We start from the raw sequence: 455,446 nt of genomic DNA on the forward strand, positions 1-455,446 counted from the left end.
TGGGCGCGTTGGGGTAGGGGTGGTTGGCGCCCATGTGGACGAATTTCGGCTTGCCCGGCTTGCCCTTCGCCTTCCAGTCCTCGGCCGCCCAGGTCAGCTCGGCGCGCAGCGCGTCCGAGTAGCTCGGGCCGTAGAAGAAGTTGTAGGGCGCGGGCTTGGCCTTGCCGCTGGTGCCTTCCGGGTCGGTCAGCGCGGCGGCGTAGGAGCCGGACATGTCCGGGATCTTGTCGTTAGCGAGGAAGCCGGTCAACGCCTCGGTGTCGGCGGTGCCCCAGCCCATGATCGCGGCGACCTTGTTGTCCGGCGCCGACCACTTCTTGTACAGCGCGATCGCCTTCGGCACCTGGTAGCCGTAGTCGTTGCTGTCGACCGCGAGCTGCTTGCCGCCGATGCCGCCGTTCTTGTTGACCCAGGCAAAGGTGTCGACCACGGCCTGGCCATAGGGCGTGCCGACGTCCGACGTGCCGCCCGAGAGATCCTGCAGATGGCCGATCGCGATCTGCTGCGCTTGCGCCGAGCTGGCGAAGGTGCCTGCCAGCAGCGCGAGCGCCGCCGAGCCGAGCCATGATTTGATCGTCATAGTGCTTCCTCCTGTGGTGGTCCGGGCCGGATTGTCGCCGGTCCCTGTTGGTTGGAATCAATGCGAGAACGGGTAGAGCTTCCAATATGTCTTGATCTGCCGCCAGCGATGCGCGAGCCCGTCCGGCTCGAACATCAGGAAGCCGATGATGATCAGGCCGATCGCGATCTCGCGCAGGAACGTGATGTTGTTGTTGAGCGCGAGCGCCTTGTCGATCGCGCCGCCCTTGAGGTGATGGCTGAGCCATTCCATCGATTCCGGCAGCAGCACCACGAAGGCCGTCCCCATCAAGGTGCCCATGATCGAGCCGGTGCCGCCGATGATGATCATGGCCAGGAACAGGATCGAGCGCTCGATGCCGAATCCTTCCTGCGAGACCACCAGCTGGTAGTGCGCATACAGCGCGCCTGCGATGCCCGCGAAGAAGGCGGCGAGGCCGAACGACAGCGTCCGGTATTTGGTCAGGTTGATGCCCATGATCTCGGCCGAGAGATAATGGTCGCGGATCGCGATCAGCGCCCGGCCGTCGCGGGTGCGCATCAGATTGGTGACCAGGATGTAGCAGACCAGCACATAGGCGAGAACGACGTAGAAATATTGCCGGTCGCCGCGCAGCGTGTAGCCGAAAATCGAGAACGGATTGGCGGAGGCGGGCACCGAGCCGCCGGAGAACCACTCGGCGCGGGAGAAGAAGTCGAGCAGGATGTACTGCGCGGCCAGCGTGGCGATGACGAGATAGAGCCCCTTCAGCCGCGCGGCGGGAATGCCGAACACGAGCCCGACCAGCGCGGTGACCACGCCGGCCAGCGGGATCGCGAAGAACACGGGAATGGCGTAGGCATTGTTGAGATAGGCCGAGGTGAAGGCGCCGAGCAGGAAGAAGCCGGCCTGGCCGATCGAGATCTGGCCGGTGAAGCCGACCAGGATGTTCAGCCCGAGCGCTGCGATCGAGAAGATGCCGATCTGGATCGCGATCGACAGCCAGAACTCCGAGAATACCTGCGGCGCGAAGCACAGCAGGATCACGCCCGCGATCGCGAAATTGCGGCTCGTCTTGGTCGGGAAGATCGTGGTGTCGGCCGCATAGGAGGTGCGGAAGTCACCGGCGGGAATGGTGGAACGTGCGACCATGATGGGCTTCTATCTCGCCTCAGGCTTGAGTTGCGTCATGGGCTCGCCGTTCTTCTTTGTTTGAGCATGATCGTTACCGAAAGCCGGTGCCCACTTTTCGGCGATCATGCTCATATCCGCTCGATGTCTCGGGTGCCAAACAGGCCGTAGGGCTTGATCATCAGGATGATGATCAGGACGTAGAACGGCGCGATCTCGTAGAGATTGCCCCAGTGCAGGTACTGGCTGTCGACATATTGCGCGATGTTCTCCAAGAGGCCGATGATGATGCCGCCGAGCACCGCGCCACCGACGGAGTCGAGGCCGCCGAGGATCGCCGCCGGAAACACCTTGATGCCGTAGGCGGACAGGCCCGAGGAGACGCCGTTGACGACCGCGACGACGACGCCGGCCACGGCGGAGACGGTCGCCGAGATCGCCCAGGCCATCGCGAACACGCTCTTGACGGAGATGCCGAGCGACTGCGCGACCTGCTGGTTGAAGGCGGTGGCGCGCATGGCAAGGCCGTATTTCGAGGCTTTGAAGAACCACGCCATGCCGAGCATCATCAGCACGGACACGACCAGGCTCATCACGTAGACGGTCTGGATCTGCAGCCCGAAGAGGTCGACGGCCTTGCTGGAAAACACCGGCGGGAACGGCTGCGGGTTGACGCCGTAGATCCATTTCAGCGCGGCCTGGAACACGGTCGAGAGGCCGATGGTCACCATGATGACCGAGATGATGGGCTCGCCGATCATCGGCCGGAGGATCACGACCTGGATCGCGATGCCGAACGCGAACATGAAGATCAGCGACAGCGGCATGCCGGCCCAGAACGGCACCTGGAATTTGGTGAGCAGCGTCCAGCACACCCAGGCGCCGATCAGCAGCAGCTCGCCTTGCGCGAAATTGACGACTTGCGTCGCCTTGTAGATCAGCACGAACGACATCGCGACCACGCCATAGAGCGTGCCGACCACGAGGCCGTTGACCAGGAGCTGGATGAGGAAGGCGGTGTTCATGATGATGCAAGAGGTGCTAGCCTCTCCCCGCTTGCGGGGAGAGGCCGGATTGCATCGAAGATGCAATCCGGGTGAGGGGGACTATCCACATGCGTCCTGGCAACAATGCGAAGACGGAGCGTGCGAGAAGGCTGCGGGGCAACTCGACTGATGCGGAGACGGCCCTTTGGTACTATCTCCGGAGCAGAAGGCTCGACGGGCACAAATTTGTTCGACAAGAACCGATCGGCCTCTACACCGTCGACTTTGTTTGCCGGGAGCGGCGCCTGATCATCGAAGTTGACGGCGGGCAGCACGCTGACAGCCAGACGGATGCTGCCCGCGATGCCTGGCTGAGGGCGCGCAACTATAGGATTTTGCGGTTCTGGAACAACGATGTGCTTGGCAACGTGGAGGGAGTTCTCCAAACGATTGCCACCGCGCTTGCGGATGCCCCCCCTCACCCGGAGCGCTGACGCGCTCCGACCTCTCCCCGCACGCGGGGAGAGGTGAACCCAGCGGCCGACACTTACCCCAGACAGCAACGCCACAGCCAATGGTGCAGACGGTTGTCGTGCTAACCTCTCCCCGCGTGCGGGGAGAGGTCGGATTGCATCGAAGATGCAATCCGGGTGAGGGGGGCTCTCCGCGCAGGAGGTCTTCGGCACCGGGCCACCCCTGATAGCGTCGGCATAAGCGAGACTGATGCGAACGCCCATCATCATTCCGCCGCCTCCGCCATCGGTCCATGGCCACCCAGATCCACCACCTTCAGCGTCGTGCGGATGCGCTGCGTCGTGCCGTCCTGGAAGCGGATGACGGTGTCGACCGGGATCGCCGGCTTGCCGCCATAGATGCCGTCGATGATGTCGGCATATTTCTCGTTGATGACGCTGCGTCGCACCTTGCGGGTGCGGGTCAGCTCGCCGTCGTCGGCGTCGAGCTCCTTGTAGAGCAGCAGGAAGCGGGTGATGCGCTGAGCAGGGGGCAGGTGCGCGTTGACGGTCTCGACCTCCTTCTGCAAGAGCGCATAGACCTCGTTGCGCGAGGCGAGGTCGGAATAGGTCGTGAAGGCGATGCGGTTCTTTTCCGCCCATTTCGAGATGATCGAGTAGCGGATGCAGATCATCGCCGCGAGATGCTCGCGGCCAGCGCCGAGCACGACGGCCTCGGCGATGTAGGGCGAGAATTTCAGCTTGTTCTCGATATATTGCGGCGAGAAGCGCTCGCCGCGCGACGTCTCGGCCAGGTCCTTGATGCGGTCGATGACGACCAGCTGCCTGGCGTCGTTGAAATAGCCGGCATCGCCGGAATGCATCCAGCCGTCCTTGATATCGGCAGCCGAGGCCTCGGGGTTCTTGTAATAGCCGAGGAACATGTTGGGATGGCGCACCAGGATCTCGCCGATGCCCTGGCTGTCCGGCTGGTCGATATTGATCTCGATGTCCGCGGCCATCGGCACGCCGGTCGTGTCGGGATCGACCTTGTCGTCCGGGTGCAGGGTGTAGGCCCCGAGCAACTCGGTCTGGCCGTAGAGCGTGCGGAGCGGCACGCCCATGGCGCGGAAGAACTTGAAGGTGTCCGGCCCGAGCGCGGCCCCGCCGGTGGCGGCCGAGCGCAGTCGGGTGAAGCCGAGCCGGTCGCGCAAGGCGCGGAACAGCAGCATGTCGGCGAAGCCCGAATGCTGGCCCTTCTCCAGCGCCGCAAGGCCAGCCGACATGCCTACGTGGTACAGCCGCTGCTTCAGCGGCGAGGCATCCATCACGGCGGCGCGGACATCGGCGGCGATCTGCTCCCACACGCGCGGCGCGAACAGCACGAACGTCGGCGCGATCTCGCGGAAGTCGTTCATCAGCGTGTCCGGCTCCTCGACGAAGTTGACCTTCATCCGGCAGAGCAGGCCTTTGCCGAGCACGTAGACCTGTTCCATGATCCAGGGCAGCGGCAGCACCGAGACGTATTCATCCTCCGGCCCCTTGGGGTCGAAGGCGAGATAGGTCGCGCAATGCTTGAGCACGCGCGCGGCCGAGAGCATCGCGAGCTTGGGATGAGAGGTCGTGCCCGAGGTGGTGCAGAGGATGGCGACGTCGTCGCCGACCGTGGCATCGACCATGCGGTCGTAGAGATCGGGCTCGCGCGCAGCCCGGGCGCGGCCGAGCTCGGCCAGCTTGTCGGCCGGCATCAATCGCGGATCGTCATACTTTCGCATGCCGCGCGGGTCGGAATAGATGATGTGCTTCAGTGCCGGCACGCGTTCGGCGAGGTTGAGCAGCTTGTCGACCTGCTCCTCGTCCTCGGCGAACACCAGCCGCGCCTCGCCATAGTTCAGGAGATAGGCGGCCTCGTCGTCGAGCACGTCGCGATAGAGGCCGAGGCTGTGGCCGCGGATCGCATGGGTGGCGATCTCGGCTGAGACCCAGTCCGGCCGGTTGTCGCCGATCACGCCGACGACGTCGTCCTTGCCGAGACCCAGCTCGACCATCCCCAGCGCAAAGTCGCGCACGCGCGCCTGGTAGTCGGCCCAGGTGAACGTCCGCCACAGACCGAGGTCTTTCTCGCGTAGCGCGATGTCCTTGCCGTGCTCCCTGGCATTCAGGCGCAGCAGCTTCGGATAGGTATCGGCCTGCTTCACGCGATCAGCATAGTCCATCATGCCGCGTCCTCCGCGATGGACGGCGCCTCATCGGGATCGACCAGCAGCTCGTCCTCCTCGCCGAGATAGGCGCGCTTGACGTGGGGATCGGCGAGAACCGCGGCGGGATCGCCCTCGGCAATCTTGCGGCCGAAATCGAGCACCATGACACGGTGGGAGATGTCCATCACCACGCCCATGTCGTGCTCGATCATCACGACCGTCATGCCGTATTCCTCGTTGAGGTCGACGATGTAGCGGGCCATGTCCTCCTTCTCCTCGAAGTTCATGCCGGCCATCGGCTCGTCGAGGAGGATGAGATGCGGCTCCAGCGCCATGGCGCGGGCCAGCTCGACGCGCTTGCGCAGGCCGTAGGAGAGGGTACCGGCCGGCGCCTTGCGCACCGACTGCAGGTCGAGAAAGTCGATGATCTGCTCGACCTTTTCGCGGTGCTTCAGCTCCTCGCGCCGTGCGCCGGTGAGCCAGTACAGTGATCCCGTCAGGAAGTTGTTCTTCAAGAGGTGGTGGCGCCCGACCATGATGTTGTCGAGCACGCTCATGTGGTGGAACAGCGCGAGGTTCTGGAAGGTGCGGCCGATGCCGATATTGGCGCGCGCGTTCGGCGGCAGGCCGGTGATGTCGCGCCCGCGGTGGAACAGGCGGCCCTCGGTCGGCTTGTAGCGGCCGGACATACAGTTGACGATCGAGGTCTTGCCGGCGCCGTTCGGGCCGATGATCGAGAACAGCTCGCCCTCGCGCACGCCGAAGCTGACGTCGGTCAGGGCTTTCACCCCGCCGAAACGCAGCGAGACTCCGCGCGCTTCCAACGTATAGTCCAAGTCGTCCTCCCGAACGGTCTGCGGCGCTTTGCGCGCTCTTCAGGAATCGTGTGGCGCGACGTTGAGCTCGTCGCTTGAGGCAATCCTATCCCGCGGGCCGGTTCCGCGCCATCCGACGAATGACGGGCCGCCCCGGATGGGTGCACTTTGCCGCATCTCGATGCGCCCGGCGTGGGCTTCGGCGAGTCGAATGCGGTGGTCCTGGATAGGAGAAAGCGCTATCAGGAACTGTCTTGTGCCTGACAATTCCCAGGCAAAATTCATCCGGGCGTTGTTGCGATGCAATATGATCGCCGTGGGATTCGACACGACGAGATGACGGCTTGATCTCTTCCGACACCCTGCTGCGCATTGCGCCCTGGTCGCGCCATCTGAAGCCCGAGGAGATCGACGTGGCCGCAGCCGGCATCGTCGAGCGTTCCTTCGCGGCCAACGAGCACATCTTTCTGCGGGGCGACCAGTTCGAATATTGGACGGGGATCGTCACGGGCCTCGCGCGCATGAGCACGGTATCGCGGGGTGGGAAGGCCACGACCTTTGCCGGCATGTCGGCGGGCGCCTGGTTCGGCGAGGGCAGCGTGCTCAAGAACGAGCCGCGCCGCTATGACGTGGTGGCGCTGCGCGACAGCCGCGCAGCGCTGATGGAGCGGCCGACCTTCATGTGGCTGTTCGAGAACAGCGTCGGCTTCAACCGCTTCCTGGTCACCCAGCTCAACGAGCGGCTCGGCCAGTTCATCGGTCTCGTCGAGGTCGGCCGCACGCTGGATGCGACGGCGCGGCTGGCGCGCAGCATCGCCTCGCTATTCAATCCGATCCTCTACCCGAACACGACCCGCCACCTGGAGATCACCCAGGAGGAGATCGGCGCGCTGTCCGGCCTGTCGCGGCAGAACGCCAATCAATGCCTCAAGTCGCTGGAGCGCGAGGGCCTGCTGCGCGTCGAATATGGCGGGGTGACGGTGCTCGATCTCGACCGGCTACGCTGCTACGGGGATTAAATCCAGCCTTGAATCGGCTGATCTCGCGCGGCTTTGCCTGCGGGGCTTGACCGCTGGTCCCGGCTATGGACTCGTCAGGGAACCTGCGGCCCTGGCGGCCGGAGTCAGTGTGTGGAGACGGTATGGTGGGGCAGAATTGCAGCGGCCGCGTGGCCCTCATCACGGGCGTCACGGGCCAGGACGGGGCTTATCTGGCCGAATATCTGCTCGGGCTCGGCTATACCGTGCATGGCATCAAGCGGCGTTCATCGTCCTTCAATACCGCGCGGGTCGATCATCTCTATCGCGACCCTCACGAAGGCAACGTGCCGTTCCTGCTGCATTATGGCGACATGACCGACTCCACCAACCTGATCCGGCTGGTGCAGCAGATCCGCCCCGACGAGATCTACAATCTGGCCGCGCAGAGCCATGTCGGCGTCAGTTTCGAGAGCCCGGAATACACCGCCAATGCCGACGGGCTCGGCGTGCTCAGGCTGTTGGAAGCCATTCGCATTCTCGGCATGGAGAAGCAGACGCGCTTCTACCAGGCCTCCACCTCGGAGCTGTACGGCCTGGTCCAGGAGATCCCGCAGCGCGAGACCACGCCGTTCTACCCGCGTTCACCCTATGGCTGCGCCAAGCTCTACGGCTACTGGATCACCGTGAACTACCGCGAAGCCTACGGCATGTTTGCCTGCAACGGCATCCTGTTCAATCATGAAAGTCCGATCCGCGGCGAGACCTTCGTCACGCGCAAGATCACCCGCGGCGTCGCGCGGATCGAGGCCGGCCTGGAAGAGACGATCTATCTCGGCAATCTCGAGGCCAAGCGCGACTGGGGCCATGCCCGCGACTATGTCGAGGGCATGCATCGCATTCTCCAGGCCGAGACGCCGGACGATTACGTGCTGGCCACCGGCGAGACGCATTCGGTGCGCGAGCTGGTCGAGCTCGCCTTCGCCGAGGTTGACCGCCGCATCGAATGGCGCGGCGAGGGGGTCGAGGAGACCGGCATCGATTGCAGATCCGGCAAGGCGGTGGTGCGCATCGACCCGACCTATTTCCGGCCGACCGAGGTCGATCTTCTGGTCGGCGACTGCAGCAAGGCGCGCGACAGGCTCGGCTGGGCGCCGAAGACCAGCTTCGCGCAGCTGGTCAAGGAGATGGTTGCGAGCGATCTCAGCGCGGCGCGGCAGGAGACGGTGCGTGGCCACGCCTTCTGATCTCCAGCCTTTTGATCTCCGTGGCAAGCGGGTCTTCGTCGCCGGCCATCGCGGCATGGTCGGCAGTGCGCTGGCGCGGCGCTTGGCGAGCGAAGGCGTCACGCTGCAGACGGTGTCACGCAGCGAGGTCGACTTGCGCGACCAGGCCGCGGTGTTCTCGTGGTTCGCGCGGATGCAGCCTCAGGCCGTGTTCCTCGCGGCCGCCAAGGTCGGCGGCATCGTCGCCAACAACACGCTGCGCGCCGAGTTCATCTACGACAACATCGCGATCGCCACCAACGTCATTCACGCCGCGCATGTGAACGGCGCCGAGAAGCTGATGTTTCTGGGCTCGTCCTGCATCTATCCGAAGCTCGCGCCGCAGCCGCTGCGCGAGGATGCCATGCTGACGGGGCTGCTCGAGCCCACCAACGAGCCCTATGCCATCGCCAAGATCGCCGGCATCAAGATGGTCGAGGCGTATCGCAGCCAATATGGCGCCGACTTCATCAACGTGATGCCGACAAATCTCTACGGCCCCGGCGATAATTATCATCCCGAATACAGCCATGTCGTCGCGGCGCTGATCCGCCGCTTCCATGAGGCGAAGCTTAGCGAGGCGCCGGAGGTCGTGGTGTGGGGCACCGGCACGCCGCGGCGCGAATTCCTCTATGTCGACGACATGGCCGATGCCTGCGTGCACCTGATGAAGAGCTATTCGGACGTCGAGCTGGTGAATATCGGCACCGGGGAGGACATTACGATCGCGGACTTCGCCCGCGTTGTGGCCGCCACGGTGGGCTATCAGGGCCGCCTCAGCTTCGATCCCTCGCGCCCCGACGGCACCCCGCGCAAGCTGCTCGACGTCTCGCGCTTGGCGAAGCTCGGCTGGCGCGCGACGACCTCGCTGGAGGAGGGAATCGCGCGCGCCTATCAGGCGTTCCTGCAGGAGACTGGGCAGGCTCTTGCGTAATTCTCCGCCGTCGTACCGGCCTCCAGCCGGGACCCATAGCCACCGAACGCTATTAGGGAACCGGGCTGGCGGTGGCCTGCCTCATCACGGCCGGTGGCTATGGGTCCCGGGTCAAGCCCGGGACGACATCTTTAATGAGGTGCCGTTGGCTGTGCCTTCACACCCAGCGCCGTGGCCATCGCCGAGATCAACGGCTTCATGAAGTAGGCCTCGCCCACCGGCGTGATCGATGGCGACAGCCCATGCGCGGCGAGCTCATCGGTCACGACCGGCCCCACGGATGCGATCTGCGTCCGTGCCAGCCCCTGCCGCAGCCGGTCCTCCACGCCGTGCGCCTTGGCGACGTCGAACAGCCGCCGCGGCTGGCCCGAGCTGGTCAGCGCGATCGCATCGACATGACCCGCGATCATCTCGTCGATGGCGGTGAGGATATTCGAATCCGCCGCTTTCGCGTCGTAGACATAGGGCAGCACCGGGTCCACCGCGGCGCCCCCGGCCGTGATCGCGCCGATCAGCGCGGAATGGTCCTTGTCGGGATAGAGCTGCAGGCCGAGACGATGACCCTTCAGGTCGTAGCGTCCGAGCAACTCGGCGACGCCTTCGGAGGTCGGCTTCTCGGTCGTCGCCTGCGACTCGAGGCCGAGCTCGCGCAAGGCGCGCCCTGGCTTGGGGCCGCGGGTGAACTTGCGGGCCTTGCCCAGCGCTGCGACGAACTCGGCCTCGACGCCGATCCGGCGCACCACCGTCATCAACCGCCGCAATCCCTCGCCGGTCATCAGCACCAGATCATCGAACGGCTGCGCAATGGCGCGGCGGATCCAGGCCTCGACCGGCGCCGGGTCGGGCGCATCCTCGATCGTGAACATCGGACATTGCAGCACGTCGGCGCCCTGCTCGGCGAGCAGCCGGGAGAACTGCGCCTCCTCGCGGGTCTCCAGAATGAGGATGCGGTTGCCGGTCAGCCTGTCAGCCATGGTTGGTCTCGCCGGTGAGAGGTGATCTTTTGTTCATCCTGCCTCCGCGTCGAGCGTTGGCGCAAGCGTGCGGAGGGTGGTAGAGCAGGGCCGAACGGGCGCCAAGCCCGCCGCATCATTCATCTTCATCTCCCCGCCGGTGACGCCATCGCCATGTCCGACCACCAGTACGTCCTGACCCTGTCCTGCCCGGATCGTCCCGGGATCGTCTCGGCCGTGTCCACGTTCCTTGCCCATAATGGCCAGAACATTCTCGACGCCCAGCAGTTCGGCGACTTCGAGACGGGCCACTTCTTCATGCGCGTGGTGTTCACGGCGGCCGATCTCGCCGTCAACCTGCCGGCGCTGCAGACCGGCTTCGCCGCGATCGCCGAGCGCTTTGCAATGGACTGGCAGATGCGCGACCGCGCCGGGCAGCGCCGGGTGATGCTGCTGGTGTCGAAGTTCGACCATTGCCTGGTCGACATCCTCTACCGCTGGCGGACCCGCGACCTGTCGATGATCCCGACCGCGATCGTCTCCAACCATCCGCGCGAGACCTATGCCGGGCTCGATTTCGGCGACATTCCGTTCCACCACATGCCGGTGACCAAGGATACCAAGCGCGACCAGGAGCAGGCGATCCTGAAGCTGGTCGACGACACCCAGACCGATCTGGTCGTGCTGGCGCGCTACATGCAGATCCTGTCGGACGAGATGTCGGCGAGCCTGTCCGGCCGCTGCATCAACATCCACCACTCGTTCCTGCCGGGCTTCAAGGGCGCCAAGCCCTACCACCAGGCCTATGAGCGCGGCGTCAAGCTGATCGGCGCCACCGCGCACTACGTGACCCGCGACCTCGACGAAGGCCCGATCATCGACCAGGACGTCGAGCGTATCAGCCACCGCGACACGCCCGAGGACCTCGTGCGCAAGGGCCGCGACATCGAGCGGCGCGTGCTGGCGCGGGCGATCCGCTATCACCTCGAGGACCGCGTCATCCTCAACGGCCGCAAGACGGTCGTGTTCATGGACTAGTCGAACCGCTGGCGGAAGTCGCGGGCGGTCCAGCCGGCATCGCGGCTCGCGGGCGTGGCGTCGAACGCCATGTCCTGGATCATGCGCAGGCCCATCGCGACATTGGCGCCGGGGTGGAACGGCGCGAACAGGGGCGACCTCAGCGTTGGGACGCCGGCGCCTGGGCCTTGGCGTCGGACTGCGTCTCCTTGTCGCGCTCGCTCGCCGGCATCTGCCGCCGCCGCTCCCGCTCCTGCATGAAGCGGTCGTATTCGACGGTGCCCGGGCGGGGCGGGGCGTCCGCGGGCAGACCGCCGGCCCATTGCGGGATCGCGTCGCCCATGCCCGCACCGACCTTCGCGTTGATCGACGAGCAGCCGGCCAGGGGCAGCACGGCAAAGACGGCCAATAGCGGGATCAGAAGGCGGAAACTGCGTGGCATGTCTCGGCAACACCATGTGGAACGGGGCATTTGGGACCAGGGCAGGCGAGTTGAGTGGCCCGGGTCTGTCGTCACCCAGCGACGCGCTGGCTCCAAATAAAGGTATCATATTACATCAAACGTTCTCGATCCCCTGCACTTTCTCCCACGGCCACGCGGGGGCTAAACCCTCTCAGAAATTACGCAGTTGCATGGCTGGCATACAGAATCTATTCCGAATTGCTATAGCTGTTAGAGCGTGCGGCAGATGTTCGGAGATCACAAATCGCTCTAGCGTCGCCGCAAAACTGGGCATTTGGTCTTAAGCACCGTCCTTTAGAGGCGGCGCAAAGGGAGGATGGCACGTGAACAATCGAATTGCGGGGCTGATGGTGCTCGGCGCGGCCGCGGTTGCCGCTGGTCCGGTTTACGCCGAGGATACGTTCAAAATTGGCCTGATCGTGCCGATGACCGGCGGCCAGGCGTCGACCGGCAAGCAGATCGACAACGCGATCAAGCTCTACATGCAGCAGAACGGCGACACCGTCGCCGGCAAGAAGATCCAGGTCATCCTCAAGGACGACGCTGCGCTGCCCGACAACACCAAGCGACTGGCGCAGGAGCTGATCGTCAACGACAAGGTCAATGTCATCGCCGGCTTCGGCGTGACGCCGGCGGCGTTCGCGGCCGCGCCGCTCGCGACGCAAGGCAAGATCCCGCAGGTCGTGATGGCGGCCGGCACCTCCATCATCACCGAGAAGTCGCCCTACATCGTCCGCACCAGCTTCACCTTGCCGCAGTCCTCCACGATCATCGGCGACTGGGCGGTCAAGAACGGCATCAAGAAGGTCGCGACGCTGACCTCGGACTACGCGCCGGGCAACGACGCGCTGGCCTCGTTCAAGGAGCGCTTCACCGCCGGTGGCGGCGAGATCGTCGAGGAAGTCAAGGTCCCGCTGCAGAACCCGGACTTCGCGCCGTTTCTGCAGCGCATGAAGGACTCCAAGCCGGATGCGATGTTCGTGTTCGTGCCGGCCGGGCAGGGCGGCAACTTCATGAAGCAATATGCCGAGCGCGGCCTCGACAAGAGCGGCATCAAGGTGATCGGACCGGGCGACGTCACCGACGACGACTTGCTGAACGACATGGGCGACGCCGTGCTCGGCGCGGTCACCGCCCACATGTATTCGGCGGCGCATCCCTCGGCCAAGAACAAGGAGTTCGTCGCGGCCTACAAGAAGGCCTTCAACAGCCGTCCCGGCTTCATGGCCGTCGGCGGCTATGACGGCATCAACCTGATCTATCAGGCGCTGAAGAAGACCGAGGGCAAGACCGACGGCGATTCCCTGATCGCGGCGATGAAGGGGATGGCCTGGGAGAGCCCGCGCGGCCCGATCTCGATCGATCCGGAAACCCGCGACATCGTCCAGAACATCTACATCCGCAAGGTCGAGAAGGTCGACGGCGAACTCTACAATGTGGAGTTCCAGACCTTCGAAGCCGTCAAGGATCCGGGCAAGGCGAAGAAGTGACGCCTTAGCGGCGTCATCGAAGGGCGCACCGCACGGGTGGTGCGCTCCCTCTCCCGCTTGCGGGGGAGGGCCGGGGTGGGGGCGCCCCACGGCGTACTGCTCGTGTGGAGAGAGTTTCCCCCACCCGGATCGCATCTGATGATGCGATCCGACCTCCCCCGCAAGCGGGGGAGGCGCTGACCGAGCAAGCGTTTGATGTGTGCCCTTCCCTGGAAGGGATGAGACCAGGGGCCGACGTACACCTCAATGACCTCCATCCTCACCAATCTGTTCGACGGCGTCGCCTACGGCATGCTGCTGTTCGTGCTGGCCTGCGGGCTCGCCGTGACGCTCGGCCTGATGAACTTCGTCAATCTGGCGCACGGCGCCTTCGCGATGGCCGGCGGCTATGTCTGCGCGGTGCTCGTCAACCGCATCGGCTGGCCGTTCTTCGCCGCGCTGCCGATGGCCTTCGTCGCCAGCGCGCTGATCGGAGCTTTGCTGGAGCGGACGCTCTACCAGCATCTCTACGCGCGCAGCCATCTCGACCAGGTGCTGTTCTCGATCGGGCTGGTGTTCATGACGGTCGCCACCGTCGACTACATCATGGGGTCCTCGCGCATCTTCATCAAACTGCCCGCGGTGCTGCAGGGCCAGTTCGACATCTTCGGGGTCGGCATCGGCCGCTATCGCCTGATGATCATCGTGATCTGCGGCCTGCTCACAGTCGGGCTGCAACTCGTCCTGTCCAAGACTCGCTTCGGCAGCCGGCTGCGCGCCGCGGTGGATGACCCCCGTGCCGCGAGCGGCCTCGGCATCAACGTGCCTCAGGTGTTCGCCTTCACTTTCGCCTTCGGCTGCGGCCTTGCCGGCCTCGGCGGCGCACTGAGCGCCGAGATCCTCGGCCTCGATCCGTACTTCCCGCTGAAGTTCATGATCTACTTTTTGATCGTGGTCACCGTCGGCGGCTCGTCCTCGATCACCGGTCCGTTCCTGGCCTCGCTGCTGCTCGGCATCGGCGACGTCGCCGGCAAATACTACGTGCCGAAGCTCGGACCCTTCGTCATCTACACCATCATGATCGTGATCCTGATCTGGCGCCCGAACGGCCTGTTCGGTCGCACGGCGACGCGGTGAGGATCGCATGACCACGAACGCACAAACCGAGGTCGGCTTTCACGCAAGGCAGCACGGCCGCTGGCACTGGAGCGAGTTCGCCTTCTGGATCGTCGTCCTGGCGGTCGGGCTGGCGTTTCCCTCGCGCTATCTGATCATGACCGAGATCCTGCGCCTGGCGCTGTTCGCGCTGTCGCTCGATCTGATCCTCGGCTATGCCGGCATCGTCTCGCTCGGCCACGCCGCGTTCTTCGGCGTCGGCGCCTATTGCGCCGGTCTGTTGTCGGTCCACGGCATCATCAACGAGCCGGTGCTGGCGCTGATCGTCGCCGGCCTTGCCGCCACCGTGCTCGGCTTCGCCACCAGCTTCCTCGTCATTCGCGGCGTCGATCTGACAAGGCTGATGGTGACGCTCGGCATCGCGCTCCTGATGGAGGCGCTCGCCGAGCGCTTCTCCAACGTCACCGGCGGCACCGACGGCCTGCAGGGCATCGACATCCAGCCGATCTTCGGCCTGTTCGCGTTCGACATGTTCGGCAAGACCGGCTTCTTCTATGCGCTCGCGGTGCTGTTCGTGCTGTTCCTGCTGGCGCGGATCATCGTGCATTCGCCGTTCGGCCTGTCGCTGCGCGCCATCAAGAACAATCCGCTGCGCGCCGCCGCCGTCGGCATTCCCGTCAACAAGCGCCTGATCGCGATCTACACCGTCGCGGCGTTCTACGCGGGCGTCGCCGGCGCGCTGTTCACGCAGACCACGGCGCTTGCCTCGCTCGACGTGTTCTCGTTCGAGCGCTCCGCCGACCTCGTGCTGATGCTGGTCATCGGCGGCTCCGGCTATCTCTATGGCGGTCTGATCGGCGCCGCGGTGTTCCGGATGCTGCAGGAGCTGTTTCAGTGGATCACGCCGCAATATTGGATGTTCTGGATCGGCCTCGTACTCGTGATCATCGTGCTCGTCGGCCGCCACCGCATCCACGGCTATGCGCTGTGGCTGCCCAATCTCATTCTCCGGCAGATCGCCGGCCGCAAGGCCGCGGTGGCCCTCACCGACAACGAGGCGCCATGACCTTCGCCCTGGAAACCCGCGGCCTCGACAAGCATTTCGGGGGCCTCCACGTCACCCGCAATCTCTCCCTTCAGATCGTTCCAGGCGCCCGGCATGCGCTGATCGGCCCGAACGGCGCCGGTAAGACCACCGTGATCAATCAGCTCACCGGCGTGCTGGAGCCGAGCTCGGGACGCATCCTGCTCGAAGGCCAGGACATCACCGATCTGCCCGTGCACAAGCGCGTGCTGCGCGGCCTGTCGCGCACCTTCCAGATCAACCAGCTGTATCCGGACCTGACGCCGCTCGAGACGATCGGCCTCGCCGTCTCCGAGCGGCTCGGCGGCGGCGGCAATTGGTGGCGCCGCATGGGCACGCGCGACGACATCAATGCCGAGATCGCCGAGACCCTGGAGCGCTTCCGGCTGCTCGACGTCATGAACGACCGCACCTCGACCTTGCCTTACGGCAAGCAGCGCCTGCTCGAGATCGCGGTCGCGATCGCCGCCAAGCCGCGCGTGCTGCTGCTCGACGAGCCCGCAGCTGGCGTGCCCGAGGGCGAGCGCAAGGACATTCTCGCCGCCGTCGCCGCGCTGCCGCGCGACGTCACGGTGCTGCTGATCGAGCACGACATGGATCTCGTCTTCTCCTTCGCCGACCGCATCTCCGTCCTGGTCTCCGGCGCGCTTCTGGTCGAGGGCACGCCTGAGGAGGTCGCGCGCGATCCGCAGGTCAAGGCCGTCTATCTCGGCGAGGCCGCGTGATGACCGATCTGCTCGCCATCGAGAACCTCCGCGCCGGCTACGGCCAGGCCGTCGTGCTGCCGAACATGTCGCTGTCGCTGCCGGAAGGCCAGGTGCTGGCGCTGCTCGGCCGCAACGGCACCGGCAAGACCACGCTGATCAACTCCATCGTCGGCGTCACCCGCCGCTTTTCCGGCAAGCTCGCGCTCGGCGGCACCGACATCACGTCCCTGCGCGCCGACCAGCGCGCCCGCGCCGGCATCGGCTGGGTGCCGCAGGAGCGCAACATCTTCCGCTCGCTGACGGTGGAGGAGAACATGACCGCGGTGGCGCAGCCGGGCCCGTGGACGGTCGAGCGCGTCTACCAGATGTTTCCGCGGCTCAAGGAGCGCCGCAACAATTTCGGCAACCAGCTCTCCGGCGGAGAGCAGCAGATGCTGGCGATCGGCCGCGCGCTGACGCTGAACCCGAAGGTGCTGCTGCTGGACGAGCCGACCGAAGGATTGGCGCCCATCATCGTCGAGGAGCTCCTGGCCGCGATCGGCACGATCAGCCGCGCCGGCGGGCTGTGCTCGATCATCGTCGAGCAGCATGCGCAGAAGCTGCTCGCGCTGGCCGACCGTGTCGTGATCCTGGAGCGCGGCACCATCGTGCACGATGCGCCGTCAAGCGACCTGAAGGCTGACCCTGCGCCGCTGGAGCGGCACCTCGGAGTCGCCAGCGCTGCGGCGCACTGATGCTCGGGTTCGCTGGACGGGCCTGGCCGGCGAGGCAAGCTGTCTCGAACAGGAGCGGGGGTGTTATTCTGTATACCGGAACATCGACCGCAGGGAGCGCAGTCAAGAGCGCCTATGACCGGAATCGTGAAATCGGCCTAGACTCCAAAGCCAGACCGGCGCACGGGTGGGACTTTCCACGCCCCGCACACAATCCTGACCGAACGGAATTGTATACTGATCGGAGACGCGCTAGGGCTTGCCCCGGCTTTTGAGAACGCGCGGGCGCCGGCCACGGGGCCGCACGTCAAGGTAGATCATTCAACCGGTCCAACGACCCAATCGAAGACGTCGACCATTCCAAGGAGTGAACAGATGCAACGCACCAAGCCTCCCTTCCGCGCCGACGAAGTCGGCAGCCTCTTGCGCCCGCAGAAGATCAAGGACGCCCGCGCCAAGCTCGAGAAGGGCGAGATCTCCGCGGCCGACCTGGCCAAGATCGAGGACATGGAGATCGAGAAGGTCGTGCACCGCCAGGCCTCGACCGGCCTGAAGCTCGCGACCGACGGCGAGTTTCGCCGCTCCTGGTGGCATTTCGACTTTCTCGCCAAGCTGACCGGCTGTGAGCTCTTTCATCCCGACGCCGGCATCCAGTTCACGGGCGTGCAGACCCGTCATGACGCCGTGCGCGTGATCGGCAAGCTCGACTTCCCCGACGACCATCCGATGCTCGACCACTTCCGCTTCCTAAAGAAGCACGCCGATACGGCGCATGTGACGGCGAAGATGACGATCCCGTCGCCGGCCGTGCTGCACTTCCGCGGCGGCCGCAAGTCGATCTCGAAGGACGTCTATCCCGATCTCGACGCGTTCTACGAGGATCTCGGCAAGACCTACCGCAAGGCCGTGAAGGCGTTCTATGATGCCGGCTGCCGCTATCTGCAGTTCGACGACACCGTCTGGGCCTATCTGTGCTCGCAGGACGAATTGCAGAAGGCGCGGGAGCGTGGCGACAATCCCGATGGCCTGCAGCAGATCTATTCGCGCATCATCAACTACGCGATCGCCGACCGTCCCGCCGACATGACCATCACCACCCATGTCTGCCGCGGCAATTTCCGCTCGACCTGGATCTCCTCGGGCGGCTACGAGCCGGTCGCCGAGACCATGCTCGCCAACACCAACTATGACGGCTACTTCCTGGAGTATGACAGCGAGCGCGCCGGCGGCTTCGAGCCGCTGCGCTTCCTGCCCAAGGGCAACAAGGTTGTCGTCGTCGGCCTCGTCACCTCGAAGGTCGGCGAGCTCGAGAAGAAGGACGACATCAAGCGCCGCATGGAAGAGGCCTCGAAGTTCGCTCCGCTCGACCAGCTCGCGCTGTCGCCGCAATGCGGCTTCGCCTCGACCGAGGAAGGCAACATCCTGAGCGAGGAAGAGCAGTGGGCCAAGCTGCGCCTCTGCGTCGAGCTCGCCGAGGAGATCTGGGGCAAGTAAGCTCTTAGGAGCGGACCCCTGAGCGGTGGCTGATCCTAGCGCTGCTCACGTGACCTTATCGAAGCGGGGCGGACTCGATGTCCGCCCCGTTTTGCGTTAGTGCAGCATCCTTCACTCGGGAACGTCGCAACACGCGGGACGACAGCCACGCGCAAAGTCGTTGCGATCTATTCCGCGGGACTTCCGACGGTCACCGCCTGCCTGACGTCGTCGCGGGCGAGGATCATCAGGAGGCCGACGATGATGAACTCGACCGCGGCAAAGGCAATGAAGGCCCCGGTGAACGAGCCGGCCGAGGCGCTGATGATCGCGCCCATCATCCACGGTGCCACGAAGGCCGACAGGATGCCGAACACCTCGGCATAGCCGATCGCCGCCGGCGCGAGCGCATCGGAGTATTTTTCGCTCAACAGGGCAAAGATGGCGCCGCCGCCCAGCAGCGCGATTCCACTGAGCGCCGCAAACAGCACCAGCATGCCGAAGGGCATCGGCGTTACGACGCTCCACAGGAACATCAGGGCGGTGAGCAGGGCCAGGAACGCGGTGAGCTTGATCATGAGCGGCTTGCCCAATCGGTCCGACATGTAGCCGCCGATCACCAGGAACAGCACCTGAGACAGTCCCATCACGGTGCCGATCACCGCGCCGGAGTCCGGCGCCATGTGCTGCACGGCGATGAACGCTGGCACGACCCAGGTGGCGGTGCCTGCGATCGCGAAGGTGCAGGCCACAATGCCGAAGCCACCGACCGCGATCCATTTCGAACGGAAGATCTCGCCGAGCGGCAGATGCTGCTGCTGGGCTTCGTTGCCCCAGGTGAAGGCGTCGATGCCGATCTCGCGCGGATGATTGCGGACGACGAGCGCGTCGACCGCCGCGACGATCAGCGTCCCCACCGCCAGACGGCGAAGAAGGTCCGCCAGCTGGTCGCGATCGTCAGCGGAATGCCGAGCGCGAAATCCAGGGTGATGGCGAGGCTGTAGGCGGCGAGAATGATGCCGACCACCGAGCCGCGCCGGCTCTGCGGAAACCAGCCGAAGATTAGCTTCATGTTGCCGATGAAGATGGCCGCGTCGAAGAAGCCGATCACGAGCCGCAGCAGGATGAGTTGGACATAGCTCTGGACGAACACCTGGAGCACCATGCCGAGGCCGGTGCCGGCAAGCCCGATCAGCAGCAGATTGCGCGCGGTCATCGAGCGGCTGACCGGCGACCACACCACCATTCCGATGCCGTAGGTGAGCGCGAAGATTCCTTGCGCCAACCCTGCCTCGGCGGCCTCGAGTTTGAGGCTTTCGGAGACGAAGGGCAGGACCGCCGCGAAGGCGTACCAGTCCGCCGCAAGAAAGATCTCACAGAGCACCGCCAGCGCCAGCATTCCCTTTTGCCAGCGTGCAATCCGGCGGCGGTCGCTTTCGGAAATTGTCGTCCAGTTGGTCGTCAGCACGGTCATGGTCGATCCTCGCAGGCTGGATATCGTCTGGCACGGGCCGGGGGTCAGGCGGGCGGCGGCAGGAAATTGACCTCGTGCTCGGCGGCGCGGCGCACGACTTCCTCGGGATCGGCGAGGTCATGGATCCGCTCGAACAGCTCTTTCAGCGAGCGCGTCGGCGCCACCCAGAACAGGCTCGTCGCGGTCTCACCCGACTTGTTGAAGATGCCGTGGGGGATCCCCTTGGGCATGCGCACGAGATCGCCGGTCTTGGCCACGAAGTCCTTGCCGTCGAGCCACAGGTCGTAACGCCCGGTCAGCACGTAGACGAATTCGTCCTGGGTCGGATGCACATGCGGCGGCACGAACGTCCCGCTTGGAAACACCGCGTGCCAGGCCATCGAGGCTTCGGAGTGCTGCTTGAGCGTGTAGGTCTGGCCCAGAATGTTCCAGACGATGTTGCCGAAGCCTTGTTCGGACGGGGTCACGCCCGGGGGCATCTCGATCATGCTTGTGTCCTCTGTTGCGGTGTTCAATCGGCGAGAAAATCGAGGACGTGCTGCGCGGCAGCGGGAGTTTCCTCGAAGACGAGATGGCCCGTCGCGGGCACCAGCGTGACGCGGGCTTTGGGCAGGCCGGACTTCCAGGCCTCGGCTTGGGCCGTCGGACGCAGCCGGTCGGCCGCGCCCCACAGCACCAGGGTCGGCATCGCAATCCGGTGCAGCCAGTTCGCAAGCTTCGGATTGCCCTGGGGTTCGTCGCGGATCAGCTTGGCGAAGCCTGTGACCTCGCGTCCCAGGCGCTGGTCGAAGTCGGGGTCTGGAGCGGTTGGAAAGTAACGCAGCGCCGCGGCTGGATCATGCGCGAGATAGGCCGGCAATTCCTGCGGCGGGATATCGAACAGTCCCGGTGCTGGCGCGCTCGGCACCACGAGACCTGCGGGGGCGACCAGGACCAGCTTGCGCACCCGATACGGCTGGCGGATCGCGAACTCCGCGGCGAGCCATCCGCCCAGCGAGAAGCCGGCGAGGTCGAATTGCGCAAGCCCGAGTCGATCGAACAGATCCATGTAGTGGAGCGTGTGATCCTCGATCGTGTCGATCGCATCGGCATCACCGGACTCGCCGAAGCCGGCGTGATAGGGAATGATCACGGTGTGCCGCTTCGCCCAGTCCCGCGCTATCTCGAAGCCGGTGAAGGTGCCGGTGCCGTGCAGGAACACCAGCGGCGGACCGCTTCCGATCTGCAGGACCACCGTCTGCACGCCGTTGATGTCGTATTCGCTCCGAATGAAGCCGGTGAGATCGGGGGAGAGTTTGAGTGTGTCGTGCAAGGCGCCAACTCCGGCTGATGTCTGTGGTCGTGTGTCGGGAGGCAAGTTCACGCGGCGTTCGCCCGGCGGCCGTCGAGCATCATGGCGAACTGCTCGACCGCATTGGCGATGCGCTCCGTGATCGCCGGCGCGAACGGTTGATCGATCTGGACGTCGCCGCTGCTGGCGTAGATCGCGGTCGAGACCGTGCAGGCCTCGAAGAAGCCGAACAGCGGACGGAGCTGATGTTCGACCACCAGGGAGTGGCGCAGACCGCCGCCGACGGCCGTGAGCAGCACCGGCCGATTGCGCAAGCTGCGCGGTTCGATCAGGTCGAAGACGTGCTTGAACAGACCGGGATAGGAGCCCTGGAACACCGGGCATCCGATCACGAGGCCATCGGCCTGCTCGATGGCGTCGACGACGGCGCTGGCGGGACCGTCGAGCCCGATGCGGGTGAAGGCGGCGAGGCCCGTGCCGGCATCGACGAGGTCGAGCACGTCGGTCTCGAGGCCGTGCTTGTCGCGCAGATCAGCAGCGACCGCTTCCACCAGAACGCGCGATTTGGCCGGCCGCCAGCTATTGCCGCAGAAACCGACGATCCGAGCTGTCCTCACGTCCACGCCCTCATGCCTGGCCGCATGTTCAGCCCGCCACGCCGAACACGGTCCATTGCGCATTCGGCCCGGGCAGACCGAGCAGCGCGCGGCCGCATTCCTCCACGATCTGGTCGGCCATCAGGATGTGCTGAGTGCCGGCGTGGATGTCGCGATAAAAGCGCTGCATCGGCGTGTTGTGCAGCGAAGCGCCGCGAGCCGCGCGATGCGCGAACGTCCCGACGTCGGACAGCACGTCGTGGATGTGGCGCAGCGACAGCTTGATCATCGTCAACTGGTCCAGCGACAGCTTCTTGCCGTTGGCGCAGGTCTCGGAGACGTCTTGCCAGGTTTCATGCACCAGCGCCCGCGCCGCGCGGAAGCGGGCTTCGGCCTGCGCGTATTGAAACTTGAAGCTCGCGCTCTCGCGCGATTTGCCGAACGGGTCCTGGCGCTGCACGATGACCTTCACGAGTTCGTCGAGCATGCGGCGTCCGACGCCGACCGCCCAGCCCGAATGCGCCCAGGCGCTGTAGCCGGCGAGTCCGAGTCCGCCTTGCGCGCCGCCGCGGCGCGGCGCCTCGATGTCGAAATCGTAGGTCATGTGAGCAGGCACGAACAGCTCGTCGCCCTCGCTCAGCGTGTAGTCGAAGCTGCCGGTCGCGCGCAGGCCGAGCACGTCCCAATTGCCCATCAGCTTGATCGTCGCGCGCGGATGATGGGCGACGACGATCTTGGGTTGGCCGTTCGGGCCCAACACCATGTCCTTGCCGGATGCGTCCGTCACGAAGCAGCCGGAATGCACCCACTCCGCATGCTGGATGCCGCTGCCATAGGCCCAATTGCCGCGGATCATGTAGCCGCCGTCGACCGGGCGAGCGTAGCCTCGCGGCACGCCGTTGCCGGCAATGGTGATATCCGGGCCACCAGCAAACACTTGTTTCACGCCTTCATCCTCGAGGTAGATGGCGAGCGTCGTGCCTTCCATGTTGCATCCGATCGCGCACCAGCCAGCGGATGCGTGGGTGTAGGCGAGGCGCTCGATCACGGTCATGGCGTCGTAGGGGAGAAGCTCGGCGCCGCCGACCTCCCTGGGAAACAGCATGTTGTAGATGCCGGCCTTGCGCAGCGCGGCCACGACGTCATCGGTGAGATAGCCTTGCGCCTCAGCCTCGGCGGCTTTGGTCTCCACCAGCGGAAGCAGAGCGTCCAGCCGGGCGTGAAAGTCGGCCACCGTCGGCGTTGCGGTGGATTTGGCCGCGCGCTGTGCAAGAAGGCTCATGGTCGATGTCTCCACGTCAGGCTGTTTGGCCGCCCGCGCGCATCGGCGGCGGAAGGCTCGGGTCGGTGCGAACACAGGGCGGCGCTGTGCAAAACGAGTCCGTCGCGTGCCAAGCCGGTTGGCACGAGTGATGGACGGCTCGCGATGGTGTCGACGTTCCCCGTCGGAACCGCACAATCGTTGTTGCGCGATCACGATGCTTGAATGCTAGGGATGAGGTCGGCGAACCGGCAATCCCCCATCATGGGGGGGACGACAGCGGTGCACTGCCGCAAAGCTGAGCCGTTGGAACGGCGCTTTGCTGCTTCTTTTCGCTTGACCAGACAACAAGCAGCGACGAAGCTTTAAGCCTATAATAATTGCCAATTCCGCGTCGCTGCTCTCGGGCGCGACACGATCTCGCGAGGAACGTTGGTGAGAGCCGAACAGGAGCATGGGGGTGGTCTGCCCGAGAGGCAGCTCGCAGATCAGCTGCTCTCGATCGCCGAGAGCCGGTCCGTTCGGTCACTCGGAATTGCCTGCTGTTCTGCGATTGCGCGCATGACAGGGTCGCCGACAGTCGGTCTCTATCTTCTCGATGGCCTCGCGCCTGAGTTGGTCTACAGCGATCATGTCGCTGAAGGCCTGCTGGAGAACTACAAGGCCGGCTTCTGGAAATGTGATCCCGTGCTCGACTGCATCATGACCAGGGGCTGCGCGGCCGATGGCGAATCCGTGATCGGTCCTCAGCAATGGCGGCACAGTGCATCGTTCGAGATGCTGCACGAATGGGGCTTTGCCTACAACATGGGCGGACCGCTGTGGAGCAGCGACAAGATCGTCGGCGTGCTGTTCACGGCGACGACTAACAAGGACGCACCCTACACGTCACAGACGCGGCAGCGCATGGAGCTGCTGTGCCGTGCCGGCTCGCTCGCCTTGACGAACATGAAAGCCGGCGAGATCGAAGCGCATCTGAGCGTCACTCCGGTCCATGAGCCGGCACCGTTGCTGTCTGCATCGCTTCCGCCACGCTCGGCCGAAGTCGCCGTTCGTGTTTGTCGCGGCCAGACCAACAAGGAAATCGCGCGGGAGATGGGGATCTCGGATCAGACCGTGAAGGAGCATGTCGCAAACCTGTGTCGCCGCTTCGGAGCCCATAATCGCACCGAGCTCGCGGCCTTGTTGCTGAACATGCCTGGCCGGCAATCCGTGACCAAAGCAGAAGTCGCGCCGCGCGCACTTGCCTGTCGCCCTCTCTCCTCTTGATCGATCGTTAACGCCAGCTGCGCCTGTGGGGGCGAGCTCGCCGCGAGAATCCGGGGAAGTCATCGGCGTCTGAGATCAGAGATGATCGAACCGGATCAGGCCATACCGGATCCGGCTTTCCTGATCTCAGTTCGCCCGCGTCCAGGTCGATGACCTGCAGATCATCCCGCCGAGGGCACAGCCCGAGGTCGTCAGGGTGTTGCCCGAGAGGGTCATCTTGGCATCGTAGGTCTTGCCGTCGTCGGGATTGCTGTAGCTGCCGGCCCACGCGTTGGGACCCGTCGACTTCATCCCGGAGAACAATCGCTGGCCGACCTTGGCCGGCGTATCCGTGCCTTCCTTGATCCAGACCAGCGTGCCGCAGACGGCGCCGCCGCAGGGCGCGAACTTCACCTTCGAGGCGCCGCTCTCCCGCAGCCAGACGCCGGTGACGTCATCGGCACGCGCAGCGTTGCCCAAAAGCGCAAGCGCCAAGCCCAGTCCAACGACGAGACTCTGTCGATTGATCATGTACGCCTCTCCCCGGCATGCGAGACGAACGTTTACCTGCGGTCGCGGCGTAGGGCTGCGATCCGTGTCGTCTCTGTCGGTCGTGAGGATAGCAGGATTCGACCGCGCTGCATCTGGTCCGGCGCAGGCCGTGATGTTCGCAGCCGCGGCTCATTTCGCCGCGAGATAGACCTCACCGAGCAGCGACGAGTTCGACCACGGCACCTGCTTGTTCTGGGTGGCGGCGACGACCTCGGCGCGGACGCGCGTCAGCATCTGCTGCACCTCGAGGCCGGGCGTGCCGATGTGTCGCGACAAGGCCGCCGAGAACGGGCTGTTGTCGCCCTGGCCGTCGAGCGCGACCTTGCCGGGCGCCGTGGCGAAGGCGATCAGCGTGCCGGCACCCGACGTCGCGCCGGCCCCGAGCGACGTCGGCGCGGCAAGACCGCTGGCGCTCAGGCTTCGGCTCGCGCCGGCATTGGCTGTCATGGGAGCAGCAAACGGATTGTTGCGGCAGGCGTCGAGGATCAGGATGTTGGTGCGGATCTGGTCATCGAGACCGGCCAGGATCTGGTCCATGTCGATCATCGCGGTGACCACGTCGCTGCCTGCGGAGGGTGCGATGTCCGTCGGCACCAGATAGTTGCGGCCGTCGATCTGCACGCCGTGGCCGGCGTAGAACACCACGGCCATCTGCGCTTGCGCCTGCGCAGCCTCGCGCAGGAAGTCGCGTGTCCTGGCCTGCATCGCCGCGCGATCGAGATCGATGCCCTCGACGACGGTGAAGCCGATGTCGCGCAGGCTCTTGGCAACAATGCGCGCGTCGCGCGGCGGATTGGGCAGCGGCTGCACATGCGCATAGGCGCCGTTGCCGATCACCAGCGCCATGCGCGGCAAGGTCTGAGCCGCTGCCAGTTCGGAGGAGGGCGAGACTGCCGCCGGCTCGGCGCGTTGCGCCTGTGGAGCAGGGGGCTCGGACAACAGCGACAGCCGCACCTTCGCGGTGGCCTGGTTGGCCTTGCTGCCGGCATCGGAGGCGGTGGGCTTCAGCGCCGCGGCATAATCGGCCTTGGCGGCATCGCGCTCGCCCTTCGCCTCATAGGCCAGCGCGCGATGCACATGCGCCGAGATGACCACACTGCCGGGTGGGGTCATCACATTGACGGGTGGATTCTGCGCCAGCCGGACCGCCTCGGAGGCATCGGCGATGGCGCGGTCGACATTGCCCTTGGCGCGCCAGATCACGCTGCGATTGACCAGCGGCGAGGCCAAGGCCGGATCGAGCCGGATGGCCTCGTTGATGTCGGTGAGCGCACTGTCGAGATCGCCGGTCGCCGCCTTGGAGATGCCGCGGTTCTGCCAGGACAGCGCGGATTTCGGCGTCAGCCTGATCGCCTGGTCATAGTCGGCGATCGCCTTGGCGTAGTCGCCCGTGCCGCGATAGGCATTGCCGCGGTTGTGGAAGATCGTGCCGCTCGGCGGGCCGCCCTTGAGCGCGTCGTTGAAATCGGCGATCGCGATCTCATACTCGCCCTTGTCGTAATAGGCCGAGCCGCGGAGATTGTAGATCGCCTGCGCCGGCTGCAGCCGCAGCGCTTCGGTCGCATCGGCGATCACATGGGCGTAGTCGCCTTTCTTGTTCCAGCCGACAGCGCGCCAGAAGTAGATCGTCCCTAACTGAGCGCCGGAGAACACTTTCAGCGCGATGATCTTGTTGCAGGCCGCGATCATCTGGTCGGCCGGCGTGGTCTCGGTGGTGCAGAGCGGGCCGAGCTGGGACTTCGACTGGGCCAAGCTGGGAGGTGCCCAGAGGGCCGTCAGCAGCGGTATCAGCAGCAGGAAAGAGCGGCGCATCGGCAGGGACCGGGGGAAAGCGAGGGCGGGAACCACTCCGGTTTGTTGCGTCCGGGCAGTTCCGGGTTCAGCCCCTTTCCATTGGTGGGCAGAAGGTGCTAGGACGTTGGGCCAACGGGCATCTGCCCACCCTCGCTTCCCACCCCTCCGGCCGCATGAAGAACGACCAGCTGCTCGCCCAGATCACGGAGTTCTGCCGCCAGTCGGACATGGCGGAATCGACGTTCGGCCGCCGCGCCGTCAACGACGGCAAGCTCGTGCAGCGGCTGCGCGAGGGCAAGCGCATCACCATCGACACGCTGGACCGCATCCAGGCCTATATCGCGGCGTCCACCGGCACGCTGCCGCCGCCGCGGCTCGACGTGGTGCCGGAGAAGCGCGACCCCAAGAGCAATTTCCGCTTCTTCGAGAACCGGCAGAAATATCTGCTGTTCGTGCACACCTGCAGCGAGAAGCGGGTGGTCGCCGAGCGCGTCGGCCTGGAGCTCGCTAGCATCCACCCGCGTCCGCCCGCGTTGCGGCTGTTCGACGCGGGCGTCGGCGACGGCACCGTGCTGTCGAAGGTGCTGCGCACGATGCACGGCCGTTTTCCACACATTCCGTTCTATGTCGCCGGCAAGGAGCTGAGCCTCGAGGACGTCCGGCTGACCCTCGAAAAAGTGCCGGACCGGCTGTTCGAGCATCCGGCCTCGGTGTTCGTGTTCACCAACATGAACTATGCCGAGGCGCCATGGCTGACGCCGGCCTCGCCCTCGGTGGCGGCCTCGATGATCTGGCACGAGGTCGTGCTGCAGGGCGATTCCTCGGGGGATTTCGAGGCCCAGATCACGGCGCTGAAGCCGTTCCTGGAGCAGAACTGGCGCGCCAATGTCTCCCAGCGGACGGGCATGCCGGTCTATGAGCGGCCGATCGCGCTGGTGCTGTACCGCGAGGATCACCGCTTCCTGCTCGACAACATCATCCCCAGGGCAGGGCGGGTCGAGGCCAATTTCGACCTGATCATCGCCTCGCAGCCCTACCGGGCGCGGTCCTCGGTGAATTTCCGCGCCAAGCGCATCATTGCACCGCTGGCCCGGGCGCTGAAGCCCGGCGGCCGGCTGATCGGAATCCACTCCCACGGCCAGGATCCGGGCCTGGAAATCATCCAGGCGGTGTGGCCCGGAGAAAATCCTTTCTCGGTCAGCCGCCATGAGCTATTGCGCGCCGTCAAGTACGAGCTGGGCTCCAGTGGGCGGGACTTAAATTTTAACGCCTATGCGGACAATCGCTCGATTTTCAGGTATGAGATGGAGGCTCTGCCCAACGAGGTCACCGGTGCGATCGGAACCTCGACGGCCTTTGCAGCCTGGAACGCGGCGGTGTATGTCGCGCAGATCGAGGAAGACCGCCTGACCGAGGTGGCCCACTCGTCCCGCGCGCTCGACGCCGCCAGAGAGGTCCTGCGAAAGCACAACGGGCTGTGGTTCTACGACGAGTCCTACGTCATCTCGCGGCGTCGCGACTGACATCCTGGGGATCAATCGAGGTCACCTTGAGATCAATACAAACGACCGCCGTGGGCGGCAAAGAAGGGGTTGCTTGATGCGCGCGTCATATCTGTTCACGTCGGAATCGGTGTCCGAAGGCCATCCGGACAAGGTCTGCGACCGCATTTCGGACGAGATCGTCGACCTGTTCTACCGCGAAGGACCGAAGGCCGGCATCGATCCGTGGGCTATCCGCGCCGCCTGCGAGACGCTGGCCACCACCAACAAGGTCGTGATCGCCGGTGAGACCCGCGGCCCGTCCTCGGTCACCAACGAGCACATCGAGCACGTCGTCCGCGAGGCCATCAAGGACATCGGCTACGAGCAGAAGGGTTTCCACTGGAAGACCTGCGACATCGAGATCCTGCTGCACCCGCAGTCCGCCGACATCGCGCAGGGCGTCGACGCGCTGCAGCCGGGCGAAGTCAAGGAAGAGGGCGCCGGCGACCAGGGCATCATGTTCGGCTACGCCACCAATGAGACGCCGGATCTGATGCCGGCGCCGATCTTCTACGCCCACAAGATCCTGCGCCTGATCTCGGAAGCCCGTCACTCCGGCGTCGAAAAGGTGCTCGGCCCGGACTCCAAGAGCCAGGTCACCGTGCAATATGAGAACGGCAAGCCGGTCGGCGTGCGGGAGATCGTGGTCTCGCATCAGCATCTGGTCGAGGACATGACCTCGGCGCAGGTGCGTGAGCGCGTCGAGCCCTACGTGCGCAAGGCGCTGCCGGAAGGCTGGATCACTCCGAAGACGATCTGGCACATCAATCCGACCGGCAAGTTCTTCATCGGCGGTCCCGACGGCGATGCCGGCCTCACGGGCCGCAAGATCATCGTCGATACCTACGGTGGCGCGGCTCCGCATGGCGGCGGCGCGTTCTCCGGCAAGGACCCGACCAAGGTCGACCGCTCGGCCGCCTATGCGGCGCGCTATGTCGCCAAGAACATTGTCGCCGCCGGTCTCGCCGACCGTTGCACCCTGCAGCTTGCCTACGCCATCGGCGTGGCGCGGCCGCTGTCGATCTATATCGACACGCACGGGACCGGCAAGGTGTCGGAGGATGCGCTGGAGAAGGCCGTGGCCAAGGCCATGGACCTGACGCCGCGCGGCATCCGTACCCACCTCGACCTCAACCGCCCGATCTACGCGCGCACGTCGTCCTACGGCCATTTCGGCCGCACGCCGGACAATGAGGGCGGCTTCTCCTGGGAGAAGACCGACCTCGTCGAGCCGCTCAAGCGCGCGGTGTGATGCATACGTCATCTCTCTCCGCGCGCGGGGAGAGATGACAGCCGATGCTTCGCATCGGTGTCGTCAGACTGAAGACGGCGGCAGAAGGCCGCCGTTGCCTCTCCCCGTGAGGAACGGGGGGAGTGATCTGGACTGCGCCTCGACGCGTCTCTCTTCGTTCGTCACGACCAGTTTCGAATTCATCCGACCAGGAAACCCGACATGACCGCCAAGCCAGGCTTTACCGACTACATCGTCAAGGACATTTCGCTCGCCGAGTTCGGCCGCAAGGAGATCTCGCTCGCTGAGACCGAGATGCCCGGCCTGATGGCGACGCGCGAGGAGTATGGCCCGAAGCAGCCGCTGAAGGGCGCGCGCATCGCAGGCTCCCTGCACATGACCATCCAGACCGCGGTGCTGATCGAGACGCTGGCCGCGCTCGGCGCCGACATCCGCTGGGTCTCCTGCAACATCTACTCGACCCAGGACCACGCCGCCGCCGCGATCGCCGCCGCCGGCATTCCGGTGTTCGCCGTCAAGGGCGAGACCCTGGTCGACTATTGGGACTACACCGCCAAGCTGTTCGACTGGCACGGCGGCGGCCACCCGAACATGATCCTCGATGACGGCGGCGACGCCACCATGTACGTCCATCTCGGCCTGCGCGCGGAGAACGGCGACACCGCGTTCCTCGACAAGCCGGCCTCCGAGGAGGAGGAGGTGTTCTTCGCGCTTCTGAAGAAGCAGCTCAAGGAGAAGCCGAAGGGCTACTTCGCCGAGATCGCCAAGTCGATCAAGGGCGTGTCGGAAGAGACCACCACGGGCGTGCATCGCCTCTACGACATGCAGAAGGCCGGCACGCTGCTGTGGCCCGCGATCAACGTCAACGACAGCGTCACCAAGTCGAAGTTCGACAACCTCTATGGCTGCCGCGAGTCGCTGGTCGACGGCATCCGCCGCGGCACCGACGTGATGATGTCGGGCAAGGTCGCGATGGTCGCCGGCTTCGGCGACGTCGGCAAGGGCTCGGCCGCCTCGCTGCGCCAGGCCGGCTGCCGCGTCATGGTCTCCGAGATCGATCCGATCTGCGCGCTGCAGGCGGCGATGGAGGGCTATGAGGTCGTCACGATGGAAGACGCCGCGCCGCGTGCCGACATCTTCGTGACCGCCACCGGCAACAAGGACATCATCACCATCGAGCACATGCGCGCGATGAAGGATCGCGCCATCGTCTGCAACATCGGCCACTTCGACAACGAGATCCAGGTCGCCTCGCTGAAGAACCTGAAGTGGACGAACGTCAAGCCGCAGGTCGACGAGATCACCTTCCCCGACGGCAAGCGCATGATCCTGCTGTCCGAAGGCCGCCTCGTGAACCTCGGCAATGCGATGGGCCACCCGTCCTTCGTGATGTCGGCGTCGTTCACCAACCAGACCCTGGCGCAGATCGAGCTCTACGCCAACAACAAGGACGGCAAGTACAAGAAGGAAGTCTACGTGCTGCCGAAGTCGCTCGACGAGAAGGTCGCGCGCCTGCACCTGTCCAAGATCGGCGTCAAGCTCACCGAGCTGCGTCCCGACCAGGCCGCCTATATCGGCGTCAAGCAGGAAGGCCCGTTCAAGTCGGACCACTACCGCTACTGATCGCAGCGCTCACGCGCGGCGGAGACGACGAAGGCCGGGGCATCGCCCCGGCCTTTTGTTTGTCCAGCTCCGTTCAGCCGCCCGCGCGCGCCGCGCCGTGGCCGCGATGATAGTCGTTCGGCTGCGGCCACGGCCAGCCGGCCAGCCGCGTCCGGTCGGGCTCGTAGATCTCGACGCGCAGCGGATGGCAGGCCGCCGCATCGCTCGAATGCGTCGCGCCGCAGTCGCCGCCCGGGCAGGCCGAGAGCGCGCCAATGAGGTCGATCTCGGCCAGGAACTCGATGAAGTCGCCGGGACGCACCGGGCTCGCCTTCATGAAGTACTGATGCGTATCGCGGGTGAAGCCGGTGCACATGAAGACGTTGAGGACGTCGTGCACGTGATGCTCGACGGCTCGCGGCTCTGCTTTCAGCTCGGCGGCCAGCGCACGCGACAGGTTCGAATGGCAGCAGAAGTCATAGCTGCCGCCGCTGAGCAGGCGGTTGGTGTAGGGATCGCAGCGCGTGCCGATCACGTCGTGGATGCCGGCGCCGTCGGCGTCGAAGCCGTACCAGCCGAGCGTGTCGTAGCTGATCGTGGCCATCGGCCGCAGGTTCGGCATGGTGCTCCACAGCCGGTCGCCGGTGGAGACGTGCGTGGCATGCAGCGCCCGCGTCTTGCCGCTGAAGAAGCGCTCGGACAGATCATGCGCATGCCACAGATTGAGGTCTCCGACCTGCGGGCCCTCGATGCTGACGATGCGGAAGAACTGCCCGCGCGCCACCCGAAAGCTGCGCGCATCGCGCGGCGGCACGATCACCTCGTCGACCTTGCTCAGCGTCTGCCGCGCCGCCTCGAGCATCGTCATGTCCGGCCGCGGCAGCGTGCCGGCGGGATAGACAATGGCGGGGCGGACTGCGCGCCGTGCGGCGGCATCGGCGGGCTCGGGCGGCGATTGTGATGGCATGATCGTCTCATGAGGCGGCAGGTGGGAGACCGTCACCATAGCGCCTCTCGGCCGCTTCTGTCCCGGGCGGCCGATTGCCGTCCGGACGGCCGATCGACTGGCCTGCGTCAGCCGGTCCGTCGCGAGCCCAGCGCCGAGGCGCGCACGGCCTTCGCGCGCTTGGCGGGATGATGCTCCGACCGCGCTGCGATCCGCTTATGCTTCTTCGTCTCCGCCGCCGCGAGCTTCACGGCCGGCGTGCGGTGCTTGGTGTATTCCTCGCCGTCGACCGGGCCGACATGCGGCGGGTCGCGATCGAGATAGGGCCGGCCGATGCCATAGCTCTTGCCATTGGCGTCGACCCACTTCCAGAGCTGCTCGGTCGCGACCCAGCGCTGCGCGCGGGTGGCGCCGTTGACGCTGACGATGTCGGCCGCGAGCCCATGGCCGTAGCCGCCGCGCAGGCTGCCGCCGTGATAGGAGCGGTTGCTGGCGGCCTTCAGCCCGCTGGCGATCTCCTGGCGATAATCGTCGCGGAAGCCGCTGGTGATGCCCGGCGCGAGCCCTGCGGCCTCGGCGGCGTGCAGCGTGTGAAACAGCTTCAGCTTGAAGCCGCGGTCCATGCCGCCGATGACGTATTCCGCCATGCTGCGGCCGACGCGCTCGGCGGCCTTCGGATCCTTCCAGGTGAAATCATTGTCCACGAGCCTGGTGAAGCTGCGCGTCACCTTGACCAAGCGACCCTTGCGCTTGATGGTGACCACGCGGCGCTCGGTCTCCCTGATCTTGTCCAGCTTCGGCGCGCGCTCATACAGCGCGAACAGATAGCGGTCGACGCAGGCGTCGATATCGGGGCACTCGTCGAGGATTTCGATACGATCGGCGCTGGCGACGGTGGGCTTCGGGATGTCGCCTGACGGTGCCGGCGATTCGTCGGCAGGGAGAGCCGCCGACGGCGTGATCGATGCCGTCGTCAGCGCCGTTTCCGACGAGAGCGGCTGCGCAGCCGCGGCCTCGGTCGTGGTCACCGCCGTGACCTCTGCAACGACTGGCGTCGCCGCCTCCGGCTCGGCAGCGCCGGCAGGCCAGGCCATGACGCAGCCGGCGAGGACAAAAGATCGGCACAACGCACGCGTGGTGAACTGCTGCGAGCTCATCATCCGGCCTCCGAGATCCAGGCCCCTGCGAGCAGGAGCGGTCAGGCATCCGATACCTGCGATTGTTCGGTGCCGGGCGGCCGGGCGCAATATCACAGCGTGTGCCGCCGGCAGCTTTTGCGTGACCTGTGACATCAGCGCAACGGCCGCGGATTGCGAGTTCCGTGTGTCGCTTATGAGTTGAGTCTTGGGCGGTCGCGGTGCGCGCGAGGCATCGTCCGCCGCAGCAGCTTGCGCCCGGTCAGCATGGCGCGCGCGAGATTCTCGCCCTGCATCCGGCTCACCAGCACGACGCCGGCGACATGCAGCACGACGAGCGGGATCAAGAGATACGACGTCACCTCGTGGGTGTCCTCGACCCACCAGAGGCCGAAGAAGCGCACGGTGACCTGCATCGCGCCGGTGACCGCGGAGACGATCAGCACGAGCAGCAGCACAAGCTGCATCGCCGTGCCCGCGGGATTGAGGCCGAGATAGCGGCCGGTCTTGCCGCGCCGCAGGCTCCACAAATAAGAGGGCGTCGCGCGCAGCCGCGCCTTGAGGCTGCGAAAGCGCGAATGGCGCGTGCCGATCAGGCCCCAGATCAGTCGGAACGCGAGCAGCCCGAGGATTGCGTAGCCCGCCACCCGGTGCAGCCCATCATAAACGTTCGGCGTCACCCAGGCGATCAGCACCAGCACGGCCAGCAGCCAGTGCCACAGGCGCAAGGGAAGGTCCCAGACCTGCACCGTCTCGGCCGGGTCCGGGGTCTTCACGCTGGCGCTGGGAGCTGTGCCGTGCATCGGTATCATGTCACGTCATCCAGCCGCGCCGGATGACGCCTCTGCCGACTACGTCTCTGCCGCTTACTTGGCGACGGTGTGCTTCAGGCTGAGGTCCTCCGGGCTGTAGAACAGCTCGTACAGCTTGCCTTCCTTGACGCCATACACCTCGTAGCAGCTGCCCTCGATCTTGGAGCGGCGCACCTCGTAGCCCAGCGCCTTGGCCTTCGCCTCGGCCTCGGCGGCCGGCTTCCACTGCGCCTTGTCGAGCTTGGTGCAGTCCTTGTAGCCGTCGGCCAGGGCCGGCGAGATGGCGAAGCCGGCGAGTGCGGCGCCGAGCAGGGCGGCGGTGGTCAGTCTCATCAATCCCTCCAATGAGCAAATTCAAACACGATGCATCGTGGGATCAGGGAAGACGGCAATGGCATGAATGTGTCAACGGAGCGGCAGCTGGAATCGCTCTTAGAGGACTTCCAAATTCGTCCCGAAGCTGCAAAACAAGGGGTGCCGCGCTTGCCCCCGCATCCGCGACGTTAGGTCTCGCTCATCACTTGAAGCCCAGTGCCTTCCGCCACACCGCCTCGAAGTCGGACGCCGAGATCTCTCGCGCGGAAAATCCGCTGAGGGCATTGATCTCGGAAAGCGACGGAATCGTGCCTTCCGGCATGACGTCGCGCCAATTCGCCTGAGCGAAACTGCAGGTCTCGAGCCGGCCGTCGGGATACATCCTGATCCACCGGATCGGACAACGATCGCGGTCGAGCTCGCCATAGCACTCGATTTCGGTATCGCCGTCCGGGGGATTGATCGTGTGCATGTAGCTGTGCGGCGGTCCGACCGACGGCGGCGGAGGCCGGGAGCGAAGATGGTTGATCAAGTCCAGCGCGGCTCGTTGGCTTTCGGGCGGCGCGATCCAGCTCGTCTCCTGCTCGCTCAATCCCAGCGCGGCAAGGAGCTCGGCGACCAGGAGCGCGACGCCATCTGTGGCGAGTTCGGCGCCATCGATGAAGGCGGTCGGCCCCGTCGCGCCGAAATGCTCGATCTGGTGACGCAGCTCCATCAGCAGAACAATGCGACCCGACCCGAGTCTGAGGAGCACGCCTGACGCGTCGCCGAGCCCGCCCTCCTGCCATGCCTCGACCGTCCAGCCGTGGCTTGCCGCGAGCTCCGTCAGTCGCCGTTTCACCGTCACAATGGCCATGTCCACGTTCGGAAAGCGATAGTCGAAGATCTGTTCGGCGTGAGTCATGGAAGGCTCGTCATTGAATGGGCCGGAGGTGCCGATGCTGCGCACATCGAACGCAAAGGGACGATGGTGATCGGTGCAGCACGCCATTGTAACGGGACGGGCCCGCGGATCGTCAACGCCGGCAAGGTGCTCCCTGGACGACGTCTCCGATCTCTGACAAGATCACCGGCATGATCTCACACGTCCACCTCGCAGGCGCGGCCCTCGGGCGCCGAATTATCGACCCGGCCTGATCCGTCGGGCCGGGCGATGCTGCCTGCGAACTATCTGTGAACGTGTCGAGTGCCCGAGCTGGCGCCGGAGGTCTTTCATCATGTCTTCGAACCCACCCACGCTGCACCTGGTGTGCGGCAAGATCGCTGCCGGCAAGTCGACGCTCGTGGCTGAGCTCGGCCGGCGCCCGGCCACCATCGTGGTCGCCGAGGACGACTGGCTGGCGCAGCTCTATCCAGGCGAGCAGACCAGCCTTGCCGACTATGTCCGGAATTCGTCGCGGCTGCGGGCCGTCATGGGGCCGCATGTCGTGGCTCTGCTGTGTGCCGGCGTCTCGGTCGTGCTCGATTTCCCCGCCAACACGCTGGCGAGCCGCGCCTGGATGCGCGGCCTGTGCGAGGCGGCCCGCGTGCCGCATCAGCTGCATCATCTCGACGTCCCCGACGAGATCTGCAAGGCGCGGCTGCGGGCGCGAAACGAAGCGGGTGGGCATGCCTTCACGGTGACGGACGAGGAGTTCGACCTGTTCACGTCGTACTTCGTGGCGCCGACGCCCGAGGAAGGGTTCGACGTGATCGTGCATCGGCCCTGACGTCGCTGGCCGCGCAAGGGCCAGCTCCATCCGCCCGTCATTCCGGGGCATTCGCACGTTCGCGCGAGCGGACGTGCGAATGAGCCCGGAATCCATAGCCACAGGCCGGCATGAGCGGTCAGATCCTCGTGGAGAAATCAACCCACGCTCTAGGGGAGGCGTGGCTATGGATTCCGGGCTCGCGCTGCGCGCGCCCCGGAATGACGCCGGAGAGAGTTTGGCCTTCATCGATGACGACGTGGCGGCGACGCGTTGAACGGCGCGTCTATGCCGCACCCGAGCCGATCCGAAATCTTCGGTTCTGCCGGCCCTTGTTGTCGACCTTCAGAATCCGTATCCGCCGCGCCTTTGCCGTCGAGACCAGATGCGTGCCGCCGCAGGCCTGGCGGTCGAGGCCGTCGATGTCGACGATGCGGATCATGCCGTCGGCCTGGCGCGGCGGGGCGACGGACTTGGCGCGGAAAAGTCCGGCGGTGGCCTGCGCCGCGTCGTACTCCATGTCGAAGGTGAGCACCGGGCGGTCGTCGGCGATCGCGGCGTTGACCGCGTTCTCCACCGCGCGCAGCTGTTCCGGCGCCACCTTCGGCAGATCGAAGTCCACGCTGAACTCGTCGGTGTCGGTCATGCGGACGCCGGTCAGCAGCGCGCCATCCAACAGCGTGTACACCGCGCTGTTGACGAGGTGCGCCACCGTGTGCTGCTCGCACATCCGCTGCCGGAAGGCAGGGTCGACGCGCAACTCGATCGTCCCGTCGGGAATGGCCTCGTCCCCGATCAGGTGCCAGAGGCCCTCGGCGGTCGCCTCGAAGCCCACGACCTCACGCACGATGCCGTTCCAGGCGATCGTGCCTCGGTCCGGCAACTGGCCGCCGCCGCCCGGATAGAACGGTGAGCGCGCCAGCAGCACCGCGCCCGGGCGCGCGTCCAGCGTGGCGATGTCGAGGCTCAGCACCTCGGGATGTTCGACGGCGAAGGGACGAGGAAGAAAGTCGGTCATGCGAATGGGATCGCTGCGTAGCCTGGATGAGCGCAGCGACATCCGGGTTCACCGAGAATGCGCATGAGACCCCGCATGTCGCTGCGCTCATGCGGGCTACGAAGTCTACGCAGCGTCGTTGATCCGTGCAATGTGCCTGCCGTCCTTCACCGGCACGCCGCCACGCTGAACCACGCCATGCGAAACGCGCCGTCGCGCAGGCGCAGGCACACGGTGTCGCCCGGCTGCAGCCGCTCGTGCAGTGCCTGTGGCACATGCGCCTGCGTCGGCGTTGCGAACGGTCCCCAGGCCTCCAGCGTCACCTGGTGGCCCGCGAGCCGGCTGTGGCCGAGGTGTTTTGACAGCACCCGGCTGCGCAGCAGGGCCGGGGCCGAGCGATCGAGTGCGGTGTTGAACTGGCCGAGCGTCCCGAAGGCATAGGCGCCGACGAAGACAGACGCGAGCAGCAGCCGCCAGCCGCGCCGGCGCAACTGGGTTTCGAACCGCATGGCGACGACGAGGAAGATGATGGCGACGGCGATGGCGAACGCCGTGAGCGGCAGCCAACTGACGAGGTTGACATCCGAGAGCGTGCGCGCAGCGAGCGTCCCGGCGGCCACGATGCAGCCGGTGCCGAGATTGGCGCCGTAGCCGGAGCCGAGTCCGATCCTGAACAGGCCGGGGAAGCGCAGCGTGAGGATCAGCGCCAGCAGCGGAATGACGGTGACCACCGCGATCAGTTGCCCGGCCGGAAAACTGGGGAACAGCGACCAGGCTCCCAGCCCGATCGCGGTCAGCGAAAAGCCCAGGGCGATGCGCTTGGCCCGCACGCTGTCGCGTTCCCGGCTGCTGCCGTCGCCGGGCGTCTGCTGAAGCGGGTCGGGGGCGTTCATCGCGAGGTCCGTCTCATCGGGGTCATCTTGATAGAGCAGGAGAGTTGATCGAATGCCAATGCACGGCCGATTTGACAGCGGCGAGCAGGGTTGCAACTGTCGGTGACGAGACGCAAGACGCTCGCTTCAGGGAACGCCAGGACCGCCTCATGTCAACAGAACATGTCGACGTGCTGATCGTCGGCGCCGGACTGTCCGGCATCGCCGCCGCCTATCATCTGCAGCACAAATGTCCGGGCAAGCGGTTCGCGATCCTGGAGGGGCGGGGCGCCATCGGCGGCACCTGGGACCTGTTCCGCTATCCCGGCATCCGCTCCGACAGCGACATGTATACGCTCGGCTATTCGTTCAAGCCGTGGACCGATCCCAAGGCGATCGCCGACGGGCCGCAGATCCTGAAATACGTTCGCGACACCGCGACCGAGAACGGCATCGACCGCCACATCCGTTTCAACCATCGCGTCATCCGTGCGTCCTGGTCGAGCGCGGACGCGCGCTGGACGGTGGAAGCCGAGCGGACGACGGAGCAGGGCACGGACACCGTGCAGATCACCTGCGGCTTCCTGTTCATGTGCTCGGGCTACTATCGCTACGAAAAAGGCTTTCTGCCGGACTTCAAGGGCATGGCGAATTTCAAGGGCCGTATCGTGCATCCGCAGGCCTGGCCTGAGGATCTCGACTATGCCGGCAAGCGCGTGGTGGTGATCGGCTCCGGGGCCACCGCCGTCACGCTGGTTCCGGCCATGGCCAAGACCGCGGCGCATGTCACGATGCTGCAGCGCTCGCCGACCTATGTGGTGTCGCGTCCGGCGCAGGATGCGCTCGCCAACAAATTGCGCCGGCATCTGCCCGCGAGCCTCGCCTATCACCTGATCCGCTGGCGCAACGTGCTGTTCGGGATGTATTTCTTCCAGCTCAGCCGGCGCAAGCCGGAGCGCGTCAAGCAGCTCATCCTCGGCGGCGTGCGCGCCGCGCTCGGCCCGGGCTACGACGTCGCCACCCATTTCACGCCGCGCTACAACCCATGGGATCAGCGGCTGTGCCTGGTGCCGGACGGCGACCTGTTCAAGACCATCCGCGAGCAGCGGGCGTCAGTGGTGACGGCGGGGATCGAGACCTTCACCGAGCGCGGCCTGCGCCTGTCCGATGGAAGCGAGCTCGAGGCCGACGTGGTCGTCACCGCGACAGGACTCGTGCTACAGGTCCTCGGCGGCATCGAAGTGGTGGTCGACGGCCGCAAGATCGATTTCGCCAAGACCCTGAACTACAAGGGCATGATGTATTCCGACGTGCCGAACCTTGCGGCCACGCTCGGCTACACCAACGCCTCCTGGACGCTGAAATGCGACCTGACCTGCGAATATGTCTGCCGCCTGCTCAACTACATGGACCGGCACGGCTACCGCCAATGCGTGCCGCACAATGACGACGCGAGCGTCACGCCGCTGCCGTCGCTGAGCTTCAGCTCCGGCTACGTGCAGCGCTCGATCGCCGAGTTGCCCAAGCAGGGCTCGAAGCGGCCCTGGCGGCTGTACCAGAACTATGCGCTGGACATCGTCTCGTTGCGTTTCGGCAAGGTCGATGACGGGGTGATGCGGTATTCGTGATCTAACATCTGCCTCGGCAGGCCGACTGAGCTTCACCGCGAACTATCTCTCCTCACCCTGAGGAGCCCGCCTATAGGCGGGCGTCTCGAAGGGCGAGGCCCGAGCAGTGGCCTCATGGTTCGAGACGCGCCGCAACGAACACTGCGCGTTGTCTCCACCAGTCCCGCGGCGCTCCTCACCATGAGGTTCTGGCACCCAAGCGGTCCTTGCACACCGACCATGAACACGCCAAGAGGCGTGTTCATGGAGAGGATCGGCACCCGGGGGGGCTTGCGCACCGATCCTGGAACACGCCAGCGGGCGTGTTCAGGCAGAGGTTTTGTCACTGAGACCGGTGCTGCACAGGCAGGACGAACGTCGCCGCCGCGATGACGGTGCGCTCCCTCTCCCCGTGAAGAACGGGGAGAGGGAGCGCGGCGGCGCTCGGGGCGAATGAGCGGGTCACATCCTCGGCTGTCAACACTCACCGCTCCGCCGCGCCCTCGCGCAGCGGGGCGCGGCTGAGGTCGTTGCCGGCGGCAATCGCCTTCTGCATCAGACGCACCAGCTCCTTCGCCTCGGCCCCCGTCAGGCCGCGCACCATCAGCCGCTGCGCAGCCTCGACCGCCGGCGTGATCGCCTCCAGTGTCCGTCGCCCCTCCGCCGTGATCGAAAGCTCCCGCGCGCGCCGGTCGCGCAGGCTCGCTTGGCGCACCACCAGACCCTTCTGTGCAAGGCGGTCGATCACCCCGGTTATGGTGGTTCGATCATAGGCGATCAGGCCGGCCAGCGTGATCTGGTCGATCGCCGGATTGGCCGCGATCGCCGCCAGCGCCGCGTATTGCACCGGCGTTAGGTCGAAGCCGACCGCCTCGACCTCTGCCAGGAACACCGCCACCGCGATCTGCTGAAACCGCCGTGCCAGGTGCCCCGGCATGTCCTGCATCTCGGCCAATCCCGTCTCCTCTGCTTGCTTGACAAGCATACTGATGATCAGCATACTGATCAATAAGGAACAACGCGGGAGGGCGCCACATGCAATTCCATCTCAACGGATTCCAGCCGGGCGACCCTGACATTGCCGATGCCGCCGAGCGCGTGGCGAGCTCGGGCGCGACCGGCGCGCTGCCGGCCGACGTCGACGTCCTGATCGTCGGCTGCGGCCCTGCCGGCCTCAACCTCGCCGCTCAGCTCTCCGCCTTTCCCGAGATCAAGACCTGCATCGTCGAGCAGAAACCCGGGCGGCTGCTGCTCGGACAGGCCGACGGCATCGCCTGCCGCACCATGGAGATGTTCAACGCCTACGGCTTCGCCGAGAAGGTGCTGAGGGAAGCCTGCTGGATCAACGAAACGACGTTCTGGAAGCCCGATGCCGCCGACAGCGCGAAGATCACGCGCAGCGGCCGCGTGCAGGACGTCGAGGACGGTCTGTCGGAGATGCCGCATGTCGTGCTCAACCAGGCCCGCGTGCACGATTTCTTTCTCGACATCATGCGCCGCTCGGCGAGCCGGCTCGAACCGCATTACTCGCGGCGGCTGCGCGACCTCGCGATCGACCCGGCCGCGCCAGCCGGCGCGCACGGCGTGACCGTCAGCTTCGACCGCATCGATCCCGCGCATGAAGGGCAGGTCGAGACGATCAAGGCACGCTATGTCGTCGGCTGCGACGGCGCGCGCAGCGTGGTGCGCAAGGCGATCGGCCGCGAGCTGCATGGCGATTCCGCCAATCATGCCTGGGGCGTGATGGACGTGCTCGCCGTGACCGACTTCCCGGACATCCGCTTCAAGTCGCTGATCCAATCATCGAGGGACGGCAGCCTGCTGGTGATCCCGCGCGAGGGTGGCTATCTCGTGCGGCTCTATGTCGAGCTCGCCAAGCTGGAGGTCGGTGAGCGTGTCGCCGGGCGCAACATCACCGTCGACGAGGTGATCGCCAAGGCGCAGCGCATCCTCGCGCCCTATACGCTGGAGGTGAAGGAAGTGGCGTGGTGGTCGGTCTACGAGATCGGCCAGCGTATCACCGACAAGTTCGACGACGTGCCGGAGGCGGAGGTCGCCTCGCGGCTGCCGCGCGTGTTCATCGCCGGCGATGCCTGCCACACCCACAGCCCGAAGGCGGGGCAGGGCATGAACGTGTCGATGCAGGACACCTTCAATCTCGGCTGGAAGCTCGCCGCCGTGTTGCGCGGCCGCAGCAAGCCGGAGCTGCTGCACAGCTACTCGGCCGAGCGCAAGGCGATCGCGCAGGAGCTGATCGATTTCGATCGCGAATGGTCGGGCATTCTCGCCTCCGCCGCCAAGCAGGGCGGCGCGGATGCGGCGAAGACGCAGGATTATTTCGTGCGCCACGGCCGCTACACCGCGGGCACCGCGACCCGTTACCGGCCTTCGGTCCTCACCGGCGACGCCACCTTCCAGCAACTGGCCGCGGGCCTTGTGATCGGCAAGCGCTTCCATTCTGCGCCGGTGATCCGGCTTGGTGACGCCAAGCCGCTGCAGCTCGGCCATGTCGTGCAGGCGGACGGCCGCTTCCGGCTGTTCGCCTTCGCCGGCACCGAGGACCCGAGCGCGCCGAACGCCGCCATCCACCGCTTGTGCAGGTTCCTCGCCGACGACGCGGCGTCACCCGTGCGGCGCTACACGCCTGATGGTGCCGACATCGATGCCGTCATCGATCTCAGGGCGGTGTTCCAGCAGGGTCATCGCGAGCTTGCGATCCAGGCCATGCCGGCGTTGCTGCTGCCGAAGAAGGGGCGCTACGGCCTGATCGACTACGAAAAGATGTACTGTCCCGACCTCAAGAGCGGCCATGACATCTTCGCCATGCGCGGCATCGATCGCGCAAGCGGCTGCCTCGTGATCGTCCGGCCCGACCAGTATGTGGCCGACGTGATGCCGGTCGACGATTTCGGCAGGCTGGCCGCTTATTTCGCCGGCTTCATGCGGCCCGCCGCCGGAAGGTAAACGAAATGCAAATCACATCGCCGGATTCCCGGCCTTCGCGATAGCCAGATCCAAATCTTTCCGCGCTACAGATTCGATCTCAGGATGGACGATTGAGTGGGCGAGTGGCGAGATGTTGATGTTGGCGAACCGTCGCAAGAGCGAACGTCGGCTGTGCAGGAGGATCGCGAAGATCCATTACGGCAACGGCAGCCTGCCGCGTGACTGCACCGTGACGGATATTTCCGACGGCGGCGTCAAGGTGGTCGCCGAATTCGTCGAGATCCCGCCGCAGTTCACCATCGTGTTCGCGCCCGACCACCAGCGCAAATGCCGGCTGGCCTGGCGCATCGGCTGCGAGTTCGGCGCCGAATTCATCGATTGATTGTTGGATTGAGCCGCGGCCGCCGCGCTCGCTTAACGGGACCTTAGGGTTAATCTGCCAGCGTGCAGATCATCGGTCCCGAAGTAGTTCAGTTGCATGCGTACGCGGCCCTCTCGATCTCTCCCTCTGCGCCGGCCGGCGGCGTTCGCGCTGTGCTTCGGCGTCGTCCTGCTCGGGCTCGGCGCATGCCAGACCACCGACCTCGGCGACATCACCGGCGCGCTCGGCGGCAAGGCTGAAAAGCCGGCCGCGCCGGCGTCCGACCCGCGCGCCGAGCTCGATCAACTCCGCGAGCGTTTCCGCGCCACGCCGAACGATCCCGACATCGCGCTGCGCTATGGCGTCGCCCTGCGTGCCACCGGCCAGCGCGCGCAGGCCGTGGCCGTGCTGGAGCAGGCGACCATCGCCAATCCCGGCCACAAGGGGCTGCTCGCCGCCTACGGCCGGGCGCTCGCCGACAACGGCAATTTCCAGCAGGCCTTCGACGTGCTGAGCCGGGCGCATTCGCCCGAGGATCCCGACTGGCGCATCCTGTCGGCGCAAGGCGCCGTGCTCGACCAGATGGGGCGCAACGAGGAGGCGCGGCAATACTACATCAGCGCGCTGAAGATCGCGCACGATGATCCCTCCGTGCTGTCCAATCTCGGCCTGTCCTACGCGCTGTCCAGCGAGCTGCCGAAGGCCGAGGAGCAGTTGCGCAAGGCCGTTGCACATCCCGATGCGAGCCCGCGCGTCCGCACCAATCTCGCCGTCATCGTTGGCCTTCAGGGCCGCATGAGCGAGGCCGAGACCATCGCGCGCTCCGGCCTGCCGCCGGAGCAGGCGAGCGCCAATGTCGCCTATGTGAAGAAGATCCTGGTGCGCCGCCAGGTCGCGCAGCGCGAGCTCTCGCCGCGCCACGACCGTCCCGTCGCGGGGCAGCCGGACAAGGCGCTGGCGAAGGCGCTCAGCCGCACCGACGACTGAGCGTTATTTCGCGCCGAGCAGCTTTGCGATCGGCGCCAGCAGCGAGCGCTGCGGCTTCGGCTCGACGCGTCCGGTCAGCCGGTTGGCGATCTCCTTGAACAGCTTCGGCGTGCGGCTCAGCGCTCCGACTTCCGCGATCATCTGGCCGTTGTTGGCGGCGGTGCCGAACAGCTTGCAGTCGAACGGGATGATCGCGACCGGCTCGGCCTCGACCGTCTTGGCGAAGCGCTTCAGATCGATCTCCGGCCGCTTCGGCATGCCGACCTGGTTCAGGCAGTACAGCGGCGGCCGATCGTTCGGCCGCGACGATTTGAGCACGCTGAGGAGATTCTTGGCGTTGCGCAAATTGGCGAGATCAGGCTCGGCGACCACCAGGATGTCGTCGGCATTGATCAGCGCATGGCGCGTCCAGGCCGACCATTGGTGCGGCACGTCGAGCACGATGCATTGCTGGGTCAGCCGCAGCGTATCGAAGATCGCGTCGAAGGCGTCGGCGCCGAAATCATAGACGCGGTCGAGCGTCGCGGGCGCCGCGAGCAGGTTGAGATGCTCGGTGCATTTGGCGAGCAGGCGCTCCATCAGCGCGGTGTCCGGCCGATCGGGCTGGAAAATCGCGTTGGCGATGCCCTGCAGCGGATCCTGGTTGTAGTCGAGGCCGGCGGTGCCGAACGCCATGTCGAGGTCGATCACCACGGAATCGAGCGTCAGGTCGCGCGCCATGCTCCAGGCGACGTTGTGCGCCACCGTGGAGGCGCCGACGCCGCCCTTGGCGCCGACCACCGCGATGATGCGGCCGGTGATGACGTCCTCGGAGGCCGAGAACAGGCTGCAGATGCAGCGGATGATGTCGATCGTTTCGACCGGCCCGACCACGTAGTCGTTGACGCCGCGGCGCACCAGCTCGCGATAGGCGACGCCGTCGCTCATGCTGCCGATCAGGACCACGCGGGTGCCGGGATCGCAGACGCTGGCGAGCTCGTCGAGGCCGCCGATGATGTCGCCGCCGGGCTTGGTCTCGATCACGATGACGTTCGGCGTCGGCTGCGAATGATAGGTCTCGATCGCCCGCGCCATGCCGCCGGCCTTGATCGTGATGTGCGCCTTGCCGAGCCTGCGGTCCTGGCTGGCGGCGAGCACCGCCGCCGAGGTCTGGTCGGTCTCGGTGAATGCCTGCACGGAGACGCGCGGCACCGGCGCGATGTGATCGTCGAGCATCGGGCCGCTCGGGCCCGGCTGCTCCTCCTGGCTCTGACGGGACGCGTTGATCATTTGCCTGTTTCGCTGAGCTTGGCCTTGTCGGTCTCGGGATAGGTCACCGCCGTCGACTCACCCTTGCGGTATTTCTCGAATAAAGCGGAGCGGCGCGGCGTGTAGGAGGCGGTCTCCGCGCGCGGCTGCTCGAGATCGGCCGGGTTGTCGATCATCGCGGCGAGATTGCGCTGCGTGGCGCAGCCGAAATTCTGGTAGTGCTGATTGGCGCTGTAGCCGGGGTTGTTGATGTTCGGCCCGAGATCGTCGGGCCACAACCCGCAGGGACCGGCGACAGCGGCGATCTTTGGATAGGTCAGCCGGATGACGGCGAGCTGGCGCGGATCGTCGGGCATGGTGTTGCGCAAGCTGATCGCGTGGCCGGGCACGCCGCCCGCGGTCAGCGTGGCGCGGATCTCGCGATAGGCGTCCGCCGCGGCGCGCGCATTCGAGGTGCCCGTCGGCACCTCCGCGACGATGCCGCCGGTGCCCTCGCGCAGCCAGTTGCGGGCAAGCCCGGCGACATCGGCGCGCTGCTGCGACGTCAGGCCGCCGCGGCCGCTGCCGATGAAGACGACGGTCGACTGCCGGCCTTCCTCGATCGCGATCGGATGGCGCATCTTGTAGTCATCCGGAATGGTCGCGACGACCTCGCCGGTGGTGTAGTTGCAGGCGCCGAGCGTCAGCGCCAATCCGGCGATGGCCGAAAGCCTTTGCAGCGCGCGCCGTCCGTCCCGTGCAGATGATTTCGCCATGATCGTTCCCCGTGCCCCGAAATCCCGCGCCGTCTCAGTCGATGATGAAGCCGAAGCCGGCCGGCTGCCCCGTCGCCGTATCGACCTTGGCGGCGATGCCGTAGAGCCGGTTCATGCGGCCGAGCAGAGCGGACTCCGCGTCGGTGGCCGGCGCGAAGCCGTCATCCGGGCGCGACAGCTCCTTCTGGGCCACGGCGCGCACCACATAGGGCGTCACCATCACCATCAGCTCGGTTTCGTTGTTGACGTAGTCCTGGCTGCGGAACAGCTGGCCGAGCACCGGCAGCTGGTTGAGCCCGGGCAGGCCGTTGATCGCCTGCTTGGTCTGGTTCTGGATCAGGCCGGCCATCGCCATCGAGCCGCCGGAGGGAATCTCCAAGGTGGTCTCGGCGCGGCGGGTGCGGATCGCGGGGATGGTGACCGACGACGTCGAGGCCGAGGTCAGCGCGTAGGACACCGTGATCGCGTTGTCGTTCGACAGCTCCGAGACCTCCGTCATCACCCGCAGGCTGATGCGGCCCTCGCTGAGCACGACCGGCGTGAAGTTCAGCGAGATGCCGAACTTCTTGTAGGTGATCGAGGTGCTGCAGACCCGCGTGGTCGGATCGCAGGAATAGCCGCCGGGGATCGGGAATTCGCCGCCGGCGATGAAGGTCGCGGATTCGCCGGAGATCGCCGTGAGATTCGGCTCGGCCAGCGTCTTCACCACGCCCGCGGTCTCCATCGCGCGCATCGTCGCCGACACCGACGACAGGCCGCCGCCGGTGGCCGACAGGCCGTTGGTGCCGACCAGCGACTTGCCATAGGCGGTGAACGGGTTGGTCTGGTTGAAGTTCACGACCGCGGTGCCGTAGGTCATGCTGGCGCTGAGATCGATGCCGAGCTGCTTGACGACCTCGCGGCGGACCTCGGAGACGTTGACCTTCAGCATCACCTGGTCGCGGCCGCGCACGACGATCGAGTTGACGACCTTCTCGTTGCCGCCGACCAGCCGTGCCGCGATCTCGCCGGCCTGCTGCGCCTCGACCGGGCTCGACACCGAGCCGGTGAGGATCACGCCGTCGCCGACGCCGTCGATCTTGACGCCGGGAATGCTCTGGCTCAGCGCCTGGCGCACGCCGTTGAGATCGCGCTTGATCGCGATGTCATAGGCCGCGACCTGCTGGCCCTCGCCGTCGAAGAACACGACGTTGGTCTGGCCGACGGTGGCGCCGATGATGTAGGCGCGCCGCGCCGATCGCACGACCGCGTTGGCGATCTTGGGATCGGCCACCAGCACGTCCTTGACGTCCTGCGGGAAGTCGACGACGACGGACTTGCCGATGCCGAGCGACAGATAGCGAACCTTCGACGACCCGACCGACACCATCGGCGTGTCCAGCCTGTCCTCGGCCGCCTTCACCGGCGCGAACGCCGGATTGAGCACGAGGCCGAGCGCGGCCGTCACTGAGAGTGCGCGGACGGCCCATGCTCCGAGCGCTGCGCGTTGATGCCCACCCATCATTGTCCCCGTCCTTCTCATCACTTCGCCGCCGACAGCTGGCTCGTGATCCCATAGCGAATGATCTCGATGGCGCTTCCCCGTCGCGCCATCTGCTGCTGCGTGTCGGTCTTGCCGGCGTCGGCCGCATTCACGTCGGCGATGGAGCGCAGCGCCAGCGCCAGCGATCCGGTCTGCCGCGCACGCTGCAGCGTCTCGGCCTGCTCGGGCTTGAGCTCGAGCGTCACGGTCTTGCCGACCACCGTGTTCTGGCCTTCCTTCTCCTTCGGCGCCTGGTCGATCGCCAGCACGCGCACGTTGGAGAGGATGATTTCGGAGGTGACGTTGTCGGGCGCGCCCGGCCGGTCCGGATTCTTGTCGCGCTTCGACAGGATGACGTCGACGCGATCGTTCGGCAGGATGAAGCCGCCGGCGCCGGTCTCCGGCGAGATCTCGGTGGAGATCGCGCGCATGCCCGAGGGCAGGATCGCGGCCATGAAGCCGGAGCCGTCCGCCTTCACCAGCTTCTGCTCGCGGATCGGCTCGCCGATCACGAACGGCGAGCGCGCGATCGAGCCGATCAACTGAGTGGCGGCCTCGGGGCGGTCGCCGCGGCGGATGAAGATGTTGCTCGCCGCTTCAGGCCAGGTCTGCCAGATCAGGTCGCCTTGCTTGATCGGCTGTCCGAGGCCGATGTCGTTCTTGGCCACCAGCACCTCGACGGTCGGCAATTGCGCGACCGGCGCGACCGGGGCCTGCGGCTGGCTTTCGGAGGTGCTGACGAGATACGCCGCAACGCCGCCCGCGCCGAGAGCGATGGTTAATACCACGATGCGTGCGGTCATCATCTGCGTGACTACTCTACTCACTCACAACAGGGGCGACATGCGAGCCGAGTGACAGCTGTCCCCCTCACTAACGACTAAGCGCCAATGGTATAGACAGACTTGAACGCGGCGGACCGCAGCCCCTGCCTCAAGCAACGATTGTGCAAGTGGTGAACAGGTTGTTAGCGTGCAAATAATGAAACGCCGCGAATGTGTTAGCACTTTGCGCGCAGCGCGCCTGCACGCATCCGTCGGCGCTCACTCGGCAGAATGAGATCGTGAGTTGCAGCGGCGCCTCAGTGCCGATTCCGTTAAGCTTGATCGTTTGCTAACAACTCGCGCGAGGAACGTCGCCGACGCCGAATGGTTGTGCGGTGGCGCGGATCGGCCGCGCGCCATTTGCATCCGCGCCGCGCGAGCCACGTACGCAGCGCCTTCGATGGGAGACGAGATGTCGCCACGTCATTCCGCGCTGCACCGTAGTCAGACGGAGCGGCATCTTCAGAAAGCCGAAACGGGTTGGACCTACGATTCCGTTGGGCGGGATTTCCGTCCTGATTTTCAGAGTTCCTTAGGATTTTGCGCGCACCGTCCGGCCATGATGGCTGGGTTCATGCGCGGCGTATTTTGCTCGAAAATACACGCAGAGATTGCATTGCCTGCGCCGTGCCGCGAGCCGCGGCCGGCGGTCGGGAGTCACGGGGATGGATGGGGGGTGAGGGGAGGCGTGCAATGTCGGTTGCTCGATTCCTGAAGCAGCGTGCGGTCCGGATCCAGACGGTCGGCACCTACACGCTGCCCAACTGGTATGATCCGCAGGGGAAGCTGCGCTCCTTCGCCTGCCGCACCACGCGCGTGTCGCCGTTTCGCGCGCTGCTCGACGTGCCCGTGGTCGGCAAGGTCGGTGACCGCCTGACGTCGTACTTCCGCGACTTCGGCAAGTTCGAGGGCGAGATCAGCGACACCGTGCATGGCGGCTTCCTGCTCGAGCTGGAGATGACGAGCGCCGAGCGCGCCAAGCTCGCCGAGAAGCTGGTGTGGCTCGAAAAGAAGCAGAAGGACCCGTCGATCCGCGATTCCCGCCGCGACGCGCGCTTCGTGCCGAACTCGCCGCATTCCGAGCTGACGCTCGCCGACGGCAGCTGCATCCCGTGCCTGGTGATCGATGCCTCGATGTCGGGCGCGGCCGTCTCGGCAGCCGTCCAGCCGGAAATCGGCACGCCGCTCGCGGTCGGCAGCTGCATCGGCCGCGTCGTCCGGCATTTTCCCGACGGCTTTGCCGTGAGGTTCGTCGACACGATCCCGGCGTCCTCGGAGCTCGAGCGTCGCGTGATCACGCCGCCATCCCGCCCGACGCGGCACAAGCTCGCTACGGAGCATGACGACCACCGCGTCGAGGCGCCCGAGGATTTCTTCATGGTGTGAAGGCCGGCGGCCCGATGGAAGGCGTTCTCACCGCGCAGACGGTTTTTCACCCTCCCCTCGAGGGGGAGGGTCGCCTCACGGAGCGCGAAGCGAACCGTGAGGCGGGGTGGGGTGATCTCTCCACTCGCGCCAGCGTCTGCGGAAAGATCACCCCACCCCGCTCGCCCGCGACCGACCCTCCCCCTCCAGGGGAGGGTGGGCATCCCGGCGCGATCGGCGTCGCCCTCCACGGGCCGCCGCGCGTCACCGATTGCGTCCGCCGAGCAACATCCGCAGTTTCGCGTATTGGGTGAAGGCACGAATCCGGGCAAGGGGAACTGGCAGGCGTCCGCACGGTTAACGCGCTGTTAAGCGGCGTCGTGAATGCTTTGCGGCGCCGGGTGCAATGCCAGGAGGACCAGTCCCATGGAGGCCCAGAAGACCGCGGTGGACGCCATCGTCGTCCTGACCGGGTGCGAGCGTGAGGCGGTCGCCGCCTTCATCCGCCGGATGTATCTCGCCGGCGTGCGCGATCCCAAGCGGCTGACCTTCAAGGGGCTGCAGGAGATGGCGCGGGGCTGACCGCGCCAGGCCGACGGCGGGCGCCGCGACCGCTCCGGCTGTTGCCGCCAGGGCACGCCGGGCGATTATTGCGGTGCGTTTCCAATCACAACTCGTCCCCCGGGGGATGCAGCCTGCCGCGCTTCCGGCTAAATTAAGGCTTTGCGGCTGGCATCAGATTACCGTTTTTCCTCGCCCACAAGGCGACACGGTTGTGCGCAACACGCTCTGAGCGGCCGGATCATGGGGACCGGGCATGCTCAGTCAGATCTTCGCGCCACAACTCGTCGGCCTCTACATCCTGATCGGGGCCACCTTCTACGTCCATTTCCGCGGCAAGGAGCGGCTGCGCTTCGCGCGCCAGCTCGGCGATCACTCGACCTATCTCGCCCCCTACAACGTGCTGATGTATGCCGGCTCGGCCGTGCCGAACACGCCGGTGATCCCGGTCGAGCAGTTTCCGGAATTGCAGAAGCTCACCGACAATTGGCAGGAGATCCGCGAGGAGGCGGTGCGCCTGTTCGACGAAGGCTTCATCCGCGCGGCCGCCAAGAACAACGATTGGGGCTTCTATTCCTTCTTCAAGAGCGGCTGGAAGCGCTTCTATCTGAAATGGTACGACGACTTCCTGCCATCGGCGCGCACGCTGTGCCCGAAGACGGTGGAGCTGCTTAACTCCATCCCGAACGTCCACGGCGCGATGTTCGCGATGCTGCCGCCCGGCGGCAAGCTCGGCGCCCACCGCGACCCCTTCGCCGGCTCGCTGCGCTATCACTTGGGGCTCGTCACCCCGAACTCCGACAAGTGCCGCATCCTGGTCGACGGCGTGCCCTGCGTCTGGCGCGACGGCGAGGCCTTCATGTTCGACGAGACCTTCATCCACAGCGCCGAGAACGCCACCGACGTCAACCGCATCATTCTGTTCTGCGACGTCGAGCGCCCGATGAAATACGGCGTCTTCACCGCCATGAACCGCTGGGTCAGCCACCACATCGTCAAGGCCTCGGCGACGCAGAACGTCGAGGGCGAGCAGGTCGGCGTGCTCAACAAGGTGTTCGGCAAGCTGTACGAGTTTCACCTCGCCACGCGCAAGGTGAAGGCGTGGAACCGGACGGTGTACTACGCGGCGAAGTACACGCTGACGGTGGCGATCGTCGGCGCGATCGTAGTGTCGGCGTTCCGGTGAGGGGGCGATAGAGTAGAACGAATGGCGAGTAGCGATGCCACTTGCGGAAAGTCGGCGTCGACATTATCGAGAACACCGCGCGGGCTGCCACTCACCGGCCGGCGGCCTAAGGAACTCTAAGTGCGCGTCGGGCACTTTAAGCCCCCGTTCTCATTCAAAGAACCAGAAGAGCCTCGACTTCCACTGCACTGCGGCTGTCGAAAACGCCATTCCCGACGCAGCTATTAGGACCCGCATCCGGTTTCGCCTTCCTCTTTGACCATGTCCAAAAGGTCACGTTCCTGCTCCTCAATTGGAAACTTAGACAGCATGTAGCTCTGTTTAAGTGCGAGGTCGGTAAGCATCGTCTTGTATTCGGGCGCCAAATCCAAAAACTGAGCTCTTGACCATTCACTCTGCTGAACAACGAACACGCTCGCTACAAAATCGCATCGCGCCCAAAGGTACTCAAAAAAGGCTCTCTTTAGGTTCTCAAGAGACTTATGCTGACGGACGTCACATCGAGTTTTGATGTGATCAAATGCGGCTTCAATCTCGGTAGAAACTCGTTGAACCGCGTCGTCCATGCCTTCACCGTCCTTAAGCGAGGCATACTTCGGGCTCTCCAGAATGGAAAGATACTGTTCTTCAAACTGAGACGTCAACCAAAGCGCGTCTTCCACGCACTGAAGCGTGTCATCTTCGCTACCATCGACTAAATCAAGAACGTCGTTCTCGTGAATAAGTCTATGGCGCGCATCAAAGATGCGCTCCAGGCGGTCAAGCTTGCATACATACTCTTTTCTTAGTGCAATGTCGCCGCCTATTCGGACGTTCATGAAGTCCCAAGGAAAATCGTGTTGTTTGCCGGTGAGGACAGAAAAGAAGTGACAAGCTCTTTCGCGATAGGCCGCCAAGCTCGATACTGAAATACTCGCCGCGACGATGTCGGCCAGACCAAAAGTCTTGGTTGTTGCCGAGATCAAAGTATCTGTGTCTACCTGAATGTCTTTATAGAGCTCTCGTAGGATGTCTGGAAAGTCATCGAATGCTTCTGCGGCAGCGGCGTAAAGATACTTGATGTGGCTCTCCAAGCACGTGCAAATTCCGACACGAAGGTACTTTTGGTACGACGCTGGAGCATTTGCATAGTCGACTTTAAGCTGCCAAAGACGTTCCTCAGCCACTCCCGCTGCATCAAGATAGCTGGCGCCACCTCTGCGTTTCGAAAATTCGGCTATCTTTAGTTGAGAGGCGAGTCGTCTCGAATTCTTCGACATCGGCATCTTTCAAGCAGTTGGTTCGCGTTGTCGAGTTAGTCTCGATCAACAATATGCACTGATCGAAGTTAGATTGGGTCGATGATCAAAAAGAGGTGTATTGTTTGCGCAGACGGTTAGCCCACGTTCGAGTAATGCGTAATCTAGATTGTCTCGTCTCCTTGCCGGTTATAGGACGGATCTACCGATTGTCGACGAGGTTCAGCTTGTCAAAGAAAATTCTATTCCGCTTTGTCGCGTCGCTTAGCATTTTGGTGTAATCCATCACCTCGTAATACACTTTGTGGTTTGCGTGGTAGCCGTAAAACCCTTGCTGGTCTGGAGTTGGTGTTGCGTTAAAGTCAATCAGTATCTGCCTAAGACGCGGGGTGAGGTCCGCTACAACAAACACCATTGCAGGGATTTCGGCGCTTGCTATAGGGATTTTTCGTCCCTTGTGTTTATACTTTCCACTACGAATGGCATTGATCACCTTTGCTGCTTGCAGCACTGGGTTTTCGTCGCCGTTGTATTTCGTCCGGCCGGGCTGCTTAAATTCGATAACGATTATTGAGTTTAGCGGGTGGCCCTGATCGGGCCGCTCATCGCTGAAGATGATCTTTTCGTCGAATATTACTATATCTCCCCGTTGGTTGTCGTCGGCTTCGATTACGCTTATTGCCTTGTTCCGTTTATCCGAAGAAATGAACGAGTGGAATGTAAGTCTCTCGTCTATGATCCAGAGGTTTTGTTCGCTGGAGGGAATGTCGTCAGAGGTGTACTGCATTGGGAAGACTAAATGATGTACAACTTTTTCCAGCGGATAGTTTTTCTTGTCGTCTGGTAACTTGATCGCGCGCTCTAGAAAATCCAAAATAATGCGACGGTGTTGAACGTATTGGGCGAGCGCTGATACTCCGAGCTCGTTGTATCGATCGAGAAAGTCGGTGAATTCCTTGTGGTATGTCTCGTAATCGGTGATTTTGCCTGCTTCGCGTATGATGCGCGTACTCTCTTTTTTCAATTCGCTCTCGCGAAGATAGAGTTCTCGATGAAGTGCGGCCTCCATGTCGGATCTAGACGGAGTGGGCGGTAGTTTGTCGATAAAGGAATCGGCATGTTTCAGAAGTATGCGATACTGAGGAGCTTCCTCGCGGACATATTTTCTGATCCGCTCAAGCTTCAGAGAATTGATTGAGCTAATTACGTCTCTAAGGTCGTCCTGTACGAGGGGGATAGCTTTGTTTCGAATGTCGGCTCTTGGTATTAGCTGTTGAGCTTCCAAGGGCAGTTCGAGCTCTGCGTCCTCGGAGTCGCCAAAATCAAAATCCGTTCGGTTGTTGTTGACGTGGTCCGTCAGGTACTGCCCTTGGATAATGCCGAGGTAGAAAAATGGGGTCCCGTTTTCGTCTTCGAGGCGAGAGCTTAGATTCGGGAGGTGGTCTGCCAGTCGATCGCTTAAAACGGACCTTTGATCTGCCGCGTATACGAGCTTGTGCTTGGTTGCGCGGGATGTTGGTAGGCGAAAGCCGTGTAGAGTAAACGTATGTGAAGCAATTTCGAATGAATGGAAGGAGGCCGACGACTTGTAATCATCACGAAATATTGCATTTAGGTCATGAGACTGACCTAGATCAATCAAGCTTATCGAGGGGCATTCGCTGTCCATAAAGACGAGAATGAAGTGCTCAATCAGCTTTTGTATCAGGCCCTCGGTAGTTCTCGGGCATTGATCCCGGTACGGACGCTTGAGGCCAATTAATTCTACAGACGTTCCCGATTGCTGCTGGTCTGCCTTCTTTGGCAATCCTCGTTCATCATCGTCGTCGTAGTTCTCATCGAATATGAACTCGCGTGTGTGCGCGCCGGTTGCGTCGCAAAATGTGCTCCGGATCTTTGCGTGACCAAATGCTTTCAGCCACGTAAAACGCCCCAGCCCCTTTCCACCTCTAGAGAGCTTGTGGGACGAGTAGGCTGTGTTGAACGAGTCGTAGTTGTCGTCGTCTAATCCGATCCCGTTGTCTATGATCTGAAATCCAACAATAGTTGGAGTATCGATTCCAAGCTCGTCGTGGTTCCGGCTTACCTCTATCCTAACTCGCCCCGGGGTATTCGCAGGTAGCTTCGCCTCTTTGATCGCTTGGAGCGAATTCATAATCGCTTCGAATAAGGGGAGAAGCGGTCGCCAGGCGTGAACGGTTGTCTGTCGGACTTGATTCGCTAAATTGACACGTATCGACATCGGTTTGCTTGCCAAATGGTTTTATCGTTGATCGTCTTTTAGTAGAATTCTGACCAACTTTCCATTAGGGTTGTGTGGTTGTCTAGGCGTTCTGCAATGTTTGAAGGCCCGACGGTTCGCCCTTGGTTTTGCTGTAGTGCTTTCGGGAACATAAGTGCCTGTCGGGCAAATCACAGAAACCGACAACATGCTGTCAAGTGATTCCGAAAAACATAAATCGCTTTCTTTGCTCCCCAAATCAGGATTACAGTTCGCCCATCCCGTTGCACGGTAGGGGACGGTTCGCGGTCGTCACGGACGTTGGCAGCGGGAAGCGGTGGACGCGGGCGGCGGCGTGTGATGAGCACGGACGAACGTTTGTCTCGTGGACGGTGAAGGCGTGTGGTTCTGATACTCCGATGCTAGTGTCAACCCGGCGGCGATGCCTAGCGGCGTCGCGTTGGGGATGGTGGCCAGAAAGCCCGGTGCACCAGGAAGAGCGCGCTATAGCCTGTTAAAACCATCGCGCGGGGAAGGCCGGGTGTGTTCGGCCAGACCTGTGGTGACTGCCGCCTGCTTTTTTGTTTGCAGGCGGGCCACGGGCGCGGCCAGCGCCCGGCCTTCCCTGCGCCCTCCATTTTGGAAGAGGGCGGGAGTTGGAGCATCACTCGGGCGCGGGATGCGTCGCGAGAAGGTGGATGCTTGTTTCCCTGATAGCCCGATGCTGTTTGAGATTGTGGATCAGTGTTGCCGCTTGCGTCATTGCGAGCGGAGCGACGTGTCCGCCGAAGCCCGGAGGGCGCAGGCGGAAGCCAGAGTCCTCGTGACGCCCTGGATTGCTTCGCTGCGCTCGCCATGACGGAAGGACGAAGTGCGCCGCGCGGACGGTGAGCTCCCCTCCCCCTTGCGGGGAGGGGTCGGGGGTGGGGGTCTCCGGGCGATGAATTTTCTTGGGGTGCGTGGAGTTTTTTCTTTGCAGGCGCTGTGAGGACATTGCGCCAGTTGGTCGTGGGCCGATCGAGAGAGCGGAGTTCGGGGACCCCCACCCCCGACCCCTCCCCGCAAGGGGGAGGGGAGTGGACCGGCCGTGGTGTGAGAGTGTGGCCGTTGCGGGACGGCGCGAACGAAAAAGGCCGCGCTGGGCGCGGCCTTTTGGAAGGTCTGCGGCGCTGAGGCCGCCTTGCGAGGCGCGTCGGCTTACTTCGCCGCCGGCCCGATGCTCACCTTCAGCGTGCCGACGCCATCGACGCCGCATTCGATCTTGTCGCCGGCGACCACGGCCGCCACGCCAGCCGGCGTGCCGGTCATGATGATGTCCCCGGCCGCCAGCTCGACCTGCTGGGAGAGCTTCCAGATGATCTCCGGCACGTTCCAGATCAGCTCGGAGAGGTCGCCGGTCTGGCGCTCGGTGCCGTTGACGGACAGCCAGATTTTGCCTTTCGCGGGATGGCCGATCTTGGACGCGGGCACCACGGCGGAGCAGGGCGCGGAATGGTCGAACGACTTTCCGACTTCCCAGGGGCGCTGCATCTTGCGGGAGGCGAGCTGCAGGTCGCGGCGGGTGAGGTCGATGCCGACGGCGTAGCCGTAGACATGGTCGAGCGCCTTGTCGGTCGGAATGTTGAGGCCGCCGCTCTTGAGCGCGACCACCAGCTCGACCTCGTGATGCATGTCCTGCGTCAGCGGCGGGTAGGGGATCACGGCGCCCTCGGGCGCCAGCATGTCGGCGTGCTTGGCGAAGAAGAACGGCGGGTCGCGCTCGTCATTGCCCATCTCGCGGATGTGCTCGAGATAGTTGCGGCCGACGCACCAGATGCGGCGGACCGGGAAGACACCGGCTTCGCCTGTGACGGGAAGGGAAGGCTGCGGGAAGGCCGGGATGACGGTGGAGCTCATGAAAGGTCTCGATGCGGTGAAATGGGCTTGTCAGGACGTTGCAGTCATGGGGATGACGTTCGGCCCCATGTCGCGCTGTTGCAGGCGGAAGAACGAAGCATAGCGGCCGCCACGGCGCAACAGATCGTCATGCCGGCCCCGTTCGACGATCTCGCCGGCCTCGACCACGAGGATGGCGTCGGCGTTCATGATGGTGTGCAGGCGATGCGCGATCACGATCGTGGTGCGGTTCTGGCAGAGATGCTCGATCGCCTCCTGCACCTGGCGCTCGGATTCCGAGTCCAGCGCCGCGGTGGCCTCGTCGAGCAGGATGATCGGCGCATTGCGGACCAGCGCGCGGGCGACCGCGATGCGCTGGCGCTGGCCGCCGGAGAGCTGCGTGCCGTGCTCGCCGACCGGGGTGTCGTAGCCGAGCGGAAAGCCCATGATGAAGTCGTGCGCGCAGGCCGCCTTCGCCGCCTCGATGATCTCGGCCTCCGTCGCGCCGGGCTTGCCGAAGGCGATGTTGGCGCGGATGGAGTCGCGGAACAGATAGACGTCCTGGCCGACATAGGCAGTCTGCTCGCGCAGGCTTCGCCGCGACACCTGCGCGATCGACTGGCCGTCGATCAGGATGTCGCCTTGGGTCGCCTCGTAGAAACGCAGCAGCAGCGCCAGCACGGTCGACTTGCCGCCGCCGGACGGGCCGACCAGCGCGGTGACCTTGCCGGGCTCGGCGACAAAACTCATCCGGTTGAGCACCGGCTCGTTGTCGCGATAGGCGAAGGAGACGTCGCGCAGCTCGATCTTGGCTTGGCTGAGCTTCAGCGCCGGCTTGTCGTCATCGGGCTTTTCGCTGGCCGGGCTGTCGACGACTTCGAGCAGCATGCGGGCGCCGACGAGCTGGCTGTTGAGATCGATGTTGAGCCGGGCGAGGCGCTTGGCCGGCTCGGTCGCCATCAGGAAGGCGATCATGAAGGAGAAGAACTGGCCCGGCGTGGCGTCGAGCGCGACCACGGAATAGCCGGCATACATCAGGCAGCCGGCGACGGCGAAGCCGCCGAGCATCTCCATCAGCGGGTTGGAGCGGTTGGAGACGCGGGCCATCTTGTTGGCGTTCTGCTCGACCGCGGCGATGTTGGCATCGATGCGCGCGCGCATCGTGTCCTCGAGCGTGAACGCCTTGACGGTGCGGATGCCCTGCAGCGATTCCTGCATCGTCTCCAGGATGTCGGCATTGCCGGTGAACTGGCTGTAGGCGAGGCCCTTGATGCGCTTCACGAGCTTGCGCAGCACCAGCATCGCCGGCGGCACCACGAGCAGGCCGAGCAGCGACATCCAGGGATCCTGCAGCACCATCACGGCGATCATGCTGATCAGCGTGATGAGATCGCGCCCGATGGCGTTGATCAGCATGCTCAGGATGTCGGTGATCGACTTGGCGCCGGACGTGAGGCGGGCCAGGAACTCCGAGGAATGGCGCTCGGAGAAGAAGCCGACGCTCTCGTTCATCAGCTTGGCGAACAGCTGCCGCTGGTTGTTGGCGAGGATGGCGTTGGAGATCTTCGACAGGATGACGGCGTAGCTGTAGGTGGTGATGCCCTTGACGAACAGCAGCAGCACGGTGACGCCGGAGAGCGCGACGATGCCGGGGATGCTCTTCTCGACATAGGCCTTGTTGATGACCTGGCCGAGCACGTAGGTCGCCGCGGCGCTCGCTCCGGCGGCGACCGCCATCAGCGCGAAGGCGGTGAGATAGCGGCGCCAGTAGACGAGGCCCTGTTCCATCACGAGGCGGCGGATCAGGATCGCGGCGCCATAGGGATCGTCGGTGATCTTCTTGGGAAATTCGGCCATTCTGGTCCCTGGCCGCCCCTCGGCAAATCGCCGGAGCGGACAGGTGTGCTTGCCCGCTCGGGGCGGCTTTTTCAAGCCCCCCGTTCTCCGGCTAAGTGCTTGATTCTACGCCGAGGCCCGCTGCAAGGCGCCGCTGTGGCGTTCCAGGAACAGTTTCTCCTCCCAGGCCAGCGCATGGGCGGCGATGGTTTCCAGATTGTCGAAAGCCGGCGTCCAGTCCAGCAGCGCCTTCATGCGGCTGGTATCGGCGACCATGCTGACGATGTCGCCGGCGCGGCGCGGCATCGACTGGGTCGGGATGGCGCGGCCGGAGACGCGGCGGACGGCCTCGATGGTCTCGAGCACCGAATAGCCGCGGCCATAGCCGCAATTCAGCGTCACCGAGGCGCCGCCGGTGCGCAAATAGGCCAGCGCGGCGCGATGCGCCTGGGCGAGGTCGCTGACATGGATGAAGTCGCGGATCGCCGTGCCGTCCGGGGTCGGATAGTCGGTGCCGAAGATGTCGATCTTGGCGCGCTGGCCGGTGGCGACCTCCATCGCGATCTTCATCAGATGCGTGGCGCCGACGGTGGCGAGGCCGATGCGCCCCTGCGGATCGGCGCCGGCGACGTTGAAATAGCGCAGCACGACATAGTTGAGGTCATGCGCCGCGGCCGCATCATGCAGCATGATCTCCGCCATCAGCTTCGAGGTGCCGTAGGGCGAGGTCGGCCGCGTCGGTGCGGTCTCGAGAACCGGAACCTGCTCGGGCTCGCCATAGACGGCGGCGGTCGAGGAGAAGATGAAGCGGCTGATGCCGCGCTTGACCGCCGCATTCAAAAGGCTGCGCGTGGTCATGGTATTGTTGCGGTAATACAGCAAGGGATCCCGCACCGACTCCGGGACCACGACCGAGCCGGCGAAATGGATGATGCTGTCGACGCCGTGCTGGCTGATGACGCCATCGATGAGGTTCTCGTCGCCGGCATCGCCGATGAACAGCGGCACGCCCTCGGGCACGAAAGCGGAAAAGCCGGTGGAGAGGTTGTCGATCACCACGACGTTCTCGCCGGCTTCGGCCAAAGCGAGCACCATGTGGCTGCCGATATAACCGGCGCCGCCCGTCACCAATACAGTCATCGTTCGCCGCAATCCCTGTTATTTTCAGGCACGGTAACGCCAATGAAATGAAGGACTTCTTGAACGGGGATGCGAACTGGCGGCGGTGCTCAATGTCCCGTATAGGGAACCGCTAAAATTGGAGTGATTGGGTGGGTTCCGAGCCGTTTTCCGCCGCCGATCTCGACGTGATCGTGCCGAACCTGCACCGGCGCTATTCCGGCGTGACGGCCACCAACCGCATGGTGGCGCCGAAGCTGGCGAAGCTGGTGCGCGCGGCGTGGTTCGGGTCGTATGCGCCGGAGGGGATCGCGCGGATCGGCATGGCCGACGTGATGAAGTTGTGGGGGAGGCGGCGGCCTTTGATCTGGCACGCGCGCCGCAATGACGAGATGATCGTCGGGGTGATGATGCGCGCGCTGGGCTGGCCCTTTAAGCTGGTGTTCACGTCCGCCGCGCAACGCCATCACAGCTGGATCACGCGCTGGCTGATCCGCCGCATGGACGCGATCATCGCGACGAGTGACATCTCGGCGTCCTATCTGAAGCGCGAGGCCGTTGTGATCACCCATGGCGTCGACACCGAGGTGTATCAGCCGCCCGTCGATCGCGCGGCTGCCTTCGCCGAGAGCGGACTTCCCGGCAAATACGCGATCGGCTGCTTCGGCCGCGTGCGCGCGCAGAAGGGCAGCGACGTGTTCGTCGCCGCGATGTGCCGGCTGCTGCCGCGCTATCCGGATTTCTCCGCCGTCCTGGTCGGCGCCGTCACGCCCGAACAGATGCCGTTCGCGAGCGAGCTGAGGAAGCAGATCGCCGCCGCAGGCCTGGAGCAGCGCATCGTCATCACCGGCGAGCTCGACATCGCCGAGGTGCAGCGCTGGTACCAGCGGCTGACGATCTACGCCTTCACCTCACGCAACGAAGGTTTTGGCCTGACCCTGATCGAAGCCATGGCCGCCGGCGCCGCGCTGGTGGCGGCACGCGCGGGCGCCGCCGAGATCGTGGTGGAGGACGGCATCACGGGCAGGCTGGTGCCGCCGGGCGACGTCGATGCGCTGGTCACAGCACTGGAGCCGCTGATGCGGGATCCGGAAGCGGCGCACGCGCTGGGCGAGAAGGCGCGAACGCGCGTGATCGAAAAATTCAGCCTCGAAGCTGAGGCCGAGAAGATCGCTGCGGTCTATCGCGGCCTGGTCTGAGCGATGACGTCAGCGACGAACGCATCGAGGTCGCCGCCGGCGAACAGGAAGCCGGGCAGGCCGGCTGCCTCGGCGGCGGCGATATCGGAGGCGCGATCGCCGATCACGAAGCTGCCCTCACGCTGCACGGGCCAGTGCTGCATCAGGTCGAGGATCATGCCCGGCTGCGGCTTGCGCCAGGGATGCTCGCGCAGATATCGCGCGACGGAGCCCTCGGTATGGTACGGGCAATAACGGATGTCGTCGATCACGGCGCCCTGCGCTGCAAGCTCCGCGCGCATCCAGTCATGCAGGCTGAGCACGTCGTCCTCGCTGAACAGCCCGCGCGCCACGCCGGACTGGTTGGTGAACAGGAAGACGTGATAGCCGGCCTCATTGAGCCGCCGGATCGCAGGCCCCACATTCGGCATCCAGCGGATGCGGTCGGGCGAGCCGATGTAGTTGTCGTCGTGATTGAGGACGCCGTCGCGATCGAGAAACGCCGCGGGCTTGAGCTGCACTGTGGTCATTCAGGTCTGGTCTCGCATCAAGGCCACCTCGATGGTCTCGCAAATGCCGTGCGCGGTGGCGAGGTGGATCTGCTGGACCAAGGGCGTGTCGTCGCTCGGCGCGACCAGCAACTCGTCGCACAGCTCGCCCATCGCGAGGCCCTTCGCGCCGGTGAAGCCGATCGTGACCAGCCCACGCTCGCGCGCCTTGCGCAGCGCGTTGAGGATGCTCGGCGAGCGGCCCGAGGTCGAGATCGCCAGCAGCACGTCGCCTCGTGCGCCGAGGCCTTCGACCTGGCGGGCGAAGACGTGATCGAAGCCGTAGTCGTTGCCGATCGCCGTCAGCGCCGAGGTGTCGGTGGTCAGTGCGATCGCGGCATAGGCCGGCCGCTCCTGCTTGTAGCGGCCGACGATCTCGGCGGCGATATGCTGCGCATCCGCCGCGCTACCGCCATTGCCGACGATCAGCAGCTTATGGCCGCCGCACAGCGCCGCGATGATCTCAGCCGCGATCCGCTCGGCGCTCGCGAGCAACGCGGCATCGCCAGCGGCGCGCGCCATCGCGGCTTGCGAGCGGGCGAGATGGCTGGCGATCAGGCTGTCCGGTACGGAGGTCACGGTGCTGGCTCGGATGGCAACAGGGCCGGTGTAGGGGGCGCGGCGTTGCCGCGCAAGCTAGGGTCCCACCGGGATCGCGGCCTTGGCCAGGATCTGCTGCGCAAGCGTCGCCACGTCGGTGGCCGGGATGTCGCGCATGCAGCGGTGGTCGTTCATGCGGCAGACCGGACGATGGCAGGGCTGGCAGGGCACCTGGGTCTTGGTCTGCACCGTCGCGGCGAGACCATTCAGGGGGGCCCAGTGGTACGGGCTGGTGGGGCCGAAGATGCCCATGGTCGGCGTGCCCAGCGCCGCCGCGATGTGCATCAGGCCCGAATCATTGGAAATGGCGACACCGGCCGCCGCCATCGCCAGGATGCCGTTGCGCAGATCGGTTCCCGTGAGGTCGCGGACGTCAGGCCCTCCCTGAGACACGATCTCCGCGGCGAGCGCCTTCTCACCGGGACCGCCGACCACCCAAACGTCGAGGCCGGCGGCGATCAGCAGCCGCGCTGCCTCACCGTAAAACGGCCAACGCTTACCGGAGCCGACCGAGCCCGGCGCCAGCGCGACCGCAGGGCGATTGCCGAGGCCATTGGCCTCGCGCCAGCGTGCGAAATCCTCCGACGGCACCCTCAGTTGCGGCACGGGCCATTCCTGAGGCAGCGGCGCGCCGTCCGGACGGGCCAGCGCGGCATTCTTGTCGATGAAGCGCGGCAGCTTCTTCTCGCCCCACCGCCAGCGGTTCAGCAGCCCGAACCTCAATTCGCCGACGAAGCCGACCCGCTCGGGAATCGCGGCCAGCGCGGGCGCGAGCGCCGACTTCCAGGTCCGCGGCATCACCAAAGCGGTGCGATAGTGACGCTCGCGCAACAGGCTGGCGAGGTGCCACTGCTTGGCCAAAGCCAGCCGGCTGCGCGGCAGGTCCCAGACGATACCGGAACGCACGCCGGGCATGTAATCGACCAGCGGAGCGCAGAGCGAGGTCACCAGCAGGTCGACGGGGCGATTCGGCCAGCGCTCCTTGAGCACCCGCACCACGGTGTGGCCACGGACGAAATCGCCGATCCACATGTAGGGGATGATCAGGATCGGGCTGGTGTCGTCAGCGTCCACCTCGACCTTGGCCGAATTCACGTTCATTCTTTATCCGCTTGCCTGTGCGCGGCGCTGGTAGCCGCTCGGCCGCCGCAGGTAAAGTGGCCGAGACCTGCCGTTACCAAACCGCTTACACTTTGGCCCCGCATGCGCTACGCGAGGGCCGGGTTTTCGGGATCAGGACGGGTTGCGAAATGTTGCTGGTGACTGGCGGCGCCGGGTTTATCGGATCGAATCTGGTGGCGGCACTCAACGATGCCGGCCGGACCGACGTCGTGGTCTGCGACACGCTCGGCAGCGAGGGCAAGTGGCGCAATCTGGCCAAGCGGCAGCTCGCTGACGTCGTGCCGCCGGCGGAACTCGGCGAGTGGCTCAACGGCCGCCGCCTGGACGCCGTCCTGCATCTCGGCGCCATCTCCGAGACCACCGCGGTCGATGGCGATCTCGTCATCGAGACCAACTTCCGCACCTCGCTGCGCCTGCTCGACTGGTGCACGGGGAGCGCCACGCCGTTCATCTATGCCTCCTCGGCCGCTACTTATGGCGACGGCGCGCAAGGCTTCGTCGATGATCCCTCGCTCGCTGCGCTCAAGACGCTGCGGCCGATGAACCTCTATGGCTGGAGCAAGCATCTGTTCGACATGGCGGTTGCGGCGCGCGTCGAGCGCGGCGACAAGCTGCCGCCGCAATATGTAGGCTTGAAGTTCTTCAACGTGTTCGGGCCCAACGAGTACCACAAAGGACCGATGGTCGGCGTGCTCGCCCGCCGCTTCGACGACATCAAGGCCGGCCGCACCATCCAGCTGTTCAAGTCGCATCGCGAGGGCATTGCGGACGGCGACCAGCGCCGCGACTTTATCTACGTCGACGACATCGTGCGCGTGATGATGTGGCTGTTGGCCTCGCCGTCCGTGTCCGGGCTGTTCAACGTCGGCACGGGCGAGGCGCGCAGCTTCAAGGAGATGATGCTGGCGGCCTATGCTGCGCTCGGAGCCACGCCGCGGATCGAGTACGTCGACATGCCCGAGGCGATTCGCGACAGCTACCAATATTACACGAAGAGCGACGTCCGCCGGCTGCAGGCCGCCGGCTATAATGGCGGCTTCACCTCGCTCGAGGACGCCGTCGCCGACTATGTCCGCGGCTATCTCGATTCGGCCGATCGATTCCGCTAGAGCATGATCACGCTGACCCCCATCCAGACGTATCGAGACTGCCGCTGATGTTCGACTTCGACGATCTCTCGCAAGCGATCGCCCGCCAGACGGTGCTGTGCGTCGGCGACCTGATGCTGGACGAGTTCGTCTATGGCGAGGTGTCACGGATTTCGCCGGAGGCGCCTGCGCCCGTCATCGCCGTCCGGCGCAGCGAGACCAACATCGGCGGCGCCGGAAATGTCGCGCGCAACATCGCCGCCCTCGGCGCGCGCTGCGTGTTCGTCGGCCTCATCGGGCAGGACGCGGCCGGTGATCAGCTCGAGGCCGAACTCGCCAAGGAGGCCGGCATCGAGAGCGTGCTGGTGCGCGATCCCGCGCGGCCGACGACCCGCAAGGTGCGCTTCGTCTCCGAGCATTTCTCCACTCACATGCTGCGGGCCGATTGGGAGCGTGCCGCCCCCGCGAGCGGCGAGATTGAGCAGACGCTGATCGCGGCCATCGTGCCCTTGCTCGCACGCGCCGACATCGTGCTGCTGTCGGACTACGCCAAAGGCGTGCTGACGGCGCGCGTGCTGCGAAACGTGATCGATGCCGCACGCAAGGCAGGCAAACGGGTGATCGTCGATCCGAAGAGCGCCAATCTCGCGATCTATCGCGGCGCCAGCGTGTTGACGCCGAACCGCAAGGAGTTTTCGGAAGCCACGCGCAGCCGCGCCGAGACCGAGCAGGAGATCGCCGTGGCCGCGCAAGATGCGATCTACCTCGCCGACTGCGAGGCGATCCTGGTGACGCAGAGCGAGCGCGGCATGACGCTGGTGCCGCGGCAGGGCGATCCGGTTCATGTGCCGGCCTATCCGGTGAAGGTGCGCGACGTCTCCGGCGCGGGCGACACGGTGGTCGCCGTCCTGGCGGCGACCCTGGCGGCCGGCGCCGGCTGGGCGGACGCGTTGCGCATGGCCAGCGCGGCGGCGGCCGTCGCCGTCAGCAAGCAGGGCACCGCCAGCGTCACCGCGGCCGAGCTCCGGCGCAAGATCCTGCCGCATGCCTATCTCGCGGCCGAGGAGAAGATCATCACCGGCGATGATGATCTGGTCGCGCGCGTCGAGGCGTGGCGCCGCGACGGATTGCGCGTCGGCTTCACCAATGGCTGTTTCGACATCCTGCATCCCGGCCATGTGAAGGTGCTGACGGCAGCGCGCGCCGCCTGCGACCGCCTCGTGGTCGGGCTGAACAGCGACGCCTCGGTCAAGCGGTTGAAGGGCGAAAGCCGGCCGGTGCAGGACGAGCGCGCGCGCGCCGAAGTGCTGGCGGCCTTGGAGGCGGTCGATGCCGTCGCGATCTTCGGGGAAGATACGCCGCTGCGCCTGATCGAACTGGTCCGGCCGAGCGTGCTGGTCAAGGGCGGCGACTATACGCGTGAGCAGGTGGTGGGACATGAGGTCGTCGAGGCCCATGGCGGCGAGGTCCTGCTGATCGACATCCTCAAGGGACACAGCACGACGGCGCTGGTGGATCGCGCGCGGAGCGACAAGCGATGAGCGCGCTGGCAGGCCATCCCGGCCCGACCTTGCTGGTGCGCCGCTGGCGCGATCCCGCGGCATGGCGGACCACGTCCGACGTCGTTGCGATCCTGCTCGCGGTCTCGCTGCCGTGGTCGACGTCGCTGGTGTCGATCCTTGGCGTGGTCATGCTGATCACGATGGTGCCGTTTCTCGACATCGACCGCCTGCTGCAGGTGCTGAAGCGGCCGATCGCGCTGGCGCCGATCGGGCTGTTTCTGCTGGCGCTGCTCGGAACGCTGTGGTCCGACGTTGCCTGGGGGGCGCGGCTGTATGCGGTCGGACCGGCGGCCAAGCTGCTGGTGCTGCCGGCGTTGTTCTATCACTTCCAGCGCTCCGAGCGCGGTCTGTGGGTGTTCGCGGCCTTTCTCGGCTCCTGCGCGCTGATGGTCGTGGCGTCGACGGCGGTCGCGTTCAATCCGGCGCTGGCGCTGAAGGCGAATGCCGACCGCGGCATCTTCGTGAAGAACTACATCGACCAGGGCCAGGAGTTCTCGCTCTGCGCCGTGGCGCTGGCCTATCCGATCGCGCAGCTGTTGCGCTCGCGCCGCTATTGGCAGGCCTCTCTGCTGACGGCGCTGATGATCGCCTTCCTCGCGAACATGGCCTTCGTCGTCGTCTCGCGCACGGCGCTGGTGACGATCCCGATCCTGGTCGCGGTGTTCGGCCTGATGCATCTGCAATGGCGCGCCAACCTCCTGATCGCGGTCTCTGCTCTCGGGCTCGGCTTCGCGGCATGGGCGGTCTCGCCGCAATTGCAGGCGAAGGTCGCGACGTTCACCAGCCAGTATGACGACTATCGGAACGATCGCGCCACGACCTCGATCGGGGAGCGCCTGGAATACTGGCGCAAATCGCTGCGCTTCTTCGCCGAGGCGCCGCTGATCGGCCATGGCTCCGGCTCGACGCGCCATCTGTTCGAGCTCGCCGCGAGCGGAACCAAGGAGCTTGCCTCGGGCCAGGTGATCGGCAACCCGCACAACCAGACGCTCAACGTCGCGGTGCAATGGGGCGCGCTCGGCGTGATCATCCTCTATGCGATGTGGGCCGTGCATCTGCTGCTGTTCCGTGGCGAGGGGCTCGTACCGTGGATCGGCCTGCTCGTGGTGGTGCAAAACATCTTCACCTCGCTGTTCAACTCGCACATCTTCGATTTCCACGAGGGGTGGATGTATGTGATCGGCGTCGGCGTGGCCGGCGGCATGGTACTGAGATCGCGGGCGCAGGCCGAGACGACACAGGGGCCTGTCACGTCATGACGCGTCTGGCCCAGTTGACCTACCGGAACCTGCTGATCGCGGCGCATGACATCCTGGTCAGCGTCGTCGCGCTGTTCGCGGCGTTCTACATCCGCTTCGAAGGCGCCAGCTCCTTCTGGGAGCGGGTGCCGCTGCTGCTGCAGCTCCTGCCTTACTTCATCGCCTTCAGCTTCATCGTCTTCTACTTCTCCAATCTGCTGACCACGAAGTGGCGGTTCATCTCGCTGCCGGATGCGCTCAACATCGTCCGCGTGGCGACCGTGCTGACGCTGGCGCTGCTGGTGCTCGACTACATCATCGTGGCGCCGAACGTGCGCGGCACGTTCTTCTTCGGCAAGCTCACGATCATCCTGTACTGGTTCCTCGAGATCCTCGGGCTGAGCGCGCTGCGTTTCGCCTACCGCTACTTCCGCTACACGCGGGTGCGCCGGCACGCCAGGTCGGACGATGCCGCGCCGGCACTGCTGATCGGCCGCGCCGCCGATGCCGAGGTGGTGCTGCGCGGCATCGAAAGTGGCGCCGTCAAGCGCATCTGGCCGATCGGCATTCTCTCGCCGTCCGCGGCCGATCGCGGCCAATTGATCCGTGGCGTTCCCGTGCTCGGCGGGATCGATGACGTCGAAGACGTCGCCGCCGATTTCGCCCGGCGCGAGCGGCCGATCGCGCGCGCGCTGATGATGCCGACTGCGTTCGAGCCCGACTGCCATCCGGAGACGTTCCTGATGCGCGCGCGCCGCTTGCGCCTGATCGTCAGCCGGCTGCCGTCGCTGGAGAGCGGGGATGCGCCACGGCTGGCGCCGGTCGCGGTCGAAGATCTCCTGCTGCGGCCGAGCCACAAGATCGATTACGGCCGGCTCGAAGCGCTGGTGAAGGGCAAGGCCGTCGTCGTCACCGGCGGTGGTGGCTCGATCGGTGCCGAAATCTGCCAGCGCGTCGTGGCTTTCGGCGCCGCGCGGCTGCTCATTCTCGAGAACTCCGAGCCGGCGCTCTATGCGATCACCGAGGCGCTCGCGGCGGACCCCGAGGCGAATGTCGCCGTCGAGGGCCGCATCGCCGACATCCGCGATCGCGACCGCGTGTTCGCGCTGGTCGGCGAGTTCAAGCCGGATCTGGTGTTTCACGCGGCCGCCTTGAAGCACGTGCCCATTCTGGAGCGCGACTGGAGCGAGGGCGTCAAGACCAACATCTTTGGCTCGATCAACGTCGCCGACGCCGCGATGGCCGCCGGCGCCGAGGCCATGGTGATGATCTCGACCGACAAGGCGATCGAGCCGGTGTCGATGCTCGGCCTCACCAAGCGCTTCGCCGAAATGTATTGCCAGGCGCTCGATCGCCAGCTCGCCGAGCGTCCCGCCGGCCGGCCGCCGATGCGGCTGATCTCGGTGCGGTTCGGCAACGTGCTGGCGTCCAACGGCTCCGTCGTGCCGAAGTTCAAGGCGCAGATCGAGGCGGGCGGCCCGGTCACCGTGACCCATCCGGACATGGTGCGCTACTTCATGACCATCCGCGAGGCCTGCGATCTCGTCATCACTGCAGCCTCGCACGCCTTGGCGCCGCAGCGCCCGGATGTGTCGGTCTATGTGCTGAACATGGGCCAGCCGGTCCGCATCGTCGAGCTGGCCGAGCGCATGATCCGCCTCTCAGGGCTGCAGCCGGGCTACGACATCGAGATCAAGTTCACCGGCATCCGTCCGGGCGAGCGCCTCAACGAGATCCTGTTCGCCAGCGAAGAGCCCCCGGTCGAGATCGGTGTGGCCGGCATCATGGCGGCCACGCCGAACGAGCCGCCGATGCCGACCTTGAAGGCCTGGATCGCGGCGCTCGACCAGGCGATCACGCGCAACGACCCGGTGACGATCAAGTCGGTGCTGAAGGATGCCGTGCCGGAGTTCGGCTCAAGCGCCGCCTGATCGCGGCCGCGAGAAGCGGCGGAGCACGAAGGCGACGGCGGCAAGGCCCGCGAGCAGCAGGAGCCCATCCGCCGCCATCGACTGCAAGGCGACCGAGGCGCCGGCCAGCGCGGCGAGCCAGAGATTGAGCACGAAGACCTCGCTGACCACACGCGCAACGGTGAAGCCGTTGTCGGTCGCCTGCTGATAGAAGTGCGTGCGGTGCGCCGCCCAGAACGGCTCGCGCCGCGCCATCCGCCGCAGCAGGGTGAAGGTCGCATCGACCAGATAGTACAGCGGCAGCAGCAGCGCCGCCGCCACATATCCTTGCCACGCCAGATGCAGCAGGCCCCAGCCGAGCAGGAGGCCGATCGGCAGGCTGCCCACATCGCCGAGAAAGACCTTGGCGACAGGGCGGTTGAACGGCGCGAAGCCGAGCAGGGCGCCTCCGAGCGCGGCTGCGATGGCGGTGGCGGGCCACGGCAGTGATCCGGACACGCCGAACAGGACCAGTGTCGCCGTGATCGGCACCGCTTCCGACACGGTCATCAGGTCGAGCCCGTCCATGAAATTGACGAGGTTGACGAACCAGAGCCCCGCGATCAGCAGCAGCGTGCGCTCGACCGCAAGCGGGATCGGAAACAGCCTGAGGTCGTCGGGCGCGGTGAAGATCACGAGCGCAACGGCCAGCCCCTGCAGGACGAAGCGCGGCAGCACGGGGATCGGTCTGACATCATCGACCAGGCCGACCAGCGCCAGCATCGGCACCGCGATGAACAGCATCAGCAGTGGCGCAAAGCCCATCACGGAGGCGAACGCGCCGCCGACCACGAGCGTCGCGCCGATCACCGCGATCCCGGCGCCCTGAGGCGTCGGGATCTTGTGCGAGGAGCGCGCGTTCGGCCGCGCCAACGCATAGCGCTGCAGCAGGGGACGCAGCAGCACGATGAGCACGGCGCACATCACGGCCGCAAGCAGGGCGACAAGGGCCAGGATGGTCGCTGGATTTGCGATCATCGCGGCGCGCCCGTCGCGGAGGTGAGGCGATCATACAGCGCGACCACCGAGCGGCCGATGATCCGGGCCGAGAGCTTGTCCTCGACCAGCTTCCGGGCCGCCGCGCCATAGTGGGTGCGTAGTTCGGCAGAGGTCGCCAGCTTAGCCATCGCTTCGGCGAGTGCGCTGGCATCCTCCACCGGCACCGACAATCCCGTCTGGTTGTGAATGGCGATCTCGCGGCACCCCGGCGCATCGGTCGAGACCAGGGGCCGGCCGCAGGCCGCAGCCTCCAAGAGGCTCACCGGAAGACCCTCGCGATGCGACGGCAGCACCGCGATATGGCAGCGCCGCCAGAGCTCGGTGATGTCCTTGATCTGGCCGAGCAGGGTGATGCCGGGCTCCTTGCGCCAGGCCTCGATCTCTTCGGCGGACACGGAGGCCGGATTGGCCGGATCGGGGGAGCCTGCGATCAGCAGCTGATCGTCGCGGCCCTGCTGGCGCAGGATGCGGTGCGCCTTGACCAAGGCGCGGACGCCCTTGTCGGTGAGCAGCCGCCCGGCGAAGCCATAGGTGATCGGGCCGTCCGGTTCGGGCAGCGGCTGGAAGCGCTCGGTGTCGACGCCGGAGCCCGGGATCAGCGTGATCTTGTCGGCGCGGACGCCCATCGCCTGCAGCGCCTCGCGATCGTCCGGGTTCTGCACGAGCACGCAGCTCGACGCCCGGTTCATCAGGCGCGGCAGCAGCCATAGCAGGCCCTGCTTGAGCAGGCGCGAGCGGAAGCTCGACGAGGTAAAGACGTAGCCAAGCCCGGTCAGGGCGTTGACCACCGGGGTCGCGTGCCCGAGCGCGGCGAGTGAGCCGAGCACGCTCGCCTGCAGCCCCGAATGGTGTACGACGTCAGGCCGGATGGCGGCCTGCACGGCCCGGATGGCGCGGATCGTTGGCCAGGCCGACGACGGCGACAGGCCGCCGCGCTGGAACGGGATCGGATGCAGCACGAAGCGTTCGGCGGCAATCGCGGCCGCGCCCGCATTCACATTGGTCGCGACATGCACCTCGTAGCCGGCCTCGCGCGCCGCGCGTGCCATCGGCAGGCGATGCATCAGGAAGGCGAAATCCTCATTGGCCACATAAAGCAGGCGGCGCGGCGAAGCAGGGCGGGGCGGGGACATCACTTTCACGGTCTCGGGCGGTCGCAGCGCCGTATAGGCCAAGACCGCGCCGCGCGCGAGCCGTTATCCGCCGGCGGCGGCCGGAAAGCCGGCCGCGCCGCCCCGCAAAGATCGCGAGAGCGCCACCCGACAACGCTGGCCGCCGGCTGCGCACCGGGACGGCCGGATTTCAAACCAAATGGAAGGTCGACAGGTGCGACAGAAGCTCGGCCGTCGACACATGCTGGATCGTGATCGTGTCCTGCGCCGCATCGGTGATGACGGCATTGCCCGCAGCATCGTCATGGATTGCAGCCTGCAGCGCCGCCTGGTCAGCGAAGATGCCCTGGTTGAACACGATCTTGTCGGTCCCGGGAGTGAAGCCGGATACACTCACGTTGCCGAAATGCTCGGCGAAGACGAAGGCGTCATGTCCCTGAAGGGAGACCGGCTGACCGGTGGCCGCGGGGGGAGCGTTGACGCCGGAAATGAGCACACCGCCGTTGCTGTCCGCGGCGAAGTGGAAGCCATCGTGGAGCTCGGGGCCTGCGAAGTGCAGGACTGCGCTGCTCGTTCCGTCGTTCAGCGATAGCTGGCCGCTCTGATCGTCATAGACCGAACGGAGCGAGGCGAAGGCGAGGCTGCTGATCTTGATCTGGTCGGCAGTGCTTCCGTAGCCAATCAGCTCTCCGCTGAACGTGCCCGAAATCTCGAGAGCGTGGCCTGCCGAAGGACCCGAAGCCGCTGTCTGGATCGCAGAGGGGGAGGCAGCCAAACTCGTCGAGCTCGGGGGGCCAATGATGCTGTCGCCGTTCAAATCCTGTTGGAAAATCAGCTCGAACGACTTCACCGACGCAGACGTTCCATCGACGAGGCCGCTCAGGTTCGAGCTGTAGTTGCCGTTGGAGTCGATCGCCCAGAATGTGAACTGGCTTGTGCCGGGAATCTTCCAGGCCACATCGAAGCCGGTGGCCGTTTGAATCGCGCCGATCGGCGTGATCGTTCCGAAAATGCCGTCCGTGACCGGTGATCCTGCGTATTTAAGCTGCGGGCCGCTGCCATTCACGTAGATGTAGTAGGTGTCGGCGATGTGAAGCAGATTGGTCGAGCCGTTCGTGCGCACCAGGGCCGCGGTGACGCCGATCGTGCCGTCACCGTTGAAGTCCTGGCCGAAGGTCGTCTCCATCGACTCGGTCGCAAAGCTGCCGGCGGACACCAAGCCGGTGAGGTTGCCCGTATAGTTGCCATCCTTGTCGGTCGTCCAGAACGTGAACCTGTTCGTCGCGGAATCCTTCCAGGCCACGTCGAAGCCGTTGCCGACCTGAACCGCCGCGATCGGCGCGATCGTTCCGAACTGCCCGACAGTGAACGGACTGCCGGCGTACTTGAGCTGCGGCCCGGATCCATTCACGTACATGTAGAAGCCGTCTGCGATCTGCAGCAGACTGGTCCCGCCGTTGGCGTGCACGAGCGCCGCCGTGACGCCGATCGTGCCGTCGTTGTTGAAATCCTGGCCGAACGTGGTTTCGAGGGCCTCGGATGTGATGCTGTTGCCGGACACGATCCCGGACAGGTTCGACGTATAGTTTCCGTTGTTGTCCGTGGTCCAGAACGTGAACTGGTTCGTACTGGGAATCTGCCAGGCGACGTCATAGCCGGCGGCTGTCTTGACCGCTCCGATGGGGGCGATGCTGCCGAACTGGCCGGCGAGGACGGCCGCGCCGGCGTACTTCAGGACAGGCCCGACACCGCCCGAAACACTGTTCAGATAGTATGAGCTTCCTACCTGTGTCAGGCTCGTATCGCCATTCGTCCGAATGACGGTGCCTGACGACCCGATGAGATGAAACCCCAGGGCGACCATCTGCTTGAGGTCGATGGACGTGAGCGTCTGGAGCGTATTGTAGGTATAGAACTCATTGAACGGATCGTTTGCGCCCTGTACGCCGCTATTCAGGAAGTCGCTGGGATCCGACGACTGGCCATAGTCGCCGAGCTTGGTATAGCCGCCATCGACCGAGAAATAGGCCGTCGACGCCGTCGCGCCGCCGGTCATCAGGCGGACGCCGGGACTGGAGAAACGGAACAGATCGAACACGTCGGGCTGCGGCCCGTAGGGGACGCGGCCGAAGGCGTGCGTCAGTTCGTGCAATGCGACGCCGACCAGCAAATTGGGATTGATGTCGGTCGCGAACGTTGCGCTGCCGTCATCGGTGGTCGCGTCGTTGGCGCTCAGCCCGCCCCACAGTTTCAGCTGCGAATTCCAGACCGCGACGTAGGACTGTCCCTGAATGCTGGATCCGGTGGGCAGGGCATTGAAAGTGGTGTCACCGGGGCTCGCATTAGTGATCAGGTTGGAGCGGACGCTGGAATAGCTCATCCACTGACCGTTGTCCGGCCCGGCAGCCGCGCCGCCTCCGGTGCCGCTGTAATCGATCTTGAGATTGACCGTGATGTGATCCGAGATCGCGGAGGTCAGGATTGCCGCGGCCTGTTGAATGCCCGCCCGGAAGCTCGCGGGCGCATTCATCGCCGCGGTGTCGAACAGCAGATTGATCGTCAGCCCGCCTGCCGTTACCGAGGTGATGGCGCCGACGCCGGCGAAATCACCCTGAGCAAGCAAGGATTCGACGGCCTCTTCCGGAAGCTCGATGGGCGTAGACGGAGGGGTCCGTTCGTCGCCTGCCTGGGTTGTGTTCGGGGAGCCCTGTAGCGACGCTGACATTGCCTCAGTCCCTGCAATTCGTATCGGCGGAGCACTGATCGCCAACGTCCATCCGCTGGCGGCGATTCGCGCTCCTGCAGGCTTTACCTATCAGGCCGATCGTCTTGCCCGAAGGTTAATGTGCCGAACATCGGGAAATTACTGGGATACAGGTGGGCGTTGATCGAACGCGGCTTCCCTTGCGCGCTCAGTCCAAGAGTTCAGGAACCCGATCGAGAAAAGCAGGCACGGGCAATGCCGCACCGAAATTGTACGGGTTGTCGCGAAGAGTGGCCCGATAGCGATCGAGGAAGGGGCCGCCCTCGCGCATGGACTGGCCAATGCCGTCCAGGCAGTCGAGCTTGTAGCGAACCGCTTCCAGCACGTCCTGCGCCGTGTTGGCGTGAACCTCCAGGCCGTGGCGCGCCAGCACGGCGGTGTCGATCAGCAGCGCCTGCAATGGCTGGCGATAGGTTTCACGCAGCGACAGGTAGCGCCGGTTGCGCCGGTCGTAGACCGGACGGACGGTGAAGTCGGTGCGCTCGTGCCAGAACTGGCAGTCATTGGAGATGCAGTTCACCAGCAGCATGGGTGTTCCAAGCGCCTGCACGGCCGTGGTCAGGCCCGACGTGGTGCCGACGAACAGGCGTGCGGCGGCGCAGAGATACAGGTCCATCTCCGCCGACTTGATGTCGCTATGGGCATAGTCGAACACGCCTGCCATGCCGCGCAGCGGCGTCATGCTGCGGTCGCCGAGCCGGACGACGGCGCCGCCGCGCGCCGTGATGGCGGTGATCGCTTCGAGATAGTCGCCAACATTGGCGGAGCGATGCTGGCGGGTCGTGCCGGGACCGTCGCCGTGATAGCCGCCTTCGCGGATGTGGATTGCGACGAACCAGTCGGCGGTGACGCCGGCGGCGCGCAGCTTGCCGGCTCCCTTTTCCATCAGCTCTGCTGAAACCGTCACCAGCGGCCCGCGCTGCTGTTCAGCCCAGGCGACCTGGGCCCGCGAGGCTGCGTGCGCCCAGGGCTCGGCCAGGCCATCCTTGCCGCGGACGGCAATGAACTGATCCCCGACCAGCCGCTGATAGGGCAGGAGCTCATCGACGAGACCCGGGTCTTCGATGATCGTGACATGCTGCTCGAACAGCCTGAGAAAGGGCTGGTTGACCACCTTGTTGTGCGGGGCAAGCAGCACGTAGTTGGCGCGGGGCAGGATGCCCATCGCGGCCATGCGCAGATGGCAGTCGATGAAGCCGATATGGCCGATCAACGTCACCCATTCGTAGCCGAGCAGCCGGACCGGGAGTGTTGGATCGAAGATCCTGCTCGCGGCGGCGATCCGCTGGACCAGCTTGTCGGGAACAGACCATCTGCGCGCCAGGGCGTCCTGATGATCGAGCGCCGCCTGATAGCTGCGGAACGTGTCGTCGTAACGACCCTGATGATAGAAGTTCTCGCCGAGCTGAATCAGATTGTCGTAGATCAGGAGTTCGCCGGCATTCTCCAGCTCCCAGGAGCCGGGCGTGTAGGTCGACGGGTCGTAGCCCCCGGCATAATTTTGATGCGCCATCACCGAGCGCGGATCGCGTTCGACCGAGGCCTTGAAGCAGGCGGCCGCCTGGGCGTGATCGCCGGCCAGAGCATGGACAGCGCCGAGCTTACGCAGCGCGTTGCCGTCCCCGGAGGATGCGGCGGCTTCAAGGAAGTGAGCGGCGAGCGTGAGATTGCCGCGGTACATGTGAGCGACGCCGGCCGCGAAGTTGATCGCAAAGCTGTCGATCGTCTCGGGCTGCGGCACCTCCCGCACGATACGATCATAAGCGCTGCACAGGGCCAGGGTGGTGAAATAGGCCTGGGCGCCGACGCCTGCTCGCGCACGGATCTGGCTGCGGAACATCAGGTTCAGCAAGCGAACCGCACGCAGCGCGCTCGGCTTGCGGCTCGCGGCCAGGTGCACCTGCGCCGCGGCAGCCAGCGTGGTCGAGACGACGCGGGCGAGCAGATCGTCCATCCGTGAGCCTTCGGCCAGCCGGCGGTCCATCGACCGCAGCAGCCGTGCGCCTGCGGGCGCCAGGATGACGTGGTTATCGAGGACATTGGCGGCGCGGGTGGTCAGCGGCAGCAATTGCCGGCGCCGCGCGCTCAGGAACGCATACAGGCGAAAGGCCGTCCCAGTCAGCCAGACCCGTGGTGACCATTTGCCCGGCACCGGCAGGCTCCCGGTCGCTGCCGGCGCGACCGACGTCGTGACCGGCGCGGGCGGCCGGCTGCCGGCCATCCGCTTGCCGAGGCGATGGCGCAGAGAGCCGAAGGGGGCGCGCGTCGTCATGGCGCGCGGTACGCCGGGGTCGCGGAGATGATCTGCCGTCGAACCCCGCGCTGGGCGAGCAGACGCATGAGCGACATCGGGCGGGTCCTCAGGGTGATCCAGGCGAGAGCAGCCAGTCGTCCGGCTGCCCCGAGGCTGAGCATCACATGCAGCAGCCGGGTGTCGAGCACGTTTCCGTCGAGCAGGGCGGCGACGCGTGCGGCCTTTGCCGCGGGCGCCATCGCGTTGCCCAGTACCGTCCGCGCCGCGCCGAAGCGGTTCCGCCGTGCGAATGCCTGGTCATAGCCGGGAGGAAACAGGCTGCTCTGCTGGATGAGCGTGGAAATCTCGGCCAGCTTGGCGTTGAGCAATGCCGGGTCGGTTGCTGTCGCGGTCGAGTAGTTCTGGCCGTGGATGCGCCAATAGCCGAGGACGTCGGCGATGAACGAACAGCCATAGGTGAGCGCCAGCCGGCGGGCGAGGAACGCATCCGAGAACGAGCCCAGCGTGACGTCGAAACCGCCGAGCGCCTGCAAGGCCTGCTTGCGGTACAGCGAGGTGGTCCCGGAGAAATAGTTGTCGCCGAAGCCCAGGATGCGGCGGACGGCGGCGGGCGCCAGCATCGTTGATGCGGACGCCGGCAGCATCATCGGCCGCAGCATGCGCTTCGCGGACGGCCCGGTCGGCCCGATGATCTCGCAACACGCGAAGATCAGACCGGCTTCGGGATGATCCGCGGCTTGGCTCATGGCCTTTTCGAGATAGGTCGGATGCAGCGCGTCATCGGCCCCGAGAAATCCGACCCACTCCGTCTCCGCCAGCGCCAGCGCCTCGTTCTGGCCGCGCACCACGCCCTGGTTGGCCTCGTGACGGATGAGCCGCCAGTTCGGCCGGTCCGCCACGAAGCGCGAGATCACCGCGATGCTGTCGTCTGTCGAACAATCATCGATGACGATGACGCGGTCGGGCGCGCGGGTCTGCGCGGCGATGCTGCCGAGTGACTCCGGCAGGTAGTGCGCGTGATTGAAGTTGGGGACGACCAGGGTGACGGTCGGCGCGGCGGCTCGGCTGGTCGTGGGGGTCATGGCTCAGCGAACATCCCGCCGCATGTCTCGAGTTCGCCCGCTCAAGCCGGAGGCAGCTCTTTCACGACGTCATCGAGAGCGCCGAACGCCCGCACGCGCCCGCCCTCGAGATAGAGCCCGAGGTTGCAGGTCTCCCGCAGCAGGCCCAGATCGTGCGAGGCCAGCACCACGATTCCCGAGCGCCCTGTGATCTCTTGCAGCCGGTCGTGCGTCTTCTTGCGGAAATGAGCGTCGCCGACCGCGATCCACTCGTCCATCAGGATGATGTCGCCATGGATCGAGGCTGCGATCGAGAACACCAGGCGCAGCAGCATGCCCGACGAATAGGTCCGGATCGGCAGCTCGAGATAGTCGCCGAGCTCGGCGAATTCGGCGATCTCCGGCACGCGCTGCTCGATCTCCTCGGGGGAGAGGCCCAGGATGAGGCCGCGGGTGCGGATGTTCTCGTAGCCCGAGGCTTCCTCATCCATGCCGAGGCCGATGTCGAACATCGGCACATTGCGTCCGACGACGCGCAGCGAGCCGCGTGTCGGCTCGTAAATTCCGGCGAGCACGCGGATCAGCGTGGTCTTGCCGGCGCCATTGTGTCCGACGAGGCCGAGCCGGTCGCCCTGCTTCAAGGTGAAGCTGATGTCGTCGAGCGCCTGGACGAATTGGAACGAGCCTTGGCCGCGGGAGACCTGGCCGCCGACGCGCGAGGCCGCCTTGATGGCCAGATGCCGAAACGACCGCGCGTTCGGCGGCGCGACCGGGAATTCGATGCCGATTTGCTTGGCTTCAATCAGAGGCATGAGGGATCTCGAATGGCCTTCATCAGGCCCAGTAGACGACGCGCGAGCGGTAGCGCGTGTAGATATAGACCATGGCGGCGGTCAGCACGGCGACAACGCCGATGGCGCCGGCCCAGGTGGCGAGGTTGGGAACGTTGCCCATGAGCGGGCCGCGCGTGATGGAGAGAAGATAGGCGATCGGGTTGAGCGTGACGGCCCACTCGCCGCCACGGATATGCGACGGCTCCCAGATGATCGGCGAGATGAAGAACAGGAGCTGCAGCACGGCGGCCATGACGGGGGGCACGTCGCGATAGCGCACGCAGATCATCGAGACGATGATCGAGGCGCTGACGACGAAGACATAGACGATCATGAGGCCGACCAGCGCCAACACGCTGCCAAAACCGATCGACCAGGGATAGACGAGCCAGATGAACGGGATCACGGCGATGTTGTGCAGGAAGATGATCAGATTGCGCTGAACCATCCGCATGATGTGGATCAGGATCGGCATGTCGACCGCTTTGATCATGCCTCCCGCATTGATCATCGTGTAGCAGGACTCGCTGAGCGACGAGGAGATGAAATTCCAGATCGTCATGCTGACCATGAAGTGGGGCAGGTAGGTCTTCATGTCCGCGCCGAGGAACCGGCCGGCGACCGTTCCCATGATCAGGGCCGTGATCGCATTGGTGGCGGTGATCCACCATGGTCCGAGCATGGTGCGGCGGTATTTTGAGCGGATATCGCCGGCGGCCAGGGCGCGCCAGGTGACGTGACGGGTGATGAACGGGGCGATGTCCTCGCGGCAGCGCGCCCAGGAGAAGCGACGCTTATCCGCAACCACGAACCGCTCGACCTGTCCATCGGTCAGGGTGGTCATTCCCGCTACCTCGCATGTGCCGTAAGTGTCTGGCCTGTCAGCCGAAACCGTTCGGGATCCGGCGCGGCAGCGACGGATCGTCAGCGCTTGCTGGACCATGTTACGCGGGGGCTGTCAACCGGGCAGCCCCGGGGCCATCAGGGGGGCGTGGAGATCCGCCCCGTGGGCTCAGAGTGTCGCCGTGCCGGCCGCAGCGACGATGCGAGGCTCGGGGAGCGGCACCAGGAAGCGGCCGCCGGCCTCGAGATACGCCTGGTTCCGTTTGAGGATCGGATCGGCATAGATCCAGGCGAGAATCACCACCAGGTCCGGCTTGCGCGTCGCGAGTTCGCTGGAGGGCAGCACCGGAATGTGGGCGCCCGGGCTGAAGCGGCCGTGCTTGAGCTGGTTGTCGTCGACGATGAACTTGATCCGGTTCTCCAGCTCGAAATGGTAGAGCAGGGTGGTCGTGGTGGTCGAGGCGCCATAGGCGGCGACCAGCTTGCCCTCGGCGATCGCGGTATCGACGGCGGCCAGCACCTTACGCTTGCAGTTTTCGATCGCCACGAACCAGTCGCGGTAGATCTGCGGCTTGGTCACACCGCGCCGCTCCTCCTCGGCGATCAGCTGCGACAGCTCCGCCGAGCGCGGGCGCTTGCCGGTCGATTTCGGCTGCGCGAAGGCCCGGATCGAGCCGCCCTTGGTCCCGGTCCGCTCGACATGGAACAGCGTCATGTCATGGCGATTCAGGAAGGTCTCGAGCGGGATCAGCGCATGATGCGAGACATGCTCGTGATAGATGGTGTCGAACACCATGTTGTCGATCATGTCGACGATGTAGGAGACTTCGAACACGAAGGCGCCGTCGTCGGCCAGCAGCAGCCGGATGCCCTTCACCACATCCGACATGTTGTCGATGTGGGCGAAGACGTTGTTGGCGCAGAACAGCTTGGCTTCGCCCTGTTCGGCCTTGATCCGGGCCGCCAGCGCGCTGGTGAAGAAATCCGGGATCGTCGGAATGCCTTCGCCAGTCGCGGTCGCCGCGATGTCGCGCGCCGGATCGATGCCCTGCACGCGCATGCCCTCGTTCTTGAACGCCTTGAGCAGCGAGCCGTCATTGCTGCCCATCTCCGCGACCAGGCTGCCCGCAGGGATCGCGAGCGTCGACACGACGGATTGGGCGTAGCGCTTGAAATGCTCGACGAGGCCGAGCGACACCGAGGTGCGGTAGGTGTAGTCGCGGAACAGGATGTCGGGATCGACGACGTCGAGATTCTGCAGATGGCCACAGGACAGGCACAGATAGCAGTCGAGCGGATAGAGGTCCTGCTTTTCGTTGAGCCGATCGGCCGTGACGAAGGCGTCCCCGATCGCAGAGGCCCTGATCGGCAGCACGTGATCGAGCGAGGTCGAGCCGCACAGGCGGCAATCGGTCTTGTGCTTGACGTGTTGCATGTACTGGCGATCCTGGGTTGCGGGCCCGCAGAGGCGGGGTGGTCGGCCGAAGAGAGATTTGCGCCGCGTTTTACAGGCCCGCGAAGCTCTTGGCGACCTCTTCTTGCCAGACTGTGGACACTCCGCCATCCAGGAACAGGCTCTGCCCGTTGATGAACGAGGCACGCTCGCTGCACAGGAAATCGAGCGCGTCGGCGCATTCCTCGGCCGTACCGAGACGGCCGAGCGGGACCAGCTTGCGGTAGGTCTCCATCAACCTGTCGTTCTGCTCGTAAAAGATGCGCGATTCGCGCTTCAGATAGGTCAGCGGCATGATCGCGTTGACGCGGATGCCGCGCCGGCCGAGCGTGGCGGCATAGTGGCGGACCATCGCGTTGAGGCCGCCCTTGACGACGTGATAGCCGACCGGCTGCGACGAGCCGACGAATTCGGCGTAGACCGAGCTGACCACGCCGATGGCACGGTCGCCGGCTTCGGCGAAATGGCCGGAAAAGCCCTCGATCAGGTCACGCGAGGCGGTCAGGCCGACCTGGATCTCGCCGGCCCAGGGGTCGCCCTGGCCGCGGAAGCGCTGGCTCAGCACGAGGTAGCGGACCGGACCATTGGCGTCGGCGACGTCGCGCCAGAGGCTGGAAAAGCTGTCGCTCCGCTCAAGATCGGCGGAAAAATGTTTCAGTCCGGGTTGATCGGGAAAATCGGCCGGGCGTTGCCGCGACACCACGCTGACCGCGCATCCGCGGGCCAGAAATCGCTCGACCACCACGCGGCCGAGGCCGCGGGTGCCGCCGACGACAACAGCATGCTCGGTCATGCTGCGGCGTCCTGAAGCGCCGCGACGCGCTTGACGAGATCGGCCTGGTAGGCAGCAGCCTTGGCGGCGTCGCTGTCCTCCGGCGCGAAATCGGCGAACACGCTGGCGCCGGGGCGGAACGGTCCATTGGTGATCTCATGCACGATCAGGAGATCACTGCGAATGATCAGCGTATGGAAGAAGGCGTTCGACATCCGGTAGTAGAACGGACGCGTGCCGCCCGGCGGCCCCAGCTCCACCACCCGTTCGATGCCGCCGTCATCGTTGAACACGACGATGTCGACCTCGCCCTCGATGATGTGGAAAGCTTCGCTTTTTCCGGGATGCTTGTGCGGCCGGATGTAGCTGCTCGCGTCGATCGCGATGATCATCTCGTGCAACTGGTCCTCGCCGTCGGGATGCGTATTGATCCGGGCCCGCTTTTTCGGGCTGGCCTTGACGGCGGCCTTGAGGGTGCTGATCTCGGCCACGCCGACCGAGGCGATGGGACCCTCGGCCAGGAACACCTCGGGAGATTTTTGAACGAGGCTCATGACGCCGTGTCCTTCAGAATGGAGCTCGCGTCCAGATTAGCGCAGACGGAGCGCACTTCACACCGCACACGTGCCAGTTCTCCAGCCACGTGCCTCTCGACGTGGCCGGACCTGGCACCAGGCGGGGAGGGATCCGCTCTTCGGCTATCGGACGATGAGGGTCTAGCATAGGGCGGCGCAGGCAGGATGCAAAACGGTGGCTTTTCCGCAGGCTAGATCATTGGCCGGGGCGCGATGTTCGAGGCGCAAAAGCGCGGCAGCCCCGTCCAGCTCGGTCAATAGCGACTTATCCGCGCACCGCTCCTGATCGAGCTACTGCAGCTGGAAATTCCGCTGGTCAACGAAATGCAACCCGCTATCCTCGGACGCCGTCGTGCACGATGTGGTAGCGATGGTTTCCGGGTGCAACCGCGATTGATAGCCTCGGCTTGATTGATTGTTGCGCGTTGTGCCTCGACGGCTCGTTTCTGACTTGATGATCTTCTCGATCCAAATGGGGCTGCGACACCGCGCTTTTGGGTGCCGCGTCGGTCTAGTGCAGGGAGACTCTGTCGGTGGGTATGAATTTGAACGGCCCGATTTATTTGCAGCGCAAGGGATTTTTGACGCCGCAGCTAAACAAGGTGCTCGATATCGGACCTCAGAACGTGCTGCTCGTGAAGGAGGAGCAGATCCGGGAGTTCATCGAACGCCAGGGCGGGTCGACCATGCCTGGCCCGCAGCTCGACAAAGAGATCCAGCGCCTCGTGTATTTTTCGACCCCGCGTCCCGAAGAGCGAACGACGCTGTTCTCCGAAATCACGGACCTGACCAACATCGAGTACAATTCCGTCGACGTGTGCCCTGGCCTGAAGACGAGGATCCTGGACCTCAATTTCGATACAGTGCCCGGTGACATGATCGATCACTACGACGTCGTCTTCAATTTCGGGACGACCGAGCACATCTTCAACCAGTGGAATTGCTTCGAGTTCGTGCACGATGCGTTGAAGGTCGGTGGCATCGCGTATCACCAATTGCCGGCGAGCGGATATCTCGATCACGGCTATTATTGCTATACACCGCTGTTCTTCCGCGAGATGGCTCAGGCGAACGGCTACATGGTCGAGCACATGGCAGTGACGCCGGCCGGCGAAAGCAGGATCGACGTCATCGGAATCGAATCCATGGGGGGAGATTCGCTGTTGAGCAACACTGCCCCCTTGGGACAGGACAACCGCGTGCCGCAGTTGAACATTCACGTCATTCTGCGGAAGACCAAGCACGCGCCATTCCGGGCATCGCTCGAAATCGCGACAGCGCATTCGCAGGTGAATTCGACGATGTTGGAGCGCTATCAGAACGGCGGCGGCGCGATGCCCGCCGGCAACGTACCCAAACAGAGACTATCTGAACTGCTGGCCGCGGAGCGCGAATTGATTGCGCTCAAGCGATCACGGTCCTGGCACATCACGAAGCCGCTCCGTGACGCGGCAGACCTGGTGCGTCGGGTCCGGAGCGGGAGATGGGAGATGTCAGCCTGATGGCGGGAGCTTGCGGCGCCGCAAGCTCCTGCAAGGCAAGGCCTGAAGCCGTCACCCGAGACCGCCAGTGATGGCATTGTTCAGCGAAGCGTAGACCGAACGGAAAACGACTCCGCGCTCGGCGAGCGGCGCAAGCTTGTCGCGCACCCGTCCTTCGATGTGGGGCGCGACCGCAAATAGGCATGTGCCGATCCGTTGATCCGCGAGCAGGCGCTCTGAACCCACCACGGGGACGCTGAACCCAGGCGGAAAGAAGCCCGCCTTGTCGGGATCGTCGTCGACCGCCAGCGCGATCATGTCGGCGACCCCGAAGGCGTTTGCAAACATGATGGCGTGATGCCCGATGCCGAACAGGGCCAGACCATCCTTGTTGGGGCCGGCGGCTGTCCGCAGCAGCGACTGCAATTGTCCCCGCTGGTCCAGAAATCCCTGACGATAGCTCCGGAACAGCTCCGACGCGCCCCGCATCGGGAGGGGAGGCGCATCCGGCGACGGCGTCAGCACCGCGACCAGCGCGTCTTCGAGCGCGCCGGGATAACGCAGCAGCGTCAGCACCCGGTATCCGCTCGCCTGCGCCAACAGGCGCAAGGTCTCCTCGACGAAATAGCAGCTGTGCTCTTCCCAAAGAAAACAATAGTCGCGCGCAGCCAGAAACTTGCTGCTATCGGGCACCTCGACCAGCAGCAGGCCCTCGGGGCTGAGCAGATGCTTGAGAGCCCGTAAGGCCGCCACGGGCGTCGGACTGTGCTCGACGATGTAGCGGCACGAGACGATGTCGAAGGTGCCGTGCTGTGCCGAGGCAGCCGACAGCCGTTCGTCGTTGAGGATGGTCTGCCAGCTTTCGAGGTACGGATAGCGGCCGGCGGGGGCATCGACGCCGATCGGCAGAGTGCTGGTCTCCAGCCCGCGCGCGCCGAGCCGGGACAGCAGCGGCAGTTCGAAAGGACCGGTCCCGATCGCCCGTTGGGCTTCGGGGCGTAGCGAGAGCAGGCTGGCCGCCAGCGCGTCGAGATGGTCTTCCGGTTCGCGATAGCGAATCCACGCCACGCGCGGCATCAGCAGATCGGCGGAAGCCGTGCTGCGCAACTGCACCAGTTGGCAGAACTCGCATTCGACGATGTCGAGATCGACCCTGCGGTCGACCACGCCATCGTCGCTGAAATCGTTGCAGACCGGCAAATGGCCGAGCGACAGCGGCGACGACCCGATCGGGTGACCGCAAACCCGGCAACACGTCTCGTGGTTCTGATCGGAGCGGGCGTTACTCATCGCGATCGGTTGTCCCGTGATGAACCTGGATTGGTACTCAAACCTGACCCCGAATGACCAGCAGCGAGCGGCGAGGCCGCCCGCGACCTCATGCGACATCGCTCCCCATCATCCGGCGGGAGACCGATGGGAGGGCGGCCCGAGGCAGCCGACGAAACATCCCATCGTCATGACGTCACAGTCGCCGTGCTCGTCTCAAACTCATTCGAAGAAGATGAATTCGTGGTCGCCGGTGTAGCCGGAGCGCTTGAACTCGAAGGCCCATTCCTCGGGGGTGTGGAAGATGCGGCAGGTGAGCTGCCAGTACATCAGGTTCACCTTCTCGCGCTCGTTGCGATAGCCCTCGACGCAGAGATATTTCGCCCCGCGGCTGACGCGCTCCATCTCGCGCAAGGCGGCGTCGAGATCGTAGTTGTAGAGGTTGTGCAGCGTGTTGATCGAGATGACGAGGTCGAAATACTTGTCCGGGTAGGGCAGCTTTGCCGCCGAGCCGACCTGGCAGAACGGCTTCACGCTCTCCATCGTGTGCTCGACGCCGTAGGAGGAGATGTCGATGCCGGCCACCTCGAGGTCCGGAATCGCCTCGCGGAAATCGTGGAGAATGAAACCCTTGCCGGAGCCGACGTCGAGCACGCGCATGCCCGGCTTGATGCCGTAGGTCTCGATCATCGCGTCGGCGACCTTGCGCCAGCGGCCGTCATATTTGTAGCCGCCATAACCGGTCTCGCGGCTGCCGTCCCAATAGTCGTAGTCGAACTTGATCGCCATTTCCGCGACATCGGCCTTGTCGCGCTGGGTGACGCGCGCGAGATAGTCGCGCTTGGTCGATTTGTGGACGAGACTGACGAACTCGCGATAGGCCATGAAGATCTCCAGGCGTGGGATTATCGGTTAGTCGGAAGTGGCGCCGATCAGGCCGAGCTGCGCTTCGGCCTTGGCGAGCTGCGCGGCGCAGCGCTGCGCCCAGGCGCCGGTGTCGGCGAAGGCGCGCCTCGTGGCGCCGAGCGGCAGGAAGTCGTTCAGGATGATGCAGGTCCATTTGACCTGGTAGGCGTCGATCAACAGCCGGCAGCGCGCCACGCTGGCGGCGTCGAGCGCGAGGCCCTCGGTCAGCCGGTCGATGAAGTGCTCGTGCACCGCGAGCGGCACCGGCACCTCCGGCTGGCAGAAGAAGTCGGAGACCAGCTTGGCCGGATCATCGCGGCCGGCATATTCGAAGTCGAGGAAGCTCAGCTTGCCCTGATCGTCGATCAGCGCATTGTGGAAGCCGAAATCGGACGGCGACAGGCAGACCTGATCGGCGGGGATGGCGGCCTCGAAGGCAAGCCCTTCAGCCGCAGCGCCGCGCAAAATGTTGGCCTTCACGTCGGCCCATTCCGGCTGCAGCCGCTCCGCCACGAACTGCCGGGCCGCGGCGACATGCGGCACGTCGGCATCGAGCGTCGCCAGCCGCGCCACCCGGCGCTCGACAGTGGCGAGATGCTCGGCGAGCGAGAAGCAGGCTTCCGATCCCGGTGCCAGCGCGGGGCGGGGCGGGGCATTCACCGCCAGCACGAAGTCGATCGCCGCATCGACGTGAGCCGGCGCCAGTTCGAGCGCGGTCAGCTTGCGTCCGTCGACGAAGCTGTAGAGGCCGGCCTGCTCGGCCCGGTCGCAGGCCAGCGGCTCCGGCACGACGCGGACGCCGTTCGACCAGGCATGGCTGATGAAGCTCCATTCGGCGCCGAGACGGTCGCGGGTGTCGCGGGCATCGGTGAAGTAGCGCTTGAGGACGAACGGGCCATCTTCAGTATCGAGACGGAAGACCTGGTTGTTGCGGCCGCCGGCGAGCCGGGTCAGCGCCGTCGGGCTGGCCTTGCCGGCCTGCGCGGCGAGGCGCTGTGCCAGCGCCAGCAGAGCGGCATCGGCGCTGGCCTCAGCCGCGGTCACGGATATCCGCCGCGATCTCGGGCCACGACGCCCGGCGCTCGTAAGGCACGGCCTTGGCGGCGAACTGGTTCTCCGGGTCGAACAGCACCTTGCGCATGCCCTCAGGGAAGCCGCTCATCCCCAGGATCTCCGGCAGATCGTCGACGAAGACCTCGCAGCCCAACGCATGGGCGCGCGCGACCTTCTCGTCCTTGGTCAGCTCGAAGAACACCCGGTCCGGCGCGATCTGGCTGGGCGCTGTGCCCATCAGCCCTCGATCGGTCAGGAAGCCGCGCGCGGCGGCATGCATGTCGTGCTTCGGCCCGAGAATGGGGTGCTTGGTCTTATGGCTGACGATGAACAGGTCGTGGCCGGCAGCACGGGCCGCCGTGACGAACTCGGCGAACCCAGGATAGGGCGACACCAGGTCCATGCGGGCACCGTAGACATAGCCCTGCAACTCCGTGAAATCGTCCTTGCGCCCCGAGCCGTTGAGATGGTCGCGGACGCTGTTCTTGTCGCGGCCGAGGTCGGCCGGGATCAGGCCGCGCTCCAGCGCGGCCGCATGAAACACGCCGTCATAGCAGGCGATCGTGTTGTCGAAGTCGATCCCGATCCGCATGGCCAGAACTTAAGCCAGCGACATGTCGATCAGCGGACGGCCGACCTTGCCGGCGGCGAGATCCTGCAGCGCCTGGTCGGCCTGGGCGAGGCTGTAGGGCTTCGACAGGAGATCCCGCACCGGGAAGCGGCCGGAGCTCAAGAGCCGGCCGTAGCGCCCGTAATCGCGATCCGGCACGCTGTCGCCGCCCCAGGTGCCGAGCAGGCTCTTGCCCTGGTTGAAGACGCCGGGGTTCAACGTCAGCGCCGCGCCATGCTTGGCATTGCCGATGACGACCGCGCGGCCGCCCTGCTGCCGTGTGGCGTTGACGGCCTGATCCATCACGCCGGGGATGCCGGAGGATTCGACCGCGAGATCAACGCCCTGCGGCACGATCTTCTTGATCTCGGCCAGCACGTCGGAGGCCGCATCGATCACATGCGTCGCGCCGTAGATCTGTGCCAGCGCGCGGCGCGTCGGGTTCGGGTCGATACCGATCACCGGCATCGCGCCGGCGAGCGCCGCGGCCATCAGCGCGTTGAGGCCGATGCCGCCGGTGCCGAACACGGCGACGGCGTCGCCGGGCTGCACCTTCAGCACGTTGTACACCGCGCCCATGCCGGTCGGCGCGGCGCAGCCGAGCAGCACCGCGACATCCATCGGCAGGTCCGGCGGCAGCAGGGTCAGGCGGTTCTCGCTGACGACCGAATGGCGTTGGAAGGTGGTGACGCCGCCGGCGTTGACCTTCTTGCCGTCCCAGTCATAGACCGCGCCGCCGGCCTCGATGCCGGTGCCCTTGATCCAGGACAGCACGACCTTGTCGCCGACCTTGACCTTGGTGACGGCGCTGCCGGTCTCGATGACCGTGCCGGTGCCCTCATGGCCGAGGCAATGCGGCACCCATTTGTCCTCGCCCTTGTCGCCGCGCCACTCCATCACCTGCGTGCCGCAGGCGCCGGAATAGGCGATCTCGACCAGCACCTGGCCCGGCTTCAGGGCAGGGGTCTCGATCTCGGCGAGCACGAGCGGCTGGCCGGTCTGGACCAGGAGGGCAGCTTGGGTCTTCATGTGATGTCTCAGCTCAAGGCGTGGATGATCTTGTCCGCGATCTGGTGGCCGGTCAGGCCGAGCACCTCGCGGGCATATTCCTGTTCACCGGATTTCTTGAAGAAGGCATCCGGCGTGCCGAAGCGCAGGAATTTATTCGCCTGCGTCTCGCTGTCGACGAGCCACTCGGAGACGGCCGCGCCGAAGCCGCCGATCAGCGAATGCTCCTCGATGGTCGCGACCAGCTTGAAGCGGCTGAACGCCTGCTTGAGCTTGTCCTCATCCAGCGGCTTCACGGTGTGGAAGCTGACGACCTCGGCGGAGATGCCCTTTTCCTTCAACTTATGTGCGGCTTCAATGGCTTCCGGCAGCATGTTGCCGGTCGAGAGCAGGCACACATCGCTGCCTTCTTCGATCGTGATCGCCTTGCCGATCTTGAAATCCGCGATCGGGCCCTTGTGAACGACCGGCTCACCCTTCTTGCCCATGCGGATGTAGACCGGGCGGTCCTGCTGCATCGCCGCGCGCAGCGCGCCGCGGACCTCGAAGGCGTCGCCCGGGCAGATCACGACCATGTTCGGGATCGAGCGCAGGAACGAGATGTCCTCGCAGGCGTGATGGGTCGGGCCGAGGCCGGAATAGGCGAGGCCGGCGCCGACGGCGACGATGGTCACCGGCGCCTCGTGATAGCAGACGTCGGTGCGGATCTGCTCCAGGCAGCGCGTCGTCACGAACGGCGTGATCGTATAGGCGACCGGGCGCAGGCCGTTCATGGCCATGCCGGCGGCGACGCCCATCATGTTGGCTTCGGCGACGCCGCAGTTGAAGAAGCGGCTGGGGTGCTTGTCCTTGAACTTGTCGAACAGGCGGTTGCCGATGTCGCCCGACAGCATCACGACGCGGGGGTCGTCATTGCCGAGCTTGGTCAGTTCGTCCGCGAACGCGTTTCTCATGACAGGCCGAGCTCCTTGAACGACTTGACGACTTCCTCAGCGGTGGGGGCGCGGTAATGCCAGTTGTTGTCGTCTTCCATGAACGACACGCCCTTGCCCTTCACGGTGTGGGCGATCAGCGCCACCGGCTTGCCCGAGCCGTTCGGGATGTTCTGCATGGCCTCCGCCAGCGCGCCGACGTCATGGCCGTCGATTTCATGCGCGTCCCAGCCGAAGGCGGCCCATTTGTCGCGCAGCGGCGCCAGCATCAGGGTCTCGTTGGAGCGCGCGGTCGCCTGCCACTTGTTGTAGTCGACGACGACGCAGACATTCTCGAGCTTCTGGGCGGCGGCGAACATCGCGGCCTCCCACACCGAGCCTTCGTTGTTCTCCCCGTCGGAGAGCAGGGCGAATACGCGGTAGTTCTCGCCCTTGATGCGTCCCGCCAGCGCCATGCCGCAGCCGAGTGGCAGGCCGTGACCGAGCGAGCCGGTGGCGGCTTCGACGCCAGGCAAGAGGTTCGCCGGCGGATGCTCGGCGAGCCGGCCGCCGTCCTGGCAGTAAGTGTCGAGCTCCTCGAGTGGGAAGTAGCCTTTCATGGCGAGGGTCGCGAACAGCGCTGCGGCGGCGTGGCCCTTGGACAGGATGAAGCGGTCGCGCAGCGGATCGGTCGGATTCTTCGGATCGATGTTCAGGACGTGCCAATAGGCGGCGGTCATCGCATCGGCGCAGGACAGCGACGACGCCAGATGCGCGGCCTGGGCCTTGTGCGACATCTCGATGATCTTGCCGCGCAGCTTGGCGGCCTGCGCCTTCAGGGCGGCCACGTCGGGCTTGGCCGCGGTGTTCCGGACTGCCACGTTCATCGTGCTCTCCAGTCGCGCCCCACGGGGAGGCGCAGGAATAAATCAGGGTTTATGCTCGTACTTGGTCGGCAGCTTGGCCATCACATCCTCGAAGCGTCGCGCCCAGGCGATGACGTCGTCGATGCCCTGTTCCAGCGAGAAGGTGTCGCGCCAGCCGAGCTCGGTGCGCAGCTTGAAGCTGTCGAGCGTGTAGGCGGTGTCCTTGCCGGGCCGCTCCGGTCCGATCTCGACGCAGTCCTCAAAGTTCTTGCCGAGCCGGGCGAGGATCATCTCGACCAAAGTGCGGATCGACACCAACTCGTAGCCGGAGATGTGATAGGTCTCGCCGAGCTTTCCGCTGCGGCCGATCTTCACCGTCGCGTCCGACACGTCGGTCATGTGGATGAACACGCGCACCGACTTGCCGCCGCCGTCGAGGCGCAGCTTCTGCCCGGTCATGGCCGCGACGATGGTCCGCGGCACGATGCGGTAGAGCTGCTGGCCCGGGCCATAGACATTGGCCGCACGGGTGAACACGACCGGGAATTGGTAGTTGGCGAAATAGGTACGCAGGCTCATGTCGCCGGCCGCGCGCGACACCGCATAGGGCGTCGACGGGTTGAACGGCGCATCCTCGCGCACCCAGCCCTCGGTCGAGCCGTAGACTTCCGGCGTCGTGACGTGGACGTAGCGATCGAGGCCGTCATAGTTGCGCAGGATGTCGTGCAGGCGGACGGCGGAGACGACGTTGGTCATCATCCAATGGTCCGGGTACAGCCAGCTCTCGCCGACCATGCTCTGCGCGGCAAAGTTCACGACATGGGTTGGCCGCTCGGCTTTGAGCAGCGCCTTCAGCGCCTCGAGATCGTGGTTGAGGTCGACGCGCTGGAAGCGGACCTTGCCGGGACGCTTCTGCCACTTGTAGGGCAGGAACGCGTCATGCGGCTCGTCGGAGCGGCTGGTGGCGATCACGTCGTGACCGGCCGCGGCCAGGAAGTCGACAAAGGTTGCGCCCGAGAAGGAGTTCGAGCCGAGGATCAGGTACTTTTCGTTCGCAGCCATCGTCTCTGTCCGTCAGACCTCGCGCGTCGTGATGATGTCGCCACGCTGGGCATACAGCCACTGCATGATCATGTGGCCGATCACCATCTGCGCGTCCTCGGCGATCTGCATGTCGTCGACGGCGAAATGGATCGGCACGTCGGCCAGCGCCTTGGCCTTGCCGCCGGTGAAGCCGAGCACGGCATAGGAGGTCATGCCGATCTTCTTGCCCTCTTCGAGCGCCTTCAGGATGTTCGGCGAATTGCCGGAGCCGGAGAAGGTGATCAGCACATCGCCTTTGCGCGCGAGCACCGCGAGCTGCAGCGAGAACACCTGGTCGTAGCCTTCGTCATTGGCGAGGCAGGTGATCACCGAGGGATTCGACGACAGCGAATGCACGCGGAGGCCGGAGCCCGGCGTCTTCGACAGCGCGTAGAGGAAGTCGTTGGCGAGGTGGTTGGCGTTGCCGCCGCTGCCGCCATTGCCGCAGAAGAACACCTGCCGGCCGGTCTGCCAGCAGTCACGCAGGTCATAGGCGAGCTTCTCGACCGGTGCCCAGTCGAAATCCTTCAGCACGGTGCTGAAGCGGCTTGTGTAGTCGGCGAACAGGCTGCCGGGGGTCTTGAAGGCCAGGACGTTCATTTCACGACCTCCTTCTCCATCCATTTCAGATTGTACCAGCGGTCGTCGTTCTTGAGCTGGCCTTGCGAGTACATGCCGATGATCTCCTTGATCGCGTCCTCCACCGTCTTCTTCGGACGGAAGCCGGTCGCGAGCAGGCGATCGGAGTTGACGCGATAGCTGCGCGGATCGTTCGAGGGCGTCACGATGACCTCGGCCGGCACGTGCTTGGTGACCATGTTGGCGATGTCGAGGATCGAGATGTTCTCGAAGCCGGCATTGTAGACGCCGGTGTGCTCGGGATGATCGAGCAGGAAGAGATAGAGGTCGGTGATGTCGTCGATGTGGATGTTCGGCCGGGTCTGGTCGCCGCCGAACACCGTGATGCGGCCGTTCATCAGTGCCTGCATCGTCAGCATGTTGACGGAGACGTCGAGGCGCTGGCGCGGGGAGTAGCCGCAGACGGTGGCGGGGCGCACGATCTGCACCACCATGTCGTCCTTGTAGGACAGCACGATGCGCTCGCCGCACATCTTGGTCTTGTTGTACTCCGAGATCGGCAGCAGCTCGAGATCCTCGGTGACCTGCTCCTCTTCCTTCACGCCGTAGACGCTGCCAGAGGACGCGTAGATGAAGCGCTTGATGCCGTGGCGGTAGGCGCGATCGGAGAGCTGCATCGTGGCGAGGCAGGAGATCTCCCAGGTCAGCTTCGGATCGAGATCGCCGCAGGGGTCATTGGCGACGCTGGAGAGATGGATGATGGCGTCCACGCCGGTCAGGTCGATCGCGTCGGGATTGCGCACGTCCCCCTGAACGACGGTGAGATCCGGATGCGGCTCGAGGAAGTTGCCGAACCACATGATGTCGAACGCAACGACCTTGTGGCCGGCCTTCAACAGCTTCGGCACGAGCACGCTGCCCTTGTAGCCGCACGCTCCGGTCACGAATACTTTCATCTGAGCAATCCCCGTGGCTCGCCTGTCGTCTCGCCGGCTGGCGCGTCGCGCGCACCTTTATACAAATTGGCTGGGGAAGGCGACCGGCCCGGCGGCAATAGCCGCCCGTCAAACGTCCCCGCCACGGCGCGGTTCGTGATTAAACTCCAAATGAGCCCGGCGCAAGCTTTCCGGGTTGCCGATATCCCGATGATAACCGCTGGTTTCCACGCACAAAATGCGTCCCAAATAGTTGGGGATGATTTCGGTGGAGAGGTCGACGACCGGCTTTCCGAGCGCCGCGATGTCGGCGATCACGCCGGGTTCGAACACGTAGACCGCGCCATTGGCGAGGTTCCCGGGCGGATTCTTGACCTTCTCGTGGAAGGCGATCACACGGCGCTGATCATCCAGTTCGAGAATCCCGCACGAGCTTGGATCGTCGGTCCGGAACGCGAGCATCGTCATGATGCAGCCGGACGGCCGCCCGTGATGAGCGGCGAGCACCCCCTTGACGTCGAAATCCGTCAAATTGTCCGCATGGGCGACCATGAACGGCTGGTCGCCGAACCAGGCGCGGTTGGCCAGCACGGTGCCGCCGGTGCCGAGCAGTTCATCTTCGTGAACGAGATCGATCCGGTCGCGCCAGCGCGACTGCGCGACATGGGCCCGGACCTGCTCGGCCAGCCAATACGTGTTGAGCAGCGCCCGCTCGACGCCGCCTTCGAACACGAGGTCGAGCCAGTAGTCCAGCAGGGGCCGGTCGTGCACACGCACCAGGCATTTCGGCGTCGTGTTGGTCAGCGGACGCAGCCGGCTTCCGATCCCGGCCGCGAGCAGAAGGGCACGCATGACGACATCCTACTCGTGGCTGAAGCCGGTTTCGTCGATTTCCTTGACCAGTTCCGCTGTCGTGAGCGGCAGGTTGCCGACGCGGGAGACCTGCAGCGCCGCGGCCAGCGAGCCGAGATAGGATGCTCGCCAGATATCGGCGCCCGCGCGCAGGCCCATCGAGCAGGCCATGAAGAAGCTGTCGCCGGCGCCGGAGACGTCCTTCGGCGACGGGTTGAACGCGGGCAGACGGTCGGAGGTGAAGGCGCCTTCGGCCATGGTGTTGATCAGCGCGCCCTCAGCGCCCAGCGTGATCACCAGGTTCTTGGTGCGTGCCCGCTCGACCAGCCGCTCGCTGATGACGGCGAGGCCGGAGATGAAGTCGTTCAGCGCGACGCGCGCCTCGCGCTCGGTCGGCGTCAGCAAGGTCATGCCCTTGAACCGGGAGACGTCGCCGGTCTGCGACGAGACCTGGCTGTCGGCGGCCATCATGACGCCTCTGGAGCGCGCGAGATCGGCGATCGCATCCACCAGATCCTGCGGCAGGCAGCCGTAATTGAAGCAGGAAAACAGCAGCAGATCGCAGGTCTTCAGGGCGCGTTCGACCGAGGTCAGCATCTGCCGCTGCAGATCGGCATCCGCGGCGTGCTGGCGCAGATGATTGACGCGCAGCAGCGTCTTGTTCAGCGCGCGAAAGCGCTGCTTGCGCGTCGTCGGCCGGGTCTGGTCGGCGAATGCGTTGAAATTCACGCCGTGCTGCTCAAGCGTGCTGCGAGCGAAGCGCGCCGCATCATCGTCCCCGACCAGGGTGAAGAAGCTCACATCCGCGCCGAGCCCATGGGCGTGAGCCGCCACGGCGCCGGCCCCGCCCACGAAGGTTCGGGTCATCAATGGCGTCACGACGATGGTCGGATCCTCCTGCGACATGCCGACGGCGTCGCAGGTGACATATTCGTCGACGATCAGATCGCCGATCACGGCCACCCGCATGCCCGAGAGCTTGCGCAGCAGGTCCTTCAGGCTCGAGATCTCGAAACCATGGCGTTTCGGAAACTCGAGCGGCTTGCGGACGGTGGAGATGTCGATGTTGGCGTCGCGTTCCAGCAGCGACAGCGAGGCGAAGCGCAGTTCACCGGAGGAGAAGATCAGTCGGCCGCCATAGGCGTCCACAGCCTCCTGTTCCGGGTTGGTCCGGTCCTCGAACTCCTTGCCCTTGACGACGATCGTCGGTTTCAGCTGCCCGATGAAGTCGGACGCGGAGGTCTCCAAACGCACGGCATGGTGCACAAACGAGATGGAGCGCACGTTGTCCAGCCGCATGTCCTGCGCCAGGGTCACGCCGGGCGTCGAGTCCGGATTGACGCCGACGACGAGCACATCGGCCTGCTCGGCCGCGAACTTCAGAAGCCGTAGATGTCCGGGGTGCACGACGTTGAAGTTGCCTGACACGAAGGCAATCGTCTGACCGGGCTCGCAGGAAGCGCGAATTGTCTGACAGACCAGATCCATCTGCGTCATTTCGATAACCTGATCCAAGGGCTTCGACTCCGGCTCATCTGTCCTGAATGGGCCTCGCTGCCGGCTGCGTATGCGAATCGCCGATGCAACGGCCAGGATCCGGGTGATCGTAGCGGCGAAGGTCCAACTTCAGCACGCCTCGTCGACGTTGATTCTATTGCGAAAAGTCGAAGCATTCTCATGATCGGTGACGAGAGGCGCGAGGCATCCAGGCGTTGTGCACCCCTCTTTAACAGGTGTGCGCAGCAGCACAAACCCCTGCACGGCCTGTTGTTGAATTCTCGGACGATGAAGTTGCGATCATCGCGCAGATCTCAGGGTGACGGATGTCGGTTCACAGCGGCCAATCCTGCTGAGACATGCTGCGTTCATGCCCGGGATGGTCGTCTCCACACGCGCCGCGCGGAGATCTCGCGTTGTGCCCTTGAACGTCGCGGCCGATGGCGACGGAGAGCAAGAGCGATGGAGGGGAGGATCCTCGCGCTCTGGTCAGTGATAGAGATCGAACTGCTCTTCCTTGCGGTCGAGGTCGGCCGCGAGTTCGTTGCGATCGATGCGCGGGAAGTGCCTGCTGAAATCGGGGCGGTTCAGCAATGCGAGATAGGTCTTCAGCATGCCGCGTTCCGAGGGATGAGCCGGATCGAAGAAGTTCTCAGTCGTCTGCGAAATCTCGGTACGGCTCATGTCGAAGAACGAAATTCCCAATTGCGCGAATCTGCTTGCGGTCTGCGTGCTCTTCAGCTCCCGCCACAATCCTGAATAGGGCCAGTAGTTTTCGTCGGTATCGAGGAAAGCCGCGGCGCTCTCCAGCAGAGGGTACTGAATAGCGATCACCGTGAAATTGCGCTCGCGCGCCAGTCGGGACAGCCGCTCGATCTCGCCGAGCTGCCGCTCGCTGAGATGCTGGGCTCCGGGAAAGGATGACGTGACGTATTGAGCGCCGCGCGCCAAGGTTTCCGCGGCAAGATTCCGATAGGGCGGAGCGACCATCACCGAACCGTCCTTGCGGAAGCCGAATTGGCCGCGAATGGCCTCGGTCCCGATCAGCCTGTTGCCGTCGATCGGCTCGTGCTGGGGAGTGGTCACCGCGGAGAGGATGGCATCGCGGTTGCCATGGGTTCGCATGACGAAGTCGATGACATCGTGCAATTTCCGACGATGCGACGCCAGCCCCTGGCTGAAGTCCATCGTGCGCTCCTTCTGCCAGACTTCTGCGAGAGAATCGCCGAACAGGAAGTAATCCAGCGCGACGATGACGACACGAGGTTTGGCGACGTGAGTGGCGCGGTCGATGAAGTCGACGACGTGGGTGAGCGGCCACGCCGTCAGGCATGCATTGTAGGCGACATAGGGCCGGAACATCTGGTCGCGGGCCTGACCGCACCGCGAGCTGCCGACAAGCAGCACCTCGGGTTGAACCTGCTTGATCCGTTCGAGCTTGAACGGAGCGTAGTCCTTGAAGGAACCGAGCCAGAGAAGATGGTCATTGTGGGTTTGCTCGGCAGCGATGGTCGAGAGAGGCACTGTCGCACCCAGCCGCCAGCCGAGCCATTCGAGGCTCGCAAGCATCGGCGAAAATACTGCCGCGAACAGCGCCAGGACAACTACAACATAGCGCGTCACGGCCGATGCCAACCCCGCCTCGAATTGCTCGAAACTCTAGCTTAAGTCTCGGAAAAATCCACCGTTATCCGTACTTTCCCAGGGGGCTCCCGTCCACCCCGGCGCTAGCGTCTTTCGTCATCCCCAATGGCTGTTGTCGGCGCTTGATGCCCGGCCGCGGTGTCGAGGTTGCGCTCGATCTCAGTTGCGTCGATGTTCGCGAACATGCCGCGGAACTCATCATCCTTGAGCAGATGCAGCATCACCTTGGCGGCGCCACGTTCTGCAAGATGATAGGCGTCGACAAAGCTCGCGGTCTCGTCCTCGAATTCCAGTCGTCCCAGATCGAAGAGCGGAATGCCCAGCGTCCTCAGCCAATCGCGCATGTCCTGCGTGGCAAACTCGCGCCAGGCGCCGAACCCGTAGCGACCGCCTTGTTCGCGATCCAGCAGTTCGATGCCGGCGCGGATGAACGGAAGTTGCACCCCGAGCAAGGTGATGCCACGCGTCCGCGCCATCTCGGCCAAGGCAGCGATTGGCCGCTTGAGCCAGGGGGAGATGCCTGCCGCACGCGGCAATGTGTCGGCGAGGGTGGCGGCGTTCATGAATCGGGACCGGGCATCAGCCAGGTGCGCGGGTGAATACTGGTAAGAACCGTCGCTGCGGAAACCTTCTTCGTGAAGGATCGATTGGGTTCCGGTGAACACCGTCGGCGCATTCAAATAGTTTCGGAAGGTGGCCGGATGGCGGGCCGCCGTCCGGGCGAAGTCGAGCAGGCTGCCGCTCAGGTAGGAGAGCGGCCAATTCTCGTGCATCTTTCGCGTGATCGCGAACCATTCCTCCCATCTGTCGGCGAACAGGAAATGGTCCAGCGACAGGATCGCTATCCGCGGTCGGTGTTGCCGCGTGGCCAAGTCGAACAGCGTGGCCGTTTGGCCCGTGGTCCAGGCGGTGAAAGACAGATTGTAGAAGCGGTACGGCTTGAACATCTCGGCGCGGAATGCTCCGGCGCGAGACGTGCTGATCCATATGATGTCGGGGCGCTCTTGCTCCAGCCGCGCCAGCTTGAACGCCGCATTGTAGCGCAAATCGTAGGGAAGCACGATCTGCTCGGGATTGTCCCGTTGCGAGTTGGCAAGCTGCTGCAGGCTGCTCGACGCACCGAACCGTTCTCCAGCCCGAAAAAGACCGAGGGGAGGCAGGTAGCCCGCGAGTGCGGAAGCCGCCAAGACGCTGATGACATAGCGTCTCGTCCGGTCGGGCTGCGGAGGGGCATCGGCTCGCTGCGGCGAACCAATCACGCTGCGATCGTCGCCTTCGCCGTTCGTCAGCATCGCCAATCGTCAAGTTCTGCCGGATCAGCCCCGCGGATCATCTGAGGGCGACTAGAACTGGAAGTAAAGGAACTGCGACGTGTCGCCGGCGATGATGTTCATGAGGACGGCTGCGACCAGCGCGACCGATGTGCCGATCGCCCAGGGCAATGACGGACGCCACTTCAGACTGAGAATGCTCCAGGGGCGCGGATTGTGATAGGTTTCGAGCCCGACCTTCCACCGATCGAACATCGCGTTCACGTTGGGCAATCCCAGGCAGGCCGCATAGCCCAGCACGATTGCCAGCATGATCCGTGCGTCGATGAGATTGCTGATCGTGATTTTTTCGGAGTTCGAGAGACCGACCATCCCCTTGATCAGCCTCACGGCCGCAGCGGGATTGTCGGCGCGGAAGAACACCCACGCCAAAACGACGACGAACTGCGTCAGCAGCAGCGCGGCTGCGGCGTACCAGATGGAGCTGGACAAACGCGCGAGCGTCGGCTGTCGCTGAACGAACTTGCTCCAGCGGTGATTGATGATGAGGAAGAGCCCGTGCAGGGCGCCCCATATCACGAAGGTAAAACCGGCGCCGTGCCAGAGGCCGCCGAGCAGCATGGTCGTGAACAGGTTGATGTTCCGCCTGTGCTCGCCGTGACGGTTGCCCCCGAGAGGAATGTAGAGGTAGTCGCGCAGGAAGCGTGACAGCGAGATGTGCCAGCGGCGCCAGAACTCGACAATGTTCTGTGATTTGTACGGCGAATCGAAGTTGAATGGCAGCTTGATGCCGAACATGATCGAAATCCCGATCGCCATGTCCGAATAGCCGGAGAAGTCGAAGTAGATCTGCAGCGAATAGGCGAGCGCGCCGCCCCAGGCGTCCATCAGATGGAGATGGCTGGAATTCGCGGCCTGGAAGACGGGATTGGCGACGAGGCCGAAACCATCGGCAATGAACGACTTCTTGAACAGGCCGATGGTCAGGATCGTCAGGCCGATGGCGATGTTCTCGAGCGAGATCTTCCGGCTTTCCTCCGAGCCGAACTGCGGCATCATCTCGCGATGATGGAGGATCGGTCCTGCGATCAGATGCGGGAAATAGGTGACGAACAGGCCATATTTGACGAAGCTGCGCTCGTCGGAATAGCCGCCATAGACGTCGGCGAGATAGGCGATCTGGGTAAAGGTGAAGAAGGAGATTCCCAGTGGCAGCACGATCGCGAGCGAAGGATACTTCGATGCGCTCAGCGCGTTGAGGATCTGAATGCCGAAATTCGTGTATTTATAGAAGGCCAGCGCCGCGAGATTGAGCGTAATGGCACCGGCGAAGAGACCGCTGCGCGCCTTCCCCTGTTGTCCCGCGATCAGCAGGCCCATCGTATAATTGAAGACGATCGAAACGAGAATGATCGGGACGAAATGGATGTCCCAATAGCCGTAAAACGTCAGCGATGCGGCGGCCAGCCAGCTCAGGCGCGCGACGGGAGAAACGACAAACCGCGCCAGCAGGAAGTATCCGGCGAACGTCACCGGCAGGAACAGGAACAGAAACTCGAACTGCGTGAAGAGCATGGAAAGTTTCTTGGTGTTGCCGCGGGTTAATTTGGTTTATCAACGATCGTACGCCATGCCAAGGTTATCCTGGGTGCGGGCGTCGAAAGTCTGTGGGATTGTGGTTCTCCGACACGCCGTCGGACTGGCTGAACGGTGCTGATGATGCTTTAAGTCCGCAAGCGGCTTCGTCAAATCTGATCGGCAACTCGCAAATGCGCGCCGCGCTGCTGCGGCTGGCGCTCCAGGAAACGGCTCTGCGTTCAGGGGTGGCGTGAGCTGGTCAGTTGGTGGCTACACTCGAGGGGCAGCGAACGCTCCTCAGCATGTTCCGGAATCCGTGGAAGTGAGATCGAGCCATGTCATCAGTCGCCGGAGCGGGGGCCAAGTCCGAAGCCGGGTCCGAAGCCAAGTCTGGAACGCCCGCGGTCCGACGCTACCTTCTCGTTGTCGGCCTTTGCGGAGTTGTCGTCTTTGGCCTGTTCGTCGTCGGCATTGCCCTGTTTTCATATGACGGCTGGACGTTTCGCGACGGCTGGCTGCAGATACCCCGCCAAGGCGATGCCGGATGGTACCGCGATTTCGGCGGGCGCAATGTGCCGCAAATCCAGGATCAGGACGTCTTCTTCAGCAATGTCGGCTCATCAGTCGACGCGGCCCGGAGCTCGGACATCGTCTTTCTCGGCCCATCGTTCGTCGGTTATGCTCTCGATCGCCGGACGCTTCTCGCAGACCCGCAGCTGTCTCGCCTGAAGATCTACAACATGTCCTTCCTGGGTCTGCGCGGGGGCGAGTTCTCCCGTCGGCTCATCGAGCGCTGGAAGATCCACCCGCCGCTCTGGGTGATCAACGCCGACGATCAGTTCGTCCACTTCTTCAGCAACGATCTGAATGTCACCCTGGGCCCGCAAAAAATGCCGATCGCTGCGGTGACGCGCACGCGGCTTCGTGGATATCTGACGGTCGTGGGGCGCAATCTTCATTGGCGCATCGAGGACATGGTGGCTGCGTATCGCAGTGGGCAGTTCACCCCATCCGGGCTGTACCGGAACATTTCCGACGGAGACCTCGGGCTGGACGCAAATCCAGCCTATGTCGCGGACGGCAACAAGCCGCTCGTTTCAGCGCGCGACCCGGACTGCCATACCACGCCCGTGATTGTCGACTACGCGAAAACGATGCTGAAGGAGATCGGCGGTCGCGCTGTGCTTACCCTGGTTCCGCACAGCCAGTCATGCTTGAAGCAGGCCGAAGAGCTGGCGAAAGCGCTCGACGTGGATTTGATCGCGCCGCCCTTCGACGGCATGACGACCGTGGACGGCGGCGGTCACCTGGACCGCCGGGGCGCAGAAAAATACACGAGCTATCTCGCGCGCGAGATCGTCCGGACGCGGGCGTTCAAGCAGGCATTTTCCAGCAGGCTCGGACTTGCCGACTGAAGTTCATGCGACATGGCGGCCGCTTCATGTTGTGAGAAGCGGATGTCGTCCCGCGGCGCCAGATGAGATCGATTCGCAGGCGCGTTGGCGTACGGAATCTCCCGATTGGGCTGACGAATCTCGGTTCACGAGCCAGGGGATGGGGAGGCTACCGGGCAGGGGGCTCCGTTCATCGAAGCCGGCAATCGTGCAGGACAGGTCGAAGCGTGCGGTGTTCGCTGAACGCGCTGTATAGCGCGGTGGCATGTGTTCGCGGTGAGATTCGGTTTGCGCCGAGCTGAAAGCCAGATGAACAGCAAGGCAGCAAGTTGCGGATTTCTGCACTCTGTCGGCGCCGATCAGTCTGTCGCGAGGTTCGGCTTGGCTTGGCAGCATTCGCTCTGCTATACGTCGTGCCTGGGGCAGACGATACAACTTTGGATCATCCATTGCCGAGCTGATAGCTCGGCAATGCCCGTTGTTCCTTGGGGCTTCGCATTCTTATGAATTCATTCTCGAAGCTGATCGTCGACATCGTATTTGCACGCAACTTGCTTCGGTCATCCAACCCAAGCTGAATCTGTCTGCGGGGAAGCAGGTACATCGGCTCCGTTGGGGCGTTACCGGAGGAAGTTGAAGCTCAAAATGAAGCCCGCTCGCTATCGCAGGTTTGTCTATCTGGCTTTCATCACGTTCGGCGCGGCGCTGAGTCTGCTGCCGCGGCGATTGGTGTTCCTTGGTCTCGTCGTCGCCGAGTTCGTGAGATTGCCGCTGCGTGAGCGGATGTACCAGGCCTACTTTCCCTACGTCACTTCTCATCTCGCGGAGCACGCTGACTACCGCTATTCGACGGCTCTCAGTCGTCGCTTCTATCGGGCATCGATCCATGTCCTGTACCGGATCGGAGCCTATCGGGAGGTGATCGAGTCTGTGCGTCGGGAGACGTTGCGTTTGGACAGCCCGGCCGTCAGGTATGCGCTCGTGAGGTCGCTCTTCGAACTGGGCGAGTTCGATGAAGCCCTGGATGCGGCAGCGGGAGCGACAGACGACGATCTGATCCGAATCATCGATCTCGCCTTTCACAGGGCGATGCTCCAGATCATTGACGGCGATGAAGCGGGTGCGTTGGACGCGCTATTCTGGGCCTGCCGGGGCAGCCTGCATTTTTTTCGTCCTCATCAGAATATCGCTGCTCGCGGTTCGTCACGCTATTTTCCCAACCAGATCGATGTGCTCTCGGGAGCGCCCGGCCGGCTGTTCGATCTGTGCAACTTCACTGGACAGCGGGTGACGCATGTCGGACGCGGCGAGCTTGGAACTCGCTTGTTCGAACGTGCTTTGGACGCGCAAGAGGAACTCCGCCAATCGCCACCGCTGCTATCCGCAGAGTTGGCAGACCTGCTCCGCCGACTCGACGTCTCCCTGGAGGAGCTGCGTTTGGTGCCGGAGGAATGGGCCACCCAGATCGGCCATCTGGGGATGCTCGACATTCTGTTTCGTATGCGTGAGCTTCGCTGGTGGTCGGGCAAGGCGGTGATCGTTGCGCGCCCGGGATTGATTGCCAACGACCCATTCTTCCGTCTTTTCGAACGCTTCGGTCAGATCCTCGTGGTCGGTGAGTCGATCTCTGAGCGGACCGCACATGAGTTGTTGTCCCTTCAGCGGTGGTATGGCTTGAATTTCAATGCGTGCCGGCTGCCGGACGGACGTGCCGTGCCGTGGCAGGAGGCGGGAGCGATCGCCATCGAGCAATGGGAGCGCGAAGGACGACCGCATCCGTTGCGGGAGGTCTATGATCAGGCGACCAATCTCGCGGATGTTGCCGCCGACGGATTCCGGCGGCTCTGTTCCAGATACGGAATGAAGCCCGACGACTGGTACGTCTGCTTGCACACCCGCGATGCAGCCCACTATTTCGAGTTCATGGGGACGGGGCAGACGCATCGCAATGCGCCGATCGAAACGTCGCTCGAGGCCATCCGACTGATCACCTCGCGGGGTGGATGGGTGATCAAGCTTGGTGGGCCAAAATCTCCCAAGCTTCCTCCGATGGAGCGAACCATCGACTACGCATTGAGCGAGTTCCGCTCGGAGTTGATGGATGTTCATTTGATCCGTCATGCCCGGGCCTTCGTCGGGACCACGTCCGGGCTGACGAACGTGGCCGTGAGCTTTGGGATTCCCTGTGCGATCGTCAACGCCATCACGACCGATGCCCAGCTGTGGCACGCCAATGTCCGTTTTGCGTTGAAGCACGTGAGGCTGAGGGATGGAACAACGCTGACGCAGCGGCAGCTGACAAGCGAGCCGTGGCGATGGCGGGTTTTTGATGCCGCCGTGCTGGGCAGGAACGGCGCGCACCCGGAGAACAATTCGTCCGATGAGATCTGTCATGCGGTCGAGGAGGTCCTGGCGTTGGCCGAGGGACGATCGGCGGAATTCGAGGCCCGCTATGACACGGCGGGACTTCTGGACCGCTGGAAGCGCTCCCTCGCGCTGCCCTATTTCTACGGTCCAAGTCGTCCCAGCCTTGCGTTTCTCGCCAAGCATGAGAAGACGTTTCTCCTGAATGAGACCGGGGTCGCCGAGCTCTGCCTCGGAGAGCCTTAACGTCGAACGAGAACTCATGTGCGGCATAACCGGACTGTTGCGGCCGGGCGGGGCTGACGAGAGCATGCTGACCGGCGTCGTCGCCGGCATGACGGCGGCGCTCGCCCATCGTGGGCCGGATGCATCGGGGCTGTGGACACGGGCCGATGTCGGTTTGGCCCTCGGCCAGCGGCGACTGGCGATTCTCGATCTTTCCGAGGCGGGCGCGCAGCCGATGCACAGCGCCTGCGGGCGCTACACCATCACCTTCAACGGCGAGATCTACAACCATCTCGAAATTCGGGCCGAACTGGAGGCGTGCGGCGGGGCGCCAAACTGGCGCGGCCATTCCGACACCGAGACGCTGCTTGCCGCCGTCAGGCAATGGGGCATCCAGCCGGCGCTGCAGCGCCTGATCGGCATGTTCGCGTTCGGGCTATGGGATGCCGAGACTCGGCAGCTGACCCTGGCGCGCGATCGCTTCGGGGAGAAGCCGCTGTTCTACGGCTGGTGCGGCACCGACCTGGTCTTTGGTTCGGAGCTGAAGGCGCTCGCCGCGCATCCATCCTGGGCGCCGTCGCTCGATCGCGCGGCGCTGACATCGTTCATGCGCTATTCCTATGTTCCGGCGCCCGCGACGATCTGGACCGGCCTGCGCAAGCTGCCTTCGGCCTCGTTCGTGAGCTTCTCCGCGAACGCCGCGTCGGGAAGCCTGCCCGCGCCGCAGGCCTATTGGTCGCTGCGGGACGTCGTCGTCGCCGCCCAATCCGATCGCATCCAGAGCGAGCCGGACGCGGTTGCGCGGCTGGAACAGCTGCTGTCCGCCGCCGTGAAGCGCCAATGCCTCGCGGACGTGCCGCTCGGCGCCTTTTTGTCCGGCGGCGTCGATTCGTCGACCATCGTCGCCTTGATGCAGGCCCAGACGAGCCGGCCGGTGCGCACATTCAGCATCGGGTTTGCGGAGGGCGGCTACAACGAGGCCGAGGATGCGCGCAAGGTGGCGCAGCATCTCGGCACCGATCACACCGATCTCTATGTCGATGCCCCGACGGCGATGGACGTGGTTCCCAAGCTCCCGCTCATCTACGACGAGCCGTTCGCCGATTCCTCGCAGATTCCGACCCATCTGGTGGCGCAACTGGCGCGCCGCCACGTGACCGTGGCCCTGTCCGGCGATGCGGGCGATGAGCTGTTCGGCGGCTACAACCGGCATGTCTGGGGCGAGCGGCTGCAGGCGCGCCTCGGCCGGCTGCCGGTGCCGGTGCGGCGGATGATCGGGGCTGCTCTTGGTGCTGTCGCGCCGGAACCCGCGGACACGATCCTGTCGGCGCTGCAGCCCATTCTTCCGGGGCGCTTGAAAGTGCGGCATGCCGGCGATCAGGTCGCCAAGCTCGGCCGCCTCATGGCCGCGGACGGTTTCGAAAGCCTGTACCGGACGTTGTGCTCGATCGACCAGGATCCCGCCCGCACGGTGATCGGCGGTGAGGAGCGCGCCGGCTGGGCGGCCGATGAACTGCACAAGCTGACGCAACCGCTCGATCCGCTCGATCGCATGACGCTCGCGGACTCCCTCAGCTATCTCAGCGACGACATCCTGCAGAAGGTCGATCGCGCCGCGATGGCGGTGGCGCTGGAGACGCGCGTGCCGTTCCTCGACAAGGACGTCGTCGAATTCTCCGCCAGGGTTCCCGCCAGCATGAAGGTGCGCGATGGCCGCGGAAAATGGCTGCTGCGGCAGGTGCTGTATCGCCATGTGCCCGCCGAGATGATCGACCGGCCGAAGACCGGCTTCAGCATCCCGATCGACGCCTGGCTCCGCGGCCCGCTGAAATCATGGGCAGCGGATTTGTTGTCGTCATCGCGGCTGCAGCGGCAAGGCCTGTTCGACCCCGCGCGGGTAACGCGCATGTTCGACGAACATCTCAGCCGCCGGCACAATCACGCCTACTGGCTGTGGAATGTGCTGATGGCGCAGGCTTGGCACGACCAATGGGCGGCCAACCGTTAAGCGTCACTCCTCCGCGGTCGCGGGGATGGCCATCCGGCCCGCGCCCTTCTCGGCGCTGAGAATCCACACCAGCCCGCCCATGCCGCCGACGATGAAGTAGATCGCGCCGAACAGGATCGAGACCACCGTGCCGTCGGCCGGCGCCAGCCCCGCATAGCCGAACGTCACCATCATGGTGGCTTCGCGCACGCCCCAGCCCGCGATCGAAATCGGCAGCATCGTGATCAGCATGATCGGCGGCGTCAGCAGGAACAGCTGCTCGAAGCCGACGGACGCTGCGATCGAGCGCACGGCGCACCAGGCGATGACGACTGCCAGCACGTGGACGGAGAGCGAGAGCGCGGCGATCTTCACCGCGGTGGCCTTGCCGAAGATCACCTTGTTGGCGATCACCGAGCAGGCATAGACGTGACGCGTCGGCCACCACGCCTTCATCCACGCGGCGGGCAGGTAGCCGATGATCAGAAAGCCGGCGCCCGCCGCCAATGCGGCGGCGTCGACGAACACCAGCGCGAGGCGTCCGTTCTCGTTGGCAATCAGGCCGTAGCTCCACGGCAGGCTCGCGACGATGATCAGCGCCAAGGCGATGAACCCGACGGCGCGGTCGGTCAGGATCGAATAGCTGGCCGCGCGCCATCCGGCGCCGGTGCGGCCGATCAGCCACAGCCGCACGGCATCGCCGCCGATCGAGGAGGGCAGGGTCTGATTGAAGAAGGCGCCAATCATGTTGTAGCGGAAGGCGCGCATGTCGGTCAGCGGCGCCCCGCACAGTGCCGAGATCTCGCGCCAGCGCAGCGCGCCGATGAAAATCTGCAGCAGCGTGATCGCCACCCCCAGCACGATCCAGCCGATGCTGATCTGGCTGAGCCGCTCGCGGATCGCCGCGAAGTTGATCCCGCGCAGCGCGAGATACAGCAAAGCGAGCGAAACCACGATCCGGAGAATGAGAATCAAAAACGCTCGCATGCGAGGGCTGGCTTCGCTCTTGGTTGAAAGGTCCCAAGCCGAGTGCGAGACGCGCAACTCCCGTCCTGGCGGCATCGAGGCCCGGATGGGACCGGCCCATCGGGGCGGCCGACCCCTTGCGGTCCCGATGCCCCGGTGGCTAAACAGTCGCAGGGGTGGCGTCAATGGCCTCCGAAACGACCGGAATATCAATTTATGTCTCATGGCCGGAAGATTGCGGTGATAGGCCTCGGCTATGTCGGCCTGCCGGTCGCCGCCGCGTTCGCGCGCGCGGGCTGCCCGGTCATCGGGTTCGACATCGATGCCGTCAGGGTCGCCGAGCTCCGCGAGGGCCGGGACCGGACCTGCGAAGTGGATGCGGCCGACCTGCGCTGGCCCGGCCTGCGCTTCAGCAGCGACCCTGGTGAGATGGCGGCGGCCGACTTCTTCATCGTCACCGTCCCCACACCGATCGACAGCGCGCGCCGGCCCGATCTCGGCGCCATGCTCGCCGCGACCCGCGCGGTGGGCGCCGTGTTGAAGCGTGGCGACATCGTCGTCTACGAGTCCACGGTCTATCCGGGGGCGGTCGAGGAGGACTGCGTGCCGCTGCTCGAAAGCGGCTCGGGGCTGCGGGCCGGCCGCGACTTCAACGTCGGCTATTCGCCGGAGCGCATCAATCCCGGCGACAAGACGCATCGCTTCGAGACCATCACCAAGGTGGTCTCGGCCCAGAACGCCGAGACACTCGAGACGGTGGCCGCAGTCTACGGCTCCGTCGTGACGGCCGGCATCCACCGCGCGCCATCGATCAAGGTCGCCGAGGCGGCCAAGGTGATCGAGAACACCCAGCGCGATCTCAACATCGCGTTCATGAACGAGCTGTCGCTGATCTTCCAGGCGCTCGACATCGACACTGGCGACGTGCTGGCGGCGGCCGGAACCAAATGGAACTTCCTGCCCTTCACGCCCGGCCTCGTCGGCGGCCACTGCATCGGGGTCGATCCCTATTATCTCACCTATCGCGCCGAGAAGGCGGGCTATCACCCCGAGGTCATCCTCGCAGGCCGCCGGATCAACGATGAGATGGGGCGGCGCATCGCGCGGGAATGCATCCGTGGGCTTTTGAAGCGGCGCGGCCGCAGCGGCGTCGTCACCATCCTCGGCATGACGTTCAAGGAGAACGTTCCTGACATCCGCAATTCCCGCGTGATCGACATCATCAGCGAATTGCAGTCGTTCGGCATCGAGGTGCAGGTCGCCGATCCGCTCGCCGATGCCGCCGCCGTGCATGAAGAATACGGCATCGGCCTCACCCCGATGACGGAGCTGCAGCCTTCCGACGCCGTCGTGCTCGCGGTCTCGCACGATCCGTTCCTGGCCGGCGGCTGGCCGCTGGTTCAGCGGCTGTTGCGCGAGGAGAGCGGCCTCGTGCTCGACGTCAAGATGAAGCTCGACCGCGCGAGCAAACCCGCCGCCATTGAACTCTGGCGACCGTAAGGAAGTGACCATGGCCGATCAGCCCATCCTCGTGACCGGCGCCGCCGGCTTCATCGGCTTTCACTTGTCACGGAAGCTGCTCGCCGAGGGGCGGCAGGTCGTCGGGCTCGACAATCTGAATTCGTACTACGATCCCAAGCTGAAGGACGCGCGCCTCGAGATTCTCAAGGCGCAGCCCGGCTTCACCTTCCACAAGCTCGATCTCGTCGACCGCGCCGGCGTCAAGGCGCTGTTTGCCCAGCATCGCTTTCCCGCGGTGGTGCATCTCGCCGCCCAGGCCGGCGTGCGCTACTCGCTGGAAAATCCGCACGCTTACGTCGACGCCAATCTCGAAGGCTTCATCAACGTGCTCGAGGGCTGTCGGCATCACGGCTGCGGACACCTGCTGTTCGCCTCGTCCTCGTCGGTCTATGGCGCCAATACGAAGCTGCCGTTCTCGGTCAAGGACAATGTCGACCATCCGATCAGCCTCTATGCGGCGAGCAAGAAGGCCAACGAGCTGATGGCGCATTCCTACAGCCATCTCTACCGGCTGCCGGCCACAGGGCTGCGCTTCTTTACTGTCTACGGCCCCTGGGGCCGGCCGGACATGGCGATGTTCATCTTTGCCAAGGCCATCCTGGCGGGACAGCCGGTCAGGCTGTTCAATCACGGCCAGATGCGGCGTGATTTTACCTATGTCGACGATATCGTTCAGGCCATCGGCCGCCTGATCGGCCGTCCGCCACAGGGAAACCCGGATTGGGATGGAAACAGGCCCGATCCCTCGAGCAGCCGGGCGCCATGGCGGGTTTACAATATCGGCAACAATCACCCCGAGCAGTTGACCGACGTGATAACGCTGCTGGAGAAGGAATTCGACCGGCCGGCGATCAAGGAGATGCTGCCGATGCAGCCCGGGGACGTCGAGGCGACCTATGCTGACGTCAGCGACCTCGAACGGGACATCGGCTTCCGGCCGGCGACGTCGATCGCCGACGGCATTTCACGTTTTGCGAAATGGTATCGCGACTACCACCAGATTTGATGGACTGATTTCATGACCGGACGCATCATTCCCCTCATCATGTGCGGCGGCGCCGGGACCCGGCTGTGGCCGGCCTCACGCGAAGTGCGGCCCAAACAGTTCCTGCCGCTGTTCGGCGCGCGCTCCACCTTCCAGGACACGCTGCTGCGCGTGTCGGACGCTGACCTGTTCGCGCGGCCGATCATCATCACCAACATGGCCTATCGCTTCATGGTGCTGGAGCAGCTGGCCGAGATCGGCATCGAGGCCGATGTCCTGCTGGAGCCGATGCGGCGCGACTCTGGGCCGGCGATCGCCGCCGGCGCCGCCTTCGCCCAGTCGCGCGATCAGGATGCCGTGGTGCTGGCGCTCGCGGCCGATCATATCGTGCGCGACAACACGGCCTTCGTGGCGGCCTGCCGGCAGGGGCTGGCGGCGGCGGAAGCCGGCCGGATCGTCACCTTCGGCGTCAATCCGGAGCGTGCGGCGACGGAATACGGTTACATCAGCCCTGGCGCTGTGGTCTCCGGAGAAGTACGGGCCGTGGCCAAATTCGTCGAGAAGCCGGACCAGCCGACCGCCGAGCGCTACATCGGCGAGGGCTATCTCTGGAACAGCGGCAACTTCATGTTCCGTGCCGGCGTGCTGCTCGACGAGTATCGCAAGTATGATGCCGGCAGCGTGCAGAGCGTCGCCGACGCGGTCGCCAAGGCCGGCCGCGATCTCAGTTTCATCATCCTGGACTCCGATGCCTTCGCGGCGGCCAAGCCGATCTCGATCGACTATGCCGTGATGGAGAAGACCGAGCGGGCCGCCGTCGCGCCGGTGTCGTGCGGCTGGTCCGACGTCGGCTCGTGGCACGCGGTCTGGGAGCTGTCCGACAAGGACGGGCAGGGCAACGCCGCGCGCGGCACCGCCGTGTTCGAGGATTCCCGCAACTGCAACGTCGTCACCGACAAGGCGCTGGTGGCGCTCGAAGGTGTCGACGATCTCGTCGTCGTGGCCGCGCAGGACGCGGTCCTGGTGTCGCGCCAGCGCGACGCCAACGGGCTGAAGCGGCTGGTCGCCAAGCTCAAGACCGTGGCGCCGGAGGTCACCGAGGCGCACATCAAGGTCCACCGGCCCTGGGGCAGCTACCAGTCGGTCGACAATGGCGAGCGCCACCAGGTCAAGCGGATCGTGGTGAAGCCCGGCCAGCGGCTGTCGCTGCAGAAGCACTACCACCGCTCCGAGCACTGGATCGTCGTCCGCGGGGCGGCGCGCGTCACGGTCAACGAGACGGTCAAAACCGTCCACGAGAACGAATCGATCTATATCCCGATGGGCGCGGTGCACCGGCTGGAGAACCCGGGCAAGATCCTGCTGGAGCTGATCGAGGTCCAGACCGGCTCGTATCTCGGCGAGGATGACATCATCCGGATCGAGGACGATTACCGCCGCGAGTAAAGCGGGCGCTCGCCGCGAATCAGGCGAGCCGTGCTAGATAGCCCCGGATCAGCCCGCCGGAGAGCTTCGTTGCAAAGCACGATCGGATCGCGCGCGTTCCAGAACGCGCGCCTGCAGAAGAAGAACCGCAAGCAGGCCGATGGCCTGATGCCGAAGGCCGTCGAGGCCTATCGCGCGGGCCGGCACGCGGAGGCCCAGGCCATCTGCGGCCAGGCGCTCGGCCTCGTACCCGATCATTTCGACGCTCTCCACCTGCTGGGCGCCTCCGCGCTCGACAGCGGCCGGTTCGATCTCGCGGAGCAGGCGCTCACTCGTGCCGTCGCCGTGGAGCCCCGCAACGCCGAGGCGCTTTCCAATCTCGGCCTCGTGCTGTTCAGCCTGAAGCGCTACGAGGAGGCGCGCGCGGTGCAGGAGCGCGCCGTCGCGCTCAAGCCGACCTTTGCGACGGCCTGGACCAGCCTGGGCAACACCTTGATGAACATGCAGCTGTTCGCGCAGGCGATCGAAGCGCATGACCGCGCCATCGCGCTCAAGGCCGACTTCGCCGACGCTTATTGCAACCGGGGCATGGCGCAACTGCTCCTGCTGCGCAACGAGGAGGCAAGGCAGAGTTTCGATCGCGCACTGGCCCTGGCGCCGCGCCACATGCAGGCGATGTTCGGCAAGGGGCTCGTCAGCATCAATCTGCGGCACCTCGAGCCGGCGCTGGCGGCCTTCAATGCGGCGCTCGCGCTCAAGCCGGGAGCGGCCGCCGTGATCGCGCAGCGCGGCCGGCTCTACGTGCAGATGGCACGGTTCACGGAGGCCGAGGCGGATTTCGATGCTGTGCTGGCGGTCGATCCCGGGCAGGAGTCTGCACTGCTCGGCAAGGCGCATGTCTGCGTCCTGACCGAGCGGATTGCGCCAGCGATGGTCGCCTGCAAGCGGGTGCTCGAGCAGAACCCGAGGTCCGAGGTGGCGTTGATCTGGCTCGGCACCTGTCTCGCCAAGCAGGGCGATACCGCCGGCGCCATCCAGCATTTCGACCGCGCCCTCGAGATCAAGCCGGATTTCGAGGATGCCATCCTGAAGAAGATCTTCGCGCTCGATTTTTATCCCGGCGCCGACGTCGCCGTGCATCAGGCGGTCCGGCGCGAATGGTGGGAACGCATCGGCGCGCGCATCCCCCAGCGCCAGTTCGCCTCCATCGACCGCAATCCAGACCGCCGCATCACGGTCGGCTACGTGTCGTCGGACTTCCGCAGCCATTCGGCGGCGCTGACCTTCCTTCCGGTGCTGCGCCATCACGACCACGCCGCCTTCAAGGTCGTCTGCTACTCGTGCTCGACGCAGCTGGATTCCGTCACCGAGCAGTGCAGGGCGACGGCCGACATCTGGGTCGATGCCGCCCAGATGTCCGACGACGAACTCGCCGACCGCATCCAGGCCGATCAGGTCGACATCCTCGTCGACCTCTCCGGCCACTCGGCCGGCAACCGCCTCACGGTGTTCGCGCGCAAGCCCGCGCCGATCCAGGTCACGGCCTGGGGTAATGCGACCGGCACGGGATTGCCGACCATGGACTACTTCTTCGCCGATCCGGTCTCGGTGCCGGAGGCGGTGCGGCCGTTGTTTGCGGAAAAAGTCTACGATCTTCCGGCGCTGATCACGACCGATCCGCTGCCCGGCGCGCAGGCGACGCCGCTGCCGATGCTGCGCAACGGCCACGTCACCTTCGGCGTGTTCAACCGGGTCGACAAGATCTCCGATCATGTACTGACTGTCTGGGCCGCACTGCTCCGCGCGCTTCCCGACGCCCGCATCATCATCAAGAACGGGGCGCTCGACGATGCTTTCCTGCGCGACGGACTGATCTCGCGCTTTGTGGCGCACGGCATCGTCGAAAGCCGGCTGACCTGCCTGGGATCGTCGATGCGGCAGGAGCACATCGCAGCCTTCGCGGAGATCGATATCTCGCTCGATCCCTTCCCGCAGAATGGCGGCGTGAGCACCTGGGAATCGCTGCAGGCCGGCGTGCCCGTCGTGGCGAAGCTCGGCAACAGCTCCGCCTCGCGCGCCGGCGGCGCGATCGTGAAGGCGATCGGGCTCGACGACTGGGTCGCCGAGGACGATGACGGCTACATCGCGACCGCGCTCAAGCATGCGGCTGATCCCGAGGCGCTGGCGCGTGTCAGGGCCGAACTGCCGGCGCGTGTCGCGAACTCCGCCGCCGGCAATGTCGAGGCCTACACGCGCAAGGTCGAGGACGGCTATCGCCAGTTCTGGCGCGACTATTGTGCCGCTGGCTGACGGTCCTGCGTTCGCGTTCACTGTCCTCTCCCTGTTCACGCGTCCCATTGTTCGAGTGAGTGCTAATGCGTCACCCCCTGGAGGCCACTCGTGGCAAGCAATGTCGGTTCGCGCGCCTTTCAGACCGCGCGGCTGCTGAAGAAGCATCGCAAGCAGGTCGATGATCTCCTGCCGCGCGCGGTCGCGGCCTATCGCGCCGGCCGGCGGGCCGAAGCGCAGACAATCTGCGGCCAGATCCTGGCGCTGCTGCCCGACCATTTCGACGCGCTGCATCTGCTCGGCGTCGTCGCGCTCGACAGCGGCGAGATTGATCTAGCCGAGCAGGCGCTCACGAAGGCGGTCGAGATCGAGCCGCGTCATGCCGAAGCGCTGTCCAATCTCGGGCTGGCGCTGTTCAACCGCAAGCGCTTCGAGGACGCCCGCAAATGCCAGGAGCGGGCGATCGCGCTGAAGCCGAATCTGCTGGTCGCGCTGACCGGGCTCGGCAACACGCTGATGCGTCTTGGACGTCCTGACGAGGCCATCGCCGCGCATGACCGCGCCATCGCGCTGAAGCCGGACTATGCCGACGCCTATTGCAATCGCGGCATGGCGCTGCTGCCGCTCAACCGCAACGCCGAGGCGATCCAGAGCTTCGACCGTGCGCTGTCGCTGAATCCGCGTCACATGGAGGCGCTGTTCGGCAAGGGGCTGCTCAGCCTCGAGCAGCGCCATCTGGCGGAGGCGCTCGCTTGCTTCGATGCCGCGCTCGCGATCAGGCCGGGTGCGCCGCTGGTGCTCGCGCAGCGTGGCCGCCTGCATCAGATGGCTGGGCGCTTCGACCTCGCCAAGGCGGACTACGTGGCGGCGCTGGCGCGCGATCCGATGCTGGAGATTGCGCTGCTCGGCAAGGCGCAGCTCGACCACTTCACCGACATCGCCCAGGCCGTCGATGGCTGCCGCAAGGTGCTGGAGCAGAATCCGCGCTCCGAAGATGCCTGGCTGTGGCTCGGCATCTGTTTCGGCAAGCAGGGTGAGCTGGACGCCGCCATTGCGCATTTCGATCGCGCGCTGGAGATCAGGCCCGACTTTCCGGAGGCCATGACTGCGAAGATCTTCACGCTCGAATTCCTGCCCGATGCGGATTTCGAGCTGCATCAGGCGGTCAGGCGCGAATGGTGGCAGCGCATCGGCAGCCACATCGCGCGCCGAGCGCCGCCGCCGCGCGACCGCGATCCGGAGCGGCGGCTGACGATCGGCTACGTCTCGTCGGACTTCCGCAATCACTCCGCGGCGCTGACCTATCTGCCGGTTCTGAAGCATGCCGACCGGCAGGCGTTCCGCATCTGCTGCTACGCCTGCTCTCCCGTGAATGACGCCGTGACTTCGCAGTTCCGCGCCTGTGCCGACGTCTGGATCGATGCCTCGCAATTTTCCGACGATGAGCTCGCCGATCAGATCGAGGCTGACGGCGTCGATATCCTGGTCGATTGCTCCGGTCACTCGGCCGGCAACCGGCTGCCGTTGTTCGCCCGCAAGCCCGCGCCGGTTCAGGTGACGGCCTGGGGCAGCGGCACCGGCACGGGGATGCCGACCATCGACTACTTCTTCGCCGATCCCGTGACGGTGCCGGAGGCCGTGCGCCCTCTGTTCGCCGAGCAGGTCTACGATCTGCCCGCCGTGATCACCACCGAAGCCTTGCCCGGCCTCGTGCCGACGCCGCTGCCGATGCTGCGCAACGGCCATGTGAGTTTCGGCGTGTTCAATCGCCTCGACAAGGTCTCCGATCCCGCGCTCAGTGTCTGGACGCGGATCATGCAGGCGCTGCCGGACTCGCGGATCGTGATGAAGAGCAGCTCGCTGGACGATCCCTTGTTGCGCGACCGCCTGCTGGCGCGTTTCGCGGCCCATGGCGTGGCGCCCGAGCGCGTGGTCTGCCTCGGCCGGTCGACGCGCGAGCAGCAGATCGCGCAGTTTGCCCTGGTCGACATCTCGCTCGATCCGTTCCCGCAGAATGGTGGCGTCAGCACCTGGGAATCGCTGCAGGCCGGCGTGCCCGTGATCGCCAAGCTCGGTCGAAGCGCGGCGTCGCGCGCCGCGGCCGGGATCGTCTCGGCGGTCGGGCTCGGCGCATTCGTCGCCAGGGATGACGATGCCTATGTTGCGCTCGCCGTGAGCTGGGCCTCCAGGGCGGAGGAGCTGGCCAAGCTGCGCGCCGAGCTGCCGGCGATGGTGGCGAACTCGGCTGCCGGCAATGTCGCGACCTACACGCACAAGGTCGAGGAGGGCTACCGCCTGTTCTGGCGTCGCTATTGCGCAGGCGCCGGAGAGTGAAACAAGCGGTGGCCTCGGACGAGGCCACGCAAATGTTCGTCGCGTTCTCAGGATCTGCATACTGCCTCGGGGGGCAAGTCTTTGGCTAGCAATGTCGGGTCTCGCGCCTTTCAGAACGCGCGGCTCCAGAAGAAGCACCGCAAGCAGGCCGACGAGCTGATGCCGCGCGCCGTCGCCGCCTATCGGTCCGGCCGTCACGCCGAGGCGCAGGCGATCTGCGGTGAGATCCTGGCGCTGCTGCCGGATCATGTCGATGCGCTGCATCTGCGTGGCGTCACAGCGCTCGACGGCGGCCAGTTCGAGCTGGCCGAGCAGGCGCTGACCAGGGTGGTCGAGATCGAGCCGCGCCATGCCGAGGCACTGTCCAATCTCGGCCTCGCGCTGTTCAACCGCAAGCGGTTCGAGGAGGCGCGCAAATGCCAGGAGCGTGCGATCGTGCTGAAGCCCAATTTGCTCGTCGCGCTCACCGGCCTCGGCAACACCCTGATGCGGCTGGGGCGGCCGGAAGAGGCGATAGCAGCGCATGACCGCGCGATCGTGCTGAAGCCCGACTACGCCGATGCCTATTGTAATCGCGGCATGGCGCTGTTGCCGCTGGCCCGCAATGCGGAGGCCAATCAGAGCTTCGAGCGGGCGCTGTCGCTCAATCCGCGCCACATGGAGGCGATGTTCGGCAAGGGGCTCGCGAGCATTGCGCTCCGCCATTCCGACGAAGCGCTGGCGGCCTTCGATGCCGCGCTCGCAATCAAGCCGAACGCCGCGCAGGTGCTGGCGCAGCGCGGCCGGCTGCATCAGCAGGCCGGACGCTTCGACAAGGCGATGCCCGATTTCGAGGCCGCGCTCGCGCTCGATCCGCGCCACGAGGTGGCGCTGCTCGGCTTCGCGCAGCTCAGCGTCGTCAGGGACAACATCGCCCCCGCAATGGATGCCTGCCGCAAGGTGCTCGAGCTCAATCCGACTTCCGAGGTCGCCTGGACCTGGCTCGGCGAATGCTTCTGCAAGCAGGGCGATCTCGCGACCGGGCTTGCGCATTTCGATCGCGCGCTCGATCTCAATCCGGCCTTTGGCGATGCCATCACTGCGAAGATCTTCCTGCTCGATTTCATGCCGGACACCGGCTTCGCCCAGCATCAGGCGATCAGGCGCGAATGGTGGACCCGGATCGGCGCCGCGATCGAACGCCGTCCGCCGCCCGTGCGTGATCGCGATCCGGAGCGGCGGCTGACCATCGGCTATGTCTCGTCCGATTTCCGCAGCCATTCGGCGGCGCTGACTTTCCTGCCGGTGCTGCGCCATCACGACCACGCCGCGTTCAAGGTCGTCTGCTACTCCTGCTCGCCGCTGCGCGACGCGATGACCGAGCGGTGCCGCGCGGCGGCCGACCTCTGGGTCGACGCCTGGCAGATGTCGGACGAGGAACTCGCCGATCGGATCGACGCCGATCAGGTCGACATCCTCGTCGATCTCTCCGGCCATTCCGCCGGCAACCGGCTGCCGGTGTTCGCCCGCAAGCCGGCGCCGATCCAGGTCACCGCCTGGGGCAGCGGCACCGGCACGGGACTGCCGACCATCGACTATTTCTTCGCCGACCCGGTCACCATCCCGGAGCCGGTGCGTCCGCTGTTCGCCGAGCAGGTCTACGACCTGCCGGCCGTGATCACCACCGACCCGCTGCAGGGCTGGCAGCCGACGCCGCTGCCGATGCTGCGCAACGGCTTCGTCACCTTCGGCGTCTTCAACCGCATCGACAAGATCTCCGATCCCGCGCTCGCGCTGTGGGCGCGGATCATGGGCGCGCTGCCGGAGGCGAGGATCGTCATCAAGAACGGCGCGCTCGACGATGCGCTGGTGCGCAACGCGCTGATCGCCCGCTTCGTCAACAATGGCATCGCGCAGGAGCGCGTCACCTGCCTCGGTCTGTCGACGCGCGACCAGCACATCGCCCAGTTCGCGAACATCGACATGTCGCTCGATCCGTTCCCGCAGAACGGCGGCGTCAGCACCTGGGAGTCGCTGCAGGCCGGCGTGCCGGTCATCGCCAAGCTCGGGGAGGGCGCCGCCGCGCGCGCGGCCGCGGCGATCAACGTCGCGGTTGGTCTCGATGACTTCGTGGCGAGCGATGACGACAGCTATCTCGCCATCGCCCTCAAACATGCCGCGGCGCCCGGGGAGCTCGCGAAGCTGCGCGCGGCGCTGCCGGCGATGGCCGCCAATTCCGCGGCCGGCAACGTCGAGACCTACACCCGCAAGGTCGAGGAGGGCTATCGTCAGTTCTGGCGCCGTTTCTGCTCCTCCTCCTGACCTCGGGCTACAAGCGCGCGGCGCCGACGATGCGGCCGTCCGGCGCTTCGAGCAGGACGGCGGCATCCTCGCCCTCCGGCATCGACTCGGTCAGCCGCAGCGCGATGCCGCTCCAGTCGCCGAGCGAGCGCACCGAGCGCACCACGTTCAACTCCTCCAGCGTGCGGCCGCCATTCTCGCCGCGCCGGATCGGCGTCTCGTGCCGGCGGTCGAAGCCGACCAGCAGCATGCGGCCGCGTCCTTCACCGCCACCGACATCGACCGTGAGCTTGTCACCGTTGCGCGCGAGCCTGACGCTCGCCGCCGTCGTGCTCGCGCCCTTGGCGCGGTCGATCGCTGGCCCGATCTCGGCCCTGTTGGAGCCGACATGGCTGGTCACCCCGTCGATCACGATCTCCGGCGTGTAGGAGCCGTCGCCGAAGCGGCTGCCATAGCGGGCCTGGCGATCGGTCGCCGCCTGCAGTGAGAACGGGTCCTTCCAGCCCAGGCGATCCCAGTAGGTAACGTGGAAGGCCAGCGGCAGCACGTCGCGTCGCTGCCGCACCATCTCGTTGAGATACGCATTGGCCGGCGGACAGGAGGAGCAGCCCTGCGAGGTGAACAGCTCGATCACCACCGGCCTCTCCGCCGCGGCAGCGGCCGACGGTGCCCAGGGCGCGAACGACGCCAGCAGCAGGGCGAGGTGCCAAGCGTGGCGAAACGAGGCGAGGCGGATGGTCATGGGCTTTCTCCCGCGATGTGACATGGCTCTGTCTTCGCCGGGGCGATCCATCGCGTTACCTCGGTACGCGGCCTACACGCAGGCGTGAACGCGTTCATCCCATGTCTGCGCGGCCTGTCGCGATCGTTGAGCAAGACCACTGCCACACGCGAAGGGCCCGCTGCAGGCCCTTCAAACTGCTCCGCTTTTCGTTCTCCTCCGATGTAACTTTCTGAATCAAATCGTGTCCTGAAAAGGCTTTCGGCATTCGCCTCGCCGGAAGCGCCATGCTAGGAGAGCTTCGTCCGGCTGATTTGCAGTTCATTAACTGTTATGGCCATTCCGTGACATCGATGGGGTCGAGAGACATGAGTTCCAAGGGGGCGGGCCACAAGGCCGATCTGAGACAGGCGCTGCGCGTTGGCGTCATCGGAGCCGGCGTGATGGGCAGCAACCATGCCCGCGTGCTCGCAGGTCTCCCCGATGTCCATCTCGTCGGCGTGGTCGATCCGCTGCCGGCGCATCGCGATCGCGTCACCCAGCTTGCGAACTGTCCGACCTTCGAGAGCCTCGATCAGCTCGCCGCCGAGGGCGTCGACGCGGTCACCATCGCCGCCCCAACTCACCTGCACCATGAGCTCGCGCTCGCCTGCATCGCCCGTAAGGTTCATCTGCTCGTCGAGAAGCCGATCGCCTCGACGGTCGAAGAGGGCAAGGAGATCGTCTCGGCCGCGCATCGCGCCGGCGTCACCCTGATGATCGGCCATGTCGAGCGCTTCAACCCGGCGGTGGCCGCGATCAAGAAGGCGATCGCCGGCGAGGACATCCTGTCGATCGCCATCACCCGCGTCGGCCCGTTCCCGCCTCGCATGTCCAATGTCGGCGTCGTCATCGACCTCGCCGTGCACGACATCGACCTGATCCGCTGGTTCACCGAGTCTGATATCGTCGAGGTGCAGCCGCAGCTGTCGAGCGCGGTGGCCGAGCGCGAGGACATCGCGCTGCTGCAGTTCCGCACCGCCTCCGGCGTGCTCGCCCACATCAACACCAACTGGCTGACGCCGTTCAAGGCGCGCAACGTCACGGTCGCGACGCGCGGCAAGTACATCATGGGCGACCTGCTGACCCGCCAGGTCACCGAATGCTTCGGCTTCAAGCCGGACGGCAGCTACTCGATGCGGCATCTGCCGGTCGGCCATGACGAGCCGCTGCGCGCCGAGCTGATCGCCTTCCTGCACGCGGTGCGCTCCGGCACCTCGCCGGCCGTCACCGGCGACGAGGGCGTCGCCAGCCTCGCGATCGCCACGCAGTGCCTGGAGACCTCCAGCCATCGTCCGGCCGAGGCCGCCAAGCTCCGCGCGGCCGGCTAGGCGCGCGTCCGCTCCACCCCTGTCCAATTTCGCAACGTTGTAGAGCTCATGAACCAGCATTTGCGTCATCAGCCCATTCCGTTCATCGACACCGCCGCGCAGCGCCAGCGGCTCGGCCAATCGCTCGATGACGCGGTCGCCCGCGTGCTCGCGCATTGCCAGTTTCTCGGCGGCCCCGAGGTCATCCAGCTCGAGAAGGAGCTCGCTGAGTTCTGCGGCGCCAAATATGCCGTGAGCTGCTCCAGCGGCACCGACGCGCTCTTGATGGTGCTGATGGCCCAGGGCATCGGCCCGGGCGATGCCGTGCTGTGCCCGTCCTTCACCTTCTGCGCCACCGGCGAGTCGGTGGCGCTGACCGGCGCCACGCCGGTGTTCGTCGACGTGCTGGAAGACACCTTCAACATCGATCCGGCCTCGCTCCGCCGCGGCATCGCCACCGCGAAGCGGCTCGGCCTGAAGCCGAAGGCGGTCATCCCGGTCGATCTGTTCGGCCAAGCCGCCGATCATGACTCCGTCGCCGCGATCGCCGCGGACGAAGGCATGTTCGTGCTCGACGACGCTGCCCAAGGCTTTGGCGCCAGCTACAAGGGCCGCCGCATCGGCACCTTCGGTCTCGCCACCGCCACCAGCTTCTATCCGGCCAAGCCGCTCGGCTGCTTCGGCGACGGCGGCGCCATCCTCACCGACGATGCTGGCCTGCTGGAGCGCCTGCGCAGCGTGCGCGCCCATGGCGGCGGCAGCGACAAATACGACAACGTCCGCCTCGGCCTCACCGCGCGGCTCGACACCATCCAGGCCGCAATCCTGATCGAGAAGCTCAGGATCTTCGAGGACGAGATCACGGCCCGCAACAAGGTGGCCGAGCGCTACAAGGTGGCGCTGGCCGATGTCGTCAAGGTGCCGCGCCTCGTCGAGGGCTGCACCTCGGTCTGGGCGCAGTACACCATCCGCCTGCCGCGCGGTGTCGACCGCGACACGTTTGCGGCCGCGCTGAAGGCGCAGGGCATCCCGACCGCGATCTACTATCCGAAGTCGATGCACCAGCAGACCGCGTACCGCATTTTCCCGAGCGCCGATGGCGGCCTGCCGGTCAGCGAGCAGCTCTCGGCCGACGTCATCAGCCTGCCGATGCACGCCTATCTGGACGAGGCCACGCAAGCCCGCATCATCGACGTCGTGCGCGGCGCGCTGGCCTGAGACCGCACGCGCTGAACTGATCTGCCCCCTACCGGCAGCCCCACACACCAGTGTCGTCCCGGCCTAGTGCGCAATTGCGCACGCGGCGCCGGGACCCATACCCCCAGGAAGCGGTTTGAGGCAGGCTGGTCATTGGCCTTTTTCTCAACACGTCTGCCACGGCGTATGGATCCCGGATCGGCGCCCGCCGCCGCTTCGCGCCGGCAGGCTTGTCCGGGATGACGACGGTGGGTGAGGGGGGCGTCCGGGCTTCTTACCGGTATCATTCGTGCGGACGTAGGATCGGCATATTCGCCGTCATTGCGAGCGCAGCGAAGCAATCCAGGGCCGCGCGCGTGACTCTGGATTGCTTCGCTGCGCTCGCAATGACGCTGGTGAGACATGTGGCCTCATCTCGCGTCCGAGTCCGCAGGGTGGGCAAAGGCGCGCCCATCTATGTGCTTGTTTCGCTGAACTCTAGCGCGCCGTGCCCACCATTCTCACCACCGATGCCGATGCACGGTGGGCACGCGGCCGCCCTGCGGGCGGCTGCTTTGCCCATCCTACGGCCGTGTGGCTCGTAGTCTGATTTACATCTCAAACAGCGAACGACATGACCGCGCGTTCTCGCGGCACATCATGCCCGAGGTCTGCGATCAACTCGCCCTCGCACGAGTGCAGAGGGCGCAGGGAATGCCGGGTGAAGGCCTCACCCATGGCCCGCCTGCGAAAAAGAATGCAGGCGGCAGGTACCACAGGTGCAGCCGACATTCCGGCATTCCCTGCGCGATGGGCTTCCGGCTGCTTCGCGATCTCCCCGGTGCCCGGCTCGTTGGCCACCGTCATCAGCGCCGTGCTGTCAGCACCAGCGCGAACTTGACCTCAGCTTCGGGAGGCCAGGACCACGCGACTTGACCGTCCGTGAGCGCCCGTTCGTCCGCACGCCCCGGAGGACATGCTGCGAGCTCCCACGGCCATCGCCTCCCCACCTCGCGTGTCGTGACGATCGCGCGCAACGCCCCTCTGCGATGAGGCGGGATGGCGGGAGATAATCATGATTTCCACAAAAGCGCAATAGATTTATTTTTATCGGAATTCTGTTCCGCTGCCGTCAATCTGGATTGGTGACGCCGGCATCAGCCCCACGTGCCGATCTATATCAAATCATCCACCGTGATCCGCAATGCATCGGCGATCTTTTTCAGCGTCGCGGCGGTGCCCGGCTTTTGTCCCGCTTCGATTTCGGAAAGGAAGCCTTGCGCAACGCCTGTGGCTTTGGCGAGTGCGGCCTGAGTCAGGCCGCGCTTCTTGCGCCAGAAGGCGAGGGGGGACTTCGCGGCCAACATCTCCGTCACCTCGCCGTGGGTTAGCAACTCCTCTGTGCCGGCCTCGATCTCGCGGCGCGATCGCTCCGCGATCTCGCTGTCTCGCAGATCCTCCGCCGCTTCGAGCAGTCGCTCATATTCGGCGACCGACATCAGCACCATCTCCTCGCCGTTCGGCGACGTAATCTTCTGCACCTTGGTCATGGTGTCGCCTCTCAATCGTAGATGGCGCCGCGCGGCCCGATGTCGTGGATCGTGATGGTGTCCTTGGTCTCTGAAAAGACGACCCGGAAATCTCTGACGCGCAACCGATAGTCGGAACGTCCCCTGAGCTTCTTGACGTTGTTCGCCTGCGTTTCGGGCGCAGCCGCATATTGCTCGATCTTCGCCAAGATCAACTCGGCGCGATTCGCATGCCCGCGAAGGGCCCGTCTCGCAGCGGCGGTGTAGACGATCGCTTTCATGACGAATATCTCATATTGAGATATCGATCAACTCATTTGAGATGATCGTAGCAGCCGATCATGTCTTCGAGGCTCGTTTCCAGCAATGCTCGATGATGGCTGACGAGCCGCCGGCTCATCGCGTGTTGGAGAGTTGATGCAGCGAACGCCACATCTGGGCCGCAAGTGGGAGCGCGGACGTCCCGCTTCAAACTCCGCCCCCAATCCTCTACAAGCCCCCCATGCTCGGACGTATCTTCACCGTCGGCGGCTATACGCTGCTGTCGCGACTCACCGGCTTTGCCCGCGACATCATGCTGGCGGCGATCCTTGGCGCCGGGCCGGTCGCCGACGCGTTCTTCATTGCGTTCCGGCTGCCGAACCATTTCCGGGCGATCTTCGCCGAAGGCGCGTTCAACGCCGCCTTTGTTCCCGCCTATGCGCATGTTCATGGCGAGAAGGGGCCGGCGTCGGCGAGCCTGTTTGCTGACCGGATCTTCACGCTGCTGCTGGCCTCGCAGGTCGTTCTGCTGATCCTCGCCTGGGTGTTCATGCCGCAGGCGATGACGATCCTGGCGCCGGGCTTCACCGACGATCCCGCGCAGCGCGAGATGGCGATAACGCTGACGCGGATCACCTTTCCGTACCTGCTGCTGATCACCCTGGTGACCCTGTATGGCGGCATGCTCAATGTGATGCAGCGCTTTGCCAGCGCTGCGGCGGCATCGATCTTCCTCAATCTCGCGATGATGCTGACCTTGGCGCTGGCGGCGTTCTTTCCGAACGCGGGCCATGCGGCAGCCTGGGGCGTGCTGATCTCCGGCTTCCTGCAATATTTTCTCTTGGCCGGCGATCTCGCGCGCCATGGCGGGCTGCCGCGGTTCGCGCCGCTCAAGCTCGACGACGACATCCGCGCCTTCTTCAAGGCGCTGGGGCCGGCGACCCTGGGATCGATGGGCACGCAGGTCGCGATGTTCGCCGACACCATCATCGCGACGTTCCTGCCGGCCGGCGCGATCTCGGCGCTGTATTACGCCGACCGTCTCAACCAGCTGCCGATCGGGGTGATCGGCATCGCCATCGGCACGGTGCTGCTGCCGGAGATGTCGCGGCGGCTGACGGCGGGTGATCACCAGGGCGCGATGGAGCAGCAGCGCCGCGCGTTCGAGTTCACGCTGTTGTTCTCGGTGCCGTTCGTCGCCGCCTTCCTCGCCGTGCCCGACGTCATCACGCGCGCGATGTTCGCACGCGGCGCCTTCACCAAAGGGGATGCCGCGGCGGCCGGCGCGACGCTCGCCGCCTACGCCGTCGGGCTCATTCCCTTCGTGATGATCCGCAGCGCGGTGTCGACCTTCTACGCGCGCAAGGATACGGCGACGCCGGTCAAGGCTTCGCTCACCGGACTGACGGTCAACGTCGTGCTGAAGGTGCTGCTGATGGGCTCCCTGGCCCAGGTCGGCCTGGCGCTGGCCACCGCCGTCGGCGCCTGGATCAATCTGCTGCTTGTGCTCGGCTTCGCCGTGCACAAGCGCTATCTCGTGGTCGATCGCCGTCTCAGCGCGTCGCTGCTGAAATTTGCGGCCACCGGCGTCCTGCTTGCGGCGGCATTGTGGCTGACGGTTGTCCTGGCAACGCCGCATCTGACCTTCCTCGGCCGCTTGCAGGACGAGGCGATGCTGGGCCTATTGATCGCGGTCGGCGCCGTGATCTATGCCGCCGCTATTCTCGGGCTGTTCGGCCTGCGCTGGCTCAAGGCGCTGGTGCGCCGCTGAGGCCCGCGCGCAGCATGAGACGCGACTGCGCGCGAACTGATGAGATCCTGCGCGCGCATCGGTTACGCCTTGCGCCACTGCGGCGCGGCGAATATGGTTGGCGCGGGGAGATAGTCGGTGACGCGACGGCGAGGCACTGCACATTGGGCGAGGAGGACGGTCGGCATTCTGGCCGCCTATCTCATCGCGTTGCAGATGGTGCTCGCCGGCGCGATGTCGGCGCAGATGGCGGCCGCTGCCGCCAACGATCTCGGCGTGATCTGCACCGACGTTGATGGGACCGTCCACGGCACCAGCGCGCCGGCCTCGGCCGTCCTGCATAAGGACTTCTGCGCGGTCTGCGCCTTCGCCGCCCACGCCGCGCCGGTGCCGACACCGGTCGCCGCGCTGCTTCTGCGCAGTGCCAGCGAGCTGAGGCTTGCCAGCTTCGCCGCCTGGGCTGCGCGCGATTCCCGTCTCCGTGAACCCCGCTTGTCGCAAGGACCTCCCGCGAACGCCTGATCGCAGTTTGTCGTCAGGTTTCGTTCGTCCAGAGGTTCATCATGTCCCGTTCCGTAACCGCGCTTTGCGCGGCGACGTGCCTCGTCACGTTGTCATCTCCCTGTTTCTCGCAAGCCCGCGAGCCAAGCAATCTGCCGACGGTCAATGTCGACCCGGGCAGGCCCGCAGCGTCGCGTCCGGCGAGGCCCGCCGGCAATGATCCGTCCACGCGGAGAGCGCGCGCGCCGCGATCAGCCGCCGCACCGCAGACGGCCGCGGCGGCTCCCGCCGGTCCGGCGCCGAGTCGGACTTCGCCGAACACGCAAACGGCAACCCAGCGTATCCAGCAGACGCCGGGTGCGGTGGCCGTCGTGCCCGATACCGCGTTCAAGACTGGCGCGGCGCAGACCATCAAGGACGTGCTCGACTACGTGCCCGGCGTGTTCGCTCAGCCGAAATGGGGTGACGACACGAGGCTGTCGATTCGCGGCTCCGGCCTGTCGCGCAACTTCCATCTGCGCGGCACGCAACTCTATCTCGACGGCATCCCGATCAACACCGCCGACGGCTACGGCGATTTCCAGGAGATCGATCCGACCGCCTATCGCTATGTCGAGGTCTACAAGGGCGCCAATGCGCTGCGCTACGGCGCCAATTCGCTCGGCGGCGCCGTGAACTTCGTCACGCCGACCGGGCGCGACGCCTCGGCGTTCGAGAGCCGACTCGATGGCGGCGCGTTCGGCTTCCTGCGCGGCCAAGCCTCCACTGGAGGCGTGTATGGCGCGGCCGATTATTTCGTGACCGGCTCGGCGTCGCGCGTCGATGGCTATCGCGACCACAGCTGGGGCACGTCCGAGCGCGGCAGCGCCAATCTCGGCTACCAGGTCTCGCCCGATTTCGAGACACGCTTCTATCTCAACGCCAACTCGGTGCGGCAGCGTATCCCGGGCGAGGTGAGCAAGACCAGCGCGCTCAACTCGCCGCAGACGGCCGCGGCCAACAATGTGCTCAACGACTGGCAGCGCAACATCGACACGGTGCGCGTCGCCAACAAGTCGACGATCCATCTCGACAACACCGATGTCGAGTTCGGCGTGTTCGCCGTCGACCGGCATCTGATGCATCCGATCTTCCAGTGGCTCGACTATCGCTATCACGACTATGGCGGCTTCGTGCGCGCGGTGGACGATCGCGAGATCGGCGGCCATCGCAACCGCTTCACGGTCGGGCTGAACATCCAGAACGGCACCACGGATGCCAACCAGTTCGTCAACACCGGCGGCAACAAGGGCATGCAGATGTCCTCGTTGACCCAGAATCCGGAGAACTACACGCTGTATGCCGAGAATGCCTGGTACGCGCTGCCGAGCGTCTCGCTGATCGCCGGTGCGCAGTTCCTGCATGCCGTCCGCAGCCAGCAGGTCAATTTCACGCTCAACGGCGACGCCGCGGGCCGCGCCAGCTATGACCTCGCCAGCCCCAAGATCGGCGTGCTCTGGGACATCGATCCGAATTGGCAGGTGTTCGCCAACATCTCGCGCAGCGGCGAGGCGCCGAGCTTCGGCGAGGGCAGGGGCGCACTGGTGCGCTTCTACGACATCAAGGCGCAGACCGCGACGACCTATGAGATTGGCACGCGCGGCCGGCGGCCCGACGTCACCTGGGATTTTGCGCTCTACCACGCCGATATCCAGAACGAGCTGCAATGCTTCTATTCGTCGTTCGGCAATTGCAACGTCACCAATGCCGGCAAGACGATGCATCAGGGCATCGAGGCCGGGCTCGGCCTCAGCCTGCTGAAGGGGCTCGCGGTGAAGAGCGATGCGCCGGACCGCGTCTGGCTCAACCTCGCCTACACCTATAACGACTTCCGCTACAGCAACGACGCGACCTGGGGCAACAACCGCCTGCCGGGCGCACCGCCGCACTTCCTGCGCGCGGAGCTGCTGTACAAGCATCCGGCGGGCTTCGCCTTCGGGCCGAACATCGAGTGGGTGCCGCAATCCTATTTCGTCGACAGCGCCAACACCCTCTCCACGGACCCCTATCTGCTGTGGGGCCTGAAGGCGACCTATGACGACGGCAAGAATTTCTCCGCCTATCTCGAGGGGCGCAACCTCGCCAACAAGGCGTATATCGCGACCACCAGCATCATCGATCGCGCGACGCCGACGTCGACACTGTTCAACCCCGGCAATGGCCGCGGCGTCTATGCCGGCCTCCGCTACAAATTGTGAGGAGCTGCAGCATGCGCGATCACACCACACCTTCGCAAAGGACCACTCTCGTGAAATCGATCCTGCTCGGCCTCGCCGCTCTCTCCGCCGCCGTCGGCAGCGTCCCGGCGCAGGCGCATGTCGTGCTCGACAAGCCGGAGGCGCGCATCGGCAAGACGTTCAAGGCCGTGCTCGCCGTGCCTCATGGCTGCGAGGGCGCAGCGACCGTGCGGCTGACCGTGCAGGTGCCGGAAGGCCTGATCGCGATCAAGCCGATGCCGAAGCCGGGCTGGACCATTGAGGTCAAGAAGGGCGCTTACGCGCGGGCCTACAGTTTCTTCCACGGCGCGCAGCTCAGCGAAGGGGTCAAGGAGATCAGCTGGAGCGGGCGGCTGGAGGACGGCTACTACGACGAGTTCACCTTCACGGGATTCGTGGCCGACACGTTCAAGCCCGGCGATGTCCTGCCCATCGCCGCGGTCCAGGACTGCGAGAAGGGTACGGCGAAATGGGTCGAGCTCGCCGCGCCCGGCCAGGATCCGCATGCGCTGAAATATCCCGCGCCGCTGTTGCGGCTGACGTCGGCCGAGCCGCCGCCGCGCGGTGTCGCCAAGGGCGACATCATCGTGTCGTCCGGCTGGAGCCGCGCCACGCCGGGGGGCGCCAAGGTCGGCGCCGGCTATCTCTCGCTCACCAATACGGGCCGTGAGCCGGATCGCCTGATCGCGGCCAGTGCCGATATCGCCGAGACCGTCGAGATCCACGAGATGTCGACGCGCGACGGCGTCATGGTGATGCGGCCGATCGACGGCGGCCTGCCGATCCCCGCAGGGCAGACGGTCACGCTCACGTCAGGCGGCATTCATCTGATGCTCACCGGCCTGAAGGCGCCGCTGGTCGAGGGCAAGTCTGTTCCTGTGACCTTGCAGTTCGAGCGCGCCGGCAAGATGGCGGTGCTGCTCGACGTGCTCGGCGTCGGCGCCCAGGCGCCGGGCGGTCAGCAGGACGGCACCGCCAAGGCAGAGCACGCGCATCATTGATGGCCCGATAGGGCAGGGGCTCCGGCGCCGGACCGTGCGCCGGAGCGTCCATTGCAATGCAATATCACGTGATCCGGTGCGAGCCGGGCGTCGACCCGACGAGAGTTGACCGTTCGTGGTCCCCTGCGGCCGATATGCCGTTTGCGCGGGCTCGCGTTCCGCTGCAATATGGCGCCAACATCGCCAAAACGAAGCGGGATGAGAAACCAGATGGCAGCTCCAATCAAGTTCGGTATGGGACAAAGCGTTCTCCGCAAAGAGGATGACGCGCTGATTCGCGGCAAGGGCCGCTATACCGACGATCTCGCGCCATCCGCCGCCCTGCATGCGCTGGTGCTGCGCTCGCCGCAGGCGCATGCCAAGTTCACGATCGACGTCGCCGCAGCGCGGCTGCTGCCGGGCGTGGCGCTGATTCTGACCGCCGAGGACACGGCGGAACTCGGCGGCCTGCCGTGCCTGTTCAACCTCGAGACCGATCCGTTCACCGCGCCGCCTTATCCGATCCTCGCCAAAGATGAGGTGCGTCATGTCGGCGACGCCGTCGCCTTCGTCGTCGCCGATACGCTCGATCACGCGCGCGACGCGCTCGAGGCAATCAAGGTGGAGTGGACGACCTTGCCGGCTGTCACCGGCGTCGTGAACGCGATCAAGCCGGGCGCGCCGCAGGTGTGGGCCGATCACAAGAACAACGTGCTGTTCGACGTCTCGATCGGCGACAAGTCGGCGACCGAGGCGGCGTTCGCGAAGGCGCATGCGGTGGCCGAGATCCGCATCGTCAATCCGCGCGTGGTCGCGAGCTTCATGGAGACGCGCGCCGCGGTCTGCGAATACGACACCAAGCGCGATCACCTCACCTTGACGGCGGGCAGCCAGGGCAGCCATCGGCTGCGCGACATTCTCTGCCAGAACGTGCTGAAGATCCCGACCGAGAAGATGCGGGTGATCTGCCCGGATGTCGGCGGCGGCTTCGGCACAAAGCTGTTTCCGTACCGGGAATATGCGCTGGTCGCGGTCGCCGCGCAGCGGCTGCGCAAGTCGGTGCGCTGGGCCGCCGACCGCTCCGAGCATTTCATGGGCGACGCGCAGGGCCGCGACAACGTCACCACCGCGCGGATGGCGCTCGCCGAGGACGGCAAGTTCCTCGCCATGGACGTCGATCTGATGGGTGACATGGGCGCCTATCTCTCGACCTTCGCGCCCTACATCCCGCATGGCGGCGCCGGCATGCTGCCGGGCCTCTACGACATCCAGGCCTTCCATTGCCGCGTGCGCACGATCTTCACCCACACCGTGCCGGTCGACGCCTATCGCGGCGCTGGCCGCCCCGAGGCGGCCTATGTGGTCGAGCGCCTGGTCGATGCCTGCGCGCGCAAGCTCGACATGAGCGTCGATGCCATCCGGCGCAAGAACTTCATCCCGCCGCGCGCGCTGCCCTACAAGACCGCGACCGGCAAGGTCTACGACTCCGGCGACTTCAACGCGCATCTCAAGCGCGCGATGGAGATCGCCGAGTGGAAGGATTTTTCCAAGCGCGCCAAGGCGGCCAAGAAGAATGGTCTCGTCCGCGGCATCGGGCTCGCGAGCTATGTCGAGGTGTGCGGCACGATGGGCGAGGAGACCGCCCATGTGAAGCTCGATCCGAACGGCGACGTGACGATCCTGATCGGCACGCAGTCGAGCGGGCAGGGCCATCAGACCGCTTACGCGCAGATCGTCGCCGAGCAGTTCGGCCTGCCGCCGGAGCGCGTCCACATCCACCAGGGCGACACCGCGCAGGTTCCGACGGGCCTCGGCACCGGCGGCTCAGCGTCCATCCCGTCGGGCGGCGTCAGCGTGCAGCGTGCCACGCATGAGCTCGGTGACAAGCTCAAGCAGATCGCGGCCGAAGCGCTCGAAGCGGGCTTGGGCGACCTCGAGATTGCCGATGGCGTGATCCGCGTCGCGGGCACCGACCGGTCGATCTCCTTCGCCGATCTCGCCAAGCGTCCGGGCGTCGATCCAGCCAAGCTCGCCGGCAGTGCCACCTTCGCCAGCGCCGACGGCACCTATCCAAACGGCACCCATGTCGCGGAGATCGAACTGGATCCGGCGACCGGCATCATCAAAATCGTCAACTACGTCATCGTCGACGATTTCGGCGTGACGCTGAATCCGCTGCTGCTCGCCGGCCAGGTCCATGGCGGCGCGGTGCAGGGCATCGGGCAGGCGCTGATGGAGCAGGTGGTCTACAGCAACGCCGACGCGCAGCTCGTCACCGGCAGCTACATGGACTACGCGCTGCCGCGCGCGGCTGACGCGCCGACCTTCACCTTCGAGACGCACAACGTGCCCTGCAAGACCAACCCGATGGGCGTCAAGGGCGCGGGTGAGGCGGGGGCGATCGGCTCGTGCCCGGCGGTGGTCAACGCGATCGTCGAAGCGCTGTGGCGTGAGTACAAGATCGACCATATCGACATGCCGGCGACGCCCGAGCGGGTCTGGATCGCGATCCGGGAGCAGCATCGCCGTCACAGTCTCTGAGTACCCTCTCCCAGTGGACCTCTCCGATATCCGCCTCAATTCCGGAATAACCCGCCGGGGCAGGGGTTGACCAAACAGGCGCGACCCGTCCGGGTGGGCTGGACGGGATTGTGACAACAAAGGAGCGAATTGATGAAGCGGACTGTCGTGGTGGCAGCAGCAGCGTTGCTGCTCGGGGCCGGCGCCGTGATGGCACAGGACAACCTGGTCAAGCAGAGCCAGGACATCATGAAGGCGAACGCCAAGAACCTCGGCGGTGTGCTGATCGCGATGGTCAAGGGCGAGAAGCCGTATGACCAGGCCGCCGTCAATGCCGCTCTGGCCGTGCTCGAAGATACCGCCAAGAAGCTGCCGACGATGTATCCGGCCAGCCTGAAGGGCGCGAAGTTCGAGGGTGATTACGCCCCGTCGCCGAAGATCTGGGAAGACAAGGCCGGCTTCGACGCCAAGATCGAGAGCTTCGCCAAGGTCGTCACCGAGGCCAAGGCCAAGATCAAGGATCTCGACAGCCTCAAGGCGACCGCGCCGGCGATCGGCAAGGAATGCGGCGGCTGCCACGAGACCTTCCGTCTCAAGAACAGCTGATCTGACGCAAGTTCGAGGGGGCGGACGCGGCGACGCGTTCGCCCCCGTTTGTTTGTCCGGGACAGGCGTCTTATTCTCGCGGGCGTATCCGCAAGCCGCCGGATCGATCGCCATCCTCCCCGCAGTGACGGAGCCACCATGTACCGACGACTCCTGCTTGCCCTGTGTGTGCTCGGCGTCGCCGGTCTTGCGGTATTCTGGTGGATCACCCGGCCGTCGACGATCGCGCTTGCGGCCGCGACGCGCGCGCCGGATCTGGCCAACGGCCAGGAGATGTTCAACATCGGCGGCTGCGCGTCCTGTCACGCCGTGCCCAACCAGCCCGACCGTTTGAAGCTCGGTGGCGGCCTGCCGCTGGAATCGCCGTTCGGCACCTTCTATGCGCCCAACATCTCGCCCGATCCGAACGACGGCATTGGGCGCTGGAGCGAGGCCGACTTCGTCAACGCGGTCGTGCGCGGCGTGTCGCCGGGCGGCAGCCACTATTATCCGGCGTTCCCCTATACCTCTTATGCGGCGGCGAAGGTCGACGACGTCAGGGACCTGTTCGCCTACATGAAGACGCTGCCGCCGGTCAGCGGCGCCTCGCGGCCGCACGAGCTGCCATTCCCGTTCAACATCCGCCGCACCGTCGGCGTGTGGAAGCTCCTGTTCTTCGACGACAAGCCGTTTGTCGCGGACGCTTCGCGCTCGGCGGAATGGAATCGCGGCGCCTACCTGGTGAATACCTTCGGCCATTGCGCCGAGTGCCACAGCCCGCGCAACCCGCTCGGCGGCATCAAGACGGCGCAGCGGCTCGCCGGCGGCCCCGATCCGGAAGGCCGGGGCTTCGTGCCGAACATCACCCAGAAGGGCCTGTCGGACTGGAGCGAGAGCGATATCAGCTATTTCCTGGAGACCGGGCAGTTGCCCAATGGCGACAGCGCCGGCGGATCGATGGCCCGCGTGATCCGCAACACCTCGCAGCTCACGCCCGAGGATCGCAAGGCGATGGCGGTCTATCTCAAATCGCTGCCGCCGGTCGAAGGCCCGCCGAAGCCCAAGAAATCTACGAACTGAACCTGCGAACTGAGCCTGAGAGCTGACGGTTCGCGGGCTCAGATCGGTTTGAAGCTGCCGTCGCCCTGGATCACGGTCAGCGACACCTGCGGCGGATTGTCCTTGCGTGCGTTGCCGAAGCTGACGACGAGGCCGCTGATGTCGAACTGGCCGACATCGTTGATGATCCGCAGCAGCTCCGCCCGGGTCGGGTTCGGCCCGGTCATCGCCAGCGCGCGCGCCACCAGGCGGCCGGTGATGTAGCCCTCCAGCCCGATGAAATCGGGCGTCTGGCTCGGGTCGAGCGTCTTCATCGCCGCCTGGTAGTCGGCGACGACGCGCCGGTCGGTGTCCCACGGGAACGGTACCACTTCGGAGACGATGACGCCGCGCCCTTCCGGGCCGAGCTCCTTGGCGAGCGCATTGCCGCCGACGAAGGAGACGGCGGCAAAGGTCGGGTTGAAGCCCGAGCGATGCGCCATCTTGATGAACTCGGCGCACGGGCCGTAGGTGCCGACCAGGATCACCGCCTCCGGCTCGGCGCGCCGGATGACCTTGAGCGCGGCGCCGACGGCGCGCGTGTTGCGTTCAAAGGTGCCCTCGGCCGCGAGTTCGAGACCGCGTTTGTCGAGATGGGTCTTGACGCCGGCCAGCACGTCACGGCCGAACGCGTCGTCCTGATAGAAGATCGCGATCCGGGTGAGACGGAGATCCTCGGTCAGATGCTTGATCGAGGCCTCGGCCTCCGCCGCGTAGCTGGCGCGAATGTTGACGATGTTCTGGAATTCCGGCGCGCGCAGGAATTCGGCGCCGGACACCGGGCCGATGAAGGGCACGTCGTTGGAGGCCGCGATCGGCGCGGTCGCCATCGCGGTCGGCGTGCCCACGGCGCCGATCAGCGCGAACACCTTGTCCTCATAGATCAGCTTGATGGTCTCGACCACCGACCGGTCCGGGTCGTAGCCGTCGTTGCGGCTCGCGAGCTTCAGCCTGCGGCCGTAAACGCCGCCCTTGGCATTGAGCTCGCTGAAGGCCGCCAGCAGGCCCTGGCGGGCCGCCTGGCCCAGCGCGGCCGACGGGCCTTCCAGCGCCGCCACCTGGCCGAACAGGATCGAGTCATTGGTGACGCCGAGCTCGTCGGCGCGCGCAGACCCCAGGGGCAGCGCGGCGGCGAGCAGCACGAGTGCGATGGACGTCTTGAAGGTTGAAAGCCAGTTCATTGCGATCTTCGATGCACGGGTGGCCACATGACACCTCATCCTAAGCGCGTTTGAATGAAGACCTCGCTAAGGATGCATCCGCGCTTGATCGCGTTTTGACCGTGCATCGACAGTCAGCCGTTAACCAAGCCCTGGTTTCTGGTACTCCGCAACTGATCATCTTTGACCGTCCTTAACTTCAGGCAGCGAGCATGAGCGTCATGTCCCTCGTGTGAGTGAGGGGCAGCCGTCAGGCGGGGGCCATATTGCAGGTTGAAGAGTACAGCGCACCGACGCTGCAACGACGTGATGATGCTCGCAACGGTAGCGGGCGTGAAAGGCTGCGCGCGTCGTTATCAAAATACCGGCTCTATCGTCCCGCCATCATCGCCGCATGCATCGGCGTGGTGCTGTCAGTTGTCGGCACGGTGGCCGTCGGCCGCTGGGAGAACCGGCTGGCGCGGACCGACTTCGAAGGTGTCGCCGAAGCCCAGGCGATCCTGGTGCAGAACGGCGTCAACGAATATGTCAGCCGGCTGACCGCGCTGCGCACCCGCTTCGAATCCGCCAACGACGACATCACCCGCAGCGAGTATCAGACCTTCAGCGCGCGCCTGTTCGAAGCCCATCGCGGCATGCTGCGCCTCGCCTGGCTGCCGCGCATCAAGCGCAAGGAGCGCGGCGAATATGAAGCCGCCGCGATCACCGACGGCGTCCCGGCCTTCCGCATCAAGTCCTATCCGGACGGCACGGTCGCGCCGGAAAGTGACGAGTACTTCCCGGTCTATTTCTCCACCGAGGCCAAGACCTCGCCCGTCTACGGCCTGGACTATTGGAGCATCCCCGATCATCGCGCCGTGCTGGAGCAGTCGCGCGACTACGACGTGATCGGCGCGCTGCGCACGCGGCAGAATCTCATCAATCAGAACGAGCGCAACAACGCGGTGATGATCGGCATCCCCGTCTATGCCAAGGGCACGTCGCGCACCACGGTGGCCGACCGCCGCCGCAATCTCTCCGGCTTCATCGTCGGCGTGTTCGATCTGCCGATGCTGCTGCAGTCGGTGCGTGCGAACAATCCGAACAGCCCGGCACTGCAGATCAACCTGCTGCCGCCCGAGCGCGTCATCAATGCCTCAGGCGTCGATCCGCAGCGCTGGCCGGCCGATCCGAGCATCTGGTCCACCACCTTGCGCATCGGCGATGCCGATTGGGTGTTCCAGGCCGCGCCCGCCGGCGGCGGCCTGGTGGTGAGCCACAACCGGGCGCTTGCGTTGTATGCGGCCGGGCTGGCGACGACGATCTTTCTCGCCGTCTATCTCGCGCTGTCGAGCCGCAACGCGCAGCAGCTCGCGCTCGCCAACCGCCGCGTGCTCGAGCTCGCGCAGACCGACGCGCTGACCGGGCTGTCGAACCGCGCCTTCTTCCTCGAGGAGATGGAGCGCATCAACGACGAAAGGAACGGCCGCTTCACCGTCTTCCTGCTCGACCTCGACCGCTTCAAGAACGTCAACGACTCGCTCGGCCACGGCGCCGGCGACGAGCTGCTGGTGCAGGTGGCACAGCGGCTGCGCTCGCAGCTCCGTTCCAAGGACGTGCTGGCCCGCCTCGGCGGCGACGAGTTCGCGCTGATCCAGGCCGGTGCCGGCGACCAGCGCTTGGCCGCGACCGAGCTCGCCCAGCGTATCACGCGGCTGATCGCCGAGCCGTTCCAGATCAGCGGACAGCGCGTCGAGATCGGCACCAGCATCGGCATCTCGCTGGCCCCGGAGCACGGCCACGACCAGGAGCATCTGCTCAAGAAGGCAGACCTCGCGCTCTACCGCTCGAAGTCCGCTGGCCGCAGCTGCTACACGCTCTATGACGACGCGATGTCCGCCGAGCTCGAGGCGCGCAACACGCTCGAAGGCGACCTGCGCGACGCCATCGCGCAGTGTCAGTTCGAGGTGCACTACCAGCCGTTCTACGACGCCGACACGCGCGAGCGCCGCGGCGTCGAGGCGCTGGTGCGCTGGCGTCACCCGGTCAAGGGATTGGTGCCTCCGGACAAGTTCATCCCGCTGGCGGAATCGACCGGACTGATCGTGCCGCTCGGCGAGTGGATCATCGGTCGCGCCTGCGACGACGCCACCGCCTGGCCCGATGATCTCAAGGTCGCGGTCAATCTGTCACCGGTCCAGTTCAAGCAGGCGGAACTGTTCGACGTCATCCAGTCGGCGCTGGCACGCTCCGGCCTCGATCCGAAGCGCCTGGAGATCGAGATCACCGAGTCGGTGCTGCTGGAGCGCGCCGCTGAAAACGAGAGCTTCATCGACCGGCTCAAGAGCCTCGGCATTTCGCTGGCGCTCGACGATTTCGGCACCGGCTATTCGTCGCTGCGCTCGCTGACCGCGTTCCCCTTCAACAAGATCAAGATCGACAAATCGTTCGTCGCCAATCTCAGCGTTCGCGACGAAAGCGCGGCCGTGATCTCCTCGGTCGTCACGCTGGCGCGCGGCCTCGGCATCCAGATCACTGCGGAAGGCGTCGAGACCGAGGAGCAATTGAAGCAGTTGCGCGAGCTCGGCGTCAACTTCGCGCAAGGCTATCTGCTGGGCCGGCCGATGCCGGTCGAGCAGCTCGAGAAGCACCTGGAGATCGCGCGCGTCGGCACCGACCAGGACGACGCGCAGGAGACCGAGGTGGCTGCGGAGGAGGGCGATCCGCGCCCGGCGGCCGTGGTCGCGCTCATTCCCCGGTCCGGGGCGCTGCTATCCCTCGCATCCAACGGCTGAGCGGCGAGGCCGGCTCAGCCTCCGCGACGGCCTGCGGCCGTTGCAGGCCGAGAATGGCCGCCTCGCGCGCGGCGCTCGGCGTGATGCCATAGGCGGTCTTGAACAGCCGGGTGAAATGCGCGTCGGTGCCGAGCTGCCAGCGCCGCGCCACCTCGCTGATGCGCACCTGGCGCGATCCGGTGCCGGCGAGATCGAAGAAGGCGCGATGCAGCCGCCGGCTGCGGATATAGTCGGCGATGCCACCGATTGGCGCAAACAGCCGGTACAGCGAGGCGCGCGACAGACCGAAATGCAGCGCGATTGCGTCGGCGCTCAGCTCGGGGCTCGCCAGCTGGGACTCGATGTATTGCCGGATGCGCAGCAGCGAGGCGTCGGCCGTCACGCTGCGGTCGACATCGCGCCGCTCGAGCTCGCCGCGCAGGCAGGCAGAGATGAGCGCGATCGTGCCGTCGACCACGGCGTGGCACTCGTCGAAGCTCATCCGCGGGGCGCATTCGAGCAGTGCGCCGAAATGCCGCGCCAGCAGCGGCGCCATGGCGCCGTCATGCGGCAGCACCAGCCCGTGCAGATCCTCGACCCGCAGCAGACGGGCGTCGAACATGGGGCGCGGGACCACCATGGTCAGGTTCTCGAAACGCGTCGCTCGCGTTTCGAGTGTCTGGGCGAGATCGAGCACGCAGAGATCGCCGGCGTCGACCTTGATGGCGCGTTGACCCGCGACGCCGGTGTAGCCGCCTCTGACGTAGAGCTGGACGATGACATGATCGACGCCGCTGCGTGCGATCGTCTCCGCCGAGCGCCGGAAGCGCTGGCTGCTGGCGCGAGCCGATCCGAGCAGGATGGAGCCCAGCGCGTAGGACACGACGTCGGCCCTGAACGGCTCGGCTTCACCGAAGGCGAGCTCGTCGACGTCGAAGAACGTCGAGACGGCCTCGCGCCAGGCTGCAATGTTGGTCGCGGTGTCCATCTGCGCGGCTGAGAAGCCGTAACTCGGCAGCAGGGACGAAACGGCTGTCATCTCACTCTTCACACGACGTCGCAGACTGTCTTGAGCGTTCGTCTCAATGTCTTGATCGTTTGTCTCGGACGGCTCGCTCGCCTTGACCCGGTCCGCCGGGCACCCGTTATAGGACGCCTATCGCCAAGTTGCGGAAAAGGAAAGCCGGACTGTTCGACGGTCCCCCCGTTGCCCCTCGCGGTCGAAGGGTCCCGGCTTTCCGCCCCGCCAAGATCATCTGGCGCGAGGCCGGGATCGGCCACCATCGTCTTTCATGACGAAACCATGCTTGACCCATTTTGAGGACTTCGGCGCCCGTCGGTGACGACGGGCGCCTTTGTCGCGGCCAGCCTCGAACGACCGACGCTAGCTGGCGCCAAAGGCCTTGAACGTGATGATGGTATGGGTGTCCTGGATGCCCGGCAGCACCTGCACCTTCTCGTTCACGAAGTGGCCGATGTCGGTGGCGTTGTCGACGTAGAACTTCACCAGCAGGTCGTAATTGCCCGCCGTCGAATAGATCTCCGAGGCGATCTCGGCCTCTGCCAGCGCATTGGCCACGACGTAGGACTGGCCGAGCTTGCACTTGATCTGGACGAAGAAGGGAACCATTGCAGAAGGTCTCCGGAAGGCGTTTCAAGCCTCAATATAGCGTTTTCCGGCGAAGTCGATACGGTTTCTCCGGCGACCGGGCCTGCTTGCCGGGCGCGACCGGCCCGCGCTAGGAGAGGAGCATGAGCACCCCCGTCGCACTCACCATTGCCGGCTCCGACTCCTCGGGCGGAGCGGGTATCCAGGCCGACCTGAAGACCTTTGCCGCGCTGTCGGTCTACGGCGCCTCGGTGCTCACGGCGCTGACCGCCCAGAACACGACCGGCGTGACCGGGGTGCACCTGGTGCCGCCCGATTTCGTCGCGGCCCAGATCGACGCCGTGTTCAACGATCTCGCGGTCGGCGCGGTCAAGATCGGCATGGTGGCGCAGGCGCCGATCGCCGAGGCGATCGCGGCGAGCCTCGACCGCTGGACGCCCAGGCATGTGGTGCTCGATCCCGTGATGGTGGCGACGTCAGGCGCCCGGCTGCTGCCGGAGGACGCCATCGACGCGCTGCGCCGCCGGCTGATCCCCCAGGCGACGCTGATCACGCCCAACCTGCCGGAAGCGGCGGCGCTCCTGGACGAGGCGGTCGCGACCTCCGAGGAGGCGATTGCCGCGCAGGGCCGGCGCCTGCTCGCGCTCGGCTGCCCGGCGGTGCTGATCAAGGGCGGCCACGGGCAGGGCGCAGAGAGCACGGACTATCTCGTCACGGCCGAGCACACCATTGCCCTGCCGTCGCCGCGGGTCGCCACGCAGAACACCCACGGCACCGGCTGCTCGCTGTCATCGGCCGTCGCCGCCGGATTGGCAAAGGGCGAAAGCCTTGAGACGGCTGTGCGCAACGCCAAGGCCTTCATCTCCGGTGCGATCGCGGCAGCCGATCGATTCACGGTCGGTCATGGCCACGGGCCGGTGCATCATCTCTACCGGTTCTACTGAGGTCACACGGTTTTGAGACCGCAATCTGCGGTCCATCCGCGTGATGGCGATCGATCATGCTACGTGGGGACGGGCCGTCGATCATCACGGACGGTGCTTGGTATCAGGGGATGATTGTATGAGGACAGGAATCGTCGCGGCGCTGGCTGTTGCGCTTGCCGGTATCGTTGCGACGCCCGCGCTGGCGGAGCGCGCCTATTCGGCCGACGAGGAGCGCAACAAGCAGATCGTGCTCGACTTCTATGAGCAGGGGCTGAACCGCAAGGATTTCGCGGCCGCCTCGAAATATCTCGGCAGATACATCCAGCACAATCCGAGCGCCGAGGATGGCCCGGAAGGCTTTCGCAAATTCATCGAATTCCTGAAGGCGAAGTATCCGCAATCCCGCAGCGAGATCACCAAGGTGCTGGTCGACGGCGATTTCGTCATCCTGCGCGTGCATGCCGTCCGCGAGCCCGGCACGCGCGGCAATGCGATCGTCGATATCTTCCGCCTGAAGGACGGCAAGATCGAGGAGCACTGGGATTCGGTGCAGCCGATCCCCGAGCAGTCGGCCAACACCAACGGCATGTTCTAGCGCCGCGGCGCGGCCGCTCACTTCTGCTGGGCGGCCTCGATCTCGCGCGAATGCCCGTTGCTGATGCGTGCCCGATACTCGCCCGGCGATTCACCAAACCAGCGGTTGGAAGCGCGGAAGAACGTGCTCTGATCGGCATAGCCGAGCAGATAGCCGATGTCGGTCAGCGACAGGCGCTGATCGGCGAGATGGCGCTGGGCAAGCTCCCGCCTGGTCTCGTCGACGAGATCGCTGAACGAGAGGCCCTCGTCGGCGAGCCTGCGCTGGAAGGTGCGATCGCTCAAGCCAAGCGCAGCCGCGATGGCCGAGCGCAACGGGCTGCCGTCCGGAAGCAGTCTGGCGATCGCGACGCGCGCACGATACGCGGTGTCGGTCTTGACCAGCCGCTCCAGCGCCTCGTCGGCGATGCGGTCGTGGATCGGCATCAACTCGGGCGCCGAGGTCGTCAGCTTGCAGGCGAGATCCTCATCCGACACCAGGAAGCCGTTGAACGGGGCATCGAATTCGAGCGGTGACTGGAACGCTCTGTTGTAGGCCGCGATCGACAGCGGCACGGCATGCGTGAAGCGTGCCGCGAGCGGCGTCAGCGGACGGTCGAGCATCCAGCGGCACAGATTGAGCAGATTGATGATGCCGTAGTCGTAGCGCTGCCGCGGGATCGGGCATTCGCCGCCATAGACGTCGGTGCGCACCCAGCGGCCACCCTGGCCGTCCTCCAGCGTGATCGCGACGGCATCGCTGACCAGGCACATGTAGCGGATCAGCCGCGTCAGGCCCGTCTGCAGGTCCGGGCTCGACATCATCGCATAGCCCGCGACGCCATAATTGTGCGGACGAGGGGCTGCGACATTGACGAGGCCGATATCGGGATTGCCCGAGCGTTCAGCCGCCAGCACCCACAACCGGCTCAAGGCCTCCGTGGGCCAGCGGCGATCGCAATCCTCGAGATCCGCGATCGACAGGCCGGCCTCGGCGAACAGCGCGGCCGCATCGAGGCCTTGCTCATTGAACGTGCTGGCGACGCCACGCATCCAGGCTGACGATGTGGATCGAAGCTGCGCCATCCCCTCGGTTACCCCATGGCTTCTGGAGCCAGTGCTTTGGCGTCCTCGGATCATTGTGCAGGTGCACATGAGACTGCATAGCACCTGGAATTGGCGATCGCGATACGAAATTCGTCGGAGCGATCGTGCGGCTGGCTCAGGAGACAAACCATGCCCGTTCTCAAAACCAACGACGGTACAGAGATTTACTACAAAGACTGGGGTACCGGTCAGCCGATCGTGTTCAGCCATGGCTGGCCGCTGTCGTCCGACGATTGGGACGCGCAGATGATGTTCTTCCTCAATCATGGCTTCCGCGTCATCGCCCATGATCGCCGCGGCCACGGCCGCTCGGCCCAGGTCTCCGATGGCCACGACATGGACCACTACGCCGACGATCTGGCGGAACTGACCGCGCATCTCGACCTCAGGAACGCCATCCATGTTGGCCATTCGACCGGCGGCGGCGAGGTCGTGCATTATCTCGCGCGTCACGGCGAGAGCCGCGCGGCCAAGGCCGCGATCATCGCCGCCGTGCCGCCGCTGATGGTGCAGACCGCGGCCAATCCGGGCGGCTTGCCCAAGTCGGTGTTCGACGATTTCCAGACCCAGACCGCGACCCGGCGTTCGGAGTTCTACCGCGAGGTCGCCGCCGGCCCGTTCTACGGCTTCAATAAGCCCGGCGCCAAGCCGTCCGAGGCTGTCATCCAGAACTGGTGGCGGCAGGGCATGATGGGCAGCGCCAAGGCGCATTATGACGGCGTCGTCGCGTTCTCGCAGACCGACTTCACCGAGGATCTCAAGAAGATCACGCTGCCGGTGCTGGTGATGCACAGCGAGGACGATCAGATCGTGCCCTATGCCGACTCCGCGCCGCTTTCGGCCAAGCTGCTCAAGAACGGCACGCTGAAGACCTACAAGGGCTTTCCGCACGGCATGCCGACCACCGAGGCCGCGACCATCAACGCCGATTTGCTGGCTTTCATCAAGGGCTGATCAGAGGAGAGTTGCATGACCTGGGGAATTCCGACGAGTCTGTTTCTTCAGATTCACGTGGTGCTGAGCCTCATCGGAATTGCCTCCGGGCTCATCATGCTCGGTGGCATGCTGGCGGGCCGCCATCTGGCGGTGTGGGCGGCGCTGTTCCTGCTCACGACCTTCCTCACCGGCGTGACCGGGTTTCCGCTGCCGCCGTTCGGCCTCGACCCGCCGCGCATCATCGGCATCATCCTGCTCGCGCTGCTCACGGCGGCCGCTGCCGCGCTCTATGTGTTCGCGCTGTCGGGATGGTGGGGACGCGTCTACGTCGTGACGTCGCTGCTCTCGCTCTATCTCAACGTCTTCGTTGCCATCGTGCAGTCGTTCCAGAAGATCGGCGCGCTCAACGCGCTGGCGCCGACGCAGAGCGAGCCGCCGTTTGCGGCTGCTCAGATCGTCACTCTCTTGCTGTTCATCGGCCTCGGCATCGTCTCATGGCGGCGGTTCGCCTCCGTCGCGCCGCGAGCTTCCCTGGCCTGAGTCAATTATCCGCTTCTCAAGGAGAACCACGTGTCCAAGCTCGAAATGCTCACCCCCCAGAACTGCGCCGTCGCGCTCATCGACTACCAGCCGGCGATGTATCAGGGCGTGCAGTCGCACGACCGTCTCGGCGTGTTCAACAACATCCAGATCGTCGCCAAGGCGGCCAAGCTGTTCAAACTGCCGACGGTGATCACCACGGTCGCCAAGGATTCGTTCTCCGGCCCGTTCATGCCGGAGATCACCGAGCTGTTTCCGGAGCACGACATCGTCGACCGCACGGCGATGAACTCCTGGCTCGACGCCGGCTTCCGCAAGCAGGTCGCCGCCACCGGCCGCAAGAAGTTCATCATCGCGGGACTCTGGACCGAGGCCTGCGTGCTGTTCCCGACCTTGGACATGCTGCGCGAAGGCTACGAGATCTACATCCCGGCCGACGCCTGCGGCGACCTGTCGCTCGAGGCGCACAACCGCGCGATGGATCGCGCGGTGCAGGCCGGCGCAGTGCCGATCACCTCGTGCCAGTTCGCCTTCGAACTGCAGCAGGACTGGGCGCGCGCCGAGACCTATGACGGCATGATGGAGATCCTCAAGGCGCATTCGCCCTACGGCATCCAGATCCGCTTCTCCAAATGGGCGCTCGGCGAGCACGCCTCCGAAGGCGGCGCGAAGTAGTCAAGGGTGCATCATGAAGATCTATCTGCTCTCGCTCGGGGCAGGGCTGTTGGTCGGCGTGATCTACAGCCTGCTTCAGGTCCGCTCGCCGGCGCCGCCTCTGGTGGCGCTGGTCGGCCTGCTCGGCATCCTCGTCGGAGAGCAGGTGATCCCCGTGGGCCGGCAGCTCCTCGATGGCAGCAGCATTGCTGCGGCCTGGCAGAAGGCGGCCTGCGCCACGCACATCTTCGGCCTGCTGCCCGGCCATCACGGCCGGGCGGAGACCACGACCACTCCTGCGCCAGACGAGAAGGCCTCATGAGCGACCATCCCGATCTCATCCTGCATCGCGGCCTGTTCACGACGCTCGACCGCTCCAACCCGCAGGCCAATGCGGTCGCGATCAAGGACGGCGTGTTCACGGCGGTCGGCCACGAGCAGGACGTCATGAAGCTCGCCGGCCCCGCGACGAAGCTGATCGATCTCAAGGGCCGCCGCGTGCTGCCGGGCCTGATCGACAATCACCTCCACATCATCCGCGGCGGGCTCAACTTCAACATGGAGCTGCGCTGGGACGGCGTGCGCTCGCTCGCTGACGCCATGGCGATGCTGAAGGCGCAGGTCGCGATCACGCCGCCGCCGCAATGGGTGCGCGTTGTCGGCGGCTTTACCGAGCATCAGTTCGTCGAGAAGCGCCTGCCGACGATCGACGAGCTCAATGCGGTCGCGCCGGATACGCCGGTGTTCCTGCTGCATCTGTATGATCGTGCGATCCTGAACGGCGCCGCGCTGCGCGCCGTCGGCTATGACAAGGACACGCCGCAGCCGCCGGGCGGCGAGATCGTGCGCGACGCGCAAGGCAATCCCACGGGGCTGCTGCTGGCCAAGCCGAACGCGGCCATCCTCTACGCGACGCTGGCCAAGGGACCGAAGCTGCCGTTCGACTACCAGCTCAACTCCACGCGCCACTTCATGCGCGAGCTGAACCGGCTCGGCGTCACCGGCGCGATCGACGCCGGCGGTGGCTTCCAGAACTATCCCGACGACTATGCCGTGATCCAGAAGCTGTCCGATGACGGCCAGCTCACGATCCGGCTCGCCTACAATTTGTTCACGCAGAAGCCGAAGGGCGAGAAGGACGACTTCCTGCGCTGGACGCAGAGCTCGTCCTACAAGCAGGGCAACGACTATTTCCGCCACAACGGCGCCGGCGAGATGCTGGTGTTCTCGGCCGCCGATTTCGAGGATTTCCGCGTGCCGCGGCCGGACATGCCGCCGGAGATGGAAGGCGAGCTCGAAGAGGTCGTGCGCATCCTCGTGCAGAACAAATGGCCGTGGCGGCTGCACGCGACCTATGACGAGACCATCTCGCGCGCGCTCGACGTGTTCGAAACAGTCAACCAGGATACGCCGCTCGACGGCATCAACTGGTTCTTCGACCATGCCGAGACCATCTCCGACCGGTCGATCGATCGCATCGCCGCGCTGGGCGGCGGCATCGCCGTGCAGCACCGCATGGCCTATCAGGGCGAATACTTCGTCGAGCGCTACGGGTTTGGCGCGGCCGAGGCGACGCCGCCGGTGAAGAAGATCCTGGACAAGGGCGTCAAGGTCTCCGCCGGCACCGACGCGACGCGGGTCGCGTCCTACAATCCCTGGGTCTCGCTGTCGTGGCTCGTGACGGGGCGCACGGTCGGCGGCCTGCGGCTGTATCCGCAACGCAATTGTCTCGATCGCGAGACGGCGCTGCGGATGTGGACCGAGAACGTCACCTGGTTCTCCAACGAGGAGGACCGGAAGGGCCGCATCGAAGTCGGCCAGTTCGCCGACCTGATCGTGCCGGATCGCGACTACTTCTCCTGCGCCGAGGCCGAGATCGCCGACATCACCAGCCACCTCACCATGGTCGGCGGCCGCGTGGTCTACGCGGCGTCCGACTTCAAGGCGCTCGACGATGCCGAACCACCGCCGGCGATGCCGGATTGGTCGCCGGTGCGCCGTTTCGGCGGCTACGGCGCGTGGCTCGCGAAGGACGACAATGGCGCCGTGCGTGCGCAGGCGATGCAGATGTGCGGCTGCGCCAATGCCTGCGGCGTGCACGGCCACGACCACGCCCGCTCCTGGTCGAGCCAGCTGCCGGTCGCCGACGTCAAGAGCTTCTGGGGCGCGCTCGGCTGCGCCTGCTGGGCGGTCTGAGATGGCGGCATTGTCCGATACGCCCCGGCCGATCGCCGCGGTGCTCGGCCATCCGTGGCTGTGGCCGCTGGCTCGGCTCGCGCTGGTCTCCGCCTATCTGATCGGCGGCGTCCAGAAGCTGACGGACTTCCCAGGCGCGGTCGCCGAGCAGGCCCATTTCGGCCTGCAGCCGGCGGCGCTGTGGGCGATCGCCGCGATCGCCGTCGAGCTGATCGGCTCGCTGCTCGTCGTGGTCAACCGGTTCGTCTGGCTCGGTGCCGGAGCGCTCGGCGTGCTCACCTTCGTCGCGATGCTCACCGCCAACGACTTCTGGCACATGGAGGGCCATGACCGCTTCATGGCGCTTAATGCCTTCTTCGAGCATCTCGGCCTGATCGCAGGCCTGGTGCTCGTGTCCATCATGTCCTGGCGTGCCCGCCGCGCCTGATCCGGTTTCTATTTGTCTGAGGTTGTCATGGTCCGCTCCCGTCATCTGCTCGGCGCACTTGTCGCCGCCACGCTGCTCGCCGCTCCCGCGCTCGCCAAGGACGCTGCGCCCCTCATTGGAGTCGGCGCGCAATACGACACGACGCATGTCTATGTCGCGCCCGACGATGTCGAGAAGTTCGTCACCAGCTTCCTGGCGACCTTCGGCGGCCAGAGCACCAAGCAGGTCGTCGCAACGGTGACACCGACGCCGAGCAGCACGACCTCGCAGCTGCTGCAGACGCCGGTCGGCACGGTGTCGCTGTTCGGCTTCAAGACTCCGATCCCATATCCGTTCGGCGCCGAGCGCACCGGCTATCTCGTCACCGACATGGACGCCGCCATCAAGGCGGCCAAGGCCGCCGGCGCCGACGTCGTGGTCTCGCCGTTCCCCGACCCGATCGGCCGCGATGCCGTGATCCAGTGGCCGGGCGGCGTCAACATGCAGCTCTACTGGCACACGACCAAGCCGTCCTATGCGGCGTTCGAGACGGTTCCGGAGAACCGCGTCTATGTCTCGGCTGATCGCGCCGAAGCCTTCACGCGCGCCTTCCTCCGCTTTGCGAAAGGCAAGGTCGTTTCCGACGAGGCCAAGGCGCCCGGCGTCGAGATCGGCCGTCCCAACGATCGCTACCGGCGCATCCGCATCGAGTCGGTGTTCGGCCGCATGACCGTGCTCGTCACCGACGGCCATCTGCCATTTCCGTTCGGCCGCGAGATGACCGGCTATGAGGTCGCCGACCTCAAGGCGACGCTCGACAAGGCCAAGGCGTCGGGCGCGACCGTGCTGGTCGAGCCCTTCACCGCCGACAAGCGCGAGCAGGCCTTGGTGCAGTTTCCCGGCGGCTATGTCGCGGAGATCCACGCGCTGGTAAAGTAACCCGATGGGGACACGCGTGCGGACGGGTCAGGCACTGACGAGGACGGCGGCCGCGCTTGCGATGGTCGCGATGTCGTGCGGCCTCGCCGTTGCCGAGGACGCCCGTCCCGCCATCCGCACCAACCGTTGGCAGGAGGATTGGTCCGTTCTTGCCAATCCGGCGCTGCGCACGCAGCCGTTCGATCCGATCAAGTACATTCCGCTGCAGGCCGGCGTGCCGCAGAGCTACGTCTCGTTCGGCATGACCCTGCGCGAGCGATTCGAGAGCCTGGACGCGGCGAGCTTCGGCGTCGGCGGCGCCAAGCCCGATTCCCACGTCCTGCAACGGCTGCAGATCCATGCCGACGCGCATTTCGACGAGCACTGGCAGGCGTTCGTCCAGCTTGAGGACGCGAGAGCCTTCGGCAAGGCGAACATCACCTCGGTCGACCAGAACCCGCTCGACCTCCGGCTGGCTTTCCTCGCCTACGTCAACACGACGGAGCAGGGCACGTTCAAGGCCCGTGTCGGCCGGCAGGATTTCGACTTCGACCTGCAGCGCTTCGTCTCCTCGCGCGACGGGCCGAACGTGCGCCAGTCCTTCGATGCGCTGTGGGGCGACTGGGAGAGCGGTCCCTGGCGCTTCATCGGCTTCGTCAGCCAGCCGGTGCAGTACAATCTGGTGCGGCCGTTCGACGACACCTCGAACGGCAAGTTCCTGTTCCACACCTTCCGCGTCGAACGCCAGGTGCTCGGCACCAACGAGCTGTCGGCGTACTACTCCTACTACCAGCGCGATAATGCCCGCTTCCTCGACGCCGCGGGCCTCGAGCAGCGCCACGTGCTGGACCTCCGCTTCGCCGGCAAGCTCGCCGGCTTCGACTGGGACCTCGAAGCCATGGGGCAGGCGGGCTCGGTCGGCGCCAAGCAGATCCGCGCCTGGGGCGCCGGCGCGCGCGCCGGCTACACCTTCGCCGATGTCGCCTGGCAGCCGCGCATCGGCCTGCAGCTCGACGGCGCCTCCGGCGACCGCCATCGCGGCGACGACAGGATCGAGACCTTCAATCCGCTGTTCCCGAACGGCTACTATTTCTCGCTCGCCGGTTTCACGGGCTACACCAACCTGATCCACCTCAAGCCGTCGCTGACGGTGAAGCCGACCGCCGCGCTGTCGTTCATGGCCGCGGTGGGCCTGCAATGGCGCGCGACGGTGTCGGACGCGATCTACGTCCAGCCCAATGTCGCGGTGGCCGGCACCGCCGGGCAGGGCAGTCTGTGGTCCGGCGCCTATGCGCAGCTGCGCGCCGACTACCGCTTCAATGCCAACCTCACCGGCGCGATCGAAGCCGTGCACTACGACATCGGCGATACGCTCCGCCGCGCCGGCGGCCACGATTCCGACTACATCGGCGTCGAGCTGAAATACGCGCTCTGACGAAGGAAGGCAGAAACACCATGGCGACCACCGACTCGCGCATCGTCCCGCTGCTGCTCAGCGCCAATGCCGGCTATGTCGACACCGCCGGCTTCCTGGCGCTGCAGGGCCTGTTCACGGCGCATGTCACCGGCAACTTCGTCACCTTCGGCGCGGCGCTGGCGCTCGGCACGTCGGGCGCGATCGCAAAGCTGCTGGCGCTGCCAGTGTTCTGCGTCGTCGTGATCGCGACGCGGCTGACCGGCACGCTGCTGTCGCGCAGATGGTCGCGCGCCTTCGAGATCCTGATCGCCGTCAAGCTTGTGTTACTCGTGCTCGGGGCCGCGCTCGCCATCCATTTCGGCCCGTTCCACAACGGCGACAGCCACGAGGCGATCCTCACCGGCATGGTGCTGGTGGCGGCGATGGCGATCCAGAACGCCGTGCACCGGATCCATCTGCCGACCTCGCCGCCCTCCACCCTGATGACCGGCACCACCACGCAGGTGATGATCGACATCGCCGACAAGATCTATGTCGGCGACAAGGGCCAGGCGCCGCCGCCCGCGCGGCTGGTGCAGATGGCGGTCAATGTCGCGGCTTTCGCGCTCGGCTGCGGCGCGGCCGCGCTGCTGTTTGTCAGGCTCGGCAGCTGGTGCTTCGTGATCCCACCTGTTGTCGCTGCGCTGACGCTCGTCGCGCGCATGGCTGGTCCGCCGCCGGCGCGCTGAATTCCAGCTCGTCATCGCGGCCAGCCGATCCGATCGTGCCTATGATTGGATGACGGAAATTTTAGGGTCTGCTCACGAAAAGTTATCGATCCAGAAGCGGGGCTCCGGGCTTGCCTGTTGAGATCCGTTCTCTATTTTAGAACGGAACAGTTTCGTTCTTTTCGGAGCGCCGCAATGGCCGTCCAACCGTCCACCACCGAGTCCACGCCGCCCTCCAAGCCTTCCGATCCGGCCATCCCGGCGCGCGAGCGCGCGTTGAAGCAATGGCGCGGCGATGCCGTCAAGGAGCTCCGCCGCGAGGCCGATCGGGAAACGCATCAACCGGATGAGACTGCTCCCGCCCCGGAGGGGCAGAGCGAGCAGGGCGACAAGCCGCGCCGAGGCGTGCTGCGGCGGCATCCGGTGGGGACCGCGCTGGGACTCGTTCTGCTGCTGGCCGCCGCGACCGGAGGCTACGTCTATTACGACGCGGCGGGCCATTTCGAGAGCACCGACGACGCCTTCATCGCGGCCCGCCAGTTCTCGATCGCGCCGAAGGTCTCAGGCTACATCACCGCGGTTCCGGTCACTGACAACCAGCATGTCAAGGCTGGCGATGTGATCGCCCGCATCGACGACCGCGACTACAAGACGGCGCTGGCGCAGGCCGAGGCGCAGGTCAGATCGGCGGAGGCGGCGATCCACAACATCGACGCGCAGATCGCGGTCCAGCAGGCGCAGATCACCGCGGGCCAGGCCCAGGTCGAGCAGTCGCAGGCCGGGCTGACCTTCGCCCAGCAGCAGGCCGACCGCTATCAGCAGCTCGCCCGCACCGGCTCCGGCACCGTGCAGAGCGAGCAGCAATATACCTCGCAGCTTCAGCAGGCGAAGGCCGGACTGACCTCGGCGCAGGCCAACCTGCAGGTCGCGCAGCGGCAGCTCGAGTCGCTGAAGGCGCAGCGCGAGAGCGCCGAGGCCAATCTCGCCCAGGCGCAGGCGCAGCGCGACCAGGCGCAGCTCAATCTGTCCTACACCACGGTGACCGCGGCGCAGCCGGGCCGTGTCGTCAACCTCAGCGCCGCCGACGGCCAGTTCGCCGCCCAAGGCACGGCGCTGTCGATGTTCGTGCCCGACGAGGTCTGGGTCACCGCCAATTTCAAAGAGACTCAGCTCGACCAGATGCGTCCCGGCCAGCCGGTGACCCTCGAGATCGACGCCTATCCGGAGCGCGAGATCCGCGGCCATGTCGCCAGCGTGCAGTCCGGCTCGGGCCCGGCGTTCTCGCTGCTGCCGCCGCAGAACGCGACCGGCAACTACGTCAAGATCGTGCAGCGCGTGCCGGTGAAGATCGACATGGACGATCCGCCGACCGATGTCGCGCTCGGCCCGGGCATGTCGGTGGTGCCGACCGTGCGGGTCGATCCCAAGCCCTCGCTCTATGAGCGGTTGAAGGCCGTGCTGTAAGAGGTTTGCCATGAGTGAGGCTGCTGCTCCCTCCGCGCCGCGCGCCGGCAGTCCGTGGATCATCGCGGTGCTGGTCGCGCTTGCGACCTTCATGGAGGTGCTCGACACCACCATCGCCAACGTCGCGCTGCCCTATATCGCGGGCGGCATGGGCGTCAGCCAGGACGAATCCTCCTGGGTGGTGACGACCTATCTCGTCTCCAACGCGATCATCCTGACCGCGTCGAGCTATCTCGCCAAGCGCTTGGGCCGCAAGACCTTCTTCATCATGTGCCTCGGCCTGTTCACCCTGAGCTCGGTGCTGTGCGGCTTCGCCTGGAACCTCCAGGTGCTCTTGCTTTTCCGGATCCTGCAGGGGCTCGGCGGCGGCGGCATGGTGCCGGTGGCGCAATCGATCCTCGCCGACTCCTTTCCGCCTGAGAAGCGTGGCCAGGCGTTCGCGCTGTTCGGCGTCGCCGTTGTCGTCGCGCCCGTGGTCGGTCCGACGCTCGGCGGCTATCTCTCGGACAATGCCTCCTGGCACTGGTGCTTCCTGATCAACGGCCCGGTCGGCGTCGCCGCGATGGTGCTGATCGGACTGATCCTCAAGGAGCCGCAGGAGGTCACCGAGGAGCGGCGCAAGCAGGCGCATGGCTTCGACGTCGTCGGCTTCATCCTGGTCGCGACCTTCCTTGGCGCGCTCGAGCTGATGCTCGATCGCGGTCTGGAGGACGACTGGTTCGACTCGCGCTTCATCGTGATCACGGCCGCGGTCTGCGTCACCGCCTTCATCGCCATGATCCCCTGGGAGATGAACCAGAAGAACCCGACCGTGGACGTGCGCATGCTGGCCTCGCGCCAGTTCGGCGCCTGCTTCCTGGTGATGCTCGCGACCGGCGCCATCCTGCTCGGCACCACGCAGATGCTGCCGCAGATGGTGCAGCAGGATTTCGGCTATACTGCCACCTGGGCCGGGCTCGTGCTGTCGCCCGGCGGCCTGGTCACCATGGCCATGATGTTCGCGGTCGGGCGGCTTTCCGGCAAGGTGCAGCCGAAATACATGATCATGACCGGCGCCGCCGTCGTGGCGTTCGCGATGTATGACCTGACGCGGGTCTACGCCAATGTCGACTTCTGGTTCTTCGCGGAATCCCGCATGCTGATCGGCATCGGCCTGCCGCTGATCTTCCTGTCGATCACGACCGCGTCCTATAACGGCATTCCCCCTGAAAGGACCGACCAGGCCTCGGCGCTGATCAACGCCGCGCGCAACACCGGCGGCTCGATCGGCGTGTCGCTCGCCGCCAACATCCTGGCGCATCGCGGCCAGTTCCACCAAAACCGTCTCGTCGAGGGCACCATCCCGTCGAACCCGGCCTATCAGGACACGCTGAACCAGGTCACCAACTACTTCGCCGCCCACGGCAGCTCGATGGTGCTGGCAAAGCAGCAGGCGCTGGCCTGGATCGGCCAGACCGTGCAGACGCAGTCCTCGCTGCTGGCCTATGTAGATGTGTACTGGGCGCTGATGCTGATCTCGCTGTCGGCGATTCCGCTGGCGCTGACCCTGCGCAAGGTGAAGCTCGGCGGCGGCCCGGCAATGGCGCATTGAGGGGGAATTGGGATCTCGGCTGTCATTCCGGGGCGATGCGCAAGCATCGAACTACGTTGCGCAGTTGCGCACCTGAGAATCTCGAGATTCCGGGTTCAGCCCTGGCGGGCTGCCCCGGAATGACGATGGCCTCCTGACTCTCGCTCCCGCTTCCCGTCATTCCGGGCTCATTCGCGCGCAAAATGGCGAAGCCATTTTGAGGCAGCGCGAATGAGCCCGGAATCCATACCCATAGGCCGTTATGTTGGGCGAGAGCGGCAGTGGTCGGAATGTCGGTACGCCATTGATAGTCGTGGTGATGGATTCCGGGCTCGCGCTACGCGCGCCCCGGAATGACGGAGGAGAGCGTTCGATTGTAGGGTGGGCAAAGGCGCTGCCGTGCTCTCTCCACCAACGCCGGCGACAATGGCGCCGTGCCCACCGTTTGCTGATGAGTTCGCCGATGCACGGTGGACACGCCGCCGCCTTCGGCGGCGGCTTTGCCCACCCTACAAGGCGAGCTCACACCGCTTCGTCCGCGATCCCGTTCCGCAGCAGCCCGATCTTGTCGATCTCCACCTCCACCACGTCGCCCGGCTTCATCCACAGCGGCGGGGTGCGGCGGGAGCCGACGCCGCCGGGGGTGCCGGTGGCGATGACGTCGCCGGGCTCGAGCCGGGTGAAGGACGAGCAGTATTCGATTTGGCGCGGGATATCGAAGATCATCTGGCTGATCGTCGCCTCCTGCACCACCTCGCCGTTCAGCCGCGTCTGAAGCCTGAGCGGGCCGAGATCGTCGATCTCGTCTGCGGTCACGAGCCACGGCCCGAACGCGCCGGTGTCGGGAAAATTCTTGCCCGGCGTGAACTGATGGGTGTGGCGCTGGAAGTCGCGCACGCTGCCCTCATTGTAGCAGGCATAGCCCGCGATGTGCTTGAAGGCTTCGGCGCGCGGGATGTAGCGGCCGGGCTTGCCGATGACGACGGCGAGCTCGCCTTCGAAATCGAGATCGGTCGAGACACGCGGGCGGATGATGTTCGCCAGATGCCCGGTCTGGCTGTTGGCGAAGCGGCCGAACACCGTGGGGTTCTCGACCTCTGAGCGGCCGGTCTCCTTGCGGTGGGTCTCGTAGTTCAGGCCGATGCAGAGGATCTTGTCGGGGTTGGGGATGACAGGCAGGAAGGTGATGGCCGACAGCGCATGCCGCTTGGCGCCGCTGGCCGCCGCCGCCGCCTCCTTCAGCGCATCGGCGGCGATCGCCGATTTCAGGTCCGGGAAGCGATCGCGCAAGACGACGCCGAGATCGGCGACCTCGTCGCCTTCGACCAGTCCCCAGGACGGCGTGTTGTTGATGGTGAAGCTCGCGAATTTCATGGGATGTCCTCTGGTCAGGTCGAGACCGCCGCGACGGCGGAGGGGGAGGTTGGTTCCTGCGCCGTCCGCGCGAAGCGCGCAATGGTGCGCTCCGGGAAGATCAGGGCGAAGGCGGAGATGGCGCCGACGATGAGCACGCCGGCGGTGAAGGTCATGGCATGGGCGTAGCCGAGCGGCGCGTTGGGGCCGGCCTCACCGACGATCCAGCCGGTGAGCGCATTCGAGATCAGTGCGGAGGCGGCGTTGCCGGAATAGATCACGACGATCAGGCGGCCGCGCTGCACGGCCGGCGCGATGGCGCCGAGCGCGACCGGGCCGAAGATCGTGGTGAGGCTGGGGGCGGCGAAGGCAATCGCAACGCAGGCGAGCTGCAGCGGACCCGACGTGACGATGCTGAGCAGCAGCGCGCAGCCGGCGGCGAGCAGCGCAAGGCCCGAGGCATGGCCGAGGCAGGCGCGCAGGCTGAAGCCGCGCCGCTGCAAATATTGCGTGAGCCAGGAGCCGCCGAGCAGCAGGGGCGACTGGAACAGATAGATGCCCGAAATGATCCAGCCGACATCGACCTGCTTGTAGCCGAGCCCGAGCTGCAGATATGGCGGCAGCCAGGTCGCGGACATGCCGACGATCCAGTACGACGCGGTCGACATGATGATGACGCCGATCACCGTCGCATCGCCCCACAGCACGCGCGCGGGCAGCGCCTTGTCCTTTGCAGTCGCAGCCTCCGGCGCGTGGGCCGAGTAGGGGCCCTCGCCGCCGACGAAGAACCAGCCGACCATCCAGGCGAGCCCGAGCAGGCCGCAGAACAGGAAGCCGGTGCGCCAGCCATAGTTGACGATGACATAGGTCAGGATCGGACCGCCCGCCAACAGACCGACGCTGATGCCCTGCAGCACCACCGCGCTCGGCACGCTGCGCTTATCCGCTGGAAACCAGTTGTAGCAGGCATGCAGCGCGGTCGGCAGGCCCGGGCCTTCGCCGGCGCCGAGGATGATGCGGCAGATCACCAGCACGGCGATCGAGCTGGAGAAGAAGATCGGAAGCTGCGTCGCCGACCAGATGCCGGCCATGATCAGCAGCAGCCATTTCACCGGGAAGCGCCCGACCACGAACATGCCGACCGCCATGCCCGACAGCGAGAACAGCAGGAAGAAGCTGCTGCCGATCAGGCCGAAATCCTTCGGGCTCAGGCCCAGCTCCTTCATCATCGGCACGGCCGACAGGCCGAACACCAGCTTGTCGAAGAAATTCAAGGTCTGGAACAGGAACAGCATGATGAGGACGGCGATGGCGCGTCCTCCTGCCGATCCGGTCGTGGCTCCCGTTGGTGTCGTCATGGCGCTTCCCCGTGTGATTGATTGTTTTTGTGATTAGTTCAGTCGGTCGTTCAGCTCGCTCAGCAGCGCGGCAAGTTCCGGCGCGTCCTGGGCGACGCCGTAGACATAGTGGTCGGGCCGCACCAGCGCGGCGTGGCAGCCGTGGCGCTCGAACCAGCGTTCGACCACGCCGCTTTCCTCCCGCAGGCCGCCGCCGCCGATGGCGATCGCCGTGATGTCGGACGGCAGGGTCGGAGCGTTCAGCGCGCGGCCGTCGAGCACGAGGCGCCAGCCGCTGCCGGCGACCGTGTCGAGCAGCGCGCGGCCGCCGTCGCCGACGATCCAGGGCTGCGGAAACAGCGTGCCGTTGGCGGCGTTCGGCTTCGAGGCCAGCAACCCCGTCGTGAGCGGCGGCACGATCTCCTGCCGGGTGATGGTGCGTGGCGCGCCGCCGCCTTCGGCGAGAATGCGTTCGTCGCGCGCTGCCGCGGCGACCGGATCCTGCTCGCAGATGACGCGGCCGATCGCCTTGATGCGCGTGGTGAGCTCGCGCACATGGGTGCTGCGCTCGGCTTCGTAGCTGTCGAGCAGCGTGTCATGCGACTTGCCGCGCAGCACGCGGATCAGCTTCCAGCTGAGGTTCGCTGCATCGCGCAGGCCCTGGCACATGCCCTGGCCGATGAAGGGCGGCTGCTGATGCGCGGCGTCGCCGGCGAGCAGCACGCGGCCCTGCCGCCAGCGGCTCGCGACCAGCGCATGGAAGCGATAGCTCGCCGCACGCCACAGCTCGCCATCCTCGGGAGAGAGCCAGGGCGACAGCAGGCGCCAGACCTGCTCCGGCTGCTCCATCGCGTGGCGGTCCTCGCCGGGGCGGAGCATGATCTCGAAGCGGCGGTGATTGCCGGGCCCGATGATGTAGGTCGTCGGCCGCGCCGGATTGCAGAACTGAGCGGCCGTCTTTGGCAGCTTGCCGGCGCCTGTCACGTTGACGCGCAGGTCCACCACCAGCCACGGCTCGTCGAAGTCGAGATCGTCGAAGCGGATGCCGAGTGTCTGGCGAACGGTGCTGGAGGCACCGTCGCAGGCGATGACGTAGTCGGCGCTGACCTCGCGCGTGGAGCCATCCTCTCGCTGCAGCACGACGGTTGCCGCGTTCGCATCCTGCCGGATGTCGGTCAGCGTCGTGCCGAGCTCGACCGTCACCGAGGGACAGGCGGCGACGCGGTCGCGCATCACCTGCTCGACCGGCGGCTGGGTGAACACCATGCTCGGCGTGTAGCCGAGCGGGTAGGGCTCGCCGACCATGTCGATGCGCCGGATCAATTGCCCTTGCGCGCCAAAGTGCTCGGAGGCCGGGAACGGCGCGACGTAGCGGCTGACTTGGTCGGCGATGCCGAGATTGTCGAACAGCCGCATGATCTCGTGGTCGAGCGCGATCGCCCGCGGCTTGTCGTAGATGTCGCGGGCGCGGTCGATCGCGAGCGTGGAGATGCCCGCGCGGCCGAGCAGGCTGGCTGCGACGGCGCCGGTCGGACCGAAGCCGATGATGACGACCTGATGATGTTCTGTTGACATGACGCGGGAGGCTCGTAGCTGGGACTGAGATCAGGCGAAGCCGACCGCGAGCTGCGCGGCTTTGACGTGATCGGCCTTGGGCGGCGCGATGCCCCATTGATCGGTGCGGCCGGGCGGCCAGACCCAATGCTCCGGGCCGTGCACGACATAGTCGTCGTCGACCTGCAGCACCTCGGCGGTGTATTCGATGACGGTACCGACGGGATCGATGAAATAGGCGAACACGTTGTCGCCCGGCCCGTGGCGGCCGACGCCCCAGGCGATCGGATAGCCGGCATCGATCATGCGGCCGGCGCCGCGCATCACGCCCTCCCAGGTCGGCATCAGGAAGGCGACGTGGTTCAGGCTGTTCACCTTGGCGCTCGCGATGACGACGGCATGGTGGTCGGAATTGCAGCGGACGAAGGCCATCGCCGCCGAGCGATCCGTCAGCCTGAAGCCGAGCGCCTTCTCATAGAACGCGGCGGTGCGGTCCACATCGGTGCTGTTGAGATTGACGTGGGCGAGGCGCTCCGGCAGCTCCGGCCGCGATGGCCTGGCCTCATGCGTGATGTCGCCATGCACGAAGCGCAGCGTGCAGCCCTCCGGGCTGCGCAGGCTCAGGATCACGCCGCCATCGGGCGCCGGGTTCGGCGCGGCGGCCGCGATCAAGGTCGCGCCCTCGCGGATGGCGTGGCGGGCGATGGGCTCGAAATCGCTGACCTCGGCGACGCGGAACGTCACCGCCTTCAACTCGGTGCGGTCGCTTCGGTGCAGCGCGACGACGTGATGGTCGCTCCCGGTCGCGCGCAGATAGACGACGCCATCGGCCGTCGCGACCCGCTCCAGCCCCCAGACGTCGCGATAGAACGCCTCGGACCGGCCGAGATCGGACGTGCCGAGGTCGACGCTGCGCAGAGCCGTGACCGGAAATCGGGTCATGGACGAGTCCTCCGGCGCGATCCCTGCCAGGAGCGCGCGATGCTTTTTGCTTTCGGCCGGCGATGCGGCTGAGCTCTTTTATTACATAAAAAATCGAAATCAATCAGAATTTATAAATTTTATGTTTCGAGACCAAGCTCTATACATGAGCGGCGATTCCGAGGGAGATCGAAATTGGACGCGGTGATCGAGGCCGACGGGCAGGGCCCGTCGACCCAGGCAAGCCATGTGTATGACCGGCTGCGCGAGGACCTGCTGTCCGGGCGGCTGGCACCGTCGCGCAAGCTACAGATGCGCTTCCTGACCGAGACCTATCAGACCGGGCAGACGCCGCTGCGCGAGGCGCTCAACCGCCTCACCGCCGACGGGCTGGTCGAGGTGCGCGAGCAGCGCGGCTTCTACGTCAAGGACATCAGTCGCGCCGAGCTCGCCGAACTGACCAAGACGCGCTGCTGGGTCGAGGCGCTGGCGCTGCGGGAGTCGATGAAGGCGGCAACGCCGTCCTGGGAGGAACAACTGGTGCTGGCGCAGCATCGCCTCAGCCGCGCGCCGCGCTCGCTCAGCGCCACGACGTTCGAGGACAATCCGGAGTGGGAAAAGCTGCACCGGATCTATCATCGCGTTCTGATCGCAAATTGCGGCTCGCAGTCTCTGATCGGATTCTGCGAGCAGCTCGCCGACCAGCTCTATCGCTACCGCCGGCTCTCGATCCGCAAGGCGTTCCCGTCACGCGCCGTCGGCGACGAGCACGCCGCAATCGTGCAGGCGGTGCTGAACGCCGATGTCGAGGGCGCGGTCGCGCTATTGACCGCGCACTACCAGCGCACGGCCGACGTCATCCTGCAGGACGAGACGATCTTTCCGGAGCTGAAGGCGAGGGGCGGGGAGAAATAGGTGTTGCGGCATCTGCCGGAGTGCCAGCTCCAGCGCGACGCCTAGCGCATCCCCAACATCGTGAGTGATGTGCCGGCTCTCTCCCCCCGTCATTCCGGGGCGCGCGCAGCGCGAGCCCGGAATCCATAACCACGTCTGTCAGCGTGGCCCACGCTTTCCGCCACGCACATCTCGCACCTCATCACAGCCTGTGGCTATGGATTCCGGGCTCGTTCGCGCTGCTCCAAAATGGCTGCGCCATTTTGCGCGCGAACGCCCCGGAATGACGGCGGCTGGGTGAGGGGCCGTTTACGTTCCGCGCGATCAGCTGGCGAAACTATCTACTTTTACGTCGCCGCCGACAGGAAAAAATCCACACGCCCTTCCACATAGGCCTGCGCTTCCTTCTTCAGCGCGCGCATGTCTTCGCCGAGCAGGGCGCGGAACAGCATCGAGAACACGACGAGATCGATGAAGATCTTCGCGGTCTCCCCGATCCTGTCGGCTGCGAAGGCGCCCTTGCCGTAAAGGCCTTCGGCGCGTGCCAATTCGGCGATCGCTTGGCCGACATTGCGCGTCGCGCGCTCGCGCGCCGAATCCTGGATCTCCAGCGTCAGTTCGGGGAAGCGCGGGTTCTCGGCGATCGCCGTGCGCATCAGGCCGATGGTCTCGCCGACGAAGGCGCGCTCGATCAGCGTCAGCGCCAGGTTGACGAGGCGCGCGCGGAAGCTGCGCCCCTGCGGCACCAAATTCTCATATTGCGTGTTGTTCGCCGCCTGGCGGGCGATCACCGCCGCGAACAGCGCCGCCTTGCTGGGGAAGCGCGCGTAGATTGTCGGCTTGCCGGCCCGCGCGGTCTGCGCGATTTCGTCGACGCTGGCGCCCTCGAAGCCGTGGGCGAGGAACACCGTCTTGGCGGCATCCAGGATGCGCTCCTCGACCTCGCCGGCACGTTCGAGCGAGGGCCGTCCGACCTTGCCGCGCGCCGTCTTGGAAGCAGCCATCCGTTCCGCCATCGCCTTCTGTCGTGCTCCTCGTGGGGGTCCGCCTGTTTGGCACAGCGGCCGCTTCTGATCAATCAAGCCGGCTGCCGCGGGTTCAGTACGGCTTGCGGAATATCGGCTTGCCTCGAGGGGTCTCACACTCCAGACTGCGGAAAACATCTGGGGGAAGCCATGCATCGGACGTCTGGCTGGGCGCTGCTCGCCTTCTTGGCCGGCCTCGCGGCCGCGCCGCTCGCTCACGCCGACACCATCGTCCTGAAATCGGAGCTGAAGGCCGCCAACGAGGTGCCGCCGAACGCGAGTACGGCCTCGGGCAGTGCGGAGGCAACCTTCGACATCGCGACCAGGACGCTGACCTGGAAGATCACCTTCTCAGGCCTCAGCGGGCCGCCGATCGGCGCGCATTTCCACGGCCCGAGCGAGCCCGGCAAGACCGCCGGCATCGTGCTGCCGTTCAAGAGTCCGGAGCCGCCGATCACCGGCGCGGCGGCGCTCACCGAGGCGCAGGCCGCCGATCTGCTGGCCGGGAAGTGGTACGCCAACATCCACACCCAGGCCAATCCGGGCGGCGAGATCCGCGGCCAGATGATCAGGCAGTAGTTGGACGAGCGCGCTACGCCGCCAGCTCCGGCTTGGTCACGCGGCCGGCCGGAGCCGCGATGCGCCGCATCTCGAGGAACTGCTTGAAGCGGTCGAGCGACAGCGGCGGGGCGACCAGATAACCCTGGCCTTCCTCGACGCCGCAGGCGAGCAGCGCGTCGACCTGCTCCTGATGCTCGATGCCCTCGGCGACGACGGACATGTCGAGCTCGCGCGCCAGCGCCACCAGCATCTGCACCACCACGACCGCGGACTGGTCGCGCGTGATCGCATCGACGAAGAACTTGTCGATCTTCAGGATGCGCGCGCCGAGCCGCTGGATGGTGGAGAGCCCGCTGTGGCCGATGCCGACGTCGTCGAGCGCGATGCGGAAGCCGAGCTCGCTGAGCTCCTTCACCACCGTCGTCGCCTTGGTGAGGTCGGCGAGTTCCTCGCGCTCGGTGACCTCGATCACGACCTGGCGGGTCGAGACCGAGGAGGAGGCGACAACCTTGCGCAGCTCCTCGATGAAGCCGTCGCCGAGCAGATGGCGCGGCGTGATGTTGACCGACATCTTGAACAGCTTGTCCTGCTTCATCTCCGGCTGCAGTTCGCGCAGCGCGGCCTTCAGGATCTGCCAGGTCAGCTTCTCGATGCGGCCGGTGTTCTCGGCGAGCGGGATGAAGCTCATCGGCTGGATCACCCGGCCGTCGGCTCGCTCCCAGCGAGCCAGGATCTCGCAGCCGACGATATCGCCGGTCCTCAACCGGAAGGTCGGCTGCAGATAAGGCTTGAACTCATGGGCCGCGAGCCCGCGGTCGAGTTCGGCGACCGGATCGACCGGCCGGTTGAGGTAGCTCGCGAGCAGCAGGCCGAACAGGCCTCCGAGCACGCCGGCGGCGAGCATGGTCAGGAGATAGGCTGTCTCCTGCCGCGCGCTCAGGCCGTGCGGCCGGACATGGATCGTGGCCTGCAGCGGATAGCGGTCGGACACGGTGGTGAAGGCCACGGATTGCGCCGACGGCCTCGCCGCTGCGCCTGGATGATAGCCGGCGACCTGCTCGCCGTCCGGCAAAGTGAGCGTAATGGTGCTCTCGCCGCGCAGACCGACCGGCATCACGTCGAGCAGATTGCCGTCGATGCGCAGGATCGCCGCCAGCGATGTCGAGGCGTCGATGTCGCGCATCACCGCGAACGCGGCGCCCGTGAACTGCTCGACCCGGAACAGCCGCAGCTCGCCGTCGGTCGACTTGAACATCTCCTCCTGCCGCGCCCAGCCATTGTCGAATTCGAGCGTCTCGGGATAGGCCGCGCACAGCACCGAGCCGTGCCGATCGACGGTGCGAATGTCCTTGACGATCGTTCCTTGATAGACGCTCAGGCGCAACGCCTGCAGCGCGAGGGCGCTGCAATCCATCGGCCCCTTGGCGATCAGGCGGTTGAGGATCGCGCCGGCGGAATCGATCGCGGCCTCGGAACGGCGCAGCGCCACCTTGCTGAGTTCGCTGAGCTGCCGTGTCGTCTGGCCGCCGATCAGTGCGGTCACGGCGAGATCGGCGCCGGCCAGGAAGATCCCGACACAGGCGGCCACGGCTCCGACACGAAGCATGTGTTTGCGTTGCAACGCCATCGTGTCGTGAACGTCCCCCGTATGATCACGGGTTATCGTTTCGTCGAAGTTTCAACTTTCCGTATATGCGCGCCGTCCTGCCGGGCCGCGGCGCCCGACCGGTGCGGAAGCCCCGAAAGCTGGTTAAGAAAGTCTGAAGGACCGGCTCACGCCGCCTTGTCCGGCGCGCTGCCTGGCACCGCCGTTTCGGCGCGCTCGGCCGAGAGCAGCATCAGGGCTGTCAGCGCCGACAGGCTGAGGCTTGCCGAGACGATCAGCACGCCGCGGCCGAGCGCGTCGATCAGCAGGCCGAACAGCAGCGGCGCGAACGCCTGGCAGATCCGCGACGGCGCGCCGATCAGGCCGAGCCGGTAGGCGTAGTTGGCGGGGCCGAAGATCGCGAGCGGCAGCGTGCCGCGCGCGATCGTGAGAATGCCGTTGCCGGAGCCGTGCAGCAGCGCGAAGGCCGCCGCGGCGCCGCCGCCGAACAGGCCGATGGTCAGCGCGCCGAGCGGGTGGGTGACGCAGGCGAGCCGCGCCGAGGCCAGCGGATGGAAGCGGCTGAGAAAGCCGGCCTCGAACACCCGCGCGGCGACCTGCGCGGGACCGATCATCATGCCGGCGAACAGCGCCTGCGCCGGTGTCGCGCCGAACGATTCCATCAGCCGCGGCAGATGCACGGCCATCGCCGCGGTCACGGTCCAGGCCGCGGCCATCGCAAACGCGATCAGCACCATCGGACGGTCGAGCGGGATGTTCGGCTTGCCCGTGGGCAGGTCGCCGGGAGCGATCGCGGTGGCGCGCGGCAGCGACAGATTGAGCGGCAGGCCGATGACGAGATGCGCGATCGCCCAGGCGAAGCAGGTCTCGCGCCAACCGATCGTGGCGAGTCCCCAGGTGCTGAGCGGCCAGCCCACAGTGGAGGCAAAGCCTGCGATCAGCGTGATGCCAGTGATCGCGCCGCGCGCGTCCTTGCCGTAGATGCGCCCGAGCGCGCCGAACGCGGCATCGTAGAGGCCGAGGCCCATGCCGACGCCGAGCCACAGCCAGGCGATCGCCATCACCCAGAGGGAATGCGACAGGCCGAGCAGCGCGAGCCCGATCGCCAGCACGATGTTGGAGGCGCACAGCACCTGCCGGCCGCCGACGCGATCGATCTGCCGGCCGATGCGCGGGCCGAGCAGACCGGAGATGATCAGCGAGGCCGAGAAGGCGGCGAAGAACCAGTTGTCGGAGATGCCGAGATCGCGCGCGATCGGGTCGGCGAGGATCGCCGGCAGATAGTAGCTCGATCCCCAGGCCAAGGTCTGGGCGGTGCCGAGAGCGATGACCACGCCCAGCCGTCGTGCCTGCATTCTCTACAACCTCTCGTTCGCGCTTTCGTCAGGAGCAGCCGCAGCCGCTGCGGCCCGCCGCCTTGGCCTTGGCGTCATCAGCGCAGCAACTGTCTACCTCCGCCGGCGCCGGTCCGCCACAGCAGCCGGACAGGGCTGCAATGCTCTCCAGTCCGCCGCGCGTGCAGACGCCGGTCTCGGGCAGTTGCAGCTCGACGCGCGCGGCCGCGGCCTTGTCGCCGGCGATATCCGCGGTGATCGAGCGCACCTGCTCGTAGCCCGTCATCATCAGGAAGGTCGGCGCGCGGCCATAGCTCTTCATGCCGGCGAGATAGAGGCCGGGCTCGTCGGCCTGCGCCAGCTCGCGGGCGCCGTGCGGCCGCACCGTGCCGCAGGAATGCTCGTTCGGATCGATCAGCGGCGCCAGCGCGACCGGCGCCTCGATGGCAGGATCGAGCCGCAGCCGCAGCTCCGACAGCAGCGAGAGATCCGGGCGGAAGCCGGTGGCCACGATCAGTTCGTCGGCGTGGACGCTGCGATCGCCACTCGCGATGATCTGCAGCCGTCCATCGTCACCGGCGATACGGCTGACGTGAAATCCGGTCTCGACGCGGATGCGCTCCGAGCGCACCAGCGCGGCGAAGGCCATGCCGAGCTTACCCCGCGCCGCGAGCTGGTCGGCGCTGCCGCCGCCGAACGATTTGGCGGGATCATCTGCCCGCAGCAGCCAGATCGCCTGCGTGCCCGGCGCCTCCTCGGCCATGGCTGCGAGGTCGATCAGGGTGCCGATCGCGGAATGCCCGGCGCCGAGCACGGCCGTGGTCTTGCCGGCATAGCGGTGGCGCTGTGCGCCACGGACGTCGGGCATGCCATAGGCGATGCGCGATGCATGCTCGGTCTCGCCGAGCGCGGGCAGACCATTGCCGCCGGCGGGATTGGGCGAGAACCAGGTGCCGGAGACGTCGATCACCGCATCGGCCTGCATCGCCGCACAGCCTTTGCCGTTGCGATACCGCAGTTCGAACGGCGCGGTACTGCGGCCCTTCGACTTGGCCTTGTCGAAGCCGACACGGCTGATCGCGGTGACGCGGTGCGAGGTCCTGATCACATCGCGCATCGCGCTGCGGGTCGCCAGCGGCGCCAGATAGCTCTCGATCAGCTCGCGGCCGGTCGGGTAGACCTCGGGATCCGGCGAATTCCACCCCGTACCAGCGAGCAGCCGCGCCGCCGCCGTATCGACATTGTACTTCCACGGCGAGAACAGCTGGACATGCTGCCACTGCCGCACGGCGTGCGCGGCCTCGGGACCGGCTTCCAGCACGACCGGCCGCAATCCGCGCTGCAGCGCATGGGCCGCCGCGGCGAGCCCGACCGGGCCCGCGCCGATGATGGCGACCGTCTTGGAGTCCGACATGACTGACCTCCCATATTTCTAGAATGATCGAATTATTCGACAAATCGTCAGGCGGCCGTGCTCGCGGCGCCGCAGCCGCGCTCCTCGACGCAGCATTCCGAGACGAGGAAGCCGAGCAGCGCGCGCATCACGTCGTATTCCGCATGACAGACCAGGGTGGTGCCCTCGCGCAGCTGCGAGATCAGCCCGACCGCGACCAGCGTCTTGACGTGATGCGACAGGGTGGAGGCCGGGATCTTCAGCCGCTCCTGCAGCTTGCCCACGGGCATGCCGGCATGTCCGGCGCGCACCAGGGCGCGGTAGATCTTCAGGCGCGTGGTGTTGCCGAGGGCTTCCAGGCGGGCGGCGGCGTCATCGAGCTTCATGATCGCAGGATGCGGCAGAGCAGCGCCGGGAGTCAAACGATATTTCTAGAATATTGGAAATAAGCTATGACCGGTTGCCGGGTCCGCCGACCTGCCGGCTTGACGCCGATCCAATATATCGATAATTCTGGATATATGGAAAATGAACAAGCCGTTCTGGCGCTGGCCGCGCTGGCGCAACCGACGCGGCTGCAGGCCTTCCGCACCCTGGTGCAGCACGAGCCCGAGGGGCTGCCGGCGGGCGAGCTCGCGCGCCTGCTCGAGGTGCCGCAGAATACGCTGTCGTCGCACCTTTCGGTGCTGGCGCGGGCCGGCCTCGTCGGCTCGACCCGGCACAGCCGCTCGATCGTCTACCGCGCCGATCTCGCGGCGTTTCAGCAGGTCGCGCTGTTCCTGCTCAAGGATTGCTGCGGCGGCCGCCCCGATATCTGCGCACCCGTGATTGAGAGCCTCACGCCGTGCTGTCCGCCGAAGCGGAAGGAGAAGAGCCGTGCCTGATCGCATCTACAATGTTCTGTTTCTCTGCACCGGAAACTCCGCGCGCTCGGTGCTCGCCGAATCGATCCTGCGCAAGGACGGCGCCGGCCGCTTCCGGTCGTTCTCGGCCGGCAGCACGCCGAAGGGCGCGGTGCATCCGCTGGCGCTCGAACTGCTCGCGCGCATGGATTATCCGACCGAGGGTATGCGCTCGAAGAGCTGGAGCGAGTTCGCCGCCGCCGGCGCGCCGGCGATGGATTTCGTCTTCACCGTCTGCGACAACGCCGCCGGCGAGGCCTGCCCGCTGTGGCCGGGGCAGCCGATGACCGCGCATTGGGGCATCGAGGATCCCGCGGCGGTCGAAGGCTCGGAGCTGGAGAAGCTCGCGGCGTTCACGACCGCCTTCCGCTATCTGAAGAACCGCATCGGTGCCTTCATCAACCTGCCGCTCGATCGCATCGACCAGCTCTCGCTCGCGACGCGGCTGCGCGAGATCGGGGCCGGCGAGGGCGCCACCTCGTCCCGCTCCGACGTGGCCTGATCCGATGACGACATTCGAACGCTATCTCTCGATCTGGGTGCTGCTGTGCATCGGCGTCGGCATTGCGCTCGGCCATCTGCTGCCGGGCGTGTTCGCGGCGGTGGCCGCGGCCGAGATCGCGCGCGTCAATCTGCCGGTCGCCGTCCTGATCTGGCTGATGATCATCCCGATGCTGCTGAAGATCGACTTCGCCGCGCTCGGCGGCGTCAGAGAGCATTGGCGCGGCATCGGCGTCACGTTGCTGGTGAACTGGGCGATCAAGCCGTTCTCGATGGCGCTGCTCGGCAGCATCTTCATCGGCCACGTCTTCGCGCCGATGCTGCCGGCGGGACAGGTCTCGTCCTACATCGCCGGCCTGATCCTGCTCGCGGCGGCGCCGTGCACGGCGATGGTGTTCGTGTGGTCCAATCTCTGCGAGGGCGAGCCGCATTACACGCTGAGCCAGGTCGCGCTCAACGACGTCATCATGGTGTTCCTGTTCGCGCCGCTCGTCGGCCTCCTGCTCGGCGTCGCCTCGATCTCGGTGCCGTGGACGACGCTGCTCTTGTCGGTGCTGCTCTACATCGTGGTGCCGGTGATCGTCTCGCAGCTGTGGCGGCGCGCGTTGCTGCGCAGCAAGGACGGCGCGTTCGAGCGCACCCTGGGGCTGCTGCAGCCGGTCTCGCTGCTGGCGCTGCTGGCCACGCTGGTGCTGCTGTTCGGCTTCCAGGGCGAACAGATCCTGAAACAGCCGGGGGTGATCGCGATCCTTGCCGTGCCGATCCTGATCCAGGTTTATCTGAACGCCGGCATCGCCTATTGGCTGAGCCGCCGGCTCGGCGTCGCCTGGTGCGTGGCCGCACCCGCTGCGCTGATCGGCGCGAGTAACTTCTTCGAGCTCGCGGTGGCCGCGGCGATCAGCCTGTTCGGGCTCGACTCGGGCGCGGCGCTGGCGACCGTCGTGGGCGTTCTCGTCGAAGTCCCGGTGATGCTGTCGGTCGTGCGCATCGTCAAGGCGAGCCGGGACTGGTACGAAGCCGGGCTGACGGCTTGAGGCCGTCAGCGGCGCGGCTCGTCCTGATCGTCGTCGTCGCCTTCGCGCTCCCGGCGGGCGGGCTCGTAGCTCAGCGTGCGGTCGTCGTGCCCGGCCTCGCGCCCGGCAAGCTGCGCCAACGCGCTGCCATCGGCGCGCACCACCGGCACCAGCTCCGGCGCCGTCTCCTGACGGGCCTGCGCCACCGCAACCAGGCCACCGAACGCCGCCAGCACGATTGCCGACGCCAACGTGATACGCATGCTCACTCTCCGCACTTCACCGGGCCGGCATTCGCCGGGCTGCAGGGGAGCGTGTCGCAGCCGCGCTGACGGCAACCTGTCGCGGCGTGTCAGCGAATTGTCAGCTCGCCTCGGGCAGGGTGGCCCCGTTGCGAGTCTCCACCCTCGCACCGGTCTGGGGCGTAATTCCGACACCGGAACTTCACACTAAAAGCCATGCGACCTCCCTAGCATTTGCGAATGCCAGGCATCGCGGCCTGCTCCGGGACCATCATGCATTTGCCTCAAATTGGACGGTTCATGCGCATCACGACACTGGCGATGCTGATCTCGACCGCGGCGTCGGCGGCAACCGATGCGCGAGAGGATGATCGCGAGCGCCGCGATGCGGTGCGGCACGCGGTGGAAGCGGGGGACGTCCTGCCGCTGTCGCAGATCCTGCCGCGGGTGCGCGGCCGGATCGCGGGTGACGTGACGGGGATCGACATCGAGCGCCAGCGCGGCCGCTGGCGCTACGAATTTCGGGTGATCGGCCGCGACGGGCGCGTGCGCGAGGTCTATGTCGACGCACGCAGCGGGGAGATCGAGCGGGTCGAGGAAAAGTAGATGCGTGTGCTGCTGGTCGAGGATGATCCGCGGCTGTCGTCCGACCTGTCGCGGACGCTGCAGGCGGCCGGCTATGTGGTGGAGACCACGGGGGATGGCGAGCAGGCCTGGTTTCTCGGCGACACCGAGGACTATGGCGCCGTCGTGCTCGATCTCGGTCTGCCGGGCATGGACGGCCTGTCGGTTTTGAAGCGCTGGCGCGGCGCGGGCCGCCACATGCCGGTCCTGATCCTGACCGCGCGGGCGAGCTGGGCAGAGCGGGTCGACGGCATCGATGCGGGCGCCGACGACTATCTGCCGAAGCCGTTCCGCAACGAGGAGCTGCTGGCGCGGCTGCGCGCGATCGTGCGCCGCTCCGCCGGCCATGCAGCCCCTGTGCTGTCCTGCGGCGATCTTGCGCTCGACGAGCGGCAGATGAAGGTCAGCCTCTCCGGCGTGCCGGTGGCGCTGTCGCAGCTCGAATATCGTCTGATCGCCTATCTGCTGCGGCACAGCGGCCGCGTCGTGCCGCAGCACGAGCTCGAGGAGAATGTCTACGGCCTCGGCCACGACCACGATTCCAACGCGCTGGAAGTGCTGATCCGGCGCGTGCGCAAGAAGCTCGGCACCGACATCATCGAGACCCGCCGCGGCTTCGGCTACATGATCGCGGAGACGGCGGCATGAGGCTGGGCTCGCTGCGGCTGCGTCTGGTCGCGGCGGGCACCATCGCATTGCTGGTCGCGCTCGGCGTCGCCGGCTTCGGCATGGTCGTGCTGTTCAAGCGCCACGTCGCCCGCACGCTCGCATCCGATCTCGACATTCACCTGCGCCAATTGCTCAACGGTCTCGAAGTTGACGCGGACGGGCGCATCATGGTGGCGCGGCCGCCGGCCGACCCGCGCTTCACGGTGCCCTTGTCCGGCCTGTACTGGCAGATTTCCGACGATCACGGCCAGTTGCTGCGCTCGCGCTCACTGTGGGACACGATCATGCCGCTGCCGATCGACGAGCCCGGGCCGAGCGACGTGCATCAGCACGAACTGATCGGCCCCGTCGGCGCGCGCGTCCTGGTCGCGGAGCGCGGCATCCTGATGAATCCGGACAAGCAGACCCGCGTCCGGGCAGCGGTTGCCTATGATCTCGACGGCGCCACCAGCGCCGTGCGCGCCTTCGCAAAGGACCTGTCGATCGCGCTCGCCGTGCTCGCTCTGATCCTCGCGGTCGGCACCTCCGTCCAGGTCAGCCTCGGCCTGCGGCCGCTGATGGTGTTGCGCGAGGGCGTTGCTGAAATCCGCAGCGGCCGCCGTCGTTATCTTCCGGTCGCGGTGCCCAGCGAGGTGGCGCCCCTGGTCGAGGAGGTCAATGCGCTGCTCGATGCGCAGAGCCGCGAGATCATGCGCTCGCGCAGCCGCGCGGCCGATCTCGCGCACGGCTTCAAGACGCCGCTGGCGGCCCTCGCGGCGGATGCCGCGCGGCTGAAGGAGCTCGGCCAGTCGGAGCTCGCGCGCAATGTCGAGGATGTCGCGGAAGCGATGAGCCGCCAGGTCGATCGCGAGCTGGCGCTGGCGCGGCTGCGCGGCAAGGCGCGCGGCGAGCCGGCGGCGGCGACCGAATTGCGGCCGCTGGTGGATGCGCTGCTCGGTACGCTGGCGCGCACGCCGGCGGCCGCGCATGTCAGTTTCGACGGCGAGGTGCCCGAGTCCTTGCGCGTGGCGATGGATCGCACCGATCTGGCGGAGGTGCTCGGCAATCTGCTGGAGAACGCCGCGCGTCACGCTGTCAGCACGGTGCGCATCGTCGCCAGCGCGAGTCCGCTGATCGTGGCGGTCGAGGATGACGGGCCGGGCATCCCGGACGCGCAGATCGGCCGCGTGCTGGAACGCGGCGGCCGGCTGGACGAGCAGGGCCCGGGCAGCGGCCTCGGCCTTGCGATCGTGCAGGACGTGCTGGAGGCCTATGGCTGGCGGCTGCAGATCGGCCGCTCCGAGCTCGGCGGCGCGCGCATCACGATCGCGCCGGCCGTGGTGTCGGCGTCCCGCATGTCGGCGCCGCGCGCGCCGGCGCCCGAGTCGGCTCATTCCATCCTGACAACGGGCTGACATCGCGCGTCAGCCCCGCGACCCCCTTGCCCGGCTATTCCGCAGGTCATGCCACCCGCGCTTCGGCTCTCCCGGCCGCGCGGTGCCCCCTTGCTGAAGGAAGCTGATCATGCGTCTTCGAAACTCCGCCAAAGCCTACGGCTCCGTCGCCATCGGGCTGCACTGGGTCGTCGCCGTGCTGGTGCCCGCGGCCTGGATCTCAGGGCATCTCGGCGACATGCTGCCGCGCGCCGCTCACGAGATCGGCCTGTTCACACACGCCTCCCTCGGACTGTCGATGCTCGGCTTCGCGCTGGCGCGCTTCGCCTGGCGCCTCGCCGATCCGCCGCCGGCGCCGGTGGCGACCAAGTTCGGATCGTGGACCGTGCACGCCGGCGAGATCGCGCATCTGCTGATCTACGGCATCATGTTCGCCATTCCGGTCCTCGGCGTCCTCACCCAGTTCGCCCGCGGCGAGGCGCTGCCGGTGCTCGGCCTGTTCGCCATCGCCTCGCCCTGGGCCGCCGACCGCGGCTTCGCCCATGACATGAAGGAGATGCACGAGGCGCTCGCCAACGGCCTGATGATCCTGATCGCCGCCCATGTCGCCGCCGCGCTGCTGCATCACTACTGGCTGCATGACCGGACCTTGAAGCGGATGGTGCCGGGCCTGCGGTGACGTGTCGCGATCCCGGCATGATGTGCGCTGTCCCCGTGGGATCAGGAAGCGGACGCGTCGGGATCGTGGCCCTGAAGCCGGTCGACCAGCCGGATGATGGCCCGCACCACGATCATCGCGAGCGACAACATGCTGAGAAAGATCAGGGCCACACCCGGCGAGTCCCACTTCGGGAAGCGCTCGAAGACGCCGATCTCCCGGTACAGAATGAGCCCGTCGATGTTCATCTTCAGGATCAGGAGCAGCAGCGTGGTCAACAGGATCGCGACCGGCGCGGAGCGGCGGAACACGTACAGAGCGAAGCTGGGGGCCAGGAGGAGGATGCCGAAGGGAAGAACTAACCAAACGCCCGCTGAGATCCCCTGATCGAGATCATGGGATCTCAGGGAATCCCGATGAAATGTGAGCATGATGCAAAGCAGGTTGGCGACCGCCCCGAGCACCGCTATAGCGGGCACCAATCTGCGGCGCAGCGTCGACCAGAGGGCTTTATCCGTCATCTCCCATCCTCGCCCGGCAATATCCCGAATGTTCGAGGCAACCCGTGGCGGGTGGCCTGCGCCGCTCTCGGTCTGATCTTCGTCCGCGCGGCTGAAGATCGCCATGGCACGGTCGTGCTATCGGCTGCCGGCAGATCATTGGCAGGTCGCCGCGCTGGATGAGGGGCAGCAGAACTTCGCGCGGAGCAAGCCGCTCCTCAACCCTTTTCGAACGGGGCATCCTCGTGCCAAGATGGGCCATGATGCGCGCGCTCTTCGTCATGGCTTCGATCACCGTGCTGGCAACCGTTCCAGCCCCGGCCCAACAGTTCAACGGCAATGATCCGGTGTGCCTCCAGCTCTGGGAATGGGGCGGATCGAGCACGATTTCGTGCGAGTACAGATCGTGGGAGGCGTGCAAGGTGCGGGCGACCAGCCTGTCTGCCATGTGCCTGCTGAACCCCTATGTGCAGCGCCCGTCGGAGCAAAGTCCGTCCGAGCGACGCCGTCGTCTGCCGGCCCGATAAGCGCCAGACTTTCACTTTCCCGATTCCGTCAGAGCTCTTGCATGGCCTTGACGATGCGGATGAGACCGGCATCGATGCTTGCGACCTGCTTCTGCAGGTTCTCGATGGCTGCTTGCGAATCCAAGACGGCAGCGACTGTGCCACAAGCAGCGCAATGCAAGACCGAAACGCCGCGCTGCTCTCCGAGTGGCACGATATGACCCCGCTGAAACGTGTGCCCTTCGCATTTCGCGCATGTCGGACTTGCCATTTACTTGCTCTCCCAGGGTGTGAATGTCGTGGTAAAGAGACTTGGCATGACAGAGCCTCGTCAAATGAAACCGTCTTTGGCAGACGCTGTGGTTGTGGCCGCAGGAGATCCTATTGGATGGTTCTGTGTTCTTGTAGTCGGCGGCTCATGGAAAGTCGGCCTGATCGTATTTGCATTTGTTGCAGTTGTGATGCTGATCGCAGGAGTTGTGATCTTGGGGATGAGGCGCTGGGATATCTGAGTCCCCGGCGATAGCCGAGTCACGGGCGGCGGTACTTGCGCTGGGCACGTGCCCCTGACTGTAGCGTTTCGGGCGGTGATGATAGCGGGCACGCGCCCCCCTTCGGTGGCGCTCTGACGACCCAGGGCTTCGCTTTCCTGGACGGGCCACTCTGTCACAACCACCACGTCATTCCGGGGCATCGCGAAGCGATGAGCCCAGAATCCATAACCACAAACGGTGATGGAGTGCGAGCCACCCGCAACGTGCATCTCGGGCCTCACGGATATCGTGAGTATGGATTCCGGGCTCGCGCTGACGCGCGCCCCGGAATGACGGTCGAGGAGCAGGGCTCGATGCTTCTTCGAAAAATAAATATATTGCTATTTTTCGGAAATCATGGTTCACTGTCGCCATCCCGTGCTCCTCGAGAGGGGCGCTTCGCGATCGTCACGGAACGTTGGGCGCGGGATGCGGTGGCTGCGGGCCTGTCGCAGCGTGGGGAGACCTGCGCGGACGAACGGCGGGCTTGCGGACGCGAAGACGCGTGGTCCTGGCGCCCCGATGCTGGCGTCAAGTCCGGAGGCGATGATCTCCGGGCGACAGTGGCTAAGAGCCCGGACACTGGGGAGAGCGCGACATAAGCGTGAAAACCATCGCGCGGGGAATGCCGGGATGTCTCGGCTGAACCTGTGGTGACTGCCGCCTGCTTATTTTTCTGCAGGCGGGCCATGGGTTGCGGCCAGCGCCCGGCATTCCCTGCGCCCTCTGCATGGTCCGAGGGCAACATCTCCGACATCACTCGGGCGGATGCCGCCGCGAGATCGAATTCGCTCACCCTGATGGCTCGACATGTCTCTCTGCAGCCCGCGCCCGCTTTGTCGCAGTGCGGTTCTCTCCGGGAACCAAATTCCGGAGCCGCTGTTGACCTTATGCAGGAGGAGCCATATGCGCCGTCCCAAAATCCAGCCCATCCGCAACAAGCTCGATCTCACCGACAAGGTCCAGGTTCGCATCGTCACGCGCCGGCTCCGTGTCACCCAGGCCGAGCTCGCCGAGATCGTGGGCCGCATCGGCAACTCCATCGCCGCGATTTCGAAGGAGGTGCATCTGCAGCGGACCAAGTCGTCCGTGCCGGCCGATGTGCCACCCGCAGAGGTGATCGCGTCCGTGGCCGCAACGGAGACCGTTGCCGCTGAGGCCGTTGCAACATCCGAAACACATTAGACGACTTAAACCGGGCAGGGGGCATCCATGGATCAACTCACTGACAGGGCCGACGCCCTGACGCAGGCCGCTTTCAATTTGCGCAAGGCCAAGATCAGCGAGGGGCGGCCGTTTCCGCTCGGCGCGACCTGGGACGGCCTCGGCGTGAACTTTGCGATCTTTTCCGCGCACGCGACCAAGGTCGAGCTGTGCCTGTTCGACGAGCGAGGTGAGACCGAGCTCGAGCGCATCGAGCTGCCGGAATACACCGACGAGGTCTGGCACGGCTATCTACCGACCGCGCGCCCCGGCACCGTCTACGGCTATCGCGTGCACGGACCGTACGAGCCCGACGCGGGCCATCGCTTCAATCCCAACAAGCTGGTCATCGATCCCTATGCCAAGCAGCTCGTCGGCCAACTGCGCTGGGGCCCGGAGCTGTTCGGCTATCAGCTCGATCACGCCGACAAGGATCTCTCCTTCGACGACCGCGACAGCGCGCCGTTGATGCTGAAGTGCCGGGTGATCGATCCGGCCTTCACCTGGGGCACGTCGCGCAAGCCGGAGATTCCGTGGGAGCGGACGATTTTCTACGAGATGCACGTCAAGGGCTTCACCAAGATGCATCCGCTGGTGCCGGAAGCCGACCGCGGCACCTTCGCCGGCCTCGCGCATCACGACATTCCGGCGTACCTGCGCTCGCTCGGCATCACCTCGGCCGAGCTGCTGCCGATCCACGCCTTCATCGACGACAGCTACCTGGTCGAGAAGGGCCTGCGCAACTACTGGGGCTACAATTCGATCGGCTTCTTCGCGCCGGAGCCGCGCTACCTCAAAACGCCGTTCGCGACCGAATTCAAGACCATGGTCAACCAGTTCCACGCCAACGGCATCGAGGTCATCCTCGACGTGGTCTACAACCACACTGCCGAAGGCAACGAGCTCGGACCGACCCTGTCGTTCAAGGGCATCGACAACGCCAGCTATTATCGGTTGCTTCCGGACAAGAAGCGCTACTACATCAACGACACCGGCACCGGCAACACGGTGAACCTGTCGCATCAGCGCGTGCTGCAGCTGGTTGCAGATTCGCTGCGCTATTGGGCCACCGAGATGCGGGTCGACGGCTTCCGCTTCGATCTCGCCACCATTCTCGCGCGCGAGCCGTATGGCTTCGACGAGGGCGGCGGCTTCCTCGATGCCTGCCGTCAGGACCCAGTGCTGTCAGGCGTCAAGCTGATCGCCGAGCCCTGGGACATCGGTCCGGGCGGCTATCAGGTCGGTCAGTTTCCGCCGGGCTGGGCGGAGTGGAACGACAAGTTTCGTGACACCACGCGCGCGTTCTGGAAGGGGGACGGCGGCACGATCGCCGATTTCGCCAAGCGCATTTCCGGGTCGGGCGATCTGTTCAACAAGCGCGGCCGCCGTCCGTGGGCAAGCGTCAACTTCATCACGGCGCATGACGGTTTCAATCTCAACGACCTCGTCTCCTACAACGACAAGCACAATGAGGCCAACGGCGAGGACAATCGCGACGGCCACAGCAACAACCATTCGTGGAATTGCGGCGTCGAGGGGCCGACCGACGATCCCGAGATCATCGCGCTTCGCGAACGGCAGAAGCGCAACATGCTGGCGACGATGCTGCTGTCGCACGGCACGCCCATGCTGCTTGCCGGCGACGAGTTCGGGCACACCCAGGACGGCAACAACAACGCCTATGCCCAGGATAACGAGATCAGCTGGCTCGACTGGATGGGCATCACAGCGCCGGGGCGGCAGTTGCGCGAGTTCACGCGCAAGCTGATCGCGATGCGCAAGGCGTTTCCGATCCTGTACCGCTCGCGCTTCCTGGTCGGCTCGCTCAACGAGGAGCTCGACGTCAAGGACGTGACCTGGCTCGCGCCGTCGGGCGAGGAGATGACGACGGAGCAGTGGACCGACGGCAACGCGCGCTGCTTCGGCATGCTGCTCGATGGCCGCGCCCAGGAGACCGGTGTCAAGCGCCGCGGCTCGGATGCGACCTTGCTGCTGATCTACAACGCGCATTTCGACGTCGTGAACTTCACTTTGCCGTCGGTGCCCGAAGGGCACAATTGGCTGGCGCTGATCGACACCAACCAGCCTGACGCGCAGGTGCAGCCGCTGCCGTTCGGCCATGTCTACGAGGTCACCGGACGTTCGCTGCTGGCGCTTGGCCTGTCGTCCGAGCAGCAGCCGATGCGCGGCCTGCGCCACGGCCTCGGCGCGCTGCTCGACATCGCGGAGTCGCCGCTGGGATAGTGCAGCGCACAGCCTCGCCATCTTGTCGTTGGCGAGGCGACATGCGAGAGCTGTCCGGGTGAAACGCCCGGACAGAGGTTGAAGACAGACAATGCGCACCCATTCCATCGCCGCCATTCCCGCCGACGGCATCGGGCCCGAGGTCATCTCCGCTGGGGTCCGCGTGCTCGAAGCGCTCGCCAAGCGCAGCGGCGACATCAGCTTCAACGTCAAGACCTTCGACTGGGGCTCGGACTACTACAAGAAGCAGGGCGTGATGATGCCCGCCGACGGCCTTGCTGAACTGAAGACCTTTGATGCGATCTATTTCGGCGCGGTCGGCGCGCCCGATGTTCCCGACCACATCACGCTGTGGGGCCTTCGTCTGCCGATCTGCCAGGGTTTTGATCAATACGCCAATGTGCGGCCGACCAAGATCCTGCCCGGCGTCGCCTCGCCGCTGCGCAATGTCGGCGTCGGCGATCTCGACTGGGTAATCGTGCGCGAGAACTCGGAGGGCGAATATGCGGGCATGGGCGGCCGCGCGCATCGCGGTCTTCCGGAGGAGGTCGGCACCGAGGTCGCGGTGTTCACCCGCGTCGGCGTCACCCGTATCATGCGCTATGCCTTCAAGCTCGCGCAGTCGCGGCCGCGCAAGTTCTTGACGGTTGTGACCAAGTCCAACGCGCAGCGCCACGGCATGGTGATGTGGGACGAGATCGCAGCAGAAGTGGCGCGCGAATTCCCTGACGTGACTTGGGACAAGATGCTGGTCGACGCGATGACCGTGCGCATGACACTGCAGCCGAAGAGTTTGGACACCATCGTCGCAACCAATCTGCACGCCGATATCCTGTCCGATCTGGCCGGCGCGCTCGCCGGCAGCCTCGGCGTCGCCCCGACCGGCAACATCGATCCGGAGCGGCGCTTCCCGTCGATGTTCGAGCCGATCCACGGCTCGGCCTTCGACATCACCGGCAAGGGCATTGCCAATCCCGTCGCGACGTTCTGGACGGCTGCGCAAATGCTCGAGCATCTCGGCGAGAAGGAGGCTGCGATCAGGCTGATGGCGGCGGTCGAAAAGGTGTGTGCGGCCGGCATCCTGACGCCGGATGTGGGCGGCAAGGCGACCACGAAGGAGGTGACGGACGCGGTGATCGACGCCATCCACGGCTCGAACGTCTGAGACGTGCGATCCGTCCGTACAATCTCTGCGTGTCCGGGGTTGCGCTTGCAATGGACGCCGCGGGCGGTATATCAGCCGCTCCACTGCGTCCACGTGTGCCCGAGGGCATGCGCGTCATAGAGATGCGATAGTCGGGTTGGGGAGAAAGGACACATCATGCGTCGTCACCGTCGAGCCAAGATCGTCGCGACCGTCGGCCCCGCCAGCAATTCACCGGAGATGCTGAAAGCGCTGTTTCTTGCCGGCGTCGACACGTTCCGCCTCAATTTCAGCCACGGCACGCAGGCCGATCACGCCAAGGTCCACGCCGCGATCCGCGCGCTGGAGAAAGAGGTGCAGCGGCCGATCGGCATCCTGATGGATCTGCAGGGACCGAAGATCCGCGTCGGCACCCTGCGCGACAAGAAGATCCAGGTCGAAGCCGGCGAGACGATTCGGTTTGTCCTGAACGGCACCGAAGGCGACAGGACGTCGATTCCGCTGCCGCACCCGGAAATCTTTGCGGCGGTCGCGCCCGGTCACGATCTTCTGATCGACGACGGCCGCGTCCGCGTGCGCGTCACCGGGCTCGGCGACGACTGGATCGAGGCCAAGGTGATCGTCAGCGGCGCGATCTCCAATCACAAGGGCGTCAATCTCCCCGGCACCATTCTCGAGCTGTCGCCGCTGACGGCGAAGGACCGCTCCGATCTCGCCTTCGGCCTCGACCTCGGCGTCGACTGGGTGGCGCTGTCCTTCGTGCAGAAGCCGTCCGACGTGATCGAGGCGCGAGGGCTGATCGACGGCCGCGCCGGCATCATGTCCAAGATCGAGAAGCCGGCGGCGCTGGACCGCATCGACGACATCATCCAGCTCTCGGATGCGATCATGGTGGCGCGTGGCGATCTCGGTGTGGAGATTCCGAACGAGGACGTGCCGGGCAAGCAGAAGGAGCTGGTGCGCGCCTGCCGTCTCGCGGTGAAGCCGGTGATCGTCGCGACGCAGATGCTGGATTCGATGGTGGCGACGCCGACGCCGACGCGGGCCGAGGTGTCCGACGTGGCGACCGCGATCTACGACGGCGCTGATGCTGTGATGCTGTCGGCGGAATCGGCCAGCGGGCAGTATCCGCGTGAGGCAGTCGCGATGATGGACAGCATCATCAAGGCGACCGAGAAGCACAAGATGTACGCCTCGATCATCCAGGCGACGCAGCCCAACGAGGAGCAGACGCCGCCGCATGCGGTGGCGACCGCGGCGGCGGACCTCGCCTCCGCGATCCATGCCAAGGCGATCGTGGCCTATACGTCGAGCGGCACCTCGGCCTCGCGCGTCGCGCGCAAGCGGCCGAGTCTGCCGATCCTCGCGATCACGCCGAACGAGGACACCTCGCGCCGGATGTGCCTGTTGTGGGGCGCGCACAGCGTGCTGTCGCAGGACGTGCAGAGCTACGAGGAGATGGTCGAGCGCGCGACGTTCTTCGCCGTGCAGGAGGAGTTCGCCGACAAGGGCGACCTGCTGGTCGTCGTCGCCGGCATCCCGTTCGCGCAGGCCGGCACCACCAACAATCTGCGCGTCGTCACCGTGCCGAGATAGGAGAGCGGGTCAGGCCGCCGGTTCGGCGGCGAAGACGCAGAGACGCGGTGTGCGGAACAGAGGGGAGCGATCGGCCGGAACGGCGGCGCAGCGCTCGATCACATAGGCGATGTCGTTGCGATTTGCGTAGGCGAGGCGCTGATCGAGCGAGGTCAGTTCTCCGACTTCGGTGTAGCGGGTGAGCCAGATGGGGTAATAAGACGGACTCCACATCGCCCCCGCGCCGCGCTTGTAGTCGACCCAGACGCGGCGATGGGCTTCCGTTTCGAAGATGCTGGCCCGCGTCAGCGCCGCGTCGCGGCGCTCCTGATCGGGATCCTCACCAGGCTTCGGCGTGGCCCGGGCCGGAGTCAGGAAGATCGCCGAAGGCGGTGTCGCGCCGCGCGCCCAATCGCTGAGAGCACGCCATTCGGCGAGGCTCTCGGCAAGCTGCCGGTCGACCGCGTAGTTGACCCGCGTCGCCATCGGAAACACGACCAGTGCCGCGACGGCGATGGCCGCGTAGCCGGCGAGACGGACGGGACCTGCACTCGGCGACCAGCGTTCGACAACGGCGGGTCCGAGCAGAATGAGGGGAACGCTGAGGACGAAGGCATTGGTGCGTGAGGTCAGGACCAGCACGACGACCGCGCCGAGCAGAAACAGGGGGCGCCGGTCATCGCGCAAGCAGCGTGTCGCCAGCGCAGCGGCCGCGAGGCCGGCGACGAGATGGATGATGCCGCTCGATCGCAGCAGATGGAGGTTGAGCAGCGTCGGCGAGGTCGACAACAACGGCAGCGCCGCGCCGAGCGCATAGAGCAGCAGAAGGCCGGCATAGGCCACCCGCAGCGGCTGCGAGCCGGCGCCGAGACGGAAAAGTGAGGCGAGGCCCAGCAGGATGATTCCACCGAGGGCGACCAACTGGGATGGAGCAATGGTGTCGATCAGGAAGTGCTCGCCGAAATATTGGCGCAGGTAGTGCGCATAGTCGAACGCGATCGGCCGGCCGAATTCCGGGTTGCCGAGGATCTTGGCAAGGACGGGGAGCGTCAGCAGCAGGCAGGGCACGAGGCCGAGCAGCACGTCCCGGCACAGGACCTTCAAGCTGATCTGCCCGCGGACGAGTTGGCTCACCGCCATGCATCCGATCGGCAGCACCAGCCACACGGCCATGAAGGCGTTGATGAAGAACGTCAGCCCGACCAGCGTCATCGTGCCGACATAGCGGCGCTTCGCCGCAAAGTAGATCGCGAGCAGGGTGGTGCCGTTGGCGATTTCCGAATGCGTGAAAGTGTTCAGAAACAGCCCGCCCATCCCGGCAAAGCTGCTTCCGACCAGGAACGCGGTCATGGAGATGACGAGGCTGAAGACGATCCTGTCCCGCAGAGTATGGATGCCCAGCAGCGACGCGCAGCACAGGAAGCCCAGGAAATTGACCAGGCGTGAGAGGAACGTCAGGGCCAGGAAGATCACCTCCTGCCTGCCGACATCGGCGGATCCGAGCGGCAGCATCCAGACGCCGGAGGCGAAATGGCGGAGCGACTGGATGAAGGCGTCGTCGCGAAACTGGGGTTCGTCGTACAGGCGCGCGAGGATCGGCAGGTGAAAGACGTTGTTGTCGACGCCGAACGCAAACCCGGTGTGAAGCAGCGAAAGGATCGATGCGACGGCCGCGATCAGGACAGTCTCGACCGCTGCGCGCGCGGTGTCGGACTGTCCGCGCTCGGTTTCCGATGCCGGCCATCTGGCGAGATCCGGAATGAACTCCGTCGTCATCGGTCCTTGGCCATGGGAGGAACGGGTTTTGCTGGCAATTTCGGTCAACATGAACCAGGGGTCGTAAAGTATTCCTGAAAGTATGAACGCGCAGCGCTCCTCTGGAGGCCCCAGGAAAGGCCAACGCCGTCGCACAATCTTTGTGCGGCATGGCCGCGCGCGATGTCCCGTTGAGCGCCGCTCCTGTCGCCTGATTGTCGCACCGCGCTGGTATCGCGGGGCAGTGGCGGGGGACAGCGCGAGTCGTCGCGCATGGTGTCGGAAGCGGCAGGATGGGTTCTGCCGAACTGACCTTGTCATTGCGGTGTCATCAGGGACTGTTAGGTGGGCGCGCATGGGACTTGAGACTGCTGGTGAAGAAAGCCCGACGCGGCGCTTTCGTACGCTCTTCATCTCCGACGTTCATCTCGGGGCCCGCGGCTCGCAGGCCAATCTTCTCGTCGATTTCCTGCGTCACCACGATGCCGATACGATCTATCTGGTCGGCGACATCATCGACGGCTGGGCCCTCAAATCCAGCTGGCACTGGCCGCAATCGCACAACGATCTCGTCCAGAAGATGCTGCGCAAGGCGCGCAAAGGCGCCAAGGTCGTCTACGTCCCCGGCAATCACGACGAGTTCCTGCGCGGCTATTACGGCACGCATTTCGGAGGCATCGACGTCGTCGAGAACATCGTGCACACCGGAACGGACGGCAAACGATACCTCGTCATTCACGGCGACATCTTCGACCTCGTCGTGCAGAACGCCCGCTGGCTCGCCCATCTCGGCGACAAGGCGTATGACTTCGCGATCCAGATGAATCGACTGGTGAACTTCTTCCGTCGCATGTTCGGCGTGCCGTATTGGTCGCTGTCGCAATGGGCCAAGCAGAAGGTCAAGAATGCGGTGAACTACATCGGCGCATTCGAGACGGCGCTCGCGGCGGAAGCGCGGCGGCATGGCGCCGATGGCGTGATCTGTGGCCACATTCATTGCGCCGTGATCCGCGACCAGGATGGCATCCGCTACATGAACTGCGGCGACTGGGTGGAGAGCTGCACGGCACTCGTGGAGCATGAGGATGGCCGTTTCGAGATCCTGACCTGGACCGATCCGCAGCGGCAGCCGGCCCCGGTTCCGCAGCTCACGGCCCGCGCCGCCTGAAGGCCGCGCCCGGCTTGCCTCGCGGTGATGGGGCGCGGTAAAATAGGGCATGACAGCCCATGCCCCGATCCTGCCCGTCACCGTTGCCGATATCGATGCGGCCGCGGCCACGCTTGCAAATGTTGCCGTGCGCACGCCGCTGCTGCCGGCCCCGGTCCTCAGCGACCGGCTGAAGGCCAACGTGTTCGTGAAGCCGGAGGTGCTGCAGCGGACCGGCTCGTTCAAGTTCCGCGGCGCCTACAACAAGCTTGCCTCGATTCCCGAGACCGATCGCGCCAAGGGCGTCGTCGCATTCTCCTCGGGCAATCATGCGCAGGGCGTCGCCCATGCCGCGCAGTTGTTCGGCATGGATGCCACGATCGTCATGCCCTCGGATGCGCCGGCCGCCAAGCGCGAGCGCACCAAGGCTTTCGGCGCCGATGTCGTGCTCTATGATCGCGACCGCGAAGATCGCGAGGCGATCGCGCGTGAGATCGCCGCGAAGCGCGGTTCGACGGTGGTGCCGCCTTACGACGATCCCTTCGTGATCGCCGGGCAGGGGACGGTCGGCCGCGAGATCGCCGAGGATCTGTCGGCGCTCGGCTTGTCGCCGGATGTCGTGATCGTGCCGGCTTCGGGAGGTGGATTGCTGGCCGGGGTCTCGACTGCGGTGAAGGCCCGTTTTCCGAGCACGCAGATGGTCGTCGCCGAGCCCAAGGGCTTCGACGACCATGCGCGCTCGCTCCGGGCCGGGCATCGCGAAGCCCATGATGCGAAGGGCCGAACGATCTGCGATGCCCTGATGGCCGCCATCCCCGGCGAGATCACCTTCGCCATCAACAGCCGGCTGCTGTCCGCAGCCGTCGAAGCCTCGGACGAGGAGGTAGGCCGGGCGGTCGGCTTTGCCTTCAGGGAGCTGAAGCTCGTCGTCGAGCCCGGCGGGTCGGTGGGGCTGGCGGCCTTGCTCGCCGGTCGTCTGGAGGTCGCCGGCAAGACGGTGGTGATCGTTCTCTCCGGCGGCAATGTCGATGCCGAACTGTATGCGAAGCTGATTGCCTGAAGCGCGCGGCGTCAGCGAAAACCGAGACCGCCGCGTGCAAATCCTCCACCCGCAGGACGCGGGCCGGACTGGACAAAATGGGGTGATCCAGCGCCGCGCATCGTTGACGGACTTCGCGCGAACGTCGGGCGCTGGGAATTCATGGTCTTGAACGGACCGGAATTGCCGGGAACCGGACGCCGGGCCTCTCGGCTTTCGAACGGACGTCCCTGCGGAAACCGTTTGAGGGGATCACGCTGAATCCTTGTCGCTCCAGGCGGATTCGCGGCCGGTCCGGTCTTGTCGACGATCTTGGACTGGCCAGGAGGCCGCGGCTCGAGCACCTTGTTGGGAGCCGTGTTGCCGAGAGGCTTGTTGCCCGTGATCACCGTCGTGGGGACCGGCTGACGCGGCGGCATGTTGGGGGGCGGCAATCTCGGCAACGGGCCAGGCCGGCTCTGCATCTGCTCGGCCGGAGCGAGCGGCCGCGCCGCCGGCACGATCTGCGGCGACATCATCAGATGGCTCGGCTGCAACACCGGGATGGGCCGAGGCTGGGCCTGCAGGCGCAGCGCAACGGGAGCGTAGGGGCTGTCGGCGTAGGTTTCGCTGAAGCTCTTGTAGGCGGCCGGCGAATTGGCCAGCACGGTCTGGTGCCACGCCGTCGCCTGTACCAGGCCAGCGAGCACAGCACGGATCCGGTCCGCGAGCGGGTCGCGCGGATAGAGCTCGATGAACTCGCGATAGTATTGCGGGCGGTTCTCGGACAGGACGTAGTCGTAGGCCTGCCGCACCGACCGGCTGGGCAGGTTCGCCGCCATCTGCACGACCGGCGCCTTGTCGGCAGGGCGGCCGGCTGCAACCAGCGTGTCGCCGAAGAAGGTGAAGTCGCTGGTCAGCGATGAACTCTCCCACGGCGTCTGACGTCCGTCGGTGCTCTGGTTCACCTGCAGGCGGATGCGCTTGAACATCTGCTCGATCGGCAGGTTCGGCTGGCGCGCGAGATTGAGAAAGGCCTGCGTATAGGGACTGTGCTCGCCGCGGCCGTCGAGCGCCTCTTCGCCGGGCGACGTCGAATAGCCGACGATCGAACCGTTGGGCGCATCGACGATCGCCAACCCGCGTCCGGCATCGTTGACGGCAGGAAACGGATTGTTGCGGCAGGCATCGAGCACGACGATCCGCATCCGGCTCGGAATGGCCTCGAGCGTCGCCATCAGGTCGACGAGACGGACCGTGCTTGTTGTCAGATCGGAGGGGGCGGAGATGCGGGCGTCGACGGGAATGAGATAGTTCTCGCCGGCGAGCTGGATGCCGTGACCGGCGTAGTACACCATCGCCACTGCATTGGGCCCGTGCGCCGCCAGCCGGCTCGAGAAGTCCTGCACGACCTGCACCATCTCGCTCTGCGTCAGGTCGGTGGCGGTGATCACTTCGAAGCCGGCCGAGTTCAGCAGCTTGGCGACGGCATGGGCGTCGTTGTCGGGATTTTCCAGCCGCGGCGCGTTCTGGTACTCGCCATTGCCGATGACGAGCGCCACGCGCGGCTCGACGCCCTGGGGGGATGCGATGGCCGTGCTCTCGGCCATTGCCGGCGCGGGCGAAGCAAGGGCGCGGGGCGGGGCCTGAAGGATATCGAGGTCGCTGTTAGCAGCCCAGGTCGCGTTCGGACCGAGCCAGGCCGTCAGGCCGAGCAGCGCGGTCGCGAACAGCGATGTCCAAGACAGTCCTTGGCGACGGACGGGCGTGATGGACACGGCGTTCTCCTCGAGCATCCACGACGTGATGACTTGAGGATCAAGCTACGAAGAGCGCGAACGGACGTACGTGATCCGCGTCACCCAGCGACCGGAGCGTTCGCCGCTGACATCGTCGCAGCCGCCCGTACGTCTCGCAGGGGCGAGCGGCTCGGGTGTTACGAGAAGAAGGCGACCTTCTCGGGCTGGGTCATGCGGCGGATCGGGGCCAGCGCATCGTTGGCCGGCGCCTGCGGCCGCTGCAAAACGCCGTTCGACAGCAGCGTCGAGCCCAGCGACGGCTCATAGGCCGGCTTCGGCATGGCATAGGAGCTGGTGCTGGCCGCCGCGGCAGCAGCCGGATAGGTCGCCGGCGAGGCCGGTGTCACGACCGACTGCGGGAAAGCAGGCGGCGGCGGAGCAGCCATGGCCGCAGCCACCGCGGCCAGAGTTTCGGCTGCGATGGACTCGGGCAGCGGCGCCGGCGCATCCGGAACTGCCGTTGGCGCCGTGGGTGGCGCTGCTGCCACTGGCGCGGCGGGCGCCGGGGCAAGTAGCGTCGATGCAAGAGGCGCCGGTGCGGAGGCTGCCGGCGCATCGGCCACGGGCGCCGGAGGCGGTGCCGGCGCGACAGGAACAGCCGGTGCTTTGACGTCGGTTGGTTCGACGTCCGTGGCCACTTCAGCCGGACCGGGATCGCGGAAGCTTGCCACGATGTCGTCGTCGACTGCGGTCGGCTCCTCGATGTCGAAGCCGAGCGTGCGAGCCCGGTTGAAGTCCTCGTCCAGCATCGGATCCGGCGCGCCCATTTCGGCTGCGACCAGCTCCAGAATCGCCTCGTCCTGCGCCTCGGCAGCTGCAGCGTCCTCCAGCTCCGCTACCGGAGCCTGCTGCTCGATATCCGCGAGCGCCTCGGCGATCGACGGCGCGGCCACGGCCTCAGGCGGGGAAGCGGGGACGGCTGCCTGCACCGGTTCGGCTTCGCCGGCCTCGGACACAATTGCCACGGTCGCGGCGGCTGTTTCGATCGCCTCGATCGAGGCGACAGCCGCCACCAGCGGGCTGGTGGCTGCGAGTGGAGATGCAGCCGGCGCCGGCTGCTCTGCTGCGCTCTCCGGATGTCGCGCTGTTTCGGGCTCAGGAAAGACGGGGGCATCGACGATCGGAGCCGGGGCGGCTTCTTGCGGTGCTGCCGTCGAAGCCTCGGCCGTCGGCCTGATCTCGTGAGCTGCCGGAGCGGCCTGGACAGGACGCTCGTCGAGTTCCTTCAGCCGCGCCTTGATGATCTCGAAGGCCGCCAGCAGCGCGACCTTCGGGTCTGCGCTGGCAAGCTGGTTACAGGCGAACTCGATCGAGGTGACCTGCGAGTCGATCAGGTCGCAGATCCGGGAGTCGGCGCCGATCTCGCGCCAGCGCCAGGAGATTTCCTTGATGATCCGGGTGCCCTTGCGCACCGGAGCCAGGTTCTGCTCCAGCGCCAGACTGTCGACCGCGGATGCGGCCGCAAGAGCGGCATCCTCGACGGCAGCACGGATGACGGCCAGCACTTCCGGCAGAGCCTTGCTGTCAGCCTGTTCGATCTCCTGCTGCTGCTGGCGTTGCGACGCCAGCGCGTGCTCGATGCGGGCCACCGCGTCGAGCACCATGCTGGTGTCGGCATTGCGATTTCGCTTGGCATACTCACCGAGGAACCAGCGGCCTCGGGACGTCTCCATGAAGGCATCGCGGATCGCCTCGTAATCAGCCTCGTTCGGCTGCGCCGCACGGGCGGAAATCGGCGAAAGGGCGAACACTTCATCGACCATGGCAAACCCATCGCGCAAATTGCTGCGCGTTGGCATAACGATCACCATGATATTGATCGAATCGCAATTGAATTGATGCCACTGTCCCGACAAATCTCCACCACAACGCCGGTATTGTCGCGCCGATTCGCGGGCAGGTTGGCCCTGTTCTATGGGGCCGTGTTCGTGCTGTCGGGCACGCATCTGCCGTTCTTTCCCGTGTGGCTACGGGCGATCGGGCTCGACGCCGGATGGATCGGCGTGATCATCGCCGTTCCTGCCGTAACCCGCTTTACCGTTCTTCCCATGATCACGGCGCTGGCGGAACGACGGCAGGCGCTCCGAACCGCGATGCGGGTGACCACCTTCGCCACTGCGACGGGCTTTGCTGTGCTCGGATTTCAGCAGCAGCCATGGCTCGTCTTTGTCGCGTATGTGATCCTCTGCAGCCTGTGGACTCCGCTCGTGCCGCTGACGGATGCCTATGCGCTGCGCGGGGTTCTCAGTTTCGGTTTGAACTACGGCCGCCTGCGCCTTTGGGGATCTGCGGCTTTCATTGTCGGCACGCTGCTGTGCGGTGCTCTGGCCGACGTTGTCGCATCCTCGGACCTGATCTGGATCATCGTCGCGGTGGCGCTGTGCGGTGCGGCGAGCAGCCTGCTGCTCCAGGCGCTGCCGCCGCTGCCGCGCAGTTCAGGTCCGGTCCAGGACGGGCGCAGTCTGCTCGGCAGGCCGAGCTTCCTCTGCATCATCGCCGCCTCGGCGCTGATCCAGGCCAGTCACGCCGCCTACTACACCTTCTCCGCGATCGAATGGAGAGCGCAGGGGCTCAGCGGGCTCACGATCGCCTGGCTCTGGACCATGGGAGTGCTGGCGGAGATCGTGGTGTTTGCGCTGTCGCCGCGCTTCAAGCTGGCGTCAGCAAACCTGGTCGTGATCGGCGCGGTGGCGGCGGTGCTGCGCTGGGCTCTGACGGCGCAAGAGCCGCATGCGCTCGGCCTCGCGGCGGTTCAGATCAGCCACGGCTTCACGTTCGGATTGACGCTGGTCGGAACCATGGGACTGCTGGTCCGCCAGGTGCCGCCGCAACTGACGGCGCGAGGGCAGGGCTACTACGCGGCGGCCAGCGGCGTCGTCGGTTCCGCGGCATCGGCGCTGTCCGGGCCGGTCTACGCAGCCTACGGGCCGGGCGTGTACTACGTGATGGCGGCGATGGCCGGGGCCGGCGGGGCGCTGATGTGGTTCGCGCGACCGAGCCTCGCGCCTCAGCCCCACAAGGCCTGATCGGGTGGGTAGATCAGGCTGCCGTCATAGTGCAGTCCGTGCGCACAATCCTCGGCCAGCAGCAGCGGACCGTCGAGATCGACGAAGCGCGCCAGCGGCGTCAGCAGCATGGCCGGCGCCATCGACAGCGACGTGGCCACCATGCAGCCCACCATGATCTCGAAGCCGAGCGTGCGCGCGGCATCCGCCATCGCAAGCCCTTCCGTCAGCCCCCCGGTCTTGTCGAGCTTGATGTTGACGGCGTCATAACGTCCGCGCAGCGCGTCGAGTGAGTTGCGGTCGTGCACGCTTTCGTCGGCGCAGACCGCGAGCGGTCGCGAAATGCGCGCGAGGGCGTCGTCCTGCCCGGCCGGCAATGGCTGCTCGACCAGGGTGACGCCGGCCTCGGCGCAGGCGGCGAGATTGGTTTCCAGATTGGACTCGGTCCACGATTCGTTGGCGTCGATGATCAGTTGCGATTGCGGCGCGGCCGCGCGCACGGCTGCGATGCGTGCCGGATCGCCGTCACCGCCGAGCTTGATCTTGAGCAGGGGGCGATGCGCCGCCTTTGCGGCTGCCTTGGCCATGACCTCGGGCGCGCCGAGCGAAATCGTGTAGGCCGTCACGCAGGGCTCCGGCGCGCGGCGCCCGAGCAGGTCCCAGATGCGCCGGCCGCTGCGCTTGGCTTCGAGATCGAGCAGCGCGCAATCGAGCGCATTGCGCGCCGCGCCCGGCGGCATCGCCGTCTGCAGACCGTCGCGATCGAGACCGGAGGCGATGGCGCCCTGCATCGCGAGCAGCGCGCTCAACGTCGCTTCGGGCGTCTCGTCATACCGCGGGTAGGGGACGCATTCGCCACGGCCGACGATCGCGCCGAGCCGCAGCTCCGCGATGACGGTGACGGCCTCTGTCTTGGCGCCGCGACTGATCGTGAAGCTGCCGGCGATCGGCCAGCGGCCGACATGAGCGTCCAATGTGGGAAAACCGTTCGAGGTCATGATCAAGTTTGGCCGATTGTGAACCGGATTGAGCCGCTTGGGGACTTGCGTGCGGGGAGCGACTATGGCTGTTGATGGGGGTCTCCGGCAAGGTGGTGGCGACGCGGTGGGATTTTTCTCGTCAAGGAGCGGACATCTGACGTTCCGAGGATTGCTGTGAAGGGCGGCCCCGATCTGCAGAGAAGCGGTGAAGGCAATGCGCTGTCGCTGCGCGCGACCGGCGCCTGGACTGCGCCGTTCGCGCCGTCGCTGGAGCGGCTCGTTGCCGATGCCGAGAAGCTTGCCGGCAAGAAGGTTGATGTCTCCATCGACGTGTCGCAGGTCTCCAAGCTCGATACCTTCGGGGCTTGGCTGATCGAGCGGCTGCGCCGCAGCTTCACCACGGGAACCGTCGAGGCCAGGATCGACGGCCTGTCCGCGAACTACGCCAGCCTCGTTGACGAGGTGCGCCGCGTCAGCGCCGCGCCTGATGGCGATGCGACCACGGTGACCATCACCGGCATGCTCGGGCAGATCGGCCGCAGCGTCGCCGGTATCGTCGGCACGGTGGCCGCGCTGATCGACATGCTCGGCGCCGTGATCGTCGCCAGCGGCCGGGTGCTGATTCATCCCGGCAGCTTCCGTCTGACCTCGACCATCCACCATCTCGAGCAGGTGTGCTGGCGCGCGGTGCCGATCATCGTGCTGATCACCTTCCTGATCGGCTGCATCATCGCCCAGCAGGGCATCTTCCATTTCCGCAGGTTCGGCGCCGACATCTTCGTCGTCGACATGCTGGGCGTGCTGGTGCTGCGCGAGATCGGCGTACTGCTGGTCGCGATCATGATCGCCGGCCGCTCCGGCAGCGCCTACACGGCCGAGCTCGGCTCGATGAAGATGCGCGAGGAGATCGACGCGCTGCGCACCATGGGTTTCGATCCGATCGAGGTGCTGATCCTGCCGCGCATGCTGGCGCTGGTGATCGCGCTGCCGATCCTGTCGTTCCTCGGCGACATCGCCGCGCTCTATGGCGGCGGGCTGGTCGCATGGTTCTATGGCGGCGTCGATCCCGAGGCCTTCCTGCTGCGGCTGCGCGATGCGATCTCGATCGATCACTTCACGGTGGGTCTCCTGAAGGCGCCGGTGATGGCCGCCGTGATCGGCATCGTCGCCTGCGTCGAGGGCTTGGCCGTGCAGGGCAGCGCGGAGTCGCTCGGGCGTCACACTACGTCGTCGGTCGTGAAGGGCATCTTCTTTGTCATCGTGATGGACGGCGTATTCGCGATCTTCTTCGCGGCGGTCGGGATGTGATCTGACATGACGCAGGAGGTCTCCGATCCGATCATCCGCGTGCGCGACGTGACCGTGCAGTTCGGCAAGACGCGCGTGCTCGACGGGCTCGATCTCGACGTCAAGCGCGGCGAGATTCTGGGCTTTGTTGGTCCCTCCGGCGCCGGGAAATCGGTGCTGACCCGGACCATCATCGGCCTGGTGCCAAAGCTGTCGGGAAAGATCGAGGTGTTCGGCGTCGACCTCGATGCCGCCGATCGCGCCGGCCGCCGCGCCGTCGAGCGGCGCTGGGGCGTGCTGTTCCAGCAGGGCGCGCTGTTCTCCTCGCTGACCGTGCGGCAGAACATCCAGTTCCCGGTGCGGGAATATCTCAAGGTCTCGCAGCGGCTGCTCGACGAGATCATGGTCGCCAAGCTGGTGATGGTCGGATTGCGGCCCGATGTTGCCGATCGTTTCCCGAGTGAATTGTCGGGCGGCATGATCAAGCGCGTGGCGCTGGCGCGGGCGCTGGCGCTCGATCCGGAGCTCGTGTTCCTCGACGAGCCGACCTCCGGGCTCGACCCGATCGGGGCAGGCGATTTCGACGAACTGGTGCGCACCCTGCAGCGCACTTTGGGACTGACGGTTTTCATGGTAACCCATGATCTCGACAGCCTTTATACGGCCTGCGACCGCATCGCGGTGCTGGGCGACGGCAAGATCATCGCCGCGGGATCGATGGCCGACATGCAGGCCTCGGAGCATCCGTGGCTGCGGCAGTATTTCCACGGCAAGCGGGCTCGCGCCGTGATGGGGTAGCGTACAGCGCCCCACGGATGAATTTTTGTGAGCGGGAGTGGGGACTTCCGCGACCAAGTTGATGGGGTGGGTGCCGCGGTCCGGCGCCATCCGAGATCGCACGGCGGCGGCTGGGATGTCCGCTGAGACGGGCTTGTACCGGAGTTGGTAATGGAAACGCGGGCGAATTACGTCCTGATCGGATCGTTCACGCTGGCCGTGCTTGCCGCGGCGGTCGGCTTCGTCCTGTGGTTCCAGAGCCTGCACACCACCAAGCAGCGCAGCCCGCTGCGCGTCGTGTTCGAGGGGCCGGCCGCGGGCCTGCGCAACGGCGGCAGTGTCAATTTCAACGGTATCCGCGTCGGCGAGGTGATCTCGGTCAAGCTCGACAATCCGCGCCGCGTCGTGGCGCTGGCAATGGTCGAGAACAACGCTCCGATCCGCAAGGACACGCTGGTCGGCCTCGAGTTCCAGGGTCTCACCGGCGTCGCTGCCATTTCACTGAAAGGCGGCGAGGAAGCCGCGCCGCCGGTGCCGCTCGATGAAGACGGCGTCCCGCTGCTCCGCGCCGATCCGACCCGGCTGCAGGATGTCACCGAGGCGATCCGCGCCACCTTGCAGAACATCAACAAGGTCGTCGCCGACAACCAGGAGGCGGTGAAGAACTCGATCAAGAATCTCGAGGTCTTCACCCAGTCGCTGGCGCGCAACTCCGAGCGCATCGATGGTGTGATGAGCCGCGTCGACGGCATCATGGGCAAGGCGGATACGTTGATGCTCGGCCTCAACACGCTCGCCGGCGGCAAGGACGGCGGCGAGCTGTTCCTGACGGTGAAGTCGATCCGCGAGCTCGCCGAGGATTTCGACAAGCGCTCCGGCGCCCTGATGGCCGATGGCCGGCGGACGCTCTCCGACATCAGCCGCGCCGTGAACAATTTCGATCGCAACCCGACCCGCGTCCTGTTCGGCGCCAGCAGCTCGACCACGAGCCCGAGCAATGCCCAGGCCTCTCAACCCGCGCCCGCCGCGCCGACGACAAGTGGGCGGCGCTGAGGGATTGGCGAGTAGCGAATGCGGCGTAGCGAGGAGGGCGAGCGAGCCCTGACGCTGTGCGCCGCTGGCGTTGGCTTTCTGGTGTTTTGTCTGCTCTGACATCTCCCAGTATCGGCATCGTGCGCCGCCTGCAGGGGGGAGGGTGACACGGAGGTCGCGGCGCGTTCCGTCGTCATCATCAGGGTTGGCGACGATCGCGCGGAGTGGCCGCACCACCTCATCTCGATCATGAACCGCAGCATGATGCCTTTCCGCCAAATCGCTTTGGCGCGGGCGACGGGCTGGCTTGGCCGAAGCCGAAAAGTCTTCATTGCATACCCAAAAGCAGAACGGAGGCCTTTCGGCCTCCGTTCCTTGTCTGTTGCGTGTCGGCTCCTCGCCATCCGCTACTCGCTCTTTCCCCCTCCCGTCACGCCAGCCGTCCGGCGGCGTGGGCGAGGAGGGTGTAGACCAGGCCGGTCTCCGAGGTGAGCTGCGCGCGCAGCGCCTGCGGGTTGCGGTCGTCGCGGGCGACCTCGTCGAGCAGCCGCTCGAACTCGGTGATGTAGCGGTCGACCGTCTGCTTGAAGGTGCGGTCGGCGCGATACTTCCGGGCGACCTCGTCGAACGCCTTCTGGCCGGCCGGGGTGTACAGCCGCTTCGAGAACGCCTTGGTCTCGCCGCGCTGGTAGCGATCCCACATCTCGGCCGCGAGATTGCGGTCCATCAGCCGGGCGATGTCCAGCGACAGCGACTCCAGCGGATTGCCGGGCTGCTGCGGCTGCGCCGGTCCACGGCCGCGCGGCGGGGTCTGGCCGGCCGTGCTGTTGTCGGCGCGGCTCAACAGGTCGGACAGCCAATTGTCGCTGCGCTGATCGGCGACCGGGCCCATCGGCGGCGCCTCGACCCGGCGCGGCGGGGGCGGCGGAGCCGGGGGCTGCATGCCGAGATCCGGCGGCGGCAGGTTGGCGACGCTGGTTGCGGCCGGCTCGCGCAGGCGCATGTCGGGCCGGCCGCCAACGGCAGCGGCGACGACCGGAACCGGCTCTTCCTGGCGCATCACCGCCGCGGGGGCAGCGACCGCCGCGGGACGCGACGGGCTGACCACGTCGAGTCCACGGCCGTGATGGGCGACGATGCGGTTGAGCTCGGCCAGCGCCTCGATCTGGTCGACGATGACCTTGCGCATCTGCGCGGTGCTCTCGGCCGCCTCCTGCGGCATCTCCAGCACGCCGCGGCGCAGCTCGTTGCGGGTGGCGTCGAGCTCGCGCTGCATCTCGGCCGTCATCTGCTTCATGCTCGAGACCAGCGACGCGAACTTCTCGGCCGACTGCTTGAACATCGCATCGGCTTCCTGCGTGCTCTGCTGATAGATCTCCTGCATCTGCTGCGTCGTGAGGCGGCGTTCCTCCTCCGCATTGGTGCGGATGGCCTCGAACTGCCGGCTGAGCGCGGTCGAACCCGCTCCCGCCGTTTCCGCCACGACCCGGGCGATATCGCGCGCCCGCTCCTCGGCGGCCGCCAAGGACTCGTCGAGCAGGGTGGTGAAGCGCGTCAGGCGCTGGTCGAGATCGGCCGTGCGCAGGTCGATGGTGGTGACCAGCGATTCCAGCGTCGTCTTGCGGTCCGAGATCGAGACGGTCGCGTCGCGGTTGCTCTGCTCGACGATGGCGGCGGCCTCGATGAGGGCCTTGCCATGGGCGTCGAACTGGCTCGACAGCGAGTTGAGATCCTCGAGCGCCTTGGTGGTCTTGACGTTGAAGACGCTGAGCTGATCCTCGAGATTCTGCGTCGCGGTGCCGTTGCGCGAGGTGACGTCGTTCATCGCGGTCACGAAGTCGGCGACGCGGGTGACGAGCGCGCGCTCCAGCGAGTTGAGGTTGTCGTGGGCGCCGGTCAGGACCTCCTGCAGCAGGATGTTGCCCTCACGCAGCCGCTCGAACAGCGCCACCGTGTCGGTGCGCAGGATCTTGCTGGTCTCCTGCATCTCGGTGACCGCCGCGACCGACACCTGGCGCGACTGCTCGATCGCAGCACGCGAGGCATGCTCCAGCTCCTTGAGCGACTTGGTGATGGCCGTGGTCGCAACCTCGCTCGCCGAGGTGATCGTGCGGGCGACCTCCGAACCGTTGCCGTTCACGGTCTGCGCGAAGGCCTGGCCGCGGATCTCGATCGCCTTCAACGCGTCGGTGGTCACGCGATCGATTTCGATCGTGAGCTGGTTGGTCTTGGAGTTCAGCGTCTCGACCAGCGTGCCGCGCTTGCCGTCGAGCAGCTGCGACAGCCGCTCGCTCTGCTGCTGGACATAGGTGACGATCTCGTCGGTCTTGCCGGTCATGGCCGAGCCGAACGAGTTGCCCGCGGCGAGCACGGAGCGCTCGATCTCGGTCGAGGTCGACTTCACGCGCGTGGAGACCTCGTTGGAGGCGGCCACCAGCGCGCTCTGCGCGTTCAGCGCGCTGCTCTGGATCGCGTCCGTGGTGTTGGCCGCGACCGCATTGATCGACTTCTCGATCTCGGACGAGATCGCCTTCAACTGGCCCGCGGTATCGGTCGAGGTCGCCGTCAGCACGGTCTGCGCCTCGCGCGCGCCGGCGACGATCACCGCGACCGTCTCGGTGGTGGTCGTCGTCAGCACCGCCTGCGCTTCACGCGCGCTGCCGACAAGCGTGGCGGCGGTGTCGGCCGAGGTCGCGGTCAGCGACATCTGCGCCTGGCGGGCACTGTTGAGGATCGAGGTGGCGGTGTCGGCGCCGACGGACGACAGCGTCCGCTCGACATCGACGGCCAGCGACTTGACGTGCTCGGCAGCCTCGGTCGAGGCGGTCACCAGCTTGGTCTGGACGTCGCGGGCGCTGTCGACGATCACGGCGGCGGTGCTGGTGCCGACCGCGGCGAGCGTGCGCTCGACGTCGGAGGCCAGCGACTTGACGTGGTTGGCGGCTTCCGAGGAGGCGTTGATCAGCGTGGTCTGCGCCTCGCGGGCGCCGCCGGTGATCGTTTCCGCGGTGGTGGTGCCGGCGATCGAGAGCGAACGCTGCACGTCGACGGTCAGCGCCTTGACCTGGTCGGCCGCTTCGCTCGATGCCAACAGCAGGGCCTGCTGGGCCTCGCGCGCGCCGGCCGTGATGGTCTCGGCGGTCTCGTTGCCCGCGCTGGTGAGCGAGCGCTGCACATCGGCCGCGAGCGACTTGACGTGCTCGGCTGCATTCGAAGAAGCCGACACCAGCGTGTTCTGCACCTCGCGCGCGCCGGCGAGAATCGAGGCCGCGGTGGCGGAGCCCGCCGCCGTGAGCGCCTGCTCGACGTCGACCGCGAGCGACCGGACGTGGTTGGCGGCGTCGGAGGAGGCCGACACCAGGGTGTTCTGCGCTTCGCGAGCGCCGGCCAGGATCGACGCTGCGGTGGTCGAGCCCGCCGCCGTGAGGGTGCGCTCGACGTCTGACGACAGCGACTTGATCTGGTTGGCGGTCTCGCCGGAGGCCGTGACCAGCGTCGCCTGGGCCTCGCGGGCGCTGCTCAGGATCGCATCGGCGGCGCCGCTGCCGGCGCTGGAGAGGGCGCGCTCGACCTCGGCGGACGTATTCTTGAGCTGCGAGCCGACATCGGTGGAGACGCTGAGCAGCGACTGCTGCGCCGTGCGCGCGCCGGTCTGGATGGTCTCGCTGGTGTTGACCACGAGGTTGGTCAGGGCGCGTTCGGCGTCCTCGACATGCGACTTGATGCTGGCGGACAGCAACTCGGCGCGGGTCATGAGCTCGTCGCTGGCCTGGCGGCCGCTGCTCTCGATGCGGCCGGCGACCGCCTCGACGCGCGAGCCGAGCAGGTCCTCGAACTGCGACACGCGCTGATCGATCTCGCTGGCGATCGAGCCGACCCGGGTCTCGATGCCCTGATGGATGTCCTGAAAGCGCGCGGTGACGGCTTCGGTCAGCTCGAAGCTGCGGCCGTCTATGATGTTCGACAGGCTGACGATGCGCGCGTCGATGGCTTCGAGCGCCTTGTCGGTGCCGTCCGTCAGCGACGACGTCAGGATGTTGAGGCGGGAATCGATCGACTGGATCGCCTGGGCCGAGCCGTCGGTCAGCGACGTCGTCAGCACGGTCAGCCGCGTGTCGATCGCGCTCAGCACCTGCGCGGCACCGTCGGTCAGGGAGTTGGAGAGGGTGCCGAGGCGGCCTTCGATCGTCGCGGTGACCGAGGTCGCGCGGGTGTCGAAATTCTCCTCGAGCGCCTTCAGCCGGCCATCGACGCTGTCGTCGAAGCTCTTGATCTTCGAGTCGAAGGTGGAATCGAAGCTGCTGATCCGCGCCTGCATGTTGGTTTCGAACTGCGTCAGCCGCTGGTCCAGCGTCGCGGTGATCTCGCCACTGTTGGTCGACAGCCTTGTGTCGAAGGTGTCGACATAGGTCTTGAGATTGTCGGAGATCTCCTGGGTGCGCTGGCCCATGCGCTCGACGATCTCGCCGCCATAGGTCTTCACGGTGCGGTCGAATTCGGTGATGTGCCGCGTGATCAGGGCGCCCAGGGTGGAGCTGTCGCGCGCAAAGCGCTCGGCGAGCTCCGTGCCCTGGTTCTTCACCAGCTCGTCGAAGGCGCTGATCTGCATCGACAGCGTGTCGTGGGTGCTCTCGGTCTGGCTTACGACCTTCGCAACCAGCGAGTTCACGGTCGCGTCCAGCGACTCGCTCGCCTTTTCGCCCGAGGTGACGATGTGGCCGGACAGGCGCTGGCTGGCCTCGTCGATCTTGGTGACGAGATCGCCGCCGCGCAGCTCGAGTTCGAGCAGGAGGGACTCACCCGACGCCTTCAATGAATCATGGACCTGCTCGGTGCGCACCGAGATGCCGTCGACGATCGCCGCCGTGCGCTGCTCGAACTCGCTGGTGATGCGGTCGATGCGCTCGTTGAGCATCTCGTGGACGCGGTCGGACAAATCGGCGAACTCGTCGTGGACGTGGCCGGTCTTGAAGTTGAGGCTGGTCGTCAGCCGCTCGGAGGCGTCGAGCACGGCGCGGGTGGTCTCGGCGCTGGCTTCCTCCAGGCGGTCCAGCAGGTCGCCGCCGCGCTCGCCGAGCGCGAGGATCATGTTGTCGCCGGCGTTGCTGAGGGCTGACGTGATGTGGGCGCCGCGCTCTTCCAGCGCGCCGGTGATGCTCTTGGCGACCTCGTCCACGCGCGAGGCGATCGCGTCCGAGATCAGCGCGATGTCGTGGCGCAGATCGATCTGCACGCCGGAGATGGCGCTGCGGACCTGCTCGGCCTGGCCGACCAGGTTGTCGCGCTGATGCGCGATGTCCTGGAGCAGGGCGCGAATGCGGACCTCGTTGTCGCTATAGGCGCGCTCGAGCGCGGCGACCTCGTTGGCGACCAGCATTTCGAGCTCGCCCGCGCGCGCGATCGCGCGCTCGACGCCGTCGCCCATCGCCGCGACCTCGCGGCGGATGGCCTGGCCGACCGTCACGATCGAATCGCTGACGGCGCCTTCCGGCTCGGAGAAGCGAATCGCGACCTGCGCCATCGACTGCGCGATGATGCGCAGCTCCTGGCCGCGCCAGGCGAGGCTCGCGAGGAAATAGAACAGCAGGACAGGGGCGAAGAACACGGCGGCAAGGCCGGCGAGCACGAGCACGCCGCCGCTCTGGCCGATCAGGGCCTGCAGCGCGGGCAGGAATCCGATGGTCAGCAGGACGCAGCCGACGATCCAGATGCCGGCAAACACGGTGGCCATCGTGTAGACGCCGCGCGACGGGCGGCCCTTCTGGATCGCCTGCAGCAGTTGTCCGATGGTCTCGCGATCGTCATTGGCGGGACGGCGCGCGGCAATCGGCGGCGGCTCGATCTCGTCGAGGCTGGGACCGCGGTCGGCGCCGGGGCGGGCGTCGAACTGCTCGAACCCGCCGCTCGGCATGGCCGGCATCGTCCCCTCAGCGCGCGCCTGGCCCTGCGAGTCCTGGGGCGCGGACGAATCGCTGATGTTCAAAGCCTCCTGAATGGCGGACAGCGCAACTTCAGTCGGGTCTTTGACCTTTTTCGGGGTGTTCGCCATGTTGAGTCCGAGCCCTCGTCTTAATTTCGTTCCGGCGAGCCGCGTACGAGTACCCCCTCGAAGCGCTCGAACCGGACGTCATCCCTCTGCAGGCACCAGGGGTGGCAAATTCCGCCGGGTGACCCACTCCATCCGGGGATCATCCTATTGGCAGTGCCTGTTGAAAGAAATGGTCGTGGTTAAGAGATTCTTAATCATCGTTAACAGCAGCCGCCGTTAACACTTTGATGTTCTGCGAATTCCCGTTTCGGCCGCGATTGGGGCGGACACTGGCCCAAATCGCGGCAAACCCGCGGCAATCGGTCGGTAACGATACATTAACCATTGTCGTGCTTGGCTCACCACAGGGGCGCACAGGATGCGTCCGCCGGACCGGAATAGCCGCCATGACTCCCGACCTGTCACGGATCGAATGGATGCCCTCGCCACCGCTGGTTCCCGATGACGGGCCGATCAGCCTCAACCTGCTGCGGCGGATGACCCTGGGCGACACCGCGCTCGAGCGGGAAGTGCTCGAAATGTTCTCCACCCAGGCCGTCCGCCTGCTGGAGCGGCTGCAGGTCATGCCGGAGGATGCGGCCACCGTCGCCCACACGCTCAAGGGCTCCGCCCGCGCCATCGGCGCCCTCGACGTCGCCGACGCCGCCGAGGGCCTCGAAGCGGCCCTGCGGGAGGGGGATCCCGAGCCTGCCCTGGCCTGGCTCGGCACGGCCGTCGCACAGGCCCGCGCCGCCATTTCGGACATGCTCGCGGCGTCCTGAGCGGCCATCCGCGGCACTAGCGCGGAGCAGGGCGGTCCGTTATAGGACAGCCCGACCTCATTCCCTGCGCAGTACGAGCACACATGGCCAAGATCACCTTTGTCGACCACACCGGCGAATCCCGAACCGTTGACATCGAGAACGGCGCGACCGTGATGGAAGCGGCGATCCGCAACGCCATTCCGGGCATCGAGGCCGAATGTGGCGGCGCCTGCGCCTGCGCGACCTGCCATGTCTATGTCGACGAAGCCTGGCGCGAGAAGGTCGGCCCGCCGACCCCGATGGAAGAGGACATGCTCGATTTCGGCTACGACGTCCGGCCGAATTCGCGCCTCGCCTGCCAGATCAAGGTGTCCGACGAGCTCGACGGCCTCGTCGTCGCGACGCCCGAGCGTCAGGCCTGATCTCCCGCTTTCGGCCTCCCTGCTCACAGCATCTCCCGACTGGCGCCGTCCGGCCTAGGCCGGCGGCGCTGCGATCGTCACGCCGCGGCGCGCCCACGGCTTCAACGCCGCCATGACCTGCGGCGTCAGCGGCGCCGGCTTGCGCGTCACCTCGTCGATGAGCACCATGACCGCCGTGGCCGAGGCCACGCAGCGCCCGTCCGAGAACACGACCTGCTCGCAGGTCACGGATGTCCGCCCCAGCTTCACGACCCCCAGACCCAGCTCGATTGTGCCCGGCCAGCGCAGCTCGGCGCGGAAATGCATGTCGAGCCGCACCATGATCCAGGCGAGCCCATCCTGCAGCAGGCCGTGGCGCGGGTCCTTCATCAGCGTCACCCGGCCGGTCTCGAAATAGGTCGCGTAGACCGCATTGTTGACGTGCTGGTTGGGGTCGAGGTCGCCGAAACGGACATTGTCCGTGAGGCGGTAGGGGAAGTCCTCGAGCACAGGCGTCTGGTCGTGGCGGGCCGTCTCTGTCACCGATTGATCTCCATCATTCCGTCTCTTCTTCAAACCTCGCTAGGCTCCTCGCTGCAAGCCGCCCTCGGCGCGGAGCGGGCCGGCTTTTGTGCCTTCCCTGAAGCCGGGCCGTTGGCTACAAATTCGGAACCGCCATCTGCCGCCATGTTCCGAGCGGCACCTCCAACGAGAAGAGCGACATGAGTGAAGCGATCAAGACCGATGTGCTGATCATTGGCGCGGGTCCCTGCGGACTGTTCGCCGTATTCGAACTGGGGCTGCTCGACATCAAGGCGCATCTGATCGACATCCTCGACAAGGTCGGCGGGCAGTGCGCCGAGCTCTATCCGGAGAAGCCGATCTACGACATTCCAGGCGTGCCGATGGTGACGGGGCAGGGCCTCACCGATCAGCTGATGGAGCAGATCAAGCCGTTCAGTCCGACCTTCCATCTCGGCGAGATGGTCACGAGCGTGGAGAAGATCGGAGATCCCGGCTTTCGCGTTACCACCGACGCGGACAAGGTGTTCGAGTGCAAGGTCGTGGTGATCGCGGCCGGCGGCGGCTCGTTTCAGCCGAAGCGTCCGCCGGTACCGGGCATCGAGGCCTATGAAGGCACTTCGGTGTTCTATGCCGTGCGCAAGATGGAGCAGTTCCGCGACAAGAACGTCGTCATCGTCGGCGGCGGCGACTCCGCGCTCGACTGGACGCTCAATCTGCATCCCATCGCCAAGCGCATCACGCTCATCCATCGCCGCGACGACTTCCGTGCGGCGCCTCACAGTGTCGAGCAGATGCGCGCGCTCGTCGCCTCCGGCAAGATGGATCTGCGCATCGGTCAGGTCACCGCGCTCGAAGGCGCGAACGGCCAGTTGTCCGCAGCGACTATCAAGGGCAACGACAATGCGGTCGAGACCATACCCTGTGAGATGATGCTGCCGTTCTTCGGGCTCACGATGAAGCTCGGTCCCGTCGCCGACTGGGGCATCGCGCTCGAGAACAATCTGATCCCGGTCGAGACGTCGGCGTTCGAGACCAGCGTGCCCGGTATCTTCGCGATCGGCGACATCAACACCTATCCGGGGAAGATCAAGCTGATCCTGTGCGGATTCCACGAGGGGGCGCTGATGGCGCAGAAGGCGCACCGCTACGTGTATCCGGAGAAGCGGCTGGTGTTCCAGTACACGACGTCGTCGTCGAGCCTGCAGAAGAAGCTCGGCGTGAACTAATTTGCTGCTGTGATGGAACCCGGCGCCGCCGGACCAACTCAAATGTGAAGAAATGTTTCCTGCGCGTGCCGGTTTCACCGGCACGCCAGACCTGTTATGGGCTGGAACGGTGCATGAAACGGTCGTACTGTGCGGCCATTCATTTTTTGACTTGGTCAAGGTGAGATGATGATGCGCAATGCGTTTCCCCGACTTCGGCTCGTGTCTCCTGCTGCGACGTTTGCGCTCGGCGCGCTCGTCGTTGCCGGTGCGCTGCTGACGCGGCCGGCGCTGGCGGCAGAGCCGACCGCGGCCGGGCTGTGGCAGAAGGTCGAGGATGGCCGGCCGGTCGGATGGTTCCTGTTCATCGATCATGACGGCGTGTTCGAGGGCGTCATCGCCAAGACGTTTCCGCGTCCGGGCGACAATCCGAACGAGGTCTGCTCGAAATGCGCCGACGACCGCAAGAACGCGCCGATCCTCGGCATCTCCTTCGTGCGCGACATGAAGCGCGAAGGCTTGAAGTACGAAGGCGGCAACGTGCTCAATCCGCGCGACGGCAACATCTGGAAGGCCAACATGAAGGTCAGCCCGGACGGCCAGTCGCTGACCTTGCGCGGCTATCTCGGCTTCTCGCTGCTCGGCAAGGACGAGACCTGGACGCGCCTGCCTGATACCAACATGGCGCAGATCGATCCCGCCATCATCGCCAAGTACTTGCCGGCGCAGGCGACGACCGCGACCGCTCCAGGCGCGAAGCAGGCGCCGCCGATGATGAAGAAGCCGGCGCCGGCGAAGTAGTTCGTCGTCGCACGGCCGAGGCGCGGGTGATGAGCGTCCTGTGCTATCTCGCAGTGACATGATGTCGCGATCTCGCGGCGCATTGCGTCCGAGCTGTGATGAACAGTGACCCCCTCGACGTGAGAGGGCGCAGGGAATGCCGGGTGATGGCCTCACCCATGGCCCGCCTGCGTAAAAAAATGCAGGCGGCAGGTACCACAGGTGCAGCCGGATCAACCGGGCATTCCCTGCGCGATGGCTTTACGGCTTATACGTACTCTCCCCGGGGACCGGGCTGTCTTGCCCCCGTCACGGGTGGATCATCATGACCGCCCGCTTGGCACCAGCGTCGGGATGCCAGGACCATACGACTTCACCGTGCGCCTCCGACCGTTCGTCGGCATGATCGGATCACGCTGCGACCAAAGGCGCCCACCGCATCCCGCACTCCACGCTCGTGACGACCGCGAACCGCCCCTCTCATGAGCACGGGATGCGACATCAGAGCACGAATTCTGGAAAAAAGAAACGAAGAAATGATTCCCGGCGGGACCGGCAGTGCCGATCGTGCTGCGGCAGCAGGCGAATTTCGTTCAGTAACGCCTGCGCTTTTCGGCCCATTCAGCGCTACGCGAAGGCTCGTCGCGTGCCGTGAGACGCCCGACGGGCGACTCAGCATCGGGTGCGAACGATCAGTTCCTCGGCAACGCTCGCGAGCTTGTCGTTCTGCCAACTACTGCCTGACCACCCCCGCCGGCGGCAGCGGCTGCACCGTGACGTTCGCCTCGACGGCATCGAGGCTGAGCACCTGCGCGGCGGCCGGGAAGGCGGCATCGGCCATCGCGGCATGGCCCTCGGCGGTCGGGTGTACGGCGCCGCCATAGACCGCCGACAGCACGCCCCAGCTCGCATCGTGGATGTCCGACGGCTGCATCGCCGCCGGCAGGCCCTGCGGGTAGGTCATCGCCGAGAAGTAGCTGTCATTGGCGTCGCGGATCCAGCGGGCGCGCGGCAGATAGGGGCGATACTCGCTGGCGCCGCGGCCGCACAGCAGCGGCTCGTTGGCGGCGGAGACGATGTTGGAATCGAAACTCTCGCCATTGGCGGCGAAGCATTCGCGGTCGAACGGCGGATCCTGCGGCGAGCGCGCGCAGAAGCCGTGCTGCGCAAAGGCCGGCTGATGCGCATCGACGAAGGTCATGCGATCGGTGCGCGGGTCGCGGCACAGCACGCCCGCGGTGCATTGCGCCAGGCCGGCCAAAGCGGGAAGAAATTCGTTCTCGACGAAGCCCGCGACATTGGCGAGCCGCTGCGGATTGGCATTGAAGGAGGGATGCACCTCGAAGCCGGCGGGACCGCCGGGGCAGGGCGTGCCCGGCCCACTCAGGGCCGGATTGCCGTAGGAGGTGTAGATCACCCGGGAGAGATCGCCGACCATCGGCTTGAGCGCCTCGCGCAGCTTGGCAAAGCCGCGCGGCAGGTCGCGCGCGAGTTCGCTCCGTGACTCGTCCACCGAGCCGATCACGCCGGAGCGCTTGAACAGCGTGCGCTCCGTCGGAGTGTCGACGATGACGTCGGCCACGAGGCCGGAGAAGTTGATGTCGTTGGCGCCGATTGACAACAGGATCAGGTCGAGCCGGCGGTCGGGCTGGCGTCGCTGGGCGGCCGTCAGGGCCTCGCGGAGCTCGCCGATCTGGCCGTTGACGCCGCCGGCGCAGGTCGCCACGGAGCGGCCGGGCGTGCATTCCCGCGCGCGCTGGCTGCCGAACAGGCCATCGGCGATGGTCGCGCCGGTGCAGGCGAGCGGCAGATAGGTGACCGCGACATGCGGATAGCGCACCGCGAGCGCCAGCGCCGTGCGGGTCTGGTAGCTGTAGAGCGAGCGATGGCAGGCGGCGTTGAACCAGATGGCGCTGTGCTTCTGCCAGTTCTGCAGCGTGTCCGGCGCCTCGCAGGCGCGGCCGCCCTTGAAGCCGGCGCGGCTCGGCCGGTAATATTGCGCCGTCGGACCGCCCATATAGGAGCGGAAGCAGAAGCCGTCGTCGGCGAGCGCGATCGGCCGGTCCGGATTGCCCTCGCCGGAGGCGATGCTGTCGCCGAGGCCGGCGATCAGGACGTCGCGTACCTGGATGCCGGTCTGAGCCCGCTGTGTGCCTTCGGGGCTGGTGACATCGACGGTCGCAACGGTCTGGCGGCCGTAGCGGACGCGTAAATTGACCGGCTCGGCGCAGTCGAAGGTGGAGGTCTGCGGTCCATCGCCATCGTCGAACGACCAGGCGCAGGTGGCGCCGACCGGCACCGGGCCGGTCAGCCGCACCGTCACCGGATGGTCGATCGGGGTCAGGTAGCTTTCCTTGACGTTGTCGCGGGTGCAGGGCTCGTTGACGCGGCCGGCGAGATCGATGCAGAGCCGGTTGACGACGTTGCGCGCCCAGCCGCGGCCGTCGCTCTGGATGCCCAGCGCCTGCTCGGCGGCCAGGATCGAGCGGTCACGCGTGCTCTCGACATGCAGCAGAAAGTCGCGCTCCTCACGGAACAGCCGGAAGCGGTTGCGGACCTCCCAGCTGATCTGCAACTGCGGCGCCGCCCCGCCGAACTGCGCGGCGGCCGGGCTGGCGGCCAAAGGGGCAAGCAGGCCCGCCAGCATGCAGGCGGCGAGCATTGAGCGATGGGACATTCGGGTCATACGCAAGGGTTCACGTCAGCGATGCGGCGGAAATAAGAGGGGGACGCGCGAGTTCAACCGGTCGCCGGTCGAACGCGCGCGCCGGACGCGGCGGAATGGTCGGCTCAGCCCTGGGAGTGGCGCTTGATGCGCTGGGGAACGGCTGCCGTCGCGGTGGCGGCGGCGCGCTTGGCGCCAACCTCGTCCGAAACGGCCGCCTGCAGCCGGCGCCGCTCCTGCCAGGGCTTGACGACGTTCAGCCAGAGTTCCCGGATGCCCATGATCGAGATCGCGGTGGCGAACGGGATCACGAAATAAAGCACGCGAAACACCAGCAGCGTGGCCAGCAGCTGCTCGCGGCCGAACTGCGGCAGCGCCACCAGCATCGCGGCGTCGAACACGCCGATGCTGCCGGGCGCATGGCTGGCAAAGCCGAGCAGGGTGGCGAGGATGAACACGACCGAGAGCGACAGGAAGTCGATCGGCGGGTTCGCCGGGACCAGCAGATACATCGCCAGCGCACAGAAGCCGAGATCGACGACGCCGATCAGGATCTGCACCACCGTCAATGGCGCCGACGGCAACACCACCTTCCAGCCGTTCTGGCCGAGCTGGCGGCGGTTCTTGCCGGCATAGATCCAGCCGAGATAGGCGAAGATCGCGCCGAGGATGCCGATCGCGATCAGCTGGTTCACGGCCGGCGGCAACTGGTCCATGGCGGTCGCGGCCGCCGGATGCAGGGTCATGCCGATGCCGAGCACGAACAGATTGCCGAGCCAGAAGGTCAGGCCCGACAGGAAGCAGATCTTGGCGACGTCGATCGCCGACAGGCCGTAGTCCGAATAGATCCGGAAGCGGATCGCGCCGCCCGTGAACACGGTGGCGCCGATATTGTGGCCGATCGAATAGCTGGTGAAGGCGCTCATCGCCGCGATGCGATAGGGCACGTGTTTCTTGCCAATCGTTCGCAGCGCAAAATAGTCATAGAAGGTCAGCGTGCAGAACGCGCCGACCACACACAAGGCCGCGAGTGCAATGTGACCGGGTGGGATTTCGGTCAGCGCGGTCAGGATGACGCCGCCGTCGACGCCCTTCAGCGTGCGGACGAGCGTGGTGATCGCGAAGGCGATGATCGCAAGGCTCGCTGCAATCCCCAGCCGCTTCCAGCCGATCCATTTCTTGAAGCCACGCGACAGCGTGGTCAGCAGGCGCTGCATTCATCCTCCCGGCGGGGCGGCATCAGATCTTTGAAGAAGGGCAAAACCATAGAACGATGTTGGGCGGGCAATCCGTGACAGCCTGTTCCTTAAGCTAAAATACGCGCCTTGTGCAGTCCTTGACTCAGCTCAGCTCCGGCTTGGCTTCGCGGGTCTGTCACACTCCAGTCACATAGCTAGGGCTGCCTCAGTTCGGTCCAATTGGTTACCTGCGACGGCACGCGCCGTCAGCTCACGCAAACGTGCCGCCGTCGGGCGAGGTTCCGGATGCTGTCCGCTGCGATGCCGGAACAACGCGTCCCTCCGCCGGTTAGCCGCACGCGCAAAGCGAACATGGCACACGCGGTCGGGGAGGGACCCGTCATGTTCCGAACCGAAGGACAGGTGGCAAATGGGACTCTTCACCAAGGACATCAAGACGATGAACGATCTGTTCGTTCATCAGCTCCAGGACATCTATTACGCCGAAAACCAGCTCGTCAAAGCGCTGCCCAAGATGGCCGACAAGGCGACCGACCAGCAGCTCAAGCAGGGCTTTCTGACGCATCTGGAGGAGACGCGGACGCATGTGAAGCGGCTCGAGCAGGTGTTCGAGATGCAGGGCCTCTCACCCAAGGCGGTCGACTGCCCGGCCATCGACGGCATCATCGAGGAGGCCGAGGAGGTGGCCGGCGAGGTCGCCGACAAGACCGTGCTCGATGCCGCCCTGATCAATGCCGGCCAGGCCGCCGAGCACTACGAGATCACCCGCTATGGGAGCCTGATCGCCTGGGCCAAGCAGCTCGGCCGCAGCGACTGCGCCGCCGTGCTGCAGAAGACGCTCGACGAGGAGAAGGCGACCGACATGAAGCTGACCAAGCTCGCCGAGACCAGCGTCAATCTGCGCGCCGCGAGCTGATCCGTCGATTGTGAGACAAAACGCCGCGCGGTTGTCCCGCGCGGCGTTTGCATGTCCGGCCGTTCCCGCGACGGCGTTCTGTTCAGCTCTTCCTGAGCGCGAAATTGGCGCCGCAGAATGCCATCAGCGCGCCGAGGCAGAGTGCGGCAAGGCCCGCCAGCACGCCGGCCGCCGAGGGCACCGGGCTCGGGCCGGAGATCGCCTGGCCGATGCCGGCGAGCATCAGCACGCCGACCACGACCAGGAAATTGCGCGCGCGCTGCGGGATCTCACCGGACACCGCGCTGTGCATGATGTTGGCGATGAAATAGCCCGAGGAGAAGCCGACGGTCGCGATCAGCCACCAGGCGATCGCCGAGCCCGCCGGCATGAAGGCTCCGTCGCTCTGCCACAGGCCGCCGAGATCGAGCCCGTAGCGGGCGCCGAGCATGTGCACGGCGAGCGCGAGCAGGATACCTGCGGCCATCGCGCCGGCCAGGATCAGGTGGCGGGGAAAATAGATCGTTTCGCTCATGCCCGGTTTGTAGGATAAGGCGCGCTCCACACGCAACAGGACCGCGCCATTTCCACGCCCGCACCAGCATCCGTTTCCCCCATCGGCTACGCCTACAAGGCGTCGCTGATCGGCTCCGCGCAAGAGTTCGAGCTGACCGAGCAGGGCCTATTGTGGCGGTTCGCCGGCCACGCCGGCCTGTGGCCCTATGCCGACATCGCGTCGATCCGGCTGTCGTACCGGCCGGTATCGATGCAGGCCAAGCGCTTCCGCGCCGAGATCACGCATCGCGACGGCCGGAAGCTGAACGTCATCTCGACCACCTGGCAGACCGTGACCTTGATGGTGCCGCAGAGCGAGATGTACAGGGCCTTCATCATCGCCTTGCACGCGCGGCTTGCGGCCGCCGATAGCACGGCGCGGCTCACCGGTGGCCTCGGCCGCACGGTCTATGCCGCGGCCGTCGCGGTGATGGGCGTGTTGACCGTCGCCATGGCCGCGCTGCTGGTGCGCGCGCTTCTCATCGCGGAATGGTCCGGGGCGCTGTTCCTGATCGGCTTCGCCGCGCTGTTCGCCTGGCAGGTCGGCGGCTTCGTCCTGCGCAACCGGCCGCAGACCTACAGCTTCGCAGAGATCCCGCCCGCGCTGCTGCCCTGATCACGCGGCGACATCGTTGGAGACCGAATGTGACTGCGCGACAGCGGCCGGTCATGCAAGCATGCGCAACTGCCGTTGGAGATGGACGATGCAGGATCGCGCGCTGCGCATGCCAGACGCTGCCGAGATCGCTGCGATCACTGCCCGGCACTTTGCCGATACGTCGCTTCGGCCGGCGGATCTGCTGTTCGTGTTCGGCACAAGGATCGAGGAGGACCTGCGCGCCGAGACGGCAGGCCGGCTGTGGCAGCAGGGCTATTTTCGCCACGCCATCGTCAGCGGCGGCATCACGCCGGGGGCCGATGCTTCCGAATGCACGCTCATCAAGGCCGCCATGGTCAGACGCGGCGTGCCGGCCGAGCGAATCCTCGAGGAGCACCAGGCTCTGAACACCGGCGAGAACGTTGTCTTTTCGCTGCCGGTGATCGAGGCCGTGCTCGGCCTCGCCAACATCCGCAGCGTCATCTGCCTCGGCAACAGCTGGACCGCGCGCCGCTACGCAATGACATTGCAGCGGCACTGGCCGGAGGTGGAGAAGATGCTGCTGACGGTCGATGGTTTCGGCGTGCCGCGCCATTTGTGGCACACGCATCCGGAATTCCGTCGCCGCGTGTTGAGCGAGTGGGACAAGATCGAGAGCTACAAGGCGAGGGGCTTTATTGCGGAGTGGCCGTGATCGGCTTGGGCAGCAGCAACAAAGTCGTCATTGCGATGGCCTGCCCACCATCGTTGCGGCCGTCTCACTTCAGGTGTCGGCAACATCAAGAACACCCCAGCTCAGCAGTCGGAATCGAGCACTCACCCCGCAAACGGTGCGCTCCCCTCCCCCTTGCGGGGAGGGGTCGGGGGTGGGGGTCCCCACGGGCAGTTTCTCGATGAGCCCAAATCTTCTTTGAGAAGGCCAGCCCCGAACGAACTTCGGCGCCCGCGGACCCCCACCCCCCAACCCCTCCCCGCAAGGGGGAGGGGAGCTCACCGCCGTTGCGGGACGAGTTTCGCCTTACAACGAGGCTTGTCGTCATTTGAACCGCGTGCTGCGACTCGGAGTCGGATAGCAAGCCTAATTGTAGTTATCGGTGTGAGCGCATCGCTCAGACACTCACGGCCGCACCACCAGCACCGAGCACTTCGCGTACCGCACCACGTGTCCCGCATTGCTGCCGAGGAAATACGTCCGCATCGCCGGGCGGTGCGAGGTCATCACGATGAGGTCGGCTTTCACCTTGGCCGCTTCCTCCAAAATCTCGTGATAGATGCCGCCCTGGCGCACCGTGTAGCTGATGCGCTCCGTGGGGATGCCGGATTCGCGGGCGACGATCGACAGCGCCTCCTCGGCGGTCTCACGCTGCTGCGCGTCGAAATCGGCGGGCACATATTCGGCCAGCATCACCGGCGTCATCGGCATCACGTTGAGCAGGTGCACCATGCCGCTCCAGGTCTGGGCCAAAGTGGCGGCGGTGGCGATGGCGGGCTTGGCGAGGTCGGTGTCGGCCAGATCGATCGGAACCAGGATCGAGTTGAACATCGCAAGGCTTCCTCTCTGTCGGCGACATTACGCGCCCGAGGGAACCTCGCTGTCAATCGACGCCGCCGCTCAATCGACCGAGCCGTGCTTGAGCAGCTTCGGCGTGACGAACATCAGCAAATTGCCGCGGGCGAAGCTCACATCGCCCCAATCGTCGGTGTCGAAATCGAATACGGCAAGGCCGGAGGTCGGCATGTTGCGTATGAGCTCGTGGCGCGCCTCGGCGTCGCCCTGGCCGGTGAGCGCCAGCGCCAGCTCGTGCATGCCGGGATTGTGGCCGACGACAAGCAGCTGTTTCGGATCGAACGCCGCGGCAAGGCGGATCTGATGCAGGATCTGCATCGGCTCGGCGGCGTAGAGCTCCGCCACGGATTCCACCTGCGGGGCGGGCACGCGGTCCTGCATCGCCGCGCGCGCTAGCTCCCAGGTCTGCTGCGCCCGGACCGCGGTCGAGACCAGCACCAGTTCCGGTGCCGGCGGGCGGCTCGCAATGAAGTCGCCGATGATGGCGGCATCCTGGTGCCCGCGCTCGTCGAGACGGCGGTCCTGGTCACGGCCGGATGGCGCGTCAGTCTCGGTCTTGGCGTGGCGCAGCAGCATCAATCGGCGCATGGAATCCGGTCTCGAATCGTTCAGGCTGGGTCAGGCTGTACCACGTCTCTTTATCGCCATTAAAAGCGTCATGACGACCGGCACAGGGTTCGCTAAGAAAACGCCATGAGCGAGACTTCCACAAGCGTGAACGATGACGCGGATGCCGCAGGGGCATTCGTCCGCAGCCGGCTGAATTTCGACCTCGATGTCGATGTCTGCGTGGTCGGGGCGGGATTGGCCGGGCTGACGGTGGCGCTGTGCGCCGCCCGGCAGGGCGCGAGCGTCGCGGTGCTGGAAGGCCGGCAGGTCGGATGGAACGCCTCCGGCGCCATGGTGGGCACCGTGCTGCCCGGGTTCGACCTCGCGCTGCCGGACCTGATCGAGCGCGTCGGGCTGAAGCATGCCCGCGCGCTGTGGGCGTTGTCGTGGTCGGGCGCCGAATTCGTCCGGGCACAGGCGGCGACCATGCCGAACATGGCCTTGAGCGAAGGCGCGCTCGAAGTTTCCAACGTCGACGCCGGCGACGCGCTGATCCGGCGGCTGCAGATGCTGCACGAGGATTTCGACACCGAGGTCGAGGGCTGGCAGGTCGAGCGGGTCAGGACCGAGCTGAAGACCGAGCGCTATTTCCACGGCGTGCATTATCCGAAGGCGTTCCAGCTCGACGGTCGCACCTACGTCCACGCGCTGGCGCGGCTGGCGCATCGCGCCGGCGCGCGGATCTTCGAGGATACGCCTGTTGTCAGCATCGATGCGTCGGGCGTGCGCAAGCGCATCGTCACGCCATCGGCACGGATGCGGGCGTCGCACATCGTGCTGGCCGGCAACATCCATCTCGGCGCGCCGCTGCAGCGGCTGTCGGATACGCTGCTGCCGGTGTGGCGCTATGGCGGCGTGACTGCGCCGCTCGGCGAGCGGCTGGCTGAGGCGATCGCGTTCCAGGGATCGGTGCAGGACACCGACGGCATCGATCATTTCCGCATCGTCGAGGGCGACCGGCTGATGTGGGCGAGCCCGGAGACGACCTGGAATGCGCGGCCGAGCGGCTTTGCCTCCGCGCTGCAGCGCCGGATCCGCACCGTGTTTCCGCAGCTCGGCAAGGTCGAGATCACCGAGACCTTCGGCGGCGTCACCGGGCAGACCGTGCACGGCATGCCGCAGATCGGACAATTGCGCAAAGGCCTATGGGTCGCGAGCGGCTTCGGCCGGCAGGGGATGAACACCTCGGCGATGGCGGGGCAACTGATCGCGCAGGGCATCCTGGCGGGCGACGACCGCTGGAAGCTGTTCTCGCCGTTCGAGCTGGTCTGGGCCGGCGGCGTCAGCGGCCGGGTCGCCGGCCAGGTCGTCAATCTCTGGATCCGCGGCCGCGCCGCCGCCGCCGGCACCTTGGCGCGGCATCGCGAGCGGGCGCGGGCGCAGGAGCGCGCGCGGGAGATCAGGGCTGCCGAAGCGCGCCGCCGGGCAGCCGAGCGACCCAATTCACGCCTGCCGCTGCGGCCGCAGCCGTCCGACCTGAACCGCCGGCCCGAGGCCGGGGAGGGCGGCTAGCTCGCAAGAAAGTGAGCCTTCGGGACCGCGCCTGGCGTAACTTCGCGACATCTCGCCCGTAAATCCGGTCACAACCGCCGTACGGAGACGTCCATGATCGATCGCCGCCTGATGTTCACCACCGCTGCCGGTCTGTTCGGCTTCGCTGCCTTGCGCTGGCTCGGCGGCTCCGCCCCGGCCCGCGCCGCCGAGAAGTTCGAGATCGAGAAGACCGAGGCCGAGTGGCGCGCGCAGCTCACGCCGGAGCAGTTCGACATCCTCCGCAAGGAGGGCACCGAGCGGCCCTGGACCAGCCCGCTGCTGAAGGAGCACCGCAAGGGCACCTTCGCCTGTGCCGGCTGCGACCTGCCGCTGTTCTCCTCGGACACCAAGTTCGACAGCGGCACCGGCTGGCCGAGCTTCTTCAAGCCGCTCGACAACGCCGTCGGCACCCGCCAGGACAAGACCTACGGCATGATCCGCACCGAGGTGCATTGCCGCCGCTGCGGCGGCCATCTCGGCCACGTGTTCGATGACGGTCCGAAGCCGACCGGGCTGCGCTACTGCATGGACGGGCTGTCGCTGGTGTTCCATCCGGCCAATCCCTCGTCGACCTGAAAATTCTCCGCCTGGTCTCGCCGGCGCGTCCGTTCAAGGCTCCAGATGCGGGTCTGACGACGCGCCGGATGCTGTGCAAATTCAGCTGAGCCGGAGCGCGCCGGTGCGCGTCCCGGCCCGGCAAGAACTGCCGGCTCGGCAATTGTTCACCACTCCTGCCGACGGTTTCTTGACGTTGTTATTTCGCAAGCCGTTGATTTCGCATCACATTCATATCTGGCACGGTGATTGCGACAGCTCTCCACGAAAACGCGGCCTTGGGCGGACCGGCCGCCGGGTCAATGTGGAGAGAATGGTATGGGTATCTTCGACGCGATGAACACCTCGGTGAGCGGCCTGTCCGCTCAATCATTCGCGCTGCAGAACATTTCCGGTAACATCGCGAACGCCTCGACCGTTGGCTACAAGGGCATCGGTACCAGCTTCGAAGACCTCATTCCGAACGCCACCAATCCGACCCGGCAGAATGCCGGCGGCGTCACCGCCTTCGCCAAGGCGACGATTACCACCCAGGGCACCGTCTCGACGTCGTCCGTCGCCACCAATATGGCGATCAACGGCGACGGCTTCTTCAACGTGCAGAAGGCCTCGTCGGTCGTCGACAACGTGCCGGTCTTCACCGGCGTCACCAACTACACGCGCCGCGGCGACTTCCAGCTCAATGCCAACGGCAATCTGATCAACGGCGCCGGGTATTATCTGATGGGCGTCGCGGTCGACGCCAAGACCGGCAACGCCACCGGCAACGTGCCGACGGTGCTGCAGTTCGCCAACAACTTCGTGCCGGCACAGGCGACCACCGCGATCCAATACGCCGCCAACCTGCCGACGCAGCCGAAGACCGGCGCCAGCGGCAACGCGGCGACGGGCACGCTGGTCGCGGCCGGCGGCCTCAACTCGGCCGACCTCTCCAACGTGCCGCTGCCGGTCGGCACCAATTTCTACGCCGACGCCACCACCACGGGCGGCACCGCGGTCAACAAGAACGCGGCGAACATCACCACCTCGACCTTGCTGTCGGGCGCCGCGGCGACCGACTCGATCACCACCAACTTCACCGCCGGCGACACCATCACCCTGACCGGCAGCGCGGGCGACGTCGTCACCTTCACCTTCGTCGCCTCGGGCGCCTCGGGCAACCAGATCAATGTAGGCGATTCCGTCGGCACCTTGCTCGCCAAGATCGCGACCGTCACCGGCGTGCAGCCGACCATCACCGCCGGCAAGATCACGCTGCACTCGGGCAGCGGCGAGGACTGGACCCTGAGCAGCGCCTCGGGCGGCTTCACCGCGCTCGGCCTGACATCGCCGGTGTCGCTGACGCGGACGGCGAGCGCGGGCACCGGCATCGTCATCGGCAACGACCTCACCAACTTCAACAACGAGACGATCTCGGGCGGCGCGGTCACGACCTACAACTCCGCGGGTACTCCGGTGAACGTGCAATTGCGCTGGGGTAAGACCGACAGCGCGACCCTCGGCACCGGTCACAAGGACACCTGGAACCTGTTCTATCAGACCAATTCGACGGCGACCGGCTCGACCGTGGCCTGGCAGAACGTCGGCACCAACTTCGTGTTCGCCTCCGACGGCTCGCTGGTGTCGCCGACGAGCTCGAACATTTCCATTCCCAATGTCGTGGTCGACGGCACCACGCTCGGCACCGTGAGCCTGAACATCTCGTCGGGCGCACTGACGCAATATGCCAGCACGATCGGCTCGGCGACCATCAACCAGATCTCGCAGAACGGTTTTGCCGCCGGCCAGCTGCAGTCGGTCGCCGTCAACAACAGCGGTATCGTCACCGGCACCTTCTCCAACGGCCAGACCATCAATCTGGCCCAGGTGACCTTGTCGCACTTCAACGGCACCAACTACCTGAAGGCGCTCGACGGCGGCGCCTATGAGGCGACCGACCAGTCCGGCCAGGCCATCATCGGCGCGTCCGGCAAGATCTCGGGCGGCTCGCTGGAAGGCTCGAACACCGACATCGCCGACGAGTTCACCAAGCTGATCGTGACCCAGCAGGCCTATTCGGCGAACACCAAGGTGATCACCACCGCCAATTCGATGGTGCAGGATCTTCTGAACGTGCTGCGCTGACGCGCGGCCACGTGGCAGTTGAATTGACATAAGGCAAACGAACATGGGTTTGAGTTCAGCCCTCGCCACCGCGATGTCCGGCCTGCGCTCGACGCAGGCGGCGCTCTCGATCATCTCGTCGAACGTCGCCAACGCGAACACGCCCGGCTACGTCGCACAGAACCCGAACCAGATCGAAGTCGCCTCTGGCGGCTTCGGCTCGACGGTGATGACGACCGGCGTCAACCGTCAGCTCGATTTGTTCGTGCAGAACCAGCTCCGCACCGAGACCTCGGGCGGGGCTTATGCCAATCAGATGGCCAACATCCTGACGCAGCTGCAGAGCGTGTACGGCACGCCCGGCGGCAGCGGCACGCTGGAGACGGCGCTCAACAATTTCACGACGGCGCTGCAATCGCTGTCGAACAATCCGAGCAACCAGTCGGCGCAATCGGTGGCGCTGTCGGCGGCGCAGGGCGTGGCGCAGCAGCTCAACGCGACCACCAAGGGCATCCAGACGCTGCGCACCAATGTCGAGCAGGACATCGGCAACTCGGTGACGCAGGCCAATGCGGCGATCAAGCAGATCGCCACGTTGAACACGCAGCTTCAGGGTCTCGCCCCGTCGGATCCGCTGACGGCGACCTTGCAGGACCAGCGCGACAACGCGATCGACACGCTGTCCAAATATGTCGACATCCGTGTCGTGTCGGACTCGACCAACGGCGTCAGCGTGTTCACCAATTCCGGCATCCAGCTCGTCGGCGCCGGGCTGTCCTCGGAATTCACCTTCTCCTCGCCTGGCACGCTCGATGCGACCTCGCTCTACAACAGCGATCCGACAAAGACCGGCGTCGGCCAGCTCAACATCAAGCTGTCGAACGGCGTGTCGCTCGACGTCGTCTCCAACAATCTCCTGAACTCCGGCCAGATCGCAGCCGATCTCAAGCTGCGCGACCAGACCCTGGTGCAGGCGCAGACCCAGGTCGACCAGCTTGCGGCGACGGTGGCGTCGGCGCTATCGGACAAGACCACGGCGGGCACCGCGGTCACGGGTCCGCCGGCCGGCTTCGATGTCTCGACCACCGGCCTGTTGGCCGGCAACACGATCAACCTGACGTATACGGATTCGAGCAACATCCAGCGCCAGGTCAAGATCGTCAACGTCAACGATCCCGCCGCGCTGCCGCTGCAGAACGCGACCGGCGCCAACCCGTCCTATGTTGGCGTCGACTTCTCGCTCGGCATGGCCTCTGTGGTGTCGCAGCTCAACAGCGCGCTGGGATCGGCGCATCTGCAATTCTCCAATCCCTCGGGCACGACGCTGCGCATCACCGATGACGGCACCAGCCAGGCGACGGTGAAGTCGGCGTCGTCGACGGTCACGGTCCAGACATTGGCCAGTGGCAATGCGCAGCTGCCGGTGTTCACCGACGGCGGCGCGCTCTACACCGGCAAGATCACCTCGACGGGCAGCCAGATGACCGGGCTCGCCGGGCGGCTCAACGTCAATCCGGCGCTGCTCAACGATGCGACCAAGCTGTCGACCTATTCGACCTCGCCGCAGACGCCCGCGGGCGACGCGACGCGGCCGGACTTCCTGTTCGCGCAGCTGACCTCGGCCACGTTCAGCTACTCGCCGACCACCGGGCTCGGCTCGGCCGCGCAGCCGTTCCAGGGCACGGTGACCGGCTATCTGCAGCAATTCGTCAGCCAGCAGGGCAGCGCCGCCAACCTCGCGACGCAGCTCAGCCAGGGCCAGAGCGTCGTCGTCAGCACGCTCAAGGAAAAGTTCAACGCCACCGCCGGGGTCAACATGGACAGCGAGATGTCCAACCTGATCCAGGTCCAGAACACCTACGCGGCCAACGCCCATATCATGTCGGTCGTGCAAAGCATGATGCAGAGCCTGCTCCAGGCCTATCAGTAAGGCGCGTGTAAGATGTCGATCAGCAGTGTCAACTATGGAACGTCTCTGCTCGGCCTGTCCGTGCGGAACATCTCCAACCAGCTCGCGGACCTCTCGACGCAGCTCTCCAGCGGTGTCAAGTCGAACAACTATGCCGGCATGGGTCCGGACGAGGGGTTTGCGATCGCGGCGCGGGCGCAGCTGTCGAACATCTCGTCGTTCACCTTGACGATGACCCACGTCAATACGGTCATCGGCGCGGTCAACACCTCGCTGCAGTCGCTGTCGAAGATCAGCAGCCAGATCCAGAGCGGCGCCGCGGCGACGCCGCAGAACCTGACCAGCACCGGCCAGACCACCGGCCAGCTCACGGCCTCGTCGAACCTGTCGGCGATCACCGGCATCCTCAACACCCAGGTCGGCGACCGCTTCATCTTCTCGGGCACCGCCACCGATCGGCCGGCGATCGCCTCTGCCGACGACATCCTCAACGGCACGCCGACACAGGCCGGCCTGAAGCAGGTCATCGCCGAGCGGCAGCAGGCGGATCTCGGGCTCAACGGCCTCGGCCGCCTCAATCTGTCGGCCTCGGCGACGATGCCGATCACGCTTGCGGAGGACGTCGCCGGCTCGCCTTTCGGCTTCAAGCTCAGCAACGTCAATTCGACGCTGACCAACGCCACCGTGACCGGACCGTCCGGCTCGCCGGCCGGCATCTCGGTCGACCTCACCGCCGGCAATCCCAACGCGGGTGACCAGATCAGCTTCACCTTCAAACTGCCCGACGGCACCTCGGAGGCGATCAAGCTGACGGCGTCGACCACGACGCCGGCGCCCGCCAATACGTTTGCGATCGGCGCCACGCCGGCCGCGACGTCGGCCAATCTCAACGCGGCGCTGAACACGGCGCTCTCGACGCTCGCCAACACCTCGCTGGTGGCGGCCTCGGCGGTCACCGCGGGCGACAATTTCTTCAACACGGCAAGCGCCGTTTCGGGCTCCGCCGTCAACAACAAGGCCGCGACGCCGGCGCCGATCACCGGCGCCACCCTGCTGTCGGGCGCGGCCAGCACCGACTCGATCGCGACGAACTTCGCAAGCGGCGACACGCTCACGGTGAACGGGCAGACGCTGACCTTCGTCGCGTCCGGCGCCAACGGCAACAATCAGATCAACATTACCGACAGTGTCCAGACGCTGCTCGGAAAGATCGACACGTTGAGCGGCACCTCAAAGGCCTCGACGGTCAGCGGCGGGGTGATCACGCTGCGGACCGACGATGCCGCCAGCTTCTCGCTGACGAGCTCGAACGCCGGCGCGCTGTCCGCGCTGGGCTTCTCGGGCACCGTGACGGCTCCGACGCCGCCGTTGCGGGTGTCCGGCTCGCCGCTGGCGTCGGCGACCAGCCTGGTCAACGGTTCGGCCAACACGGTCAATTGGTACACCGGCAACAGCGGTCCCGGTTCGGCGCGGTCGAGCGCGACCATCCGCATCGACACCGCGCAGAGCATCCAGTTCGGCGCCCAGGGCAACGAGTATGCGATCCGCAATCTCGTGCAGCAGACCGCGGTCTATGCCGCGGTCGTGACGCCGCCCGCGGGCGCCAATGCCGGGCAGCAGATCGGCGCGCTGAGCCAGCGCATCGCCGCCAATCTGACGCCGCAGCTCGGCCAGCAGACGATCTCGGACATCCAGACCGACTTCGCCAACGCCCAGACCACGATGAAGGACGCAACGGCCCGCCAGACCCAGGCCAAGGCGGCGATGCAGAGCCTGGTCGACCAGACCGAGGGTATCTCGCAGCAGGACGTGGCGAGCCAGCTCTTGCAGCTGCAGACCAATCTGCAGGCGTCCTATCAGACCACGGCAATGCTCGCCCAGCTGACGCTGGTCAAGTACCTGTAGAACGACGGGGGAGGCGGCGGTTAGGCTTTCGTTAACCACGTCTCTTTAGCTTTTGTTCAGATCTGGGGCGAGAGCCTCTTTGTCTGGAGGCTGACGTGAGTGACGTGACCGACGAGCGGATTCACCTGGTGATCGCCACCCCGTGTTTCGGCGGCCAGGTGTCGAGCATCTATGCAAGCTCGATCTTCGCCTTGCAGCGCGAGCTGCGCGCGACCTCCAATGTCGGCCTGACCGTCCACATGCGTGACGGCGATGCGCTGATCACCCGGGCCCGCGCCAATCTGGTCACGCTGTTCCTCAATGACCCCACCGCGACGCACCTGCTGTTCGTCGATGCCGATATCGGTTTCACGCCGAAGCAGGTGTTTCGCCTGATCGAATCCGGCGGCGACATGGTCGCCGGCGTCTATCCGATCAAGAAGGTCAACTGGACGAAGGCGCGCCGCGCCATCCAGTCCAACCGCATGGACGTGCCGGCCGCCTCGCTCGACTATGTGCTCGAGATCGAGAATCCGGACCATGTCGCCGTGGTCAACGGCTTCACCCGCGTCCGCTATGCCGGCACCGGATTCCTGATGATCCGCCGCCGCGTCATCGAGGCGATGATCGCACATCCCGCTTACGCGCCGCTGCAGTTCTTCCGCGAGCATTCGCAGGATGCGCTGGCCGGCAGCCCGAACCGCTTCGCGCTGTTCGAATGCCTGATCGATCCGGAAACCGGCACCTATCTCAGCGAGGATTTCGCGTTCTGCAAGCGTTGGACCGATCTCGGCGGCGAGATCTGGGCCGATCTCGACAGCCGTCTCGATCACGTCGGCCCGTCCGTGTTCCACGGCAACGTCGCCTCGCAGTTCGCCTCGGCGATCGCGGTTCCGACCGCTGCCGCTGTCGACGCCGCGTGACATCAGCATGATGCCGGCGGCAACTCGGCCCGACGTCTCCTGGCTCTCGGGTCATGCGCGGCGCGACGGCGCGGCGACAGGACTGCGCGATCTCTTTGCGTTGCTTGGCGATCTTCTGATCGACGGCGGCGATGCTCGCCTGGCTCTCGACCGCCCCTGGGGCCGCAACGCCTATGGCTGCGGACCATCGCCTGCGCCCGATCTGTTGTGCTTTTCGTCGAGCACGGCGTCGCCGATCTCGGAGCGTGCCTATGCCCGCGTCGAGCTCGCGCGCGAGCAATTGATGCATGCGGCGATTTCGCTCGGCCTCGACGCGGCGCTGGACCTGCGCACCGAGGAGATGCGGTGCGAGTTGAGACAACAATTCGGCCTGGACGACGACGTCGGCATCGTCTTCTCGCCCTCCGGCACCGACTCGCAGCTGCATGCGCTGGCGCTCGCGCGAGCGCTGCTGGGCGATGCCGTCACCAGCGTGGTCGTCGGCTCCGATCAGACCGGGAGCGGCACCGCGGCGAGCGCGCGCGGCCGTCACTTCAGCACACGGACCGCGGGCGGCCTGACGGTAACGAAGGACGGACCGATCGACGGACTGGCGGGTGAGGCGGTGTCGTTGCCGCTGCTCGACGGCGCATCGCTGCAGCCGCGCAGGAACATTCAGTCCGACGTGCTCGACGCGGTCGAGGCGCTGGTGCGCGACGGGCGCAGCGTGCTGCTCCAGGTGATGGACGCGTCCAAGCTCGGCTGGCGCGCGCCGGGCATGGCGTGCCTGGACGAGGTGTCGCGGCGCTGGCCGGATCGGGTCCAGATCGTGGTCGACGCCTGCCAGATGCGGCTGGGCGCGGCGCGGCTGCGCGACCATCTGGCGCGCGGTCATCTCGTGCTGATCTCCGGATCGAAGTTTTTTGGCGGACCGGCCTTCAGCGGCGCGCTCCTGGTTCCGCCATTGGTGTCGGCGGCGCTGCGCGGGGGAAATCCCGTTGCGCCGGGCCTGTTCGACTATGTCGGCCGCAGCGACTGGCCGGTCGCCTGGACGGATCTGCGCGCGCGCTCGGCGCCGCGCGCCAACATCGGGCAATGGCTGCGCTGGGAGGCAGCGCTCGACGAGATCGCCGCCTATCATGCCGTGCCGGCGGCATTCCGCCGGATGGCGATCCGGCAACTCGGCGAGACCATCACGAGCCTGCTGATGCTGTCGCCGGTGTTGCGGCCGATCGCGGCAGGTTCAGTCGCGGCGGACGAGGACGGCGACGAGTTCGGCTTTCCGACGATCTTTCCGTTCGCGCTTCAGCGCGACGGCAAACTGCTCGATCTCGGAGAGACGCAGGCGGTCTATCGCGCGCTCCAACACGATCTCGGCAGCCGCTTCAGCGGCTCCATGGCTGACGTCGCCGCGCGCCAGTGCCTGGTCGGTCAGCCCGTCAGGATCGAACGCCCCGGCGCGGCGCCGACCGCCGCGCTGCGGCTGAGCATCGGCGCGCGCCAGGTGACCGAAGCCTGGTGCGACGACCACACCACCGCGCGCGTCAATCTCGAAGCCGACATCGACCGCGTGGTCGACATCGTCGCCAAAACAGAGCTGCTCGTGTCGGAGCTGAGCAGCCAGGATCTCAGGGACATCTGCAATGCCGACTGATCTGCTCGCGCTGGCCGAGGCGCCCGGCGCAGGATGTGCCGACCGCATCGGCATGGCCAAGCTCGCCAAGGCCGCGTTCGACGGCCAGGATCTCAAGCCGATGTGGGCAGCCTTGCTCGGCAAGCTGCTCGACGGCACGGCTACGCCGGGCGAAGGCCTCGACCTCGCGCTCGTCGCGCAGCTGATCGGCGAGAAATCATCCGGGCTCGCGATCCAGCACGACGTGCTGCAGGCGCAGCAGCTCTACCGCGTGATCCGCCAGGACACGCCGCCGCGGCTGCGCGTGCTGGCGCTCGCGGCGTCCACCGACATGGGCAGCAACACGCCGATCGAATTCCTGCTCGAGGACACGGATATCGAGCTGCTGCTGCTCTATGTCGTGCCGGGGACGGATCTCATGGCGCCGCTGCCGGCGCACGACGTCGCCATCGTGATCGCCTCCGACTCCGAGGATTGCCAGCATGCGCTGCGCGAGATCGACGCGGTCGCGGCGCGCTGGCCGCGTTCGCTGCTGAATCCGCCGGAGCGGATCTGGCATCTCGATCGCGACAAGCTGCACGCGCTCCTGGCCGGCATCGAAGGGCTGGTCATTCCGGCGACGATTCCCGTCGATCGCGACCGTCTGGTCGAGATCGCCGAGGAACGCGAATGGATCGCCGATCTCGACAGTTCGCTCGTGTTTCCGCTCATCGTGCGTCCGCGCGGCTCGCATGCCGGTGTCGGCCTCGAGAAGGTCGAGGAGCCGCTCGAGCTCTCGCTCTATCTCGACGAGCGCGACGAACAGGAATTCTTCCTGTCGCGCTTCGTCGACTATGCCAGCGAGGACGGGCAGTTCCGCAAATACCGCATCGTGTTCGTCGACGGCACGGCCTACGCCTGCCACATGGCGATCGCGAAGCGCTGGGACATCTGGTACCTCAACGCCAACATGTCCGGCAGCGAGAGCAAGCGCCTCGAAGAGGCGACCTTCATGCAGACCTTCGACATCGGCTTCGGCCGCCGCCATCGCAGCGTGCTCGATGCCATCGCCGCGCGCGTCGGCCTCGACTACTTCATCATCGACTGCGCCGAAACGAAGGAGGGCGCGCTGCTGGTGTTCGAGGCCGACAACACGGCCGTCGTCCACAACATGGATCCGCCCGATATCTTTCCCTACAAGCCGCCGCATATGCGGAAGATCTTCGCGGCATTCGCCGAGATGATCGCGAAGCGCGCCGCGGCGCGCGCGGAGCAGGCTGCGTGACCACGGAGCTGCGCAACGAGGCTTCGTTGCGGCCGGGAGCTGCGCTCGACCCGCGGGACTGGGACGAGGTCCGCGCGCTCGGTCATCGCATGCTCGACGACATGATCGACTACGTCGCCGGCATCCGCGACCGGCCGGTGTGGCAGCCGATGTCGCCGGCGACGCGGCAAAGCTTCCGCAGCGAGTTGCCGCATGCGCCGACCGAACTCGCCGACGTCTATCGCGATTTCACCGAACGCGTCGTGCCGCATGCCACCGGCAATGTTCATCCCGGCTTCATGGGCTGGGTGCATGGCGGCGGCACCGTCGTCGGCATGCTCGCCGAGATGCTCGCGGCCGGACTGAACGCCAATCTCGGCGGCCGCGACCATGCGCCGATCGAGGTCGAGCGCGAGGTGGTCGAGTGGACGCGACAGTTGTTCGGCTTGCCCGAAGGCGCGAGCGGCATCTTCGTGACCGGCACGTCGATGGCCAATCTGATGGCGGTGCTGGTCGCGCGGCGCGCGGCGCTGGGCGCATCCGTTCGAACGGCGGGATTGGCCGGGCAGGGCGGACGATTGCGTGCCTACACATCCAGGGCCGCGCATGGCTGCATCGCCAAGGCGATGGACATCTGCGGGATGGGCAGCGATGCGCTGCGCAGCATCGCGGTAGACAAGGCGCACCGGATCGACATCGCGGCGCTGCGCGAGGCGATCGCGCAGGACCGCGCGGCGGGCCTGCATCCGTTTCTCGTCGTGGCCTCCGCGGGCACCGTCGACATCGGCGCGATCGATGATCTCACGGAGGTGGCCGACGTCTGTCGTCGCGAAGGACTTTGGTTCCACGTCGATGGCGCGTTCGGCGCGCTTGCAATGCTGGCGCCCGCACTTGCGCCGAAACTCGCCGGCATCGAGCAGGCGGATTCGTTGGCGCTCGATTTTCACAAATGGGGGCAGGTGCCTTACGACGCCGGATTCCTGCTCGTGCGCGATGGGAAAATGCATCGCGACGCCTTCGCGTCGCCCGCCGCCTATCTGCGTCGCGAGACGCGCGGGCTTGCCGCCGGCACCGAATGGCCGTGCGATCTCGGCCCCGATCTGTCGCGCGGCTTTCGCGCACTGAAGACCTGGTTCACGTTGCGGACGTTCGGCACCGACGCGCTCGGCGCCGTGATCGAGAAGACGTGTGAGCTCGCGCGCCACCTCGAAGCGCGGGTGCGCGCCGAGCCGGAGCTCGAGCAGCTCGCCCCGGTCCATCTCAACATCGTCTGTTTCCGCTATCGTGCAGATGAGGCCGACGCGCTGAACGGCGAGATCGTTGCCGATATCCACGAATCCGGCATGGCCGCGCCGTCGACCACGATGATCGACGGACGCTTGGCGATCCGCGCGGCGATCGTCAACCATCGCACCGAAGCGCGCGACATCGATCGGTTGGTCGATGCGGTTCTCATGTTCGGCCGCCGGCGCGCCGCGGGCCTGATGCCGTTGATCGAGGTGGAGGCGCCGCCACTCTCGCTGTGATTGCAGATGATGGTTTCAGTCCGCTGCGCTGGTCGATGATTACCACCGGCGAGCGCGCGATGACGCGTGTCTTACGGTTTCCAAAGGTGGTTGACGCGTAGTGAAGATCACGCGCGTCTGGTGAATCTCTGAACCTTTTCAACGGGCGCTTTCGCGCGCCTGTGCGACGATACGACACGCCGAATGGCCTATTCTACCGATTGAAGCAGCGCCGGCCTACAACCGCTTCAGCGTTTGTTAGCCACTGCCCTTCACCGTGACGCCCGTCGCTCCGGTCGCCAAGCCGCCGGGCTTCACCCGATCTCGAAGGGATCGGGTCTTGTTTCACACCAGAAGGGTATGAAAATGTCAGGTATCGTCCTATCGGCGTCGGTGCGCCAGAATCTGCTTTCGCTCCAGTCGACGGCTACGCTTCTCGCCACCACCCAGAACAACCTCTCCACGGGCAAGAAGGTCAACTCGGCTCTCGACAATCCGACCAACTTCTTCACCGCCCAGGGCCTCGACAACCGCGCTTCCGACATCTCCAATCTGCTCGATGGCATCGGCAACGGCGTGCAGGTTCTGCAGGCCGCCAACACCGGCATCACCTCGCTGCAGAAGCTCGTCGACAGCGCCAAGTCGATCGCCAACCAGGTGCTGCAGAGCGCGGTCGGCTACTCCACCAAGTCGAACGTCGTCTCGTCGGCGCTGACCGGCGCAACCGCGAACGACCTGCTCGGCTCGAGCGCGACCTCGGTGACCGGCTCCGTCGTGAACAACGACAACACCTCGTCCGCCTCGGCGATCACCGGCTCGACCAAGCTGTCCGGCACCGCAGGCACGGCGTCGAACAACCTGGCCACCGGCATCACCTCCGGTGAAACGCTGGTCGTCAACGGCACCACCTTCACCTTCGTCACCGGCACGACCTCGACCGGCACCAGCATCGGCATCGGCGATTCCGTCAGCAACCTGCTGTCGGCGATCTCGACGCAGGCCGGCGTGACCGCTTCGGTGACCGCGGGTGCGATCACGCTGACCGCTCCGGCGGCAGGATTGACCGTCTCCGGCAGCTCCGGCACCTTGGCCAAGCTCGGCCTGTCGACCACCGGCAACGCCTTGGCGGGCCAGACGCTGACGATCGCGGCGACAGGCGGAGGAACGGCGACCAGCTTCACGTTCGGGCTAGGGACGGGGCAGGTGAAGTCGCTGAACGACCTCAACACCAAGCTCGCAGCCAACAACCTGCAGGCGACGCTCGACTCGTCGACCAACAAGCTGACGATCTCGACCACCAACGATGCCGCTTCTTCGACGATCGGCACCATCGGCGGCACGGCGTTCTCCGTCAGCGGCAACGCCTTCAACGGCGCCACAATCGCCGCTCCGGTGGCCGATTCGACCGCGCAGACGGCGCGCGCCAACCTGGTCTCGCAGTACAACAACGTGCTTACGCAGATCAACCTGACGGCGAGCGACGCCTCGTTCAACGGCGTCAACCTGCTGAACGGCGATACTCTGAAGCTGACCTTCAACGAGAACGGCAAGTCGACGCTGTCGATCACCGGTGTCACGTTCAACTCGGCCGGTCTCGGCCTGTCGACGCTGACCTCGGGCACCGACTTCCTCGACAACGCCTCGGCGAACAAGGTGATCGGCGTGCTGACGAGCGCAAGCTCCACGCTTCGCTCCGAAGCCTCGACGCTTGGTTCGAACCTCTCGGTCGTGCAGATCCGTCAGGACTTCAACAAGAACCTGATCAACGTGCTGCAGACCGGCTCGTCCAACCTGACGCTCGCCGACACCAATGAGGAAGCGGCCAACAGCCAGGCGCTGTCGACCCGCCAGTCGATCGCGGTGTCCGCGCTGTCGCTTGCCAACCAGTCGCAGGCGAGCGTGCTGCAGCTGCTCCGCTGATCCGCCAGAACGGCAGGATCGAAATCGAGAACGGCGGGGGCAACCCCGCCGTTCTTTTTATTTGGTCACGACATCGTTCGAACGAGTGCAGCGCGCGTCCGCGGTCGCAGGCAAAGCAAAGCCCGGCGTCGCGTCCGCGAGCCGGGCTTTCGCTTTCCAGAGTCGAGCTGAAACTGATCAGGCCGCCGAGCTCACCGGCTTGTCCTGGTCGTGTTGTTCGGCTTCCGCCTGTTCGATCAGCTTCTTCTCGTAGGCCACGAGTTTCTTGGCCTCCTTCAGCGCCTGATACAGATCGCCATTGAGGATATGGCCGTTGATCGCCTCGATGATCGGCCATGCGCTCGGAACGGTCGTGATGATGTCGCGCAGCAGGTTGAAATAGGTGCCGTGATCGGCGTCGGCGCCCGGCGAAATATACATCAGCTGCACGGCCAGATAGACGAGCTTGGCGGGCGTATCGGCCGTCTCCGGCGTCAGAATGTCCTTCTCGCGCAGGATCGGAATGTTCTCGCCATCGATCAGGAGGCGCGCGCGCTGGTCGGTGTTGGTGATCACGCAGGAGCCGATGATGATGCGCTCATGCGGCTTGAGTTCGACTTTCAGGGCCATTCTGTTTCTCCGTTGCCGCGGTCGGCGCGGCGCCGAACCTGCTCCGTCGAGACCGGGTGATCAGCCCGGCTGCTGGTGAAGTCGCGCGGGGAGTCTGCGCGCTCGATCGGTCGGCGCGCACCAATCCTTTCCGAACATGGTTAACAGCCGGTAAACGGCCGTGACCGCCGGGCAAATATGCGGTGTTTTCAATGGTATCCGCCGCGAATCAGTTCGCGGCGCCGCGCCGATCATGGTTTGCGGGAGGTGCATCCGCCGCCGCCACTTCACCCTTTGTTAGCCACTGCCATTTACCTTGATCCCGTCGCCCGCTGGTGAGTTCAACCACGGGCTTCGCTCGGATCCTGAATGGATCGGGCAGTTTGTTTCACACCAGAAGGGTATGAAAATGTCAGGTATTGTTCTCTCGGCGTCGGTGCGTCAGAATCTGCTCTCGCTTCAGTCGACGGCTCAGCTCCTCGCCACCACCCAGAACAATCTCTCCACGGGCAAGAAGGTCAACTCGGCTCTCGACAATCCGACCAACTTCTTCACCGCCCAGGGTCTCGACAACCGCGCTTCCGACATCTCCAATCTGCTCGATGGCATCGGCAACGGCGTGCAGGTTCTGCAGGCCGCCAACACCGGCATCACCTCGCTGCAGAAGCTCGTCGACAGCGCCAAGTCGATTGCCAACCAGGTGCTGCAGAGCTCGGTCGGCTACTCCACCAAGTCGAACGTGGCGTCTTCGGCGCTGACCGGCGCAACCGCCAGCGATCTGCTCGGCTCGAGCGCGAGCTCGGCGACCGGCACGGTCGTGAACAACGACAACACCTCGAGCGCCTCGGCGATCACCGGCTCGACCAAGCTGTCCGGCACGGCAGGCACCGCGTCGAACAACCTGGCCTCCAGCATCACCTCCGGTGAAACGCTGGTCGTCAACGGCACCACCTTCACCTTCGTCACCGGCACGACCTCGACCGGTACCAGCATCGGCATCGGCGACAGCGTCTCCAACCTGCTGTCGGCCATCTCGACGCAGGCCGGTGTCACCGCCTCGCTCAGCGCGGGCGCGATCACGCTGACGGCTCCGGCCGCAGGGTTGACCGTCTCGGGCAGCTCCGGCACCTTGGCCAAGCTCGGTCTGTCGACAATCGGCGATGGTCTGGCTGGCCAGACGTTGACGATCGCGGCAACCGGCGGAGGTACGGCAACGAACATCACGTTCGGGCTGGGGACAGGACAGGTCAAGTCGCTGAACGATCTGAACACCAAGCTTGCGGCCAACAACCTGCAGGCGGCGCTCGACTCGGCCACCGGCAAGATCACGATCTCGACCACCAACGATGCGGCGTCGTCGACGATCGCGACCCTCGGCGGCTCGGCCACGCAGACCGGCGGCATCTTCAACGGCGCGACTGTTGCGGCTCCCGTTGTCGACTCCACCGCGCAGTCCCAGCGCGCAAGCCTGGTCGCGCAGTACAACAACGTGCTCGCGCAGATCAACACCACCGCGGCTGACGCCTCCTTCAACGGCGTCAACCTGCTCAACGGCGACACGCTGAAGCTGACGTTCAACGAGAACGGCAAGTCGACGCTGTCGATCACCGGTGTGACGTTCAACACGACCGGCCTCGGTCTGTCGAACCTCACCGCGGGGACCGATTTCCTCGACAACAACTCGGCGAACAAGACCATCAACCTCCTGAACACGGCAAGCTCGACGCTGCGCTCGGAGGCCTCGACGCTGGGTTCGAACCTCTCGGTGGTGCAGATCCGTCAGGACTTCAACAAGAACCTGATCAACGTTCTGCAGACCGGCTCGTCGAACCTGACGCTCGCCGACACCAACGAGGAAGCGGCCAACAGCCAGGCGCTGTCGACCCGCCAGTCGATCGCGGTGTCCGCGCTGTCGCTCGCCAACCAGTCGCAGGCCAGCGTGCTGCAGCTGCTCCGCTAAAACACGGCGTTCTCAGGCAAAAATCGGAAGCGGCGGGGGAAACCCCGCCGCTTTTTTGCGCCCGGTTCTGCCGCCTGGGCCGTATCATTACTGGTCCAGGCACGGACCGAGGGCAGAGCAGGGGATCGCAACCAGTCGTTAAGCAAGAAATTTAAAGTGGCATTAACCATGTTTTAAAAGTACCTGTACTAAAACCGCCTGGTGAATAACTAGGAAGGTTTCACACACATGTCCGGTATTGTTCTCTCGGCTTCGGTTCGCCAAAACCTGCTGGCGCTGCAAAACACTGCATCGCTGCTGGCCACGACTCAAAACAACCTGGCCACGGGCAACAAGGTCAACACGGCGCTCGACAACCCCACCGAATTCTTCACCGCGCAATCGCTCAACAACCGTGCGAGCGACATTGCGAACCTGCTCGACAGCATCGGTAACGGTGTCCAGGTTCTCCAGGCCGCGAATACCGGTCTCACCTCGCTCCAGAAGCTGGTCGACAGCGCCAAGTCGATCGCAAGCCAGGTTCTCCAGGCGCCGACGGGTTACACCACCAAGTCGAGCATCACGTCCGCCGTCATTCCCGGCGCAACCGCGAACAACCTGCTGGGCAATTCGTCGAATGCGCAGGTCACCGGCTCCGTCGTCAACAACGACAATCTGAGCACCGCCGTCGCGATCACCGGCACGACCCGGTTGTCGGGCACCGCGAGCTCGACTTCGAACGACCTCGCGAGCAGCATCACGACCGGTGATACGCTGACGGTCAACGGCGTGGTCTTCACCTTCGTCGCCGGCTCGGTTTCGGCGGGCACCAATATCGGCGTGGGCGACACCGTCAACAACCTGCTGGCCGCGATCGACTCGGTCACGGGCGCGACCGCGACGCCGTCGTCGGTAGCCGCCGGCAAGGTCCAATTGTCGACAGGCACCGCGCAGGACCTCACACTATCCGGCACAGCGCTGGCGAAGCTCGGATTGACCGCCGGCACGACCACGCGAAATCCGCCAGCCTTGACAGGACAGACGCTTACAATCGCCTCGACAGGAGGCGGCGTCGCAACCAACATTACGTTCGGCACAGGCGCGTCGCAGATATCGACACTGGCGCAGCTCAACACCGCGCTTGCGGCCAACAATCTGCAGGCGAGCCTGAGCACCACGGGCCAGCTGACGATCCTCACCACCAACGAAGCGGCATCGTCGACCATCGGCGCGATCGCCGGCTCGTCCACCGCCGGCGGCGCGGCGTTCAACGGCGTCACCGCATCGACGCCGGTGGCCGACACCAACTCGCAGACCACGCGTGCCGGTCTGATCGCGCAGTACAACAACGTGCTGGCGCAGATCAACACCACCGCGCAGGATGCGTCGTTCAACGGCATCAACCTGCTCAACGGTGACACGCTGAAGCTGACGTTCAACGAGACCGGCCGGTCCACCTTGAACATCACCGGCGTGACCTTCAACAGCACCGGCCTTGGCCTGTCGTCGCTGGTGGTCGGCACCGACTTCCTCGACAGCAACTCCGCCAACAAGGTGCTGTCGACGTTGAACACCGCATCGACGGCGATCCGCTCCGAAGCCTCCTCGCTCGGTTCGAACCTCTCGATCGTGCAGATCCGTCAGGACTTCAACAAGAACCTGATCAACGTGCTGCAGACCGGTTCGTCGAACCTGACGCTCGCCGACACCAACGAGGAAGCGGCCAACAGCCAGGCGCTGTCGACCCGCCAGTCCATCGCGGTCTCCGCACTCGCGCTGGCCAACCAGTCGCAGGCCAGCGTCCTGCAGCTGCTGCGCTGAGCGCGATCAGCTTCATCCAGCATTTCGAGGCGGCGGGCATGGCCCGCCGCTTTTCGTTTTTGGTCTGCTCGTCGGGTGATTGGTGCGTCACCGCGGCGGTGAAGCACGGTGATTGCGCGAAGAGCTTGCGCCGTCGTACTCGCCCTTCGATATCGTGATGATCCCGCAGCGAATGCGTTCTGAAAATCTTGACGGCATGCGTTCGTCACAAATTAAGACGTGCCGCAAGCAAGGCTTTTTTGCGGTGTTCGGTGACGCGATGATGCCAATTCCGCTAACGCCCGCTAACCATATTTTAAAGGCACCCAACGTACAAAATCCGGGCAGTTTTGTCGTGTCCCGCGTCAGTCCGGAGTAGTTGATGTCATATGCCGCTCAAGCTTATGCCCGTACGTCGCAGACGACGGCGTCACCACGGGAGATCGAAGCTCAGGCGTTGTTGAAGGCTGCGCGGCAGCTGCAGGAAGTGCAGGCGAACTGGAACGGCCCCGACCGCAACATGTACAAGGCGCTGCTGTTCAATCGTCGTCTGTGGACGATCTTCATGAGCGCCATGGAGATGGACGACAATCCCAACCCGATGGACATTCGCCAGAACATCGCGAACATCGGCGTGTTCGTCATGAAGCAGACCATCGAGATGCAGATGGATCCGGATCCGGCGAAGCTGAAGTCGCTGATCGACATCAACTGCCACATCGCAGCCGGCCTGTCGGGCCGCAGCTGAAGCGATCCATCGCCGGGCAGGGCCGCCCGCTTGAAGGCCCCTCCATCATGTCAGCCGAGCTTGCTCGGCATTGCGAATGATCCGCTCGATTGCGCCGCGGGCTCTCTCTCCGCTCGCACCAAGCCAGCGGAGCGACCGTTGCGCCGGCAAGCCGGCCCGATCCGCCGAGCTCGCAGTCCTCCCAATTGTGAAGAAAGCGCCGTTCCCGGCATTCGACATTCGGCCGCTCGACACGATGACGCCGCCCGGTGGGGGCGGCGTGCAAGCGCAGCGATCGATCTGGTGGACCGATAGGGACTCAGGCCGTGCGGTCGGTGGCCGTGACGCGCGGCACGTCGGCTTTCTGCAGATCCTTCTGCAGGTCGAGCGTGTTGAAGTAGGCCCGTCGCCGCAGCACGGCTTCGTCCGGATATTGAGTCACGACCTGGTCTGTCTTGCGGTTGACGACCTGGAACACCAGGGCGGCCGCAGCGCGATCGTAGTAGGCTTGGCGCGAGACGGACAGGTCGTTGGGGACATTCGTCGGAATGTCGTTTCGCACGGGCACGCCGGGCTCGGCCGCGGTGACGGTCTGGCTCGGAGGAAGGTCCGTTGGAACAGCGCTCACCACCGCCGGGCTCGACGGTTGGACTATCGGGACGGACGCAGGCGCCCCCACCGGTCTCACGCTGAAATCGGAACTCATGGCAGCCTCCTCATGGCCATCGAGTCAATTCCCTACCCATCCCGTTGGCAACTATGCCGATGACCAATCAACGTTATGTTAGGAAATAGGATGAACGGCGCGTTGTGATTCGGCCGGGGGTTTTAAGATTATTCGACCGTAAACGACGCGAGCCGCGCGGCCCGTTCGGGGCGGCGCGGCTCGGCCGGGGATCACCGGGCGCTTGGGAGGCTCAGAGCGTCCGGCTGACGGCGAGCGGGGTCAGATGGCGGGCGCCCGGCGTGGCGCGACGGCCGCCGGCCGTGTAGGTGCTCGGGACATTCCTGCGCTGAACCTCGGCATTGACGCCGCGCACCACCTTTTCCGAAATGGCATGCGCGGTCGCGAGCACCGTCAGGTTCACCTGCAGCATCGCGCGGAAGGTGTCGTGATGACGGTGCAGAGTGCCGAGCAGCTCCGGCGCCGTCTGCTTCATGAAGGCCTGGCTGGCCTTGAGGCGGCCCACCGTGGTGACGTAGTGCCGCGACAGTTCGGTCTTGCGCGGTCCGAACGCCATGCCTTCGCTCAGCTTGCCGGCGCGCACCAGCTCGGTCTCCTGCTCGATGACCGCGATCAGCTCGCTCATGACGCTGACCATCTCGTCGGCGAGCGCGCGTGCCTCCGCGGCGGTCGCGGCTGCGGTGTAGGTCGTCTTCTTCGCCTGGCCCTGTACGGTCATTCATAACTCCCTTTGGCGTGAGCCTTTCGCGGCCCACGCGCTTGTCACGCGAACATCTACGCTTTGCTGTTGCTGCCGGCGTTGCTGTTGCCGGCCTGTTGCAGGATGAGGGTGCGGAAGACATCGTTGGAAATGCCGACGCCGCCCGCCTTGGCGAAATTCTTCGAATATTGCTCGGTCAGCATCGAGCGCCACACGCCGGTGCCGGGCGTGTCGCCGAACGGACCTTCGCCCTTCACGCCGTTGGTCATCTGCGAGAACATGCTGTTGAGGAACATGGCCTCGAAGTCGGTCGCGGTCGACTTGGCCTTGGCCTGGGCCTTGGGCGAGACCTTGGTCAGGGCTTCCGCGAGATCGAGATCGGTGCGCGGCGTCGTGATCGCCGCGGCCCGGGGCATCGTGAGCGCGACGCGGCCGTTGTAGGAGTCGACGAAGGAGGTGGCCATCACATCACCTCGATGTCGGCTTCGATCGCGCCGGCGGCCTTGATGGCCTGCAGGATGCTGATCAAGTCACGCGGTCCGATGCCGAGGCCGTTGAGGCCGTCGACGAGCTGCTGCAGCGAGACGCCATCCTTCACCACCGCGAACTTCTTGCCTTCCTCGGTGACGCCGACGCTGGTCCGCGGCGTGACCACGGTGCGGCCGCGCGAGAGCGGGTTGGGCTGGCTGACCTGCGGGCTCTCGGAGATCGTCACGGTGAGGTTGCCCTGCGCCACCGCGACGGTGGCGACGCGGACGTCCCGGCCCATCACGATGATGCCGGAGCGCTCGTCGATGACGATCTTGGCGGCGAGATCCGGATCGACCTGCAGCTGCTCGATCTCGGTCAGGAAGGCGACGACGTTGCCCTTGAACTCCGGCGGGACGCTCAATTGCACCGTCGAGGGGTCGATCGGCTCGGCGGTCTTGACGCCGAGGAAATCGTTGATGGCCGCCGCGATGCGCTTGGCCGTGGTGAAATCGGCGTTGCGCAGCGCCAGGCGGACGTTCGGCAGCCGGTTCAGTGCGAACTCGATCTCGCGCTCGATGATGGCGCCGTTGGCGATGCGGCCGACCGTCGGCACGCCGCGCACGATCTTGGCCGCTTCGCCCTCGGCCTGGAAGCCGGAGATCGCGAGCGAGCCCTGCGCGACCGCATAGACGTTGCCGTCGGCGCCGAGCAGGGGGGTGACGAGCAGGGTGCCGCCCTGCAGGTTCTTGGCGTCGCCGAGTGCGGACACCGTCACGTCCATGCGCGTACCCTGGGTGGCGAAGGGCGGCAGGTTGCCGGTCACCATCACGGCCGCGACGTTGCCGGTGCGGATGGTGGCGCCGCGAATGTTGACGCCCATCCGCTCGAGCATCGCCTGGAGCGACTGCTTGGTGAACGGGATGTTGTTCAGCGTATCGCCGGTGCCGTTGAGGCCGACCACGAGGCCGTAGCCGATCAACTGGTTCTGGCGCACGCCTTCGATATTGGCGAGATCCTTGATCCGCGACGTCGCATGCGCGGACATGACGGTAGAGGCCAGCGCCAGCATGGCGGCGCAAGCGGCCTGAAACAGGCGCGTAGATCGGACGCGTCGCATCCTATGCTCCCCTCGAACTCTGCAGGTGATCAGGTGGCCACTCCCATGACCGCATGATCGGCGTTAACTATGCGAGGGCCGTGCCAGCGCGATGCTCCGGGCTAACTCATTGATAGATTGTGAAATCGATCGCGCGCCTTGTCACGATCCCGGGCTATTCCGGAGGAACGAAGCTGCCGCCCCGGCAGAATTTGCCGGGCCATTTACGCACCGTTAACCACGACGCGGCCAATCTCCGCGCCGACACGCAGAGCTTGCGGGGAGAGACCGATGCGCATCTATGGACCGAACGGCACGACGCTGAACACGTCGACCAGCTCCACGCGTAAGACGTCCTCCGGCGGCTTCAAGCTGCCGGACATCGGCACCACGCACGACACGCGCGCGACACTCGCGCCGAAGCAGACCGCCAATATCGACGCGCTGCTGGCGTTGCAGGGCATCGAGGAGGATCCGGCCGAGCGGCGCAAGCGCTCGGTCCAGCGCGGCAAGCGCGCTCTGGACGTGCTCGACGATCTCAAACTGTCGCTCTTGTCCGGCAGGCTCGACACCACGATGGCGCTGCGGCTGCGCGATGCGGCGGCCGAGCTGAAGCAGAGCTCCGGCGACACGCGGCTCGATGCGATCCTCTCGGAGATCGAACTCCGCGTCGAGGTCGAGCTCGCCAAGGCGGGACAGGGCTGACGCGACTAAGCGGCCTTCGACGACGCTTGCGCGTCGTAGCGCCGCTGTGCGGCCATGACGTCTTTCAGATGCTGCTCGGCCCAGTCGCGCAGGGGATCGACCGCGGCAGCCAGGGTCAGTCCAAGCGACGTGATCGAATATTCAACCGTCACTGGAACGGTTGCGATCGCGCGCCGTCGCACCAGGCCGTCGCGCTCCAGGCTCTTCAACACTTGCGAGAGCATCTTCTGCGAGATGCCTTCAATGGCCCGGCGCAACTGATTGAAGCGCAACGGTTCGTTGCGCAGCAGGATCAGGATCAGCACCGCCCATTTGTCGCCGACGCGATCGAGGATCTGACGGGTGGGGCAGTCGGCCGAATAGACGTTCGCGGCCCTCATCGGTTACTCCGGCGTGACCAGGTGATCTTGAAGTGCTCTCTTAACACCAGCATTCATTCCGCTATCTAGTCACTATCGGATACTGGGACGCCTCGTCCAGAGCCTCGGGTCCGGATCGTGAATCTCGAACAGAGGAGTTTCGAATGAAGATCGCCGTCGCCGGCGCGTCCGGCCGTGCCGGATCCCGCATCACCGCCGAGCTGGCCAGCCGCGGCCATCAGGTCACCGGCATCGCCCGGAACCCGGACAAGATCGAAAAGCACGCCAACATCACCGCCGTGAAGGGCGACGCCAACGATCGGGCCGAACTGGCGCGGATCTGGAAGGGCCATGACGTGGCGATCAGCTCCATCCATTTCTCCGCCAGCGATGTCGAGACTCTTATCGGGGCGGCCAGGGATTCCGGCGTATCTCGTTACCTTGTGGTCGGCGGCGCCGGCTCGCTGGAGGTCGCACCCGGCGTGCGGCTGGTGACCACGCCGGGCTTCCCGGCCATCTACAAGGCCGAGGCGGAGAAGGGGGCGGCGTTCCTGGACCGCCTTCGCCAGGAGACCGAGCTCGACTGGACCTTCCTGTCGCCGTCCGCAATGATCGATTTCGGCGCCCGAACGGGCAAGTTCCGGCTCGGAACGGACCAGTTGCTGGTCGATGCCGAAGGCAAGAGCTTCATCACCTTCGAGGACTTCGCGGTCGCAATGGCCGACGAAATCGAGCGTCCGGCGCACCGGAGGGCCCGTTTCACGGTCGGCTATTAGCCTCCCCGGAGCCGTCCCGCCGGGCAGGGCCGAATTTGCCTGTGCAACCGGCCGACCGGCGGGCGGTCCGTGCCGATGGAAATATTGTCTGTCACATGAGGCCGCTATATAACGCGGCCGCGAACGGGCGTATTCCGTCCGCCGGTGCCGAGACCGGCGCCAGCACGTACAGATGGGCTGACCTTGGAAAAGTTGAAGAACTACAAACCTTCCGAAAAAGAGCCTTTCATGAACGAACGCCAGCGCGAGTACTTTCGCGCCAAGCTGCTGGCATGGAAGGAGGAGATCCTGCGCGAATCGAAGCTCACCCTGCAGGCTCTGCAGGAGGAGAACGTGAACCATCCCGACCTCGCCGATCGCGCGTCGTCGGAGACCGACCGGGCGATCGAGCTTCGCGCCCGCGACCGCCAGCGCAAGCTGATCTCCAAGATCGACGCCGCGCTCCAGCGCATCGAAGACAACACCTACGGCTATTGCGAGGAGACCGGCGAGCCGATTTCGCTGAAGCGGCTCGAAGCCCGTCCGATCGCCACGCTGTCGGTGGAGGCGCAGGAACGCCACGAAAAGCGTGAAAAGGTCTATCGCGACGAGTAGTCGCGGCGCTGACCTGACCGAGCCTGAACTGCGGCCGCCCGCCGGGAGCGGCCGCATCTTCGAGCATTGGCTGGAGTGCCGAGGACGCGCCAGCGGCCTTGGCCGCTGAGGGCCGCTCCCATCGTTGACGCGACCTCGGTTTGCTGGGGCCGGACACTGTCCTTCCGCAGATCATCCCGTCCTTTCAGGAACTTTTCGCGCTTTGCGGAATTGGTGGCCGTTCCGATCAGGAACTCGCCGCGGGGGATCATGCGCGAGCTGGACAGACCGGGGACCTTGCTTGGCGGCGTGCTCGTCACGGCGCAGCGTTGCTATGGGGCCCTGACCATCAAAGGCCGCCTGCTGTTGCTGGCCGGCATTCTGTTCCTGCCCTGCGTCGGGCTGATCGCCTATGTCATCGCCTCCATGCAGCAGTCGGCGGACGGCTCGATCCGGCGCGGCCTGTCCTATGCGGCACAGACCATCTCCGGCGCCGTCGACGCCGAGCTGCGGCGCTATATCGCGCTGGCAGAGGTGCTGGCGAAGTCGCCGGACCTCGCTGCCGCCGACCTCACGGATTTCGAAGCGGAGGCGCGCCGGGTCGGGCTGGTGACCGGGGACGGCTGGATCATCGTGTCTGACGCGAGCGGCCGGCTGCTGCTCAACACGCTCGCGCCTCCTGGCAAGCCGCTCGGCGAGCGCACGCCGGAAGGCCGGCGCTCGCAGGAGCGCGCCTTCGCGACCGGACGGCCCTCCATCTCCGACCTTTTCACGGGGCCGAACTCGGGCGAGTGGGTGGCGACCGTCGATGTCCCCGTATTCAGAGACGGCAAGCCGTTCCGCTGCCTGTCGATCGCGATGCCGGCCGCGAGCTATACGCGGCTGCTGGCGCAGCAGCAGTTGCCGGCCAACTGGCTCGTCGGGATCATCGACAGCCAGGGGCGCTACGTCTCGCGCATCCCGAAGAACGCGACCTCCACCGGCCAGCCGGCATCGGCAGGTTGGCGCGCCCATGCCAGGGTCGAAGGGATCGCCGAATTCCCCTCGATCGAGGGGGACAGCATCATCAACGCCAATGCGCATCCCCAACTGAGCGACTGGACCATCGGCGTCGGCATCAAGCAGGGCGCCTTTGCCGAAGCGGTCTCTTCCACCGTGAAGACCGCGACCATCGCGGCGACGAGCATCTGCGCGCTGGCGCTGTTGCTGGCCGCGGGCATCGCCAGCAGCATTGCGCGCCCGCTCGACAGCATCGCCCGAAAGCGCGCCATCCCCGGCGAGGCCGCGCCCTCCGACCCGCCGGAGGTCCGCGCGCTCAACGCACGGCTGGCCGCGGCGGAAAAGGCGCAGGCCGAAAGCGAGCGCATCATTCAGGATAACTTCCGGATGCTCGCCAAGGCGAGGGACGACGCGTCGCGAACTGCCGAGCAGCTCAAGCTGGCCGCCAAATATGGGCGGCTCGGGACTTTCATCTGGGACGGTCGCTCCGGGACCAGCCAATGGTCCGACGAGATCGAAGAGCTCTATGGCCTCGCGCCCGGCACGTTCCCCGGCACCTATGATGACTGGCTGGCGCTGGTCCATCCCGAGGACCGGTCGCGCGCCGACCGGGACAACAAGCGGGCGCTGATCACCGGCAAGCTCGACTCCGAATGGCGCGTCGCGCTGCCGGATGGCAGCCTGCGCTGGATCGAGGGCCGGGCCCGACTGCTGCGCGGCGACGGCGGCGCCGACCTGATGATCGGCGTGAACATCGACGTGACGGCGGCCAAGGAGGCGGACCGCAAGCGCGATCTGCTGGTCCACGAATTGGCTCACCGCGTCAAGAACAGCCTGGCCGTGGTGCAGTCGCTGGCGCATCAGCTGCTGCCGCGGCACGACGCCAAGGTCCGCGATTTCACCTCGCGCCTGCACGCGCTGGCGACGGTTCACACCAGCCTGGCGGAGAACGACTGGCAGGGCGCCGACCTCGCCGCGCTCGTCGCCGGCCAGGTGGCGCCGTTCGTCAGTGCGCGCGAACAGCTCTCGACCAGCGGGCTTGCGATCCTGGTGCCCGTCGAGCTGACCACCCAGCTCGCGCTGGTCATCCATGAGATGGCCTGCAATGCAAGCAAGTATGGCGCGCTGACCACGCCGGACGGACGTGTCGACGTCAGCTGGTCGTTGGGACCCGACGCGCTGCACGTTCGCTGGCAAGAGACGGGCGGGCCGCCGGCCCATGAGCCCGCAGTGGTCGGCTTCGGCAGCCGGCTGCTCACCCGCACCGTCAGGCATCTGCAGCGCACCTTCTCCGAGAACGGTCTCATCTGCCAGTTCGAGCTGCCCTGGCTGGATGCGCGCGAGCCCGTTGATGTCGCCGCGGCCGGCAGCGTCACCTGAGCATCGGTGCTCGCTGACATCGCCCTGCCACGTCACCCTGCGATGAGGTTTCGCCGGGATACGAGCGGCGGAGCAGGGCTGATGCAGCTGATCAAGAGACTGTTGCGATGAGCGAGGTTCTCGTCACCGGCGGTTCCGGCTTCATCGCGGTCCACACCATCCTGCAACTTCTGGCCGCCCGGCATCGCGTCCGCGCCACCTTGCGCAGCCTCGATCGCGCAAGCGAGGTCCGGGCGATGCTGCGGCGCGGTGGTGCGGCCAATGCCGGGGCGGTCGCGTTCCATGCGGCCGACCTGACCAGCGATGACGGCTGGTCCGCCGCGGCAGCCGGCTGCGACTACGTCCTCCACATCGCCTCGCCCTTGCCGGACTACGTGCCGAAGAACGCGGACGAGCTGATTGTGCCGGCGCGCGACGGCACCTTGCGGGTGTTGCGGGCGGCGCGCGAGGCCGGCGTGAAGCGCGTGGTGCTGACCTCGTCGTTTTCCGCCGTCGCCTATGGCCATCCGCCGCGCACGACACCCTTCGACGAGGCCGATTGGAGCGATCTCGCCGGTCCTGACGTGCAGCCTTACCCGAAGTCGAAAACGCTGGCCGAACGCGCCGCGTGGGATTTTGTCACCCGCGAGGGCGCAGGGCTGGAGCTTGTGAGCATCTGCCCCGTCGCCGTGCTTGGTCCGGTGCTGGGCCCGAATTTTTCGCCGTCCATCGCGCTCGTGCAGGCGCTGATGCAGGGCCGGGCGCCGCTCGCGCCGAAAATCCATCTCGGCCTGGTCGACGTTCGCGACGTCGCCGACCTGCATCTGCGCGCGATGACTGCGCCTTCCGCGAGCGGCGAACGGTTCCTGGCCGTGGCCGGACCGCCGCTGTCGGTGATCGAGATTGCCGCGGTGCTGCGGCTGCGGATGGGCGAGGCGGGACGGTGCGCGCCGCGGTTCGAGATGCCGAACTGGCTGGCCCGCATCGTGGCGCTCGGCGTCCCGCAGTTGCGGGACGTCAAGCCGCTGCTGGGCCTCCGCCGTGCCGCCACCAGTGACAAGGCGCGGCGCCTGCTCGGCTGGAATCCGCGACCGAATGATGAGATCATCATCGCGACCGCGGAGAGCCTCTCGAGGCTCGGCCTGGTGCGGCCGTGACGCAGCTCAAGCATCGTCTCAACCGCGGAGGACGCTTCGAACGCTGCGCGAAGCTGCCGCGCCAGAAGATGAATTGGACGGCAAAAGCTAAGTCGTGACAGACTGTTAACCATAAGATCTGAGAGGCCGCTTCGGGCGGCTGGCAGCCGGAGTTGAACGACCATGGGAGCAGACGACGTCCTGGCCGCCGCACAACTGATCGTGGCGGCCCGCCGCGACAGGACGCCATTGGCGGTGCTGCCGGCTCACCTTCAGCCGAAGGATGAAGCGGCCGGTTATGAGATCCAGCATGAGGTTCACTGGCTGCTCGCCGAGCACGTCGGCGATTTCGCCGGCTACAAGATCGGCTGCACCAGCAAGGTGATGCAGGACTATATTGGCATTCCGCATCCCTGTGCCGGTGGCGTGTTTGCCAGCGGTGTTCACGCCTCGGGCGTGGCGCTGCGCGCGGCCGATTTCGTGCGCGTCGGCGTCGAATGCGAGATCGCGGTGCGGCTCGCCAAGGACCTGCTGCCGCTGGATGCGCCGTTCACGATCGCCCATGTCGGGGACGCGATCGGCGACTGCCATGCAGCCATCGAGATCGTCGATGACCGCTACGTCCAATGGGAGAGCATGGGCGCCCCGACCCTGGTGGCGGATGATTTCTTCGCCGCAGGCTGCGTGCTCGGCCCCGCCGTCCCGCGCGATGCGGCAGGCGACCTCGCCGCCGTGCAGGGCCGTGCCTTCGTGAACGGTGCTCTGGCCGGGCAGGGCACCGGCGCCGATGTGCTCGGCCATCCCCTGCACGCGCTTGCCTGGCTCGCCAATCATCTTGCCGCGCGCGGCGACGGGCTCGAGGCCGGGCAACTGGTGCTGACCGGCAGCTTGGTGAAGACCGTCTGGCTCAAGCCCGGTGATCGAGTGCGGATGGAGCTGGATGGGCTGGGCGTGGTCGAGGCGGGCTTCGCGGGATAGGGCCCGCGCGCAGCTGCATCTGATGGCTCGCGTTCCGTACCTGATACGCCTATACTTGAGCAGGGAGACTTTCATGAGCGACATGGAAAGCATCTGCCTCGCAAGGTCCGTCGTCGCCGCCGCTGCTCAACGGGCGGAGCGGGAGGGGTTGTCGGTCGAGGATTATGTCATGCGCGTGCTGCTGCGTGAGATGGAGCTCGATCCTCGCGAGCTGGCCATTCTGGCCTACGATGCTGCCGCAGGATCTGACTTCGTATTGGATCGCGAAGATGGCGAGAGCGACGAGGCGTTTGAGGCTCGTCGCGCGGCACTCGGAATGCTGTTCTCCTGAGATATGCGATCGGGAGACTACGTCCGGTGCAATTTCCCATTCAGGGAGAAGCGAGGACCCGGACCATTTGCCCACATTGTTCTGGTCCTCGGCATCGGCAGGTCGGGCAATACAGTCTGTGCCATCGTAGCCTATACGACCACGCGTACCGCTTATGCAGGCGCGCGCCGCCCCCGCCAACATCTTTTGGTCGACGAGACACGCGCGTTTGCGTTGGGCCAAAACAAGGCCTTTATCGTGGATGTCAGTCGCATTGCTCGCCTGCCGACTACCAAGGACTATTTTCCTGACCTGCTCGATGTCGGCGTTCCGAACTTTGGTCAGGATCCCGCAATGGCGAACAAAGCTGCCGTCAGGATCCGTGAGCTGATCGGCGATGGTTTCCAGGTGACTCCGGTCGACCTCACTTCAAAACCGTAAACGCGCCCACAAACGAACACGGCCTCCGGCAGGGGAGCTACCGGAGGCCGCGTATACATTACCCGCCGCGCCTAGGTTCGCATTGGGCAATGTGGGAGCTCGTTGCTCGGAAGCGGGGCGGCGGCTGCGAGGTCATCGTCATGACCCGTGTCGCGCTCGGCCAATCCTTTTCCGACCCTCCCGAGGGGGAAGGATTTCGTGGTGAATGATCGTCCTCGTTTCGATGGCCGACGGGGGAGGCGTCGGCGGCCCTCTTGAGCGACCGGGCGAGACCCGCCCGGTCCGTCATGTTCGCGTTCGCCTTAGAACGGCAGCAGGATGTCCATGACCTGCTGGCCGTAGCGCGGCTGCTGGACGTCGGTGATCTGGCCGCGGCCGCCATAGGAGATGCGGGCCTGGGCGATCTTGGTCGAGTCGATCGTGTTGTCGCTCTGGATGTCCTCCGGCCGGACGATGCCGGCCACGATCAGCTCGCGGATCTCGTAATTGACCCGGATCTCCTGCTTGCCCTCCACGACCAGATTGCCGTTCGGCAGCACCTGGGTCACGACGGCGGCGACGCTGGTGGTCAAGGATTCCGAGCGCTGGATGGTGCCCTTGCCGTCGGAGGACGACGTGCCGTCGGCGGTGAGGATGCGGCCGGGCAGAATGTTCTGGCCGGTGGCGCCGAGCGTCTTCGAGCCGATGAAGTCGGTGATCCCCGAGTCTTCCTTGTTGGTGCGGCTGCGCTGGGTCTCGTTGGCGAAATTGGCCTTGTCGGAGATGCTGACCGTGACAGTCAGGAGGTCGCCGACCTGACGGGCGCGCTGGTCCTTGAAGAAGGCGCGCGAGCCGTTGCGCCACAGCGAGTTCGGCGCGTAGGACACGGTCTCGGGCTTCGGCATCGGCATCTGCACCGGCTTGTAGCCCGGCTGCGTGGTCGGATTGTCGATCTCCGTCAGCTTCGGCCGCTCGCCGATCTGGCTGAGGCGGTCGATGGAGGAGCAGCCGCCCGCGACCGACAGCACCGCGAACGACACCGAGATCAGCGCGACCCGCCGCAGCCCCGAAACGCCCTGACCATCAAACTTGAACTTCGACATGAAACTTACTCGGCTTTCGGAGTGGCGGAGGAGGGAAGGCGGCTGGCGACGGAGACGGGGGCTGCGATCTCGGCCTCGGAGGTCTGCGCCGGTTTGGCGACGGCGATGTCGACCGAGACCTGGCCGCGCCCGGTGACGCGGCCGGTGATGGTGCGCTTGGACTGCAGGTTGAGCACGCTGACGACGTCGCCCTCGGTGCCCGATTCCAGCGCCTTGCCGCGCGTGGTCAGATAGATGCCTGCGGTCTGGTAGATCAGCGTGACGGCCTGGTCGCGCTGCACCAGGTCCGGCTTGGCGAGATCGGTAGTCTTCAGCGCCTGGCCGGCGCGGGCGGGGCGACGCATCTGCATGCCGACCGCGAGCTCGCGCGAGGCCGGCTCCGCGCCGCCAAGCTCGGCGCGCGGCCGCCGCTCGACCTGCAGGTCGCCGGAACGGATCATCTCGTTGCGGTCAATGTTGCGCGTCAGCACGACAGCCTCGACGGTCTCGATCGCGACACCGCTGTAGCGCAGCTTGGTGGGGCTGGCGCCGTTGCCATGAGCGAGCTCGAAGCTGATGTCGAAGCGGCCGCTGCGCGGATCGAAGCGGACGTTGGTCGGCGCCAGCGGGCCGCTGCTCGACGCGTCGAACTTCAGGTCCTGCACCGGCTGGTCGAAGCTGATGCTCAGGTTGGCCGCATCACCAAGTCCGTTGCGGTGATCGAGCGCCTGGGCGACGGCCGTGCTGATCTCCTTGGCGTCGACGGCGCGGGCCAACCGGGTGACCGCGACCTCCTTGATGTCGCGGACCTCGACGCCGATGACCTGGTGCGTACGCAGCGTCGCGATCACCTGCGCGGCCGGCAGCACGCCGGTGGTGCCGAGATCGGGCGCGCGATACACGGCGACGTTGGCGGCGACGCCTGCGTTGTCGATCAGGTCGCCGACGCGGACGATGTCTCCGGTGACATTGACGCTGGCGCGCAGCACGGGCGCCTTGATCTGGTTGTCGGCCTCGCCGGCGAAGGCCTGGAGCGCGGTCGAGGCGAGCAGGGCGGCGGCGAGCAGGATGGGACGGGCGGTGCGGGTCATCATGATGATCTCCCAGGCCTCAGCGGAACAACGCGGTGGTCGACTGCATCATCTGGTCGGCGGCGGAGATGACCTTGGCGTTCATCTCATAGGCGCGCTGGGCGGCGATCAGCTCGCTCATCTCGCTGACGACGTCGACATTGGCCTGCTCCAGGCTGCCCTGGGTGATGCTGCCGAGACCGTCCTGGTTGGCGACGCCGTCCTGCGGCGCGCCGGAGGACGGCGTGTCGGTGAACTGGTTGTTGCCGACCGGCTGCAGGCCGGCCTTGTTGATGAAGCGGGTGACCTGGAGCTGGCCGATGATGTTCGAGGTGGTCGAGCCCGGCAGCGTCACCGAGACCTGGCCCTGCGCGTTGACCGTGATGCCCGAGGCGTTCTGCGGGATCGTGATGGTCGGCTGCACCGGGTTGCCCTGGGCGGTGACGATGCGGCCCTGATTGTCCATCTGGAAGGTGCCGTCGCGGGTGTACTGGAAGGTGCCGTCCGGCATCAGGATCTTGAAGAAGCCTTCGCCCGAAATGGCGAGGTCGAGATCGTTGCCGGTCTGCGACAGCGTGCCCTGCGTCATCGAGCGCGGCGTGCCGACGGTCTTGACGCCGCCGCCGATGTCGATGCCGACGGGCAGGATCGTGCCCTGGTCCGAGGACTGCGCGCCGACCCGGCGCATGTGCTCGTAGATCAGGTCCTGGAACGCCGCGGTCTGCTTCTTGAAGCCGGTCGTGCGCAGGTTGGCGATGTTGTTGGAGATCACCTGGACGTTGAGTTCCTGGGCCGCCATTCCGGTCGCAGCGGTGTGAAGCGCCTGCATCTTATGTCTCCTTCAATCTCTGCGGTCAGGCCGGAACGTCGGCGAGTTTCTCGATCGCGCTCTTGCGCATGTCGCTCTGGACCTGCAGCATGTTGGCGACCTGGGTGTAGGCACGCATCACTTCGACCATCTTGCTCATCTCGCCGACCGCGCTGACGTTCGACTTCTCGATGTAGCCCTGCTGGACGGTCGACTTGGTGTCCTGTTGCGGCGCGGCACCGTCGACGGCGGCGTAGAGGTTGTTGCCCTGCTTCTGGGCCTTCTGCGGATCGGCGAAGTTGACGATGCGCAGCTTGCCGCGGATCGAGTCGGTGCGGTTGACGCCCTCGACCACCGTCACGGTGCCGTCCGGCGAGATGTTGATGTCGTGGTCGGTCGGCTGGAAGACGATCGGGCCGCCGGTGCCGAGCACGGGGTCGCCGGCCGCGGTGACGAGCTGGCCGATATTGTTCATGTGCAGGCTGCCGTCGCGGGTGTAGCGCTCGCCGGCGGCGGTCTGCACCGTCAGGAAGCCGCCGCCTGTGATGGCGACGTCGAGCGCGTTGCCGGTGCGCTCCATCGAGCCCTGCGAGAAGTCGCGATAGGTGCCACGATCCTGGACATAGGCCACCTTGCGGGCGGCGCCCGGAAAATTGTCTTCATGCGCGCCGGAGGAGAGATACTCCTCGAACAGCTGCTGATCCGCCTTGAAGCCGTTGGTGTTGACGTTGGCAACGTTGTTGGCAACGACGTCGAGTTGTCGCTCCAGCACCATCTGCCGCGACAATCCGATGAGAAGCGCATTCTCCACCGGTCGATCTCCCCTCTTAACGAATCCCGCATCCGATGCCTCTCCCAAGGCGTCTGAAGCGGGTCTTCTGTGAACCGTTCGGCTCTCCCAAGCCGGCGGGTTCGCAAGAGGTACAGCGAAAGCCGTGCCAACTCTAAAATCTCAAATAAATCAATTCATTAGATTTTGGATGGGGTCCGAAACGCCCGGCAATAACGTCTCGCTAACCATAATTGCCCGGCAAGATTTTCCCACCGTGTTCCCAAAAGAAAGCTTCCGTTAACCATTGTTACCGTAGCGTTCACTCAACGAAGCGCAGATGCGCTGGGAGCGATTGTTTCGCGTCGTAAGCTTTCTGGCGGCATCGGTTCGACTTTCCGAAGGGGATCCGAAGGCCATGGCTGAGAATGAAGGCGGAGCAGCTGAAGGCGAGGAGCAAGCCGCGCCGAAGAGCAAGCTCAAGCTCATCATCATGGTCGTCGGTGTGCTGGCGCTGCTCGGTATCGGCGGTGCTGCCTACTTCCTTTTCTTCAGCCACAAGGCCGACGAGCATCACGCCGAGGCGCCGCCGCCGAAGCCGCCGTCCTTCGTCGAGGTCCCGGACCTCCTGGTCAACCTCGTCGGCAATCCCGGCGACCGCGTCCAATATCTCAAAGTGAAGATCGTGCTCGAGGTGAAGGAGGAGAAGCAGGTCGAGTCGATCAAGCCGACGCTGCCGCGCGTCACCGACATCTTCCAGACCTACCTGCGCGAGCTCCGGCCGAGCGACCTCAACGGCTCGGCGGGCCTGTTCCGGCTGAAGGAGGAGCTCACCAAGCGGGTCAACGTCGCGCTGGCGCCCAACCAGGTCAACGCGGTGTTGTTCAAGGAAATCGTGATTCAGTAAGGCACGGAAAGCGCAACGACCATGGCGGGCAACGATCCAGTCGACCAAGATGCGATAGCCGCGCAATGGGAAGCCTCGCTTGATTCCGAGGATCCCACAGAGGCCGCGGAAGCCGCAGCAGCCAACGAACTCACGGAATCGATGGCCCTGCAATGGGCCGCGATGGTCGAGGACGGCAGCCGCGATTTCGGCGCCACCAAGAACGGCGGCGAGCGGGTGCTGTCGCAGGAGGAGATCGACAATCTCCTCGGCTTCACCGCAGGCGAGGTCAATCTCGACGACCATTCCGGCATTCGCGCCATCATCGATTCGGCGATGGTGTCCTACGAGCGTCTGCCGATGCTCGAAATCGTCTTCGACCGCCTGGTGCGGCTGATGACGACGAGCTTGCGCAATTTCACTTCCGACAACGTCGAAGTCTCGCTCGACCGCATCACCTCGGTGCGCTTCGGCGACTACATGAACTCGATCCCGCTGCCGGCCGTGCTGTCGGTCTTCAAGGCGGAGGAGTGGGAGAATTTCGGCCTCGCCACCGTCGATTCCACGCTGATCTATTCGATCATCGACGTGCTGCTCGGCGGCCGCCGCGGCAACACCCAGCTACGCGTCGAGGGCCGCCCCTACACGACGATCGAGACCAATCTCGTCAAGCGCCTGATCGAGGTGGTGCTGAGCGACGCCGAGCAGGCGTTCCGGCCGCTGTCGCCGGTGCGCTTCACCATCGACCGGCTCGAGACCAATCCGCGCTTCGCCGCGATCAGCCGCCCGGCCAATGCCGCGATCCTCGTGAAACTCCGGATCGACATGGAAGACCGCGGCGGCAATATCGAGCTGCTGCTGCCCTATGCGACGATCGAGCCGATCCGCCCGGTCCTGCTGCAGATGTTCATGGGCGAGAAGTTCGGCCGTGATCCCGTCTGGGAAGGCCACTTCGCGACCGAGATCGCGCAGGCCGAGATCGCCGTCGACGCCGTGCTCTACGAGGCCGACGTGCCGCTGAAGCAGCTGATGCGGTTGAAGGTCGGTGACACGCTGCCGCTCGACATTCGTCCCGACGCGCTGGTCGCGGTCCGCTGCGGCAGCACGATGCTGACGGAGGGGCGGATGGGCCGGGTCGGCGACCGCGTCGCGATCCGTGTCACCAAGAATTTGCGCAAGCCCAATACGACGCTTGCGATGTTCGAAGGCTCCGAAGGCCAGAACAAGATGATGGAGGCCCAATGAACCACTCGCTCGGATTGATCATCGAAAGTCTGGTGGCGGTCCTTCTGGTGCTCACCATCGGCTATTGCATGCTGTTGAACTCCAGGCTGAAGCGCCTGAAGGCGGACGAGCATTCGCTGAAGGCCGTCATCGCCGAGCTGATCACCGCGACCGAGATCGCCGAGCGGGCGATCGGCGGCCTCAAGCTCGCGGTGCGCGACGTCAACGACAATCTCGGCAATCAGCTCGCTGCCGCGACGCAGATGTCCGATCAGCTCCGCAAGCAGCTCGCCGAGAGCGACGGCGTGGTGCGCCGGCTGTCGCGCATCGCCAGCGCCGCGCGTCCCATCACTGCTCCTGAGGCCGCGCCCGAGCCGGCGCCGGTGCCGGCGATCACGACCGAGCCGGTCCGCGTCTCCGGCGCCAAGGCGGTTGCCGCCGCGGCCCAGGCATTCTCTGAACGTCGAAGGACTGGTGGCCTTGCCGCATGAATGCGTTCCGTAACATCCGCGTCATTCCCGTCGTCCTGATCGCTGTGGCCTGCCTCGCGGTGCTGAAGGTGGCTGGCCTCGTGATCGATGGCGGCTACGTGTTCGACTACGATCCGAAGAGCTCCAAGCGGTCCTGGGCGCAGGAGAACCTGGGCTACCCCGGCCGCGAGGACAACGACATCATCACCGGCTCGACCCACGGCGCTCCGAAGGAGAAGAAGGAGGAGGCGCCGAAGCCGGCTGCGCCCGACACCAAGCCCGACGGCATCGTCATCAAGCCCGAGGAGAACCAGCAGCAGGTGTCGCCGGCGGAGAAGGCGATCCTCGAGCGGCTGCAGTCGCGCCGCCAGGAGCTCGAGGCGCGCCAGCGCGAGATCGACATTCGCGAGAGCCTGTTGCGGGCCGCCGAGCAGCGCATCCAGTCCAAGACCGAGGAGATGAAGGCGATCGAGGGGCGCATCTCCGGCGCGCAGGCCGCCAAGGCGGAGGCCGACAACGCACGCTTCAAGAGCATCGTCACGATGTACGAGGGCATGAAGCCGAAAGACGCCGCCAAGGTGTTTGACCGGCTCGAGATGTCGGTGCTGATCGAGATCGCCTCGCAGATCGCGCCGCGCAAGATGTCGGACATTCTCGGCCTGATGACGCCGGAAGCCGCCGAGCGGCTGACCGTGGAGCTCGCGCGCCGCGCCGGCGCCGAAAAGCCGGAAGCGAGTGCGGAGCTGCCGAAGATCGAAGGCAAGATCGTGCCGGTGAAGAGCAATTGAAACCGCATGTTTAATGCGCCCTTAAACGCCGGATCCTAGACTTCCGGCGTGGCGGGGCAGGCGTATCCGTCACGTCCTGCGGCTGTCGAACTGGAACTTCTGACCATGGCGCGCACGTCATCCATCGGATTGCGGTCCCGGGCCCGCGCGCGTCTGCGCGCCGGGCTGGCCCTGCTGTCGGCGATCGTCATCGGCCTCGTGCTCTCGACGGTCGCGGCCGGCGCTGCGCCGGTGCCGGGGGAGGCGAGCCTCTCAGCCCAGAACGGCTACGCCCGGCTGGTGCTGAAATTCACCGAGGATGTCGGCGCCGACGTCACCACGGCCGGCTCCATCCTGCTGATCAGGTTCGACCGCGCCGCCAACGTGCCGATCGATCGCTGGGTCGATGCGGCGCCGGACTACATCTCCTCGGCGCGCGGTGATCCCGACGGGTCGGCGTTGCGCTTGTCGCTGTCGCGCAAGGTGCGCGTCAACACGATGGTCGCGGGCGAGCGCGTCTTCATCGACCTGTTGCCGGACAGCTGGACCGGCCCGCCGCCGCCGCTGCCCGCCGAGGTCGTGCGCGAGCTGGCCGAGCGCGCCCGCGCCGCCGAACGTGCGCTGCGCCTGCAGCGCGCCGAAGCCGAATCCAAGAAGCGGCCGCCGATCCGCGTACGCGCGCTGGTGCAGCCGACCTTCGTGCGCTTCGTGTTCGAGATTCCCGACGGGGTCGGCATCTCCTCGGTGATGAACGATCAGAAGATGTCGCTGTTCTTCTCGGCGCCGCTCAACTTCGATCTCGCCGACGCCAAGATCGTGTCGCCGCCGAACGTCGCCGCGATCAACCAGCGCATCGACGGCAGCAAGACCGTGGTCGAGATCGGCCTGATCGGCGAGGTGGACGTCCGCGCCTTCCGCGAGGAGAAGAACTACAACGTCGACATCGCCTATGTGCAGCCCGACAAGAAGGTGGCCGCGGTCTCCTCTGACACGCTGCCGGGCGCCAAGGCGGCCGCCGCCGAGAAATCCAACGGCGAGAAGCCGAATGGCGACAAGCCGAAGGCGGCAGCGCAGCCCGAGATCGTTCCGCCGACTTCGGAGACCATCGCCAAGGAGATGAAGCCGGAGCCCAAGCCCGCGATCGCGGCTCCGGCGACCGAGCCCGCGCAGCCTGCCGCCGCGGCGGCTCCCGCGAACGCGGAAGCAGCTCCCGAGGCCAAGGCTGAACCGATGAAGGCTGAACCGATGAAGGCTGAACCGATGAAGGCCGAACCGGTGAAGGCCGAGCCCGCGAAGTCCGAAGCCGCAAAGGCCGAGCCGGCGAGCATGGAAGCGGCCAAGGTGGAGACGGCGAAGCCCGAAATCGCCAAGCCTCAAGCGACCAGACCCGAAGCGTCCAAGCCAGTCGAGAAGGCCGCAAACGGCGCCGCCACGCTGGAGGCGCTGCGCGACAGCGACGGCCTGCGGCTCACCTTCGGCTTCGGCCAGGTGACGCCGGCGGCGCTGTTCCGCCGTGGCGACACCGTGTGGATGGTGTTCGATACCACGAGGCCGCTCGACGTCGAGCCGATCCGGGCCAAGGGCGGTGCCATCGTCGGCGAGGCCAGCCGCATGCCGCTCGACAAGGGCCAGGCGATCCGCATCCGCCTCAACCGGCCGCAGATGCATTCGCTCAGCAGCGACGACGGCGGCCGCAGCTGGACGCTGTCCTTCGCCGATAAGGGCCAGACCGACCAGCAGCCGCTGATGGTGATGCGCAACGTCACCGATCCCGCGCTCGCCAATGTGATGGTACCGCTCGCGAACCCCGGTGCCGGCATGCTGCACCGGCTGACCGATCCCGATGCCGGCGACACGCTGCTGGTGGTGACCGCGCCGCCGCCGATCCGCGGCTTCATCAAGCGCCAGGACTTCGTCGACCTGTCGCTGCTCGACTCCGTGCACGGCATCGCGGTGCGTCCGAACTCCGACGACATCGCCGTCGAGATCGCACCCGACAAGGTGATCCTGGGACGGCCCGGCGGCCTTACGCTGTCCTCGATCGGCTTCTCGCCGGAGCGGGCGCCGACCGCCGTCAGGCCGATGTTCGACATCGACGAATGGCAGCAGAACCAGACCCAGCCGTTCGGGCCGCGCTTCGATCTCCTGATCAAGGCGGCCGCCAATGCCGAGCCCGAACGCCGCGCCCAGGCGCGGCTGGCGCTGGCGCGCTTCTACATGGCGCGCGGGATGTATCCGGAGGCGCGCGGCATCACCAACCTGATGATCTCCGACAGTGACCCGCGCACCGACGAAACCGCCATGCTGATGATCCATGCGGTGGCGAGCATCCTGATGGGCCGGCCGGAGCAGGGGCTGAAGGATCTCGCGACCTCCTCGATCGGCAGCAATTTCGACTCGCAGATGTGGAAGGGCCTTGCCTATGCGCGACAGGGCAAGTTCGCGGACGCGCGCGAGAAGCTGAAGAATGTCGAGTTTGCCATCGCGTCGCTGCCGCTCGACCTGCAGCGGATCGTGATCGCGGACGCGATGAAGTCGGCGCTCGAGATCAAGGATTTCGCCGGCGCCGCCAAGCGCCGCGCCGAGCTCGACGTGATCGGCGTGCCCGCGGACATGAAGCCCGACATCGCCGTGCTGCGCGGCCGGCTGGCCGAGGCGATGGCGCAGGAGAAGGATGCGCTCGACGATTATCGCTTCGCGGTGAACTCCAATGACCGCATGGCGGCCGCCGAAGCCAAGCTGCTCGAGATCAAGCTTCTGCAGAAGCGCGGCGAGATCAAGCCGGCCGAAGCGCTGAAGGAGCTGGAGACGCTACAGGCGATCTGGCGCGGCGATGTCATCGAGGTCCAGGCCCTGCAGATGATGGCGCAGATGTACGAGGAGGCGGGCCGCTACGCGGATTCGCTCGAAGCCGCGCGCCAGGCCACCCGGATGATGCCCAATTCCGAGATGGCGCGGCAGGCGCAGGATGCGTCGCAGCGCTTGTTCTCGCAGCTGTTCCTCGGCGGCAAGGCCGACGAGCTGCCGCCGGTGGATGCACTCAGCATGTTCTATGGCTACCGCGAGCTGACCCCGATCGGCCGGCGCGGCGACGAGATGATCCGCAAGCTCGCCGACCGCCTGGTCGGCATCGATCTGCTCGATCAGGCCGCCGAGCTGCTGCAGTACCAGGTCGATCACCGGCTGGAAGGCGCCGCGCGCGCCCAGGTGGCCGCGCGCCTCGCCATGGTCTATCTGACCAACCGCAAGCCGGATCGTGCCCTGGAGGCGCTGCGCACCACCCGCATCGCCGATCTCTCGGGCGAGCTGCGCCAGCAACGGCTGCTGCTCGAGGCCCGCGCCAACAGCGACATCGGCCGGCACGATCTCGGGCTCGACATCATCACCAATGTCGGCGGCCGCGAGGCGATCCGGCTGCGCTCCGACATCTACTGGGCGTCACGGCGCTGGCGCGAGGCCTCTGAGCAGATCGAGCTGTATTACGGTGACCGCTGGCGCGATTTCCGCCCGCTCAATCCAGCCGAGCGCGGCGACATCCTGCGCGCCGTGGTCGGCTACGCCCTGGCGGATGATGCGATCGGTCTTGCCCGCTTCCGTGAAAAATATGCGCCGCTGATGACCGGCGAGGCCGACAAGCTCGCGTTCGACGTCGCCAGCAAGCCGGCCAGCGGCTCGAGCGCCGAGTTCGCCCAGATCGCCAAGATGGCGGCGAGCGTGGATACGCTCGACGGCTTCCTGCGCGACATGCGCGCGCGCTTCCCCGATGCGACCGGCAAGCCGGAAGGCAAGGACGCCGCCAAGCTGGAGTCCGACCAGACGGGCGGCCTGCCGCGGATCAAGGGCGTCAAGCAGGCGATTGCCGGGCGTTGAGGCCACACCACGCATCGTCGGAGCCTGATCACATGACCAAGCCGACCAAGACCGAAGCCGAATTGATCGCGCTGGCCAAGGACGAGTTGAAAACGCGCGCCGACTGCCCGGCGGGGATGGCGATTTCGGTGCTGCGCTGGGGCACGAAATGGGAGTTTCGCGCCAAGGCCGATCCCGGCACCGCCACACGCCCCGGCTATCCGGAGAGCGTGGCGATGCTGGTGAAGATCGGCGACGAACTGAGCAGGCAATACGACGTTGCCGGATGAGCTCGGCTCCGCGCCATGCTTCTGCGTCTGATCAGCGGATGGTGACCGGAGCCTGATCAGGCTCCGATCATTTTGCTCGGGATCAAGCCATGCTCTGGCAGGCGCCCGTTACTTCTTCGGCCTGATCGCGTCGGCCGTCGCCTGGATGAAGGCCTGGATCTTCACGACGTCCTCCTCCTTCAGCTTGCCGGTGAAGTCGGGCATGCCGCGGTCGCGGAACGGTCCGTTGAACACGATGTCCTTCAGCTTGATGATCTCCTCGGCCGGCACGTAGCCGAGATTGCGGATGTTGCCGCCGCGGTCGACGCCGGGCACGCCGTGGCAGGTGGCGCAGGCGGCGACATAGAGCGCGGTGCCCTCGGGCACGTCCTTGGGATCGTATTTCACGCCCTGCAGCAGTCCCTCGGTCTGGTACTTCACGAACTCCGGCAGTTTCGCCTTGGCGCCGACCGCGAAGGTGTAGACGGTGCCGGGCGTACGCAGCTCGGTGGCGCGCGCGGCGAGGCCGTAGACGCCGCCCCAGCCGACCGCGATCGAGACATATTGCACGCCGTCGATCATGTAGGTCGACGGTGCAGCGACCACGCCGGTCCCCGTCGGGGTCTCCCACAACATCTTGCCGTTGCGGGCGTCATAGGCGACGAAGCGGCCGTCCGCGGTGCCCTGGAACACGAGATTGCCGGCCGTCGTCAGCGTGCCGCCGTTCCACGGCGAAGCGTGCTCGATCCGCCAGACCTCCTTCTGCTGTACCGGATCCCACGCGAGAAGCCGCCCGAATGCCGGCGCCTTCGGCGGCGTCGCGTTCAAGGCGAAGCCGAGATTCCACGCTGTGACGCCGCCGAACTTGCCGGGCGTCGGGGCGTTGTTGACGAAGTTCTTCTCCGGCGTGAGGTTCACCGGGATGTTCTGCGCCGGCAGATAGACGAGGCCGGTCTGCGGATTGAACGACATCGGGTGCCAGTTGTGCGCACCATAGGGGCCCGGAATGGAGTCGTAGGGATCATCGCCGCGCGCGGCGGGCACCTCGATCGGACGGCCATTGGCATCATAGCCGGTCGCCCAGTTCACATCGACGAAGTTTTTGGCCGAGATGAACTTGCCGTTGGTGCGGTCGATCACGAAGAAGAAGCCGTTCTTCGGCGCGTGCAGGATCACCTTGCGCGGCGCGCCGTCGATGGCGATGTCGGCCAGGATCATCGGCTGGGTCGAGGTGTAGTCCCAGTGATCGCCGGGCGTCTCCTGATAGTGCCAGATGTATTTGCCGGTGTCGGCATTCAGCGCCACGATGGAGGCGAGGTAGAGGTTGTCGCCGCCGGACGGGCTGCGGATCTTGCGATTCCACGGCGCGCCGTTGCCGGTGCCGAGATAGACCATGTTCAGCTCGGGATCGTAGGTGATCGTATCCCATGGCGTGCCGCCGCCGCCATTGATCCAGTATTTGGTCGACGGGTCCCAGGTCTTCGCCGCCGCGGCCATCGACTCGTCCTCGAACGGCTTCGAGGGATCGCCGGGGATCGTGAACCAGCGCCAGAGCTGGTTGCCGGTCTCGGTGTCATAGGCGGTGATGTAGCCGCGCGCGCCATACTCCGCGCCGCCCTGGCCGATCACCACCTTGCCGTTGAACGCACGAGGCGCGCCGGTGATGGTGTAGGAATGCTCGTGATCGATCAGCGTGTCCTTTTCCCAGACCTTCTGGCCGGTCGCGGCATCGAGCGCGATCAGCCGGCCGTCATAGGCGCCGACGAACACCTTGCCCTTGTAGACGGCGACGCCGCGATTGACGACGTCGCAGCAGCCCTTGTAGCCGAGCTCGCGCTTGACGCCGGGATCGAACGTCCAGATCTTCTTGCCTGTGCGGGCATCGATCGCATGCACGACGCTCCACGACGCCGTCTGATACATGATGCCGTCGACCACGACGGGCGTCGCCTCGATGCCGCGCTCGGACTCCAGATTGTAGCTCCAGGCGAGTCCGAGATCCTTGACGTTGTCGGTGTTGATCTTGTCGAGCTTGCTGAAGCGCGTCTCGCCGTAGTCGAGGCCGATGGTCGGCCAATCCTTCGACGTCGCGGCATTGGCCTTGATCATCGCGCTGTCGACCGCGGACATCGTCGCCCTGATGCGGTCCGGCGTCAGCTCCTCAGCCTGTCCGCCTGCCGGAATGGCAAGCGTCACGCATAGCGCGATGGCCGCGCCCAGAGCTGCACGCGCTCCGTGCCGCGGATACTCTCTCACCTTCATGTCGTTCCTCCCTGGATCTCTCTCGGATCCTGCGATCATCGTAGAGTCCGATGAAAGCGAGCGTCAAGAAAGACGAGGCGCGACGCTGCGTGGGAAGGCCTGCATCAACTAATTGTTGCCACGTGGTGGCCGCGATGTCCGAACCTTCCTCATTTGACACGGAAAAATTCCCGGTTTGCTCGATGTGTTCAATCCCAATAGCGTGTCGCAAATTTCTGGCTTCACGGCTGCCGCGCGAGCGACTACGATTCCATCATTCATCATCTTTCCAAGACCCGCCTTCGTCTCCGGCTCCCCAAGTGCCGGAGACTTTTCTTTTTGTGCGTGCCTCGTGCGGCCGATGCGATGCGCGTGTGCGTCGATCTTCGTCGCGCAGCGCCTGATGTGTTGATCCTCACATCTCGACGTCGGAGCCATGCCGTTGGAGGCACGGACGGTGCGCGCTCGCTCTTCCCGCAAGCGGCAGGCCGATCGCATTCGACCAATCTCAGTCTGTCGCGGAATCATCTCGGGCATGACAACGCCGAGACGGATGAGCGCGACACGTCGATCGTCCGGCGCGATCACCCGGCCGCCAGCAGCGCGACGAGAAATCCCCTCGCCGCGACGACGTGCGCGCGAGCCGGGCGGGAGGGAGGTCGGACGATCCATCGATCGACGCGGCGGAGCGGGGCTCGCGCCGGCAGCATGAGCAGCCGGTCGCCGGCTCTACCCGCCGTAGCTCTGCACGAGGCTGCCCGCCACCAGCGACCAGCCGTCGACCAGGACGAAGAAGATCAGCTTGAACGGCAGCGACACCACGACCGGCGGCAGCATCATCATGCCCATCGACATCAGCACCGAGGCGACGACGAGGTCGATGACCAGGAACGGCAGGAACAGCAGGAAGCCGATCTCGAAGGCACGCTTGAGCTCCGAGATCATGAAGGCGGGCACCAGGATGCGCAGCGACAGCTCGTCCGGGGTGGCCGGCGGGGGCTCGCCCGAGAGGTCCATGAACAGCTTGAGGTCCTTCTCGCGCACGTTCTTCTGCATGAAGCCGCGCAGCGGCACGGAGGCGCGCTGGAGCGCGTCCTCGACGCCGAGCTGGTTCTCGACCAGCGGTCGCACGCCATCCTCATAGGATTTCTGCAGCACCGGTCCCATCACGAAGGCCGTGAGGAACATCGCCAGCGCGATGATCACCGAGTTGGGCGGCGCCGTCGCTGTGCCCATCGCCGTGCGTAGGAGCGACAGCACGACCACGATGCGCGTGAACGAGGTCATCATGATCAGGATCGACGGCGCGATCGACAGCACCGTGAGCAGGGCAATCAGCTGGACCGCCCGCTCGGTGACGCCGCCGCCGGTGCCGCCGCCGAGATTGATGCTGATATCCTGCGCGGCCGCGCTCCCCGCGAAAGCGCCGGTGCCAATCAGGACAGCAATGAAAAGAACTCTACGCGGGGAGAGCAGCGATCTCACTGCGAGGACTTCGGACGTCCGAGCAGCGAAGCCATCTCGTCCTCCAGGTTCTCGAAGTTGGTCTTGGCGGGAGCGGCAGCACCCGGAGCCGGCTCGCTGCGCGCTTGGCGCAGCACGGCCGGGCCGCCCGTGGGCGGAGCAGCCGGCTCGGCGGACGGACGCCGCAACGCCGCCTCGAGACGTTGCGCCATCTCCGCCAGATTGGCTTCGGCGCTCTGGTCCATCGGCGGCGGAGGCGGAGCGGCGGGCGGCGACGGCATCTGGGCAACGGGCGGCGGCGGAGGTGCTGCCGCCGCCGCGCGTTCCGCGCGCTCGGCGGTCCTTTCGGCGCGCTCTGCCCGTTCGGCCGCGCGCACCGGCGGCAGCCGGGGACCCTCGGGACGCGGCGCGTCCGCCGGGCGCTGCGGCTCGGCGGGACGCAGCGCGCGCGGCAATACCGGCTCGCCGCGAGGCGCTCGCTCCGGGCGAGGCTCCAGCCGTGGCTCGTCACCACCGCGTGGCTCTCCTCGCATCTCTCCACGAATGTCCTGGCGCGGCTCCGCAACCCGGCGCGCGGGAAGCGGCGGTTCCTGCGGGAACGGCGGCGGCTCGCGGCGCTCGGCAGCAGCCGGTGCGGCCCGGCGAACCTCATCGATGAATGACGGCCGCAGCGGACGGGCCGGCGGCTCCGGCATCTGCGGCTCCGCCGGCTCGGCGGCCTCGGCCTTCGGCTCGTTGTCGCTCCATGCCGGTGCATCCGGAAGTGGCGCGATGCGCGCGGCGGGCGGTTCGGCGTTGAGGCCGGGCCGTTGCGGCAGCTGCTCGCGCGCCGGCATGGCGCGCACGATGTTCGATTCGACCACGATGTCGGTCGGTCCGCCGATCATCAGAAGATGCTCTATGTTATCACGCCGCACGAGCACGAGACGGCGGCGGCCATCGACGGCGGCGGCATCGATGACGGCGAGCCGGGGCATGCGGCCGCGATTCGGATTGGTGCCGAGGCGATTCCCTGCGAATCGGCGGACCAGCCAGGCAGCCAGGCCGATCAGCGCCAGCACGGCTACAAAAGCAAAAAAGAACGTCAGTGCCTGCATCTCTGTCCCCGGCAAATACCGCGTCCTTTCGAAGTCTCTCGTCTGTCCAACGCATCGCCGGCAGCGAACGGAGCTTCAGAACCGGAACCAACCTGTTAACGCATAACGGCAGGAACTGCCGTGCGGTGTCTTAATAACCCATGAATCGGCCGGGCCAAAACGACTTCTTGGCGAGGCACAGCGTCCCGGATTGGAGCAGCCTCCCGCTCGAAGAGCGGTACTTTCCTAAGAAATCGTCAAAACCCCGGGATTGTCCCGGGGGGCGGCGCACCACTTCTTAACTCCCTGTTAACCATAAGCGCGGCAATTTCTACCTACCGAATCCGTCCGATAGTCGGACACTAACGAGCAGTTGCAATGTCCATCAACGATCTCCCCGTGCTGTCGGCGTTGCGGACCAAGATGCAGTGGCATCAGGAGCGGCAGCGCGTGCTGTCCGAGAACGTGTCCAATTCCGATACGCCGAATTTCAAGCCGCGGGATCTCGTTGAGCCGAAGTTCAACTCGGCCGGCCAGGCGGTCGGAGGCTTTGCGCCGCTGTCGCTGACGCGCACCAGCACGGCGCACATCACGCCGTCGTCGGGCGATGCCGCGACGTTCGACCAGAACCGCAAGGTCGGATTTCAAACGAGGCCGGCGGGCAACGCCGTCAGCCTCGAGGAGGAGATGCTCAAGGTCTCCGCCAACCAAATGGACTATGCCGCCGCGACCTCGCTCTACGGCAAGAGCCTGCGTCTGTTGAAAACTGCAATCGGCAAGGGCTGAGCCGGAGCTAACGGAGACAGACAAGCATGGCAAACGACACCAGCGATTTCCAGCGCTCGATGAGCATCGCAACGTCGGGACTGCGTGCGCAGGCCGGGCGGATGCGCGTCATTTCCGAGAACATCGCCAACGCCGATTCCACCGCCGCCAAGGCGGGCGGCGATCCCTATCGCCGCAAGGTCCCGACCTTCACCTCGGCGCTCGACCGTGCGCTCGACGCCAAGGTGGTGGCGCTCGGCAAGGTGGTGCCCGATCAATCTTCGTTCCGCGTCAAATACGACCCCAGTAACCCGGCCGCGGACGCGTCCGGCAATGTCAAGTACCCCAACGTCAATCCGCTCATCGAAATGACCGACATGCGTGATGCACAGCGGTCCTACGAGGCGAATTTGAACATCATCGGCGCCACGCGCCGCATGATCCAACGCACACTCGACATTCTGAAGACCTAGGACAGGAACGAAAGTCATGGCCTCCCCAATCTCCGCAGCGAATGCCTATGCAAACTCCGCCCGCGTGCTCGATACCGGTGGTACGAGCAACGCCTTCGGCGGACTCGCACGCGTGCGTGACGTCCTCGGCAATGGCGCCGGAGGCGACAAGGGTGGTCCGTCATTCAGCGCGGTGCTGAAGGATGCGATCAGCAGCGTCGTCGAGACCGGGCGAAAGTCCGACAGCCAGGCGGTCGCGATGGCCTCGGGCAAGGCGAACGTGATGGATGTCGTCACCGCGGTCGCCGAGACCGACGTTGCGGTGTCCACGCTGGTCTCGGTGCGCGACCGCGTGATCCAGGCCTATGAAGACGTGATGAAGATGACGATCTAGGCGCTGCTCTGAACGCGCCCGGCCGCGATGCGCGCCCCGGGCCGTTCGGAGAGGTGCCGTCCGCTGCTGCCGGCGCATCGATGCTGCGCGCCATCCGCCGAAACCGACCGACAATGAGGATTGACACGACATGACCGGTGCCGAAACGCTCGATGTGGCGCGCGATGCGATCTGGACCATCGTGCTGGTCTCGTCGCCGCTCATGGTGGTCGGCCTGGTCGTCGGCGTGGTCGTCTCGCTGTTCCAGGCGCTGACGCAGATCCAGGAGCAGACGCTGGTGTTCGTGCCGAAGATCATCGCGATCTTCGTCACGCTGCTGCTGGCCCTGCCGTTCATGGCCGACGCGATGCATCAGCAGATGATGCGGATCTCGTCGCGAATCATCGGCGGATGAGGCAATGTCCGGCGCTGCAGAGCTGGCCTGTGCGAGGTCGCTGCGAGCGGTCGTGAGAGGCGGTGCGGGGGGCGCCGCAGCTTTCGATCGTGCGCAGTCGGCTGTGCGGGCCGGCGCGCAGGCCGCCTGGTCGCAGGCTGTCTCCTCGAAGACCGTCGTGCCGCATCAGCCCGCGGCCGAAAGGGCCGGAACGGCGGACGATGCGCATCGATATCTCCTTTCTTCCGGCGCTCGCTGCCGTGTTCATGCTGGTCTTCGCGCGCGTCGCCGCCATGGTGATGCTGCTGCCGGGCCTGGGGGAGGTCAACATCCCCGTCCGCATCAAGCTCGCCACCGCGCTGCTGCTGACCATGATCGTGATGCCGCTGCACCGTCAGGCCTATCAGATCGACCTGCAGGCGATGGCGCCGCTGCTCGTGATGATGGTGCACGAGATCGTGATCGGCATCGTGCTCGGCGCGACCGCGCGCGTGACGCTGTCGGCGCTGCAGGTCGCCGGCTCCGTGATCGCGCAGCAGATGGGGCTCGGTTTCGTCACCGCGGTGGATCCGACGCAGGGCCAGCAGGGCGTGCTGATCGGCAACTTCCTCACCATGCTCGGCGTGACCATGCTGTTCTCGACCGACAGCCATCATCTGGTGATCGCGGCGCTGAGCGACAGCTACAAGATCTTCGCGCCGGGCGACCTGGTGCCGAGCGGCGACGTCGCCGCGCTGGCCACCAAGGCGTTCACGGCGTCGTTCAAGATCGGCTTGCAATTGTCGGCGCCGTTCCTGGTGTTCGGCTTGGTCTTCAACATCGGGCTCGGCGTGCTGGCGCGGCTGATGCCGCAGATGCAGGTATATTTTGTCGGCGCGCCGCTTTCGATCCTGATCGGCTTCCTGATCTTCGGATTGGTGCTGGCCGCGATGATGGGGACCTTTCTCGGCTATTTCGAAGGCGTCCTGCGCGAGCTGATGCCGCGGTGAGGGGAGCCTGACCGGTGGCGGACGAGGGCGATACCGAGGACAAAACAGAAGACCCGACGCAAAAACGCCTCGACCAGGCGCTCGAGCGTGGCGACGTCGTCAAGAGCCAGGAGCTCAACACCTGGTTCGTGATCGCGGCCGCGACGCTCGTGATGTCGTCCTTCTCGGGCTCGATCGGCACCGCCGTGCTGGTGCCGATGCGCAACCTGATCGCCAATTCCTGGATGATCCACACCGACGGTGCGGGCCTGCTCGCGCTGGCGCGCAGCCTGTCGTTCGCCGTGATCGCCGCGATCGGCGTGCCGATCCTGATGGTGATGCTGGCGGCCGTGGCCGGCAACATGATGCAGCACCGCCTGGTCTGGTCGGGCGAGCCGCTGAAGCCGACGCTGTCCAAGATCTCGCCGCTCGCCGGCGCCAAGCGGCTGTTCGGCAAGCAGGCGGCGGCCAATTTCGCCAAGGGCCTGTTCAAGCTCATTCTGCTCGGCACGGTCATGGTCATGATCCTGTGGCCGGAGCGGCTGCGGCTCGAATCGCTGCTGCACATGGACGTCGCCGAGCTGCTCGGTGTGACGATCTCGCTGACCACGCGCCTGATGGGCTCGGTCGTCGCGCTGCTCGCGCTGGTCGCGATCGGCGACTATCTGTTCCAGTACCGGCAGTGGTACGAGCGCCAGAAAATGTCGCTGCAGGAGATGAAGGAGGAGTTCAAGCAGTCGGAAGGCGATCCGCACGTCAAGGGCCGCATCCGGCAGATCCGCCAGCAGCGCATGAAGAAGCGCATGATGGCCGCGGTTCCCAAGGCCTCCGTGATCATCACCAACCCGACCCACTACTCGGTCGCGCTGTCCTACGAGCGCGGCATGTCGGCGCCGGTCTGCGTCGCCAAGGGCGTCGACAACATCGCCTTCAAGATCCGCGAGATCGCCAAGGCGCACGACATCCCGATCGTCGAGAACGTGCCGCTGGCGCGCGCGCTGTATGCCACCGTCGAGATCGACGAGGAGATCCCGGTGGAACATTATCACGCCGTCGCGGAGATCATCGGCTACGTGATGGGGCTGCGGCGCAACCTCTCGGGGCGCCCGCAATGACAACCGATTCGGACCCGAGACGGGCCGCAAAATACGGATAAATCATGGAATATCGGCTTGACGGGCTTGCGCTTGACCCGTCGATTCAGGCAGTTGGGGGCGGGAGCCGCGTGAACGGGCTGGGGCTCCCAGCCGACAGGTCGCGTCCTCAAGCCATGAGCGCCGAGAAAGACAACGAAGCGTCACCGGACCAGGTGAGCCTGCCGGAGCGGCCGCGCCGCAGCGGCAGCATTCTGCTGATCCTGCTGGTCGCGTTCGGCCTCGTCGCGGTGGCGATCGCGCTGATGACGATCGGCCGCAACCAGGCGCAGCCCTATATTCTCGGCCTGCTGTCGCTGCTCGCGACCGTCGGCCTGTTCAACCTGTTCGCTTTCGCCGCCGGCATCGTCCGCTTCGCCGACAAGGCGACCGACGATCCTGTGATGGGCGCGATCGCCGATCACGCCTTCGACGGCCTCGCGGTGACCGATCCGCGCGGCCATGTTGTCTACGCCAACGCCGCCTATCTCAGCATGACCGGGGCGGCGAGCCCGCAGGAGGCGAGGCCCGTCGAGCGCGTGTTCATCGGCAATCCCGATGTGTCGGAGGCCGTGTTCCGCCTGCTCAAGGCCGCGCGCGAGGGCAAGCGGCAGCAGGAAGAGGTGCGCATCACCGCGGCCGAAGGCGGCCAGGGCCGCTGGCTGCGCATGCGCGTGCGCCCGCTCGGCCAGACCAAGCGCCACGCCCGCTATGCGGTGTGGTCGATCGCCGACATCACGCGGGACCGTGAGCGCCAGGAGGACGTGTTCCAGGAGCTGCAGCACGCGATCGAATATCTCGACCACGCGCCGTGCGGCTTCTTCTCGGTCAATCCGGAAGGCAGCCTGGTCTACGTCAATGCGACGCTCGCCAACTGGCTCGACTACGATCTCGCCGAGATCGGGTCCGGCGGGCTGAAGCTCGCCGACGTCGTGTCCGGTGACGGCGCCTCGCTCCTGACCTCGATCGTCGCTGTGCCCGGCGAGGTCCGCACCGAGGTGTTCGACATCGACCTGAAGATGCGCGGCGGCAAGACCATGCCGGCGCGGCTCTATCACAAGCTCGCCTTTGGCGCCGACGGCAAGCCGGGCGCCTCGCGCACCCTGGTCATCAGCCGCGCCCGCGACGAGCGCTCCGATCCGGAGCGCGCCGCCGAGGTGCGCTTCATGCGCTTCTTCGACCACACGCCGATGGCGATCGCGACCGTCGACCGCGGCGGCGCGGTTGTCAGGGCCAATGCGCGCTATGCCAAGCTGGCGCAGAGCGTCAGCGGCGACGTCGCCGCGGCGAAATCGATCTTCCGCACCGTCAGCCAGCGTGACCGGCATCTGCTGATCGCTGCCATCAACCAGGCGGCGGAAGGTCAGGCGGACATTCCGCCGGTCGAAGTGATGCTGGAGGGCGCGAAGGAGCGCTTCGGCCAGTTCTTCGTCACCGCGGTCGACGAGGACGAGCGCGAGACGGAAGCTGCGATCGTCTATCTGCTCGAGACCACCGAGCGGCGGGCGCTGGAAACCCAGATCAACCAGTCGCAGAAGATGGAGATGGTCGGCCAGCTCGCCGGCGGCATCGCCCACGACTTCAACAACGTGCTCTCGGCCATCATGATGGCCAACGATTTCCTGCTGAACGCGCACAAGCCGACCGACCCGTCGTTCCAGGACATCATGCAGATCAAGCAGAACGCGACGCGCGCCGCGACGCTGGTGCGGCAACTGCTGGCGTTCTCGCGCCGCCAGACCTTGCGGCCGCAGGTGCTCGACCTCGGCGACGCGCTGTCGGATCTCACGATGCTGCTGCGCCGCCTGATCGGCGAGAAGGTCAAGCTCGACCTCGTGCACGGCCGCGACCTCTGGCCGGTCAAGGTCGACGTCTCGCAGTTCGAGCAGGTGGTCGTGAACCTCGCGGTCAACGCCCGCGATGCGATGCCGGATGGCGGCAAGCTGTCGGTGCGCACCGCCAACGTCACGTCCGATGAGGCCGCGCAGGGCGGCTACAAGGGCATGCCGGTCGCCGACTACGTCAAGATCGAGATCAGCGACACCGGCACCGGCATCCCCGCCGAGATCCGCGAGAAGATCTTCGAGCCGTTCTTCTCGACCAAGGAAGTGGGCAAGGGCACCGGCCTCGGCCTGTCCACGGTCTATGGCATCATCAAGCAGACCGGCGGCTTCATCTATGTCGACAGCGAGCTCGGCAAGGGAACCTCGTTCCAGATCTTCCTGCCGCGCCACATCGTCGTGCCCGAGGTCCAGCCGGAGCCGCAGGCCACTAACGGCGCGGCGAAGGACGCGGCACCCGCCGCCGAGGCGCCGAAGCCGCGTGCCGACCTGACCGGGCAGGGGACGATCCTGCTGGTCGAGGACGAGGAGGGCCTGCGGGCGCTGAACGCGCGCGGCCTGCGCTCGCGCGGCTACAGCGTCATCGAGGCGTCGAACGGCATCGAGGCCATGGAGGCGCTCGAGGAATGCAACGGCGAGCTCGATCTCGTGGTGTCCGACGTCGTGATGCCGGAAATGGACGGACCGACGCTGCTGAAGGTGATGCGGGAGAAGAATCCCGACATCAAGATCATCTTCGTCTCGGGCTATGCCGAGGATGCGTTCGAGAAGAGCCTGCCGGAAAACCAGCAATTCGCCTTCCTGCCGAAACCCTTCACGCTCAGCCAGCTGGTCGCGGCGGTGAAGGAAACCATGGCTCCGCAATAGGTTACCAGGGTACCCGGACAAGGCGGACAAGCGCGTTCATGCCGCGACCCAGCGCCGCAGCCGCGCGGCCTCGTGCCGCCTTCCCTTTTCGCGGGTTGTGCCCACATTACGGGCATCCCCATTCCGGGGACTGATGGGAAACAATGATGAGCTTCATGCAGCGCAAAAGCGGCCTCCTCAAGGCGATGGCCGTGGCCCTTTCCTTGGCGCTGCCGACGGTGCTCGCCGTCTCGGCGGCCGACGCCCGGATCGGCGGCGGCTCCAGCTCGGGCTCCCGCGGCACGCGCACGTTCTCCGCGCCGCCTCCGACCGCAACCGCGCCGGGATCGGCGTCGCAGTTCAATCGCACCATGTCCCAGCCGGGCCAGCCTGGCATGAACACGGCGGCGCCCGCGCGCGGCGGCCTGTTCGGCGGACGCTTCGGTGGCATGCTGGGCGGCCTCGCCGCCGGCTTCCTCGGTGCGGGCCTGTTCGGCATGCTGTTCGGCGGCGGCCTGTTCTCTGGTCTCGGCGGCTTTGCCTCGATCATCGGCCTGATCCTCCAGGTCCTGCTGGTGGTGCTGGTGGTCCGGTTCGCGATGTCCTGGTGGCAGCGCCGCAACCAGCCGGCCTATGCAGCCGGCCCGGCGCCGGGCTCCAATGACAGCCAGCAGAGCTTGCGCTCGGGCCTGAGCGGCCTCGGTGGTGGTCTCGGCAGCGGATTCGGTGGCTTCGGCGGTGGCAGCAACCAGCCGCCGCTGCAGATCCAGCCGGCCGACTACGAGGCGTTCGAGCGGCTGCTCGGCGAGATCCAGTCGGCCTGGTCGAACGAGGATGTCGGCCGCCTCCGCCTGCTGTCGACGCCCGAGATGGCCTCGTATTTCGAGCGCGACCTCGAGCAGAACCAGGCGCGCGGCGTGGTCAACAAGGTCACCGGCGTGAAGCTGCTGCAGGGCGATCTCGCCGAGTCCTGGCGCGAGGATGGTGCCGACTACGCCACGGTGGCGATGCGGTTCACGCTCGCCGACAAGACTATCGAGCGCGCCTCGGGCCGCGTGGTCGACGGCTCCGATCAGCCGCAGGAGGTCACGGAGATCTGGACCTTCCTGCGCCACCCCGGCGCCGACTGGCAGGTCTCGGCGATCCAGCAGGTCAGCTGAGCCGAGCGATAGGAACGAACATCACGCGCCGCGGAGCAATCCGCGGCGCTTTTGTTTTGCGCTGGCGGAGGCGGAATAATCCGGCCTTCGACGGGTTCCATGCTCACGAACGACATCGCGTCCAAGCGATGCGCCAACACCGTCCAACACACATCGTCCAAGAGGGAGGACATCATGACACCGCTCCGCACCATCATGATCGCGGGCGCGCTGCTCGGCGCAGCACCCGGCCTGATCGCGACCGCCTCGGCCCAGAGCGCAGAGATGAGCTTCTTCCTGACCAGCAACGGCCCCGGCAAGGGCGGCGATCTCGGCGGCCTCGCCGGCGCCGACAAGCACTGCCAGACCCTGGCGCAAGCCGCTGGAGCCGGGGCCAAGACCTGGCGCGCCTATCTCTCGACGCAGGCCGCCGATGGCCAGCCCGCGGTCAACGCGCGCGATCGCATCGGCAAGGGTCCGTGGCAGAACGCCAAGGGGGTGGTCGTCGCCAAGGACGTCGCGGACCTGCACGGCGCATCCAACAACCTCACCAAGCAGACGGCGCTGAGCGAGAAGGGCGAGGTCATCAACGGCCGCGGCGACACGCCGAACCGCCACGATGTGCTGACGGGTTCCCAGGCCGACGGAACGGCCTTTGCGGCCGGCGAGGACCGCACCTGCCGCAACTGGACGAGCTCCACGCAAGGCGCTGCGATGGTCGGCCATTCCGATCGCATCGGGCTGCGCGACGACGAGCCGTCGAGATCGTGGAACACCTCGCATCCCTCGCGCGGTCCCGACGGCGGCTGTTCCCAGGCCGATCTGAAGAGCACCGGTGGCGACGGCCTGCTATACTGCTTCGCGGCGAACTGACACCGCGCGTCCGTCTCCCTCGCATCGTATGGGCGCATCACCTCGAGGATGGCCCATGCGTTACGAGTTGTATTACTGGCCGATGATCCAGGGCCGCGGCGAATATGTCCGGCTCGCGCTGGAGGAGGCGGGCGCCTCCTATCGTGATGTGGCGCGCGAGGAGGGCATCGCGGCGATGAGCGCTATGCTGGAGGCGGACAGCGCCACGCCGCCCTTCGCGCCGCCCTTCCTGAAAGCGGGCCGCCGCGTCATCGGCCAGACCGCCAACATCCTGTTCTTCCTCGGCGGCCGCCATGGCCTCGCGCCGAAGGCCGAGGCGGGCCAGCTCTGGGTGCATCAGCTGCAGCTCACGATCACCGACTTCGTCGTCGAGATCCACGACACGCATCATCCGCTCGGCCCGACGCTCTACTACGAGGACCAGCGCGCGCCCGCCAAGAAGCGCACCGCCGAGTTCTGGAATGAACGGGTGCCGAAATTCCTCGGCTATTTCGAGCAGATCCTGGCGAAGAGCGGCGGCGCCTACGTCACCGGCCGCAAGCTGACCTATGTCGACCTGTCGCTGTTCCAGATCATCGCCGGCCTGCGCTACGCGTTCCCCAACCGGATGGCCGCGTTCGAGCCTCACATTCCCGGCCTCGTCGCGCTGCACGACCGCGTCGCCGCCAGGCCGAACATCGCAGCCTATCTGCAGAGCGAGCGCCGCATCCCCTTCAACGAGGACGGCATCTTCCGCCACTACAAGGCGCTGGATGCGTAGCACGTATGACGGCGGACGCCGAAGGCGCCGCCGTCATACGAAGTTGGCCTGAGGGTGTGGGGTCGTCAGGCGATGATGTCGACGCGCGTGCCCTGACCGGGCGGCAGCGGCGGGCGCTGCGCCTTGTTCTCGGCAGCGTTTTCGTCGCCGGTCTTGTCCGGCTTGAACGACTGCGTCTGTTGGCTCTGCGCCTGCTGCGTCTGAGGCTTGTTCGTCTCGATCGAGACCGGCGGCGGTGAGGGCGGCGCTGATGACGACGAAACGCTCGAAACGGACATGGTCCAGCTCCTCGCTTGGTGTTGGCCCGAGCGTGGCCATGTCCAGCGAAGGAAGCGTCAACCGGATCGCTCGAATTGTCTGCAACTGTGAGTGGCGGCCGCCAATAGTGAACGGCTTGCTGATGGCTTCGCAGAAACCGGCGGCACCCGGGTCCGCCGCTATTGATCCTTGCTGCGCGTGATCGTGATCGAGGATTCCGTCTTGGTCCGGGTGCAGCGCATGTCCAGCCTGCGGTAGCGGCTGGGGACGTCGTCGCCGCGGAAGATGCCGAGCCGGCGGTAGCAGCGGTTGACGCCGCGCACCATGTCGTCCTTCGGCAGCGTGAACACGATCGCCGCCGCGCTCGCCATCAGCTCGACGAAGGCCGGCGGCGGCTTGCGGTCGGTTTTCCCGAACAGCTGGTTGGAAAAATTCTTCGACGAGCAGCCGAGCGTGATCTCGCGCGCCTTCGGATGCGCGAGATAAACGGTGCCGGCCGCCGTCTGGCCGATCTTGATGCCCTCGATGCCGTTCCTGAGTTCCTTGGCGACGTCGTCGCACCGATCGGCCCGCGCCGCCTGCGGTGCGAGCATCGCGCCGAGCGCAATGAGAATGGCAAAGATGATGTTGCGGCCAAATGAACACCGGCCGTAGGACACACGAGAAGACTGCATTCAAAATACCCCCGCGCCATTGAAGCCTGCGCGCGAAGGTCATGCAAGCGCGATGCGCCGCGGCCGCACAAGATCGTCGGCCAAATTGACCGCGTGTTGACGGACCGCGGTCACGGGGCCGGGCGGCAGCGGCGCGATCGCTCGCTCAGAACCAGCAGCGGCCGGGATGCGACAGCGAAACGCCAGCGGCGCGGCGTTCGCAGTCGTTGCCGTAGGTCTGGAAGTTACAGCCGCACACCGGCATGTAGATCTTGGTGCAGAATGTCGGCTTGCGGCGGCACACGCCCATCATGTCGAACCGGCCACACTGGCCGGCCGGAAACTCGCAATACAGGCCGGCATTGCATGGGATGCCGGCAAAGCCGCCGCACGCGCGCCCGGGACCGACGGCGCCGGCGGGGCTTGGCAGCAGGGTCGTCAAGGCAAGTGCGAATGTGATGATCGCAAAGAGACCTCGTTTCATGACGCCTCCAGAGTGAAAATGAATCGTACAACAATCTCAGGTTACATAATCGATTGAGCTTGCGCAATCGATCTCGCGGTCGGATCGGGAGGCGGGCGGGTGCACTGCCGTTGGTTCGGCACGGCTGTTCTTTCCGCCCTCGACCGAAACTGCTATGATTTTGCAATGAGCAAGCCGCAGGTCAAAGATATGTTGGATCGCGTTCTGACCTGGTCGAGCGACCGGCAGGATGACGCTGCCGCAATTCTTGCGCTGATGGAGGCGCAGGATCAGGCCGGATACTATCTGACCGACGAGCAGATGCGAGAAGTCGAGCGGCGGCGCGACGACGAAGGCGCGTCCAATTTGACGTTGAACGAATTCAACGCGCGCATCGACAGCTTGATCAGTAAATGAAGGTTTTGATCCGCGAAGCTGCCGTCGCCGATCTGGGGGCGATCTTCGCTTGGATCTCTCACGACAGCCCCAAGGCGGCCGCCGCGGTAGTTGGACGTATTCGTGCGCGGATCAATCAACTCGGGCGGCCGGGGCTTGCTCGCATCGGACGGCCCGGCCTGGTCCGCGGAACCAGAGAACTGCTGGAAGGGCCATATATCGTCGTCTATGAAGTCGACGAAGCCGCTCAGCACATCGTGGTGCTTGCGATCGTTCATGGTGCGCGAGATCGCCAAGGCTGATTACGGGTAAGTGCTGCCGCATCCCGAAAGGGGGGTCTTCAGACCAAAGGTGGCATGGTCCCGCCCCGGAACGGCCATGCCGAACCATATGTTGCGCCCCGGCGCCAGGGTGATATCAGACCTGTCAAGACCGCTTTGGGCGGCCGCTTTTAGAACCCCTGCGAGATTCGCCATGAATGCGCCCACCGCTTTCCCCGACCAGTCCAAGCCCGTCCCGCCCTACAAGCACACGCCGCTGTTTCCGCTCGGGCCGGACACCACGCCCTACAAGAAGATCACGACCGAGGGCGTGCGGGTCGAGAAGGTGCTGGGACGCGACATGCTGGTGGTGTCGCGCGAGGCGCTGCGGACGCTGTCGGAAGCAGCGTTCGGTGAGATCAACCACTTCCTGCGCCCCGGGCATCTGAAGCAGCTGCGCAGCATCCTCGACGATGCCGAGGCCAGCCCGAACGACAAATTCGTCGCGCTCGACTTCCTGAAGAACGCCAACATCTCCGCCGGCGGCGTGCTGCCGATGTGCCAGGATACCGGCACCGCCATCATCATGGGCAAGAAGGGCTGCAACGTCATCACCGATGGTGACGACGAGGCCGCGCTCAGCGAAGGCGCCCGCGACGCATACTTGCGCCGTAACCTGCGCTACTCGCAGGTCGCGCCGCTCTCGATGTACGAGGAAAAGAACACCGCCAACAACATGCCGGCGCAGACCGAGATCTATGCCGAGGGCGAGGACGCCTACAAGTTCATGTTCATGGCCAAGGGCGGCGGCTCGGCCAATAAGAGCTTTCTGTTCCAGGCGACGCCCTCGGTGCTGACCAAGGACAGGCTGCTGGCGTTCCTGAAGGAGAAGATCCTGACGCTCGGCACCGCCGCGTGCCCGCCTTATCACCTCGCCATCGTCATCGGCGGCACCTCGGCCGAGCTGTGCATGAAGACGGTGAAGCTCGCCTCCGCGCGCTATCTCGACGCGCTGCCGACCCACGGCTCCGCCGATGGCAACGCCTTCCGCGACGTCGAGATGGAGCAGGAAATCCACAAGATGACGCAGTCGCTCGGCGTCGGCGCGCAGTTCGGCGGCAAGTATTTCTGCCACGACGTCCGCGTCATCCGCATGCCGCGCCACGGCGCAAGCTTGCCGATCGGTCTCGGCGTGTCGTGCTCGGCCGACCGCCAGGTGCTCGGCAAGATCACCAAGGACGGCGTCTATCTCGAGGAGCTCGAGCATCACCCGGCGCAGTATTTGCCGGAGGTCGAGCAGGCGCTCGGCGGCGAGGTCGTGAAGATCGATCTGAACCAGCCGATGAAGGACATCCTCGCCACGCTGTCGAAGAACCCGATCAAGACCCGGCTGTCGCTGACCGGCACCATGATCGTCGCCCGCGACGCCGCGCATGCCAAGCTGCGCGAGCGCCTCGACCGTGGCGAGCCGCTGCCGGACTACTTCAAGAACCATCCGGTCTACTACGCCGGTCCGGCCAAGACCCCCGACGGCTACGCCTCCGGCGCCTTTGGTCCGACCACGGCGGGCCGCATGGATTCTTTCGTCGATCAGTTCCAGGCCGCCGGCGGCTCGATGGTGATGGTCGCCAAAGGCAACCGCGCCCCGGCCGTGCGCGAAGCCTGCAAGAAGCACGGCGGCTTCTATCTCGGCTCGATCGGCGGCGCCGCGGCGAACCTCGCCGAGCACTGCATCAAGAAGGTCGAGGTCGTCGAATATCCCGAGCTCGGCATGGAAGCCATCTGGCGCATCGAGGTCGTCGACTTCCCGGCTTTCATCATCATCGACGACAAGGGCAACGACTTCTTCAAGGAGCTGAACCTCGGCTGAGGCGAGGCTCGGGTGCGTTTTTTTGCAGCGGCCGGGAGCGATCCCGGCCGTTGGCGTGTGGGGCAGGGCGGCGCGTCATGTCTACTCGTTGATGGCTTCAGCCGGGTTGGAGCCAGAAACTCGCGGCAAGGACGGTGCGCTCCCCTCCCCCTTGCGGGGAGGGGTCGGGGGTGGGGGTCCAAGAATTTCATTCTATCATTGGGCACACACATACGCGCTTACGATCTGGCTCTTACGACGATGTCTCGGATGGCAAGAGAGGACTGGCCTTCATGGGCGTCAGCGTCCGGAGACCCCCACCCCCGACCCCTCCCCGCAAGGGGGAGGGGAGCGCACGGTCCAAACCGGCTACATAGGTGACAGAACAAACCGACGACATGGGTGACAGGTTGAGGTGATCGGCAGGAGGACTTGCCGATGGGCTGGAAGGAAACCTGCGCTGTGGACGAACGGATGCGTTTTGTGTTGGCAGTTGAAGCGGGAGAGAAGTCGTTTGCGGCACTCTGTCGGGAGTTCGGGATCAGCCGGCAGCAGGGCTACAAGTGGTGGCACCGCTACCAGGAGGAGGGTTTGGAGGGTCTGTTCGACAGGTCCCGAGCGCCTTTGCACCACCCCCAAGCAATCTCCGGGAAGATCGCCGAGTTCTGCCTCGAAGTCCGACGGGCTCATCCGACCTGGGGACCAGCGAAGGTACGCGCCTTTCTCGAGCGGAAGCGGCCCAGCACGACGTGGCCCGCGGCCAGCACGATCGGAGCGCTGTTTGACCGCGAGGGTCTCACGGTGAAGCGGAAGATTCGTCGACGCAGCCCTCCTTCGAGCTTTCCATTTGCCGATTGCGAGCAAGCCAACGATGTCTGGTGCATCGACTTCAAGGGCTGGTTTCTGACTGCGGATGGCACCCGTTGCGAACCGCTCACGCTGACGGACGCAGAGAGCCGCTGTCTGCTGCGGTGCCTGCCGTTGCAGCGTACCGACGGTGAGCATGTTTGGCCCGTGCTGGATGCGGCATTCCGTGAATTTGGCCTGCCGCTGAGGATGCGCTCGGACAATGGCGCACCCTTCGCATCACAGGGGGCGGGCGGGTTGTCGCGGCTATCGGTGAAGCTGATCAAGGCCGGCGTCACACCGGAGCGCATCACGCCCGGCAAGCCGCAGCAGAACGGCCGCCATGAACGTATGCATCTGACGTTGTTGCAGGACACCGCGAAGCCGCCGGCCCGGACGTTGCGCGAGCAGATCAAGCGCTTCCAGAGCTTCCAGCGCATCTTCAACGAAGAACGGCCGCACGAGGCTCTCGACAACGCAACGCCAGCCGATCGCTATCGTCCCTCGCCGCGCGCCTATCATGGCGTGCTGCGCTCACCCGAATACGAAGCGGATAGGGACGTCCGGCGTGTTCGCCACAATGGCGAGATCAGGTGGGGCGGCGAAACGATCTACATCAACCAGGCACTCGCGGGTGAGCCCGTCGGCCTCTCGGAAACCGAGGCGGGCTGGACTGTGAGCTATGGACCCGTCCTGCTCGGCACCATCGATCCAAAGAGGCATCAGCTCAGGCCGCCGAAGCGAAAGCGCCGTGGACTTGTGGACAACGCTACGCGTTGCCCACAGGGTCCACAGCAGCAAAAGCAGCAAAGGACACAAGAATTGAAGATCTGAACAAAACGAGAATTGTGTCAACTATGTCGTCGGTCAGATCTGTCACCTATGTCCCCGGTTGCTCAGCACTGCCGTCGTGGTGAGCGGCCAGGCCCGACGTCGACTAGTTGAGTTTACGGCGCCATGACGAATAGGTAGTCCGATGGACGCATCGGGAGTTCAACGCCATGCACCCCCACCGCATCCTCGGTCTCGACGGCTTCTCACGCGGCTGGGTCGCTGTCGCGATCGAAGGCGACAGGCGCAGCATCAGCTTCCCCGCTGACATCGCCACCGCCCTCGCATCCGCCTTCACCCGCGCCGCCATCGACATCCCGATCGGCATGACCGACGACGGCACCCGCGCCTGCGATCTGCTCGCGCGCGACAAGCTCGCGCCGCACCGCTCCCGCGTGTTCACCGGTGCGCGGCGCTGGCTGTGGGAGAACTACACCGATCCGGATGAAGCGAACCTCGAAGCCACACGTCGCGGCCAGCCGCGCGCCTCGCGGCAGCTCTGGCATCTCGGCCGCAAGATCATGGAGGTCGATGCCTTCGTCCGCGCGCATCGCGACCGCGACATCCGCGAGGCGCACCCGGAGCTGGTGTTCCTGCGCCTCAACGGCGCGCCGCTGCCGTCGAAGAAGACGGAGCAGGGGGCCAGGCTGCGGCGCGACCTGTTGGTTGCCGCGGGCTTCGCGTCCATCGACGACTGGCTGACCCATGCCCGCCGCGGCACCGGCGCCAAGCCCGACGACGTGCTCGACGCCTGCGCGGTGGCGCTCGCTGCCCGCGATGGCGCCGGCTGCGTGCCGGAGGGCGAGCCGCCGCGCGATGCGCATGAGGTGGCGATGCAGATTTGGTTCTGAGTTAGTGGACACTGGCGCGGCCACGCTCTCCGCCGTCATTCCGGGGCGGCGCGCGCAGCGCGGCGAGCCCGGAATCCATCAGGCCGCGCGCACTGCCGCCAAATGGATTCCGGGCTCGTGCCTCCGCCTTCGCTCTTCGAGCTGTGGCGGACGCACGCCCCGGAATGACGGCGGAGGGGTCGTCGCGCCCGTCAGATCAAACCTCACGCGGGCGATGCGCGAGTCTTTTCCGAAAAATAAAAATCACTTGCCAATTTTCGGAAATCATGATTATCTTCCCGCATCCCGTCCCACCGAAGGGGCGTTGCGCGCGATCGTCACGACACGCGGGGCGGGGAGCGGTGGCCGCGATCATGTCGCAGCGTGTCCTCGGATGCGCGGACGAACGGCATGGCGCGGACGTGAAGTCGCAGCGTGCTGACACCCCGATGCTGGTGTCCCCTGCGGCAATGCGCAAGCATTGTCGCGGCATGGTGGCCAACAAGCCCGGCGCACCAGGCAGACTGCGTATAAGCGTGAAGACCACCGCGCAGGGAAGGCCGGGCGTTGTCCGGCTGCACCTGTGGTACCTGCCGCCTGCATTCTTTCTCGCAGGCGGGCCGCAGGCGTCAGCCGACGCCTGGCCTTCCCTGCGCCCTTCGCCTTCGTCGAGGGCCACGCCGATGCATCACTCGGGCGTCATTCGCTGCGGGAATGCGGACGCTTGTCCAGGTTGTTTGAAATGTGAAGCGGAAATGCCGGCGGCACAGAACAGCGTCGTCCCGGGCAAGCTACGAGCGCGCGACAGCGCGATCGTGGCGCCGACCCGGGACCCATACTCCGCGGCGGATGTGAGAAGGCAAAATGCCAATGGCCAGCGTGCCTCGAACCGCTCCCTGGGGGTATGGGTCCCGGCGTTCGCCGGGACGACAACGGTGGGTTGGAGGCCGGCGGCGTCTCGCCGTAGACGAGGTTGCCTAGGGTGAGCAAAGCGGCTGCCCGAAGGGCGGTCGCGTGCCCACCGTCTTTCGGCGCATTCGGAGACAATGATGGGCACGGCGCGCGCGCCATCTCGCCCGATCAGGCAGCTTGGCGCGCCTTTGCCCGCCCTACAAAGCGCGGCTTAGCCGCGCGCGCCGGTGAAGGGGAAGCTGCCCATGAAGCCGATGCCCATTTCGCCGGAGATGGTGTCGCCGGCGACCTTGCCCTTGAAGTCGAGCGTCAGCGGCATCGGGCTCGTGATCGAGACCTTCCAGGAAACGTCGTCGCCATTGACGGTGCCGTCGAAGATCTCGGCGGAATCGCCTTCGGCCGCCTGGGTGCCGGTCAGCGTGGAGCCTGAACTCTTCAGGCTCAGGGTCGCGCTGCGCTCGCCCATCGGCGTGTTCAAGGTCAGATTCCAGTTGCCGTCCACAGCCATCGATCGTTCTCCTGGCGTTGCCATCCCGGGCCCCGAAGCAGCCTATGAGGGGGCCTTCGGCCGCCCCTATAGCGCATCTTCGCTGATAAGCCCAATGCGGCGATCAGGCCCGCGCCGCCCGCAGGCGGCTGGCGATCACGAAACGGAAGGCGATGAATTGCAGCGCGAACGCCGCGACCTTGGCGGCGGCGGTGAGTCCCATGTAGATCGCCCACAGCTTGACGTCGCCGGTCATCGCCACGCCGATCGTGCCGAGGCCGAGCGCGAACATCAGCGCCGCCCAGGCATAGCCGGCCACGGTGACGTATTCGGGAATGGTCTCCGCCACCATCGGCGGAACATAGCGCAGCATCCAGCCGCGCTTGAGCATGATCAGGCCGATCGCAAAATGCCCGATGGCCGGCTTGGCGAACATGAAGCGGGGATCGTTGGTGAGCAGCGTGACGCTGCCGAGCACCACGACCAAGGCGATGCTGGCATAGGCCATGAAGCCGAGGCTGTGGCCCTTGATTCGAGCCCAGACCACCTGGACGATGGCGACGGTGACGGCGCTTGCGGTCGCCAGCACGACGTCGTCGGTGGCGAGGTAGAGAATGAAGAAGACCGCGGCGGAGAGAAAATCTGCGGTCAGCCTCACGAATACGTCTTTCACGCCTGTCTCCCTGGAGAGCAACACTTATCGATCTTGGCCGGACATTGCGGCGGCAGTCTGCGCAGCGATGTCCTTTGTCCTACGATACTCAGGATACCAGCGCGTGAAATAAAGTGCACTGTTGCGGGCAGCGAAGGCAATGGCGAGGCCGGTCCAATAGGGCAGGCCGGGGACATAGAGCGTCATCAGGTTGCCGACGATCATCAACAGCGCCGACGCCGTCCAGGCGCCGGTGATGATGTAATTGGCGCGCAGAAAGCCCGGAATTGCCGCGGTTTCCGGCGGCACCACCTCCAGCGCATATTGCAGCGTGAACGGCCTGCGCAGCACGATCGAGCCGAGCGACAGCGCGAAAATGCCGCAGTCGACCGCAAGCCGCACCGCCGAGGTGCTCATGGCCGGCTCGATGGCGGTGAGGTAGGCGGCTACAGCCGCGAAGATCGCGGCCGAGCCGAGTCCCAGAATCTTGATCGACCGTCCCTTGGCGATGTCCAGCGCGACGATCGCCAGACACAGTCCGGCGCCGACCAGCAGGCTGAGCGTGGCGGAGACCATCATCATCAGCGCGGCGTAGACGCCGTACGGCGCAAGAATCAGGAACAGGGTCATCGACGGCTCCTCCCGAGCCAATCTTTACAGTGACAAGATGACCCTAGGGGGTGACGGTGAGGCGGTCAAGCTGAATCTTGACAGTGTCAAAATAACGTGAGGCCCGGTTGAATGGAGGCTCTGTCGATGATCTCAGGCTCCGACCCAATTGCCGTGGAAGCCGTCGGGCACGCGATGACCGAGATGGACCAATGCGACGGGACCGCTGCCGATGTCGGTGGCGTTGAACACGGCGAGGTCGCTGGTGTTGGTCGCAGCGCGCCAGACCACGCTGAGCAGCCAGCCGTCGGCTTCGGCGGCGTCGGCGCTGCGCGGGACGAACACCGGCTCGGACAGGGTGTCGCCGTCCGGCAGCAGATGCGTGGCGCGCCGCGTGCCGGCGCCGTCGACATGCGCAAGGCCGGAGAGGGCGCCGAACAACGGCCCGTCCGGGTTGGCGCAGGCGTACCAGCCATGGCGGTTCGCGAGCCCGGCCCTGCGGTCGTCGATGCGCGGGAATTCGCCGGTGAGATCGTCGAGATAGGTCTGCGTGAAGCGGTCGCTGTTGCCGGCGATGTCGAAGCTCCAGCGGCACAGCCGCGCGACGGCTTTCGTCGGATCGGTCGGCCGGCCGTCGGGATGCGGAAACAGCGGCGCCTCCTCGAACTGCATCACGTCGGCTGTGATGCGGTCACCGTCGTCCCAGGCATTCATGATGTGGAAGACGTAGCAGGCATCGCCGCGAAACCAGACGATGTCCTTGACGTCGCCGCCGCGCCTCATGACGCCGACATAGGCGCCCTTGTCGGGCTCCCAGGCGTAAGGCGGCTTGCCGGACATCGCGCGCTCCAGGCTGCCGGTGAGCGGCAGGATCGGAAACAGCACGTGGTTCGCGGTGACGATGAAGTCATGCACCATGCTGGCATAGGGCGCCTCGAAGCGGCTGAGGCGTGTAAGCGTGCCGCCGGCATCGACGGTGCCGTAGGTCAGGGCGGGCGTGAGCGGACCGCTCGCGTTGTAGCCGAAGAACAGCAATTCGCCTGTGACCGGATCGGTCTTCGGATGCGCGGTGAAGGCGCCGCGCAGGCGGCCGCCGAAATCCTGATAGCCTTTGGTTGCGAGTGTGCCGGGCTCGATCTCGGTGGGCAGGTGCGCCTCTTCGAGCGCGAGCAGCTTGCCCGCATGGCAAATGATGTTGGTGTTGGCGACGCCGCCGTCGGTCACATCGGCCGGCGCATCGGCGAGCCGGCGGCCGAAGCCGCCAAACAGCGCGCGGCCGGCCTTGCGCTCGGCCTCGAATTTCGGCGTGCGGACCCAGCGGTTGCGATAGGAGGCGCGGCCGTTCTCGATATGGAAGGCGTGCAGCATGCCGTCGCCGACGAACCAGTGAGCGCCGGGCGAGTCGAATTGCGGGTTCGGGCCGTTGCGATACAGCGTGCCGTTGAGCTCGCGCGGCAGTTCGCCGGTGATCTTGAGAAACGGCGCGTCGCACTCGAACGGGATCGGCGCGATGTTGTCGCGCCGCGTATGGCGCTGGGCCGTGCTCTGCAACTGGATGGTCATGGCGCGTCCTTCCTCCGGTTCTTGCAGTTATCTTTACGATGTCAAGATAAAGCTACTGACAGGGCAGAGGCAGGTCAAGTCGAATCTTTACGCTGTCAAAATTGTTTGTATAAGGAGATTCATGACCACGAAGATCGATCAGGCGCGGGCGCAGCGCCGCCGAATAGCGACAGAACAGGTCCGGACGCGAACGCGCCGTACGTCGAGCCCGGGCGAGCAGGGCGCGCCCTATCATCATGGCGCGCTGCGCGATGCGCTGCTCGAAGCGGCCGAGCGCGTGCTGGAGCGCGACGGGCTCGCCGGACTGACGTTGCGGGCGGTGGCGCGCGAGGCCGGTGTGTCGCATGCGGCGCCGACGCATCATTTCGGCGATCTCACCGGCCTCGTCAGCGAACTCGCGGCGATCGGCTTCACGCGCTTCAACGCGGCCATGAAGGCGGCGGGCGAGCAGCCGGGCACGCCGATCGAGCGCGCGATGGGGCGGGCGCGCGCCTATGTCGCTTACGCCCAGGCCAATCCCGGCATGTACGGGCTGATGTTCCGGACCGAGCGGCTCGATTATTCCCGGCCTTCGCTGCACGAAGCGGCGGAAGCCTCGTTCGCCGGCCTCGCCGGTTCGGTGGCGTCGCGAGGCGAAGGCCATGTGGGCGACGAGGAATTGTCGCTCGAACAATCCGCCGCCATCGCACGCGCCTGGTCGCTTGTGCACGGCTATACGATGCTGCTGCTCGATGGCCGTCTCGCCGACATCCTGCGCCGCTCGCCCGCGGGCACGACGGCCGAGTCGCTGTTGGAGGCGATGCTGCGTGCCACGGTACCGAAGCTGCCGCCGGGCGCGTAGCTCGACGCAGCGGAAACCGGGGCAGGGGTCATGCGTTGGTGGCGCATGGCACGAACACCCCGCGCTCCCTGGAGCAAGGCCAACCCGCGCAAGCGCGCGCGCAAGGCCTCCACCCATCTGACGCCGGCCGAGAAGGCCAAGGCCAAGGCGCGCGCCAAGCGCGCCGGCCGGCGCTATCCGAATCTGGTCGACAACATGCGCGTCGCCGCCAAGAAGGCCGCGAAGACCAAGACCAGCGGTCGCAAGCGCACCGCGAAGTCGAAGACAGCGAAGACGACGCGCGCGGCAGCGTCGTCCAAGAAGCACACCGCGAAGCGGGCGACAAAGCGCAGCACAGGCCGCTCCGGGGCACGCAAGACGAAGCGCAAGACAGCGAGCCGCGCGCGCGAGAAAGATCCGCGCGGCGGACTGACGGCAGCCGGGCGGAAGGCCTTCGCGAAGCGCGACGGCGCGCATCTCAAGCCGGGCGTCACCAAGAAGGCATCCGAAATGACGCCGCAGGAGATGCGCCGCAAGGGCAGCTGGGCGGTGCGGTTCTACGGGCGCGAGAAGTTGCCGCCGCTGGTCGATGCCGACGGACAGCCGACGCGGCTTGCGCTGTCGGCGCATGCCTGGGGCGAGCCGGTGCCGCGGACCGTCGCGGCGGCCCGCCGGATCGCTGCGAAAGGCGAGCGGCTGCTCGCCCGCTATCACCGGCTCAAGGACAAGCGTGCCTGACTCACGAAGGGCTAGCGCTTTGGGAGCGCCAGATCGACGGCGCGGCCGCGGTTGCCTGCGACCTTCACCTTGTCCTTGCCGCAGGCGAAGCCGCGCGCGCTCTCGTCCGCCACCTGCCGCGCCAGTTCGTTGGCGTTGGGATTGGCGGCGGCATCGATATAGGCGACGTGGCACACTGGGCCCGGCGGCAGTCGCGTCACGATCAGCATCGGCTTGTTGGTCGGACCCGCCTTGCCCTGGTCGTCATTGTCAGCGATCTGCCAGCGCTGGATGATCGCGAACGGCTTGCCGTCGGCCATCCGCCATTCGATCGTGGGGCCGGCCGAGTTGAACGGCCCAAAGAAGGTCTCCGTGGCCGGCTCCTTGGCAGCGGCACGGGCGTTGCGACCGACCGAGACGGTCTGGCGCAGATCATCCTCGTTGACGAGGACGATCAGGCCGTCCTTGCCGGTACAGGTCTGGGTCGAACTGTCCCCCTCGGGCTTGCCGACCGTACGGCAATCCTTCTCCGCCGCGGACGTGTAGGCGCTCGCGATGGTCTCGGCCGCGGCCTGGTTCATCCACACGCTGCAAAACATGACTCCAGCACTGATTCGCAGCGTCGCGCCGATCGTGAGACATTCGGACATGTGTTGGCTCGTGAAGTCAGGAACTCGTCGAGCAGTCGACGCTGCAAGCTGGGGACGGCGCGCCGCAGCGGTCGGAAACACCTGACAGCGCCGCGATTTTATCCTAGAACGGCCCCCTCGCGAGGTCCATCTCAACTCATCGCTCATGCCTGTCATCCCGCCGTCCAAACCCTATCGCATCGGCCGCTCCAAGACGGGGCTCGGCCTGTTCGCCACCCAGCCGATCAAGAAGGGCACCAAGATCATCCGTTATTTCGGTCCCTTGCTGGACTCGAAAAAGGCGGAAGAAGACGCGATCGAGAACAAATATCTGTTCGAGCTCGACAAGCGCTGGACCATCGACGGCTCGATCCGCGAGAACGTCGCCCGCTACATCAATCACTCCTGCAAGCCGAACGCCGAGTCCGACGTCAAGCCGCGCAAGAAGAAGATCTTCATCCGGGCGATCAAGAACATCGCGCCGGGCGACGAGATCAACTACGATTACGGCACGGACTATTTCAAAGCCTATCTGAAGCCGATCGGCTGCAAGTGCGAGGCCTGCGAGAAGAAGCGGGCGAAGAAGAAGGCCGAGGCGCGTGCCGAGCGGGCGCAGGAGAAGGCCAAGGAAAAGGCCAAGGACGCGCGCAAGGCCGAGAAGAAGTCCCGGAAAGAGTCGGAGAAGCTCGCCAAGGACAAGGCCAAGCAGCGGGCGAAGGCCAAGGCCAGCATGGACAAGGCGGCCAAGAGCCGCGGCAAAACTCGTGGCAAGACCAAGCGCGCCGCAGGCGGTCTCACCAAGCGTCCCAAGACCAAGTCCAGCACCGCGAAAGCGGCCTGATCCCGCTTGCGGGGGTTGCCGGCCCGTCAGGGCCGTCTGGCAAAAGCCAGCGTCGTCCAGCTCACTCCAGCGGCCTGGTTCGCAGCGCCCACCGATGCAGTCTGACGGTTGAGCTCGAGGTCCAGGCCGAGCTGTCGCATCGGCGCAACGACCGCCGCCGCATCGACCTCGAACATTCGGCGGCCCGGCGGGATCGGTCCGTGCCGCAAAGTCATGATCAGCGTGCCGCGCGGCGCGACCTGCGTCGCGATGTTGGGAAGCGCGCGTCGCCGCTGCGCGTCGTCGAGATGCATGAGGACGGCCGTCAACATGACGAGATCGAACTGCTCGCCACGGGCGGACAGCGCCGCAAGGTCGGGCAGGCTGTCATCGATCCAGGTGATGGCCGGCGAGGCATGAAGCCGCATCGCGCGAATTCGCAGCGCCTCAGTCGGCTCGACAGCGACCACTCGATGTCCAAGGCCTGCCAACCAGGCAGCGTCGCGCCCGGTCCCCGCGCCGATGTCGAGCACGCGGGCGGGCGTCCTCGGCAGCAGATGAAGCACCGCCGCGTGCACCTGTTGCGGCGGAATGTTTTCGTAGCGCACGAACAACTGATCGGCCTCGGCGGCGTAGCCTTCCGTTCCGCTGACCTGCGGCTGCATCGCTGCGATCTCCTGTCGATGCGCGACTATGCAGGAGATACGCCGGGCACGCATGTCCTCATTTCGGTTCGGAGGCGAGCGCCTGGCCGGTCGATACGGCCGGCCGGCGCTCACCACCGATCGGCCTCAGGCCGCGACCGCGCCGGCGCTGCGGCGCAGGCCCATATACTGCAGCTCGGCGAACACGCCGGTGCCGACCGCCTGCGCCGCGATGAAGATCTCGCCCAGGACGTTCGGCGTGACGAGGCCGGAGAACAACAGCGCGATGCTGCCGACCGTCCATGCGGCATTGCCGGCGATCACCAGCATGACCAACGGCTTTGCGACTGTTGCGCGCGTGCCGAGCCAGCCGACGAAGCCTGCATAGACGATGAGGAACAGGCCGGTCTCCCGCAGCAGCGCCTCGGGCAGTTGCATCAGCGCAGCGAGCGGCGATGTATCGAAGGTCAGCGCGAGTCCGGCGACACCGCTGAACACGGCATCGGCGATGAGGGCGCGGCGGAGCAGGGTGGACGAGGTGATCATGTCGGGTCTCCTTCGTTTGGGGCGGTGGACGGTTCAACGGAACCAGGCGAGGAGTTGACGGCGCAGGCGCGCCGGGCGCAGCGAGCGTGCGGCCCGGCTCTCGATCTCGGTGACCTGCGCGAAGACGAGGCTGCCGGTGACGTGCAGCAGCGGCTCCGGCAGGTTGAGCGAGCGCGCCAGGAGCGAGGTCGCAAGTCCCGCCATCCAGCGGCTGACGGCGCCGAATGGAAAGGTCGTGGACTTGCGCGGTCTGCTCATCGGTCATCTCCTGTGGTGATGACGATGGCCCGGCGGAGGAGGCATTTCGATTACCTCGCACGTCATGGTGGCGCTGACGTCTGCGTGATAGGTCTCCGTCCATGACACAGCTCGCTTCGGCGCGCGCCGACCGCGCCAAACCCGTTCATGTCGGCGAGCATCTGCGGCAGTGGCGGCAGCGCCGCCATCTCAGCCAGCTCGACCTCGCGCTGGACGCGGAGATCTCGGCGCGACATCTGAGCTTCGTGGAGACCGGCCGCGCCGCGCCGTCGCGCGATATGGTCCTCAAGCTGGCGGAGCGATTGGACGTGCCCCTGCGTGAACGCAACGTGCTGCTGGTCGCCGCGGGCTACGCGCCGGCGTTCCAGCAGCGCTCCCTCGACGATCCCGCGCTCAAGGCGGCGCGCGAGGCGATGAACCTTGTGCTCAAGGCGCATGAGCCGAACCCTGCGCTCGCGGTCGATCGTCATTGGAACCTCGTTGCGGCCAACCGCATGATTGCGCCGCTGCTCGCGGGCATTCCGGAGCGGCTGCTCGCGCCGCCGCTCAACGTGCTGCGGGTGGCGCTGCATCCTGACGGGCTCGCCTCACGCACCGTCAATCTCGCAGAGTGGGGCGGACATCTGCTGGAGCGATTGCACCGGCAATGCGAGGCCACCGCCGATGCCGAGTTGCTGAAACTGTATCAGGAGTTGAAATCCTATCCGGTGCCGGCGCGATCCGCGCCGCTCGCGGCCGACAGCGTCGCGATCCCGTTCCGGCTGCGGATGGGCGATGATGTCCTGAGCTTCTTCTCGACGACCATGGTGTTCGGCACGCCCGTCGACATCACGCTGTCGGAGCTGGCGCTGGAGACCTTCTTCCCGGCCGATGAGCTCACCGCCGGCAGGCTGAAGGAGATGGTTACCCCGCCGTGACTCCCGCTTGTCCTGGCCGCGTATGGCCTTATCTTGGGTGAACCGCACGCCAAACTCGGAGCGAGGCATGAGCACCTTGAAGCCGCTGATCATCGACGTCGTGTCCGACGTCGTCTGCCCTTGGTGCTATATCGGCAAGCGCCGGATCGAGGAGGCGCTGAAGCTCGTGCCGGACGTCCCGGTCGCGTTGAACTACCGGCCGTTCTTCCTCAATCCCTGGGTGCCGCGCGAGGGCATCAGCCGCGAGCAGTATCTGACGACGAAGTTCGGTTCGGTCGAGGCCTACAAGGGCATCGCGGGCCGCGTGGTCGCGGCCGCCGAGCAGGAGGGGCTGAGCTACCGGCCGGATCTGGTCGCGCGCCAGCCCAACACGATCGATTGCCACCGGTTGATCCGCTGGGCCGGCGAGATCGGCAAGGCGCCGGAGATGAAGCAGCGGCTGATGGAATTGTACTTCCGCGACGGCGGCGATCTCACCGACACCGAGGTGCTGGTGCAGGCGGCCGCGGATATCGGGCTCAATCCTGATGTCGTCCGCAAGATGCTGGGGACCGACGAGGACGTCGAACTTGTGTCGGCCCAGGCCCAGGAGGCGGCGGAGAAGGGCATCTCCGGCGTGCCGACCTACGTCTTCGCGCAGAAATACGCGGTGTCCGGCGCGCAGGACCCGCAGATGCTGGCGCGCGCCATCCGGCAGGTGTCGGCCGAGGTCAATGCCGAGGCGGCCGAGTAGCGGCCCGGCCTTTTCGCAGGGCGCGGAGCAGATGCACCCCGCGACGCGCCAGCGCCAATCCTTCGCGGCGCGCGGCCAGCGCGGCGTGAACGAGTTCGACGGCGGCATCGCGCCGATGCAGCGGGATCAGCACGTCACCGATCGCCAGGCGGCCGCGCCAGATCGGATTGATCATCGGATGATCGGGGCCGGCGGTGGAATCCGCCGAACGGATCGCGGGATCGCTGCAGAGATGGCGCGTCAGATCCAGCGTCAGCTGGACGCCGGGCGAGTATTTCGCGAAGCGCTCGTCGACGCCGAGCTTGAAGAAGAACGCGCGGCTGCGATGGCGCAGCACGACGCCCGCGGCCACGGCGGTGTTGCCCGCGCGCAGACTGATGATCTCGCAGGCACCCTCCTGCGCGAGCGCCGGCACCGCGCGGCGGATGAACGCCGCGTCGCCGTCGTGCTGGATCAGCGCCGTGCCGCGCTGTCCCTTCCAGCCGCCGGCCTCGAGCGCGAGAAATGTCTCGAGCGCAGCAGCGGCTTCATCGGGCGCGCGCGCGACCTCGAACCTGATCTCGCCATGCTCGGCCAGCCGATGACGCTGCCTGCGCAGCTCCTTCATCTTCTTGGCCCCTAGCGCCTCCTGCAGCACCGTCTCCCCATCTCCCGTCGCATCGAGCAACGCCCGCTCGTAGGATTGCAGGACTCGCGGGCGCAGGCCGTCGCGGCGCAGTACGGCGTCGAAGGCCTGCATGACCGGGCCGGCGATGGACATGTCGCGCAGCAGGAGGGCACGTGCGCCGGTGCGCCGGGCCGCGGCGAGCAGGTGCGCTGCCGTCACCTCCGCACTGTCGGCGTCAAGCAGCGGCGTGCACAGGGTGCCATAGGGATGGCCGCTGGCGAGAGCGGGCAGCGGCAGCCGGTAGGCGCGCCACAACGAGGTGACCGGCATCAGGCCGATCAGGCGCGACGGCTCGTCCGTGTCGAAGGCGCACAGCGCCGAGGTGCCGGTGCGGCCGCGGGCCGAGGCATTCACCGCGCGTTCCCAGCCCGGCAGATAGTAGCCGTTGGGTTCGAGCGCGCGGTCGGCCAGATCGCGCCAGGCCTGCTCGGAGGCACTTTCGAGCGGCACCAGGCCGCGCACGAGCGGCTCCGTGTGCCGCTCCCTGATGTTGGTCGAAGCAGGCCCAATTGCGCGATCGATGATGTCTGCCACGTCCCGAAGTCCCCTGGCGGCGCGCGATTGCGCGCGCGGCGTGCGGCAGAGACTAGCGCAAAGCCCACAAGAGACGCTTGTCGCCGCCCGACAATTCGAGCCGTTGCGTTAACGGCCCGTTCAGCACGTCGGCATTCAGCGGATGAGCGCTACCTCGCGGAAGGCGCCGATCAACGGCTTTTCGAGCTTGCCCTCCATGCTCTGGAGAATCTCGTAGGCCTTCTCGCGCGCCATCACCGGCTTGTAGCTGCGATACTCGATCAGCGCCGAGAAGATGTCGGAGATGGTGAGGATGCGCGTCAGGTCGGGAATGTTGTTGGCCATCAACCCGTCCGGATAACCGCTGCCATCGAGAAATTCGTGATGATGGCGCACAGCCTTCAGCACTTCCTCGGTGATCGCGGTGTTGTCCTTCAGCGCTTCGTAGCCGGCCGCCGGATGGGTTTCGACGAGCGCGCGTTCCTTGCCATCGAGCTTGCCCGGCTTGTCGAGGACGGCGAGCGGAATCCTGGCCTTGCCGATGTCGTGAAACATCGCGGCCATGTAGAGCCGCTCGAGATCGGTGCTGTTGACGCCGAGGCTCAGGCCGAAATCGACCGTGACGCCGGTGACCAGCAGGCAATGCTGATAGGTGCCTTCATGATGGCGGCGCACGGTGGCCAGCCAGTCGGAGAGGCCGTTTTCCGCGATGCAATCGGCGATCCGCTTGCCGGCGCGGCGCGTCTCCTCGATGTCGATCTCCGCACCGCCCAGGACCGCCGCAAACATCGACGCGATGCAGCCCGCACCCGTAAACGCGGCCTGGCGGTCGTCCGCGACGACGCTCTTGGCAGCCGGGCCCGGCCGCGCATCGAGCAGCTTGCCCAGCAACTGATTGCGGCTCGGTGTGCTCGACAGCACGCTCGTGGCGCCGAGCGCATAGGCCTGTACGGTCGACAGGCGCGATTTGTTGTTGGTCAGGAAAATTCGACGCGGGATGCGCGACAGCCGGTCGGAGATTTCCTTCAATGCGGTGATGTTGTCGACGTCGCGCAAATCCGCGGCAACGACGATGGCATCGATATTGCCGCCTTTGAGATCGGCATCCGAGATCAACTCGGTTGTAAGCGAGCAGCGTTCAGCCAGCATGCCTCGCAGCAGCGCGAGCTTGGCCGAGTCATCGCCGACGAGATGAACGTTCATGAAAGAACCAAGTCCCAGGGCAATATGCACGTAGTCGGATAGATGATCCCCAGGAAACGTTAAATTTGACCCATTCGTTCGCTAGCCGGTTCCGTGTTTGCGTTAGCTAAGAACTAACAATGTCCACGTTGAAGGTACCAGGGTCCCTTAGTTCAAAGAGCCTGACGGGCGTGCGGTAAAATGCGACGGCGGTGCTCATTCCCCGACGAAATGCGCGGCCATCGGCTGCCGTCCCGCTTGGTGTCAAGTGACGAACATCACATCCAGATTGGCGCATCTATCGGACAAGAGAGGTCCGATGGCCACCTCGTGACGCGGAGAGTTCGGACGAGGGCGTTGTTCGGCGGATCAGGCCGGGAACTCGCCCGGTTTCGTTCGCGCCGCTCGATGCTGGCCACGGGATGAGTGAACCGCGCCGTTGATCGTCTCGACCAATGGGCAACAGCATGAGCAGATTGGAGATCCCATGTTTCGGCACGCTCTCAGGGCCGCAGTGCTGGCCGGCGGCCTGTTGGCTGGCTTCGCTTCAGCAGCATCCGCCGAAACCAGCAGATTGGCGCTGGTGATCGGCCAGTCGTCCTATCGCGCTGTGACGCCGCTGCCGAACCCTGCCAACGACGCCAAGGCCATGGCGAAACTGCTCGGCGATTCCGGTTTCGAGGTGACGACGGCCGCCGACCTGTCGCAGCGAGATCTGAATCGGGAGGTGGGGGATTTCGCCGCGAAGATCGCCGCCAAGGGACCGGACACGGTGGCCCTGGTCTTTTATGCCGGTCATGGCCTGCAGATCGACGGCGAGAACTATCTCGTGCCTGTCGATGTCGATCCGCGCCGGGAGGCCGACATCCCCCTGCAGGCCGTTCGCCTCAACGATGTCCTGAACACGCTGAATTCGGTGCCGAGCCGGATGCGCATCCTGATGCTCGATGCGTGCCGCAACAATCCGTTCCCGTCCATCAATCAGAACGCGGGCAGGGGCCTTGCGCTGGTCGACACCAAGACGGGCGCGCCGGGCACCTTCCTGTCCTACTCGACGTCGCCCGGCGCCGAGGCCGAGGACGGCAACGGCGCTAACAGCCCCTACACGACCGCGCTGCTGCAGGCAGCGCGCGAGCCGGGTGTGCCGATCGAGCAGGCGTTCAAACGGGTCCGCGTGGCCGTCAACAAGGCGACCGAGGGCCGCCAGACGCCATGGGATTCGTCGTCGCTGACGGAAGATTTCCGTTTCGTGGTGTCGACGGATGCGAGCGCCGCCAATGCCGGGCCGCGCCCGACGGTCGCCAAGCTCAGCGTCGACGAGTGGAAACGCAGCCTGCAGGGCAAGCCGATCGAGTCCGCCAACGAGATCATCGTCGGCGACGGCAGCGTCGAAGCCTATGAGGCTTTCGTGGCGCTCTACACCGCGCCGCCCTACGGTCCGCAGGCGCGGGAGTGGCTCGACCTTCACAACAGGATGGCGGCCTGGAACGAGGCCGTGCTGATCAACACGGTGGCGGCCTATCAGGGCTTTCTCGACCGCTATCCGAACAGCGATCTGACGCCGACCGCGCGCAAGCTGATCGAGCGGCTGCGCAATCGCCCGGTCGTGACGCCCGTGGTGGCCGCGGCTCCCGCGACCCCGCCGGTGGTGCCGGCCAACCTCGCGGCAGGGCCGACCTGTCCGTGCTCGCAGACTCCGCCGCCCCGGAAGACGGAAACCCCGAAGCGCGTCGAGGAGAAGCCGGCCCGCAAGCGCGAGGAAGATCCGCCGAAGCGTGCCAGCCGTCCAACCCGCCGTGATCCCGGCGACGACGTCGTGGTCTATGCGCCGCCGCCCCCGCCGCGGACCTACTATGCACCACCTCCGGTCCGGGTGGTGCCGCCGGTGAACCTCGGCGTCAGTGTTGGTGGTGGTTACGGTGGCGGTGGCTATGGCCGGGGGCCGTCGAACTACCCGCCGCGACGCGGCTACGGCTACTGACTGCTTCCATCGACCGGAGTTACCGCAGCGGCCGCCCTGAGGGCGGCCGCCTTGCTTGGCGGTCGCGGCCTTTGGGCTCGTCTCCCCTGATCCGCCGGTCGTCATTGCGCCCGGCCGCTCGTCCCACCGGGCCCGCCGTCCATCCCATCCGCCTGGATCGGCTTGGGAACGCTGCGTTTCATGCCTTCGGTGCGTCGCTTGGGACGCGAACAGCCGAGGGGGAAAGAGGTCATGCCGCTGCTGCCAAAACGGGTCCGGATCGCGGTCATCTGCAGCCAGCTCATGGTGGCGCCGGCCCAGTCCTGGCAGCATTGGGGTGGCGACGCCGGAGGGACACGGTTCGCTCCCTTGTCGGAGATCACGCCGGCCAATGTCGACCGGCTGCTGCGCGCCTGGGACTATCGCACGGGAGATCTCGAGAGCCGGACGCCGGCAGCTGCGTTCCGCACCAAGTTCGAGGCGACGCCGATCCTGGTTGAAGACAGCCTGGTGTTCTGCACGCCGTTCAACGAGGTGGTGGCGCTCGATCCCGGCACGGGGGCGCAGCGCTGGCGTTTCGATCCCAAGGTCAGCGACGGGCGGCGTCCGGCCAATCGTTATGCCTGCCGTGGCGTGACCTCCTGGGTCGACCGGACAGCTCCGGCCGATGCCGCCTGCCGCAGCAGGCTTTTCATGGGCACGGTCGATGCCCGGCTGATCGCGCTGGATGCGCGGACCGGACGTCCCTGTGCCGGCTTCGGCGACGGGGGCGAGGTCCGGATCGACGTCGCCAAGGACTTGCTGTGGCCGGGCGAATTCCAGATCACCTCGGCGCCGGTGGTCGGCCGCGACGTCGTGGTGGTCGGCTCGTCGATCGCCGACAATCAAAGGCTCGATGCACCGAAGGGCACGGTCCGCGGCTTCGACGCACGCACCGGCGTGATGCGCTGGAGTTTCGATCCGCTGATCCATGATGGGATCCAGGCGGGGCACGCCAACGTATGGGCGCCGATGTCGGTCGACGACGAGCGCGGCCTGGTCTTCCTCCCGACGTCTTCGCCGAGCCCCGATTTCTTCGGCGGCGCGCGCCCCGGAGACAACAAGCACGCCGATTCCGTCGTGGCCCTGCGCGCCGACAGTGGGACTCTGGCCTGGTCGTTCCAGACCACCCATCACGATGTCTGGGACTACGACCTTCCCGCGCAGCCGACGTTGGCACGGATCGAGACCGGGCAGGGCGCGCGCGACGTGGTGATGCAGCCGACCAAGCAGGGCTTCGTGTTCGTGCTCGACCGCGACACCGGACAGCCGGTCTGGCCGGTGGAAGAGCGCGCCGTGCCGCAGGACGCCGCGGAGGGCGAAGCGTTGTCGCCGACGCAGCCGTTTCCGACCCACGTGCCGCCGCTGCTGGACCAGCGCTTCGCGCTCGACGAGATTTTCAGGGCCGTTCCGCGCGCGATCGATTCCTCCTGCGACGATCAGCTCGCGTCGTTGCGGAATGACGGCCTGTACACGCCGCCGAGCACCCAGGGCACGCTGTTCTTTCCGATGACCGGCGGCGGCGTGAACTGGGGCGGGGCGGCGTTCGATCCCGTGCACCAGATCCTCTACGCCAATGTCAGCCGCGCGCTTCAGATCGTCAGGCTGATCCCGCGGGCCCAGGCCGAGCGGATGACGCCGCAGCGCGGCGTGGATATCGGACTGCAGCGCGGCGCGCCGTTCGCCGTGACGCGGTCGGTAGCCATGTCGAAGCTCGGTCTGTTGTGCAACCGGCCGCCGTGGGGCGAGATGGTCGCCGTCGATCTCAAGGCCGGCAGGATCCTGTGGCGATCGACGGTCGGCACCACCGAGGATCGTGCGCCGCTCGGGCTGGCCTTCAAATGGGGCACGCCGCTCGTCAACGGTGTCGTCGTCACCGCCGGCGGTGTCGTCTTCACCGGAGCGATGGATGCCTATCTGCGGGCGTTCGATGCTGCCTCGGGACGGGAGCTATGGCAGGGCCGCCTGCCGGCGCCTGGCGTCGCGAATCCCATGACCTACCAATGGAAGGGTGAGCAATATGTCGTGATCGCCGCCGGCGGCCATTCCGAGGCGGGCACCTCATTGGGCGATGCGGTCGTGGCGTTCCGCCTGGCGCGGGACGGCGAAGCGCCCTCGCTGTGGTCGCGGACGATCGATCGTCCCGGCGGAAGGTTTGCGGGCGGTGCGCTCAGCGCAGGTTTCGTCGTCCTGGTGGCGTTGCTGCTGGCATGGTTGCGCTGGCGCCGGCGCCGCCAAGCGTAGGCGGCGCATTCATCAATCGAAGGCGACGCCGATCCGCTTGTCGTGGCTCCAGACCGCGTGACAGCGCCGCGTGAACTTGTCGGCGGGGATGACCAGGGTGAAGGCTCCGGGCAAGCCCACCGGATTGACCACCTCGACACGCGCACCGGTGTCCGACATGTTGCGGACCATGCAGTCCACGGCGCCGCCACCGTCGAAAGCCAGTCTGCCCTGCTTGAGCACACGATGCCTGGGGGCGATGCGTTTGTTGTCTGTCTCGATCATGGCCTGTAACCCGGTGCTGAATGCCGTCACCTTTCACGTCAAAAGCAGATAAAATAAATCAGGCCCGCGTTTCGTTGGAATGAATGCGATCTGTGAGGCCAGAGCTGCCATCTTCACGCTCTGTTAACCCCCGCATTCACCGAAGCCCCGCTCAGAGCATCGCGAAGGCGCTTGACACCATCGCGACAGGCTTGCCGTCGCCGGCGCTGGTCAGCGTCACCCGGCCGAAGCTCATGGTGCGGCCCATGCGGACGACGCGCGCATCCGCCAGCACGTCGGAGGACGCCGCCGCGCGCATGAAATGCGTGGTCTGATCGACGGTGGTCATCGGCCGGTAGCCGCCGCTCGCCGTCACCATCGCAATCACCATCGCGGTGTCGGCGAAGGCCATCAGTGCCTGGCCGCACACGACGCCGTTGTCGCGGCAGAGCCGTGGCGAAAACGGCAGGCGCAGGATGGCCCCCGCCTCGCCCTGAGCAGAAGGCGCAATGTCTTCGACGCGAAGGTCGAGATCCTTGATCCAGGGGGCGAACACGTCATCGAGGATGCGGCGCGCCGCATCGATGGTGAAGGTCGGGGTATCGCTCGGCACGGGCAGGCTCCTCCATTTTTTGATTCATGTTCTGGCCGGCCTGCTGTTCGCGCAGCGGCGCGGGTCATCGTGCGACAGGCCGGCGGCTTGAAAAGGCCGGAGTTGCGAACCTATGATGAATGCGCGCCGGGGGACAGGCGGCGCATGCGCGAGGTCAGGCGGCACGCCGATCGTGCGACATGGCGCCCGACCCGGCGGGAGTGGCCCGCCCTTGGCTCGGCGTGGAGCGATGGTATAAGGCGGCCCGATACCGGGGAGTAATCAATGAAGAAGCTGATCGTGACGATGACGGTCGCCTTGCTGACCGGCTGGGCCGTTCCCGCAGTGGCGCAGATGCCCAATATCAATCTGCTGGCCGACGCCCCCTCCAAGACCCCCGAGGAAAAGGAGGCCGAAGCGGCGCGCGACAAGGCCTACAGGGAGACGATGCGCAAGATTCCGGACGCCAAGTCCGCCGCGGATCCTTGGGGCAATGTCCGCACCGCGGAACCGCCGAAGGCGCCGCCGGTGAAGACCACGGCAGCCAAGAAGCCAAAGACCGGCGCCACCACCAACTAGGCCAGGAGCCTAGCACTTCGAATCGGGACCATCGGACTCGGATTCCGTGCCGCCTCGTCTATATTGACGGGGTGGCAACGCCGAGGAGTTCGTCGATGGGGTTGCGCCCGCGGGACCTTGCCAGCCGGATGGCAGCCCGGCGCCAAAGAGGCGACGGCTATGTGCGCGACACCTTCACGCTGCCGCGGGAAGAGGCGCGCGCCAAGGCGCGCGACTATCTGACCCGGTACCCGAAGGCGGGGTACATGAGCGCCGTCGAAAGCTGGCGTGAGCTTCCCGATGGGGCGATCGAGTTCACCATGCGGCGGCTGCCGAGCGCCGACTGAACCGCCAAGGCTCAGCGCGTCATTCCTTTTCGCCGAGCAGCTTGCGGGTATCGCGATTGATGAAGTGAAGCCGCGTACAGGCCTTGCAGACCACGGTCTCATACGCGCTCGTGGGATCGCCCGGCCTCGGCTCTTCCAGCCAATGCTGCACGTTCATCCCGGTCCGTGGACATTTGAAGATCAGATTACCCATACAGACTCAAGCTTCTGCCAGGACCGGGGCAGGCAATTTGATCTGAATCAAGACCACGCGGGAAATCACAGCCCGCCGCGAGGCGCGGCGCAATCCTCAATTGCGCTGCTCCGGAGGAACTCTTCCAAGGTGTCACGCCCGGCGCAAAAGCCTCCCGCCGAACGACCTAATCGAGCGACTCGGCGACGATCCGGATCCGAAACACCGGCTGTCGCGTCTCATCGAGCAGTTCCATCTGCCACTCGGAGTTTTCGGCGAGCTTGCGCGAGATGCTGCTGGCCATATCGGCGCAGACCGTGGTCATCTCTTTCCAGGCTGCATTGCGATCGGCGCATTCTGTCCCATACTCGGACGCGCCGGAGAAGTGGCCATTGCGGATACGAAAGAAATAGAGCGGCATTGCCAAAACCGGTGAGCCCTGACCGCCCCAGGCCGCTGGGTTTGATGTACGCACCGCAAGTTCAAGCGCAAAACCCTCCTGGATCAATTCCGGTAGAATACGGTGGACGGCCGGCCGAGCCCCGGCCGCAACCGGGACGGGCAGCGAGGCTGTACAGTCGGGCCGGCCTGTCGCCAGCGGCAGCCGAAGGCGAGCAAAGAGCCTCGGACCGCCGCGGTCCGAGGCTCGGCGTCAACGTCGTAGCTTCCCGGCGAGGGCAGTTCGGCAATGACAGCTCATCATAGCGCGCGACCTGGTTGCCCGCCTTGCGGCAAATCAAAGGTTGTATCGCCGCTCGCTCAGCGTCGTGTGCTCGTCGCATCGACATGCGCGCGCCGCAGTCGCTGCGGACAAGATGTTCTTGGGACACAGAGCATCACGTCAAAAGCCCCGGACATCGTCCGGGGCTTTCTTTCAGCGCTGATGGTTTCAGGGCCTGCGCCTACGGTGACGGCGCCTGCAAAGGAATGATGTTGCAGGCGGCAGGTCCGCAGCACATCGCCGATGGATGTGCTCCGACCATTATCGAAACGAACAAACAAATTCGGGGCTGGTGAAAATTTGCTCCGACGATCCGACAACCTGAACGCTATAACGCAACCCCAAGTTTATGACAATGGTGGTTGCTTGAATATCTCGGGAGCACCAAGGGATCAGTGAGGTCGATCACCTACATAAGACGAGCGCCGCATGCGGCATCTTCGGGAACGTGCGAGCGGCGCACGTCCTCGCCGTCTTGATGTCGCAGGCCCGCGGAGTTGCAGCGGCGACGACGATGGGAACTCATCGCACATAAGCGCTTCGGCCGCCGTGCACGCCGTCAATTGCATTCTGGACGTGCGTTTGCCTGCGAGATGAGCCGAACAAAAGCAGAAGAGGCGATGGAACTTCGTTCCCCTCAGGAGAACCACGGATGTGCGATCTGCGCACGCGTGTAGGAAGTTGATAGTTTCAGGGAAATGTTCTGACGAGCGTGATGGCGCCGACGATGGCTGCGTTGAAGTCATCGAGCTCCTCGCTCGGAATCCAATACTCGAGATGATCGCGTCCACCGGCCTGCTGTACCGGATAGCGATCGATGAACTCCCGCAGCACGTCGAAGCGTACAACATGGCCGCTGCCGCTGGCGGGCACGTTCCAGTCACGCGCGATCTTCACCGCGTAGTGCTCGGTCAGTACCGGATAGAAGATGGGTTGCTCCGGCAGCCGCGGCGGAAACGCGCGCATGCCCGACGCCTCGATCAAGGCAAGTTCCTTGGGGCCGACAGGGCGCCACAGCGTGATGGTGTCGGGGGAGATGGTCATGCGGCTCGAAGCTGTCCGAGGGGCGAGCAGATGCCCCACGATAGGGCAGAACCTGGCAGGCGGCGCAAGTGTCTGGCGCCATCTCCAAACTCATCATCAAGGCGCGTGTTGTCGCAGTCCAGCTCCCTCGTGCCGGAACACGGTCTGGTTGTGGTCAGGGCCTTCTTGGCGCGTGCTCTGCCGGTTCGCGCGTGGCTAGGCTGGTGCCCGATCGTGAGCTCGCTGCGTGCCGGATGGCTGCTTGGCGGCGCGTTTGCTGCGCATGGCTCGGCTCTTGAGCTGAGCCACTTTTTCCTGCGGCAATGTGGGCTGCCTCTGGCGGAAGCTGTGAACGGCTGCAAACGCGCGAAAGAACATATTGCGAACAAAGAACAGATCGGGTACATTCATCTCAAGATTGCTGGCCGGCCTCGTTAACCGTTTGTCCATCCCGCGAATCCCCGCCATAAGGAGCGCCAATGTCCGCCACCGCCCTGCGTATCGTCGAAGGTTCTTCCATGGATAAGAGTAAGGCGCTCTCTGCTGCGCTGTCCCAGATCGAACGCCAGTTCGGCAAGGGCTCGGTGATGAAGCTGGGCAAGAACGACCGCTCGATGGATGTCGAGACGGTCTCGACCGGCTCCCTCGGGCTCGATATCGCGCTCGGCATCGGCGGCCTGCCGAAGGGACGTATCGTCGAGATCTACGGGCCGGAATCCTCGGGCAAGACGACGCTGGCGCTGCACACGGTGGCGGAGGCGCAGAAGAAGGGCGGCATCTGCGCCTTCATCGACGCTGAGCATGCGCTCGATCCGGTCTATGCGCGCAAGCTGGGCGTGAATATCGACGAGCTGCTGATCTCGCAGCCGGATACGGGCGAGCAGGCCCTGGAGATCTGCGACACCCTGGTGCGGTCGGGGGCGGTCGACGTGCTGGTCGTCGACTCCGTGGCGGCGCTGGTGCCGAAGGCCGAGCTCGAGGGCGAGATGGGCGAGTCGCTACCTGGCCTGCAGGCGCGCCTGATGAGTCAGGCGCTGCGCAAGCTGACGGCCTCGATCAACAAGTCCAACACGATGGTGATCTTCATCAACCAGATCCGCATGAAGATTGGTGTGATGTACGGCTCGCCCGAAACCACGACCGGCGGCAATGCGCTGAAATTCTATGCCTCGGTACGCCTCGACATCCGCCGCATCGGCGCGATCAAGGAGCGCGACGAGGTGATCGGAAACTCTACACGCGTCAAGGTCGTCAAGAATAAGTTGGCGCCGCCGTTCAAGCAGGTCGAGTTCGACATCATGTATGGCGAGGGCGTGTCGAAGATGGGCGAGATCCTCGATCTCGGCGTCAAGGCCGGCATCGTCGAGAAATCCGGCGCCTGGTTCTCCTATGATAGCCAGCGGCTCGGGCAGGGGCGTGAGAACTCGAAGACCTTCCTCAAGGCCAACCCCGATATGACCGCGAAGATCGAGGCTGCGATCCGCCAGAACTCCGGTCTGATCGCCGAGCAGATCCTGGCCGGCAACGCCGAGCGCGATGCCGACGGCGACGGTGAGGAGCCGGCGGAGGAGTAGAGCGAGCATCGCGGGCGCCGCAGACGTCGATTTGACGACGTTCCGGCGCCCGACGCTTCCCAATCTCGCGCTCTGGTGGATTGGCCTGGCTCCGGCGGAGGCAATCGACGTAGCGCGCATGCCTTGATGGATGTCCTTTCCTCCTGGGTTCAAGCAGGTGAAAGCGCGTGTGCCGGCCGCCGGACCGGGGTGGCCGATGGGGCGCGAGGAGCCTGACGTCGACTTTTTGGTTAGACCGATTGCAGGCAGCCAGACTGCGCCGTGCGCCGATCGCGCGATGACGGAGCCAAGCGGATGACGAGCCTCATTCTCACGGCCGATGACCCCGGCGCCGGTGCGCTGCGGAGAGGCGGCTTTGCCGATCTCGTGGTGCCGATTCTCCATCGTTTCGTGTGGGGGCCTTTGCCGTCCGATACGGAGCTGTCGAATTTTCTCGGCGCGCGCCCGCCGCGACAGAAGGCGGCGCATTGGTTGGATTTCGCCTCGCGTCGCGAACTGATGGCCGCCGGCGTGCGCGGCAAGGGTCTGCTCGAGATCGTCGATCGTTGCGATCGTGTCGAGCTCTGGATGGACACCCGACCGAACGACCAGTTGGTCCTGATCTGGTTGTTGGACTATCTCCGCCATCACGCGGAGATCGCGACCAAGATCGTGTTGCGGCATGTCGACACCCCCCTTCATGCGCCCGCCTGGCAAATCGCCGAGCAGACGATGGGCATCGCGGTGTCGCGTGAGCATCTCGAGCTTGGTCATCGCGCATGGCGGGCGTTTCGAGCTCCGACGCCGCAGGCTTGGTTCGACCTGTTGAAGCAGGATCTCAGCGCGCTGCCGCAGCTTCGGCGCTGCGTGCTGGAGTTGCTCGATGAGCTTCCTGGCGACACGAGCGGGCTCGGAGCTTCGGAATTGCGAATCCTCGAATTGCTGTCCGCGGGCTATGAGCACCCGCTCGATGTGCTTCCGCCCTTTTGGGAGCGCTTTCAACGCCGCGTCTTCGATTATTGGGAAGCGGGTGCGTTGCTCGACGGCCTGGCGCTGGCGCCGGTGCCCGTCATATCAGGCCTCGCCGAATGGCCATTCTCGATCGAGATGCACCACGGTCGTGAACGTCTCGACCGCTACAAGGCGAGCACGCTTTCGCTGACGCCGCTCGGCAAGGCCATCCTGGCCGGCGAGGACGATTTTACGGTCCACAATCCAATCCGGCGCTGGTGGGGCGGCACCGAATTGACCAACGCCAATCTCTGGCGCTGGCACGGCGTGCTGATCGCGCCGGACCCTGACACGCCTCACGTCATCGACTGTCGCGAGCCGTGGCAGGTGGTCCATTGGCGCGATTGCGAGGCCGCTTACTCCGCTGCCTCCGCGTAGTCGCCGACGGGCGGGCAGGAGCACACCAGATTCCGGTCGCCATAGACGTTGTCGACGCGGCCGACCGGGCACCAGTATTTGTCGGTGCGCGAGGTGCCTTCCGGGAAGCAGCCTTCGCTGCGGCGATAGGCGCGGTTCCAATCGTCGTCGGCGATGTCGTGCACCGTGTGCGGCGCGTGGCGCAGCGGCGAGGCCTCGATCTTGAAACGGCCCTGTTCGACCGCGGCGATCTCCTTGCGGATCGCGATCATGGCGTCGCAGAACCTGTCCAGCTCGGCCTTGGACTCCGACTCGGTCGGCTCGATCATCAAGGTGCCGGCGACCGGGAAGCTCATCGTCGGCGCGTGGAAGCCGTAGTCGATCAGCCGCTTGGCGATGTCGTCGACGGTGACGCCGCTGGTCTGCTTGAGCGGGCGCGGATCAATGATGCACTCATGCGCGACGCGGCCACGCTCGTTGCGGTAGAGCACCGGGAAGTGCGGATCGAGCCGGGCCGCGACGTAGTTGGCGTTGAGGATCGCGATCTCGGTGGCGCGCGTCAGGCCGTCGCCGCCCATCAGCAGCATGTAGATGTAGGAGATGGTCAGGATCGAGGCCGAGCCGTAGGGCGCCGCCGAGACCGGGCCGACCGGATGCGTGCTTGCGCCATCCGTGGTCGGATGACCCGGCAGGAACGGCGCCAGATGCGCCTTGACGCCGATCGGGCCCATGCCCGGGCCGCCGCCGCCATGCGGGATGCAGAACGTCTTGTGCAAATTGAAATGGCTGACATCGGCGCCGTAGTCGCCAGGGCGGGCGAGGCCGACCTGGGCGTTGAGATTGGCGCCATCGAGATAGACCTGTCCGCCATGCGCATGGACGATGTCGCAGATGTCGCGGATGTGCTCCTCGAACACGCCGTGCGTCGAGGGATAGGTGATCATGATCGCCGCGAGCTTGGCGCTGTGCGCCTCCGCCTTGGCCTTGAGATCGGCGAGGTCGACATTGCCGCCGGTGTCGCAGCCGACCACGACCACTTCCATCCCGACCATGTGCGCCGACGCCGGGTTCGTGCCGTGGGCGGAGGAGGGGATCAGGCAGATCGTGCGATGGCTGTCGCCGCGCGCGGCGTGGTAGCCGCGGATGGCCAGCAGTCCGGCATATTCGCCCTGCGCGCCGGAGTTCGGCTGCAGCGACACCGCGTCATAGCCGGAGATCCGGCACAGCCAGTCCCGGAGGTCGGCGAACATCGCGTGATAGCCGGCCGCCTGGGCGCGCGGCACGAACGGGTGCAGGCTGGCGAATTCCGGCCAGGTGAGCGGGATCATCTCGGTCGTCGCGTTCAGCTTCATCGTGCACGAGCCGAGCGGAATCATCGCGCGGTCGAGCGCGAGGTCGCGGTCGGCTAGCTTGCGCAGATAGCGCAGCATCTCGGTCTCCGAGCGGTGCGCGTGGAACACCGGATGAGTGAGGTAAGGCCGCTGCCGCTTCAACTCGGCCGGGACGGCGTCGCGCGCCCCAGCTTCGACGTCGGCGTAGGACAGCTCGCCACCAAACGCGCGCCAGACGGCTTCGACGACCTCGGCCGTCGTGGTCTCGTCGAGCGCAATGCGCAGCTTGCCGCCGTCGCGGCCGAGATTGATCCGCTCGCCTTCCGCACGCGCGATGATCGAATCTGCCTTTCCACCAGCCTCAACGGTGACGGTATCGAAGAAGGCGTCGCTGCTGGGCGCGAAGCCGAGCTTGCGCAGGCCGGCCGCGAGCACCGTCGTCCGGCGATGCACCATGCGCGCAATCGCCTTCAGCCCTTCGGGGCCGTGATAGACCGCGTACATCGCGGCAATCACTGCCAGCAGCACCTGCGCGGTGCAGATGTTCGAGGTCGCCTTTTCGCGGCGGATGTGCTGCTCGCGGGTCTGCAACGCCAGCCGATAGGCGGGAGCGCCGCGCGAATCGACGGAGAGGCCGACGATGCGGCCGGGCAGCGAGCGCTTCAGCGCGTCGCGCACCGCCATGAAGGCGGCGTGCGGCCCGCCATAGCCCATCGGCACGCCGAAACGCTGCGCCGAGCCGATCGCGATGTCGGCGCCGAGCTCGCCCGGCGAGGCGACGAGGGTCACCGCCAGCAGGTCGGCGGCGAGGATCGCCAGCGCCCCCTTGTCGTGCAGCTTGGTGATGACGCCGCGCGGATCGCGCAAGGCGCCGGTCGTGTCGGGATATTGCAGCAGCCCGCCGAACACCTCGGCGCTGTCGAGATCCGTCGCGGGATCGCCGACGATGAGTTGCCAGCCGAGCGGCTCGGCGCGGGTGCGCAGCACGGCGAGCGTCTGCGGGTGCACGTTCTGATCGACGAAGAACGCCTTGGTCTTCACGCGCGACGAACGCTCGGCCAGCGCCATCGCCTCGGCCGCAGCAGTGCCCTCGTCGAGCAGCGAGGCGTTGGCGACATCGAGCCCGGTGAGGTCGCAGATCATGGTCTGGAAGTTGAACAGCGCCTCCAGCCGGCCCTGGCTGATCTCCGGCTGATAGGGCGTGTAGGCCGTGTACCAGGCCGGGTTCTCCAGGATGTTGCGCTGGATCACCGCCGGCATGATCGTGCCGGAATAGCCCTGGCCGATCAGCGAGGTGAAGACCTGGTTCTGCGCGGCGAGCGCGCGCATGTGGCCGATCGCCTCGACCTCGCTCAAGGCGGGCTCCAGCGTGAGCGGTGCGGCCTGTCGGATGGTGCCAGGCAGGGTCTGCGCCATCAGCTCGGCAACGCTCTTCGCGTCCACGGTCTCCAGCATCGCCGCGACATCGCGCGGGGAGGGACCGATATGGCGACGGGCGAAGTCGGTGGCGGCATCATCGAGCGGCTTGAGCGGCGTGGTCATGAGCAATCCTCTATGCCTCGTCATGCCCCGCGAAGGCGGAGCATCCAGTAATCGCTGCTGTCGAGATCAGGCGGAGGGGGCGCGGCGTACTGGATCGCCCGGTCGAGCCGGGCGATGACAGCGGTGGGTGTCGCCGCACCGCGGCTCTCACGCCGTGTGCGCCTTGTAGGCGGCCTCATCCATCAGGCCGCCGAGTTCGGCCTTGTCGGCGATCTTGAGCTTGAAGAACCAGGCCTTGCCGTCAGCATCGGTGTTGACCAGCGCCGGCTCGTCGACGATCGCCTGGTTGACCTCGACCACCTCGCCGGTGATCGGCGCGTAGACGTCGGAGGCGGCCTTGACCGATTCGACCACGGCGGCGGCTTCGGTCTTCTTCAGCGCGCGGCCGACCTGCGGCAGCTCGACGAACACGACGTCGCCGAGCTGGGCCTGCGCATAGTCGGTGATGCCGATGGTGGCGACATCGCCGTCGATGCTGAGCCATTCGTGGTCGGAGGTGTAGAGCGTGGTCATGGACGTCCTTCAGCGCTTGTAGGTGTTGGGGACAAAAGGCGTGGCGGCGACGCGCAGCGGCAGCCGCTGGCCGCGCACATCGGCAAATAGTTGGGTGTCCAGCGCGGCGAGGGCGGTCGGCACATAGCCCATCGCGACCGGCGCATTCAGCGTCGGCCCGAAGCCGCCCGAGGTGACCTTGCCGACCGGTTCAGTCGAGTCGGCGGTCGCGAACAGCGTCGCGCCCTCGCGCACCGGCGCGCGGCCCTCGGGCCGCAGGCCGACCCGGCGACGCGCCGCGCCGCTGTCGAACTGCGCCAGGATCTTGTCGGCGCCCGGGAAGCCACCGGCGCGCGCGCCGCCTGATCGCCGGACCTTCTGTACCGACCACTCCAGCGCTGCCTCGACCGGCGTCGTCGACGTATCGATGTCATGGCCATAAAGGCAGAGTCCGGCCTCGAGCCGCAAGCTGTCGCGGGCGCCGAGGCCGATCGGCAGCACGTCCTTGTCGGACAACAGCGCCTCGGCGAGCTGCTCGGCCTTGTCGGCCGGCACCGAAATCTCGTAGCCGTCCTCGCCGGTATAGCCCGAGCGCGAGACGAAGCAGGCGAGCCCGTCGACCATGCGCGGCCCCGAATCCATGAACCGCATGGCGTCCGCGTCTGCACAGAATTTCGCCAGCACGCCTGCCGCCTTCGGCCCCTGCAGCGCCAGCAGCGCGCGGTCGGTCAGCGGCTGCACGTCGCAGACGTCAGACAGGCCGTCGCGCAGCAGCTGGATGTCGGCCTCCTTGCAGGCGGCGTTGACGACCAGCACCAGGTGCTCGCCGAAATTCGCCACCATCAGATCGTCGAGGATGCCGCCCTCGGCATTGGTGAACTGGGCATAACGCTGGCGGCCCGCGGGGATGCCGACGATATCCTGCGGCACCAGCCGCTCGAGCGCGGCCGCGGCGTCGGCCACCTTGCCGGATTTTGGCACCAGCGCGACCTGGCCCATGTGCGACACGTCGAACAGCCCGGCGTGGCTGCGGGTATGGAGGTGCTCCTTGAGCACGCCGGGCGCGTATTGCACGGGCATCTCATAGCCCGCGAACGGCACCATCTTGCCGCCGAGGCTCACATGCAGCGCATAGAGCGGGGTTCGCTTGAGAGAGGAAGAAGAAGTTGCAGCAGCCGGTTCAGCCATCAGGGGTCCTCGCGCGGTTCCTCGGGACCAGTCCCGAAAAACGCCATCGAAGCCCCATCTGTCGCTGTGCCTGAGAGTATTATCCCGTCGGCGGACGCCCCCCGGGATCAGGCCCGGCCAGCGTCTCTTTCCAGATGCAGTTGAAGTCGCGAGGGTCCTTTTGCCTGAGAGTTTCCGGGGCGGTTGCTCCTTCGGCGCCGATCCCTTGAAGTTCAACCAGAACCTCAGAAGACCAGTCTCTCCCGACGCGACTGTCGTCAGTGGTTCGGACAAAACACCAGCTCAACCGAGCTGTCAACGCGTCACCATGGCTTTCAACCAGCTTTAGGAGCCGCGCAGCAACCCCATGATCTTTCTGCACAGTTTCTGGACACGTGAGGGACGCTTGTCTAAAAGCAATGCCGCCGAATTCCCGGACTTCTTCGATTGGATTGCTATGAGCGGCGTCAACGAGATCAGGTCGACTTTCCTCAATTTCTTCGCTGCGAACGGCCACGAGATCGTGCCGTCCTCGCCGCTCGTGCCGCGCAACGACCCGACTTTGATGTTCACGAACGCCGGCATGGTGCAGTTCAAGAACGTCTTCACCGGCGTCGAGAAGCGGCCCTACAACCGCGCCACCACGTCGCAGAAATGCGTGCGCGCCGGCGGCAAGCACAACGACCTGGACAATGTCGGCTACACCGCCCGGCACCACACCTTCTTCGAGATGCTCGGCAACTTCTCCTTCGGCGATTACTTCAAGGAGAACGCGATCGAGCTCGCCTGGAAGCTCGTCACCAAGGAGTTCGGCCTCCCGAAGGACAAGCTGACCGCGACCGTCTATATCGACGACGACGAGGCGTTCGGGCTGTGGAAGAAGATCGCGGGGCTCCCTGAGTCGCGCATCATCCGAATCGCCGGCTCGGACAATTTCTGGCAGATGGGCGATACCGGCCCGTGCGGCCCGTGCTCGGAGATCTTCTACGACCATGGCGACAAGATCTGGGGCGGCCCGCCCGGCTCGCCGGAGGCGGATGGCGATCGCTTCATCGAGATATGGAACCTCGTGTTCATGCAGTACGAGCAGCTCGAGGGCGGGGTCCGCAATCCCCTGCCGAAGCCCTCGATCGACACCGGCGCGGGGCTGGAGCGCGTCGCGGCGGTGCTGCAGGGCAAGCACGACAATTACGACATCGACCTGTTCGTCGCGCTGATCCGGGCCATCGCCGATCTCACCAATGCCGACCCGCAGGGCCCGCAGAAGGCATCCTTGCGCGTCATCGCCGACCACCTCCGTGCCTCGTCGTTCCTGATCTCGGACGGCGTGCTGCCGTCCAACGAAGGCCGCGGCTACGTGCTGCGCCGGATCATGCGCCGCGCGATGCGCCACGCCCAACTGCTCGGCGCGCGCGAGCCGCTGATGCACAAGCTGGTCGGCGCGCTGACGCGTGAGATGGGCCAGGCCTATCCGGAGCTGATCCGCGCCGAGGGGCTGATCAAGGAGACCCTGCGCCTGGAGGAGACCCGCTTCCGCAAGACCCTGGAGCGCGGCTTGGCCATCCTCGACGAGAAGTCGGCCTCGCTCAGCAAGGGCGACATGTTCGACGGCGACGTCGCCTTCACGCTGTACGACACCTACGGCTTCCCGCTCGACCTCACCCAGGATGCGCTGAAGTCGCGCGGCATCAGCGTCGACCAGGCCTCCTTCACCGACGCGATGGAGCGACAAAAAGCGAAGGCGCGCGCGGCCTGGGCCGGCTCCGGAGAGGCGGCCACCGAGACCGTCTGGTTCCCGCTGCGCGAGAAGCTCGGCGCCACCGAGTTCCTCGGCTATGAGACCGAGACGGCCGAGGGCGCGGTCACCGCGCTGGTCAAGGACGGCGCCGAGGTCGACAGCCTGAATGCCGGCGAGAGCGGCGCGATCGTGCTGAACCAGACGCCGTTCTACGGCGAGTCTGGCGGCCAGGTCGGCGACACCGGCGTGCTGACCGGCGAGGGCGTCCGCGTCCGCATCACCGACACCCAGAAGAAGGCCGGCGATCTGTTCGCGCATATCGGCACCGTGGAGCAGGGCACGCTCAAGCTCGGCACCGCGCTGCAGCTCGACGTCGATCATTCGCGCCGCTCGGCGATCCGCGCCAACCATTCGGCGACCCACATCCTGCACGAGGCGCTGCGCCAGGTGCTCGGCGACCACATCGCCCAGCGCGGTTCGCTGGTCTCGCCCGACCGCCTGCGCTTCGACTTCGTCCATCCGAAGCCGATCACGGCCGACGAGCTCGCGCGCGTCGAGGACATCGCCAACGACGTCGTGCTGGAGAATGCCGAGGTCACGACCCGGCTGATGGGGCTCGACGACGCCCGCGAGGCCGGCGCCCGCGCGCTGTTCGGCGAGAAATATGGCGATGAGGTCCGCGTCGTCTCGATGGGCAATGCCGCGCGCGAGCTGGGTTCGAACGCGATGGGCTGGTCGGTCGAGCTGTGCGGCGGCACGCATGTGAAGCGCACCGGCGACATCGGCCTGATCGCGGTGACCTCCGAGAGCGCGGTGGCCTCCGGCGTCCGCCGCATCGAGGCGCTGACCGCGCGCGGCGCCCGCGCCCATGCCAACCACAATCTCTCGCTCGCCAAGGCCGCCGCGGCCGAGCTGCGCACCACCGTCGACGAGGTGCCGGCGCGCATCACGGCGCTGATGGAGGAGCGCAAGAAGCTCGAGCGCGAGCTGTCGGATGCGCGCAAGAAGCTCGCGATGGGCGGCGGTGCGGCGGCGGGCGGAGCCGCCTCCGGCATCCGCGAGGTCTCAGGCATCAAGCTGATGGCCCGCGCGGTCGATGGCGTCGAGGTAAAGGACCTCAAGTCGCTCGTCGACGAGGCCAAGAAGCAGCTCGGTTCCGGTGTGGTCGCCATCGTCGGCCGCAGCGAGGACGGCAAGGCCGGCGTCGTCGTCGGCGTGACCGCCGATCTCACGGCGCGCTTCAACGCGGTCGAGCTGGTGCGCGCGGCGTCCGAGGCGCTGGGCGGCAAGGGCGGCGGCGGCCGTCCCGACATGGCCCAGGCCGGCGGTCCCGATGGATCCAAGGCGGAGGCTGCGCTGGCCGCGATCGAGAGCGCGATCAGCAAGGCCGGCTGATCGTGCCGCCGCTCGGGCCGGGCGAGAGCGTTCGCAACCCCGATCTCCGGGACCGGCTCTACGAGCTGCTCGAGCACGACCATCTGCCGAGCACGCACGGCTCGCGCTTCGTCCAGCTGATCGTGCTCGTCATCACCCTCGACGTGCTGGCCGTGGTGCTGGGGTCCGATCCGGATATTGCGGCCAGCTTCGGCTGGCTGCTGCGATCGATCAAGATCGTCGCGCTGACCGTGTTCGCGGCCGAATATGCCGCGCGGCTCTGGAGCGTCGCCGGCCACATGCCGCGGCGCCAGTCACCACGCCAGGATCGCCTCGCTTACGCCTTCTCCGCGCTCGGGATCATCGATCTCCTGTCCTTCGTGCCGGCAGGGATCGCGCTCGTGCTCGGCGACCGCGGCCTTGAAGCGGTGAGCATCGTGCTGCCGTTCCTCAAGCTGGTGCGCTATTCGCCGGCGCTGCGCTCGCTGCTGTCGGCGGTCCAGGCCGAGCGGCGCACGTTGGTCGGCTGCCTCGTGATCCTGGCCGGCGCGGTGCTTCTGTTCGCCTCGCTGCTCTACGCCGTCGAGCGCGATGTGCAGCCGGACAAGTTCGGCACCATCCCGCATGCGATGTGGTGGGCGATCGTCACGCTCGGCACCGTCGGCTATGGCGACGTCGTGCCGGTGACGCCGCTCGGCCGCATCATCACCGTGGTCGCGATCATCTGGGGCTTTGCGATGATCGCGCTGCCGGTCGCGATCATTTCCACGGCGTTTGCGGAAGAGATCAAGCGGCGCGACTTCGTCGTCACCTGGGGCATGCTCGCCAAGGTGCCGCTGTTCTCGCATCTCAACGCCTCGGAGATCGCCGACATCATGCGCCTGCTGCGCGCGCGCACGATCGAATCCGGCGAGGTGCTGGTGCGGCGTGGCGATGTCGCCTCCTCGATGTATTTCATCACCGCCGGCGAGGTCGAGATCGAGCTGCCGACGCAATGCGTCAAGCTGACCGACGGCACCTTCTTCGGCGAGATCGCGCTGCTGCATCGGACCAAGCGCTCCGGCACCGTGACGGCGACGCGCAAGACCCGGCTGCTGGTGCTGGACGCGCAGGATTTCCACGCGCTGATTGCCCGCATGCCGGCGCTCGCCGCGCACGTCACCACCATCGCCAAGGCGCGTCTCGCCGATTCCGGCGATCTCGCCATCGCCGAGCTGTCGCAGGCCGAGCACGACGACCAGCCGGGCGGGTAGGGGCGGGCGCGTTCCGCTGCCACCCTCCCCTAGAGGGGCAGGGCTATCGCATATGGCGATCGCAGTTTTGTGCTCGTCTCTCACCACGTCGTCATGGCCGGGCTTGTCCCGGCCATCCACGTAGTCCGGCGTGCTGAGAAAGACGTGGATGCCCGGGACAAGCCCGGGCATGACGGAGTAACTAACTTACGGGTTCGTTTGCTGCGACGGCCTAGAATATCCATATGCGATGGCCTGCCCTCCAGGGGAGGGAGGGTGAGAGCGAGATCGCCTCACGTCCAATGGAGCTCGCAAGCGTCGCTGAGTTGCGTCATACGCGAACTCATGAGTTCATTCAACGAGTCAAACAGCTAGGCATGCGCTCGCGGTCCCGCGGCGTGTAGCGCCCGGGGAATGCGGAAGGCGTCGGCCCTCGAATAGCGATGAGGGCGCAGGGAATGCCGGGTGATGGCCTCACCCATGGCCCGCCTGCGAACAAAAATGCAGGCGGCAGGTACCACAGGTGCAGCCGGATCGACCCGACATTCCCTGCGCGGCGGTTTTAACGCTTATACGCGATCTCCTCGGTGCACCGGGCTTGTTGGCCACCGTGTCGCGACAACACGCTTTCGCGCATTGCGCGAGGGACACCAGCATCGGGGTGTCAGGACCACGCGACTTCACGTCCGCGAGCGCATCATTCGTCCGCACCATCCGGCGCGCTGATGCCCTCACGTCCACCGCATTGCCGATCCAACGTGTCGTGACGACGCGTACGCCCCTCATCCGGACCGGAACGCGGACAGAATACGCGTGATTTGCTGATTTTCGGAAGTGATTTATTTTGGCGGGGGCCTCTTGAAACGGACGATCTCATTGAGATCGATGATGAAATCGGATGTTTCGCGCAGCCGATTTCGACACGGCGCAGCAGTGATTCAGACCCGTCGGAGGGCGCAACGGTGCTCGTCGGGCAAATCAGGACAGCCAGAGTAGGGCGCCTTGCTCCGCGCTGCGACTGGCGCGACTGCGGCAGGGCCGACCTCGCAAAGTCCGCCGATGGATGCTAATCTCTCGTCACAAATGCTACCGTGTTCCCTCTCGCTGGAACGACCGATGTCCGAAACAAAGATCCGCGCATTTCCTTCGGAGATGCCGCCGCGCCCGGCGGAGTTGGCAGAGTGGAATGCCCTGACACGCGAAGAGCAAATCGAGCGCTTCGCGGAGTTCTTCGCTCATCCCGATTGCGAGACGTTTACCGACGAGACGGCCGAGGACATCATCGCCGCTGCCCGGCAGCGCGCTGCTGTGCGCCGTGGGTAGCTACCGCCTCACGATACGCACGCGAGATCAACTCGCGCAGATTTACGACTACACAGAGGCGGAGTTCGCGGCCTATCAGGCGGAAGCGGATGCGTCCGGACTGATCCGAACCTTCGAATTGCTCGCGGATTTTCCCGCCATCGGCCAGTCGGCCGAGGATTTCCGGCGTGGTTTGCGGCGGTTTCGTTTCCAAGCGCACTTCATCTACTACACCGTGTCTAACGACGTGGTCGAGATTCGAGGCGTGCTGCATCACGCGCGCCAGATCAGATCCAGTCTGTTCGAGTAATGCGGTTGGGAGCAGCGGGCTCCTGCTCGTGATGGGCCGTCCGCGTTGACGCCGCAGTGGCCACACGTTCGAGATATGGCGCCACTATTTACGGCTAATCTGCTGCCAGAGATTAACGCGTAGCGCGTGAGGCGGATGAGCGCGGTCCGTAGGGCGGATTAGCGGAGCGTAATCCGCCGTCGAGGCGGCGGGTTACGCCTGCGGCTAACCCGCCCTACGAGACCACGCTCCCTCGCCTCCTTGTGCCTAAGAATTCCGCAATGCGGTATGTGACGCTGATGTCACAGTTACATTTATACCGACTCCCAAATATAATATGACTATTCAAAGGCATCTCTGCGCTTGCTAGGGTCTTCGTCCAATCTCAGGTTGACGAATTCGCTCAAGAAATGAGCGGCGGCCGGGGGTGAGCCGAGGGGAAGCGCGTGCCGGGACGAGGCTCCGGGCCGGACGCGTCAGACAACAGCCGGAGCCTGGGGACGCTGCGAGGAGCAGGAAAATGAGTGGGTTTGTGACGACCGCACGCGTGTGCGGCGTAGGGATTGCTTTGTCTTGTTTGCTGGGAGGCGGAGCCGTTGCCGCCGATCTGCCGGTGAAGGCGCAGCCGATTCCTTATGCCGGTGTCGATGATTTCTGGACGCGACCCTATCTGTTCGGCGATCTCGGCCGGACGAAACTGAAGGAACAGGGCATCTCGCTTGCGCTGACGCTCGGCGACGAGGCCGTCACCAACCTGTCGGGCGGCTCGCGCAACACCTCGGCCAATGCCGGGCAATTGTGGTTCGAGGCCAAGTTCGACATGGCCAAGCTCGCCGGCATCCAGGGTGGCCTGATCGGCATCACGCTGGTCGACCGCTTCGGCAAGAATCTCAACAGCGAGGCCGGCATTCCGGCGCTGCAGCTCACCAACGAAGTGTTCGGCCGCGGCAATATCCTGCGCCTGACCGAGTTCTACTATCAGCAGAAACTGCTCGATGACCGCCTCGTGCTGAAGGGCGGCCGGCTGCCGGTCGGCTCGGACTTCTTCTTCGGTCAATGCGAGTTCATCAACCTGACGTTCTGCGGCGGCCAGCCCGGCAACATCCAGGGCGGCTACATCTACAACTGGCCGGTGAGCCAGTGGGCCGGCGTGGTGCACTACAACTTCACCAAGGAGTGGAAGCTGTCGGTCGGCATCTACGACGCCAATCCGAACTACCTGACGACGTCGGATGCCGGCGTCTATCTCGCGCCGGGTATTCCGCGCTCCAATCCGGCCTCGGGCGTCCTGGTGCCGGTCGAGGTGGTGTATGAGCCGAGCGGTCCGCTCAACGGCACCTGGCGGTTCGGCGGCTGGTATGACAACGCGTCGACCATCGACGGCGGTCTGCCCGGTGTCACCGGCGTCTACCTTGGCGGTCCTGGCGTGGGCGCTCAGAACCTCAGCGATTCGCGCGGCCGCTACGGCATCTACGAGTCGATCCTGCAGCGCCTGACCGTCGAGGGTCCGAAGGCGCAGGGCTGGTACACCTTCCTCAACACCAGCGTCGCCGATCACCGCACCGCCTATCAGGACTACCAGATCTCCTGGGGCATCAAGCACACCGGAACCTTCTCGTTCCGTCCCGAGGACGAGGTCGGCTTCGCGGTCGGAACCACCCACGTCAATTCGGCGGCGCTGACGCCGAATGCCGGCGGCAACGAGATTCCGCTGGAGGCCTGGTACGGCTGGCAGGCCACCGGCTGGATGAACCTGAAGTTCGACGCCCAGTACGTGATCAATCCGGGCGGCCGCGGCTTCAACGCTGCCGGCGTGAAGACCGGGAATGCGGTGGTCCTCGGCCTGCGCACGGTGGTGCACTTCTGAGTGGCGTGTCACGGAAGGGGCGGATGTCCAGCATCCGCCCCTTCCGGCCGGTTTGCTCCTGCCCATCCGGGTGGGGGCGCGATGCGTTGGTATCGGTTGACTCTTTTGCGCTGCGACACGACATCTCCCGGGCACTGCCGCGCCTGCCCAGGAGACCGCCATGACCGCAACCGACGTTCCTCTTGCCCCTGGCCAGCGCCTGGGCGACGAGGTCGTGGACTGGCTCACCAGCGGCACCCACGACGAACGCTTCATCGACAATATCTTCGCGCAGATGTGCATCCGCCTGCAGCGTGCGGGCGTGCCCGTCAAGCGGGCGTCGTTGCACGTGCGCATCAATCACCCGCAATGGCTCGGCGCGCGCATCGTGTGGAGCGACGGGATGGAGAGCTCCGAGATCGACCGCGTCGACTACGACGTCGGGTCGCGCTCCGAGTTCATCGGCAGCCCGGTGAGCGAGGTCTACCAAGGTGCCGACGAGATCCGCGAGGATCTGGCGCGCGATGCTGCGCTCGGCCGGCAGCATGGCGTCTATGACGACATGCGGGCGCTGGGCCTGACCGACTACGTCGCCTGGCCGATCCTGCACACGCTCGGCAAGCGCCACTGCGTCACCTTTTCGACTGACCAGCGCGGCGGCTTCAATGATGCCGAGATCGCTGCGCTGAAGCGGCTCCTGCCGGTGCTGGCGCTGGTCAGCGAGATCCGTATCAAAAACAGGCTGGCGCGCACCTTGCTCGAAACCTATGTGGGAACGCATGCCGGCGAGATGGTGCTGGCCGGCGCGACGCGGCGCGGCAGCGGCGAGACTGTGAGTGCGGCGATCATGATCTGCGATCTGCGCGACTTCACCAAGATCTCCGACAACTGGCCGCGCGACGACGTGATCGATCTGCTCAACGGCTATTTCGACGCGATGGTCGAGCCGATCACCGACCACGGCGGCGAGATCTTGAAGTTCATCGGCGACGGCCTGCTGGCGATCTTTCCGCTGAGCCAACCCGGCGCCTGCGAGAACCTGCTGCACGCCGTCACCGGCGCCAAGCAGGCGATGGCTGATCTGAACGCGCGCAACGCCGAGAGCGGCCGCGCGCCGCTTCGCTTCGGCATCGGCATCCATGTCGGCGACGTCATGTACGGCAATATCGGCTCGCGCACGCGGCTGGACTTCACAGTGATCGGGCCGGCGGTGAACATGGCCTCGCGCATGGAGGCGCTGACCAAGCAGGTCGGACGTCCCGTCCTGATGTCGCGCGCGTTTGCCGAGCTGGTCGAAGGCCCGTTCGCGCTGGAGCGCGTCGGCGAATTCCCGGTGCGCGGCTTCAGCGACCCGATCGAGCTGTTTTCGTTCGAGGGGTAGAGACGTGTCGTGTATCCCGGATGAGCGCAGCGACATCCGGGTTCACCACGACCGTCTGCGATGACCCCGGATGTCGCTGCGCTCATCCGGGCTCCGTGCTCGTGCTTGGCGCCTGAGCTAGCCAAACTCGCGATGGAGCCGCAGGAACGCCTCGGTCGGACGGTCATAGCTCACCAGCTTGACGTCGAGGTCGAAACCGGAGGCCAGCAGCAGCGCCCGGCGCAGCGCATCTTCGATCCAGGCGTCGTCGTTTCCGAACGCTCCGCCGCCCACGCTGGTGAGCAGCACGATGTTCCACCCGCGGGCCGCGTTGAGCACCGCGGCCCAGATCGTCGCCTCGTAGCTCGCCTCCAGGACAAGGCGCGCGAAGGATTCCCAATAGCGAGGCGCGGCTGAGCAATAGGCCACGGGAAGCGCGGAGCAGAACGCTTGCGACACCGTCGACATCGGCTCTATTGCGTCCGTCAGTTCGACATCGCTGTGAATGCCGATCCGAAGGTGTCCACGCAGCGCGTCGATCTCCTCAGGGCTGCTCGCCGCGAGCAGCGCGGTGATGGTATCGAGCCCGCTGCGGGTGCACAGCGCGTAGCCGTTGGTCATCGCCCAGAGCTCGCCGGTGTCGCGGGGCAGGCGGCTTCTCAGCGCCGCACCGAGATCTGCGAGCGCGTCGAGCTGCCGGTCGCGGGTCTGGCCTGATTGCTTCCCGACGGGAGCGAAGTAGTTCCGGTAGATGGTCGCTGCGCCGGCGGCGACCGCGCAGGCCGGCCCTTGTGTCGGATCGGACTGATAGATCGTCACGCCGTCTTCGGGTGTGGCGTGCGGTCCGACCATCTCCAGCAGGTTGAACTGCGACGCGACCTGGAACAGGGCGCCTGCGAACTCCGGAAGCAGATGCAGGGTGCGGACGTCACCGCTGACCAGGCCGACGCGAAGCTTCCCCGACCTGCACGGCGATTGCTGGGCTTGTCGCCGAAGCTCCGACAGGGTCGGAAGCTCGAGCCGTCCGGTCGCGTAGCTCCGGCCGTTGACGAGAGATGTGAGGCGTCCATTCTCGACCTTCAGTCGGGCCCGCGTGGAGGCATAGTCGACTTCCGTAAATCCCGTGAGCCTTTCGAACCAGTTCACGATTGCTCCTGCCATGTTCACGCCGGATCGAGATACGGCGCGACCAGCTCGCGCGTCTCGGCGCTGGTGACTTAACTGCGGTGCCGACCCCCTAAACGAGCGATGAGTCGGGCGCAAGGCCAGTCAGAGCATCGACCAGGGCGGCCATTCCAGCACCTCCGGCGCGATGACAAGCAGGGTTGGCGCGACGAGTCCTCCTGCGACGCGGATTGCGGTCGTTGACCGTAGTGAGATCCCGCGTGCCTGGGCGAGCAGGGTCAGGACTCGAATCAAGACACCCGTGACGAAGCCGATCTTCGTCACAACCAGCAATGGGCCGCCGAGAAGGAACCCGGCGCACAGGGCGGAACAACCATCGAATATCCGCGAAAACAATAAGTCGCGAAGACTGTGAACCCTCGTCACCAGCAGCGCAACAAGGATCGCGATCAGCAATGCGCGCCACGATGGCATCAGTGCGGCGATGGCGTAGCCGATGAGGCATGCGGCAAGCAATTCGGTCGCATAATCCAGCATCGATCGCGTCCAGCTCACGGCTGATCGAGATATGGCGCCACCACCTCGCGCGTCTCGGCGCTGCTGACCACTGGCACGATCTCGAAGGTCATGCCGGTGTCGCGGGCGTTATCCAAGATCCATTGCTGCAACAGCCGAGCGTCGTCGCATTCCATCAGCTGGAAGCAGCGGTCGAAATTCGGCTCGATCCAGCTGCCGAGATATTTGAGGCCGTCGGGAAACTTGATCCCGGGGTCGCGCACGCGGCGATAGACCGGGATCGGATCGCGATCCTTGAAACGTTCGATCACCATGAACAGCATGCGCGCCTCCGTGGCAGGTTCTGGCGCGCATTGTGAGCGGGTTTCGCTTCAGGTTCCAGATCGTTCCGATTGTCTCGCGATCCGGCGCGGAGTCGCGCTCACCGTCCTCCCGCCATCATCCGGCTGAGGCAATTGTTAAACGCCATGGTGTCGCCGCCGGCGCCGTTGCGGCCATATTCCCAATGGCCGGTGGCGGGGTTGCAGCGGCCGCCGATCTGGATGGCGCAGCGCTGGCTGATGCTGGTGCAGCGGCCGCCGCCGCTGACGCGCTTCGGCTCCGGCTCGGAGCGCATCGCTACCGCCGGCTCCTTCTTGCGGGTGGGCTCCTCGCGCTTCGCAGGCTCGGTCTGCTTCCTGGCGACCGGCTCGTCCTTGCGCCGGACGCAATCGCCGTCATCGTCGCGGATCTGGCCCGCGGGGCAGGCGATCGCGACGCAGCTCTCGCCTTCGGCGCGCTGCCCCGTGGGACAGAGCAGCGGACAGACGCGGCCGGACCTCGCCTTGACCGCGTCGAGCGCATCGATGCTGGCGATCTTGATGTCGAACGTGGTGCCGGCCTGCTTGTTGAAGCGCTCCAGCGCGCGGCGCGCATTGCCGTCCCAATTGCCGCCGCCGTCGGCGCTGCTGCAGCCGACGCGGCGCAGCTCGGTCGCGAGCAGACGTGGAAGGTCGGGAGGCGGTGTCGCGGCCGGCTTGTCCGCCGGCGTGGGCAGCGCTGCGACGACGACCGGATCGGGCGATGCGGCCGGCCTCTCGGCCTCGGCTCGCTGGGGCGGCTCGGGCGGGCTGCGTGTGACTTCGGGCGCCGCGGGGGGCGCCGCACCGGATGCGCCTGACGCGAGCTTGGCGCGCTGCGCCTTGGCGAGCGCCGCGTAGAAGCCGGAGGGATATTTTTCGATGAATGCATCGAACGCCGCGGCGCTGCCGATGCGCTCGGCGAGTTCGTAGTCGCGCCGCATCGCCGCGTCGGGATCGGCGGCTGCGCTCGGCGCGGATGCCGCGGGCACCAGCGCGACATCATTGCCGCCGAGCGAGCCGTAGACATAGGGCTCCTGGCGATAGCCGGTCGCCTTCAGCACGTCGTCGCGGACGAAGCCGAAGGCGCGGCGCAGATCGAGGCCGGGCTTCGGCAGATGCGCGACCAGCGCCTGTGCGAACGGGCTGTTGCTGGCGTCGCCATCGACGGCGGTCGAGCCCGCCTTGGCCGAGAATGCGATCATCGTGTTCGGGCTCGCCGGCTCGACCTTGGCGAGGCCGCGGCCAATGCTGCGCGAGGCGACGCTGCGCTTCATCGTCTTCGCAAACGGATTGTCGCGGCAGGCGTCGAGCACCACGAGCCGAAGCTGCTTGGCGGGCTCGATCGCGAACAGCACGCGCTCGAGCGCGATCGCCTCGTCGAGCACGTCGCTGTCGGCTTCCAGCGAGGCGTCGGTCGGGATCAGATAGTTGACGCCGTCGAGCTCGATGCCGTGGCCCGCATAGTAGATCACCGCGACCTCGGCCTCGCGCGCCCGCGCGCCGAACTCGCGCAAGGCGCGGCGCATCTCCTGAACGCCGAGATCGAGTCTGGTATCGACCCGTTCGAAATCTGCAGCGCGGAACATGTCGCTGACGAGCTTGGCGTCATTCGCCGGATTGGAGAGCCGCGCCACCGTCTTGTAGGCGGAGTTTCCGATCACCAGCGCGATGCGCTTGTCGGCCCAGGCGGCCGAGCTGGAACTGATGAGGACGAGCGCAAGTAATAGGTAACGAAATGCCGCCATCCCAGCTCCCCGCAGTCGATGGAGCGCCAGACTATCCGGCCATGTCGCCAAAGCAAGCCGATGCGTCCCGAGCGAGCGATCGGGCCGCTTTGTTCAGCTACTGACCAGACGGCGTGCGCAGGCCGTGCCAGGCGTCGCGGACCTGGTGATAGTGAACCTCGGGCAAATAGTCCGGCGTGTTGAGATTGAGGTTCTTGACGTCGAGCCGGCCGACGGCGCTGAGCAGCGTGTAGGAGGCGATGACGCGGTCGCGCTGGGCGCCGATCAGCCGCGCCTTGGCCTGGATCAGGTCGGACTGTGAGTTGAGGACGTCCACCGTGGTGCGCTGGCCGCCCTGCGCTTCGCGCGACACGCCCTGCAGCGCGACGGTGGCGGCCTTCACCTCGGCCTCGGAGGCGCTGACGGCGACCTTGGCGCCCTCATTGGCGACCCAGGCGCTGACCACGGCGGTGCGCGTCTGGTTGCGGATCTGGTCGAGCACGAGCCGGCTCTGCGCCGCAAGCTCCTTGCTCTGGCGCGTCTGTGAGGCCGCCGTGCCGCCGTCATAGATCGGCGCGGTGACGGCGCCGACGATCGAGGCCTGGTCGGTGCCGAAGGTGCCGAGCGTCTGGTCCGAATCGCGGCCGCGGCTGACGCTGCCCTGCAGGGTGACGCTGGGCAGCAGCGTGCCTTCGGCGATGCGGATCGAGGTCGATGCGGCGTCGACGTCGAAGCTCGCCGCGGCGACCGCCGGGTTCTCCTTGTTGCCGAGCGCAATGGCGTCCTCGCGCGATCGTGGCAGCAGGCGGTCGACCGGATCGGCGGCGCGCAGCTGGCTCGGGGCCATGCCGATCACCTGCGCATAGGTGGCCTGGCTGATGGCGAGATTGACCTCGGCGGCGTTGAGGTCGGACAGGCCGCGCGACAGCCGCGCCTCGGCCTGCGCGGCGTCGGTCGGTGTGACGTCGCCGGCATTCAGCCGGCGCTGCGTCACCGCCAGCGTTTCGCGCAGGAAGGCGACGTTGGAGCGCTGCGCCTCGACCAGCGACTGGTTGGCGAGCACGTTGGTGTAGGCGGTGACGGCGTCGAGCAGCACGCCCTGGCCGACATTGCGCAGCGCCTCGCGGCCGGACTGCACCTGCAGCTCGGCCAAGCGCACGCTGTTGGCGGTGCGGAAGCCGTTGAACAGCGTCTGCGTGACCGTCACGCCGATGGTCCACGGCTTCAAGGTCGCGGTCTGAACGGTGTTGCCGGGCAGGAGATTACGCACCGCCTGCAGGCCGCTGCTGAGGCTTGCGACCAGCTGCGGACGATAGCCGGCCAGTGCCTGCGGCACGTTCTCATCGGTGGCGCGCTGGCGCGCGCGCTCGGCGTTCAGCGCCGGATTGGTCTGATAGGCCTTCACCAGCGCGGCGGCGAGGTCCTCGGCGCGTGCTGGCGAGCTGATGGCGGCAAGGCAGGCTGCGAGGACCAGGCCGAGGCCGCTCCTTCGCGCACGTACCCTGCCGACGCCAAAATTCTTGGCCCGACCCACCATCCGACTCCGCCGCGTCCCACGATCTTAACCGATCGTTTACCTGTTTACGGCGCGGCGCTGCCACACACAAACCGGGGATGTGGAATCCGCCGGGCTTTTCCATGGTTTGTTGTGGCGCTCTCGCCACAGGACGGCAGTCGCGCCGCCATGGGATGGCCCCATTTCGACGCGCTCGGTAAGCAGGTGAGGGGCGCATCGCCGGCGCTTCCGCGAATCGATTCGCGGAGCGTTCGCGCGGTGGACGTCGGAGCTAGCGGTTCTTGTTCACCGGCTTGCGCTTCTCGATGAACGCGGCCATGCCCTCGGCGCGGTCCTCCAGCGCGAAGGTGGCGTGGAAGAGGTTGCGCTCGACGTTCATGCCTTCGGAGAGCGGGGTCTCGAAGGCGCGGTTGACGGCCTCCTTGGCCATGGCGGCTGCTGGGCGCGACATCGACGCGATCTTCTCGGCCGCGGCCATGACTTCCTCCAGCAGCTTGTCCGCCGGCACGACGCGGCTGACGAGGCCGGAGCGCTCGGCCTCGGCGGCATCCATCATGCGGCCGGTGAGGCAGAGGTCCATCGCCTTGGCCTTGCCGATCGCGCGCGTCAGGCGCTGCGTGCCGCCGATGCCGGGGATGGTGCCGAGCGTGATTTCCGGCTGGCCGAATTTGGCGGTGTCGGAGCAGATGATGAAGTCGCACATCATCGCGAGCTCGCAGCCGCCGCCGAGCGCGTAGCCGGAGACCGCCGCGATGGTCGGCTTGCGGCAGCGCGCGACGCGGTCGCCGCCGATCGCGGTGAAGTCGCTCGAGAACATGTCGATGAAGCTCTTCGGCTGCATCTCCTTGATGTCGGCGCCGGCCGCGAAGGCCTTCTCGCTGCCGGTGATCACGATGCAGCCGATGGCGTCGTCGGATTCGAGGTCGTCGACCGCCGCGGCGATCTCGCGGAAGACGCCGAACGACAGTGCGTTGAGCATCTTCGGCCGGTTCAAGGTGATGACGCCGACGGCGCCTTTGCCCTCGACGATGATGTGCTCGAAAACGCTCATGGCCCAACCCCCGCAAATCAAAACAGCGGGCAATGTGCCCGCTGGATCGATGCGCTTCAAGCCCGGGTGTGGCGAGGCGCAGGCCTCAGATCATGCCCTCAGACCATGAACATCCGCGCCGCCGAGCCCAGAGTGAGCAGGGTGCCGCAGGCGATGAAGATCTTGCCGATGATCGAGGCCTTGTCCCAGCCCGAGCTGTCGTCATTGCTGACGGTGACGAGGTTCACGGTGGCGCTTTCCGTGCCCGCGGCAGGCTCGCTCGGCGCGGCATCGGCCGATTGCGCGGGCGGCGCGGCTTGCGCCTCGGCCGGCATCGGCGCCGGAAACCCGTCCTGCTTCAACCCGTCCTGCTTCGCAGCCGGCGCACTGTCGGAGCCCACCGGCAGGAACGGGCTGTAACCCTGTTGCTCGGCCGCAGGCGCCAATCCAGTGCCAACAAGGCCCAGAACGAACGCGGCGGCAATGATCAATGCTGAACGTCCACTGGCTTGGATCGTCATCGTCGGCCTTCTCCCCATCCCGCCAGCCCAAGTGGGAGTGAGACCCCGACAGATGTCGAGAACGGGGCAGAAAATGGGTATCTTCCTGCCGGTGACGGCAAAAGATGGGCGACGCCCGGCTGAGACATCAGCCATGGCGCGCAGCCAACAAACCTCGCCCCGCACCGAACGATTCGATGCTATGGAGCGGTCCCAGGGAACAGTTCAAGACTTGCCCGCTGGCGTGCTCTCGATGTGGCGTAACTCGGATGCTTCCGAGGCCAAGGCCGAAATCACGAATTCGTGATCAGTTGGCGTGCGCGTAACAACGGGGCCGTAGCGGCGAACTTCTGGGGGTGGGAGCCTAGGTGCGCGAGCGTGACGACGAGTGGACGGCCTGGATGCGCCAAGCCGTCGCCGGTGACGACCAAGCCTATCATCGTCTGCTGAAGGCGATCACGCCGGTGCTGCGCGCAGCATCGCGGCGCGGGCTTGCGCGCGCCGGTCAACCGCCAGACCAAGCCGAGGACATTGTGCAGGAAATTCTGTTGGCGGTGCATCTCAAGCGGCATACCTGGGACGTCAACGCGCCGTTCGCGCCCTGGCTGTTCGCGATCGCGCGCAACAAGCTGATCGACACGCTGCGCCGGCGCGGCCGCCGCGTGTTCGTCGACATCGACGATTTTTCGGAGACGCTGGCGGACGAACCGCCGGCGCCGACGGTCTCGGCCACCGAGGTCGACGCCCAGTTGAAGACGCTGCCGCAGCGTCAGCGCGACGTGCTGCAGTCGATCGCGGTCGAGGCGGCCTCGATCAAGCAGACCGCCGCCAAATTCGCCATGAGCGAGGGGGCGGTGCGGGTGGCGCTGCACCGCGCGCTCTCCACTCTCACGGCCAAGCTACGGGATACATGATCATGGACACCGATCAGCTCATCCGCACCCTTGCCGCCGACAATGCGCAGCGTGCGCAGCCGGTCGGCATCATCATGGCGCTGGCCCTGATGGCGGCGACGCCGGTCTCGACCGCGATGCTGCTGATCGGCCTCGGCGTCCGTCCGGACATCTGGCTTGCGGTGCGCAATCCGTTCTTCGACCTGAAATTCGTGGTGACCTCGGCGCTGGCGATCCCGGCGCTGATCATCAGCCTGCATCTGTCCCGCCCCGAGGCGTCGCTGCAGGGCTGGAGCTGGCTCCTGATCGCACCGGTCGTCATCCTGGTCGGCGGGATCGCCGCCGAGATGATGCTGCCGCAGCGGTCGCCGATGCTGACGCGGATGGTCGGCCACAATTCGATGCTGTGTGTCAGCGCCATCCCGGTGCTGTCACTGCCGCTGCTGACGGCGGCGTTGTTCGGGCTGCGCCATGGCGCGCCGTCGCGTCCGGCGGCGGCAGGCGCGATCGCCGGGCTGGTCTCCGCCGGCATCGCGGCCACGCTCTACGCCGCGCATTGCACCGATGATTCCCCGCTGTTCGTGGCGACCTGGTACACCCTGGCCGCGTCGATCGTAGCCGGGCTCGGCGCCCTGATCGGCCCGAAGGTGCTGCGTTATTAGTTGCGGCTAGGCCTGCACGGGCACCGCGCCATCCTGCACGCGGTGGAAGCGCAGCACCTGCTGCGCGGTGGCGCGACGGAGGCGCTGATAGGTGGCCTTGCACGCCTCGAGATCGGCGGGCGGGGCGCTTGTCGGCTCATCGCGCATCAGCTCGTGGCGCATCAGGATGATCGACTTGACCGTCGGCCAAGCGAGGCCCGCGACCTTGGCGAGGATCATCACGCCTTCGGCGCGGCTCTCGATCATGATGCTCTCGGCGACCGCGATCGGAACGTTGGCCATCGCCGCCACCGCGGCATTGGCCTCGTCGAATTTGCCCTGCCTGGTGAACTCGAGGACGAGCCCGTCGTCGAGACGGCCGTCGGCGTGCAGCGAGCGCACCAGCGCATGGGCGATCTCGGTCTGGCTGGTCAGCGCCACCGCGCTCGACCGCGCGCGCCGGCCAGCGGTGCGGACCGCCGATGAGACCTCCTGCGCGAGATTGGGGTTGGCGGCTTCGAGCCGCGCACGAACGGTGGCGGAGGCCTTCGCGACCAGCTTCAGATAGAGGTGCCGCGGCAGATTGGGGCGCATCGCCAGGCATGCCGCCAGGCCTTCGTCCAGGCTCGCGCGGTCGACGAGCGTGTCGAAGCTCGACTGCGACACGTCAGCGCCGGGATTGCTGACCGTGCTGTGAACGACCTCGTCGTTGCCGCGCCGGAGCAGGATGTCGGTCACGGCCCGGCTGATCACGCGACGGAGCGAAATGGCCAACAGATGCGCCTGGCTCTTGGTTTCGGCGGTGCGGATCAGCGCGGCCTCGTCGAGCCGCTCGGACTTCGACAGCACCGGCCCCGCGACCTCGATCGCGTCATCGTCGGCGAGCCGGTGCAGCGTCCGCGGTGGCGCGGAGTCGAGCGGCGCCAGCCGCTGGGCGAGCAGGGCGCGCGCCGAGACCTCGATATGGTCGATCAGGCACTCGAAGACGTCGTCGAACAGCGCGACCTGGACGTCGGCGAAATCAGCGGCGCCGCTGACGAACAGGTCGGTGACCTTGCGCAGCGTCTCGACCCGCCGCACCACGGTGCCGTGGGCGAGCGTGTCCTCGAGCTCGTCCAGCAGACTATCACTCGGGTTCGATTTCGAACTCATCGCGGCACGATCATGCTTTCAAGGTCACGCACTGGTCACGCGGTTGCGTCCGTCTGCCTTCGATTGGTAGAGCGCGCGGTCGGCTCGGGCGAGCAGCGAGTCCGCGGTCTCGTCGCCGCGCAGCGAGGCAACGCCGGCCGAGAAGGTGACCTGCACATCGGTCGAGAATGCGCTCCAATCCTGGTCGGCAATGATCCGGCGCAGACGTTCGGCCAGGCGCCCCGCCGCGTCCGCCGGAGCGCCGGGCAGCAGCAGAAGGAATTCCTCGCCGCCATAGCGGCCGAAGCGGTCGCCGCCGCGAATATTGGCGAACATCGTGATGGCAAAGGTGCGCAGCACCTCATCGCCGGTCGGATGGCCGCGCGTATCGTTGATGCGCTTGAACCAGTCGAGATCGATCAGCACGACCGAGCACGGCCTGCCGATCTGCCGCGCCCGCGACATCTCGTCCTCGAGCGCAAGCATGATCGCGCGCCGGTTCAGCGTGCCGGTGAGCTCGTCGAGCTCGGCGAGCTCCTCGATGCGGCGATTGGCTTCCTTGAGCGATTGTCCCCGCTGATACAGCGTCTGGCGCAATGTGCTGGAAATGAGGCCGAGGATCATGCAGCCGGCGATCGTGAGCAGGAACACCAGGAGAGTCGCGAGCCGTTCGAGACCGTTGCCGTGCGGCATGCCGAGCGGCTTGTCGGTGAGCAGGAACAGACCGGCCAGCCCGACCGCGAGAAAGGTCCAGCAGATCGCGCTCTGGCGCGGCGTCGACCGCAGGGACGCAAAGCTGACGACGATGTAGAGCGTGCAGAGGAACAGGATGCTGACATCAGGCGCGATGTAGCAGAACGCAACCGTGATCATCATGCTGACGAGCGATTGCGGCACGACGAGATAGTGATCGCGGAAGCGATCGTTGAAGCCGCTTTCCGACAACGCGGTCCACAGTGCGACGGTGAGCAGCCCGATCGCCGCATAGGCCGGAGCAATGGCGACCGGCACGGTGCCGGCTTGCGCGTAGATCAGCAGGATGACGGCGTCGATCACGTAGCATCCGGCGATCAACGCCAGCATCTGCCGCCGCCGCGCGGCACGACGCGCACGCAGATCGCCGGCCAGGGGCGAGGGGACGCTCCCGGTCTCGGCCACGTTGGGCCTGGGAAAAGGCGGTGCCGTCGTGCCCATCTGCTCGCAATTCTTCGCCGTCGCAAAAAATCTACGTGGGAAGCATTTAACTTTGGTATCTATGGAACTGGGGTGGAGATCACGTCGCGCGCAGGCCGCGACAGGGAATCTACGGGCATTGGGCGCAGTTGGTGGACGGGACGTGAGATGACAGGTGGGAACCCGGTGGTCGCGATCGGCCCGGGCGCTGCAGCACAATTTTTTGATCTGTGCGCGGGCTCACAGTTGGGGACGTATCTTTCCGGTATTTTCAAGAATTTTGCGGTTGTATTCGAACCGCACCCACCTTCCTCCAGACCAATCTTGCGAGACGGCCATTGAGCGTGACAGCAGCGGCGTCAGACGAAACCCTGATTGCCCGGATCGCTCAAGGCGACCGGCTCGCCATGCAGGTGCTGTACGGACGGCACCATGTCAGGGTGTACCGTTTCGGGCTCCGGCTCGTGCGGGACGAACAGGTCGCGGAAGACCTCATCAGCGAGGTTTTTCTCGATGTATGGCGTCAGGCCGGCAAGTTCGAAGGCCGCTCTGCCGTCTCCACCTGGTTGCTGGCGATCACCCGGTTCAAGGCCCTGTCGGCACTACGGCGCCGCAAGGACGTTGAGTTGGAGGACGAAGCCGCCAACGCGATCGAGGATACGTCCGACGATCCGGAAGTGGCGGTACAGAAGAAGGATACCGGGGAAGCCCTGCGGAAGTGCCTGACGGCGCTCTCGCCCGACCACCGGGAGATCGTCGATCTCGTCTACTACCACGAGAAATCCGTGGAGGAGGTGGCCGAGATCGTCGGAATTCCCGAGAACACCGTGAAGACGCGCCTGTTCTATGCGCGTAAGAAATTGGCCGAACTCCTGAAGGCGGCCGGCATTGAGAGAGGCTGGCCATGATGGCTTTGAGCAAGAAGATGCTGGAGCAAGAGCCCGGTGACGTCGAACTGCTGCTGCCGTGGTACGCCGCCGGCACGCTGAGCGCGCGCGACATGCGCCGGGTCGAGGAGGCGCTGGCCGAGGACGCTGATCTCGCCAGGCAATATGCCGAAATCCAGAAGGAATATGCCGAGACCATCGCGCTGAACGAGAGCCTCGGCGCGCCGTCGATGCGCGCCATGCAGAAGCTGTTCGCGGCGATCGATGCGGATCCGGTGCAGAAGCCCGCGGTGCCGCGCGGCTTCGGCGCGCGGCTGATGGGATTCTTCGACAGCCTCTCGCCGAAGACGCTGGCTTGGACCGTCAGCCTCGGTGCGCTGCTGGTGCTGGCGCAGGCCGGCGTGATCGGCGCCGTACTCATGCGCTCTCAGACCACCTATCAGACCGCTTCGGTCGCTCAGGACAATGTCGCCGCCGAGCCGCCTGCAAAGGCGAAGGTCGCGCCGCCGCCGCCCAGTGCTCCGGCGATGGCTCCGGCATCTGAGCCGGCCCGCGACAGCATGGCGCGGTCGCAGGTGGCGGAAGCTCCGGCTCCGGCGGCGCCGCTCATCCGCGGCCTCGGGCCGCAGGTCGCCGGATCGGCTGCGCCGGCCTACGCGCTGGTGCGGTTCGCGCCGGATGCGCGCATCGCCGACATCACGGCGCTGCTCGACAGCTATCAGGCTTCGATCGTCGAGGGCGCCAAGGGCGGCCTGTTCAAGCTGCAGCTCGGCGGCCGACCGCTGTCAAAGGCCGAAGCCGACGCCCTGATCGCGCGTCTCGCGCAGGAGAAGATCGTCGGTCTCGCGGTCGCCGCGCAATAATCTCTCTCACCGACGTGGGAGATCGACCGATGTCCTGCCAAGGCTTGTATCAAGGCTCGCATCAAGGCTTGTATCAAGGCCTTCCCCGAGGCGCTCGGCCGCGTGCCGGGATGGCCGCATGCGTGGTCGCGGTCGCGATGCTGATCGTTGGGGGAACGCTGTCCGCGCAGGCCCAGGCGATGATGCGGTCGCCCGCCATCAACATTCCGAGCCGTGTGCCGAGTATCAATCCCAGCGCGGCGCTGCGGACGCCGCCGCCCAGTATTGCGCTCCGTCCGGCTCTGCCCAACGCGCGCTACGCGCCGAATCTGCAGGTCCGCTGCAGCCCGGTCGACCGCAGCGTCGCGGGCGAATGTCTGGACCGTCCGCCGGCCGAGGCCGGACAGGGCGAATCGGCCAAGACGGCGGCGAACAAGCGCGGCTCGAACAGCGGCAGGTCGGACAAGGGGAGTTCAGCCAAGTCAGCCCAGCGGCGCGCGCCGAGCGCAGTCGAAGCTGCTGATGAGCAGATCATCGCCAACGAGCTGGTCGCCGAGATCGACGGCAGCCTCTCGGCCGAGCAGGCCGACGCGCTGGCGCGGCGCCATCGCCTGCAGCGCGTCAGCTCGCAGGCCTTTCCGCTGATCAATGCGACCATCGGCCTGTTTCGCATCACCGATCGCCGCTCGGTCGAAACGGTGCGCCGCGCGCTCTTAGCCGACACCAGCGTGCGCTCGGTGCAGCCGAACTACCGCTATCAGCTGCAGCAGCAGGCGCCTCCGGCCGAGGGCGATCCGGCCCAATACGCGCTGGCGAAGCTGCGGCTGCCCGAAGCCCACCAACTGGCGCAGGGGGCGAACGTCACGATCGCCGTGATCGATTCCGGCGTCGATCTCAAGCACCCCGAATTCGTCGACGCCGCGTTCGATGCCTTCGACGCGCTCGGCGGCGACGCGGAGCCGCATGTGCACGGCACCGGCATCGCCGGCGTGATCGTCTCGCACAAGCGTTTGATGGGCAGCGCGCCCTATGCACGCATCATCGCCATCCGGGCCTTCGGCGTGACCAAGAAAGGCGGCGGCCCGGAGAGCAGCTCCTACGTCATCCTGAAGGCATTGGACTACGCCGCCTTGCACGGCGCCCAGATCATCAACATGAGCTTTGCCGGACCTAAGGACGCGGTGATCGAGCGGGCGATCGCGGCGGTTGCTGCGAAGGATCTCGTCATGGTCGCGGCGGCCGGCAATGCCGGCGCTAAATCGCCGCCGCTCTATCCGGCCGCCAATCCGAACGTCATCGCCGTGAGCGCGACCGACACGAGGGATCAGCTGCTGGCGGCGTCCAATCGCGGCAACTACGTCGCACTCGCGGCGCCCGGGGCCGACATCTTCCTCCCGGCTCCGGACGGCAAGTATCAGGTCATTTCGGGCACCTCGTTCTCGGCGGCCTATGTCAGCGGTCTCGCGGCCCTGGTGCTGGAGCGCAATCCGGCGCTGAAGCCGGAAACGGTGCGCACCGTGCTGACCAAGACCGCGCGCGATCTCGGCTCGCCAGGTCAAGACGATTTGTTCGGGGCAGGGCAGGCCGACGCGCTGGCGGCGGTTCAGGCGGTGCTGTCACCCGGGGATGCGCCGGCGATGTCCGCGGCCCCGGCCGCCAAGCCGCGCGACATCGGACAGGACGCAGCCCCTGCGCGCGAGCTCCGTCCAGCCTCTGCCGCGACCATGGCGACCGGAGAGGCTCCGACGGCCGGAGCCCTGCGGCCTGCGCAACAATAGTGTCAACATTTTCGTGATCCAAAATTCCGGGCGTCGCTTTGAACGGAGGCCCGGGCGGTCACGACAGAAGGTATGTGGGAGCGGTGATCCTCTCCCCAAGCTATATCAGGCGCGAGCGCCCATCCACCCCAAGCGCCCATATGGCTCTGAGCCGTCCGGTTGTCCCCCCGGACGGCTCTTTCATTTTCGGGGGGGCGACAAGGGCCCGGCGCCGGGTCCGGATCATCGGCAATTGCCGGCCGCGCGACATCTCTGCGGCTGAGGGTCTGAAGTTGTGACCGGACCGCTGATCCCGCGGGCGTTGCCGAGCGGCGGAAAAGCCCGAAAACTTGCGGTCAAAATTTCCGCGCAACTACGGTTTGGCCGCCAAAGAAGATGGCGATAGCTAGACTTTGTTAACCTTTTCCACAAAATATTCACGTCACGTTGCGTTGATTCGTGCCGAGTGCGTCCGTCCCCTTATTTCACGGGCTCCCCTATGACACATCGACCGGACGTGGCTTGCAGCCGCGAACTGGCTGCACGCTGGTGCGCGCTCGCCGAACGGCGCCTCGACCATCTGAGCGAGCTGTTTCAGAGCGGCCGCTGGCGGCGCTATTACACCGAGCAGTCTCTCATCGAGGACATCCGCCATGCCAAGGCGGCCGTCGCCACCTGGAAGTCGCTGTCCGCGGAGCCCCAGCCGGTGATGCCCGAACGGGCGATGCCCAATCTGGCGAGACCCAATCCGGTGAGGCCGGAGGTGGTGAGCATCGTGCCGAGCCCGGCACCCTCCATGATCATGGCCGCGGCACCCGTGGTGGCACGGCACGTGGAGCCTGAGCCGGCGCTGCAACGTCCGATCGAGCTGCCGCGCACGCTCGAAGCCATTCTTTCGGAATCCGAGATCATCGTCGACAGCGAGATCGAGGTGGTCGGATTCGACCTGGCCGAGGACCTGCCCGAAGATGGCTTGGATGGTGGCCCGGAGGGTTACTTCGAGGATCGCCTGGAGGATGACCTGGAGCCGGATTACCCGACCGACGAAGAGGTCGAGCCGGAGCTGACGGTCGCGCCTGCCCGCATTGACATGGCCGCGCTCGAACAGGCTCTGAGCATCGGGATGGACTCCGGCGCCGATGATGAGGATCCGGTGGTCGATCTCGACGCCATCGAACGCCGCTATCCGGCCCTGGCTGTCGCCTATTGATCCGTCATCGCGTGACGGCGTTGCCGGTCACGGTGAGCTGCGCATAGCGTTGCGCGGTGTCTTGCGTCAGGTCGGGCGTGACCGGCTTGATGTGATCGAGCCCGATCACCGCGCCGCGCGGCGCGCCCGAGATGATGTTGTTGGTGACGAGCGCCGTTCCTGCTCCCGGAAAGACGGACAGGCCGACGCCCGCCAGCGCTTTGCGGATGACGTTGCCGGAAATGACGACGTCGCGGAGATAGCGGCCCCAGCCGGCGACGATGCCGTAGGACGGGGCATTCTCCACGACATTGCCGGTCACCGACGAATCCGCCTCGACATAGATCCCGATGCCGGCATCGTCGTCGGGCGCGGTGCCGATCGGGCGCTTCGGAATCAGGTTGCGGATGATGTTGCCCTGGACGACGGCGATGCGGCCGCCCTCGTTGAAGTTGCAGACGGAGACCCCGAAGGCGGCGCCGTCGACCGTATTGCCTGATATGACGGCGCCTTCGAACGAGAACTCCGAATACAGCGCGACCTCGCGGACATCGGTCACGCTGTTGCCGACGATCTGGATGGCGGAGGCCGAATTGCCGCGCACCGCGGAGTAGTCGCAATTCCTGATGCGGTTGCCTCTGATGATGACGTTGCCGGCGCGGAAGGCATTGATGGCGTTGCCGTACTGGCCGGAACCGCCGGGCCCGGCCTTGATGTCCTCGATGCGGTTGTCGAGCACCATCGTGCCGTCGTCGCCGATCGCCGTGCGCAGGATCTCGATGCCGTTGTCGCGGGTGCCCTTGATGGTGTTGCGCGAGACGATCAGCCCGAGCGCATCGAAGGAGACGATGGCAGTGACCGCAATATCGGTGAGGACGTTGCCGCTGACGTCGCCGGAGACCTGCTCGAGCCAGATGCCGCTGCCGCCGGAGCGGATGATCTCGCAGTCGACGATCCTGACATCGCGGCCCGCCGCAACGTGAAGCAGGCCGCGGCGCTGGGGCAAAGCGATGCCGCTGCCGTCGAGCGAGATGCCGCTGATGCCGAGACCGTCGGCACTTTCGGCCGCGAGCAGCGAGGGGCCGCCGCCGGTGAACACAAGCTTCGTCGCACCGCGGACGCCGATGAGCTGGCTGCCTCTGCCGAGGCGCAGCATCGAGCTGCGGTAGATGCCGGGCGGCAGCGCCAGCGGCGCCTGCGCGCGCGCGGCTTCGTCGATCGCGCGCTGCAAGGCGCGGGTCTGGTCGTCGGGACTGTTGGGCTTGACGCCGTACTGGGTGGCGTCGCGGCCGAGCGCGGCGATCAGCGGGGTGGCCTGCGCCGGCTCGCTCGGCAGCGCCAGTGCGCCGGCGGCACCGGCCACCGTGGCGCCGATCAGGTTGCGGCGTTTGACGTCCATGAGGTCAGGCTCGCGTGGGTCAGCTCTGGTTTGCTTGAGATAACGCGAAAGCGCTGACAGCCGGCTTTTGAGCAGCGTCGCAGGCCCTGTTTGTTGCGGGTAGGGTTAAATCTTTACCCGCGGGGACGGCTGTCTGAGGCACCAAGGCGGATCGTTTCTTGAGCTGATATTCGGCGGCTTGTGCGCACCTCTCCCCCCGCGTGCGGGGAGAGGTCGGATTGCATCGAAGATGCAATCCGGGTGAGGGGGGCTTTCCGCGGGGCCCTTGCGTGGCTGCCCCTCACCCCAACCCTCTCCCCGTGAAGGACGGGGAGAGGGGGCGCACCGGCGGTGATGCGCCGGCCTGGGCTCCAACTCACAAGTCCGATTGCTTCAACAGAATTGAAGCGATGGGCGTAGTCGAGCTCGACTAAGCCTTCATCCGCGCGAGCTTCACAAGCTCCATCAGCATCGCCTCGCCGGCATCGACCAGCGCTTCCAGGGTGATGCGTGGGCTGCCGTGTGGCAGCACCGTTCCGGTGCGGGGCAGCGGGGGGATATGGATGAAAGCGGCGAGATGCGGACCGCCTTCGATCTGCGTCGCCTCGATCGCGCGCCAGCTCAAATAGTTGCAGAGATAGCTGCCGGCATCGCGCGACGGCCTTGCGTCGATGCCGGTGGCCCGCGCCGCGCGCAGCAGCCGCGCCATGTGCGGACCGAACGGCATCGGATGCGCACCGGGCACGATGACGCCCTTGCGCGCGACAGCGCGGTCGGCATCGGGGAAGGTCGTCGTCACAGCGTTGCGGGCGCGGGTCTCGATGCGGAGATAGGAGGTTCGCCCGGCAAGCCCGAACATCAGCAGCCCGTGCGGCCGCCGCTCGGCGATCAGCTGTGGCAGCTCACGATCGACCGTGCTGTAGGTGACGTGAAAGATGTGGCTGCTGATCTCGACGTGATCGAGCGCGGGCCGGCGCAGTGCCGCGAGACGCTTGACCAGCGGCATGGTCGGGTTGAACGGCGCGCCGGGGAACGGGCCGAAGCCGGTGATGAGAATGCGGACCCGACCGCTCACTTCAGCAACTCCGCGAGCTGTTCCGCGGCCAGCGCGGGCGCGACGCGGCCTTCGGCGACCTCCGCCTCGAGCTTCTTCACCTTGGCACGGATCGACGTATCGGTGCGCAGCCGCGCCATCAGCCGCTGCTCCAGCATGGTCCACATCCATTTCACCTGCTGGTCGCGGCGGCGCGCGGCGAACTCGCTGGAGGCAACCATCGCCCTGCGATGATCGACGACCTTCTGCCACAGCTCGGCGATGCCCGAGCCGGCCATCGCCGAATAGGTCACGACCGGCGGATGCCAGTGCTCGGAGCGGGGCGCGAGCAGATGCAGCGCGCCGCGATAGTCGGCGGCGGTGATGTTGGCGCGCTTGATGTTGTCGCCATCGGCCTTGTTGATCGCGATCATGTCGGCGAGCTCGACCAGGCCCTTCTTGATGCCCTGCAGCTCGTCGCCGCCGCCGGGCAGCATCAAGGCGAGGAAGAAGTCGGTCATGTCGCAGACCGCGGTCTCCGATTGGCCGATGCCGACCGTCTCCACCAGGATCACGTCGAAGCCCGCGGCCTCACACAGCAGCATCGCCTCGCGCGTCTTGGCGGCGACGCCGCCGAGCGTGCCGGAGGACGGCGAAGGGCGGATGAAGGCGTGGGTGTCGTGCGACAGCCGCGCCATGCGCGTCTTGTCGCCGAGGATGGAACCGCCGGTGCGCGCCGAGGAGGGGTCGACCGCGAGCACCGCGACCTTGTGGCCTTGCGCGATCAGATACATCCCGAGCGCGTCGATCGTGGTGGACTTGCCGACCCCCGGCGAGCCGGTGATGCCGACCCGGAACGCGTTCCCCGTCTGCGGCAGCAGCGCCTGCACCAGCTCGCGCGCGGATGCCTGATGATCGGCCCGGCGGCTCTCGATGAGGGTGATCGCGCGCGCCAGCGCCGCGCGGCTGCCGGAGCGGATATCGTCGGCCAAAACCGTGATGTCAGGCGAAGACGGGGAGCGAGGGGACATGCGCCCGTTATACCGGATGCGCGGCGCGCGGCCAGCTAGTTGTCGTCCGCATCCTTCTTCGGCCTGGCGCCGGCGAAGATCGCCTGGCCCTCGGGCGAGAGATACGGTTTCAGGGTCTCCCACGGCACGAAGGCGACGTACTGGCCTTCGGCATAGGGGCCGACGGCGTAAGGGGGATAGTGGAAGGTCAGGCCGGAGCTCTTGCCGGCCTCGGTGGAGGGCGCGAGCGTCACGGCGCCGATCTTCAGGAGCTTCGGCTCCAGACCTTTGAACCATTCGGCGGTCGCGGTCTCCGTCGCATCGCGCTTCTTCTTCTCGGCCTTGAGCGAGGTGATAACGCCCGCGAGCATCGCCTTCATCGCGGGACCATTGTCGGCGGTCTCGGTGAAGAAGGGGCGGATGCTGATCGGCTTGGCGACGGTCTTGTCCCATAGGATGGTGTTGACATCGCTGTTCGGATGCGCGCCGCCGGTGTCCATGTAGTCGTCCCTGAGCACGCTGACGTAGCGGCCGGCGACGACCGAGCGGAGCGAATATTTGCGCTCATACGACCATTTGCGGTCACGGAACGCTTGCGGGTCCTCCTTGCGCTCCTTGGCGGCGTCGGCGGCGTTCCGGTCGATCCACTTCCTGCCATCGGCAAGACAATAGGCGGCGAGCGGCCCGTCGGCCTTGATCTGCGCATCGAGCGTGACGTTGGCCTCGACCGCCTTGGTGTTGATGGTGGCGTCCGGCTTGGGTTCGGCGGCGAAAACGGGAGACGCGGCAAGGAGGCCGAGGAGGGCGGCAATGCAGAGCGAGGAACGGGTCATGGCAATTCAAATCCGGTGGATCAAGATGCGTATCGCTGGGGATCGCGGAGGTTCATGGCCGCATATGCAACGGCGCGCGATCGCATGACCGCGCGCCGGCAGATGATGCAGCAAACTCTAAAAGACTACTCCGCCGCCTCGCTGTGGCCGAGCCGCGCGTTGAGCTTGTGAATCAGCTCCTCGGCGGCGTCAGCGATGACCGTGCCCGGCGGGAAGATCGCCTCGGCGCCGGACTTGTACAGCGCATCGTAATCCTGCGGCGGCACCACGCCGCCGACGATGATCATGATGTCCTCGCGGCCCTGCTTCTTCAACGCGGCCTTGAGCTCCGGCACGGCGGTGAGATGGGCTGCGGCGAGCGAGGAGACGCCGAGAATGTGGACGTCGTTCTCCACCGCCTGGCGGGCCGCCTCGTCGGCGGTGGCGAACAGCGGCCCGATGTCGACGTCGAAGCCGATGTCGGCGAAGGCGGATGCGATCACCTTCTGGCCACGGTCGTGGCCGTCCTGGCCGATCTTGGCGACGAGGATGCGCGGACGGCGGCCCTCCGCCTCCTCGAACGCCTCGATCAGGGTCTGCAGCTTCTCGGCCTTGCCGGACATGGCGGCGATCTCCCGCTTGTAGACGCCGGTGATGGACTTGATCTCGGCGCGATGGCGGCCGAACACCTTCTCCAGCGCATCCGAGATCTCGCCCACGGTGGCCTTGGCGCGCGCGGCCTCGATCGCCAGCGCCAGCAGGTTGCCGTTGCCGTCGCCGGCGGAGCGCGTCAGCGCGGCGAGCGCCGCATCGACCTCGGCCTGCTTGCGTTCCGACTTCAGCCGCGACAGCTTGTCGATCTGCAGCCGGCGCACGGTGGAATTGTCGACCTTGAGCACGTCGAGCGGCGGCTCGTCGGTCGGTCTGTATTTGTTGACGCCGATCACCGACTGGCGGCCGGTGTCGATGCGCGCCTGGGTCTTCGCCGAGGCCTCCTCGATCCGCAGCTTCGGCACGCCGGCCTCGATCGCCTTGGCCATGCCGCCGAGCTCCTCGATCTCCTGGATGTGGCCCCAGGCTTTTGCAGCGAGATCGCGGGTGAGGCGCTCGACGTAATACGAGCCGCCCCAAGGATCGATGATCCGGGTGGTGCCGCTCTCCTGCTGCAGGAACAACTGCGTATTGCGGGCAATGCGGGCGGAGAAGTCGGTCGGCAGCGCGAGCGCCTCGTCGAGCGCGTTGGTGTGCAGCGACTGCGTATGCCCCTGCGTCGCTGCCATCGCCTCCACGGCCGTACGAACGACGTTGTTGTAGACGTCCTGCGCGGTCAGCGACCAACCCGAGGTCTGGCTGTGCGTGCGCAAGGACAGCGAGCGCGGGTCCTTCGGATTGAATGGCTTCAGCAGCTTCGCCCACAACAGCCGCGCGGCGCGGAGCTTCGCGACCTCCATGAAGAAGTTCATGCCGATCGCCCAGAAGAACGACAGCCGCGGCGCGAAGCGGTCGACGTCGAGGCCGGCGGCAATGCCGGCGCGCAGATACTCCACGCCGTCGGCGAGCGTGTAGGCGAGCTCGAGGTCCTGCGTCGCGCCGGCCTCCTGCATGTGATAGCCGGAGATCGAGATCGAATTGAACTTCGGCATCCGCTGCGAGGTGAAGGCGAAGATGTCGGAGATGATCCGCATCGAGGGCGACGGCGGATAGATGTAGGTGTTGCGCACCATGAACTCTTTCAGAATGTCGTTCTGAATGGTGCCCGACAGTTTTTCAGGCGGCACGCCTTGCTCTTCCGCCGCGACGACGAACAGCGCCAGGATCGGCAGCACCGCGCCGTTCATGGTCATCGACACGCTCATCTGGTCGAGCGGGATGCCGGCGAACAAGGTGCGCATGTCGTAGATCGAATCGATCGCCACGCCCGCCATGCCGACATCGCCGCCGACCCGCGGATGATCGGAATCATAGCCGCGATGGGTGGCGAGATCGAACGCGACCGACAGGCCCTTCTGCCCCGCGGCGAGGTTGCGGCGATAAAACGCGTTGGAATCCTCGGCCGTGGAGAAGCCGGCATATTGCCGGACGGTCCAGGGCTGGTTGACATACATGGTCGGGTAGGGGCCGCGCAGATAGGGCGCGGTGCCCGGCCATGTCTCGAGGAAGTCTATGCCGGCGAGATCGGCCTCGCCATAGGCCGGCTTCACCGGAATGCCCTCTGGTGTCAGCCATGGCTCGGCGGCGCCCGTAGGCGCGGGGGCAGCGGTCGGTTCAAAGGCGATGTCGGCGAAATTCGGAATGCGGGTCATTCCCGGGCGTCCTCAAACCTGCGGTTTCTCTCGATGAGCTCTTTCAGCTTCGTCTTGTAGACCGGATCATTGCGTGGATCCGCCGTCACGCTGCGGGTCCAGACCGTGTGGATCGCGGTTTCGATGAGTGCGGCCAGCCAGCTGAACATGGTCGATCCTGATGCATCGGTCAGCGCTCAGTCATGATCCGGATGCTGATGGCTGACGATGCGGGCCATCTTCTCCGGTCCGTAGTTCTGCTGCGTGGTCTGGCTCGGCAGATTGGCGATCGCGACGACCCAGCCGAGCCGGGATTCCGAGCCGAACTGCCGCGTCGGAACCACGCGGTCGGGCCGGTCGAAGCTGCCGGTCATGATCTCGATCCGCGGCCCGTCGATGGCGCCGAAGCCGAGCGGCGTGCCGCAGGCGGCGCAGAAATAGCGGTTCGCGATCGACGAGGAGCGGAATGTTCCCGGCGTGCCGCGCGTCCAGGCAAAGCTTTCGTGGTTGATGTCGGCGAGCGACGCGAACGGCGAGCCCGTCGCCTTCTGGCACATCCGGCAATGGCAGATGCTGACGCGCGTCGGCGCCGCCATCAGCGCGTAGCGGATGGCGCCGCATTGGCAGCCGCCGGTGAGGACGGGTTTGCTGGCCTCGGTCATGCTCACTCCAGATGAGTATAGGCGTCTTCGAGCGTCTTCAGCGCATCGCCGCCGGCGAACACGAAGCTGCCGATGCCGGCCTCGCGAAGAGGAGCCTCCTGCTCGCCGCCGCGGCCTGCGAGATAGATATGTCGCGCGCCGGCCGCTTGCAGGGCCTTGGCCGCGGGAACTGCGGTATCGCCATAAACCTTGTCTGACGAGCAGAGACACACGACCGTTGCGCCGGAGGCGCGATAGGCCTCCGCGAGCGCGGCCGGATCGGAGCCGCCCGGGCCGTCGATGGCGGCAATGCCGCCGGCTTCGAAGAAGCTGCGGGCGAATGTCGCGCGTGCCGTGAAGTCGGCGGCGGTGCCGAGATTGGCGAGGAACACGGAAGGACGCTGGCCCTTGCTCTTGAGCAGGCTGTCGGAGCGATCGCGCAGCCGCTCGAAGGCGTCGGCAAGACGGATCGGCGTCAGCGGCGCGAAGCTGAGCGCGGCCTTGGCAGGCGAGGGCGAAGCCAGCGGCGCGACCGGTTCGACCGCGACCTCGGCCTCGTTGAGGTTCGGAAACTCGCTGGCCCCGGTCAGCACGTCGCGGCGCTTGGCGATGTTGGCATCGCGCGCCTGCTTCACCGCGGCGACCTTGGACTGGATCAGCCCAGCCTGCAGCGCGGCCACGACTCCGCCGGCCTTCTCGATCTCCTGGAACAGCGCCCAGGCGGTGGTGCAAAGCTCGGCCGTCAGCGCCTCGATGCCGCCGGCACCGGCGGCGGGATCGGCGACGCGGGCGAGATTGCTCTCCTCCAGCAGCACCAGTTGCGTGTTGCGCGCGACGCGGCGTGCGAACGCATCGGGCAGGCCGAGTGCTGCAGTGTGCGGAAGGACGGTCAGGGCGTTGGCGCCGCCGAGGCCGGCCGCGAAGGTGGCGATCGTGGCGCGCAGCATGTTCACATAGGGATCGCGCCGGGTGAGCATGCGCCACGCCGTCTCGCCGGAGATGAACAGCGGCTTCGGCTGCAGGCCACAGGCCTGCTCGATGCGCGCCCACAGCCGGCGCAGGCTGCGGAATTTCGCCAGCGAGAGGAACTGATCAGTGTCGGCCGCGAGCCGTGCGTAGATCATGTTGCGCGCGGTCTCGAGCGCGATGCCGCCGGCTTCCAGCGCGCGCAGATAGGCGACGCCGGAGGCGAGCACGAAGGCCAGCTCCTGCGCTTCCGATCCGCCGGCATCGTGCACGACGCGGCCATCGGCCGCGAGGAAGGGCCCGTTGAATCCGGCACCGTGCAGTTGCTTGACGACGTCGACGGCGCTGGATGCGAGGTGAGCCGCGTCATGGGCGCTCGCGCCGCGGCTCGCTGCATCGCCGATCGGGTCGAGGCCGAAGCGGATATCACAGGCCTCGGGCTTGAAGCCGCGCTGCTTGACGTAGCCGGCGAGAACCGAGGCAGGCGCGGACGATTCACCAAGCTGCAATTCGATGGCAATCGCAGCGTCGAGATGTACGCCGTCGAGCGCGCGGGCGAGCGCGTCGGCGGTCGCGGCGAGGCCGTAGCCATGCGCCGCATTCGATCCCGCTAACACCAGCGTCAGCCCGGTGGCGCCGTTTTCGAGGTCGACCAGCGCCTGCGCATTGGCCTTCGCGGCGTCCGGATGATCGACGCGCTGCATGATCTGCCAGGGCGCGGCCGGCGCCCGGCCGGCCACGGCGGCAGCATCCTTGGCACGCGGATAGATCGGCTGGATCTTGAGCCCGTCATAGGTCTTGCCGACCAGCTTCTCGAAGGCGGCGCCCTTCAGCACGCCATCGACCAGCTTGCGCCAGTCCGCTTCGCTGGCCGGCGCGAAGTCGGCGGCCAGGCGCAGATTGTCGGTGTCGGTCGTCATGCGGCTCGCATCTCCCGGGCGTCTGTTATGGCGATTATTGTGGCGCAAAATGCCACGTCGGGAACGCGAAGCCAAACGGTTGTTTGGCCGGGAATGTCAGCTATTCGGCTGAGGGCAGCGGCCGGATTCCGTCGCGCGAAACCGCCCGCAGCGCCTCGTCGACCCGGCGGCCGGAGATCCGGCGATCCCCGGCGATCTCCGCCAGCGGCACCAGCACGAAGCCGCGTTCGAACAGCCGCGGATGCGGCAGCGTGAGATCGGGCGTATCGAGGCTCACATCGTCATAGGCGATCAGGTCGAGATCGAGCGTGCGCGGCCCCCATCGTGTCTCCTGTGCGCGATTGCGGCCGAACATCCGCTCGACCTCGTGCAGGACGGAGAGAAGCGCGCGAGGCGCGATGGCGGTCTCGATCGCGACGCAGGCATTGATGAAGGGCGGCTGCTGCTCCTCGCCCCAGGGCGGTGTGATGTAGTCGGCCGAACGCGAGGCGAGCGTGGCCTGGGCGCGCGTGATGATCTCGGGAATGGCGTGCCGGAAGGTCGACCTGACATCGCCGACATTGCCGCCGAGAGCGATCAGCGCGCTGGCCATGGGATCACGGATGGCGCGAGCGCGTCAGCACCACGCCGACATCCTCGAAGATCGCGGCGATCGGCGCGTGCGGCTTGTGCACGGTGACCTTGACCGCGCGAATGCGGGCGAAGGTCGCGAGGATCGCGTCGGCCACCGCGCCCGCGGCGCGTTCGAGCAGCCGGTAGTTGACGTCCTTGAACGCGGCCGTCGCCGTCTCGACCACATCGGAGTAGGACACCGTGTCCGCGAGCCGGTCGCTGCGCGAGGAATCTGAGAGGTCCGTATAGAGCTCGAGATCGATGACGAAGCGCTGGCCGACCTCGCTCTCATGCTCCATCACGCCGTGACGGGCGTGAATGAGGACGCCTTTGATGAAAATGGTATCGGTCATCTCTGTGCCTCGATTGCCGCTGCCACGCGCACGGCCTGAACCGTCTCGGCGACGTCATGCGCCCGGATGATCGCAGCCGCGCGCTGGGCCGCGATCAGATGCGCCGCGATCGATCCGCCCAGCCGTTCCTGCGGCTCCGAGGCCACGACGGTGCTGATGAAGCGCTTGCGTGACGCGCCGACCAAGATCGGCAGTCCGAAACGCTTGAATTCGTCGAGGCGTGCCAGCGCCGTCATGCTCTGCGGCGCGGTCTTGCCGAAGCCGATGCCGGGATCGAGCACGATATTCCCTGCGGGAATGCCGGCCTTCGCGGCGATGTCCAGCGAACGCGCGAAGAAGCGGACCATGTCGTCGACGATGTCGATCTCAGGATCGACTTCGGCGCGATTGTGCATCACCACCACCGGAGCCCCGTGGGCCGCGACGATCTCGGCCATGGCGGGATCGCGCTGCAGGCCCCAGACGTCGTTGGCAATCTGAGCGCCCTGCTCGAGCGCGTAGGCGGCGACGCTGGCCTTCATGCTGTCGATCGACACGGGGACCCCCAGTGCCACGATTGCAGGCAGGATCGGTTTCAGGCGCGCCAGTTCCGCGTCGGCCGTGACCGGCTCCGCGCCCTTGTAGGGCCGGCTCGACTCGGCGCCTATGTCGATGATGTCGGCGCCCGCCGCGATCATCCGTGTGGCTTGCGCCAGCGCGCGTTCCGGCACATCGAAATGGCCGCCGTCGGAGAAGGAATCCGGTGTCACGTTGAGGATGCCCATGACCGCGGCAAAAGGACGGGCCAGCCACGTCCGCAGCAGCGGGTGGCTCGACGCGAGGTCCGGGGCGGAAGAGGGCAGAACGGCGCTCATGGGCGCCGCTTTGCGCGGTTGCCACGGGCGAGTCAAGACGTTGCACCGCCGAAGCCGCACGAAGCGGCGAGCCTGTCCGTCAATAGCTGATCTTCGGCTCCAACTGCCGCGCTTTTTCGATCAGCCGGCCGACCGATTTCTCCGACGGCAGGATGCGAACCAGCTTCCGCTTGGTATTCACTTCCTTGATGTTCTGCGCCAGTCGGGCCGGGTTGCGGTGTGCCAGTTCACGCACCGTGGTGACGCCGGCTGCGCGGACCAGGCAGACCTTGGCCTTGCCCATGCCGGGGATGCGCATGTAGTCGGCGGCATTCGCCCAGTCGAGCAGTTGCTGCTCACTGATACCGGTCTTGGCGGCGAGAGATTTGCGTCCCTTCACGGTACGGGCGGCTTCGAGAAAGGCGTCGGTCGTCCGGATGCCCAATGTTTTCAGCTTGGAGGCATAGAACGTCGTCATGCCTTCGAGTTCGGTGATTGGATATGTCATGATACTCGGCGCGCGCGAAGGTGCTTCAGGTGATGTGGCCCCTGTGAGGGACCTCAAGGCGGCCGGCTCAGGCCGGGTGAGCCTGTCGGGATCGCGCCGTCTGATCCGCGTCGGTCCGGTTGCGGTCGAGGTCGAAGAGTTCATCGGGCAGGGAAGGCGGCGCCAGTCGCGGCTGTCGGTCGTTGCGGCGGAGGTCAGGCTCGATACCGATGAATTCAGCCACGACTCCATCGAAGCCGGCCATTCTGGCCAGCGGCTCAATCAACTCGTTCATGTGAACCCCGTCTTCATCCGATCCCCCAAGACCGGATGTCCTCTCGCTGAATTCATCTTGATCGGACGATCCGTGAATTACAAGCGACGACCCAGCCTCGCTCGCGAATCGATTCGCGATCGACGATGAACTGTTGCAACGATGCAAGACCGAATGTTGAATCGACCGGCCAAATGTGCGCGCCGCGCAGCACCATCGCTCAACAATGCGCGCTCGTTGCGAAGAGGTGAGGCACCCTGACGCTGGTTCCAACCTGCGAAACTAAAGTATGTTACCGCACGAGACGCCCCGCCGCCGTGCGATGCGAAACAAGCACTCTGGAAAGATGGATCAACATGGCACCATCCGGAAAATCTCTGGCTGATACCGACGAAAAAATTCTCGTGGGTGCCGGCGAGCAGCCGGCCTGGTTGACGCTCGCGCTCGCCAATCGCCACGGATTAGTCACCGGTGCGACCGGCACCGGCAAGACCGTGTCGCTGCAGGTCATGGCCGAAGGGTTTGCGCGCGCAGGCGTTCCGGTCTTTGCCTCCGACATCAAGGGAGACCTGTCCGGCATCTCCCAGACCGGGGAAGCCAAGGACTTCATCGTCAAGCGCGCGGGCGAGCTCGGCCTGACCTATCAGCCCGATCAGTTCTCGACGGTATTTTGGGATGTGTTCGGCGAGCAGGGGCATCCGGTGCGCGCCACCGTCACCGAGATGGGACCGCTGCTGCTCGCGCGGATGCTCGACCTCAACGATGTCCAGGAAGGCGTGCTCAACGTTGCGTTTCGTGTCGCGGATGAGAACGGGCTCGCGCTGATCGACATGAAGGATCTGCGCGCGCTGCTCGACGCGATCATTCCCGACACCAAGAAGGGCGCGGATGCGGAGGCCGATCCGCTGGCGCCGATCCGGAAGGCTGCGCAGTCGTTCGGCAATGTCACCCGCGCCACCGTCGGCACCATCCAGCGCCAGCTGCTCGTGCTGGAGAACCAGGGCGGCACCAAGTTCTTCGGCGAGCCGGCGCTGACCTTGACGGACTTCATGAAGACCGACCGCGACGGCCGCGGCATGATCAACATCCTCGTCGCCGACAAGCTGCTGCAGAACCCGCGGCTCTACGCGACCTTCCTGTTGTGGATGCTGTCCGAGCTGTTCGAGGAACTGCCGGAGGTCGGCGACGTCGCCAAGCCGAAGCTGGTGTTCTTCTTCGACGAGGCGCATCTGTTGTTCAATGACGCGCCGAAGGCGCTGATGGACAAGATCGAGCAGGTGGTGCGTCTCATTCGCTCCAAGGGCGTCGGCGTGTATTTCGTGACGCAGAACCCGCTCGACGTCCCCGATCGCGTGCTCGGACAGTTGGGCAACCGCGTGCAGCATGCGCTGCGCGCGTTCACGCCGCGCGACCAGAAGGCGGTGGCAGCCGCCGCCGATACGTTCCGTCCCAACCCGAAGCTCGACACCGCCAAGGTGATTACCGAGCTCGGCAAGGGCGAGGCGCTGGTCTCGTTCCTGGAAGGCAACGGCACGCCGTCGATGGTGGAACGCGTGCTGATCCGGCCGCCGTCGGCGCGGATCGGGCCGGTCACGGCGGAGGAGCGCAAGGCGGTCATCGCGGCAAGTCCGGTGAAGGGGAAATACGACACCGAGATCGATGCGGAGTCAGCCTACGAACTCCTGCAGCAGCGGATCGCCGGAAAGGCGGCGACCACGGAAGGCTCGTCCGGCGTGCTCGGCACGATCGGCAATCTCGCGGCGACGATCTTCGGCACCAACGTCAAGCGTGGCCAGCTCTCGACCACGCAGGTGATTGCCCGCAACGTCGCGCGCCAGGTGACCGACAAGGTCGTCGGCGGCATCGCCGCCGATCTCGGCAAGCAGGTCGGTGGTTCGCTGGGCAGCTCGATCGGCCGCAGTCTCGTGCGCGGCGCGCTCGGCGGGTTGCTGCGGCGCTGAGCCATGCTGTCATCGCCAGCGTGATGCTCGCGGCATCACGCTGGTCCGGACCGCGCAACGGGGCTAAAAGCAAGCCGACACGCGTCAATTGCGAAGGGATCTCTTGGCCATGGCCAATGCGCAGCTTCAATCCGTTCTCGATCACATCGATGCTGATTTCGACAACAGCCTGGACCGGCTGTTCCAGCTGATCCGCATCAAGTCGATCTCGGCCGATCCGGCCTTCGCTGAGGATTGCAAGGCGGCGGCCGATCATCTCGCCAAGGATCTCACGACGCTCGGCTTCGCCACCGAGGTGCGGCCGACCGCCGGCCATCCGGCTGTGGTCGGCAAGAGCAACGGCCACGGCGCGGCCAAGCCGCATGTGCTGTTCTATGGCCATTACGACGTGCAGCCGGTCGATCCGCTCGACCTGTGGCACCGGCCGCCGTTCGAGCCCGTGGTCACTGACCACGCCGACGGCCGCAAGATCATCGTCGCGCGCGGCGCCGAGGACGACAAGGGCCAGCTGATGACCTTCGTCGAGGCCTGCCGGGCCTGGAAGAAGGTGACGGGTTCGCTGCCGCTCGACGTCACCGTGGTGATCGAGGGCGAGGAGGAGGTCGGCTCGAAGAACTTCGTGCCGTTCCTCGAACAGAACAAGGACGAGTTCAAGGCCGACTTCGCGCTGGTCTGCGACACCGGCATGTGGGACCCGAACACGCCCGCGATCACGACCTCGCTGCGCGGTCTTCTTTATGAAGAGATCAAGATCAAGGCTGCCAATCGCGACCTGCATTCGGGCGTGTTCGGCGGCGGCGCGCGCAATCCGATCCGCGTGCTGACCGAGGTGCTCGGCGGACTGTTCGATGCCGACGGCCGCATCACCATCCCCGGCTTCTATGACGGCGTGAAGGACGTGCCGCCGGACGTGCTGGAGCAGTGGAAGAAGCTGAACCTGACGCCGGAGAGTTTCCTCAAGCCGATCGGGCTGTCGATCCCGGCCGGCGAAAAGGATCGCCTGCTGATCGAGCAAATCTCCTCACGCCCGACCTGCGACATCAACGGCATCTGGGGCGGCTATATCGGCGAGGGCTCCAAGACGGTGATCCCGTCGCTGGCGCATGCCAAGGTCTCGTTCCGCCTCGTCGAGGGCCAGGACCCGCTCAGGATTCGCAAGGCGTTCCGCGACTACGTCTCGGCGCGCATTCCCGGCGACTGCTCGGTCGAGTTCGGCGACCATTCGGCGGGGGCCGCGATCGCGCTCGACTGGACCATGAAGCCGCTCGCCGCCGCCAAGCAGGCGCTGACCGAGGAATGGGGCAAGGAGACCATCCTGATGGGCTCGGGCGCCTCGATCCCGATCGTCACCGACTTCAAGAAGACGCTCGGCCTGGACTCGCTGCTGGTCGGTTTCGGTCTCGACGACGACAACATCCATTCGCCGAACGAGAAGTACGACCTCAAGAGCTACCACAAGGGCATCCGCTCCTGGGCCCGCATCCTCGCCGCGCTCGCGGAGATGCCGCGATAGCCGTCATGGAACTCCAGCGGCCCGCGTCTCCGACATGCGGCCGCTGCGACAACGGGGCTCCTCCTTTCCCGCCCGATCAGGGTACCATACAACCCTGGTCGGCAGGAAAGGCGCCATGGCCGAAAGCGAGATTTTTGGCAAGCGATTGAAGGCGGGTCTGCGGCTCGAACAGGCGCCGACGCTCGTCACTCGGGCGTTCGCCGACAGCGCGCTGGAGTCCGCAGAATGCCGGTCGGACAACCCGCAGAAGGGCCTGTCAGATCCGCTTCCGTCTGACGATGCCTACATGGTCAGCGTCAAGTTTCGCGACTATCCCGAATGCGAATGCTGGGAGAACGGGCGCGCGGTAGCCAAGAAGGACATCTTCGCCGGCGGCACCTATCTCTACGACATGAAGCGGGCGCCCTGTTACGTCATCGACAAGCCGTTTCATTCGATCTTCTATCGTCTGTCACGCGAGGTCATCGACGTCACGGCCCGCGAGATGTTCATGGCATCCGTCGGCGAACTGTCCTACGAGCCGGCGGTGGGCGTCGACGACCCGACCATGCGCCATCTCAGCCATGCGATGAGCGAGGCGTTGGGACGGCCTGATGAGGCCAACCGGCTGTTTGTCGATCATTTGTCGATGACGATCGCTGCCCATGTGGTGCGAACATATGGTGGCTGCGGCGAACCGGCGCCGCTGTTGCCGGGCGGGTTGGCCGCCTGGCAGGTGCGCCGTGCCTGCGATCTGATCGAGGCCAGGCTCTCCGGCAACATCCTGCTTCAGGACATCGCTTCGGAGTTCGACCTGTCGCCGAGCTACTTCGCGCGGGCCTTCAAGAAGTCGGTCGGTGTCGCTCCGCATCAATGGTTGTTGCAGCGTCGGGTCGCGCGGTCCCGCGATCTGCTTTTGCAGGGCGAGCTCACTCTGGGAATGATCGCACTCGAGGTGGGCTTCGCCGACCAGAGCCACTTCACCCGGACGTTCACGAAGCTGGTCGGCCTCAGTCCGGACCGCTGGCGGCGGTCGAACGGACGTGCGGCGATCAGACGCGCCTCCGTGCAGGACGCTCACTGACCGTTACGCCGGTTTTCGACAATCCGAGCCGGTCCGAAGCAAGAGCCGAAGCTCCGCCCAGGCAAAAATACCGTCGCCGCGCCCATTGTCGGGCGCCCCGCTGATCAGTGCAGGAGAGCGACGATGGCCTATGTGACGACCAACGACGGCGTCGACATTTTTTTCAAGGATTGTGGACCGAAGACGGCGCAGCCGATCGTGTTCCATCACGGCTGGCCGCTGTCCTCCGACGATTGGGACAATCAGATGCTGTTCTTCCTCGCGAACGGCTATCGCGTGATCGGGATCGACCGCCGCGGTCATGGGCGCTCGGCGCAGGTCAGCGACGGACACGACATGGACCATTATGCGGCCGACGCGGCTGCCGTGGTCGAGCACCTGGATTTGCGCGACGCCGTCCATATCGGTCATTCGACCGGCGGCGGCGAGGCGACGCGCTATGTCGCGCGTCATGGCCAGCCGCAGGGGCGTGTATCCAAGCTCGTGCTGATCGGGGCGGTGCCGCCGATCATGGTCAAGACCCCTGGCAATCCCGGGGGATTGCCGATCGAGGTGTTCGACGGATTGCGCAAGGCGCTCGCCGACAACCGGACGCAGTTCTACACCGAGTTTCCCTCCGGCCCGTTCTACAGCTTCAACCGGCCGGGCGCGACGCGGTCGGACAGCGTCATCCATAACTGGTGGCGCCAGGGCATGATGGGCGGCGCCAAGGCTCACCACGACGGGATCAAGGCGTTCTCCGAAACCGACTTCAGCGACGATCTGTCGACCATCGACGTGCCCACCTTGGTGATGCACGGCGACGACGATCAGATCGTGCCGATCGATGCGTCCGCGCGGCTGTCGGTCAAGCTTCTGAAGCGCGGCAGGCTCAAGATCTACGAGACGTTTCCCCACGGCATGTGCACCACCCATCACGAGGTGATCAATCCGGACCTGCTTGCCTTCGTGCGGGCATGACACTCGAACTCATAGGAGGCGAAGCCATGAAGATCGTCGTTATCGGTGGCACGGGGCTGATCGGATCGAAGCTGGTGGCGCGGCTTGCCGCGCGAGGTCATGACGCGGTGCCGGCGTCACCGAAGTCCGGCGTGAACAGCGTCACGGGCGAGGGTCTCGGCCGCGCGCTGGAAGGCGCGGACGTGGTCGTCGACGTCTCGAATGCGCCGGATTTCAGCCCGGCTGCCGTGCTCGACTTCTTCGAGCGTTCGAGCCGCAACTTGGTCACCGCGGGCAAGGCCGCCGGCGTCAAGCACCATGTCGCGCTGTCGATCGTCGGCACCGACAGAATGACCGACCTCGCTTATTTCCAAGCCAAGGTCGCGCAGGAGCAGGTGATCAAGACCTCGGGCCTGCCGTATACGATCGTGCGGGCGACGCAGTTCTTCGAGTTCGTCCGCGGCATCGCCGATGCGGGCGCGGTCGACGGGAAGGTCGTCGTGCCCGCGGCAATGTTCCAGCCGATCGCGGCCGATGATGTCGCGGCCGCGCTTGCCGACGTGGTGTTGCGGGCGCCGCTGAATGCCACGATCGACATTGCCGGTCCCGACAAGCAGCCCTTTGCCAGCTTCGTCTCGCGACGCCTGCGGGCTGCGGGCGATGGACGGGAGGTGGTGGCCGATCCCAAGGCCGGCTACTTCGGCGCTCTGATCGATGACCAGTCACTGACGCCGCTCGGGCAGGCCCGGCTGGGCGCGATCGATTTCGACAGCTGGCTCGCCTCGGCCGCCTAGGCCGAAATCAGGCCGCCGTCACGACCGGCCTCGTCGTGAGCTGGTCGCCCGTGACCTTGCGCAGCGCTGCGAGATTGGCCTCTGCCGAGGCCAATCTCCAGCACGATTTGCCGCTCGCCTTGGCTTCATACAGCGCGGCGTCAGCCGCAAACAGCAGCGACTCCGGATCGGTGCCGTGGTCGGGCGCCGCGGCGATGCCGATGCTCATGCCGACATGAACCTGGGCGCCGTTCGGAAGGATGAAGGGCGTGGTCATCACCTCGATGATGCGATCGCCGAGCGCCAGTGCTTGATCGAGCGCGGGATCGGTGGAGAGCACGACGAACTCATCGCCGCCGATCCGGGCGATGACGTCGGACGGCGCGACGATCTCCCTGAGCGTCCGGCCGACGATCATCAGGAGCTCGTCGCCGGCGGCGTGGCCGAAGGTGTCGTTGACGGGCTTGAAGCCGTCGAGATCGAGATAGAGGACGGCGAATCCCGGGCCGTCATGGTGCTTGCTGGCGAGCCGGCGCTGCAGCGCGTCGATCAGGCCGGCGCGATTGTTCAATCCGGTCAGCGGATCGAGCCGGGCGCGCTCGTCGCTCTCGCTCTTGGCATGCATGACCGCGACCAGCATCTTGTTCAGGCGAAACGCCGCGCCGGTCATGGCGAGGAAATAGACCGGCATCTGCAGATACATCGCGAACAGCAGCGGCTCGTGCGAGGTGGCGACGCCGGGGATGACCGGGCCGATGCTGCACAGGATCATCGTGCCGACCAGGCGCGGCGCGCTGAAATTGCGGAAGCAGATGCCGCCGACCATGGCCGCCGAGGAGATGCAGGTGAGCGACGCGGCGATCCAGTCGCCGGACGCGAGGCTGATGCCGACACCGAAGCCGACGCTGGCGCTCCAGGCGACCGCGAGCAGGATGTGGATGTCGGTCGGGGTCGAGAGCTGCCGGCGCGCGCGGCGGTAGGCTATGATCATCACGATCAGGCGTGACAGGCAGATCGCGACTTCGAGCAAGAACCAGGTGATGAAAAGGGAGGTCGGCGTGCGCAGCGCGAGCGCCGCGGCGACGGCCACCGTGTTGATGGCGCCGCCGGCAAACACCGACCAGCAGCCGTAGAGCTCGCCGGTCAAGGCGAGGCGGATGTCCGCGGACACCTCATGTCCCGGATCCGCCAGCCACCGCGTCACGCGCCAGCGTGGCAAACTGAACGCCAGCCCATCAGTCCGCATTGCACACCCTCCACCCGGGCGCACTAAGCGCGGCAGCACTTAACAGCCGTTTAGGGAGGTATCCGCGTCTCGTTCCATGCTTGATGTGCGGTAAAAATTTACTACACGTCGTGTTCGTCTCCGCCGGGGACTGAAGGTTGAAAATGGCCCCTCAGCCCGACGTCCGCACCCGCGCGCGCTCCTCTGCGACGGGAGCAACTTCGACCGTCGCATTGCCGAGTGCGCGGTCGCGCTCGAACACGAGACGGACGCGCTGGCCGACCGGCGTGAGCCCGATGAGATTGCGAACCTGCGTGGCGCTGCGCACCGGCATGTCGTTGGCTTTCACGATGACGTCGCCCTTGCGCAGGCCGGCGCGCTCGGCCGGGGAGCCTGCCGCCACATCGGCAACGCGCGCGCCGATCACCCGGCCGTCGGCGGGCGAGTCTAGGTCGAGTAGGGTGACGCCGATGCGGCCGCGATCGACCCGGCCATTGGCGACCAGCTGCTCCATCACCCGCCGCGCCATGTTGATCGGCACGGCGAAGCCGATGCCGACATTGCCGCCGCCCGGCGAGATGATCGCGGTGTTGATGCCGACCAGTTCGCCGCGCAGGTTGATCAGCGCGCCGCCGGAATTGCCGGGATTGATCGCGGCATCGGTCTGGATGAAATCCTCATAGCCCTGCTTGCCGAGGCCGGTGCGGCCGAGCGCGCTGACGAGGCCGGAGGTGACGGTCTGTCCGAGGCCGAAGGGATTGCCGACCGCGATCACGAAGTCGCCGACCTCGAGCGCGTCGCTGTCGCCGAGCGCGATCGCCTTCAGCTCGTTCGGGTCCCTGATCTGCAGCAGCGCGATGTCGGTGGCGGGATCGCGGCCGACCAGGCGGGCGGAGAATTTGCGGCCGTCCTTGGTGCGGATCTGCGCGGTCGTGACGTGCTCGACGACATGATTGGCCGTCATCACATAGCCCCTTGCCGCATCGACGATGACGCCGGAGCCGGTGGCGCTGATCTGCTTCTCGACCTGTTTGGGCACGTCGAAGAAGTCGCGGAACAGCGGGTCCTGGTACAGCGGATTGTCCTGCCGGACCTTGCCTTCGACCGAGATGTTGACGACGGCGGGCGTCACCTCCTTGACCAGCGGCGCGAGCGTCGGCACTCGGCCGAGCTTAAGGTCGGGGATCTGGGCGAGGGCAGGGGCTGTCAGGAGGGAGAGCACGATCGCCGGCAGCAGGACCAAAGGCCGGACACAACGCAGAAGCTGCATCGTTTTTTCCTCGACGGAAGGGGACGGTTTTTGGCGCCCGTAGAACTGGTCAGGACGGCAGCCGCGGTCAAGCCGTCCTGGCAATCGTTCCCGCCGAGTGCCAAAAATTTTTCGTGACCCTCTTGAACGAAAATCTCGGCTTTCCTAGGTCGTTGCTCGCCCGGGGGCCTCATGGGACCCGGGGCTTATGACATCGCTGATCTTGTGAAGGAGGATGTGCATGCATTTCCGTCCATTGCACGACCGCGTGCTCGTGCGCCGCATCGATGCCGAGGAGAAGACCAAGGGCGGCATCATCATTCCCGACACCGCCAAGGAGAAGCCGCAGGAGGGCGAGATCGTCGCCGCGGGCCCTGGCGCGCGGAATGAGCAGGGGCAACTCGTGCCGCTCGACGTCAAGCCCGGCGACCGCGTGCTGTTCGGCAAATGGTCGGGCACCGAGGTGAAGATCGACGGCAAGGATCTCCTGATCATGAAGGAGAGCGACCTGCTCGGCATCATCGACGCCCCCGTCGCGGCGAAGAAGGCCGCTTAATCCTCAGAACTGACAGTCATTAGAGAAAGGAGACGATGAACATGGCTGCCAAGGACGTGAAGTTTTCCACCGACGCCCGCGACCGCATGCTGCGCGGCGTCGACATCCTCGCCAATGCCGTGAAGGTCACGCTCGGTCCCAAGGGCCGCAACGTCGTGATCGAGAAATCGTTCGGCGCGCCGCGCATCACCAAGGACGGCGTAACGGTCGCCAAGGAGATCGAGCTGGAGGACAAGTTCGAGAACATGGGCGCGCAGATGGTGCGCGAAGTGGCCTCGAAGACCGCCGATCTCGCCGGCGACGGCACCACCACCGCCACCGTGCTCGCCCAGGCCATCGTCAAGGAAGGCGCGAAGTCGGTCGCCGCCGGCATGAACCCGATGGATCTCAAGCGCGGCATCGATCTGGCGGTCGACGCGATCGTGAAAGATCTCAAGGCGCACGCCAAGAAGATCACCAGCAATGACGAGATCGCGCAGGTCGGCACCATCTCTGCCAATGGTGACAGCGAGATCGGCCGCTTCCTCGCCGAGGCCATGCAGAAGGTCGGCAATGAGGGCGTGATCACGGTGGAGGAGGCCAAGAGCCTCGACACCGAGCTCGAAGTGGTCGAGGGCATGCAGTTCGACCGCGGCTATGTCTCGCCGTATTTCGTCACCAACTCCGAGAAGATGCGGGTCGAGCTCGAGGATCCCTACATCCTGATCCACGAGAAGAAGCTGTCGGGCCTGCAGACCATGCTGCCGCTGCTCGAAGCCGTCGTACAGTCCGGCAAGCCGCTCTTGGTCGTCGCCGAGGACGTCGAGGGCGAGGCGCTGGCCACGCTCGTCGTCAACAAGCTGCGTGGCGGCCTGAAGATCGCGGCCGTCAAGGCGCCGGGCTTCGGCGATCGCCGCAAGGCGATGCTGGAGGACATCGCGATCCTCACCGGCGGCACCACGATCTCAGAGGATCTCGGCATCAAGCTGGAGAACGTGACCTTGTCGATGCTCGGCCGCGCCAAGAAGGTCGTGATCGACAAGGAGAACACCACGATCGTCGACGGCGCCGGCGCGCGGAAGGACATCGAGGCGCGGACGCAGCAGATCAGGCTGCAGATCGAGGAGACCACCTCCGACTACGACCGCGAGAAGCTGCAGGAGCGGCTGGCCAAGCTCGCCGGCGGCGTCGCGGTGATCCGGGTCGGCGGCGCCACCGAGGTCGAGGTCAAGGAGCGCAAGGACCGCGTCGACGACGCGCTGCACGCCACCCGCGCCGCGGTGGAGGAGGGCATCCTGCCCGGCGGCGGCGTAGCGCTCCTGCGCGCCACCAAGGTGCTCGACGGCGTCAGGACCGCCAACGCCGACCAGAAGGCCGGCGTCGACATCATCCGGCGCGCGATCCAGGTGCCGGTGCGGCAGATCGTGCAGAATGCCGGCGACGACGGCTCGCTGGTGGTCGGCAAGCTGCTGGAGAAGGATACCTATAGCTGGGGCTTCAACGCCGCGACCGGCGAGTACCAGGATCTGGTGCAGGCCGGCGTGATCGACCCGGCCAAGGTGGTTCGCACCGCGCTGCAGGATGCGGCCTCGGTCGCCTCGCTCCTGATCACCACGGAGGCGCTGGTGGCCGACAAGCCGAAGAAGGCCGAACCCGCCGCTGCCCCGGCGATGGACTACTGATCGTGACGCCGGGGCGGACGGCAGGCCGCCGGCCCGCCCCGGCAACAAATAAATCCGGACAAACAACTCATTGCCGCAGCGCTGGTCGTGGATCGGCCACAACGCGCAGCTATCAATCCCTGTCACGACCGCAATCCGTCCAGAACCGGCCACAATCGCTGCCGCGGCCGGGCGGGCCGACGGTCGACGGGAGGTGTGGTTGCGCGCTGCCGCGCCGCCCCGGTCTCATCAGCAGCGCAGGCAGCAAGAGCTCGCAGGGCCGATCATGCCAGCGTGGCAGTACGATCATCCGCCGCCCAACCCCACCGCGGTCATGAGCATGGGGGATCCCCGGCGTCTGACCCGCTTCCTGATCGAGAGCGAGCAGCGCGTGGTGGCGCATTGCCAGGCGGTGCTGTCGCGCGGCGACATCGATCAGCGCGAGCGCGACCGCCTCGTCAGCGTGCTCCGCGAGGCGACGATGCGGTTGCAGCGGTTGTCCGCCGTCGCCGCCTGACACGCTTTTGCGCCGCGAGAAATCGCGACAAAAAATCCGCACGAGCCCTCTTGAATCCCGCACTGAATTTTCTAATTCGTTTGTCGCCGCTCCGGCGGCGCCGGGTGCCGTCCGGGCCCGGTTGACGATCTGGGCGCTGACCGGGTGTCTGGACAACACAGTTCGTCCTGCATCGGCTCGGCGCTCCTTGTATCCATCTTGCTCCCAGGAGGACTTGGCTATGAGGACCTACGACTTCACCCCGCTGTGGCGTTCGACGATCGGCTTCGACCGCCTGTTCGACATGCTCGACGAGACGCAGCGCGCCGTCGAGGACAACTATCCCCCGTACAACATCGAGCGGCTCGGCGACGACCGCTATCAGATCTCGCTGGCGCTTGCCGGATTTGCGCCGGATGAGCTCAGCATCACTGCCGAGCACAACGTGCTGACCGTGGAGGGGCGCAAGGCCGACAAGGAGGGCCGCGAGTACCTCTACCAGGGCATTTCGTCGCGTCCGTTCAAGCGGCTGTTCAACCTCGCCGACTACGTGCAGGTGACGTCAGCGACCTTCGACAACGGCCTGCTGCGGATCGAGCTGGTGCGCGAAATCCCCGAGGCCATGAAGCCGCGCCGCATCGCCATCGGCACCGCACAGGTGGAGCAGATCGCGCAGCAGAAGGCGGCCTGACGCGTTTTGGCCTGCGACGCGGGGACGCCTTGTCGCCCGCGTCGCGATGCCATCAGTCTCTTGTGAAAGGAGTTGAGGAGGAGAGACGCCATGAGCGAGCATCGTGTTTCGATTACCGCAGCCGGAGCCGGTTTCCATCCGGTCTCGCATTACGAATCTCCGGCCGACCTGATCAACGACGTGAAGCTGTCCAGGGCCGAGAAGCGGCTGATCCTGTCGTCCTGGGCGTCGGACATGTACGCCGTGGAGTCGCAGCCCGGCCTGCGCAAGATTCCAGGGCTCGTCCATCCGCTCCGCCTGTCCGACATTCTCGGCGCGCTGCGTCAGCTGGACCGCGAGGATCAGCCGCCACGCCCGCGCGGCGGGGCGGCCATGCGCATCGTGCCGCGGGTCGATGTCGAGGCTGACGGCGCTGCGGGTGAGCATGCGCCCGGCGCGTCAGCCGCCCGGATGCGGCCGGCCGCCCGTCTGCGGTTTTCCCGCGAAGCCAATGTGCGGCGTTATCGCCGGTTGCTTGCGACCAAGCTCGCCGATCATGAGCGCCGGTTCGTCGAGCGGCGGCTGGCGGCCGAACTGCAAGGCGCCGGCTCGGCCGGGGATTGGCCGGAGGCCTCGCGCGCGAGCCTGGTGTGAGCGCAGCCTGCAGGACGTCCACGAGGACATGAGCGCCGCCCTGTCAGGGCGGCGTTTGTCGTCTGGCGCTGCCTGATTGTCCGTCAAACCGGACGCCGCCATCCGACGACCAATGCACAGTGTGCAATCGAGCCTCGAGGATGTTTGGAATGGCCGTGACTGGACGGGGCGTGAGCATCGCCCTTGCTGCGACGCTTGTCTTTGCTGCGACCGTGTCGGCACGCGCCAGCAGCACGGTGATCTGCTACGCCAAGGACAAGGCCATCGACGTCGAATTGCACGGCTCGGCCGGACGTTCGATCGGCAGCGGGATCAGCGGGTTCGGCGGCGAAGCCGAGTTCAAGATGTCCTGGATGCCGCAGGCCGTCCGCCGGGTCAGCTTCGAGGCCGGGCATCTGACCCAGTCCTGGTCTGACGATCGGGAGATCAGGCTCGCCGTGAGCTGGATGAAGGAGGGCAAGGAGCCTTCGCCCGAGCTGGTCCTGATCATCAAGACCCGTCGTGCCCGTGGCGACGATGCGCCGTATCGCGGACAATACCAACTCATCGCCACTCTGCCGGACGACAAGGCGGGCACCCGGCGGGAGGTGCAGGGCAAGATCGAATGCAGCGCCGACTGATGCCAGGACCCCGGACGCAAAAACGCCGCCCGGAATTGGACGGCGTTTCACTCAAGATAGCGTAGAGGGTGATGGCGCGTTGATAGCCCATCACCCCGCGAAAATCAATTCCGGTAGCCTGGGTTGACCCGGTCGAGCCGGCGCAGCAGCGGCGGCCAGACCAGCTTGTTGGAGCGGAGCTCGATCCGATCCTCGTTGTCGAACAGCTTGGCGTTCTTGTCGACGACCTCCTCGCGCACCGGATAGGCCGCAGGCCCCAGGGTGCGGGTGCGCACCTGGATCGAGCAGGCGCGTTCGAGGTGGTACATGCGCTCGAACGCGGAGGCGACCGAGCGGCCGACGGTCAGCGTGCCATGATTGCGCAGCAGCATGTGGTTCTTGGTGCCGAGATCGCGCTGCAGCCGCGGGCGCTCGTCATGGTCCAGCGCCACGCCTTCATAGTCGTGATAGGCGAGGTCGTGGGTGACGTATTGCGCGATCTGGTTCAGCGGCAGCAACCCGTCGGCGCAGCTCGACACCGCGACGCCGTCGAGCGTGTGCAGATGGATCACGCAGCCGGCGTCCTCGCGTACCTCGTGGATCGCCGAATGAATGGTGAAGCCGGCGGGGTTGATGCTGTATTCGCTCTCGGAGAGCTGGTTGCCGTAAAGGTCGACCTTGATCAGGCTGGACGCCGTGATTTCCTCGAACAGCAGGCCGTAGGGGTTGATCAGAAAGTGATGCTCCGGGCCGGGCACGCGGGCCGAGATGTGAGTGTCGACCAGATCATCCCAGCCGAACATCGCCACCAGGCGATAGGCGGCGGCGAGGTTGACCCGCTGCGACCACTCCGCTTCCGTCATGTTGGAGGGCACTTCCTTCAGGCGCGCTTCGGCTGGCGACATGGCATTTCCCGCTCTCGAAATCATCGTCGAAGCCTAGGCGGCCCGAGTGACTCCGGCAAGTCGCGTAGCCAGAGGGCCGCCATGCGCGCTTCGCGGCCGTTTGCCTCTGCATGACGGGGCATGCTGCCGCCGGCCCGGACCGGCGCTCCATCATCACGGTCGCGTTAGGGGGACGCTCCTGTTGATGCCCATCAAGATGCATAATTTCTGCACAGCTAGGTAGGCCGGACATGCTCATGCCGTGGCTTCCGGGGGCTCCCGCGGGCGTCCGCCGCAGCACGCATGTGTAGCGGGCGAGGGCGCCACGGAGAACGACCATGACCTACCAGACCATCAATCCCTATACGGGGGAAACACTCGCCTCATTTCCGGATGCGACCGATGATGAGGTGCGCGCGGCGATCAGCGCCGCGCACGAGGCGTTTCTCGCCTGGCGGCAGACGTCGTTCGCCGAGCGCGGCCGGATATTGCAGGCCGCGGCAGACATCCTGCGCCGCGACAGCGAGGCCTATGCGCGGCTGCTGACGCTGGAAATGGGCAAGCTGTTCGGCGAAGCCAAGGCAGAGGTCGAGCTGTCGGCGAAGATCCTCGAATACTACACGCGCCATGCCGAGGCGCTGCTGGCCCCGGAGAAGCTCCCGGTGCTCGATCCGGCCGAAGGCGAGGCCGTCCTGGTCTGTGAGCCGCTCGGGGTTCTCCTGGCGATCGAGCCGTGGAACTTTCCCTATTATCAGATCGCGCGCATCCTGGCGCCGCAGCTGTCGGCCGGCAACACGCTGCTTCTGAAGCATGCCTCGAACGTCCCGCAATCGGCGGCTGCGTTCGAGAAGCTGATGGCCGAGGCCGGGTTGCCGCGCGGCGCGTTCCAGAACCTCTATGCCAGCCGATCGCAGGTCGAGCTCATTCTCAATGACGACAGGGTTCACGGCGTGGCGCTGACGGGCTCGGAGGGTGCGGGCGCGGTGGTTGCCGCGCAGGCCGGCAAGGCCCTGAAGAAATCGACCATGGAGCTCGGCGGCGCCGACGCCTTCATCGTGCTCGCGGATGCCGACCTCGAGAAGACCACGCGATGGGCCGTTTTCGGACGCCACTGGAATGGCGGCCAGGTCTGCGTCTCGTCCAAGCGCATGATCCTGGTCGATCCGATCTACGACGATTTTCTCGGCAGGTATCGCCAGGGTGTCGCTGGCCTGGTGGCGGGCGATCCGTTCGATCCGAGGACGACGCTGGCGCCGCTGTCCTCGCAGGGCGCTGCCGACGAGGTGAAGGAAAAGATCAGGGCCGCCGTTCAGTTCGGCGCCACGGCCGAGGAGGTCGGTCCGCCGGTGCCAAATCGCGGTGCGTTCGTGCAGCCGACGATCCTCACGGACGTCGCTGCGGACAATCCGGCGCGTCATTGGGAGTTCTTCGGCCCGGTGTCGATGCTGTTCCGGGCGAAGGACGAGGATGATGCGGTCCGCATCGCCAATGATTCGCCGTTCGGGCTCGGCGGGTCCGTGTTCACCGGCAATCCGGCCCATGGCGCCGAGCTCGCCAAGCGGATCTCGACAGGCATGGTGTTCGTGAACCATCCGACCAAGGTCGAGGCCGATCTGCCGTTTGGTGGCATCCGGCGATCGGGTTATGGCCGCGAGTTGATCGGGCTGGGTCTCAAGGAGTTCGTCAACCAGAAGCTGATCGGCGTCGTCGACATCGATGCGCACTTCTGAGCGGTGCGTGGTCTGAAGCAAGACGGCCAACCAAGGCGATCGTCCGTCATCGGGGCGGTCGCCTGATCATTTTCGTCTGTGGGCTAGGGCGCCGGGATCGACAGCAGGCTGGAGATGCTGCGGCCGCGGATGTCGTAGACCCGGGCGAACACGACGTCGTCGCGCTTGATCTCGACCATCACCGGGGCGGTCAGTCCCTTGCAGTAGAACTCGCCGAGCGTCATGGCGAAGTCGGCCGCGTGGCTGTCCCAGCCGATCGTGAAATCGGGGCCGAGCGCGACCTGGGCGGGGCGCTGCGGGCCGCACACCGCGACCTTCCATTTGTGCCCGATCGGCGGCACCTCCTGGCGCTCGTCGAGCTGCTCCTTGAGCCCGTCCGAGGCCTGCTTCAGCGCCAGGCCCCAATAGTCGAGCATGAAACGCGTGTCGGCCTCGCGCACGGTGCCGGCGATGAAGTTGAAATGCGTGTACTGGTAGGGATGCAGCCGGATCATCTCCGCCAGCGGCAGCAGCAATCCGAAGCAGAAGGCGGCGATCGCCACCGGCTGCCAGCTGCGGCGCTCGTCATTGTTGAGCCAGGACAGCAGCCAGGAGAACGCGACGCCGCCGAGCAGCGCCATCGGCGGGATCACGAACACGAAGTGGCGAATGCCGTTGTACAGCGCCGGGCGTTTGACGATCGCGATCAGGATCGGCAGCGTCGCCGCGAGCGTGAGCATCAGCAGGATGCTCTTCTGGCGGGCCGGCATGTCCGGCCGCGACAGCGACATGATCGAGGCGACGGCGCCGGCGACGAACAGCGCGATCATCAGCTCGGGCAGCTGCAGCGCGAACAGGGTCGGCAGATACGACCAGGGCATGTCCGGCACCGACACCAGCGCGCCGTCGAACATCTCCTTCCACGGCTTCTCGAAGAAGTGCGAGAAGTAGGTCAGAGCGCGGAACGGATTGGCCGGTTCGAGGATCGACCACGGCCAGATCAGCCCCATGATCAGGTAGCCCAGGATCAGGCCCGGGATCAGCACATAGAGCAAATGGGCGAAGCGGCGGACCGCCTCACGCGGCCCCTGGGTACGGTATTCCTCCAGGAACAGCGGCATGAAGCCGACCATGGCGTAGACCACGGCCATGCCGCCCAGGATGCGCGAGCCGATCGCGAAGCCAGCGCCCAGGCCGAGGATCAGGATGGTGCGCGGCGAGGGGTAGGGATACTCCTCGGCGAGACGCACGAGGCCCATCAGCAGCACGACCATGGCGACCGCGAAGGGGGCGTCCTTCGGGTTCATGAACATGTGGCCGTAGAAGATCGGGCAGAGCGCCAGCAGCAGCAGGGCGGCAAGGCCGGCGACCGGGCCACCGATGCGGCGCGCCAGCCGCCAGGTCACGCCAAGGCCGATCAGGCCGACGATGGCGCCGACCAGCCGGCGGGTCTCGAACAATTCCAGCGGCAGGATCTTGTGCAGCAGCGCTGCAACCATGTCGAAGCCGCCGCCGTACATATAGAGATTGGCGAACGACAGCGCCGCCTGGTCCCTGAACCCGGAACCATACATGCGCAGCAACAGATCGGCATATTCGGCATGGGTGTAGTCGTCCCAGCCGAGGCCATAATCGCGGAAGGTCAGCCCGGCCACCACCGCGACTGCGGCGAGCACGAGCATCGCGAGATCGTCATAGGTCCGCTCGAGCGACCGCCGCGTGGGCGTCTCGAGGACCGAAGTGGTTATCGTTGTCATGGCTGATAGTGACCCGGCGTCCCCTAACGACCCCGCTTCCGCGCTTCAGGCCTGTGTTCCCCGCCTGCGTATAGCGCGTCCCGGTTCCCGAGGTGTTGGAAAGTTGAGCTTCACGCTTCCATCGCAGTGCAGCGAAGACCCGAATTCCGGCTGCTTCGCGCCATACTGGCACAGCCAAATGAACGCCCGCTGAACCACGGAGACAGGGAAAACCCGGGGGAACTTCAATGAATGCCGATGGTTGGCAAGGGTGTAATATGGCGAAACCGTGGCGGGCGCAGTTGGGTGCCGAACAGGGCCCGAGGCTCTTGGTCGAACTTCTGCTGCAAATTGTCGCGGATTTGGACTAGAAACCGGATTCAGGGGCGCGTGCAACCGCAGGCTATCTAATGTGATTTCGGTCGGGACCCGGTCCGGAACCGGCGCATTAGGGGATAGGTTCGAATGATGAGTGCTATGTTGGTCGCTGGTGCGCTCGCCGTGTTGGCCGGGCTCGGGGCGATCGCCTATGGAATCCCGTTCAAGGAGTTCAGCGTCGGCAGCACGCTGATCCTGTCCGGGACTCTTGGCGTGTGCAGCGGACTGATCCTGTTTGCGATGGCGGCTGTCCTCGGCGAACTGAAGATCATCTCTGCCCGCCTGCGGCAGCAGCGCCTTGCATCGGATGCCGACTCGCGGCCTCTGCAGCTTCCCGGCGCCGGCACCAAGGCCGACGACCTCGACCCGCCCCCGGTGCTTCCGAGCGAGGACGTCTGGCGGGAAGGGGGCTCGCCCCGGCCTCGTCCCCGCATGCCCGACCTGTCGTCACCCTTGTCCTCGGGACTGGCGTCGTCGCCGCTGTCGTCACCGCCTGCGTCTCCGCCGCCGCCGCTGTCCGCCACCCTGCGTGCCGCCGAAACCGAACCGGCGGGCGAGGCGGCCGCGGAGCCTGCCGAGCGGCCGAGGCGCAACCTGCTGTTCGCCTCGTCGTCTCGCCGCGAGCGAGAGCGCGAACGGGCGGAACGGCGCGGTGCCGAGCCGATGCCGACGGATTTCCGATCGCCGCCGCTGAATGAACCGCCGTCGCTTCCGCCGGAGGAGCCGGCTGCTGCTGAACCAAGCCCGCCTTTCCAGGACAGCTGGTCGCGACCGGAGCGAACGCGCAGCGCGGAGCCGTCGCGTCCGCCTTTCCCGCGGCGGCTGGCCCGCGCCGCGCCGGCCTTCGTCGAGCCAGAGCCGGCGCCACCTCCGCCACCCGAGCCGCAGGATCTGGACGCGCCGGCCGTCAGCATCATCAAGTCGGGCGTCGTGGACGGGATGGCCTACTCACTCTATTCGGACGGCTCGATCGAGGCGCAGATGCCCGAGGGCATGATGCGCTTCGCTTCGATCGACGAGCTGCGCACTCACCTCGAAGGCCGCTCCTGACACGCCCGGGTTGATCCCCTCTTGCATACAGGACACATTACTTGGATGGTGACAGACTTCCCAAGAAGAAGTCCTCACTATCTTGTCATTTTGCCAGTCATTCGCCCATATTGGTTGCAGAATCGCTGAACAACGCCGTCACTCCGCGCAAGTGATACTTGGCGGGTCATCATTGGGGGTGACCCTGGGCGGGGTGGCAATTGCCATCAGCGGCAACGGGTGGGAGCGGGGGTGAGATTGCGATGACAGACGGCGCCGGCAAAAGCTTTATCGATCTGACGGCCGACATCGTCTCGGCCTATCTCAGCAACAATCCGACCCCGGCAGCGGAAATTCCGTCGCTGATCAGCCAGGTGCACGCCGCGCTGACCCGCGTGGCGGCCGGGCGCAGCGAGCCGGCGCCAGAACCGGCAAGGCCTGCGGTACCGGTGAAGAAGTCGATCCACCCGGACTATCTGGTGTGTCTCGAGGACGGCAAGCGCTTCAAGTCGCTGCGGCGGCATCTGCGCACGCAGTACAACATGACCCCCGAGCAGTACCGCGACAAATGGAACCTGCCGGCGGACTATCCGATGGTGGCGCCGAACTACGCGGTGACGCGTTCGCAGCTCGCCAAGAAGATGGGCCTCGGCCAGCAGCGTCCCGAACGCGAAAAGTAGTTTCGCGACGCTCAGGACGCGGCGGCGAGCGCCTCGCGCGCGTCTGACCGGATTCGCTCCACCATCGAGCGCAGGCCGTTCGAGCGCTGCGGCGTGAGGTGCTCGCGGAACCCGAGTTCATCGAACACGGCCGGCGCATCGATGGTCAGGATCTCGTGCGGCGTCCGCCCCGAATACAGTGTGAGCAGGATGGCGATCAGGCCGCGGACAATGTGCGCGTCGCTGTCGCCGAGATAGTTCAGCACCGGCACGGCGCTCTTGTCGTCGACGTGCTTTGAGAGCCAGACCTGGCTCGCGCAGCCCTGAACCTTGTTGGCGGCGGAGTGCTCGTCCTCCGGCATCGGCGCGAGCGTGCGGCCGAGCTCGATCACGTAGCGGTAGCGGTCGTCCCAATCGTCCAGCAGGGCGAAATTGTCGCGGATCTCGTCGATGGTCATGGTGCTCTTCGGTCCCGGAAACGGCCCTCATATAGGCGCTCCGGACGACGAAAGCGACAGCTGGTTCCGCCGATCAGGGCGCAGGCGGCAGCTGCCATTCGGCCGTGAGATCGTCCGACGACAGCGTGTCCGCCGGGGCCTCGTTGCTCGGAACCTCCTCGGCCACGGGCGCATCGATGGACCCGGTATGATCGTTGCCGCGCTTGTCGAGGCTTGCGGGCTTCACCGGACCGATGAACTTGTCGCCCGGCTTTTCCGTGGTCTCGGGCTTGTCGGTGATGATCTGATAGATCTTGCGCGCGCCTTCCTGAGCGCGGTGACCGATCACGGTCGCGGCTTGGCCGCCGACCTCGCAGGCCTGCGGCTGCCGCTTGCAGAACTGACTCATGTCGGAGACCGCAGCCGTCGCGGCCTGCACGGCTTCGTGCGCATTGATCTGCGGCAGCTTGTCGGTGTCAGGGCTCTTCTCGCGCGGCAGCAGCACCAGCACGAGCCCGAGCCAGAATGCCATGCGAAGCAGAAAGAACATCACGCAACCCCGACAGTGCTGTCGATCCCGTAGCGGTCCTCAACCGCGCAACCGAGATCGCCGCAGACGTGTTCTATGTCGCCACTGCTTGCATTGGGCTTAATTGGTTGAGAATTCGCGAAGGCGCAGCCCGAACTTTTTTCGGCGTAAATTTTGTGTTGGCGCGCGCTGATTGCCAAATGCAACTGGCTGTAGATCGCGACGCTTTCGCAACCGTGGACGCGGCCGGAAACGATGCATTCACCATCCCGGCCGAATGCCGGGCTCACCGCAGTCTGGCCCTTAGCGTTCGCTTAATGCGAGTCTGACACGGTGACTTCCGACGACAGGGGGCGTCCCGGCGCGTTCTCTCTCATGTTGAGAACGACCGATAGGCCGAGGCGCGAGAGCCGTGAGTGTGTTGAGTATCATCCGCGATTGTCTCGATGCGTTGCTGCATCCATCGGCTCGAACTGATGCGATGACGCGCGCGCGTCATCGCGCTTTCATCGCGCCGCGCCTGCTCGGCAGCCTCGCGGCCTTCGCCGTGTTTCCTGCCTATCTCGCGATGCGCGGCGCGCCGAGCGCGCTCGAGGTCGGCGCGCTGGCCTGGCTGATCGCGCCCATCCTGCTGTCCTGGTATCTGTCGCGCACCGGCCGCTATGAGAGCGCTTGCGCGCTGTCCTCGCTGGCGCTGTCCGCACTGATCATGGCGGTGGCGATCGAGACCGGCGGCATCGAGTCGTTTGCCGCAGTCTGGCTGATCGTGGTGCCGCTCGAGGCCTCGTTCTCCGCATCGCGCCGCGTCGTGGTGTTTTCCGCAGCGCTCGCGCTGTCCTGCGCGCTGCTTTTGATCCTCATCGGTCATTTCGGCTGGCTGCCGAAGCCGGAAACGAATCCGGCCCTGCGCAGCGCGCTGCTCGCCTTCGGGGTTGCCTCCGCGACGCTCTATGCCGCCGTGCTCGCCTTTGCCGCCGACACGCTCGCACGCACCAGCGTGACGCTGCTGTCGATGGAGGAGGAGCGCTACCGGCTGCTCGCGCGCAACATGAGCGACGTGATCTCCCGTCATCGCCGCAACGGCGCCGTCATGTTCATTTCACCCGCGGCCGAGACGCTGATCGGTGCGCCGGTCGGGCAGTTGCAGGGGCATGGCCTGTTCGAGCGCGTTCACGTCGCGGACCGTCCGGCCTATCTCACGGCCTTGTCGCAGGCCGCCGGCGGCAGCGAAGCCTCGAGCGTCGAGTTTCGTCTGCGTCGCGATGCGCCCGGCGAGGGACGGGTCGCGCATCAGCCCGTCGATTTCATCTGGGTCGAGATGCGCTGCCGGCCGCTCGATCGCACCGGTCCGGCGCCTGAAGGATCGGAGCAGGATGTCGTCGCCGTCATGCGCGACGTCACGGATCGCAAGCTGCAGGAGCAGGCGCTGGAGCTCGCGCGCAGCGCGGCCGAGCGCGCCGACGCCGCCAAGACGCGCTTCCTGGCGACGATGAGTCACGAGCTGCGCACGCCGCTCAACGCCATCATCGGCTTCTCGGAAATGCTGATGCAGGAGCAGGTGCTGGTGCTCAACGCCGCGCGCCGCCGCGAATACGCTCAGCTCATCAATGATTCCGGCCAGCATCTGCTGTCGGTCGTGAACGGCATCCTCGACATGTCGAAGATGGAGTCCGGCAATTTCGAGCTGACGCCGGAGCCGTTCGCGCCGCGCGCCGCGCTGATCAATTGCTGCAATCTGCTGGCGCTGCGGGCGCGCGAGAACGGCATCGATCTCTCGGCCGACGTGCCGCAGGATCTGCCCGTCATCACCGGCGATCCGCGCGCCTTCAAGCAGATCGTGCTCAACCTTGTCTCCAACGCCATCAAGTTCACCGAGCGCGGCGGGCGCGTCACCGTGTCTGCCGGCATCGACGCCACGCGCCTGCGGCTGCGAATCACCGACACCGGCGTCGGCATCGCCGCCGATGATCTCAAGCGCATCGGCGATCCCTTCTTCCAGGCCGGCAAGACCTATCAGCGCCGTCACGAGGGAACCGGACTCGGCCTGTCGATCGTCAAGAGCCTCGTGACCTTGCACGGCGGCGAAATGTCGATAGAAAGCAAGATCGACGAGGGGACGACGGTCACGATCGCGCTGCCGATCAACTGCGTGGCCGAGGCCAATGCCGGCGCCACCATCACGCCGCTGTCACCCTCACGCTCCGCCCAGCAAGGGCAGGTCATGCAGGTGAAGAAGAGTGCCTAGACGAGCCGCAGAGGATGATCAGGCGCCGCCGCGCCGTCGCAAGCGCGCCGCCGCTGCTGCCGTTGTCGAAGCCGCCGATGAGCGGGGCTGGCTGATGCGCGCGATGCTCTACAGCCCGAAGGACCTGTTCGCGGGGCTGCTGGCCTGTGCCGCGGCCAGCGCGATCATCGTCAATGCCGTGTTCCTGCAGTCGGGGCCGCATCCAGCGCCGATGTTCGGTTCCATCGTCACGATTCCGCCGAATCTGGTGACGTCCAACCCGCTGCCGCGCCCGCGGCCGATGGACATATCGCCGCTCGATCCCAAGGTGATCGAGACGCGTCCCGCCGAGACACGCGTGGCGGAGCCGAAGGTCGTGGACCAGCGGACGGCAGAGACGCGTTCGGATCAGAAATATGCCGATCCGCTGGCCGATCTCGTGAGATCCGTCAGCGGCGGCCAGGGCAACGTCCCGCGTCCGCAGCCGACACAGCAGGGTGGCAACGCGCGCCGTATCGCCGCGGTCCAGCGTGCGCTGACCGAATACGGCTATGGCCAGCTCAAGCCGACCGGAATGATCGGCTCCGATACGCAGGCCGCCATCCAGAAGTTCGAGCGCGAGCGCAAGCTGCCGGTGACCGGCCAGGTCTCGGATCGCCTGGTGCGCGAGCTGGCGATTGTCATCGGTCATCCGATCGAATAGAGCAGGGGTCCGCTGGCTGCGACGTGCAGCGCGCTTGCACCTGCGTTGAATTCTCATGCGATTGAAGACCAGCATCTGGGTGAGCGCCTATCTGCGCCGCTGCCAGTCGGCGGGCGCGTTCAGCGCGATCCGCCACCGCGGCGCCGAAGAGGCGGGCGCGGTCTTCGTCAAGGTCGCGCTGATGGACGGCACCGCGCAGCTCTACGCGCCGGCGCCGCAGACGGTGTATGACGACAGCCGTCCGGTCGACCGCTACTTCGTGCCGATTGCGCCGCAGCCGGTTGCCGAGACCGAGATCGAGGAGCGCCTCGTGAAGGAGCTGCGCTTCGATCCCGACGTCTGGATCATCGAGACCGAGGACCGGCAGGGCCGGCACTTCCTCGATCTCGTGCGTGAGCGCCCCTGATACAATCCAGGACGACCGAGATGGACGAGCGCTTCAGCGCTTGAAGCCGTCGGTGCCGGTGCGCACGATCGGCCGCGTCGAAACGCCGGGCCGCGCTGCGCCCGCGCGGGCACTCTGGCGCTCGTCGTCATACAGCATCGCGCGATGCTTGGCCCTGATCGCGGCCATGCCCGAGCCGCGCCACGCCGCAAGCATGATCAGCGCGGCGCGCTCGCTCAGCCGCTCGTAGAAGCGTGACAGCCGAAACACGGTGTGGACGGACTGGCCCATCTCGGGCTTGAGGAACAGCAGCACGCGCTCGAACACCGGCGCCGGCATGCCCAGCGCCTTCAGCGCGCAGGCCAGCGGCTCGCCGTTGAGATCGTTGACCACGTCGTGAGTCATGCGCGACGGCAGGATCAGGCTTTCACCGAGCTCGGTCGTGAACGTCTCGACGTCGGCATTGAACGCCGCCATCTCCAGCGCCTCGATCGCATGTACCGCGCGGTGCAGCGGCGTCGGCGCGGCCGGCTTCAGCGGCGTGGTGGCGAGATTCTGCAGGATGGCGATGCGCTCGTGCGAGGCCGCGCGCATGAACATCTCGCTGAGTTCGGCGGCATCCTTCGGCTGCATCGACAATCCCGACACCGCATCGTCTCGCGGCGGCGCGGCAGGTGTTCGGAGCGCAGCCGGAATGGGGCCCGCCAGCGGCAGAGCCGGCTCGCTCTGCGGCGGACGCAGGCCGAGCTTCTTCAGGATCTCGACCGGCGTCGCCGGATAGATCGCGAGCCGCGCGCGCACCGCTGCACGGGTTGCGTCGTCGACATCGTCGACCAAGCGCGAGGCCAGTTCGACGAACTGCCGCTCCTCGTCCGCCGAATGCGCGCTCGCCTGGACGTAGAGATCGGTCAGCACGCGCAACAGAGTGGGCCTGATGTCGACGCCCTCGCGGCGCGAGAGCGTGAGCAACCCGTCGAAGCCGGGGAACAGCGATGATGGTGTCATGTCGGGGGTACGCAACTTCGGCAATCGTTATGCCGATTAGAGCGGAGTTGATTTAATGCCCCGTTAAGGAAAACAGCCGGTGAAGATGGGCCGAAATTACCCGGTGAGACAAAGGCGCAACGCTGGCTTGCCTTATCGCCTGCGGCTGCACGCAATCCGTGTTCCGTTGCAGCGCATTAATATCCTCTTAACCACGTCCTGATCTTAATCGATCCGTTCGATGATCTCGCCTTGGTCGCGTCACGCGATCAGCCTGATCTTCGCCGCGCCGAATGCCCGCTTGCAGCGGCATCCGTGATTGTCAGTTCTGCGTGCCCTCTTGCCTGCGAAGTTCGGGCGATGGGGAGTTTTCAGGGGGTAAGAACTTCGGGCACGAAAGAGAGTAGACATGGCGACCATCATTGAATTCCCGGCGGACGTTGCGCGTCGCGCGCGGCCTGCCGTGACCGGCGCGCCGCAGGAGGGCATGGGAACGATCCTGATTCTTCCCGTCGTTCGCATCGAGCGCGAGACCACGACCGACGATCGCGGGCCCCGCGAGGGCACAGCACCGAGCCGACGCCGCCGTCGCCGCTGATCTCCGAGGGGAATGGGAATGCCGGACATGATGGTTCGGGTCCGGCGCGCCGCTCCGGCCGTCGCGCTCCTTCTTTCGGGCGGGCTGCTCGGCGCCTGCAGCGGTGGTGATTTCGGCCGCACCCGCGCCGACATGCGCAACGACGACATGCACAAATGGATCGGGGCCGAGGCAACCGCCAGCGTGGGCGTGAAGCCGTCGCAGTTCCAGTTGACCGACGGCGAGCGCCAGCTGCGCGACCTCGCTTATCCGCTGATCGAGCCGCCGCATTCGCGCCCCGCCTGGAAGGCCGTGTTCGGCGACTATCAGCCGTCGCCATCGCCCTGGCGCCAGAAGGTCGTTTTCGATCGCACGGCCTACGGCCGCGCGCTGATCGACGAGCCGCACCGGTCGCATGCCTCGCGCTATGCGCAGCTGATCGACGACGTGCGCGATGACATCACGCGCTTCGAGCCGTTCTTTTCCTCCGCGATCCGGGTCATCGATCTCGACCGCAAGCGCGATGCCAGCATGAAATACATGACCGAGCTCTCGCCGCGCGAGAAGGCCGATGCGGTCGCGCGCATGCAGGAGAACTCACTGATCGTGCAATGGGTGCAGATCAGCCTGGAGCAGCGTGTCTCGTCCTATCGCTGGGCGCTCGAGCGCCTGGTGCTGCAGGCGCCCGACGGCATGGCCGCGGACGCCGATCGCCTGATCAACGAGCTCGCCGCCCAGACCGCCAATCCGCCGGTCGCCGCACGGCCCTTGATCCAGCGGCCGCTGACGACACGGGGCTGATGCGCAGGCCGGCCGTCATCATGACTCCGGCCGCAGCAGGCTGAACGCCTCTTCGAGCAGATGCGGCGTGTGCTTGCCGCTCGAATCGCGGCAGGCGCGCTCGAAATAGTCCCACAGCGCCGGGCGGAATTTGGGGTGCGCCGCCTTTTCGATGACGGTGCGCGCGCGCTGCTTCGGCGACAGGCCGCGCAGGTCGGCGAGCCCATGCTCGGTCACCAGGATCTGCACGTCGTGCTCGGTGTGGTCGACATGGGTCACCATCGGCACGATGCAGGAGATGGTGCCGTTCTTCGCGGTCGACGGCGTCATGAAGATCGACAGATAGGCGTTGCGGGCGAAGTCGCCGGAGCCGCCGATGCCGTTCATGATGCTGCTGCCGCGCACATGCGTGGAATTGACGTTGCCGTAAATGTCCGCCTCGATCAGGCCGTTCATCGCGATCACGCCGAGCCGGCGGATCACTTCGGGATGGTTCGAGATCTCCTGCGGCCGCAGCACGATGCGGTCGCGCAGGAACTCGATCTCGTGGTTGAACTGCACGGCGGCTTCCGAGCTCAGCGACAGCGCGGTGGCTGAGGCCAGATCCATGCGCCCCGAGCGGATCAGGTTCAGCATACCGTCCTGCAGCACCTCGGTGTAGGCGGTCAGATTGGGGAAGGGACCGTTGTCCAGCCCCGCCATGACGGCGTTGGCGACGTTGCCCACCCCGGATTGCAGCGGCAGCAAATTGTGCGGCAACCGGCCTTGCTTCACCTCGTGCGCGAAGAACTCCAGGATATGTCCGGCAATCGCGCCGGAGACTTCGTCCGGTGGCGTGAAGGTCGTGTTGCGATCCGGCGCATGGGTCTCGACGACGGCGATCACCTTGCTCGGATCGCAGCGGTAGGTGGTCTCGCCGATGCGATCGCCGGGCGCCACGATCGGGATCGGCTTGCGATGCGGCGGCAGGCGCGTGCCGTAATAGACGTCGTGCATCCCGAGCAGCGCCGGGTTCATCCACGAATTGACCTCGATGATCACGCGGTCGGCGCGATCGAGCCAGGTCTTGTTGTTGCCGATCGAGGTCGACGGGATCAGCCGCCCGTCGGGCAGGATGCCCGCGCATTCGATCACCGCGACGTCGAGATGGCCGAGGAAACCGAACCATACGAATTGCGCGACATGGCTGAGATGGAGATCGATGTACTCCATGCTGCCGGCATTGATCCGCTGCCGCGTCGTCGGATCGGACTGATAGGGCAGGCGCAGATCGATGCCGTTGGCCTTGGCCAGCGCGCCGTCGAGCTCGGGGGCCGTGGACGCACCGGTCCAGACGCCGATGCGGAACGGCTCGCCGCGCGCATGCGCAGCCTCGATGCGGCGCGCCAGCGCCAGCGGGACGGCCTTCGGATAGCCCGAGCCGGTGAAGCCGCTCATGCCGACATGGCTGCCCGGCGTGACCTGCGCGGCGGCATCGTCCGCCGACATGATCTTGGCGCGCAGCGCCTGCGACATCACCTGCGATGAACTCATCGTGCCTGCTCCAAAGCGCGATCGTTCAGACCGCAAGTCTCGCGCTCTCTAGCTGCGCTCTCCGCCGGGACGTTGATGCGGGTCAAGGCCTGGCGGCGCAGGCGCGCATCACAGACCTGCACCGCACGCGCGACGCAGCTCCCGCACCTTGCTCGCGCGTGACCGTTCGCTCAGCAGATTGGCCTTGCTGTAGCGCGGATCGCCGGTGACCTCGTCGCCGACCCAGTCGGGCAGGGTTACAACAGTGGTTTCGCTCGGCAGCTCGATCTCGGCGATGACGATGCCGTCGAGTTCGCCGTGATAGACGTCGACCTCCCACATGCCGCTCTCGCCCGGCACGTAGTGCCGCGTCTTCTCCAGGATCCGCCCCTCGCAATGCGCGAAGATCGCTTCCGCATGATCACGTGGAATGTCGTATTCGAACTCTTCGCGTGACAGACCGCGGCGGCCGCTCTTCACGCACAGCGTCGTTCGATGGCCGTAGCAGCGGACGCGAACCTTGAGGCCATCCTGGCGTGCGACGAGCCCGTCGCGAAGGTGTTCACTGTGCGTCGCCTGAGCCCGCCAGGAGTCGGTCCTGACGAGAAACTTTCGTTCGATTTCGAGGGGCATGACCTGATGATGAGCGAAACGTCGCCGTCCTGAACCGTCATAGCAACGGAGCGGGAGAAACACTATGCCACGAAGGATGAAGAGCCCGTTGTGGAATTGATCGAACGTCCGCCTAACGCCTTACCGTTTGCCGCGCGGCTTCTCTGCCTTGGCCGGCGGCTCGGTCTGCACGCCGCAACTGGCCGCGGCAAGCGAGGCCTGCGCCTGTGGCATCAGGCCCGGTTCCGCCGCCAGCGCCTTCAGCACGATCAGGCCGGTCGTGGTCGGCGAATCGATGATCAGGCGGTCGGCGGCCGTGACCTCCTCGTCCTCGGGCAGGTCCTCATGCTGGGCCTCGGTCATCAGGTCGAGCTCGATGACACGCTTGCCGGCCGAGCGGTCGTTGATGGCGTAATAGGCGATCTCGTTGCGCGTGTAGAACGACACCGAGGTGTAGGCCTGGCTCACGGGAACGGTGAGCTTGAGCGGGCCGTCCGCGAGGTCGTAGCGGCAGATCGCCATGGCGAACGCCGGATCCATGAACGGCATCGGCGAATTGCCGGGATCGGCGAGCGGCAGCGGCGTGACGGCGTTGAGCTTGGTCAGCGGCGTCAGACGCGAATAGGCGTCCTGCGTCGAGATGCGCGGCAGCGCCAGCACGCTGACGAGATGCACCACGCCGCCGAGCAGCACGCCAACGACGACGGTGAACACCAGCCGGATCATGACGGGCATCCCACCGTGGTGATCGACGGCATCGGCGCGTCACGTTGCGTGCGGGTCGCGACCCCCACCGGCGTGTCGTAGAGGCGGAGCATCAGCGCATAGCGTTCGATCCCGCCGGTCGGCAGCCAATTGCCGGCGCGCGAGCGCGAGGCGACGCGGATCTCAAACGAGCCGTCGGCGCCGCGCACCAGCTCCTGGCTGGTGAATCCATAGCGCTGCAGCGTATTGGCCACGAGATGGCCTTTCCGGTCGTACAGCGTGAGCGTCCAGAATCGCGCCGCCGGCGTCACGCCGCTGACGAGAATGTCGCAGCGGCCGTCGAGCGGCTTCTTCTTGTCGTCCGTGGTGGCGGTGAAGGCGACGCCGTCGCCGGTGCCGATCGGCAGCTCGCCGTTGCGGGTGATCGTCGCGCGCGCATAGGGGTCGACATCGGCGGTGCCGGTCTTCGGCCGCGCCGTCCAGGCCCCGATCGTGAGCGTTCCGAACTCGGTGCCGCGGGTCGTGGTGATCCAGGTCGCGCCGACGCCGACGCCGGTGGCGATCAGGAGCGCGAGCAGGGTGATCAGGAGCAGCCGCACGGGAATTCGCTGTCGTCAGTTCTTGCGCAGGGCAGGGGTGGCCACGCTGTCGGCGATGGCCGTGGCGTAGTTCTCGGGGAAGGCCAGCGCGCTGGATGACACCGGCTTGCCCGGCTTCTTCGGATCGACGGGCGCAGCCTTTTCGGCGACGCGCGCGGCGTCGTCCAGCATCTTTTCGACCTGCACTAGGATATCGGCGCCACGCCGGGTCAGGATCGGCGGTGGGCCGGGCTTGATCTCCAGCGTCTTCGGCTGCCCGGCCTGGGCCATCGCCGCGGCGGCCGGCTGCGGCGGCAGCTTCTCGCCCATGCCGACGCCGGGCAGTTCCTTCACCTCGACGCCCCGATGCGCGGCGAGCATGATGTCGTGCCAGGTTTGCGCCGGCAGCGAGCCGCCGGTCATGCGGTTGGTCGGTGAATAGTCGTCATTGCCGTACCAGACCGCGCAAGTGAAGTTGCCGGTGTAGCCGACGAACCAGGCGTCACGATAGGCATTGGTGGTGCCGGTCTTGCCGGCGGTCGGAATGCCGTCGAGCGCGGCACGGCGCGCGGTGCCTTCACTGACGACGTGGCTCATCATGCCCGCCATGTCGGCGGCCACGGAGGCGGGGATCGCCTGGCGCGGCTTCGGCCCGTCACGGTCCCATCGCCAGACCAGGTCGCCGGCGCCGGTGCGCACCTCCAGCACCGAATGCGGCGTCACCGCTTTACCCTTGTTCGGGAACGTCGCGTAGGCGACGGCGTGCTCGAGGACGGTGACCTCGTCCGATCCGATCGGCATCGACGGCGTGTCAGGCAGCGGCGCCTTGAGGCCGAAGCGGCGGGCGACCTCGATGATCTTGGCGCGGCCGGCCTTGGGGCCATCCTTGCCGCCGAGCGCGATCGACAGCTTCACGGGGACGACGTTGATCGAGCGGGTGATCGCCTGGGTCAGCGTGACCGAGCCGGAATACGAATGGCCATAGTTCTGCGGACACCAATTGCCGATGCAGACCGGGCCGTCGACCACGATCGAGGTCGGCTTGAAGCCGTTCAGCAGCGCCGTGGTGTAGACGTAGGGCTTGAACGACGAGCCTGGCTGCCGATAGGCGTCGGTAGCCCGGTTGAACTGGCTGGCGCCGTAATCGCGGCCGCCGACCATGGCGCGGATCCCGCCATCGAGATCGGAGACGACGGTCGCGGCCTGCGTCGCATGATAGTCGCGGCCGAACTGGCGCAGCTGGTTCTCGATCGCCTCGTCGGCCGCGTGCTGCACGGTCATGTCAATCGAGGTCCGCACCACGAACACGCGCTCGGTATAGGACTTCGGGAACGTGTCGACCAGTTTGCGCATCTCGTCGAAGGCATAGTCGAGGAAGTAGTTGGGCGAGCTCTCGTCGCGCCGGTCGACCGCGAAGGCCGGGTTGCGGCGGGCGCCGAACACCTGGCCCTCGGTCATGAAGCCGGCATCCACGAGGTTGTCGAGCACGACGTTGGCGCGGGCGCGCGCCGCGGGCAGGTTGATGTGGGGGGCGAACTTGGTCGGCGCCTTGAACAGGCCGGCCAGCATGGCGGCTTCCGCCAGGTTGATGTCGCGCACCGACTTGTTGAAGTAGAAATGCGCCGCGCCATCGACGCCGAAGGTGCCGCCGCCCATATAGGCGCGGTCGAGATACAGCTTGAGGATCTCGTTCTTGGTCAGGCGGGTTTCCAGCCAGATCGCCAGGAACGCCTCGTTGACCTTGCGCTCGATGGTGCGCTCGTTGGACAGGAACAGGTTCTTGGCGAGCTGCTGGCTGATCGAGGAGCCGCCCTGGCGGACGCCGCCGGCCTGCGCGTTGGTCACGAGCGCACGCGCGAGGCCGGGGAAGTCGATGCCGAAATGGTCGTAGAAGCGGCGGTCCTCGGTGGCCAAGGTCGCCTTGATCAGATTGTCCGGGAAGTCTTCGAGCGGAATGGAGTCGTTGTGCTTGATGCCGCGGCTGCCGATCGGGTTGCCGTAGCGGTCGAGGAAGGTGACCGCGAGATCGGACTTCTTGAGCCAGTCCTCGTCGGCGGTCTCCCGGAAGGCGGGGATCGCCAGCGCCAGCATCAGCACCAGGCCGCCAAGCCCGATCGTGGCGGCTTCCGAGAACGGCTCGACAAACACCCAGCGCTTCCAGCCGCCGACATAGAAGCGGTCCATGAAGGCGGAGTAGCGTTCGTACAGTTCGCGGGTGCCGCGCAGCGAGGAGAACAGCGCCGAATCGAACCGCGCGTCGAGATCCAGGCGGAAATTGTTGATCCGCTTCTTCCAATCGTCTGGAATGATCTGCCGCACGGGAACCCTGGTCGTTTCGAAAGCGTGTCAGCGGGCTTCGAAAGCACTCAGCACGCGGGCTGGGGGCCATCGAAGGGTCTTGCGCGATTGTTGCGGCAAACCCAAGGCACGACAAAGTACCAACCCATGGCACTGCGCGCCGCCGCCGAGTGACTCAAGCCCACAATCTAGCCGAGCGGGTTTCACAAACCAATGGTTCCGCTCACAATTTGATGCACAAAGCTAACGTCCTGCATGAACGTTCCCGGCGCCCCCTTGCGCGGTTCGGGGCGGGGCACCTAGATGGCGCCACGCCGCACCCCCTTGGAATCGCCCGATGACAGCACCGCTCAAACGTCCCTCGGGCCAGGAGGGAATGTTCTGGAAAACCAAGACCTTGGAAGAGATGTCCGAGGCGGAATGGGAGAGCCTGTGCGACGGCTGCGGGCGCTGCTGTCTTGAGAAGCTCGAAGACGAGGATACCGGCGACATTTACTTCACCCACATTTCCTGCAAGCTTCTGGATGCCGGCCTATGTGCCTGCAAGGACTACCCGAACCGCTCGGAACAGGTGCCGGACTGCGTCCGCCTGACGCCCGAGAATGTCCGCAGCATCACCTGGCTGCCGCCGAGCTGCGGCTACCGGCTGGCGGCGGAGGGACGCGATCTCTACTGGTGGCATCCCCTGATCTCCGGCGATCCTCAGACGGTGCATGAAGCAGGGGTCTCCGTACGTGGCCGAGTCGAGGGCACCGAGGACGACGTTCCCGACGACCAGCTCGAGGATCACATCGTGCAATGGCCGGTGCTGCTCCCGAAGCGCGCCAAGCTGAAGCACCGGCCCAAATGAGCCCGGTCACTTCGCACGCGCAGCAAGTCACGATGGTGCGACCAGTCCCGTGCTGTCGGGATACGCCCATGCGCGCGGCCCGCTGCCGCAAGGGAAAATTATGCCTTAAGTAGTTCGCTATCTGGCGAATCTGCGCGGCGTTGGCCGCGCGCGGCGTAGCAATTTATCCCCATGAACAAGTTTGATCGGCAGAGCCGTTATCCGGCCGCGTCCCAATCCTTGCCCGAAGAGATTGCCGCCGAGCTGCCGGCCATTCCGCCGCAAGTGCAGGCGGTGGATGATGCTCCGTCGCTGGCGCCGCCGGTTCCGCTGACCCAGGCCGAAGTCCGCACCATCCTGATGAGCCTGCTGCTGACGATGTTCCTGGCCGCGCTCGACCAGACCATCGTCGCGACCGCGCTGCCGACCATCGGCCGCGAGTTCCAGGATGTGACCAACCTCTCCTGGGTGATCACCGCCTATCTGCTGGCCTCCACCGCCGTGGCGCCGGTGTTCGGCACGCTTTGCGACATCTATGGCCGGCGCTCGATGATCATCACCGCGCTCAGCCTGTTCGTGGTGGGCTCGATCGTCTGCGCGCTGGCGCCGAACATGCCGGTCCTGATCCTCGCCCGCGGCCTGCAAGGGCTCGGCGGCGGCGGCATCATGCCGGTCGTCCAGACCGTGATCTCCGACGTGGTCAGCCCGCGCGAGCGCGGCCAGTACCAGGCCTATTTCAGTGGCGTCTGGCTGCTGGCGGGCCTGCTGGGGCCGGTGATCGGCGGCTTCTTCGCCGATCATCTGCACTGGTCGATGATCTTCTGGATCAACGTGCCCCTGGCCATCGCGGCGCTGGGGCTGCTGCTGCCCAAGATGGCGCGGCTGCCGGTCTATCACCGGCTGCGCAAGGTCGACTGGGCCGGCGGTCTGCTGCTGATGGCGTCGGCCGTCGTGTTCATGCTGGTGCTGACCTGGGGCGGCCACAAGCTGGCCTGGCTGTCGCCGACCATCCTGGCGATGATCGGCAGCGCGGTGGCGCTGGGGCTGGCCTTCGTCTGGCACGCCAAGCGGGCCGACGAGCCGTTCCTGCCGTTGTCGCTGATGGGTGGCACCGTGGTGCCCTACGGAATGCTAGCGAGCGGCTGCGCGCTCGGCGCGCTGATCGGGCTGACCGTTCACCTGCCGCTGTACTACGAGCTGGTCTATCACCTGACGCCGAGCCAGGCCGGTCTCGGCCTGATTCCGATCGCGGCGATCTCGACCTTCGGCGCGGCGATCGCCGGCCGCACCATGGCGCGGGTCAAGCACTACAAGCGCGTCGCCATCATCGGCACGCTCGTCGGCACTGTCGCCGCCGCGGTGATGACCGTCACCACGCCGTCGCTGTGGGTGCTGATGGTGCTGCTGTCGGTCTTCGGCATCGGGCTCGGCACGGCGTTCCCGATCTCGGTGGTGTCGCTCCAGAACTCAGTGGCGCGCTCGCAGATCGGCACGATCACCGGCGCGATGAACTTCTTCCGCTCGATGATGTCGTCGTTCACGGTCGCGGCCTTCAGCGCCATCCTGTTGATGGTGCTCGGCGCCGACATTTCGCTGGCCGAGGGCGCCCACGGCGCGGTCAGCGGCATTGCGGAAGCCGACATGATCCACGCCTTCCGCTTCGTCTATGCCGCGGCCACGCTGATGCTCGCCTGCGCCTCCGTGTGCATGATGCTGATGGAGGAGCGTCCGCTGGCCGGCCCGTCAAGGAATGAGCCGGTGGAGCTCGCGGAGTAGCAAAGAAGTAGAATGGGCAAAGGCGCCGGGCAGGGCCGAGATTCGAGGCGCGCTGTCACGCGCCGTGCCCACCATCGTCAAGCCCGGCAAGTGGCAAGACGGTGGGCACGGCGCCGCTGCGACCTCGCCTGAGGCGAGCGCACGGCAGCGCCTTTGCCCACACTACGATTCGCGCGCTGGCGCTGCTATTGGCGGGGCTGAACGACCTCGACGTTGTCCTGCCCGCGCGAGCCGTCATCGAGCGATGACTTCACTAGGCCAGCCTCGACCCGTTTGCTGAACTCTGTCGTTCCGCCGTTCGCAAGCTCCTTGGCCTGGCTGATCCATTGCTCGCGCTCGATCCGCCCCGCGAAGGCCAGGTAGGAGCCGACCCATTTGGCGTGCTCCGCCGTCCAGGCCCCGATCTGCTCGAAGTGCCAGATGCCGAGCCCGTGTAGCCGCGCCTCGTTCTGCTTGCCGATGCCCTTGATCAGCTTGAGGTCGTCCGCCTGTCCGCCGCGCGGGGCAGCGAGACCGAGCGGCCGGCTGCCGGCGTGATCGTCCTGGTTCTCGACCGGTGGCATCAGCGCCGGCAGGTGGGCCAGGAGGTAGCTGGCCTCGTCTTCGGTCAGCGGCGCATCGGCCTGCTCATCGATCGTGATGGCGCCGGACTTCACCGCGCTCGAATGCGCGGTGTCGAGACCGGCCGCGAGCAGCTTCGCCTGGGCGATCCAATGCTCACGCTCGATCCGGCCGGGGAACGCCATGTGATGGCCGACCCAGTCCGCATGCGCCGGCGTCCATTCCGCGATCTGGCTGAAATGATGCACGCCGATGTCGTTGAGAACGCGCTCGTTCTTGGGCCCGATGCCCTTGATCAGCTTGAGATCGTCCGCGCTGCCGTCGGGAGCGGGCAGGGCCGGCGGCCTGTCATCGGCAGCAGCCGTAGGTGCTGACGAGGCGGCGACGGCGCTGGCGAACTGCTCAGCCTCGGCCTCCGCCGCAACTCGTTCGGCCTCCGCCTTGGCGGCGGCTTCGGCCGCGACGCGATCGGCCTCGGCCTTCGCAGTCGCCTCGGCCGCGAGGCGCTGAGCCTCCGCCTCGGCTCTTGCAACGGCTTCCGCGGCGAGGCGGTCGGCTTCGGCTTTTGCAGCAGCCTCTGCGGCGAGGCGATCGGCCTCGGCCTTTGCTGCGGCTTCGGCCGCAAGGCGGTCAGCCTCGGCCTTTGCGGCAGCCTCGGCGGCAAGACGCTCGGCTTCGGCCTTCGCGGCAGCTTCTGCAGCGAGGCGATCGGCTTCGGCCTTTGCGGCAGCTTCCGCGGCGAGGCGATCGGCTTCGGTCTTCGCGGCAGCTTCCGCGGCGAAGCGATCGGCTTCGGCCTTCGCGGCAGCCTCTGCGGCGAGGCGATCGGCCTCAGCCTTTGCAGCGGCTTCCGCAGCGAGGCGCTCGGCTTCGGCCTTGGCGACGGCTTCCGCGGCAAGACGATCCGCCTCGATGCTGGCGGCCGCCTGGGCCGCGGGCGTTTGTGACCGGCCGTCTGCGACCGGGCGTCCGCCGCCGGTATAGGCCGCCAGCGCCAGATTGCCGCCCGGGCCGCCCGGCGACATCGCGCTGGTGTCACTCAGCGCGGCATAGTCCTTCAGATATCCGCCCGCGAGGCAGCCCAGCAAATAGGCGCTGATCATCAGCAGCAAGACTTCGAGCCAAAGCCCGGCGCGTCCCGGCAGCACCCCCAGGAGCGCCATCAACAGACCGATCGCGAAGGCGAGCGTGGCGGGCAACAGCCAGCCCCGGTGCCAGTCCGGGTGCTTGTGGTCGGACCAGGTGATCCAGCCGACCGCGCCGCCGATCAGCGCGGAGAGCAGGATCCAGACCGGAAATGTCGCAAGGTCGTACATCATGATGTCAGCGCCTCACTTCACGACAAATTCGATGCGGCGATTCTGTGCGCGGCCTTCCGGCGTGTCGTTGGAGGCGACCGGCTTGGTCTGGCCGTAGCCCTCGGAGGTCATCCGCGCGGTGTCGATGCCGGCCTCGCCGATGTAGCCGACCACGGCCGCCGCACGCTTCTTCGAGAGCTCCATGTTGGTCTCTTCGTCGCCGACGCTGTCGGTGTGGCCCTCGATCGCAATCTCGGCGTCCTTGCAGCGCTTGGTGGTCTCGATCAGGTGATCGAGCAGCGCCAGCGAGTCGCGGCTGAGCTCGGCGCTGCCGGTCGCGAAGCGGATGCGCCCCTTCGCGAGCAGCCCGTTGAAGGCTGGCTGGCAGTCGGCGACGGCAAGCGGCGGGTCGTCCGGCTTCACCGCGATCTTGACGTCGGCAAGCTTGAGGCCGCCGCCGGCATCCGCGAGCTCCTTCCGCACCTGCTCGGCGGATTTGTCGTAGATGGCGACCGCGTCCACCGAGATGGCAGTATCCTTCGCGGTCAGGGCCCCCGACCACAGCCGCGCCAGCGCCGGGAAGGTCGCCTTCAACGACGGCACGAAATCCTTCGGCGCGCCGTCGCCGATCTTCAGACTGTCCTCGACGGTCTCGGTGACGAAGGTCTGCGTCGCGGCGTCGACGAGATCGCGCCGCGCGGCCTCGTCGGGCACATAGCCGCTCAGCTTGACGCGGCCATCCTGCTTCTGCAGCCCGAAGGCATAGGGCGAGATCGGACCGTCGCGCACGTCGACGGCGGCGACCGTGAACGGCGCGGGCAGGGCGCCCGCGAGCGCCTCGCGCAGCGCAGCCCCGGTGACATTGGCGAGCCCGGTGCCGCGCAGCGAGACCTTCGTGTCGTTGATCTCGGCGCGGCCCGACGACAGCTTGGCGAGAAGCTGCAGCAGGCTCGCGCCGACCTTGCTGACGTCGCTGTCGGGCGCGCCGCGCGCGATGCCGATGTCGCTCTTGATCAGCTTGCCGTCGAACTGTCCGCCGGCCGCGCCCAGCATCGCCTCGCGCACGGTGGCGCTGGGCGCAAGACCGGCCAAAGTCACGCCGCGTCCATCGAATTCCGCCGACCAGCGATAGGGCTTGATCTCCGGCGGCACGATGTCCGCTTTTGCCAGGCTGAGCCCTGCGGGCAGCTTGCCGGTGCCCGCGATCGCCGCGTCATAGGCGGCCGGCGAAGGCGCCTCGCCCGAGATCGTGTAGGTGGCGTCGGAGATCACGACGCGCCCCGTGGTCAGCCGGCTCAACTCGGCCAGCGCGTAGGTCGCATAGGCGCCGAAATCGCCGGACGGCGCGCCGCGCGCGATCTGCATCTGGTGCGTCACCGGCGCGCCGGGCGCGAGCTTGATCGCGGCCGCTTCGAGCGCGCGCCGGAGTTCGTCGCTGGGGACGACGCCTGACAACACGAGGCTCTTGCCGTCGCGCACCGCGCTCCAGATGAAGGGCTTGGCCTCCGGCGGCAGGATGGCGGCATTGGCGAGCACCGCGCCGCCGGGCAGTTGCCGGGTCGCGGCCACGGCCGTCTCGTAGACGTCCGATGAGGCGGCGGCACCGGCGATCGAATACTGCTTGTCGGCAAGGGCGAACGTGCCGTCCTTCAGCTTGGCGGCCTGCGCCAGGCCGTGGCTCGCGATCACTGCGAAATCGGTGGGCGCGCCGAGCGCATAGCCGAGGCGGTCGACGACCTCGCCGCCGCCCGCGGAGCGGGCCGCGCCGAGCACGGTGTCCCGCGCTTTGGGCGTCGGCACCGTGCCTTCGAGCACCAGCTGGCTGCCGCTGCGTGCGGCGCGGAACGCATAGGGCTTCGGCGTCGGCAGCTTGTCGTAGGTGCCGTCGACCAGCCTGACGCCCTCGACGCTGGCGGCGTCCTCGAGCCGGCTCGCCTGGTCGGGACCGAACTCCGGACCCTCGATGCGCACGTCGCGCCCGGCGACCGACACCTTCAACGCTGCTGCGGTATCTGGTGCGGCGGCGGCCACGGCGGCCCGCGCCCGCGGCGCAATCTCGTTTTCGACACCCGCCGTCTTGAAGCCCATGGCTACCAGCCAGAGCACGCCGACGACGATCAGTCCCGCCCACCATTTCGATGGTTGATGCATGTGAGAGCCCCCGTTTCCCCACCTGCGCCGGATTCACCCGGATCGAGCCGTTTGTCGTGAACCACGCGTCGAGCCTATCAGAATCGCCTTCGGAGACCAGCCGTCTCCCGCGTTGTGTTCTTCAATATACACAAGCGGAGATGGTGCTGCCTTTTTGCGGCAGCCTCGCTCCTCGGGTTGCGGTCGCTTCTTCGTCGACCTCCGGTGGGCCGAGCTTGCGAGCAAAGTGTGACCGTTCGACGACCAAGCGACAGTGAGCCGCGTGGGGCCGTTACTCCTCGAGCGCCCGGCGCAGGCGGCGGATGATGATGCCGCGGGCGCGGTCGTCGGCGGCCTGCTCGATGCGCGCGTGGATGTCGAGCAGGAGGCCCGACATGTCGTTATGCCAGTCGAGCCGGGTGACGGCCTCCGGCGCCAGCCGGCGCCTGCGGGCCACGTCGAGCGAGGTCGGGACAGGCGTTGTGAGTTCGTAGACGTCGTCGAGCAGGGGGGAGAACAGCTTGGCTGCCGGCACGATCCGCTCGCTCACACGCGCAGCCAGCGCCGCGATCGCCGCTTCCTCGCCGTGCGACAGAAACAGGCCGCGGCCGATCGGACGGCGGGCCGCGATCCAGCGTGCGATCTCGGCGCCGTCGGCATGGCCCGAATAATCGTCGATCATGCGGATGCGCGCTCCGACCTTGATCTCCTCGCCTTGGATGCGCACCGCCTTGACGCCGTCCTGCAGGAAGCGGCCGAGCGTGCCGTTGGCCTGGTAGCCGACCAGCAGCACCGTGGCGCGGTTATTCCATAGCCAGCGCTTCAGATGATGGCGGATGCGGCCCGCGTCGCACATGCCGCTGGCGGCGATGATGATGTGGAAACCGGTCAGCTTGGCGATCGCCTTGCTTTCATCGACGGTTTCGGTGAAGCGCAGATGCGGCGACGACAGCAGACGTTCGACATCGCTGCCGCCGTCGAGGCTCGCGGCATGCGCGCGAAACACCTCGGTGGCGTGGATGGCGAGCGGCGAGTCCAGGAAGATCGGCGCGGCCGGGATCGCGCCGCGCTCCATCAGCCCGACAAGATCGACGATCAGCTCCTGCGTCCGCTCCACCGCGAAGGCCGGGATCAGCATCGCGCCGCGGGCCGCGGCGGCCTCGCGCACCTCGCCGGCGAGACGCTCGCGGCGCCGTTCCTCCGTGGTCGCCTCGCGGATGCGATCGCCGTAGGTGGCTTCCGAGATCACGTAGTCGAAGCCCGAGGGCGCTTTCGGATCGGGCTGCAACAGCTTGGCGTCGGGGCCGACGTCACCGGAGGCAAGCAGGCGCAGCGGTGCGCCGTCGGAGCCTTGACCAGCGAACTCGATCTCGATGGACGCGGAGCCCAGCAGATGCCCGGCATTCCAGTAGCGGGCGCGCACGCCGGGAATGATGTCCGTCCAGCTCTCGTAGGGCACGGGCTGGAAATACTGCAACGCGGCGACTGCATCGGCCTGCGTATAGATCGGAGTCACTTCGCCGCGGCCGCGCGCGATGTTGCGGCGATTCAGCGTCAGCACCTCCTGCTCCTGGATGTTGCCGGCATCGGGGAGCATCCAGGAGCACAGATCGATGGTGCCGCGGGTGGCGAAGATCTTGCCGTCGAAGCCTGAACTCACCAGCTTCGGCAATAGTCCGCTGTGGTCGATATGCGCATGCGTCAGGAGCACGGCGTCGATATCGGCGGGCCGGAACGGGAAGTCGCCGTAGTTCAGCTCCTTCAGCGTCTTCTGGCCCTGGAACAGGCCGCAATCGATCAGGATCTGGCCCGTGTCGGTCCGCAGCAGATAACAGGATCCGGTCACGGTCTGGGCGGCGCCGCAGAAGCGAAGGCTGACACTCATGCGGCGGTCTCCTGGCTTGTTTGATGGAATATGCGATGCCGATCAGCGCTGGCCGTTCGGACCGTCCGCGAACGCGTAGCAATTGTTGGCGCCGGCGGCGGCCGCCGCCAGATCGTGCTCCGACGGATCGCAGGTGAACACGCGATAGAGCGGCTCGCCCTGGTCGACGCGGTCGCCGATTTTCTTGAACAGGCTGATGCCGGCGCCTTTGTTGACCGGCGCGCCGGCAGTGCGTGCCAGGCGGTTGAGCCGCAGGCAGTCGATCGCGGCGACGGTGCCATCGCGCTCGGCCCGCACATCGAAGGCGAGGTTGCCGAGTTCGCTGCGGCTCGTCGTTGGTCCCTGGGCGTCGATGATCTTCTGCATCTGTTTCAGAGCTGCGCCGCTGTCGAGCAGCTCGCGGGCGCGCGCATAGCCCGCGCCACCGCGCAGCTTCGGATCATATTCGAGCAGATGCGCCGCGAGCCGCAGCGATTTTTCGCGCAGGTCCGCCGGTGCCGACGGCTCGTTGCCCAGCACGGCCATGACGTCGCGCGCCTCGAGCACCGGACCGATGCCGTTGCCGATCGGCTGGCGGCCGTCGGTCGTGATCACCTCGACCTTGAGGCCGAACCGGTCGCCGACGAATTCGAACAGTTTTCGCAAGCGCATCGCCTCGGCGCCGCTGGTCAGCTTGGCGGTCGGACCGACCGGCAGGTCGAGCAGCAGATGCGTCGAGCCCGCGGCGAGCTTCTTCGACAGGATCGAGGCCACCATCTGCTCGCGCGTATCGAGGCTGAGCGGGCGCTCGACCGAGATCAGGATGTCGTCGGCCGGCGACAAATTGACGTGGCCGCCCCAGATCACGCAGCCGTTGCAGGCCGCGACGATCGACTTCATCTCCTCGGCGCCGACATTCACCCGCGCCAGCACCTCCATCGTGTCGGCGGTGCCGGCCGGCGAGGTGATCGCGCGCGACGAGGTCTTCGGGATGGTGAGCCCATGGGCGGCGACGATCGGCACCACCACCATCGAGGTGCGGTTGCCGGGAATGCCGCCGATGCAGTGCTTGTCGACCACGACGGGCTCGGGCCATGTGAGCTGCGTTCCGGCATTGGCCATCGCGCGCGTCAGCGCCAGCAGTTCGCCCGAGCTCATGAAGCTCGCGGAGCCGATCAGGAACGCCGCGATCTCCATGTCGGAATAGCGGTAGTGGGCGAGGTCGTCGATCACGGCGGCGATCGCCTGGTCGCTCAAGGTCTCGCCGCGGATCTTGGCGCGGACGGATTCGAGGCTGTCGGGCGGCGTCGCCGGCGAGACCGTCGCCAGTGTCCCCGGCGGTTCTGCGAAGCGCCGCAGCGCCGGCTCGGACAGGCCGATCTCGTCCGGCCCGACCAGCGCGTCGTCGTCGGTAATCAGCAGCGTCGCCAGCAATGTCCGGGAATTGCAGCGCAGCTCGACCCGGCTGAAGCCACTGAAGACATCCGGCCGCAACGCCTTGGAGCGGCGCGAGATCACGACCACGTTCTCGCGGCCGGTGTCGAGCGCGACGCTGCGGATCTTGAGCTGGGGGCGGGCGAATTCGGCTGTGGTCATGGCGGTGATCATCACCGTTAAGCCGGTCGCCGTCACGGCCGTTGACGCAGATCATGCCGGAGACGGATTGCGGCCAAGCCGAATTTTTTTCTCGATGTGTCGACGATCATCCCCACGCGGCGCATCTTGGACAACCTTGTCCTCCAGACTCGCGGGTGAGAGATAAAGTCAATGAATTCAATGGATTGCGCGGAGTTCTGAAATGGCTGGCGAGCCTTGGCTGCGACCAGCGGGCGCTGCCGGGGCAGGCATCTGCTGCCCCGTTTGTCTCCGATCAGATTAACCTATTTTTCAAGCGGATGCCCGAGGGTTTCCCGGGGCGTCCGTCCCGGCCTGTGCGCGCGCCGTCGCGGCGCGCCTGATGATCGAGCCCGACCGGAGTGATAGATGCGTCAGTTGATTGCAAACTTCCTGAAGAATCAGGCTGGCGCGACCTCGATCGAATACGCCATCATCGCCGGCGGCTTGAGCATCGTGATCCTTGCCGCGGTCAACGGCCTCGGCTCGGGACTGAGCAGCAAGTTCACCGCGATCAATACGTCTATCAAATAGAACGATCGTCCCGCCGCAGCCGGATCAATTCGAAGGCGCCGTGTGTCCGCACGGCGCCCTTTGTATTTGCCACCCCCGCAGCCGCTTGAAAAAGACAAAGCTTCCGGCGGGGCATCGCCGGAAGCTTTGGAGCGGTTGAGGTTTGATCGTCTAGCGTCAGAAGTTGCGCTGGGCGCGCAGCAGCATGCTGACCGTGTCCTGGTCGCGGAGCTGATACGTGGCGGCCGGCTTGGCCGTGCTCGTGACCGCCGGAGCGATCGCGGTGCCCGAGAACTTCTGGTCGAGGTGGCTGTAGGTCACGTCGGCCGAGAAGGTCAGGCCCTTCACCGGAGTCCAGCGCGTGATCAGGCCGATCTGCCCGAGGTTGAAGTCGGGATTGCAGGTCGAGCCCGCCGTGAGCATGGCGGTCGCGGCGATGCCGGTGCAGATCAGGTTCGTGCCGGTCTGGCCGTAGCGGACCTGGGCGTAGGCGCCGTACAGCGCCGTGTTCCAGCGCGGATCCCAATTGTGGGTGTAGGCGCCGCGCATGCCCCAGGTCTGCACGGTCGAGAGGCCCGTGCCTGCGCCGTAGACCGCGTCGGCGACGCCGGCGAAGCCGATGCTCTGGTAGGCGCCGGGCACGCCGGTGCTGCCGTACATCGAATAGGACGTCGAGGCCAAGCTCTGGAAGTTGTAGCGGCTGGCACCGTCGGTATAGACCGCCTGCAGGTTGACGACGTCGCCCGGACCGGTCGGGATGTTCTTGATCGACAACGACGCCTGAGCAGCCCAGCCCCATTTGTCGGACGGATGGCCCGACGTTTCCGTCGCGCCATAATAGGCCGTGTGGTTGTCATGCGCGGCGAACGACGCCTGGAAAATGCCCCAGGCCTGGTCGACGCGAACCATGCCGATGATGTCCGGCGACACGTTGCCGCCGATGCTGCTGGTGCCGTAGGCGCCGCCGAGCACGCCCGCCGCGGTGATGCCCGAGGTGTTCCAGATGTTGGTGGTGAAGAACTGGGTCTGGTCCTCCAGCGAAATCGCGGCGGTGATGCCCTGGCCGAAATCGGCGGTGTAGGTCAGCTGGTTGACGCCGTTGTTGGAGCCGCTGCCGCCGACGAGACCGTCGAAATTGTTGCCCGGATAGTTGGTCCACGGCGCGTCGAAGGTCGACACCGCCTTACCCATGGTGAAGCCGGCGAACTGGATGAAGGCGTAGTAGACGCCGAGCGTGCCGCCCGAGATGGCGTCGCCCGTATAGGCGGTCGCGCCGCCGCCGGTGCCGGCGGTGGAGCCGGAGGTCCAGGTCAGGACCGCGTCGAAATAGGTGCGGACCACGCCATACTCGGTGGCTGTCCGCGTATCGATGTTGATGTCCTGGCGCGACCGCATCTGATAGCGGTTGCTGAGGCGGTTGTCGGCGCCGGCCACGCCGCCATAGGCGCCACCATAGTTGCTGTTGGTCCACAGCGCGGTTTCGGCGCGCACATAGCCGCCGAGCTTGATACAGGTGTCGGTGCCGGGCATGTAGTAGAAGCCGGTGCCGTACAGCGAGCACACCTTGACATACTCGACGGCCTTGGCCTTGAGCGGAAGGTCTGCAGCGTGAGCCGCCGCGGCGGACAGTATCACTGCTCCCGTTCCAAGAAGCAGGCCCCTGATCGTCTTCATCTCAATCTCTCCGGTTGATCGGCGGTCACACGGCCCCCCGCGTGTCGCCTCTGGCGGTTGCCAGCTTCTGCTTTCACACCCGCATTCCCGCTCAGGCCGATCGGCTTGGCTCTCGGTGGCATGAATGAAGTGTGCACCAGCTCATTTCAATTTGATGAATCTGGGCTGGTTTGCCCGTGTTCCACTCGGTCGTCGTTAACGTGCTCTCGGATCGCACGAGCTTCGACGCGGCAACGCCACCGTTGTGTCCGTTCTGGAACAATCTGTTAATGATGATAATCATGAATAGGGTAGGTGGGAATCCCGAACAATCACGGGGGAATCACGCAAGCTGCGCACACGATGGTGCGTTCACGCATCACTCGGAATGCGCGGCACGCGTCGGAGTGCGATCAGGCTCTCAGCGGCGATTCGATTCAATCGTTATGGACGAGCGATGTGACGTCGCTGCAACCAGTTCGTTGCCGCCGACGTCCGAGGCTCGCGTGATTCGATCGAGCGTGGCGCCGCTGCGCCATCGCTTGACGAAGTCGAGAAACACCTGCAGCGGCATCGGCGGTTGCCGTCGGCTCGGGTGATAGAGGAACAGTCCAGGCATCGTATGGCTCCAGCCGGGCAGGAGCCGCACCAGCCGTCCGTCCGCCAGATGCTGGTCGATCATCGGCTCGACGAGGTAGGCCACTCCGATGCCGTCGAGCGCGGCATTCAGCGCGAGGTCGAGATCGTTGACGGTCAGCGCGCCCTCCACCGCGATCTCCGTGTGATCGCCGCCATTGTCGAAGATCCAGGGCTGCAACGTCTCGTCGGCCGGCGCGCGATGACGGATGCAGTTGTGGCTCTGCAGATCTTCGGGAACCATGGGCGTCGGATGGGCTGCGAGATAGCCGGGGGAGGCCACGGCCACGAAGCTGCATTCGTCGAACACGCGAATGACCTTCATGTCGCGTTCGACGCGATGGCCCGCGCGAATGCCGGCATCGAATCGATTGCGGACGATGTCGCTGTTGGTGTCGTCGACGGCGAGTTCGAGATGGATGTCCGGGTATTCGGCGAGGAATGACCGGATCAGCGGACCGAGGCCGCGCATGGCGAACACGCGCGACACCGTCAAGCGCAACGTGCCCATCGGCTTGTCGCGAAAGGCGTTGATGCTCTCGATGGCCTGATCGACACGTTCGAGAGCCGGCTGAATTTCCGCCAGCAGCCGCTCGCCGGCCGCCGTCAGCGCCACGCTGCGCGTCGTGCGGTTGAACAGCCGGACGTCGAGCCGTTCCTCGAGGCCCTTGATCGTCTGGCTGATGGTCGGCAGCGAGCAACCGATGTGGGCGGCCGCCTTGGTGAAGCTCAACGTATCCGCGACGGCCGCGAACGCCGAGAGCTCGGACAGCTGAACACGCGCCATGGGCTAGCCGCGCCATGCCCGGCAATGGCTTCCGACATGCTGGACCATTCATACCCCCTGATACGCCGCGTCGTGCAGCCGGACCGACTCCGCCAAGGTCGCTCCATCATCGACCAGCCGCCTTCGCGTGGAAGCTGCGCCCGATCATTCACCCGCGCCGCAGAGCTAGGCGCGGCGTGCTCATTCCGCAAGCACGCAGGCGGCATCGAACCGATCACAAATCCGCGCCCAGCTTTGGAGGCGGGAATAGCGGACCAGCTCAGCAAAACCAGCGCCTCACCGGTAAGGATGAGGAAGTTGGGATCAGAGGAGGAGCTTAGAGGAGGGACGACACGTTGAAGCGACGGCGGGTTCCACCTGTGGCGCTTCAGTGCGTCCGCGAGGTGTCATCCGGCCTTTCGCGAGCGAGCGGTCGTCCGAACCGGCTTCTCGGCCTTCTTCGGCTCGTCCGCCTTCTTCGCCTCGTCCTTGGCCTTCTTGCCGCTGATCGGCAGCAGCATCTCGCGCTGGCCTTCGACGCGCTTCTTCGGCTTCTTCGCCTTGGCCTTCGGCGCGCTGGCGGTGGCCGGGGCCGGTGCCTTGTCGCCCTCGCTGGCAAGGCTGCGCTTCAACGCATCCATCAGGTTGATGACGTTGCCGGTCGACTTCGGCGCGGCCTTGGCGGTGATGGTCACGCCGTTGCGTTTCTTGTTGATGAGTTCGACCAGTGCGGCCTCGTAGTGGTCTTCGAAGTTTTCCGGCTGGAAGTCGGCCGATTTCTTCTCGACGATGTGCTTGGCGAGATCGAGCATGTCGCCGGTGATCTTCACATCCTGGATGTCGTCGAAATATTCGTCCTCGTTGCGCACCTCGTAGGGATAGCGCAGCAGCGTGCCCATCAGCCCCTTGCCGAGCGGCTCCAGTGCGATGATGTGCTCGCGGTTGGTGAGCACCACGCGACCGATCGCGACCTTGTCCATGCTGCGGATGGTCTCGCGGATCACCGCAAAGGCGTCATGGCCGACCTTGCCGTCGGGCACGAGATAATAGGGGCGGATCAGATAGCGGCTGTCGATATCCGTGCGCGGCACGAACTCGTCGATCTCGATCGTGTGGGTCGATTCCAGCGCGATGTCGTCGAGCTCGTCCTTGGTGACCTCGATGTAGGTGTCGGTGTCGACCTTGTAGCCCTTGACGATGTCCTCGTTGGCTACTTCCTCGCCGGTCTCGGCGTCGACGCGGCTGTATTTGATGCGATGGCCGGTCTTGCGGTTGATCTGGTTGAAGGAGACTTTTTCGGATTCCGACGTGGCCGGATAGAGCGCGACCGGGCAGGTCACGAGCGATAGCCGCAGAAAACCCTTCCAATTGGCGCGCGGGGCCATGTCTCCACTCCACTCAACTGCAAACTGACGGGCGAACTCCCCGGGACCGGGCTGCTGCGGACTTAGTTCTCGCTACGGCCGCGAGGATAACATCGCAGGCCGCGGATTCAACAAGCCTACCCGCAGATTCTAAGAGCGGCGTTAACTGGTCGCATGCGGGGGCCGGGCCGGAACATCATCTGGGGGCCGACGTTGCCAACTGAGCAAGTGAGAGAACGCGATATTGCGTTCGAGAACAGCAGCGAGCTGAGGGCGCCATGGCAACAAGACGAGGGTCGCAGATCGTCGAAACTCCCACCGAAGCCCGGCAGGGCGAACCCGGGCCGTCGGTGCTGGCGATGCTGGCCATCTCCACGGGGCTGGCGCTGCTGGTCCTGGGCCTCGTGTGGTTCGTGTTCTTCCATACCTGAGGGCGCATCGAGATGTCGGCTGGCCGTGACACCGCGGCCGGCCTCCATCGCTTCGCACCAAATCAAGCCCGGCCATCCCCATGGCCGGGCTTTTCATCGCGGTGTTCCAGAGCGTATATCCGCCTCAATTCTGTCGGCCCTTGCCGGCGGCCCCGACCGAGATGACCAAAAAGTAACCCGTTCGGTCGGGTTCCGTTCATGCGCGGTTCACGGCCTTCCGGTTCATCTTGAGGGCGGAAATCGTGCAGTTCAGCTTTGGAGGCAAGCGTGCGTCTGCTCGTTGTCGAGGACGATCCGGATCTCAACCGTCAGCTCACCACGGCCCTGAGCGACGCCGGCTACGTCGTGGACCGTGCGTTCGATGGTGAGGAGGGGCATTACCTGGGCGACAGCGAGCCCTATGACGCTGTCGTGCTCGATATCGGCCTGCCGAAGATGGATGGCATCTCCGTCCTCGAAGCCTGGCGTCGTAACGGCCGGGCGATGCCGGTCCTGATCCTCACCGCGCGCGACCGCTGGAGCGACAAGGTGCAGGGCTTCGATGCCGGCGCCGACGATTACGTCGCCAAGCCGTTCCACCTCGAGGAGGTGCTGGCGCGCATCCGCGCGCTGCTCCGCCGCTCGGCCGGTCATGCCCAGAGCGAACTGACCTGTGGCCCCGTCACGCTCGATACCCGCACCGGCAAGGTCAGCGTGTCAGGCAACCCCGTCAAGATGACCTCACACGAATACCGGCTGCTGTCCTACCTGATGCATCATTCCGGCCGCGTGGTCTCGCGCAGCGAACTGGTCGAGCATCTCTACGACCAGGACTTCGACCGCGACTCCAACACCATCGAGGTGTTCGTTGGCCGCATCCGGAAGAAGCTCGACTGCGACGTCATCCAGACCGTGCGCGGCCTCGGCTATCTCCTGACGCCGCCCCCGGCAGCCGGCGCCTGAACCGTCTCCGGCGCCCGCCATCGAGGTGGCCGGGCGCCGGACGTTTCGCTAATTTGCGGTCATGCGCCAGAGTTCACTTGCCACCCGGTTGTTCCTGTCCGCGACCGCGTGGCTCGTGGTCATCCTCGCCATCACCGGCATCGTGCTGTCCTCGGTCTATCGCAATGCGACCGAGCGCGCCTTTGACCGCAGGATCAACCTCTACCTGCGCACCTTGATCGCCGAGGTCGCCACTCCCGACGATCCGCCCGACCGGCAATTCCAGTCGCTCGGCGAGCCGCTGTTCGAGCTGCCCCTGTCCGGCTGGTATTGGCAGATCACGCGCACCGACACCGAGAAGCCGGAGGTGAGGGCCTCGCGCTCGCTGTGGGACAAGAAGCTGCCCAAGCTGGAGGAGCAGGGGATCGAGCTGACCGCGGCCGGTATCCGGATCGGCTATGTCGAGGGACCGGAGAACCAGGATCTGCGCATGGTCGAGCGGCCCGTGGACCTCGGCTCGGACGGCAAATTCCTGGTCAGCGTCGCCGGGGACGCGTCCGAGATCTTCGACGAGACCCGCAGCTTCGACTACTATCTCGGCGGCACCTTCACCGCGCTCGGCGTCGTGCTGCTGCTGACCACCATCTTCCAGGTCCGTTACGGCCTCGCGCCGCTGAAGCGCATCTCCGAATCGATCGCCGACATCCGCTCCGGCCGGGCGGAGCGGCTCGAAGGCGAGTTTCCGGTCGAAATCGCCCCCCTGGCGCGCGAAACCAACGCGCTGATCGATGCCAATCGCGAGATCGTCGAGCGGGCGCGCACCCATGTCGGCAATCTCGCCCATGCCATCAAGACGCCGCTGTCCGTGATCGTGAACGAAGCGACCACCCACGCGGCCGATCCGTTCGCGGCCAAGGTGATGGAGCAGGCCGATGTGATGCGCGACCAGGTCGCCCACCACCTCGAGCGGGCGCGGATCGCGGCGCGCGTGACGATCGTGTCGACCGTCACCGAAGTGGCGCCGGCGATCGAGGCGCTGCGCCGCACCATGGAGAAGATCTATCGCGATCGCAGCATCCTGGTCGAGGCCACGACCGACCCGTCGGCGCGGTTTCGCGGCGAGCGCCAGGATCTGGAGGAGATGGTCGGCAATCTCGTCGACAATGCCTGCAAATGGGCGACCTCCCGGGTTTCCGTCGAACTGACGGTGGAGCCGCCGGCGCAGCCGGGGGCATCGCCGATGCTGCGCATCATCGTCGATGACGATGGCCGGGGCCTCTCGGCGGCCGAGCGCGCCCAGGTGCTGCGGCGCGGCCAGCGACTCGACGAATCCAAGCCGGGGTCGGGCCTCGGCCTGTCGATCGTCACCGATCTGGCGGCGCTCTATGGCGGCCGGCTGACCCTGGGCGATGCGCCGACCGGCGGTCTCCGGGCCGAACTCCGGCTGCCCGGCGTTTGACGGGCCGCGAATTTCACCATCCTAAAGGTGTTCTTAACATCGCGGACGCTAAGGTCGGTGCAGGGGTGCGCAATGTGCGCTCTCGCGGTGGAAATTTGCACGCCGGCGCATGGGTCAGACAGCTCAAGAACGATTGAGAGAATATCTCGGGCAGCTGCCGCCGAATGCGCAGTCGTTGCTGATGCGCGAGTTCGAACGCGCCATCGAGCGCGGCCAGGACGTGGCGGTCGCCACGCTGGTGCTCGAGCAGTTGCGCAAGGTCGCGCGTCCCGTTGCGCCGGCTGCGGCTGCGGCTGCGGCTGCGGCTCCGGCCGAAGCCGCCCGTTCGACGCCCGCCCGCGCCGCGCCCGCCGAGGCCGCTCCGCCCAAGCCTGCAGCCGAGACCGCGCCAGCGCCCGGCCCGTCGCGCGAGGATCGCCGGCAGAGCGGCGATGCACCGCGCCGGCTGTTCCGGCCGCTCGAACCGTTCCTGACCGATTCCACCGGTCCGCTGCGTCCCGGACAGATCCGCCGCGGCTCGCTGCTTGCCGTCTGGCAGTGGCTCGGACGCGAGGGCGCGCCCGAGCGCTATGCCGAGTTCGAGGCCGCGATGTCGGCCGGCGGCGACAGCTCGCGCGAGATCGAGATGGCCGCCCGCAAGCTGCAGCTCGCCGCCGCCGAGTCCCTGATGAAGCTCGTGGGCCCGAACGCGACCGGCGACCGCCAGCGTCTGCTGGCCCGCATCGGCGCGCCCAGCGTGATCGAGGACCTCCTGCCGATCGCGCTGGTGCTGCAGAATCGCGAGGCGCTCGACGGTCTCAACGGACGCCTGCCGGGCATCATCCGGACGCTCGGCGATTCGCAGATCGCCTCCGTCACCGACGCGATCAACGTGCCGTCGCTGCAGACGCCCTTGATGCTGCCGTTCGCGCTGTCGCTGGTGATGCAGCGCCTAGCCGCGCCATGGCAGATCATCCGCCTTGCTACCAAGATCGCCGCGTCCGACGACGAGATCCGGGTCGCGGCAACCCCGTTCGGCGTCGCCGTGACCATCGCGCTCAATGATCTCGCGGGTCTTGCCGCGGTGCTGCGCGCCGACATCCGGCGCGGGCACTTCTCCAATCTCGGCGACACGCTGAAGACCTTGCACGACGGCGTCCGCGGCCTGCGCACCGAGCTCGACCTGCGCTCGGAATCAAACTGGGGCAAGCAGCTCACCGCGATCCGCGCCGACATCTCCAACGCGCTGCAATCCGAGATCGACAGCGTGCCGGGCCGCGCCCGCCGCATCCTGCGCCAGCGCGCCGACAAGGACATTCCGGCCGGCGCCGGCGTCGACACCGGCGAGGTCGAGGAGGTCGCGGCGCTGATCGAGTTCGTCGCGGTATGCCGCAACTATGCCAGCGAGCTCGCCATCAACGAGGTCACGCTGCGGACCTATTCCGACCTGCAGCAATATGTCGAGAAGGCCACCGAGGCGCTGGTGCAGTCGCTGCGCTCGGGCGACGCGCGGGCGCGCGCCTATCGGCAGTCGCAGGTTTCGGCGGCGATCCGCTTCTGCCATGTCCTGTTCGGCAACGACTACGCCCAATTGATGAGCCGGTCGGCCGAGAATGCGTTGAATGGCGAACGAAAATCTTCGCGCGCCGGCTGATCTTTTGCTATCTTCCACCCGTATTTGAAGAGTTCGATTTTCGGTTGTCCCGGGGGACGGGGCAACTCAGACGCTTCCGCCGCACGTTCAGCCTTTAAGTTCAGCCGTTTTCATCAAGACCATGATTTCCGTCATCAACTTCGTCGAAGTCGAGAATCGCGTGGTACGCGCGACCTATCGCAACCTCATGATCAAGGCCAAGGTCGTGCTCGTCGACAAGACGAGCGGGGCACAGCTCGCCGATCCCGTCACCACCATCGCCTCGCCGGTGCCGGCCGGCTCGCTGCGGATCAGGCTGACCGACGAGGTCAGGCCGGGGACCTACTTCCTGATGGCCCTCAACGGGCACGGCAGCTACCTCGCCAAGAGCGCCGAGTTCGAGGTGCCTTAATTACGTAATCCTCCTGAGTTTTTCGGCTTTGGGGAGTGCGCTACCAGGGCGGCAATTGTGAATTGCCGCCGGGAACGCTGCTGGTTAAAAGCGCGGCAATGCGCCTGCCGGTGGGCGCTGTGGAACCCTGTCGATGACGCTCTGGTTCGTGTTCGCCGTGATGACGGCCGCGGCGATCTTCGCCGTCCTGCTGCCGCTCGGGCTGGGCGCGCGCGCCGCCACCGAGGGCCGCGAGGTCGTCGTCTACAAGGACCAGCTCGCCGAGATCGATCGCGACGTCGAAACCGGCCTGATCGGCAAGGCCGAGGCCGAGGCGGCCCGGGTCGAGATCGGCCGCCGGCTGCTGGCCGCCGCCGACCAGGAGCAGGCCGCGCCGGCGAGGACCAGCCTGGGCTTGCGCCGGATGGCGGCCGTGCTGGCGCTGGTCGGGCTGCCGATCGTGGCGCTCGCGGTCTATCTGCCGCTCGGCTCGCCGCAACTGCCGGACTTTCCGCTCACCGCCCGCGCCACGCCGGCCGACGGTTCGCAGCCGCTGGAAAACCTGGTGTCGCAGGTCGAGCAGCATCTGCAGAAGAATCCGACCGACGGCCGCGGCTGGACGGTGCTCGCCCCCGTCCTGGCGCGGCTCGGCCGCACCGAGGACGCCATCCGCGCCTATCGCAACATGATCACTTATGCCGGCGACGGCGCCGCCAAGCGCGCCGATCTCGGCGAGGTGATCACGGCTGCCGCGGGCGGGGTGGTCACCGCCGAGGCCAAGGCCGAGTTCGAGCGCGGCCACGCGCTCGACGCCGACGAGCCGAAATCCAACTATTATCTTGGCCTGGCCGCCGAGCAGGACGGCCGCAAGGACGACGCCGCCAAGATCTGGCGGGGCATGCTGAGCAAGGGCCCGGCGGATGCGCCATGGCGGCCGCTGGTGGTGGCCGCGCTCGCCCGCGTCGGCGGCGGCGAGGCGCCGGCGCTGCCGAGCGAGGCGATGGCCGCCGCCAAGGACATGAGCGCCGGCGATCGCGACACGATGATCCGCGGCATGGTCGATCGCCTGGCGACGCGGCTGAAAGAGAATGGCGACGACCCCGAGGGCTGGCTGCGGCTGGTGCGCGCTTATGTCGTGCTGGGTGATCTCGACAAGGCCAAATCGGCGTTATCCGATGCAAGGCAGGCCGTGAAGGATGCCGATCGGTTGCGCCAGCTCAACGAGGCCGTGAAGACCTTCGGGCTGGATGGATGATGAGCGGCGCTTTCGCCGCGAACGGGATGTTGGGATGACACGCAAGCAGAGGCGTTTGACGATCATCGGCGGGGCGCTGTTCGTGCTCGCGGTCGCGGCCGGGCTGGTGCTGAACGCGCTGCGCGACTCCATCGTGTTCTTCTCGACGCCGACCATGGTCGCGGAGAAGCATGTTCCCGCTGGCAAGCGCTTCCGTCTCGGCGGCCTGGTGCAGCCGGGCTCGCTGAAGCGCGGCGACGATCTCGCGGTCACCTTCGAGGTTGCCGACGGCGGCGCCAAGCTCCCGGTCGCCTACAAGGGCATCCTGCCGGACCTGTTCCGTGAAGGGCAGGGCGTCGTCGCCGAAGGCGCGCTCGATGCCTCCGGCGTGTTCAAGGCGGATACCGTGCTCGCCAAGCATGACGAGACCTACATGCCGAAGGAAGTCGCCGACAGCCTCAAGAAACAAGGCCATTGGAAGGACGATTACGGCAAGCCGCAAGGCGCCGCCAAACCGGGCCCGGTGTCGATGCGCGAGGGGGCTGAGAAGACGGCCGCAGGAGCGACGCAGTGATTGCAGAGAGCGGACATTATGCCCTGGTGCTGGCACTCGCGCTGGCGCTGATCCAGTCGACGGTGCCGATGCTCGGCGCGGCCAAGCATGACGTCGCGCTGATGAATGTCGGCCGCTCCGCCGCGCTGGCGCAACTTGTCTTCGCCGGCCTCTCCTTCATCGCGCTGATCACCCTGCACGTGACCTCGGATTTCTCCGTCGCCAACGTGTTCGAGAACTCGCACTCGATGAAGCCGCTGCTCTACAAGATCACCGGCGTCTGGGGAAACCATGAAGGCTCGATGCTGCTGTGGGTGTCGATCCTCGCGCTGTTCGGCGCCATGGTCGCGGCCTTCGGCAACAATCTGCCGCTGTCGCTGCGCGCCCGCGTGCTCGCGGTGCAGGCCTGGGTCGCGAGCGCCTTCTATCTGTTCATCCTGACCACCTCGAACCCGTTCGCGCGCCTCGCCACGCCGCCGATCGAGGGCCGCGACCTCAATCCGGTGCTGCAGGACATCGGGCTCGCCGTGCATCCGCCGATGCTCTATCTCGGCTATGTCGGTTTCTCGATCTCGTTCTCCTTCGCCATCGCAGCCCTGATCGAGGGCCGCATCGATGCGGCCTGGGCGCGCTGGGTGCGGCCGTGGACCTTGATGGCCTGGATCTTCCTGACGCTCGGCATCGCCATGGGCTCGTACTGGGCCTATTACGAGCTCGGCTGGGGCGGCTGGTGGTTCTGGGACCCGGTCGAGAACGCCTCGCTGATGCCCTGGCTCGCCGGCACCGCGCTGCTGCACTCCGCGCTCGTCATGGAGAAGCGCAACGCGCTCAAGGTCTGGACCATCCTGCTCTCGATCCTGACCTTCTCGCTGTCGCTGCTCGGCACCTTCCTGGTGCGCTCCGGCGTCATCACCTCGGTGCACGCCTTCGCCAGTGATCCGACGCGCGGCGTGTTCATCCTCGGCATCCTCGTGCTGTTCATCGGCGGCAGCCTGACCTTGTTCGCCGGCCGCGCCACGGCGCTGAAGCAGGGCGGGCTGTTCGCGCCGATCTCGCGCGAGGGCGCGCTGGTACTGAACAATCTGCTGCTCACCGTGTCCTGCGCCACCGTGCTGTTCGGCACGCTCTATCCCGTCATCATGGAAGCGCTCGACTTCAAGCTCTCGGTCGGCGCGCCGTTCTACAACCTCACCTTCGGCCCCTTGTTCGCGCTGCTGCTGCTGATGGTGCCGTTCGGCCCGATGCTGGCGTGGAAGCGCGGTGATCTGGTCGCGGCGACCCAGCGGCTGCTGGCCGCCGGCATTGCCTCGCTGGTGGCGATCGCGATCGCCTGGGCCTGGGCGCGCGGCGGCAGCGCGCTGGCGCCGCTCGGCATCGGCCTCGGCGTCTTCGTCATTGTCGGCGCCATCGTCGATCTGGTCGAGCGCAGCGGCATCACCCGCGTGCCGGTCAAGACCGCGCTACATCGGACCAAGGGTCTGCCGCGCTCGGTGTGGGGCACGGCGTTCGCGCATGCCGGCCTCGGCGTCGCGCTGCTCGGCATCGTCTGCGAGACCACCTGGAACAGCGAGCTGATCTCGACCCTCCGTCCCGGCGACATGCGCAACCTCGCCGGCTACCAGATCAAGTTCGACGGCATGACCCAGCGCCAGGGCCCGAACTTCACCGAAGTGATCAGCACCTTCGTGATCAGCGAGGACGGCAGGCAGCTCGCGGTGATGACGCCGAGCAAGCGCAGCTTTGCGACGCGCGGCATGTCGACCACCGAGGCCGCGCTGCTGACGCGCGGCGTCAGCCAGCTCTATGTCTCGCTCGGCGACACCACGGCGGACGGCGGCCTCGCCGTGCGCATCTATCACAAGCCGCTGGTGCTGCTGATCTGGTTCGGCCCGGTGCTGATGGCGTTCGGCGGCTTGCTGTCGCTGTCCGATCGCCGCCTGCGCGTCGGCGCGCCGCGGCCGGCGCGGGCCGCGCGTGCCTTGCAGCCGGCGGAGTAGGGCGGATGCGACGCATTCTCGGCTCGCTCGCACTCGCGCTGCTGCTGATTGGCGCACCCGTGGCGCATGCCGTGCAGCCCGACGAGGTGATGTCGGACACGGCCAAGGAGCAGCGCGCCCGCGCGCTGTCGCGCGAGCTGCGCTGCATGGTCTGCCAGAACCAGTCGATCGACGATTCCGACGCGCCTTTGGCGCGCGACCTGCGCCTGCTGGTGCGCGAGCGTCTCGCCGCCGGTGACAGCGACAATCAGGTGCTCGACTTCCTGGTCGCCCGCTACGGCCAGTTCGTGCTGCTCAAGCCGCGCTTCGAGCGCCAGACCCTGCTGCTCTGGCTGCTGCCCCCGGTGCTGCTGCTCGGCGGCGGGCTGGCGCTGTGGTGGCAGGTCCGCCGCCGCGCCCAGCGCGGAAGTGAGGTGACGCCGAAGCTGACGGCCGAGGAGGAAGCGCGCCTCGCCGCGCTGATGGCGGCGGAAAAGCAGCCGCCGGCGACTTGAACGCCAGAGGGAATTCCCGGTTTCGGGTGTTGCTCCTCTTCATGAACACGCCGCTTGGCGTGTTCATGGTCGCTGTGCAGGACCGCCCTGGGTGCCAGACCCTCATGGTGAGGAGCGCCGCGCGACGGTCGAGCCGACACGCATGGTCTTCATGGCGGCGCGTCTCGAACCATGAGGCCGAGGTCTCGGGCCTCGCCCTTCGAGACGCCCGCCCCAAGGGGGCGGGCTCCTCAGGGTGAGGAGTGAGAGCGGGGTGGCCGCACGTGCGACGTGCGGATGGCGCTATTGATAACGCTTCCCGCCCGCACCGTCCCAAAACCCCCGCACTCTCCCGTGCTCCGCCGGCCCCCGCGCTTTCATCTTATTTTACCATTGTCTGGGACTGTGCGTTGACATTCCGTCTGACGCGTCCGGGCAAGGTCCATGTTCTCCAACAGCAATCTGACGATCCGCTTCCTCGTGGGAGGCGTCGTCGCCTCGCTGCTGCTGCTGTTGGCGATCGGCGGTGGCACCGGCTTCATCGCGGTGCTCTATCTCAACAACCAGATCACCAGCCTGTCGCAGGACTTCGCCACGCTCAGCGGTCCCGCGCGTGACCATGCGACGCTGACCTATCAGCAGGCGCAGTCGGCGTTCTCCTGGTTCCTGATCGCCTGCGTCGCGATCGCCGTGTTCGCCAGCGCCGTCTGCCTGATGACCTATGCCGCCGTGCAGAACGGCATCCTGCGTCCGCTCGCCGCGATGGTCGCGGCCATGCGCGACGTCGCCGGCCAGAAATACGACACGCGCATCCCCGGCCTTGGCCTGACCAACGAGATCGGCCAGCTCGCCGGCGCGCTGGAGGTGTTCAAGACCAACGGCATCGAGCGCCAGCGCCTCACCGAGCGCGAGCTGCAGGAGGCGCAGCGCCAGGGCGAGCGCTCGCGCTTCCTCGACGGCCGCATCCACTCCTTCAACGAGCTCGTCGCCAGCGTCGTCAGCAGCGTCGCCTCGTCGGCCGTGCGTCTCAAGAGCAACGCCGAGACGCTGTCGCGCGCCGCCAACGACACCTCGGCCAAGGCCAACGCGGTGGAGGCCGCCGCCAACCACGCCAATCGCAGCGTGCAGACGGTGGCCGGCTCCACGGAGGAGATGACCTCTTCGATCGGCACCATCAGCCGCCGCGTCTCCGACGCCACCCAGCGCGCCGAGGGCGCGGCGTCGCAGGCCGAGAAGAGCAAGAACACCATCCATTCGCTGTCGGACGCCGCCGAGAAGATCGGCACCGTTGTGCAGCTGGTGCAGGCGATCGCGGCGCAGACCAACCTGCTCGCCCTCAACGCCACCATCGAGGCCGCGCGCGCCGGCGAGGCCGGCAAGGGCTTCTCGGTCGTGGCCTCGGAGGTGAAGAACCTCGCCGACCAGACCAGCAAGGCGACCGACGAGATCTCGGCGCATGTCGCCAGCATCCAGGGCATCACCGCGGAGACCCGCGGCGCCATCGATGGCATCTCGACGACCTTGTCCGAGATCAGCGCCATCATGTCCGGCATCGAGGTCGACACCTCGCAGCAGCGCAACGCCACCCAGGACATCTCCAAGAGCGTCCAGGAGGCCGCCCGCGGCACCGCCGACGTCTCCAACCACATCGCCCAGATCACCTCCACCTCGGCCGAAACCGGCCGCTTGGCCACCGACGCGCGCGACGCCGCCGGTGATCTGTCGCAACAGGCCGAGACGCTCAAGCGCGAGGTCGATGCGTTCATCATCAGCGTGAAGGCGAGCTGAGGCACTCCGTCGCTCAAGCCCGCCGCGTCGTCCCTCCGACCTGTGCCGCACGACACCAGCCAGCCATTCTCTCCGCCGTCATTCCGGGGCATTCGCGGGCAACGCGAATGAGCCCGGAATCCATAACCACGATCGGTTGTGATTGCGACGAGCTGTCGCGGCATCTCCCTTCAACAACTGCCGGTCGTGGTTATGGATTCCGGGCTCGCGCTGACGCGCGCCCCGGAATGACGGCGGAGAGAGCGTCGTGTCCGGCTTGACCGCAGCCGTCACCCAGCCCTCCGCTGTCGTCGGATGAGCGTCAGCGACATCCGGGATTTCACGCGCGGTCGAGATTAGCTTGGATGTCGCTATCGCTGATCCGGCCACGCCTGCGCCGCGCGATAAGAGCCGGCCATCATCTCCGCCGTCATTCCGGGGCATTCGCGGAAACGCGAATGAGCCCGGAATCCATAATCACGAACGGCGATGATGGCGACGAGCTGTCGCGGCATCTCCCTTCAACAACTGCCGGTCGTGGTTATGGATTCCGGGCTCGCGCTGACGTGCGCCCCGGAATGACGGCGGAGTGTGTGGCGAGCCGCTCGCGTCACGCTGGCAGGCAGCCTCCACAGCCGCGCCGCGTTCTTTCACTTTGCCGATAAACCGCCCGGCGGAATCAGCCGGGGTTGTGATGGTCGCGCCAACACAATTCATCACAACTACGTAGTCCGCACCGGCGCCATTCGATGAAGCACCGCCTACCTTTCTAACTCACTCTTAGTAAATATAACTCATCGTGCATATAGCTCAGCTGTGAGTCGCGGCCAGCGCGACCGCTGGGGCAAGGCAGGCGCGCAGGCTGTCAGTTCGCCCGCCTACCGCACATGGGGAGAGGGCGAGGGGACGATGATGAGCTTCCGGTTGAAGATCAGAGGGCGTCTCTACGCCGGGTTCGCGGCGCTGGTGGCGGTGGGCATGGTCATGGCCGCGGTCGCCGTATGGAATCTGCGCGCCGTCAGCGGCCAGGTGGCGAGCATGTCGGCGCTGTCGGACGCGACCGCGCGCATCCTGCAGATCTCCAACCATCTCCAGGCGATCCAGCGCGCCAACCTCCGCTACATCCACGACGCCAACGAGCCGGCGCTGAAGGAGGCCGCCGATCGCGAGGCTGCCGCGACCGAGCTGCTGCAGACCGCCGGCGCCGTGTCCCGCTCCGCCGAGCGCCGCAAGGCCTATGCCGATCTCGCCGCCGACATCGCGCAGATGCGGACCCTGCGCGAGCAGCTCCAGGACGCCGTCCGGCAGATCAAGACCGGTCGCGCCGCGCTGCTGCCGGGCGGCGAGGACCTCGCCGCCAAGACCGCAAAGCTGTCCATCGCCGCGCGCATCTCGAAAGAACCGGAGGTGATGACGGCGGTCGCCGACATCGACACGCGGCTGCAACTGGTGCGCATCGCGACCTGGCGCTTCCTGGCGCTCCGCGACGCCAAGGCGGCTTCCGCGTTCCGCGCCAACGTCGACAATGTCGAGCAGCGCCTCGCCACCCTGGAAGGCAATTCGCCGCCGGCCAGCGTGCTCGCCGCGATCGCGCCGGTGAAAGCCTCGCTCGACGTCAACAAATCGGCGTTCGAGGCCACCGCCGCCGCGACCTTGAAGTCGGAGGAGATCTACGCCAACGCGATCGAGCCGCTGATCGCCCGCAGCGTCGAGGCGCTGAAGGCGGCCGAGACAAGCGTCAACGCCGACTCTCAGGCCGCGCGCGCGACCGCCGAGGCCGCGATCGGCCACACCATCTCGCTGCAGATGCAGGTCGGCGCCGCGGCCGTGCTGTTCGGCAGCCTGGTCGCGTTCCTGATCGCGCGTGGCATCGTCGGCCCGCTGACGTCGATGACGCGGGCGATGGGGCGGCTCGCCAGCGGCGACGTCGCCGTCGAGATTCCAGGCCGCGGCGCCCGCGACGAGATCGGCGCCATGGCGACCGCCATCCAGGTGTTCAAGGACAACATGGCGGAGACCGAGCGCCTGCGCGCCGAGCAGGGCGACGCCGAGGCGCGCCGCGAGCACGAGCGCAAGGCGGATATGGCCCGGCTCGCGCGCGAGTTCGAGCAGGCCGTCGGCGAGATCATCGACGCCGTCTCGCACGCCTCCAGCGAGCTCGAAGCCTCCGCCGGCACCCTGACCAGCACCGCCGCGCGCGGCCAGGAGCTGTCGACCGAAGTCGCCGCCGCTTCGCAGGAAGCCTCGTCCAACGTGCAGACGGTGGCCTCCGCCGCCGAGGAGCTGTCGTCGTCGGTCAGCGAGATCTCGCGCCAGGTGCAGGACTCCGCGCGCATCGCCCGCGAGGCGGTGGCGCAAGCCAGCCGCACCAACGAGCGTGTCGGCACCCTGTCGAAGCAGGCCGCGCGGATCGGCGACGTGCTCGAGCTGATCTCGAGCATCGCTGGCCAGACCAACCTGCTGGCGCTCAACGCCACCATCGAGGCGGCGCGCGCGGGCGAAGCCGGCCGCGGCTTCGCGGTGGTCGCCGCCGAGGTCAAGGCGCTGGCCGAGCAGACCGCGAAAGCCACCGGCGAGATTGCCCAGCAGGTCTCCGGCATCCAGGCCGCCACCGAGGAGTCGGTCGGCTCGATCAAGGAGATCGGCTCAACCATCGGCCGCCTGTCCGAAATCTCCGCCGCCGTCTCCGCCGCAGTCGAAGAGCAGGGCGCCGCCACGGCCGAAATCTCCCGCAACGTCCAGCACGCCGCCAACGGCACCCAGCGCGTCTCGCGCAACATCGACGATGTGCAGAGGGGCGCGTCGGAGACGGGCTCGGCATCGGCCCAGGTGCTGACGGCGGCGAGGTCGCTGTCAGCGGAGAGCGGGAGGTTGAAGCGGGAGGTGAGCCGGTTCCTGGGGTCGTTGCAGGCGGCGTGAGGCGGGCTCTCGCATCGACGAACGCAGCGGCGCGCCGCCGTCTCCGCATCGTCATGGCCGGGCTCTTGTCCCGGCCATCCACGTCGTCCGGCGCGCCGACACTGCGCTCATCCGCTTCACGCTTGCCGGGTCTCGTTCAGTTTACATTCAGCTAGTCAGTATCGTGCGTACCGTCCGCTTGCCCATCTTCGACCGCGCGTCTTATTTCTTGACCGCGTGCCCACGCGCTGCTGGCTCGACGCTGCCGCTTTGCGCGATACTCATCAGAGGTGAACACTATGGCGGAAAGCCCGGCCTCGATATGGCGCTGATATTCTCCAGACTCGAAATGGCTGAGCAGAAAGTTTTCGTACTTGGTGCGGTCTCCGATCGGTCTCCGGGGCGCAAGTTTTAGATCCAAGTACGCGGTCAAAATCATCCGGTACAAGGGAGCCGCGAACATGTGCAGTGGCTGTTTGGCTGGCGGCACAACAAGTCGTTCCTGCGATATCGGATTCCCGTGTAGAGCGTCATTCCTTAACGAGTTGATTTCACCGAAAAGCCAGACCGGCAAGCTTCTCGGAGGGCCCTTCCTATCCCCGAACACTTGGAAGTTCTTGTCTGAGCAATCGGAGAGATTCCAGGTGATACTTTCAAGGGCGGCATAGATCCTCTTGAAAGCTTGGTTGTTCGCCGGGTAGAGGATCTCAAACGCGCTAGCCCACAAAGCTACAGATCGGATTACATCGTAAAGGTTCGTGTCTGCTCCGGCGGGAAGTTTGGCAGCAGCATTCGCCATATTAAGGGATCGAAATAGCCTCTCATCCTCCACTGAGGGTGTGGCCGCGCTGAAGCATCGCTCCCAACGCTTAAGTAGCTCGTTCATCAACAGTAGGTCGACTTCGCGGCGATCGAGCTGATGGACTGACAGAGCTGCGGTTGTTTGTCCGCGGAGACGCTTTACCTCATGATAGCCCCAGAGTGATGGTGTCTGGGTGATAAGTCCTTCTCCCAACTTATCGATCATCCATGGATAGACAGCGAAAGTGTCAGAATACATCGGTCCCAAGACGCGACCAAATTGGTGCGTCTTCGCCCAGCTGAGCGGGATGATCGACATCGAAATAAGGTCACGGAAGCCTGATATTGCTCCAATTGTGCGGTAGGTGTCGGGCTTGTCCCTGCGCCAGATAATGGTGCTTGGCGCTACCGGATCGCCGAATTCGGTTTTGAACCGCTTCAAAAAGCTTCCAAGGCGTGGTTGCTTCTTTTTGATCGCCTCAATACGGAAATCATTAACTGGCACGAGTGCGAAGCCATCTATTTCTATGGGAAAACGGATCTGGAGATTTGGGAGACTGAACATAGGCCACCAAAACGGCGGCTCCTTCGGTTTAGACATTGCGGTCATCCAGTATTACAGTTGAGAGCATGATTATGAATTGAGTGCGGGCGGCACTTAGGAGCCTGCTCAAATCGTTCAGTCTAGTTCTGAGTGAACGGAAATTTCTTGGATGCTAAAAGCCAGCTCGCAACAATCCTAAATCGCCGTCTCAGCGTTGAACAGGTACAGCCTCTCCACCAAATGCCTTCCGAGATCATCATTATTTCCGATAATCAAAAATCCTCTTGCCTTCCACCCCAAATCACCCTTATCTTCCCCTCGTTCCGTACCGCCGAGGGAGCGTATCGCGATCGTCACGGACGCGGGTTGCGGAATGCGATGGATGCGGGCGGCTGCAGCGGGGTCTTTTCTCGCCGACGAACGGCTGACTGCGGACAGGAAATCGTGTCGTCCTGGCCTCCCGGTGCCGAGGTCAAGCTGGTGGTGATGATCCGCTGGCGACGGGGTCAATGAGCCGGTCCCCGGGGAGAGCACGTATAAATGTTAAAACCATCGCGCAGGGAAGGCCGGGATGTCTCAGCCGAACCTGTGGTTCCTACCCCGTGCTTTTCATTCGCACGGGGGCCATGGGGGCGGCAAGCTCCCGGTCTTCCCTGCGCCCTCTGTTAGCTGAGGGCGAGATGTCGGACATGACTCGGGCGCGGGATGCGTCGCGAGGATGATGGTGCTCGGCTTTACTGAGAGGTTTTCCCCGGGCTGTTTGACAATGTGGATCGAGATGCCTCCGCGCGTCATTGCGAGCGCAGCGAAGCAATCCAGGGTCCCGCCCACCATCCTGGATTGCTTCGCTGCGCTCGCAATGACGGAGTGTGGGGCGAGCAGGGTGCCAAGCACTCCGCTGTCATCCTCCGCGAAGGCCGAGGATCCAGTCCGCCGAGGCGGTCATTGCTCAGCAGAGAGGCAGCGGCGTACTGGATTCCCCGCCTTCGCAGGGAATGACAGGTGAGGGGGGACTGCGAGTTGCGCGACAGGGCAGGGACGTTGAACCCGCATGTCGCTCCCGCCTTCGCCCTTCGTGCTTCGGCGGACAAGTCGCTCATGCGGGCTACGCGGGCCAGCGCTCCGGGGGCGTTGAAGGGCGGCGGGTTACACCTGCGGCTGACCCGCCCTACGGGAGCTCATACTTTTGGATGGATGGTCATAAAGATGGCCGGCTCCGATCGGCGTTGCCCTAGCAACCCATTGCCCGCAAACGCCTTTTCTGACCCGCTCCCGCATCTGCGCCATTCTGCCGCAGTCTTCGTGTCCATCCATTACAGAAGTTTAACGCCGCAGCCAGCACGCCGTAAGGCGGCAAGTCCCATGTTCACTGGCGAACGGGGCGAACAGCCCGGGACACACGTTTAGACCTTGACCAAAATCACTTGCGGAGAAAACCGTATGACTGACCGTCCGATCGACCTGTCCTCTCTTCCGTCCTATCGCAAGTCCCGGCCCGGGCTGTTCTCGGCGCGCAAGTTTGCGCTGATGGCCTCCGTGGTCGCGGGTCTCGGCATCGCCGGCTATGGCCTGTCGCCGCAGGGCGCGCCGCTCGATCTGTTCTCGACCGCGGCGCATGCGCAGGTCGCCAACGAGGTCAGCAAGGTCGCGCGTCCCGTCGGCTTTGCCGACATCGTGGAGCGGGTGAAGCCGTCGGTGATTTCGGTCAAGGTCAACATCGCCGAGAAGGTCGCCAAGAACGACAATGACGACGACACGCCGTTCCAGCCGGGCTCGCCGATGGAGCGCTTCTTCCGCCGCTTCGGCGGTGAGAACGGCATTCCCGGCATGCCGGGCCGCGGCGGCCGTGGTGGCGGTCGCGCGGTGACCGGGCAGGGCTCCGGCTTCTTTATTTCTGCTGACGGCTATGCCGTGACCAACAATCACGTGGTCGACGGCGCCGACAAGGTCGAGGTGACGACCGACGACGGCAAGACCTACAGCGCCAAGGTGATCGGCACCGATCCGCGCACCGACCTCGCGCTGATCAAGGTCGAGGGCGCCTCGAACCTGCCGTTCGCGAAGCTCGCCGACGGCAAGCCGCGCATCGGCGACTGGGTGCTGGCGGTCGGCAATCCGTTCGGCCTCGGCGGCACCGTGACCGCGGGCATCGTCTCGGCGGTCGGCCGTGACATCGGCAACGGCCCGTATGACGACTTCATCCAGATCGACGCGCCCGTGAACAAGGGCAATTCGGGCGGCCCGGCGTTCGATGTCGACGGCAACGTCGTCGGCGTGAACACCGCGATCTACTCGCCGTCCGGCGGCAGCGTCGGCATCGCGTTCTCGATCCCCGCCTCGACGGTGAAGAGCGTGGTGGCACAGCTGAAGGACAACGGCTCGGTCAGCCGCGGCTGGATCGGCGTGCAGATCCAGCCGGTGACGCAGGACATCGCCGACAGCCTCGGCATGAAGAAGGCGGAAGGCGCGCTGGTCGCCGAACCCCAGGCCAATGGCCCGGCGGCGAAGGCGGGCATCCTGTCCGGCGACGTGATCACCGCGGTCAATGGCGAGCCGGTCAAGGATGCGCGTGAGCTCGCCCGCACCATCGGCGGCATTTCGCCGGGCTCGGCCGTGAAGCTGAACGTGCTGTCGAAGGGCCAGGAGAAGACCGTCAATCTGACGCTCGGCAAGCTGCCGAACACCGTCGAGGCCAAGGCCGACACCGGTGGCGACAGCGACAGCGGCAACTCCACCCGCGGCGCCGACGTGCCGAAGCTCGGCATGACCGTCGCTCCGGCGTCGAGCGTGGCCGGCGCTGGCAAGGACGGCGTCATCGTCACCCAGGTCGATCCGAAGAGCGCCGCGGCCGATCGCGGCTTCAAGGAAGGCGACGTGATCCTCGAAGTCGCCGGCAAGTCGGTGACCTCGGCCGGTGACGTGCGCGAGGCGATCAACGCCGCCCGCAACGACAACAAGAACAGCGTGCTGATGCGGGTGAAGAGCGGCGGCCAGTCGCGCTTCGTCGCGGTGCCGCTGGCCAAGGGCTAAGGCCTTTTACGAGATGGGAGACCGCCGGCATGTTGCCCCCGCGCCGGCGGCTCTTCCTGGGGGCGGGCTTCAAGTTCCGCTCCCATGAACCTTCCGTCAGGACAACGCCCCCCTCCGTCGGAAGGAACTCGGGCGGTGAGGTCCCCCAGCCTCACCGCCCACTTTCCTGTCGATCACCCCTGCGCCGATGCCGCCTTGCACGGAAACGGCAGCCGGGCCATGTAGATGGACATCGAACCGTGAGTGTCGCCCCCGTTTCCGCAATGCGCCTGCTGATCATCGAAGACGACCGCGAGTCCGCCGACTATCTGGTCAAGGCGTTCCGCGAAGTCGGCCACGTCGCCGATCTCGCCGGCGACGGCGAGGAGGGCCTCGCCATGGCCGAGAGCGGCGATTACGATGTGCTGGTGGTCGACCGCATGCTGCCCAAGCGCGACGGCCTGTCGATGATCGGCGCGCTGCGCGACAAGGGCAACCGGACACCGGTGCTGATCCTGTCCGCGCTCGGCCAGGTCGACGACCGCATCAAGGGCCTGCGCGCGGGCGGCGACGATTACCTCCCAAAACCCTACGCCTTTGCCGAACTGCTCGCCCGCGTCGAGGTGCTGTCGCGCCGCCATGGCGGGCCGGCCGAGGAGACGACCTACAAGGTCGGCGACCTCGAACTGGACCGGTTGTCGCATCGGGTGGCGCGCGGCAAGGACGAGCTGACTTTGCAGCCGCGCGAGTTCCGGCTGCTCGAATATCTGATGAAGCATGCCGGGCAGGTGGTGACGCGCACCATGCTGCTGGAGAACGTCTGGGATTATCACTTCGATCCGCAGACCAACGTGATCGACGTCCATATCTCGCGGCTGCGCTCCAAGATCGACAAGGGGTTTGACCGTCCCTTGCTCCACACCATCCGCGGCGCGGGGTACATGATCCGTGACGGCCTTCGGTAAGCTGATCCGCACCACGGCGTTCCGGCTGACGCTGGTCTATCTGCTGCTGTTTGCGCTGTTTGCCGCCTCGCTGCTCGGCTATTTCGCCTGGAACACCCGCCGCCTCATCACCGAGCAGATTTCGACCACGGTCACCTCGGAGATCAGCGAGATGACCGACATCTTCTCCCGCTGGGGCCTCCGCGGCATCGTCGGCGCGATCGAGAGCCGCGCGTTGCGGCCCGGCGCCAATCTCTATCTGATCACAACGCCGACCGGTCAGGCCATCGCCGGCAATGTCGGCTCGCTCGCGCCCGGCGTGATGGGCTCGTCCGGATGGTCGGAGACGTTTTATCGCCGGCTCGACGACACCAGCGAGCAGAACCATCGCGCGCTGGTCTATGTCACCCAGCTCTCCAGTGGCTTTCGCTTGCTGATCGGCCGCGACCTCGAAGAGCGCCGCCGCCTGTTCGGCATCGTCGCCAAGGCGGCGCAATGGTCGGTGCTGGTGGTGGTCGTGCTCGGCATCGGCGGCGGCATCTTCGTCTCGCGGCGCGTGCTGGTCCGGATCGATGCGATGACCGGCACCACGCGGCGGATCATGGATGGCGATCTCTCCGGCCGGCTGCCGGTCGGGCGCAGCGGCGACGAGCTCGATCGTCTGGCGGAAAATCTCAACGCGATGCTGGAGCGCATCGAGGCGCTGATGACCGGCCTCAAGGAGGTCTCGGACAACATCGCCCATGATCTGAAGACGCCGCTGACGCGGTTGCGCAACCGCGCCGAGGAGGCGCTGGCGAAGTCGCGGTCCGAGGACGAATATCGCGCGGCGCTGGAACGCACGATCGAGGAATCCGATGGCCTGATCCGGACCTTCAATGCGCTCTTGATGATCGCGCGGGCGGAGTCCGGACAGGCGCGCGGCGACATGGTCGAGTTCGATGCGGCCGAAGTCGCCGGCGGCATCCACGAGCTGTACGAGCCGCTCGCCGAGGACAATGAGATGGCCCTGCGGGTCAAGGCGGCGGCCGCGCCGGTGCATGGCAGTCGCGAACTGATCAGTCAGGCGCTCGCCAATCTCGTCGAGAACGCGATCAAATACGGCAAGCCCGCCGCGCTGCCGCTCGATTCCGCGGCGGCGGCGGCCAGCCGCGAGATCCTGATCGAGGCGCGGCGCGAGGGCGGCCAGGTGCTGCTCAGTGTCACCGATCATGGCGAGGGCATCCCGGAGGCCGAGCGCAAGCACGCGGTCGAGCGGTTCGTGCGGCTGGAAGCGTCGCGCACCCTGCCGGGTTCCGGCCTCGGCCTGAGCCTCGCCTCGGCGGTGGCGACGTTGCACGGCGGCGAGCTCCGGCTCGGCGACGCGAAACCCGGACTGATCGCGACGCTGGTGCTGCCGGCCGGCGCGGGCCTGCCCGCGAAGCTTGCGGCGCCGACACAGGATGTGCCACAGAAGGCCGCATGATCTCATCCGCGCCGGGAAACGCGGACGGGCAGAATCTGGCCGGGCGTTTCGTTGCCGGCCCGCATGTCCGTGCGCCCGACAAAGCCGAACAATTCCTGCAAGACTGGCTCGCCGAGCTCGAGCCCGCCCAGGCCGCCAGCCTCGCGGCACTGCTTGGAGACGGCTGGGCCAGGACGATCCTGCTCGGCATCGCCGAATGCTCGCCCTATCTGTTCGATCTGATCCACGCCGACGCCTCTCGCCTCGACCGCCTCCTGCGTTGCGAGCCGCAGGCGCATCTCGACGACCTGATCGCCCGCACCTCGCGCGAGGTCTTCGCCGCCACCAGCGAAGCCGACGTGATGAGATTGCTGCGCCAGCTCAAGGCCGAAGCGGCGCTGTTGATCGCGCTGTGCGACATCGGCGGCGTCTGGCCCGTCATGCAGGTGACGGCGGGACTGACCGATATCGCGGTGTCCTCGGTGGAGATGGCGCTGCGCTATTTGTTGCGGCAGGAGGCCGCGCGCGGCCGTCTCTCGCCTCCCGATGCCGAGCAGCCGGAGCAGGGCTCGGGCCTGTTCGTGCTCGCGATGGGCAAGATGGGCGCGGGCGAGCTGAACTATTCGAGCGACATCGATCTGATCGTGTTCTTCGATCCCGAGAGCCATTCGCTCGCCCGGGACATCGAGCCGCAGCCGTTCTTCGTCCGCGTCACCCAGGCCATGGCGCGGTTGCTGCAGAGCCGCACCGCCGACGGCTACGTGTTCCGCGTCGACCTCCGGCTGCGGCCGGACCCAGCCTCGACACAGGTGGCGATGTCGACCGAGGCGGCGCTGCATTACTACGAGCGGGAAGGGCGCACCTGGGAGCGCGCCGCGATGATCAAGGCGCGTGTCTGCGCCGGCGATGTCGCCGCAGGCGAAGCGCTGCTGGCCGAGCTGTCGCCCTTCGTCTGGCGCAAGCATCTCGACTTCCAGGCGCTGACCGACGTTCACGACATGAAGCGGCAGATGCAGGTCTATCGCGGCCACAGCGAGATCGCGGTCGAAGGCCACAACGTCAAGGTCGGGCGGGGCGGCATCCGCGAAATCGAGTTCTTCGCCCAGACCCAGCAGCTCATCGCCGGCGGCCGCCATCCCGAATTGCGCGTGCGTCCGACCCTGCAGGCGCTCGACGTGCTTACCGCGAGCAAGTGGATCACCGAGCAGGCGCGCGATGAGCTCACCATCGCCTACGAGTTTCTGCGCCGCGTCGAACACCGGCTGCAGATGATGGCCGACGAGCAGATCCACAGCCTTCCCGACGACGTCGAAGGCGTGGCTCGCTTCGCCTGCTTCTTCGGCTACGACAGCCGCGAAAGCTTCGCGACGGACCTGCTGTTCCACCTGAATATCGTGCAAGGCCACTATGCGCGCCTGTTCGAGGGCGATCCGACCGGCACCGTCAGCCTGCCCGCGGTGAACTACGCGGCCGGTCCCGACGATGCGCGGCTGATGGAGCATCTTGCCGGGCTTGGCTTCCGCGATCCGGTGATGGTGGCCAAGACCCTGCAGCAATGGCTCGCGGGCGAGTATCGCGTGTTCCGTGCGGAGGCGACGCGCTCCGCCTTCAGCGATTTCCTGCCGGCGCTGATCGATGGTCTCGCGCATGCCGACGAACCGGATCGCGCCGTCGTCGCGTTCGACCGCTTCCTGCAGGCGCTGCAGCTCGGTGGCCGGCTGATCACCTTGCTCGGCCAGAACCGCGATCTCGTCGCGCTGGTCGCGCTCGTGCTCGGCACCGCACCGCGGCTCGGCGACATGCTGGCGCGGCAGCCGCGGCTGATGGACGGTCTGATCGACCCGCGCTTCTTCGGCGCGATCCCCGACAAGCGCGAGCTGTCCGAGCGCTTGGCAACGACGCTGCAGGATGCCGGGACCTATGAGGAGTTTCTCGATCGTCTGCGGCTGTTCGGCCAGGAGAGCCTGTTCCTGATCGGCACGCGCATTCTCTCCGGCACCGTCTCCGCGCAGCAGGCCGGCACGGCGTTCGCCGACGTCGCCGAGGGCATCGTGCACACGGTGCACGGCCTGGTCACCGACCGTTTTGCTGCCCAGCACGGCCGCATCGCGGGGCAGGAGACGGCGATCGTCGCGATGGGCCGGCTGGGCGCGCGCGAGATGACGGCGTCCTCCGACCTCGACCTGATCCTGCTGTACGACTTCGATGCCGATAGGCCGGACTCGGACGGCGAGCGTTCGCTGCAGGGCGCGCATTACTTCGCCCGCTTCACGCAACGGCTGATCTCGGCCTTCACGTCGCGCACCAATTACGGCGTGCTCTACGACATCGACATGCGGCTGCGGCCCTCGGGCCGCGCCGGTCCGCTCGCCTCGCACATCGACTCCTTTGCGCATTATCAGGAGCAGGAGGCCTGGACGTGGGAGCACATGGCGCTGACGCGCGCGCGGGTGATCTCGGCCTCGCCGGCGTTCCGCGCCCGCATCGAGGCCATCATTCAGACCGCGCTGCGGCGCGCGCGCGACGCCGCGGCGATCGCGCGCGACGTCGCCGACATGCGCCGGGCGATCGCGGCGGAGAAGGGCGAAGCGGATCTGTGGGATCTCAAGCACGCCGCCGGTGGCATGGTCGACATCGACTTCGTCGCGCAATATCTGCAACTCGTGCACGCCGCGACCCGACCGGAGATCCTCGACGTCAGCTCGCTCGCGGTGCTCGACAATGCCGAGCGTCTCGGCGTGCTGCCGCGCGCGGAGGCCGTGATCCTGCGCCAGGCGGCGCGGCTCTATCACGACCTGACGCAGATCCTGCGCCTGTGCGTCAGCGACAAGTTCAAGCCCGACCAGGCCGGCGACGATCTGTTGCGGGTGCTGGCGCGAGCCGGGGATGCGCCGGATTTCTCGGCGCTTGAGGCGCGGGTGCGCGAGACGCAGAGCGAGGTGCGCCGCGTATTCACGACGCTACTGGAGGAATGATCTGCTCAAGCAGCGCGATGAGGAGTGACGAGTTACGCCTTTTCCTTCGCGACCGCGTCCTGCTTGAGCTTGCCAATCGCGTCCTTCACGGCCGGATCGAGGCCTTCGCCGCCGGCGTCGTGGTGGGCGTAGATGGTCTTGAGCATGCGCGGGTCCCAGAACTTCTTGATGTGCTCGGCGACGCCGGCCACCTCTTTCTCGCGGCCCTGGCTCTGGAAGAACTTGCCGATCTGGTTCGCCATATAGACGAGGCGGTCTTGGGTGCTATGCGACATGGGGCTTGTCCGTCTGAGGTGATTGCGCGCGCGGCTCGGCGCTCGCGACGATGCGGTCGGGGTGGGTGAAGATTTCGAAGCCGTCGTTGCGGGCCACCGCAATCAGGGTGATGCCGGCTGCCTCGGCCATGCGGATGGCGAGCGCGGTCGGAGCGGAGACCGCGACCAGCACCGGGGCGCCCATCGCGGCGGCTTTCTGCACCAGCTCGACGGAAACGCGGCTGGTCATGATCACCACGCCTTCGCTCGCGGCGCTCCCCACCTGCGCGAGATGGCCGGCGAGCTTGTCGAGCGCATTATGGCGGCCGACATCCTCGCGCAAGCCGACGATGCCGCGGGCCGGCGTCCAGAACGCCGCGGCGTGCACCGCGCGTGTCTCATGATTGAGCTTCTGCAGCGGTTCGATCGCGGCCAGGGCGGCCATGATGTCGCGCGGTGTGAAGCGGCGGCCGTGGGGTACATGCGCCGCCGGCCGCACAGCTTCGGCAAGGGAATCGATGCCGCACAGGCCGCAGCCAGTGGGCCCGGCGATGTTGCGGCGGCGCTCGGCGAGGCGTTCGGCGAGCGCATCGGGCAGCCACATCCGCAGCTCGATGCCGTCGTCGAGTTCGACGACGTCGAGCGAGACGATCTCGTCGCCGCTCGTGATCAGTCCTTCGTTGAGGCTGAAGCCGATGGCGAAGTCGCGCAGGTCCTGCGGCGTCGCCATCATGACGGCCTGGGTGCCGCCATTGTAGGTCAGCGCGACCGCGGTCTCCTCCGGCACGCGGCGGTGGCCCTCGGTGAGGGCTCCGTCGCGCCAGACCAGACGATCCGCGATGCGCACTGCATCTCGCATGCTACTCCGCCGCCTCCACGATCGGAGCGATGCGGCGCGAGTTGCGGGCCTGCTCGTCATAGGCCTTCTGCCAGTCCGACGGTCCGTTGGACTGCGACACCTGCACCGCGGTGACCTTGTACTCGGGGCAGTTGGTCGCCCAGTCCGAGTAGTCCGTGGTGATGACGTTGGCCTGCGTGAGCGGGTGATGGAACGTGGTGTAAACCACGCCCGGCGCCACGCGCTCGGAGATCAGAGCATGCAACGTCGTCTCGCCGGCGCGGCTGGTCAACCGCACCCAGTCGCCGTCACGAATGCCGCGCTGCTCGGCGTCGTGCGGATGGATCTCCAGCACGTCCTCGCCATGCCACACCACATTGTCGGTGCGCCGGGTCTGGGCGCCGACATTGTACTGCGACAGGATGCGTCCCGTGGTGAGCAGCAGCGGGAAGCGCGGGCCGGTGCGCTCGTCGGTCGCGACATATTCGGTGACCACGAACTTGCCCTTGCCACGGACGAAGCCGTCGACATGCATGATCGGCGAGCCCTCGGGGAACTTCTCGTTGCAGGGCCACTGCACCGAGCCCATCTCCTCGAGCTTCTGGTAGGAGACGCCGGTGAAGGTCGGCGTCAGCGCCGCGATCTCGTCCATGATCTCCGACGGATGGTTGTACTTCATTTCGAAGCCCATCGCCTTGGCGAGGCCGATCGTGACCTCCCAGTCGGCAAGACCGTTGCGCGGGCTCATTACCTTGCGGACGCGCTGGATGCGGCGCTCGGCGTTGGTGAAGGTGCCGTCCTTCTCCAGGAAGGTCGAGCCGGGCAGGAAGACGTGGGCGTAGTTTGCGGTCTCGTTCAGGAACAGGTCCTGCACGATGACGCATTCCATCGACGACAGCGCCTGCACGACGTGCGTGGTGTTCGGATCGGACTGCAGGATGTCCTCGCCCTGCACGTAGAGGCCCTTGAAGGTGCCGTCGATCGCGGAGTCGAACATGTTAGGGATGCGCAGGCCCGGCTCAGGGTTGAGCTTGACGTTCCACATCGCCTCGAACTGGTCGCGCACCGCGTCGCCCGAGATGTGCCGGTAGCCCGGCAGCTCGTGCGGGAACGAACCCATGTCGCAGGAGCCCTGCACGTTGTTCTGGCCGCGCAGCGGGTTCACGCCGACGCCGCGACGGCCGATATTGCCGGTCGCCATCGCGAGGTTGGCGATCGCGATCACCGTGGTCGAGCCCTGGCTGTGCTCGGTCACGCCGAGACCGTAGTAGATCGCGCCGTTGCCGCCCTTGGCGTAGAGCCGGGCCGCGCCGCGGATCGCTTCCGGATCGACGCCGGAAATGCCGGCGATCGCTTCGGGACTGTTTTTCTCCAGGGCCACGAACTCGGCCCAGTCCTGGAACTCGCTCCAGTCGCAGCGCTCGCGCACGAAGGTCTCGTTGACCAGGCCCTCGGTGACGATAACATGCGCCAGCGCGGTCAGGATCGCGACGTTGGTGCCCGGCAGCAGCGGCAGGTGATAGTCCGCCTTGATGTGCGCCGACTTCACGAGGTCGATCTTGCGCGGATCGACGACGATCAGCTTGGCGCCCTGGCGCAGCCGCTTCTTCATGCGCGAGCCGAACACCGGATGCGCGTCGGTCGGATTGGCGCCGATCACCATGATCACGTCGCTGTCCTCGACCGAGTCGAAGTCCTGCGTGCCGGCCGAGGTGCCGAAGGTGGTGGCGAGGCCGTAGCCGGTCGGCGAGTGGCAGACGCGGGCGCAGGTGTCGACATTGTTGTTGCCGAAGCCGGCCCGGATCAGCTTCTGCACCAGATAGGTTTCTTCGTTGGTGCAGCGGGACGAGGTGATGCCGCCGATGGAGTCGCGGCCATGCTTGGCCTGAATGCCGCGGAGCCTCTCGGCGGCGAAGGTGAAGGCCTCGTCATAGGAGACCTCGCGCCACGGCTGATCGATGGTCTCGCGGATCATCGGCTTGAGAATGCGCTCCTGGTGGGTCGCATAGCCATAGGCGAAGCGGCCCTTGACGCAGGAGTGGCCGCGATTGGCCTTACCGTCCTTGTACGGCACCATGCGCACGATTTCCTCGCCGCGCATCTCCGCCTTGAAGGTGCAGCCGACGCCGCAATAGGCGCAGGTGGTGACTGCCGAATGTTCGGGCTGGCCGATCTCGATCACGCTCTTCTCGGTCAGGGTCGCGGTCGGGCAGGCCTGCACGCAGGCGCCGCAGGAGACGCATTCGGAGCCTAAGAAGCTCTCGCTCATGCCCGGCGACACCCGGCTGTCGAAGCCGCGGCCGGAGATGGTCAGCGCGAACGTGCCTTGCACCTCCTCGCAGGCGCGGACGCAGCGCGAGCAGACGATGCACTTCGAGGGATCGTAGGTGAAATAGGGGTTCGACTCGTCCTTCGGCAGCCAGGCTGGATTGGCCTCGCCACAGGCGTCGGCGAACACGTGGTTCTCACCCTGGTTGCCGTAGCGCACGTCGCGCAGGCCGACTGCGCCGGCCATGTCCTGCAGCTCGCAATCGCCATTGGCGGCGCAGGTCAGACAGTCGAGCGGATGGTCGGAGATGTAGAGCTCCATCACGCCCTTGCGCAGCTTCTTCAGCCGCTCGGTCTGGGTGTGGACGACGAGGCCCGCGGCGACCGGCGTGGTGCACGAGGCCGGCGTGCCGGCGCGGCCTTCCACCTCGACGAGGCAGAGGCGGCAGGAGCCGAACGCATCGACCATGTCGGTCGCGCACAGCTTCGGGATCTGCGTGCCGGCCTCCATGGCCGCGCGCATGATCGAGGTGCCCTCGGGAACGGTGATGCTCTGGCCGTCGATGGTAAGCGTCACCATCTTCTCGGACTTGGAGAGCGGGGTGCCGTAATCGGTTTCGTGGATGAGCGACATGGCCGTGTCCTTATTCCCGAATGTCTATTCCGCGGCCTGCAGGCGCGGTTGCTGAGGACCGAAATCCTCGCGGAAATGTTTCAGCGCCGAGAGCACAGGGTAGGGCGTGAAGCCGCCGAGTGCACAGAGCGATCCGAGCTTCATGGTGCCGCAGAGGTCCTCGACGAGAGCGATGTTCTCGGACACGCGCTCGCCGCGGCGGATCTTGTCGATGGTCTCGGCGCCGCGCGTCGAGCCGATGCGGCAGGGCGTGCACTTGCCGCAGGATTCGATGGCGCAGAACTCCATCGCGAAGCGCGCCTGCTTCGACATGTCGACGGTGTCGTCGAACACGACGATGCCGCCATGGCCGATCAGGCCCTCCTTGGCGGCGAACGCCTCGTAGTCGAACGGCGTGTCGAACAGCGCGCGCGGGAAGTAGGCTCCGAGCGGACCGCCGACCTGCACCGCGCGAACAGGACGGCCGGTGAAGGTGCCGCCGCCGATGTCGTCGACCAGCTCGCCGAGCGTGATGCCGAACGCGGTCTCGAACAGGCCGCCGAACTTGACGTTGCCGGCGATCTGGATCGGCATCGTGCCGCGCGAGCGTCCCATGCCGAAATCGGCATAGGCCTTGGCGCCTTCATCGAGGATGAAGGGGATCGCCGCGAACGACAGCAGATTGTTGACCACGGTCGGCTTGCCGAACAGGCCGTGATGCGCGGGCAGCGGCGGCTTGGCGCGGACGATGCCGCGCTTGCCCTCGAGGCTCTCCATCAGCGCGGTTTCTTCGCCGCAGACATAGGCGCCGGCGCCGGTGCGGACCTCCAGGTCGAACGTGGTGTTCGAGCCCGAGATCTTGTCGCCGAGCAGGCCGGCCTTCTTGGCGATGTCGATCGCCTTGGTCATGGTCGCGATCGCGTGCGGATATTCCGAGCGCGTGTAGATGTAGCCCTTGGTGGCGCCCACCGCGATGCCGCAGATGGTCATGCCCTCGATCAGCACGAAGGGGTCGCCTTCCATCAGCATGCGGTCGGCGAAGGTGCCGCTGTCGCCTTCGTCGGCGTTGCAGATGACGTATTTGCGGTCGGCTGCGGTCTGCGACACCGTCTTCCACTTGATGCCGGTCGGGAAGCCCGCGCCGCCGCGGCCGCGCAGGCCCGACGTCGTGACCTCGGCAATGACGGCATCCGGCGACAAGGTCAGCGCGCGCGTGAGACCCTTGTAGCCGCCATGGGCGCGATAGTCCTCTAGCGACAAGGGATCGACGATGCCGCAGCGGGCGAAGGTGAGGCGGGTCTGCCGCTTCAGCCACGGGATCTCCTCGGTCAGGCCGAGCGAAAGCTTGTGCGACTTGTCATCGATGATGGCATCGAGCAGCGACGGCACATCGTCAGCGGTCACGGGTCCGAAGCCGAAGCGGCCCTGCGCCGTCTCCAGCTCGACCAGCGGCTCCAGCCAGTACAACCCACGCGAGCCGTTGCGGACGATTTCAATATCGACCTTGCGCTCGAGCGCCGCCTTGTGCAGCGCGTGGGCAACCTCATCGGCGCCGACAGCGAGCGCGCCGGCATCACACGGGACAAAAAGACGCACGCTCATCGCTGGGCCTCCGAGACGAGAGCATCGATGCGGGCCTCATCGAGCCGGCCGACCAGCCGGCCGTCGATCATCGCCGAGGGCGCGGTCGCGCACAGGCCGAGGCAGTAAATCGGCTCCAGCGTGACGCGCTCATCGGCGGTCGTGTTGCCAATGGCGATCCCGAGCTTGGCTTCGGCGCGCGCGGCGAGCGCATCGCCGCCAGCAGCCTGGCAGGCCTCGGCGCGGCACAGCTTCAGCACGTGACGGCCGGCCTTTTTGGCCCGGAAATCATGGTAGAACGTGAAGACGCCGTAAACCTCGGCGCGTGACAGGTTCAGGGCGGATGCGATCATCGGAATGGCATCCTCGGGGACATAGCCGAACGTCTCCTGCAACGCATGGAGGATGGGCAGGGTTGCTCCCTCCATCTGGCTATGTTCGGCGATGATTTCGGCGCCGCGCGCCGCGTCCCAACTTTCGTACATCGTCGTCATTTTGGGCGTCATCCTGATCCCGATTCTGCGTTGCAAGCGTTTCGCATATCAGAATTGGAATTCCTCCAGATATCAATAAAGCTGTCCCGTGCTGCGATTGCGAAACGCTATCGTAACATAGCTAGAAGTTGACGAAAAACCGGCCTTCGCGTGACCCGACTGCGGCGTGTTTTACCGTGTCCGGGACCCCTTCGCCGTGATAGGGTTTCGCGCTGTCCGGAGGCGCTCAAAACGTGCGGAACCGGGCCATTCAACCGTTGGAAGGCCGCTCTCTTGATCGACAAGCTTGAACTGCTGCTGGCGCTGGCCAAGGAGCGTCATTTCGGCCGCGCGGCCGAGGCCTGTGGCGTCACCCAGCCGACGATGTCGACCAGCATCAAGCAGCTCGAGGAGATCCTCGGCGTCATGCTCGTGCAGCGCGGCTCCCGGTTCCAGGGGTTTACGCCCGAAGGCGAGCGCACGCTGGACTGGGCGCGCCGCATCGTCGGCGACTTCCGCGCGATGCGCCAGGAGATCAACGGCCTCAAGGACAAGCTCTCTGGCGAGATCCGCATCGCGGCGGTGCCGACGGTGCTCGGCATGGTGGCGTCGCTGACGACCCCGTTTCGCGCCAAGCATCCGGAGGTGAGGTTCCGCATCATGTCGTGCACGTCGGCCGACGTGCTCGGCCTGCTGGAGAACCTCGAAGTTGATGCCGGCCTGACCTACATCGAGAACGAGCCGATTGGCCGCGTCCGCACCATCCCGCTCTACAACGAGAGCTACCGCCTGCTGACCGCGCCCGATGCGATGTTCGGCGATCGCGAACAGGTGACGTGGCAGGAGGTCGGGCAGGTGCCGCTGTGCCTGCTGACGCCGGACATGCAGAATCGCCGCATCATCGACCGCGCGCTGAAGGCCGCCGGCAACGAGGTGACGCCGACCCTGACCTCGAATTCGCTGCTGGTGCTGTACACCCATGTGAAGACGGGGCGTTGGGCCAGCGTGATGCCGGCCAAGCTCGCCGAGACGCTCGGCCTCGCCGACAAGGTGCGCTCGATCCCGATCGTCGATCCCGTGATCAACTACCAGATCGGCCTCGTCATCCCCCAACGCGACCCGATGACCCCGCTGATCGCCTCGCTGGTCCAGATCGCCCGCGAGGTCGCGCCGAGCCTGCAGGCGTGAGGCGTGACTGCGGCGTTCTCTGAGTAGGGTGGGCAAAGGCGCGCCCGAGCGGCCAACCGTATCCTCGAACTCTCGCCCGCGCCGTGCCCACCATCCGCGTCCGCCGCTCTGCCGAACGACGGTGGGCATGCGCCGCCTGCGGCGTCGCTTTCCCCAGCCTAGGTTTCGCGTGTTGCTGCTGGCTCAGCCTGCTGCCATCGATGGCACCCGGACGTGGTAATGCACGGACTGCGCGTCATAGCGACTGAGCAGCGCCTGCGCCGCTGCCGGCACGACGGCCTGCTCATGCGCGGCTCCTGCGAAGCGCTTGACGGCGTCGTCGTCGGCGAACGTCATGATGGTCATGAACTCGACCTCCGCCTCCAGCGGCCGCCGCAGCAGCTCGATGGTGATGAACCCGGGGATGGCCCGATCCTCGATCCCCGGAAAGATCGTGGACCGCAGCAACTCCTCATAGGCATCGGCATTCGCCGGCGTGGTCCAGCCGTGCCAGATACGCTTGAGCATGATTGATCCCTTCAGGTGCGCCAGTGGCTGCCCCTGGAATCGCACAGCCTGCGATTTTGGACTTGCTCAAAATTGCGATTCTGAGTTTTGAATCTTAAAGCGACGCGTCGCAGAGCAAGGCACGCCAGGCTGCGATCAATACGCCGCGAATGTCTCGTGCATGATCTTCTCCTCCTGCCGGATGCGCAGCGTCAGCGGCACGGCATAGATGATCAGTCCGATCACCAGCGTCACATAGGCGTGCAGGGTCAGCGCGTAGCCGATCAGTTCGGGCAGGATGTTGAGGAAGTAATTCGGATGGCGGACGATCCGGAACAGCGGGTGCGTCACCAGGGCATGGTCGCGGGCGATCATCAGCTTGACCGTCCAGAACCGTCCCAGCAATTGCGACACCACCAGCAGCATCACCGCGCCGAACAGGTAGATGACGAAGCCGGTAATGCTGACGGCATCGACCGGTGCGTCGCGGACGAGGCCCTCGGCGGTCGCGGCGAGATAGAAGGCGACATGGGCAATCGCGAGCCAGCGCGACACCGAGGCGCCGTATTCGGTCGCGCCATCCGCACGCAACCGCTTCTCGTTGCGGATCGAAACGGCCAGCATGGCAAAACGATAGGCGAAAGCTGCGAGGACGAAGGCGAAGATCACGCACGGCACTCCCAATGTCGGAGTGACTGCCTTATGTGGCCCTCGGCAGGTGCGTCAATACCTCAATCTGGATAATTCGTAGCCGCAGAGTGCAGGCACTCAGGCGCGCGTCGAAGCCGTCCGTCATCTCCGAGCGGGCAGCACTCCATTCACCTCACGCCGCGACCGAAATGCTCACCGTGGCATTGTAAGCGTCGCGGGGCAGGGTGACGCGGACGACGGTGCCGTGTTCGAGGCGGGAGCGCAGGCGCATCGAGCCGCCGTGGAGCTGGGCCAGCGAGCGGGCGATGGCGAGGCCAAGGCCGGAGCCGTGATAGGTCTTGGTCATTTGGCTCTCGACCTGCTCGAACGGACGGCCGAGCCGCGCCAGCGACTGGGCGGGGATGCCGATGCCGGTGTCGGCGATGATCAGCACCACCTTGTCCTCGAACACCCGGCTGCGCATCGTGACGCGGCCGCCCTCGGGGGTGAACTTCACCGCGTTGGACAGCAGATTGACCATGATCTGCTTGGTGGCGCGGCGGTCGGCGATGACAGGGATGCTGCCCTCGATGTCGGCGTCGAGCACCAGGCTCTTGTCCTGGGCCCGGCCGGAGACGACGCGGAGCGACTCCGCGAGCGTCTTGGCGAGGTCGAGCGGCTCCATGTCGAGCTTCATGCGGCCGGCCTCGATCTTCGACATGTCGAGGATGTCGTTGATCACCTCCAGCAGATACTGACCTGAGGTCAGGATGTCGTGGCAGTATTCCTGGTACTTCTCCGAGCCGAGCGAGCCGAACATGCCCGAGCCCATGATCTCGGAGAAACCGATGATGGCGTTGAGCGGCGTGCGCAGCTCGTGGCTCATATTGGCGAGGAACTTCGACTTGGTCTGGTTGGCTTCCTCGGCGCGGGTCTTCTCCTGCGAGTACTTCTCGGCGAGGTCGGCGAGCTCGATCGCCTGGCGCTCCAGCGCCGTCTGCGAGCGCTGCAGGTCGATGACCGTGGCGCGCAGGCGCAGGTCGTTGTCGACGAGCTTCTGCTCGTGCTCCTTGATGCGGGTGATGTCGGTGCCGACCGAGACATAGCCGCCGTCCTTGGTGCGGCGCTCCGAGATGTGCAGCCAGCTGCCGTCATCGAGCTGCGCCTCGAAGGTCCGGCCGCCCGGCGATTGCGGGCTGTGGTCGTGCAGCCGGGTGCGGATCTCCGGCATCTTGCCGACCTCGATGACGGTCTCGTAGGAGGTGCCGGGGATGACGGCGGAATCCGGCAGCTTGTGCAGCTTCTGGAAGTGCGAGTTGCACAGCACCAGGCGATTGTTCGAATCCCACAGAACAAAGGCTTCCGAGATCGTCTCGATCGCGTCGCGCAGCCGCAGGTCGGCCTCGACGGTCTTCTCGACCAGGCTCTTCTGCTCGGTGACGTCGACCGCGATGCCGATCAGGTGCAGGCCGGAGTCCGTGGTGCCCTGGCTCAGTTCGCAGCGGACGCGGAGCCAGATCCAGTGGCCCTCGGTGTGGCGCATGCGGAAGCTCTGGTCGATCTGGTGGATGTCGCCGGCGACGAGCTGGTCGGCGATCGCGAACAGGTCGATGTCATCCGAGTTCACCAGCGCGTTGACCTCGCCGAAGGTGAGCAGGTCGGTGCGGTTCTCGAGGCCGAGCATCGCGAACATCGAGTTCGACCAGAAGATCCGGCCGCGCGACAGGTCCCAGTCCCACAGACCGCACCGGCCGCGGTTCAATGCGGTGTCGATGCGCCCGCGCACCGCGTCGTTGATCAGGTCGCCCTCGCGGGCGCGGGTCGACTGCCAGTGGAAGGCGAAGCCGAGGATCAGCACCACGAAGCCGGTGGTCGCCGACAAGGTCACCGACAGCGCGGCGTCGGATCCCCAGATCGGGTCGAGCTTCTCCTGGATGATGACGACGCGGCCGGGCAGGGCCTTGATGAGCTGCGACACCGCGAAGGCCGGGCGGCCGTTCGGCAGGGTGATCTCGGTGACCGCGCCCTGCAGGCCCGGCGTCGCCAGCAGCTGCGCAGTCGAGATCAGGTCGAGGATGCGGTCATTCTCGCCGAGCGCGGCGTCGACGGGCACGCGGGCCAGGATGCGGTGGTCGGCGCCGGTGACGATGACGTGGCGGCCGGCAGCGGCCCCCCAGCTCGGGATCAGGTCCGGCAGCAGGCTCTGCAGATGCTCGATATTGGCAATGCGGTCGGCGCGCATCGCCAGGTAGCCGATGCGATCGGCGAGCAGGTCGGAGATCGCCGCGAGGTCGCGCTTGGTGGCGGCGCGCTTCTGCCGGCTCTGGTCGAGCACCTGGACGAAGGCGCCGAGGCAGATGGTGACGAGAAAGGCGATGATCAAAGTGGGGACAGCACGACGCAATACCGGCTCAGCAGTCAGCAGCCTTTGATAGGCCGGTTTCGCGATCGATTGCGCCAACCCCTTGATGGAATCAGAAGATTGGACGCACGCGTTCGCGGCATGCGCACGCGCCATGCTGTAGACCCCCGAAACTTCTTGGATTACCCGAATTTCGAAAGAGCCCCAGCCGCTTCCGAATCAAGTCAATTTGAATCCAGATTTGTGGGGCTGTCGAGAGTCAACGAATTGGCAAAAGCTAATAATTCTTATCCAATGCGATTTTGCCATGGCAAAAAACCGGCAGGATGAGTCCGAAGCGAGAACGGAGCGTGACGTCCGGGCTTCAGCCGTGCGGCGGCTCGGCGTGACTGATCACGCGCTTCACCGTCGGGAAGGCGCGCCGCACCCCGCGCTCGATGTGGTCGACATTGTCGTGCACCTTGAGCACGCTCATCGACGGCGCCGCACGGCAGTGGAAGTTGACGATCTCGCCGGCCTCGGTGTTGCGGACGCGGACATTGTGCACGTCGTACATGTCGGTCTCGGCGGCGAAGCGCTGCAGGGCCTCGGCGATCACGGCGACGCGCTCGTATGGCGCGTCGATGCCGAACGGCAGCTCGGGCTCGAGCGGCTCGATGTGGGTGTCGACTTCGACATCGGCGCCGAACTCGTCGCGAATCGAGCGTTCGAGCTCGTGAGCGATCGCGTGCGCGGCGAAAAGGCTCATGTCGCCGTCGACTTCCAGGTCGATCGCGACGATCAGGCGGCCGCCGATGTCGTGCACGGTGACGTGGTGGATGGCGAGGCCGGAATTGCGCGCGATCACCATGATGCGCTCGCGCACGCTCTCATTGCTCAGGGCCACCGGCACCGTTGTGAAGGTGACGTCGGCGTCTGACAGCGCCTTGCCGACAGCGGCCTGGGCCTGTCGCTTGATCTCGTCGACGCGGTCGATCGGGTAGGTGCGCGGCACCTGCACGGTGGCATCGACGAAATGCGTGGCGCCGACGAGCCGCACGCGCAGACGTTCGACATCGACGACGCCGGCGACCGAGCGGATCGCGGCATCGGCCTTTTCCGCCGCGCCGTCGGGGGCGCGGTCGAGCAGTGTTTCTACGGTAGAGCGCGCGAGCCGCAGGCCGAGCACCGAGATCATCAATGCGACCGCGACGGCGGCCGCGGAATCGCCCCACCAGAATCCGAGCGCGGTGAGCACGAGGCCGCCGATGACGGCGACCGAGCCGAGCACGTCGGAGGCGAAATGCAGGGCGTCCGCGGCAAGCGCCTGACTGTGGGTTTCGTGCGCGGCCCGGTGCAGCGCGCGGGCGCGCCAGAAGTTGACGGCGATGTCGACCAGCAGCACGACAAAGGGAATGGCCGAGAGCGATGGCGGCGGCGCCGCCTCACGCAGCCGGCTGACGGACTCGACCAGCACGCCGCCGGCCAGCACATAGAGCAGGGCGATGACGCCGAGCGCCGACAGGCTCTCCAGCTTGCCATGGCCGTAATGGTGCTCGTCGTCGGCCGGACGGTCCGATACCCGAACGACCATCCAGGTGATGATCGTGGCAACGACGTCGACGGCGCTGTGCAGCGCTTCGGAGACCAGCGCGAGACTGCCGATCAGCACGCCGACGATGAACTTCGCCGCCGCCATGCTCGCGCTCGCCGCGATCGAGATCGCGGCGACACGGGCTTTTCCGGAATCGACATGGGAAGCGGCGTCGGTCATGGCCGCGGATGTAGCAGCCGAGGCTCCGCGGTGAAAGCCGGGATCGCGCGGGCCATGTGCATGGCATGCTGGCTTGCTGTCTTGGCCCGCGCGCGGTTTCGATTGCTTCTAAATCTCAGGAGATTGCGTTCACAAGGTCACCACGATCTTGCCGAGATGCTTGTTCGCTTCCATGTGCGCGAACGCCGCGCCGATGTCGTCGAAGGCGAAGACGCGGTCGATCGGAAGCTGCAGTGTTCGCTGCTCGACGGCGCTCCAGATGTCCTGCTTCACCTCGTTGAAGATCGCGCGGATCTCCTCGATCGAACGGGTGCGGAAGGTGACACCGACATAGGTGATACGGCGCGCGGCGTGCAGGTCGAAGTTGAAGTCCGCGTGGGTGCCGCCGAGCCGGCCGACATTGACGATGCGGCCGAGCACCTTGGTGGCCGCGAGGTTCTGGTTGGCGACCGCGCCGGAGACCTGGTCGATGATCAGGTCGACGCCCTGGCCGTCAGTCGCTTGCAGCACCTGATCGACCCACGCCGGATCGCTCGAATCGATCGCGAGGTCGGCGCCGAATTCCTTGAGCCGGCCGCGGCGCATCGCATCGGTGGAGGAGCCGATCACGAGCCGGGCACCCTTGAGCTTGGCGATCTGCATCGCCATCAGGCCGACGCCGGAGCTCGCGCCCTGGACGAGCACGGCCTGGCCCGGCTGCATCGCGCCGTTGGTGACGACGGCATTGTGCATGGTGGTCAGCGCGATCGGCAGCGTCGCGGCCTCGTCGAAATTCATGTTCGACGGCGCGTGGAACAGCCGGCCGTGATCGGCGAGGGTGTATTCGGCGAAGGCGGCGGCGCCCGAGCCCATTACGCGGTCGCCGACCTTGAGGCCCTTGGCGTCCGGTCCGAGCTCGGCGACCTCGCCGGCCCATTCCATGCCGAGCACGGTGCCGACACCGCCGGCGGCGCCATGCACATGGCCCTTGGTCATGCCGAGATCGGCGCGGTTGAGGCCGCAGGCGCGCACGCGGACCAGCACCTGCGTGCCCTTCGGCACGGGCTTGGCGACGTCGGTGATCGCGGCGCCCTGGGCGCCATAGACATAGGCTTTCATCGCGAGGAATCCTGTCGGGCTGCGAGCGGCGTGGTCACTGTGCCGCTCTTCTCGGCGCACCGCCTAACAGGCGGCGAGCCGATCCGACAAGACTCTGGTCGCGACCGATACGGTTCCGCCAGCGACGCGCGCGCGTCAGGCGGCGACGGAGGCTTCCGCCTCGTCGAACGCCGAGGAGATGTCGCGCATGCTGATGACGCCGGCGAGCGCGAAGTCGACGATGACGGGCAGATGGCGGATGTGATGCACGTTCATGAGGTGGCGGACATGCTCGAGCGTGTCCTCGGTACTGCAGGAGATCAGCCGCTGCGGCGAGATCAGCTGCGAGACCTTCATGCTGACGCCGGCGGCACCGTGTTCGGCAATGGCGCGAACGACGTCGCGTTCGGTGAACATGCCCGCGGCGGTATTGCCCTCCGTGCGGACGACGTCCTTGACGACGAGGGCGCTGACATTGCTCGAGCGCATCAGCTGCGCCGCGACGCCGACGGTCTCGTTCATCCGCACCGTGATCACGCGCGCCGTCTTGTTGCGCAGGATGTCTCCGACTTTCATGGCACCCTCCCGTTGGTTGTTAATGAACGATCCAAGTCTGGTATACGTTATGCCAGAAGTCAATCGGGAGATGGCGATTTCGTGTGCGTCGTCGTGTTTTTTGCCCCACCGCAAATGAGCAGGTGATGTCTCCCGGCAACGGCAGTGCGCTCCCTCCCCCCTTGTGGGGGAGGGTTGGGGAGGGGGGTAGCCCAGGGGTCGGTGGGTGTGGCACCCCCCTCCCTAACCCTCCCCCACAAGGGGGGAGGGAACATAGCTTTTGCGTTGAAGCAGCGCGCCTCATTTGCAAGAGCCGTAAGCCTCGCTCATCGGCGCAAGTGACCCCCCTGTAAACAAAAGAGGCGCACCGGGATGCGCCTCGAAGTCACGGGAAGAACAGAAGAGAGGTCAGGTCAGGCGGTGCGAACGTCCTGCCTCGTCGGCTCGGAAGCGGTGGCTTCCTTGCCGAGGATGAAGGCGCGGCGCAGCGGCTTGATGACGAACAGCGCGAGCAGCGCCGCGGTTGCGTTGAGGCCGACGCCGATCACGAACACCGCCTGCCAGCCATACTTGGCCGAGACGAGGCTCGCGAGCGGCACGAGCAGCGACGCGGTGCCCTTCGCGGTGTAGAGCATGCCGTTGTTGGTCGCGGCATATTTGCTGCCAAAGGTGTCGCCCGACGTGGCCGGGAACAGGCTGTAGATCTCGCCGAACACGCCGAAATAGACGGCGGTGGCGAGCACGAACACGATCGGATTGTGCCCGTAGGTCGACAGCGTCAGCAGCATCACCGCGGCCGTGCCGAAGGCGATGAACATGGTGTGCTCGCGGCCGATCGTATCCGAGATCCAGCCGAACACCGGCCGGCCGAAGCCGTCGAAGATGCGGTCGAGCGAGATCGCGAACGTCAGCGCCGCCATCTGGAAGCCGGCGAGCGTGACCGGCTCGTTGGCGATCTTGAAATCATGCGCGATTGGGGCGATCTGGGCCGCGGTCATCAGACCGCCGGAAGCGACCATCACGAATACCAGGTACATGATCCAGAAGATCGGCGTGCGCAGCACCTGCGGCGGCGTGTAGTCGATCTTGCTCTGCGGCAGGTTGAGCTGCTTCTTGCGGGCGGGCGCCGCGTGGGTCGGCGGCCGCAGGAAGATGGCGAGCACGAACACGATCAGGCCCTGGCCGATGCCGAAGGTGAAGAACGCGGACTGATAGCCGCTCGAGGCGATCATGCTGGCGATCGGCACGACCGTCAGCGCCGCACCCGCGCCGAAGCCGGCGGCGGTGGCGCCGGCGGCAAGGCCGCGACGATCGGGAAACCATTTCAGCGCGTTGCCGACGCAGGTGCCGTAGACAGCGCCCGCACCGATGCCGCCGACGACGGCGCCGGCATAGAGCAGAGTGAGCGAGTCGGCATAGGAGTTGAGCACCCAAGCCAGCGCGATCATCACGCCGCCGAACATGATGACGATGCGTGGACCATATTTGTCGACGAACCAGGCCTCGACCGGCACCAGCCAGGTCTCGGTCACGACGAAGATCGTGAAGGCAAGCTGGATCGCGGTGCGGCCCCAGTGATACTTCGCATCGATCGGATCGACGAACAGCGTCCAGCCGTACTGGAGGTTGGCGATCATCGCCATGCAGACGATGCCCATCGCGAGCTGCAGCCAGCGGAAGCCGCTGGACTGGGCCTGGACGGGCGGTGATGCCTCTGTGCTGGAAACCATGGATCCTCCCAAGATCACGCTGTGTCCGGCGATTTGTTGCAGCCGGTACCGCTGTCGCATGTATGCCTGGGAATTCTGGTATAATATATTCCAGTCGGCAATATGGCTCGTGGCGCTGCGATGGGGATGCTGCGCTGCAATCGATGGCAGCGCGACGTCCAAGCAAAAGAAAACGCTCGGCTATTCGCCGAGCGTCGCTTGCGTGGAATCATTCTATTTTATTTTCGCTGCAGCGCGAGATGATGCCTTAGAGCATCGATTTCTCGACAACCACCTTGCGCCAGGGCTTCAGCACCGCAATCGACAGGATCGAGGCGAGGATGTTGGCGCCGGCGGCGATCATGAACACCGTGTCCCAGTTGCCTGACGACTGCTGCATGTAGTTGGCGATCGGCACCAGCAGTGCCGCGGTGCCCTTTGCGGTGTAGAGCAGGCCGGCATTGGTGGTCGCGAACTTGGTGCCGAACGTGTCGGTGCAGGTCGACGGGAACAGCGAGTAGATCTCACCCCAGGCGAAGAACACGAAGCCCGAGAGGATCACGAACCATACCGGGTCATGGCCGAGCATGTACAGCGCCCAGATGCCGATGCCTTCCATGCCGAAGGCGATGAACATCGTGTTCTCGCGGCCGATATTGTCGGAGATCCAGCCGAAGAACGGACGCGTCAGGCCGTTGAGCACGCGGTCGATGGTGGCCGCGAAGGTCACCGCGGTCATGGTCATGCCGATCAAGGTCACCGGGATGTTGTCGACCTTCCAGTCGCCGGCGATCGGCTTCAAGTTGGCGGTGACCATCAGGCCGCCGGCGCCGACGATCACGAACATGAAGTACATCAGCCAGAAGATCGGCTGGCGGATCACTTCCGTTGGATTGTAGTTGCGGCGGCTCTGCACCAGGTTGGCGTTCTGCGTGACCGCTGGAACCTGGCCTTCCTTCGGTGCGAACAGGAAGAAGGCGAGGATGACGATGATGATGCCTTGTCCGAGACCGAAATACAGGAAGGTGGTCTGGAAGCCGGAGTCGCGGATCATGGCCTGGATCGGGGCGACGGTCAGCGCCGAGCCCGCGCCGAAACCGGCCGCGGTGATGCCGGCCGCGAGGCCGCGCTTGTCTGGAAACCACTTCAGCGCGTTGCCGACGCAGGTGCCGTAGACGCCGCCGGCGCCGATGCCCGCGATGATCATGCCGAGATAATAGCCGTTCAGCGTGGTGGCGTAGGAGTTGATCATCCAGCCGATGGCGCAAAGGATGCCGCCGACGAGGACGACGATGCGCGGGCCGTATTTGTCGACGAACCAGCCCTCGACCGGCACCAGCCAGGTCTCGAACAGCACGAACAGCGTGAAGGCCCACTGGATCGACGCGCGATCCCAGCCGAAGGTCTTTGCAATATCGGGAACGAAGAATGTCCAGCCGTACTGGTAGTTGGCGATCATCACCATCGCCAAGACGCCGACGACGAGCTGTGTCCAGCGATAGGCGTCACTTACTCTTGCAGATGCGGGGGCCCCCGCGTGAGCCAAGTCCGTCATGTTTCCTCCAGGCTGTCTATTTTTGTCCTAACAGCTATGCGGAGTTTGGTATAACATATGCCAATAGACAAGCGGATTTCCGCGGAGCTTCGGCTGTTGCGTTGCGAAGCCGGCCGAAAAAGACCAGAGATAGCAAGGCAAATCGCTGCAGCGACAATACGACGCGGCAGGGGAGAATTGTAGATCAACTATCGGATTAACGTCCGGTTTAAGCGGTTGCCGCGCGCAACCGGCTCCATCCGCCCTGGATCGCGGACCAGAACAGCGCGATCAGCCCGAGCACCATGATAGTGCCGACCAGCCCGTTCGAGAAGAACACGGCCAGGGATCCCTGGGATCCCAGAAGCGATTGGCGGAAGGCTTCCTCGGCCTTGTCGCCGAGCACGATCGCGAGCACGAGCGGCGCGAGCGGATAGCCGCACTTCTTGAACAGGTAGCCGAGCACGCCGAACACCAGCATCAGCACGACGTCGAACGTGCTGCTATGCACCGAATACGCGCCGATCGCGCAGAGCACCAGGATGAGGGGGGCGATGATGCTGAAGGGAATGCGCAGGATCGCCGCGAAGATCGGCACGCAGGTCAGCACGACCAGCAGGCCGGCGAGGTTGCCGAGATACATCGATGCGATCAGGCCCCAGACGAATTCCTTCTGCTCCACGAACAGCATCGGGCCGGGCTGCAGACCCCAGATCAAAAGGCCGCCGAGCAGCACAGCCGCGGTCGGCGAACCGGGAACTCCGAGCGAGAGCATCGGCAGCAATGCTGCGGTGCCCGCGGCGTGGGCCGCGGTTTCCGGCGCGACGACGCCTTCGATCTCGCCATGGCCGAAAGCCTTGCCGCGCTTGGACAGTCGCTTGGCGATGCCGTAGCTCATGAACGACGCGGGCGTGGCGCCGGCCGGCGTGATGCCCATCCAGCAGCCGATCAGGCAGGAGCGCAGCGAGGTCAGCCAATAGGCCGGCATCTCCTTCCAGGTGTGCAGCACGACCCGCAGATTGATCTTGGCGTTGCCGCCGCGGAAGCTGAGACCTTCCTCCATGGTCAGCAGGATCTCGCCGATGCCGAACAGACCGATCACGGCGATGAGAAAGTCGAAGCCGTTGAGCAACTCGGTGATGCCGAAGGTCAGCCGGAGCTGGCCGGTGATGGAATCGAGGCCGACGGCCGCCAGCGCAAAGCCGATCATCATCGCCGCGATGGTCTTGAACGGCGGCTCCTTGCTGAGGCCCACGAAGCTGCAGAAGGCGAGGAAGTAGACGGCGAATTTTTCGGCGGGGCCGAATTGCAGCGCAAAGCTCGCCACCAGCGGCGCGACCAGCGTGATCATCAGCACCGCGAACAGCGCGCCGACGAAGGACGAGGTGAAGGCGGCCGTGAGCGCCTCACCGGCCTTGCCCTGCTGCGCCATCGGGTAGCCGTCGAAGGTGGTCGCCACCGACCATGGCTCGCCGGGGATGTTGAATAGAATGGATGTGATGGCGCCGCCGAACAATGCGCCCCAATAGATGCAGGACAGCATGATGATCGCCGAGGTCGGCGGCATGCTGAAGGTGAGCGGCAGCAGGATCGCGACGCCGTTGGCGCCGCCGAGCCCCGGCAGCACGCCGATGATCACGCCCAGCACAATGCCGAGGATCATCACCATGATGTTGAAGGGCTGCAGCGCAACGGCGAAGCCGTGAAACAGATTGGCGAGTTCTTCCATGCCGGCCTAGTCCTGCAACCCGTGAGCCGATGATTGTTGTTGTTAGAGCCCGAGCCATTCCTCGACCGGTCCCTTCGGCAAGGGGACCATGAACCAGCGCTCGAAGATCAGATAGGTGACCACGGGCATCCCGATCGCCACCGCCGCGACCGTGAGCCAGCCATATTTGCCGAGCCAGCGCATGAACCAGGCGATGAAGATCATGGAGGCGAGATAGAGACCGGTGAAGGGTAGGGCGCCGACATAGATCGCGGTCGGCACCACCACGCTCATGACCTGGCGAAGCTGCGTCCATTCGGCGAACAGCCCGCCATCGTCCTCGCGCAGCGTGTTGCGGACATTCATCGCGCTCGACACGACGATGAACAGGCCGACATAGAACGGGAAGAAGCCGGCGCGCGGCCCTTCCGCACCCCAATTGATGCCCGCCTTCACGCTGCCGATGATCACGACGACGCCGAACAGCGCGATGGCGAGCGTGACGCCGAGCTCGACCGCCTTGTGGCTCGGGCCGGCGGATCGTCCCTGACTGCTCATGCGCGCCGCTCAGTTCGAGGCCAGGAAGCCGGCGTCCTTCATCAGGGTCTCGTGCCGCTTCTCCTCGGTCTCGACCCATTTGGCGTAGTCGGCGCCGGTCATGAAGGTGGTGTTGAAGGCGCCGGTCTTCATGAACTCCTGCCAGTCCGGCGTCTCCCGCACCTTCTTGAACAGCTCGACATAGTACTCGACCTGGTCCTTGGTGGCGCGCGGCGACATGAAGATGCCGCGCAGCATCAGATACTCGATGTCGAGGCCCTGCGACTTGCAGGTCGGAATGTCCTTCCAGGCCTTGCCGTCGGTGATCGGCTCGTCATAGCTCATCGGCTTGGCGTCGAACACGCAGAGCGGCCGGACCTTGCCGCCGCGCCATTGCGCCACCGCCTCGATCGGATTGTTCACGGTGGAGTCGACGTGATTGCCGACCAGCTGCACCGCGACCTCGCCGCCGCCCTTGTAGGGGATGTAGGTGAACTTCGCGCCTGTCGCCTTCTCCATCGCGACCGTGATGATCTGGTCTTCCTGCTTCGAGCCGGTGCCGCCCATCTTCAAGGTGCCGCCGGCCTGCTTGACCGCGTCGATGTAGTCCTTGGCGTTCGTGTAGGGCTTGTCGGCGTTGACCCAGAGCACGAACTCGTCGAGCGCGAGCATCGCGACCGGGGTGAGATCCTTCCAGCTGAAGGGGATGCCGGTGGCGAGCGGCGTGGTGAACAGGTTCGACAGCGTGATGATGATCTTGTGCGGGTTGCCGGCCGAGGCCTTGACGTCGAGGAAGCCTTCGCCGCCGGCGCCGCCGGACTTGTTGATCACCACCAGCGGCTGCTTCATCAGGTTGTGCTTGGTGACGATACCCTGGATCGTCCGCGCCATCTGGTCGGCGCCGCCGCCGGTGCCGGCGGGAACAATGAACTCGACCGGCCGGACCGGCTCCCATCCCGCGACCGCCGCAATGTTGCCGGCGGCCAAGGCCACGCCAGCCGCGCAGGCCACGCGCACAAAACGCTTCATCGACGCTGTCTCCCCTTCATTGCCTGGACCTCGTCGGCTTCTTCCGGCCGCTGCGTCCGATCGTGCCACTTACGCTGTGATGATTCTGATGATGATCCCGGTCCGTCTCGTTGTGTCGTCTTCAGTGATCGCGCGCTCCGAGGTTGTCGCGAGGCATACAATTCTCATCTGGGTTCTGCGCATCCCATAGTTGCGTGGACGGGCAGAGACGCGCAAGAGAAAGCTTACCAATCGTAAATCGACCGATTTGATTTTGGTATGAGAAGGTGACCGGCCGCAATTGATGAGATGGGCTGGGATGCCTGCGGAGCCAATTTGTCGCAGTCGGCGGGCTGGTCCTGAACAGCAAAAAGCCCCGGGAACCGGGGCTTTTGACGGGGCAGTGCTCGGCGGCGGGCGCCGGCCGGCTCAGAGGCCGAAATAGGGCAGGTCGCCGTTACGGTTGGCGGCGCGGGCGCTGACCATCAGCACGCGATCGAGAGCGGCGAGGAAGCGGCCGAACAGGGACACGGGCTGAACGAGGGGGAGGGCGACGGTCTTGGCCATGGTTTGTCTCCTTCAGTGAGGCGGTAGGACGTTCTGACTGAGGAGAATTTACGTATACCAGATGCCAGAGACAATGATGGATATTGCATAGCGGCATGAAGTTTTTGCGCTGCGGTAGCTATGTCACAATTTGGATTTCTTATTGAAGCCGGCGTTCTCATATGGAAAGTGCCGCCCAACTGCGCTCCCTAAAAAGAACCGATCCAGCCCGCCTGATGCAACGGATCCACGGCTGGATTCTGGATTTGGTGACAGTGCACTTCCAGTTTAGAGGCGAAGGAGTTCTGCGCACTGTCACCGTATCCGGGATCGGCCTTGTCGTTGGAGCGTGGACGCTCGTGGAGTGTAGCAGTGCCGAGAGGCACGCGTTCTTTCCGCCTGAGACTCCAGACCCGAAGGAGACGGCCGCCGTCGCGGCGGAGATGCCGAAGAACTACCGGCAGCTGGTGGCCGAGCAGATTCGGGCATTTTATGCGTGTGCGTCGCCCTTTATCGGGCAAATCCATTCGGGGTCGTGGTGAGAGACAATCTCGCCTTCGCCTACCGGGATGGCAAGATGCGCAGCATTCTTCTCGCGACGGAGTCCTGCAGCGACCTTTTCGATTTCACCGAGCTGAAGCGTTCATGATGAAGATCATCAAGGGAGATCTGATCAAGCTCGCTCTCGACGGGCATATCGATGTGATCGTGCATGGTTGCAATTGCCAGTGCACGATGGGGGCGGGCATTGCGAAGAGCATCAAGGACATCTTCCCCGAGGCCTATGCGGCCGATCTGTCGACGCCGAGGGCAGCCGCGAGAAGCTGGGCTCCATATCGGCTGCGACCGTCTCGCGTGCAGGACAGCAAGTCACCATCGTCAACGGCTATACGCAGTTCCATTGGCGCGGGGCCGGCGTTCTCGTCGACTACGCGGCCGTCAGGACGGTCATGAAGCAAGTGAAGCTCCGATTTGCCGAGCGCCGCATCGGCTATCCCAGGATCGGTGCCGGCTTGGCAAAGGGCGACTGGACACTGATCGCGCAGATCATCGACGCCGAACTCGAGGAGGAGGATCACACGCTGGTGGAATATCTCGCCTGAAAACGCTCGCTGGACTCGGCGCTCGATACCTCGCGCCACGCCAGGCTTGTTGGGGCCCTGCGGTTGCCTATCGAAACATCCAGAAATCGCCAACTGGTCCAGCCGGTTCTCTTTTGGGCGGCCCCAGCACGTCGCCCAGACCTGGGTTGCCCGACTGCGCGATCGCGCAGACTTTGGTCTGCAAGGTCTCGGTTTTCTTGTGGCCAGCCTTGAGCAGATCCGCGACGTCAGGCGGAATTCTGCAATCGGTCGAATGAGCTTCGACATATTCGATCATCTTGAGCTCGGCCTGAGAGAAACTGCGAATGAGTTCACAGGCGTCTTTCGGCGTTGCGCGGCGCTCGGCGGCGGCCTTGATCAGCCGGCCGCGCCGCTCTGCCTCTGCGCGCAAGGGAAAAAATCCGTTGCAGACATCCGAAGCGCCGTCAGCAACCGCTGGCGCGCTGTCGCCCCGCGGAGGGGGGGCGGTCTGCCCCGGCAGCGGGGCTGCAAATGCGCCCTGCGCGAAGGCGTGGCCAACGATCGGGGTCATCGCGGCTACGACGAGGCGTAAAATCAGGTGTCGTGCTGTCCGTGTGATCACGATCCGCGCTCCGTCCGCATTCACCTCGAAAGCTCCAGCCATTTGGCGCTATCCCGATCGGTTTGTAAAGGCGCTGAGCAGACGACAGCTTTCCACACCCGGGGAGGTCTCAGGAGGCCAGCCCGTAGCAGCACCGATAGCGGATTCGGTCCAGCACTGTCCCCGAATCCTGAGTACTCTCCGAGCTCGGAGCCCTCAGCCGTTCAAATGTTAAATGCAATTACTCATAGTTCTTTCCAGCGATCAGGAAGTCAGCGAAGCGACGCCAGAGATTGTTTGCGGCGAGACCCTGATCGACTCCGAAGTCGGTAGCTTCTGCCCAAGCTGCTGCAGCTTCGAGATAGGTTTCGATTCTGATATTCTCCCAACCACCTGCATCGGGCCCCCAGGGTGAACTCGGCTCCGCCTTCTCGCGCTTCACAGCAGATTCGCGGTCGGCCACCAGAGCGTGAACAAACCCCAGCAGTGAGCTGGCGTCTGTCACCGCTTCCAATTTTATCCTCAGTTGTTCGTCTGTGCTAGATCCCGACAAATCACCACCCGCATATTCGAGTTCGGCCACGTTGCGTTTGCACGTTATTCCTGGTCAGCAAAAGACTTGGCTCAATACGAAAAGCCGCCGGACGATGTCCGGCGGCTTGCTATCGAGAGGGCAGATGCGGTGAAAATTGTGCCGCGCCTTGTCTTGTTCGGCTCCCGCCTTACTCCGCCGCTTCCTTGCGCGGCGGATCGAGCGCGCCGGAGTCGTGGATCTCGGCGACCTGGTGGTCGCTGAAGCCGAGGACCTGGCGGAGGATTTCGTCGGTGTGCTCGCCGAGCAGGGGAGAGCGCGTCACATCCGCCGGGCTGTCCGACAGCTTGATCGGGTTGCCGACCGAGAGGTACTTGCCGCGGGTCGGGTGGTCGACCTCGACCAGGGTGCCGGTCTTGCGCAGCGACTCGTCCTCGGCGATCTCCTTCATCGAGAGAATGGGACCGCAGGGGATGTCGAACTCGTTCAGGATGTCCATGGCCTCGAACTTGGTCTTGGTCATGGTCCACTGCTCGATGCGGCCGAAAATCTCGTTCAGGCGCGGCAGGCGGGCGGCGGGTTTGGCGTAGTTCGGGTCGGTCTTCCAGGTCGGCTCGCCGATGACGTCGCAGATCTTCTCCCAGACCGGGGCCTGGGTGATGAAGTAGATGTAGGCGTTCGGGTCGGTCTCCCAGCCCTTGCACTTCAGGATGCGGCCCGGCTGGCCGCCGCCGGAATCGTTGCCGGCGCGCGGCACGGCGTCGCCGAACGGCACGCCCTCGCCGAACTGGCTGTATTCCTTCAGCGGACCGTGGTCGAGGCGCTGCTGGTCGCGCAGCTTGACGCGGCAGAGGTTGAGCACGCCGTCCTGCATCGCGGCCGTGACGCGCTGGCCACGGCCGGTGTGGGTGCGCTGATAGAGCGCGGTGACGATGCCGAGCGCCAGATGCAGGCCGGTGCCGGAATCGCCGATCTGCGCGCCGGTGACCAGCGGCAGGCCGTCACGGAAGCCGGTGGTCGAGGCCGCGCCGCCGGTGCACTGGGCGACGTTCTCGTAGACCTTGCAGTCCTCGTAGGGGCCGGGGCCAAAGCCCTTGATCGAGGCGACGATCATTTTCGGGTTGATCGACTGGATCTTCTCCCAGGGAAAGCCCATGCGGTCGAGCACGCCGGGGCCGAAATTCTCGACCAGCACGTCGCACTTCTTGATCAGCTCGGTCAGGACTTCCTTGCCCTTCGGGTTCTTGGTGTCGAGCGTGATCGACCGCTTGTTGTGGTTCAGCATCGTGAAATAGAGGCTGTCCACGTTCGGAATGTCCTGCAGCTGGCCGCGGGTGATGTCACCCACGCCCGGACGCTCGACCTTGATCACGTCGGCGCCGAACCAGGCCAGCAGCTGGGTGCAGGTCGGTCCGGACTGGACGTGGGTGAAGTCGAGAATGCGAACGCCCTCGAGCGCCTTGGTCATGTTGTTCCTCTCCGTATCGAATGGTCATCCCGCATCACGCGGGCAGGTGATGTGGGGTGGCCTTACTTCTTCTTCGTCAGCACGCTCTGCGGATTGAGGTTGCCGATACGGCCGCTTTCCGAGCCCGCCGCGGGATCGATCACGGCGTTGATCAGGGTCGGCTTGCCGGAATCCATCGCCTCGTTGACGGCGCGCTTCAGCTCGTCCGGCGAGGTCGCGTTGACGCCGACGCCGCCGAAGGCCTCCATCATCTTGTCGTAGCGCGCGCCCTTGACGAACACGGTGGTCGCCGGATCGGAGCCCGCCGAATTTTGGTCGGTGCCGCGATAGATGCCGTCATTGTTGAAGATGACGACGCAGATCGGCAGATTGTAGCGGCAGATGGTCTCGACTTCCATGCCGGAGAAGCCGAAGGCTGAGTCGCCCTCGATCGCCAGCACCGGCTTACCGGTCTCGACGGCGGCTGCGATCGCCGAGCCCATGCCGATGCCCATCACGCCCCAGGTGCCGACGTCGAGCCGCTTGCGCGGCTGGTACATGTCGATCACGCCGCGGGCGAGGTCGAGCGTGTTGGCGCCCTCGTTGACCAGGATCGCGTCGGGGCGCTCCTTGATGATGGTGCGGAGCACGCCGAGCGCACCGTGATAGTCCATCGGCGAGTTGTTGTTCATCAGCCGCGGCGCCATCTTGGCGACGTTGTCCTCACGCTTCTTCTGCACCGCGCTCAGCCATTCAACCGGCGCCTTCTGCCAGCTGCTGCCCATCGCGTCGGAAAAGGCCGTGACGACCGAGCCGATGTCGCCGACCACGGGGGCCGCGATCTCGACGTTGGAGTCCATCTCCTTCGGCTCGATGTCGACCTGGATGAACTTCTTAGGTTGATCGCCCCAGCTCTTGCCCTTGCCGTGCGACAGCAGCCAGTTGAGGCGGGCGCCGATCAGCATGACGACGTCGGAATCCTTCAGCACTGTCGAGCGCGCCGCGCCGGCGCATTGCGGATGCAAATCGGGCAGCAGGCCCTTGGCCATGCTCATCGGCAGGAACGGCACGCCGCTCTTCTCGACGAAATTCTTGATGGCCTCGTCGGCCTGCGCGTAGGCCGCGCCCTTGCCGAGGATGATCAGCGGACGCTTGGCGCTCTTCAGAACGTCCAGCGCGCGCTTGACGGAGTCGGGGGAGGGGATCTGCGCCGGCGCCGGATCGATCACCTTCACCAGCGAAGCGCTACCTGCCTGCGCGTTCATCACCTGGCCGAACAGTTTGGCCGGCAGATCGAGATAGACGCCGCCGGGACGGCCCGACACCGCGGCGCGGATCGCGCGGGCGAAGCCGATGCCGATGTCCTGGGCGTGCAGCACGCGGAACGCCGCCTTGCACAGCGGCTTGGCGATCGCGAGCTGATCCATCTCCTCGTAGTCGCCCTGCTGCAGGTCGACGATCTCGCGCTCCGAGGAGCCGGAGATCAGGATCATCGGGAAGCAGTTGGTCGTGGCATGCGCCAGCGCCGTGAGGCCGTTGAGGAAGCCCGGCGCCGACACCGTGAGGCAGACGCCCGGCTTCTTGGTCAGGAAGCCGGCGATCGCGGCGGCGTAGCCGGCGTTCTGCTCGTGGCGGAAGGAGAGCACGCGGATGCCTTCAGCCTGCGCCATGCGGCCGAGGTCGGTGATCGGAATCCCCGGAACGTTGTAGATCGTGTCGATCCCGTTCAGCTTCATCGCGTCGATGACGAGATGGAAGCCGTCCGTCAGTTCCTCGTGGGTGTCCGCCTCGGTCTTCATGGCTGTCTGCGGCATGCGCCTCTCCCTGGTCGTCTATGAAGGCGCATTCCGCGTCTTCTGTTTGAAGTTAGCTGAATAGTTCCTGGCCGTGCGTCTCGACATAGGTCGCGAGGCCCAGCGTGTGATCACGGGCGCGCTTCTCGGCGAGCTCGGTGTTGCGTTCCTCCAGCGCCTCGATGATCGCGAGATGCTCGGGCAGGGACGCCGCGATGCGGTCGGTGCGGCCGATCGTGAGCTGGCGATAGCCGCGCACATGGAGCAGAATGTCGTTGGTCATGTCGACCAGCACCGGCGACTCCGACAGCGAGATCAGCGCCTGATGAAACGCGATGTTCGCCTTGGAATACTCCTCGATGTGCTCCTGCGGCGGACGGTCCTTGCCGAAATCCTTGAAGTAGTCGCGCAGCGCCGTGATGTCCTTCTTGCGCGCGATCGTGGTGATGAGCCGCGCGGCCATGCTCTCCAGCGCCGCCCAGGCGCGGATCATGTCGACGATCTCGCTCTTGGTCCGGCGCACCACGACGATGCCCCGGCGCGGCACGGTTTTCACGAAGCCGTCCTGCTCGAGCATCGCGATCGCTTCGCGGATCGGCGTGCGGCTGACACCGAGGCGTTCGGAAAGCGCGCGCTCGTCGAGCATGACAGGCTCGGGCGAGGCGTAGATGTCCATCTTCAGAATCGCTTCTTTCAAGGCCTCATAGGCCTTATTCTTGAAGCTCGTCTCCGGGGCGATGCGAGCGATCGCGATGTCAGCCTCGGCCATGATGGGCAATGCCTTGTTCGTTTTCTCTGTCGACACGACCGATCTCCTCTCCTTGGGAGATCACTGTGTACAGCATTTTGCGTCCAATATTTTTGGCATACCAGATGCCAGACTGTCAAGATGACCGATTTTTCCGCGTTTCCACATCTTCGATGCGCTTGACAAAGTTTGCTTCTGGCATACCAAATGCCATAAACCACGAGCAATCCCCCAGGAGGAAGCCCCAATGTCTGACGCCATCCCGAACGCCAAGGCCACGATCCGAGACGTGCTCGATCGTGTGAAGGCGGACAAACGCACCGCCCTCACTGCTCCCGAAGGCAAGATCGTCTGCGACGCCTACGGGATTCCGGTGCCGAAGGAGGGATTGGCCAAGTCGGCGGCCGAGGCGGCGAAGCTCGCCGGCGACATGGGTTTTCCGGTGGTGATGAAGATCGTCTCGCCGGACATCCTGCACAAGACCGAAGCGGGCGGCGTCATCGTCGGCGTCAAGACGGCTGATGATGCGCAGAAGGCTTACGACACCATTCTCGCGAATGCGAAGAAGTACAAGGCCGACGCCAAGATCGAAGGCATCCAGGTGCAGCAGATGCTGACCGGCGGTACCGAGGTGATCGTCGGCTCGATCACCGACGGCTCGTTCGGCAAGCTGGTCGCCTTCGGCCTCGGCGGCGTGCTCGTCGAGGTGCTGAAGGATGTGACATTCCGTCTCGCCCCCGCGACCAAGGACGACGCCCTGTCGATGCTCGACGGCATCCAGGCGCACGAAATGTTGAAGGGCGTGCGCGGCGGCGATGCCGTCAGCCGCGAGGCGCTGGCGGACGTCATCGTCAAGGTCTCGAAGCTGGTCAGCGATTTCCCCGAGATTGTCGAGCTCGACCTCAACCCGGTGTTCGCGACGAAGAATGGCGCGATCGCCGCCGACGTCCGCATCGTCGTCGATTTCGACTACAAGCCCCGTCCGGCGCCGCGCTCGAACGAGGAAATCGTCACCGCGATGAACCGCATCATGAAGCCCCAGGCGGTCGCCGTGATCGGCGCCTCCGCCGAGGACGGCAAGATCGGCAACTCCGTGATGAAGAACCTGATCAACGGCGGCTACAAGGGCCAGATCTACCCGATCCACCCGAAGGCTTCCGAGATCCTCGGCTACAAGGCCTATAAGAGCGTCAAGGACGTGCCGGGCGTGATCGACACCGCGGTGTTCGCGATCCCCGCGAAGTTCGTCGCCGGCGCGCTGACCGAATGCGGCGAGAAGCAGATCCCCGGCGCGGTGCTGATCCCCTCGGGCTTCGCCGAAGCCAACGAGCCGGAGCTGCAGGCCGAGATCGTCGAGATCGGCAAGAAGTACAATGTCCGCCTGATGGGGCCGAACATCTACGGCTTCTACTACACGCCGGCCAATCTCTGCGCGACCTTCTGCACCGCCTATGACGTCAAGGGCCACGCGGCGCTGTCGTCGCAGTCGGGCGGCATCGGCATGGCGATCATCGGCTTCTCGCGTTCGGCCAAGATGGGCGTGTCGGCGATCGTCGGCCTCGGCAACAAGTCTGACATCGACGAGGACGATCTGCTCGCCTTCTTCGAGCAGGACCCGAATACGAACCTGATCGCGCAGCACTGCGAGGACCTCAAGGACGGCCGCGCCTTCGCTGAAGCCGCCAAGCGCGTCTCCAAGAAGAAGCCGGTCATCGTGCTCAAGGCCGGCCGCACGTCGGCCGGCGCCAAGGCCGCCTCGTCGCATACCGGCGCGCTCGCCGGCAACGACAAGATCTATGAGGACGTGCTGAAGCAGTCCGGCGTCATCCGCGCCCGGAGCTTGCGCCAGCTGCTCGAGTTCGCCCGCGGCGTGCCGGTGCTGCCGACGCCGAAGGGTGAGAACGTCCTCATCATCACCGGCGCCGGCGGTTCGGGCGTGCTGCTGTCCGACGCGGTGGTCGACAACGGCCTGTCGCTGATGACGATGCCGCCGGATCTCGATGCCGCCTTCCGCAAGTTCATCCCGCCGTTCGGTGCCGCCGGCAACCCGGTCGACATCACCGGCGGTGAGCCGCCGATCACCTATGTGAATACGGTCAAGCTCGGCCTGTCGGACGAGCGCATCCATGCGCTGATCCTCGGCTATTGGCACACGATCGTGACCCCGCCGATGGTGTTCGCGCGCAACATGGTCGAGGTGAAGAAGGAGATGGAGGCCAAGGGCTTCGTGAAGCCGATGGTCGCCTCGCTCGCCGGCGACGTCGAGGTCGAGGAAGCCGCCGAATATCTCTACCAGAACGGCATCCCGGCCTACGCCTATTCGACCGAGCTCCCGGTCGAGGTGCTCGGCGCCAAGTACAAGTGGGCGCGCGGCGCGGGCCTGCTCTAAGTCATACTTATGCGAATGCCGCTCCGGCCGCTGGCCGGGGCGGCACTTTCTTCTGTGCGTGACGAAGCAAGATCCGTCCGTCCTGCAACGACGCCGCCTTTAACGGCCGCGCAGAGAGGCGCCACGTGATCCGTCGCAAGACGATCGAGCCACGCAGCGATGCCGCGGCCGAGCCCCGCGACGGCGGCGTGCAATCCGTCGGCCGCGCGCTGCAGATCCTGGAAATTCTGGCCGAGGACGACGAGGGCTATCGCCTCAGCGATCTCGCCATCCGCGCCGGGCTCTCCACCTCCACCGTGCATCGCCTGCTGACGACCCTGGAAAAGCGCCGCTTCGTCCAGTTCGACCGCATGGAATCGAAATGGCACGTCGGCGCGCAGAGCTTCGCCGTCGGCGCGACCTTCACCCGCCGGCGTAATTTCGTCACGCTGGCGATTCCCTATCTGAGGAGGCTACGCGACCAGTCGCGCGAGACCGCCAATCTCGCCGTCGTCGACGATGAATCGCTGATGGTGCTGCTGCGGCTCGACAGCCGCGAGATCATGCGTTCGCTGACCAAGGTCGGCGGCCGCCTGCCGATGGTCGCCTCCGGCATGGGCAAGGCGGTGCTCGCGACCTATTCCGACGACGACGTCAACGCCATCATCCACCGCCAGGGCATGCCGCGCCTGACCGAAAAGTCCATCATCCGCGCCAGCGACCTGTTCCGCGAGCTCGAAACCATCCGCCGCCAGGGCTACGCAGTCGACGACGAGGAAGCCCGCCTCGGCCTGCGCTGCATCGCCGCCGTCGTCCACGATTCCTGCCGCGAGCCGCTCGCCGCGATCTCGGTGTCGGGTTTGGCGAGCCGGCTGACGGAGGAGCGGGTGCCGGTTGTGGGGGCCATGGTGCGGGACATCGCGGCGGAGCTCACCGCGGCGCTGGGAGGGGTGGGGCCGGCCAGCGGCAATGGGGTTCGACAGACTGACTGACGACGACCCAGGACGTGGTGGCTAGTCTGGGCGATGATTTGCGCGACTGAAATGGCAGCTTGCGCAGTCCAGCCCTGTTACCGATATGAGGAGCGGGCGTCGTAGGGAGACGATCATTGATGTCCGACATCGTAACGCGGTTGCGCAGCCTCGCAAATGACATGACGGACTGGGATGGCTCCATCATGACCAATTGGGACAGATGGCGCGCGGAGTTTGCAAATGGGAACAAGGCATCGTGGCCGCGCGATGCATTCCAGGGCTTCTTGACTGACTACGCGGAAGCCATGACAGCCGCGGCTGACGAAATTGAGCGGCTGAGAACGGCAAACAGAACGCCTCGGGTCTTGCCGTAGGGTGGGCAAAGCAGCCGCCGCAGGCGGCAGCGTGCCCACCATCCATCGACGAACTCAGCGGCCGACGGTGGGCACGGCGCCACGACGATATCGTGTCAGGAGGCGCACGCGCGCGCCTTTGCCCACCCACCGAATCGTTCTGCTCGGTTACGTGCGCGGTCACCTGAATGCATCGAAACCAGAATCTGGCGAGGTCCTCGAACATGACGTCGATCAAGGATCTCGAGCCATGCCGCTATTTTCCCGTCGCATGTGATGCGCTCGTCACGGTGGGATGGCTCGGGACCGACACCGCATTCGACACCGGGGCGGTCAGCGGCCCGTTCGTGAACAGGCTGAAGGAGCTCTGCTCGGAGCCCTGGCAGCCGTTCGCGAGTGCCGGCGTCCATGCCTGTGAGCTGTGCCAGTTCGATGGCCCGACGAGATCGGCGAATGTCTTCGTGCCCCATCGGGGCAGGATCTACGTGGCGCCCGTCCTGATCGTCCATTACGTCGCGGCGCACTGGTACCGTCCGCCGGACGTGTTCATCGATGCCGTCCTGGCATGCCCGCCGATCCGCAGCATGGCCTACAAGACGGCACTGCTCGACAATGGCGGCCGCAATCTGGTGTCACCACCGAAGGCGCCTTGACGCCCGCCGCAGTCTGGGCAAAGCGGCCGCCGCAGGCGGAAGCGTGCCAACCGCCCCATCGCATCGTCGTCGAAATGCGCTCAGTTGACGGCAGTGCCGCTGGCGTCGACAATCCCGTTCGAGGCGAGTGGCCGAGCCAGCACAACCGCGCTGCCGCCACGGAGTCATGCCAATGTCCATCAGCGACGCTGAGATCTTCGATCGATGGCTCAACAAGGCCGGCGAGTACGGCGGGATCGTCCCGCCTCGCGTCGCATCGAAACTGATGGCGGGGGGACGGCTCGTGATGAGGTCTCTTCCAACCGAAACCTGCACGCGGACGATCGTCCGGCGAATGGCTCCCGAGAAGGCGCTCGCGTTAGGGACAGCCGCGCTTGCGAAGCTCGGCAAGCTGATGCCCGAGGACGACATCGCGCCACCCCGGCGTATCCTCAAGGCGGTCATCGGCGCTGGCTTCTTGAACATGAACCCTGCAATCGTGCGGCTCGAAATCGTCGATCGCGAGTCCGGCGAATGCGAGTTCAGGATCAGCACGCTGGCGAAAGAGGGCTTCGTCCTCAAGCAGAACACCGCGCCGAAGGCGCTTGAGCGCGTCACCGCGGAGCTGCGGACACTGATCGGCCTCTATCCATAGGCCGAACGACCGGATCCCAGTCGCGATGAGTGCCGTACAACGATCGAGGCGAGCAGGCTAGAACGCCCGCGTCGCAAGCATCGTCTTGATCACGACGGCGTAGGCCGCAAACGTCAGGACATAGGCGACCGCCAGCGCGACGCCGCCGCGGAGCGAGAGTGGCTTCAGCTGGATCGCTTGATGTCCGGTCAGATAGCGCTGCAGCGCGAACAGCAGGAACGGGATGCCGATCAGCCAGGAGTGGAAATGCAGCGCCAGGACGAGGCCGGCCACGACGCCGATCCAGCCGGCGAGCAGGGCGGCCTTGCGGCTGGCCGAGCCGATCAGCGCGTTGAGAACGAGGCCGCCGTCGAGCGGATAGATCGGCAGCAGGTTGGCCGCGTTGATCACCGCGAACATCTCCATCGCCAGGCGCGGGTCGGATTTGCCGGCCGGCATGATCGCGAATAGCGCGAGCGTCGGGATCAGGCTCATCGCCGGCCCCATCAGCGCGATGAAGCCGAGCCGGCCTTCGCTGCCATAGGCGGTCTTCGGCACGATGGCGCCGCCGAAGAAGGGGACGAGGTAGACGGCGTGGATGCCTACGCCGGCCATCAGCATCGCTGCGGCGTGACCCGCCTCGTGGATGGCGAGGACGATCGCCAGCAGCACCGCCTCCTTCAGGCTGAACATGTACCAGAAGCTGGCCAGCGCCAGCGCCGAGAGCACCAGACCATGATTGGCGAGGTCGGCGAGACGGCTGTGCGTGCCGGCCTCCCGCTCGCATTCGGCCTTGATCAGTTGCGTCAGCCTGCGCACGCTGAGCGGATAGATGATGCGGTCGCGAAAGCTGCGGATCGTCAGCTCGTTGAAAATGGTCAGCAGCGTCCCTTGCGCGGTGGCGGTGATGCTCACGCCCGCCTGCGCATCACGTCCGCCCTCCGGCGGCACGCTCAGCTCATGCGCCACGTTCTGGGACCGGATGATCCCGTTGGCATCGTCGCGCTCGATCTCGCGGTAGACGCCTTGTGTTCGCGGCTGTCCGCTCACGGCGACGCGGCCGAGCCAGAGGTCGGGGCTTCCGGGCAGGGGTTCGCGGGTGATCTCGAGCACCGGTGGCCCGTTCAGCACCATCCGCTCGGCGACGTTGAAGCGCCACACCGCGTCGCGAGGGGCGTTGATCAGGATCTGGGCCTCGTAGCGCTGCCGTTTGCGGCCCCTGACGGCATCGACCATCGCCTGCATGACGCAGATGACAAGACGCAGCAACTCGATCGGCACAGCCAGCAACCTGAGCATGGGATCCTTCACAGGTGACGTATTCGTGATCTCTCGCCCCTAGGGTGCGCAGCCGATGTCGTCAAGGTCAGGGACGGTGAAGGAGCCCCCACTGCCCAAGGCGTAATCAAATCCGCCGCCCTATTTGGGCTTGCCGTCGCCTGCATCGCGCGCAACGATCGTGGCGGATCACCTGAACACGTCCAGCGAGTTGTGCCATGTCCAAACTCACCCGCTTCTCGGTCGCTCCTCTGCACAGCATGACGCGGCGGCTCGCCGATGTCGCGTCGGGCCGCGTCGCGCCCGATCTCGTCATCACCGGGGCGCGGGTGCTGTCGACCTATTCGGAACGTATTCTTCCGAGCCGCGAGCTCTGGATCTCCGGCGGACGCGTGGCCGCGGTGAAGCCGGCGGGCGCGCACAAGGCGCTCGCGAGCGGCTTCGCGATCTACGACGCCGCAGGCGGCATTATCGCGCCGGGTCTCGTAGATCCACACATCCATATCGAATCCTCGATGGTGACCGCCTGCGCCTATGCGGAAGCCGCACTGCTCAACGGCACCACGACGATCTTTTGCGACAGCCACGAGATCGGCAATGTGATGGATGTCGCCGGCGTCGAGGCGATGCTGGAGGATGCGCGGCAGGCGCCGCTGTCGATCTTCCTCACCGTGCCCTCGACGGTGCCGGCGACATCGGCGGCGCTGGAGACCGCCGGCGGCGATCTCACGCCGGACAAGATCGCCGGCCTGTTCGATCGCTGGCCGGAGGCGGTGGCGCTCGGCGAGAAGATGGATTTCGTGCCGGTCTGCATGGGCGACGAGCGCAGCCACGCCATTCTCGCAGCCGCGCTGCAACGCGGGCGGCCGGTGTCGGGCCATGTCTATGGCCGCGAGTTCGTCGCGGCCTATGCCGCGAGCGGCGTCACCGACACCCATGAGGCGATCGACCGCGACATCGCCGACGATCTGCTCGATGCCGGCGTCTGGATCTTCCTGCGCGGCGGGCCGCCGACCACGCCGTGGCACAGCCTGCCGCAGGCGATCCGCACCATCACCGAGTTCGGCGCCTCGCACAAGCGCACCGCGGTCTGCACCGACGATCGCGACGCCGACGATCTCATGCTGTTCGGCTTGGACTGGGTGGTGCGCGAGGCCGTCAAGGCCGGGATGTCGCCGGAGCAGGCGTGGTCGATGGGCTCGCTGCACGGCGCGACGCGCTTTGCGATGGACGGCGAGATCGGCGGCCTCGGCGGCGGCCGCCGCGCCGATCTGGTGCTGCTCGACGATGGCCTCAAGCCGCAATCGACCTGGTATGGCGGCGAGCTCGTCGTCGACAAGGGGAAAATCACCTCACGGCTCGATCAGGCCTTGTCGCAGCGCTATCAGTATCCGACGGCAGCTTACGCCACGGTGAAGTTGCCGGCGCAGATGAAGCTCACGCCGGCGCTGCCGGCCAAAGCTTGCACCGTCAACGCGATCAAGACCGCGCTACCGGGCATCACGCTGATCCATGAGAAGGTCGCGATCGAGCCGGCCAATGACTGGGAGACGCTGTTCGCGCGCCACGGCCTGTGCTTCGTCGCCGTGATCGAGCGCCACGGCAAATCGGCCGGCAATGTCGCGCACGGGCTGTTGAAGGATTTCGGCCTCAAGCGCGGCGCCGTCGCCTCCAGCGTCGGCCATGACAGCCACAACATCATCGTCGCCGGCACCAACGAGGCTGACATGCAGGCGGCCATCGCCGCGATCGGCGCGCAGCAGGGCGGCGTCTGCGTCGTCGCCGACGGGAAGGTGAGGGCGATGGTTCCATTGCCGATCGCCGGCCTGCTGTCGGACAAGCGCGTCACGGAGGTCGCCGATGAGGTGAAGCTCTTGAAGACAGAATGGGCCGAGGCCGGCTGCACCATTCCCTACATGGGCTTCAATCTGATTCCCCTATCGGTCATTCCGGAAATTCGCATCACCGACAAGGGACTCGTGCTGGTGCCGCAGATGGAGCTGGCGCCGCTGTTCGAATAGCATGATCGCGCCGCCAAGCTGTTAGGACATGTCAGCTCGCTTTCGTCCTAACTAACTGAGGCTGCCGCTGTTTTGCCGGACGTGCCGCATCGTGGGAAAAATCGACGACTGAATTGAGATGACCGCCCGCAGCAGCGATCCTCGCGCATCAACCAAACGGGAGACGCGAGATGGCGAAGATGCGGGCGATCGATGCTGCGGTGCGGATCTTGGAGAAGGAGGGCGTCACCTGCGCCTTCGGCGTTCCCGGAGCGGCCATCAACCCGCTCTATTCCGCGCTGCAACGGCGCGGCTCGATCCGCCACATTCTCGCCCGCCATGTCGAGGGCGCCTCGCACATGGCCGAGGGCTACACCCGCGCCAAGGCCGGCAATATCGGCGTGTGCATCGGCACATCAGGCCCGGCCGGTACCGACATGATCACCGGGCTCTATTCGGCGATCGCGGACTCCATTCCGATCCTCTGCATCACCGGCCAGGCGCCGCGCGCGCGGCTCTACAAGGAGGACTTCCAGGCCGTCGACATCGAGCAGATCGCCAAGCCCGTGACCAAATGGGCGGTGACGGTGCGCGAGCCCGGCCTCGTGCCGCGGGTATTCAGCCAGGCCTTCCACATCATGCGCTCGGGCCGCCCGGGCCCGGTGCTGATCGACCTGCCGCTCGACGTCCAGCTCGCCGAGATCGAGTTCGACGACGAGACCTATGCGCCGCTGCCGGTCTACAAGCCCGCGGCGAGCCGCAAGCAGGTCGAGAAGGCGATGGAGATGCTCAACGCCGCGGAGCGTCCGCTGATCGTCGCCGGCGGCGGCATCATCAACGCCGATGCCAGCGATCTGCTCGTCACCTTCGCCGAGATCGTCAACGTGCCGGTCGTGCCGACGCTGATGGGGTGGGGCGCCATTCCCGACGATCACGTGCTGATGGCCGGCATGGTCGGCCTGCAGACCAGCCATCGCTACGGCAACGCCAACTTCCTGGAGTCCGACTTCGTGCTCGGCATCGGCAATCGCTGGGCCAACCGCCACACCGGCTCGCTCGAGACCTACACCAAGGGCCGCAGCTTCGTGCATGTCGATATCGAGCCGACCCAGATCGGCCGCGTCTTCAATCCCGAGCTCGGCATCGTGTCCGATGCCAAGGCGGCGCTGGAGCTGCTCATCAGTGTCGCGCGCGAATGGCGCAAGGCGGGCCGGCTGCGCGAGCGGCAGGCGTGGCCGGCGGCGTGCCAGGACCGCAAGCGCACGATGCTCCGGCGCAGCGATTTCGACCAGGTGCCGATCAAGCCGCAGCGCGTCTATCACGAGATGAACAAGGCGTTCGGCCGCGACACCTGCTATGTCAGCGTCATCGGCCTGTCGCAGATCGGCGGCGCGCAATTCCTCCGCGTCAACCATCCGCGCCACTGGATCAATGCGGGGCAGGCCGGCCCGCTCGGCTGGACCCTGCCGGCTGCGCTCGGCGTCCGCGCCGCCGATCCCAAGCGCGAGATCGTCGCGCTGTCCGGCGACTACGACTTCCAGTTCCTGATCGAGGAGCTCGCGGTCGGCGCCCAGTTCAATCTGCCCTACATCCACGTCGTCGTGAACAACGCCTATCTCGGCCTGATCCGCCAGGCGCAGCGCGGCTTCTCGATGGACTATCAGGTGCAGCTGTCGTTCGAGAACATCAACGCGCCGGAGGTCGGCGGCTACGGCGTCGACCACGTCGCGGTCGCGCAGGGCCTCGGCTGCAAGGCGATCCGCGTCACCGATCCGCGCGACGCGCAGGCGGCGTTCGCCACCGCGCGCGAATGGATGGCGGAGTACCAGGTGCCGGTCGTCGTCGAGTTCGTTCTGGAGCGCGTCACCAACATCGCGATGGGGACGGAGATCGACAACGTCGTCGAGTTCGAGGAGGTGCTCGATCTGCCGGTGGACGAGACGCCGGCCGAGCCGCAACGCACGCTGCAGCCGGCCTGATCGCATCCGCCGCTCTCATCCGAGGATCATCACATGCCGCGCTTTGCCGCCAACCTCACGATGCTGTTCAACGAGCTGCCGTTCATCGAGCGCTTCGCCGCCGCCAAGGCGGCCGGCTTCAGCGGTGTCGAATATCTGTTTCCCTACGAGTTCGACAAGGCCGAGCTGCGCGAGCAGCTCGCCCGCCACGGCCTGACCCAGGTGCTGCACAATCTGCCCGCCGGCAACTGGGCCGCCGGCGAGCGCGGCATCGCCATCCTGCCGGACCGCGTCGACGACTTCCGCGACGGCGTCCGCCGCGGCATCGAATACGCCCGGGCGCTGGACTGCCGCCAGCTCAACTGCCTCGTCGGCATCGCGCCCGATGATGCCGATCCGCGCGAGCTCAACCAGACGCTGGTGCGCAACCTCCGCTTTGCCGCCACCGCGCTGAAGGCGCAGGGCATCAAGCTGCTGATCGAGCCGATCAACACGCTCGACATGCCCGGCTTCTTCTTGAGCCGCACCGCCCAGGCGCTGCAACTGATCTCGGAGGTCGAGTCCGACAATCTGTTCGTGCAATACGACATCTACCACATGCAGATCATGGAGGGCGATCTCGCCCGCACCCTGCAGAAGCACCTCGTCCGCATCGCCCATATCCAGCTCGCCGACAATCCCGGCCGCCACGAGCCCGGCACCGGCGAGATCAACTACGCGTATCTGTTCCGCCACCTCGACGCCATCGGCTATGCCGGCTGGGTGGGCTGCGAGTACAAGCCGTTGATGACCACGGAGGAGGGGCTGACGTGGCTGACGGACCGCTCACTCGCCCCGGCATGCTGAGCCTCGCACGGATCACCCTCCAAGGCATTCTCGAAAGCCGCAGCAAACACGCAGCCCCGCGGCTCCCGCCAGCCAGCTTGCAGCCGCCTTGACCGGCTCCGCGACACCGGCCTGCTATTTTCGTGTGAACTGCCACTGCTGGATTGGGAATGGCTTCGCAGCGGCCATACCGTCTATTGTGAGAACGAGCGCTCGCGCTCCGCACGCGCCATCTGACGCGGAAAGCGTGAACCGTACGCTGGGCTGAGCGTACCTCTCCACCATCAAGGCCTCCCACATATGGGGGAACGGTGCATACTGGAATTGGATTCGATCAAGGCTGACATCGTGACCGACCACGCGAATCCTGGCCTTCTTGAAGTCTGATCTGAACGGGGCCACAAAGATCGCGCCTCCTTGAAGAGTCATCCGTTGAACTGGCTGGAATGCAACGGACCCCACTTCCATTTTCGGCTCTGGTGGGAGCGGATCTGCCTCGACCTCCCATTTGCTGTCGGATTTCGTCAGGTTGGCGTAAAGTTGAGGCGCAGGACACGTTGGCTCGCCCGCCTGGGCGGCTTCGTTGGAGAGACCACCCAGAGCAAGCATGATGCCAAGCTGTATGTGACCCATGGCACGTAAGCTCATTTTTGCCTCCTGAACGAGGTTGTCTGCCGCCAGTTTGTGAAGCCGACTTTCACGAGCATGGCTCGGTCCCTGAAGTTCAGCATTGCGCCTGCACATTGTTCTAGAACCCACGGATTGGTAGTCTTGTCTGGATGACGACCGCATAGGCCGCGAATGTTGCGATGTAGGCGGCCACGAGCGCAAGGACGAGCGAATGAATTCGATGAAGTATTCACAAAGAGTGATACTCCATGCACCGCCGTGGGATTCAGCAGCCCTTGCTGCATTCGTTGAGCATTGTATCCGGGACGGGGTTAAATTGGTCTGCGTGATCGGACCGGACTGCCGCAGAGCCGAAGACGTCATCGACGAACTGGTTGTCGGTCTTGGCGATGGTTCTGGCCGATTGCTGATGACGACATCACATCCCGGCGAGTCGATCGACGAGGTGCGATCCTTCGCGGAAGCTTTTGCTTTGGGTATCGACACGTCCGTGCCGGTGCAGACAGTCACGCTTTAGCTGCTCGGTGGACCGAACCTCACCGCCGATGGCATCCTATCCGAGCTGAAGCTCGACAATCCAAGTTGCAACTCACGAGGCGACGATGACAACCGATTTTGATCCTGCGAGGCTCGAGAGCGCCTGGGCGCGCTACAGGGCGAAGGCCACCGAGGCGCATGCTCCCTTCATCAGCTACTTCAACGAGGGCGCCACGACGGCCCAGATCGAGTCGGCCGAGCGAGAGGTCGGTTGCGGGTTTCCTCCGGACCTCCGCCGATTGTTGAGCCTCCACAATGGAAGCGGCGATCATCAGGTCCTGCCTGGATGGGAGCTGTTCTCGGCCGAGCGCATCGCTGAGGAGTGGAAGATCTGGGCCGACCTTTATCGCACGCAGTTCAAGCCCGAGAACTACAGCTGTGACCCGAGCGGGCCGATCAAGGGCGATGAATGGTGGCGCTTGCGCTGGATTCCGTTCTGCGGAGACGGCGGCGGTAACCATCTCTGCGTCGACATGGAGCCGGCCGAAGGCGGCAGCAGCGGCCAGGTCATCACGATGTGGCACGACGATGCCCGCCGCGACCTCATCGCGGGCTCACTGACCGAGTTCATCGAGATCATCGCCGACGACTTCGAGCGAGGCGCGCTGACCTGGGACGACGAGTGGGGCGGGGTGTACGAGTCCAATCAGGCGTGAACACAGATCGTGACATGCGTGCGTTCGGCGCCAGCCCGGCCTATCGCCGCGAGGCGAGGGTCGGACCGGATGACGACCATGATGGATCGGCGGCGCCGCTCTGCAGCGTCGCGCGGCGTTCGGCGACGGCATGGTTGAACAAGTCGAGAACCAGGCCGAATGCAGTCAGGTCCTCCTGTTCGACGGCGCCGTCGTCATAGCCTTTCAGGGTCTCGGCGATGATCCCGTCGATCTCCCGTTGCAAGGTCAGCAGATCCTGCTCGGACGCGGCATTGCGCACCTCCGACACTGCGGCCAGAATGCGGTTGCGGCCGCTGGTGTCGTCGTCCACTTCATCCCGGTTCAGATAGCGGCGCAGCCATTCGGCCGCCGAGCCGATGCCGGACAGAACGAGCAGAGCGAACCAGAAGTAGTCGCTGTACTTGTCCAGGAAGGTCCGTTCCGTGCCGTTGATCACCGCGGCGGCGCCGCGATGCACGGACGGCTCGGTCTCCTTCTCGGTGTCGGGCTTCATGATGTGCGAAGCGCCGGCGAGGCCTTGCGTGATCGTGTCGCGGACCGCGAACAGCTGCCGGAAGAACGCCGCCGCCTTGGCTTCGGACAGTTCCTTCTTGGCCAGGATCAAATGATTGACGCTGATCGTGTCGACCTTGTCCTCCGGCCAGGCCGGCTTCGCGCTGAAGACGCTGCCCGGGATTTCCTCCGCCTCGTAGCGCGGATGCTTCAGGGCAATGGCCTCTGACGCGTCGATCGGAAGAAAAGTGGGAGCGCCGCGAACCCGCGAGGTTGCGGTGATCGCATCCACCGTGATCTTGCTGTCGAGCGGACCGACCGCGAGATACGCGTCGATGGTGGGGTCCTGCGCCAGTTTCTCGATCTCGTCCGTCCCGAATTGAGCGGTGGCGACCTTGTCGGGTGTCACGCCGGAGCCCTCCAGAATGGCCTGGAGCACAGCCAGATTGGCTCCGGTCTTCCCGATGATGCCGACCTTGTGACCCGCCAGATGGGCGATATCCGCGATCTTGCCGCCGGCCTTTGACTTGGTGGCGTTGCCGCGACGCCCGGAGGCCGACCACAGCACGACATAGTTCTTGCGCAGGACGGCCAGCGTCTGCGCATCGGGCGGCATGCTGAGGTCGCCGCGGCCGACTGCCAGATCGGCTTTGTCGGCGGCCAGCAAAGCGAGGGATTCAGCCGCTCCCGCGGTCGTGATCGGCGCGAGCCGGACGGTCCTGCTTTCTTCGCTGAACGCGTCGGCCATCGCCTGGACCACCTTCTGGTCGTCGCTCCCTGCCGGTCCGACGGCGATCCGCAGAGTCTCGGGCTGCAGGACGTAGAACAGGCCGGCCGCAGCGGCGCCAAAGGCGAGAAATCCCAGGGCAAGCACGATCAGCAGCCGTCGTTGACGGCGATCGTGAGCACTCCTGACCACATCCGACGATGACATCAGCGAACCCTCGGCGAAAACGCGTGTTGGCTTCCAACGCGCTGGAACTTGGGCGAACCGGTGTCCGTCCGGAATGTTCCGCCGCGTTTCATCGAGTTCGGGATACAGGAGTCCTCTTCGATGGTCGCCGGTCCGAAAAAGAGACCCTCGACGAGAGTCCACCTCTCGGAATCACGGCAAGTGCCGGATCACCAGTGCGACAACGCCCATGAACAGAGCCACAACGAGGACCGCGCTGACCACGACCTTGTGCATTTTATCGCTCATGAAGTGAACGCCAATCCACCACACGAAAAACTCGGGTGTACATCACATATGGAGCCTAGAGGCGGCGGGGGGTGGCAAAGATGATCCGAGATCCCTTCGGATTGCGCAGGACTATTTAAACCCAAAGACGTTCCCTGCATATCCGGAGATCGTCCGCGGGAAGTCTTCTGCAATGACCAGCCGCTCCTCGGGACGGTCGGAGGCCGCCAGGGACACCTTCCCAATCGGGGCCAGGCAGCCATGTTCTCCATAGCCGGGGTCGTCACACTTGAACTTGCCGCCTGCGGTCGATGTCCACTGCGCCGGGTGCAGCGACCATGAATCGGGCTGGCCCGGTGCATGATGGCAGCTGAACATGATGATGCGGCCATCCGGCGCATAGTAGGTGCCCTGCGTGGGGCAGGCGTAGACGTGACCCTGCGCGTCGGTTGCCGTCTCGGCCGACATGAACGTATTGCCGATCAGCAAGGCCATGGCGCGGTCTCCGGTCACCGGCACTGTCGTGCCGTTGCCAGACCCGTGACCGGGCGTTTCGATCTCCCGCGCGAAATCCGCAGATTTCACCCTCATGAGCTCGCCTACGCCCTCGGGGCGTTCGATCAGCGGGGCGATCGTCGCATTTGCCTTGACCACGGCGTAGACGTTCGCGTTGAAGGTCAAGTAGCGGCCGATGACGCCAGTCCGTTTGTCGGGCCGAGGAGCCGCAAAAAGCCGAGGCGCACTATAAGACCTGTAGGTTGGATCGTCGCATCTCCAGGGAATCTCAAAACAGATCATTGGCCCGTCGACCGTCCAATGACTAATCCAGCAGTCGCTACCAACGCATTGATAGGCGGTGTGGCGATCCTTGAAGTAAAAGCTCATGTCGCTCACGGACGATCGAAGGTACGGCGCCGAATCCGACTTCCTGATCAAGACGGAGTTGCCGATCAGGAAGTTGATCGCATCGTCTCCGGAGAGCGCGACGTAGCCGCGCTTCAGCAAGTCCTTCGTCCTGTCCGGCAGATGCTGCACCTTCTTGCGCTGCTGCGCATGGGCGCTGGCTCCAACAGGTGGACATGCCGTCCCGAGAACGCCTGCTGTCATCGCGATCGCGAAACCTAAACGTCGGCAGGCTCGCTTCAGGGAGCCAGTCCAAGCCATCATCACCGTCAACCTCCGCGGGAATGCACGGTGTCTTAGTCTCATCGTCTGGTGAAGTCAGCCGACGCTCAGGGGATGGTTAACGATGCAAAAAGAGCCCCCGGTGCCCAGCGTACAGCCCGCTCGGACTGCCGATAACGGCGAAAGTGTAAAAACCTTGAGCATAAAAATTGCACTGTCACCGTTATGCCTGATAGCGCCACTCGCGGATGGTGCTGACGACGCGAGTTTCCATGCTCGCATGGTGCGGCGGATCACTGCCTCGTAAGAGCTCTATCAGTCGTATTGAAAAAATAAGTCGTGCGATTGGGGGTCAAAATTGAAGCGAACTGATCTGTCAATGGGGCTACAATTGTCAGCGACGACTCTGACCAATAGCTCAAAAGAAGCGGCCGGAGCGTTGTTCCCAAATATGTGAACATAATGGTTTGGCATCCAGGAGACACCAAGCCACAAAGTATGTGCTCCAGGCATCAAGTCGAGTGAAGCCAGATTCAGGTAAAAAAAGGCGCTTGGGGGAATGCTGCGCGGACTGGAAGGGCTACCGTTGGACCACTCGAGCTCCAGGACCTCTTCCTGCACGTCGGTATTCATACCATTCGCTGAGTGCTGAATTCCAATTATGTAGCCTTTGCAGTTATGCACCGTAGACCGGCCTTGATTTTGGATGATTAAACGCAGGAACTTGGCGTCATGTGTAGGGACTGGATTGCCCCGTGCGGTGGTTACATAGCAACCTTTACCTTGGATCAGGTGCGCGCTTAGAATTGGGCGAGACCACCAACTACGAATCCAAGTTAGGAGCGAAGCCACTACACTTCCTCCGAGGAATCCAATCAACACACTGGGTATCCACGTCACATCCGCCCCCTGCTGATCTGAGTACAAAAACGGCAATCCAAGAAACAGCCATAGTGCAACGGCGGCCAATGAGCTGACCACGATCACATCTTCGGTGTCAGGTCGATTAGATAGTGCCACAGAAAATGCCACGTTTATACCCCAGCGAATTTAGCTCCCCGAGCGCGCGAGACGTTGACGGAAATCGAGTGCGTCTACAAGGAGAGTGAGCACTGAACAAATCGATCAGTGTCATTCATTTCGAAGCGAGTTGGAATATCAGCTTTGGGCAAAAGCAGGCTTCCGTCATTCCTATGGCTTGCTTCCGGTTGATCGCCAAAGCGGTCCTCCGGCAGTCAATGATTTGCTTCCGGTTGTGGCTGAAGGCGGACGTCTCAACGTCGATCTGAAGGTCGGGACTGAGTCGGGCGTGTGCCCGACGGGCAAATCAGTTCCTGACCTTTGCGCACTTCCGGTTCGGACCGCAAGCACGAGAGGCGTAACGTGCTGTGTCGCATCAATCGAATTCGCTTTCTTGATCAACTTGTTGTCGCGCTCGCGGGCGACAGTCAAAGAAAACAGTTTCTTTTTCTCAGAAATCATGCATGATGCACCCATCCTGCCTCGTTGAGAGGGACGTTGCGCGCGATCGTCACGACACGTGAGGCGGGGATGCGGTGGCCGTGAGGTGTCGCAGCGTGCGCTTGCGCATGTGGACGAACGACACATCACGGACGCGAAGTCGTGTGGTCCTGGCCTCCCGGTGCCGAGGTCAAGGCCGTGTCGAGGGCTCATGTCCTCGCGCGGACGACGGGGTCAAATCAGCCGGTCCCCGGGGAGAGCACGAAGGAAGCGTTAAGACCGCCGCGCAGGGAATGCCGGTTGACCGGCTTTGCCTGTGGTACCTGCCGCCTGCATTTTTTTCCGCAGGCGGGCCATGGGTGGGGCCTTCACCCGGCATTCCCTGCGCCCTCTCGATCTCATCGAAGGGCGACCGATCCCAGAACTCGGGCGTGATCCGCCGCGAGGTCGCTCATGCGCGCCGCTGTTTGAAACGTGGATAGACCTTGAACCCTCTTTGTCATCTCCAGGTGCGGATCCTCGCTGTCCGTTCCTGGGAAAATGATGAAGTTTCGGCCATCTGGAACCGGAACCGCGAGCGAGCCCTCGGTGTTGAGCGGGCACCTTGAACACACTGGAGGAGAGAATGATGAGGACCCGTCTTGCCGTTTCGCTGATCGCCACGTCGCTGCTGGCCTCGACCGCCGCGTTCGCCCAGTCCACCACCGTCGAAGGCGCCGCCAATGGCGCGGCCGCAGGTGGTGCCGTCGCCGGTCCGGTCGGCGCGATGGTCGGCGGCACGGTGGGCGCCGCTGTCGGCGCTGCCGTGGAAATTCCGAACGCCGTGATCACCTCGATCGATGCGGAGCGTGCGCCGTCGGTCGTCGTGCGCGAGCGCGTCGTGGTCGGCGAGCCGCTGCCCGACACCGTCGAGCTGCGCCCGGTGCCGCGCTACACCGAGTATCGCTACGCCGTCGTGAACGATCGCCGCGTCATCGTCGATCCGCGCACCCGCCGCGTCATCAAGATCATCGAGTGATCTGACGCGACCCACGCCACGAGGGCCTCGCTGCGACAGCGGCGGGGCCCTTCGCGCATCAGGTGGTTTGCGGACGGAATTGCCGCGCGAGCCAATCCAGCACGGCCGCCAGGCCGAAGCCGATACAGGCGGTCGCCGCATCGACGACGAAATCCTCCAGCCGCGCGTGGCGCCCGGGCGCCAGGAACTGCGCGAGCTCGAGAGCGCCGATCAGGATCACGGCGATGGCGGCGGTTCGCACACGGTGACTGCTGTAAGCGAGGCCGAAGGCCAGCCCGATCAGGACGAAAGCGAGCGCGTGCTCGCCATCCTGTCCGAGATGCGAATGAGGCCGAGAACTTGGCGGGCCGAGGGTTGCAAAAGCGACGGCTGCGGCAAGCAGCCAGGCAGACCATTTAAAAGCCAGTTTCATGTATCCTGCTTAGCACGTTCCGGGCCACAAGCCGGGCTCACAGCCGCTTGAGGCGTCGGTGTAGTTAACGGCGACAGGCCAGGGCCGTTTCCCAGGACCGGCGCGCCCGTCAGATCGGCTGCCGAACGCCCAGTCCCTGCATGAAGCGCTCGCGGATCTGCGAGGGATCGCGCCGGGTGGCGCCGACGCCGGTCGTGTCGTCGATCCGGGCCCCGATCAGCATCGGGCCGTCCGTGGTCAGTGCGACGTCGACCAGTCTCTCTAGATCCTCCTCGTCGGCGGCCCAGTGGCTGGCGGCAATGCCGCAGCCGGACGCGATGGCCACGATGTCGGCATCCCGCGCGGGAGTCGGCTGGCCGCCGGTGATCTGGTAGATGCCATTGTCCATGACGATGATGGCCAAATTGTTCGGCGCCAGCGTCGCAATCGTGGTCAGGCAGCCCAGCTGCATCAGCAGCGAGCCATCGCCTTCGAGCGCGAACACGCGGCGTTGCGGCTGCGCAAGCGCGACGCCGAGCGCGATCGGGCAGGCGAGTCCCATGCTGCCGAGCATGTAGAAATTCTGCGGCCGCGCCCCCGTCGCCCAGAGGTCGAAATTGGTGTTGCCGATGCCGCCGATCACGGCTTCCTCTTGCGTCAGCCTGGTCACCAGCCGGCGTGTGAGGTCGAAGCGATTCATGATCTTGGTGTTGCGGGTGCGGTCGCTCATGCGAACACCTTTCCGCCCGTGAGCAGCGGCGACAGGATCAGCGCCACCGGCGCCTGCGTGGCGACCGCCTGCTTGATCGAACGGTCGACGATGAAGTCGAGCTCGTCGAGGCGCGTCATGGTGTGATGCTCGATCGCCAGCGCATCGAGCACCGGCCGCATCGTCCGGCACACCAGCGACTGGCCGACATTGAACTCGCCGAGCGTGCCGCGCTCGGAGACGATCATGATCAGCGGGATCTGGCAGGGCACGACCAGCGAGGCGAGCGCGTTCGGCAGGGTCGCGAAGCCGGAGGTCTGCATCAAGAGCGCGCCGCGCCGTCCGCCCATCCAGGCCCCGGCGAGAATGCCGACCGCTTCCTCTTCGCGCGCGGTGGCGAAGGTCGTGAAAGAGGAGTCGTCGTGCAGGCCCTGGATCAGCGGCGTGAGGACGCGGTCGGGAACATAGGGGACGAGGCTGACCTCGTTGCGCTTGAGCGCGGTCAGCACGATCTCGTGCCAGTTCGGAGCGGATGCTGATCGTGCCGCGCCGGCATCGGCCGCCATGGTTCGTCCTCCCATGCGCCGGGCTTGCGCGGCGTCGGCCCGAGCTTGACGCGGCGCGGACGATTGTCAACATGCCGCGCCGGCCGGTCAGGCATCCGCCGTTCGAGGCCGCAATCAAGAGCAACAACCAGGAGGTCGCCTGTCCATGGCCGCGAATTCGAAGCGCGTCTTCTACGTCAAATATCTCGCGCACCCGATCTTCAGCGAGCTGCTCGCCGCGCGTCCCGACGTCCGCCTCGACCGGCTGGAGAACGACAGCGCCGAGGCCGAGACGACGCCGATCCTCGCGGCGGCGCATGCCTACCAGATCGGCGCCGCCCGCGACGAACTCGCCCCGCGCTTTCACGTCGATGCCGATCTGCTGCGCCGTGCCCCGAACCTGCTGATCGTGTCGAGCAATGGCGCCGGCTACGATCCGGTCGATGTCGAGGCCTGCACGGCGGCCGGCGTGCTGGTGGTGAACCAGTCCGGCGGCAATGCGCACTCGGTCGCCGAGCACACGCTCGGCATGATGCTGACCCTGTCAAAGCGCATCATCCAGTCCGACCGCAGGCTGCGGCGCGAGCGCGACGTCAACCGCAACGACCTGATCGGCAACGAGGTGCAGGGCCGCACGGTGGGCATCGTCGGCCTCGGCAATGTCGGCCGGCGGGTGGCCGAGCTGTGCGGCGGCCTGCTCGGCATGACGGTGCTGGCCTACGATCCGTACCTCTCGGCCGAGGAGATCGCCGCGCGCGGGGCGGAGAAGGTGGAGCTGCACGAGCTGATGCGGCGCTCGGACTTCGTCTCGATCAACTGCCCGCTGACCCGGGAGAGCCGCGGCATGATCGGCGCAGCCGAGTTCGCGCTGATGCAGCCGAGCGCCTATTTCGTCACCACGGCCCGCGGCTTCATCCATGACGAGGACGCGCTGCTCGCGGCCTTGACCGAACAGCGCATCGCCGGGGCCGGGCTCGACGTCTGGTCCAAGGAGCCGCCGCCGCCGGACCATCCGCTGCTGCAGCTCGACAACGTGCTGGCGAGCCCGCACACCGCCGGCGTGACCCGCGAGGCGCGGCAGAACATGGGGCGGATCGCCGCCGAGCAGCTGCTCGCCGCGCTCGATGGCAGCCGCCCGCCGCGGCTGATCAACCCGGAGGCGTGGCCGCGCTACAGCGCAAGGTTCCGCGAGGCGTTCGGAGTGACGCCGGAGTAGGCGAGGGGGGCGGAAGAGGCGGAGAAGATTTCATGCGTCGCAGGCCGCGGCGCAGCAATAAATCTTCTCTCCGGAACGGCCACGGCGAAGCGGACATTGCTATTTCCGCCGCCGTCTCGACAGTCGGCCGGCCGGCCCTCATTTTTCCAGGAGCGCCATGAGCTTAAGCCTGATCTTTCGCTCGGCGCCGAAGGGAAACAGGTCCAATGCGCCGGCTGAACGCCATCCTGAAGTCTGCTCCTGGCCGCGTGCGGCGCGCGGTCTCCAGGTTTGTCGCCATCGCCGCCGCGAGCCTGCCCTCGGCCGGCGCCTGAGCCGGTTCCGTCAGCCGCATCAATTATTTGCGTCGGCTGCTTGATATCGGTCAACAGCGAGCGCCCAAGCGCGGTAACATCACCTTCGAGCACTGCTTCAGGATGCAGGGAGGTTGCATGTCGCGCTATGTCATCCATTTCATGAAGGACGTGCTGGGCGAGAACGGCCGCCAGTGCGAAATCTGCCAGAGCACGCTGGAGGTTGAGGCGGAGAGCGAAGGCGAGGCGGCAGAAATCGCCAAACAGGAGTTCTGCAAGACGCAGAACCTGCGCGACTGGTCGCTGCACGCCGACCGCATGGAAGTGAAGGCGGCGGATTTTCCGTCCTGATGGCGAGCTTCAGCGGCCGAGGGCCGCCGGCGCCTCGGTCGCGCCCGGGCCGAGGGAGCGCTGGACCATCACGGTGTCCGACCAGCGCCCGTAGCGGAAGGCGACGCCGGGCAGCAGGCCAACCCGGGCGAAGCCGAACCGCTCGTGGATCCCGAGCGAGGCGGTGTTGTCGGCGTCGATGTAGCCGATCATCTGCCGATAGCCCGCCGCCGCGCAGGCATCGATCAGCGCCTGCATCAACAGCCGGCCGACGCCGCGGCCGAGATGCTCGTGATGGACGTAGATCGAGTGCTTGACCGCGAAGCGATAGGCCGGCCGCTTCCTGAACTGCACGACATAGGCATAGCCGACGACCTCGCCGCGGAACGTCGCCACCAGATGCGGCAGGCGCTGGCTGCGCAAATTCTTGCGCCGCTGCTTGAGATCATCGGGTTCGGGCGCGCCGGTGCCGGCCGCACTGTCCTCGACACCCCGGCGGACGTGCCGCCGGTAGATCGACAGCATCGCCTCGACGTCCTCATCGCGCGACGGACGCACCAGCACCGGAGGCTCGGTGTCGAGAACGGGGGCGGTGTCGTCCATGGGCGAATTACTCTGCGCAGACATAGGTGTAGAGCCGGATCCGGCCAGATTCGTCGATCTCCTTGTACAATCCCTGAATCTCGACGTCGAAACCGGGGAAGGTGTTGAAGGCGCGCTCGAACATCTTGAGGTAATCGATCATCGGCTTGGCGCGCTCCGACAGCCGCTCGCCCGGCACGATGGTCGCGATGCCCGGCGGGTAGACCACGAACGGCGTCGTGGCGATGCGGCCCGCGATCTCCTCGATCGGCAGGTAGTCGACCTCGTTGCGCATCAACGCGCGCGCCGCCTCCCGCGGCGACAGCGCGATCTCGGGCAGATGCTGCGGCTGGAACTGCCTGGCCTGCAGCGCGCTCACCTCCGCCTCGCGGTAGAAGCGGTGCATGTCGGCGCAGAGATCGCGCAGCCGGGTCTTGCCGTAGCGCTGGTAGCGCTTGCGGGTGAACTCGGGGATGGCGTCCTCCAGCAGCACGTTGTCATCGTGCAGCCGCTTGAAGGCGACGAGACCGCTGATGAGCGTGCCGGCCTTGCTCGCCTCGACCCCCGGCGTCAGCAGGAAGAGCAGCGAGTTGAGGTCGTTCTTCTCGGCGACGATCCGGTTCTCGCGCAGATATTGCGCGACGACCGGCGCCGGGATGCCGTGCTCGGCATAGCCGCCGGTGGCGCGGTCGAAGCCGGGGGTGAGCAGGGTGAGCTTGTTCGGATCGGTCATCGCGAAACCGGGCGCGAGATCCGGGAAGCCGTGCCAGGCCTCGCCGGGCGCGAGCTGCCAGAGCGCGGCGTCGGTCGCGAGCTGATCGGTCGAGATCGCCTCCCAGGCGACGTCATGCCGGCCGCCGGGGCTCGCTGCATCGGGGATTGAGACACGGTCGGGGACGAACGGCTCGAAGAACCAGCGCCGCGCCGGATCCTTCTCCTTCTCCTCGAACTCCCGCCGCATCGCCCTGATCTTCTTGCGCAATTCGATGCCGAGCCGGATCGTGTCGTCCCACAGCACCTCGCCGGAGCGGCCCTTCATCATCTGTGCGCCGACGTCGAGCGAGGCGAACAGCGGATAGAACGGCGAGGTCGAGGCGTGCTGCATGAAGCTTTCGTTGAAGCGGCGATGCTCGACGCGACGGCGCTGGCCCTTGATGTGGCGGTCCTTGATGTGGATCTGCGAGGCCTGCGAGAAGCTCGCGAGCTGCTTGTGGGTCGACTGCGTGGCGATGATGCCGGGCGCATCGGGGCCGAGCTCGGACAGGCCCATCGCGAAGCGGCCCGCATAGAGCGGGTGGAACTTCATGAACCCCGCCCAGGCCTCGTCGAACATGATGTACTCGCAGAGGTGCCCGATGCGCTTGAGGATCATCTCGGCGCTGTGGATGGTGCCGTCATAGGTGCACTGCTCGACCACGGCGACCCGGAAAGGCCGCTCCTTGCGCCAGACGTCGGGGTCCTTGACGAGCGGATTGTTGCGGATCCGCTGCCGCAGATGCTCCTCGTCGAGCAGGTCCCAGCGCATCGGCCCGATCAGGCCCCAGGCGTTGCGGACGGTCGGGACGTAGACCGGCACGCCGCCGGCGATCAGCAGGGCGCCGTGATGGGCGGCCTTGTGGTTGTTGCGGTCGAACAGCACGAGATCGCCGTCGGTGACCAGTGCGCCCAGCACCACCTTGTTGGAGGTCGAGGTGCCGTTGAGGACGAAATAGGTCTTCTCGGCGCCGAAGATCTGCGCCGCCTCCTTCTGAGCCCGCAGCGCCGGTCCCTCATGGGTGAGAAGATCCCCGAGATCGAGCACGGAATTGTCGAGGTCGTCGCGGAACACGGCCTCGCCGAGATGCTCGACGAAGATGCGCCCGATCGGGCTGCGGCTGTAGAACACGCCGCCATTGTGCCCGGGGCAGGTCCAGAGCTGGTTGCCTTCCTCGGCATAGTCGACCAGCGTGCCGAAGAACGGCGTCTTCAAGGTCTCGGCATATTGCTTGAGCCGGCTGATCAGATTCTTGGCGATGAACGCCGGCGTTTCCTCCGAGAGGAAGACGTAGCCGTCGATGAAGTCGAGCACCTCGACCGGCAGATCCTCGAAGCGCTTGCGCCGAATCAACAGGATGATCGGGAAGTCCAGGCCGCGCCGCCGCATCAGGTTGA

410 protein-coding genes, 1 pseudogene and 1 riboswitch (2 of these 412 running past the window's edge) are annotated in these 455,446 nt (G+C 65.8%); of the genes and pseudogenes, 212 read left to right on the forward strand and 199 right to left on the reverse strand.

Annotated elements, in window-relative coordinates; genetic code table 11:
- From ACQR0Z_RS09515 to ACQR0Z_RS09525, 3 genes are all read right to left on the reverse strand, one after another.
- Positions 1-580 carry the start of an ABC transporter substrate-binding protein gene (locus ACQR0Z_RS09515; protein ID WP_434859424.1) on the reverse strand. 707 nt of this gene lie to the left of the window's left edge, so only the first 580 of its 1,287 coding nucleotides appear in the window; its start codon is at positions 578-580; its stop codon lies off the left edge, out of view.
- Between the two features lie 57 nt (positions 581-637).
- Positions 638-1,711, reverse strand: coding sequence for a branched-chain amino acid ABC transporter permease (locus ACQR0Z_RS09520; protein ID WP_434918427.1), 1,074 nt, complete (start codon positions 1,709-1,711; stop codon positions 638-640).
- Between the two features lie 110 nt (positions 1,712-1,821).
- Positions 1,822-2,715 (reverse strand): branched-chain amino acid ABC transporter permease, encoded by an 894-nt coding sequence (locus ACQR0Z_RS09525; RefSeq protein ID WP_434876376.1) that lies wholly within the window; start codon positions 2,713-2,715, stop codon positions 1,822-1,824.
- An 89-nt stretch (positions 2,716-2,804) separates the two neighbouring features.
- On the opposite strand from ACQR0Z_RS09525, the gene ACQR0Z_RS09530 reads away from it, so the two are divergent.
- Positions 2,805-3,170, forward strand: coding sequence for an endonuclease domain-containing protein (locus ACQR0Z_RS09530; protein ID WP_434918428.1), 366 nt, complete (start codon positions 2,805-2,807; stop codon positions 3,168-3,170).
- Positions 3,171-3,415: 245 nt separating this feature from the next.
- On the opposite strand, the gene ACQR0Z_RS09535 is transcribed toward ACQR0Z_RS09530, so the two are convergent.
- Positions 3,416-5,347, reverse strand: a complete 1,932-nt coding sequence (locus tag ACQR0Z_RS09535; RefSeq protein WP_434918429.1) for a long-chain fatty acid--CoA ligase — start codon at positions 5,345-5,347, stop codon at positions 3,416-3,418.
- Entirely contained in the window at positions 5,344-6,165 is an 822-nt protein-coding gene (locus ACQR0Z_RS09540) for an ABC transporter ATP-binding protein (protein WP_434918430.1), read from the reverse strand. Before ACQR0Z_RS09540 ends, ACQR0Z_RS09535 begins: the two co-directional genes overlap by 4 nt.
- A gap of 323 nt (positions 6,166-6,488) precedes the next feature.
- Between ACQR0Z_RS09540 and ACQR0Z_RS09545 the strand changes: the two genes are divergently transcribed.
- The 3 genes from ACQR0Z_RS09545 to fcl all read left to right on the forward strand — a co-directional run bounded on the left by ACQR0Z_RS09545 (position 6,489) and on the right by fcl (position 9,320).
- Entirely contained in the window at positions 6,489-7,163 is a 675-nt protein-coding gene (locus ACQR0Z_RS09545; RefSeq protein WP_434859429.1) for a Crp/Fnr family transcriptional regulator, read from the forward strand.
- Between the two features lie 149 nt (positions 7,164-7,312).
- Complete coding sequence (gene gmd / locus ACQR0Z_RS09550; RefSeq protein ID WP_434859430.1) at positions 7,313-8,368, forward strand: GDP-mannose 4,6-dehydratase; 1,056 nt, start codon at positions 7,313-7,315, stop codon at positions 8,366-8,368.
- Complete coding sequence (gene fcl / locus ACQR0Z_RS09555) at positions 8,352-9,320, forward strand: GDP-L-fucose synthase (protein WP_434918431.1); 969 nt, start codon at positions 8,352-8,354, stop codon at positions 9,318-9,320. The genes gmd and fcl overlap by 17 nt, the downstream gene beginning before the upstream one ends.
- A gap of 131 nt (positions 9,321-9,451) precedes the next feature.
- Here the strand turns inward: fcl and ACQR0Z_RS09560 are convergent, their stop codons facing one another.
- Positions 9,452-10,294: a uroporphyrinogen-III synthase gene (locus ACQR0Z_RS09560; protein ID WP_434918432.1), complete on the reverse strand. Its 843-nt coding sequence runs from the start codon at positions 10,292-10,294 to the stop codon at positions 9,452-9,454.
- Between the two features lie 153 nt (positions 10,295-10,447).
- Between ACQR0Z_RS09560 and purU the strand changes: the two genes are divergently transcribed.
- Complete coding sequence (purU, locus tag ACQR0Z_RS09565; RefSeq protein ID WP_434859433.1) at positions 10,448-11,311, forward strand: formyltetrahydrofolate deformylase; 864 nt, start codon at positions 10,448-10,450, stop codon at positions 11,309-11,311.
- Positions 11,312-11,450: 139 nt separating this feature from the next.
- Here the strand turns inward: purU and ACQR0Z_RS09570 are convergent, their stop codons facing one another.
- A complete protein-coding gene (locus tag ACQR0Z_RS09570; protein ID WP_434859434.1) occupies positions 11,451-11,732 on the reverse strand; it encodes a hypothetical protein in 282 nt (93 codons plus the stop codon).
- 368 nt (positions 11,733-12,100) lie between these two features.
- Between ACQR0Z_RS09570 and ACQR0Z_RS09575 the strand changes: the two genes are divergently transcribed.
- From ACQR0Z_RS09575 to ACQR0Z_RS09600, 6 genes are all read left to right on the forward strand, one after another.
- Positions 12,101-13,243, forward strand: a complete 1,143-nt coding sequence (locus tag ACQR0Z_RS09575) for an ABC transporter substrate-binding protein (RefSeq protein ID WP_434859599.1) — start codon at positions 12,101-12,103, stop codon at positions 13,241-13,243.
- A 246-nt stretch (positions 13,244-13,489) separates the two neighbouring features.
- Positions 13,490-14,359: a branched-chain amino acid ABC transporter permease gene (locus ACQR0Z_RS09580; RefSeq protein ID WP_434859435.1), complete on the forward strand. Its 870-nt coding sequence runs from the start codon at positions 13,490-13,492 to the stop codon at positions 14,357-14,359.
- Between the two features lie 7 nt (positions 14,360-14,366).
- On the forward strand, positions 14,367-15,404 hold the full coding sequence (locus ACQR0Z_RS09585) for a branched-chain amino acid ABC transporter permease (RefSeq protein WP_434918433.1): 1,038 nt from the start codon (positions 14,367-14,369) through the stop codon (positions 15,402-15,404).
- Positions 15,401-16,147 carry an ABC transporter ATP-binding protein gene (locus ACQR0Z_RS09590; protein WP_434876369.1) on the forward strand — a complete coding sequence of 249 codons (747 nt, stop codon included), beginning with the start codon at positions 15,401-15,403 and terminating at the stop codon, positions 16,145-16,147. Before ACQR0Z_RS09585 ends, ACQR0Z_RS09590 begins: the two co-directional genes overlap by 4 nt.
- Positions 16,147-16,863, forward strand: a complete 717-nt coding sequence (locus ACQR0Z_RS09595) for an ABC transporter ATP-binding protein (protein ID WP_434859438.1) — start codon at positions 16,147-16,149, stop codon at positions 16,861-16,863. The genes ACQR0Z_RS09590 and ACQR0Z_RS09595 overlap by 1 nt, the downstream gene beginning before the upstream one ends.
- Positions 16,864-17,217: 354 nt before the next feature.
- Positions 17,218-18,336, forward strand: coding sequence for a cobalamin-independent methionine synthase II family protein (locus tag ACQR0Z_RS09600; RefSeq protein WP_434859439.1), 1,119 nt, complete (start codon positions 17,218-17,220; stop codon positions 18,334-18,336).
- A 167-nt stretch (positions 18,337-18,503) separates the two neighbouring features.
- Here ACQR0Z_RS09600 and ACQR0Z_RS09605 read toward each other — a convergent pair whose 3' ends face one another.
- From ACQR0Z_RS09605 to ACQR0Z_RS09630, 6 genes are read right to left on the reverse strand one after another with little or no spacing between them, the layout of a single operon-like run.
- Positions 18,504-19,232 carry an MFS transporter gene (locus ACQR0Z_RS09605; RefSeq protein WP_434918434.1) on the reverse strand — a complete coding sequence of 243 codons (729 nt, stop codon included), beginning with the start codon at positions 19,230-19,232 and terminating at the stop codon, positions 18,504-18,506.
- The gene (locus ACQR0Z_RS09610) at positions 19,220-19,789 is read right to left on the reverse strand and encodes an MFS transporter (protein ID WP_434918435.1); all 570 of its coding nucleotides are present in this window, start codon (positions 19,787-19,789) and stop codon (positions 19,220-19,222) included. Before ACQR0Z_RS09610 ends, ACQR0Z_RS09605 begins: the two co-directional genes overlap by 13 nt.
- A 44-nt stretch (positions 19,790-19,833) precedes the next feature.
- A complete protein-coding gene (locus tag ACQR0Z_RS09615) occupies positions 19,834-20,277 on the reverse strand; it encodes a cupin domain-containing protein (RefSeq protein WP_434918436.1) in 444 nt (147 codons plus the stop codon).
- A gap of 23 nt (positions 20,278-20,300) precedes the next feature.
- Positions 20,301-21,101, reverse strand: a complete 801-nt coding sequence (locus tag ACQR0Z_RS09620) for an alpha/beta fold hydrolase (protein ID WP_434918437.1) — start codon at positions 21,099-21,101, stop codon at positions 20,301-20,303.
- Positions 21,102-21,148: 47 nt separating this feature from the next.
- Positions 21,149-21,697: an NAD(P)H-dependent oxidoreductase gene (locus ACQR0Z_RS09625; protein WP_434918438.1), complete on the reverse strand. Its 549-nt coding sequence runs from the start codon at positions 21,695-21,697 to the stop codon at positions 21,149-21,151.
- 28 nt (positions 21,698-21,725) lie between these two features.
- Entirely contained in the window at positions 21,726-22,958 is a 1,233-nt protein-coding gene (locus tag ACQR0Z_RS09630) for an acyl-CoA dehydrogenase family protein (protein WP_434918439.1), read from the reverse strand.
- A gap of 540 nt (positions 22,959-23,498) precedes the next feature.
- On the opposite strand from ACQR0Z_RS09630, the gene ACQR0Z_RS09635 reads away from it, so the two are divergent.
- Positions 23,499-24,206, forward strand: coding sequence for a response regulator transcription factor (locus ACQR0Z_RS09635; RefSeq protein ID WP_434918440.1), 708 nt, complete (start codon positions 23,499-23,501; stop codon positions 24,204-24,206).
- A 126-nt stretch (positions 24,207-24,332) separates the two neighbouring features.
- Here ACQR0Z_RS09635 and ACQR0Z_RS09640 read toward each other — a convergent pair whose 3' ends face one another.
- Both ACQR0Z_RS09640 and ACQR0Z_RS09645 read right to left on the reverse strand, forming a co-directional pair.
- Positions 24,333-24,716, reverse strand: coding sequence for a DUF2147 domain-containing protein (locus tag ACQR0Z_RS09640; RefSeq protein WP_434918441.1), 384 nt, complete (start codon positions 24,714-24,716; stop codon positions 24,333-24,335).
- A 150-nt stretch (positions 24,717-24,866) separates the two neighbouring features.
- Positions 24,867-26,549: a caspase family protein gene (locus tag ACQR0Z_RS09645; protein WP_434918442.1), complete on the reverse strand. Its 1,683-nt coding sequence runs from the start codon at positions 26,547-26,549 to the stop codon at positions 24,867-24,869.
- Positions 26,550-26,704: 155 nt separating this feature from the next.
- Here ACQR0Z_RS09645 and ACQR0Z_RS09650 point away from each other — a divergent pair, with 155 nt between their 5' ends.
- The 3 genes from ACQR0Z_RS09650 (at position 26,705) to ahcY (ending at position 30,950) form a co-directional block, all read left to right on the forward strand.
- A complete protein-coding gene (locus ACQR0Z_RS09650) occupies positions 26,705-28,054 on the forward strand; it encodes a hypothetical protein (RefSeq protein WP_009028569.1) in 1,350 nt (449 codons plus the stop codon).
- A 76-nt stretch (positions 28,055-28,130) separates the two neighbouring features.
- Positions 28,131-29,327: a methionine adenosyltransferase gene (metK, locus tag ACQR0Z_RS09655; protein WP_434876361.1), complete on the forward strand. Its 1,197-nt coding sequence runs from the start codon at positions 28,131-28,133 to the stop codon at positions 29,325-29,327.
- 201 nt (positions 29,328-29,528) lie between these two features.
- Complete coding sequence (gene ahcY / locus ACQR0Z_RS09660; protein ID WP_434859449.1) at positions 29,529-30,950, forward strand: adenosylhomocysteinase; 1,422 nt, start codon at positions 29,529-29,531, stop codon at positions 30,948-30,950.
- Positions 30,951-31,023: 73 nt separating this feature from the next.
- Here the strand turns inward: ahcY and ACQR0Z_RS09665 are convergent, their stop codons facing one another.
- The 5 genes from ACQR0Z_RS09665 to ACQR0Z_RS09685 form a co-directional block, all read right to left on the reverse strand.
- Positions 31,024-31,896 carry an urea carboxylase-associated family protein gene (locus tag ACQR0Z_RS09665; RefSeq protein ID WP_434859450.1) on the reverse strand — a complete coding sequence of 291 codons (873 nt, stop codon included), beginning with the start codon at positions 31,894-31,896 and terminating at the stop codon, positions 31,024-31,026.
- A 107-nt stretch (positions 31,897-32,003) separates the two neighbouring features.
- Entirely contained in the window at positions 32,004-33,035 is a 1,032-nt protein-coding gene (locus ACQR0Z_RS09670; RefSeq protein ID WP_434859451.1) for a hypothetical protein, read from the reverse strand.
- A 170-nt stretch (positions 33,036-33,205) separates the two neighbouring features.
- Positions 33,206-33,823 (reverse strand): cytochrome b/b6 domain-containing protein, encoded by a 618-nt coding sequence (locus ACQR0Z_RS09675; protein ID WP_434859452.1) that lies wholly within the window; start codon positions 33,821-33,823, stop codon positions 33,206-33,208.
- Positions 33,824-33,877: 54 nt separating this feature from the next.
- The gene (locus tag ACQR0Z_RS09680; RefSeq protein ID WP_172112682.1) at positions 33,878-34,156 is read right to left on the reverse strand and encodes a PepSY domain-containing protein; all 279 of its coding nucleotides are present in this window, start codon (positions 34,154-34,156) and stop codon (positions 33,878-33,880) included.
- A 184-nt stretch (positions 34,157-34,340) separates the two neighbouring features.
- Complete coding sequence (locus ACQR0Z_RS09685) at positions 34,341-35,087, reverse strand: DUF6881 domain-containing protein (RefSeq protein WP_434859453.1); 747 nt, start codon at positions 35,085-35,087, stop codon at positions 34,341-34,343.
- A gap of 268 nt (positions 35,088-35,355) precedes the next feature.
- On the opposite strand from ACQR0Z_RS09685, the gene ACQR0Z_RS09690 reads away from it, so the two are divergent.
- Complete coding sequence (locus ACQR0Z_RS09690; RefSeq protein WP_434918443.1) at positions 35,356-35,847, forward strand: AAA family ATPase; 492 nt, start codon at positions 35,356-35,358, stop codon at positions 35,845-35,847.
- A 265-nt stretch (positions 35,848-36,112) separates the two neighbouring features.
- Here the strand turns inward: ACQR0Z_RS09690 and ACQR0Z_RS09695 are convergent, their stop codons facing one another.
- Both ACQR0Z_RS09695 and ACQR0Z_RS09700 read right to left on the reverse strand, forming a co-directional pair.
- Positions 36,113-36,844, reverse strand: a complete 732-nt coding sequence (locus tag ACQR0Z_RS09695; RefSeq protein ID WP_434918444.1) for an alanyl-tRNA editing protein — start codon at positions 36,842-36,844, stop codon at positions 36,113-36,115.
- Between the two features lie 146 nt (positions 36,845-36,990).
- Positions 36,991-37,716: a hypothetical protein gene (locus ACQR0Z_RS09700; RefSeq protein ID WP_434859455.1), complete on the reverse strand. Its 726-nt coding sequence runs from the start codon at positions 37,714-37,716 to the stop codon at positions 36,991-36,993.
- A 149-nt stretch (positions 37,717-37,865) separates the two neighbouring features.
- Between ACQR0Z_RS09700 and ACQR0Z_RS09705 the strand changes: the two genes are divergently transcribed.
- Positions 37,866-39,323 carry a flavin-containing monooxygenase gene (locus ACQR0Z_RS09705; protein ID WP_434918445.1) on the forward strand — a complete coding sequence of 486 codons (1,458 nt, stop codon included), beginning with the start codon at positions 37,866-37,868 and terminating at the stop codon, positions 39,321-39,323.
- A 463-nt stretch (positions 39,324-39,786) separates the two neighbouring features.
- Here ACQR0Z_RS09705 and ACQR0Z_RS09710 read toward each other — a convergent pair whose 3' ends face one another.
- Complete coding sequence (locus ACQR0Z_RS09710; RefSeq protein ID WP_434876663.1) at positions 39,787-40,239, reverse strand: MarR family winged helix-turn-helix transcriptional regulator; 453 nt, start codon at positions 40,237-40,239, stop codon at positions 39,787-39,789.
- A 98-nt stretch (positions 40,240-40,337) separates the two neighbouring features.
- Here ACQR0Z_RS09710 and ACQR0Z_RS09715 point away from each other — a divergent pair, with 98 nt between their 5' ends.
- From ACQR0Z_RS09715 to ACQR0Z_RS09725, 3 genes are all read left to right on the forward strand, one after another.
- Positions 40,338-42,266 (forward strand): FAD-binding monooxygenase, encoded by a 1,929-nt coding sequence (locus ACQR0Z_RS09715; protein ID WP_434918446.1) that lies wholly within the window; start codon positions 40,338-40,340, stop codon positions 42,264-42,266.
- 118 nt (positions 42,267-42,384) lie between these two features.
- Positions 42,385-42,630 carry a PilZ domain-containing protein gene (locus tag ACQR0Z_RS09720; RefSeq protein ID WP_035640658.1) on the forward strand — a complete coding sequence of 82 codons (246 nt, stop codon included), beginning with the start codon at positions 42,385-42,387 and terminating at the stop codon, positions 42,628-42,630.
- A 96-nt stretch (positions 42,631-42,726) separates the two neighbouring features.
- Positions 42,727-43,596 carry a tetratricopeptide repeat protein gene (locus tag ACQR0Z_RS09725; RefSeq protein ID WP_434918447.1) on the forward strand — a complete coding sequence of 290 codons (870 nt, stop codon included), beginning with the start codon at positions 42,727-42,729 and terminating at the stop codon, positions 43,594-43,596.
- Between the two features lie 3 nt (positions 43,597-43,599).
- On the opposite strand, the gene ACQR0Z_RS09730 is transcribed toward ACQR0Z_RS09725, so the two are convergent.
- Genes ACQR0Z_RS09730 through cpaB form a run of 4 tightly spaced genes read right to left on the reverse strand, consistent with a single transcriptional unit; the run spans position 43,600 to position 47,927 of the window.
- Positions 43,600-44,865, reverse strand: coding sequence for an AAA family ATPase (locus tag ACQR0Z_RS09730; RefSeq protein ID WP_434918448.1), 1,266 nt, complete (start codon positions 44,863-44,865; stop codon positions 43,600-43,602).
- Positions 44,862-45,599, reverse strand: a complete 738-nt coding sequence (locus ACQR0Z_RS09735; protein WP_434859460.1) for a CpaD family pilus assembly protein — start codon at positions 45,597-45,599, stop codon at positions 44,862-44,864. The genes ACQR0Z_RS09730 and ACQR0Z_RS09735 overlap by 4 nt, the downstream gene beginning before the upstream one ends.
- Before the next feature lie 34 nt (positions 45,600-45,633).
- Positions 45,634-47,103: a type II and III secretion system protein family protein gene (locus ACQR0Z_RS09740; RefSeq protein ID WP_434876352.1), complete on the reverse strand. Its 1,470-nt coding sequence runs from the start codon at positions 47,101-47,103 to the stop codon at positions 45,634-45,636.
- A gap of 17 nt (positions 47,104-47,120) precedes the next feature.
- Complete coding sequence (gene cpaB, locus ACQR0Z_RS09745) at positions 47,121-47,927, reverse strand: Flp pilus assembly protein CpaB (RefSeq protein WP_434876351.1); 807 nt, start codon at positions 47,925-47,927, stop codon at positions 47,121-47,123.
- Between the two features lie 711 nt (positions 47,928-48,638).
- Between cpaB and ACQR0Z_RS09750 the strand changes: the two genes are divergently transcribed.
- From ACQR0Z_RS09750 to ACQR0Z_RS09760, 3 genes are all read left to right on the forward strand, one after another.
- On the forward strand, positions 48,639-49,331 hold the full coding sequence (locus tag ACQR0Z_RS09750) for a PilZ domain-containing protein (protein ID WP_434918449.1): 693 nt from the start codon (positions 48,639-48,641) through the stop codon (positions 49,329-49,331).
- 405 nt (positions 49,332-49,736) lie between these two features.
- The gene (locus ACQR0Z_RS09755; protein WP_434859464.1) at positions 49,737-49,892 is read left to right on the forward strand and encodes a hypothetical protein; all 156 of its coding nucleotides are present in this window, start codon (positions 49,737-49,739) and stop codon (positions 49,890-49,892) included.
- A 235-nt stretch (positions 49,893-50,127) separates the two neighbouring features.
- A complete protein-coding gene (locus tag ACQR0Z_RS09760) occupies positions 50,128-51,057 on the forward strand; it encodes an aspartyl/asparaginyl beta-hydroxylase domain-containing protein (protein WP_434918450.1) in 930 nt (309 codons plus the stop codon).
- Positions 51,058-51,281: 224 nt separating this feature from the next.
- Here ACQR0Z_RS09760 and ACQR0Z_RS09765 read toward each other — a convergent pair whose 3' ends face one another.
- The 5 genes from ACQR0Z_RS09765 to galE form a co-directional block, all read right to left on the reverse strand.
- Positions 51,282-52,316, reverse strand: coding sequence for a hypothetical protein (locus tag ACQR0Z_RS09765; RefSeq protein ID WP_434918451.1), 1,035 nt, complete (start codon positions 52,314-52,316; stop codon positions 51,282-51,284).
- 181 nt (positions 52,317-52,497) lie between these two features.
- On the reverse strand, positions 52,498-54,450 hold the full coding sequence (locus ACQR0Z_RS09770; RefSeq protein ID WP_434918452.1) for an ATP-binding protein: 1,953 nt from the start codon (positions 54,448-54,450) through the stop codon (positions 52,498-52,500).
- A 1,263-nt stretch (positions 54,451-55,713) separates the two neighbouring features.
- A complete protein-coding gene (locus ACQR0Z_RS09775; protein WP_434918453.1) occupies positions 55,714-56,412 on the reverse strand; it encodes a fumarylacetoacetate hydrolase family protein in 699 nt (232 codons plus the stop codon).
- A 30-nt stretch (positions 56,413-56,442) separates the two neighbouring features.
- A complete protein-coding gene (locus tag ACQR0Z_RS09780; protein ID WP_434918454.1) occupies positions 56,443-58,248 on the reverse strand; it encodes an ABC transporter ATP-binding protein in 1,806 nt (601 codons plus the stop codon).
- A 105-nt stretch (positions 58,249-58,353) separates the two neighbouring features.
- The gene (galE, locus tag ACQR0Z_RS09785; RefSeq protein ID WP_434918455.1) at positions 58,354-59,367 is read right to left on the reverse strand and encodes a UDP-glucose 4-epimerase GalE; all 1,014 of its coding nucleotides are present in this window, start codon (positions 59,365-59,367) and stop codon (positions 58,354-58,356) included.
- Positions 59,368-59,498: 131 nt separating this feature from the next.
- On the opposite strand from galE, the gene ACQR0Z_RS09790 reads away from it, so the two are divergent.
- Positions 59,499-60,545, forward strand: coding sequence for a glycosyltransferase family 4 protein (locus ACQR0Z_RS09790; protein WP_434918456.1), 1,047 nt, complete (start codon positions 59,499-59,501; stop codon positions 60,543-60,545).
- Here ACQR0Z_RS09790 and ACQR0Z_RS09795 read toward each other — a convergent pair.
- From ACQR0Z_RS09795 to waaF, 3 genes are read right to left on the reverse strand one after another with little or no spacing between them, the layout of a single operon-like run.
- Positions 60,527-61,054, reverse strand: coding sequence for a D-glycero-alpha-D-manno-heptose-1,7-bisphosphate 7-phosphatase (locus ACQR0Z_RS09795; RefSeq protein WP_434918457.1), 528 nt, complete (start codon positions 61,052-61,054; stop codon positions 60,527-60,529). The two genes, ACQR0Z_RS09790 and ACQR0Z_RS09795, sit on opposite strands and share 19 nt — an antisense overlap.
- On the reverse strand, positions 61,055-61,651 hold the full coding sequence (locus tag ACQR0Z_RS09800) for a D-sedoheptulose 7-phosphate isomerase (RefSeq protein ID WP_434918458.1): 597 nt from the start codon (positions 61,649-61,651) through the stop codon (positions 61,055-61,057).
- 57 nt (positions 61,652-61,708) lie between these two features.
- Complete coding sequence (gene waaF / locus ACQR0Z_RS09805) at positions 61,709-62,773, reverse strand: lipopolysaccharide heptosyltransferase II (protein WP_434918459.1); 1,065 nt, start codon at positions 62,771-62,773, stop codon at positions 61,709-61,711.
- 149 nt (positions 62,774-62,922) lie between these two features.
- Between waaF and rfaD the strand changes: the two genes are divergently transcribed.
- Genes rfaD through ACQR0Z_RS09825 form a run of 4 tightly spaced genes read left to right on the forward strand, consistent with a single transcriptional unit; the run spans position 62,923 to position 68,613 of the window.
- Positions 62,923-63,903, forward strand: a complete 981-nt coding sequence (gene rfaD, locus ACQR0Z_RS09810) for an ADP-glyceromanno-heptose 6-epimerase (RefSeq protein ID WP_434918460.1) — start codon at positions 62,923-62,925, stop codon at positions 63,901-63,903.
- A gap of 47 nt (positions 63,904-63,950) precedes the next feature.
- The gene (gene rfaE1, locus ACQR0Z_RS09815; RefSeq protein ID WP_434918461.1) at positions 63,951-65,423 is read left to right on the forward strand and encodes a D-glycero-beta-D-manno-heptose-7-phosphate kinase; all 1,473 of its coding nucleotides are present in this window, start codon (positions 63,951-63,953) and stop codon (positions 65,421-65,423) included.
- Positions 65,420-66,703 carry an O-antigen ligase family protein gene (locus ACQR0Z_RS09820; protein ID WP_434879057.1) on the forward strand — a complete coding sequence of 428 codons (1,284 nt, stop codon included), beginning with the start codon at positions 65,420-65,422 and terminating at the stop codon, positions 66,701-66,703. Before rfaE1 ends, ACQR0Z_RS09820 begins: the two co-directional genes overlap by 4 nt.
- The gene (locus tag ACQR0Z_RS09825; protein ID WP_434879058.1) at positions 66,700-68,613 is read left to right on the forward strand and encodes an SDR family NAD(P)-dependent oxidoreductase; all 1,914 of its coding nucleotides are present in this window, start codon (positions 66,700-66,702) and stop codon (positions 68,611-68,613) included. The genes ACQR0Z_RS09820 and ACQR0Z_RS09825 overlap by 4 nt, the downstream gene beginning before the upstream one ends.
- On the opposite strand, the gene ACQR0Z_RS09830 is transcribed toward ACQR0Z_RS09825, so the two are convergent.
- The 10 genes from ACQR0Z_RS09830 to ACQR0Z_RS09875 form a co-directional block, all read right to left on the reverse strand.
- Complete coding sequence (locus ACQR0Z_RS09830) at positions 68,599-69,609, reverse strand: glycosyl transferase (protein ID WP_434879059.1); 1,011 nt, start codon at positions 69,607-69,609, stop codon at positions 68,599-68,601. The genes ACQR0Z_RS09825 and ACQR0Z_RS09830 overlap by 15 nt on opposite strands.
- Positions 69,606-70,763, reverse strand: coding sequence for a glycosyltransferase family 4 protein (locus tag ACQR0Z_RS09835; protein WP_434879060.1), 1,158 nt, complete (start codon positions 70,761-70,763; stop codon positions 69,606-69,608). The genes ACQR0Z_RS09830 and ACQR0Z_RS09835 overlap by 4 nt, the downstream gene beginning before the upstream one ends.
- A gap of 169 nt (positions 70,764-70,932) precedes the next feature.
- On the reverse strand, positions 70,933-73,467 hold the full coding sequence (locus ACQR0Z_RS09840) for an NF038122 family metalloprotease (protein WP_434879135.1): 2,535 nt from the start codon (positions 73,465-73,467) through the stop codon (positions 70,933-70,935).
- Positions 73,468-73,654: 187 nt separating this feature from the next.
- The gene (locus ACQR0Z_RS09845; RefSeq protein WP_434918462.1) at positions 73,655-75,778 is read right to left on the reverse strand and encodes a TIGR04372 family glycosyltransferase; all 2,124 of its coding nucleotides are present in this window, start codon (positions 75,776-75,778) and stop codon (positions 73,655-73,657) included.
- Positions 75,775-76,842, reverse strand: coding sequence for a glycosyltransferase family 2 protein (locus tag ACQR0Z_RS09850; protein ID WP_434918463.1), 1,068 nt, complete (start codon positions 76,840-76,842; stop codon positions 75,775-75,777). The genes ACQR0Z_RS09845 and ACQR0Z_RS09850 overlap by 4 nt, the downstream gene beginning before the upstream one ends.
- Before the next feature lie 41 nt (positions 76,843-76,883).
- On the reverse strand, positions 76,884-77,633 hold the full coding sequence (locus tag ACQR0Z_RS09855; protein ID WP_434918464.1) for an ABC transporter ATP-binding protein: 750 nt from the start codon (positions 77,631-77,633) through the stop codon (positions 76,884-76,886).
- 22 nt (positions 77,634-77,655) lie between these two features.
- On the reverse strand, positions 77,656-78,498 hold the full coding sequence (locus ACQR0Z_RS09860; RefSeq protein WP_434918465.1) for an ABC transporter permease: 843 nt from the start codon (positions 78,496-78,498) through the stop codon (positions 77,656-77,658).
- Positions 78,499-78,666: 168 nt separating this feature from the next.
- Positions 78,667-79,932: a methyltransferase domain-containing protein gene (locus ACQR0Z_RS09865; protein ID WP_434918466.1), complete on the reverse strand. Its 1,266-nt coding sequence runs from the start codon at positions 79,930-79,932 to the stop codon at positions 78,667-78,669.
- Positions 79,933-80,002: 70 nt separating this feature from the next.
- On the reverse strand, positions 80,003-80,743 hold the full coding sequence (locus tag ACQR0Z_RS09870) for an SDR family NAD(P)-dependent oxidoreductase (protein ID WP_434918467.1): 741 nt from the start codon (positions 80,741-80,743) through the stop codon (positions 80,003-80,005).
- Entirely contained in the window at positions 80,740-81,276 is a 537-nt protein-coding gene (locus ACQR0Z_RS09875; RefSeq protein ID WP_434918468.1) for a WbuC family cupin fold metalloprotein, read from the reverse strand. The genes ACQR0Z_RS09870 and ACQR0Z_RS09875 overlap by 4 nt, the downstream gene beginning before the upstream one ends.
- Before the next feature lie 554 nt (positions 81,277-81,830).
- On the opposite strand from ACQR0Z_RS09875, the gene ACQR0Z_RS09880 reads away from it, so the two are divergent.
- Complete coding sequence (locus ACQR0Z_RS09880; protein WP_434859491.1) at positions 81,831-82,799, forward strand: hypothetical protein; 969 nt, start codon at positions 81,831-81,833, stop codon at positions 82,797-82,799.
- A gap of 51 nt (positions 82,800-82,850) precedes the next feature.
- Here ACQR0Z_RS09880 and ACQR0Z_RS09885 read toward each other — a convergent pair whose 3' ends face one another.
- From ACQR0Z_RS09885 to ACQR0Z_RS09955, 15 genes are all read right to left on the reverse strand, one after another.
- Positions 82,851-84,167: a methyltransferase domain-containing protein gene (locus tag ACQR0Z_RS09885; protein ID WP_434918469.1), complete on the reverse strand. Its 1,317-nt coding sequence runs from the start codon at positions 84,165-84,167 to the stop codon at positions 82,851-82,853.
- A 102-nt stretch (positions 84,168-84,269) separates the two neighbouring features.
- Positions 84,270-84,932 carry a class I SAM-dependent methyltransferase gene (locus tag ACQR0Z_RS09890; protein WP_012045559.1) on the reverse strand — a complete coding sequence of 221 codons (663 nt, stop codon included), beginning with the start codon at positions 84,930-84,932 and terminating at the stop codon, positions 84,270-84,272.
- A 27-nt stretch (positions 84,933-84,959) separates the two neighbouring features.
- A complete protein-coding gene (locus ACQR0Z_RS09895) occupies positions 84,960-85,997 on the reverse strand; it encodes a phosphotransferase (RefSeq protein ID WP_434918470.1) in 1,038 nt (345 codons plus the stop codon).
- Positions 85,984-86,598, reverse strand: a complete 615-nt coding sequence (locus ACQR0Z_RS09900) for a hypothetical protein (RefSeq protein WP_434918471.1) — start codon at positions 86,596-86,598, stop codon at positions 85,984-85,986. The genes ACQR0Z_RS09895 and ACQR0Z_RS09900 overlap by 14 nt, the downstream gene beginning before the upstream one ends.
- A 9-nt stretch (positions 86,599-86,607) precedes the next feature.
- Complete coding sequence (locus tag ACQR0Z_RS09905) at positions 86,608-87,645, reverse strand: zinc-binding dehydrogenase (RefSeq protein ID WP_006608951.1); 1,038 nt, start codon at positions 87,643-87,645, stop codon at positions 86,608-86,610.
- Positions 87,646-87,653: 8 nt separating this feature from the next.
- Positions 87,654-88,577, reverse strand: coding sequence for a transketolase family protein (locus ACQR0Z_RS09910; protein ID WP_434918472.1), 924 nt, complete (start codon positions 88,575-88,577; stop codon positions 87,654-87,656).
- A complete protein-coding gene (locus tag ACQR0Z_RS09915; protein WP_434859498.1) occupies positions 88,574-89,422 on the reverse strand; it encodes a transketolase in 849 nt (282 codons plus the stop codon). Before ACQR0Z_RS09915 ends, ACQR0Z_RS09910 begins: the two co-directional genes overlap by 4 nt.
- Before the next feature lie 42 nt (positions 89,423-89,464).
- On the reverse strand, positions 89,465-90,463 hold the full coding sequence (locus ACQR0Z_RS09920) for an NAD-dependent epimerase/dehydratase family protein (RefSeq protein ID WP_434859499.1): 999 nt from the start codon (positions 90,461-90,463) through the stop codon (positions 89,465-89,467).
- Positions 90,464-90,475: 12 nt separating this feature from the next.
- Positions 90,476-91,084, reverse strand: coding sequence for an SIS domain-containing protein (locus ACQR0Z_RS09925; RefSeq protein WP_035640025.1), 609 nt, complete (start codon positions 91,082-91,084; stop codon positions 90,476-90,478).
- The gene (locus tag ACQR0Z_RS09930) at positions 91,081-92,019 is read right to left on the reverse strand and encodes an NAD-dependent epimerase/dehydratase family protein (protein ID WP_434918473.1); all 939 of its coding nucleotides are present in this window, start codon (positions 92,017-92,019) and stop codon (positions 91,081-91,083) included. The genes ACQR0Z_RS09925 and ACQR0Z_RS09930 overlap by 4 nt, the downstream gene beginning before the upstream one ends.
- 108 nt (positions 92,020-92,127) lie before the next feature.
- Entirely contained in the window at positions 92,128-92,850 is a 723-nt protein-coding gene (locus ACQR0Z_RS09935) for a nucleotidyltransferase family protein (RefSeq protein ID WP_434918474.1), read from the reverse strand.
- A 9-nt stretch (positions 92,851-92,859) separates the two neighbouring features.
- On the reverse strand, positions 92,860-94,365 hold the full coding sequence (locus ACQR0Z_RS09940) for a PfkB family carbohydrate kinase (protein ID WP_434859501.1): 1,506 nt from the start codon (positions 94,363-94,365) through the stop codon (positions 92,860-92,862).
- Positions 94,366-94,836: 471 nt separating this feature from the next.
- The gene (locus tag ACQR0Z_RS09945; RefSeq protein ID WP_434918475.1) at positions 94,837-95,970 is read right to left on the reverse strand and encodes a hypothetical protein; all 1,134 of its coding nucleotides are present in this window, start codon (positions 95,968-95,970) and stop codon (positions 94,837-94,839) included.
- A 104-nt stretch (positions 95,971-96,074) separates the two neighbouring features.
- Positions 96,075-97,283, reverse strand: a complete 1,209-nt coding sequence (locus tag ACQR0Z_RS09950; RefSeq protein ID WP_434918726.1) for a hydrolase — start codon at positions 97,281-97,283, stop codon at positions 96,075-96,077.
- A 51-nt stretch (positions 97,284-97,334) separates the two neighbouring features.
- Positions 97,335-98,837, reverse strand: coding sequence for an MBOAT family O-acyltransferase (locus ACQR0Z_RS09955; protein WP_434859503.1), 1,503 nt, complete (start codon positions 98,835-98,837; stop codon positions 97,335-97,337).
- A 98-nt stretch (positions 98,838-98,935) separates the two neighbouring features.
- On the opposite strand from ACQR0Z_RS09955, the gene ACQR0Z_RS09960 reads away from it, so the two are divergent.
- The 4 genes from ACQR0Z_RS09960 to asnB all read left to right on the forward strand — a co-directional run bounded on the left by ACQR0Z_RS09960 (position 98,936) and on the right by asnB (position 104,831).
- Positions 98,936-99,094 carry a hypothetical protein gene (locus ACQR0Z_RS09960; RefSeq protein ID WP_434879074.1) on the forward strand — a complete coding sequence of 53 codons (159 nt, stop codon included), beginning with the start codon at positions 98,936-98,938 and terminating at the stop codon, positions 99,092-99,094.
- Positions 99,095-99,175: 81 nt separating this feature from the next.
- Complete coding sequence (locus ACQR0Z_RS09965) at positions 99,176-100,255, forward strand: hypothetical protein (RefSeq protein WP_434859504.1); 1,080 nt, start codon at positions 99,176-99,178, stop codon at positions 100,253-100,255.
- 612 nt (positions 100,256-100,867) lie between these two features.
- Positions 100,868-102,844 carry a TIGR04372 family glycosyltransferase gene (locus ACQR0Z_RS09970; RefSeq protein ID WP_434918476.1) on the forward strand — a complete coding sequence of 659 codons (1,977 nt, stop codon included), beginning with the start codon at positions 100,868-100,870 and terminating at the stop codon, positions 102,842-102,844.
- A gap of 16 nt (positions 102,845-102,860) precedes the next feature.
- On the forward strand, positions 102,861-104,831 hold the full coding sequence (asnB, locus tag ACQR0Z_RS09975) for an asparagine synthase (glutamine-hydrolyzing) (RefSeq protein ID WP_434918477.1): 1,971 nt from the start codon (positions 102,861-102,863) through the stop codon (positions 104,829-104,831).
- A 3-nt stretch (positions 104,832-104,834) separates the two neighbouring features.
- Here the strand turns inward: asnB and ACQR0Z_RS09980 are convergent, their stop codons facing one another.
- Positions 104,835-105,797 carry a lysylphosphatidylglycerol synthase transmembrane domain-containing protein gene (locus tag ACQR0Z_RS09980; protein ID WP_434879077.1) on the reverse strand — a complete coding sequence of 321 codons (963 nt, stop codon included), beginning with the start codon at positions 105,795-105,797 and terminating at the stop codon, positions 104,835-104,837.
- Between the two features lie 195 nt (positions 105,798-105,992).
- Between ACQR0Z_RS09980 and ACQR0Z_RS09985 the strand changes: the two genes are divergently transcribed.
- The 6 genes from ACQR0Z_RS09985 (at position 105,993) to ACQR0Z_RS10010 (ending at position 116,631) form a co-directional block, all read left to right on the forward strand.
- Complete coding sequence (locus ACQR0Z_RS09985) at positions 105,993-107,276, forward strand: nucleotide sugar dehydrogenase (RefSeq protein WP_434918478.1); 1,284 nt, start codon at positions 105,993-105,995, stop codon at positions 107,274-107,276.
- Positions 107,277-107,286: 10 nt separating this feature from the next.
- Positions 107,287-108,303, forward strand: coding sequence for an NAD-dependent epimerase (locus tag ACQR0Z_RS09990; RefSeq protein ID WP_434918479.1), 1,017 nt, complete (start codon positions 107,287-107,289; stop codon positions 108,301-108,303).
- Positions 108,304-108,315: 12 nt separating this feature from the next.
- Positions 108,316-109,728: a mannose-1-phosphate guanylyltransferase/mannose-6-phosphate isomerase gene (locus tag ACQR0Z_RS09995; protein ID WP_434879080.1), complete on the forward strand. Its 1,413-nt coding sequence runs from the start codon at positions 108,316-108,318 to the stop codon at positions 109,726-109,728.
- Between the two features lie 69 nt (positions 109,729-109,797).
- On the forward strand, positions 109,798-112,017 hold the full coding sequence (locus ACQR0Z_RS10000; protein WP_434918480.1) for a tetratricopeptide repeat protein: 2,220 nt from the start codon (positions 109,798-109,800) through the stop codon (positions 112,015-112,017).
- A gap of 90 nt (positions 112,018-112,107) precedes the next feature.
- Positions 112,108-114,330 carry a tetratricopeptide repeat protein gene (locus ACQR0Z_RS10005; protein ID WP_434879082.1) on the forward strand — a complete coding sequence of 741 codons (2,223 nt, stop codon included), beginning with the start codon at positions 112,108-112,110 and terminating at the stop codon, positions 114,328-114,330.
- Between the two features lie 81 nt (positions 114,331-114,411).
- Complete coding sequence (locus ACQR0Z_RS10010; RefSeq protein WP_434918481.1) at positions 114,412-116,631, forward strand: tetratricopeptide repeat protein; 2,220 nt, start codon at positions 114,412-114,414, stop codon at positions 116,629-116,631.
- 7 nt (positions 116,632-116,638) lie between these two features.
- On the opposite strand, the gene ACQR0Z_RS10015 is transcribed toward ACQR0Z_RS10010, so the two are convergent.
- Positions 116,639-117,352 (reverse strand): DUF1223 domain-containing protein, encoded by a 714-nt coding sequence (locus tag ACQR0Z_RS10015; protein WP_434918482.1) that lies wholly within the window; start codon positions 117,350-117,352, stop codon positions 116,639-116,641.
- Between the two features lie 347 nt (positions 117,353-117,699).
- On the opposite strand from ACQR0Z_RS10015, the gene ACQR0Z_RS10020 reads away from it, so the two are divergent.
- Entirely contained in the window at positions 117,700-118,701 is a 1,002-nt protein-coding gene (locus ACQR0Z_RS10020) for a Gfo/Idh/MocA family protein (protein WP_434879085.1), read from the forward strand.
- Positions 118,702-118,749: 48 nt separating this feature from the next.
- On the forward strand, positions 118,750-119,898 hold the full coding sequence (locus ACQR0Z_RS10025) for a DegT/DnrJ/EryC1/StrS family aminotransferase (RefSeq protein ID WP_434918483.1): 1,149 nt from the start codon (positions 118,750-118,752) through the stop codon (positions 119,896-119,898).
- A 576-nt stretch (positions 119,899-120,474) separates the two neighbouring features.
- Here ACQR0Z_RS10025 and ACQR0Z_RS10030 read toward each other — a convergent pair.
- The 3 genes from ACQR0Z_RS10030 to ACQR0Z_RS10040 all read right to left on the reverse strand — a co-directional run bounded on the left by ACQR0Z_RS10030 (position 120,475) and on the right by ACQR0Z_RS10040 (position 121,666).
- A complete protein-coding gene (locus ACQR0Z_RS10030) occupies positions 120,475-120,723 on the reverse strand; it encodes a hypothetical protein (protein WP_434879087.1) in 249 nt (82 codons plus the stop codon).
- Positions 120,724-121,031: 308 nt separating this feature from the next.
- Complete coding sequence (locus ACQR0Z_RS10035) at positions 121,032-121,406, reverse strand: helix-turn-helix domain-containing protein (RefSeq protein WP_434918484.1); 375 nt, start codon at positions 121,404-121,406, stop codon at positions 121,032-121,034.
- Between the two features lie 11 nt (positions 121,407-121,417).
- On the reverse strand, positions 121,418-121,666 hold the full coding sequence (locus tag ACQR0Z_RS10040) for a type II toxin-antitoxin system RelE family toxin (protein ID WP_434918485.1): 249 nt from the start codon (positions 121,664-121,666) through the stop codon (positions 121,418-121,420).
- Between the two features lie 221 nt (positions 121,667-121,887).
- On the opposite strand from ACQR0Z_RS10040, the gene murJ reads away from it, so the two are divergent.
- From murJ to ACQR0Z_RS10075, 7 genes are all read left to right on the forward strand, one after another.
- Positions 121,888-123,417: a murein biosynthesis integral membrane protein MurJ gene (gene murJ / locus ACQR0Z_RS10045; RefSeq protein ID WP_434918486.1), complete on the forward strand. Its 1,530-nt coding sequence runs from the start codon at positions 121,888-121,890 to the stop codon at positions 123,415-123,417.
- A gap of 117 nt (positions 123,418-123,534) precedes the next feature.
- The gene (locus ACQR0Z_RS10050; protein WP_434918487.1) at positions 123,535-123,918 is read left to right on the forward strand and encodes a DUF2946 family protein; all 384 of its coding nucleotides are present in this window, start codon (positions 123,535-123,537) and stop codon (positions 123,916-123,918) included.
- Positions 123,919-123,959: 41 nt separating this feature from the next.
- On the forward strand, positions 123,960-126,134 hold the full coding sequence (locus tag ACQR0Z_RS10055) for a TonB-dependent receptor family protein (RefSeq protein WP_434918488.1): 2,175 nt from the start codon (positions 123,960-123,962) through the stop codon (positions 126,132-126,134).
- Positions 126,135-126,145: 11 nt separating this feature from the next.
- Positions 126,146-127,153: a DUF1775 domain-containing protein gene (locus ACQR0Z_RS10060; protein WP_434918489.1), complete on the forward strand. Its 1,008-nt coding sequence runs from the start codon at positions 126,146-126,148 to the stop codon at positions 127,151-127,153.
- A gap of 210 nt (positions 127,154-127,363) precedes the next feature.
- Positions 127,364-129,673, forward strand: a complete 2,310-nt coding sequence (locus tag ACQR0Z_RS10065; RefSeq protein ID WP_434859523.1) for a xanthine dehydrogenase family protein molybdopterin-binding subunit — start codon at positions 127,364-127,366, stop codon at positions 129,671-129,673.
- 132 nt (positions 129,674-129,805) lie between these two features.
- On the forward strand, positions 129,806-130,258 hold the full coding sequence (locus ACQR0Z_RS10070) for a c-type cytochrome (protein ID WP_434859524.1): 453 nt from the start codon (positions 129,806-129,808) through the stop codon (positions 130,256-130,258).
- A gap of 138 nt (positions 130,259-130,396) precedes the next feature.
- Positions 130,397-131,317, forward strand: coding sequence for a c-type cytochrome (locus tag ACQR0Z_RS10075; RefSeq protein WP_434918490.1), 921 nt, complete (start codon positions 130,397-130,399; stop codon positions 131,315-131,317).
- Between the two features lie 38 nt (positions 131,318-131,355).
- Here the strand turns inward: ACQR0Z_RS10075 and ACQR0Z_RS10080 are convergent, their stop codons facing one another.
- Positions 131,356-132,516: an ABC transporter substrate-binding protein gene (locus ACQR0Z_RS10080; RefSeq protein WP_434859526.1), complete on the reverse strand. Its 1,161-nt coding sequence runs from the start codon at positions 132,514-132,516 to the stop codon at positions 131,356-131,358.
- A gap of 245 nt (positions 132,517-132,761) precedes the next feature.
- Between ACQR0Z_RS10080 and ACQR0Z_RS10085 the strand changes: the two genes are divergently transcribed.
- Entirely contained in the window at positions 132,762-135,269 is a 2,508-nt protein-coding gene (locus tag ACQR0Z_RS10085; protein ID WP_434859527.1) for a bifunctional diguanylate cyclase/phosphodiesterase, read from the forward strand.
- Here ACQR0Z_RS10085 and ACQR0Z_RS10090 read toward each other — a convergent pair.
- Together ACQR0Z_RS10090 and ACQR0Z_RS10095 are read right to left on the reverse strand one after the other, a co-directional pair.
- On the reverse strand, positions 135,223-136,287 hold the full coding sequence (locus ACQR0Z_RS10090; RefSeq protein ID WP_434918491.1) for a helix-turn-helix domain-containing protein: 1,065 nt from the start codon (positions 136,285-136,287) through the stop codon (positions 135,223-135,225). The genes ACQR0Z_RS10085 and ACQR0Z_RS10090 overlap by 47 nt on opposite strands.
- A gap of 345 nt (positions 136,288-136,632) precedes the next feature.
- Positions 136,633-136,878: an Lrp/AsnC ligand binding domain-containing protein gene (locus ACQR0Z_RS10095; protein ID WP_434859529.1), complete on the reverse strand. Its 246-nt coding sequence runs from the start codon at positions 136,876-136,878 to the stop codon at positions 136,633-136,635.
- A 122-nt stretch (positions 136,879-137,000) separates the two neighbouring features.
- On the opposite strand from ACQR0Z_RS10095, the gene thiD reads away from it, so the two are divergent.
- Together thiD and ACQR0Z_RS10105 are read left to right on the forward strand one after the other, a co-directional pair.
- Positions 137,001-137,801 (forward strand): bifunctional hydroxymethylpyrimidine kinase/phosphomethylpyrimidine kinase, encoded by an 801-nt coding sequence (gene thiD / locus ACQR0Z_RS10100; RefSeq protein ID WP_434918492.1) that lies wholly within the window; start codon positions 137,001-137,003, stop codon positions 137,799-137,801.
- Positions 137,802-137,919: 118 nt separating this feature from the next.
- Positions 137,920-138,378: a nuclear transport factor 2 family protein gene (locus ACQR0Z_RS10105; protein ID WP_434859531.1), complete on the forward strand. Its 459-nt coding sequence runs from the start codon at positions 137,920-137,922 to the stop codon at positions 138,376-138,378.
- A gap of 17 nt (positions 138,379-138,395) precedes the next feature.
- On the opposite strand, the gene ACQR0Z_RS10110 is transcribed toward ACQR0Z_RS10105, so the two are convergent.
- Complete coding sequence (locus ACQR0Z_RS10110) at positions 138,396-139,442, reverse strand: AraC family transcriptional regulator (RefSeq protein WP_434918493.1); 1,047 nt, start codon at positions 139,440-139,442, stop codon at positions 138,396-138,398.
- 150 nt (positions 139,443-139,592) lie between these two features.
- Between ACQR0Z_RS10110 and ACQR0Z_RS10115 the strand changes: the two genes are divergently transcribed.
- The 11 genes from ACQR0Z_RS10115 to ACQR0Z_RS10165 all read left to right on the forward strand — a co-directional run bounded on the left by ACQR0Z_RS10115 (position 139,593) and on the right by ACQR0Z_RS10165 (position 150,292).
- Complete coding sequence (locus ACQR0Z_RS10115) at positions 139,593-140,417, forward strand: alpha/beta fold hydrolase (RefSeq protein WP_434918494.1); 825 nt, start codon at positions 139,593-139,595, stop codon at positions 140,415-140,417.
- Positions 140,418-140,432: 15 nt separating this feature from the next.
- Positions 140,433-140,939 (forward strand): hypothetical protein, encoded by a 507-nt coding sequence (locus ACQR0Z_RS10120; protein WP_434918495.1) that lies wholly within the window; start codon positions 140,433-140,435, stop codon positions 140,937-140,939.
- Between the two features lie 30 nt (positions 140,940-140,969).
- Entirely contained in the window at positions 140,970-141,614 is a 645-nt protein-coding gene (locus ACQR0Z_RS10125) for a hydrolase (protein WP_434859535.1), read from the forward strand.
- Between the two features lie 13 nt (positions 141,615-141,627).
- On the forward strand, positions 141,628-141,915 hold the full coding sequence (locus ACQR0Z_RS10130) for a XapX domain-containing protein (RefSeq protein ID WP_434918496.1): 288 nt from the start codon (positions 141,628-141,630) through the stop codon (positions 141,913-141,915).
- A complete protein-coding gene (locus ACQR0Z_RS10135; protein WP_434918497.1) occupies positions 141,912-143,789 on the forward strand; it encodes an amidohydrolase in 1,878 nt (625 codons plus the stop codon). Before ACQR0Z_RS10130 ends, ACQR0Z_RS10135 begins: the two co-directional genes overlap by 4 nt.
- 1 nt (position 143,790) lies before the next feature.
- Positions 143,791-144,216 carry a DoxX family protein gene (locus ACQR0Z_RS10140; protein WP_434918498.1) on the forward strand — a complete coding sequence of 142 codons (426 nt, stop codon included), beginning with the start codon at positions 143,791-143,793 and terminating at the stop codon, positions 144,214-144,216.
- Between the two features lie 27 nt (positions 144,217-144,243).
- Complete coding sequence (locus ACQR0Z_RS10145; protein ID WP_434918499.1) at positions 144,244-145,134, forward strand: glyoxalase; 891 nt, start codon at positions 144,244-144,246, stop codon at positions 145,132-145,134.
- A 4-nt stretch (positions 145,135-145,138) separates the two neighbouring features.
- Positions 145,139-146,548, forward strand: a complete 1,410-nt coding sequence (locus tag ACQR0Z_RS10150; RefSeq protein WP_434918500.1) for an alginate export family protein — start codon at positions 145,139-145,141, stop codon at positions 146,546-146,548.
- Positions 146,549-146,568: 20 nt separating this feature from the next.
- Entirely contained in the window at positions 146,569-147,258 is a 690-nt protein-coding gene (locus tag ACQR0Z_RS10155; protein WP_434918501.1) for a YoaK family protein, read from the forward strand.
- Between the two features lie 174 nt (positions 147,259-147,432).
- On the forward strand, positions 147,433-148,701 hold the full coding sequence (locus tag ACQR0Z_RS10160) for an HlyD family secretion protein (protein ID WP_434918502.1): 1,269 nt from the start codon (positions 147,433-147,435) through the stop codon (positions 148,699-148,701).
- A 10-nt stretch (positions 148,702-148,711) separates the two neighbouring features.
- A complete protein-coding gene (locus ACQR0Z_RS10165; protein ID WP_434918503.1) occupies positions 148,712-150,292 on the forward strand; it encodes a DHA2 family efflux MFS transporter permease subunit in 1,581 nt (526 codons plus the stop codon).
- Between the two features lie 501 nt (positions 150,293-150,793).
- Here the strand turns inward: ACQR0Z_RS10165 and ACQR0Z_RS10170 are convergent.
- The 4 genes from ACQR0Z_RS10170 to ACQR0Z_RS10185 are packed head-to-tail and all read right to left on the reverse strand — an operon-like array spanning position 150,794 to position 155,457.
- Complete coding sequence (locus tag ACQR0Z_RS10170; protein WP_434918504.1) at positions 150,794-151,645, reverse strand: fumarylacetoacetate hydrolase family protein; 852 nt, start codon at positions 151,643-151,645, stop codon at positions 150,794-150,796.
- A 14-nt stretch (positions 151,646-151,659) separates the two neighbouring features.
- The gene (locus ACQR0Z_RS10175; RefSeq protein ID WP_434918505.1) at positions 151,660-152,982 is read right to left on the reverse strand and encodes an MFS transporter; all 1,323 of its coding nucleotides are present in this window, start codon (positions 152,980-152,982) and stop codon (positions 151,660-151,662) included.
- 33 nt (positions 152,983-153,015) lie between these two features.
- Positions 153,016-154,536, reverse strand: coding sequence for a bifunctional 3-(3-hydroxy-phenyl)propionate/3-hydroxycinnamic acid hydroxylase (locus ACQR0Z_RS10180; protein ID WP_434918506.1), 1,521 nt, complete (start codon positions 154,534-154,536; stop codon positions 153,016-153,018).
- Between the two features lie 30 nt (positions 154,537-154,566).
- Positions 154,567-155,457: a VOC family protein gene (locus tag ACQR0Z_RS10185; RefSeq protein ID WP_434918507.1), complete on the reverse strand. Its 891-nt coding sequence runs from the start codon at positions 155,455-155,457 to the stop codon at positions 154,567-154,569.
- A 174-nt stretch (positions 155,458-155,631) separates the two neighbouring features.
- On the opposite strand from ACQR0Z_RS10185, the gene ACQR0Z_RS10190 reads away from it, so the two are divergent.
- A complete protein-coding gene (locus ACQR0Z_RS10190; RefSeq protein WP_434879110.1) occupies positions 155,632-156,351 on the forward strand; it encodes a GntR family transcriptional regulator in 720 nt (239 codons plus the stop codon).
- Positions 156,352-156,677: 326 nt separating this feature from the next.
- Here the strand turns inward: ACQR0Z_RS10190 and ACQR0Z_RS10195 are convergent, their stop codons facing one another.
- Positions 156,678-157,334: a TetR/AcrR family transcriptional regulator gene (locus ACQR0Z_RS10195; RefSeq protein ID WP_434859549.1), complete on the reverse strand. Its 657-nt coding sequence runs from the start codon at positions 157,332-157,334 to the stop codon at positions 156,678-156,680.
- Between the two features lie 171 nt (positions 157,335-157,505).
- Here ACQR0Z_RS10195 and ACQR0Z_RS10200 point away from each other — a divergent pair, with 171 nt between their 5' ends.
- On the forward strand, positions 157,506-157,934 hold the full coding sequence (locus tag ACQR0Z_RS10200) for a CHRD domain-containing protein (protein ID WP_434918508.1): 429 nt from the start codon (positions 157,506-157,508) through the stop codon (positions 157,932-157,934).
- Between the two features lie 13 nt (positions 157,935-157,947).
- Here ACQR0Z_RS10200 and ACQR0Z_RS10205 read toward each other — a convergent pair whose 3' ends face one another.
- The 4 genes from ACQR0Z_RS10205 to ACQR0Z_RS10220 all read right to left on the reverse strand — a co-directional run bounded on the left by ACQR0Z_RS10205 (position 157,948) and on the right by ACQR0Z_RS10220 (position 162,635).
- Positions 157,948-159,522, reverse strand: a complete 1,575-nt coding sequence (locus ACQR0Z_RS10205) for an EAL domain-containing protein (RefSeq protein ID WP_434918509.1) — start codon at positions 159,520-159,522, stop codon at positions 157,948-157,950.
- A gap of 167 nt (positions 159,523-159,689) precedes the next feature.
- Positions 159,690-160,877, reverse strand: coding sequence for an MFS transporter (locus ACQR0Z_RS10210; protein ID WP_434918510.1), 1,188 nt, complete (start codon positions 160,875-160,877; stop codon positions 159,690-159,692).
- A gap of 28 nt (positions 160,878-160,905) precedes the next feature.
- The gene (locus ACQR0Z_RS10215; protein ID WP_434918511.1) at positions 160,906-162,270 is read right to left on the reverse strand and encodes an NAD(P)-binding domain-containing protein; all 1,365 of its coding nucleotides are present in this window, start codon (positions 162,268-162,270) and stop codon (positions 160,906-160,908) included.
- A 47-nt stretch (positions 162,271-162,317) separates the two neighbouring features.
- Entirely contained in the window at positions 162,318-162,635 is a 318-nt protein-coding gene (locus tag ACQR0Z_RS10220) for an ArsR/SmtB family transcription factor (RefSeq protein ID WP_434879114.1), read from the reverse strand.
- A 135-nt stretch (positions 162,636-162,770) separates the two neighbouring features.
- On the opposite strand from ACQR0Z_RS10220, the gene ACQR0Z_RS10225 reads away from it, so the two are divergent.
- Genes ACQR0Z_RS10225 through arsB form a run of 3 tightly spaced genes read left to right on the forward strand, consistent with a single transcriptional unit; the run spans position 162,771 to position 164,686 of the window.
- Positions 162,771-163,133, forward strand: a complete 363-nt coding sequence (locus ACQR0Z_RS10225) for an ArsR/SmtB family transcription factor (protein ID WP_434859555.1) — start codon at positions 162,771-162,773, stop codon at positions 163,131-163,133.
- Positions 163,126-163,653: an arsenate reductase ArsC gene (locus ACQR0Z_RS10230; RefSeq protein ID WP_434859556.1), complete on the forward strand. Its 528-nt coding sequence runs from the start codon at positions 163,126-163,128 to the stop codon at positions 163,651-163,653. Before ACQR0Z_RS10225 ends, ACQR0Z_RS10230 begins: the two co-directional genes overlap by 8 nt.
- Before the next feature lie 4 nt (positions 163,654-163,657).
- The gene (gene arsB / locus ACQR0Z_RS10235) at positions 163,658-164,686 is read left to right on the forward strand and encodes an ACR3 family arsenite efflux transporter (RefSeq protein WP_434859557.1); all 1,029 of its coding nucleotides are present in this window, start codon (positions 163,658-163,660) and stop codon (positions 164,684-164,686) included.
- A gap of 5 nt (positions 164,687-164,691) precedes the next feature.
- Here arsB and ACQR0Z_RS10240 read toward each other — a convergent pair whose 3' ends face one another.
- A complete protein-coding gene (locus tag ACQR0Z_RS10240; RefSeq protein WP_434859558.1) occupies positions 164,692-164,928 on the reverse strand; it encodes a hypothetical protein in 237 nt (78 codons plus the stop codon).
- Between the two features lie 279 nt (positions 164,929-165,207).
- On the opposite strand from ACQR0Z_RS10240, the gene ACQR0Z_RS10245 reads away from it, so the two are divergent.
- The 4 genes from ACQR0Z_RS10245 to ACQR0Z_RS10260 all read left to right on the forward strand — a co-directional run bounded on the left by ACQR0Z_RS10245 (position 165,208) and on the right by ACQR0Z_RS10260 (position 168,252).
- Positions 165,208-165,513: a PepSY domain-containing protein gene (locus tag ACQR0Z_RS10245; protein WP_434918512.1), complete on the forward strand. Its 306-nt coding sequence runs from the start codon at positions 165,208-165,210 to the stop codon at positions 165,511-165,513.
- The gene (locus ACQR0Z_RS10250; RefSeq protein WP_434918513.1) at positions 165,514-166,179 is read left to right on the forward strand and encodes a response regulator transcription factor; all 666 of its coding nucleotides are present in this window, start codon (positions 165,514-165,516) and stop codon (positions 166,177-166,179) included.
- Positions 166,176-167,594, forward strand: a complete 1,419-nt coding sequence (locus ACQR0Z_RS10255; protein WP_434918514.1) for a sensor histidine kinase — start codon at positions 166,176-166,178, stop codon at positions 167,592-167,594. The genes ACQR0Z_RS10250 and ACQR0Z_RS10255 overlap by 4 nt, the downstream gene beginning before the upstream one ends.
- 109 nt (positions 167,595-167,703) lie before the next feature.
- Positions 167,704-168,252: a cytochrome b gene (locus tag ACQR0Z_RS10260; protein ID WP_434918515.1), complete on the forward strand. Its 549-nt coding sequence runs from the start codon at positions 167,704-167,706 to the stop codon at positions 168,250-168,252.
- A 41-nt stretch (positions 168,253-168,293) separates the two neighbouring features.
- On the opposite strand, the gene ACQR0Z_RS10265 is transcribed toward ACQR0Z_RS10260, so the two are convergent.
- Positions 168,294-168,857, reverse strand: a complete 564-nt coding sequence (locus tag ACQR0Z_RS10265) for a hypothetical protein (protein WP_434918516.1) — start codon at positions 168,855-168,857, stop codon at positions 168,294-168,296.
- A gap of 134 nt (positions 168,858-168,991) precedes the next feature.
- On the opposite strand from ACQR0Z_RS10265, the gene ACQR0Z_RS10270 reads away from it, so the two are divergent.
- Entirely contained in the window at positions 168,992-169,258 is a 267-nt protein-coding gene (locus tag ACQR0Z_RS10270) for a DUF3551 domain-containing protein (protein WP_434918517.1), read from the forward strand.
- 28 nt (positions 169,259-169,286) lie between these two features.
- Here the strand turns inward: ACQR0Z_RS10270 and ACQR0Z_RS10275 are convergent, their stop codons facing one another.
- Positions 169,287-169,508, reverse strand: coding sequence for a hypothetical protein (locus ACQR0Z_RS10275; RefSeq protein WP_434918518.1), 222 nt, complete (start codon positions 169,506-169,508; stop codon positions 169,287-169,289).
- Positions 169,509-169,554: 46 nt separating this feature from the next.
- Here ACQR0Z_RS10275 and ACQR0Z_RS10280 point away from each other — a divergent pair, with 46 nt between their 5' ends.
- The 5 genes from ACQR0Z_RS10280 to pyk all read left to right on the forward strand — a co-directional run bounded on the left by ACQR0Z_RS10280 (position 169,555) and on the right by pyk (position 175,957).
- Complete coding sequence (locus ACQR0Z_RS10280) at positions 169,555-169,749, forward strand: hypothetical protein (protein WP_434918519.1); 195 nt, start codon at positions 169,555-169,557, stop codon at positions 169,747-169,749.
- 927 nt (positions 169,750-170,676) lie between these two features.
- Positions 170,677-170,955, forward strand: coding sequence for a DUF3606 domain-containing protein (locus tag ACQR0Z_RS10285; protein ID WP_434918520.1), 279 nt, complete (start codon positions 170,677-170,679; stop codon positions 170,953-170,955).
- Between the two features lie 27 nt (positions 170,956-170,982).
- On the forward strand, positions 170,983-173,217 hold the full coding sequence (gene glgX / locus ACQR0Z_RS10290) for a glycogen debranching protein GlgX (RefSeq protein WP_434918521.1): 2,235 nt from the start codon (positions 170,983-170,985) through the stop codon (positions 173,215-173,217).
- 91 nt (positions 173,218-173,308) lie between these two features.
- Positions 173,309-174,382, forward strand: coding sequence for a tartrate dehydrogenase (locus tag ACQR0Z_RS10295; protein ID WP_434918522.1), 1,074 nt, complete (start codon positions 173,309-173,311; stop codon positions 174,380-174,382).
- A gap of 156 nt (positions 174,383-174,538) precedes the next feature.
- Positions 174,539-175,957 carry a pyruvate kinase gene (gene pyk, locus ACQR0Z_RS10300; RefSeq protein WP_434859568.1) on the forward strand — a complete coding sequence of 473 codons (1,419 nt, stop codon included), beginning with the start codon at positions 174,539-174,541 and terminating at the stop codon, positions 175,955-175,957.
- 9 nt (positions 175,958-175,966) lie between these two features.
- Here pyk and ACQR0Z_RS10305 read toward each other — a convergent pair whose 3' ends face one another.
- Positions 175,967-178,048, reverse strand: a complete 2,082-nt coding sequence (locus ACQR0Z_RS10305) for a hypothetical protein (protein WP_434918523.1) — start codon at positions 178,046-178,048, stop codon at positions 175,967-175,969.
- Between ACQR0Z_RS10305 and ACQR0Z_RS10310 the strand changes: the two genes are divergently transcribed.
- A complete protein-coding gene (locus ACQR0Z_RS10310) occupies positions 178,047-178,859 on the forward strand; it encodes a UDP-2,3-diacylglucosamine diphosphatase (RefSeq protein ID WP_434859570.1) in 813 nt (270 codons plus the stop codon). The two genes, ACQR0Z_RS10305 and ACQR0Z_RS10310, sit on opposite strands and share 2 nt — an antisense overlap.
- Before the next feature lie 49 nt (positions 178,860-178,908).
- Positions 178,909-179,898 carry a threonine ammonia-lyase gene (locus ACQR0Z_RS10315; protein ID WP_434918524.1) on the forward strand — a complete coding sequence of 330 codons (990 nt, stop codon included), beginning with the start codon at positions 178,909-178,911 and terminating at the stop codon, positions 179,896-179,898.
- 11 nt (positions 179,899-179,909) lie between these two features.
- Here the strand turns inward: ACQR0Z_RS10315 and ACQR0Z_RS10320 are convergent, their stop codons facing one another.
- Positions 179,910-181,634, reverse strand: coding sequence for a caspase family protein (locus ACQR0Z_RS10320; RefSeq protein ID WP_434918525.1), 1,725 nt, complete (start codon positions 181,632-181,634; stop codon positions 179,910-179,912).
- Positions 181,635-181,792: 158 nt separating this feature from the next.
- The gene (locus tag ACQR0Z_RS10325; RefSeq protein WP_434918727.1) at positions 181,793-183,418 is read right to left on the reverse strand and encodes a hypothetical protein; all 1,626 of its coding nucleotides are present in this window, start codon (positions 183,416-183,418) and stop codon (positions 181,793-181,795) included.
- 75 nt (positions 183,419-183,493) lie between these two features.
- Between ACQR0Z_RS10325 and ACQR0Z_RS10330 the strand changes: the two genes are divergently transcribed.
- Positions 183,494-184,681, forward strand: coding sequence for an MFS transporter (locus ACQR0Z_RS10330; protein WP_434918526.1), 1,188 nt, complete (start codon positions 183,494-183,496; stop codon positions 184,679-184,681).
- On the opposite strand, the gene dgcA is transcribed toward ACQR0Z_RS10330, so the two are convergent.
- Positions 184,663-185,658 carry an N-acetyl-D-Glu racemase DgcA gene (gene dgcA, locus ACQR0Z_RS10335; protein ID WP_434918527.1) on the reverse strand — a complete coding sequence of 332 codons (996 nt, stop codon included), beginning with the start codon at positions 185,656-185,658 and terminating at the stop codon, positions 184,663-184,665. The genes ACQR0Z_RS10330 and dgcA overlap by 19 nt on opposite strands.
- A 156-nt stretch (positions 185,659-185,814) precedes the next feature.
- On the opposite strand from dgcA, the gene ACQR0Z_RS10340 reads away from it, so the two are divergent.
- The 3 genes from ACQR0Z_RS10340 to ACQR0Z_RS10350 all read left to right on the forward strand — a co-directional run bounded on the left by ACQR0Z_RS10340 (position 185,815) and on the right by ACQR0Z_RS10350 (position 188,757).
- Positions 185,815-186,948 carry an MlaE family ABC transporter permease gene (locus ACQR0Z_RS10340; protein WP_434859575.1) on the forward strand — a complete coding sequence of 378 codons (1,134 nt, stop codon included), beginning with the start codon at positions 185,815-185,817 and terminating at the stop codon, positions 186,946-186,948.
- 6 nt (positions 186,949-186,954) lie between these two features.
- Complete coding sequence (locus tag ACQR0Z_RS10345) at positions 186,955-187,725, forward strand: ABC transporter ATP-binding protein (RefSeq protein ID WP_434859576.1); 771 nt, start codon at positions 186,955-186,957, stop codon at positions 187,723-187,725.
- Between the two features lie 150 nt (positions 187,726-187,875).
- Positions 187,876-188,757: an MlaD family protein gene (locus tag ACQR0Z_RS10350; protein WP_434859577.1), complete on the forward strand. Its 882-nt coding sequence runs from the start codon at positions 187,876-187,878 to the stop codon at positions 188,755-188,757.
- Between the two features lie 409 nt (positions 188,758-189,166).
- On the opposite strand, the gene ACQR0Z_RS10355 is transcribed toward ACQR0Z_RS10350, so the two are convergent.
- The gene (locus ACQR0Z_RS10355; RefSeq protein ID WP_434918528.1) at positions 189,167-194,785 is read right to left on the reverse strand and encodes a methyl-accepting chemotaxis protein; all 5,619 of its coding nucleotides are present in this window, start codon (positions 194,783-194,785) and stop codon (positions 189,167-189,169) included.
- A 386-nt stretch (positions 194,786-195,171) separates the two neighbouring features.
- On the opposite strand from ACQR0Z_RS10355, the gene ACQR0Z_RS10360 reads away from it, so the two are divergent.
- Positions 195,172-195,546 carry an Hpt domain-containing protein gene (locus ACQR0Z_RS10360; RefSeq protein WP_434918529.1) on the forward strand — a complete coding sequence of 125 codons (375 nt, stop codon included), beginning with the start codon at positions 195,172-195,174 and terminating at the stop codon, positions 195,544-195,546.
- Between the two features lie 83 nt (positions 195,547-195,629).
- Positions 195,630-195,950 (forward strand): 2Fe-2S iron-sulfur cluster-binding protein, encoded by a 321-nt coding sequence (locus tag ACQR0Z_RS10365; RefSeq protein WP_012028715.1) that lies wholly within the window; start codon positions 195,630-195,632, stop codon positions 195,948-195,950.
- A gap of 54 nt (positions 195,951-196,004) precedes the next feature.
- On the opposite strand, the gene ACQR0Z_RS10370 is transcribed toward ACQR0Z_RS10365, so the two are convergent.
- A complete protein-coding gene (locus tag ACQR0Z_RS10370; RefSeq protein ID WP_434918530.1) occupies positions 196,005-196,472 on the reverse strand; it encodes an acyl-CoA thioesterase in 468 nt (155 codons plus the stop codon).
- A 179-nt stretch (positions 196,473-196,651) separates the two neighbouring features.
- Between ACQR0Z_RS10370 and ACQR0Z_RS10375 the strand changes: the two genes are divergently transcribed.
- The gene (locus ACQR0Z_RS10375) at positions 196,652-197,680 is read left to right on the forward strand and encodes an NAD(P)/FAD-dependent oxidoreductase (RefSeq protein WP_434879133.1); all 1,029 of its coding nucleotides are present in this window, start codon (positions 196,652-196,654) and stop codon (positions 197,678-197,680) included.
- Positions 197,681-197,851: 171 nt separating this feature from the next.
- Positions 197,852-198,460, forward strand: a complete 609-nt coding sequence (locus tag ACQR0Z_RS10380) for a DUF2147 domain-containing protein (protein ID WP_434859582.1) — start codon at positions 197,852-197,854, stop codon at positions 198,458-198,460.
- Between the two features lie 712 nt (positions 198,461-199,172).
- Here ACQR0Z_RS10380 and ACQR0Z_RS10385 read toward each other — a convergent pair.
- Both ACQR0Z_RS10385 and ACQR0Z_RS10390 read right to left on the reverse strand, forming a co-directional pair.
- Positions 199,173-201,125: a hypothetical protein gene (locus tag ACQR0Z_RS10385; RefSeq protein WP_434918531.1), complete on the reverse strand. Its 1,953-nt coding sequence runs from the start codon at positions 201,123-201,125 to the stop codon at positions 199,173-199,175.
- A gap of 104 nt (positions 201,126-201,229) precedes the next feature.
- On the reverse strand, positions 201,230-202,321 hold the full coding sequence (locus ACQR0Z_RS10390) for a lysylphosphatidylglycerol synthase transmembrane domain-containing protein (protein WP_434859584.1): 1,092 nt from the start codon (positions 202,319-202,321) through the stop codon (positions 201,230-201,232).
- A 391-nt stretch (positions 202,322-202,712) separates the two neighbouring features.
- Between ACQR0Z_RS10390 and ACQR0Z_RS10395 the strand changes: the two genes are divergently transcribed.
- Positions 202,713-203,219, forward strand: coding sequence for a ferritin-like domain-containing protein (locus tag ACQR0Z_RS10395; RefSeq protein ID WP_434859585.1), 507 nt, complete (start codon positions 202,713-202,715; stop codon positions 203,217-203,219).
- Between the two features lie 82 nt (positions 203,220-203,301).
- Here the strand turns inward: ACQR0Z_RS10395 and ACQR0Z_RS10400 are convergent, their stop codons facing one another.
- A complete protein-coding gene (locus ACQR0Z_RS10400; RefSeq protein WP_434859586.1) occupies positions 203,302-203,733 on the reverse strand; it encodes a hypothetical protein in 432 nt (143 codons plus the stop codon).
- A gap of 48 nt (positions 203,734-203,781) precedes the next feature.
- On the opposite strand from ACQR0Z_RS10400, the gene ACQR0Z_RS10405 reads away from it, so the two are divergent.
- Both ACQR0Z_RS10405 and ACQR0Z_RS10410 read left to right on the forward strand, forming a co-directional pair.
- Positions 203,782-204,369 (forward strand): hypothetical protein, encoded by a 588-nt coding sequence (locus ACQR0Z_RS10405; RefSeq protein ID WP_434918728.1) that lies wholly within the window; start codon positions 203,782-203,784, stop codon positions 204,367-204,369.
- Between the two features lie 88 nt (positions 204,370-204,457).
- Positions 204,458-205,045, forward strand: a complete 588-nt coding sequence (locus tag ACQR0Z_RS10410; protein WP_434918532.1) for a YdcF family protein — start codon at positions 204,458-204,460, stop codon at positions 205,043-205,045.
- A gap of 423 nt (positions 205,046-205,468) precedes the next feature.
- Here the strand turns inward: ACQR0Z_RS10410 and ACQR0Z_RS10415 are convergent, their stop codons facing one another.
- Positions 205,469-205,894, reverse strand: coding sequence for a universal stress protein (locus ACQR0Z_RS10415; protein ID WP_434879765.1), 426 nt, complete (start codon positions 205,892-205,894; stop codon positions 205,469-205,471).
- Positions 205,895-205,963: 69 nt separating this feature from the next.
- A complete protein-coding gene (locus tag ACQR0Z_RS10420; protein ID WP_434918533.1) occupies positions 205,964-206,506 on the reverse strand; it encodes a SixA phosphatase family protein in 543 nt (180 codons plus the stop codon).
- Positions 206,507-206,611: 105 nt separating this feature from the next.
- Here ACQR0Z_RS10420 and ACQR0Z_RS10425 point away from each other — a divergent pair, with 105 nt between their 5' ends.
- From ACQR0Z_RS10425 to ACQR0Z_RS10470, 10 genes are all read left to right on the forward strand, one after another.
- A complete protein-coding gene (locus tag ACQR0Z_RS10425) occupies positions 206,612-208,039 on the forward strand; it encodes an NAD(P)/FAD-dependent oxidoreductase (RefSeq protein WP_434918534.1) in 1,428 nt (475 codons plus the stop codon).
- A 93-nt stretch (positions 208,040-208,132) separates the two neighbouring features.
- Complete coding sequence (gene msrB / locus ACQR0Z_RS10430; protein ID WP_434862431.1) at positions 208,133-208,636, forward strand: peptide-methionine (R)-S-oxide reductase MsrB; 504 nt, start codon at positions 208,133-208,135, stop codon at positions 208,634-208,636.
- 297 nt (positions 208,637-208,933) lie between these two features.
- Positions 208,934-210,739, forward strand: a complete 1,806-nt coding sequence (locus ACQR0Z_RS10435) for a flagellar hook-basal body complex protein (protein WP_434862432.1) — start codon at positions 208,934-208,936, stop codon at positions 210,737-210,739.
- Between the two features lie 43 nt (positions 210,740-210,782).
- On the forward strand, positions 210,783-212,648 hold the full coding sequence (gene flgK / locus ACQR0Z_RS10440; RefSeq protein ID WP_434879761.1) for a flagellar hook-associated protein FlgK: 1,866 nt from the start codon (positions 210,783-210,785) through the stop codon (positions 212,646-212,648).
- 12 nt (positions 212,649-212,660) lie between these two features.
- Complete coding sequence (locus ACQR0Z_RS10445; protein WP_434918535.1) at positions 212,661-214,532, forward strand: flagellar protein; 1,872 nt, start codon at positions 212,661-212,663, stop codon at positions 214,530-214,532.
- Positions 214,533-214,627: 95 nt separating this feature from the next.
- Entirely contained in the window at positions 214,628-215,434 is an 807-nt protein-coding gene (locus ACQR0Z_RS10450) for a hypothetical protein (protein ID WP_434862435.1), read from the forward strand.
- A gap of 7 nt (positions 215,435-215,441) precedes the next feature.
- A complete protein-coding gene (locus ACQR0Z_RS10455) occupies positions 215,442-217,067 on the forward strand; it encodes a hypothetical protein (protein WP_434918536.1) in 1,626 nt (541 codons plus the stop codon).
- Positions 217,068-217,119: 52 nt separating this feature from the next.
- A complete protein-coding gene (locus ACQR0Z_RS10460) occupies positions 217,120-218,310 on the forward strand; it encodes an ATP-grasp domain-containing protein (protein ID WP_434918729.1) in 1,191 nt (396 codons plus the stop codon).
- Complete coding sequence (locus ACQR0Z_RS10465; RefSeq protein WP_434918537.1) at positions 218,307-219,815, forward strand: pyridoxal phosphate-dependent decarboxylase family protein; 1,509 nt, start codon at positions 218,307-218,309, stop codon at positions 219,813-219,815. Before ACQR0Z_RS10460 ends, ACQR0Z_RS10465 begins: the two co-directional genes overlap by 4 nt.
- Before the next feature lie 345 nt (positions 219,816-220,160).
- Positions 220,161-221,714, forward strand: a complete 1,554-nt coding sequence (locus ACQR0Z_RS10470) for a flagellin (RefSeq protein ID WP_434862438.1) — start codon at positions 220,161-220,163, stop codon at positions 221,712-221,714.
- 177 nt (positions 221,715-221,891) lie between these two features.
- Here ACQR0Z_RS10470 and flbT read toward each other — a convergent pair whose 3' ends face one another.
- Positions 221,892-222,323, reverse strand: a complete 432-nt coding sequence (gene flbT / locus ACQR0Z_RS10475; protein WP_434862439.1) for a flagellar biosynthesis repressor FlbT — start codon at positions 222,321-222,323, stop codon at positions 221,892-221,894.
- 388 nt (positions 222,324-222,711) lie between these two features.
- Here flbT and ACQR0Z_RS10480 point away from each other — a divergent pair, with 388 nt between their 5' ends.
- The 4 genes from ACQR0Z_RS10480 to flaF all read left to right on the forward strand — a co-directional run bounded on the left by ACQR0Z_RS10480 (position 222,712) and on the right by flaF (position 226,789).
- Positions 222,712-224,262 (forward strand): flagellin, encoded by a 1,551-nt coding sequence (locus ACQR0Z_RS10480; protein WP_434879756.1) that lies wholly within the window; start codon positions 222,712-222,714, stop codon positions 224,260-224,262.
- Between the two features lie 228 nt (positions 224,263-224,490).
- A complete protein-coding gene (locus ACQR0Z_RS10485; RefSeq protein WP_434918538.1) occupies positions 224,491-226,062 on the forward strand; it encodes a flagellin in 1,572 nt (523 codons plus the stop codon).
- Between the two features lie 112 nt (positions 226,063-226,174).
- On the forward strand, positions 226,175-226,420 hold the full coding sequence (locus ACQR0Z_RS10490) for a hypothetical protein (protein WP_434918539.1): 246 nt from the start codon (positions 226,175-226,177) through the stop codon (positions 226,418-226,420).
- 3 nt (positions 226,421-226,423) lie between these two features.
- The gene (gene flaF, locus ACQR0Z_RS10495; RefSeq protein ID WP_434860918.1) at positions 226,424-226,789 is read left to right on the forward strand and encodes a flagellar biosynthesis regulator FlaF; all 366 of its coding nucleotides are present in this window, start codon (positions 226,424-226,426) and stop codon (positions 226,787-226,789) included.
- 298 nt (positions 226,790-227,087) lie between these two features.
- Here flaF and ACQR0Z_RS10500 read toward each other — a convergent pair whose 3' ends face one another.
- From ACQR0Z_RS10500 to ACQR0Z_RS10515, 4 genes are all read right to left on the reverse strand, one after another.
- The gene (locus ACQR0Z_RS10500) at positions 227,088-227,474 is read right to left on the reverse strand and encodes a hypothetical protein (protein ID WP_434860919.1); all 387 of its coding nucleotides are present in this window, start codon (positions 227,472-227,474) and stop codon (positions 227,088-227,090) included.
- Positions 227,475-227,685: 211 nt separating this feature from the next.
- Entirely contained in the window at positions 227,686-228,171 is a 486-nt protein-coding gene (locus tag ACQR0Z_RS10505) for a hypothetical protein (protein WP_434860920.1), read from the reverse strand.
- Positions 228,172-228,227: 56 nt separating this feature from the next.
- Complete coding sequence (gene flgJ / locus ACQR0Z_RS10510) at positions 228,228-228,617, reverse strand: flagellar assembly peptidoglycan hydrolase FlgJ (protein ID WP_434918540.1); 390 nt, start codon at positions 228,615-228,617, stop codon at positions 228,228-228,230.
- Entirely contained in the window at positions 228,617-229,741 is a 1,125-nt protein-coding gene (locus ACQR0Z_RS10515) for a flagellar basal body P-ring protein FlgI (protein ID WP_434860922.1), read from the reverse strand. Before ACQR0Z_RS10515 ends, flgJ begins: the two co-directional genes overlap by 1 nt.
- A 270-nt stretch (positions 229,742-230,011) precedes the next feature.
- Here ACQR0Z_RS10515 and ACQR0Z_RS10520 point away from each other — a divergent pair, with 270 nt between their 5' ends.
- A complete protein-coding gene (locus tag ACQR0Z_RS10520) occupies positions 230,012-230,425 on the forward strand; it encodes a flagellar assembly protein FliX (protein WP_434918541.1) in 414 nt (137 codons plus the stop codon).
- 5 nt (positions 230,426-230,430) lie between these two features.
- On the opposite strand, the gene ACQR0Z_RS10525 is transcribed toward ACQR0Z_RS10520, so the two are convergent.
- The gene (locus ACQR0Z_RS10525) at positions 230,431-230,805 is read right to left on the reverse strand and encodes a winged helix-turn-helix transcriptional regulator (protein WP_434860924.1); all 375 of its coding nucleotides are present in this window, start codon (positions 230,803-230,805) and stop codon (positions 230,431-230,433) included.
- A gap of 143 nt (positions 230,806-230,948) precedes the next feature.
- Between ACQR0Z_RS10525 and ACQR0Z_RS10530 the strand changes: the two genes are divergently transcribed.
- The 7 genes from ACQR0Z_RS10530 (at position 230,949) to ACQR0Z_RS10560 (ending at position 237,356) form a co-directional block, all read left to right on the forward strand.
- A complete protein-coding gene (locus tag ACQR0Z_RS10530; RefSeq protein WP_434918542.1) occupies positions 230,949-231,560 on the forward strand; it encodes an NAD(P)-dependent oxidoreductase in 612 nt (203 codons plus the stop codon).
- A 228-nt stretch (positions 231,561-231,788) separates the two neighbouring features.
- Positions 231,789-232,154 (forward strand): RNA polymerase-binding protein DksA, encoded by a 366-nt coding sequence (gene dksA, locus ACQR0Z_RS10535; RefSeq protein WP_172114412.1) that lies wholly within the window; start codon positions 231,789-231,791, stop codon positions 232,152-232,154.
- A 249-nt stretch (positions 232,155-232,403) separates the two neighbouring features.
- Complete coding sequence (locus tag ACQR0Z_RS10540; protein WP_434918543.1) at positions 232,404-234,512, forward strand: sensor histidine kinase; 2,109 nt, start codon at positions 232,404-232,406, stop codon at positions 234,510-234,512.
- A gap of 107 nt (positions 234,513-234,619) precedes the next feature.
- Positions 234,620-235,648 carry an SDR family oxidoreductase gene (locus ACQR0Z_RS10545; protein ID WP_434918544.1) on the forward strand — a complete coding sequence of 343 codons (1,029 nt, stop codon included), beginning with the start codon at positions 234,620-234,622 and terminating at the stop codon, positions 235,646-235,648.
- Between the two features lie 162 nt (positions 235,649-235,810).
- Positions 235,811-236,605 carry a 2-keto-4-pentenoate hydratase gene (locus ACQR0Z_RS10550; RefSeq protein WP_434918545.1) on the forward strand — a complete coding sequence of 265 codons (795 nt, stop codon included), beginning with the start codon at positions 235,811-235,813 and terminating at the stop codon, positions 236,603-236,605.
- Positions 236,606-236,678: 73 nt separating this feature from the next.
- Positions 236,679-236,936 carry a hypothetical protein gene (locus tag ACQR0Z_RS10555; RefSeq protein WP_434860929.1) on the forward strand — a complete coding sequence of 86 codons (258 nt, stop codon included), beginning with the start codon at positions 236,679-236,681 and terminating at the stop codon, positions 236,934-236,936.
- Between the two features lie 186 nt (positions 236,937-237,122).
- On the forward strand, positions 237,123-237,356 hold the full coding sequence (locus ACQR0Z_RS10560) for a hypothetical protein (RefSeq protein WP_434918546.1): 234 nt from the start codon (positions 237,123-237,125) through the stop codon (positions 237,354-237,356).
- 302 nt (positions 237,357-237,658) lie between these two features.
- Here ACQR0Z_RS10560 and flgH read toward each other — a convergent pair whose 3' ends face one another.
- The 4 genes from flgH to flgF are packed head-to-tail and all read right to left on the reverse strand — an operon-like array spanning position 237,659 to position 241,106.
- Positions 237,659-238,438: a flagellar basal body L-ring protein FlgH gene (flgH, locus tag ACQR0Z_RS10565; RefSeq protein WP_434860931.1), complete on the reverse strand. Its 780-nt coding sequence runs from the start codon at positions 238,436-238,438 to the stop codon at positions 237,659-237,661.
- 5 nt (positions 238,439-238,443) lie between these two features.
- Entirely contained in the window at positions 238,444-239,511 is a 1,068-nt protein-coding gene (gene flgA / locus ACQR0Z_RS10570) for a flagellar basal body P-ring formation chaperone FlgA (RefSeq protein ID WP_434879747.1), read from the reverse strand.
- 16 nt (positions 239,512-239,527) lie between these two features.
- Positions 239,528-240,316, reverse strand: a complete 789-nt coding sequence (gene flgG, locus ACQR0Z_RS10575; RefSeq protein ID WP_434860933.1) for a flagellar basal-body rod protein FlgG — start codon at positions 240,314-240,316, stop codon at positions 239,528-239,530.
- Positions 240,317-240,341: 25 nt separating this feature from the next.
- Positions 240,342-241,106 carry a flagellar basal-body rod protein FlgF gene (gene flgF / locus ACQR0Z_RS10580; protein WP_434860934.1) on the reverse strand — a complete coding sequence of 255 codons (765 nt, stop codon included), beginning with the start codon at positions 241,104-241,106 and terminating at the stop codon, positions 240,342-240,344.
- 376 nt (positions 241,107-241,482) lie between these two features.
- On the opposite strand from flgF, the gene fliL reads away from it, so the two are divergent.
- The 6 genes from fliL (at position 241,483) to ACQR0Z_RS10610 (ending at position 248,550) form a co-directional block, all read left to right on the forward strand.
- Positions 241,483-241,971 (forward strand): flagellar basal body-associated protein FliL, encoded by a 489-nt coding sequence (gene fliL / locus ACQR0Z_RS10585; protein WP_434860935.1) that lies wholly within the window; start codon positions 241,483-241,485, stop codon positions 241,969-241,971.
- A gap of 21 nt (positions 241,972-241,992) precedes the next feature.
- The gene (fliM, locus tag ACQR0Z_RS10590; RefSeq protein ID WP_434860936.1) at positions 241,993-243,195 is read left to right on the forward strand and encodes a flagellar motor switch protein FliM; all 1,203 of its coding nucleotides are present in this window, start codon (positions 241,993-241,995) and stop codon (positions 243,193-243,195) included.
- Complete coding sequence (locus ACQR0Z_RS10595; RefSeq protein WP_434860937.1) at positions 243,192-243,665, forward strand: DUF6468 domain-containing protein; 474 nt, start codon at positions 243,192-243,194, stop codon at positions 243,663-243,665. Before fliM ends, ACQR0Z_RS10595 begins: the two co-directional genes overlap by 4 nt.
- The gene (locus ACQR0Z_RS10600; RefSeq protein ID WP_434860938.1) at positions 243,662-244,432 is read left to right on the forward strand and encodes a MotE family protein; all 771 of its coding nucleotides are present in this window, start codon (positions 243,662-243,664) and stop codon (positions 244,430-244,432) included. The genes ACQR0Z_RS10595 and ACQR0Z_RS10600 overlap by 4 nt, the downstream gene beginning before the upstream one ends.
- A gap of 105 nt (positions 244,433-244,537) precedes the next feature.
- Positions 244,538-248,281, forward strand: a complete 3,744-nt coding sequence (locus ACQR0Z_RS10605) for a tetratricopeptide repeat protein (protein ID WP_434918547.1) — start codon at positions 244,538-244,540, stop codon at positions 248,279-248,281.
- Positions 248,282-248,313: 32 nt separating this feature from the next.
- Entirely contained in the window at positions 248,314-248,550 is a 237-nt protein-coding gene (locus ACQR0Z_RS10610; RefSeq protein WP_434918548.1) for a hypothetical protein, read from the forward strand.
- Between the two features lie 108 nt (positions 248,551-248,658).
- Here ACQR0Z_RS10610 and ACQR0Z_RS10615 read toward each other — a convergent pair whose 3' ends face one another.
- The 3 genes from ACQR0Z_RS10615 to ACQR0Z_RS10625 form a co-directional block, all read right to left on the reverse strand.
- On the reverse strand, positions 248,659-250,791 hold the full coding sequence (locus tag ACQR0Z_RS10615) for a PQQ-dependent dehydrogenase, methanol/ethanol family (protein WP_434918549.1): 2,133 nt from the start codon (positions 250,789-250,791) through the stop codon (positions 248,659-248,661).
- A gap of 708 nt (positions 250,792-251,499) precedes the next feature.
- Entirely contained in the window at positions 251,500-252,255 is a 756-nt protein-coding gene (gene fliP / locus ACQR0Z_RS10620) for a flagellar type III secretion system pore protein FliP (protein ID WP_434860942.1), read from the reverse strand.
- Positions 252,252-253,331, reverse strand: coding sequence for a flagellar biosynthetic protein FliO (locus ACQR0Z_RS10625; RefSeq protein ID WP_434918550.1), 1,080 nt, complete (start codon positions 253,329-253,331; stop codon positions 252,252-252,254). Before ACQR0Z_RS10625 ends, fliP begins: the two co-directional genes overlap by 4 nt.
- A gap of 357 nt (positions 253,332-253,688) precedes the next feature.
- Here ACQR0Z_RS10625 and flgB point away from each other — a divergent pair, with 357 nt between their 5' ends.
- The 10 genes from flgB (at position 253,689) to ACQR0Z_RS10675 (ending at position 262,854) form a co-directional block, all read left to right on the forward strand.
- A complete protein-coding gene (gene flgB, locus ACQR0Z_RS10630; RefSeq protein ID WP_434860944.1) occupies positions 253,689-254,096 on the forward strand; it encodes a flagellar basal body rod protein FlgB in 408 nt (135 codons plus the stop codon).
- 26 nt (positions 254,097-254,122) lie between these two features.
- Positions 254,123-254,548, forward strand: coding sequence for a flagellar basal body rod protein FlgC (gene flgC / locus ACQR0Z_RS10635; RefSeq protein ID WP_434860945.1), 426 nt, complete (start codon positions 254,123-254,125; stop codon positions 254,546-254,548).
- Between the two features lie 16 nt (positions 254,549-254,564).
- Positions 254,565-254,921, forward strand: coding sequence for a flagellar hook-basal body complex protein FliE (fliE, locus tag ACQR0Z_RS10640; RefSeq protein ID WP_434860946.1), 357 nt, complete (start codon positions 254,565-254,567; stop codon positions 254,919-254,921).
- Between the two features lie 130 nt (positions 254,922-255,051).
- A complete protein-coding gene (gene fliQ / locus ACQR0Z_RS10645) occupies positions 255,052-255,315 on the forward strand; it encodes a flagellar biosynthesis protein FliQ (RefSeq protein WP_434860947.1) in 264 nt (87 codons plus the stop codon).
- A 200-nt stretch (positions 255,316-255,515) separates the two neighbouring features.
- Complete coding sequence (gene fliR / locus ACQR0Z_RS10650; protein WP_434860948.1) at positions 255,516-256,283, forward strand: flagellar biosynthetic protein FliR; 768 nt, start codon at positions 255,516-255,518, stop codon at positions 256,281-256,283.
- 14 nt (positions 256,284-256,297) lie between these two features.
- The gene (gene flhB / locus ACQR0Z_RS10655; RefSeq protein WP_434879742.1) at positions 256,298-257,377 is read left to right on the forward strand and encodes a flagellar biosynthesis protein FlhB; all 1,080 of its coding nucleotides are present in this window, start codon (positions 256,298-256,300) and stop codon (positions 257,375-257,377) included.
- A 155-nt stretch (positions 257,378-257,532) separates the two neighbouring features.
- On the forward strand, positions 257,533-260,103 hold the full coding sequence (gene cckA / locus ACQR0Z_RS10660; RefSeq protein ID WP_434860950.1) for a cell cycle histidine kinase CckA: 2,571 nt from the start codon (positions 257,533-257,535) through the stop codon (positions 260,101-260,103).
- Positions 260,104-260,258: 155 nt separating this feature from the next.
- A complete protein-coding gene (locus ACQR0Z_RS10665) occupies positions 260,259-261,242 on the forward strand; it encodes a Tim44 domain-containing protein (RefSeq protein ID WP_434918551.1) in 984 nt (327 codons plus the stop codon).
- Between the two features lie 174 nt (positions 261,243-261,416).
- A complete protein-coding gene (locus ACQR0Z_RS10670) occupies positions 261,417-262,094 on the forward strand; it encodes a lectin (protein ID WP_434918552.1) in 678 nt (225 codons plus the stop codon).
- Positions 262,095-262,149: 55 nt separating this feature from the next.
- The gene (locus ACQR0Z_RS10675; protein WP_434860953.1) at positions 262,150-262,854 is read left to right on the forward strand and encodes a glutathione S-transferase; all 705 of its coding nucleotides are present in this window, start codon (positions 262,150-262,152) and stop codon (positions 262,852-262,854) included.
- 65 nt (positions 262,855-262,919) lie between these two features.
- On the opposite strand, the gene ACQR0Z_RS10680 is transcribed toward ACQR0Z_RS10675, so the two are convergent.
- From ACQR0Z_RS10680 to ACQR0Z_RS10690, 3 genes are all read right to left on the reverse strand, one after another.
- Entirely contained in the window at positions 262,920-263,132 is a 213-nt protein-coding gene (locus tag ACQR0Z_RS10680; protein WP_434860954.1) for a hypothetical protein, read from the reverse strand.
- Positions 263,133-263,291: 159 nt separating this feature from the next.
- Complete coding sequence (locus ACQR0Z_RS10685) at positions 263,292-263,705, reverse strand: hypothetical protein (RefSeq protein ID WP_434861064.1); 414 nt, start codon at positions 263,703-263,705, stop codon at positions 263,292-263,294.
- Positions 263,706-263,931: 226 nt separating this feature from the next.
- A complete protein-coding gene (locus tag ACQR0Z_RS10690; RefSeq protein WP_434860955.1) occupies positions 263,932-264,249 on the reverse strand; it encodes a hypothetical protein in 318 nt (105 codons plus the stop codon).
- A 165-nt stretch (positions 264,250-264,414) separates the two neighbouring features.
- Between ACQR0Z_RS10690 and ACQR0Z_RS10695 the strand changes: the two genes are divergently transcribed.
- The 5 genes and pseudogenes from ACQR0Z_RS10695 (at position 264,415) to ACQR0Z_RS10715 (ending at position 269,261) form a co-directional block, all read left to right on the forward strand.
- Positions 264,415-264,645: a hypothetical protein gene (locus ACQR0Z_RS10695; protein ID WP_434860956.1), complete on the forward strand. Its 231-nt coding sequence runs from the start codon at positions 264,415-264,417 to the stop codon at positions 264,643-264,645.
- Positions 264,642-264,926, forward strand: a complete 285-nt coding sequence (locus tag ACQR0Z_RS10700; protein WP_434918553.1) for a type II toxin-antitoxin system RelE/ParE family toxin — start codon at positions 264,642-264,644, stop codon at positions 264,924-264,926. Before ACQR0Z_RS10695 ends, ACQR0Z_RS10700 begins: the two co-directional genes overlap by 4 nt.
- Before the next feature lie 172 nt (positions 264,927-265,098).
- Positions 265,099-266,754 (forward strand): fumarate hydratase, encoded by a 1,656-nt coding sequence (locus ACQR0Z_RS10705; RefSeq protein ID WP_434918554.1) that lies wholly within the window; start codon positions 265,099-265,101, stop codon positions 266,752-266,754.
- Between the two features lie 417 nt (positions 266,755-267,171).
- A pseudogene (locus tag ACQR0Z_RS10710) lies at positions 267,172-268,329 on the forward strand (helix-turn-helix domain-containing protein); the annotation flags it as partial.
- Positions 268,330-268,580: 251 nt separating this feature from the next.
- Positions 268,581-269,261: a DUF429 domain-containing protein gene (locus ACQR0Z_RS10715; RefSeq protein ID WP_434918555.1), complete on the forward strand. Its 681-nt coding sequence runs from the start codon at positions 268,581-268,583 to the stop codon at positions 269,259-269,261.
- Between the two features lie 1,102 nt (positions 269,262-270,363).
- Here ACQR0Z_RS10715 and ACQR0Z_RS10720 read toward each other — a convergent pair.
- The 4 genes from ACQR0Z_RS10720 to ACQR0Z_RS10735 all read right to left on the reverse strand — a co-directional run bounded on the left by ACQR0Z_RS10720 (position 270,364) and on the right by ACQR0Z_RS10735 (position 273,463).
- Entirely contained in the window at positions 270,364-270,660 is a 297-nt protein-coding gene (locus tag ACQR0Z_RS10720; protein WP_434860959.1) for a hypothetical protein, read from the reverse strand.
- A 103-nt stretch (positions 270,661-270,763) separates the two neighbouring features.
- Positions 270,764-271,312, reverse strand: coding sequence for a septation protein IspZ (locus tag ACQR0Z_RS10725; RefSeq protein ID WP_434860960.1), 549 nt, complete (start codon positions 271,310-271,312; stop codon positions 270,764-270,766).
- A 24-nt stretch (positions 271,313-271,336) separates the two neighbouring features.
- Positions 271,337-271,921, reverse strand: coding sequence for a hypothetical protein (locus ACQR0Z_RS10730; protein WP_434918556.1), 585 nt, complete (start codon positions 271,919-271,921; stop codon positions 271,337-271,339).
- Between the two features lie 132 nt (positions 271,922-272,053).
- Positions 272,054-273,463 (reverse strand): carotenoid oxygenase family protein, encoded by a 1,410-nt coding sequence (locus ACQR0Z_RS10735; protein WP_434918557.1) that lies wholly within the window; start codon positions 273,461-273,463, stop codon positions 272,054-272,056.
- Positions 273,464-273,584: 121 nt separating this feature from the next.
- Here ACQR0Z_RS10735 and ACQR0Z_RS10740 point away from each other — a divergent pair, with 121 nt between their 5' ends.
- Both ACQR0Z_RS10740 and ACQR0Z_RS10745 read left to right on the forward strand, forming a co-directional pair.
- Entirely contained in the window at positions 273,585-274,304 is a 720-nt protein-coding gene (locus ACQR0Z_RS10740) for a TetR/AcrR family transcriptional regulator (RefSeq protein WP_434918558.1), read from the forward strand.
- Between the two features lie 45 nt (positions 274,305-274,349).
- Positions 274,350-275,021 (forward strand): DUF6321 domain-containing protein, encoded by a 672-nt coding sequence (locus ACQR0Z_RS10745; protein WP_434918559.1) that lies wholly within the window; start codon positions 274,350-274,352, stop codon positions 275,019-275,021.
- Between the two features lie 11 nt (positions 275,022-275,032).
- Here ACQR0Z_RS10745 and ACQR0Z_RS10750 read toward each other — a convergent pair whose 3' ends face one another.
- Complete coding sequence (locus ACQR0Z_RS10750; RefSeq protein ID WP_434918730.1) at positions 275,033-275,599, reverse strand: hypothetical protein; 567 nt, start codon at positions 275,597-275,599, stop codon at positions 275,033-275,035.
- A 196-nt stretch (positions 275,600-275,795) separates the two neighbouring features.
- Between ACQR0Z_RS10750 and ACQR0Z_RS10755 the strand changes: the two genes are divergently transcribed.
- The gene (locus tag ACQR0Z_RS10755) at positions 275,796-276,470 is read left to right on the forward strand and encodes an SET domain-containing protein (protein WP_434879728.1); all 675 of its coding nucleotides are present in this window, start codon (positions 275,796-275,798) and stop codon (positions 276,468-276,470) included.
- A 26-nt stretch (positions 276,471-276,496) separates the two neighbouring features.
- Here ACQR0Z_RS10755 and ACQR0Z_RS10760 read toward each other — a convergent pair whose 3' ends face one another.
- The 3 genes from ACQR0Z_RS10760 to ACQR0Z_RS10770 form a co-directional block, all read right to left on the reverse strand.
- On the reverse strand, positions 276,497-277,114 hold the full coding sequence (locus ACQR0Z_RS10760) for a class I SAM-dependent methyltransferase (RefSeq protein WP_434918560.1): 618 nt from the start codon (positions 277,112-277,114) through the stop codon (positions 276,497-276,499).
- Between the two features lie 126 nt (positions 277,115-277,240).
- Complete coding sequence (locus ACQR0Z_RS10765) at positions 277,241-277,639, reverse strand: hypothetical protein (RefSeq protein ID WP_434918561.1); 399 nt, start codon at positions 277,637-277,639, stop codon at positions 277,241-277,243.
- 33 nt (positions 277,640-277,672) lie between these two features.
- A complete protein-coding gene (locus tag ACQR0Z_RS10770; protein WP_434918562.1) occupies positions 277,673-277,897 on the reverse strand; it encodes a hypothetical protein in 225 nt (74 codons plus the stop codon).
- 101 nt (positions 277,898-277,998) lie between these two features.
- On the opposite strand from ACQR0Z_RS10770, the gene ACQR0Z_RS10775 reads away from it, so the two are divergent.
- Together ACQR0Z_RS10775 and ACQR0Z_RS10780 are read left to right on the forward strand one after the other, a co-directional pair.
- Complete coding sequence (locus ACQR0Z_RS10775; protein ID WP_434918563.1) at positions 277,999-278,814, forward strand: helix-turn-helix domain-containing protein; 816 nt, start codon at positions 277,999-278,001, stop codon at positions 278,812-278,814.
- A 67-nt stretch (positions 278,815-278,881) separates the two neighbouring features.
- Entirely contained in the window at positions 278,882-279,547 is a 666-nt protein-coding gene (locus ACQR0Z_RS10780) for a DsbA family oxidoreductase (RefSeq protein ID WP_434879723.1), read from the forward strand.
- Here the strand turns inward: ACQR0Z_RS10780 and ACQR0Z_RS10785 are convergent.
- Together ACQR0Z_RS10785 and ACQR0Z_RS10790 are read right to left on the reverse strand one after the other, a co-directional pair.
- The gene (locus ACQR0Z_RS10785; protein WP_434918564.1) at positions 279,525-280,748 is read right to left on the reverse strand and encodes a GNAT family N-acetyltransferase; all 1,224 of its coding nucleotides are present in this window, start codon (positions 280,746-280,748) and stop codon (positions 279,525-279,527) included. The genes ACQR0Z_RS10780 and ACQR0Z_RS10785 overlap by 23 nt on opposite strands.
- A gap of 135 nt (positions 280,749-280,883) precedes the next feature.
- Positions 280,884-281,930 carry an HD-GYP domain-containing protein gene (locus ACQR0Z_RS10790; protein WP_434918565.1) on the reverse strand — a complete coding sequence of 349 codons (1,047 nt, stop codon included), beginning with the start codon at positions 281,928-281,930 and terminating at the stop codon, positions 280,884-280,886.
- Between the two features lie 466 nt (positions 281,931-282,396).
- Between ACQR0Z_RS10790 and ACQR0Z_RS10795 the strand changes: the two genes are divergently transcribed.
- On the forward strand, positions 282,397-283,890 hold the full coding sequence (locus ACQR0Z_RS10795; RefSeq protein ID WP_434918566.1) for a caspase family protein: 1,494 nt from the start codon (positions 282,397-282,399) through the stop codon (positions 283,888-283,890).
- A 282-nt stretch (positions 283,891-284,172) separates the two neighbouring features.
- Positions 284,173-286,152, forward strand: a complete 1,980-nt coding sequence (locus ACQR0Z_RS10800) for a pyrroloquinoline quinone-dependent dehydrogenase (RefSeq protein WP_434918731.1) — start codon at positions 284,173-284,175, stop codon at positions 286,150-286,152.
- A gap of 12 nt (positions 286,153-286,164) precedes the next feature.
- On the opposite strand, the gene ACQR0Z_RS10805 is transcribed toward ACQR0Z_RS10800, so the two are convergent.
- The gene (locus tag ACQR0Z_RS10805; protein ID WP_434861067.1) at positions 286,165-286,416 is read right to left on the reverse strand and encodes a PilZ domain-containing protein; all 252 of its coding nucleotides are present in this window, start codon (positions 286,414-286,416) and stop codon (positions 286,165-286,167) included.
- A 151-nt stretch (positions 286,417-286,567) separates the two neighbouring features.
- Entirely contained in the window at positions 286,568-287,008 is a 441-nt protein-coding gene (locus ACQR0Z_RS10810) for a PaaI family thioesterase (protein WP_434860975.1), read from the reverse strand.
- Positions 287,009-287,272: 264 nt separating this feature from the next.
- Here ACQR0Z_RS10810 and ACQR0Z_RS10815 point away from each other — a divergent pair, with 264 nt between their 5' ends.
- Together ACQR0Z_RS10815 and ACQR0Z_RS10820 are read left to right on the forward strand one after the other, a co-directional pair.
- Positions 287,273-287,566, forward strand: a complete 294-nt coding sequence (locus tag ACQR0Z_RS10815) for a hypothetical protein (RefSeq protein ID WP_434860976.1) — start codon at positions 287,273-287,275, stop codon at positions 287,564-287,566.
- Between the two features lie 95 nt (positions 287,567-287,661).
- Positions 287,662-287,892: a hypothetical protein gene (locus tag ACQR0Z_RS10820; protein ID WP_434860977.1), complete on the forward strand. Its 231-nt coding sequence runs from the start codon at positions 287,662-287,664 to the stop codon at positions 287,890-287,892.
- Between the two features lie 19 nt (positions 287,893-287,911).
- On the opposite strand, the gene ACQR0Z_RS10825 is transcribed toward ACQR0Z_RS10820, so the two are convergent.
- The 3 genes from ACQR0Z_RS10825 to ACQR0Z_RS10835 all read right to left on the reverse strand — a co-directional run bounded on the left by ACQR0Z_RS10825 (position 287,912) and on the right by ACQR0Z_RS10835 (position 289,829).
- The gene (locus tag ACQR0Z_RS10825) at positions 287,912-288,085 is read right to left on the reverse strand and encodes a hypothetical protein (RefSeq protein ID WP_434879718.1); all 174 of its coding nucleotides are present in this window, start codon (positions 288,083-288,085) and stop codon (positions 287,912-287,914) included.
- Positions 288,086-288,251: 166 nt separating this feature from the next.
- Entirely contained in the window at positions 288,252-288,485 is a 234-nt protein-coding gene (locus tag ACQR0Z_RS10830) for a DUF6894 family protein (RefSeq protein ID WP_434861068.1), read from the reverse strand.
- A 990-nt stretch (positions 288,486-289,475) separates the two neighbouring features.
- A complete protein-coding gene (locus tag ACQR0Z_RS10835; RefSeq protein ID WP_434918567.1) occupies positions 289,476-289,829 on the reverse strand; it encodes an ADP-ribosylation/crystallin J1 in 354 nt (117 codons plus the stop codon).
- A 213-nt stretch (positions 289,830-290,042) separates the two neighbouring features.
- Between ACQR0Z_RS10835 and ACQR0Z_RS10840 the strand changes: the two genes are divergently transcribed.
- The 3 genes from ACQR0Z_RS10840 (at position 290,043) to ACQR0Z_RS10850 (ending at position 292,750) form a co-directional block, all read left to right on the forward strand.
- Complete coding sequence (locus tag ACQR0Z_RS10840; RefSeq protein WP_434918568.1) at positions 290,043-290,246, forward strand: hypothetical protein; 204 nt, start codon at positions 290,043-290,045, stop codon at positions 290,244-290,246.
- A gap of 41 nt (positions 290,247-290,287) precedes the next feature.
- Positions 290,288-291,382: a recombinase RecA gene (gene recA, locus ACQR0Z_RS10845; protein WP_315720995.1), complete on the forward strand. Its 1,095-nt coding sequence runs from the start codon at positions 290,288-290,290 to the stop codon at positions 291,380-291,382.
- 294 nt (positions 291,383-291,676) lie between these two features.
- Positions 291,677-292,750: a DUF1835 domain-containing protein gene (locus ACQR0Z_RS10850; RefSeq protein WP_434918569.1), complete on the forward strand. Its 1,074-nt coding sequence runs from the start codon at positions 291,677-291,679 to the stop codon at positions 292,748-292,750.
- Here ACQR0Z_RS10850 and gcvP read toward each other — a convergent pair.
- The 3 genes from gcvP to gcvT form a co-directional block, all read right to left on the reverse strand.
- Positions 292,729-295,602: an aminomethyl-transferring glycine dehydrogenase gene (gene gcvP / locus ACQR0Z_RS10855; protein ID WP_434918570.1), complete on the reverse strand. Its 2,874-nt coding sequence runs from the start codon at positions 295,600-295,602 to the stop codon at positions 292,729-292,731. The genes ACQR0Z_RS10850 and gcvP overlap by 22 nt on opposite strands.
- Before the next feature lie 147 nt (positions 295,603-295,749).
- Positions 295,750-296,115, reverse strand: a complete 366-nt coding sequence (gcvH, locus tag ACQR0Z_RS10860; protein ID WP_006610141.1) for a glycine cleavage system protein GcvH — start codon at positions 296,113-296,115, stop codon at positions 295,750-295,752.
- 9 nt (positions 296,116-296,124) lie between these two features.
- Positions 296,125-297,282, reverse strand: coding sequence for a glycine cleavage system aminomethyltransferase GcvT (gene gcvT, locus ACQR0Z_RS10865; protein WP_434918571.1), 1,158 nt, complete (start codon positions 297,280-297,282; stop codon positions 296,125-296,127).
- Positions 297,283-297,424: 142 nt separating this feature from the next.
- Positions 297,425-297,537, reverse strand: a riboswitch (glycine riboswitch).
- A gap of 181 nt (positions 297,538-297,718) precedes the next feature.
- Between gcvT and alaS the strand changes: the two genes are divergently transcribed.
- From alaS to ACQR0Z_RS10895, 6 genes are all read left to right on the forward strand, one after another.
- Positions 297,719-300,394: an alanine--tRNA ligase gene (gene alaS, locus ACQR0Z_RS10870; RefSeq protein WP_434918732.1), complete on the forward strand. Its 2,676-nt coding sequence runs from the start codon at positions 297,719-297,721 to the stop codon at positions 300,392-300,394.
- A 2-nt stretch (positions 300,395-300,396) separates the two neighbouring features.
- On the forward strand, positions 300,397-301,626 hold the full coding sequence (locus ACQR0Z_RS10875; RefSeq protein ID WP_434918572.1) for a cyclic nucleotide-gated ion channel: 1,230 nt from the start codon (positions 300,397-300,399) through the stop codon (positions 301,624-301,626).
- Between the two features lie 1,095 nt (positions 301,627-302,721).
- Positions 302,722-302,928: a hypothetical protein gene (locus ACQR0Z_RS10880; protein ID WP_434918573.1), complete on the forward strand. Its 207-nt coding sequence runs from the start codon at positions 302,722-302,724 to the stop codon at positions 302,926-302,928.
- The gene (locus ACQR0Z_RS10885) at positions 302,921-303,217 is read left to right on the forward strand and encodes a type II toxin-antitoxin system RelE/ParE family toxin (RefSeq protein WP_434918574.1); all 297 of its coding nucleotides are present in this window, start codon (positions 302,921-302,923) and stop codon (positions 303,215-303,217) included. The genes ACQR0Z_RS10880 and ACQR0Z_RS10885 overlap by 8 nt, the downstream gene beginning before the upstream one ends.
- Before the next feature lie 499 nt (positions 303,218-303,716).
- Positions 303,717-305,063, forward strand: coding sequence for a carbohydrate porin (locus tag ACQR0Z_RS10890; RefSeq protein ID WP_434918575.1), 1,347 nt, complete (start codon positions 303,717-303,719; stop codon positions 305,061-305,063).
- Between the two features lie 160 nt (positions 305,064-305,223).
- Complete coding sequence (locus tag ACQR0Z_RS10895; RefSeq protein ID WP_434860987.1) at positions 305,224-306,423, forward strand: adenylate/guanylate cyclase domain-containing protein; 1,200 nt, start codon at positions 305,224-305,226, stop codon at positions 306,421-306,423.
- Positions 306,424-306,540: 117 nt separating this feature from the next.
- Here ACQR0Z_RS10895 and ACQR0Z_RS10900 read toward each other — a convergent pair whose 3' ends face one another.
- The 7 genes from ACQR0Z_RS10900 to ACQR0Z_RS10930 form a co-directional block, all read right to left on the reverse strand.
- Positions 306,541-307,548, reverse strand: coding sequence for a hypothetical protein (locus tag ACQR0Z_RS10900; RefSeq protein WP_434878386.1), 1,008 nt, complete (start codon positions 307,546-307,548; stop codon positions 306,541-306,543).
- A 123-nt stretch (positions 307,549-307,671) separates the two neighbouring features.
- Positions 307,672-308,064, reverse strand: a complete 393-nt coding sequence (locus tag ACQR0Z_RS10905; RefSeq protein ID WP_434918576.1) for a hypothetical protein — start codon at positions 308,062-308,064, stop codon at positions 307,672-307,674.
- Between the two features lie 14 nt (positions 308,065-308,078).
- Positions 308,079-308,366, reverse strand: coding sequence for a DUF3303 domain-containing protein (locus tag ACQR0Z_RS10910; RefSeq protein ID WP_434918577.1), 288 nt, complete (start codon positions 308,364-308,366; stop codon positions 308,079-308,081).
- A 98-nt stretch (positions 308,367-308,464) separates the two neighbouring features.
- Entirely contained in the window at positions 308,465-310,129 is a 1,665-nt protein-coding gene (locus ACQR0Z_RS10915; RefSeq protein ID WP_434918578.1) for a caspase family protein, read from the reverse strand.
- A 97-nt stretch (positions 310,130-310,226) separates the two neighbouring features.
- Positions 310,227-311,645: a TolC family outer membrane protein gene (locus ACQR0Z_RS10920; RefSeq protein WP_434878383.1), complete on the reverse strand. Its 1,419-nt coding sequence runs from the start codon at positions 311,643-311,645 to the stop codon at positions 310,227-310,229.
- Positions 311,646-311,895: 250 nt separating this feature from the next.
- A complete protein-coding gene (locus ACQR0Z_RS10925; protein WP_434860994.1) occupies positions 311,896-312,675 on the reverse strand; it encodes an enoyl-CoA hydratase in 780 nt (259 codons plus the stop codon).
- Positions 312,676-312,773: 98 nt separating this feature from the next.
- Positions 312,774-313,175 (reverse strand): hypothetical protein, encoded by a 402-nt coding sequence (locus tag ACQR0Z_RS10930; RefSeq protein WP_434860995.1) that lies wholly within the window; start codon positions 313,173-313,175, stop codon positions 312,774-312,776.
- A gap of 73 nt (positions 313,176-313,248) precedes the next feature.
- Between ACQR0Z_RS10930 and ACQR0Z_RS10935 the strand changes: the two genes are divergently transcribed.
- From ACQR0Z_RS10935 to ACQR0Z_RS10945, 3 genes are all read left to right on the forward strand, one after another.
- A complete protein-coding gene (locus ACQR0Z_RS10935) occupies positions 313,249-313,461 on the forward strand; it encodes a hypothetical protein (protein WP_434918579.1) in 213 nt (70 codons plus the stop codon).
- Between the two features lie 61 nt (positions 313,462-313,522).
- Positions 313,523-314,068: a sigma-70 family RNA polymerase sigma factor gene (locus ACQR0Z_RS10940; RefSeq protein ID WP_434860996.1), complete on the forward strand. Its 546-nt coding sequence runs from the start codon at positions 313,523-313,525 to the stop codon at positions 314,066-314,068.
- Between the two features lie 2 nt (positions 314,069-314,070).
- Positions 314,071-314,709, forward strand: a complete 639-nt coding sequence (locus ACQR0Z_RS10945; protein ID WP_434878382.1) for an NrsF family protein — start codon at positions 314,071-314,073, stop codon at positions 314,707-314,709.
- A gap of 6 nt (positions 314,710-314,715) precedes the next feature.
- On the opposite strand, the gene ACQR0Z_RS10950 is transcribed toward ACQR0Z_RS10945, so the two are convergent.
- Positions 314,716-315,840 carry a DUF2336 domain-containing protein gene (locus tag ACQR0Z_RS10950; RefSeq protein ID WP_434878381.1) on the reverse strand — a complete coding sequence of 375 codons (1,125 nt, stop codon included), beginning with the start codon at positions 315,838-315,840 and terminating at the stop codon, positions 314,716-314,718.
- Positions 315,841-315,864: 24 nt separating this feature from the next.
- Positions 315,865-317,013: a GGDEF domain-containing protein gene (locus ACQR0Z_RS10955; RefSeq protein WP_434860999.1), complete on the reverse strand. Its 1,149-nt coding sequence runs from the start codon at positions 317,011-317,013 to the stop codon at positions 315,865-315,867.
- A gap of 317 nt (positions 317,014-317,330) precedes the next feature.
- Between ACQR0Z_RS10955 and ACQR0Z_RS10960 the strand changes: the two genes are divergently transcribed.
- The 4 genes from ACQR0Z_RS10960 (at position 317,331) to ACQR0Z_RS10975 (ending at position 321,688) form a co-directional block, all read left to right on the forward strand.
- Entirely contained in the window at positions 317,331-317,900 is a 570-nt protein-coding gene (locus ACQR0Z_RS10960) for a sigma-70 family RNA polymerase sigma factor (protein ID WP_434861000.1), read from the forward strand.
- On the forward strand, positions 317,897-318,742 hold the full coding sequence (locus ACQR0Z_RS10965; RefSeq protein ID WP_434918580.1) for a hypothetical protein: 846 nt from the start codon (positions 317,897-317,899) through the stop codon (positions 318,740-318,742). Before ACQR0Z_RS10960 ends, ACQR0Z_RS10965 begins: the two co-directional genes overlap by 4 nt.
- Positions 318,743-318,852: 110 nt before the next feature.
- A complete protein-coding gene (locus ACQR0Z_RS10970; RefSeq protein ID WP_434918581.1) occupies positions 318,853-320,499 on the forward strand; it encodes a S8 family serine peptidase in 1,647 nt (548 codons plus the stop codon).
- A gap of 478 nt (positions 320,500-320,977) precedes the next feature.
- On the forward strand, positions 320,978-321,688 hold the full coding sequence (locus tag ACQR0Z_RS10975; RefSeq protein WP_434878378.1) for a TIGR03809 family protein: 711 nt from the start codon (positions 320,978-320,980) through the stop codon (positions 321,686-321,688).
- 4 nt (positions 321,689-321,692) lie between these two features.
- Here ACQR0Z_RS10975 and ACQR0Z_RS10980 read toward each other — a convergent pair whose 3' ends face one another.
- The 12 genes from ACQR0Z_RS10980 to ACQR0Z_RS11035 form a co-directional block, all read right to left on the reverse strand.
- A complete protein-coding gene (locus ACQR0Z_RS10980; protein WP_434918582.1) occupies positions 321,693-323,066 on the reverse strand; it encodes a TIGR03808 family TAT-translocated repetitive protein in 1,374 nt (457 codons plus the stop codon).
- Between the two features lie 409 nt (positions 323,067-323,475).
- Complete coding sequence (locus ACQR0Z_RS10985; RefSeq protein WP_434918583.1) at positions 323,476-324,120, reverse strand: pyroglutamyl-peptidase I; 645 nt, start codon at positions 324,118-324,120, stop codon at positions 323,476-323,478.
- Positions 324,117-325,109, reverse strand: a complete 993-nt coding sequence (gene meaB / locus ACQR0Z_RS10990) for a methylmalonyl Co-A mutase-associated GTPase MeaB (RefSeq protein WP_434918584.1) — start codon at positions 325,107-325,109, stop codon at positions 324,117-324,119. Before meaB ends, ACQR0Z_RS10985 begins: the two co-directional genes overlap by 4 nt.
- 35 nt (positions 325,110-325,144) lie before the next feature.
- Positions 325,145-325,921 carry a DUF3298 domain-containing protein gene (locus ACQR0Z_RS10995; protein WP_434861007.1) on the reverse strand — a complete coding sequence of 259 codons (777 nt, stop codon included), beginning with the start codon at positions 325,919-325,921 and terminating at the stop codon, positions 325,145-325,147.
- 125 nt (positions 325,922-326,046) lie between these two features.
- On the reverse strand, positions 326,047-328,203 hold the full coding sequence (scpA, locus tag ACQR0Z_RS11000; protein WP_434918585.1) for a methylmalonyl-CoA mutase: 2,157 nt from the start codon (positions 328,201-328,203) through the stop codon (positions 326,047-326,049).
- Positions 328,200-328,352: a hypothetical protein gene (locus ACQR0Z_RS11005; protein ID WP_434861009.1), complete on the reverse strand. Its 153-nt coding sequence runs from the start codon at positions 328,350-328,352 to the stop codon at positions 328,200-328,202. Before ACQR0Z_RS11005 ends, scpA begins: the two co-directional genes overlap by 4 nt.
- A 27-nt stretch (positions 328,353-328,379) precedes the next feature.
- Complete coding sequence (locus ACQR0Z_RS11010; RefSeq protein ID WP_434861010.1) at positions 328,380-328,844, reverse strand: GFA family protein; 465 nt, start codon at positions 328,842-328,844, stop codon at positions 328,380-328,382.
- 2 nt (positions 328,845-328,846) lie between these two features.
- On the reverse strand, positions 328,847-330,709 hold the full coding sequence (locus ACQR0Z_RS11015; RefSeq protein ID WP_434918586.1) for a methylmalonyl-CoA mutase family protein: 1,863 nt from the start codon (positions 330,707-330,709) through the stop codon (positions 328,847-328,849).
- 100 nt (positions 330,710-330,809) lie between these two features.
- Positions 330,810-331,301 carry a 2-amino-4-hydroxy-6-hydroxymethyldihydropteridine diphosphokinase gene (folK, locus tag ACQR0Z_RS11020; RefSeq protein WP_434918587.1) on the reverse strand — a complete coding sequence of 164 codons (492 nt, stop codon included), beginning with the start codon at positions 331,299-331,301 and terminating at the stop codon, positions 330,810-330,812.
- A 4-nt stretch (positions 331,302-331,305) separates the two neighbouring features.
- Entirely contained in the window at positions 331,306-331,674 is a 369-nt protein-coding gene (folB, locus tag ACQR0Z_RS11025; RefSeq protein WP_434861013.1) for a dihydroneopterin aldolase, read from the reverse strand.
- The gene (gene folP / locus ACQR0Z_RS11030; protein WP_434918588.1) at positions 331,671-332,528 is read right to left on the reverse strand and encodes a dihydropteroate synthase; all 858 of its coding nucleotides are present in this window, start codon (positions 332,526-332,528) and stop codon (positions 331,671-331,673) included. Before folP ends, folB begins: the two co-directional genes overlap by 4 nt.
- Positions 332,529-332,607: 79 nt before the next feature.
- The gene (locus ACQR0Z_RS11035; protein ID WP_434878369.1) at positions 332,608-333,015 is read right to left on the reverse strand and encodes a DUF4332 domain-containing protein; all 408 of its coding nucleotides are present in this window, start codon (positions 333,013-333,015) and stop codon (positions 332,608-332,610) included.
- Here ACQR0Z_RS11035 and ACQR0Z_RS11040 point away from each other — a divergent pair.
- The 6 genes from ACQR0Z_RS11040 to ACQR0Z_RS11065 all read left to right on the forward strand — a co-directional run bounded on the left by ACQR0Z_RS11040 (position 333,014) and on the right by ACQR0Z_RS11065 (position 339,538).
- A complete protein-coding gene (locus tag ACQR0Z_RS11040; RefSeq protein WP_434918589.1) occupies positions 333,014-333,418 on the forward strand; it encodes a hypothetical protein in 405 nt (134 codons plus the stop codon). The genes ACQR0Z_RS11035 and ACQR0Z_RS11040 overlap by 2 nt on opposite strands.
- Positions 333,419-333,624: 206 nt before the next feature.
- Positions 333,625-335,229, forward strand: coding sequence for a helicase HerA-like domain-containing protein (locus tag ACQR0Z_RS11045; protein WP_434918590.1), 1,605 nt, complete (start codon positions 333,625-333,627; stop codon positions 335,227-335,229).
- A 109-nt stretch (positions 335,230-335,338) separates the two neighbouring features.
- Positions 335,339-336,742 carry a M20/M25/M40 family metallo-hydrolase gene (locus ACQR0Z_RS11050; protein WP_434918591.1) on the forward strand — a complete coding sequence of 468 codons (1,404 nt, stop codon included), beginning with the start codon at positions 335,339-335,341 and terminating at the stop codon, positions 336,740-336,742.
- A gap of 115 nt (positions 336,743-336,857) precedes the next feature.
- On the forward strand, positions 336,858-337,805 hold the full coding sequence (locus ACQR0Z_RS11055) for a helix-turn-helix transcriptional regulator (protein WP_434918592.1): 948 nt from the start codon (positions 336,858-336,860) through the stop codon (positions 337,803-337,805).
- Between the two features lie 123 nt (positions 337,806-337,928).
- Positions 337,929-338,765 (forward strand): alpha/beta fold hydrolase, encoded by an 837-nt coding sequence (locus ACQR0Z_RS11060; RefSeq protein WP_434918593.1) that lies wholly within the window; start codon positions 337,929-337,931, stop codon positions 338,763-338,765.
- A 26-nt stretch (positions 338,766-338,791) separates the two neighbouring features.
- Positions 338,792-339,538, forward strand: a complete 747-nt coding sequence (locus tag ACQR0Z_RS11065; protein WP_434918594.1) for an SDR family oxidoreductase — start codon at positions 338,792-338,794, stop codon at positions 339,536-339,538.
- Positions 339,539-339,545: 7 nt separating this feature from the next.
- Here ACQR0Z_RS11065 and ACQR0Z_RS11070 read toward each other — a convergent pair whose 3' ends face one another.
- Together ACQR0Z_RS11070 and ACQR0Z_RS11075 are read right to left on the reverse strand one after the other, a co-directional pair.
- A complete protein-coding gene (locus tag ACQR0Z_RS11070) occupies positions 339,546-340,763 on the reverse strand; it encodes a diguanylate cyclase domain-containing protein (protein ID WP_434918595.1) in 1,218 nt (405 codons plus the stop codon).
- Positions 340,764-340,914: 151 nt separating this feature from the next.
- The gene (locus tag ACQR0Z_RS11075) at positions 340,915-342,012 is read right to left on the reverse strand and encodes a trypsin-like peptidase domain-containing protein (protein WP_434918596.1); all 1,098 of its coding nucleotides are present in this window, start codon (positions 342,010-342,012) and stop codon (positions 340,915-340,917) included.
- A 220-nt stretch (positions 342,013-342,232) separates the two neighbouring features.
- On the opposite strand from ACQR0Z_RS11075, the gene groES reads away from it, so the two are divergent.
- The 6 genes from groES (at position 342,233) to ACQR0Z_RS11105 (ending at position 346,627) form a co-directional block, all read left to right on the forward strand.
- Complete coding sequence (gene groES / locus ACQR0Z_RS11080) at positions 342,233-342,547, forward strand: co-chaperone GroES (RefSeq protein ID WP_012043173.1); 315 nt, start codon at positions 342,233-342,235, stop codon at positions 342,545-342,547.
- Between the two features lie 41 nt (positions 342,548-342,588).
- Complete coding sequence (groL, locus tag ACQR0Z_RS11085) at positions 342,589-344,208, forward strand: chaperonin GroEL (RefSeq protein ID WP_434918597.1); 1,620 nt, start codon at positions 342,589-342,591, stop codon at positions 344,206-344,208.
- 265 nt (positions 344,209-344,473) lie between these two features.
- A complete protein-coding gene (locus tag ACQR0Z_RS11090) occupies positions 344,474-344,704 on the forward strand; it encodes a hypothetical protein (RefSeq protein ID WP_434861025.1) in 231 nt (76 codons plus the stop codon).
- Between the two features lie 220 nt (positions 344,705-344,924).
- Positions 344,925-345,374, forward strand: coding sequence for an Hsp20 family protein (locus ACQR0Z_RS11095; protein WP_434918598.1), 450 nt, complete (start codon positions 344,925-344,927; stop codon positions 345,372-345,374).
- A gap of 90 nt (positions 345,375-345,464) precedes the next feature.
- A complete protein-coding gene (locus ACQR0Z_RS11100; protein ID WP_434918599.1) occupies positions 345,465-346,007 on the forward strand; it encodes a hypothetical protein in 543 nt (180 codons plus the stop codon).
- Between the two features lie 149 nt (positions 346,008-346,156).
- Entirely contained in the window at positions 346,157-346,627 is a 471-nt protein-coding gene (locus ACQR0Z_RS11105) for a hypothetical protein (RefSeq protein WP_434918600.1), read from the forward strand.
- Positions 346,628-346,731: 104 nt separating this feature from the next.
- On the opposite strand, the gene ACQR0Z_RS11110 is transcribed toward ACQR0Z_RS11105, so the two are convergent.
- A complete protein-coding gene (locus ACQR0Z_RS11110; protein ID WP_434861029.1) occupies positions 346,732-347,511 on the reverse strand; it encodes a class II aldolase/adducin family protein in 780 nt (259 codons plus the stop codon).
- A 317-nt stretch (positions 347,512-347,828) separates the two neighbouring features.
- On the opposite strand from ACQR0Z_RS11110, the gene ACQR0Z_RS11115 reads away from it, so the two are divergent.
- Positions 347,829-349,220: an NAD-dependent succinate-semialdehyde dehydrogenase gene (locus tag ACQR0Z_RS11115; protein ID WP_434861030.1), complete on the forward strand. Its 1,392-nt coding sequence runs from the start codon at positions 347,829-347,831 to the stop codon at positions 349,218-349,220.
- 83 nt (positions 349,221-349,303) lie between these two features.
- On the opposite strand, the gene ACQR0Z_RS11120 is transcribed toward ACQR0Z_RS11115, so the two are convergent.
- Positions 349,304-350,956, reverse strand: a complete 1,653-nt coding sequence (locus ACQR0Z_RS11120) for a glycosyltransferase family 39 protein (protein WP_434861031.1) — start codon at positions 350,954-350,956, stop codon at positions 349,304-349,306.
- 444 nt (positions 350,957-351,400) lie between these two features.
- On the opposite strand from ACQR0Z_RS11120, the gene ACQR0Z_RS11125 reads away from it, so the two are divergent.
- Both ACQR0Z_RS11125 and ACQR0Z_RS11130 read left to right on the forward strand, forming a co-directional pair.
- Entirely contained in the window at positions 351,401-352,363 is a 963-nt protein-coding gene (locus ACQR0Z_RS11125; RefSeq protein WP_434878356.1) for a hypothetical protein, read from the forward strand.
- 242 nt (positions 352,364-352,605) lie between these two features.
- Positions 352,606-353,022, forward strand: a complete 417-nt coding sequence (locus ACQR0Z_RS11130; protein ID WP_434861033.1) for a MucR family transcriptional regulator — start codon at positions 352,606-352,608, stop codon at positions 353,020-353,022.
- A gap of 11 nt (positions 353,023-353,033) precedes the next feature.
- Here the strand turns inward: ACQR0Z_RS11130 and ACQR0Z_RS11135 are convergent, their stop codons facing one another.
- From ACQR0Z_RS11135 to ACQR0Z_RS11145, 3 genes are all read right to left on the reverse strand, one after another.
- On the reverse strand, positions 353,034-353,459 hold the full coding sequence (locus ACQR0Z_RS11135; RefSeq protein ID WP_434918601.1) for a SufE family protein: 426 nt from the start codon (positions 353,457-353,459) through the stop codon (positions 353,034-353,036).
- Between the two features lie 73 nt (positions 353,460-353,532).
- On the reverse strand, positions 353,533-353,988 hold the full coding sequence (locus ACQR0Z_RS11140) for a DUF5330 domain-containing protein (RefSeq protein ID WP_434861035.1): 456 nt from the start codon (positions 353,986-353,988) through the stop codon (positions 353,533-353,535).
- On the reverse strand, positions 353,988-354,257 hold the full coding sequence (locus ACQR0Z_RS11145) for a hypothetical protein (protein WP_434918602.1): 270 nt from the start codon (positions 354,255-354,257) through the stop codon (positions 353,988-353,990). The genes ACQR0Z_RS11140 and ACQR0Z_RS11145 overlap by 1 nt, the downstream gene beginning before the upstream one ends.
- Before the next feature lie 191 nt (positions 354,258-354,448).
- Between ACQR0Z_RS11145 and ACQR0Z_RS11150 the strand changes: the two genes are divergently transcribed.
- The 3 genes from ACQR0Z_RS11150 to ACQR0Z_RS11160 are packed head-to-tail and all read left to right on the forward strand — an operon-like array spanning position 354,449 to position 357,300.
- On the forward strand, positions 354,449-356,212 hold the full coding sequence (locus tag ACQR0Z_RS11150) for a PAS domain-containing sensor histidine kinase (protein ID WP_434861037.1): 1,764 nt from the start codon (positions 354,449-354,451) through the stop codon (positions 356,210-356,212).
- On the forward strand, positions 356,205-356,894 hold the full coding sequence (locus ACQR0Z_RS11155; RefSeq protein WP_434861038.1) for a peptidoglycan-binding domain-containing protein: 690 nt from the start codon (positions 356,205-356,207) through the stop codon (positions 356,892-356,894). Before ACQR0Z_RS11150 ends, ACQR0Z_RS11155 begins: the two co-directional genes overlap by 8 nt.
- 55 nt (positions 356,895-356,949) lie before the next feature.
- Positions 356,950-357,300: a DUF1491 family protein gene (locus ACQR0Z_RS11160; RefSeq protein ID WP_434878352.1), complete on the forward strand. Its 351-nt coding sequence runs from the start codon at positions 356,950-356,952 to the stop codon at positions 357,298-357,300.
- Positions 357,301-357,333: 33 nt separating this feature from the next.
- Here ACQR0Z_RS11160 and ACQR0Z_RS11165 read toward each other — a convergent pair whose 3' ends face one another.
- The gene (locus ACQR0Z_RS11165; protein ID WP_434918603.1) at positions 357,334-358,284 is read right to left on the reverse strand and encodes a DUF2336 domain-containing protein; all 951 of its coding nucleotides are present in this window, start codon (positions 358,282-358,284) and stop codon (positions 357,334-357,336) included.
- Between the two features lie 388 nt (positions 358,285-358,672).
- On the opposite strand from ACQR0Z_RS11165, the gene ACQR0Z_RS11170 reads away from it, so the two are divergent.
- Positions 358,673-358,861, forward strand: coding sequence for a hypothetical protein (locus ACQR0Z_RS11170; protein WP_315739858.1), 189 nt, complete (start codon positions 358,673-358,675; stop codon positions 358,859-358,861).
- A 30-nt stretch (positions 358,862-358,891) separates the two neighbouring features.
- Positions 358,892-359,641 carry a hypothetical protein gene (locus tag ACQR0Z_RS11175; protein WP_434861071.1) on the forward strand — a complete coding sequence of 250 codons (750 nt, stop codon included), beginning with the start codon at positions 358,892-358,894 and terminating at the stop codon, positions 359,639-359,641.
- A gap of 18 nt (positions 359,642-359,659) precedes the next feature.
- Here the strand turns inward: ACQR0Z_RS11175 and ACQR0Z_RS11180 are convergent, their stop codons facing one another.
- The 5 genes from ACQR0Z_RS11180 to ACQR0Z_RS11200 all read right to left on the reverse strand — a co-directional run bounded on the left by ACQR0Z_RS11180 (position 359,660) and on the right by ACQR0Z_RS11200 (position 365,346).
- On the reverse strand, positions 359,660-361,153 hold the full coding sequence (locus ACQR0Z_RS11180; protein WP_434918604.1) for an acetyl-CoA hydrolase/transferase family protein: 1,494 nt from the start codon (positions 361,151-361,153) through the stop codon (positions 359,660-359,662).
- A 108-nt stretch (positions 361,154-361,261) separates the two neighbouring features.
- Positions 361,262-361,765, reverse strand: a complete 504-nt coding sequence (locus tag ACQR0Z_RS11185; RefSeq protein WP_434861041.1) for a CYTH domain-containing protein — start codon at positions 361,763-361,765, stop codon at positions 361,262-361,264.
- Between the two features lie 120 nt (positions 361,766-361,885).
- Positions 361,886-362,470 (reverse strand): DUF1254 domain-containing protein, encoded by a 585-nt coding sequence (locus ACQR0Z_RS11190; RefSeq protein WP_434861042.1) that lies wholly within the window; start codon positions 362,468-362,470, stop codon positions 361,886-361,888.
- The gene (locus ACQR0Z_RS11195; protein WP_434861043.1) at positions 362,467-363,048 is read right to left on the reverse strand and encodes a DUF1214 domain-containing protein; all 582 of its coding nucleotides are present in this window, start codon (positions 363,046-363,048) and stop codon (positions 362,467-362,469) included. The genes ACQR0Z_RS11190 and ACQR0Z_RS11195 overlap by 4 nt, the downstream gene beginning before the upstream one ends.
- Before the next feature lie 15 nt (positions 363,049-363,063).
- Positions 363,064-365,346, reverse strand: coding sequence for a transglycosylase domain-containing protein (locus ACQR0Z_RS11200; protein WP_434918605.1), 2,283 nt, complete (start codon positions 365,344-365,346; stop codon positions 363,064-363,066).
- Between the two features lie 316 nt (positions 365,347-365,662).
- Here ACQR0Z_RS11200 and ACQR0Z_RS11205 point away from each other — a divergent pair, with 316 nt between their 5' ends.
- Both ACQR0Z_RS11205 and ACQR0Z_RS11210 read left to right on the forward strand, forming a co-directional pair.
- A complete protein-coding gene (locus ACQR0Z_RS11205; RefSeq protein ID WP_434918606.1) occupies positions 365,663-366,175 on the forward strand; it encodes a YcgN family cysteine cluster protein in 513 nt (170 codons plus the stop codon).
- A gap of 171 nt (positions 366,176-366,346) precedes the next feature.
- A complete protein-coding gene (locus tag ACQR0Z_RS11210; protein WP_434918607.1) occupies positions 366,347-367,930 on the forward strand; it encodes an MDR family MFS transporter in 1,584 nt (527 codons plus the stop codon).
- Positions 367,931-368,115: 185 nt separating this feature from the next.
- Here the strand turns inward: ACQR0Z_RS11210 and ACQR0Z_RS11215 are convergent, their stop codons facing one another.
- From ACQR0Z_RS11215 to ACQR0Z_RS11230, 4 genes are all read right to left on the reverse strand, one after another.
- Positions 368,116-369,810 carry a cell envelope biogenesis protein TolA gene (locus ACQR0Z_RS11215; RefSeq protein ID WP_434918608.1) on the reverse strand — a complete coding sequence of 565 codons (1,695 nt, stop codon included), beginning with the start codon at positions 369,808-369,810 and terminating at the stop codon, positions 368,116-368,118.
- Positions 369,811-369,822: 12 nt separating this feature from the next.
- Positions 369,823-371,940 carry an OmpA family protein gene (locus ACQR0Z_RS11220; protein WP_434918609.1) on the reverse strand — a complete coding sequence of 706 codons (2,118 nt, stop codon included), beginning with the start codon at positions 371,938-371,940 and terminating at the stop codon, positions 369,823-369,825.
- Positions 371,941-372,211: 271 nt separating this feature from the next.
- Positions 372,212-373,804 (reverse strand): MBL fold metallo-hydrolase, encoded by a 1,593-nt coding sequence (locus ACQR0Z_RS11225; RefSeq protein ID WP_434918610.1) that lies wholly within the window; start codon positions 373,802-373,804, stop codon positions 372,212-372,214.
- A gap of 42 nt (positions 373,805-373,846) precedes the next feature.
- A complete protein-coding gene (locus tag ACQR0Z_RS11230; RefSeq protein WP_434918611.1) occupies positions 373,847-375,379 on the reverse strand; it encodes a thymidine phosphorylase family protein in 1,533 nt (510 codons plus the stop codon).
- 387 nt (positions 375,380-375,766) lie between these two features.
- Between ACQR0Z_RS11230 and ACQR0Z_RS11235 the strand changes: the two genes are divergently transcribed.
- Positions 375,767-375,931 (forward strand): Flp family type IVb pilin, encoded by a 165-nt coding sequence (locus ACQR0Z_RS11235; RefSeq protein ID WP_434861051.1) that lies wholly within the window; start codon positions 375,767-375,769, stop codon positions 375,929-375,931.
- A gap of 156 nt (positions 375,932-376,087) precedes the next feature.
- On the opposite strand, the gene ACQR0Z_RS11240 is transcribed toward ACQR0Z_RS11235, so the two are convergent.
- The 3 genes from ACQR0Z_RS11240 to ACQR0Z_RS11250 all read right to left on the reverse strand — a co-directional run bounded on the left by ACQR0Z_RS11240 (position 376,088) and on the right by ACQR0Z_RS11250 (position 380,350).
- Positions 376,088-377,584 (reverse strand): porin, encoded by a 1,497-nt coding sequence (locus ACQR0Z_RS11240; RefSeq protein WP_434861052.1) that lies wholly within the window; start codon positions 377,582-377,584, stop codon positions 376,088-376,090.
- Between the two features lie 400 nt (positions 377,585-377,984).
- Positions 377,985-378,986, reverse strand: coding sequence for a LysR substrate-binding domain-containing protein (locus ACQR0Z_RS11245; RefSeq protein ID WP_434918612.1), 1,002 nt, complete (start codon positions 378,984-378,986; stop codon positions 377,985-377,987).
- A gap of 386 nt (positions 378,987-379,372) precedes the next feature.
- Positions 379,373-380,350 carry a Ku protein gene (locus tag ACQR0Z_RS11250; protein ID WP_434878343.1) on the reverse strand — a complete coding sequence of 326 codons (978 nt, stop codon included), beginning with the start codon at positions 380,348-380,350 and terminating at the stop codon, positions 379,373-379,375.
- Positions 380,351-380,607: 257 nt separating this feature from the next.
- Between ACQR0Z_RS11250 and ACQR0Z_RS11255 the strand changes: the two genes are divergently transcribed.
- From ACQR0Z_RS11255 to ACQR0Z_RS11305, 11 genes are all read left to right on the forward strand, one after another.
- The gene (locus tag ACQR0Z_RS11255; protein WP_009027687.1) at positions 380,608-380,760 is read left to right on the forward strand and encodes a hypothetical protein; all 153 of its coding nucleotides are present in this window, start codon (positions 380,608-380,610) and stop codon (positions 380,758-380,760) included.
- Between the two features lie 267 nt (positions 380,761-381,027).
- Positions 381,028-381,702, forward strand: coding sequence for a response regulator transcription factor (locus ACQR0Z_RS11260; RefSeq protein WP_006614547.1), 675 nt, complete (start codon positions 381,028-381,030; stop codon positions 381,700-381,702).
- Positions 381,703-381,763: 61 nt separating this feature from the next.
- Complete coding sequence (locus tag ACQR0Z_RS11265) at positions 381,764-383,140, forward strand: ATP-binding protein (protein WP_434861055.1); 1,377 nt, start codon at positions 381,764-381,766, stop codon at positions 383,138-383,140.
- Positions 383,141-383,249: 109 nt separating this feature from the next.
- Positions 383,250-384,773: a hypothetical protein gene (locus tag ACQR0Z_RS11270; RefSeq protein ID WP_434918613.1), complete on the forward strand. Its 1,524-nt coding sequence runs from the start codon at positions 383,250-383,252 to the stop codon at positions 384,771-384,773.
- A 121-nt stretch (positions 384,774-384,894) separates the two neighbouring features.
- On the forward strand, positions 384,895-385,164 hold the full coding sequence (locus ACQR0Z_RS11275; RefSeq protein WP_434861057.1) for a hypothetical protein: 270 nt from the start codon (positions 384,895-384,897) through the stop codon (positions 385,162-385,164).
- Between the two features lie 133 nt (positions 385,165-385,297).
- On the forward strand, positions 385,298-386,398 hold the full coding sequence (gene ccmI / locus ACQR0Z_RS11280; protein ID WP_434918614.1) for a c-type cytochrome biogenesis protein CcmI: 1,101 nt from the start codon (positions 385,298-385,300) through the stop codon (positions 386,396-386,398).
- 34 nt (positions 386,399-386,432) lie between these two features.
- Positions 386,433-386,951, forward strand: coding sequence for a cytochrome c maturation protein CcmE (gene ccmE / locus ACQR0Z_RS11285; RefSeq protein WP_434861059.1), 519 nt, complete (start codon positions 386,433-386,435; stop codon positions 386,949-386,951).
- The gene (locus ACQR0Z_RS11290) at positions 386,948-388,927 is read left to right on the forward strand and encodes a heme lyase CcmF/NrfE family subunit (protein ID WP_434918615.1); all 1,980 of its coding nucleotides are present in this window, start codon (positions 386,948-386,950) and stop codon (positions 388,925-388,927) included. The genes ccmE and ACQR0Z_RS11290 overlap by 4 nt, the downstream gene beginning before the upstream one ends.
- 5 nt (positions 388,928-388,932) lie before the next feature.
- On the forward strand, positions 388,933-389,421 hold the full coding sequence (locus tag ACQR0Z_RS11295; RefSeq protein WP_434918616.1) for a cytochrome c-type biogenesis protein: 489 nt from the start codon (positions 388,933-388,935) through the stop codon (positions 389,419-389,421).
- 423 nt (positions 389,422-389,844) lie between these two features.
- Positions 389,845-391,188 carry a methyl-accepting chemotaxis protein gene (locus ACQR0Z_RS11300; RefSeq protein WP_434918617.1) on the forward strand — a complete coding sequence of 448 codons (1,344 nt, stop codon included), beginning with the start codon at positions 389,845-389,847 and terminating at the stop codon, positions 391,186-391,188.
- Positions 391,189-392,076: 888 nt separating this feature from the next.
- On the forward strand, positions 392,077-394,086 hold the full coding sequence (locus tag ACQR0Z_RS11305) for a HAMP domain-containing methyl-accepting chemotaxis protein (RefSeq protein WP_434918618.1): 2,010 nt from the start codon (positions 392,077-392,079) through the stop codon (positions 394,084-394,086).
- A gap of 151 nt (positions 394,087-394,237) precedes the next feature.
- On the opposite strand, the gene ACQR0Z_RS11310 is transcribed toward ACQR0Z_RS11305, so the two are convergent.
- Positions 394,238-395,467 carry a hypothetical protein gene (locus ACQR0Z_RS11310; RefSeq protein WP_434918619.1) on the reverse strand — a complete coding sequence of 410 codons (1,230 nt, stop codon included), beginning with the start codon at positions 395,465-395,467 and terminating at the stop codon, positions 394,238-394,240.
- Positions 395,468-396,850: 1,383 nt separating this feature from the next.
- On the opposite strand from ACQR0Z_RS11310, the gene ACQR0Z_RS11315 reads away from it, so the two are divergent.
- The 4 genes from ACQR0Z_RS11315 (at position 396,851) to ACQR0Z_RS11330 (ending at position 403,782) form a co-directional block, all read left to right on the forward strand.
- Positions 396,851-398,440, forward strand: a complete 1,590-nt coding sequence (locus tag ACQR0Z_RS11315; RefSeq protein WP_434861895.1) for a Do family serine endopeptidase — start codon at positions 396,851-396,853, stop codon at positions 398,438-398,440.
- Between the two features lie 263 nt (positions 398,441-398,703).
- The gene (locus tag ACQR0Z_RS11320) at positions 398,704-399,384 is read left to right on the forward strand and encodes a winged helix-turn-helix domain-containing protein (protein ID WP_434861969.1); all 681 of its coding nucleotides are present in this window, start codon (positions 398,704-398,706) and stop codon (positions 399,382-399,384) included.
- Positions 399,368-400,828 (forward strand): ATP-binding protein, encoded by a 1,461-nt coding sequence (locus ACQR0Z_RS11325; RefSeq protein ID WP_434918620.1) that lies wholly within the window; start codon positions 399,368-399,370, stop codon positions 400,826-400,828. The genes ACQR0Z_RS11320 and ACQR0Z_RS11325 overlap by 17 nt, the downstream gene beginning before the upstream one ends.
- Positions 400,825-403,782, forward strand: coding sequence for a bifunctional [glutamine synthetase] adenylyltransferase/[glutamine synthetase]-adenylyl-L-tyrosine phosphorylase (locus ACQR0Z_RS11330; RefSeq protein WP_434918621.1), 2,958 nt, complete (start codon positions 400,825-400,827; stop codon positions 403,780-403,782). Before ACQR0Z_RS11325 ends, ACQR0Z_RS11330 begins: the two co-directional genes overlap by 4 nt.
- 32 nt (positions 403,783-403,814) lie before the next feature.
- On the opposite strand, the gene ACQR0Z_RS11335 is transcribed toward ACQR0Z_RS11330, so the two are convergent.
- From ACQR0Z_RS11335 to ACQR0Z_RS11355, 5 genes are read right to left on the reverse strand one after another with little or no spacing between them, the layout of a single operon-like run.
- Complete coding sequence (locus ACQR0Z_RS11335) at positions 403,815-404,057, reverse strand: formate dehydrogenase subunit delta (protein WP_434861898.1); 243 nt, start codon at positions 404,055-404,057, stop codon at positions 403,815-403,817.
- Positions 404,047-404,883, reverse strand: coding sequence for a formate dehydrogenase accessory sulfurtransferase FdhD (gene fdhD, locus ACQR0Z_RS11340; protein WP_434878391.1), 837 nt, complete (start codon positions 404,881-404,883; stop codon positions 404,047-404,049). The genes ACQR0Z_RS11335 and fdhD overlap by 11 nt, the downstream gene beginning before the upstream one ends.
- A gap of 13 nt (positions 404,884-404,896) precedes the next feature.
- Positions 404,897-407,776 (reverse strand): formate dehydrogenase subunit alpha, encoded by a 2,880-nt coding sequence (fdhF, locus tag ACQR0Z_RS11345; protein ID WP_434918622.1) that lies wholly within the window; start codon positions 407,774-407,776, stop codon positions 404,897-404,899.
- A gap of 24 nt (positions 407,777-407,800) precedes the next feature.
- The gene (locus ACQR0Z_RS11350; RefSeq protein WP_434918623.1) at positions 407,801-409,357 is read right to left on the reverse strand and encodes a formate dehydrogenase beta subunit; all 1,557 of its coding nucleotides are present in this window, start codon (positions 409,355-409,357) and stop codon (positions 407,801-407,803) included.
- A complete protein-coding gene (locus ACQR0Z_RS11355) occupies positions 409,354-409,830 on the reverse strand; it encodes a formate dehydrogenase subunit gamma (RefSeq protein ID WP_434918624.1) in 477 nt (158 codons plus the stop codon). The genes ACQR0Z_RS11350 and ACQR0Z_RS11355 overlap by 4 nt, the downstream gene beginning before the upstream one ends.
- Before the next feature lie 273 nt (positions 409,831-410,103).
- Between ACQR0Z_RS11355 and ACQR0Z_RS11360 the strand changes: the two genes are divergently transcribed.
- A complete protein-coding gene (locus ACQR0Z_RS11360) occupies positions 410,104-410,997 on the forward strand; it encodes a LysR family transcriptional regulator (protein WP_434861902.1) in 894 nt (297 codons plus the stop codon).
- A gap of 183 nt (positions 410,998-411,180) precedes the next feature.
- Here ACQR0Z_RS11360 and ACQR0Z_RS11365 read toward each other — a convergent pair whose 3' ends face one another.
- From ACQR0Z_RS11365 to ACQR0Z_RS11420, 12 genes are all read right to left on the reverse strand, one after another.
- Entirely contained in the window at positions 411,181-411,504 is a 324-nt protein-coding gene (locus ACQR0Z_RS11365) for an antibiotic biosynthesis monooxygenase (RefSeq protein ID WP_434918625.1), read from the reverse strand.
- 135 nt (positions 411,505-411,639) lie between these two features.
- The gene (locus tag ACQR0Z_RS11370; protein WP_434918626.1) at positions 411,640-412,152 is read right to left on the reverse strand and encodes an isoprenylcysteine carboxyl methyltransferase family protein; all 513 of its coding nucleotides are present in this window, start codon (positions 412,150-412,152) and stop codon (positions 411,640-411,642) included.
- A 154-nt stretch (positions 412,153-412,306) separates the two neighbouring features.
- On the reverse strand, positions 412,307-414,631 hold the full coding sequence (locus tag ACQR0Z_RS11375) for an ATP-binding protein (protein WP_434918627.1): 2,325 nt from the start codon (positions 414,629-414,631) through the stop codon (positions 412,307-412,309).
- 208 nt (positions 414,632-414,839) lie between these two features.
- Entirely contained in the window at positions 414,840-416,228 is a 1,389-nt protein-coding gene (locus ACQR0Z_RS11380; RefSeq protein WP_434918628.1) for a cation diffusion facilitator family transporter, read from the reverse strand.
- Between the two features lie 129 nt (positions 416,229-416,357).
- A complete protein-coding gene (locus tag ACQR0Z_RS11385) occupies positions 416,358-417,326 on the reverse strand; it encodes a quinone oxidoreductase family protein (RefSeq protein WP_434878326.1) in 969 nt (322 codons plus the stop codon).
- Between the two features lie 135 nt (positions 417,327-417,461).
- Complete coding sequence (locus ACQR0Z_RS11390) at positions 417,462-417,881, reverse strand: CBS domain-containing protein (protein ID WP_434861908.1); 420 nt, start codon at positions 417,879-417,881, stop codon at positions 417,462-417,464.
- Between the two features lie 392 nt (positions 417,882-418,273).
- The gene (gene oxlT, locus ACQR0Z_RS11395) at positions 418,274-419,590 is read right to left on the reverse strand and encodes an oxalate/formate MFS antiporter (RefSeq protein WP_434918629.1); all 1,317 of its coding nucleotides are present in this window, start codon (positions 419,588-419,590) and stop codon (positions 418,274-418,276) included.
- A 247-nt stretch (positions 419,591-419,837) separates the two neighbouring features.
- A complete protein-coding gene (gene oxlT / locus ACQR0Z_RS11400) occupies positions 419,838-421,124 on the reverse strand; it encodes an oxalate/formate MFS antiporter (RefSeq protein ID WP_434861910.1) in 1,287 nt (428 codons plus the stop codon).
- Positions 421,125-421,332: 208 nt separating this feature from the next.
- The gene (locus ACQR0Z_RS11405; RefSeq protein WP_434861911.1) at positions 421,333-422,832 is read right to left on the reverse strand and encodes a tripartite tricarboxylate transporter permease; all 1,500 of its coding nucleotides are present in this window, start codon (positions 422,830-422,832) and stop codon (positions 421,333-421,335) included.
- Positions 422,833-422,874: 42 nt separating this feature from the next.
- Positions 422,875-423,369 carry a tripartite tricarboxylate transporter TctB family protein gene (locus ACQR0Z_RS11410; RefSeq protein WP_434861912.1) on the reverse strand — a complete coding sequence of 165 codons (495 nt, stop codon included), beginning with the start codon at positions 423,367-423,369 and terminating at the stop codon, positions 422,875-422,877.
- A 9-nt stretch (positions 423,370-423,378) separates the two neighbouring features.
- Entirely contained in the window at positions 423,379-424,377 is a 999-nt protein-coding gene (locus tag ACQR0Z_RS11415; RefSeq protein WP_434918630.1) for a Bug family tripartite tricarboxylate transporter substrate binding protein, read from the reverse strand.
- Positions 424,378-424,785: 408 nt separating this feature from the next.
- Entirely contained in the window at positions 424,786-424,923 is a 138-nt protein-coding gene (locus ACQR0Z_RS11420) for a hypothetical protein (RefSeq protein WP_175345309.1), read from the reverse strand.
- A gap of 624 nt (positions 424,924-425,547) precedes the next feature.
- Here ACQR0Z_RS11420 and ACQR0Z_RS11425 point away from each other — a divergent pair.
- Both ACQR0Z_RS11425 and ACQR0Z_RS11430 read left to right on the forward strand, forming a co-directional pair.
- Positions 425,548-425,856 carry a hypothetical protein gene (locus tag ACQR0Z_RS11425; protein WP_434918631.1) on the forward strand — a complete coding sequence of 103 codons (309 nt, stop codon included), beginning with the start codon at positions 425,548-425,550 and terminating at the stop codon, positions 425,854-425,856.
- Entirely contained in the window at positions 425,853-426,005 is a 153-nt protein-coding gene (locus ACQR0Z_RS11430) for a hypothetical protein (RefSeq protein WP_434918632.1), read from the forward strand. Before ACQR0Z_RS11425 ends, ACQR0Z_RS11430 begins: the two co-directional genes overlap by 4 nt.
- A 67-nt stretch (positions 426,006-426,072) precedes the next feature.
- Here the strand turns inward: ACQR0Z_RS11430 and ACQR0Z_RS11435 are convergent, their stop codons facing one another.
- The 5 genes from ACQR0Z_RS11435 to ACQR0Z_RS11455 all read right to left on the reverse strand — a co-directional run bounded on the left by ACQR0Z_RS11435 (position 426,073) and on the right by ACQR0Z_RS11455 (position 431,144).
- Positions 426,073-426,630, reverse strand: a complete 558-nt coding sequence (locus tag ACQR0Z_RS11435; RefSeq protein WP_434918633.1) for a hypothetical protein — start codon at positions 426,628-426,630, stop codon at positions 426,073-426,075.
- 178 nt (positions 426,631-426,808) lie between these two features.
- Positions 426,809-427,150 (reverse strand): DUF7660 family protein, encoded by a 342-nt coding sequence (locus ACQR0Z_RS11440; RefSeq protein ID WP_434918634.1) that lies wholly within the window; start codon positions 427,148-427,150, stop codon positions 426,809-426,811.
- A 139-nt stretch (positions 427,151-427,289) separates the two neighbouring features.
- Complete coding sequence (gene frc / locus ACQR0Z_RS11445; protein ID WP_434918635.1) at positions 427,290-428,567, reverse strand: formyl-CoA transferase; 1,278 nt, start codon at positions 428,565-428,567, stop codon at positions 427,290-427,292.
- A gap of 62 nt (positions 428,568-428,629) precedes the next feature.
- Positions 428,630-430,360 (reverse strand): oxalyl-CoA decarboxylase, encoded by a 1,731-nt coding sequence (gene oxc, locus ACQR0Z_RS11450; protein WP_434918636.1) that lies wholly within the window; start codon positions 430,358-430,360, stop codon positions 428,630-428,632.
- 52 nt (positions 430,361-430,412) lie between these two features.
- The gene (locus ACQR0Z_RS11455) at positions 430,413-431,144 is read right to left on the reverse strand and encodes a GntR family transcriptional regulator (RefSeq protein WP_006610670.1); all 732 of its coding nucleotides are present in this window, start codon (positions 431,142-431,144) and stop codon (positions 430,413-430,415) included.
- A gap of 190 nt (positions 431,145-431,334) precedes the next feature.
- Between ACQR0Z_RS11455 and ACQR0Z_RS11460 the strand changes: the two genes are divergently transcribed.
- From ACQR0Z_RS11460 to ACQR0Z_RS11480, 5 genes are all read left to right on the forward strand, one after another.
- Positions 431,335-433,476 (forward strand): acetate--CoA ligase family protein, encoded by a 2,142-nt coding sequence (locus tag ACQR0Z_RS11460; protein WP_434918637.1) that lies wholly within the window; start codon positions 431,335-431,337, stop codon positions 433,474-433,476.
- A 125-nt stretch (positions 433,477-433,601) separates the two neighbouring features.
- Positions 433,602-434,447 (forward strand): IclR family transcriptional regulator, encoded by an 846-nt coding sequence (locus ACQR0Z_RS11465; protein ID WP_434918638.1) that lies wholly within the window; start codon positions 433,602-433,604, stop codon positions 434,445-434,447.
- 119 nt (positions 434,448-434,566) lie between these two features.
- Entirely contained in the window at positions 434,567-434,803 is a 237-nt protein-coding gene (locus ACQR0Z_RS11470) for a hypothetical protein (protein WP_434918639.1), read from the forward strand.
- A gap of 203 nt (positions 434,804-435,006) precedes the next feature.
- Positions 435,007-435,435, forward strand: a complete 429-nt coding sequence (locus ACQR0Z_RS11475; protein ID WP_434918640.1) for a hypothetical protein — start codon at positions 435,007-435,009, stop codon at positions 435,433-435,435.
- 127 nt (positions 435,436-435,562) lie between these two features.
- Positions 435,563-436,069 (forward strand): hypothetical protein, encoded by a 507-nt coding sequence (locus ACQR0Z_RS11480; RefSeq protein WP_434918641.1) that lies wholly within the window; start codon positions 435,563-435,565, stop codon positions 436,067-436,069.
- A gap of 57 nt (positions 436,070-436,126) precedes the next feature.
- Here ACQR0Z_RS11480 and ACQR0Z_RS11485 read toward each other — a convergent pair whose 3' ends face one another.
- Entirely contained in the window at positions 436,127-437,347 is a 1,221-nt protein-coding gene (locus ACQR0Z_RS11485) for a metalloprotease (RefSeq protein ID WP_434918642.1), read from the reverse strand.
- 197 nt (positions 437,348-437,544) lie between these two features.
- Here ACQR0Z_RS11485 and ACQR0Z_RS11490 point away from each other — a divergent pair, with 197 nt between their 5' ends.
- From ACQR0Z_RS11490 to hyi, 3 genes are all read left to right on the forward strand, one after another.
- Positions 437,545-439,347, forward strand: a complete 1,803-nt coding sequence (locus ACQR0Z_RS11490) for an adenine deaminase C-terminal domain-containing protein (protein WP_434918643.1) — start codon at positions 437,545-437,547, stop codon at positions 439,345-439,347.
- A 170-nt stretch (positions 439,348-439,517) separates the two neighbouring features.
- Positions 439,518-441,305 carry a glyoxylate carboligase gene (gcl, locus tag ACQR0Z_RS11495; protein ID WP_434918644.1) on the forward strand — a complete coding sequence of 596 codons (1,788 nt, stop codon included), beginning with the start codon at positions 439,518-439,520 and terminating at the stop codon, positions 441,303-441,305.
- 33 nt (positions 441,306-441,338) lie between these two features.
- Entirely contained in the window at positions 441,339-442,130 is a 792-nt protein-coding gene (hyi, locus tag ACQR0Z_RS11500) for a hydroxypyruvate isomerase (RefSeq protein ID WP_434918645.1), read from the forward strand.
- Positions 442,131-442,244: 114 nt separating this feature from the next.
- Here the strand turns inward: hyi and ACQR0Z_RS11505 are convergent, their stop codons facing one another.
- On the reverse strand, positions 442,245-442,757 hold the full coding sequence (locus ACQR0Z_RS11505; RefSeq protein ID WP_434918646.1) for a hypothetical protein: 513 nt from the start codon (positions 442,755-442,757) through the stop codon (positions 442,245-442,247).
- A gap of 193 nt (positions 442,758-442,950) precedes the next feature.
- Between ACQR0Z_RS11505 and ACQR0Z_RS11510 the strand changes: the two genes are divergently transcribed.
- The gene (locus ACQR0Z_RS11510; protein WP_434918647.1) at positions 442,951-443,256 is read left to right on the forward strand and encodes a hypothetical protein; all 306 of its coding nucleotides are present in this window, start codon (positions 442,951-442,953) and stop codon (positions 443,254-443,256) included.
- A gap of 85 nt (positions 443,257-443,341) precedes the next feature.
- Entirely contained in the window at positions 443,342-443,932 is a 591-nt protein-coding gene (locus tag ACQR0Z_RS11515; RefSeq protein WP_434918648.1) for an SMI1/KNR4 family protein, read from the forward strand.
- A gap of 40 nt (positions 443,933-443,972) precedes the next feature.
- Here ACQR0Z_RS11515 and ACQR0Z_RS11520 read toward each other — a convergent pair whose 3' ends face one another.
- Complete coding sequence (locus ACQR0Z_RS11520; RefSeq protein WP_434918649.1) at positions 443,973-445,379, reverse strand: TAXI family TRAP transporter solute-binding subunit; 1,407 nt, start codon at positions 445,377-445,379, stop codon at positions 443,973-443,975.
- 378 nt (positions 445,380-445,757) lie between these two features.
- Positions 445,758-446,792 carry a hypothetical protein gene (locus tag ACQR0Z_RS11525; protein ID WP_434918650.1) on the reverse strand — a complete coding sequence of 345 codons (1,035 nt, stop codon included), beginning with the start codon at positions 446,790-446,792 and terminating at the stop codon, positions 445,758-445,760.
- Between the two features lie 2,047 nt (positions 446,793-448,839).
- On the opposite strand from ACQR0Z_RS11525, the gene ACQR0Z_RS11530 reads away from it, so the two are divergent.
- Positions 448,840-449,229, forward strand: coding sequence for a DUF1236 domain-containing protein (locus ACQR0Z_RS11530; protein ID WP_015665892.1), 390 nt, complete (start codon positions 448,840-448,842; stop codon positions 449,227-449,229).
- 58 nt (positions 449,230-449,287) lie between these two features.
- On the opposite strand, the gene ACQR0Z_RS11535 is transcribed toward ACQR0Z_RS11530, so the two are convergent.
- The 3 genes from ACQR0Z_RS11535 to ACQR0Z_RS11545 form a co-directional block, all read right to left on the reverse strand.
- Complete coding sequence (locus tag ACQR0Z_RS11535; RefSeq protein WP_434918651.1) at positions 449,288-449,641, reverse strand: VanZ family protein; 354 nt, start codon at positions 449,639-449,641, stop codon at positions 449,288-449,290.
- Between the two features lie 109 nt (positions 449,642-449,750).
- Entirely contained in the window at positions 449,751-450,350 is a 600-nt protein-coding gene (locus ACQR0Z_RS11540; RefSeq protein ID WP_434918652.1) for a thiamine pyrophosphate-dependent enzyme, read from the reverse strand.
- Complete coding sequence (locus ACQR0Z_RS11545; protein WP_434878300.1) at positions 450,347-450,895, reverse strand: thiamine pyrophosphate-binding protein; 549 nt, start codon at positions 450,893-450,895, stop codon at positions 450,347-450,349. The genes ACQR0Z_RS11540 and ACQR0Z_RS11545 overlap by 4 nt, the downstream gene beginning before the upstream one ends.
- Before the next feature lie 145 nt (positions 450,896-451,040).
- On the opposite strand from ACQR0Z_RS11545, the gene ACQR0Z_RS11550 reads away from it, so the two are divergent.
- A complete protein-coding gene (locus ACQR0Z_RS11550) occupies positions 451,041-452,090 on the forward strand; it encodes a hydroxyacid dehydrogenase (protein ID WP_434918653.1) in 1,050 nt (349 codons plus the stop codon).
- 431 nt (positions 452,091-452,521) lie between these two features.
- Positions 452,522-452,734 carry a hypothetical protein gene (locus tag ACQR0Z_RS11555; protein ID WP_434861933.1) on the forward strand — a complete coding sequence of 71 codons (213 nt, stop codon included), beginning with the start codon at positions 452,522-452,524 and terminating at the stop codon, positions 452,732-452,734.
- Positions 452,735-452,743: 9 nt separating this feature from the next.
- Here the strand turns inward: ACQR0Z_RS11555 and ACQR0Z_RS11560 are convergent, their stop codons facing one another.
- Both ACQR0Z_RS11560 and ACQR0Z_RS11565 read right to left on the reverse strand, forming a co-directional pair.
- Positions 452,744-453,316 (reverse strand): GNAT family N-acetyltransferase, encoded by a 573-nt coding sequence (locus ACQR0Z_RS11560; protein WP_434918654.1) that lies wholly within the window; start codon positions 453,314-453,316, stop codon positions 452,744-452,746.
- 7 nt (positions 453,317-453,323) lie between these two features.
- Positions 453,324-455,446, reverse strand: partial view of an Orn/Lys/Arg decarboxylase N-terminal domain-containing protein gene (locus ACQR0Z_RS11565; protein ID WP_434918655.1) — the 3' portion only. The gene runs 235 nt beyond the window's last position; the window shows 2,123 of its 2,358 coding nt (coding positions 236-2,358); its start codon lies beyond the right edge, outside the window — the gene reads right to left on this strand; its stop codon occupies positions 453,324-453,326.

The sequence above is a fragment of the Bradyrhizobium sp. HKCCYLS3077 genome, from assembly GCF_051167555.1.
Taxonomy (GTDB): domain Bacteria; phylum Pseudomonadota; class Alphaproteobacteria; order Rhizobiales; family Xanthobacteraceae; genus Bradyrhizobium.

Bases quoted from the DNA above. Each gene is read 5' to 3' on its own strand.
- ACQR0Z_RS09520 (WP_434918427.1), bottom strand. From the start codon at position 1,711: ATGGTCGCACGTTCCACCATTCCCGCCGGTGACTTCCGCACCTCCTAT.
- ACQR0Z_RS09525 (WP_434876376.1), bottom strand. From the start codon at position 2,715: ATGAACACCGCCTTCCTCATCCAGCTCCTGGTCAACGGCCTCGTGGTC.
- ACQR0Z_RS09530 (WP_434918428.1), top strand. From the start codon at position 2,805: ATGCGTCCTGGCAACAATGCGAAGACGGAGCGTGCGAGAAGGCTGCGG.
- ACQR0Z_RS09535 (WP_434918429.1), bottom strand. From the start codon at position 5,347: ATGATGGACTATGCTGATCGCGTGAAGCAGGCCGATACCTATCCGAAG.
- ACQR0Z_RS09560 (WP_434918432.1), bottom strand. From the start codon at position 10,294: ATGGCTGACAGGCTGACCGGCAACCGCATCCTCATTCTGGAGACCCGC.
- purU (WP_434859433.1), top strand. From the start codon at position 10,448: ATGTCCGACCACCAGTACGTCCTGACCCTGTCCTGCCCGGATCGTCCC.
- ACQR0Z_RS09570 (WP_434859434.1), bottom strand. From the start codon at position 11,732: ATGCCACGCAGTTTCCGCCTTCTGATCCCGCTATTGGCCGTCTTTGCC.
- ACQR0Z_RS09575 (WP_434859599.1), top strand. From the start codon at position 12,101: ATGGTGCTCGGCGCGGCCGCGGTTGCCGCTGGTCCGGTTTACGCCGAG.
- ACQR0Z_RS09580 (WP_434859435.1), top strand. From the start codon at position 13,490: ATGACCTCCATCCTCACCAATCTGTTCGACGGCGTCGCCTACGGCATG.
- ACQR0Z_RS09585 (WP_434918433.1), top strand. From the start codon at position 14,367: ATGACCACGAACGCACAAACCGAGGTCGGCTTTCACGCAAGGCAGCAC.
- ACQR0Z_RS09590 (WP_434876369.1), top strand. From the start codon at position 15,401: ATGACCTTCGCCCTGGAAACCCGCGGCCTCGACAAGCATTTCGGGGGC.
- ACQR0Z_RS09595 (WP_434859438.1), top strand. From the start codon at position 16,147: ATGACCGATCTGCTCGCCATCGAGAACCTCCGCGCCGGCTACGGCCAG.
- ACQR0Z_RS09600 (WP_434859439.1), top strand. From the start codon at position 17,218: ATGCAACGCACCAAGCCTCCCTTCCGCGCCGACGAAGTCGGCAGCCTC.
- ACQR0Z_RS09610 (WP_434918435.1), bottom strand. From the start codon at position 19,789: ATGACCGTGCTGACGACCAACTGGACGACAATTTCCGAAAGCGACCGC.
- ACQR0Z_RS09615 (WP_434918436.1), bottom strand. From the start codon at position 20,277: ATGATCGAGATGCCCCCGGGCGTGACCCCGTCCGAACAAGGCTTCGGC.
- ACQR0Z_RS09630 (WP_434918439.1), bottom strand. From the start codon at position 22,958: ATGAGCCTTCTTGCACAGCGCGCGGCCAAATCCACCGCAACGCCGACG.
- ACQR0Z_RS09635 (WP_434918440.1), top strand. From the start codon at position 23,499: ATGACAGGGTCGCCGACAGTCGGTCTCTATCTTCTCGATGGCCTCGCG.
- ACQR0Z_RS09640 (WP_434918441.1), bottom strand. From the start codon at position 24,716: ATGATCAATCGACAGAGTCTCGTCGTTGGACTGGGCTTGGCGCTTGCG.
- ACQR0Z_RS09645 (WP_434918442.1), bottom strand. From the start codon at position 26,549: ATGCGCCGCTCTTTCCTGCTGCTGATACCGCTGCTGACGGCCCTCTGG.
- ACQR0Z_RS09650 (WP_009028569.1), top strand. From the start codon at position 26,705: ATGAAGAACGACCAGCTGCTCGCCCAGATCACGGAGTTCTGCCGCCAG.
- metK (WP_434876361.1), top strand. From the start codon at position 28,131: ATGCGCGCGTCATATCTGTTCACGTCGGAATCGGTGTCCGAAGGCCAT.
- ahcY (WP_434859449.1), top strand. From the start codon at position 29,529: ATGACCGCCAAGCCAGGCTTTACCGACTACATCGTCAAGGACATTTCG.
- ACQR0Z_RS09665 (WP_434859450.1), bottom strand. From the start codon at position 31,896: ATGCCATCACAATCGCCGCCCGAGCCCGCCGATGCCGCCGCACGGCGC.
- ACQR0Z_RS09670 (WP_434859451.1), bottom strand. From the start codon at position 33,035: ATGATGAGCTCGCAGCAGTTCACCACGCGTGCGTTGTGCCGATCTTTT.
- ACQR0Z_RS09675 (WP_434859452.1), bottom strand. From the start codon at position 33,823: ATGATACCGATGCACGGCACAGCTCCCAGCGCCAGCGTGAAGACCCCG.
- ACQR0Z_RS09680 (WP_172112682.1), bottom strand. From the start codon at position 34,156: ATGAGACTGACCACCGCCGCCCTGCTCGGCGCCGCACTCGCCGGCTTC.
- ACQR0Z_RS09690 (WP_434918443.1), top strand. From the start codon at position 35,356: ATGTCTTCGAACCCACCCACGCTGCACCTGGTGTGCGGCAAGATCGCT.
- ACQR0Z_RS09695 (WP_434918444.1), bottom strand. From the start codon at position 36,844: ATGACCGACTTTCTTCCTCGTCCCTTCGCCGTCGAACATCCCGAGGTG.
- ACQR0Z_RS09700 (WP_434859455.1), bottom strand. From the start codon at position 37,716: ATGAACGCCCCCGACCCGCTTCAGCAGACGCCCGGCGACGGCAGCAGC.
- ACQR0Z_RS09705 (WP_434918445.1), top strand. From the start codon at position 37,866: ATGTCAACAGAACATGTCGACGTGCTGATCGTCGGCGCCGGACTGTCC.
- ACQR0Z_RS09710 (WP_434876663.1), bottom strand. From the start codon at position 40,239: ATGCCGGGGCACCTGGCACGGCGGTTTCAGCAGATCGCGGTGGCGGTG.
- ACQR0Z_RS09715 (WP_434918446.1), top strand. From the start codon at position 40,338: ATGCAATTCCATCTCAACGGATTCCAGCCGGGCGACCCTGACATTGCC.
- ACQR0Z_RS09720 (WP_035640658.1), top strand. From the start codon at position 42,385: ATGTTGGCGAACCGTCGCAAGAGCGAACGTCGGCTGTGCAGGAGGATC.
- ACQR0Z_RS09725 (WP_434918447.1), top strand. From the start codon at position 42,727: ATGCGTACGCGGCCCTCTCGATCTCTCCCTCTGCGCCGGCCGGCGGCG.
- ACQR0Z_RS09730 (WP_434918448.1), bottom strand. From the start codon at position 44,865: ATGATCAACGCGTCCCGTCAGAGCCAGGAGGAGCAGCCGGGCCCGAGC.
- ACQR0Z_RS09735 (WP_434859460.1), bottom strand. From the start codon at position 45,599: ATGGCGAAATCATCTGCACGGGACGGACGGCGCGCGCTGCAAAGGCTT.
- ACQR0Z_RS09740 (WP_434876352.1), bottom strand. From the start codon at position 47,103: ATGATGGGTGGGCATCAACGCGCAGCGCTCGGAGCATGGGCCGTCCGC.
- cpaB (WP_434876351.1), bottom strand. From the start codon at position 47,927: ATGATGACCGCACGCATCGTGGTATTAACCATCGCTCTCGGCGCGGGC.
- ACQR0Z_RS09750 (WP_434918449.1), top strand. From the start codon at position 48,639: ATGTCGGTTGCTCGATTCCTGAAGCAGCGTGCGGTCCGGATCCAGACG.
- ACQR0Z_RS09755 (WP_434859464.1), top strand. From the start codon at position 49,737: ATGGAGGCCCAGAAGACCGCGGTGGACGCCATCGTCGTCCTGACCGGG.
- ACQR0Z_RS09760 (WP_434918450.1), top strand. From the start codon at position 50,128: ATGCTCAGTCAGATCTTCGCGCCACAACTCGTCGGCCTCTACATCCTG.
- ACQR0Z_RS09765 (WP_434918451.1), bottom strand. From the start codon at position 52,316: ATGTCGAAGAATTCGAGACGACTCGCCTCTCAACTAAAGATAGCCGAA.
- ACQR0Z_RS09770 (WP_434918452.1), bottom strand. From the start codon at position 54,450: ATGAATTCGCTCCAAGCGATCAAAGAGGCGAAGCTACCTGCGAATACC.
- ACQR0Z_RS09775 (WP_434918453.1), bottom strand. From the start codon at position 56,412: ATGAGCTCCACCGTCATCCCGGCCTTCCCGCAGCCTTCCCTTCCCGTC.
- ACQR0Z_RS09780 (WP_434918454.1), bottom strand. From the start codon at position 58,248: ATGGCCGAATTTCCCAAGAAGATCACCGACGATCCCTATGGCGCCGCG.
- galE (WP_434918455.1), bottom strand. From the start codon at position 59,367: ATGACTGTATTGGTGACGGGCGGCGCCGGTTATATCGGCAGCCACATG.
- ACQR0Z_RS09795 (WP_434918457.1), bottom strand. From the start codon at position 61,054: ATGACCACAGTGCAGCTCAAGCCCGCGGCGTTTCTCGATCGCGACGGC.
- waaF (WP_434918459.1), bottom strand. From the start codon at position 62,773: ATGAACGTGAATTCGGCCAAGGTCGAGGTGGACGCTGACGACACCAGC.
- rfaD (WP_434918460.1), top strand. From the start codon at position 62,923: ATGTTGCTGGTGACTGGCGGCGCCGGGTTTATCGGATCGAATCTGGTG.
- rfaE1 (WP_434918461.1), top strand. From the start codon at position 63,951: ATGTTCGACTTCGACGATCTCTCGCAAGCGATCGCCCGCCAGACGGTG.
- ACQR0Z_RS09820 (WP_434879057.1), top strand. From the start codon at position 65,420: ATGAGCGCGCTGGCAGGCCATCCCGGCCCGACCTTGCTGGTGCGCCGC.
- ACQR0Z_RS09825 (WP_434879058.1), top strand. From the start codon at position 66,700: ATGACGCGTCTGGCCCAGTTGACCTACCGGAACCTGCTGATCGCGGCG.
- ACQR0Z_RS09830 (WP_434879059.1), bottom strand. From the start codon at position 69,609: ATGATCGCAAATCCAGCGACCATCCTGGCCCTTGTCGCCCTGCTTGCG.
- ACQR0Z_RS09835 (WP_434879060.1), bottom strand. From the start codon at position 70,763: ATGTCCCCGCCCCGCCCTGCTTCGCCGCGCCGCCTGCTTTATGTGGCC.
- ACQR0Z_RS09840 (WP_434879135.1), bottom strand. From the start codon at position 73,467: ATGTCAGCGTCGCTACAGGGCTCCCCGAACACAACCCAGGCAGGCGAC.
- ACQR0Z_RS09845 (WP_434918462.1), bottom strand. From the start codon at position 75,778: ATGACGACGCGCGCCCCCTTCGGCTCTCTGCGCCATCGCCTCGGCAAG.
- ACQR0Z_RS09850 (WP_434918463.1), bottom strand. From the start codon at position 76,842: ATGACCCCCACGACCAGCCGAGCCGCCGCGCCGACCGTCACCCTGGTC.
- ACQR0Z_RS09855 (WP_434918464.1), bottom strand. From the start codon at position 77,633: ATGCCTCTGATTGAAGCCAAGCAAATCGGCATCGAATTCCCGGTCGCG.
- ACQR0Z_RS09860 (WP_434918465.1), bottom strand. From the start codon at position 78,498: ATGACCACCCTGACCGATGGACAGGTCGAGCGGTTCGTGGTTGCGGAT.
- ACQR0Z_RS09865 (WP_434918466.1), bottom strand. From the start codon at position 79,932: ATGCAACACGTCAAGCACAAGACCGATTGCCGCCTGTGCGGCTCGACC.
- ACQR0Z_RS09870 (WP_434918467.1), bottom strand. From the start codon at position 80,743: ATGACCGAGCATGCTGTTGTCGTCGGCGGCACCCGCGGCCTCGGCCGC.
- ACQR0Z_RS09875 (WP_434918468.1), bottom strand. From the start codon at position 81,276: ATGAGCCTCGTTCAAAAATCTCCCGAGGTGTTCCTGGCCGAGGGTCCC.
- ACQR0Z_RS09885 (WP_434918469.1), bottom strand. From the start codon at position 84,167: ATGTCGCATGAGGTCGCGGGCGGCCTCGCCGCTCGCTGCTGGTCATTC.
- ACQR0Z_RS09890 (WP_012045559.1), bottom strand. From the start codon at position 84,932: ATGGCCTATCGCGAGTTCGTCAGTCTCGTCCACAAATCGACCAAGCGC.
- ACQR0Z_RS09900 (WP_434918471.1), bottom strand. From the start codon at position 86,598: ATGCGGATCGGGATCGACTTCGACAACACGATCGCCTGCTATGACGGC.
- ACQR0Z_RS09905 (WP_006608951.1), bottom strand. From the start codon at position 87,645: ATGAAGACCCAAGCTGCCCTCCTGGTCCAGACCGGCCAGCCGCTCGTG.
- ACQR0Z_RS09910 (WP_434918472.1), bottom strand. From the start codon at position 88,577: ATGAGAAACGCGTTCGCGGACGAACTGACCAAGCTCGGCAATGACGAC.
- ACQR0Z_RS09915 (WP_434859498.1), bottom strand. From the start codon at position 89,422: ATGAACGTGGCAGTCCGGAACACCGCGGCCAAGCCCGACGTGGCCGCC.
- ACQR0Z_RS09920 (WP_434859499.1), bottom strand. From the start codon at position 90,463: ATGGCTGCGAACGAAAAGTACCTGATCCTCGGCTCGAACTCCTTCTCG.
- ACQR0Z_RS09925 (WP_035640025.1), bottom strand. From the start codon at position 91,084: ATGAACGTCCTGGCCTTCAAGACCCCCGGCAGCCTGTTCGCCGACTAC.
- ACQR0Z_RS09930 (WP_434918473.1), bottom strand. From the start codon at position 92,019: ATGAAAGTATTCGTGACCGGAGCGTGCGGCTACAAGGGCAGCGTGCTC.
- ACQR0Z_RS09935 (WP_434918474.1), bottom strand. From the start codon at position 92,850: ATGCGTGCCCTTCTGCTCGCGGCCGGGATCGGAAGCCGGCTGCGTCCG.
- ACQR0Z_RS09950 (WP_434918726.1), bottom strand. From the start codon at position 97,283: ATGCTGACGAACGGCGAAGGCGACGATCGCAGCGTGATTGGTTCGCCG.
- ACQR0Z_RS09955 (WP_434859503.1), bottom strand. From the start codon at position 98,837: ATGCTCTTCACGCAGTTCGAGTTTCTGTTCCTGTTCCTGCCGGTGACG.
- ACQR0Z_RS09965 (WP_434859504.1), top strand. From the start codon at position 99,176: ATGTCATCAGTCGCCGGAGCGGGGGCCAAGTCCGAAGCCGGGTCCGAA.
- asnB (WP_434918477.1), top strand. From the start codon at position 102,861: ATGTGCGGCATAACCGGACTGTTGCGGCCGGGCGGGGCTGACGAGAGC.
- ACQR0Z_RS09980 (WP_434879077.1), bottom strand. From the start codon at position 105,797: ATGCGAGCGTTTTTGATTCTCATTCTCCGGATCGTGGTTTCGCTCGCT.
- ACQR0Z_RS09985 (WP_434918478.1), top strand. From the start codon at position 105,993: ATGTCTCATGGCCGGAAGATTGCGGTGATAGGCCTCGGCTATGTCGGC.
- ACQR0Z_RS09990 (WP_434918479.1), top strand. From the start codon at position 107,287: ATGGCCGATCAGCCCATCCTCGTGACCGGCGCCGCCGGCTTCATCGGC.
- ACQR0Z_RS09995 (WP_434879080.1), top strand. From the start codon at position 108,316: ATGACCGGACGCATCATTCCCCTCATCATGTGCGGCGGCGCCGGGACC.
- ACQR0Z_RS10015 (WP_434918482.1), bottom strand. From the start codon at position 117,352: ATGACCATCCGCCTCGCCTCGTTTCGCCACGCTTGGCACCTCGCCCTG.
- ACQR0Z_RS10020 (WP_434879085.1), top strand. From the start codon at position 117,700: ATGAGTTCCAAGGGGGCGGGCCACAAGGCCGATCTGAGACAGGCGCTG.
- ACQR0Z_RS10025 (WP_434918483.1), top strand. From the start codon at position 118,750: ATGAACCAGCATTTGCGTCATCAGCCCATTCCGTTCATCGACACCGCC.
- ACQR0Z_RS10030 (WP_434879087.1), bottom strand. From the start codon at position 120,723: ATGACGGTGGCCAACGAGCCGGGCACCGGGGAGATCGCGAAGCAGCCG.
- ACQR0Z_RS10035 (WP_434918484.1), bottom strand. From the start codon at position 121,406: ATGACCAAGGTGCAGAAGATTACGTCGCCGAACGGCGAGGAGATGGTG.
- ACQR0Z_RS10040 (WP_434918485.1), bottom strand. From the start codon at position 121,666: ATGAAAGCGATCGTCTACACCGCCGCTGCGAGACGGGCCCTTCGCGGG.
- murJ (WP_434918486.1), top strand. From the start codon at position 121,888: ATGCTCGGACGTATCTTCACCGTCGGCGGCTATACGCTGCTGTCGCGA.
- ACQR0Z_RS10055 (WP_434918488.1), top strand. From the start codon at position 123,960: ATGTCCCGTTCCGTAACCGCGCTTTGCGCGGCGACGTGCCTCGTCACG.
- ACQR0Z_RS10060 (WP_434918489.1), top strand. From the start codon at position 126,146: ATGCGCGATCACACCACACCTTCGCAAAGGACCACTCTCGTGAAATCG.
- ACQR0Z_RS10065 (WP_434859523.1), top strand. From the start codon at position 127,364: ATGGCAGCTCCAATCAAGTTCGGTATGGGACAAAGCGTTCTCCGCAAA.
- ACQR0Z_RS10070 (WP_434859524.1), top strand. From the start codon at position 129,806: ATGAAGCGGACTGTCGTGGTGGCAGCAGCAGCGTTGCTGCTCGGGGCC.
- ACQR0Z_RS10075 (WP_434918490.1), top strand. From the start codon at position 130,397: ATGTACCGACGACTCCTGCTTGCCCTGTGTGTGCTCGGCGTCGCCGGT.
- ACQR0Z_RS10080 (WP_434859526.1), bottom strand. From the start codon at position 132,516: ATGAACTGGCTTTCAACCTTCAAGACGTCCATCGCACTCGTGCTGCTC.
- ACQR0Z_RS10090 (WP_434918491.1), bottom strand. From the start codon at position 136,287: ATGACAGCCGTTTCGTCCCTGCTGCCGAGTTACGGCTTCTCAGCCGCG.
- ACQR0Z_RS10095 (WP_434859529.1), bottom strand. From the start codon at position 136,878: ATGGTTCCCTTCTTCGTCCAGATCAAGTGCAAGCTCGGCCAGTCCTAC.
- thiD (WP_434918492.1), top strand. From the start codon at position 137,001: ATGAGCACCCCCGTCGCACTCACCATTGCCGGCTCCGACTCCTCGGGC.
- ACQR0Z_RS10105 (WP_434859531.1), top strand. From the start codon at position 137,920: ATGAGGACAGGAATCGTCGCGGCGCTGGCTGTTGCGCTTGCCGGTATC.
- ACQR0Z_RS10110 (WP_434918493.1), bottom strand. From the start codon at position 139,442: ATGGCGCAGCTTCGATCCACATCGTCAGCCTGGATGCGTGGCGTCGCC.
- ACQR0Z_RS10115 (WP_434918494.1), top strand. From the start codon at position 139,593: ATGCCCGTTCTCAAAACCAACGACGGTACAGAGATTTACTACAAAGAC.
- ACQR0Z_RS10120 (WP_434918495.1), top strand. From the start codon at position 140,433: ATGACCTGGGGAATTCCGACGAGTCTGTTTCTTCAGATTCACGTGGTG.
- ACQR0Z_RS10130 (WP_434918496.1), top strand. From the start codon at position 141,628: ATGAAGATCTATCTGCTCTCGCTCGGGGCAGGGCTGTTGGTCGGCGTG.
- ACQR0Z_RS10135 (WP_434918497.1), top strand. From the start codon at position 141,912: ATGAGCGACCATCCCGATCTCATCCTGCATCGCGGCCTGTTCACGACG.
- ACQR0Z_RS10140 (WP_434918498.1), top strand. From the start codon at position 143,791: ATGGCGGCATTGTCCGATACGCCCCGGCCGATCGCCGCGGTGCTCGGC.
- ACQR0Z_RS10145 (WP_434918499.1), top strand. From the start codon at position 144,244: ATGGTCCGCTCCCGTCATCTGCTCGGCGCACTTGTCGCCGCCACGCTG.
- ACQR0Z_RS10150 (WP_434918500.1), top strand. From the start codon at position 145,139: ATGGGGACACGCGTGCGGACGGGTCAGGCACTGACGAGGACGGCGGCC.
- ACQR0Z_RS10155 (WP_434918501.1), top strand. From the start codon at position 146,569: ATGGCGACCACCGACTCGCGCATCGTCCCGCTGCTGCTCAGCGCCAAT.
- ACQR0Z_RS10160 (WP_434918502.1), top strand. From the start codon at position 147,433: ATGGCCGTCCAACCGTCCACCACCGAGTCCACGCCGCCCTCCAAGCCT.
- ACQR0Z_RS10165 (WP_434918503.1), top strand. From the start codon at position 148,712: ATGAGTGAGGCTGCTGCTCCCTCCGCGCCGCGCGCCGGCAGTCCGTGG.
- ACQR0Z_RS10170 (WP_434918504.1), bottom strand. From the start codon at position 151,645: ATGAAATTCGCGAGCTTCACCATCAACAACACGCCGTCCTGGGGACTG.
- ACQR0Z_RS10175 (WP_434918505.1), bottom strand. From the start codon at position 152,982: ATGACGACACCAACGGGAGCCACGACCGGATCGGCAGGAGGACGCGCC.
- ACQR0Z_RS10180 (WP_434918506.1), bottom strand. From the start codon at position 154,536: ATGTCAACAGAACATCATCAGGTCGTCATCATCGGCTTCGGTCCGACC.
- ACQR0Z_RS10185 (WP_434918507.1), bottom strand. From the start codon at position 155,457: ATGACCCGATTTCCGGTCACGGCTCTGCGCAGCGTCGACCTCGGCACG.
- ACQR0Z_RS10195 (WP_434859549.1), bottom strand. From the start codon at position 157,334: ATGGCTGCTTCCAAGACGGCGCGCGGCAAGGTCGGACGGCCCTCGCTC.
- ACQR0Z_RS10200 (WP_434918508.1), top strand. From the start codon at position 157,506: ATGCATCGGACGTCTGGCTGGGCGCTGCTCGCCTTCTTGGCCGGCCTC.
- ACQR0Z_RS10205 (WP_434918509.1), bottom strand. From the start codon at position 159,522: ATGCTTCGTGTCGGAGCCGTGGCCGCCTGTGTCGGGATCTTCCTGGCC.
- ACQR0Z_RS10210 (WP_434918510.1), bottom strand. From the start codon at position 160,877: ATGCAGGCACGACGGCTGGGCGTGGTCATCGCTCTCGGCACCGCCCAG.
- ACQR0Z_RS10215 (WP_434918511.1), bottom strand. From the start codon at position 162,270: ATGTCGGACTCCAAGACGGTCGCCATCATCGGCGCGGGCCCGGTCGGG.
- ACQR0Z_RS10220 (WP_434879114.1), bottom strand. From the start codon at position 162,635: ATGAAGCTCGATGACGCCGCCGCCCGCCTGGAAGCCCTCGGCAACACC.
- ACQR0Z_RS10225 (WP_434859555.1), top strand. From the start codon at position 162,771: ATGGAAAATGAACAAGCCGTTCTGGCGCTGGCCGCGCTGGCGCAACCG.
- arsB (WP_434859557.1), top strand. From the start codon at position 163,658: ATGACGACATTCGAACGCTATCTCTCGATCTGGGTGCTGCTGTGCATC.
- ACQR0Z_RS10240 (WP_434859558.1), bottom strand. From the start codon at position 164,928: ATGCGTATCACGTTGGCGTCGGCAATCGTGCTGGCGGCGTTCGGTGGC.
- ACQR0Z_RS10245 (WP_434918512.1), top strand. From the start codon at position 165,208: ATGCGCATCACGACACTGGCGATGCTGATCTCGACCGCGGCGTCGGCG.
- ACQR0Z_RS10250 (WP_434918513.1), top strand. From the start codon at position 165,514: ATGCGTGTGCTGCTGGTCGAGGATGATCCGCGGCTGTCGTCCGACCTG.
- ACQR0Z_RS10255 (WP_434918514.1), top strand. From the start codon at position 166,176: ATGAGGCTGGGCTCGCTGCGGCTGCGTCTGGTCGCGGCGGGCACCATC.
- ACQR0Z_RS10260 (WP_434918515.1), top strand. From the start codon at position 167,704: ATGCGTCTTCGAAACTCCGCCAAAGCCTACGGCTCCGTCGCCATCGGG.
- ACQR0Z_RS10265 (WP_434918516.1), bottom strand. From the start codon at position 168,857: ATGGCGATCTTCAGCCGCGCGGACGAAGATCAGACCGAGAGCGGCGCA.
- ACQR0Z_RS10270 (WP_434918517.1), top strand. From the start codon at position 168,992: ATGATGCGCGCGCTCTTCGTCATGGCTTCGATCACCGTGCTGGCAACC.
- ACQR0Z_RS10275 (WP_434918518.1), bottom strand. From the start codon at position 169,508: ATGGCAAGTCCGACATGCGCGAAATGCGAAGGGCACACGTTTCAGCGG.
- ACQR0Z_RS10280 (WP_434918519.1), top strand. From the start codon at position 169,555: ATGACAGAGCCTCGTCAAATGAAACCGTCTTTGGCAGACGCTGTGGTT.
- ACQR0Z_RS10285 (WP_434918520.1), top strand. From the start codon at position 170,677: ATGCGCCGTCCCAAAATCCAGCCCATCCGCAACAAGCTCGATCTCACC.
- glgX (WP_434918521.1), top strand. From the start codon at position 170,983: ATGGATCAACTCACTGACAGGGCCGACGCCCTGACGCAGGCCGCTTTC.
- ACQR0Z_RS10295 (WP_434918522.1), top strand. From the start codon at position 173,309: ATGCGCACCCATTCCATCGCCGCCATTCCCGCCGACGGCATCGGGCCC.
- pyk (WP_434859568.1), top strand. From the start codon at position 174,539: ATGCGTCGTCACCGTCGAGCCAAGATCGTCGCGACCGTCGGCCCCGCC.
- ACQR0Z_RS10310 (WP_434859570.1), top strand. From the start codon at position 178,047: ATGGGACTTGAGACTGCTGGTGAAGAAAGCCCGACGCGGCGCTTTCGT.
- ACQR0Z_RS10305 (WP_434918523.1), bottom strand. From the start codon at position 178,048: ATGCGCGCCCACCTAACAGTCCCTGATGACACCGCAATGACAAGGTCA.
- ACQR0Z_RS10315 (WP_434918524.1), top strand. From the start codon at position 178,909: ATGACAGCCCATGCCCCGATCCTGCCCGTCACCGTTGCCGATATCGAT.
- ACQR0Z_RS10325 (WP_434918727.1), bottom strand. From the start codon at position 183,418: ATGGTCGATGAAGTGTTCGCCCTTTCGCCGATTTCCGCCCGTGCGGCG.
- ACQR0Z_RS10330 (WP_434918526.1), top strand. From the start codon at position 183,494: ATGCCACTGTCCCGACAAATCTCCACCACAACGCCGGTATTGTCGCGC.
- dgcA (WP_434918527.1), bottom strand. From the start codon at position 185,658: ATGACCTCGAACGGTTTTCCCACATTGGACGCTCATGTCGGCCGCTGG.
- ACQR0Z_RS10345 (WP_434859576.1), top strand. From the start codon at position 186,955: ATGACGCAGGAGGTCTCCGATCCGATCATCCGCGTGCGCGACGTGACC.
- ACQR0Z_RS10350 (WP_434859577.1), top strand. From the start codon at position 187,876: ATGGAAACGCGGGCGAATTACGTCCTGATCGGATCGTTCACGCTGGCC.
- ACQR0Z_RS10355 (WP_434918528.1), bottom strand. From the start codon at position 194,785: ATGGCGAACACCCCGAAAAAGGTCAAAGACCCGACTGAAGTTGCGCTG.
- ACQR0Z_RS10360 (WP_434918529.1), top strand. From the start codon at position 195,172: ATGACTCCCGACCTGTCACGGATCGAATGGATGCCCTCGCCACCGCTG.
- ACQR0Z_RS10365 (WP_012028715.1), top strand. From the start codon at position 195,630: ATGGCCAAGATCACCTTTGTCGACCACACCGGCGAATCCCGAACCGTT.
- ACQR0Z_RS10375 (WP_434879133.1), top strand. From the start codon at position 196,652: ATGAGTGAAGCGATCAAGACCGATGTGCTGATCATTGGCGCGGGTCCC.
- ACQR0Z_RS10380 (WP_434859582.1), top strand. From the start codon at position 197,852: ATGCGCAATGCGTTTCCCCGACTTCGGCTCGTGTCTCCTGCTGCGACG.
- ACQR0Z_RS10385 (WP_434918531.1), bottom strand. From the start codon at position 201,125: ATGACCCGAATGTCCCATCGCTCAATGCTCGCCGCCTGCATGCTGGCG.
- ACQR0Z_RS10390 (WP_434859584.1), bottom strand. From the start codon at position 202,321: ATGCAGCGCCTGCTGACCACGCTGTCGCGTGGCTTCAAGAAATGGATC.
- ACQR0Z_RS10395 (WP_434859585.1), top strand. From the start codon at position 202,713: ATGGGACTCTTCACCAAGGACATCAAGACGATGAACGATCTGTTCGTT.
- ACQR0Z_RS10400 (WP_434859586.1), bottom strand. From the start codon at position 203,733: ATGAGCGAAACGATCTATTTTCCCCGCCACCTGATCCTGGCCGGCGCG.
- ACQR0Z_RS10410 (WP_434918532.1), top strand. From the start codon at position 204,458: ATGCAGGATCGCGCGCTGCGCATGCCAGACGCTGCCGAGATCGCTGCG.
- ACQR0Z_RS10415 (WP_434879765.1), bottom strand. From the start codon at position 205,894: ATGTTCAACTCGATCCTGGTTCCGATCGATCTGGCCGACACCGACCTC.
- ACQR0Z_RS10420 (WP_434918533.1), bottom strand. From the start codon at position 206,506: ATGCGCCGATTGATGCTGCTGCGCCACGCCAAGACCGAGACTGACGCG.
- ACQR0Z_RS10425 (WP_434918534.1), top strand. From the start codon at position 206,612: ATGAGCGAGACTTCCACAAGCGTGAACGATGACGCGGATGCCGCAGGG.
- msrB (WP_434862431.1), top strand. From the start codon at position 208,133: ATGATCGATCGCCGCCTGATGTTCACCACCGCTGCCGGTCTGTTCGGC.
- ACQR0Z_RS10435 (WP_434862432.1), top strand. From the start codon at position 208,934: ATGGGTATCTTCGACGCGATGAACACCTCGGTGAGCGGCCTGTCCGCT.
- flgK (WP_434879761.1), top strand. From the start codon at position 210,783: ATGGGTTTGAGTTCAGCCCTCGCCACCGCGATGTCCGGCCTGCGCTCG.
- ACQR0Z_RS10445 (WP_434918535.1), top strand. From the start codon at position 212,661: ATGTCGATCAGCAGTGTCAACTATGGAACGTCTCTGCTCGGCCTGTCC.
- ACQR0Z_RS10455 (WP_434918536.1), top strand. From the start codon at position 215,442: ATGATGCCGGCGGCAACTCGGCCCGACGTCTCCTGGCTCTCGGGTCAT.
- ACQR0Z_RS10460 (WP_434918729.1), top strand. From the start codon at position 217,120: ATGGCCAAGCTCGCCAAGGCCGCGTTCGACGGCCAGGATCTCAAGCCG.
- ACQR0Z_RS10470 (WP_434862438.1), top strand. From the start codon at position 220,161: ATGTCAGGTATCGTCCTATCGGCGTCGGTGCGCCAGAATCTGCTTTCG.
- flbT (WP_434862439.1), bottom strand. From the start codon at position 222,323: ATGGCCCTGAAAGTCGAACTCAAGCCGCATGAGCGCATCATCATCGGC.
- ACQR0Z_RS10480 (WP_434879756.1), top strand. From the start codon at position 222,712: ATGTCAGGTATTGTTCTCTCGGCGTCGGTGCGTCAGAATCTGCTCTCG.
- ACQR0Z_RS10485 (WP_434918538.1), top strand. From the start codon at position 224,491: ATGTCCGGTATTGTTCTCTCGGCTTCGGTTCGCCAAAACCTGCTGGCG.
- flaF (WP_434860918.1), top strand. From the start codon at position 226,424: ATGTCATATGCCGCTCAAGCTTATGCCCGTACGTCGCAGACGACGGCG.
- ACQR0Z_RS10500 (WP_434860919.1), bottom strand. From the start codon at position 227,474: ATGAGTTCCGATTTCAGCGTGAGACCGGTGGGGGCGCCTGCGTCCGTC.
- ACQR0Z_RS10505 (WP_434860920.1), bottom strand. From the start codon at position 228,171: ATGACCGTACAGGGCCAGGCGAAGAAGACGACCTACACCGCAGCCGCG.
- flgJ (WP_434918540.1), bottom strand. From the start codon at position 228,617: ATGGCCACCTCCTTCGTCGACTCCTACAACGGCCGCGTCGCGCTCACG.
- ACQR0Z_RS10515 (WP_434860922.1), bottom strand. From the start codon at position 229,741: ATGCGACGCGTCCGATCTACGCGCCTGTTTCAGGCCGCTTGCGCCGCC.
- ACQR0Z_RS10520 (WP_434918541.1), top strand. From the start codon at position 230,012: ATGCGCATCTATGGACCGAACGGCACGACGCTGAACACGTCGACCAGC.
- ACQR0Z_RS10525 (WP_434860924.1), bottom strand. From the start codon at position 230,805: ATGAGGGCCGCGAACGTCTATTCGGCCGACTGCCCCACCCGTCAGATC.
- ACQR0Z_RS10530 (WP_434918542.1), top strand. From the start codon at position 230,949: ATGAAGATCGCCGTCGCCGGCGCGTCCGGCCGTGCCGGATCCCGCATC.
- dksA (WP_172114412.1), top strand. From the start codon at position 231,789: ATGAACGAACGCCAGCGCGAGTACTTTCGCGCCAAGCTGCTGGCATGG.
- ACQR0Z_RS10540 (WP_434918543.1), top strand. From the start codon at position 232,404: ATGCGCGAGCTGGACAGACCGGGGACCTTGCTTGGCGGCGTGCTCGTC.
- ACQR0Z_RS10545 (WP_434918544.1), top strand. From the start codon at position 234,620: ATGAGCGAGGTTCTCGTCACCGGCGGTTCCGGCTTCATCGCGGTCCAC.
- ACQR0Z_RS10550 (WP_434918545.1), top strand. From the start codon at position 235,811: ATGGGAGCAGACGACGTCCTGGCCGCCGCACAACTGATCGTGGCGGCC.
- ACQR0Z_RS10555 (WP_434860929.1), top strand. From the start codon at position 236,679: ATGAGCGACATGGAAAGCATCTGCCTCGCAAGGTCCGTCGTCGCCGCC.
- flgH (WP_434860931.1), bottom strand. From the start codon at position 238,438: ATGTCGAAGTTCAAGTTTGATGGTCAGGGCGTTTCGGGGCTGCGGCGG.
- flgA (WP_434879747.1), bottom strand. From the start codon at position 239,511: ATGATGACCCGCACCGCCCGTCCCATCCTGCTCGCCGCCGCCCTGCTC.
- flgG (WP_434860933.1), bottom strand. From the start codon at position 240,316: ATGCAGGCGCTTCACACCGCTGCGACCGGAATGGCGGCCCAGGAACTC.
- fliL (WP_434860935.1), top strand. From the start codon at position 241,483: ATGGCTGAGAATGAAGGCGGAGCAGCTGAAGGCGAGGAGCAAGCCGCG.
- fliM (WP_434860936.1), top strand. From the start codon at position 241,993: ATGGCGGGCAACGATCCAGTCGACCAAGATGCGATAGCCGCGCAATGG.
- ACQR0Z_RS10595 (WP_434860937.1), top strand. From the start codon at position 243,192: ATGAACCACTCGCTCGGATTGATCATCGAAAGTCTGGTGGCGGTCCTT.
- ACQR0Z_RS10600 (WP_434860938.1), top strand. From the start codon at position 243,662: ATGAATGCGTTCCGTAACATCCGCGTCATTCCCGTCGTCCTGATCGCT.
- ACQR0Z_RS10605 (WP_434918547.1), top strand. From the start codon at position 244,538: ATGGCGCGCACGTCATCCATCGGATTGCGGTCCCGGGCCCGCGCGCGT.
- ACQR0Z_RS10610 (WP_434918548.1), top strand. From the start codon at position 248,314: ATGACCAAGCCGACCAAGACCGAAGCCGAATTGATCGCGCTGGCCAAG.
- ACQR0Z_RS10615 (WP_434918549.1), bottom strand. From the start codon at position 250,791: ATGAAGGTGAGAGAGTATCCGCGGCACGGAGCGCGTGCAGCTCTGGGC.
- ACQR0Z_RS10625 (WP_434918550.1), bottom strand. From the start codon at position 253,331: ATGCAGGCACTGACGTTCTTTTTTGCTTTTGTAGCCGTGCTGGCGCTG.
- flgB (WP_434860944.1), top strand. From the start codon at position 253,689: ATGTCCATCAACGATCTCCCCGTGCTGTCGGCGTTGCGGACCAAGATG.
- flgC (WP_434860945.1), top strand. From the start codon at position 254,123: ATGGCAAACGACACCAGCGATTTCCAGCGCTCGATGAGCATCGCAACG.
- fliE (WP_434860946.1), top strand. From the start codon at position 254,565: ATGGCCTCCCCAATCTCCGCAGCGAATGCCTATGCAAACTCCGCCCGC.
- fliQ (WP_434860947.1), top strand. From the start codon at position 255,052: ATGACCGGTGCCGAAACGCTCGATGTGGCGCGCGATGCGATCTGGACC.
- fliR (WP_434860948.1), top strand. From the start codon at position 255,516: ATGCGCATCGATATCTCCTTTCTTCCGGCGCTCGCTGCCGTGTTCATG.
- cckA (WP_434860950.1), top strand. From the start codon at position 257,533: ATGAGCGCCGAGAAAGACAACGAAGCGTCACCGGACCAGGTGAGCCTG.
- ACQR0Z_RS10665 (WP_434918551.1), top strand. From the start codon at position 260,259: ATGCAGCGCAAAAGCGGCCTCCTCAAGGCGATGGCCGTGGCCCTTTCC.
- ACQR0Z_RS10670 (WP_434918552.1), top strand. From the start codon at position 261,417: ATGACACCGCTCCGCACCATCATGATCGCGGGCGCGCTGCTCGGCGCA.
- ACQR0Z_RS10675 (WP_434860953.1), top strand. From the start codon at position 262,150: ATGCGTTACGAGTTGTATTACTGGCCGATGATCCAGGGCCGCGGCGAA.
- ACQR0Z_RS10680 (WP_434860954.1), bottom strand. From the start codon at position 263,132: ATGTCCGTTTCGAGCGTTTCGTCGTCATCAGCGCCGCCCTCACCGCCG.
- ACQR0Z_RS10685 (WP_434861064.1), bottom strand. From the start codon at position 263,705: ATGCTCGCACCGCAGGCGGCGCGGGCCGATCGGTGCGACGACGTCGCC.
- ACQR0Z_RS10690 (WP_434860955.1), bottom strand. From the start codon at position 264,249: ATGAAACGAGGTCTCTTTGCGATCATCACATTCGCACTTGCCTTGACG.
- ACQR0Z_RS10695 (WP_434860956.1), top strand. From the start codon at position 264,415: ATGAGCAAGCCGCAGGTCAAAGATATGTTGGATCGCGTTCTGACCTGG.
- ACQR0Z_RS10700 (WP_434918553.1), top strand. From the start codon at position 264,642: ATGAAGGTTTTGATCCGCGAAGCTGCCGTCGCCGATCTGGGGGCGATC.
- ACQR0Z_RS10705 (WP_434918554.1), top strand. From the start codon at position 265,099: ATGAATGCGCCCACCGCTTTCCCCGACCAGTCCAAGCCCGTCCCGCCC.
- ACQR0Z_RS10715 (WP_434918555.1), top strand. From the start codon at position 268,581: ATGCACCCCCACCGCATCCTCGGTCTCGACGGCTTCTCACGCGGCTGG.
- ACQR0Z_RS10720 (WP_434860959.1), bottom strand. From the start codon at position 270,660: ATGGCTGTGGACGGCAACTGGAATCTGACCTTGAACACGCCGATGGGC.
- ACQR0Z_RS10730 (WP_434918556.1), bottom strand. From the start codon at position 271,921: ATGACCCTGTTCCTGATTCTTGCGCCGTACGGCGTCTACGCCGCGCTG.
- ACQR0Z_RS10735 (WP_434918557.1), bottom strand. From the start codon at position 273,463: ATGACCATCCAGTTGCAGAGCACGGCCCAGCGCCATACGCGGCGCGAC.
- ACQR0Z_RS10740 (WP_434918558.1), top strand. From the start codon at position 273,585: ATGACCACGAAGATCGATCAGGCGCGGGCGCAGCGCCGCCGAATAGCG.
- ACQR0Z_RS10745 (WP_434918559.1), top strand. From the start codon at position 274,350: ATGGCACGAACACCCCGCGCTCCCTGGAGCAAGGCCAACCCGCGCAAG.
- ACQR0Z_RS10750 (WP_434918730.1), bottom strand. From the start codon at position 275,599: ATGTTTTGCAGCGTGTGGATGAACCAGGCCGCGGCCGAGACCATCGCG.
- ACQR0Z_RS10755 (WP_434879728.1), top strand. From the start codon at position 275,796: ATGCCTGTCATCCCGCCGTCCAAACCCTATCGCATCGGCCGCTCCAAG.
- ACQR0Z_RS10760 (WP_434918560.1), bottom strand. From the start codon at position 277,114: ATGCAGCCGCAGGTCAGCGGAACGGAAGGCTACGCCGCCGAGGCCGAT.
- ACQR0Z_RS10765 (WP_434918561.1), bottom strand. From the start codon at position 277,639: ATGATCACCTCGTCCACCCTGCTCCGCCGCGCCCTCATCGCCGATGCC.
- ACQR0Z_RS10770 (WP_434918562.1), bottom strand. From the start codon at position 277,897: ATGAGCAGACCGCGCAAGTCCACGACCTTTCCATTCGGCGCCGTCAGC.
- ACQR0Z_RS10775 (WP_434918563.1), top strand. From the start codon at position 277,999: ATGACACAGCTCGCTTCGGCGCGCGCCGACCGCGCCAAACCCGTTCAT.
- ACQR0Z_RS10780 (WP_434879723.1), top strand. From the start codon at position 278,882: ATGAGCACCTTGAAGCCGCTGATCATCGACGTCGTGTCCGACGTCGTC.
- ACQR0Z_RS10790 (WP_434918565.1), bottom strand. From the start codon at position 281,930: ATGAACGTTCATCTCGTCGGCGATGACTCGGCCAAGCTCGCGCTGCTG.
- ACQR0Z_RS10795 (WP_434918566.1), top strand. From the start codon at position 282,397: ATGTTTCGGCACGCTCTCAGGGCCGCAGTGCTGGCCGGCGGCCTGTTG.
- ACQR0Z_RS10800 (WP_434918731.1), top strand. From the start codon at position 284,173: ATGGTGGCGCCGGCCCAGTCCTGGCAGCATTGGGGTGGCGACGCCGGA.
- ACQR0Z_RS10805 (WP_434861067.1), bottom strand. From the start codon at position 286,416: ATGATCGAGACAGACAACAAACGCATCGCCCCCAGGCATCGTGTGCTC.
- ACQR0Z_RS10815 (WP_434860976.1), top strand. From the start codon at position 287,273: ATGAAGAAGCTGATCGTGACGATGACGGTCGCCTTGCTGACCGGCTGG.
- ACQR0Z_RS10820 (WP_434860977.1), top strand. From the start codon at position 287,662: ATGGGGTTGCGCCCGCGGGACCTTGCCAGCCGGATGGCAGCCCGGCGC.
- ACQR0Z_RS10825 (WP_434879718.1), bottom strand. From the start codon at position 288,085: ATGGGTAATCTGATCTTCAAATGTCCACGGACCGGGATGAACGTGCAG.
- ACQR0Z_RS10830 (WP_434861068.1), bottom strand. From the start codon at position 288,485: ATGCCGCTCTATTTCTTTCGTATCCGCAATGGCCACTTCTCCGGCGCG.
- ACQR0Z_RS10835 (WP_434918567.1), bottom strand. From the start codon at position 289,829: ATGACCATCTCCCCCGACACCATCACGCTGTGGCGCCCTGTCGGCCCC.
- recA (WP_315720995.1), top strand. From the start codon at position 290,288: ATGTCCGCCACCGCCCTGCGTATCGTCGAAGGTTCTTCCATGGATAAG.
- ACQR0Z_RS10850 (WP_434918569.1), top strand. From the start codon at position 291,677: ATGACGAGCCTCATTCTCACGGCCGATGACCCCGGCGCCGGTGCGCTG.
- gcvP (WP_434918570.1), bottom strand. From the start codon at position 295,602: ATGACCACGCCGCTCAAGCCGCTCGATGATGCCGCCACCGACTTCGCC.
- gcvH (WP_006610141.1), bottom strand. From the start codon at position 296,115: ATGACCACGCTCTACACCTCCGACCACGAATGGCTCAGCATCGACGGC.
- gcvT (WP_434918571.1), bottom strand. From the start codon at position 297,282: ATGGCTGAACCGGCTGCTGCAACTTCTTCTTCCTCTCTCAAGCGAACC.
- alaS (WP_434918732.1), top strand. From the start codon at position 297,719: ATGAGCGGCGTCAACGAGATCAGGTCGACTTTCCTCAATTTCTTCGCT.
- ACQR0Z_RS10880 (WP_434918573.1), top strand. From the start codon at position 302,722: ATGTCCGAAACAAAGATCCGCGCATTTCCTTCGGAGATGCCGCCGCGC.
- ACQR0Z_RS10890 (WP_434918575.1), top strand. From the start codon at position 303,717: ATGAGTGGGTTTGTGACGACCGCACGCGTGTGCGGCGTAGGGATTGCT.
- ACQR0Z_RS10895 (WP_434860987.1), top strand. From the start codon at position 305,224: ATGACCGCAACCGACGTTCCTCTTGCCCCTGGCCAGCGCCTGGGCGAC.
- ACQR0Z_RS10905 (WP_434918576.1), bottom strand. From the start codon at position 308,064: ATGCTGGATTATGCGACCGAATTGCTTGCCGCATGCCTCATCGGCTAC.
- ACQR0Z_RS10910 (WP_434918577.1), bottom strand. From the start codon at position 308,366: ATGCTGTTCATGGTGATCGAACGTTTCAAGGATCGCGATCCGATCCCG.
- ACQR0Z_RS10915 (WP_434918578.1), bottom strand. From the start codon at position 310,129: ATGGCGGCATTTCGTTACCTATTACTTGCGCTCGTCCTCATCAGTTCC.
- ACQR0Z_RS10920 (WP_434878383.1), bottom strand. From the start codon at position 311,645: ATGGTGGGTCGGGCCAAGAATTTTGGCGTCGGCAGGGTACGTGCGCGA.
- ACQR0Z_RS10925 (WP_434860994.1), bottom strand. From the start codon at position 312,675: ATGAGCGTTTTCGAGCACATCATCGTCGAGGGCAAAGGCGCCGTCGGC.
- ACQR0Z_RS10930 (WP_434860995.1), bottom strand. From the start codon at position 313,175: ATGACGATCCAAGCCAGTGGACGTTCAGCATTGATCATTGCCGCCGCG.
- ACQR0Z_RS10935 (WP_434918579.1), top strand. From the start codon at position 313,249: ATGGGTATCTTCCTGCCGGTGACGGCAAAAGATGGGCGACGCCCGGCT.
- ACQR0Z_RS10945 (WP_434878382.1), top strand. From the start codon at position 314,071: ATGGACACCGATCAGCTCATCCGCACCCTTGCCGCCGACAATGCGCAG.
- ACQR0Z_RS10950 (WP_434878381.1), bottom strand. From the start codon at position 315,840: ATGAGTTCGAAATCGAACCCGAGTGATAGTCTGCTGGACGAGCTCGAG.
- ACQR0Z_RS10955 (WP_434860999.1), bottom strand. From the start codon at position 317,013: ATGGGCACGACGGCACCGCCTTTTCCCAGGCCCAACGTGGCCGAGACC.
- ACQR0Z_RS10965 (WP_434918580.1), top strand. From the start codon at position 317,897: ATGATGGCTTTGAGCAAGAAGATGCTGGAGCAAGAGCCCGGTGACGTC.
- ACQR0Z_RS10970 (WP_434918581.1), top strand. From the start codon at position 318,853: ATGGCCGCATGCGTGGTCGCGGTCGCGATGCTGATCGTTGGGGGAACG.
- ACQR0Z_RS10975 (WP_434878378.1), top strand. From the start codon at position 320,978: ATGACACATCGACCGGACGTGGCTTGCAGCCGCGAACTGGCTGCACGC.
- ACQR0Z_RS10980 (WP_434918582.1), bottom strand. From the start codon at position 323,066: ATGGACGTCAAACGCCGCAACCTGATCGGCGCCACGGTGGCCGGTGCC.
- meaB (WP_434918584.1), bottom strand. From the start codon at position 325,109: ATGTCCCCTCGCTCCCCGTCTTCGCCTGACATCACGGTTTTGGCCGAC.
- ACQR0Z_RS10995 (WP_434861007.1), bottom strand. From the start codon at position 325,921: ATGACCCGTTCCTCGCTCTGCATTGCCGCCCTCCTCGGCCTCCTTGCC.
- scpA (WP_434918585.1), bottom strand. From the start codon at position 328,203: ATGACCCGCATTCCGAATTTCGCCGACATCGCCTTTGAACCGACCGCT.
- ACQR0Z_RS11005 (WP_434861009.1), bottom strand. From the start codon at position 328,352: ATGTTCAGCTGGCTGGCCGCACTCATCGAAACCGCGATCCACACGGTC.
- ACQR0Z_RS11010 (WP_434861010.1), bottom strand. From the start codon at position 328,844: ATGACCGAGGCCAGCAAACCCGTCCTCACCGGCGGCTGCCAATGCGGC.
- ACQR0Z_RS11015 (WP_434918586.1), bottom strand. From the start codon at position 330,709: ATGACGACCGACACCGACAATCTGCGCCTGGCCGCCGACTTCGCGCCG.
- folK (WP_434918587.1), bottom strand. From the start codon at position 331,301: ATGGCCAGCGCGCTGATCGCTCTCGGCGGCAATGTCGGCGATGTCAGG.
- folB (WP_434861013.1), bottom strand. From the start codon at position 331,674: ATGACCGATACCATTTTCATCAAAGGCGTCCTCATTCACGCCCGTCAC.
- folP (WP_434918588.1), bottom strand. From the start codon at position 332,528: ATGAGCGCCGTTCTGCCCTCTTCCGCCCCGGACCTCGCGTCGAGCCAC.
- ACQR0Z_RS11040 (WP_434918589.1), top strand. From the start codon at position 333,014: ATGATACTCGGCGCGCGCGAAGGTGCTTCAGGTGATGTGGCCCCTGTG.
- ACQR0Z_RS11035 (WP_434878369.1), bottom strand. From the start codon at position 333,015: ATGACATATCCAATCACCGAACTCGAAGGCATGACGACGTTCTATGCC.
- ACQR0Z_RS11045 (WP_434918590.1), top strand. From the start codon at position 333,625: ATGGCACCATCCGGAAAATCTCTGGCTGATACCGACGAAAAAATTCTC.
- ACQR0Z_RS11050 (WP_434918591.1), top strand. From the start codon at position 335,339: ATGGCCAATGCGCAGCTTCAATCCGTTCTCGATCACATCGATGCTGAT.
- ACQR0Z_RS11055 (WP_434918592.1), top strand. From the start codon at position 336,858: ATGGCCGAAAGCGAGATTTTTGGCAAGCGATTGAAGGCGGGTCTGCGG.
- ACQR0Z_RS11060 (WP_434918593.1), top strand. From the start codon at position 337,929: ATGGCCTATGTGACGACCAACGACGGCGTCGACATTTTTTTCAAGGAT.
- ACQR0Z_RS11065 (WP_434918594.1), top strand. From the start codon at position 338,792: ATGAAGATCGTCGTTATCGGTGGCACGGGGCTGATCGGATCGAAGCTG.
- ACQR0Z_RS11070 (WP_434918595.1), bottom strand. From the start codon at position 340,763: ATGCGGACTGATGGGCTGGCGTTCAGTTTGCCACGCTGGCGCGTGACG.
- ACQR0Z_RS11075 (WP_434918596.1), bottom strand. From the start codon at position 342,012: ATGCAGCTTCTGCGTTGTGTCCGGCCTTTGGTCCTGCTGCCGGCGATC.
- groES (WP_012043173.1), top strand. From the start codon at position 342,233: ATGCATTTCCGTCCATTGCACGACCGCGTGCTCGTGCGCCGCATCGAT.
- groL (WP_434918597.1), top strand. From the start codon at position 342,589: ATGGCTGCCAAGGACGTGAAGTTTTCCACCGACGCCCGCGACCGCATG.
- ACQR0Z_RS11090 (WP_434861025.1), top strand. From the start codon at position 344,474: ATGCCAGCGTGGCAGTACGATCATCCGCCGCCCAACCCCACCGCGGTC.
- ACQR0Z_RS11095 (WP_434918598.1), top strand. From the start codon at position 344,925: ATGAGGACCTACGACTTCACCCCGCTGTGGCGTTCGACGATCGGCTTC.
- ACQR0Z_RS11100 (WP_434918599.1), top strand. From the start codon at position 345,465: ATGAGCGAGCATCGTGTTTCGATTACCGCAGCCGGAGCCGGTTTCCAT.
- ACQR0Z_RS11105 (WP_434918600.1), top strand. From the start codon at position 346,157: ATGGCCGTGACTGGACGGGGCGTGAGCATCGCCCTTGCTGCGACGCTT.
- ACQR0Z_RS11110 (WP_434861029.1), bottom strand. From the start codon at position 347,511: ATGTCGCCAGCCGAAGCGCGCCTGAAGGAAGTGCCCTCCAACATGACG.
- ACQR0Z_RS11115 (WP_434861030.1), top strand. From the start codon at position 347,829: ATGACCTACCAGACCATCAATCCCTATACGGGGGAAACACTCGCCTCA.
- ACQR0Z_RS11120 (WP_434861031.1), bottom strand. From the start codon at position 350,956: ATGACAACGATAACCACTTCGGTCCTCGAGACGCCCACGCGGCGGTCG.
- ACQR0Z_RS11125 (WP_434878356.1), top strand. From the start codon at position 351,401: ATGATGAGTGCTATGTTGGTCGCTGGTGCGCTCGCCGTGTTGGCCGGG.
- ACQR0Z_RS11130 (WP_434861033.1), top strand. From the start codon at position 352,606: ATGACAGACGGCGCCGGCAAAAGCTTTATCGATCTGACGGCCGACATC.
- ACQR0Z_RS11135 (WP_434918601.1), bottom strand. From the start codon at position 353,459: ATGACCATCGACGAGATCCGCGACAATTTCGCCCTGCTGGACGATTGG.
- ACQR0Z_RS11140 (WP_434861035.1), bottom strand. From the start codon at position 353,988: ATGTTCTTTCTGCTTCGCATGGCATTCTGGCTCGGGCTCGTGCTGGTG.
- ACQR0Z_RS11150 (WP_434861037.1), top strand. From the start codon at position 354,449: ATGACGCGCGCGCGTCATCGCGCTTTCATCGCGCCGCGCCTGCTCGGC.
- ACQR0Z_RS11160 (WP_434878352.1), top strand. From the start codon at position 356,950: ATGCGATTGAAGACCAGCATCTGGGTGAGCGCCTATCTGCGCCGCTGC.
- ACQR0Z_RS11165 (WP_434918603.1), bottom strand. From the start codon at position 358,284: ATGACACCATCATCGCTGTTCCCCGGCTTCGACGGGTTGCTCACGCTC.
- ACQR0Z_RS11170 (WP_315739858.1), top strand. From the start codon at position 358,673: ATGGCGACCATCATTGAATTCCCGGCGGACGTTGCGCGTCGCGCGCGG.
- ACQR0Z_RS11175 (WP_434861071.1), top strand. From the start codon at position 358,892: ATGGTTCGGGTCCGGCGCGCCGCTCCGGCCGTCGCGCTCCTTCTTTCG.
- ACQR0Z_RS11180 (WP_434918604.1), bottom strand. From the start codon at position 361,153: ATGAGTTCATCGCAGGTGATGTCGCAGGCGCTGCGCGCCAAGATCATG.
- ACQR0Z_RS11185 (WP_434861041.1), bottom strand. From the start codon at position 361,765: ATGCCCCTCGAAATCGAACGAAAGTTTCTCGTCAGGACCGACTCCTGG.
- ACQR0Z_RS11190 (WP_434861042.1), bottom strand. From the start codon at position 362,470: ATGATCCGGCTGGTGTTCACCGTCGTCGTTGGCGTGCTGCTCGGCGGC.
- ACQR0Z_RS11205 (WP_434918606.1), top strand. From the start codon at position 365,663: ATGACAGCACCGCTCAAACGTCCCTCGGGCCAGGAGGGAATGTTCTGG.
- ACQR0Z_RS11210 (WP_434918607.1), top strand. From the start codon at position 366,347: ATGAACAAGTTTGATCGGCAGAGCCGTTATCCGGCCGCGTCCCAATCC.
- ACQR0Z_RS11215 (WP_434918608.1), bottom strand. From the start codon at position 369,810: ATGATGTACGACCTTGCGACATTTCCGGTCTGGATCCTGCTCTCCGCG.
- ACQR0Z_RS11220 (WP_434918609.1), bottom strand. From the start codon at position 371,940: ATGCATCAACCATCGAAATGGTGGGCGGGACTGATCGTCGTCGGCGTG.
- ACQR0Z_RS11225 (WP_434918610.1), bottom strand. From the start codon at position 373,804: ATGAGTGTCAGCCTTCGCTTCTGCGGCGCCGCCCAGACCGTGACCGGA.
- ACQR0Z_RS11230 (WP_434918611.1), bottom strand. From the start codon at position 375,379: ATGACCACAGCCGAATTCGCCCGCCCCCAGCTCAAGATCCGCAGCGTC.
- ACQR0Z_RS11235 (WP_434861051.1), top strand. From the start codon at position 375,767: ATGCGTCAGTTGATTGCAAACTTCCTGAAGAATCAGGCTGGCGCGACC.
- ACQR0Z_RS11240 (WP_434861052.1), bottom strand. From the start codon at position 377,584: ATGAAGACGATCAGGGGCCTGCTTCTTGGAACGGGAGCAGTGATACTG.
- ACQR0Z_RS11245 (WP_434918612.1), bottom strand. From the start codon at position 378,986: ATGGCGCGTGTTCAGCTGTCCGAGCTCTCGGCGTTCGCGGCCGTCGCG.
- ACQR0Z_RS11250 (WP_434878343.1), bottom strand. From the start codon at position 380,350: ATGGCCCCGCGCGCCAATTGGAAGGGTTTTCTGCGGCTATCGCTCGTG.
- ACQR0Z_RS11255 (WP_009027687.1), top strand. From the start codon at position 380,608: ATGGCAACAAGACGAGGGTCGCAGATCGTCGAAACTCCCACCGAAGCC.
- ACQR0Z_RS11265 (WP_434861055.1), top strand. From the start codon at position 381,764: ATGCGCCAGAGTTCACTTGCCACCCGGTTGTTCCTGTCCGCGACCGCG.
- ACQR0Z_RS11270 (WP_434918613.1), top strand. From the start codon at position 383,250: ATGGGTCAGACAGCTCAAGAACGATTGAGAGAATATCTCGGGCAGCTG.
- ACQR0Z_RS11275 (WP_434861057.1), top strand. From the start codon at position 384,895: ATGATTTCCGTCATCAACTTCGTCGAAGTCGAGAATCGCGTGGTACGC.
- ccmI (WP_434918614.1), top strand. From the start codon at position 385,298: ATGACGCTCTGGTTCGTGTTCGCCGTGATGACGGCCGCGGCGATCTTC.
- ccmE (WP_434861059.1), top strand. From the start codon at position 386,433: ATGACACGCAAGCAGAGGCGTTTGACGATCATCGGCGGGGCGCTGTTC.
- ACQR0Z_RS11295 (WP_434918616.1), top strand. From the start codon at position 388,933: ATGCGACGCATTCTCGGCTCGCTCGCACTCGCGCTGCTGCTGATTGGC.
- ACQR0Z_RS11300 (WP_434918617.1), top strand. From the start codon at position 389,845: ATGTTCTCCAACAGCAATCTGACGATCCGCTTCCTCGTGGGAGGCGTC.
- ACQR0Z_RS11305 (WP_434918618.1), top strand. From the start codon at position 392,077: ATGATGAGCTTCCGGTTGAAGATCAGAGGGCGTCTCTACGCCGGGTTC.
- ACQR0Z_RS11310 (WP_434918619.1), bottom strand. From the start codon at position 395,467: ATGTCTAAACCGAAGGAGCCGCCGTTTTGGTGGCCTATGTTCAGTCTC.
- ACQR0Z_RS11315 (WP_434861895.1), top strand. From the start codon at position 396,851: ATGACTGACCGTCCGATCGACCTGTCCTCTCTTCCGTCCTATCGCAAG.
- ACQR0Z_RS11320 (WP_434861969.1), top strand. From the start codon at position 398,704: ATGCGCCTGCTGATCATCGAAGACGACCGCGAGTCCGCCGACTATCTG.
- ACQR0Z_RS11330 (WP_434918621.1), top strand. From the start codon at position 400,825: ATGATCTCATCCGCGCCGGGAAACGCGGACGGGCAGAATCTGGCCGGG.
- ACQR0Z_RS11335 (WP_434861898.1), bottom strand. From the start codon at position 404,057: ATGTCGCATAGCACCCAAGACCGCCTCGTCTATATGGCGAACCAGATC.
- fdhF (WP_434918622.1), bottom strand. From the start codon at position 407,776: ATGTCGCTCATCCACGAAACCGATTACGGCACCCCGCTCTCCAAGTCC.
- ACQR0Z_RS11350 (WP_434918623.1), bottom strand. From the start codon at position 409,357: ATGAGCGTGCGTCTTTTTGTCCCGTGTGATGCCGGCGCGCTCGCTGTC.
- ACQR0Z_RS11355 (WP_434918624.1), bottom strand. From the start codon at position 409,830: ATGACGACGATGTACGAAAGTTGGGACGCGGCGCGCGGCGCCGAAATC.
- ACQR0Z_RS11365 (WP_434918625.1), bottom strand. From the start codon at position 411,504: ATGCTCAAGCGTATCTGGCACGGCTGGACCACGCCGGCGAATGCCGAT.
- ACQR0Z_RS11375 (WP_434918627.1), bottom strand. From the start codon at position 414,631: ATGGCGCGTGCGCATGCCGCGAACGCGTGCGTCCAATCTTCTGATTCC.
- ACQR0Z_RS11380 (WP_434918628.1), bottom strand. From the start codon at position 416,228: ATGACCGACGCCGCTTCCCATGTCGATTCCGGAAAAGCCCGTGTCGCC.
- ACQR0Z_RS11385 (WP_434878326.1), bottom strand. From the start codon at position 417,326: ATGAAAGCCTATGTCTATGGCGCCCAGGGCGCCGCGATCACCGACGTC.
- ACQR0Z_RS11390 (WP_434861908.1), bottom strand. From the start codon at position 417,881: ATGAAAGTCGGAGACATCCTGCGCAACAAGACGGCGCGCGTGATCACG.
- oxlT (WP_434918629.1), bottom strand. From the start codon at position 419,590: ATGGTTTCCAGCACAGAGGCATCACCGCCCGTCCAGGCCCAGTCCAGC.
- oxlT (WP_434861910.1), bottom strand. From the start codon at position 421,124: ATGACGGACTTGGCTCACGCGGGGGCCCCCGCATCTGCAAGAGTAAGT.
- ACQR0Z_RS11405 (WP_434861911.1), bottom strand. From the start codon at position 422,832: ATGGAAGAACTCGCCAATCTGTTTCACGGCTTCGCCGTTGCGCTGCAG.
- ACQR0Z_RS11410 (WP_434861912.1), bottom strand. From the start codon at position 423,369: ATGAGCAGTCAGGGACGATCCGCCGGCCCGAGCCACAAGGCGGTCGAG.
- ACQR0Z_RS11415 (WP_434918630.1), bottom strand. From the start codon at position 424,377: ATGAAGCGTTTTGTGCGCGTGGCCTGCGCGGCTGGCGTGGCCTTGGCC.
- ACQR0Z_RS11420 (WP_175345309.1), bottom strand. From the start codon at position 424,923: ATGGCCAAGACCGTCGCCCTCCCCCTCGTTCAGCCCGTGTCCCTGTTC.
- ACQR0Z_RS11425 (WP_434918631.1), top strand. From the start codon at position 425,548: ATGATGAAGATCATCAAGGGAGATCTGATCAAGCTCGCTCTCGACGGG.
- ACQR0Z_RS11430 (WP_434918632.1), top strand. From the start codon at position 425,853: ATGAAGCAAGTGAAGCTCCGATTTGCCGAGCGCCGCATCGGCTATCCC.
- ACQR0Z_RS11435 (WP_434918633.1), bottom strand. From the start codon at position 426,630: ATGGCTGGAGCTTTCGAGGTGAATGCGGACGGAGCGCGGATCGTGATC.
- frc (WP_434918635.1), bottom strand. From the start codon at position 428,567: ATGACCAAGGCGCTCGAGGGCGTTCGCATTCTCGACTTCACCCACGTC.
- oxc (WP_434918636.1), bottom strand. From the start codon at position 430,360: ATGCCGCAGACAGCCATGAAGACCGAGGCGGACACCCACGAGGAACTG.
- ACQR0Z_RS11460 (WP_434918637.1), top strand. From the start codon at position 431,335: ATGTCTGACGCCATCCCGAACGCCAAGGCCACGATCCGAGACGTGCTC.
- ACQR0Z_RS11470 (WP_434918639.1), top strand. From the start codon at position 434,567: ATGTCCGACATCGTAACGCGGTTGCGCAGCCTCGCAAATGACATGACG.
- ACQR0Z_RS11475 (WP_434918640.1), top strand. From the start codon at position 435,007: ATGACGTCGATCAAGGATCTCGAGCCATGCCGCTATTTTCCCGTCGCA.
- ACQR0Z_RS11485 (WP_434918642.1), bottom strand. From the start codon at position 437,347: ATGCTCAGGTTGCTGGCTGTGCCGATCGAGTTGCTGCGTCTTGTCATC.
- ACQR0Z_RS11490 (WP_434918643.1), top strand. From the start codon at position 437,545: ATGTCCAAACTCACCCGCTTCTCGGTCGCTCCTCTGCACAGCATGACG.
- gcl (WP_434918644.1), top strand. From the start codon at position 439,518: ATGGCGAAGATGCGGGCGATCGATGCTGCGGTGCGGATCTTGGAGAAG.
- hyi (WP_434918645.1), top strand. From the start codon at position 441,339: ATGCCGCGCTTTGCCGCCAACCTCACGATGCTGTTCAACGAGCTGCCG.
- ACQR0Z_RS11505 (WP_434918646.1), bottom strand. From the start codon at position 442,757: ATGAGCTTACGTGCCATGGGTCACATACAGCTTGGCATCATGCTTGCT.
- ACQR0Z_RS11510 (WP_434918647.1), top strand. From the start codon at position 442,951: ATGAATTCGATGAAGTATTCACAAAGAGTGATACTCCATGCACCGCCG.
- ACQR0Z_RS11515 (WP_434918648.1), top strand. From the start codon at position 443,342: ATGACAACCGATTTTGATCCTGCGAGGCTCGAGAGCGCCTGGGCGCGC.
- ACQR0Z_RS11520 (WP_434918649.1), bottom strand. From the start codon at position 445,379: ATGTCATCGTCGGATGTGGTCAGGAGTGCTCACGATCGCCGTCAACGA.
- ACQR0Z_RS11525 (WP_434918650.1), bottom strand. From the start codon at position 446,792: ATGATGGCTTGGACTGGCTCCCTGAAGCGAGCCTGCCGACGTTTAGGT.
- ACQR0Z_RS11530 (WP_015665892.1), top strand. From the start codon at position 448,840: ATGAGGACCCGTCTTGCCGTTTCGCTGATCGCCACGTCGCTGCTGGCC.
- ACQR0Z_RS11535 (WP_434918651.1), bottom strand. From the start codon at position 449,641: ATGAAACTGGCTTTTAAATGGTCTGCCTGGCTGCTTGCCGCAGCCGTC.
- ACQR0Z_RS11540 (WP_434918652.1), bottom strand. From the start codon at position 450,350: ATGAGCGACCGCACCCGCAACACCAAGATCATGAATCGCTTCGACCTC.
- ACQR0Z_RS11545 (WP_434878300.1), bottom strand. From the start codon at position 450,895: ATGGCGGCCGATGCCGGCGCGGCACGATCAGCATCCGCTCCGAACTGG.
- ACQR0Z_RS11550 (WP_434918653.1), top strand. From the start codon at position 451,041: ATGGCCGCGAATTCGAAGCGCGTCTTCTACGTCAAATATCTCGCGCAC.
- ACQR0Z_RS11555 (WP_434861933.1), top strand. From the start codon at position 452,522: ATGTCGCGCTATGTCATCCATTTCATGAAGGACGTGCTGGGCGAGAAC.
- ACQR0Z_RS11560 (WP_434918654.1), bottom strand. From the start codon at position 453,316: ATGGACGACACCGCCCCCGTTCTCGACACCGAGCCTCCGGTGCTGGTG.